Source organism: Mesorhizobium sp. P2_D1 (assembly GCF_056404455.1).
Genome location: NZ_JBFUDZ010000001.1, coordinates 110,364 through 501,056 on the forward strand (window position 1 = coordinate 110,364; position 390,693 = coordinate 501,056).

Sequence of the window (390,693 nt, forward strand, 5' to 3'; positions counted from 1 at the left end):
AACACGCCAAGGATCGCAATCAGGAAAGGCATGAAGAATCCCCCAAAATCCCGGTGACGATAGGAGAACTCTTGCCTTGCTTCAACGCGCAAAGTTGCGAGCGAATCCGAGACGTTCGCTCGACCGAACGCCCTGGCTTCGAAGTAACCGCAACGCATGGCACGGATCTATGATCCCGGTATGTCGTAGATGGCGCGGACCTCGATCGTGCCGAGTTCGGCCAGCGGGATGCCGGCGGCAATGTCCAGCGCCTCGTCGAGATCCTTTGCCTCGACCATGACGAAGCCGAGCAACTGCTCCTTGGTCTCGGTGAAGGGCCCGTCGGTGACCAGCCGCTTGCCCTGGCGTCGCCGCACCGTCTTGGCGGTCTTCACCGATTGCAGCGCCTCGGCGACGATCAGCATGCCTTTGTCCTCAAGCGATCGGTCATAGGCCAGCGAATCGGCGTTGAGCTTGGCCGACCCTGCCGGGGTCAGCGCGTGAAGATCCTTTTCCTCACCATAGACCAGGCAAACATATTTCATTTCGAGCTCCCTTGCTGTGTCGAGGCGACGAGCGTGTCGGCCCGGCCCTTGCCCGCCGCAGCGTGGTCGAGAATGCACACCGCAACCCCGATGATGGCAACCGCCGCCAGAAACCGGCCGAACGCCGGCGCGGGCTGGTGCATCCAGTCGGCCTCCTGTCCACCGCCTCCGCGGCCTGCTTTTTTCTTCCAATGCACACAAAACAGCATATCCATGTGATCCTCCATCCGGCCATCAACTTGGGTGGCCGCCCGCAGGACGGGCGAGGTGGATCAAAGTCGACATTTCTGCACGCGCTTTTTTTCAAAAAGAATCGAAGCGACTGCGGTCGACACCCGTGCAGTGGTCCAAAGAGCGCAGTGGTCTTCGCGTCTGCGCGCGCTATAGTTGACCGGACGCCGGCCCCAACCCCGATCACAAGCCCGGCAACCCGCCACGACAACCCACCACGACAACCAAGGAGGAATTCATGGACCGCACCGCAAACGCCGTCTGGAAAGGCAATCTGAAAGAGGGCAACGGCACGCTCGATGCGCAGAGCGGGGCCCTGAAGGGCACGCCCTATTCGTTCAAGGCGCGCTTCGAGGACGAGAGTGGCAAATCCGGCACCAATCCGGAAGAGCTGATCGCCGCGGCGCATGCCGGCTGCTACGCCATGCAGTTCTCGCACTTCCTGGCTGAAAACGGCACGCCCGCCACCGAGCTCGACGCCAAGGCGGTGGTGACACTGGTTCCCGGTACCGGCATCACCGGTAGCGCGCTTACGGTGGTCGGCAAGGTGCCGGGCATCGATGCGGCCAAGTTCAAGGAACTGGCCGAAAAGGCCAAGGCCGAATGCCCGGTTTCCAAGGCACTCGGCGCCATAAAAGTGTCGCTCGACGCCAGGCTTGGGTGAGAGCTCGGGTTCGATACAGAAACGCCGGCTCAAGGGCCGGCGTTTTGCATTTTGTAGAAGCATCTTTCGCAACGCCGGCGCCGGGTCACCCCCCCTCTGCCCTACCGGGCATCTCCCCCCATGGGGGGAGATTGGCAGCTTTGCCGTCCTGCCTCATTCAGCGTCGGAGATTGGCGAAAGTCGAGGTGACGTCCAAATCTCCCCCCAAGAGGGGGAGATGTCCGGCAGGACAGAGGGGGGCGCTGTCCCGCCAGCGTCTCGAATGATTGTTAGCGGCCTTCGCCGGTCAGCGCCTCGATGAGGGTGCGCAGCCTCGCAACTTCTTCCTCGAGGGTACTGACGCGCTCTTCGAGGCCGGAGACCGATGAGGCGACCGACGGCGCCTGGTGCATGGCGACGGGCGCGATCTGCACCGCGCCGCTCAGCAGGTGCATAAAACGCTCCTCGCGCTGGCCGGGGCCACGCTCGATCAGAACCACCAGCGGCGGCCGGCGGCCGATCAGCAGGTCGAGGTCGGTGCGGAGCGCCTCGATCGACGAAAACCGCGCCATGCGCTCGGTTCGCGCCAGCAATTCGTGCGCCGTCTGCGCGCCGCGCAACAGCATCAGGCCGATCAGCGCGATCTGCGCCGAGGTGAGCGAAAAGCGCTGCGCCACCTGATGCTCGTAGCGCTCGACGCGCGAGGCGAAGACCTGCCGGACCAGGCCCTTCTGCTCCAACTGGCTCAGCGCCCGCCTGACCTCGACAAGTTCGACCGCCATCACCGGCTCGCGCGCCGTCTTCTGGTTGGCCGCGGCATGCGCGCCGTTGAGCGTCAGCGGATAGACATCCGGCGTCAGCTCCTTCTTCTCGATCAGGCAGCCGAGCACGCGCGCCTCGACAGGGGAGAGAATGGGAAGGTCGGTATCTGTCATGGCGTCGCTATCCTTCTGAGGTCGGCGGGACAGCACCCCCCTCTGTCCTGCCGGACATCTCCCCCGCAAGGGGGAGATCGGCAGCTTTAGCGCGGTCAGACCATTCTCGCAAAGTTGGAAATTAGCGAAAGCCGGGATGACGGCCAATCTCCCCCCTTGCGGGGGAGATGTCCGGGAGGACAGAGGGGGGTGGGAAGGATCGCAACGGCTGAGGAGATTTCCCCACTAAAACTACACCCTTCTCTCCACCATCATCTTTTTGATTTCGGCGATCGCCTTGGCCGGGTTGAGGCCCTTGGGGCAGGTCTGCGCGCAGTTCATGATGGTGTGGCAGCGATAGAGCCGGAACGGGTCTTCGAGATTGTCGAGCCGCTCGCCCTTGGCCTCGTCGCGGGAATCGATCAGCCAGCGATAGGCCTGCAGCAGCGTTGCCGGCCCGAGATAGCGGTCGCCGTTCCACCAGTAGCTCGGGCAGGAGGTCGAGCAGCAGGCGCACAGAATGCACTCATAGAGGCCATCCAGCTTCTCACGCTCCTCGTGGCTCTGCAGCCATTCCTTGGCCGGCTCCGGCGATACCGTCTTCAGCCACGGCTGGATCGAGGCGTGCTGGGCATAGAAATTGGTGAGGTCGGGCACCAGGTCCTTGACCACTTGCATATGCGGCAGTGGGTAGACCTTGACGGCGCCGGAAATGTCGTCGCAGCCCTTCGTGCAGGCGAGCGTGTTGGAGCCGTCGATGTTCATGGCGCAGGAGCCGCAGATGCCCTCGCGGCAGGAGCGGCGCAAGGTCAGCGTCGGGTCGATCTTGTTCTTGATCCATAGCAGCGCGTCGAGCACCATCGGCCCGCAATCGTCCATGTCGACGAAATAGCTGTCGATGCGCGGGTTCTGGTCATCGTCCGGCGACCAGCGGTAGATGCGGTATTCCCTGAGATTGGTCGCGCCTTCCGGCTTCGGCCAGGTCTTGCCCTGCTGGACCTTCGAGTTCTTGGGGAGCGTAAGTTCGACCATTGGCGTGCCTCTGAACGTGACCTTTTAATCGGCTTCTGGGTGCCAAATCAAGGCGCTATCTGGCATCGAACACTTGCCGCCGGTGTGCACCCTGGCATTAATGCGGCTCAGCCTCGGACGCCGCGGCCGTCCGTGCCGGTTTCAGCTGCCAGAATGATCTGACGAGCACGTCCTCGGCATGGATCGCGTCATCGAACTGGCCCTGTCCAAGTGCCTGGACCAGCGTCGGTCGATCCCCAAGCAGCGAAACGCCAAGGGCAGCCTGGTCATTTGGGAGCGGCACGCCTAGCGCCTCCAGAATGGAGGGAAATACGTCAATCGTGCCCGAAAGCCCGGTATACGCCTTGGAGGGAATGCCATCGCCCGACAGGGAGAAAAAATTGCGCCGTTCAAACGTGTTCAGGCGATCCGTCACCGTGCTTGGCGCGCTGAGGTGGTCACTTTGCAACGCCAGAACGGTGTTCCTCATCAGACCTTCGGCCTCGGCTTTGTGGATGAAGTCTGCGACCAGCATGTTGGTGCATTTCACGGCATGGAGAATATTGGGGGCTTGTGGGGAAAGTCCTGTCTTGCCGATACATTTGTCAGTCAGGTAGCCATCCGGCGCATGCCCACCACTGACGGCGATCGTCAGCGAGACCGGTTTGCCGTCTCGGTTCGCGCGCCGCAAAACGTCGAAGCTCATGTCCAGAACCTGGGCGTCATCGGCGCCAAAAGAGCTGCCACGCCCACCGACGGCGGCCACCACTTCGGATCCCCCAAACAGCGATGAATAGCCATGGGTGGAATAGAATTCTCCCTGACCGGTGAAGCCGAGCGGCCAACCGGAAATGAAGTTCTGCTGATAGCCTCGCGCCTTCAGAACATCGCCCAGGCAGGTCAGGCCTGGCAGGAATTGCGAATTCTCCTCCATGTACTGGCGCGTTGTGAAATACGCTATTAGCAGCGGCGTTCCACAGTTGGCGGCGACCATCCCGGAGATGGAGTTGTTGGTGTAGGCAACTTGCACCATGTTGGTCGCCGAAACGCCACGCCTGTCGAATTCGCGCAGCGGGCCCATGACGTCGCCGAACTCCGCCTCGTTCATGTAGGTGCGCTCGGCACTCTCGATGAAAATATGAATGAGGTTCCTTGGCGCGACGGTCTCCGACGCTGTTCCGGCCGGTTTTGTCAAAGAGGTGATATCGACGAACCGCTTGGACAGGAAATCATGCAGCGGGTTGAGATGGATCGCAGCCGCGATCGGGCGCGTCAGCATCGGGTTTGCCGCCAGGAAGAACGCCATCAAAGCAACGTCCAATCTTCGTGTCAGCGTGCCGCGCGCCTTCAGTGCGCCAAGGCCGAAAAGAACGACCAAAATGACCAGTATCGTGCTTCCCGTATTCACCAGACATTCGAGAACGACACCGGGCGTGAGAACTCCGGCGTCGACATGCATGAACATCGCGCCCCAATCGAAATAGCCGAAAACACTTTCGACGTAGACATAGAAAAGGAAGAGAAAACAAGGAATAAGCGACAAGTAGGCGCTGAACCACCTGCTTGTTGGCTGATCCGTCCTGACCCCTTGGAGGCGATCCAGCAAGAGAAGCGAGCACAGAGCGCCCAGGCCAAGGACCGCCAGCAGCCTTTTCTCCTGAAGATAAACCAGCGACACGAGCCAGGTGAGCGACCCCACTGTCGCGACGCTGACCAATGATCCAATTGGCCAGCAACGAATAGCATGAAATCCGCGCATACTTCGCACTCGATCGACGATTTCCGAAGTGGATATCGAGAATCATTTAACGCTATACTAAGGCAATGCTGATAAGCGCAAATATCAAACGGCCAATTACTTTCGAGATTGCTAATATACGTCGCTCAAAAGTGACCTCGGTTTTGGGCGAACGGCGTGCATGAGCGGTTCGACGTTTCCGTGAAACGGTGAACCGCTCTAAGCGCATTGTTGTGTGATAGATGGACGGCCTCGTATTTCAGGCGAGCGCCGAAATTCTCGATCAGACGGGCCAGCCGGTCGATCTGTGCAAAGTCGACAGCGCCAGCCATATCGCAGAGGTCATCGAAAAGCGCGATAGAGACCGTGCGCCATCCGGCTTCGGTCAGGTTTTGCCTTGCTGGATCTTCGAATTCTTGGGGAGCGTCAGTTCAACCGTTACCTGCGGTCTTTTCGGATGACGAGCTTCAGCCCGGACCAGATTTCATTGACGGCGGCGACTTTCACATCGACCAGGTCGCGCTTCAGCGCCTCGGCGCGAACGACGCTCTCGGTGACGTCGGTCGGCACCTTCGATGCCTTTTTCGGCTAGGACACCCAGACCATGCCGTCGCGCTTGATCGCCGCTTCGACATCGCCGAGGCGATCCTCGATCTCGGCGCGCTGCCGGGTGAAGGCATGGACGGCATCGTATTTCTGGGTCGTTCCCGAAATCTCCGACCAATCGGCCAGCCGGTCGACCGAAGAGAAACGCGCGGCATCCGTGAGATCGTCCAGGTCGTGGGGCAGCGCGATAAAGGCTGCGGTCATGCCGTCCTTCAGGCCGAGCTTGGCCGGAAGGGGCGTACCGGAATATCCTGCTGCCGCCGGCGCCATCGTCAATACACCCTGGCCTTGGGCGCGATCTTGGCGAGGCTGATGCCGCCGTCCTTTTCCGCCAGCAGCGGCTCGGTATGCACCGGCCGGTAGGACAGCGTCACCTTGCCGTCTTCGCTGAGCCGGGCCAGCGTATGCTTGCGCCAGACCGTGTCGTCGCGTGCCGAAAAGTCTTCCCGCGCATGCGCCCCGCGGCTCTCCTTGCGCGCCTCGGCGCTGTAGACCGTTGTGATGGCGTTGGCCATCAGGTTTTCCAGTTCCAGCGTCTCGACCAGGTCGGAGTTCCAGATCATCGAACGGTCGAACACCTTTATGTCCTTGAGCTCGGTCCAGATTTCCGAAATGCGCTTGCAGCCATTCTCCAGCGATTCCTGCGTGCGGAACACCGCCGCGTCTTCCTGCATCGCCCGCTGCATCTTTTCACGCAAGCTTGCCGTCGGCGTCGAGCCGTTGGCGTGGCGGAGCCGATCGAAGCGGTCCATGATCTTTTCGACCGAGGCTTCGTTGGGCGCGGGGATCGCCGACTTGCGATCGATGACCTGGCCGGCCCGGATCGCCGCCGCGCGGCCGAACACCACCAGGTCGATCAGCGAGTTCGAACCCAGCCGGTTGGCGCCGTGCACCGAGGCGCAGCCGGCCTCGCCGACCGCCATCAGCCCGGGCGACACCTTGTCCGGGCTCCTTGGCGTCGGGTTGAGCACCTCGCCCCAGTAATTGGTCGGCACGCCGCCCATATTGTAGTGCACCGTCGGCAGCACCGGGATCGGCTCCTTGGTCAGGTCGACGCCGGCAAAGATCTTTGCCGATTCCGAAATGCCCGGCAGCCGCTCGTGCAGCACGGCCGGATCGAGATGGTCGAGGTGCAGGAAGATGTGGTCCTTCTTCGGGCCGACGCCGCGTCCTTCGCGGATCTCCAGCGTCATGCAGCGCGAGACGACGTCGCGCGAGGCAAGGTCCTTGGCCGACGGCGCGTAACGCTCCATGAAGCGCTCGCCCTCGGAGTTGACGAGATAGCCACCCTCGCCGCGCGCGCCTTCGGTGATCAGGCAGCCGGCGCCGTAGATGCCGGTCGGGTGGAACTGCACGAACTCCATGTCCTGCAGGGGGAAGCCGGCGCGTGCGGCCATGCCGCCGCCGTCGCCGGTGCAGGTATGCGCCGAAGTCGCCGAGAAATAGGAGCGGCCATAGCCGCCGGTCGCCAGCACCACCATCTTGGCCGAGAAGCGGTGGATGGTGCCGTCGTCGAGGTTCCATGCGACGACGCCGGTGCAGGTACCGTCCGGCTCCATGATCAGGTCGAGCGCGAAATACTCGATGAAGAACTGGGCGTTGTTCTTCAGCGACTGGCCGTAGAGCGTGTGCAGGATGGCGTGGCCGGTGCGGTCGGCGGCCGCGCAGGTGCGCTGCACCGGCGGGCCCTCGCCGTAATTCATCATGTGGCCGCCGAACGGCCGCTGGTAGATCTTGCCCTCTTCGGTGCGAGAGAACGGCACGCCGTAATGTTCGAGCTCGTACACCGCCGCCGGCGCCTCGCGCACCAGATATTCCATGGCGTCGACATCGCCCAGCCAGTCCGAGCCCTTGACGGTGTCGTACATATGCCACTGCCAGGAATCGGGCCCCATGTTGGACAGCGAAGCGGCGATGCCGCCTTGCGCCGCCACAGTGTGCGAGCGGGTCGGGAAAACCTTGGTGATGCAGGCGGTGCGAAGGCCCTGTTCGGCCATGCCGAGCGTGGCGCGCAGGCCGGCGCCACCGGCGCCGACGACCACCACGTCGAATTTGTGATCGACATAGGTGTAGGCGGAACCGGTGTTGGCTCCTTTTGCGTCCTTGGCCAACTCAGCCTCCGAATGCCAGCTTGAGCAGGGCGAAGATCGAGGCGACGCCGACCGCTATGGTGAAAAACGTATTGAGCGCGATAAGCGCCAGCTTCATGCCCTCGCCATGCACGTAGTCCTCGATGATCACCTGCATGCCGAGCCGCATATGGATGAGCCCGGAGATGAGCACCAGGGCCAGCACCAGCGCCACGAACGGATTGGCAAGCGCCGCCCGCACGTCCGCATAGTCGGCGCCGTTGAGCGCGATCAGGAAACCGACGAAGAACAGCGTCAGCGGGATGTTGGCGATGGCGGTGAGGCGCTGGCGCCAGAAATGTCCGGTGCCCTCGCGGGCCGAACCCAGGCCGCGGACTTTCGCCAGCGGCGTGCGCATGTCGGTCTTGCCAGTGCTCATGATCAGGCTCCCCGCGCCATATAGCCGGCGATCCAGATCAGCAGCGTGAGCAGGATCGAGCCGGCCAGCGTCGCCCAGGCGATCTTCGAGGCCGTGTGCTTCTCGAGGCCGGCGCCGGTATCCCAGACCAAGTGGCGCACGCCACCCAGCATGTGGTGCATCAGCGCCCAGGTGTAGCCGAACAGGATCAGCCGGCCGAGCCAGGTGCCGAAGGCCCAATTGACCCAGTCGAATGTCGGCTGCGAGCTTGCCGCCGCCATCAGCCATATGGCGACCAGCAGCGTGCCGAAATAGAGCGCGCCGCCGGTGATGCGATGGATGATCGACATCGTCATGGTGATCGGCGGCCGGTACACGGTCAGGTGCGGCGAAAGCGGTCTTGCGCGGGTGGCTGGTGATTTGCTCATGGCTCCCCCAGATCGGCGTCCCTGGAGCCTCAGGTGGAAATGCGGCGTTGCCGCTTCCGGATGCGACTTCGGACAGCCGGTTTCTAATGCTCTTTTTGCACCGCGTCAAAGCCAGAAAACCGTTTCGAAAACGTAATTTAGTCTGACTAAAAGGCAGGCGCAGGCTTCAATCGATTAGCGGTGATTGGGCCGAAGCCGGCTCGCTATCGCTGCAGTGCAACATACCGGTCCGACATGGCCCCCAAGTCAGCGCTTACAGGTCACCGGCGTCGACCCAGCCTTCATCACCAACGCTTCGCGGCCATCGATCACAATCGCGTCATGCGCCTGCTGGTAACGGCTGTTCTGGTTGGCCGGCGAGGCCTGCAGATCTTCGCTGGTACCGTCGGACCCGAGAACATGCACCGAGGTGCCGAGATTCTCGATGGTCATCCTGCCGCCATCGGCGCAACTGTAGGTCGCGGTGCGCGGCTGCGGCGAGGTCATGTCGGTGCCGGCACCGCCCGCCGAGGCGGCAGGCGCCAGCGAGAACGACGTTGCGGCTCTGTTGCCGGCTCTCGGAGGATCATTCTGCGGCACGCAGGCCATGGCGACCAGAAGCGGCAACAGGAAAAGCATCACCCGAAACGTCCGGCCTGGCGCCATATGCTGTCCCTCCCGCGCGGCAAACTGGCCACGATACGTTGCCAAGATCAAGGTCGTCAGACGCCGAGCTTGACGCCGGCCGCGATGGTGCGGCCAAGCATGGCCGAAAGATGGCCACCGGGTTTTCCACCCAGTCGGATATTAACCATGTTCACCGAGACATCGCCACGAATCGCGCCGGCCTCTTAACAAAGGTTAAGAAAAGGTTAATTTCTGATTCGAGGAGGCTTTCCTCTAAGCAAGGAGGACGCCATGCGTTCGAACTCGGAAAGAATGCGCCTTGTGGCGCTCATCGTGGCGGCTTCCGTCGTTGGCCTGGCGGCGCCAGCGCTCGCCGGCGCACGCCACCACGACCGCGTCTACGCCGATTCGCTCGGCAATCTCGTCATCGACAGCGCCGCCGGCTACAAGCGCATCCTGGTTGGCGAAGGCAAATTGGCCCAGCAGCTGTCCGACTACACCAGCGCCGGCCAGCCCAAGGTGATCTACGAGAATGAATCGGACGAAATCACCGGCTCCGGCGATTGTTACCGGCCGCCGGTGTTCGTGAAGGGCCGCAGCTATATGTACGGGCTTGCTGATGGCGAGATGCCCGAGCTCAGCCCCTGCCAGTGATCCGGATCTAACCAGCGCCGGCTGTAATCTCTCTTCCGCCGGCCGGCCCGGCGGAGACACGCACACAATCGCGCCCGGCATTCTTCGCCTGGTAAAGTGCCTGGTCGGCGCGCCGCATCAGACCGGCAAAATCCTCGCTCGGATGAAGCTCGGCGACGCCGAAGCTTGCCGTGCAGCGATTGTCCACCGGCAGTCCATCGATGGGCAGCGCGCTGAAAGCGCTGCGCGCGCCCTCGGCGAACAGCCGGGCGGCGGCAAGGTTGGTTCCCGGCAGGATGATGGCGAACTCCTCGCCACCGATTCGGCCGGCGACATGGTGACCAGCGGCGGCCTCGCGCAGGAAACCGGAAAAAGTCTCGATCACCCGGTCGCCGGACGCATGGCCGAAGCTGTCGTTGACGCTCTTGAAATGATCGAGGTCGGCGATGACCAGCGCGACCGGCACGCCTTGCCGCACCGCGCCCAGCACCGCCAGCTCCGCGTGGCGGGCGAAGCCGCCGCGGTTGAGCAGGCGCGAAAGCGTGTCCGTCTCCGACCTCGACGTCACCTCGGCGAGCACGTCGCGAACCAGGATGGCCAGAATCAGCAGCGCCAGCGCCAGGCCAAAGACGGTGCCGAGCGACTGCGACACCAACGCGTAGTTGCTTTGCAGATAGGCCTGCGGGTTGGCGCCCCAGCCGCCGAGCGCATGCGCGATGAACGGCTTTGAGGCAAACTGCAGCCCGCTGGCCGCCAGCACCGCCATCAGGATGCGGTCGAGACGGGCGTGCCTTTGCCTCGACGACCAGACGATCACGAGACCGATGAACTGCATGACCGCATAGGGAAGCTGGTAGGCCATCATGCGGGCCAGCGACTGGCGCGGCAGGTCCTGCACGAAGTACACCGCGACAGAGGTGGCGACGAGGAAGAACAGCATCTGCTTCCACGGTGGCGATACGCCGTATTTGTGCGCCAGCCCGCCATTGAAGGCGATGGTGGCGCCAAGGAACACCGCGAAGGCGGCGACGACCACCGGCCGCGCGTTGTCGAAGGCGGGGATGCTGAATTCGATGGCGAAATACACCATGCCCAGCAGATAGCCGAACGCCAGCCAGCGCGGCGCGGCGCGACCGGCCTCATGCAACGCGACCGCGATGAAGGACGCCGCCAACAGGCCGGCGACCGACACATTGATCAACAGGATGAAATTGGCGCCGCTCATAGTCTTCCCGAACCCGCGCCGACAGCTAAGCATCGAGCGGCGAAGAAGACGTTAACGCTGGCCTGGCGGGGCGCGATCAGCCCACCTTGAGCGGCTCCGGCACGAACACCGTTTCCGGGCGCTCGTAGGACAGGCGCACGCTGTCGCGGCCATTCTTCTTGGCCTTGTAGAGCGCATCGTCGGCACGGCGCATCAGCGGCTCGAGCGCCTCGTCGCCGCTGCGGGCCGCCACGCCGAAACTCGCTGTCACCTTGGTGCCGGCAGGAAGCCCGTCGACCTGGCCGGCCGAATATACCGTGCGCACGGCTTCGGCGAACAGCCGCGCGGCAGCGAGATCGCTCAACGGCAGCAGCACGGCAAACTCTTCGCCGCCGATACGCCCGGCAACGCCGCGCGTCCCGGCGGCCAACCGAAGCTTGGCAGCGAAGTCGGCGATCACGCGATCGCCCGCCGCATGCCCATGTACGTCGTTGAGCGCCTTGAAATGATCGAGGTCGGCCAGCACCAGCGCGACCGGGAAGCGGGCCGTGGCGCAGTGGCGCAACAGCTGCATGCCTCGTTCCTCGAAGCCGCGGCGATTGAGAAGACCCGAAAGTGGGTCGGTGTAGGTCTCGGTCTTCAGCGCCTTCATCACGTCAAGTGCCGCAGCGGAGAACAGGCAGAGCGCAATCAGCAGCGACAGCAGTGCATGCGACAGCAGCGCGGTCGTCCAGTAGGACGAGGCATAGAAGCCGTCATAGCTGGTGAAGGGTCCGTGCGCGATGACGACGACAAGGGTGCGCACGAAGAAGTTCAGGCCCGACAGGAGCGACAGCACGAACAGGATGTTTTCGGTCGGGCCATTGCGGCGCACCGGGCGCAGTTCGGCGGCGACCAGAAGACTGATCCCGCCGAAAGCGAAATTCATCGCCAGGATGCGCCAGGTGAGATCCGGCGCGACGAACAGGAGCCAGCAAAACGACGCCAGGCCACCGCCGGCCAGTACGCCGATCCCGACATAGGGCACCTTGCGGCCATAGCGGTGGATGATGGCGCTGGACAGGCAGCAACCGGCAACGGTGAAGCAGATATTCGACGTCAGCTTGGTCAGCTGCATGCCGAAGGGCAAGGTGAAATACTGCAGCAGGAAGCCGGCCGCCGAGAGACCGTAGCTGATCGCCAAAACGGCGAGATATGGGCGGTGGCGTTGATAGGACCATAGCACGAGGAAGGCCGCGCCGAGTGCCAGCGCGATCGTCGGATTGAGCAGCGCTATCAACAGACCGGTGTCCAAAGGACTGTGACTTCCCCTCGCTTACGTCAGGGAAGACCTTAGGGTGCAAGCCCAAACAAGCAGTTAAGCGAAAGCTGAATATGTAACGGAGCGGATGAAAAAGACCCCGGAGCCGCAAGGCGGTCCGGGGTCTGGCATGCATTAGAAGCCGAAGGCTCCAGCGTTATTTCCACTCGCGGATATCGACGAAGTGGCCGGCGATCGCCGCCGCCGCCGCCATCGCCGGTGACACCAGGTGCGTGCGGCCCTTGAAGCCTTGCCGGCCTTCGAAATTGCGGTTCGAGGTCGAGGCGCAGCGTTCATGCGGCTTCAGCCGGTCGTCGTTCATGGCAAGGCACATCGAGCAGCCCGGCTCGCGCCAGTCGAAGCCGGCGGCGACGAAGATCTTGTCGAGGCCTTCGGCTTCCGCTTGTTCCTTGACCAGGCCGGAGCCGGGCACGATCATCGCATCGACATGCGGGCTGACCGTCTTGCCTTCGACCACCTTGGCGACGGCGCGCAGGTCCTCGATGCGGCCATTGGTGCAGGAACCGATGAAGACGCGATCGAGCGTGATGTCGGTGATCCTGGTGCCCGGCGTCAGCCCCATATAGTCGAGCGCGCGCTGCTTGGAGGTGCGCTTGTTTTCATCCGAAATATCGTCCGGATTCGGCACGATGCCTTGCACCGACACGACATCCTCGGGCGAGGAGCCCCAGGAAACGATCGGCGGCAGCTTGGCCGCGTCGAGCACGATCACCTTGTCGAAATGTGCGCCTTCGTCGGACTGCAGCGTCTTCCAGTATTCCATTGCCGCATCCCAGGCCGCGCCCTTCGGCGCGCGCGGCTTGTCCTTGACATAGGCGAAGGTCGTCTCGTCCGCCGCGATCAGGCCGGCGCGCGCGCCGCCCTCGATCGACATGTTGCAGATCGTCATGCGGCCTTCCATCGACAGCGCACGGATCGCCTCGCCGGCATATTCGATGACATAGCCGGTGCCGCCGGCGGTGCCGATCTCGCCGATGATGGCCAGGATGATGTCCTTGGCGGTGACGCCTTCAGGCAACTGGCCGTCGACACGCACCAGCATGTTCTTGGCCTTGCGCTGGATCAGCGTCTGCGTCGCCAGCACGTGCTCGACCTCGGACGTACCGATGCCGTGCGCCAGCGCGCCGAAGGCGCCGTGGGTCGAGGTGTGGCTGTCACCGCAGACGATGGTCATACCGGGCAGCGTAAAGCCCTGCTCCGGACCGATTATGTGGACGATGCCCTGGCGGATATCGTTTTCCGAATAATACTCGACGCCGAAATCCTTGGCATTCTTGGCCAGCGCCTCGACCTGGATGCGGCTTTCCTCGTTCTTGATGCCGAACTTGCGCTCGGGCGAGGTCGAGACATTGTGATCGACCACGGCCAGCGTCTTTTCCGGATGCCGGACCTTGCGGCCGCTCAGGCGCAAGCCTTCGAAGGCCTGCGGGCTGGTCACTTCATGGACGAGGTGGCGGTCGATGTAGAGCAGGCAGGTGCCGTCGTCCTGGCGGTCGACGACGTGGTCGTCGAAAATCTTGTCGTAGAGGGTGCGCGGTGCGCTCATGTGCGTAAATCCGTCGATATGAGAATGGGAAGGAGCAGATGCCGGATCACCGGTCCGGCGAAACGACCTGGACAGGTCGGCCTAGGGTAGTCGGCTGGTCAGCGCGCCGGAGACGCGCGCGGAGAAACGCGACGGCAGGCGTTTTCTGTCCTGCAGCACGAACCCCTTATAGGCCGGATCGCCAAAAAGCTCTTCCATGGCGTGGCTCATACCAATGTTTTGGCTTTTCGGCAATTGGAAGCTGCCGTCGCAGGACGTCGGTCCCTCTCCCCTCACATCACCTCAAAAACAAAGGTCTTCACCAGCGCATCGGGCTCGGCGATCGCATAGCAGCGGAACCATGGACTTTGCTCGACCGGCCGCCATGTCTTCGCCTGCTCCAGCTCGTCGAAAACGGCCTGGAAGCCGCCGCTTACAAAAACCTGGTCGCGCACGGTGAAGATGGCGTGGCCGCCCTTCCGGGTGATGCGCACCAGCTCATGCAGGCTCGAGGCCGGCGCATGGCTGATGGTGAAAACGCCGGTTGAGAAGAAAGCGCGGAAATGGCCATCCGGCCATGGCAGCGGCCCGCCCAGCATCGCTTGTTTCAGCTCGCTGTAGGCATTGCGGCTGCCGGCGATTTTCAGCATGTCGTCGGAGAGGTCGAGCCCGGCGATGTCGCGGTAGCCGAGCGCCTGCAGCGACGGTCCCGACAGGCCGGTGCCGCAGCCGGCATCGAGCAGCGGTCCGTCGCCCGCCGGCACGTGGCGGGCCACCCAGGCGGTGATCAGGAAAGGCAGGAGATAACCGAGCGAAGCCGTCTCGCTGTCATAGGTCGCAGCCCATGCGGCATAGGCCTCGGCCAGCGCTTCCGGCGTGTCGGCCGTGTAGACGGAATCCAGCGCCGCATTGGCTTTGTCGACGATCATGTGACGTCCTCATTCGAGATATGGAGACAAGGATCGTAGCGCCGTCTTCGCTCAAAAACTATTCTTCGTGCTGGCGGCGCAACCGGCGTTCCAGCGCCCGCAAGGCCAGCGACAGGCCGACGGTCAGGATGAGATAGATGTAGGCGACGATCGAATAGGTCTCGAAGAAGCGGAACGAGCCGGCGGCATAGACCTTGCCCATCTGCGTGATGTCGGCGACGCCGAGCACCGAGACCAGCGAGGAATCCTTGACCAGGGCGACGAAATCATTGCCGAGCGGCGGCAGGATGGTGCGGATCGCCTGCGGAAACACGATCAGCCGGAAGCGTTGAGCGCGTGTCAGGCCGAGCGCCTTCGCCGCCTCGATCTGGCCCTTCTCCACGGACTGGATGCCGGCGCGAAAGACCTCCGAGATGAACGCCGAATAGCCGATGGTCAGCGCCATGATGGCGCGCCACAAGAGCGACACGTCGCGCACCAGCAATTCGCCCACAAGGCCAGCATTCTGCAGCGGTGCGGTCAGGGCATTCCAACCCGCAACGAAGGCCGGCGCGCCGACGAAGGCGATCCAGAACAACAGCACCAGGATCGGCACGCCGCGGATGATCTCGACATAGAAGCGGGCGATCTGGCGTAGCCAGCGCGAGCCCGACAGCCCCATCAGCGCGATGCCGAGGCCAATGCCAGACGCCAAAACGAAGGCAATCACGGTGACGAAAACGGTAATGCCTATGCCCTTGGCTACGGTGGCGAAGACCTGGGCGTAGAGGTTGCTGGTGGCAACGAAGACGGCCACCGCAATCGCGATGGCCACGGCCACGACCAGCCACCAGGGGAAGTCGGATTTTGAGGTAGAAGCGGCCTGCATCAGAAGGATTGCACCAAGGCACCCCCCTCTGGCCTGCCGGCCATCTCCCCCGCAAGGGGGGAGATTGGCAGCTCCGGAGGCAGTGCTTCAACATTGGCGATTGGCGAAAGCGGGGGCGACATCTGATCTCCCCCCTTGCGGGGGAGATGTCCGGCAGGACAGAGGGGGGCGGGAAGAAACGATGTTCGTGCAAGTTTCAGCGCGCTAGAACCACCCCACACCCGCGCCAAGACGAACTACTGCCCCATCTTGTAATCAAGAAACCATTTCTTGTTGAGCGTGTCGAACGTGCCGTCGGCCTTGAGCGCCGCGATAGCCGCGTTGACTGGCTTCACCAGATCGGAGCCCTTCGGAAAGATAAACCCGAAATCCTCGGTGCCCAGCGGCCCGCCGATCAGCTTCAGCTTACCGTCGGAGGCATCGACATAGCCCTTGCCCGCGGTACCGTCGGTCAGGACGACATCAACGTCGCCGGACTTCAACGCCTGCACCGTCGCACCAAAAGTCTCGAACAGTTTGATGCGCGGATTCTGCTCATTGCCGTCGAGCACGCTGTAGACGGCGGTGTAGAAGGGCGTCGTGCCGGCCTGGGCGCCGATCAGCCCGTCCTTGAAAGCGCCGAAGGTCTTGGCGTCGGTGAAGCGGCTTTCGTCGCCGCGCACCAGCATGAACTGTTCCGAGCGCATATAGGGGTCGGAGAAGTCGACCTTCTGCTTGCGGTCGTCCTTGATGGTGATGCCGGTCATGCCGATATTGTACTGGTTGTCGGAAACCGCCTGGATCATCGCGTCCCAGGAGGTGTTCTGGTACTCGACGGTGAAGTTCAGCCGCTTGGCGATCTCGTTCATCGCATCATATTCCCAGCCGATCTGTTTTCCCGTCTTGGCATCGATGAACTGCAGCGGCGGATAGGCGTTTTCGGTCACCACCACCACCTTCTTGCCGCCGAGATCGGGCAGCGCCTGCGCCAAGGCGGCAACGGGCGTAAGCATGAGGGCAAGCAGGCCGGCCAGCAGCAGTTTCGATTTGGTCATGACACACTCCCCGGAAGTGAAAGCGCCCGGACATCGGCCGGGCTTACAGGAAAATCCGGCGCCGACTTTAGCTTTCCGCAAGCGTCATGCAAGACGGTCCACTGCGTCGGCGCACGTGAAAACGGATTCCATTGCCTTCTATCCGGGGATTCCTGGACGATCGCCGTGGTGTCCCGTCAATCGGCGCTCGCTTCACGCAAACCGTCAATCAGCCGGGTCAGGGAGCGATGCAGGGATTTCAGCTCGTCGCTATCAAGCGGCGAATGGCACCACATCGCGGCCGACACCGCCTTGGCGCCCTCGCGCAGTGCTTTGCCCTGAGGCGTCGGTTCGACCAGCACCCGGCGTTCGTCGGCGGCATCGCGCCGGCGCGTGACCAGGCCGTTCGCTTCCAATCGCTTGAGCAGTGGCGTCAGCGTTGCCGAATCGAGCCCCAGCGCGTCGCCGAGTTCGCCGACCGTGCGCGGTGCATGTTCCCACAGCGCCAGCATGGTCAGATATTGCGGGTAGGTCAGGCCGAGCGGCTCGAGCAGCGGCCGGTAGAGCCGTGTCATCAGCCCGCTCGCCGAATAGAGCGCGAAGCACAGATGCTGATCGAGCTTCGGTATCCCGGCGAAATCCGCCGGGATGTCCAGGTGCGAAGAGGTCGTTCTGGTGGTCATGCTGCCTTTGCCGGAAGCGCCGTTGCCGAAAGCGCCACCTCGATGTTGCCCTTGATGGCGTTGGAATAGGGGCAAACCTCATGCGCTGCCGATACAAGCGCTTCCGCCGCCGCCTGATCAAGACCTTTCGTCTCAGCCGCCAGCGAAACGCCGAGCAGGAAACCGCCCTGGCCATTCGGATGCAGGCTGACATTGGCCGTCGCCGAGGCATCCTGCAGCGGCAGCTTCTGCTTGCCGGCGATGAAGCGCATGGCGCTTTCGAAGCAGGCGGCATAGCCGGCGGCGAAAAGCTGCTCGGGATTGGTGGCGCCGCCCTTGCCACCAAGTTCCTTTGGCATGGCAAGGTTGAGGCTGAGCAGGCCATCGTTGCTCTGAACGTGGCCGGCGCGGCCGCCGACGGCGCGGGCCTAGGTGGAATACAAAGCTGTCATCTCGTGTCTCCATTTATATTGTGCACGATTGTTTAGTACACGATATAATGGGAGTCAATCGCGGATATCCAGCCAGTGCATCATTCCTGAAAACGAAAAAGGCGGCCGAAGCCGCCTTTTTACAAACATGATTGGCGAAAAACTTATTCGGCGGTCGCGGCTTCCGCGGCCTTGGCTGCCTCAGCCTCGGCGGCTGCCTTCTTCTCGGCTGCTTCCTTGGCGGCCGTCTCGGCGGCCAGAGCCTCGGCGGCTGCCACCTTCTCGGCCTCGATACGGGCCTTCTCGGCGTTCAGCGCATCGCGCTCGTCATCGTTCAGCTTGCGGGCGCGCACGCCGGTGTTTTCCGAAATACGGGCCGACTTGCCGCGACGATCGCGCAGATAGTAGAGCTTGGCGCGACGCACCTTGCCGCGGCGAACGATCTCAACGCCTTCGACCATCGGCGAATAGACCGGGAACACGCGCTCGACGCCTTCGCCGTAGGAGATCTTGCGGACGGTGAAATTTTCCTGGAAGCCGGAACCGGCGCGGGCGATGACGACGCCCTCATAGGCCTGGACGCGGGTGCGGGTGCCTTCGGTCACGCGGACCTGAACGCGCACGGTGTCGCCGGGCTGGAATTCGGGAAGCTTGCGCTTGGCTTCGATCTTGGCGGCCTGCTCGGCCTCGAGTTGACGGAGAAGATCCATCTCAAAAATCCACTTCTTGTTCTTCCGACAGCCAGAGCGTCCGACACTCGCCTTGCAGTTCCAATGACCGCTCGGCTATGCCCGTTATCGAAGACATCGGTGTCCAAGACATCGGGCAGGGGCGACTACACCGTCATTGTTGACGGGTCCGGCAGAGTTTTTCTTGCCGGTACGGGCGGGCACATACAGCTATTTCAGCGCTTTGTCACGCCTGACCCCGAGTCTTTTTTGCCTGCATGGCACCATCATAACCTTCCGGTGCCGGGTTGCGTCCGTATGCCAGGCTTCCTAAGCCGGGCGCAGCACAGTTTTTCGCGGCGGCCTTACATGTCTATCTTCGACGCCATCCTGCTTTTCCTGGCGGGCTTTCTGTCAGGCGCCGCCAATGCGGTCGCCGGTGGCGGCACTTTCATCACCTTCGGCGCCATGACATTGGTCGGCCTGCCGCCGATCGTCGCCAACGCCACCTCCTCGGTGACGCAGTTTCCCGGCTACATCACCTCGACGCTCGCCTACTGGGATGACATCCGCCACTTCTGGCGTGGCGCATTGCTTCTCTGCCTGATCTCGGCGGTCGGCGCGCTGGCTGGCGCGCTGATCTTGCTGGCGCTCGACAATCCGTCGTTCCGCGTCCTGGTGCCATGGCTGCTGCTGGGCGCAACGGCCCTGTTTGCCGCCGGGCCGTGGCTGAAACCGGCGCCGAAGCCGGGGCACGAAGCTGCGGTGGGCACGCTGACCGGTTCATTGGCGCAGTTCATCACCGCCATCTATGGCGGCTTCTTCGGCGCCGGCATGGGCGTCATGATGCTGGCGACGCTCGGCCTCACGCAAGCCGGCGACTATCACCGGCTGAACGCGCTGAAGAACATGCTGGCCATTGTCATCGCCGCGGTGGCGATCGTCGTCTTCGTCTCGGGCGGCGTTGTCGCCTGGCTGCAGGCGATCATCATGATCCCGGGCGGCGCGCTGGGCGGCTATGCCGGCGTCTGGATCGCCAAGCGCGTGCCGCAGAACGCGGTGCGCGGCTTCGTCGTCGCCGTCGGCCTGTTCCTGGCGTTTTACTATTTCGCTAAGGGGTGAGCCGGATCAATCTGGTTTCGAAAATCGGAATGACCTCTGGGTCGGCGGTAGATGTCGAGGTCGAGCTTTATGCCTCGCTCACCCAGTAACTTCAGCGTCGATGGGGTCAATCCCAAGCCCTGATTTACCTGATCGAGCCAGACGCCGCAGAACATGTCGACCTTGAACCGCCGCACGAGATCGGCCCAAACCGCGACGTCTGACGTGAGCGTCTTCAAGATACTTGCGATCTGGTGATCGAGTTGGTCGCCTTTGTCGCATCCCGACGAGAGCCTCCAGAGTCCGTTCAGCGCTATGCGGGGTGGTTGGTTTGGGGGATGCGTATGAATATCCCCTTTCCGAACTGCATAGGTCGGTTGTCCAGCTAAAAGTCTTGTGAGTTCGGCGGGGTCGAGATCATCGCCGAAGAATCTTAGCGACGCTGAACTCTGGGCAATCTCAGCCATTGTCGGCCTGGTCGTTTTCCAACAAATCCGGCCGCCGCTCTTTCGTCAGCGCCTCGGACTCCGCCCGCCGCCAGGCGGCGATCTTCTTGTGATTGCCTGATATCAGCACCTCGGGAATCTCGCGCCCCTCGAATTCCTGCGGCCGCGTGTAATGAGGGTGTTCGAGCAGGCCATTCTCGAAACTCTCCTCTTCGCCCGACACGGCATTGCCCATGACGCCGGGCAACAGCCGCACCACAGCGTCGAGCAGCACAAGGGCCGCCGGCTCACCGCCAGAGAGGATGAAATCGCCGATCGAAACCTCTTCCAATCCGCGCGCCTCGATCAGCCGCTGGTCGACGCCCTCGAAGCGTCCGCACAGGATCACAGCGCCCGGCCCGGCGGCGAGTTCGCGCACGCGCGCCTGCGTCAGCGGCCTGCCGCGCGGGCTCATCAGCAGCCGCGGCCGCGCGTCGCCCTCGGGCGAAGCATGGTCGATGGCCCTGGCCAAAACATCGGCGCGCATCACCATGCCGGCACCGCCGCCGGCCGGCGTGTCGTCGACGGTGCGGTGGCGGTCGGTGGCGAAGTCGCGGATCTGGATCGCTTCCAGCGACCATGTGCCACCTTCCAGCGCCCGGCCGGCCAGCGATAGCCCGAGCGCGCCCGGAAACATCTCGGGATAAAGCGTCAGCACCGAGGCTTTGAACGTCACCGGTTGCCCCCGGCGTCCCGCGGTCCGCGCGGCCTGCCCTTCGGGTCGAAGTCTTCCTCGCGCGGCGCATCGCCATCCTCGTCCTCGAGCAGCCCTGCCGCCGCCGGGTCGACGCGGACAAAGCCCTCGGCGATCGACACATCAGGCACCGCGGCCTGCGTGAACGGGATCAGCACGCCCTTGCGCCCGCCCAATGTCACATCGAGAATGTCGCCACCGCCGAAATTGTGCACGGCGACGACCTTGCCGATCACAGCACCGGCATCGTCCCGGACCTCCAGACCGACCAGGTCGGCATGGTAGAATTCGTCCTCCTCGCCATCGTCGGGCAGCATCGAGCGGTCGACGAACAGTTCGGTGCCGGCGAGCGCCTCGGCGGCGTTGCGGTCGGCAACACCCTTGAAGCGGACAACGACGACGGTGTTGGCGGGCCTGATGTCGATGATCTGGAAGGCGCGGCCGTCCCTGGCATAGAGCGGCCCATAATCGGCCAGCGCCAACGGCTCACCGGTGAAGGTCTTCACCCGCAATTCGCCCTTGATGCCGTGGGCGGCGCCGATCACGGCCATCTGGACGGGGTTCTGGGGCTTGCTCATGGCGCGATATCCTTTGGCTTTGCTCTAACGCTCCCGGATTGTCATTTCAATGACATGACTCTTCACCGCTTCCTAACCCGGCTGCCGGAAAATGGCGGCTGATGCATGTCGCCCAAAAGTGGGAACCGGTTTTGGGATGACGACATGCATGAAGACAAATGCATGTCGCCCAAAGGTGGCTCCAGTTTGGGGACAACGGCACGCATGAAGCAAGATTGGAAGCACACCATGCAGGAATTCCTCATCCCGGCAAAACCCGACCTCCAGGCGGCGCGTGAAAGCTGGCTGAAGATGCTGGCGCGCGAGCGCCGGCTGTCGGCGGAGACCGTCGAGGCCTATGAGCGCGACACGCGGCAGTTCCTGCATTTCCTCACCGGCCATTGTGGCGGCTCGCCCGGCATTTCGGACATCGCCAATCTGCGCCCAGCCGATCTGCGCGGCTTCCTCGCCGCGCGCCGCAACGCCGGCGTCGGCGCCCGCACGCTTGGGCGCGGACTGGCGGGCATCCGCTCGCTGTTGCGGTTCCTCGAACGGCGCGGCCTCGTCAACGCGGCCGGTGCGGCAGCCTTGCGCGCGCCGCGCCAGCCCAAATCGCTGCCCAAGCCACTGACGGCAAGCGATGCCAAGCATGTCGTTTCCGTCGAAGGCCAACTGGCGGAAGAGCCGTGGATCGCCGCCCGCAACGCAGCCGTGCTGACGCTGCTCTATGGCTCAGGCCTGCGCATTTCCGAGGCGCTCGGCCTCGCCGCCGCCGATCTGGCATTGGCGACCGACACCGTGCTGCGCGTCACCGGCAAGGGCGGCAAGACGCGGCTGGTGCCGGTGCTGCCGGTGGCGCTGCGAGCGATCGCCGAATACCGCCGGCTCTGCCCCTATCATCTCGACCCGAAGGGCCTTTTGTTTCGCGGCGCGCGCGGCGGCCCGCTCAACCCGGCCATAGTCCAGCGCGACATGGCCAAGATGCGCTCGGCGCTCAACCTGCCCGATACCGCGACGCCGCACGCTCTGCGCCATTCCTTCGCCACGCATCTGCTCGGCCGCGGTGGCGATTTGCGCACCATCCAGGAGCTCCTAGGCCACGCCAGCCTGTCGACGACGCAGATCTACACCGGCGTCGACACTGCCAGGCTGCTCGAAATTTATGAGTCTGCTCACCCAAGGGCATGATCATTTCGTCATCCCTGGGCGAAGCAGCCGCGCAGCGGCGTCGCGAAGACCCTGGGATCCATGCCGCGATCTCAGCCGAAGAATGCCGCGGACCAGAATTCAAAACGCCTGCGCCGAGTAGCTAGGACCGGTCAAAGACAATTTTGCAGTGCCGATTAACCGTTTTGCCGCTTTTTGCGCCTAGACCTGACCATGATCCCGAAAAGTGGGACCCGGTTTTCGGAAAAGGTCATGGTCAAACATGAAGACAGCGTCATGAAACGCGTCATCGCCATCGCCGACCGTGCAGCTTCGGTGTCGCTGAAGCTGCTTGTCGCGCTCAATGTCCTGTTTTTCCTGTCGTTCCTTGCCGTCTTGCTGCTTGCGGCCGGCAGGGCGCATGCCGAGATCCCCACCTGCACCGGCGCCGACATGCTGTCTGCCTTGCAGAAGAGCGATCCGTCGGCCTATCAGAAGATCGAGACTGAAGCCGCCGCCACTCCGAACGGCAAGGGCCTGCTGTGGAAGCTGGAGAAGCCGGGCGAAAAGCCGTCCTTCCTGTTCGGCACCATGCACATGACCGACCCGCGCGTCACCGCGCTGCCGCCGGCCGCGCAGAAGGCCTATGACGCCGCCGCCACCATCGTCATCGAAACCACCGACGTGCTCGATAAGCAGCAGATGATGGCGGCGATGCTCAAGGAGCCGGACCTGATGATGTTCACCGACTCCACGACGCTGTCGTCATTGCTGTCGCCCGACGATGCGGCGGCCATGAATGCCGCACTCGACGCGCGCGGCATCCCGCCGGCGACCGTCGCCAAGATGAAGCCGTGGATGCTCTCGGCCATGATGGCGCTTCCGGCTTGCGAACTCGCCCGCCAGTCCGGCGGCGCCCCGGTGCTCGACGTCAAGCTGGCGGAAGGTGCCAAGGCCGCCGGCAAGCCGGTCGAGGGACTGGAAACAGCTGCCAGCCAGTTGCGCGCCATGGCCTCTTTGCCACTGGCCTTTCACATGAAGGGGCTGGTCGACACGCTGAAGCTGGGCGACAAGGTCAACGACATCAACGAAACCATGATCGTTCTCTACCAGCGCGGCGACACCGGCATGTTCTGGCCGCTGTTCCGTGCGGCCATGCCTGACGAGCAGGACGACCCCGCCGGCTATGCCGCGTTCGAGGAAACCATGATCACCAGCCGCAACAAGGTGATGGTAGATCATGCCCAGCCGATCCTTGCCAGGGGCAATGCCTTCATGGCAGTCGGCGCCCTCCACCTTCCGGGTCCCGAAGGCCTGGTCGAGGATTTCCGCAAAGCCGGCTATACTGTCACCGCTGTCAACTGAGTCGCCGCATGGTGGTGGAGGATCCGGGCGTCGCGTTCTCGGCGTTTTCCTCGACTAGTGTGAAACCCATTCGACGGTAACGCGTTGATGGCTGTTGTTTGATGTTTTTCATCCACGGAGGACACTTTTATGGCGAACACACCGAATCCAAACGACCCGTTCAATTCGTCCACCAACGCTCCTCGCCCAAGCGGCGGTGGCAGCACCTGGCTGATTGTTCTGGTCGTCGTTATTCTGGCGGTTGTCGCGTATTATGTTTTCGGAAGAAGCGGCGGTGAGCATCCGGCACCTGCCGAGGCGCCGGCGGCCAGCACACCGGCACCTGCGCCGGCTCCTGCAGAACCTATGAAGCCAGCCGAACCGGCTCCGGCCGCGCCCGCTCCCGCGGCGCCTGCCCCAGCGCCCGCACCGGCTCCAGCGCCTGCGCCGGCTCCTGCCGCACCGGCCAACTGATCAGGCTCGATATCAAATACGAACGGCCCGCCAAAAGGCGGGCCGTTTTGCTTTGTGTGGGGCCGCCTTAAAGGCCTTTCCAGAAACTCGCTCCGGTGAGTCAGCTGGTGTGGTTTTCGAGAACCGGAGCGCAGCGGACGTTTGGGTCCGTGAGCACCGGAAGCGGAGAAAAGCTCACCAGATGGCCGCCGGAGTAGAGTTTATGAAAGGCCTTTATATGTGGATCGGCTTGAAGAAGGTCGCCAGCGCCGCCTCCTTGACCGCTTCCGACATCGTCGGGTGTGCATGGCAGGTGCGGGCAAGATCCTCGGACGAGCCGCCGAATTCCATCAGCACCGCCGCCTCGTGGATCATCTCGCCGGCGCCGAAGCCGACAATATGAACACCAAGCACGCGGTCGCTTGCCTTGTCGGCGAGGATCTTGACGAAACCGTCGGTGTGCAGCATCGCGCGCGCCCGGCCATTGGCGGTGAACGGGAATTTCCCCGCCTTGTACTCGATGCCGGCCTTCTTCAATTCCTCCTCGGTCTTGCCGACCGAGGCGATTTCCGGACTGGTGTAGACGACACTCGGAATGACGTCATAGTTCACGTGGCCGGCCTGGCCGGCGATGGTTTCCGCCACCGCCACGCCCTCGTCCTCCGCCTTGTGTGCCAGCATCGGCCCGGCGATGACATCGCCAATGGCGTAGATGCCGGGCACGTTGGTTCTGAGATGGCCATCGGTCGTGACCCGGCCACGCTCGTCGACCTCGACGCCGGCTTCCTTGAGCCCGAGAGTGTCGGAATAGGCGCGGCGCCCGGTGGCGATCAGCACCGCGTCGGCCTCGATGGTCTCGGCAGCGCCACCCTTGACCGGCTCGAAGGTGACGGTCGCGCCCTTCTTGGCCTTGGCGACACCGGTGACCTTGGCGCCGAGCTTGAACTCGAAACCCTGCTTCGACAGCATTCGCTGGAACTGCTTGGAGACCTCGCCGTCCATACCGCCCAGTATGGTGTCGAGGAATTCGACGACGGTGACCTTGGCGCCAAGCCGCGCCCATACAGAGCCGAGCTCGAGGCCGATGACACCGCCGCCGACCACCACCAGATGACCGGGCACTTTCTCCAGCGACAGCGCGCCGGTCGACGACACGATCACCTTCTCGTCGATGTCGACCTTGACGCCGGGAATGCCGGCGACATCCGAACCGGTGGCGATGACGATGTTCTTGGTCTCGATCTCCTCGACCTTGCCGTCCTCGCCGGTCACCGAGACTTTGCCCGCGGCGATCACCTTGCCGGTGCCGCGGAAGCTGTCGATCTTGTTCTTCTTGAACAGGAAGGCGACGCCGTTGACGTTCGACGCCACTGTCGCGTCCTTGTGCGCCATCATCTTCTTCAGGTTCAATTTCGGCGCGGCGATCTCAACACCGAGCGTGTCGAAGGAATGGCCCGCCTCGGCGAACATCTCGGAGGCATAAAGCAGCGCCTTGGACGGAATGCAGCCGATGTTGAGGCAGGTGCCGCCGAAGGTCGCGTTCTTCTCGACCACCGCCGTCTTCAGCCCGAGCTGCGCCGCCTTGATGGCGCAGACATAGCCGCCCGGTCCCGATCCGATGATAACGACGTCATAAGCCATGATACTGTCCTTCTTGATTGGGGCTCAGCGGCCGCCGCTTACATTCAGGATCGCGCCCGTCGTATAGGACGCGGCGTCGGATAAAAGATAGAGAACCGCACCAGCGACTTCATCAGCCGTTCCGGCTCTTTTCATCGGAAGCGTATCCTGGATGAGTGTCACCCGGTCCGGCTGTCCGCCGGAGGCATGGATGTCCGTATCGATGATGCCCGGGCGCACCGCATTGACGCGGATGCCTTCCAGTGCCACCTCGCGGGCGAGCCCGATGGTGAACGTGTCAATGGCGCCCTTGGAGGCGGCATAGTCGACATAGTTGTCCGCGGCGCCAAGCACCGCTGCAGCCGACGAGATGTTGACGATGGCGCCGCCCTTGCCGCCGTGGCGAGTCGACATGCGCTTCACCGCCTCGCGGGCGCAGAGGAACGAACCAACGACATTGATGCGCATCATGCGCTCCAGCCGCGAAAAATCCATCTCGTCGACGCGAGCCTTGGCGTCGACGATGCCGGCATTGTTGACGAAGGCATCGAGCCGGCCATAGGCGCGGTCGATGGCACCGAACATGGCAACGATATCGGCCTCGACGCCGACGTCGCCCTTGACGGCAAGAGCGTCGCCGCCGGCGGCCTGGATCTCTGCGACCAGCGCATCTGCGGCGTCCTTATTCGCAGCGTAGTTGACCGCGACGCGGTAGCCGGCCTTCGAGCCGAGCCGGCAGATCGCGGCGCCGATGCCGCGGCTGCCGCCGGTGACCAACAGCACCTTTTGCGTATCGGTCATTCCTGGCACCCCTTCAAGGCAAACACATCCCACGGCACTTTCGAAAATCCATTGCCGCCATAGGCCGAGGACTGACGCAACGACTGCCCAAGATCCGGCAGGATCAGCGTCTTCGGCGCCTCGACGCCTTCGGCCGGCAGCAGGCCGATGCTGCCCTTGTCGTCCGACGTGTAGATGACGCCGTGCCAGGCCGTACAGGCGGCGAGCTCCTCGCCGGTGACGTCGCCCTCGGGGCATTTGTACATCAGCACGCCGTTCGGCCGCGACACGCCCTCGTTCCACATGACGATGCCGTTCAGCGCCACATTGTTGTCGAGGATCATCCGGAAGCTGTTGGTGACGGTCGCTGAGGTGCCGGTCGGGCTAAAATCGATCTCACTGCCGCTTTGCGCCTCGCCATAGACGGCGAGTTCGATCGGGCAGGCTGCGATTGTGGCGGAGCCGGTGAACAAAACAGCCAGAGATCCCGCTAGGCATGCGATGGCGGACGACAGGGGGCTTTGCATCGCGGCGACCTACTGGCTCTCGCGGCCATCGGCGTTTTCAAGCACTTCAAAGTCGGTCATCAGCAGCAGCGGCTCGCCAGCCGCGCTGAGGCCCCAGAACGATGGATAGATTCCGTCACCCCAGCCGCTCCAGAACATCGCAATGTTGAGGGGATTGCCGACAACGGGGTGATGCATCGCGAACCGATCCTGGTTGGGCGCAAACTCGGCCGCCAGGACGTCGTCATAGTAATTCTGCTTGGCTTCAAGCTTGTCCTGCTGCTCGGACATCAACGCCATTGCCATCTTGTCCATGAACGAACCAAGACCGGCATCGACGGGATATCCAAATACCTCGTCGCCCTTCAGGGTCGATGCATCCTGATCGGGCAAGGTTGCCAGCTCCCAGCGAGACGGCCTGCCGGGCCGGAAGCGCAGGACTCCTGCAGCAACACGGCCTTGTGCCTCAAGCAACGATACCGGGTAGCGCCCTGGTCTGACCTTGCGGCTTAACGCTGGCCAGTCAGTTCCGGTAGTCAGGGGATCGCAGGCGATAATTTCGCCTGTTGGCAAATCCAGCTCGCCGATCACCGTGACGGTTATCTCGCGCTCCGCCATTTGCGTATCGCTCAGGTCGAAGAGGCCGAGATTGCTGCTCGCCTGCGCCGGATCCCATTCGGCCGACACCACCGCCCGCGTGGACATAGAGGTCCAAGGCTCACGCCGTAAAATCCGTAGCCCACGGCCCAGCTTGAACCCCAACTGCTCCAGCCAGCCGCTCATTGCGGATCAACTCCGCTCACAGATCCAGAACCAGCCGTTCCGGATCCTCCAGGCTTTCCTTGACGCGGACCAGGAAGGTCACCGCTTCCTTGCCGTCGACGATGCGGTGATCGTAGCTGAGCGCCAGATACATCATCGGCCGGATCACGATCTGGCCACCGACCACCACCGGCCGGTCCTGGATCTTGTGCATGCCCAAAATGCCCGACTGCGGCGCGTTGAGGATCGGCGTCGACATCAGCGACCCGTAGACGCCACCGTTGGAAATCGTAAACGTGCCGCCCTGCATGTCGGCGACCGACAGCTTGCCATCGCGCGCGGCGATGCCCAGGCGGCCGATCTCCTTCTCGATCTCGGCGATCGACATCTGATCGGCATCGCGCACGACCGGCACAACCAGGCCCTTTTCGGTGCCGACGGCGACGCCGATATGGGCATAGTTCTTGAAGATGATGTCGGTGCTGTCGATCTCGGCATTGACCGAGGGGATTTCCTTCAAGGCGTGGGTGACGGCCTTAGTGAAGAAGCCCATGAAGCCAAGCTTCACGCCGTGCTTCTTCTCGAACACGTCCTTGTACTTGGTCCTGAGCGCCATCACCGCGTTCATGTCGACCTCGTTGAAGGTGGTCAGCATGGCGGCGGTCGACTGCGCTTCCTTGAGCCGGCGCGCGATGGTCTGGCGCAATTTGGTCATGCGCACGCGCTCCTCGCGCGACGCGTCGTCGCCCGAGGATGGCGCTCGCACCGCAACCGGCGCCGGCGCTGCCCTGGGGGTCTCGGCCGGCTGCGACGGCGCACCCTTGGAGATCGCGTCGAGCACGTCGCCCTTCAGCACCTGGCCGCGCTTGCCGGAACCCGAGAGCTGGTCGACGGCGAGATTGTTCTCGGCGATCAGTTTGGCCGCGGCCGGCGCCGGCGGCATGGTGCGCGGCTCGACCGCGCCGGCGTCGCCGGCGATCTTGGCGGTCTCGGCTGCTGCCTGCTTGCCGGTCGATGCCGCATCCGGCGACGAGGCCTGCGACACCGCCTGTGGCTTGGTCGCCGGGGCGGCGGCATCGCCACCCGCCGAAATCGAACCCAGCAGCGCGCCGACGCCGACCGTCTCACCTTCCTTGACGGTGATTTCGCCCAGCGTACCGGCGGCGGCGGCAGGCACCTCCACCGTCACCTTGTCGGTCTCGAGCTCGACCAGCGGTTCATCGGCGGCGATCGTGTCGCCGACCTTCTTGAACCATTTGCCGACGGTCGCTTCGGTGACGGATTCGCCGAGCGTGGGAACGCGGATTTCGGTAGCCATTGTGCCTGTCCGTTTCTTCCTGAGTTATTCGCCCAGATCTGTTCTATTCACCCGAGGCTCTTCTATTCACCGAGCGCGTCTTCGAGCAAGGCGGCGAGCTGGGCAAGGTGCTTCGACATCAGTCCGGTCGCCGGCGAGGCGGCCGCCGGGCGGCCGGTGTAGCGCACCCGCTGATGCTTGGCATCGATATGCGCCAGCACCCATTCCAGATACGGGTCGATGAACGACCAGGCGCCCATGTTCTTGGGCTCTTCCTGGCACCACACCATCTCTGCATTGCGGAAACGCGACAGTTCCGTAATCAGCGCCTTGGCCGGGAACGGATAGAGCTGTTCGACGCGCAGCAGGTAGATGTCGTTGATGCCGCGCTTCTCGCGCTCCTCGTAGAGGTCGTAATAGACCTTGCCCGAGCACAGCACGACGCGGCGGATCTTCGAATCCTTGGTGAGCTTGATCGCCTGGTTGGGAAGCAGCTGGGCATCGTCCCACAACAGCCGGTGGAACGAGCTTTCTCCCGAGATTTCCGGCAGCGTCGACACCGCCCGCTTGTGGCGCAGCAGCGACTTCGGCGTCATCAGGATCAGCGGCTTGCGGAAGTCGCGCTTCAACTGCCGGCGCAGGATGTGGAAATAGTTAGCCGGCGTCGTGCAGTTCGCCACTTGCATGTTGTCTTCGGCGCAAAGCTGCAGGAAGCGCTCGAGCCGGGCCGAGGAATGCTCCGGGCCCTGGCCTTCGTAGCCATGCGGTAACAGGCAGACGAGGCCCGACATTCTGAGCCACTTGCGCTCGCCCGACGAGATGAACTGGTCGAACACCACCTGGGCGCCGTTGGCGAAATCGCCGAACTGCGCCTCCCACAAGGTCAGCGCCTTCGGCTCGGCCAGGCTGTAGCCATATTCGAAGCCCAGCACCGCTTCTTCCGACAACATCGAGTTGATGACTTCGTAGCCGGCCTGCGCCGCCGAGAGATTGTTGAGCGGGATGTAGCGGGTCTCGTCGCGCTGGTCGTAGAGCACGGAATGCCGCTGCGAGAAGGTGCCGCGTTCGGAATCCTGGCCCGACAGGCGGATCGGATTGCCGTCGAGCAGGATGGCGCCGAAGGCCAGCGCCTCGGCCGTCGACCAGTCGATGCCTTCGCCGGACTCTATCGCCTGGCGGCGGTTCTCGAGGAAGCGGATGATCGTCTTGTGCGCCTCGAAATCCTTCGGCACCTCGGTCAGCTTCTTGCCGACTTCCTTCAGCGTCTTGACAGGCACGGCGGTCTTGCCGCGCCGCTGTTCGTCCTGGTTGTCGGCCGTGCGCAGGCCCGACCAGGCGCCGTCCAGCCAGTCGGCCTTGTTGGGCTTGTAGCTCTGGCCGACTTCCCACTCGGATTCCAGATGCGCCCGCCAGTCGGCCTTCAGCTGGTCGAGTTCGGCCTGGGTGATGTGGCCCTCGGCGATCAGCCGGTCGCCATAGATCTGCACCGTCGTCTTGTGGGTGCGGATGTTGCGGTACATGATCGGCTGGGTGAAGGCCGGTTCGTCGCCCTCATTGTGGCCGAAGCGGCGGTAGCAGAACATGTCGACCACGACCGGCTTGTGGAACTTCATGCGAAATTCGATCGCCACCTTGGTGGCATGCACCACGGCTTCCGGATCGTCGCCATTGACGTGGAAGATTGGCGCTTCGATCATCTTGGCCACATCAGACGGATAGGGCGACGAGCGCGAGAACCGCGGATTGGTGGTGAAGCCGATCTGGTTGTTGATGATGAAATGCAGCGTGCCGGCAACGCGGTGGCCGCGCAGGCCCGACAGGCCGAGGATTTCGGCGATCACGCCCTGGCCGGCGAAGGCGGCATCGCCGTGCAGCAGCAGCGGCAGCACCTTTGCGCGCTCTTCCAGCGGCACGATTTCCTCGCGGCTGCGGCCGAACAGATAGTCCTGCTTGGCGCGCGCCTTGCCCATCACCACCGGATCGACGATTTCCAGGTGCGAGGGATTGGCGGTCAAGGACAGATGCACCTTGTTGCCGTCGAACTCGCGGTCCGACGAGGCGCCGAGATGGTACTTGACGTCGCCCGAACCTTCGACCTCGTCGGGAGCAGCCGAACCGCCCTTGAACTCGTGGAAGATGGCGCGGTGCGGCTTGGCCATCACCTGGGAGAGCACGTTCAGCCGGCCGCGATGCGCCATGCCAAGCACGATCTCTTTCATGCCGAGCTGGCCGCCGCGCTTGACGATCTGCTCCAGCGCCGGGATCAGCGATTCACTGCCATCAAGGCCGAAGCGCTTGGTGCCCTTGTACTTGACGTCGATGAACTGCTCGAAGCCTTCGGCCTCGACCAGCTTCTGCAGGATCGCCTTCTTGCCGGTGGCGGTGAAAGAGATTTCCTTGTCGGCGCCCTCGATGCGCGCCTGGATCCAGGCCTTTTCCTCGGGATCGGAAATATGCATGAACTCGACGCCCAGCGTCGAGCAATAGGTGCGCGTCAGGATCTCCAGCATCTGCCGGATGGTGCCGAATTCGAGCCCGAGCACATTGTCGAGGAAGATCGGCCGGTCGTAGTCGGCGGCGGTAAAGCCGTAATTCTCCGGCGACAATTCGTTGTAGTCCTCGAGCGGCTTGGCGATGCCGAGCGGGTCGAGATTGGCGTGCAGATGGCCGCGCATGCGGTAGGCGCGGATCATCATGATGGCGCGCACCGAATCGCGCGTCGCCTGGTGCACGTCGGCGTCGGACAGGATGATGCCGTTGGTGACCGCCTTATCCTTGACCTTCTTTTCCAGATGCTTCTCGACGATGCCCCAGTTGCCGTCGAGCGCCGACACCAGTTCGCCATTGGCCTGCAGCGGCCACGAGGGCTTCGCCCAGGAGGCGCCCTTGGCGTTCTTGCGCACATCGCCGGCGTCGTCCTTCAGCCCGGCGAAGAACTCCTGCCATTCGGGATTGACCGAGGCTGGATCGTCCTCATAGGCGGCGTAGAGCGCGTCGATATAGTCGGCGTTGCCGCCATAGAGGAAAGAGGTGAGCGAAAATTGGTCGTTGGCCTGATCTTGTCTTGCCATGTCTCTATCGAAGCCTTGGCTTCGTCTCCTTGTCAGAGCGAATAGTGAGTAGCGAATAGCGAGTAGGGATTTTCCCCAGGTCGCGCCGTTACTCCGTTTCCTATCCGCTATTCACTACTCGCTACTCACTTAACCCTTGATCGCCTCGACCAGCGTCGTGCCCAGCCGGGCCGGCGAGGGCGAAACTTTTATCCCGGCCGATTCCATCGCCGCGATCTTGTCCTCGGCGCCGCCCTTGCCGCCGGAGATGACCGCGCCTGCATGACCCATGGTGCGGCCGGCCGGCGCCGTACGCCCGGCGATGAAGCCGGCCATCGGCTTTTTGCGGCCACGCTTGGCTTCGTCCTTGAGGAACTGCGCAGCGTCTTCCTCGGCCGAACCGCCGATCTCGCCGATCATGATGATCGACTTGGTCTCGTCATCGGCGAGGAACATCTCGAGCACGTCGATGAATTCGGTGCCCTTGACAGGGTCGCCGCCAATGCCGACGGCGGTGGTCTGGCCGAGGCCGACATTGGTGGTCTGGAACACAGCCTCATAGGTAAGTGTTCCCGAGCGCGAAACAACGCCGACCGAGCCCTTGCGGAAGATGTTTCCCGGCATGATGCCGATCTTGCATTCGTTGGGGGTGAGCACGCCCGGGCAGTTCGGGCCGATCAGCCGCGAGGTCGAGCGGTCGAGCCGCGCCTTGACCTTGATCATGTCCATCACCGGAATGCCTTCGGTGATGCAGATGATCAGCGGGATCTCGGCCTCGATCGCTTCCAGGATCGCTTCGGCGGCGCCCGCCGGCGGCACATAGACGACCGAAGCGTTGGCGCCGGTCTTTTCCTTGCCCTCGGCGACGGTGGCGAAGATCGGTAGGCTCTCGCCCTTCGAGCCGGTCCAGGTCTCGCCACCCTTCTTGGGATGGATACCGCCGACCATCTTGGTGCCGTGATAGGCCAGCGCCTGTTCTGTGTGGAACGTACCGGTCTTGCCGGTCAGGCCTTGCACAAGCACCCTGGTGTTCTTGTCGACGAGAATGGACATGGTGGCCCTTTTTCTTAGAAATCGTTGATCGAGGAAGGTGAGACACGGCTGTAGACGCCGCTCACCATGTCTTGCCAGACATCGCTGCCGGCCGGTTGGAACTGCAGTCGCATGCGGTAACTGTCATTGCTGTCGAAATCGTAGGTCACCCGGGCCGACCCGCGCGGCGACGAGCGCAGCAGCGTCAGCGTATTGCCATCCCAGGTGCCTGTAGCCGGTACGGTCGGCACAAAGCCCATCGAGTCGAATTGATGCATGGTTACGACGCTGCTTTGCTGGTCGAAGCCGAACACGCTGTGCGCGCCGAACGACACCGTGCCGTCGCGGCGCTGGCGATAGCGCTGCACCACGAACAGGCCGCCAAATTCAGCCACGGCAGCTGCTTCGGCCGTCGCTGTGCCGGCATCTGTCCATTGCGTGGCCGCCACATCTTCCTCGCCACGCCAAGTGCCGACCAGCGCTTGCAGGCGCTGGTGGTCGGACGAGAGCGAAGAGAAGGAGGCCGCGTTCATGGTCAGAGCCGCTTCAAATCGGCGACGGTGAGGTCGCTCTTGGCGTTGCCCGTGTTGAGCGTCGTCGCGGGCTCGAACATCAGCACCACCGGTTCCTTGCTGAGCGAACGCGGCCGGTGCTCCACGCCGCGCGGCACGACCATGAAGTCGCCCTCGCCGAGCTCGACCGGGCCGTCGCGGAAATCGATGGCGATGCGGCCGCGCAGCACGAGGAAGGCTTCGTCCTCATTGTCATGCGCATGCCAGTCGAAGACCTCGCCGAACTTGGCGACTTTCGCCTGGCTGTCGTTGACGTCGCCGGCAATATGCGGATCGAAGACCTTGTTGATCTTCGCGTCCGCCGCCTCGACCAGGTTTATCTTGCGCGGAGGCACAGCTTCATTCCTTTTCCGTCAACGGGCATCTGCAGCATGCTGTTCATTGATCTCGTCACTCAAGAAAAGGTCGGGGGTATGTCCAAGAACATTCTCTTTGCCATACATCCAACCCCTCATTTTCATCGCAGGTTCGAGTGGGCTCTTTCCTGCTCCGACGACAACATACCACTCACGTTCAGTCTCATCTGACACCTGATAGAGCCAGAAACGCCGGTCATTCTCGGTCCGCTCCGCGACAACGCCCTGCACTTTGTAGTGCATCGGTTTTTCGTCCAGCATCCAATGATAGTGGCACCACCAAAGGTACTGTTCGATTTCTTCGACCGAATAGGGGCAGCGGTCAGGCAACTGATCAAGACTCTGAACCTCTTCTTCCCAGTGGAGGGGGAAGCTAGACAACCTCCTGGTTCCTCAGCCCTTCACCGCCGCCACGATTTTCTTGGCCGCGTCGTCGAGGTCATCGGCCGACACCACGTTGAGGCCGCTGTCGTTGATGATCTTCTTGCCAAGCTCGGCGTTGGTGCCTTCCAGGCGCACCACCAGCGGCACTTCCAGGCCGACTTCCTTGACCGCGGCAATCACGCCCTCGGCAATGATGTCGCACTTCATGATGCCGCCGAAGATGTTGATCAGGATGCCCTTGACCGCCGGATCCTTGGTGATGATCTTGAACGCCGCCGTCACCTTCTCCTTGGACGCGCCGCCGCCGACATCGAGGAAGTTGGCCGGTTCGGCGCCATAGAGCTTGATGATGTCCATCGTCGCCATGGCGAGGCCGGCGCCGTTGACCATGCAGCCGATATTGCCGTCGAGCGCGACATAGGCGAGGTCGTATTTCGACGCCTCGATCTCCTTCTCGTCCTCTTCGGTGGTGTCGCGCAGTTCGAGCACATCGGGGTGGCGGAACAGCGCGTTGTTGTCGAACGACACTTTTGCGTCGAGCACGCGCAGCCGGCCGTTCTTCATGACGATCAGCGGGTTGACCTCGAGCAGGCTCATGTCCTTCTCGACAAAGGCCTTGTAGAGGATCGGGAACAGCGTATCGCCATCCCGGCCGGCGTCGCCGTCGAGCTTCAGCGCGCCGTTGAGCGCCTTTAGATCGGCCGCTGTGACGCCCTTTTCCGGGTCGATGGCGACGGTGATGATCTTTTCCGGCGTGTCGTGCGCGACCGCCTCGATGTCCATGCCGCCTTCGGTCGAGACGACGAAGGCAACGCGGCCGACCGAGCGGTCGACCAGGATCGACAGATAGAGTTCGCGCTCGATGTCGGCGCCGTCTTCGATGTAGAGGCGGTTGACCTGCTTGCCGGCCGGGCCGGTCTGCTTGGTCACCAGCGTATGGCCAAGCATTTCGTTGGCGTTGGCGACCACGTCGGCCACCGACTTCGCCAGCCTGACGCCACCCTTGGCATCAGGGCCGAGTTCCTTGAACTTGCCCTTGCCACGGCCGCCGGCATGGATCTGGCTCTTCACCACATAGAGCGGGCCCGGCAGCGCCTTGGCGGCGGCTCCCGCCTCGCTCGCCTTGAACACCGGCACGCCTTCGGCCACCGGCGCGCCAAAGCTCTTCAGCAGCGCCTTGCCCTGATACTCATGGATGTTCATCTTCGATGTCTCCGGGTCGACTGCTGGGGGTTACTTCGAGGCGAGCTGCGGCGCGATCTTGACGCAGGCCTCGGTCAGGCCCTGCACCGTCGCCACCGAAGCGTCGAACATCTTCTGCTCGCTCTTGTTGAGGTCGATCTCGATGATGCGCTCGACGCCGCTGGCGCCGATCACCACCGGAACGCCGACATAGGTGTTCTTGACGCCATACTGGCCGGAAAGATACGCCGCGCACGGCAGCACGCGCTTCTTGTCCTTGAGATAGGCTTCCGCCATCGAGATCGCCGAGGCGGCCGGTGCGTAATAGGCCGAGCCGGTCTTGAGCAGGCCGACGATCTCGGCGCCGCCGTCGCGGGTGCGCTGGACGATCTGGTCGAGCTTTTCCTTCGACGTCCAGCCCATCTTGATCAGGTCGGGCAGCGGGATGCCGGAAACCGTCGAATAGCGGATCATCGGCACCATGGAATCGCCATGGCCGCCGAGCACGAAGGCGGTGACGTCCTCGACCGAGACCTTGAATTCCTCGGCCAGGAAATAGCGGAAGCGCGAACTGTCGAGCACGCCGGCCATGCCGACAACATGGCTCTTGGGCAGGCCCGAGAACTTCTGCAGCGCCCAGACCATGGCGTCGAGCGGGTTGGTGATGCAGATGACGAAGGCCTTCGGCGCATACTTCTTCAGGCCGGCGCCGACCTGTTCCATGACTTTGAGATTGATGCCGAGCAGGTCGTCGCGGCTCATGCCCGGCTTGCGCGGCACGCCGGCGGTGACGATGCAGACGTCGGCACCCTCGATGCCGGCATAATCGTTGACGCCGGTGAGACGGCTGTCGAAGCCATCGACCGGCGACGACTGCGCGATATCCAGCCCCTTGCCTTGCGGGATACCCTCGGCAATATCGAACAGCACGACGTCGCCGAGGTCCTTGAGACCGATCATGTGGGCGAGCGTGCCGCCGATCATGCCAGAGCCGATAAGCGCTATCTTGTTGCGTGCCATGTCAGGATGTTTTCCCTTTGTCAGTGACGGCGCCCAAGTCCTTGGCGACTTGGTTGGCGGCGTCGAGGAAGAGGCCGGAATGCTGCGAGGAACCCGCGGATTTTCGCCGCACCAAATAGCCTTGGTGCAAGATAAATTCAATCGATTATTTCGGAGCTAGCATTTTCAATCGGTTAGATAGATTGGGATTTACGTAAACGTCAAAGCTTGTAAGCCGACTTGAGGGAATTTACACAATGAAGATGGAAATCCGAAGGCTATTTCCGGGCGATGACGCCCTTGTGATGCAGGTCGCCGAGGACGTCTTCGACGAGCCGGTCATGCCGGATCGGCTGGCAGCCTATCTCCACGAACCTGGCCATTTCATGATCGTGGCGCTCGCCGGCGGCGTGGTCGTCGGGCAATGCGCCGCCGTCATCCACCGCCACCCCGACAAGGTCAGCGAGCTCTATATAGACGAGGTCGGCGTTTCGCCGGCCTTCCAGCGCCAGGGCATCGCGCGAGACATGCTCGACGCGATGTTTGCGATTGGCCGCGAGCATGGCTGCGAGGGGGCCTGGGTCGGCACCGAGCCGGGCAATGTGCCTGCCCGCGCGCTCTATGAGTCGCGCAAGGAGCCGCATGGGCCGGCGGAAGATTTCGTGATGTATCTGTATGCGCTTTAGATCTTTGGCGCCGGCGAGACAGAGGAGGGGCAGGGATCGCGACCTTCCGAAGAACTATCTCAGGCCCGTGCCTGCTCTGCCTCTGGCGCTGCCCTCGCCTTGCGCCGTTCCGCCCAATCCTCCAGCCAGTCGCGGCTTTGCATCTCGATCAGGCGTGATGCCGTGCGTTCGAACTCGAAGACCTCGACCCCGCGTTTGGCTTGATAGAGCTGCGGCGGCGGGGCCGCGGCGCTGACCACCAGCCGCGCATGATGATCGTAGAGCGTGTCGATCAACAGGATGAAGCGCTTGGCCTCGTTGCGCTTGCCTTCACCGAGCACCGGGACGTGATCGATGAAGATGGTCGAGAAGCGGCCGGCGATTGCCAGGAAATCGCGGGCGCCAAGCGGCTTTTCGCAGAGATCGGCGAAGGAAAACCGCGCCGCGTCGCCGGCGGCAGCCGGCACGACCACCTGCCGTCCCTTGAGGGTCAGCGAGGTCTCGGCCGTCGGCACGCCGTGCGTCATGGTTTGCCAGGCCTCGTCGAGCATCTCGTCGGCCGTCGCATCGGCCGGCGTGACATAGACCGGCGTGCGGACGAGCTTCTCCAGCCGGTAGTCCTTGTCGGCGTCGAGCGACAGCACCCGCGCATGCCGCTCCAGGATGCCGATGAAAGGCAGGAAAAGCTGGCGGTTCAGGCCGTCACCATAGAGATTCTCCGGCGCCACGTTCGAGGTGGCGACCAGCACCACGCCGCTGGCAAACAGCGCCGAAAACAGCCGCGACAGGATCATCGCATCGGCAATGTCGGTGACCGAGAACTCGTCGAAGCACAGCACCCAGGCCTGCTCGGCAAGCGCCTTGGCCACCGGCGGAATCGGGTCGTCCTCCTTGACCGTGCCATCCCTGCGCGCCTGCCGGTGCTTCTGGATGCGGTCCTGCACATCGGCCATGAAGTCGTTGAAATGGACGCGGCGCTTGCGCCGCACCGACAGCAACTCGAAGAACATGTCCATCAGCATGGTCTTGCCGCGGCCGACCCCGCCATGGATGTAGAGGCCTTTGACGGCCTCATGCGTCTCGCGCTTGCGGGCGAACAGCCAGCCAAGCGCGCTGGACTTGTGCGCCAGCCGCTTGGCCGAAATCTCGTCGGTCAGCCGGTCCAGCGCGGCGGCGATCCGTTCCTGCGCCGGATCGCGTTCGATGGCGCCGGTTTCCACCAGATGGTCGTAGCGCTGCCTGACGGTCGCATGGGTCTGGAGGCCGTCACGCAGATGCATCGGTCACGTCGTTGTCGAGCAATCCCAGGAAAGGTGTGTAGCGGTTTTCCGTCCGGATTGCGTAAGAACCAATAAGGGGCGGTCGCCTACCTTGTAAGCGAAATCGCCTGGCCGTTGGAAGTCTGGCCGTCGAATTTCGAGCCGCCCGACGAATAGAGCCGCGCCAGCGCGCCGCCATTTTCGTCATAGAGCGTCAGCTGCTTGCCGGCGACATTCCACGACTTGATGCCGTCGATCGGTGCCGGGCAGTGCAACGGCCCGGCGCGGAAGCCGGCGCCGAACTTGGTCTGCGGGGTCGCCACCTTGCAGCTCTGGCCCGAAACGCTGGCATTCCAGACACCGGCGACGCTGGCCGCGGTCAGATCCGCGGCGCCGGCGGGCGCCGAGCCGTCCGGCGGCAAGGACGCAACCTGCGTATTCCCAGGCGCGGTCGGGAATTTCGACGGGTCGGTGGCGCCCGGTGCTGCCGGCGGCGGCAGCTGGTTGGCGGTCACCTGGCCGGCCGGTGCCGGCTGCAGCGGTGCCGGCTGCTGGTCGTCCATCGACGAGAACCGTGAGGTCGAACAGCCGCTCGCAACGAGCGCCGCCAGCGATACGGCCACCAGGCCGCTTTTCGAAAAAATCATTCCAACCTCCGTCGGATTCGGCTGGGGGGCGCCGTCCGTACAATCTCACCCCCACCAAGATGGAGAAGGTGGCGAAATTTCAACCCGATATGGTTAAAATACGGTTTGCGGCAAAATTTGTTGCAAATTTATCGCAATCCCGGCGTCACCGGTCGCCTGTCGGTCCAGCCTTCGGGATCTGGCCACACCGTACCCAGCCCAAGCGCCCGGCAAGCCAAATGCTTGCGCCGGCCGGCATTGGTCCTATCTCTTGGAAACCGAAACCTGCTGGAGCTGCAAAATTGGCCGCGAGAAAGAGGGCTGCCAACCGCTACTACAGCGGCCCGCCCAGCGATCATTTCGACGGCACCTTGTTCTTCAATCCCGACGGCCAGCCACCCGGCCGTTTCGCCGACCTGCTGAAATGGCAGTTGAGCGGCAAGCGCTCGAAATGGCCGACGCCCACACCGAACCCCTTTCTGCAGATAAAACCGGCGACACGGATCGAAGGCGCAGCACTGCAAGTGACCATGGTCGGTCATTCCACCTTGCTGATCCAGACCGCGGGCCTGAACATCCTCACCGATCCGGTCTGGTCGCCGCGTGTATCGCCACTCTCCTTTGCCGGACCGAAACGGATCAACCCGCCAGGCATCGCCTTCGCCGACCTGCCGCCGATCGACCTCGTCCTGGTCAGCCACAACCATTACGACCATCTCGACCTCGCCACGCTGAAGCGGCTGAAGGCCAGTCACGACCCGCTGGTGATCACCCCGCTCGGCAACGATGCGCTGATTGCCGATGCAGTTCCCGGTATGCGGCTGTCGGCGCATGACTGGGGCGACAGGGTCGAGATAGGCGACCGCGTCGCCGTCCATGTCGAACCGGTGCACCACTGGTCGGCGCGTGGCGCCCGCGACCGGCGCATGGCGCTGTGGGCCGGCTTCGTCATCGAGACGCCGGATGGCAACGTCTATTTCGCCGGCGACACCGGCTTCCACGATGGCATCAACTACCAGCTGATGGCTGAAAAGCATGGCGGTTTCCGTTTCGCCATCCTGCCGATCGGCGCCTATGAGCCGCGCTGGTTCATGGCGCCGCAGCATCAGAATCCGGAAGAGGCCGTGCACGGCATGCAACTGTGCAACGCCGCTTATGCCGCCGGCTGCCACTGGGGCACCTTCCAGCTCACCGACGAACCGATCGACGAGCCGGCCCGGAAATTGACCGAGGCGCTCGACGATCAAGGCATTCCGCGGCAGCGCTTTCGCGCCTTGCGGCCCGGCGAGGTCTGGGACGTACCAGCCATCTAGCCCGCCAAGGAACCCAAATTGCTAGAACGCGTTGCTTCCCCAACGCAATTTGGCTGGGAGCCTCTCCATGATCAAATGGATCATCATTCTGCTGATCGTCGCCGCGGCGGCGAGCCTGCTCGGCATGCCGGCGCTGGCAGGAGCCGCCGCGACCGGCGCGCGCATCCTCATCGGCATTGTTCTGGTCATCTTCCTGCTGGTGGTGCTCGGCATCTTCGCGGTGACGTAGCCCTGCTGCGCACTGGTAATTCCTGCTCGTTTCCGCCATATAGCGCCAAACGGACACGGAATTCGCGGAGCAATGGCCAGCACTGCCCCTTTCGCCAAGATGAACGGCATCGGCAACGAGATCATCGTTGCCGATATGCGCAGCCGTGCCGATCGGGTGACGGCGGCCGCGGCAATCGCGCTGAACGCCGATGCCGCGACCAGGTTCGACCAGATCATGGCGATCCACGACGCCAGGACGCCAGGCACCGCCTTTTTCATCGACATCTTGAATTCCGACGGCTCCAAGGCGCAGGCCTGCGGTAATGGTATGCGCTGTGTCGTCCAGGCGCTGGCCGCCGAGACCGGCCAGAAGGTCTTCACCTTCGAGACCGTCGCCGGCATCCTCAACGCGCGCGAGCATGCCGATGGGTCGATCTCGGTCGACATGGGCACACCGCATTTCGGCTGGCAGGATATTCCGCTGGCCGAGGAATTCCACGACACCCGCATGATCGAGCTGCAGATCGGCCCGATCGACGCGCCGGTTCTGCATTCGCCCTCGGCCGTCTCGATGGGCAACCCGCACGCCATCTTCTGGGTCGACCGCGACGTCTGGTCCTATGAGCTCGACCGCTTCGGGCCGCTGCTCGAGAACCATCCGATGTTTCCCGAACGCGCCAACATCACCATCGCCGAGGTCACCTCGCACGACACCATGGTCATCCGCACCTGGGAGCGCGGCGCCGGCCTGACCAAGGCCTGCGGCTCGGCCGCATGCGCATCGGTGGTCGCGGCGGCCCGCACCAACCGGACCGGCCGCAGCGTCAGCCTGATGACCCCAGGCGGCGGCTCGCTGCATGTCGAATGGCTTGAAAATGACCACGTCATCCTCACCGGTGCCGCCGAATGGGAGTTTTCCGGCAGCTTCGATCCGTCGACCGGCATTTGGGCCCGCGACACCGAAAGCGCGGCCTGATGGCCTCCCAGGGTATCGATGTCGTCACCTTCGGCTGCCGGCTGAACACCTATGAGTCCGAAGTGATGCGCCGCGAGGCGGAAAGCGCCGGCCTTGGCGCACTGGAAGGCGGCGCCGTGATCTTCAACACCTGCGCCGTAACCGGCGAGGCGGTGCGTCAGGCCAAGCAGGCGATCCGCAAGGCGCGCCGCGACAATCCCGCAGCGCGCATCATCGTCACCGGCTGCGCCGCGCAGACCGAACCGCAGAATTTCACCGCCATGGACGAGGTCGACCTCGTGCTTGGCAATGAGGAGAAGCTGAAGGCGAACTCCTATCGCGCACTGCCGGATTTCGGTGTCAACGACACCGAGAAGGCACGCGTCAACGACATCTTTTCAGTGCGCGAGACTGCCGGCCACATGGTCGACGCCATCGAGGGCAGGGCGCGCGCCTTCGTCCAGGTTCAGAATGGCTGCGACCACCGCTGCACCTTCTGCATCATCCCTTACGGCCGCGGCAATTCCCGTTCGGTGCCAATGGGCGCCGTGGTCGAGCAGGTCAAGCGCCTCGCCGGCAATGGCTATGCCGAGATCGTGCTGACCGGCGTCGACATGACCAGTTTTGGCGCCGACCTTCCGGGCGCCCCGAAGCTCGGCAAGCTTGTGAAGACCATCCTCAAGCAGGTGCCCGATGTGAAGCGCCTAAGGCTGTCGTCGATCGATTCGATCGAGACCGACGACGATTTGCTCGACGCCATCGCCACCGAGCCGCGGCTGATGCCGCATTTGCATCTGTCGCTGCAGTCCGGCGACGACATGATCCTGAAGCGCATGAAGCGCCGGCATCTGCGCGATCAGTCCATCCGCTTCTGCGAGGATGTGCGCAAGCTGCGCCCCGGCATCGTCTTCGGCGCCGACATCATCGCCGGTTTCCCGACCGAAACGGATGACATGTTCGAAAATTCGGAAAAGATCGTCGAGGAATGCGGACTGACGCATCTCCATGTCTTCCCGTTCAGCCCCCGCGAAGGCACGCCCGCCGCGCGCATGCCGCAGGTGCGGCGCGAACTGGTCAAGCAGCGCGCCGCCCGGCTGCGTGCCGCCGGTGACGCTGCGTATCGGCGCCATCTGTCGTCGCTCTCCGGAACCCGCCAGTCGATCCTGATCGAGCGCAACGGTCTTGGCCGCACCGAAGGCTTTACGCTTGCCGCGCTCGGCGCAGGTGTGCCGGGCGAGATCATCGAGGCTGACATCACCGGCCACGATGGCACCAGGCTGATCGCGGCTCGCCTTGCCGCCCGCGCGGCCTGAGAAACGCAAAGCATGGCTGGTTTTTTCAAGAAGATATTTTCGTTCGGCAAGAAGGAAGTGGTCGAGGAGCGCGTCGACGAGACCGCGCCGCTGCCGCCGATCAAATGGGAAGCACTCGATGCGCTCAAGCCGGCCTCCGAACAGGTTGTTCCGGAGTTTCTGAAGCGCGATGAGCCGCTGCCCGAGGTCGAAACTGCGCCGACGCCGACGGTCGAGCCGGACGTAATTCCCGCGCCGGAACCGGCGCCTGTCGAGGAACCGGCGCCCGAGCCGGCACCGATCATTCCGGCCGAGCCGGAAATCCAGCCCGAGCCTGCCCCGGTCGAAGAGCCGCAACCGGTTGAACCGGAGGCGCCCGTCGAGGAGCCGGCGCCGGAGGAAATCCCGGCCGCGCCTGTGGTGCCCGAGCCGATTCCCGAGCCGGAGCCGCCGGAAATTCCGGCGCCGGAGCGGCCGGAAATCGTCCCGCCGCAACCGCAGATACAGCCGGAGCCTGTGCCTGTCGAAGTGCCGGCGCCACCGGTCGAGGCTCCGGCCGAAACGCCGGCACCCGAAATCCCTCCGGCCGAGATTTTGCCGCCCATTCGCCAGCCGGCTCCGATCGAGCAGCAACCGATGCGCGCCGAGATCGCACCGGAGATCCAAGCCGCGCCAGCGCCCCACCCTCCCCTCGATGGGGAGGGTCGCCGCGAAGCGGCGGGGTGGGATGGCAGCGCCGGCGCTGGTCACCCCCACCCCCGAGCTGCGCTCGGGACCTCCCCCATCGAGGGGGAGGTAAAACCAGCTCCCGGCAAGGTGACCGTCACCAAGAAGGTCGAGCAGAAAGCCGAGCCGCAGAAGGCACCGGAACCGGCACCGAGGCGTTCATGGTTCCAGCGCATGAGGGACGGGCTTGCCCGCTCGTCGCGCGAACTCACCGGCAACATCGCCGGCGTATTCACCAAGCGCAAGCTGGACGAAGAGACCTTGCAGGACCTGGAGGACGTGCTGATCCGCGCCGACCTCGGCATGGAGACCGCCCTGCGCGTCACCGACGCGCTAGCTTCCAGCCGCTACGGCAAGGATGTCTCGGACACCGAGGTTCGCGCCATCATGGCGGCCGAGGTGGAAAAGGTGTTGACCCACGTCGCCATGCCGCTCGAGCTCGATCTCTCGCACAAGCCGCATGTCATCCTGGTGGTCGGCGTCAACGGCACCGGCAAGACCACCACCATCGGCAAGCTGGCGGCCAAACTGACCGATGGTGGCCTGTCGGTGATGCTCGCTGCCGGCGACACATTCCGCGCCGCCGCGATCGAGCAATTGAAGATCTGGGGCGAGCGGACGAAATCGCCGGTCATCGCTTCCAAGCTCGGCGCCGATGCCGCGGGGCTGGCCTATGACGCCTTCGAGAAGGCCAAGGAAGCCGGTTCCGACGTGCTGATCATCGACACGGCCGGCCGCCTGCAGAACAAGACCGAACTGATGGCCGAGCTCGAAAAGATCGTCCGCGTGCTGGGCAAGCTAGACCCTGAAGCACCGCACACCGTGTTGCAGACGGTCGACGCCACCACCGGGCAGAACGCGCTCAACCAGGTCGAGATCTTCCGCAATGTCGCCGGCGTCAACGGCCTGGTGATGACCAAGCTGGACGGCACGGCGCGTGGCGGTATTCTGGTGGCGATCGCGGCAAAGCACAAATTGCCGGTCTATTTCATCGGCGTCGGCGAACAGGTCGACGACCTCGAACCTTTTTCGGCAAGCGAATTCGCCAGGGCGATCGCTGGAGTTGCCTGACAAGCATGTCCTAAAAAGTTGCAGGCTTTTTGGATCAGATTGTGCGTAAGAAAGAAAACCTATGAACCCACCCATTCTCGAACGCGATCCGTCCGATCCGCAAAAGCAGAAGAAGGAAGGCGTCAATCCGCTGCTCAAGCTGGTGCTGGAGCTGGGGCCGTTGATGGTGTTCTTCTTCGCCAATGCGCGCGGCGAGTGGCTGGTGGGGAAATTCCCTGTCCTGGCCGAATTCGGCGGGCCGATCTTCGTCGCCACCGGCCTGTTCATGGCCGCCACGGCAATCGCGCTGATCGCCTCATGGCTGCTGATGCGCACCTTGCCGATCATGCCGATGGTGTCCGGCGTCGTCGTCTTCATCTTCGGCGCGCTGACGCTCTATCTGCAGGACGACATCTTCATCAAGATGAAGCCGACTATCGTCAACACGCTGTTCGGCGGCGTGCTGCTCGGCGGCCTCTACTTCGGCAAGTCGCTGCTCGGCTATGTCTTCGATTCGGCCTTCAGCCTCGACGCCGAGGGCTGGAGGAAATTGACCTTCCGCTGGGGTCTGTTCTTCCTGTTCCTGGCCCTTGCCAATGAAGTGGTGTGGCGGAATTTCTCCACCGACGCCTGGGTTACCTTCAAGGTCTGGGGCATCATGCCGATCACGCTTCTGTTTACCTTCAGCCAGATGCCGCTGATCCTGCGCCATTCGCTCGAGGACAAGGCCGGTAAGGAAGAGAAGGCGGGCAAATAGCGCAATTCCAGGAAAAGCGCATAGCGCTTTCCCTCAGGCAATTGCGTCAAACAAAGCTCTGGGGAGAGGGCCATGGAATTCGTCACCACGCGCGATGAACTGAGGACGATCTACAAGACGCCGCGACCGACCGATGGCTCGATCCGCAAGGAATTGAAGGCGCTCGACGGCCATTGCCGCTCCTTCATCGGCAAGAGCCCCTTCGTGCTGATTGGCTCGTCCGATGGCGCCGGCAATGCCGATGTGACGCCGAAGGGCGACAGGCCCGGCTTCGCCGCCGTTCTCGACGACAGGACCATCGCCATCCCCGACCGGCCCGGCAACAACCGGCTGGACACGCTGGAAAACATCCTCCTCAACCCGTCGGTCGGGCTGCTGTTCCTTATTCCCGGCATGAACGAGACGCTGCGCGTCAACGGCGACGCGCGCATCACTGTCGACGCGACCTTGCGCGAACGGCTCGCCGTCGACGGCAAGCAACCGCAAAGCATCGTCGTCGTCTCCGTCAAGGCCGCCTACATGCATTGCGCCAAGGCCTTCATGCGCTCGGATCTGTGGAAGCCGGAAACCTGGTACGATCGCGCGACGCTGCCGACGCTCGGCCAGATTCTGCACGACCAGCTGGCGGTGGCCGATTCGGCCGAGGCGACCGACCGCTGGCTGGACGACGCCTACAAGCAGACCATGTGGTAGGCTTTTGGGACGACGATTCGTCCTGACTGGTCCCAACCCTTGCTGAACTTCCTTGCCATCTCCGGCAGCCTGCGGGCGGCCTCCACCAATTCCGCGCTGGTCGCGGCCCTGGCGCGGAATGCTCCGCCCGGCTGTCGGGTCACTGTCTATGACCGGCTTGGTCGTCTGCCGATCTTCAATCCCGACGATGAGGGCGAGCGGACGCCGCTCGCGGCAGCCGAACTGATCTATGCGGTCACTCAAGCCGACGGCGTCATCGTCTCCTGTCCGGAATATGCCCATGGTGTGCCGGGCGGGCTGAAGAACGCCCTCGACTGGCTGGTGTCGCGCGACGCCGCTATCGAGAAGCCTGCGATGCTGGTGCATGCCTCGCCGCGTTCGCTGTTTGCCCGCGCCGCGCTGACCGAGATCATGCGCACGATGTCGTTTGCGCTTTGCGAAGATGTGCTGGAGATCGCCCTGCTCGGCAAGAAGCCGCCGGAGGTAGAGACCATCCTGGCTAAGCCGGAAAACCGGCTGGCGATGCACAATGCGCTGTCCGCTTTCGCGGATTTCATCGCCAGCCGCTGAGGCTACTTCTTGCTTCTCAGTGTCTCCACATCGGTCTTGCCGACGTACCAGTCGCGGGCGTTGACCTCCTCGAAGACCACCCAGACATCGTCATTGCTGAGGCCAGTGGCGTCCATGATAGCGGCCGTGACTTTCTTGGCTATGTCCGCCTTCTTGCCCGCCGGATCGGCGGCGATCACTTCCTTGACGATGCGGATGTTGACGAATGGCATGATTTCCTCCCCTTCGATTTTGTTGACGGCAGCTCAGTACGTTTTGGCGCCGTTGACCATCAGCCGCACCATGTAGAGTGAGGTGGTGCCGGCTATATAGAGGCAATTCCGCTTGTTGCCGCCGAACACGCAATTGGCCGTCACTTCCGGCACCTTGACCTTGCCGATCAGCGTCCCATCCGGATCGTAGCAGTGGATGCCGTCGGCGGCACTGGTCCAGATGCGGCCGTCCTCATCGAGCCTGAAGCCGTCGAACAGGCCGGCCGTGCAGTCGGCGAAGACCTTTTCGCCCGACACCTTCTTGCCGCCCTTGCCGACATTGAACACCCGTATATGGGCAGGATCCTGCGCGCCATGCGTGCGGCCGGTGTCGGCGACATAGAGCTTGCTCTCGTCGAGCGAGAAGGCAAGCCCGTTGGGCCTGACCATGTCGGTGATGACGGCCTCGACCTCGCCGGTGCCGGGGTCGACCCGGTAGACGTAGCAGGCGCCGATCTCGCTTTCGGCCTTGTCGCCCTCATAGTCGGTGTCGATGCCGTAGCTCGGATCGGTGAACCAGATCGCGCCATCCGACTTGACCACCGCATCATTGGGCGAGTTCAGCCGCTTGCCGCGCCATTTGGTGGCAATGGTGGTGACCGAGCCGTCGAACTCGGTGCGGCTGACGCGGCGGCCCGAATGCTCGCAGGTCACCAGCCGGCCCTGCCGGTCGACGGTGTTGCCGTTGGAATTGCCGGAGGGCTGACGGAAGACGCTGACATTGCCGTCCGTCTCGTCGTAGCGCAGCATGCGGTTGTTGGGGATATCCGACCAGACGACGTAGCGGCCGGCGGCGAACCAGGCTGGCCCTTCCGCCCATTGGCATCCAGTGAACAGCTTTTCCACTTGCGCGTTGGAACTGAACAGCCGCGCGAAACGCGGATCAAGAATTTCGTAATAATCTGCGGCGGCCATGCTTTTTCTCCCGGCATTTAGGTCGGGCGCATGATCCCGAAAAATCGATTCCGATTTCGGAAAGGATCATGCGCAAAATGAAAGTGCTACAGCGTTCTTTGCACATCCGAAAGGACGCGGCGCTGCAGGCGCGATCAAGCCAGCCGGAAATCGATCTGGCAAGATCGATGATGAGGCTTCACCGCATCTTGACCTCTCAAGGCAGATGGGAAGCAACGCCAACTCATCAGAACTGCCAGTAAGGACCGATTAACCGGCTATGCGCTGCGTGCAATGGTGCATTGCAACATCTTCTTTTTGCAATGCATCACTACTATGTCATGCTTCGTATCGATCAAGGGAGGAACAACCGGCCGCCAGAAACGCGGCACAGAAGGAACCTTGCTATGATCTTCAACGATCTCATGACCCGCGCTCGCACCAGCATTGCCAAGCGCAAGCACTACAACCGCCTCGTCGCCGAAATCGACAGCTTTTCCAGCCGCGATCTGGCCGACATGCGCGCCGACCGTTCGGAAATGCTTTACCAGGTCCACAAGCAGATCTACGGCTGATCTCAGGTCTATTGCTCGGCGCCGGTCGGGCGCGTTGAGACTCAGATCAGGCCGAGCCGAGATTGGTGGGTTCCGAGAACCGGAGCGGAGCGTACTTTTGGGCACGTGAGCACCCGAAGCTCAGGAAGCCGCCGTTTGCAGGCCGGCAACACCTGAATATCAATGCGCCGCCAGTGCCCTGTCGATCTGCGGCAACAACACCATCCGCGCCGCCTCGGCCGTCAGCGGCCCGACATACTTGTAGGCGATCCTTCCGTCCTTGCCGATGACGAAGGTTTCCGGCACGCCGTAGACGCCCCAGTCGATCGCCGTGCGCCCGGCTTCGTCGACCCCTATCGCCTGGAACGGATTGCCGAGATCGCCGAGGAACCGGCGGGCATTTTCCGGTTGGTCCTTATAGTTCAGCGCCGCCATCACGAAACGCTTGTCCTGCGCCAGCGCCAGCAGCACCGGGTGCTCTTCGCGGCACGGCGCGCACCACGACGCAAACACGTTGACCAGCGTCACCTTGCCAGCGAAGGATTTCGTATCGAGCCCGGGCAGATTGATGCCCTCCAGCGCCGGCAGGTTCGTCTGCGGCGCCGGCAGGCCGATCAGGGCCGACGGCACTTCCGAAACATCGCGCCCCGACAACAGCTGCGACAGGAACAGTCCGGCCAGGCCGAGGAAGATCAACAGCGGCAAAAGCACGAATAGGCGGCGACTGGGTGGTGGCGTTTCCGTTTCCATGCTCATGGCTTGGCGCCCTTGTCGGAACGCCGCCGCACGCCTGACGCTTCGAGTTCAGCGAGTTCGCGCTTGCGCGCCCGCTGGTCGAGCAGGATCCAGCCGACCAGCCCGGCCAGCACCACGGCGGTGATCGTATAGGCGGCGGTCACGTAGAGGGCGTGCGCGCTCATACGCCAGGCCCCGCCAAGGTGCCGCTTTCCAAACCGGTCATGTCGCCCAATTCGAACATGCCTTCCCTTATCCCCGCACCATCGGCTTCGCAATCGGTCGCCGCGCCGCAGCCTTTGATGTCACCTCAATCCGTTCCATGACGAAGCGCCAGCGCCGCCGAGACCGGGCCCAGCACCGCAAGAAACAAGGTCAGCGCGGCAAGAATGAGGAAGGGCTGCAGAAACGGATCAGGATTGGCCGTCGCGCCGTAGCTCGCCGAAACGCCGAAGATCAGCACCGGGATGGTCAGCGGCAGCACCAGCACCGAGATCAGCAGCCCGCCACGCGGCAACGCCACCGCCACCGCCGCGCCGGCGGCGCCGATAAAGGTGATCGCCGGCGTGCCGACGAGCAGCGTCAGCGCCGTGGCACCGATGCTGATCGGCTCCATGTTCATGAACAGGCCGAGCAAGGGAGCGGCGACGACCAGTGGCAGCACGCTGCCCGCCCAATGCGCCAGGCATTTGGTCAGCACCGTCAAGGCCAGCATGTGGCGGTCCTTGCTCAGCACCAGCAGATCGAGCGAGCCGTCCTCGCGATCGGCCTGGAACAGCCGGTCAAGGCCAAGCAGGCAGGAGAGCAGCGCGCCAATCCACAGGATCGCCGGTCCGATGCGGGCAAGCAGCTTGAGGTCCGGCCCGACGCCGAAAGGGATGGTGGCGATGACGGCGAGGAAGAAGATGACCCCAGTCAAAGCCCCGCCGCCGGCACGGATGTTGAGACGGATGTCGCGCAGGAAGAGGGCTAGCATGATTTGAGGTGCCCTTGCCCAGGAAGGAACGCCGACATTACTGCCCCATCCTCAATTCCTTCGCCCCATCCAATCCCAGCGGCAAATGCGTCGCCGCAACGATGATCCCACCCTTCTCACAATGCTTCCCCATCAGCTGCGCAAATCGCCGCTCCGAAGCCTTGTCCAGCCCCGCCGTCGGCTCGTCGAGCAGCCACAGCGGCCGGTGGCTGACCAGAAGCTTGGCGATCGCCGCGCGCCGCCGTTGCCCGGTCGAGAGATAGCCGAAGGGCAGGTGGCCGATGCCGCCCAGCCCGACCGTTTCCAGCGCCTCTTCGACGCCGGCATGTCCATCGCCGTTGAAGTCGCGCCAGAAGCGCAGATTTTCCGCCACGCTGAGCGCAGGCTTCATGGCGTTCTGGTGACCAAGGTAATGACAGGCCGACGCGATCGACGGAAATGCCTCGCCCCCGTCTTCAATCTTCACAACGTCTTCGATCTTCACAACGCCTTCGATCCGCACGCTGCCTTCGGCCACCGGCAGCAGCCCGGCGATGACCCGCAACAGGGTCGATTTGCCGGCACCATTCGGACCGGTGACGACCAGCGCCTGCCCGTCCTCCAAGGCAAAACCGATACCGGAAAACACCGTGTCGCCGCCGCGTTCGCCGCCCAGATTTTCGGCGATCAGCCGCATCCCTCGCCTGCCCTGAAAACCATGTGTCGCGGCAGCTGCCGCATCGCACAAATTTGCTTTGCAACTGTCTAGAACTATTCCAGAAAATTCTCTATATGCGGTGCATCCGTGCCAGCGGTCGGCGCGGGAACAGAATTAGCGCCGAACCAGCGCACGCGCCGCCTTGAACGGCTCGGGTTGCTTGGGAACGGACAGCGGAAATGGCCGTACCCGCACCTTTGCGCGTGATTGCATGCCATCGGCGTCCGTTCCCTTTCAGGCTGAACAGACAAGGATCGCACGTGTCAAAATCCCTAGACAGTTTCAATTGCCGCCGCACGCTGACCGCAAGCGGTACGGAGTATGTCTATTTCGATCTCATCGAGGCCGAGAAGAACGGCCTCACGGGCATTGCCCAGCTGCCCTATTCGATGAAGGTGCTGCTGGAGAACCTGCTGCGCAACGAGGACGGTCGCTCCGTCACTAAGGAATCGATCCAGGCGGTCGCCGGCTGGCTGACCGACAAGGGCACCGCCGGCGTCGAGATCGCCTATCGCCCAGCTCGTGTGCTGATGCAGGATTTCACCGGCGTTCCGGCCGTGGTCGACCTTGCCGCCATGCGCGACGCCATGGCCTCGCTCGGCGGCGATCCGCAGAAGATCAACCCGCTGGTTCCCGTCGACCTTGTCATCGACCATTCCGTCATCGTCGATGAATTCGGCACGCCGCTGGCCTTTGCCCGCAATGTCGAGCTCGAATACGAGCGTAACGAGGAGCGCTACAAGTTCCTGAAATGGGGCCAGCAAGCGTTCCGCAACTTCCGTGTCGTGCCGCCCGGCACCGGCATCTGCCATCAGGTCAACCTCGAATATCTCGGCCAGGTGGTGTGGACCAACACCGAGGACGGCGAAACCACCGCCTATCCCGATACCTGCGTCGGCACCGATTCGCACACGACGATGATCAACGGCCTTGGCGTGCTCGGCTGGGGCGTCGGCGGCATCGAGGCCGAGGCGGCCATGCTCGGCCAGCCTGTCTCCATGCTGTTGCCTGAGGTTATCGGCTTCCGCCTCACCGGCAAGCTGAAAGAAGGCGTCACCGCCACCGACCTCGTGCTCACCGTCACCCAGATGCTGCGCAAGAAGGGCGTCGTCGGCAAGTTCGTCGAGTTCTTCGGCCCGGGCCTCTCCAACATGACGCTGGCCGACCGCGCCACCATCGGCAACATGGCGCCCGAATACGGCGCCACCTGCGGCTTCTTTCCGGTCGACAGCGAAACGATCCGCTACCTCACAATGTCCGGCCGCAGCGAGGATCGCATCGCATTGGTCGAGGCCTATTCGAAGGCGCAAGGCCTGTGGCGCGACACCGGCTCGGCCGACCCGGTGTTCACCGACCTGCTCGAGTTGGAACTTGGTTCCGTCGTGCCGTCGATGGCCGGCCCCAAGCGGCCCGAAGGCCGCGTCGCGCTGGAAGGCATTCCGGAAGGCTTCACCAAGGCGATGGAGACCGAATACAAGAAGGCCGCCGAGATCCACAAGCGCTACGCAGTCGACGGCACCGACCACGATCTCGGCCATGGCGACGTCGTCATTGCCGCCATCACCTCCTGCACCAACACCTCGAACCCGAGCGTGCTGATCGGCGCCGGCTTGCTGGCCCGCAACGCCAACCGCCTCGGTTTGAAGCAGAAGCCGTGGGTCAAGACCTCGCTGGCGCCGGGCAGCCAGGTGGTCGCAGAATATCTGGAAAAGTCAGGACTGCAGAAGGAGCTCGACCAGATCGGCTTCAACCTGGTCGGCTTCGGCTGCACCACCTGCATCGGCAATTCCGGCCCGCTGCCGGCGCCGATCTCGAAAACCATCAATGAAAAAGGCTTGATCGCCGCTGCAGTCCTGTCCGGCAACCGCAACTTCGAAGGCCGCGTCTCGCCCGACGTGCAGGCGAACTATCTCGCCTCGCCGCCGCTGGTCGTCGCGCACGCGCTGGCTGGAACCGTCACCAAGGACCTCACCACCGAGCCGCTCGGCGACGACAAGAACGGCAATCCGGTCTACCTCAAGGATATCTGGCCGAGCTCGGCCGAGATCCAGGAGTTCATCGAGAAGAACGTCACCCGCGAGCTGTTCGCCCGCAAATATGCCGACGTCTTCAAGGGCGACGAATACTGGCAGAACGTCGAGGCGCCGGAAGGCCAGACCTACACCTGGGACGACAACTCGACCTATGTGCAGAACCCGCCCTATTTCGCCGGCATGACCGCTGGTTTCGGCAAGATCGGCGACATCAAGGGCGCCCGCGTGCTCGGCCTGTTCGGCGACAAGATCACCACCGACCACATCTCCCCGGCCGGTTCGATCAAGGCGGCCTCGCCGGCGGGCAAATATCTCACCGACCATGGCGTCGGCGTCGCCGACTTCAACCAGTACGGCACGCGTCGTGGCAACCATGAGGTGATGATGCGCGGCACCTTCGCCAACATCCGCATCCGCAATCACATGCTGGGCGAGAATGGCAGGGAAGGCGGCTACACCATCCACTACCCGTCGAAGGAAGAGGAATCGATCTACGACGCGGCCATGGGATACAAGAAGGAAGGCGTGCCGCTGGTGATCTTCGCCGGTGTCGAATACGGCAACGGCTCGTCGCGCGACTGGGCGGCCAAGGGCACCAATCTGCTCGGCGTGCGCGCCGTCATCGCCCAGTCCTTCGAGCGCATCCATCGCTCCAACCTGGTCGGCATGGGTGTCATCCCCTTCGTCTTCGAGGACGGCACGTCCTGGGCGTCGCTCAACCTGAAGGGTGACGAGCTGGTCGAGATCGACGGGCTGAGCACCATCAAGCCGCGCCAGACGATGACGGCCAAGGTCACCTATGGCGACGGCACGGTGAAGAACGTGCCGATCATCTGCCGCATCGATACGCTGGACGAGCTCGACTACTTCAAGAACGGCGGCATCCTGCAATACGTGCTGCGCGATCTGGCAGCATAGTAATAAGGGAATAGGGCAGTAAGGGAGTAGGGCAAGCAAGAACAGGCTAACCTATTTCCCCTACTGCCTTACTCCCATATTTTTCGGCGCTCCGAAGCGCGCCGCTGCGGCCAGCAGCACGCCGAGCATCAGTCCGTTGAGGATGTGCCAGAGGAAATGCGTGCCGAGCGGGAAGCCGGCGCAGACCAGCGGGTCGACCATCCGGCAGATGATGGACACGACGAAGATTGCCGATCCCGCCAGATTGTACCAGCCGGCGCGATTGCCGCTGGCCGCCACCAGTATGCCGAAGAAGGCGAGCGCCAGGAACGGCGGCAGGTAGCCCGTCGTGCCATTCGAGGCCTGGCGCAGCCAGTCCGGCACCGCCAGCGTCAGCAGCCCGGCAACCAAGTAGAAGGCGATGAAGATGGCGATCGCCTTGCCCCATTGTATGCCGAGGAAGCGGCGCAGGTTGAACAGCGTATAGGCCAGCGTAAAGCCGGCGATCGGCAGTACATCGGCCCAGACCGTGCCCCTGGTGGGGAAGGTGTGGAAGATCGTCGAGCCGATGCCGATTGCCACCACCCACCAGGCCAGCACCTCGGCGAAGGTGCCGGTGCGCAGCCTTCGCACCTCGCGCACGCCCCACAGGCCGGCGGCGATGAAGGCAAGGTTTGTCAGGGCATTGACTGGCTCGGACCAGAGTTCCGGCCCGGTTCGCTCGCAATAGAGATCGATCGGCGCCGAAAGAGTTTGCCACATCGTGATTGCCGCCCGAATCGGTTTCTACCCTGAACTGCGAGCCCTTCTCCTATTGCGCCGCTGCGGTCGGTTGCAACGGCAAAAATTTCACCGCAACGTGACTTCCCGTTGACTTCCGCTTCTGCCACATATTCCAGCAACGACAATAAAGCCGGCGCCACCGGCGGGAATCGGAATGACCATGGCCTCGCGAAAAACATTATGGCTGGCGGCCCTTGCGCTGGCCTTCTCAGCGGCTGCCGGCATCGGCCAAACCGCCGAGCCCGCCAAGACGCAGGCCGACAAACCTCAGATCGACAGGCCCCTGGGCGTGGTCGAGCTGTTCACCAGCCAGGGCTGCAATTCCTGTCCGCCGGCCGATGCGTTGTTCGCCGAACTGGCCGCCAAGGAAGACATCGTCGCGCTCGCCTATCATGTCGACTACTGGGATTATCTCGGCTGGCAGGACACGCTGAGCCGCAAGGAGAACACCGAGCGGCAAAATGACTATATGCGCGCCTTCGGCAGCCGCTCCGTCTACACGCCGCAGGCCGTCATCAACGGCCGCGTCCATGTCAACGGCGCCAGCCGCATCGATGTCGATGGCGCGCTGGCGCGGATGGCCAAGAGCGGCCAGGGCATGCGGGTCGCCGTCAAGGTCAGCCGGACCAGCGACCGTGTGATGATCGACGCCGGCGATGCCGGGAACGGTCCTAGCGATGCCCATGTCGTCATCGTCTATTTCGACCCGCCGCAGACGGTCAAGATCGGCCAGGGTGAGAACACCGGCCGCAAGTTGACCTACTGGAACGCGGTCTCGGGCATCCAGACCGCCGGCATGTGGCACGGCAAGGCGCAGCGCTACGAATTGCCGATGAGCGAGATCTCCAAGAAGGGCGGCTGCGCCGTGCTGCTGCAGTCGGTCGGCAGGGATGGGCTGCCCGGCCCCATTCTCGGCGCCGCCTTCATTCATAAGCCTTAGAATCTCGAGGTTGCGGCTCGCTCATGGCGAGGCGAGATTGCACAGACGATCGTGCTGTGCCTCGTCGCATTGCCCCGCGCTCCACCCCAAAAACAAAAAACCGACGTCAGCTTGCTTCTGACGCCGGTCATTTAGGTTTTGGGATCGTCGCACCCGATCCTTCCGAAGAAAGACCGAGGTTGGTTCGATCCGACGCAGACCCGTGGGCGGGGGGCTTGGGGTTTACGAGCCGGTGCCGGACCGAACCGTCTCAGGCAACGCGGGTAAACTCGTCGGACATTGGGGCAGGAGCGCGGATAAAAAATGGCGAGAATATGGCGAAGCATCACCAATTCCAACAAGGCGTTTCATAAAAGTGACTGGACGTTGCAGAAACAGCGCGCCTCCGCCCTGCTTCGCCGGGTCTTGCAATTCAGCTGCGAACGCGCCAACTTTGGTTGGCAAAGATTCATTTTGAAGGATCGAGGCATGACTGACGACAGCGGCGGGACGCGGGATGTTGACGCATCCGCAATATTGATCCCGCTGCACGAGGCGCGACCTGAGCGCCTCGATCAGCCGGTGCGGTTCGACCGGCGTGAACTGGACCAGATCCTGAGGCTCTACGGCCGCATGGTCGCCGCCAACGAATGGCGCGACTACGCCATCGATCATCTCACCGACAGGGCTGTGTTTTCTGTGTTCCGCCGCACCAGTGAAGTGCCGCTGTTCCAGATCGTCAAGGACCCGAAACTGGCACGCAAGCAGGGCGCCTTTGCCGTTATTGCCGCCGGCGGCCGTATCCTCAAGCGCGGCCAGGAGCTCGGCCGCGTGCTTGGCATCTTCGACAGCAAGCTGAAGCTCGTCGAGGCCTAACCGCTTATTTTTGCTGGCGGAATTTTTGCTCCGGCAGCGAATCGGGATCGGGTGGAGCGAGCGCCCCGCCGTTCAGCGGGAGCTGCATGAACACCGTGTCCAGCCAGCGCCCGTGCTTGTAGCCGGAGCCTTCGAGGCGTCCCGAATGACGAAAGCCGAGCTTTTCGTGGAGCCGCACCGAGGCGCTGTCCGGCCGCCCGTCGCCGATCACCGCGATGACCTGACGGAAGCCCGCCGCCCGGCAGGACTCGATCAGGCTTTGCATGAGCAACAGCCCGACCCCCTGGCCCTTGGCCTCGGGCGCCACATAGACCGAATCCTCGACGATGAAGCGGTAGGCCGGGCGTGGCCGGAAAGCGCCGGCATAGGCATAGCCGAGCACGGCGCGGTCCTTTTCCGCCACCAGATAGGGAAAGCCGCCAGCCATCAAAACGTCGAATCGCCCGCCCATCTCGGCGCGGCTGGGCGGCTCCAGCTCATAACTCGCCGTGCCCTGGGTGACCGCGTCGGCATAGATTTCCGTGATCCGGTCGAGGTCAGCCGCCGTTGCGGGCCGCATGATGATACTGCTCATTATTTATGCACGCCGTTATTCTGCCGCAATAACAGCAAAACCCGACACAAAAGAAAAGGGCGGCCATTAGGCCGCCCTTTGGAACTCAATGGTCCAAGCGTCGCTGCTACTAGCGGCGGTCGCCCATGAACTGCAGCAGGAACATGAACAGGTTGATGAAGTCGAGGTAGAGCGTCAGCGCGCCCATGATGGCCTTGCGGCCGGCGACATCCGAAGCGTCGCCCTCGAAATACATCTCCTTGATCTTCTGCGTGTCATAGGCGGTCAGGCCCGAGAAGATCAGCACGCCAAGCGCCGAGACGGCGAAGGAAAGCGCCGACGAGTGCAGGAAGATGTTGATCACCGACGCGATGATGATGCCGAACACGCCCATGATCAGGAACGAGCCGAAGGCGGTCAGGTCGCGCTTGGTGGTGTAGCCATAGAGCGACAGCGCACCGAAGGCCGCGGCGGTAGCGAAGAAGGTCTGCGAAATGCTGGCCGTGGTGTAGACCAGGAAGATCGACGACAGCGACAGGCCGACGAGGCCGGCATAGACCCAGAACGTCGTCTGCGCCGCCGAAACGCTCATCGACTGGACGCGGAACGACAGGAACAGCACGGCGGCCAGCGGCGCCAGCATCACCACCCAACGCAGCGGCGAGCCAAAGATCGCGTAGCCGAACGAGGTCAGCATCTCGCCGCTTGGCAGCGTTGCGACAGCCGAGGCCGGATCGGTGGTGGTGGCCAGCATGATCGTGCCGACGGCGGCAAGACCGGTGATGAGGAGGCCAAGCCCCATCAGATTGTAGACCTTGATCATATAGGCGCGCAGGCCCTGATCGATGCCTGCATCAACGCCGGCGCCGGGCACGGCGCGCGTCTGATAGTTGCGAATGGGTTCAGCCATGGGAGTCCTCTATTGCTTCTGCCCCGTCGGGTGTCAGGTCCACCGGACCCAGGCGCCGCTGGCGGGGCTCCAGCATGCCTGTGGCGAAATATGATGGTAATTCGCGTCAAGAACAAGACCGTAACCGGGTGTAATGCTTCGTGAGGCATACACGATGCGGTTTTCCGCCCTTTGGCGGCGCAACATTACTCCGATTTAACCAAATCTCGGTCCCCGCGGGCGGAATTCAGAGCAATTCCAAAGCGCGCAGCGGTTTTGGGTCGGACTTGCGGTCGGTGAATAGTCAGAGGTTACGCAGCACCGGCGCGGCCTTGTGGCCGAGCACCCGCCAGGTGCCGGCGAGACCGATGCCGACCGTGATGACAAGCGAAAACAGAATGGTCGCCACCGCCACCTCAGGCATGAAATGCGAAGGCAAGGTCATGATGCGGGCGACGACGAACCAGGCGGCCGCACCACCTGCCGCCAGGGCGAAGATCGCGGTGGCGAGCCCGATCAGCATGTATTCAAGCGAGAAGGCGGCAATCAGGGTTGTGCGTGTCGCGCCCAGTGTCTTCAGCACCACCGCGTCATGGATGCGCGCCCGGTTGCCGGCGGCAAGCGCACCGGCAAGCACCAGCACTGAAGCGATCAGCGCCACGCCGGCGGCAGCCCGGATAGCCGTGCCGAGCTGCCCGACCAGCCGGTTGACGACGTCGAGCGCATCCTTGACCCGGACTGTCGTCACCGCCGGGAAGGCGCGGGTGACGGCATTGAGGATCCGCGCGTCGTCGGCCGTCGAGGCGGTCTTTTCGGTCAGCGTCGCCATCCAGCCATGCGGCGCCCCTGCGAATGTGTTGGGCGAGAACACCATGACGAAATTGATGCCCATCGTCTCCCATTCGACCTGGCGGAAATTGGCGATCTTCGCCGTCACATTGCGGCCGAGCACATTGACGGTGATGGTATCGCCGAGCTTCAGCCCGATCTCCTTGCCTTCTACGGCAGAGAACGAGACCAGCGGCTCGCCGGCATAATTGTCCGGCCACCAGCTGCCCTCGGTCAGCGTCGCGTTGTCCGGCTGCCTGGCATCATAGGTCAGGCCGCGATCGCCTTTCAGCACCCAGGCGCCTTCCGCCGGCACCGTGACCTTGTCGACATCGACGCCGTTGAGCGCCATCACCCGGCCGCGCAGCATCGGCACCTTGGCCAGCGTCCCCTGTGGCGCCTGCTTGCCGATCAGCGTGGAAAACGCATCGACATCGCTGCTCTGAATGTCGACGAAGAAGAAGTTCGGCGCCCGCTCCGGCAGGCTGCCCGATATTTGTTGCCTGAGATTGCCGTCGATCAGCGCCAGCGTCACCAGCAGCGTCAGGCCGAGCCCCAGCGACAGCACCACCGATGGCGTCAAGGCGCCGGGCCGGTGGATGTTGCCGACGGCGAGCCGCAGCGCCACGAAGCGCACACGTGGGCTCTTCCTGGCCGCCCACTGAACCAGTGCGCCGACCAGGCGCAGCACCAGAAAAGCGAAGATGGTGGCGCCGACGAAGATCGAGGCGATGCGGCGGTCGCCTGAAAATAGGATGGCCAGCGCCGCCAGCAGCAGCGCGATACCGACGGCCGCCGCAACATAGGCAGGGCGCGGAAAGCCGCGGCCTTCGAGCCCCATCTCGCGAAACAGCGCAGTCGCCGGCACATCGCGGGCGCGGCCGAGCGGCAGCAGCGCGAAGGCCAGCGTCACCAAAAGGCCGAACAGCGCCGCCATGCCGAGCGCGCCGGGATAAAAGCCGCCTTCCGCCGGCACCGGAATGACCTGATGGAGGGCGGCACCGGCCGCGAACGGCATCAGCGCCCCGAGCACCAGGCCAAGCACGATGCCCAGGGCGGCGATGATCAGGATCTGCACCAGATAGACGGCAAAGACGAAGCCGCCCGAAGCGCCCAGGCTCTTGAAGGTGGCGATGACACCGCGCTTGCCGTCGAGATAGGCGCGCACCGCATTGGCGACGCCGACACCGCCGACCACCAGCGCCGTCAGCCCGACCAATGTCAGGAATTGCGAGAAGCGTTCGATGTTGGACGACAGCGCCGGCGCCGCATTGCTGCGCGTGCGGATCGACCAGCCGGCCTGCGGAAAATCCTTGGCCGCCTGATCCTGGATGGCTTTCAGCCGCGCCTCATCGGCATCGGCGGGCAGCCGGATCTTGTAGGCGTTTTCGACCAGGCTGCCCGGCTGGATCAGCCCGGTGGCCGCCAGCCCTTCGGTCGAGATCATCAGCCGCGGCGCAAAGCCGAAACCGTCGGACACCGCATCCGGTTCGGTAACCAGCCTGGCGCGCAGTTCGAAGGTCGCGATGCCGAGCTTCAGCCGGTCGCCGATCTGCAGATGCAGCCGCTCGAACAACAGATCAGGTGCGGCGGCGCCGAAAACGCCGAACTCCTCGCCGAACAGTTCCTGCTTCGACAGCGCCGGCTCGGTCTCCAGCGCGCCATAGAGCGGATAGGCGTGGTCGACCGCCTTGCCCTCGACCAGCGCCTGGTCGGTTCCGTCGGCAAGACGCGCCATCGAACGCATGCTTGCAGTGCGCGAAACGATCCCCAGCCCGTCAAGGAAGCCACGCTCGGCCTGGCTGGCGTCGCGCTGGTTGATCTGGAAGCGGAGATCGCCGCCAAGCAGCGTCTGGCCCTGATTGGCGACACCGGCGGTGATCGAACGCGCCACCGAGTTGACGCCGCCGATGGCCGCGACGCCGAGCGCGATGCAGGCAAGGAAGATCAGGAAGCCGGACAAACCGCCGCGCATTTCGCGCAGCGAGAAGCGGACCGCAAGCTTCAGCGTCCGCGACAACGGCATCAGGCCGTCACCTTGACGGGCGCCGGCGCCTCGATCCGGCCCGATCGCATCGAAACCTGGCGCGAGCAGCGTGCCGCCAATGCCGGATCGTGGGTGACCAGCACCAGCGTCATGCCGCGCTCGGCCGCCTTGGCAAACAAGAGGTCGGCGACCTGCCGCCCCGTCGCCTGGTCGAGATTGCCGGTCGGCTCGTCGGCAATGAGAATGCGCGGCGACGGCGCCAGCGCCCGGGCGATCGCCACGCGTTGCTGCTCGCCGCCCGACAATTCGCCGGGATAGTGGGTGACGCGATCGCTCAGGCCCACGGCCGCAAGTTCGCGCGCCGCGACAGAAAACGGATCGGCATGGCCGGCCAACTCCAGCGGCACCGCGACATTTTCGAGCGCCGTCATGTTGGGAATGAGATGAAAGGACTGGAACACGATGCCAATGTTTCGGCCACGAAACGAAGCTATCTGATCCTCGGTTTTGCCATTGAGCAGTTCGCCGGCGATTCGGACCGTACCCGAATCGACCCTTTCCAGGCCTGCCAGAACCATCAGCAATGTCGACTTGCCAGAGCCCGAAGGGCCGACGATGCCGGTCGCCTCGCCAGCCGCCACATCGAGGCTGACAGCCTTCAGCACATGCACGGAGGACGCCCCTTCGCCAAGTGTCAGCGATACGTCTTTCAGCGCGATGACGGCTTCTGTCAAAATGAAAGCGTCCTATATCAAGGGATGAAGGCTCTGCTTGCCGGATGCCGTCGGAAGAATTCCTTGGTCATATGGGGCCTGCCGCATGTCTTTCAAACGCCTGATTGCCGCAGGCTTCATCGTTTTCCTCGCCATTTGCGGCACCTTTTCGTCGGCGCTCGCCGAGCCGTTCAAGATCGTCGGCTTCGGTGACAGCCTGATGGCGGGCTTCGGCCTTGGGCCGGACCAGGGCTTTACCGAAAAACTGCAGACCGCCCTTCGCGCCGCGGGTCGCGACGTGACGGTCGCCAATGCCGGCGTCTCCGGCGACACGACGAGCGGCGGCCTGGCTCGGCTCGACTGGTCGGTGCCCGACGGCACGCAGCTGGTCATTCTCGAACTCGGCGCCAACGACATGCTGCGCGGCGTCTCGCCCGACATCGCCAGAAGGAACCTGGATGAGATGATGGGCAAGCTCAAGGACCGCAGGATTGCCGTGCTGCTGGCCGGCATGCGCGCCGCGCCCAATCTCGGCGCCGACTACCAGAACGCCTTCGACGCCATCTTTCCCGACCTTGCCAGGAAATACGACGTTGCGCTCTACCCGTTCTTTCTCGACGGCGTCGCCGGTCAGCCCGGCATGCAACTCGAGGACGGCCTGCATCCGAGCCCTCAGGGCGTCGACCAGATGGTCGAACGCATCTTGCCGACGGTCGAAAAGGCGATCGCGGCGGCGCCGGGAGGTTCGTGAGATCGGACTAATTGCTTCCGTTGGGGAAACTTTTAACAAAGCCTGTGACCAACAAACCTCTTGCTCCGTTTGATTTTCGATGATTCGCTAGGGCTAATATTCGATTCGAGGAAGGGAGGCTCTTCATGCCGCGTCTTTTCACCGCCCTCGAAATACCGCGTGACGCCGCCCTTTCGCTGTCCCTGCTGCGGGGCGGCCTGCCCGGGGCCCGTTGGATCGACGTCGAAAACTATCATCTGACGCTACGCTTCATCGGCGATGTACCGGGTCATGTCGCCGACGAGATCGCCAACGCACTCGACCGCGTCCACCGCCCCTCCTTCCCGCTGACCCTGTCCGGCGTCGGCGCTTTCGGCCAGAAAAAGCCGCACGCGGTGTGGGCGGGCGCCTCCGCCTCGCCCGATCTTGCCGCCCTTCAAGGAGAGATCGACCGCATCTGCCAGCGGCTCGGCATTCCCGCTGATCCGCGCAAGTTCATGCCGCATGTGACGCTGGCTCGCTTGCGCAATTCGACCCCGCTGGACGTCGCCCAGTATCTCTCGGCACGCGGCAATTTCTCGACACTGCCGTTTCGCATCGGCCGTTTCGTGCTGATGTCGTCGCGCGATTCGGTCGGCGGCGGCCCCTACATCGTCGAGGAAGCCTGGCCGCTGTCGGGCAAGGACGCCCGTGCTTCCAGCCTTATCGCCAGCGCCTCCGACGCTTCGCGGATCATGCGGTAGACCGAGGCGAAGGCTTCCGCTCCGTCATAATAGGGGTCCGGCACGTCGCGCGCTTTGCCCTTGGCGAACTCCAAAAACAGGTGCACCCGGTCATGCATGGCCGCCGGCGCCAGCGCCTTCAGGTCACTAACATTCGACCGGTCCATGCCAAGGATCAGGTCGAAGCGGTGAAAATCCTCCGGCGTGACCTTGCGCGCCCTCTGCCGGGAAATGTCGATGCCGTGACGCACCGCAACCGCGATCGAGCGTGGATCGGGAGGCGAGCCGACCTCCCAGCCGCTGGTTGCGGCTGAATCGAGCAGCATATCCCCGCCCCATTCGCGCTCTGACAGCGCGGCGCGAACAACCCCCTCAGCCAGTGGCGACCGGCAGATGTTGCCGAGGCAGACGAAAAGAATGGAATTTATGGGCTTCGCGCTCATCGATCCAACGCTATGGTGACGACTTCAGTCGAAATAGCATGGGAAGCTGACATGACGAGAGAGAAACTGGGCAAGGAAGCAGTCGCCGCAGCGTTGACCGGGCTCGACGGCTGGGCGCTGGCTGCCGATGGCGCCTCGATCAAGCGCACGTTCACCTTCGCGAATTTCTCCGAAGCCTTCGCCTTCATGACCCGCGTGGCACTGGCCGCCGAGAAGATGGACCATCATCCCGACTGGTCGAATGTCTACAAGACCGTCGACGTGACGCTGAACACCCACGATGCCGGTGGCGTGACGGCGCTCGATATCGATTTGGCGAAGAAGATGAACCGCTTTTTTGGTGGCTGAACCCCAGCGGTTTGCCAAATCGGCGCCGGCATCTTGCAGCCCGGGTCGGGTTTCACCACATTTCCGCTCGCGGGGCATGCGCTGGAATGCGCATGGACGCTCGCAAGGAGAAACTGATGGCGCAACAATCCGGTTTTGACTTCTTCGGCTTCGGCGGCAAGCTCGGCGGCGAGAACGAAGTGCGCGAGAAATTCTGGCGCACGGCGAAGAAGGCCGCGCGGCAGATCCCCTTCATGGAAGAGGTCGTGGCCGCCTATTACTGCGCCATGGACAAGAACACGCCGCTGCGCGCCAAGGGCATTCTGCTCGCCGCGCTCGGCTATTTCGTGCTGCCGGTAGACGTCATCCCCGACTTCGTCCTCGGGCTTGGCTTCACCGACGACATCGCCGTGCTCACCGCCGCGATCACCGCTGTCAGCGCCCACATCACGCCGGCGCACCGGCAGGCTGCCAAGGACGCCATCGCCGACAAGGGCTGAGCAGGCCGGCGCCCGCGCAAATGCCTTTGGAGCCTGCGTTTGGCGGCAAGGCAAAAAGTCAAACTCTTGCCGCTTTCGTGGCCTCCAAGTCGCGAAAGGGACGTCGCGCCACCCGCTCGCAAGGCGGCGGCGCGGGAATGGCGGCGGTTTCCTGGGGTGCGGGTCCTTTTCTCAAAGGAAATTCACCGTTTGGTAACCCAGATTAAATCAAAATGAAGCGACGGGCAGGACGCCAAGCCGGCCTGCCGCCGCACCTTTGGAATACGGGAAAAACGATGCGCGGATTGATTGCTACAGTTTCGAGCCTGGTCCTGGTGGCCGTGGCAGCGCCGGCACTGGCGCAATCGGCGACCAAGATCGGTCAGCACAATGCCTGGGGCACCTACAGCTACCAGGCATCGGGCGGCAAGGTCTGCTATGTCCTGACCGTGCCGACCGACAAGCAGCCGCCGACGCTCGACCATGGCGACATGTTCTTCTTCGTCAGCCAGCGGCCCGGCCAGCAAGTGTCCTACGAGCCGCAATTCATCGCCGGCTACACCTTCCAGGAAGGCTCCAAGGCCACCGTCACCATCGACAAGAAGTCGTTCTCGATGTTCACGCGGGGCAAGTCGGCCTGGGTCGAGAACGCCGCCGAGGAACCGGTGCTGATCGCCGCCATGAAGACCGGCACCGACATGAAGGTTACGGCGAAGTCCGGCCGCGGCAATCCAACCTCCTATGTCTTCTCGCTGAAGGGTATTTCGGCGGCGCTGTCCTCGATCGCCAAATGCAAATAGGCAAATAGGCGAAGCTTCGATTTGCCAAAGCGTCGTTTTGCATGACAGGCCGGGCCGAAGAGCCCGGCCTTTTGCATTTTCGGGCCGGCCTGTGTGCCGACGGTTCAGTCTTACATGGCCATTTTTTCACATTCGGCTTGAGCCTTCTTGGTCGACGTATCGATCATGAAGGCTTTGCCCTTGGCGTCGGTCATCATCATCATGCAGTGCTTGATTGGCTTTGCCATCTTCATCATCTCGGCGCCCATCTTTGCATCCGGCATCATGGTGCCCATATGCCCGTCCGGCATGATCGCCATCACTTCTCCACCCTTCATCATGGTCATCGTGCCCATCGCGTCTTCGGCAAATGCCTGCGAGGCGGATAGGCCGACGAGGCCGGCAATAACGGCAAGCTTGATAGAGTTCATTCTGCATACTCCCATTTTGTAGGGGCATGGTTGCCCCCTTCTGATTTCGAAGGCGCGATGGGAAACGTTACGCAAACACGACCATGTGATCGGTTCCTTTGAGGCGGGAAGGTAGGGCAAGGCCGCCGGATGATCGCAACAGACCGTCAGCCAGCGTGCATCGGGTTGCATTCTCCCCGCATGACTCCGCCCCCAACCTGTGCTATGCGCCGCGCTTCATGTCCGGCCCGATAAGTGAAATCGGCCGCAAACCGCTTATATCAGTGCAACCATGACCCTTTCATTCGATCTCACCGCCGATGGCGCCCGTGATGCATTGCGCGCCCGCGCCGCACAGCCGGAAAAGCAGTCGCTGATCGGCCTGACGCGGGCCGAGCTCGGCGAGGCCCTGGTGGCATCCGGCACCGTGCCGGAGCGCCAGGCGAAGATGCGCGCCCAGCAGCTCTGGCACTGGATGTATGTGCGCGGCGTTTCCGACTTCGCCGGCATGTTCAACATCTCCAAGGATTTGCGCGCCGAACTCGAGAAGCATTTCACCGTTGCCAGGCCGGAGATCGTCGAGGAGCAGATTTCCTCCGACGGCACCCGCAAATGGCTGTTCCGCTTTCCGCCGCGCGGCGCCGGCAGGCCGGTCGAGATCGAGACCGTCTATATCCCCGAGGAAGGGCGCGGCACGCTCTGCATCTCCTCGCAGGTCGGTTGCACGCTGACCTGCTCGTTCTGCCATACCGGCACGCAGAAGCTGGTGCGCAATCTGACGGCGGAGGAAATCCTCGCCCAGTTGCTCACCGCCCGCGACCGGCTCGGCGACTTTCCCGATCGTGATACACCGGACGGCGCCATCGTGCCGGCCGAGGGACGCAAAGTGTCCAACATCGTCATGATGGGCATGGGCGAGCCGCTCTATAATTTCGAGGCAGTGAAGAAGGCACTACTGATCGCCTCCGATGGCGACGGCCTGTCCTTGTCGAAGCGCCGCATCACGCTCTCGACCTCCGGCGTCGTGCCGGAAATCCTGCGCACTGGCGAGGAGATCGGCGTCATGCTGGCGATCTCGCTGCACGCGACCAACGACGACCTGCGCGACCTGTTGGTGCCGATCAACAAGAAGTACCCTTTGAAGGAGTTGATCGCCGCCTGCCGTGCCTATCCCGGCCTGTCCAACGCCAAGCGCATCACCTTCGAATACGTGATGCTGAAGGACGTCAACGATTCCATCGAGGACGCCAAAGGCCTGATCAAGCTGCTCAAGGGCATTCCGGCCAAGATCAATTTGATCCCGTTCAACCCGTGGCCGGGCACCAACTACCAGTGCTCGGACTGGGAGACGATCGAGAAATTCGCCGACTACATCAACAATGCCGGCTATGCCTCGCCGATCCGCACGCCGCGCGGCCGCGACATTCTGGCCGCCTGCGGCCAGCTGAAGTCCGACTCCGAGCGCATGCGCAAGGTCGACCGGCTGGCCCTGGAAGCAATGATGATTGCGGGGCACGGCGAGGCGTGAGCCGCCGCTTAGCCTGGCTGAAACGCTTCGCCACGATAGCAGTCGGCTATTTTGCCGGTGTGCTGACCTCGATCCTGGTGCCGGTGCTGCTGATCGCTCTTCTGGAAGGGATAGAAGACGGCAACTGGTCGATCATCTTCGCATTCGACTGGCTGGGCTCGTTCCCGCTCGCCGTGTTGACCGTGATGGTCGGCGCGCTGCTGATTGTCGGCCCCGCGATCTTTGTCGCCGAACGGCTGTCGCTTCGAGGATGGTTCTATTTTGCAGCCACGGGTGCGGTGACCTCCACCGCCTTTGGTGTGTCCATCCCGCGCTCGGCCGGAAGCTTTGTTTTCAATCCGGGCTATCTCGGTTTCCTGGCCACGGCCGGCATTGCCGCCGGTTCGGTCTACTGGCTTCTGGCCGGGCGTAAGTCCGGTCACCTCACACGCCGGGATCCGGGATGAGTCGCCTCATTGCTTACCTCGTCCGTTTCGCCGTCATCCTGTTCGGGTATGCGGTGGCGTCGCTGGCGGCGAGCGCCTTCCTCAACATCCTGTTCCTGGCTTCGCTCGGCTACATGCCGGAGCACGCGCACCCGACGGCAACCGCCTCGCTGTATTTCTCAATTCCGTTCGTCGCCCTGTTCGTCGCCTATTTCGCCTTCATGCCGGCGGCGATCGTCATCCTGCTTGCCGAGATCCTTGGTCGGCGCGACTGGTTGTTCTATGCGCTGGCGGGCGCGGTGGTCGCGGCCGTTTTCCTCGGCCTGGTCGACAATGCCCGTGACTCGGCTTTCGCGGTCAGGGAGACCAGCGCCATCATGGCGGTGGTCGGCGGCGGCATGGTCGGCGGGATCTTCTACTGGCTCAGCGCCGGGCGCTGGGCCGGAAGCTGGTGGTTGAAGGATGAGAAGGCGCCTACTTCGCCTGGGCCGTCAGGATCTTGAGAGCGAAGGCGGAAAACACGCCGGCAAAGAGATAGTCGACCACCCGCGTCACGCGCGGGCTGGCCTTCATCGCCGCCGAGAATTTTTCCGCAGCCAGCACCATCGGCGCGGTCACCGGGATCGACAGCACGATGAACATCGCGCCGAGGAAAAACAGCTTTCCCGGCGCATTCGGATCATGCGCGGAGACGAACTGCGGCAGGAAGGTCATGAAGAACAGGATGATCTTCGGGTTGAGCAGATTGACGCCGAGCCCCGCCGCCCAGCTGCGCAACAGCGAAATCTGAGGCCCCGTCTTCTTTTCCGGCGAAAACGCCGAGCCCCTGGTGATCGCCTGCCAGGCGAGGAAGACCAGATAGCCGGCGCCAAAGATCTTCAGCACGAAGAAGGCCATCGGCGAGGCGACGATCAGCGCCGAGACACCGACCACCACCAGCGTGGTGTGGATCAGCGTGCCGCACAGCGCGCCCGCCATCGAGGCAAAGCCGGTGGCGCGGCCCTGGCTCAGCGTGCGCGAGACGAACAAGGTCATGTCCGGTCCGGGCGTGATCGCCAGGATCACGGTGGCGATGGCGAACTGGATCAGCGTGGCGGTGTCTGGAATGAACGACATGGACAGCCCTTTGGCTCGGGAACACGCAAGCCTATAATGGATACGAACCATCGCTGCCAGCAACTGGACGGCTGAAAGGCTGATCCAGCGCCCCCGGATCGTATCCCGTTGACCCAACGGTCCGCGGCGTTCGTCTCTTGCGCAGCCCGGAAACGGCGTGATACCTCGCCCGCCGAGAACTCGTGATCGCGGAACCGCCAAATGTCAAAAGCAAAAGACGTCAAGAAAGTCGTGCTCGCCTATTCCGGCGGCCTCGACACATCGATCATCCTGAAATGGCTGCAGACCGAACTCGGCGCCGAAGTCGTCACCTTCACCGCCGATCTCGGCCAGGGCGGCGAACTCGAGCCGGCTCGCCGCAAGGCCGAGATGATGGGCATCAAGGACATCCGCGTCGTCGACGTGCGCGAGGAATTCGTGTCCGATTTCGTCTTCCCGATGTTCCGCGCCAACGCCGTCTATGAAGGCACCTACCTGCTCGGCACCTCGATCGCCCGGCCGCTTATCTCCAAGCATCTGGTCGAGATCGCCAGGGAGACCGGCGCCGACGCGATTGCGCATGGCGCCACCGGCAAGGGCAACGACCAGGTTCGCTTCGAGCTCTCGGCTTACGCGCTGAACCCCGACATCAAGGTCATCGCGCCATGGCGCGACTGGTCGTTCAAGTCGCGCACCGACCTGATCAATTTCGCCGAGCAGCACCAGATACCGGTGCCGAAGGACAAGAAGGGCGACGCGCCGTTCTCGGTCGACGCCAACCTTCTGCATTCGTCCTCCGAGGGCAAGGTGCTGGAAGACCCGTGGAGCGAGCCGCCGGAATTCGTCCACCAGCGCACAGTTTCGCCAATGGATGCGCCGGACAAGGTCACCGAGATCGAGATCGAATTCCTCAAGGGCGACCCGATCGCGCTCAACGGCAAGAAACTGTCGCCGGCCACCATGCTGGCAGCGCTCAACGATCTCGGCCGCGGCAACGGCATCGGCCGGCTCGACCTGGTCGAGAACCGCTTCGTCGGCATGAAATCGCGCGGCGTCTACGAGACGCCGGGCGGCACCATCCTGATATCAGCCCACCGCGCCATCGAATCGATCACGCTCGACCGTGGTGCCGCGCACCTGAAGGACGAGTTCATGCCGCGCTACGCCGAGCTGATCTACAACGGCTTCTGGTTCGCGCCCGAACGGCTGATGCTGCAGGCGATGATCGACAAGAGCCAGGAAGACGTCGAGGGCACGGTGCGCCTCAAGCTCTACAAGGGCAACGTCATGGTCACCGGCCGCAAGTCGAAGAAGACGCTATATTCCGATGCACTGGTCACCTTCGAGGACGACCGCGGCGCCTACGACCAGAAGGACGCCGCCGGCTTCATCCGCCTCAATGCGCTGAGGCTGCGCACCCTGGCGGCACGCAGCCGCAAGAGTTGACCATCATATGGCATGTCCAAACCCGGCTTTGGCCGGTTTTGGACTGCTAGCTCGACGCGAGTCATAATCTGCCGGCTAAATATCTAAGTCTGACACATGCGGATAGATGTGGACCACATAGCGACTGAGAGCATGTCGTTCGGAAAGTCCCATGATATGGTGGACGACCTTGTACGCGGCCTCCCACTCCGCTTTTGTTTCGGGTCCTCCGATATCCCGGTCTCCGACGAAATTCGCTAGCACGAGCCAAGCTTTGCACCCCTCGCGACGAAGGAAGTGCAAATGGGTAAGCCGGTTTGCCAATTGATAAAATACATCGACCCATGGCGCGCGCGGTCTTGCTCCGAGATATTCGATAGTCTGAGCCAGCGCTTTCTCGATGACCATGCGCGATCTCGGACCGGCCGATGAGGCTGGCGAACACAACTCGGCAATATGCGCCTTCGCCTCGACCAGCAGAATATCTCCTGCACTCGTCCTGCCAAGCGCGTCCCACTGCGGTCCGCGTTGGGGCCAATACTCCGAGAGACGACCGGACAACTCACCAACACCGACCAGATCAAGAAAATCGCGATCACGATATTCTGCGTAGTCATCATTCGCTATCGGTGACAGCCAAACCGTCGACGCTGCAGTAGCAACAAATTCACCAAGGGGCTCGCTGAGCACGCGTGGAGCTCTATTCACCGCGCGCTGGATCCATTTCAAGCTGCCGCGCTGGCCGACCTTCTGAACGACCCTAGACATCTTGCGCCCCCGATTCTTCCCATTCCCTGGCTTTGATGCGAAAGCCTTCTCATTCAGTCACAGCTCGGTCTCGCCCAGACTGTAACCGGCACCGGGGTTCCAGCCATGGCCGCGCAGGAAGTTGCGGTCGACGCTAGCACGTCAGCATCAATAGAAAAGCCCGGCGCATGGCCGGGCTTTCTGCAATGCGGAGATCTTTTACAGAGACGTCTCTTCAATCGCCATCGATCGCCGTGGCGATGCGGGCGATGGCCTGTTGATAGACGCTGGCGGAATTCCAGCCGGCAATGGCGCCGATATTGGACTGCGCGCTCGCACCGGCCCGCCAGCCATGACCCTTGAGGAAGTTGGCGGTGGAAGCCAGCGCAGTCGCCTTGTCGCGCAGGTTTCCGCTGCCGACGCCATACTTCAAGACATTTCCGGGCAGGAACTGCGTGTGGCCGATCTCGCCATGTGCAGCGCCGACCGACGAGGAGGTCAACGCACCGCGATCAACCAGCTTCAGGGCCGCAATGGCATGTGGGTAAAAGAATTCCGGGCGGCGGCAATCGTAGGCAAGCGTCAAAATGGCAGAGACCGTATTCTGGTTGCCCATCGCCGAACCGAAGCCAGTCTCCATTCCCCAGATGGCGAGCAGCACGCCTGGCGACACGCCATAGTTGCTTTCGATTTTGTCGAACAGCGCCGCGTTCGACTTCTTCAGCGCACGGCCTTTGGAAATGATCGCAGCGCCGCCACGGCGCTTCATGAAATCTTCCACTGAGCCGCTGAAAGCCTTGTGAATGCCGCGGTCGACGGAGATGGTCCTTGTTGCGTAGGTCGCGCCGGCCAGAGCTGCAAGACCCTTGGGGCCCACACCTTCGGCCCTGGCCTCCGCGGCGAACTCCGGCTTCCAGGCTTCGAAGCCGGCGCCAGTCTTGCCGCAGCTGGCCGCCGCCTGTGCGCCCGTCGCCAGCGCAAGCACCGCCACCACCGCGGTCACAAAAATCCTACCCTTGGCAAGTAACGCCATGCTTTTCTCTCCTGATTGCCTGAATCACGTCCCGTTTGCGAATTTGCCAGCGAAACCCGCACTTGTCACTGTCTCTGCTGCAGTGCTGGCGAATGCCGGGGAATTTGCCTACGATCAAGTGAATATTGTGGCGGGGGCGAAATAGCCATGGAAGACGTTGATGTCGTGATCATCGGCGCCGGCTCGGCGGGTCTGGCCGCGGCCAGGACCTTGCAGGCAGCCGGCCTCTCCTTCAAGCTGCTCGAAGCGATGGGCCGCATCGGCGGCCGCGCATGGACCAGCGACCAGCATTTCGGCATCCCCTTCGACATCGGCTGCGCCTGGCTGCACGCCGCTGACCGCAACCCCTATTTTCCAGAAGCCCAGGCGGCCGGCTGGACGCTGCATCACCACGACATGAATGTCGACCATCTCTATTATCGCAAGCGCAAGGCAAGCGAGGCCGAGGAAGCCGAGATGAAGGCGGCCGACGCGCGGCTGTTCGAATTGCTGGCCAAGCATGAGGTGAAGCAGGGCGACGACGATAGGCTTTCGGCGCTGCTCGCCAAGGGCCACGCGCCGCGCGCCGCGGCAACCTTCGCCGGACCGATGGATTTCGGCGCCGACGAGGACGAGATTTCGATCCTCGACTTCCAAGCCGCCGCCGATCTCGACCCCAACTATTTCAGCAAGGAAGGTTTTGGTGCGCTGGTCGCCCGTTTCGGCGCTGACCTGCCGGTCGAATTGTCGACGCCGGTGCGCAGGATTCTCTGGGACGGACCTGATGTCGCCTGCGTCACCGATCGCGGCACCATCCGCGCCAAAGCGGTCATCGTCACGGCCTCGCCGGCGGTGCTCGCCTTTGAGGAGATCGAATTCTCGCCCGCCCTTCCCGACACGCATTTTGGCGCCTTTTTCGACCTGCCGATGGGCATGCTGACCAAATTGCCGGTCGAGATCCGGGGCACCAGGCTCGGCCTGCAGCCTTTCGACGATCTTCTGATCGAGCGCATGGCCCGGCACGACATCTATTTCCTGTGTTTCCCTTTCGACCTCGACCTGATGGTCGGCTTCGTCGGCGGCGACTTCGCCTGGGAGATATCGGCAGCGGGCGAGGCGGCGGGCATCGACTTCGTCGTCGACCGGCTGTGCGGCATTTTCGGCAGCGACACCCGCAAGCACGTGGCGCGCGCCATGATGACCAATTGGGGCGGCGAGCGCTTCGTGCGCGGCGCTTACGCTGCAGCCCGACCCGGCCGCTCGCTGGCCCGTGCGACGCTGATGCAGCCGGTAGCGGAAAAGATCTTCTTCGCCGGCGAGCACCTCGCCGGTCCGCTCATCCAGACCTGCGGTGGGGCAAGGCTGTCGGGCGAAGCGGTGGCGAGACACGTCGCCGCCCAGCTTGCGGCGAAATAGCCTCGATCGGGACACCGGCCGGCGGTTCGCGTTGGGCACGGGCCGCCGTGCACCTATATGCTGGCTCTGAAGGTTTGAGACCAACATGAAACTCTTCGACTGCCCGCATTGCGGCCACCGCCTCTATTTCGAGAACGCCCAGTGCCTGAACTGCTCGACCTTCGTGCTCTACGATCCCGAGCATGCGCGTTTTGCGCTGTCGGGTGTCGACGGCATCTTCCAGTGCACCAATGCGGATGAATGCGCCTGCAACTGGATGGCCGAGCCGGGGCAGGCTTTTTGCCGCGCTTGCGTGCTGAACCAGCTGATCCCGGATCTGTCGGTCGACGGCAATCGCCGCCGCTGGATCCGCGTCGAGGCGGCGAAGAAGCGTGCCATCTATTCGCTGCTCGCCGTCGGACTGCCGGTCGCGCCCAAGCAGAACCCTGCGGACGAGGTCGGCCTTGCCTTCGACTTGCTGGCCGATCCGATCGGCGGCGGTCCCGGCGGCGAGCGCATCCTGACCGGCCACGACAATGGCCTGATCACGCTCAACGTCGCCGAAGCCGACTCGGCCGAGCGCGAAAGGCGGCGCATCGAGATGGGCGAGATCTATCGCACCTTGCTTGGCCATTTCCGCCACGAACTCGGCCATTACTACTGGGATCGCCTGATCCGCGACGATCCCCAGAGGCTGGAGTCCTTTCGTGCGCTGTTCGGCGACGAACGCGCCGATTACGAACAGGCGCTGAAGACCTATTATGCGAGCGGCGCGCCACCCGACTGGCAGCAAAGCCACATCTCGGCCTATGCCACTTCGCATCCGTGGGAGGACTGGGCGGAAACCTGGGCCCACCACCTGCACATCACCGACACGCTGGAAATGGTCCATGCGCTGAACTTCCCGCTCGGCCGGCTTGAGACCGTGGAGGCCAACGACTTGCCGCAAGGCGACACCGGCGGTGGATTGCAGGCGGCGCCCTCGGAGCCTGCCGCAGCACCCGAGCCTTTTGAAAAGATCCTCGCCCGCTGGCTGGTGCTGTCGGAAGCCTCCAATTCGATCAACCGCTGCATGGGCCTGCCCGACCTCTACCCCTTCGTCATTTCAGATGTCACGGCGCGGAAATTGGCCTTCGTTCACGAACTTCTGACTGATTTGCCAAGGGAAGCCGGAACAAATCGTGAGTTGGCGCAGGCGTTTTAGCGGGAACGCATGCGCCACTGCCCCGTTTTCGCTGGCGAGGGACCATGAAAACGGAGAGAAAACCATGAGATCCGTATTGTTTCCCGCAGTCGCTGGAATGCTGACGATCATGTCGGGCGCCGCGTTTGCCGACACCGCTGTATCCGCCGTCACCGATCTTAACGTGCGCGCCGGCCCCGGTCCGCAATATCCGGTGATTGGCGTGCTCGCCGCCGGCCAGTCGGCGACGCTCAATGGCTGCATCGAAAACAGCAAGTGGTGCGCAATCGCCGAAGCCGGCGGCCAGGGCTGGGTCTATTCCGACTATGTGACGGCTGATTTCGGCGGCAGCCGGGTGGTGCTGACGCAACGGCCGCACGGTTCCAGAGTCGCGATCGTCTCGCCGCCGGAGGGCTACTCGACCGACTACACCGGAGCGATCATCGCCAGCGATCCGCTCAACGATGCCTTTCCCCCGCCTCCGACCGAGGTCAGAACCTATGTCGGCGCGCATCGCCTCGACCCCGTCTATCTAGATGGCGAGGTGGTGACCGGCGCGACCTTGCCCGACACGGTCGAGCTGCGCGAAATTCCGGACTACAGCTATCGCTATGTGTATGTGAACGGCCAGCCGGCACTGGTCGATCCGTCGACACGGCGCATCATGTACGTGGTGCGTTGACGTTAACGGGGTGACCGCTGCGAAGTGCAGCGGCGGTCGCCCTTCCAGCATGTCGCCACGTCGGATCGGTTCGAGAGTCGTCGAAGTCGGCGCCGGCGCTCGCCGAACGGACATGATTGCGCGCGAGACGGCGATCTCCTAGATCATGCGACCTGAAGCACTTGCCCAAGGAATTCGCGTGATCGACCCTGCCGACTTCGAACGCTACCGGCATTCGCCGAATGCCAGGACGACCTTGCCGCGCCTGTTCGTGGGAACGGCGATCGTCGTCCTGTTCTGGGCCGCAACGACCGTGGCCGTGCTGTTCGGCGGCGCCTATCTCTTCTTCACCTGGCAGGCATCTGCGGCTCCGTCAGCCGATGGAGCGATGCAGGACTTCCTCGCCTCGCCGATCGGCATCCTCACCGCGCTCACCTCTTTTGCCGGCATCTGGATCGGCCTGTGGATCGCCATGCGCTGGGTTCATGGCGAGAAGCTGTCGGCACTCTTCAGCGTCAGCCGTCGTGTTTCGCGCTCGGGCTTCCTCAAGGGGCTGATCGCGGTGCTGATCACCTCGTTTCTGTCCGAAATCCTGCTTTATCTGCTGCAGCCCGAGATTGCGCGCGGCCCGATCAGCCTGTCGTCCTGGCTGTTGTTCCTGATCCCGATCGTCGCGCTCACCTTGCTGCAGACATCTTCGGAAGAGGTGCTGTTTCGCGGCTATCTGCTGCGCGGTCTCGCCAACCGGTTCAAGAGCCCGTTCATCTGGGCGTTGCTGCCGGCCCTGCTGTTCACCTCGCTACATTGGAGCAATAACTCGTCGGCGGCCATCAACGCCTGCGTGCTGGCCTCGGTCGCCGCTTTCGCGCTGCTTTTGACGCTTGTGGTCTATGCCACCGGTAATCTCGGGGCTACGTTCGGCGCCCATCTCGGCAACAATCTGAGCGGCTTCCTACTGATCTCACACCAGCAGAGTTACAATTCCTTCGCCTTGTTCAGCGCCAAGCCGCTCGAAGGGCCGGGCTGGATGGTGTCGGATGCAATTCTCATTGCCTTTATCGGCATCGCCTGCAGCCTGTTGACGGTTGCGTTGCTGTTGCATCCACGCTCGGTCCTCAAGGTCACGGCCGACCGTTCGGAAGCGAGCGGCGCGAATTGATTCCGCTCGGGCGACGCGATCGGCATGGGCGTCAACCGGGCCTTGTCTTGACTCTGCCGCCGATTTCCTGTCTACACGCCCCGAATTCCGCGACGAGTATCCCTCCGAGCAAGCCGACCAGGACGCCGAAGCCTCTTTGAGGTGAAGTGCTGTAAATCGATCCTGGAGGCCAACACCCGGCAGCGCTGAGCGCCCCCGGGTGCTTTTTGGTTTTGGCTTTTGCTTGGCGACCTGGCGCGAACGCATTACCTCTCGGGTCGAATGAACCGGGATCAAAGGACGCAAGATGTTTGAATCGCTTCAGGAGCGCCTTGGCTCCATCCTGAACGGCCTGACCGGCCGCGGCGCGCTGTCGGAGGCTGATGTCTCGGCCGCGCTGCGTGAAGTGCGCCGTGCGTTGCTCGAAGCCGACGTGGCGCTGGAAGTGGTGCGCTCCTTCACCGACAAGGTGCGCGAGAAGGCCGTCGGCGCCGCCGTGGTCAAGTCGATCAAGCCCGGCCAGATGGTCGTCAAGATCGTCCATGACGAGCTGGTCGAGATGCTCGGCGCCGAGGGCGTCGCCATCGACCTCAACGCGCCGGCCCCGGTCGTCATCATGATGGTCGGCCTGCAGGGCTCCGGCAAGACGACCACTTCGGCCAAGATCGCCAAGCGCCTTTCCGAGCGTCAGAACAAGAAGGTTCTGATGGCCTCGCTCGACACGCGCCGCCCGGCCGCGCAGGAGCAGCTGCGCCAGCTCGGCGAGCAGGTGAAGGTGGCGACGCTTCCGATCATCGATGGCCAGTCGCCGGTCGACATCGCGCGGCGTGCCGTCCAGGCGGCCAAGCTCGGCGGCCACGACATCGTCATTCTCGACACCGCCGGCCGCACCCATATTGACGAGCCGCTGATGGTCGAGATGGCCGACATCAAGAAGGTGTCGAGCCCGCACGAAATCCTGCTGGTCGCCGACTCGCTGACCGGCCAGGACGCCGTCAATCTGGCCAAGAGCTTCGACGAACGCGTCGGCATCACCGGCCTGGTGCTGACCCGCATGGACGGCGACGGCCGTGGCGGTGCTGCCCTTTCCATGCGCGCCGTCACCGGCAAGCCGATCAAGCTGATCGGCACCGGCGAAAAGATGGACGGGCTGGAGGAATTCCACCCCAAGCGCATCGCCGACCGCATTCTCGGCATGGGCGACATTGTTTCGCTTGTCGAAAAAGCAGCCGAGAACATCGACGCTGAGCAGGCGGCGGCGATGGCCAAGAAGATGCAGTCGGGCAAGTTCGACCTGAACGACCTCGCCGGCCAGCTTCAGCAGATGTCGAAGATGGGCGGCATGGGTGGCATCATGGGCATGATGCCCGGCATGGGCAAGATGAAGGACCAGATGGCCGCTGCCGGTCTCGACGACAAGATGTTCGGCCGCCAGCTCGCCATCATCTCGTCGATGACCAAGGCCGAGCGCGCCAACCCCGATATCCTCAAGCACTCGCGCAAGAAGCGCATCGCCGCCGGTTCCGGCACCGACGCCGCCGAGATCAACAAGCTCCTAAAAATGCATCGCGGCATGGCCGACATGATGAAGGCTATGGGCGGCAAGGGCAAAGGCGGCGGCCTGATGCGCGGCATGATGGGCGGCCTTGCCTCCAAGATGGGCCTCGGCGGCATGATGCCGGGCATGGGCGGCGGCATGCCCGACCTGTCGAAGATGGATCCCAAGCAGCTCGAAGCCTTGCAGAAGCAGGCACAGGCGGCCGGCCTCGGCGGCATGAAGGGCCTGCCCGGCGGTCTTCCCGGCGGCGGTGGCCTGCCTGGTCTGCCCGGCGGCATGAAGCTTCCGGGGCTTCCCGGCATGGGCGGTGGCGGCCTGCCCGGCCTTGGCAAGAAGAAGTGAGGACGCGATGAACGAAGAAAAGGACATGGCTGACGCACGCATCATCCTGGCCGACTATCGCGCCTCGATCGACAACATCGATGCCGCCCTCATCCACATGCTGGCCGAGCGCTTCCGCTGCACCAAGGCGGTAGGCGTGCTGAAGGCGACGCATGGCTTGCCGCCGGCCGACCCGGCGCGCGAGCAGCAGCAGATCGCCCGCCTTCGCCAGCTGGCTAAGGATGCGCATCTCGACCCGGATTTCGCGGAGAAATTCCTCAACTTCGTCGTCCGCGAAGTGATCCGCCACCACGAACAGATCGCCGCTTCCAACGGTGTGACGAAAGCCGGCTGAGAAACCAGTGCATATCGCCCAAAACTGCGCAGCGGCTTTGGGATAACGAAAACCACAAACCAACTAACGAAATCAGAGTTTTTAGGAGAAAAGAAATGCCCTTGAAGATCCGACTGGCCCGTGCGGGCTCGAAGAAGCGTCCTTACTACCACGTTGTCGTTGCCGACGCCCGTTCCCCACGCGATGGCCGTTTCATCGAGTCGCTCGGCTCGTGGAACCCGCTGCTGCCTAAGGACGGCGAGCGCGTCAAGGTCGACGCCGACCGCGTCAAGCATTGGCTGTCGCATGGCGCCCAGCCGACCGACCGCGTGCTGCGCTTCCTCGACGAGGCCGGCCTTGCCAAGCGCGACGCCCGCTCCAACCCGAAGAAGGCCGAGCCGGGCAAGAAGGCGCAGGAACGGGCTGCTCTGCTGAAGAAGGCGCAGGAAGACGCTGCCGCCGCTGTCGCGGCCGCTGCAGCTGCGCCGGCCGAGGCGGAAGCCGCCACCGCCGAATAAGTATTGCCGTATCGCATTCACGAAAACGGCGGGCCTGTGCCCGCCGTTTTTGTTTGAACGCCGCCCGCCCAAGTCTATTTTTCGCCGAGGCGAGGCCGGCCTCGAAATCCTTGCCTATCAAAGTGTCGAAGTTCATGAACAGGCCCATCAGCTTTGCGATGAAGGGCCGACTGCCGCGCATCGCCCAGGTGACGGCGGTGTTGTCGCCCGAAGGCTTCAGAGTGAAGTCGACACTGTTGTTGGCCCTGAACGGCTTCTCGAAGTCGAGCTTGAGCGACACCAGCGAGGACGGCACCGAATTCGTGATCTCCATACGTCCCTTGCCGGCCTTGGCATTGCCTTCCCAGGCATAGGCCGCGCCCTTGCCGCTTGTCGGGCCGGAGAGCGTGCGCTTCATCTGAGGGTCGAGCTTTTCGTAAGGCGACCATGTCGGCCAGCGGCTGAAATCATTGATCAGCGGAAAGATCGCTTCCGGCGGGGCCTTGATGCTGGCCGTGCGGGTGGTGACGAAATCGTTTGGCCGTGTTGCCGCATAGATAAGCACGGCGGCGATGATGACGACCAGGATGATGAGGATGGTGCCGAACATTTCTCTCTCCTTCGTATCTATCGGCTGAACGGGATCAGTGCGCGCACCCGGGGGTCGCGCAGGTACAGGCCGCCCCACAGGATGACGCCGAGATAGACGCCGAACAGCGTGTGCGAGAACAGCGGGTTGTCGACACGCACATTGGTGGCGATGGCGCCGCCCATATAGGCGGTGAGCAGGATGGCGCCGAGCAGCGAGGTGCGCGGCAGGGCGTAGAGCGCGGTCGAGATCAAACCGACGATGCCGAGCATGCGCGCGACATTGACGTCGGCCGGCCAGCCGAGCGGCACCATCGTCTGCGTGACGATGTCGAGCGGCGGCAGTTTGATGACGCCGTCGAAGACCATGAACAGCACGATGACGCCGCTGAGTGCGCGGCCGGTCCACAGGGCGCCCGCCGAGACGGGCGCGGTTTCGGAAATGCTCATAGTGTTTCCTCCAAGTTTCGAGCCCTATACACTGGGGTCAAGCCAAGGACGCGGTATGCGTCGGCGATCCGACACGGGTAGGATTCTTTTTGGCGCCGGTGGCAGCAAAGCCGTTCTGCTGCGATCCTTCGCCAGCGTTCGCGCTTCCACATCGCGGCGGCCGACAGAACCCTGTGTCGAGCACCTAAGAAAAATAGAACTTCTCGGCCGGCAGCATCTTCGGCGGCGTCTCGCTCAGCGCTTCGAATACCGAGATTTCGCAGACGCGGCAGAGACCGTCGAGGGCGAGGTCGTTGGCCTCGGTGCCGAACGGATCCTCGAGTTCTTCCGAAAGCGCGTCGAGGCCGAAGAAGGTGTAGGCGATCAGCGCCGTGAACAGTGGCGTCGCCCAGTCGGCGGTCGAGATCAGGCCGATGGGCAGAAGCAGGCAGACGATGTAAGCCGTGCGATGCACCAAAAGCGTATAGGCGAAGGGCAAGGGCGTGCCGGCGATGCGCTCGCAGCCCGCCTGGATGGCGGTGATCGATGCCAGCCTTTCATCGAGGATGCGGAACCCGATCGGATCGAGCTGACCGGCCCGGCGCTGCAGGTTGGCGCGCCGGCCCATGCGCCTGACCATCTCGTCCGCCGGGTTGGCAAAGTTCGCGGCCGTATCCGCCTCGGCGGCGATGAACGCACGGGCGTCTTTCATGCTGTCGATCTTGCGCAACTGGCCGCGCAGGAAATGACAGAAGGCGAGCGCCTCCATCAGCAGCGCGCGCTGTTCGGCCGGATCGGCGATGAGACTGGTGGTGGCACGCGCCAGATTGCGGATTTCGAAGACCAGCGTGCCCCACAATTTGCGCGCCTCCCACCAGCGGTCGTAGGCGGCGTTGTTGCGAAACGACAGATAGATCGACAACGTGACGCCAACCAACCCAAAAGGCGTGATGTTGAAGACGCTGAAATCGAGATGGAACTGGCGCGCCGCGGCAAGGATGACCGCGGAATAAAGCGCGAAACCCAGGATCTGCGGCAGGATGCGTGGCACCACCGAACCGCGCATGACGAAGAACAGCTGCAGGAAGGTGGGGCGCGGGCGAACGATCATCGAAAGACCTTTTCACGGACCGGCATCGGCCCTCAGCTTCGCTATTGTGCGAGGCAACAGGCGGGCAAGCTCAGCCGTCAGCGACATCGCCATGTCGTGCCTGCAGCCGTGCCACTATCGGCATCCTTCGGCGGAAGATATTGAAGGGCCTGCGTCCTGTATCAGGCGAGAGAGGAAAAAATGCCCGGCGAGACCGATCTGAAGACACTGCTGGCATCGATGACGCCGGAACTGCTGGCCGGCACCTATGTCTTCGCCACGCTGGCGCCCGGCATTGCCCAGCCGGAAGGCCTCGCACCGATGATGATCTTTCGCGAGCGCGAGGGCGTGACGCTGATCGTGACCGAGGATGCGGCCAGCGCTGCGGGGCTGACCGCTTCTTTCCGCTGCCGGATGGTGACGCTGAACATCCATTCGTCGCTGGAAGCCGTCGGCTTCCTCGCCGCCATTACCACACGGCTGGCCGCCGCTGGCATGGGCGTCAACCCGGTCTCGGCTTTCTATCACGATCATCTGTTCGTCCCCGCCGACCGGGCGGAGGAGGCACTGGATTTGCTGCGCCAGTTGGCCAAGGACAGCGCCGGCTGAATCAACGCCTGCGGACAAAGAGGATGTCAGGCAGGCATTCCTCGTTGTTGGTGCCGTCGCCAAAACCCTCGGCAACGAAGCCATGGCGCTCATAGAAGCGCTGGGCGCCGGTATTGGCTTGGAAGCAGTGCAGCCTGACCACCGGCAAGGCGGCTGTCGTGTTGATCAGCAACCGGCTGCCAATGCCTTGTCCCGTCCAGGTCGGATCGAGATAGAGCTGCTCCACCCATTCACCGCCGATGGCAATGAAGCCGACAACGGCCTTGCCGGCCCCAACGACCGTCACCTGCTGCCGTGGCAGCACGACATCGCGGATGAAGCCAAGGTCCTCGTCCGGCGTATGGATGACTGGCATCCAGTCGAACGACCCAAGCGCCGCCCGCATGAGCTTTGCGATGGCGGTTGCGTCCGAACCGATGGCCGGACGCAGGATGATATCTAAGGGCTGAGTGTTAGTCATGAAGGGAACGCCAACGTCTCATTCCGCTGGAACACCCCTCATCCGTCTCGGCGCTACGCGCCGATCCACCTTCTCCCACAAGGGGAGAAGGAAGAAACGCCCGGCCGAAGGCCGAGCCTGCGACCGCGGGCCGCCGGCTTTCCGGCGCCCCCGCGGAGGGCCAGCCGCGGCAGCGGCGATACGGCCCGTGAGCGAAACCTAAGCCGCCTTCTTCTTCGGCTGGATCAGGCCGCGCTCGACCAGCAGCTCGGCGATCTGCACCGCGTTGAGCGCCGCGCCCTTGCGCAGATTGTCCGCGACGATCCACATCGACAGGCCGTTGTCGATCGTCGAATCCTCGCGGATGCGCGAGATGAAGGTGGCGTCCTCGCCGGCCGATTCCAGCGGCGTGATGTAGCCGCCGTCCTCGCGCTTGTCCAAGACCTGGCAGCCCGGCGCCTCGCGCAGGATATCGCGCGCCTCGTCGGCGGTGATCGGCTTTTCGAACTCGATGTTGACCGCTTCCGAATGGCCGATGAACACCGGCACGCGCACGCAGGTCGCCGTCAGCTTGATCTTGGGGTCGAGCATCTTCTTGGTCTCGGCGACCATCTTCCACTCTTCCTTGGTGAAGCCGTCGTCGAGGAAGACGTCGATATGCGGAATGACGTTGAAGGCGATGCGCTTGGTGAACTTCTTGACATCGACCTGGTCGGCGACGAACACGGCGCGGGTCTGCGTGAACAGCTCGTCCATGCCTTCCTTGCCCGCGCCCGACACCGACTGGTAGGTGGCGACGACGACGCGCTTGATGGTGGCGAAATCATGCAGCGGCTTCAGCGCCACCACCAGCTGCGCCGTCGAGCAGTTCGGGTTGGCGATGATGTTCTTGCGCGTGAACAGCGAGATCGCGTCCGGGTTCACTTCCGGCACGATCAGCGGCACATCCTGGTCGTAGCGGAAGGCTGACGAGTTATCGATGACGACGCAGCCCTGCTTGCCGATCTTCGGCGACCATTCCTTGGAGACGTTGCCGCCGGCCGACATGATGCAGATGTCGGTGTCGGAAAAATCATACTGGTCGAGCGCCCTGACCTTCAGCGTGCGGTCGCCGAACGACACTTCCGTGCCCTGGCTGCGCCGCGAGGCCAGCGCCACAACTTCGCTCACTGGAAAGCCGCGCTCTTCCAGTATGTTGAGCATTTCCCGGCCCACATTGCCCGTGGCACCGACGATCGCAACCTTGAAACTCATAAGATCTCCTGTCCCTCTCCGCTCGGTTTTTGGAGAAAACCCGCCGGCCGAAGCGGGTTCCGTCCCCCGGGCCGGACCCGGGAGAGGGTGGTTAGGCCAAGGGAATCACACCGTTTTGGTGGTGGTTTTGCCAGTTTTGGCCAAGAACACGGTTTTGCTGGAACGAGAAGACGCGACAACGCGCCCGGCCCAATGATTTGCATTGTGGCCAGGGAAATCGAATGCAAGAGGAGCCATCAAAAGGCCGCGCATCGAAAACGTCCTGTTCGGTGCCGGCTTTTACGCGGTTTGCGTCAAGAGTCAATTGCCTGCCGTCCGGCCACTTGCCCTGTACAATGGTGGCGGCAAGAAGTACGAACAGCCAAGATTGTTTGGCTGGCGCTGCGTCAGCCCCGGCACGTGCTCGATGACGAGCGCAGACCCCGAATTCCGAAAGAGTGAGATGTCCAACTTCGAAGCTATTGTCCCAGCGCTAGCCAGGGCGCTGGAAAAGCGCGGCTATTCCGAACTGACGCCGGTGCAAAAGGCGGTCCTGGCGCCCGAACTGGGGCAGGCCGATGCGCTGGTGTCGGCGCAGACCGGCTCCGGCAAGACCGTGGCCTTCGGCCTCGCCCTGGCGCCGACCCTGCTGGGCGACGCGGAGCGCTTTTCCCAGGCCGCGGCGCCGCTGGCGCTGGCGGTGGCGCCGACACGCGAGCTGGCGCTGCAGGTGACGCGCGAGCTGGAATGGCTCTACGAGCTCACAGGCGCCACGGTGGCGTCCTGCGTCGGCGGCATGGACATGCGCACCGAGCGGCGCGCGCTGGAACGCGGCGCCCACATCGTCGTCGGGACGCCCGGCCGCCTGCGCGACCACATCACGCGGCACTCGCTCGACATGTCGGCGCTCAAGGCCGTGGTGCTGGACGAAGCCGACGAGATGCTCGATCTCGGCTTTCGCGAGGACCTCGAATTCATCCTCGACGCCGCACCGGCCGAACGCCGCACGCTGATGTTCTCGGCCACCGTGCCGCGCTCCATCGCCACGCTCGCCCAGGGTTACCAGCGCGATGCCGTGCGCATCTCGGCCGCCGGCGAGGAAAAGCAGCATCTCGACATCGAATATCGGGCGCTGAGCGTTGCCCAGGCCGACCGCGAGAACGCCATCATCAACGTGCTGCGGTTTTATGAGGCCAAGAACGCGCTGGTGTTCTGCAACACGCGCGCCGCCGTCAACCATCTCACCGCACGCTTCAACAACCGCAACTTTTCCGTCGTCGCGCTGTCGGGCGAACTCAGCCAGAACGAGCGCAGCCATGCGCTGCAGGCAATGCGCGACGGCCGCGCCAAGGTCTGCATCGCCACCGACGTCGCGGCGCGCGGCATCGACCTGCCCAATCTCGAGCTGGTGATCCACGCCGACCTGCCGACCAACCCGGAGACGCTGCTGCACCGCAGCGGCCGCACCGGACGCGCCGGCCGCAAGGGCGTCAGCGCGCTGATCGTCCCCAACAGCGCCCGCAAGCGCACCGAACGGCTGTTGCAGAACGCCGGCCTCAAGGCGACATGGGCCAGCCCGCCCTCGGCCGACGACGTGCTGCGCCGTGACGATGAGCGCATCCTTGCCGACCCCGCCTTCAGCGAGCCTGTGAAGGATGAGGAACGCGGCTTCATCGGTGAGCTTCTCGAAAAGCATGGCGCCGAACAGGTGGCGGCGGCCTTCGTGCGCCTATGCCGTTCGAGCCGCTCGGCGCCGGAAGATCTCCTGGAAATCGCGCCGTTCACGCCGTCTCGTGAAAGACCGGCGGGCGAAAACTTCGCACGCCGCGATGAAGCGCCCAGCCGCCGCGACGATTTCGGCGCCAGCGTCTGGTTCTCGCTGTCGGTCGGCCGCCGGCAGAATGCCGAGCCGCGCTGGCTGATCCCGATGCTGTGCCGCGCCGGCAGCATCAGCAAGCGCGAGATCGGCGCCATCAAGATGCAGCCGGAAGAGACCTTCGTGCAGATCGCGGCCGACTGGGCCGACCGCTTCCTGGCGGCGATCGGTCCCGACCGCAAATTGCAGAACAACATCGTGGTGAAGCGGCTGGACGGCACGCCCGACCTGTCGCGGGCCGGCTATCAGCCGCCAAGCCCCGACAAGAAACCGCATCGCGGCAAGGCGCCTTTCGACCCGAACGTGCCGAAGCGCAAATTCGAGAAGCGTGCACCGGCACCGGCATCAGCTGATCAGCGCCCTGCCGCATTCGAGGCAAAGCCGTGGGCCAAAAAGCCGGGCAAGCCGAAGTTCGAAAACATCGGCGCGCCGAAACACAAGAAAGCGAAGAAGCGGCCCTCGTAAGACCTGGGGCGGCTTCACCTGACCGCAAGACGCGGGCCGCATCCCAACGCGGCCTTGCCCATAGGCGCGGCCCTGTGTCACATCTTGGCCGGGACGTGGCAAGCGGGGGGCAGGATATGCGCGGCGAAGTGCTTCATTATGACGAGGAGCAGGGCTTCGGCTTCATCACTGGAGCGGACGGCAACCGCTACACCTTCACCCGCGAGAACCTGCGCCGGCAAACCGCCATGCCCAAGGGCACGGCCGTCGAGTTCCAGCCGGGTGGTGGGCAGGCGCGCGACGTCTTTTCGATCGCAGCCCAGACACCGGCCCCGGCCGCCGACGCCGGCACGAGCGCCGCGCAGCCTCAGGCCGGCAATAAAGCTGCGGCCGGTGCGCCCCAGGCCCAGCATTTCGGCCGCTCCTCCGGGCCTGCCGAACCCACCGATTTGTGGGGCTATTTCTGGCGCGGCGTGACGCGGAACTACTTCAATTTCGCCGGCCGCGCCCGCCGTAAGGAATATTGGGGCTACTGCCTGTTCTGGACGGTTTGCCTGCTGATCATCGGCGGCATCGGTCTGTTCACCGATACGGATATGGGCCATTTCGACAGCGACGTATCGGCGGCGGTGACCGTTGGCCTGTGCGGCACCTTCCTGCTTGCGACATTTCTGCCCAGCCTCGGCATGATCGTCCGCCGGCTGCACGACATCGGCCTGTCGGGCTGGCTCAGTCTGGTGATCCTCATCCCCACCATCGGCAGCCTGATCATCCTGGTCTTCGCGCTGATTCCGACACAAGCCCGGGAAAACCAGTGGGGACCGGTGCCGGCAGGGATCAGGATTTAGCTGCCTTAAGTGCCTCGCCCGAAAGCCTGAGAAAGACCTTTTGGCCGTGGCGCTCGGCGCCGAGCCTGTCGTAGAACCGCAGCGCGCCCTCGTTCCAGTCCTCGGTAGTCAAGTCGATACGGCCGATGCCATGGCGCCGGCAATGGCCGGCGAGGAAGCCGATCAGCGCCCGGCCGACGCCGGCGTTGCGGGCCTTGTCGCGCACGAACAGGTCCTTGAGGAACAGCAACCGCTCGAGATCGATGCCGGGATGCGCGATCGCCACCGACGCCAGGCCGCTGACCTCGCCCTCGACGAAAGCCAGCGCGAAATGCGGATAGGCCGGGCTTTCCTCGCCGAGCCATTTCCCCACCGCTAACAAGGCCCGCTCATGGTCGAGCGGTGGCTGCCGGTAGTGCACGGCCATCTCGCACAGCATGGTGGCGAGCGCGGTCGCGTCCTCGATCGTCGCCCAGCGGACGTCGACCGTCACGCGATCAGCCGAGGAATTTGGCGATGATCGCGTCGCCCATCTCTACGGTGCCGACCTCGGTCATGCCCGCCGACAGGATGTCCTTTGTGCGCAAGCCCTGGTCGAGCACGGCGGCGATCGCGGCTTCGACACGGTCGGCTTCGTCGACCATGCCGAAGGAATAGCGCAGGCACATGGCGAAGGAGGCGATCATGGCTATCGGGTTGGCGATGCCCTTGCCGGCAATGTCCGGCGCCGAACCGTGCACCGGCTCGTACAGCGCCTTGCGCTTCTTGGTCTTCACGTCCGGCGCGCCGAGCGAGGCCGACGGCAGCATGCCGATCGAGCCGGTCAGCATGGCGGCGATGTCGGACAGCATGTCGCCGAACAGATTGTCGGTGACGATGACGTCGAATTGCTTGGGCCAGCGCACCAGCTGCATGCCGCCGGCATCGGCAAGCATGTGGTCGAGCTTGACGTCGGAGTAACGCGCCTTGTGGGTCTGGGTGACGACCTCGTTCCACAGCACGCCCGACTTCATGACGTTGCGCTTTTCCATCGAGGTGACGTGGTTCTTGCGCGTGCGCGCCAGCTCGAACGCGACGCCCGAAATGCGCTCGATCTCGAACGTATCGTAGACCTGCGTGTCGATGCCGCGCTTCTGGCCGTTGCCGAGATCGATGATCTGCTTGGGTTCGCCGAAATAGACGCCGCCGGTCAGCTCTCGCACGATCAATATGTCGAGGCCTTCGACCACCTCCTGCTTGAGCGACGAGGACGCGGCGAGTGCCGGATAGCAGATGGCGGGGCGTAGATTGGCGAACAGCTCCATGTCCTTGCGCAACCGCAGCAGGCCGGCTTCGGGGCGCACGTCGTAAGGCACCGCATCCCATTTCGGCCCGCCGACAGCGCCAAACAGCACTGCGTCGGCCGCCATTGCCTTTGCCATGTCGGCATCGGAAATCGCTGCGCCATGCGCATCGTAGGCGCAGCCGCCGACCAGACCATCCTCGGTGGCAAAGCCGCTGCCGAGCTTGTCGTTCATGACAGCGATCAACTTCTTGACCTCGGCCATCGCCTCCGGACCGATGCCGTCGCCGGCGAGCAGGAAAAGATGCTTCGTTGCCATGGAGAACCGTCCTGGAAAGATTTGAACCGCGGCCTTGCTAAACGCCAAGCGCCCGGCGCGCAAGCCTGCGCGTTACAACGGCGATCACCGATGCGAGAGAATGTTGACCAGTCGGCCGAACGGATCGCGCACATAAAAGCGCCGCACGCCCCAGGGCTCGTCGGCTGGGCCGTATTCGATGGCAAAGCCGGCCGCCTTCATGGCGTCGAGCGCCGCGTCGACATCGTCGACCTCGATCGAGAGATCCGGCACCGGGGAACCGGAGCCGCCCTCGGCGGCGAAGCTGATCTGGACGTTCATTTTGTCTTGCGAGCCCAAGGTCCTGATCCAGCCATGGTCCATGACCACGTCGAGGCCGAGCACGTCCTGGTAGAAGCGCTTCGCCGCCGCGATGTCGGATGTCTCGATGTTGGCAACGATACGCAGGACTTTCATCGCCTGCCCGCCCTTCATTTCGTGCTCCGCAGCGCCGTCACTTCGATCTCGATCTTCATTTCCGGCTTGTTGAGTTGGCAAACGATCATCGTCGCTGCCGGCCTGACGTCGCCGAACGTCTCGCCCAGAATCGGGAAGACGATGTCCACGAAGGCGGCATCGGTGATGTAGTAATGCGCCCGCACCACGTCGGCCATCTCGAAGCCGCCGTCCTGCAAAGCCTTGCCGATGGTCGCCAGGCAATTGCGCGTCTGCGCCTCGACCGTGTCCGGCATCGTCATCGTCGCATAGTCATAGCCGGTCGTTCCGGACACGAAACACCAGTCGCCCTGCACCACCGCTCGCGAATAGCCGGCGGTCTTTTCGAACGGCGAGCCGGTGGAGATGAGTTTTCGCATGGGTCCTCGCAGTTGCCTTCCGTCATTCTGAAAGGAAAGACGGCGCTCGGCCATAGGCCAGGTGAAACTGATGGTTGTTCCGACAAACCAACGCACACTTTGAAGACTGGGCCGAAGCCTTCGGGTCTTCATCCTGGGGCGAAGGAAGGAGCGAAGCGACGCAGCGCAGACCCCAGGATCCATGCCATGACATAGGTGCGCTGCCGCGGTGCAGAATTCTGTTCCGCCGCATTGCTTGTTTCAAGGTCGCGGTTTGGATCCTCGGGTCAAGCCCGAGGATGACGGAGGTGTGGTGATTGTCGACCAGACTCCCTAGTTCGCCGACCCCAGCGCCTTGTCTAACGCCTCCTTCACATCGGCCGGCCATGTCGTTACCGCCGGCCAGGCGTTTGGCTGGCCATTGTCGCCGCGGCGGGCGAAATAGAGCTTGTGCTGGGCCGGGTCGACCGCCATGAAGCCGTCATTGCCGCCGCAGTCATGCGGCACGCAGCCGCTGGCGTAGAAGGCGCCCGAAGCGGTCTTTTCCGTGCCGCCGCCGACCAGCAGGCTGGTCGCCATGTCGGGCATGTCCTTGCCGAGCAGCTTTTGCGCTTCCTTGTAGACAGCCTCGTTGTGGAAGGCGTCGATGATGTTCTGGTACTTTTCCGGATTGATGTCTTTCCAGTCGGTGCCGGGTTCCGGCATGTAGGTCAGGTTGCCTGAAGTCGTCAGTCCGTCGGTCGGCGACCATTGCAAAGCCGGCTTCTCATCGCCCGGCAACAGATAGGGCACGAAATAGATGGCGTTGTCGGACACCGCCGATGGCGGCGCGCCGCACTCGTCCTGCTCGACCGTCGTGCTCTGGATGGTGCCGCCTTCCGGCTTCCAGACGATCACCGTGGCAGGGCCACATTGATTACCGCCATCGCCGACATCGAACAGCGCCACCTTGACACCGCCGACCTCGACGATTTTGTCGAAGAAGACGTCATAATTGCTCGCCAGCTGTTGGCCGTCATAGGCAAGCACTTTCTCGCCGTCCTGTTCCGGCTGGGTGATGGTCAGCTGGCCGCCTTCGAATGGCACAGGCGCCTGCTTGTCGTCGTCGGAAGCATCGGCGGCGCCTGTACCCTGGTCGGTGGCCGGTTTCTCGGCCGAGGGCGCCAGCTGCGCCGCGGGCGTCTGCGTCTGGGCATGAGCGCTCGTCACAGGCAGCAGGAAAAGGGCCAGCCCGCAAGCGCCGGCAAGAAGCGAACGAGTCATGGTGATCCTCCGTTTCGTCAGATCATAGCCAGCCGGAAATGAAACGCCAGTCCGCGCCTTGCGCGGAAAGCCTGCGCGGCGAAGCTAATGCGGCGTGCCAAACGCCTCGTCCAGCGCCGCCTTGACCTCGGCCGGCCAGCTCTGCACCGGAGGCCATGCATCCATCACGGGCTTGCCACTGCTGCGGGCGAAATAGAGCTTTTGGTTGGCCGCGTCGACCGCCATGAAACCGTGATTGCCGCCGCAATTGTGCGGCGCGCAGCCGTCGAAATAGACGATGCCGGACGCGGTTGTTTTCGTCCCGCCTGCGGCCAGGAAACTGGCGGCCAGAACGGTCATGTCGTTGCCAAGCAAGGCCGCGGCGTCCCTATAGACCGCCTCGTTGTGGAAAGCGTCGATCATGTCCTCGTATTTCGACACGTCGACATCTTTCCAGACCGTGCCGGGATCCGGCATGTAAGTGAGATTGCCGGAAATCGTCAGCCCGTCGGTGGGCGACCATTGCATTGCCCGCTTCGAGGCGCCCGGCAGCAGATAGGGCACGAAATAGATGACATTGTCGGTCACCGACGCCGGCGCGCCGCAGCCATCCTGCTCGACCGTGATGCCCTGGATCGTGCCGCCTTTCGGCTTCCACGCGATCATCACGGGAGGACCGCAGAGATGGTCGATATTGCCGTCGCCGACATCGACCAGCGCCACTTCAGCGCCGGCGATGTTGACGATCCTGTCGAAGAAGACGTCATAATTGCTCGCCAGCTTCTGGCCGTCGTAGGCGAGCACCTTTTCGCCGTCCGGCTCCTGCTGGGTGATGGTAAATTGACCGCCCTCGAACGGGATCGGCGCCTGCTGGTCGATGACAGGCGCCTGGGCGAACAGGCTGGTTGCCGGCAGCAGGATCGACATCATCAGCCCGCAGGCGCCGGCAACAAGCGAACGTGTCATGACAAGTCCTCGTTTTTATCCGAAGACTCGCCGTAGGCGCGGCCTTGCGGTCAGGCCGCGTATTTCAGGCCCAGGGGCGCTGTTCGGCGTTTTTCTTCTCGAACGAAGCGATGGCGCCGGCCTTTTCCATGGTCAGGCCGATATCGTCGAGCCCGTTGAGCAAGCAGTGCCGCTTGAAATCGTCGAGGTCGAACGCGACCACACCGCCATCGGGACCGCGGATTTCCTTGGCCTCGAGGTCGATCGACAAGGTGGCGTTGGAGCCGCGCGAGGCGTCATCCATCAGCTTTTCGAGATCCTCGGGGCTGACGGTGATCGGCAGCACGCCGTTCTTGAAACAGTTGTTGTAAAAGATGTCGGCGAACGAGGTCGAGATGACGCAGCGAATGCCGAAATCGAGCAGCGCCCAAGGCGCGTGCTCGCGGCTCGAACCGCAGCCGAAATTGTCGCCGGCGACAAGGATCTGCGCCTTGCGGTAGGCCGGCTTGTTGAGCACGAAATCCGGATTTTCCGAACCGTCGTCATTGTAGCGCATTTCGGCGAACAGGCCGGTGCCAAGCCCGGTGCGCTTGATCGTCTTGAGATAATCCTTGGGGATGATCATGTCGGTGTCGACATTGACGATCGGCATCGGAGCGGCGACGCCGGTGAGCTTGGTGAATTTTTCCATGGCTTTTGCCCGTGTTCTTGTTTCGGGGGGATTGCTGAGGCACGGTTTACACAAAGCCGCGGGCAAATAAAAGGCAACTGTTTGTGCAGGATGGCCGGCTGCGCAAAACGGCTTCGAATTCACCGCCCGATGGTGCAGTCTGGCTGTCATGGCAGAAAACTCCCGAATCCTCTATGCCCGCGAGCCCGCGCTCGACATCGCCGAATTCCGCCGTGTGCTGGTGGAATCCGGCCTCGGCGAGACACGGCCTGTCGATGACGACGCCCGCCTGCAGGCGATGCTGTCGGGCGCCAACCTGGTGCTGACGGCGCGTCTCGATGTCGAGGGCAAGCCGCTGATCGGCGTTGCCCGCGCCATCACCGACTTCTCCTGGGTCTGCTACATCTCCGAGCTCGCCGTTTCCCAATCGGCGCAAGGGCTCGGCATCGGCAAAGGCCTGATGGACGAGGCACGGCGGCAACTCGGACCGTCCGTTGCCATCAGCCTGATCTCCATGCCCGACGCCGTCGGCTTCTACGAACGCATCGGCATGACGCGCATGCCCGACGCCTTCTGGTTCTCCCGCAAGCGCTGACATTTTTTCCCCGTGACCGCGTCCAGCTGCCAACAGCGTAAGAACTTGCGGCTTGACATGCAACCAAATGGTTGCATATTAAAGACATGAGCATGGATGCCGTCTTTCGCGCCTTGGCCGACCCGACACGCCGGCAATTGCTGGACAACCTCCATGCCCGGAACGGGCAGACGCTGAACGCGCTGTGCGCGGAGATGGACATGACACGCCAGGCGGTGACCAAGCACCTGGCGATCCTGGAGGAAGCCAACCTCGTCACCACGCTCCGCAAGGGACGCGAGAAGCAGCACTACCTCAACCCGGTTCCGATCAACGAGATCGCCGAACGCTGGATCGGCAAGTTCGAGCGCCATCGGCTGGATGCATTGAGTGACCTGAAGAAACGCCTCGAAAGGGAAGACTGATGAGCAACAGCTTCGTTTACGTGACCTACATCCGCACCACGCCCGAAAGACTCTGGGAGGCGCTGACCGATCCGGAGTTCAACCGGCAGTTCTTCCTCTGCTCCCATCAGGAGAGCGAGTGGAAGGTCGGCTCCAGCTGGAAACTGATCTTCCCCGACGGCCGCGTCGCCGACAGCGGCGAGATCCTCGAAATCGACCCGCCGCGACGCCTGGTGATCAAATGGCGCAATGAATGGATGCCGGAGGTCAAGGAAGACGGCTACACGCGCTGCACCTTCGCAATCGAACAGGACGGCGAGTTGATGAAGCTTGCCGTCACCCACGAGGCCGACGGCCCGCACCGGCTGATCCCGAATGTCTCCAAGGGCTGGCCGCTGGTGCTGGCAAGCCTCAAGAGCCTGCTCGAGACCGGCAAGGGTTTCGAGCGCCCGCCATCGAAGGGTTGAAGCTTGGTTTCAGCAGCGAAACAAACTTTTGGAGGCACCTATGCTGCATGTCCCTGTCGTCCACAGCATGACCAATGGCGAGACCGTCATGGCAAGCGCCGACATCGGCGCACCCGCCGAGCGGATTTTCCAGGCCCTGGTCACGGACGAGGTCGAGCGCTGGTGGGGGTCCGCCGACACCTACCGGATGGTCGATTGGTCGGCCGATCTTCGCATCGGCGGCCGTTGGAAGGTCACCGTTCGAACGGCAGACGGCAGGGACCTGCCAGAGAGCGGCGACTTACTCGACATCGAGGCGCCGCGCCGGATCGTGCAGACGCGGGCCTATGAGTGGGACCATCCCACGCTTGGCCGGCGGCAAACGACGGTCGCCTGGCTGCTGCAGCCGATCGCCGATGGCACGCGCGTCACCATCTGTCATGGCGGCTTTACCGGCTTGAGCGACGCGGCGGCTGAACACGCCGAGGGCTGGGGCAGGGTGCTGAACTGGCTGCAGGTGTATTTTGACGCTGGGAGATTGGCCGCGGCTTAGCCGACTCGTGGCGGTGCATTTGATGTCGGCGGGACAGCATCCCCTCGGGCCTGCCGGCCATCTCCCCCGCAAAGAGGGGGATTACACGCTCAATCGCTGTCACCAATCTCGAAATGTGACAGGGGTGACGCGGCGTCGAAGCTGTCATCTCCCCACTTGCGGGGGAGATGGCCGGCAGGCCAGAGGGGGGGTGGGCGGGAACTCGGCGGGAACGGCATGTTCCCAACGCCTAACACCTCAAATCACATTCAATTCTCTAAACGCCCGCCCTTCCGCAACCCGGCCATAGCCAAACGCCGAGCAATCCACCGTGCGGTAGCCGCCATGCACGATCAGCTCGGCCAGCGCCTTGCCGACGGCCGGCGCCTGCTGCAGGCCGTGGCCGGAAAAGCCGTTGGCGAACAGGAAATTCGTCACCTGCGGATGCGGGCCGATCACCGCGTTCTGGTCGAGCGTGTTGTAGTCGTAGTGGCCAACCCAAGCGCGGGTCGGCTTGATCGCCTCGAAGGCCGGGATGCGGGTGGCCAGCACCGGCCAGATCACCTCTTCGAACAGTGGCCAGTCGACATCGAAATCCTGGGGATCGGCGGGCCCGTCGCCCTCTTCCGGCTCGGCACCAGCGGTGATGTAGACCGAGCCTTCCGGCCTGAGCCAGATGCCGCTCGGGTCGACCAGTAGCGGCATGTCGGCATATTTCTCGCGCGCCTCGAAGACGAAGACGTTGCGCTTGCGCGGCTCCACCGGCAGCGCCAGCCCGGCCATACCAGCCACCTTGCCGGCATTCGGCCCGGCGGCGTTGACGACGATGCCCGCTTCCAGCGTCTCGCCATTGTCGAGGCTGACGCCGGTGACGCGGTCGCCTTGCCGCTCGATGCCGGTGACGTCGGCGGTGATGAAATCGATCTTCTTCTCGCGTAGCGCCTTGCGGAACAGCATCAGCATCGCATGCGCGTCGAACCAGCCCTCGCCGGTCCGCCCATAGGCGCCGGCGGTGATGCCTTCGACCGACAGCCAGGGGAAGCGACGCACCAAGGCGTCGGCATCCTCAAGCAGGATGTCGGCGCCCTCGGCGATCTGCGCCTGGTGATTGGCTTTCAGGATCGGCAGCCCGTTCTCGCCGGCAAGGATGAGATAGCCGCCTTCGTGGAAGCCTATATCGGCATCCGCGCCGAACTCGTCCTTCAGCCGCCGGAACAGTTTCAGCGTGAACTGCGACAGCCGGATGTTTTCCGGGATCGAGAATTGCTGGCGGATCGAGGCGCAGGACAGCGTCGTCGCCGCATGGGCAAATTGCGGATCGCGCTCGATCAGCGCGATGGAGCCCGAAAACCCCTCCTCGCGCAGATAGTAGGCGATCGAGGATCCAACGATGGCCCCGCCGATGATGACAATGTCGTAGCGCACGCTTTTTATGCCCTTTCCGGTTCGAGCCGCTGATTGGGGAGTCACGCGGTTGGCAAGGTAATCTCGAAGCGCGTGCCGCGTTCGGAGTCAACCAGCTGGATCATACCATCATGCGCTTTCAGGAGGGCCAGCACGATGCCGAGCCCCATGCCGGTGCCGCCGGAATCGCGCCGCGTGGTGAAGAATGGTTCGAAGATGCGCGCCCGGTTGCTCGGCGAAATGCCGGCGCCGTCGTCGCTGACCAGGATGGACGCCTTGCCGCCGGTGCTCGCCACGGTGACCGACACCTGCGTCGCGCCGTGCCTGGCTGAATTGTCGATGAGATTGGCAAGCACGATTGCCGCGTTCTCAGCCGATATGCGCAAATCGATCTCGCCGCCGGCCTCGACACGAACCGCCAGCCTGTTGTCTACAGGAAGCAGTGCCAGCGCTGCGCCGATCGAGGTACTTTCACCGCTCGGCGCCAGATTCTCGGCCCGCGCCAGGTCGAGCAGCCGGCGCACCAGCAGATTGAGCCGCCCCGCATCGGTGACGATGTTGTTGGAGAAGCGCTGCCGCTCGGCCTCGTCCATCGCCGAACCGGAATCGCGGAGCAGCTCGGCCGCACCCTGGATCGCCGTCAGCGGCGATTTGAGCTCATGCGACACATGGGTGGCAAAGGTCTGGATCGAGTCCGATCGCGCCTGCAGCTTTTCCGCCATGTCGAGGAAGGCGGCGGAGAGCTCCGCCATTTCATAGGTGCCGTGGTGGTCGAGCGGCTTGATGGCCTGGCGGTCGCCGGCGGCGATGCGCTGGGTGCGGTCGATCAGCGCATAGATCGGCCGACTGACGGTGCGCAGGAAGACCAGGCCGATGAGCAGCGTGCCGCCGAGGATGGCGATCGCAGCCAGGGTCACCTTGCCGCGCTCGCCATAGAGATGCTTGACGATATTGTTGGGCGTCCGCGACACATAGACCACGCCGGCGACCTTACCGTCTATGGCCACCGGCAGGGCGACAAAGACACGCACCTTGGTGCCTCGGCTGACCGAATAGAGCGGTGGCGCCGGCTGGTTGGGAATGCGCAGCCGCAGCGCACTGGCATAGCGGCCGGCAAGGGCCTCGCGCACCTCTTCAACCCCGTCAAGCGATTGCCCGACCTCGCCACGTCCGGCAATGACGACGCCGGTGGGGTCGAGCAGCCGGAAGCCGGCCAGCGTGGTTTTCTGCGTGGCATCGAGAACACCGGACAGGCGCGCGCCGATGGCGGCGAAGGCGGGATCGATAGTGGCAGGCATCGCCGCCGGCCGCGTCGGCAGCACGGTGTCGGAAGCGAGATCGAGCTGCGGCTCGATCGGCCTGTATAGCGGGTCAGGGACGCTTCGGCTCGCATCCCCGTTTGCCCGCGCCATCGGCGCGCCGAGTTTTTCCGGCGGGATGCCGGCGTCGCGCACGTCCTGCGCATAGATGGCGGCGATGGCGGCACCTTGCGCGATCAACTCCGCTTCGGTCTGGCGGATCAACTGGTTCTCGTAGAGCCGGAAGAAGAACAGGCCGACCAGCGGCAGTGCCATCACCAGGATCAGGATGGCAACGACGACCGTGGCAAGGCGCGGCCGCCATTTGCGGCCGATCCATTTGCGGGAGGCCGTCAGCCGCATCGGCCGAGCCGGAAGCCGACGCCGTGCACGGTCTCGATAGCATCCAGGCAACCCGCCGCCGCCAGCTTGGCGCGGATGTTGCGGATATGGCTGTCGACGGTGCGGCCGGCGACATGGATGTTGGCGGCATAGGCGTTTGCCATCACCGCGTCGCGGTCGAGCACATGCGTCGGTCGCGCCAAAAATCCTTTCAGGATCGAGAACTCGATCCCGGTCAGGGCAAGCGGTTTGCCATCGAAGCTGGCGGCGTGGCTGGCCGGCGCCAGAGCAAGCTTGCCATGCGCGAACTGCCTGTCGTCGGCCGGTTCGGGCGGCACCGGGCGGGCGCGCCGCAGGATGACGTTGACGCGGGCGACCAGCTCTCGCGGGCTGAACGGTTTTGTCACATAGTCGTCGCCGCCCATTTCGAGCCCGAGGATGCGGTCGATCTCCTCGTCGCGCGCGGACAGGAACAGCACCGGCACGTCGGATGTGCGCCGCAGCCGCCGGCAGACCTCCAGCCCGTCCATCTCCGGCATGCCGATGTCGAGCACGACGAGATCCGGCGCGCGGCGTCCGATCTCCTGCAAGGCGGCGGCGCCGTCGGCCACCCCAAGCGTTTTCATGCCGGCCTTTTCCAGCGCGAAGCAGATCACCTCGCGGATATGCGGGTCATCGTCGGCGACGAGGATGTGATGCGGCATCGGTCAGCGGCCCGGCAAGGAAGGTTGCGAAGGCTGAGGAAGCACGAGCGACCCCTTGCTGTCGAGATAGCGAAGCAGGCGCCAGTCGCGAAAGCTCCAGGCCCGCCAGTTTTCCTGAATGGTGCGGTACCAGTCTTCGTCGCTGCCGCGCCGCCCTGCCAGTTCGCGGAAGACCGAATTGTTGGCGGCTCGACTCTGATGATCGAGGAAGCGATCCATCGCCGGAAACGCACCCGGGCCGAGCGAGCGCAGATACCAGGCGTCGAGGGAAATGCCCTGGCCGGTCATTTCGAGGGAGTGGTCGACATTGTAATTGGCGATCAGCGCGGCGAAATTGATGAAACAGCCGGCATAAAGCGTCAGAGATAACGTCAGAAGATTGGCGGACAACAGCCATTCATTGGATTTTCCGAGCGCGATGCGGGCTATGATCAGGGCAAGACCTGATGCCACCAGCCCCATCCAGACGAAAGCCGCGATGCGCCAGTAGGTCAGCGCGTAGATGCCGACATAGAGATCGAGCCGCAGGATCGACGAGATGACCAGCATGATGTTCTGCGCCACCCAGGCATAGACCAGCCGGCGGATGAGCGGATCCCCCGATGTTTCGCTTCCCGGCCTGAGCGCCGCCAGCACGAAGCCGGCGGCAAGCAGCGCGGTGACGATCAAGGGATAGGCGCCGCGATGCGCGTAAGCCGCATAGCTCAGCCCATCGGGCAGCGCCACCCCGCCCCACAGATAGGTGGCGTCGAGCCCGGTCTGCAGCGCAAACAGGATGTTGAAGACAACAAGCGCGCGCAGGATGGCGGGTTTGCCGAACAGGATATCCCCGATGGTGGTGATTTTCTCAGCTTGAGTGCTGACCACCGCCAGCGTCGCGCGAGGGATGCGACGAACCAGACGCGGCAGGCGTGGCCGCAGAAAGGCCCAGACACAGACCAGCACGAACAGCCAGAAGGCAATCCTCGTGAGCTGGATGAGATCGAGCAGCTTAAGAAGGTCGATCAGCGACAGCCAGTAGTCGATGACCGGATTGGCGGCGCCGAACAGCGCCAGGAAGACGGCGCCCAGCGTCAGCGGCATGGCCCAGACGGCGATCGCTGCCAGCCGGACGCGGCGCCGGCCGAAGCGACGCGCCGTCCTGCGCCAGCGGATGAAGTCGTTGGCGAACCGGAACGGCGCCGCCAGTCCGAACAGCGCGATCTGGCCGGCAATGCGAGCGATGCGATGGCGCAGCCGCCCGCTCAGCGAGAGCGCGAAGACGACCAGGGCCGCAAGCGCGATCGATACCGACAGAGCGCTGACATTTTCGGCGAGCGGCAGCAGCGCGACAAGCAGCGCGGTGGGCTTGATCCACAGCCTGCCGTCGCTGAAGGCGGCGGGATGCAGAGCCACCACGGAGGCGGCAATCAGGATGGCGAACAGGAAAACCGTGATGCCGGCTGGCTGGCTGTAAAAGAGAAAATCCGCCAGCGCGACCAGCAGCACTGCAACACCGAAGCGGGCGCAATAGCTCGGTACCGCGGAGAAGAATGCTGTCATGACCTGGCCCTCCTGACGGCTTCCAGCCAGACGGTCGGCGGGCACTTGCGGGCAAAAGGGATGAGGATCGCCACGGGATTCGCGCGTGGCGGATCGACCAGCCACCAGCCCTCGCTACGCAGCCGGTAAGGAAGGGACCAACGGGGTTTTGCTCGGTTTTGCATGCTGCCTGTCTCGCAGGCTGGCAGGGAGACGGCGGGGCGGATCGGAGGAGGTTTTCCGCAGGCGTGTGCAGTTTTCGTGCAGGGCTGGAGACGACTTGCCTCGACCATCCACAGACGGCATAGATCAGCCATGGAAACCTATCGTCCGCGCCGCTCGGTGCTCTACATCCCGGCCTCCAACGACAGGGCACTGGCCAAGATCGCGCAGCTTGCCTGCGATGCCGTCATCATCGACCTCGAAGATGGCGTCGCTCCGGCCGACAAGATCGCCGTGCGTGAAAAACTGGCCGGCATCTTCGCCAACCGCCCAGCTGCCAACCACCTTGGCCGCCGCTGCGAGATGGTGGTGCGCATCAATGCACTGGCCAGCGAATGGAGCGCCGACGACCTTCTGGCTGTCGCAAGCTGCGAGCCCGACGGCATCCTGTTGCCCAAGGTCGACACGCCGCGCGACCTGCTTGAGGCCGGCGATGTGCTCGACGACAATTTTGCTCCCGACAGCGTGAAACTGTGGGCGATGATCGAGACGCCCAAGGCGCTGCTCAACATCGGCGCCATTGCCGAACTTGGCCGCGATCCGGCTTCGCGCTTGGCTTGTTTCGTTGCCGGAACGAACGACCTGCTCAACGGCACCGGCGTGTCGGCGACTCCTGACCGGCGCTACCTCGTGCCGTGGCTGATGCAGATGGTGCTGGCCGCGCGCGCCGGCCGCCTCGACATTCTCGACGGCGTCTCCAACGATTTTCGCGACCTCGACGCCTTCGCCCATGAATGCACGGAAGCGGCGGCCATGGGGTTCGACGGCAAGAGCCTCATCCATCCGGCCCAGATCGAAGCGGCGAACCTGGCCTTCGCGCCGTCCGCTGAAGCCGTGGCCGAGGCACGCCTGGTGAAGGATGCCTTTGCGCTTCCGGAAAATGCCGGCAAGGGCGTGATTGCGCTGAATGGAAAAATGGTCGAGAGGCTGCACTTGGCGCAAGCTGAAAAACTGCTAGCGAAGGCGGCGGCCATCGGCGCATGATATCGCCTGATGCTCGCGGGCTAAGGGCACTCACGACAGGAATTGACGGATGAAACTCTACCGCTTTCTCACTGGCCCTGACGATGCCAGCTTCTGCCACAAGGTGACTGCGGCGCTGAACAAGGGCTGGCACCTGTTCGGCTCGCCGACCTATGCCTTCGACAAGGAGGCCAAGACGATGTGCTGCGGCCAGGCCGTGGTCAAGGATATCGACGGTCAGGAATATGGGCCGGATACCAAGCTGAGTGATTGGTAGGCTTAGCGATTGGTATAGTCCCACGCTGGCGGGACAGCGCCCCCCTTTGTCCTGCCGGACATCTCCCCCTCAAGGGGGGAGATCGGATGGCGTGGACGGCTTTCGCTAATTTTCAGCGTGGAAGAAAAGGAGCGGAGGTTGAAACTGCCAATCTCCCCACTTGAGGGGGAGATGGCCGGCAGGCCAGAGGGGGGCGCGAAGGAATGAGACGCCAGTTCTTGTGCGCAAGCCTCTGACGTTCTACTCAGCCGCCTCTTCGATCTTCTCCATATCATCGTCCGAGAGGCCGAAATGGTGGCCGATCTCGTGGATCAGCACGTGGGTGACGATGTCGCCCAGCGTTTCCTCGTTTTCGGCCCAGTAGTCGAGGATGGCGCGGCGGTAGAGCGTGATACGATTCGGGCCTTCGCCGGTCTGCGGATTCCAGCGCTCGGCGATGCCGCGTCCCTCGAACAGACCGAGCAGGTCGAAGGGCGTTTCCAGCGACAAATCGTCCATGATCTCGTCGGTCGGGAACTCGGCGATCTGGATGACGATCTCGCCGGTCAGCTTGCGAAAATCCTCCGGCAGATGGGCGTAAGCCTCCAGCGCCAGGAACTCCATTTCCTCCATCGACGGCGAAAGCTCGTCGTGCCAGCTGCGGGTCTTGTAGATGCGGGCCATGCTGTGTCCTTTGATCCCGGCATATAGGCTTTCGCGCCGCAATCGGCAAATGGCGGGGGCGGCCCACGCCTCCGACAAGCCCCGGGGCAGGAATAAATTCCCCATGACTCCGCTTGACTCTTCCAGCACCCTCTGGAATCTATAGGAACATAACAGGAACAATTGTGAGTGAAAGCTGACCGTCATGGCGATGACCGCCGTGGCGCGGGAGACTGTTTTTGCCCTGCGCCGCCAGATCGCGAAGATCAAGGGAACGCTGCCCGAGCGCCTGCAGGCGCCGGCCGCCGCGGCTCCCGATGTTCGCGTCGACGCCGGCCCCAGCATCGATGTGACGATTGTCCGCCGAGGCGTTGCCACGGCGCTGCCGGATGCGTTCCTGTCCACCGGCGTCGAGCGGCTCGATGCCGCCCTGAGCGGCGGCCTGCCGAAAGCCGCCTTGAGCGAGATCCATGGCATTGAAACCCGCGATGCCGGAGCCGTCGCCGGCTTCGCTCTGTCGCTCGCAAGCCTGATCCTCAAGCAGACGCAAGGGTTGCCGGTGCTCTGGATCGGCACATCGGAGATTTTTCGCGAGGCCGGCTTTCCCTATGCCAGGGGGCTTCATGCCTCGTTCGGCATCGAACCCGAGCAATTGCTGTTTTCCGAGGCGCCAAAACTTGTCGATGCGCTGTGGGTCGCCGAGGAGGCCGCCCGGATGACGGCGCTCGCCGCCGTCATCCTCGAGATCCGCGGCAATCCGCAGCGGCTCGACCTGACCGCGACGCGCCGGCTGCATGCCCGGGCACAGAGTGCCGGCCGGCCGGTGTTCCTGCTGCGGCAGGCTGCCGAGCCCGAACCGACGGCCGCACCCGTTCGTCTCATCGTCGCGTCGGCACCGGCGGTGCCGCGCGACACCATCGTCGGGCCGCTCGCCGGCTCGATCGGCCGCCCGGCCTTCACCCTCACCATCGGCAAGAGCCGCACGGCCCTGCCTGGACAATTCACACTGGAGTGGAACCCCGATGAACGCGCATTCGATGAAAGATGGGGCGACGAAAGAAGGGGCGAGGAAAGAGCAAAGAATCCTGTCGCTGTGGTTTCCCTATCTCGCGGTCGAAAGGATCCTGCGGCAGCGTCTGGGGCGGTCCTGGCGTTCCCGGCCGTCGGATCACCTGCCGCTGGTGATCAGCCACCGCAAGGGCAACGCGCAGCGTATCTCGGCCCTCGACGAGCGGGCTGAGGCGCTGCACCTGAAGCGCGACATGGGCATCGCCGATGCGCGCGCCATGCATCCGTCGATCGACATCGTCGAGGCCGATCCGCAAGCCGATCGCCGCCTGCTCGAAGGCCTTGCCGACTGGTGCGACCGCTACACCCCGCTGGTGGCGCTGGACGCAACGGACGGCCTGTTTCTCGACGTCACCGGCTGCACCCATCTTTTCGGCGGCGAACGCGCCATGCTGGACGACATCCTGTCGCGCTTCTTCCATCAGGGTTTCGATGTCCGCGCCGGGCTTGCCGCGACACCGGGCGCGGCCTGGGCGGCGGCACGCTTTGCCAGTGACCGCATCGTCGCAGGCGGCGAGGAGGAGGCGCTGCTCGCACCCTTGCCGCTGGCAGCCCTGCGCATCGAGCCCGCGACCCGCACCAGCCTGGAAAGCGTCGGCCTGCGCACGGCGGGCGCCGTCATGGCGGCACCGCGCGCGCCGCTTGCCCGCCGCTTCGGCGCCTCGCTGCTTTTGCGCCTCGACCAGGCGCTTGGCCGTCTCGACGAAGCGGTGTCGCCGCGCCTTCCCGTCGCGCCGCTTTCGGTCGAACGTCACCTCAGCGAGCCCGTCACCCTGACCGAGGACATCGAGCGGCTGGTGGGCATGCTGGCGGCGGCATTGAAGACCGACCTCGAGCGCCGTGGCGAGGGCGCCAGGATGCTGGCGCTGCTTTTGTTTCGCGTCGACGGCGCCGTCAGCCGCATCGCCATCGGCACCTCGCGGCCGATGCGCGAACCCCCGCTGATCCAGAAATTGTTCCATGAAAGGCTGGCCGCGCTCGAGCAGGATATCGATGCCGGCTATGGCTTCGATCTCGTCCGGCTCTCGGTGCTGTCGGCCGCCGCCTTCGACATGCAGCAGGCCGACCTTGCCGGCGAAGTGACCGATGACGGCGCCGACATCGCGCTGTTCGCCGACCGTATCCGCGCCCGGCTCGGCGAGGGCGCGGTCCTGCAACCGGTCACTGTGGAAAGCCATCTGCCGGAGCGCGCCGTCGCCACGATCCCCTTCACCGAGGCCCCGCGCCGGACCACGCCGCCGAAGAAGCCGGACCGGATGCAGGCGCCGATGACCATCTTCCCGCCGGAACGGCCGATCCGGCTGTTCCGCTCGCCCGAGCCCATCGAGGTGCCGGCCACCGAAATGCCGGAGGGCCCGCCGCTGAACTTCCGCTGGCGGCGTGCGCTCTACAGGGTGACGCGTGCCGAGGGACCGGAACGCATCGCGGCGGAATGGTGGCGCGAGCCCGCGAGCGACGAGGCGGCATCGACACGCGACTATTTTCGCATCGAGGATGCCGACGGCCGCCGCTACTGGCTCTACCGGCAAGGCCTCTATGGCGGCTCCCAGGTGCCGCCACGCTGGTTCCTGCATGGGGTCTTCGCATGAATGCGCTGACCGTCATTCCCTATGCAGAATTCGGCATCCAGTCGAATTTCTCCTTCCTGCGCGGCGCCTCCAAGCCGGAGGAACTGGTGGTCGCCGCCAAGCTTTTCGGCTTTTCCGCGATCGGACTTGCCGACCGCAACACGGTGGCCGGCGTGGTGCGCGCCTGGCAACAGGCCAAGGTCGAGACGCTCTCCTACCATCCCGGCTGCCGGCTGGTTTTCGGTGACGGCACCCCTGACATTCTCGCCTATCCGCAGGACCGCAAGGGCTGGGGGCATCTCTGCCGCATGCTGACGCAAGCCAATCTGCGCGACGAGAACGAGAAGGGCGCCACTCTTCTCCAGCGCAGCGACTTGCTCGAATGGGGGGACCTGATGTCGCTGGCGGTCATGCCCGATCTGACGGCGGGGGCGGAAGACAGTCTCGCCTTGCTTCGCCAGCTCAAGGATCGTTTCGGAAGAAATCTCCGTCTGGCCGTTTCGCCGGACTATGCGGGCAATGACCGTTTCCGGATCGAGCAGGCAGCGGCGTTTGCCGAAAATGCCGGCATCCCGCTGATGGCGACCAACGACGTTCTCTATCACACGACTGAGCGGCGCCCGCTGCAGGACGTGCTGACCGCGATCCGCCTCAACACGCCCGTCGCCGAGGTGGGGCTGCAGCTGGCCGCCAATGCCGAGCGCCATCTGAAGCCGCCGATGGAGATGGCGCGCCTGTTCCGCAGGCATCCGCAGGCGCTGGCCGAGACCTTGCGCTTTGCGCAGGAGCTGACCTTCTCGCTCAGCGACCTCCAGTACAACTACCCCGACGAGCCGACGGAGTCCGGTCTCGGGCCGCAGGCCGAGTTGGAACGGCTGGCGCGGGAGGGGGCAGCCAATCGTTATCCGGCGGGGGTGCCTGCGTCCGTGATCAAGCGCATAGAGGAAGAGCTCGCTCTGATAGAGCGCCTCAACTACGCCCGCTATTTCCTGACGGTCTACGACATCGTCAAGTTCGCGCGCGGCCAGGACATCCTCTGCCAGGGGCGCGGTTCGGCCGCCAATTCGGTCGTCTGTTTCTGTATCGGCATCACCGAGGTCGGGCCGGACAGGATCGACACGCTGTTCGAGCGCTTCATTTCCGAGGAGAGGAACGAGCCGCCCGACATCGACGTCGACTTCGAGCATGAGAAACGCGAGACCGTCATCCAGTACATCTATACGAAATACAGCGCCAAGCGCACCGCACTCGCCGCCGCCGTCATCAGCTATCGCGGCCGCTCGGCCTTGCGCGAAGTGGCGAAGGCCATGGGCCTCTCGGAGGATGTCAGAAGCGCATTGTCGAGCACGATCTGGGGCTGGTCGACCTCCGAACTTGGCGAGAAGGAGGCGCACGCTGGCGGCATCAACCGCGCCGACCCGCTGGCAAGACTGGTGATTGAGCGCTCCAACGAGATCATGGGCTTTCCCCGCCATTTGTCGCAGCATGTCGGCGGCTTCGTCATCACCAGGGACCGACTCGACGAGATCGTGCCCATCGTCAAGACGGCGATGGACGAGCGCAAGATGGTCGAATGGGACAAGGACGATCTCGACGCGGTGAAGATCCTGAAAGTGGATGTGCTGGCGCTCGGCATGCTGACCTGCCTGCAGCGTGCCTTCGCCCTGCTTAGGGATCACTATCCAAACGCGCGAGATAAATATGGCCAACCCTATGTGCTGGCCACCCTGCCGCCGGAGGATAAGCAGGTCTACGACATGATCTGCCGCGCCGACACGCTCGGCGTTTTCCAGATCGAATCCCGCGCCCAGATGTCGATGCTGCCGCGTCTCCAGCCACGGGATTTCTATGACCTTGTCATCGAGGTGGCGATCGTGCGGCCGGGTCCGATCCAGGGCGACATGGTTCACCCTTACCTGCGCCGACGGCAAGGCAAGGAAAAGGCCGAGTATCAAAAGCCGGAGCTGGAGGCGATCCTCAGCAAGACACTTGGTGTGCCCCTGTTTCAGGAGCAGGCCATGAAGATCGCCATCGTCGCGGGCGGTTTCAAGCCGGGGGAGGCCGACGAACTGCGCCGCGCCATGGCCACCTTCAAGCGCACCGGCACCATCGGCAATTACCGCAAGCGGATGATCGACGGCATGATTGGTAAGGGCTACACGAAGGACTTCGCCGAGCGCTGTTTCAAGCAGATCGAGGGTTTTGGCGAATACGGCTTTCCCGAAAGCCACGCCGCGTCCTTCGCCCTGCTCGTCTATGCCTCCTGCTGGTTCAAGACCTTCTACCCCGACGTGTTCTGCGCCGCGATCCTGAATTCGCAGCCGATGGGGTTTTACCAGCCGGCCCAGCTCGTCCGCGACGCGCGCGACCATGGCGTCGACATCCGCGACGTCGACGTCAATTTCTCCGTCTGGGACTCCACGCTGGAGAAAGCATCCTTCGATCCGGACCGCATCCTCCCACGCCATGCCGAAATGCGTGGTGTCATCAAGACAAATCATGCGCTGCGGCTCGGCTTCCGCCAGATCAAGGGCCTGTCGGAGGAGCGCATGGACGCTTTCGTCAAGCGACGCGGTTCAGGCTACGAGTCGGTCTGGGATGTCTGGCTGCGCTCCGGCCTCGATGTCGACGAGATCGAAAAGCTGGCGCAGGCCGACGCCTTCCGTTCGCTTGGCCTTGATCGTCGTGAAGCCTTGTGGGCGGTGCGCGCGCTCGACGGCAAGAGTGCTGCCGAAAAGCTACCGCTGTTCGACCAGCCGGCGATCCGCCTGCGCGAGCTGGAGCCGGAGACGAAGCTGCCCAAAATGCCGCTCGGCGAGCATGTCATCCATGACTACCGTTCGCTCGGCCTGTCACTGAAGGCGCATCCGGTCGCCTTCCTGCGCGAGCGGCTCGACCGGGCCGGCGTTACGCCCAATGCCGGATTGCCATCCGTGCGCGATGGCAGGCGTGTCTCGGTCGCCGGCCTCGTGCTGGTGCGGCAGCGCCCCGGCAAGGGCAACGCGATCTTCCTGACGCTGGAGGACGACAAGGCCGTCGCCAACATCATCATCTGGCAGAGAACCTTCGACCGCTACCGGCCCGTCATCATGGGCGCCAGGTTCGTCCGCGTCACCGGCAAATTGCAGTCGGAATCGGATGTCATCCATATCGTCGCTGAGAAGATCGAGGATTTGACCCCCTGGCTGACCGTGCTCCTGGAAAAGGTCAGCCAGGCCAACCTGACAGTCGCCGGCCCTGCGGAACACCCCGTCAGCGGCACGGATCGCGACCCTGCGCCACGCAACGCGGCGATCCGACCGGACCTCGCAACGCTGTCGGAAGAGGCGGAAAGTGTCATGCCCAAGGGACGCAATTTTCAGTAGCAGAGGGGGGCACTATCCCGCCAGCCGCGCCACTCTCGCCACCCCTCAAGACGGCCCACTCAAACGTGGCGGCGACAACACATCCTCCACGGACAGCGTCCGCGCTTCCGAAGGCAGCATGATCGGTATGCCGTCGCGCACCGGATAGGCGAGCTTGGCGACCCGGGAGACCAGTTCGCCGCGCTCCGGATCCCAGGTCAGCGGCCCCTTGGTCAGCGGGCAGGCCAGCAGCTCCAGCAGCTTGGGGTCGACATTGACCTTCTTCCCGTCACGCCCATCCGCCGCCATCGTGTCCTCTTCTCAGTGTCCGACCCAAGATGTGTCGAGAGCAAGGTCAGGCCGCCAACGCAGGAAATTTGTCGTTTGCAGGCCAGCTAGGTATCGACACATCTCATTGCAGGCTCGAACCAAAATCCTCATTCTCGCGCGCCAGCGCCATTTCGGTGATGGCGATAAGCGTTTCGGCCCGTGTCTTCAGATCCGCCGCCTCGAGCAGCGCCTGTTTCTCGGCCGGCCCATAGGGCGCCATCATCGACAGCGCGTTGACCAGCATGGCGTTTTCGGCCCGGCTGACGCTCTCCCAGTCGGCTTCAAGGTCATTGGCCTGCAGATAGGCGCGAAACGCCTTGAGCAGCGATGGCCGGTCGATCTCGTTCGCCGCCTGGTCCTCGTCGAGATCGGCCAGGAAGGGCGCCAGCTTGCACTGGCGAAACGGCGTCTTGACCGTCAGCTCGTGGGCGATGCGGAACCGGCAAACGCCCTGCAGCGAAATCAGATAGCGGCCGTCGCCGGTTTCGGAAAAGGCGATGATCCGCCCGGCGCAGCCGACATTGCAGAGCTCCGGCTCGCCGTCGTCGCGCAAGGCGCCGTCGAGGCTGGGCTGGATGATGCCGATGAGCCGCGAGCCGGCGATCGCCTCGTCCACCATCTGCAGGTAGCGCGGCTCGAAGACGTTGAGCGGCATGCGGCCTCCCGGCAGCAAAAGCGCACCCTCGAGCGGAAAGATCGGGATCGTCGACGGCAAATTCTTGGCGAGCCGGTAATGCGCGTTTCCCGCTTGCACCTCAATCCTCCGATCGCTTCCATAGGGAAGCGGGTGTTGCTTCTATGCATATCCCTTTCGCAGAGCCGGGGCCACTTTTGCGCGACATGCATTGGTCACTGATAATCTGGCGCGATGGCCGCCGGCCGCAAGCCTGCGCGACCAAAACAATCAGTAACCGGCTCAGGAAAACAGCAGCGACGACAATTTGCGGCGCGCCGCAAGCGTCGCCTCGTCGGTCATGCCCCAGGCCTCGAACAACTGCAGCAGTTGCGTCTTGGCGCCGTCCTCGTTCCAGGCGCGGTCGGCCTTGATGATGGCCAGCAGATTGTCGGCCGCCGCCGTGCGATCGCCATTGGCGTTCTGGATCATGGCCAGATCGAAACGCGCCTGATGATCGCCGGGGTTCTCGGCCAGGCGCCGCTCGAACTCGGCCGGGTTGCCAAGCGCTGCCGCTTGCGCCGCCAGCGCCATCTTGGCGCGCAGGGCGGCCAGCGGCGGCGCATCCTTCTTGGCCTCGGGCGCCGTTGCCAGCAACGCTTCGGCGCCCTCGATGTCACCGGCCTCGAACAACAGGTCGCCCAGCCCGCCAATCGCCTCGACCGTCTCCGGCGCCTGCGCCAGGATGGCGTCGTAGATATCGGCCGCCGTCTGCATGTCGCCGGCCTCGCGCGCCTCGGCTGCCGCGGCCAGGGCCTCGGCCACGGGCGGCGCACCATTGCCCTTGCCGCCCACCTTGGTGATGAATTCGGCGATCTGGCTCTCCGGGATCGCGCCCATGAAGCCGTCGACCGGCTGGCCGTCCTTGAAGGCGATGACCGCCGGGATCGACTGGATGCCGAGCTGGCCGGCGATCGAGGGATGGTCGTCGATATTCATCTTGACCAGCTTGACCCTGCCGCCCGCGGCCTTGACCGCCTTCTCCAGCAGCGGCGTCAGCTGCTTGCACGGCCCGCACCAAGGGGCCCAGAAATCGACAAGCACCGGCTGGCGGCGCGATTCCTGGATGACGTCGGCGGCAAAGGCGGCGGTCGTCGTGTCCTTGATCACATCGGCGGCCCCTGGGGCGGCGGCCGGCGGCGCCTCGCCAAGCGCGGCTTTCGCGCGCGGAGCCTCGGTTCCACCATATTGCACGGTGGTGGAATATTGGCCGCCATGGCTTCCAAACGGATTGTTGTCGCTCATCTCTTTACCCTTCCGTGGCGCGGCCGCCGGCGGCCAGGCGCTTTCAGACAATCTGACTTAGGCCATCCATGTGGCGATCACGCGGAGACTTTCAAGATAGCAGCATCGTGGCCGGTTGCCTCGACGAATCTGATCAGGTCCGCCGCTGCGACCGACGTCGTTGCCTCATTGGTCAGCGGATGAGCGTTGATCACCGCATGGTCCATCAACGCCTTGTCGAGAACCACCTTGACCCGGCCCGCAATGTCGTTGATCAGGCCGAAGACCGTGACCGCCCCCGGCGTCACGCCGAGCAACTCCATCAGCATCTCCGGCTTGCCGAAGGAAACGCGGCCGGCGGCGCCGATGATCTGGTGGATCTGCTTCAGGTCGACGACCGCGTCCTCGCCGACGGTGACCAGGAAGAAATTGTCCTTCTTGTCCTTCAGGAACAGGTTTTTCGTGTGGCCACCGGCTATTTCGCCGCGCAACGCCTGCGAATCGGCAACCGTGAACAGCGGCGGATGGCGCCGCGTCGAGGCAGCGATCCCGAGTTCGGCAAGAAACTCCATCAGCTCGGCTTCGGTCTTCGGCATCGGTTTTGTCTTCGTCCCGTTTCCTGCCAAGCCGTTTACGGCCAATGGGGCAGCCGACACAAGACCGTCATGCGACATCCTGGCGAGTGCGCCCGCCGCATAGCAAAATGCCTGACATTTCCCTGTTGCAATCGCCGCGCTCTTCAGCCATATAGGCCCGGCTTGCGGCCAAGACGCCGTGCGAGCGGGTGTAGCTCAGGGGTAGAGCACAACCTTGCCAAGGTTGGGGTCGAGCGTTCGAATCGCTTCACCCGCTCCAGTTTCCTTTCGGAAATCAAGCGACTAAAAGGCGCCCTTCGGGGCGCCTTTTGCTTACATGGCCTTGCCAACCGGCAATGCAGCGGCGCAGGTCTATTGGGCGACTTGGGACACGGCTGACATCAGCTCCTGCGGGCTTGGCGCCCCAAACATGTATCGTCCACCCTCTGGAACCTCCGTGAAGCTCCAGCGGACGATCCCCTGCCGGTCCAAAAGGAACTGACCGACCAGTTGTCCGTGCCCGGTTGCCAACATCTGCTCGTCGGCTTCGGTCAGTTCGTAGTGGTCCCTCTTGTCGAGGATTTCGCCGGCCGCCAAAGGATCCAAAGGACCAGGCAACTCGCCTGGCATCTCAATCCGCATATCCTTTACCGCTGCCATCGAGACCTTGTACGGCCAGTTCGTCTCGTTTTGGGTGAATTCGAGATTGGGCAGTCCAAAAGCACGATGTGAAGCGCGTTCAGGGTCGGAGGCCGCAAGCAGATTCGGCATCGGGTGGTAGCGGAAATAGAGGCGCGCCCGTTCGATCGGCGTGTTGACCACCGTCAGGCTCTCCACGCCCTTTTCGCGCAGCTCCGGATCAAGCCGCGCCTGGGCGGCGATATGGCGCCGGCAAAACGCACAATGCAGACCTCGAAACAAGCCGACCAGCACCGGTTTTTGTCCGCGGAAGTCGTCTAGCGCGATCTTGCCTTCCTGGGTAATGGCGTCGAGTACCACGTTCGGCGCGCGGTCACCCGGTTGAAGCGGTACCAAGTCACGAGGCGCGGACATTTCAACCTCCCACCCGGCTAGTCGAGAAAAGGCAGCACCACAAGCGCTTCCGGGTCGAGCCCGTGCTGGGCGCATATACCCTGCGCCAAGGAAAAGTAGCGTTCGGCCTCGGCCAGATTGTCGATGTCGAGATTAAGCGTTGCGAGACCATCATAGCACGGAAACAGCAGTTGGGGTTCGCCCGTTTCGCGGGCTACGTCCAGGGCTTCGTGGAACAAGCCGACCGCAAGTTCCGGACGGCCGTTGCACTGGTGGATCTGCCCAAGCACGATCAACGGCACCGGCAGGTGCTCGCGCTGGTCGAGCGCCCGGTCGATCTCGATGGCCTTCTCGGCAGCAGGGACGCCCTCCGTTGGACAGCGATCCGTGAAGGTACAACAAGCGACCGCCAGATTGGCGAGGAGGCGCGCCTGGAAACCCAGATCGCCAATATGGCGCGCCACTTCGAGACCGCGCCGACAGACCGCCATCGCCTGTGTCGGATCGATGGTCGTGTAAAGCACGCCGAGATTGGTGTAGCCGCGGCAGGCCGCCCCCAGCAGACCGGCGGCTTCGGCCAATTCGATGCTACGCTCGACCTGACCCACGGCTTCCCGGTTTCGCCCAAGGCGAGCCAGCGCGACTGCCTTGGTATTGAGGGCCTCGGCGGTCACAAGAGTGGCATCACGCCCGGCCTCGGAGACATGCTCCGTTGTCAGGGTGCGCACGCAATCCAGCGCCGCATCCGCCCATTTTGCCGCGAGCGCGTGATCCCCGCTGCGGAACGCCTGTCGGCCACGCTCTTGCCACAGATGCGCCTGCTCGATCGGGGCATCCGCTCCATCGAGGAACGCTGCCGCTTCGGCATAGCGGGATTCTGCGTTGTCGCGCTTGCCGACGTCCCAGAGCAGCCGACCGATCTTGCGCAAAACGCGCGCCGAAGCGACACGATCGGTTGACTCGCGGTAGGCCTGCAACACCGTCTCGTAATGGTGGTGGGCGATCTCGCGGCGGCCTGCCGGGCCGCTCAAATCGGCAATGCGCTCTGCAATCACCAGTTTGAGCGGTGTTTGCCCGGTCGCGCCCAACGCAGTCAGTGCCCGCTCGTAGAAACGAAGGGCGTCGTCGTTGGCGTAGATCATGCGAGCGCGATCGCCCGCCGCCTGCAGGTAGTGCGCGCCCTTCTCCCGCTCGGCGCTCTGTGCGAAATGATGACCGAGCACGGTCAAATCCTCGAGCCGTTCCGGTCTGTCGCCGCACAGTTGCTCCAAGGCAGCACCGACCCGCCCGTGGATGTCGGTCCGGCGCTGCAGAAGCAGATTCTGGTAGATCACGTCCTGCAGCAAAGTTTGCGTAAAACGGTAGCTTTGCGACGAGACCGAGCCTGATCCGGCAACTTCCTCGATGATTTCCGCATCGCAAAGCAGTTCGCAGCCGGATTCCAGCCGGCCGGGGTCGGCTGTCACGGCTTTCAGAAGTGTGGCGTCGAAGCGCGGGCCGATCACCGCGGCTTCCTGGGCCAAACGGCGCACCTCCTGGGGCAGCCGGTCGACGCGGGCAAGCAACATTGCCTGGATGGTGGCGGGAATGCCGGTTGCGGCTTCGCCTGCCACAGTCCGCCATCGCTGGCCCTCGCGCACCAGGACACCGCGATCGATAAGGCCGCGAACGATCTCCTCGATAAAAAGGGGGTTGCCGCCCGCGCGCTCGAGGATCTGGTCAAGAAGCGTTCCTGCGGAGTTTACCCAGCTCTCGCCGAAAAGCGCCGCCAGCAGGCTGCGTCCGTCATCGCGGCTGAGCGGCGAAAGCCTGAGCGCTGTGTGACTGACCCGACTTGAGTCGAGCTGGCCGTGGTCCGGCTCCGGACGATGCGTGACCAGCAACATCAACCGTGTGCGTTCCAACCTGTCCATCACGAAACGCAGTGCCTCGAGCGACACGGCGTCGGCCCAGTGCAGGTCTTCGACGACGATCAACAGCGGCGACAACGCAAGCCGCCGTTCGATGATCGTGCGGACTGCGTAGAGAATTTGCCGCCGCAACTGCTCGGGCTCGACATGCTGCAAGGTGGCATCGGGGTCGCCAAGGCCAAGCACATGGTAGAGCAAGGGCATCAGCCGCTTCGCCTCCTCGCCCTGCAGGCCGAGATCGGTAAGCAAGCCTGCGAGCTTCCCCCGCATTTCGTCCCCGGTGTCGTTCTGCATCATCCCGGCAGCGCTGCGCACCACCGCGCCCAAGGCGCCAAATGATCGTTCGCCCAAAGGTGAGCACGTGGCCTGCCGCACGGCGAGGTTGCGAAAACGATCCTCGTCGCCGACGCGGGCGACGAACTCCTTCACCAGTCGCGATTTCCCGATACCGGCTTCTCCAACGAGGCGGACGAGTTGGGCCGAGCCGCCGCACGCCTGGTCAAGGCTCGCCAGCATTCTATGCAGCTCCGCATCACGGCCTATCATCGGTGCGCTGAGGCCGAGCGCCTCAAGCCCACGTGCCGCACGCGGCGCCGCGAGCGGTGCATCCAGACGATGGACGAGCACACTGCCAGCCTTGCCGCGAAGCACGACATCACCCAGCGGCTCGTATGAGAAGGCATGCCGGGTCAGCCTGTGAGTGAGCTCGCCCACCAGCACCTCACCCGGTGCGGCCAGTGATTGCAGGCGTTGCGCCGTATTCACGGTGTCGCCGGTCACCGAATAGGATTTGGCGGTGCCGATGCCCAATCCGCCAGTGACGACCGGGCCGGTGTTTATGCCGATGTGGAGCAACAGGGGCGAGCCGGAGTGGGGGGCGCTTTCGCCCAGCCGCGCCGTCCGGGCGATCATGTCGAGAGCGGCGCGAAGCGCACGTTCCGGATCGTCCTCATGCGCGACCGGCGCACCGAACAGAGCGAGCAGTGCATCGCCGATGAATTTGTCGACGAAACCACCGAAGTTTCGCACGGCCGCCGTCAATTCCTTGAACAGTTCGTTCTGCAGTGCTTGCATCACCTCGGGGTCGAGCTGCTCGCTGAGTGTCGTGAAGCCGCAAAGGTCGGCGAAGAGGACCGTCACCGTCCGGCGATCGGCGTCGGAGACGGGATGCAGCCCATCGTCGCTCTCTATGTTCGCAAGCAGCGACGGCGTTCGAGAAGGCGGCACGATGGTCCGGCTCCGTGTCGGAGCAGGCCGTTCGACAGCTTTTGCGGCCGCACCGACGCTTGCCCCGCATTTCGGACAGAACTCGAAATCAGGTGCGCAGGGGTAGCCGCAACTGGCGCATGGCACGGGCAGGCGCTTGCCACACCTCGGACAGAAAGCGAATCCGCTCTCAACCTCGAAACCGCAGCCCGAGCAGTCCATCGACAAGACCTCACCAATGCATGTCGCCCAAAAGTGGACCCGGTTTTGGGACAACGACATGCATAAAAACAAAGACCTAAAGCGGCCGCGGCGGCGTGATTCCCCACGCACGTCACGGCCAGGGTTCTCACAAGGATGAACCGTTAGGCGTCGACCAGCAAGCGGCAGCGCAAATCGGCATCGAGCGATCCGTGTGGATCCCGGGCGGAGCGCTGGCGATTCGGGCGGCTGCATAGCCGTCGTTTGCGAAAGTTCCCTCGTACCCTCCGTCTTCCTGCTATTGTGGGGACGAGGAGACGGACCGATGAGCGAGAATCGCAAGCTGGCCGCAATCCTGGCCGCAGATGTCGTCGGATACAGCCGGCTCGCAAGCGCGGACGAAGATCGTACTTTGGCGAGGTTGCGGGCCCTGCGCAGCGACCTGATCGACCCGATCATCGCCGTGCACAACGGGCGGGTGATCAAGCGCACCGGAGATGGAGCGCTGGTCGAGTTCCGCAGCGTGGTCGATGCCGTGCGCTGCGCCGTTGAGGTTCAGAATGGCATGGTCGAGCGCAATGCCGGCGTGCCGCAGGACCGCCGCATCGAGTTCAGGATCGGCATCCATCTGGGGGATGTGGTCGAGGAAAGCGACGGCGACCTGATGGGCGACGGCGTCAACATCGCCTCGCGTTTGGAGGGCGTCGCGGCGCCCGGCGCCATCTGCCTGTCCGAGGATGCCTACCGCCAGGTCAAAGCCAGGCTCGACCTCTCGGTCAGCGATCTGGGCAGCACTCAGCTCAAGAACATCGCCGAGCCGATCCGGGTCTATTCGCTGCAAGTCGGCAGCGCCGGGACCAGGGCGGCCGCGACCTCGGAAATCGCAAGCCGACCCGCGACGGCAGCGCCGCCGAAGCTGTCGATCGCCGTCCTGCCGTTCGCCAACATGAGCGGCGACGCCGAACAGGACTATTTCGCCGACGGCATCTCCGAGGACATCATCACGGCGCTGTCCAAACTGTCGCAGCTCTTCGTCATCGCGCGCAATTCGTCGTTCACCTTCAAGGGCCAGAACGTCCAGGTGCAGGAGGTGGGCACGAAGCTCGGCGTGCGGCATGTACTTGAGGGCAGCGTACGCAAGTCGGGGAACAGGGTGCGCATCACCGCGCAGCTCATCGATGCAACCTCGGGCGGCCATCTTTGGGCGGAGCGGTTCGATCGCGAGCTGACCGACATATTCGCCGTGCAGGACGACGTGACACAGCAGATCGTCGGTGCGCTGGCGCTCAATCTGACTGAGGGTGACCGTCAGCGGCTGGCGCCTGAGCACCCACGCAACGCGGAGGCGTATGACTGTTTCCTGCGGGGCCGGGAGCTGTGGCACCAGCTGACGAAGGAGACCAACGTCGCAGCCCGCGACGTCTTGCAACGTGCCATCGACCTGGACCCGAAGTTTGCCTCTGCCCACGCTTTCCTCGCCCTTACGCACGGACTCGATTACCTGAACAGGTGGAGTGCCTCGCCGCCGGAATCGATGGCGCAAGCGGAAGAGGTCGCAACGCGAGCGGTAACGCTGGATGGCAGCGATCCCTGGGCGCACTGGGCGTTGGCTATAGCCAAGCTGTACACACGACGGCACGATGGGGCCATCGACGAAGCCGAGCACGCGATCGCCCTCAATCCGAACTTCGCCGAAGGGCACGTCATCCTCGGCGAGGCGCTGTACTATTCGGGCAGACCCGAGGAGGCCCTTGAGAGTTTCGCCCGGGGGAAGACCTTGAATCCGTACTTTCCCGATGTACTTCTGCACTTCCAGGCTTTGGCCGCGTTTCATCTGGGAAGGTACGAAGAGGCCGTCGACCTCTTGCAGCAACGGCTGGCTCGCAACGCTACCACCGACGTCTCGCGTGCGCTTCTGGCCGCCTGCTACGGCCATCTCAGCCGTTTCGCCGAGGCCCGCGCGGCATGGCAGGAGGTGCTTCGCCTCAATCCCGACTATTCGCTGGAATACCGTCGCAAGGTCTTGCCCTACAAGAATCCTGCCGATTTCGAACTCGTGGTGGATGGGCTCCGCAAGGCCGGGGTCGTGCAATGACAGCTGCGGCGATGTCAGGTCGCCCTGATGCCTGCCTGGCCGATCTTGCGCCATCGGGCGTTTTCGCGAACCAGTTTCAGGTCGTCGGTCGTCTCGGCAAATGTCCGCAATCGGTATTGCCGGAGCAAATCCGGGAAAAGCGCCCCTTCCGGCAGGCCGGCAAGCTGCTCGCGGACCGAGATCTTTTCATCGATGACCCGCATGCCCCAGGCATTTTCCCGAACCTGCAGCTCCGCAGCTAGATCGCGCTCTTCCGGCGCGTTTTCGTCTAGCGCTGCCAGCAGGATCGAGTGGAAAAGCGCTACATAGCCGATCTGCCTCAGGCCGCCCACGACCCGCACGCGCGGCAAGATGGCAAGGACGAGGAACATCAGGAACAGGTTCGGCAGCAGCACGCCGTCCAGTAGCGCCTGCCTGAGATGCGGCCGCTCGAACGGAATGGAGAGACCATGCGGCCTGTCAGGCTCGATCAACTGCCCGTTCTCGAGCACGAGCTTGCGCACGCGTTCCTCGCGGATGCCCCAGAAATAGGCCGTGCTATTGGGCAGGAATCTGCCAAATGGGCCCGATGCCGCCTCTTGCAAGGCACGTTCGAGACGCTGGCGCCTTGCCGGCTCGATGAGCAGCCTAGAAAGAAAGCTGCCGTCGTGTTCCAGATGCCGCGCCATGGCGGCCGCGGCGAGCCGATCATCGATGAAGACCGGCCGGGCCATACCGGAACGATCCCAATCGGCGACCAGATCCTCGTTGAGGGCGGTCAGCGCATCGGCGGCGGTCCCAAATGCCTTGTCCTGGCTGGCAAGCAGCGTGCCCAGCCAACGGCTGGCATCCGTTTCATCGCCCACCGCCTCGAGCGCGCGCGTGTTGAGAGAGACGGGACCGGCCACGCAGGCGCTCTTGCGGCACAGTTTGTGGCGCCCCATGCCAAACAAATTGACCTTGTCGTCGCCGACATCGAGCCACCCCGGCCCCTCCCGGCCGTTTGTCTCCATGGTCATCGTCGTTCCCATGAAGCCGACGAAGGCCGACAGACCGTTTTCCACCGCGCCGAGCCAGGCAAGCAGGAAGGCATCGAAGGTAATCCGGTCCATCAGCAGCAGGCAGTGCAGGCCGGACTGGATCACCGGTCTGCGCTCGAACTCTTCGAGGGCCTTGCCGATCTCTTCAGGCTGCATGATCGCACCAAGGCGCTGATGCAGGACGTCGCGCAGGATCGAGCGGGCAGCGATCGCCGGGCCCGACACAGGCCTCGCCACCGGCCGCCACAGATGGCGGGCGTATTCGGAAACCGGTGCATTCCAGTTCTGCTCGATGTCACGCACGACTTCCGGGCAGAGCAGCGACAGCACAGCCAGAATTTCCGCCGGAGGCGTAGGCGTGGGGTCAAAGACGGCGGTCATTGGTCCCGTCTAGCCGCTCGCGATGCAAACGCCAAGGGAGACCAGACTTGCTGGACCCGGCCGGCCCACACATAGATCGTCAACTCGATCAAAACAGGTAAGTCTCCAAACAGCGGATCTCAAAACCGCAGTCGGGCCATGCTCAGCAGGTCGTGGTACTGCCCGTCGGTAAAACCCGCCTTCACATGCCGACCTTCGACCTCGAAGCCATGGCTTGTGTAGAGACGGACGGCCGGTTCGTTGTCGGCATAGACGGTCAATTCGACCCGCTTCAGGGCGCGCCAGTTGTCGGCCACGTCAAGCAGGGCGCCAAGGATGGCAGAGCCGATGCCCTTGCCGACAAAGCCATCGTCGAGGCCGATATTGATCTCGCCGATATGCGACCGGCGTGGCGACCCCTGCACGATCAGGCTGCCATGGCCGACGACCTTGCCGTCCAGCTCCGCGACGATCCAGGTGGTTTCCTGGCCGGCCTTGGCGATGCGCCGCTCGACCTGCTCCACCATCTCGAAGGGCATCCTGAGCGTGCCCCAGCGGAAGCCCGGCATGTTGAAGATAGCGCAAAGCGCTTCCGCATCGCTTGGCCTGATGGCGCGGAGCTGCGGCTGGATTTTCTCGGAGGATGGCGAGGTCGTGCTGGTCATGGCGTTCCCGGCGAAGGCAATAGGCCCGGCACGATGCACCGGACGTCACCTGAAAATCCAGCTATCTCTGCAAGCTATGCTGCCGATTGCGCGCTGAAATAGCGGGAGGCGGCGGAGAGTTTGAAGACGCCGCTGATGCCGATCCAGCCGAAAAGGGCAAGCCAGCACAATGTCTTGGGCGCCGTCCAGTCGATCCGATGCACCGCAGCGTCGGTGATGACGAGACCAAGGATGGAAAGCAGGCCAACCAGAAACTGCGCCAGGCCAAGCACCAGCAGTTCCTCGCGCGGCGCGCTTTTCCAGACCAGATATGCGCCGCTAGCGCCAGCGAGGAAGATGGCGCTGTAGACTTGGGCGTGGAAAGGATCGACCGGCCATGGCCAAGTGCTGCTGACCATCACGGGAAACAGCAACATGCCGACGCCATAGAGCCCAAGGATCGCCGTTTCCGCCAACATGTAGCCGCGCCATGCGGGGTTTAGGGTCACGCCTCTTGCTGAAGGACGGGCCCTGGCCCGCCACAGGAACAGCCCGGATACCGCGGCCGAGGCAAGATAGACCAGGAACCAGAGCCAGGCCGCTTTGCGCTCGAAATTGAAATAGCCGAGATTGATCAACGAAACCGCCGACACGATGACGGTGAAGATGAAGGCCATGACGAGCACCAGCCTGCCGGGCGACCAGCGATTCCAGAACAAGAGTGCCGCCATCACCGCCATTTCGGCGGTGTAGAAGCCGCCGAGGAAGCGGGCACTGAATGGCGTGACGGGCCAGGGCCAGCGCGGCTTGACCAGTGCCGGTGCGAAAAACAGGCCGGCGCCTACGATCAGGACGATGATAACCCCTGCGGAGAAAAGGCGCAGAGCCGCGGGAAATGGCGGATTGTCGGATGTCGGCACGGGAGAAGCCCCAAAAATGAATGCCCAATGTACCATCATAGTGCCACTTGAGGCCGGTGAAAATCTGCTGAATGGAAATTGGACTGTCACCAGTCTTGTCTATTCGAATGGCCGTACGGTCAGTTTCGCAGTAAAATGGCGACTCGGACCAGAGAGCGGTCCCGATCAACACGCCTCGGGGGCGCATTTTCCGGAGCCTGCACGATGAACGAAGCTCAGGATCTGTTCTCGCTTCTGCGGCAATCGACCGATGTCGATCCGCAGGCAATCGACGCGATCAAGCAAACTATAGCGGAGGGCCAGGACCGCGAACTTTGCCGCATCAATGCGCCAGCCTTCGCCGGCAAGCTTGGCCTCGACGAGGAACGCACCATAGGCGCCTTTCTCCACGCGGCACGGGTGGGCATCTTCGACATTTCCTGGAATGTTCTGTGCCCCGGCTGTGGCGGCGTGCTCGACACCAATGCCACGCTGAAAACCCTGCAGAAGGACGAATACACATGCGCGCTGTGCGCCGAGGGCTATCCGCCGACCCTCGACGAGATGGTCGAGGTGACATTCACCGTCAGTCCCCGCGTGCGCAGGATTGCTGCCCACAATCCACACGAACTGCCGTTGCTGGAATATTTCCGCCAAATCTACTGGGCGTCTGGCGTCGATCTGCCGGAAGAAGATTTCGCCAAAAAGATGGAAGCGTTCTTGCTGGAAGGTATCGAGCTTGCGCCCGGTGAAAAGGCGGTTCTGCCCATACGGCTTCCGCCCGAGTTCATTATCGTCTTCGAGCCAGTCACCCATTCAGCGCAGTTCATCGACGCGAAGGGCGAACCAACAAAGGAGCGCCGAAGCCTCTCCTTGGTCTTCGACCGCGACCATGTCCAGAGCCAGACGCTGGAGATGCAACCCGGCCCGATGCGCATTTCGCTGGAAAACAGGACCGACACCCGCGTGCTGCCGACGGTCTTCATTGCCGGACCGGCATTGCATGATTTGCTGAGCAAACGCCGGCCCTTCCTGACGGCCAAGCGCCTGCTCACCAACCAGACGTTCCGCAATCTCTATCGCGCGGACACGCTCGACATCGACCAGCGCCTGAAGATCACCAGCCTGACCTTCCTGTTCACCGACCTGCGCGGATCGACCGCGCTGTACGAGCGGGTGGGCGACCTTTCAGCCTTCGATCTCGTGCGCGAGCATTTCCAGGTTCTGCACGAGATCGTCGCGGCGGAGACAGGCGCGGTGGTGAAGACGATCGGTGATGCGGTGATGGCGACCTTCGCGACGCCTGATCGTGCGATTGCCGCCGCCCTCAGGATGCGCGATGCCATGCGTGCGCTCAACGACAAGAGCGGGCGCGAGGATCTGCTGCTCAAGATCGGTGTCCATGCGGGCCCCTGCATCGCCGTCTCCATGAACGAGCGACAGGACTATTTCGGCCAGACGGTCAACATTGCTTCGCGGGTCCAGAACCTTGCCACCGCACAGGCGATCTTCGCCACTCGTGCGGTGGTCGATGACAATCTCACCGCCGATCTGTTGCACAGGAAAGCGCTGACGCCCGTGCCCCACGAGGTCTCGCTGCGCGGCATTGAGCGGGAGATAGCAGTCTATACGATCCCCTGAATACTTGGAGCAATTCCAGGAAAAGTGTGAGACGGTTTTCCCGGGAAAAGCGCGTGGCGCGTTCCCATGGGGAATTGCGTTAAAACAAAGAGACAGAGCGGGTTCGGCGTTTCCGTAAAACGGTGAACCGCTGCACCGCATCTCGCCCAAAAGTGGCCCCGGTTTTGGGGCAACGAGATGCATAAAGACAAAAACTCAAAGCGCGTCGCCTGAATCCGTTTCAACGGGACGCGGGTCGTCTCGGCCCCTCACACACGCCTATAGACAAATAGACGATCGGTGGGCACCGAAGGCGGCGGAGGGAGGCGTTGCAACTGCGGGTGATGGAGCGGTATGCCGCTGACCGCGAAGCCACCGACGCGAAGCAGGCGCGCGATCAGATCGGGAAGCCAGCTAAGGGTCACCACATCGCGATCTTCATGGCCGGTTCCGAGGTCGGCATTGACAAGAGCGGCGTCGATGCCAATGAACCTGGGCGCCGTCTCGCTTATCTCGCCGAGCACGAGGTTTTCAGCGTCGGGAATTGAGCTGTCGTGTGCGGCAAGTGCCCGGTCGAACGCCACGATCCGACGTCCGGGCAGGCGCTCGCGCAGGTGGTGGAACGTCCGGCCATTGCCGAGGCCGAGTTCGAGCACGGGGCCCTCGATCTTCGCCACCTCGACACAGACTTGATCGAGAATGTCGCGCTGTGCGGTCATCCTGCGGATGAAACTCTCGAGGCGACTCATATGAAATTGTACGTCCTGAACCAGCCCAAGAAATCGGCGACGCCCGCGACCAGGGCGGTTCGCGGCTGAAACCCGAGGGCACCTGCCAAACCCCGATCGAATTTCGCCGCGTATAGAGGCGAACGGTAAACATTGCAACAACCGGACAGGCCACCTGCAAGGGTCATACCGGGGTGGCGCAGGCGGCACGAAGCGCGGTGGGATAGCGATCTCACTTGTAGGGGTCCGCGGCGTCCCGCAAGCCATCGCCGAGGAAGTTGAACGCCATGATGACGAGAACGACGGGGAGCATCGGCAAAAGCAGCCATGGATAGAACGCGATCACGTTGACGCTGCGCGCCTCGGTGAGCAGGATGCCCCAGCTGGTTATCGGCGCCCTCAGGCCAAGCCCAAGGAAGCTCAGTGCCGTCTCGCCCAGGATCATGCTGGGTATGGAGAGCGTCGCCGTTGCGATCAGATGCGACATGAAGCCGGGAATGAGGTGCCGCCCGATGATGCGGCTGCTGTTGGCCCCCATCAATTGCGCGGCTAGAACGTAATCCTCCTCGCGCAACGCCAGAAGTTTTGAACGCACTGCCCGCGCCAGTCCGGTCCAGTCGAGCAGCCCGAGGATGACGGTGATGCCGAAATAGATCACCGCCGGACTCCAGGTGATCGGCATGATCGCCGCCAGAGCCAGCCATAGCGGAATGCTGGGGATCGATTGCAGAACTTCGATGATGCGTTGAACGATCAGATCGAAGATACCGCCGTGATAGCCGGCCAGTCCGCCGATGACGATGCCGAGCAGGAAGCTGAAACTGATGCCGACGAGGCCGATCGTCAGCGAAATGCGTGCGCCATAAATGATGCGCGAGAGCACATCGCGCCCCAGCCTGTCGGTGCCGGCCAGGAAGAGCTGGCCGTTTTCGGCAGGGCAGACCAAATGCCTGTCACCTTCGATCAGGCCCCAGAATAGGTAACTGTCGCCCCTGCAGAAGAAACGGAGCCGCTGAACATCGTCGTGGTTCTCAATGTAGTTCCGCTTTAGCGTGTCCATATCCAGCGTCATCTCGCGGCCATAGACGAACGGCCCGACGAACTCGCCGTTGTGGAACAGGCGCACCCGCTGCGGCGGCGCATAGATGAAGTCCATGTTGCGCGTGTGCAGATTGTAGGGCGCCAGGAACTCGCAGATCAGTATCCCGGAATAAAGCACTGCCAGGAATATGCCGGATACAAGGGCAAGCCGGTGTTTTCGGAATTTCCACCACATCAACCGCAACTGCGACGCCTGGAAGACCTTCGACTGCTCCGGCGTCATCGCCTCGACCGACTGCAGGTCAAGGGGCGCGGTGGAAACGTAGTGTTGCAGTGGAGCACCCGGAGCGGGCAGCGGCGAATGCGTGTTCATTTGGTGCTACCGCCCTGCAAACGAATTCGTGGATCAAGCAGCGCCAGCGCCAGGTCGGAAATCAGGACGCCGATGACCGTCAGGAAAGCCAGGAACATCAGGAACGACCCTGCCAGATACATGTCCTGGCTTTGCAGCGCCTTGATCAGCATCGGCCCGGTCGTTTCCAAAGACAGCACGATCGCCGTGATTTCGGCGCCGGAGATGATGGCCGGCAGGATAGAGCCGATGTCGGAAATGAAGAAATTGAGCGCCATGCGCAGCGGATATTTGACCAGCGCCTTGAAGGGATGAAGGCCTTTGGCGCGCGCGGTGACGACATATTGCTTGTGTAGCTCATCGAGCAGATTGGCGCGCAGCCGCCGGATCATGCTTGCCGTGCCCCCGGTGCCGATGATCAGGACCGGGATCCAGAGATGGGCGAGGATCGACTTCGCCTTGGCCCAGCTCATCGGCTCGCCGAGATATTGCTGGTCCATGAGATGGCCAATGGATGTGCCGAACCAGATGTTGGCGAAATACATCAGGATCAGCGCCAGCATGAAATTCGGAATGGCAAGGCCGAGAAGGCCGAAGAAAGTCAGGCCGTAGTCGCCCCAGCTGTATTGATGCGTGGCGGAGTACATGCCGATCGGAAAGGCGATGAGCCAGGTGAAGATGATCGTGACGAAGGAAACCAGCACGGTCAGCCACATTCGGTCCCCGACGACGTCGCGAACCGGCAGCTCATATTCGAAGGAATAGCCGAAATCGCCCTGCAGCATCCCGCCGACCCAGTAGAAGTAGCGAACGACCACCGGTTTGTCGAAACCATATTCCTTGCGCATCATCTCGATGCGGTCGGAATCTACCGCTTCGCCCTGAGCCCGAAGCTCGGCAACATAGCTGTCGAAATAGTCGCCTGGGGGAAGTTCGATGATCGTGAACACCAGCGCCGATATGATCAGCAGCGTTGGAACCATCACAGCGATACGCCAGACAAGATATCGAAACACGCTCAGGACTCTCCAAGCCAGAATGTATCCGGCATATAGACACCGAAATAGGAAGTCGGGTCGTAGCCGTAGAGCGCCTTGTCAGGCAGATTGCGCAGCCGCGAGGATGCCAGAACCGGCTGATGCGTTCCGTTCACCGTGCCGATCGAAAACACCTGATCGGTATAGATCGACAGCATTGAAGTCCAGATTTCGGCGCGCTCCATGCTTTCGGTCGATGCGTTCCAGCGCGCGAGTAAAGCCATCAACTCGACCACAGGCGGAAGATCGGGCGCCTCACCCATCTTGCCATGAGACAAATAGTGAGCACCCCAGAGCGGCCATTGCAGCTGGTCATCCATGGTGGGGGCCAGCTGGTACGGGTTCATATCGGGGGTCGGCACGCCGTTGTCGATGCCCGACCACATCGACATCATGATCTGGCCGCCAACCGCGCGGCTACGGAAGATGTCGCGCTGCGAAGTCCGGATGAACAGGGCGATGCCGATCTTGCGCCAGTGATCGGTGATGAGTTCGAGCGCGTCGGTTTCCAGCGTGCTTTCGCCGGCCGTTTCCACGATGATTTGCGCCGGGCGTCCATCGGGAAGTATCCGCACCCCGTCATCGCCACGCTGCTGAAGCCCGGCCTCGTCGAGCAGGGCATTGGCCTGGTCGGGATCATGGGCGACCCAGGCTTTCGCGAATTCCGGCCGGAAGAGCGGGCTCTCCGGCAGCACCGTATCGGCACTTTCCTGCGCCAACCCGTAGAACACGGCCAAATTGATCTCGCGCCTGTCCACAGCCAGCGAAAGTGCGCGGCGCACGCGCACGTCACGGAAAAGGCCACGCCACACCAGGTCGGCACAATTCAGATTGGGCAGCAGCGCCAGCCGCGAACCCTGTGTGCGTTTCCACAGATGCATCTTCACCGGGTAGCGCTTCTCCGCATCCTTCAGGAAGGAGTAATCGGTGAAGTCAATTCCCAGGCTTTGCAGGTCGCTCTCGCCCGCACCGGTCTTGGCGGAAATGATCGTCGACGAGCTGACATTCATGACAATCCGGTCGACATAGGGCAGTTGCCGGCCATTCTCGTCTATTCGATGAAAGAACGGGTTGCGCTCGAAGACGAACTGCTCAGCCGGCGGCTTGGTCCGGTTCTGCCAGGGATCGAGCGTCGGCAGGTCCGGGTTCTCCGGGCGATACTGCCGCGACATGCGGATATGCAGGAGCGTCCATTTCCGGGCCCGGTTCTCCTTCATTAGGCCGGCGAGCCGGAACGGATCCTGGTATTTCTTGTGGAACTGCTTGAGGTAGGCGGCCGGCAGGACAAGCGATAGCGGCGCAGCAGCGGCGAGCTTGGGCAGGAAGTCGGGATTGGGCGCATCCCAACTATAGCGGACCGTCAACGGATCGACGATCTCGAAGCGTGGCGGCTTGCCGTCCGCCAGCAGGGCCGGGGCGAGCCCGCCTTGCGAAAGCTCATCGTTCAGCCAGACATCTTCCCAGCAATAACGAAAATCCTCCGGCGTCAGCAGGCTACCGTCAGACCATTTGTGCCCTTCCCGTATCTTGAAAGTGAAGACACGATCATCCGCCACGTCGAAACTCTCGAGAATGTCGGCTTGCATGTTGAGCTTTTCGTCATAGCCGACCAGGCGGGCATACCCGTAGATCGTCATCATCCGGATATCTTTCTGGCTGCCGATGATCGTACGCAGCGTGCCGCCATACTGGCCTGGCTGCCGGCCCATCGCAGCGAGATTCACCGCGCGTGGGCTCTTGGGCAGGCGTTCGGCGAGTGCCGGCAGCGCCCTGGCCTTCAGCTCCGGCTGAAGAAATTCCGGCTCCAGATCGCCGGCGCGCGACGTGCCCGGCAGAAATGCCGAAGCCATGAGGCCAAGGATGGTGCGCCGGCTGATCAATGGCGTAGCTCGCTGACATCGGCCGAACGTCGGGCCAGCACCAGGTGGCCGCCGCCAAGATCGAGCGGCGACAGCACATCCTCCTCGCCCTCGTCACGGAACTGCGGTCCCCATGCGCTGGTGTCGGAAGCACCGCTGAGCTTCAGCGTCTTGAAATCCATCGGCCTGTCGAGATCGGGGAAAGGCACTGCGGCGACCAGTGAACGCGTGTAGGGGTGGACCGGTTTCCGAAGCAGAATTTCGCGAGGCGCAAGCTCAACGATACGCCCGCCGCACATCACCGCGATGCGGTCCGCCATGTAGTCCACCACTGCCAGATTGTGGGATATGAACAGGTAGGTCAGGCCCAGTTCCTTCTGCAGGTCCTTCAGAAGGTTCAGGATCTGTGCCTGGACAGAGACATCGAGCGCCGAAACCGGCTCGTCGCAGATAAGGAGTTCAGGCCCCAGCGCCAACGCCCGCGCGATGCCGATACGCTGGCGCTGCCCGCCGGAGAAACTGTGCGGATAACGCTTGATGAAGCGCGGATCGAGCCCGATTGCCTGCATCAGGCTCTTGACCGTGGCGAGTCGGGACGCGGCATTGCCACGTTGATGGATTTCGAGCGGCTCGCTCAAGATGTTCTCCACCGTCATGCGCGGTGAAAGCGACGAAACCGGATCCTGGAAGACCATTTGGATTTTCGCGCGCAGCATGCGCAGGGCGTTTCCCTCGGCTTCCAGGACCTCGATCGGTCCATCGCGGCCGTTGAAGATCACGGAGCCGCCACTGGGGGTGACAGCCCGCATGAGGATCTTGCTGACGGTGGTTTTGCCGGAGCCGCTTTCGCCGACCAGACCCAGGCACTCACCCCGCCTGATATCGAAGCTCACGCCGTCCACGGCGCGAACGGAGGTTTGATGACCCCCGCTGAACCATCCGGACTTGCGGGTGGTGAAAGTCTTCGTGAGATCCCTGACGGACAGCAGGATGTCGTCCGGCCCCTTCGATGCCGGCGCCGTCTGCTTGCCAAGTAGGTTCTCGACATTCACAGGCACCTCGCGGAGCGCCTTTAGCCTTTCGCCAGGCTTCAGGTCGAAATGCGGAACGGCTGCCATCAGGCCCTTCAGGTAAGGGTGACCTGGCCGGCGGAATATCGCCTCGACAGGTCCCGCTTCCATGATCTCGCCATGGTAGATGACCACCACCTCGTCGGCGACATTGGCGACCACGCCGAGGTCGTGCGTGATCAGCAGCATCGCCATGTTCAGCTTGGTCTGAAGCTCGCGCAGCAACTGCAGGATTTGCGCTTGGATGGTGACGTCCAACGCCGTCGTCGGCTCGTCGGCGATCAGCAAGGCCGGCCGGCAGATAAGCGCCATGGCGATCATGGCGCGCTGACGCAATCCTCCCGAAAGTTCAAACGGATACATGTCATAGGCGCGCTTGGGATTGGGAAACCCGACAAGGCTGAGCATTTCCTCGGTCCGCGCCTTGCGCTCCGCCCGAGCCATGGGCGTATGAATCTGCAGGGATTCGCTGACCTGGTTGCCGATCGTGTGCAGCGGCGACAGCGACGTCATCGGCTCCTGGAAGATCTTGCCGATGCGGCTGCCTCTCAATGCCCGAATTTCGGGCCCGTCACGCGGCATCTGCAGGATATCCTGCGTTGTGCCGGGCTTTTCAGGATCGGAAAACAGGATACGGCCGCGAACATGGGCAGTCTTCGGCAAGATGCCCATCACGGCCTGGCTGAGAACCGATTTTCCCGAACCGGACTCGCCCACAAGCGCGGTAACCTTGCCTGGTAGGACGCGAAGATTCGCACGCCTGACGGCATGCAACGGTCCCCCGACAATGGCAAAAGAGATGCCAACATCTTCGATCCGCAGCAGGTCAAAACCCGAATTCATACCCGAATTCATTCTCACACCAGCCCCACTCTGGCGGCCTGCCTGGCGACAGGCCCAGAAAAGCGAGACTAGCGCATTGCCAGCCTAGAGCAACTTGGATTCTAAATAGTCGCCAGTTCCCTGACGGAACCGGCGACCGGACTGCAGACCAAAAGCGTTCGGATCAGATCGTGGCGGTTACTGGAGCTTCCGCCGGTCGCCCGCCGACAGCCGGGCGGCATCGCGATGAAGCAGCATGACCTGCTCAGCGTCCGATATCCGATCGTGAATCGGCTCCATCGCACCGTCTTCATCAAGCGCGAGAGCGCCCGACAGATCGGGTGAAAGCACCGTCAGCTTCTTGATGCCCGCCAGTTCCTCGTTACCGAGCGTCAGCCAGCTGTTGGTGCCGCAATAGCTGGCGAAATCTTTGCTGGCGAGAACGCTGTGCGGATATTTCTTGGTCAGCGTCTGGAGACGCTGGACCTCGTTTACAGCAGAGCCGAAGACAGAGAATGTCAGCCGGTCGGTAAGGCCGACATTGCCGAACATCACATTGCCGACATGCAGGCCGATACCAAAGCCTATGTCGCTCAACCCCTGCTGCTTCCTGCGCAGATTGAGATCCATCATGCGCGCGCTGGCCTTGTGCGCTGCCGCAAGAGCTGCCTGGCAGGCGATCTCGGACTGCGAGCGGTGCCTTTCGCAAGGGTAGACGGCAATGAAGCCATCTCCAATGAAACTCATGATCTGCCCGCCTTTGCGATTGAAAGGTGCGGCAACGGCGTCGAAAAACTGATTCAGGGTATCGATATAGATTTCGCGGCCGGAGGTTTCGGCAAGCCTTGACGACCCGCGCATATCGGCCATGACCAGGGCGGCCCGGATTGTATCACCCTCGCCGCGCTTGATCTGGCCGTCCAGCACGCGCCTGCCGGCGTCGCCGCCGAGATAAGTGGTCATCATGTTGTCGGCGAGCTTGGTGAGGACCGCCATCTTGGTTGCGATAGCGAGATGGTTCTGGATGCGCAGCAGCGCCGAAATCATGCTGTCGCTGAAGCCTGCGGCACTGTCGGTCGACCAAGACCCCATCATGCCCTGCGTGGTGTTGCCGCTGAAGGGATGGACGAAAGCCATGTAATCGGTGACGCCCATAAGCCTGAGTTCATCAAAAACAGGAAACTCCGACGGCACCGACGGGTCGAACCGGCGCCGCAGATGGTCGAGCTTGTTGCTGAGCAGATGGTAATATGGGCTGGTCACGAACCTGTCGGACGGCACGCCGCCCTCGTTGCGGAAGCCTTCTACTTCGAGGCCCTGGCCGCGAAACCAGGTGAAGCCAAGCGCGTCATAAAGCGGATGAAGCATCGAAAAGCTCAAATGCACCCGCTTCAGTGGCAGGCCGGCGGCAGCTAGCCGCTCACAAAAGCCTTTTACCAACGTTTCCAGGTCGTTGCCCTCGAGCGCCGATTGGGTCAGCCAATCGGCAACCTTATCCACGAGGATGGTGGAAATCTCTGTGCTCATGCTGTCTCCAAACCCGTCCAAGATGGGCCACTCCTTTGATCCGCCACAACACAGTCCGCCAACGATCCAAGGACAAGGCCCTCGAAGTCAAGGAAGCCGGCTTCGGCGGAAAAAGCCGGCGAAGAATTTCTCGAATGACTGTCGTTGCAGGCAAGGAGCGGGCGTAACTGCGTTTATCTGTTGCGCCATCATGTGGCGAGGCTGCCGGCGGAGTGCAACCACGATCCTGACATCGGTCGGAAAAATTCGCCGGCAAGACGCCGTCAGGCCTTCACCACCGTTTCCCGAGCTAGCCCGAGGCGGCCAAAAACATTGCGCGTGTCGACGATCAGCAGAGCGTGATCGGCGATCGCCTGATAGTCGATCGCATCGTGGTCGGTTGCAACGACCACAGCATCGAAATCCTTCAAGGCCGCCTCGGTCAATTCGACCGAGCGACGCCCCTTGATCGCCATATGCTCCCGTGTGCTGGGAATCTCAGCAACATGCGGATCGTGGAATTCCGCCTTGCCGCCCCATTCCTCGATGAGTTCAATGAGCCGCAATGACGGACTTTCGCGGATGTCGGGCACATTCTTCTTATAAGCGAGCCCGATGATGAGAATGCGCGAGCGGCTGAGCGCCTTGCCGCAGCGCCGGTCCAGCGCCTTCGCCAGTTCATCGACAACATGACGCGGCATGGCCGTGTTGATCTCCGCCGCCAGTTCGATGAAGCGGGTCGGCAGTTCGTATTCGCGCGCCTTCCACGTCAGGTAGAAGGGATCGATCGGAACGCAATGCCCGCCAAGTCCGGGGCCAGGATAGAAAGGCATGTAACCGAAGGGCTTGCTCTTTGCCGCCTCGATCACCTCCCATATGTCGATGCCCATCGCACCGAACACGACCTTCAACTCGTTGACGAGGGCTATGTTGACCGAACGGAAGATGTTTTCCGTCAGCTTGACCGCCTCGGCGGTCGCCGTGGTGGAAACCGGAACGACGGTCTTGACCACGCCCTGGTAGAAAGCCTGCACGAGCGTCGCCGCTTCAATGCCGTCGCCTGCCACGACCTTGGGGATCGTCGCGACCTCAAAGCTGCGGTTGCCGGGATCCTCTCGTTCGGGCGAGAAGCCGAGGAAGAAGTCTGTCTTCGACAGCAACCCGGTTTCTTCCAATACGGGCTTGATCACGTCGTCGGTCGTGCCGGGATAGGTGGTCGATTCCAGCACGATCATCTGGCCGAGACGCAGGTGCTTGGCGATGGTGGCTGCCGTGTCCCTGACGAAGGAGAGGTCCGGCTCGCGGTGTTTCGTCAGCGGTGTCGGGACGCAGATAATGATGACATCGCAGACCGCCAGTTCGGCAAAATCCGCAGTGGCCCGGAACCGTCCGCTTGCCACCTGGCCGGCGAGGGCTGTCGACGTCACCGCCTCGATGTAGGATTGGCCGGCGTTCAGGCTCTCGACCTTCCGGGCTTCGATGTCGAAGCCGGAAACCGGGAAGCCGGCGCGTGCGATCGCAACCGCCAGCGGCAAACCGACATAGCCCAGTCCGATCACGCCGACTTGCGCGGTGCGCGTCGAGATGCGGCTCAGAATACGGTCATATGTCGATTGTGAGGCGTCCAAGAATCTGCTTTCCCGTCAATTCGGACAGGCTGTCCGCTCCCATGGCCGAGGCATATTGCGGAAAAACGATTTCCGCAAGCCGTCGTCAGACCGGCGCCTTCGCCTTCAGGCTTGCGGCAGCCATCGCATAGCCGCCGGCGGCGCCATCGATGAAATGAAGGTGATCGCGCTGCAGCGGCGAGGCGACGAGGCATGTCATCAAGGCCGATTTCTGGCGGTGCAGGCCATAGTTGCAGATGCCTGCCTCTTCCGCCTGTTTCAGCCGGTTCTCGATCCGTTGCAACACATCCGCGTCAACGTCGATGGTCATCTTCAAGCCGTCGTCGAACTTCCGGAAATCCGAATTGCTGGCCACTTCGCGTTTGTAGACCTTCGGATCGAAACGGCCGATCGTCCAGCCAAATCGATCGGTGACCGCCGTAAGCGTCATCAGGAACACTATCCACAGCTTCGACGCCCACCGCCATCCTGCCGGCGCGGTGGCCCGCGCCTCGATATCGAGGCCGGCGGGCAGCAAACTGTAGCCCGGTCCGTTCACCGGCACCGGGTGGCCATCGCGTTCCTCCCTGCCGGCAAGGGCGATGATGTCGGAAGCCAGGAACTGAAAACCGCGCAAGTCGCGCGACGCCCCCGGTATGGCTATGATCGAGACGATTTCGCCATGGCGGGCTTCGATTGGGTTCCAGCGGCAGGAGAGGCCGGTCAGATCCGGCCGCGCGCCGGCCGGCGCAGGATCGATGCGGTAGCGCCCCGCTTTCATCTCGGCTTCCGCCCAACTGCCGCCACCGCCGGCGAACATGGCATAAAAGACTGCTTCGGAGGCCTGGAACCGCGCCACGCGAACGTCGAAGCCGTGCGCTCTTACATCCTTTATCGGCACGATCGCGGCACGCAAGGTCAGGTCCAGTTCGTCCGCCACCCATCTCTGGACAGCCGCCAGCGCGTTGCGGGTGATCTCCAGCGCCGAGCCGGGAAACGCCACGAGCGCGCCGTCGCCGCCGAAGACAAAGGGAAGATCTTGCCGGCCCAGCGCATTGAGCAGTGCCGAGATGACGCTGGCGCCGGCCATATTGACGGTCTTATAGCGCCCAGCCTCGATCGCCTTGGTCGAGCCGACGATGTCGGCGGTGGCCAGCGCCCAGCCATCGGGCAAAGGCCGATAATTGTCGATATCGGCAACGCTTTCGAACTTTGCGAAGACCGGCAAGGACGCGACAAACGGGTCGGGCGCGGCAGCTGTTTCCATAACCATCAGATAGCACATTCCACTGCTTAGAGGTGAAGTCGATCATGCTACGAAATTGACTTGCGCAGGCTTTCCAATGATAGGGTCGCGCGATGCGAATTGCCTTCTACGCGCCGTTGAAGTCGCCCAATCATCCGGTTGCCTCCGGCGACCGCCAGATGGCACGGATGCTGGTCAAGGCGCTGGAGCATGGAGGGCATAGCGTCGAACTGGCATCCGAACTGCGCTTCTATCTACGCGAGCCGGAGCCGAAAAGTTTCGATGCGCTCCAGATCGAAGCCCGAGAGGAAGCCGCGCGGCTGACAAAGCTTTGGGATCGTCACGGCAAGCCCGATCTCTGGTTCTCCTATCATCCCTATTACAAGGCACCCGACCTGATCGGGCCCGAGCTGGCGTCGGCCTTTGGCGTCCCCTATGTGACAGCCGAAGCCTCCTATTCGGGGCGGCGCAACGCCGGCTTGTGGGCCGACACGCAAGCGTTGGTGGCGCGAGCCGTCGAACAGGCAGCACTGAACATCTGCTTCACGCAAAGGGATCGCCAGGGACTGGCAGACGCGATTCCCGACGCCGCTCTCGGTATGCTTTCGCCCTTCATCGACACATCGGCATTCCGGGAAATACCGGCACGGGGTTGTCCGACGCGCCTGGTTACCGTCGCCATGATGCGCCCGGGCGACAAGGTCGAAAGCTATCGCATGCTGGCGCAAGCGCTCGGTCCGATCCGCCACCTGCCCTGGACCATGTCGGTCGTCGGGGACGGGCCTGCCCGTGACGAGGTCAAAGCGCAATTCGCCGGCTTGCCGGCCAACCGTATCGATTGGCTTGGCGCGATCGAGCCGGCCGCCGTGCCTGATGTGCTCTACAGAGGGGGAATTTACGTCTGGCCGGGCTACGGCGAGGCCTATGGCGTTGCCTATCTTGAAGCACAGGCCGCCGGCCTTCCGGTGGTGGCTCAGGACATCGCCGGCGTGCCGGAGGTCGTGCGGGATGGCCAGACCGGGTTTCTCACCCCGCCGGGCGATGTGGCGGCGTTCGCTTCCGCCATCGAAAGGCTTCTGGCCCGTAACGACGAAAGAACCATCATGGCCGAAAAAGCCAGACGTTTCATCCTCGAAGAACGCTCCCTCGGTGCTGCTGCCGCGCGTCTGGCCGAACTTCTTTCGAGGATCCCCGTTTCATGACACCCGATCGGATCTGGCAACCCTTGGTGGAAGAACTGGCGCGCTGGCAACGGGCGGGCCGCAAGGGGGAGTTCTGGCTGCGCGACGATGACACCGTGGAGCCGACGCCTGAGCTTGATCGGCTGCTCGCCCTCACAGGTGAATTCGCGGTTCCGGTCACTCTGGCCGTCATTCCGGCCCTGACGGATGAGAAGCTTGTCATCCGGCTCGACGAGGCGCCGCACGCCACCGTCGCCATCCATGGCTGGGCGCATCGAAATCATGCGCCCGGGGACCAGAAAAAGCAGGAGCTCGGCGCGCATCGGCCACGCGCGGCGATGCTGGATGATCTGGCTCGCGGGCTGTCGCACCTGACCGGCTTGCACGGCGCACGTGCCGTTCCGATGCTGGTGCCACCCTGGAACAGGATCGACGCCGGCCTGGTATCCGACCTTGGATCGATAGGATTTGCGGCATTGTCGGTCTATGGGCCGCCAAAGCCGGCTTCACTGGCGGTCATCAACAGCAATGTCGACATCATGGATTGGCATGGCACGCGCGGCTGCCACGATCATGGCCTGTTGGTTCAGGCGATCGTCGCGCAATTGCAGCATGCATTCGACGGCGGCGAACCGGTCGGCCTGCTCACCCACCATCTCGTCCATGATGAATCGGCCTGGCTTTTCCTCGAAAGGCTGTTCACGCTCACCGCACGGACTGAAGCCTGCGCATGGCTTCCGATCAGGACATTGATCGGGCGCAGCGCCGGTAGAGGAAAATAGCTCAGCGCTTCTTGTGCAATGAGACTGGGAGTTTGAGCGTCTGGCCATCGCGCGCGGCAAAAGCGCCGGCAAACCTGTCCTTTGCCAGTTTCTCGATCTCGTCCAGTTGCTCGTCGGTGCGTGTCGGATCGTGGTGAAACAGGGCGAGCCCCCGCGCACCGGCCGCCTCACAGAGCTTGACGCCCTGTTGCCATGTCGAGTGCCCGTGACCGCGGCGGTGTTCCATTTCCTCCTCGGTGTAGGTGCAATCGTAAACGACGAGGTCGGCATCTGCGATCAGGCCGAGCACCGCCTGATCGAGTTTATCCGGCTCATGCTCGGTGTCGGTGATCACCGCCACGACGCGACCGCCCCATTCGACCCGGTAGCCTATGCAGCCGCCCGGATGGACAAGGCTGCCGGTTCGGACCACCACCCCTTTGCGCGGCCGAAGCACGTCTCCGGATACGAAATCGTGGTAGTCGAGGCTTGCCTTGCAGATATCCAGTCTCACCGGAAACCACGGCGGCCGAATGAACTCATCGACCATCTGCCTGGTCGTCATGCGTCCTGCAAGATGCCCGGACCAAAGCGCAATCTTGATACTCCGGTCATAGATCGGCGCAAACACCGGCAGCCCGATGATATGATCGTAATGGCAATGGGTGAAAAACAGGTCGAAATCGGTCACGCCCGACGCCCGAAGCGCCGCGCCGGCGGGTCGTAGGCCAGAGCCCGCGTCGAACAGAAGCGTATGCTTGCCGCATCGCATCTCGATGCAGATAGTGTTGCCGCCATAGCGAGAGAATTCTGGGCCCGATACCGAAATGCTGCCGCGCACCCCCCAAAACCTGACCAGGAAAACATCGTCGTCCATGCTAGCCCTTCGTACTCCCCGTCACCCATCGTAGCCAAACAACGGCTGCTAGGCGAGACAGGTTTTCTCCAGGTGGCCCTCTCAGAGGCCGTGCCATCGCGACGGCGAGGATTGAATGCGCGCCATTCGTTATTTAGCGCTTCGTGCGTCGATCAGATCCGCGGTCGTATGGCTTAGGCGGTCGGCAAGAACCCGCAATATCTCGATGGTCATTTCCGGGTACTCCCGCATAAGCCTCAGGAAATGATCCTTGCGGATTCTCAAGGCTTCCACCGGACTGGCCGCTCTGACGGTGGCTGTGCGCGAGCTGTTGCACAGTATGGCGATCTCGCCAACGATCGAATTTGGCACCATTTCGGCAATTTTAATCGGTCCGCTGTCGGAATCGACCAGAATATCCGCGCTGCCTGAAAGGATGACATAGGCGGCGTCTCCCTCGTCGCCCTGCCGGAAAAGGATCTGGCCGGCGCTGTAGCTTACCCGGTCGGATGTGAACGCAAGCAGCTTGAGCTTTGTCGACTCGATGCCGGAAAACAGGGGAATGCGTTGCAGCATTCCAACTTCATCCTTGAGCAGCATTGTCGCAAACCTCCAAAATTCGCGTTTGCCAGACTAGAGCAACGAACGCCCGGATGGAATCAATTCTGTTTCCGGGATGGCGAAGCCAACCACGCGATGGCGAGCCTGATGTCGTGCGATCGGGCGATGCCGCCTGACAAATTCCCACCGGCAGAATGATCCCATCTGAATGTCCATCCCTCTATGACAGCAGTTCCTTGAAGATACCGTTGCCTGCCAAAAGTGTCTCGTGTGTTCCGTCTTCCACCAATTGACCCGAGTCGAAGACGACAACGCGATCGAACATCGCCGCCATTGTCGGACTCGTCACGACCCACACTATTGCCGGCGAATGGCCGTCGCACCTGGCTGCCTCGAGCACGTTTCGCAACACCTTCTCCTGCATGCGATGGTCGAGCGCCGATAGCGGCCGGTTGAGAATGAGAAAATCGGGACGCTTGAGCAAGGCCCGGGCAACATCGAGCTTCTGTCGCTGTCCACCGGTCAGCCGCCTGCCGCCGGAGCCGACGTTGAAGTCCAGGCCGACATCCAGAAGTTCGGCATAGAGCCCAAGTTCGTCAAGAATGTCATAGACGATGGAGCGTATGCGGTCCGGCGCGTCGGGATGGCTGTTGCCCACGCGCCCGAACAGGACATTGTCCATGACGGTGGCTGCGGCAATATATTTGGCGGGATCATACCGTTCGATCGCATCTTGCAGCTCGGGCGGCAGGTTTTCATAGAAATGGTTGCGCGCGGCGACGATCTTGCTCATCAGCTCGTCGCTCAGCAGGCCGAAGCGGTGCCGGGGCTCGATATACGCAAAGCTCAAGGTGACGATCATGGCGCGGTCGTTCTCGGAAACCGCCTCGTGGGGCCGGTTCTTGAGCCGTTGCAGCAAGGTTTCGTAGGCGGGTATCTCCTCGGCGCTCATGAAGGCGAGCTGCTGGAAGAACTGGTGATCGGCCGGCAGGTCGGCAAACAGCTCGATCGCCTGTCCGGCGATCTCCATGCCCATTTCGTAGAGCGTGCGGTCGAGGCCGGCTTCTTTCAGCACGGAAGCAAAATAGGGATTGGCAGCCAGAGCCCTGTCGGCCAGCTTGGGGCCGGCGGCAGCGCCGAAGAGCAGGTTTTCGCCGATCGTCGCTTCCTTGTTGTAGGCGCCGGGTTCGAAAGGAACCACCAGTCCGCTCAGCCCTTCCTGCTCCAGCCGGGTTCGCAGCGCCGCACGCAGTTCGACGATCCGCCTGGCAAGCTCCGTGTGACGCGTGAGGTCGGCCGAAGAGCGTAAGCCAAGATCCAGAATATCGCGCGACAGGACAACCGCGTCGAGCACCCTGCGCACAGCTTCAAAGAGGTCGTGCGGGCCGGTAGCGCCGGCGGAAGCATAGTTGATCCAGTCGCTCTGGATATCGAGATCCGGATTACCCGACCGGCGCGCTTCGTGCATGTTCCAGCGGTGCTGGTCTGCCGCAGCGCCGTCATAAGTCACCGGTGTCAGCGGCGCATGCTTCAACCCGTAGAGCAAGTTATCGCGAAGGCTGGCCTGGAACAGGAAAACATCCGACGAGGCATAGGACATGCGCCGGCCGGTCACTGCTTCGGGGAGTTCAAGCAGGTCATCGGCGCCCGACATGACCCTTCCGCTGTCCGGCCAATTCAGCCGGGCGAAAGCTTCTGCAAGCGCCTCAGCTCCACCTGTTGCGGTACTGACCAGCGCCACCGTCTCACCCGGCTTGACCTGGAGGGAGATGCGGTCGAGGAGCATGGCACCGCCATCGTCCGCTATGGACAGACCGATCGCCGACAGGGGGTTGGTCATCGGACCGGGATCGTCGATCGTCAATGCCCCGATTTTCGGCTCGATGAGACCGTCGACGGTGAACTGTTCAACGACCTGCTGATATTTGACCTGGACATCCTGCCGCGCCTGATCCCAGTCGATCAGTTCCTTCATCGGTCCGGGCAGGTCCTTGTAGGCGCTGATCACGGCCACGAGCTGGCCGACGTCCAGCCGCCCCTGGATGACCAGATACCCGCCGATCATGTAGAACAGAAAGGGAGTGAGCTGCGCGAGAAAATTGTTAAGGAACTTTACCATGAATTTCCATTGGTAAAGGTCGAAGCGTATCTTGAAGATGAGCCCGAGCCGGGCAGCTATGTCGGCGCGCTCGTAGTTTGACGTATCGTGGACGTGAACCGCGCCGATGCCGTCGACGATTTCGCCAACCCGGCCCGAAAGCGCCCGCGCCGTCAACTGCCGCTCGCGCCCGAGCACGATCAGCCGCCGCCGCATTCGCGGGATGAGCACGATCTGGATCACCACGATCACGACCGCTATCATTCCGAGCCAGACGTTCTGGACCATGATGAACAGCATGGCCGTCAATGCCTGGCCGCCGAGCAGTACCGGCTGCAGGAAGGCATCGCCGATGAAGCCGCCCAGCGGCTCCACCTCGTCCTTCACCATGGTCGCCACTTCGGCGGATTTCACTCGCTTGAAGTAAACCGGAGGAAACCGCAGCACACGATCGACCAGATCAAAGCGGATACGCCGCAGCATGCGTTCGCCGAGGCGGCCCTTGTAGGTGTTGATGTAGAGTTTGAACAGGCCGTTGATGACGACCAGCAAGAGGAACACAAGGCTCAGGGCAAACAGCGTCTCCTTGCGGTCGAGCTGAAAACCGGAGAAGAACTGGACCTCTCCAATGAACGGCACGTTATAGTGTAGCTTCATGAATGGCCGGGTCGCGCCGGGTTGCTCGAAGCCGCTACCTTGGATCGGGCCGTTGACGATCAGCTTCGGCAGGTCGAAGGACATGAAATACGGGATCATCGAAAGCAAGACGATGATCAATATCCAGACCTGCTGCTTCTTGGTGTGCGTCCAGATATAGCGGGCTAGGCTGGGTTCCATATGCGACTGTGGACCTTCAGTTGGAAGGATGCAGGATGTAAGGGCACCTGCTGGCGAATGGCGGATCGGCGATTTCTTCGTCGCCAGCGACAAGCTCAAAGCTGCAGTGGACGGCGATTGTCCTGCGCTCGACTCTGTAAGGAACCTGTGAGGCGTCGCGTTCCAGCACGAGGCCGCAGTTGCGCGGCTGGCGCTGGCGGATCGACGCCGATGGTCCGGACAGACGCAACAGGCACTCTCCGGCACCGGGCAATGGCGAAGCGGCTTGCAGCATAATCACGTCCGCGAATCAAACGGCCTTGCGGGAGGCAAGATTGCGTTGTGTCGCCCGAAATCCCAACATACAAGACGAATATGATGGATGTTACGCAACCGCGCAATGCCGGCATGGACTGGCACGAGCAAGCCCTGGACCTCACGCGGGGAATTGCTGCCTATGTCAACAGCCCTCTCGTGGCAGGGCTGGCGCGCGTCGTCGCCAAGCATCCGGAGGCCGATATCGCCAATGCCTTCAACCACAAGCAGGTCGCCTGCAAGATGTGGGCGCGCGACAGGCTGTTCGAAAGCTTCGGCGGCCGGTTCGGCCGCATATGGGTTCTGGGTGGATGGTACGGCGTCTTGCCGGCGATGCTTCTCAACGACGCCCGCTTCGACATCGCGGCGGTCGATTGCATCGACATCGATCCCGAAGTCGCGCCGGTCGCCCGGACCCTCAACCGGGACGCCGGCGACCGGTTCCGGGCGGTCACGGCGGATATGTACGCACTCGACTATGCGGCCGGACGGCCCGATCTGACGGTCAATACGAGCTGCGAGCACATAGCCGATCTGGGCGCCTGGCTTGCCCTGCTTCCGCGGGGCACGAATGTACTGCTGCAATCGAACGATTATTTCAGCGAGCCGACGCACATCAACTGCGTAGCTTCACTTGCAGCCTTCGAAGCAATGGCGGCGCTGCGGGAGGTGCGGTTCTCGGGCGAACTGCCGACAAAAAATTATACGCGCTTCATGCTGATTGGAACTGTTTGATGGCATAGCGCGTAGCGCTTTCCCTCAGGGAATTTGCGTCAAAACAAAGAGATAGGGCGGTTCTGCGGGTCCGTGAAACGATGAACCGCTCTAGGATCCATCGTCTGTTTGATCATGAACTTTTCCGAAACCGGGCCCCACTTTCAGAGACCATGTTCGATACCGCTCGCGCAGGATTTGCGCCGCGTGACGCGCGCCTTCCAGATCGAGACGATGCGCGGATGGCACCGGTCCCACAAGCGCCTGTTCGATCGCTTGCGCCAGACCTTCAGGCGTCAGGTCCTTTTCCGTCAGCACCGTTGCAAGACCGAGTTCTTCGAGCATCAGAGCGCGAACCGTCTGTTCGGTTTCGCCGCCGGCTGCAAATGGAACGAGCAGGGAGCGACAACCCGCGCGCAGGACATCGCAGACCGTGTTGTAACCCGCCTGCGAGACTGACAGGCGGGCGCCGGTCAGCAGGCTGGCGAAATCCTCGCGGAACCGGAAGATGGACAGGCCCGGCGTGGCATCGCGTGCGATCGCGTCAAACTCGTCTTTCGGCAGGTTTGGGCCGGTGATCAAACACCATTTCCAGCCTTTGTAGGCATTGCGCGCCGCTGCTATGGTGGACCTGACAAGGCTCTTTCCGGCAGCCCCGCCGCCAACCGACACCAGAACGTCGAAGCGCTCGGAGGCCGCGGCCGATGGCGGCGCGGCAACGAGCCCTGTGTAGGTGACCTCGGCGCTGATCGCTTCAGCCAGTGGAAATGTCTTGTCGATGGTTGCGAAAGCCGGATCGCCGTGGACCATGACAAGGTCGAAATGCCTGTTGATGAGATCGACCGTTTCTTCGTTTCGGCCCGCCTTGACACGCTCCTGAAGGATATCACGCACGGACGTCGCCAGCAGCGGTCTGGGCGACGTCGCGTCGATGGCCTCGACTAGCGGCAAGAGTTCGAAACGCATCTGCCGGCGTCCAAATGGAAACGCCTCGACAATCACGATATCAGGCCTGCACTCCCGGAATGCCTGCAGCAGCATCTCCGAACGCCGTTTCTTGAAATCATCGTCGATGGGTTTGCCCTGCAGGTCGACAAGTCCGGAAAATCCTTCATCGCCGGAGGTGACAGGTGGCAGGGTGACAGATTTTACACCCGGTCCCGGAAACCCGGCAATCGGCGCTCCGCCCGTTACGACGGTGACGTCAAACACGTCATCGGCCAGAGCCGCCGCAATGCGGCTGGCGCGCGCGAGATGGCCAATGCCGAGCAGGTGTTGGACGTAGAAGAAAGCGCGCAGCCGCTTCATTCGGCGGCCCGCCACTCCCGCTCGAACAGTTCCTTGAGCTGTCCAATGCTTGCCGTATGATCGAAATCGCCGCGCACGCGCCGCTCCGCGGCATCGCCGAGGCGGGCGCGCAGCACGGGATCACGGATCAGGCGCTCCAGCGCCTGTGCCAGGGCGATTGGGTTTTCCGTCGGAACCAGCAGCCCGGTATCTTCAGGCGATAGCAGCTCCGGCACGCCGGAAATATCGGTCGACACGCAGGCAAGCCGCTGGCTGGCCGCCTCCACCAAGACATTCGGCAGACCGTCCCGGTCGCCATTTGCGGTGATCCTGCAGGCCAGGGCGAAGATGTCGGCGCAGCGGTAGTGCTCAAGCACCTCCTCCTGCGCAAGCGCGCCTTTCCAGGAGACGCGACCATCCAGTCCGAGCTTTTGCGCCAGCGCCTTGAGCCGTCCCAGTTCCTCGCCGCCGCCGATATGCTCGAAACGCCACGCCAGATCACCAGGCAAGAGGGCAAGGGCCTCCAGCAAGGTATCGTAACCTTTCTTTTCGACGGCGCGCCCGACACTCAAGACGACAACCGGTTCGTCCGGCACCGAGCCGTCATGCTGTTTTCGCGCCTCGCCGAAACTGCCGAAGCGATCAAGGTCGAGCCCATGATAGCTCAGATGCACGGACGAATTGCCGTTGGCGAGTTTTGTCAGACGGTCAAAGCCGGTTTTCGTGCAAGTGACCGTCCAGCGCGCCGAGGAAAGCTTGCCGGCCAGATCCCAGTCCGCCGAAGTCCAGATGTCCTTGGCATGGGCCGAGCAACTCCAGGGCAGGCCGCGAAGCAGGCTGGCATAGCGCGTCACCGATGCCGGCGTGTGCGCGAAATGTGCGTGCAGCCAGCCCGCGTCTTCCGGCCATTCAGCCGCCAGCACGAGCGCTTGCCCGAAACGGCGCGCGCGATTGCGCGTAAAGTCGCGGGGGATATCGGTCGCCAGCGATCCGAGCGCGCGCCAGAAGCCCGGCCGCAGCAGATGAGCAAACAGCGAGCGAACCACGCGCAGCGGCTCTTCATGCAGATATTCCGGCAGATAGTGGACCGGCGCTTTGATCTCGTCATGCACGGGGTGGCGTTTTGCATCGGTCGGCCGCCTGAGCGCGAACAGTATCAGGTCGAACCCCGCACGCTCCAGACCGAGCAGTTCCTGCGCGATGAAGGTTTCCGACAGCCGCGGATAGCCTTTCAGAACCACGACGATCTTGCGATGTTGCAACTCAGTTCATGCCTTCAATGACCGAAAGGTGATGGCCGGCACGCCGCTCGAGCAGTTCCGCGACGATTTCGGAAATATGAGGCAGCCCTTCCAGCGTCAGATGCGGATTGCTCTGCGATGGGCGGGGCCGGTCCGGCAGCACCTTCAGTGCATCGGCAAACCGCTGGGAATCCTTGGCTTCTTCCGGCAAGAGCATCTCGATGAGGCCGAGTTCAGCTGCGCGCCGTGCGCGGATCAGCTGTTCCTCGCGGGGCTTGACGCGCGGCACGATCAGCGCCGGCTTGTCGAAAGACAGGATCTCGCAATAGGTGTTGTAGCCGCCCATCGCCACGACCGCCTTGGCGCCGGCAATCAGGTCTTCCATGCGGTTGTCGAACTCGATGATCTTGATATAGGGGATCTTGGACCCCTTCCTGACCAGCTTGTTGCGCTTGCGCGCCGGCATGTAAGGCCCAAGCACGATCAGCGCCCTATGCTGCAATTGCGGATCCTGCTGATAGGCATCGAAGACGTCGTGGATAAGTTCGGCGCCGTCACCGCCGCCACCGGTGGTAACGAGAATATAGTCGCCCTCGGGCCGGTGGCCGGGCATCTCGTTCCGCTGCAGGCTCCGTTGCAGGAAACCGACGAACTTCATCTTTGCTCCGACAGCCGACGGCACATCCAGGCCCGTCAACGGATCGTAGAAATCCGGCGGACCATAGACCCAGACCTTGTCGTAGAACAGGCCTATCTTGCGCATTACATCCCTGCGTGCCCACTCTGCTTCGAGCAGATTCGGCGCGTCCATCACCTCTCGCAAGCCAAGCACGAGCGTGGTGCCCCGCGTCTTGAGGTAGGACAGCGTGTCCTCGATCTCACCGCGCAGGCCGAGCGGTTCCTTGTCGACGATGAAGATATCCGGCCGGTAGGTCTCGGCTGTGTGGCGGATGATCGACTGGCGCATCCTTAGCGTCTCATGCAGATCGATATGCTTTTCCAGCGAGGTGTATTCGCCGTTGCGCAACTTGATGACGCTGGGGATCTTCACGAAGTCGACACGGGCGCGGTAGTCGAAGGCGCCAGCGATGGTCGCGCCCGAAATGATAAGCACCTGAAGTCCGCGGAAATCCTCGACCAGCGAATGCGCGATCGTCCGGCAGCGCTGCAAGTGGCCGAGCCCGAACGTGTCGTGGCTGTACATGAGAATTCGAGCGTTTTGTACGTGCTGGGTCATTGCTGAACGTCTTTTAGGATTCTCGCCCTGAGGACCGTGGCGACCCCGCAGGCTTCGAAACTCTCGGGTCTACCGACCTGTTTTGAAACATGACAGCGCAATTTTCAATTCGTATTACCCGAGAGGGTCCATATGCTGAAGCCAGGAAGCCGCGTCTGCTCAGCTGCCCGCTTGCCACATGTCCAGGCGCAATGGAAGCAGAGGCGACAGCAAACGGGGTGCCAATCGCGTATCAGGGCGAAGCCAGGATTGGTCGATAGATAGCAAATTCAACGGTTTATCGCATCCGTGGCGGAGATTCCGATGGGGCAGCGTTGGCACAGATTCATATCGCCAGGTTGGGGTCGAGCGTTCGAATCGCTTCAACCGCCTCCAAATTTTCGTTATGTCTGAAAACAACAAAGGGGCGGGTAACCGGACCTCTTTTGCTGCCTGGCACTGGGGACGAGCGGGATAGTTCCCCAATCTCGACTTGCAATTGCGACCCGCAGGCCGTGATCCGATCCCGCCATTGCGATAGCCGGCGAGGATGGCAAAGCGCTCAGACGCTCCCTGACCAAACACCGGTCAGTAGGCTTCGACTGTCAGAAGTGCGTTCTCGAACCGCTTGGCCGCAAGGTCCTCGGGCGTGATCCAATATTGAAGCGGTCCCATCTCGCCAACGGTCCAATCGACCGCCATATCCGGCCCGATCTGCAGCAACAGCAGGTAGCGGTCCTTCATCTCGTCGGCTGCGACCTGGATGACTTCACCCTTGCCAAGCATCTGATGGCCACGGGGTGAGTGGCGGTGAGACAGGGCGGCTACGACTTCCCGGCCTATCAAAGCCGCACCGTCCGGATCTGTCAGTCCACCCTCGGCGCCCCGGATCGCCGCGATTGAAAGCCAATGGTTCATCACCTGCGGAAGTTGGCGATGATGCGGCCGCCACGCCGGAGAAGATGACGGCATGCCGTTGGCGCGCAAGTCTTCCAGGAAGGCAACGATCTGCTGCTTCACCTCGGCTGGAGGTGCGTCATATTCCTTCAGTCCGGCATTGACCGTCGGAAAGAAAGCGTTGAACATCTTCGAACCGAATGCCGACAGTTCGCGCTGCACCAGCCGTAGTCGCTTGGCCTCCGGATCGTCTTCGACAGCATCACCAAGCGCCTTCAGCTGTGCCGTGACGTCGGCCGTCTCTTCGCGGTGATATGCTTCCACAAGCTTCCGAACGATCCGCGCAGTATGCCAATTGGCCGGAAAACCCGGATATGGCGTCCAAAGCGTGTCCTTCGGCGCCTGATGAGCGGAAAGCAGCGGATCGGGGGTAACAGGCGAACCGTAGAAGGCCTCAACCCTTTCGGCGCGAATCTTGTCCGCGACCTCGAAGGCATGACCTTCGTCCGCACGCGCCGCGACTTCGGCGTCGGTCGGCTCCTCGATCCAGGCAAATTCGACCTCGACCCGATCATAGTGGGTTCGCTTGCCCCGCAGGATTTCGTCCGTCGGATCCGATCCCAGAATCTTGGCGGTGAAGGGCATGTCGAGCGGCTGCCACTTCTGCGTCACCCGGCGCGGTTCATACCGGGTCACGAAGTGCAGCGCGTCCGGCCCAAACGTGTCGGACATCGGCGCGAAGAAATAGAGGTAGCCCTTGTCGGGCAGCAGATCGCGGCCAGGTCCCGGTGGCAGGTCCGAACAGTCGATTTGCGCCATGAAATTGAGGCGCTCGAGCAATCCCTGCCGATTGTGAACCGTCGGCCAGTCGAATTCATCGGGGACGATCGGCAGTCCACCAAAATAGCTCATGCTGCGTTGGGGAAGACGCGGCGGAAAGACGTGCCTGATCGCGATGCGCGCCGCTTGCCCCCGTTCGATCGCTTCGCGGCCATCGACGGAAATCGGCGGGATCTTGCGCTCGACATGCGCTTTGGACTTCGCCTTGCGCTGGTCGTCGCTGTCCTTGGCTTGCTGCTGCAAGTCGGCGATCAGCTTTTCGGCCGCAGGGTCAGGCCGAGGCGATGCGGCGTGGGCCGCTTCAGACGATGCCAGCGTGCGTTGACGAGCCTTGCCGACCGACAAGGCGGGACTGTCCTGTGGTTTGCCTTTTGAAGCCGAACCGGAAAACAGCCCGGCAATGCCGCGATAGATCAGGCTGCCAACGATCAGGAGCATCGCCCCGGCCACAAGCAACGGCATCAGATTCGCCATGACGCTTACCCCCATCGCCGGCTGCGTCGCCTTCCTCCCGAAGCCGAATTATTGCCGTTATATGAGGCCTTGCGCAAGCAAGGGTTCGATCAGGCAGCGCAGCAGCTGAAATCAGCCAGGCCGCCCGCCCACCTTCCGCAGCGACGCCTGGTGGACCAGCGACGTCCAGCTGTTGGTCGACGCGAGATGGCAGTAGAGCAGGCCAAACGCCTCGGAAGCCCTGAAGCGTCCTATTCCATCGCTCCTGCCAAGCCTTCGGCCGAAAGGCCCAGCCGGCTGTAGCCTTCGACGAATTCGGGATCGTCATAGATGTCCTGGGTCACTTCCGTTCGTTCCTACTCCCGCGAACGACGTCGACGTTGGCGCCGAGGAGGTAAATCAGATAGAACTAAATCAGGCAGAACGATTGTCTGCGATTTCAGGAGACGACATGTCCGAGGAGCATGTTGAACGTCGGCTGGCGGCGATCCTGGCCGCAGATGTGGTCGGCTATAGCCGTCTTATGGAGGTTGACGAAGAGCACACTCTCAATCTCCTTCGGCAGCATCGACGGGAGTTCTTCGATCCGACCGTCACCAAGCATGGTGGGCGCATCTTTAAGGTGATGGGTGACGGCTTCCTGGTGGAGTTCGGCAGCGTGATCAATGCGGCGCGCTGCGCGGTCGAGATCCAACGCGGCATGTCCGAGCGGAATGCCGGCATCCCCGAGGACCGGCATTTCAAGTTTCGCATGGGCATCAACCTTGGCGATATCATCGTCGACGGTGATGATTTCCACGGCGACGGCGTCAATCTTGCGGTGCGGCTGCAGGGCCTCGCGATACCCGGCGGCATCGCCTGCTCGGAAGCGGTGCGCCATGCGGTCGGCAACAAGCTGGGCGTCGACTTCGCCGATCAGGGCGCCAGGACCGTCAAGAACATTGCTCAGCCGCTGCACGTCTATTTCGCCAACTGGGACCAGGGCGCCGCGCATGTCGAGACGCATGTTGCGGCCGGGAGCGTCCAGACGCTGGTGCGGTCCGACAAGCCGTCGGTGGCGATCCTACCCTTCGCCAATCTGAGCAATGATCCCGACCAGCAGTATTTCAGTGACGGCATCACTGAAGATATCATAACCGACCTCTCGAACGTCTCCGGCCTGTTCGTGCTCAGCCGCAATACGGTCTTCGCCTTCAAGGGCAGGACCGACAAGATGGAACGCATCGCCAGGGAGCTTGGCGTCGGCTACATTGTCGAGGGCAGCGTCCGCAAGGCGGGAAACCGGGTCAGGATCAATGCCGAGCTGATCGAGGGCGCCACAGACGGACACGTCTGGGCTGCCCGCTACGACCGCGACCTCACCGACATCTTCGCCGTGCAGGACGAAATCGCCAAGGCGGTCGTGGCGCAACTCAGGGTCAGGCTCCTGCCCGAGGAGAAGAAGGCTATTGAGAAGGCGCCGACGGACAATGTGGACGCCTATACGCATTATCTTCGAGGCCGCGATTACAGCCACATCGCGACCAGGGCGAACCACCTGATGGCCAGACAAAGTTATATCAGGGCCATCGAGCTTGATCCGGGATATGCCCGCGCATATGCAGGCTTGGCGGTCAGCGACGTACGCCTTCAGTCGATGTACGGCTCACCGATCCAAGTGGACGACATTTTCGCGACCGCCGATAAAGCCCTGGCTCTGGACCCGAATTTGGCCGAGGCGCATTCAGCCAGAGGCTTTGCCCTGTCCCTCGCCGGCCGCCGTGCCGAGGCCGCCGCGGCGTTCGAACAGGCTCTCGCGCTCGACCCCAATTGCCACGAGGCCAACCGCTACTATGCCGAGTTCTGCGTAACCGGCGGCCAGTTCGAACTCGCCGCGACGTACTTCATGCGTGCGATGGAGATCAAACCGACCGACTACGGCGCACCGGTCATGCTGGTGAACGTCTTCCGCACTCTCGGCCAGCAGAACGACGCGGAGCTTTATGCGCGGATTGCAATGGAGAGAGCTGAAGAGGAACTCCGTCTGCATCCGGAGAACGCCAATTGTGCCTGCCTGGGCGCGATCGTGCTGGCCTTCCTTGGTGAAGGCGATAGGGCAGCGAAGTGGCTTGAGCGGGCTCTGGCGATCGACCCTAGCGATATGAACACCCAATACAACGCCGCTTGTACCTATGCGTTGCTGGGGGAGTTCGAACGCTCGATCGACCTTTTGGAGGCGTGGCTGCCGCAGGCTGGCGCCGAGATGAGACTCTGGTTCAAGAACGATTCCGATTTCGCCTCTGTTCGCAGTCATCCTCGCTACCAGAAGTTGCTCCAGCTCCTGCAGTAGCGATACGCATTGTTCTTGAGGCAATTTTATTGCCGACAATTAAGAACCGGCCTTCAGGAAGATTTACCTGACAAACCAACGCCCTCGCCATTCCACGGATATTATGTTATGTTACTAATATAACCGAGAGGTGGGGGAATGGGTACCCGGTTCAGGCTGTTCGTTCAGCCTCCGTTTGAAGACCCAACGTCAAGCCCTGAGATCATTACGGTTTCTTCGCCGCGAGGCAGCGTCGGACCTGGCCCGTCCGATGATCTTATGTATGTCGTCGAGCCGGTCGACAAGACGCGGCCCTATGGCGTCAACCACGGCCCGCTGGGCACGCCCGTCATCTCCCTGCCGCCCTGGACGCGAGCGATCCTCGATCCCGCCGTTCCCGACGAGGAAGGCAATTTCGATCACTATCAACCCTCGACGCCCGGCTTCGAAGCAGCGCACGCGTTCGGTTGCGTCCGCTTCACGCTCGACGTTTGGGAGCGTTACATCGGCCAGCCGCTCACCTGGCATTTCCGCGATCACTACGACCGTCTGGAAATCTCCATCCTGCCGGGTTGGGATAACGCCCAATACGGCTATGGCTTCCTCGAGCTCGGCAGCCAATTCACGAAAGACGGGCGCACGCTCCCCTTCAGCCTCGACTTCGATATTATCGCGCACGAGGTTGGCCATGCATTCGTCTACAGCATCCTCGGCATACCTGACCCGGGAGCTGAGTTCCCCGAATATCTGGGCTTTCAGGAGGCCTTCTCCGACTGCGTTTCGTTGATTGCGGCCATGCATTTTCCCTCCGTGATCGAAAATGTTCTGACGGAGACACGCGGGAATCTCTACATCGCCAACCAACTCTCTCGCTTCTCGGAATTCTCGCCGCACCGCCAGATACGCGAGGCCAACAACAAACTGACGATGGCCGATTTCGCGGACGGCTGGACCGACGAGCATGCACTGTCGCAACCTCTCACGGGCGCCGTCTTCGACATTCTGGTCGATGTCTTTCACGAGAGCTTGGTGGCTCGAGGACTGATCTCGCCGGAGGCCGAAAATCTTGCCGACCTCGCCGAGATCGATCCAGCTGCCGAGCTGCCGATGCAGGAAGTCTTTGACCGCGATTTCGCTCGCAATCCGGAAGGTTTCGTCGAAGCGCTGCTAGACGCGCGGGATGTCGTGGGTACCTACCTCGCCGAGACGCTGTGGGCTCTCGCGCCGGATTTCCTGGACTACCGCGACGTGGCGAGAACGATGCTTGCGGTCGACGACAGTGTGACCGGAGGAGAACTATCGAGGATCATCTTCCGAGATTTCGACCGGAGAGGGATTTTTCGCTACCGTGCCGGGCCTCGCCTGAAGAAGCCAAACCGAAAGAGCCATTTTCACGAGGGCCGAATCGCTCTTCCACTGGACCAGGCGCGTCTGCCGGACATGAGCTATTTCGAGAAATATTGGATGTCCAGAAGTGGCGCCGAGCTTTGATCGGCATGCAGATGATGAGGGTGATCCATGGTAACTGAAACCATCCTAAGTACATCGGCCATACATTTGTTCGGTCGAGTTCTTGAAGATTTGAAGCTTACGAAGAGGACCGATGGGGGACGGCCTCCAAGGCTTGGTGACAACAGATTCCTGCAGAACCAGATTGACGCCTCCGGTAGCCTGCTCGCAAGGATTTATGCGTTCACCTTCGAAGCACAGTTCTATGAGCTGGCCCGACCGACCATACTTCTTGTCCACGGGCCTGGCTCTATCGTTGATTATCCAGCCCCCACAGAAACCGATCTCAAGGTCATGAGCCGCGGTCCAAGCGACCCTGCCTATACCGGACTGGCATCGCAGATAGGCTCGTTCGCGCGCGGAATGCAGGTCTGGGTCTACGACAAGAGTGACCTGACAATGCGGCTGGAACTCGACACCGGAACGCTCGAGGATGTCCTGTTAAGTGCAGAGCTGGACCCGCGTTCGTTTGGGCGATCGGGTGGAGCAATGGGCAGATCCGGCGGTGCGATGGGGCGATCAGGCGGCGCGATGGGCAGGTCAGGTGGTGCGATGGGACGCTCCGGTGGTGCCATGAACCGCAACGGGCGCGGCGATTTCGACTAATGCATGTCGCTCAAAAGTGGCCTCGGTTTTTGAGACAACGACATGCATAGAAACAAAGGCTTAAAGCGCGTCGCATGAATCCGTTTCGACGCGACGTTAATTGAGGATGCCGAAGGGAGATGGGCCATGGCAAGAGTAGATATAGTACGTGTCGATACACCTGAAGGGGCTGCTGTAAGAGGCGGAGATCCGGTTACGGTCAGCGTGACAGTACACCCAGATCGTGATTGGTTTAAAGACACAGAATACTTAGTAATTGAATTTATTTATGCGGAATATTTAGACATTGCGACTGATATATCGGTATACCTAAACGATATAACAATCGAAGATTCGACAGCGATCAATTTCAAGGTTAACGCAGAAGTTGGCGCTTCAATCGGAGACTACTACGTCCAAATCAAGAATACATACTTGAAGGAAATCGTCATAAGTGGCCCTGAGGATGGAACTATCGCTGTGTCCTAAAGCTAGTCACTTCCAAAAAAGTACGTTGTGACTACCTGCAATGTCACATCGGCATCAGCGGCTCTGCCGTCACGCCGGCAAAATCTTGCCGGGGTTCATGATGCGGACGACAACCTCGGGCTTGGTGTCGGATCTCCGTATGCGCGACATGAGCGCGCTCCGTCCTTCCTGCGAGCACATATGCTTGCGCTTTGTCATGGCCAGCCTCATGAGGGCCAGCGAGAAATCAGCCCGCCGGCAGCCCCGCCTTCCGCAGCGACGCCTGGTGGACCAGCGACGTCCAGCTGTTGGTCGAGGCGAGATGGCAGTAGAGCAGGCCGAGCGCGCCTGATTTGCGCAGGTCGAGAAACGCCTCGTCGCTCAGCTTGTTGAAAGCCGGCTCATCGATCACCTGGAAGTCGGTGAGGTTGAGCACCTCGCCGCCCTCGAGCGTCACCTTGCTCTGGCGCGGCGCGAACAGGCCGTGCGCGTCGATCCTTTCGATCATCACGCGGGTGGCGTTGAAATCGAGCTGGAACTGGTTGCAGAAGGCGAGCGCCTGCCTGGTCGCTTCGGTCGGCTCGGTGCCCTTGAAGAACGGCAGGATCTTTTCGTCGCGGAAAGGCGCCAGCAACTGGTCGACGACGCGGTCGCTTGCCCGGTCGATGCACAGCGTCAGCCGGCCGGGCGACTTCGGATCCTCGGCCAGGATGAAGGGATAGCGGCGGACATAGGCCGGGATGTAGTGCGGCCCGGTCCACTTGCCGTCGGCATCGACGAACAGATTCTCGTCCTTGCGCACGCCGGTGATGATCACCGGCGCCTTGGCCGGACCGATGAAGACGATCGGGTAGGAGCGCATCGCTGCCGGCATCTCCGAGGCCACCACCGGAATGGCGTGCGCCGAGCGGGCGAAGCCGAAGTCGCTGCGCGCCGCCAGGCCGAGCGAGCCATGCCGCACCGGGTTGAGCGCCTCCGGCGTCGAGTAGAACAACGGCATCGTATCGCTTGCCACTTCCGTCTTCGCATCTGCCATCGTCGGTCCCTTCTCCCGCAGGCCGATCAGGCCGCGACCATCAGACTCCGAAAGCCGGGATCTGTTCTTGTTGCGCTGACCTTGGTTTGGAAACAATCCCGCGCAGGAACAAAGTACTACAGCGTCTCCTGCGCGCATAAAAGGACAGGCGGTGCTGTATTTTGGGATTCGTGCCGACGAAATGACTTGGCGTGAGGCCGGTGCCGGCCGGGACCCTCTGGACAGCTTGCGGCGAAGCGGCGACAGTGCCGCCGGCAGCAGGCAGAGTGAGGCGAATTGCATGGCGTCGGCATCGGATTTCGAACACGCGGTCGGGTCGGTTTTCACTGCCGAGATTGGCGGCAGGACGGTTTCTCTCGAACTGACCGCGGTCCGCCAGATTGCTTCCAGCCCGCGCCCCGGCGGCGGCTTCACGCTTTTGTTCAAGGGGCCGCGCGACATAGGGCTGCCGCAGGCCATCTACCACCTCACCAGCGATGCCATCACCGACGACATCTTCATCGTCCCGGTTTCGGGCGACGCGACCGGCTATGTCTATGAGGCTGTCTTCAACTGATTTTTTGATTTTCGGAGATCCGGCCGGTCGGGGCGACGATCAGGGCACTCCGAAAGGGGACAGCTGGACAGATGATCGACCATATCGAGATCGCGGGCTTGCTTGACGAAACGGCATGCAGCGAGCTGTGCGCGGAAATCCGGGCGGCCAGCGGTCGTCCGGCCGGCCTGTTGGGGCGTGAAGACGAGAAGCCGGCATGGCCAGAGATCCGCCGAACCACGCGCGCCGAGGTCTCAGCGGCCACCGAAGCGCTGGTGAACGACCTGTTGGCGCGGCAGAAGCCGACTCTGGAACGTCATTTCGGTCTCGCGCTCGGCAATGCTGAAAAGCCCCAGTTTCTTCACTATCGGGAAGGCGATTTCTTCGTGCCGCACCAGGACGGCAACACGCCGCTCATCCACGACGAGTCTCGGTTCAGAAGGATCTCGGCGGTGATCTTTCTCAACCGCCAGTCGGACGATCCTTCGCCGGCAAACTATGCCGGCGGCTCGCTGGTCCTGCATGGTCCCTACAGCGGTCCGCACCTGCGCGTCGCCATGCCGGCATTGCCAGGCTCCCTCGTCGCGTTTCGTTCGGAAACAACGCACGAAGTCACCCCGGTCACGCGCAACGAGCGTTTCACCATCGTGTCGTGGTACCGCGGGGCGTGACGGTCGGCGTAGGCGTCACGGCCGCTCGAATGCACGTCGCGTTGAACCGAACTCAGGACACGCTTCAGGCGTAGGCGCTGCCCCTCACCTGCCTGCCGACATCCTCTCCCCGTATAGTGACGGGGAGAGGGGCGCTCTCATCCATGATTTCGCCAATTGTCAGCGTTGCAAGAAAGGCGCCGCGTTGCGGCCAGCCTCTTTCTCCCCGTCCCTATACGGGGAGAAATGTCCGGCAGGACAATGAGGGGCGGCGCGGACCAACGATCCCTAGTTCAACGCGTTTGCACGAGGTTTCACGCGACGCGCTTTGGCTAGCGCGGCGAACACTCCATCAGGTCGTAGACGCCCATGTCCTCGGTGACGACGAATCCCAGCCGCGTATAGAGCCGCCTGGCCGGATTGTTCTTCTCGACATGGATCGACACCGCCTTGCCGGCGGCACTTGCTTCGTCGATGAGGTCGCTGAGCAGCGCCGCGCCGAACCCCTTGCGGCGAAACGCCGGCAACAAGGAGATGTCGATGATGCAATACTGGTTCCGCCAACGCTCGACATAGAGGCGGCCTATGTCTGCCGCGCCAGACATCACCACCAGCCAGTCGGCTTGCGAATAATGCTTGATGTAATGTGTGTGCTGCGCCCGAAACTGCATGTCGAGGAAGGCGGTCTTCTGCGCCTCGGTCCAGGATGTTACGGCCAGTTCCTCGGCACGGGTCGAGGCATAGACCCGTGACAGGAACGGCAGATCGGCATCAGTCACTGGACGAAACGTCAGCCCGGCCCCAGCCGCCCGTACCCAACCGGCCGAAACCGCCACGTGAAAGTCGTTCATCGCAAAATCAGGGGCGCGACGGGTACACGCCCTGCAGCGCGATGCAGAAATAGCAGGTCAGATAGGGCTGCATGTTGTTGTGTGGCTGTCCGCCACCGGCAGGCGCGAGCGCTTCCGGCGCCAGTTGGACATTAACGGCTGGGTTTGAGCCCAGGTACATCTGGTTGCCCGCCGCCACGAAGTTGCCTTGGGGCGTCTTGAAGGAGCCATCGTCTTCAGCGCCCAGCATGGTGTGCGCATGAGACGGCATCTCGCTCTCAAGCAGCGTCACGGTCTCGGAACCGCCAGTTTCACCAAGGTCATGCAACGACAGGCCGGGGCCTTGCCCCGGATGCATCGGCGCGTTGCCCTGGAGGTCCGGCAAGGCAAAATTGCTCTTGCCGTTGCCGCCATAGGTGGTGCCGAGCAGTGAGAACAAAGCGGTGTTCTGCGACAGCGGCAGCAATTGCCCGTCGCACCACGCCCAGCCATTGGGCGCGAAATTGAACGGAAAGATGCGGATTTCGGCGACGAACGGGTTGGCCATGGACGGACCTCTTTAAGTCTGCGAGGGGAAGATCCCGAACAGCGAGATGATGAAATTGACACAAAGGTAGGGTTGGAAATTGTCATGCGGCTGGCTGCCGCCCGTGCTCGAGATGGCATTGGCCGCCATGGGTGACGCGTTGTCAGCCAGATTGTAGTAGGTCTGAGCCTGCGTGTTGGCCAACACCGAACTGGTCGGCAGCTGCGACGTTGCCGTCGCCGTGGACCCCAACGGCGGATGCGAATGCGCCGGAATCTGGGCGACTGTCAGCGTGACCGTTTCGACGCCGCCGGTCTCGGCCAGGATGAAGCCGTTGCCCTGATGGATCGGAAGGCGGCCTTGCAGATCCGGCAGTGCGAACGTGCTCTGACCGTCGCCGCCATAGCTCGTGCCGATCAGTTGGAACAGCGTCTCGTACTCCGAGATCGGCAGAAGTTGTCCGCCGCAGAACATCCAGCCGGCCGGCGCGAAATTACCGGCAAATATACGAACTTCGCCTACATAGGGTTGTCCCATGGTTGCGCTCCCTCAATTCGGCGACGGAAAGATGCCCTGCAGGGCAATGCAGAAACTCAGCGTCAGAAACGGTTGCATGTTGATATGCGCCTGGCTGCCACCGGTATTCGAGACCGAAGCCGGCGCCATGGCCACCAGCTGAGTGGCTGTGCCGTAGGTGTTGGCAGGAGCTTTGGTGAGGATCGCGCCATTCGGATTGGCGACCCCTCCGGGATTGCTATTGGCATTGATCATGTGCGTGTGCGTGGGCAATTCCGAGATCGATAGCGTATGGGCCGGCTCGCCGCCGCGCTCGCCGAGCGTGTGACCGCTGCCGACGTGGATCGGCGTACGTCCCTGATAGTTGGGCAGCGCGAAATTCACGCGGCCGTCACCGCCGAACGTCGTTCCCAGCAGCGAAAACAGCGCCTGGTTCTGGTTGATGGGCAGCAACTGCCCATTGCAAAGCGCCCAGCCCTTGGGCGCGAACACAAAAGACATGATTCTGATTTCGGAAAGAAATGGTTCCGACATCGCCGCTCCCTCACATTTGATCCATACTAAACAGATACTGCTAATTTACGCAACGTCATGCAAGAGGCAACTAAAAGAATTTGTTTAACTTGCCTTTTATTAAATTTCGCCGGCAAACAACCATGGGCGCCGCGCAGCACAAAACAACAGCGCTGCCAGTGACCTAATGGCCAACGCTCCTGTCATGACAGGGCGCTGGCCGTCCCGATTCGGTTCCTCGGGACAGCCTACGCATGGAGGCGAACTACCCTCAGAAACCACCGGTCGGCAAACTCGGCAGCGTGACGGAACCGACGGTTCCGAACGAACCGGTCTGCGAGACCGTATCGCCATTGTTGTTGCCGCTGACGGCGCCGACGCCACCCTGGATGTTGAACGTGCCGTTCAGCTGCCGCAGCCGGATTTCGCCGAGTGTCGATGCACCCAAGGTCGTGTTGTTGCCGGAAATGTTAAGGTTGAGCGTTTCGCCGTCGCCGGCGCTGCTGTTCAGGACATCCAGAACGTGGCCGCCGGTTGTGCTGTTGTTGGTAAACACATTGTTGAGGATCGTGGCGTTCAGGACCGCCGTCGTCCCCGACGCCACCGTGCCGCCTATGTTGGTGATATCCAGTGTTGCGCCGGTGGCGTTGTTGGCGTTGTTGACGGCGATGTTGCCCTGGATCAGCAGATTGTTGACCATGTCGGCACCGCTCGTAAACGTATCGAAATTCGTTTCGAACTCGATGGCCGAACCGCTGTCGACGTTGCCCTCGGTGCCGACCGGCGAGGTGTCGCCGATGTGGTTGTTCTGGATGGTCCAGTTGGCATCGTTCACGCTGCCGCCGCCGACCGAGACAACCGAGATGTGAACGCCTTGCTTGGAGACGTTGTTGATCGTGTTGTCGGAAATCGCGACGGCAAGCTTTCCGAGATCGTGTGAGTCCGCTTCGACCTGGACGTCGATGGCGCGGCGGCCGTTCACGAAGCCGGCGTCGTTGCTGATGGTGTTGTTGCGGATGGAGCCGTTGATCTGCCCGCCATCGGGTGTCGCGGCGCTGCCACCGGCCGCGTCCACCTGAACCACGCCGGCCAGGGTCGTCAACCTTGCCAGGTTGTGGAAGGTGTTGCCATCGGCCGCGGTCGGTCCGCCGATGGTGAAGTTGAGAATGCCGTTGGCGGAATTGGACAGATAAAGCGTGTTGTTGCCGTCGCCGCTTGTATTGTCCGCGTCGTGGAAATTGTTCTTCTGCACGATGGCGTTGACGGTGCCCGAACCCTGGTTGCTGATCTGCACGCCGTCCTGATCGATCAGGGTGAATTCGCTGCTGGTCACGTTCACCGTGCCGGAAGTCGTCCCGAACAGGTTGGCGAGGAAGCCGTCCGCACCGGTCGCAGAAGTCGTGAACAGCGCATGGTCGACCGTGAACGAGGTGAAGTTCGTGTTGGTGTTGAAGAGAAGGACGCCGTTCGACTGCGACGACTGCCAGCCGGAAACCTTCGAGTTGTTGTCGAAGGCGTTGACGCCGGTGATGTTCTGGGCGAACCAGCCATTGCCGCCGCCAAAGCCTGCCGGATTGCCGCTCGATCCATCGGACGCCGGGTTGGACGCGCCGGGATTGGTGATGTTGACGGCCGACAGTTTGATGTTGCCGCCGCCGATGCTCTGCACACCGTCCAGGCCGGCATTGGTGATGTTCATCTGGCGCAGATTGACGTTTGACGCGTTGGTCAGCACCACGCTGTCTCCGGTGGTGTTCTGGATCGTGCCGCCGGTGCCATTGAGCACGAGGAAGCCGCCTGATGTGGCACCATCGCCGGTAACGGTCAGCCCGTTGGCGCCGGTGTTGTTGAGCACGATGCCGTTGACCGCGCCGTTGGCCGAGATACTCCGGAATGTGAGGCCGCTCGCGCCGATCGTGGTGTTGGCAACGTTAAGCGCCGTGCCCGTGGTCGAGGTTATCGTGTTGACGCTGCCCTGCACCGTCACCGTGCCGCCGCCGGTGGCGTTGAAACCGATGCCGCTGGTACTATTGATGGCCAGGCCGCCGCCGGTGAAGTCGACCGTCGCGCCGGTGTTGTTGGTCAGGCTGACGCCGGCAGCCGTCCCCGAGCTGATCGACTTCGACGCGCCGGAGAAGGTGATGGTGCCGGCAGCGTTGCCGTCGAGGAAGATGCCGGTTTGGCCCGCCACGCTGTGGCTGATGTTGCCCGTCAGGATGATGTTTTGCGCGGTCAGCGCCCGGTCCTGGATGTCGATGCCCCGCCCGGTGCCGCTGGTGATGGTCCCGGTATAGGTGAGACCTGCGGTGCCGCCGGTGTTGGCGCCGCCGGCGCCGTCGCCGATACGGATCACGGCAGCATTGCCACCGACCAGCGAGCCGCCGCCGAGACTGACCGTTCCGGTGCCGGTGACCGTATCCATGATGACGGCGCTGCCGCCGCCGGCGCCCTTGGTGGTCGTGGCGAAATTCACGCCCGCGGCGGCGACGATGACCGTGTCGAGATTGACGGCGATGCCGCTCGTCGTCGTGATGGAATTGCCGGCGCCGGTCACCGAGACCGTGCCACCGCCCGTGGCATTGAACCCTGTGCCGGAGGTGGTGTTGATCGCCAGCCCGCCATTGCTGAAGTTGATCGTCGCGCCAGCGTTCGTCGCCAGGTCGACCGCCGTATTGACGCCGGTGGCCAGCGTCTTGGTGCCGCCGCTGAAATTGAAGGTGCCGCCGGTGTTGCCATGGACAAAGATGCCGTTGTCGAAGCCGCCCGTGGCGGTGAGATTGCCGGCCAGCGTGATGGTGCCGGCGGTGACGCCGGAGATATCGACGATCTTGCCTGCCGCGGCGGTTTTGCTGATCGTACCATTGTAGGTGACGTTTGACGTGCCGCCGGCGACAAGGAAACCGACACCGCTCGGATTGGTGATCGAAGTACCACTGGAGAAGCTGAACGTGCCGCCCGAGCCGTTGACGATGTCGACGCCGGCATCGCCGCCATTCAGCGTCGTGGTGCCGTTGAAATTGTAGGTGCCGTCGGCATTGTCGAACTGCAGGCCGGTGCCGTTGGTCGCCGACAGCGTGCCGGTCTGGAAGGTAATCGCGCCGGTGGCGTGGCCGCCTGAAACGCTGACCATGGCGGCGTTGCTCGCCTGGGTGATGTTGCCGCCGTAGGTGACGGCGGCGGTGCCGCCGACGACGTTGAACGCGGTTCCGGTCGGGCTGGTGATCGAGGTGCCGCTGCCAAAGCCGAAACTGCCGCCCGATCCGGTCAGGATGTCCACGCCGGCGTCGCCGCCATTCAGCGTCGTCGTGCCGTTGAACAGATAGGTGCCGTCGGCATTGTTGAACTGCAGGCCGGTGCCGTTGGTCGCCGACAGCGTGCCGGTCTGGAAGGTGATCGTTCCGGTGGTGTGGCCCGTGACCGCGACCAGCGCGGCGTTGTTGGCCTGGGTGATGTTACCGTTGTAGGTGACGCTCGCCGAGCTTGTGTCGACATTGAACGCCGTGCCGGTCGGGCTGGTGATCGAAGTGCCGGTGCCGAAGGTGAAGGTGCCGCTCGACCCGGTCGTGATATCGATGCCGGCATCGCCGCCATTGAGCGTGGTGGTGCCGTTGAAATTGTAGGTGCCGTCGGCATTGTTGAACTGCAGGCCGGTGCCATTGGTCGCCGAAAGCGTGCCGGTGTTGAAGGTCAGCGTGCCGGTGTGTCCGGCCGAAACGCTGACCAGGGCGGCGTTGTTCGCCTGGGTGATGTTGCCGCCATAAGTGACAGCGGCTGTGCCGCCGACGACATTGAACGAAGCGCCCGAAGCGCCGCTCAGCGCCCCGGAGCCGAGGCCGATGGTGCCGCCGACACTGGTCAGGCTGACATTGTTGACGCCGCCGGCCGACGAGGTCGAATCAAGCGCGATGGCGGCGACGACACCGGAGAGGTTGATCGCTTGGCCACCGGTGGCGTTCACGGTCTCGGCGGCTGCGGAAGCGGTGATGCCCATCGTGCCGCCCGTGCCGGCGATACCGGTACCGGTGGTGGTGTCGATGGTCAGGCCGCCGGTGAAGCTGGTCGTGCCGCCGCCCTGCGAGAGACCGATGCCGCTGGTCGTGTCGATATTGGCGAGACCGGTGACATTGAGCGTGCCGGATGCAACGTGGATGCCGCCACCGGTTGTCGAGGCGTTGTTCACCGTCACCGTGTTGAAATTGAAGGTGCCGGTATTGGTGTTGATGGCATCGATGCCGAAGCCCGTCGTGTTGGAAATGGTCGTCGCGCCGGTGACGGTGAAGGTGCCGGCAACGCCGTCGAAGATGATGCCGCTGGTGCCGTTATTGGCACTGACGCTGGAGAACGTCATGTTGACGGTCAGCGGATCGAGATCGAAGGCTGCGCCGCTGTTGGTGGTGACCACGCCGGCGCTGCTGTTCAGCGAGAAGGTGGTGGTCTTGGTTTTGGCGATGACACCGGTGCCACCAGTGTTGGCGAGGCTGAGCGTGCCTAGATCAAAGGTGCCGCTGGTGTTGGTGAAGCTGAGGCCGTTGCCCTGGATCCGAGCGCCGGGATTGCCCATGCCCAGCGTGCCGGCACTGACGGTGCCGCCGGCGCCGTTGGAATCGAAGCGGACATTGTTGAAAACGATGCCGCCGCTGCCGGCGCCGCCGGTCACTTTGTTGCCGGCAAACGACCTGATCGCGATCGAATTGTCCGTCGCATTGATGTTCTGGCCGACGAAGGACGCCGCCAGTCCGGACGCGGTCGACCTCAGCGTGTTGCCATCGATCGACAGGAGAAGCTTGTCGGCTGTCGCCGCGCCGCTCGTCGAGAAGTCGAGTGCGTTGCCGCCGGCGGTGATGATGTTGTTCTTGAGCACGAAATTGGAGGCAAGCGTGGCATTGACGAAAATGCCGGCGCCGCTGCCGCTGTTGATGGCCGTGACGTTCTGGACACCAGCGGTGATGACGCCTGTGCCGCTGGATGGCAGGTTGATCGTCGCGGCCGCGCCGCTGCTGGCCAGGATCGGGTGTGAATTGTCGAGGCCGCCGGGGTTCGTGACGACCGTCGAAGCCTGGATGGTGGTGAAGTGGAAGGAGGACGGCGCGCCAAGGCCGCCGCCAACGCCGAGCGGCCCCACGTCGATGTCCGCATCGCCGGCCATGAACGAGATCACCGCTTGCCCGTCCTTGAGGTCGAGCGAACTGTTGCCGATGTTGATGGTCGCCTGGTTCGTGTCGACGGTCTTGTCGATCAGCACGAAGACATTGGCGCTGGAAGCCTCCGCCTGGGCGACGCTGCCCGGATTGAGGAAGCTGCCGTCACCTGTACCCGAAATCTCGCCGGCGGCGTCGATGTAGTAGACGCTGATCGCCGACAGGTTCGAGATGTCGCCGACGAACGTGACGTCGTCGAAATCGTAATTGCCGCTGAGCGGCAAGGTGTCGGTGGCGTGGATGACCTGGCCGCCGGTGGTCGAGATCAGTGATTCGGCCGGTCCTGCGCCGTCACCGAACACCAGCGTTGCATTGGTCGTGCTTGAGAACTGGATGCCCTGCGCGACATTGGTGATGGTCGACGTCTGGGTGCCGCCGGGGTTGACGGTGTCGCCGAGCTGGATGGTGGCCGCGCCGGTGGTCCCGGCCATGTCGATGCCGAGCGTGCCGGCAAAGCCGCCGCCGGCGACATCGAAATCGCCGGCGTTGATGCCGGTGCTGATGACCGCGCCGTTGAGATCGAGGCCGATGGCGTTCGCGCCACCGAGCCCGATGTTGAGGCTGGTGATGCTCAGCGCCGAGCCGAGCGTGCCTGCGACATCGAAGCCACGCGAGGTGATGCCTTGCAGGTTGACCGTGCCGAGGATGATGCCGCCGCCGCCGACATTGTTGAGCGAGACGCCGGTGGCGGCACCATTGGCGGAGATGGAGCTGAAGTTGAGGCTGCCTGCGCCGACCGTCGCGTTGTCGAGCTTGAGCGCGGTGCCGGTCGTCGTGGTGATGGTGTTGTTGCTGCCGTTGACGGTGACCGTGCCGGCGCCGAAGGTGCTGGCGGTGAAGCCTGTGCCGCTGGTGGTGGTGATGCCGAGGCCGCCGCCGGTGAAGGCGAGCGTTGCCGTGCCCTGTCCCGGGCCGATGCTGGGCTGCTTGACGACAGCGTCGTTAGCGCCGGTGTTGAAGGTCTTCGTCGCCCCGGAGAAGGTGATCGTGCCTTCCGACGAACCATCGACCAAGACGCCGGTGCCGCCTGTGTGATTGATGGTGCTCGAAATGTTGTACACGCCGTCGGCGTTGCCGCTGAAGACGAAGGCCGTCGACGCTGTCGTCGAAAGCACCGAACCGCTGAGGTTGAGGGTGGCGAGGTCGCCACCGCCTGCGCTCACCACGCTGCCCGCATTGACCTTGACCGAGCCGTTGTAGTTCAGCGTGCCACCGGTATTGCCGCCGACAGCGATGGCAAAGTCGCTGGTGCTTGTCGTCGCGCCGATGCTGGCGGTGCCGCCATTGCCGCCGATGTTGACGGTGCCGCCCATCACGCCGTTGAAATCAATGCCGCGCGTGCCGCCGTCGATGGTCAGGCTGGACCCGGCGACATTGGCGATGTTCACCGTTGCAACCTGGCCACTGAACTGGAAGCCGGAAGTGGCGACGTCGATGTTGGTCGTTCCGGTGAAGTTGACGGACTTCCCGGAGCCGGTCGTCACGCCGGACACGGTGACGCCGATGACGCCCGTATTGGTCAGGCCGCCGATGTTCACATTGCCGGCGAGGTCGACGGTGTTCAGCAACACGCCGCCACCGGCAGCGGTGGCGACCGACGAAATGCTGTCGAAGGTGATGCCGCCACTGCCGACATTGGCAAAGCCCACCACCAGCCCGTCACCGCCGGAAGCGATGGTGTTGTTGGTGCCAGTTACGCTGACGCTGCTGCCGAACGCGACGAAGCCCGCCCCGCCTGTCGTCGTTATGTCGAGACCGCCATTGGTGAAATTGATCGTGCCGTTCGTGTTGGGGGCCGGAGTACCCGCCGGGAACGCGCCGAGGATGCCGAGGCTGACGGCGTCGGTGGTGCCCGAACTGATCTGCTTGCTGGCGCCGGAGAAGGTGACGGTTGCCGCCGTGCCGTTGTCGATGTTGCCAACGACGATGTTGCCACCGGCCGCGGCGTTGCCGTCGGTCAGGTTGCCCGACAGCGTCACCGAGCCGCCGGTGAGTTCCCGGATCGAAACCGCCGCACCGGCGCCGTTGCTAGCGATGGTGCCGCCATAGGAGATGACCGCATTGCCGCCGCTTGCGTTGGTGGCCGAGCCGACGTTGAAGGCCGCGCCCGCACCGGTGTTGGTCAGCGTGCCGGTGCCGAGATTGAGCGAGCCGGTCAGGTTCTGCAGGTTGATGCCGTTGCCGGCGGCGAAGCTAGCGCTGACCGAGGTGAAGCCGCCGCTGACACCGGCGTTGCTGATGCTGACGCCGGTGCCGTTGGTGGTGGAAACCGTGTTTGTGCCGGACAGCGCCACCGCGCCATGGTCGGCAGAGAAGCCGACGCCGCCGCTGTTCTGGATGGCGAGGCCGCCCGAGAAGGTCAGCGTGTCGGTGCTGCCGGCCAGACGCTGCCACTCGACGCCGCCGCCGGTGGCGTTCGTGATGGAGACCGCACCGGCGAAGGTCACCGACGCCGCGGCGAGGGTGGTATTCTGGATCTGGATGGCGTTGGACGTCGTGCCGTCGATCGTCACCGGGCCGTTGAACAGAAGCGTCGGCGACGCCGCGAGGTCGGACAGCAGGATACCGTTCTGGCCGCCACCGCTCGAATTGATGGCACCGAACTGCGCCGAGCCGCCAGAGCCGTTTTCGACCCTTGTGCCGTTGCTGAATGAGATCGCCGGCTGGCCGGTGGTCGTCACCGTGTTGCCGGCCGCGCCGAAGAACAGCGTGCCGCCGAGATCGGACACCAGGCCGGCCGCCTCGACGGTGTTGACAGTGACCACGCCCGAGAAGCCAACACGGTTGCCCGGGATGATGCTCGCCCACAAGGCACTGTTGAGCCCGGCGCTGGCGCCGGTACCGTCGATATTGAAAGTGGCCGTGCCGAGGTCGATGTTGTTACCGCCTCCCACCGCACCGCTCGCGACGACACCGATGGCGCTCGGACCGGGGAACGTTGTGCTGGTCGCCGTCTTGACCGCGACATTGGTCGTGTCGAATTTGATGTCGCCAGCCACACTGAGCAGCAACAGGCCATAGCCGCCGACGCGGTTCGCCGTGGTGCCGGCGACAAAGGCGCCGCCATCGACCTGGTCGATGCCGGGGGTGGCCGCATTGGCGTCGAAAATGGCGGTCGTCAACAGGAAGCCGCCGGCTTCGCCCTTGTTGCCGAGAAGCGTGATGTCGGAGAAGGCGCTGACCTTCATGGTGCCGGCGCCAGCCGTGCCGTCGACCGAAGCGATGTTGCCGCCCGTGGCCGAGAGGGTGAGGTTCGACAGCGCGACCTCGCTGTTGGCCGCGCCGTCGACGATCGACAGTGCGCCACCGTCGCCACCGGCGATCGTCGCCCGGTTGAGCACAAACTCGGTGATGGCGGTGCCATGCACGCCAATGCCGGTGCCGGTGTTGCTGATGATGACGTTGTCGATGCTGGCGCGGCCGCTGAAATCGACCGTGTTGCCGCTCGCCGTCGTCAGCGTCGGCAGCACGGTGTCGACGCCGTCAGGCGCATCGATGATGCTCGACGAATTGATGTTGCTGAATTTGAAGTTGCCGCCGAGCGTGCCGCCGACACCGCCATAGGGCGCGGTGTCGATGGAGTCGCCGGCCTTGAGGCCGATCAGGATCTGGCCGTCGGCGAGGTTCAGTGTGTTGTTGCCGCCACCATTCTGCTGCGCCAGCATCATGTTGATCAAATTGCTGGTGCCGTTCTGCGACCTGTCGATCAGCGCGATGATCTTGGCTCCCGACGCTTCGGCGCCGGCGATCGAGCCTGGATTGTCGGCCGTGCCGTCGCCGGTGCCGTTCGGGTCGACATAATAGACGGTCGAGCCCTGCGCTTCGGAAATGTCGCCGATGAAGCCGCCGGTGGCGCCGTTGACATCCTTGAAATTGTAGGTGCCGCCGGCCGGGAAGCCGCCGGTCGAATTCAGGATGTCGACCGCCTTCACCGTCGACAGCTTGTCGGCGGCACCCTCGCCGTCGCCATAGATGAAGTTGATGGCGGTCGTGTTGCTGAACTGGAAGCCGATGCCGGGGCCATTGCCAGGCCCGCCGATGGTGGAAGCGGTGGTGTTGGCGGGCGCACCGGGATCGCCGAGCTGGATTGTGCCGGTGCCGGTGGTGTTGGTGAGGTTGACCGCCGTCGTGCCGGTCGAACTCGCGCTGGTCAGGTCGAAATCGCGCGCGGTGATGGTGCCATTGACCACCGCATTGGCGAAGCTGATGCCGGTCGCGCCATTGCCGGTCATGGCGATGCCGAGGCTGGCGAAGGAAAGCGTGCCTGAATTGGTGCCTGAGACGCTGACGCCGGTCTGGTTCAGCCCGACATTGGTGACGTTGGTGGCGCCGAAGGTGAGGGTGCCCGAATTGCCCGAGAGGCCGATGCCAGTCACGCTGCCGTTGACCGTGACCGCGCCGAAGGCAGCGGAGGCCGTGCTGGCGGTATTCGAAACGACAAGCCCCGTCCCGGTCGAATTGGTGACGGAAAGCGGACCCGTGGCGTTGAAGCTCGCGCTGGCGCCAAGCCCGCCAATCACCGCACTGCCGCCGCCGGTCGCCGTCAGCGCCGGGCCAGTGAAGCTGACCGCTGTGTTGGTCGGTGCCGTCGTGGTGCCGATGGCAAACAGATTGCCGGTGCCGGTCGAGGTGACGCTGCCGCTGAAGGTTGCCGAGCCACCGGTGGTGCCGTCGATCCTGACCGCCGTGCCCAGTGCGGTTGCCGAGCTGGAGATATTGGCCGAGACCGTGATTGCCGCGCTGCCACCGGAGACGACGACGCCGTCGCCAGTGCCGGAATTGGTGATGGTGCCGCCGATGGCGATCGTGCCGGTGTTGTTGGTCAGGCTGACATCGGCACCCGAAACAAGCGTCGTCACCAGGTTGCCGACATTGACGGTCGCGGCGCTGCCGTCCACCACGAAGCCCGGCCCGCCGCCGACAACAGTGTCGATCTTCGTCGTGCCGTTGAAGGTGTAGACACCGCTGGCGACATTGGTAAGGCGGATGGCGTCGCCATTGACGCGGTTGATATCGACGGCGCCAAAGGTGACATTGCCGCCGCTGGTGTTCTGGATGACGATGCCGCTGGAAACGATGCCGCCCGAGCCATCCACGGTGACGCTTGCGAAGGTCACGCCGGCAGCGCCGATGGTCATTCCGGTGCCGCCGATGAGAATGCCCTTCTCATCGATCCCCGCGCCCGTCGCCACGGTGTTGCCGGAGCCGGTCACCGTCAGCGTGCCGCCATTGATAGCGCTGAGCCCGTAGCCGCCATCGGTGGTCAGGTCGAGGCCACCGCTGAAGTTGATCGTGCTGCCGGTGTTGCCGGTCAGGTCGATCGCGTTGGCGGCGTCGGTGCTGGCGGTGATCTTGCCGGTGAAGCTGGCGGTGCCGCCGGTCATCGCGTTGATCTTCACCGCGCTTGCCGCGCCGGTCTGGTTGATCGTGCCGTTGTAGGTCAGGTTCGGCGCGGACGCATCGATGTTGACGGCGGTGCCTGAAGTGGTGCTGATCGAGCTCGCCGCGCCGAAGGTAAAGGTTCCGCTCGAACCATTGAGGACCGCGACACCCGAGCCGCTGCCGCCGGTGATGTCGAGATCGTTGAAGCTTGCTGTGCCGTCGAAATTGTTGGCCAGCACGGCGTTGACGCTGCTGCCGGTAATTGCCGTTTTGCCGGTGAAGTTGACGCTTGCGGCCGAATTGGCGAGCACGATGCCGGTCTGGCCTGGGGCCTGGATGTGCAGATTGTTGATTGTAACGGTGCCCGACGCGCCGTCGAGGACGAGACCGGTGGCGGCACCCGCGATCGTCACGCCACCGACGTTCAGGCCGTTGACCCCAGTTCCATCGATGGCAACGCCTATGCCGTTGCTGACGCTGAGGTTCTTGACGAGGTTGCCGTTGGCGAGGTCGATGGTGCTGTTGGCGGCGTTGTTGAGCGTCGCCCCGCCGAAGCCGAACGGATCGGCCTGCGTCGCGCCGGTAACGACATGGGTGCCGGTGACATTGGCGGGTGGCCCGCCCAGGGTGACGGTACCGCCATTGGCGAAGGAAACGATCGACTGGCCGTTGGCCAGCGTGAAGCCATCGGCGTCGGTGTCGGTGGTCTGGACAGCCGCCGTCTTGACCAGCACGAAGATCGTGCTGGCGCTGGTGGTCAGATCATCGGCGGCGGCGGCATTGATCAAATTGCTGGCGCTGGAGCCATCGCCGAGGGGGCCGGTGCTGGTGGCGCCGACATAGATGACATTGGCGGCGTCGAACAGCTGCGGCCCGTTCAGGGCCGTGTCGTGGAAGGCATAGGTGCCGCTGCCCGGGTTCAGGCCGCGCATGTCGAGCGAAGCCGTCGTGCCGGTGATCGATCCGCCGCCGAACGAGAAGGTCGTGTCGGCGGTGGCTCCAGCCGCGCCATGCGTGCCCATTTGCACGCCGGTGCCGGCTGAAATGGTGCCGGTGCCGATCGTCACCGAGCCGCCGGTGGTGCCGGAAAGATCGATGCCGGTCGAACTGCCGGCGCCGGTGATCTCGAGCGAGGTGGCGGTGAAGGTCGACTGGCTGCCCGACAGGTCGAGCCCGGTCCGGCCGGTGGGCAGGCCGGTGATGTCGATGTTGCCGAAGCCGATCGTGCCGTTGGTGCCCGAAACGTCGATGCCGTTCTGGGTCGGCTGGCTGATGCTCACATCGCCGAACGTTACAGCGCCGGAATTGCCGCTGAGCAGGATGCCGTTCACACCAGCCTGGTTGATCGTCACCTGGCCGAACGTGACGGCGCCGGTATCATTTTTGAGCGAGATGCCGTCGCGGGATGGATTGGTGATGGTGACCGCGCCACCGAAACCAACCGTGGTGGAGCTGTCCCAGATGGTAATGCCGTCGAAAAGGGAGTTGGAGACCGTCGTCGCGCCGGTAACGGAGAAATTGCCGGAGGTGTGGAACAGGCCGACTCCACCCTGTCCGCCGGACTGGCTCAGCGCGTCCAGTGTGACATCGAGCTGGGTGCTGTTGGCAAGCCCGAGACTTTGGACTGTGAAGCCTGCCAGGCCGTTGCCCGAAATCGTGCCGCCAGTGATCGTCAGCTTTGCGGCGCCGATCGAATTGACGAAGACGCCATCGCCGCCATTGTCCTTCGCGTCGAGCGTCTCGAAACCATAGGTTCCTCCGCCGACGACGAACAGGCCGTGGCCGGTGTTGTTCGAGAGTGTCGTCGTGCCGGTGAAATTGTAGGCTCCGGCGCCGTCGATCGGCGGGCCGCTGCCGTCGATCTGCAGGCCGTCGCTCGTATTGCCGGTCGAGCTCAAATTGTTGGCGGTGACGCTGTTGACGCCATCGAACAGCAGACCATCGAGAGCGGCGCCCGAAACATTCAAGCCCGAAATCGTGACATTGCTGACGTTGCTGCCGTGGACACCGTTGGCGCTGCCGCCGGCGATGTTGAAATCGCGCAGCGAGCTGTTGTTGGCCAGGGTGACGACATCGCCGCTGCCGGAATCGGTCAGCGTCGCAGCACCCCCTGCATCCGAGACGACGCCGCTGTGTGTGATGTTGTCGCCGGTAATGTTGACCGGGATACCGCCGAGCGAGAAGGTCCGCCCGTTGCCGAACGAAGCCAGCGTCTGCCCGGCGCTGAGCGAGAAGCCGTCGGCATCGTCGATGGCCGTGCCGCGATTGACCAGCACGAAGATCGCATCTGCGTCGGTGTTGGCATCGGCCGTCGCGATCGTGGCAAGGTCCAGCAGCGAGGAGCCGTTGCCCGAGCCGGTCGCGGAAGAGCCGACAAAGATCAGATTCTGGACGTCGAACAGTTGCGGGCCGCTGAACGTCGTCGAGCCGAACGCGTAATGGCCGAGCGTCTGGTTGAGGCCGCGCGCGTCGAGCGAAGCGGTGATGCCGGCAATGGAGCCGCCGCCGAAGCTGAACTCGGCATTGGCCGAATTGGCCGGCGAGCCGGCAATGCCGAAGCGCACGCCGGTGTCGACCCCGGCGATCGTACCGCCATCGGTGATGGCGATCGTTGCGCCGCCCGAGGTCGGCGACGAGAGATCGATGCCGATCGACCCGGCAGCGCCGGTGCCGGTGACGTTGAGCGACTGTGCGGTGAAATTCGTGCGGCTGCCGGAGAAGTCGAGGCCGGTGCCGACGCCAAGGCCGGAAATGACGATATTGCCGGCGACCACCGCCGCATTGACGCCGGCAAACGAAATGCCGTCGCCGCCGGGGGCCGTGATCGCTACATCGCCGAAGCGGATCGCCGCCGGCGAATTCGAAATGGCGATCGCCGGTCCGGTTGTGTTCGAGATCGCCGTCGCGCCGTTGACGGTGAAGCTGCCCGAGACCTGATCGAGCACCACGCCCGACGTGCCGCCGGACTGGGTGATCGAATCCAGCACCACATGCGCGGTGATCGGGTCGATGAAGACGGCGGTGCCGCCATTGCCCGATACGGTGCCGTCGCTGGTGGTGAAGCTGCCTGATGTCGCGGTGCCCTGCACGGTAATGCCACGGTCGCCATTGTCCTTCGCATTGAGCGTCGCGAACGTATAGGTGCCCTTGCCGGTGGCATCGAGCCCGTCGTCGCCATTCCCTTGCAGCAGCGTCGTGCCGGTGAAATTGTAGGTGCCGTCGCCCTCGATATGCAGGCCGTCGAGGCCGTTGTTCTTCGCCGTGAAGTCCGAGCCCTTGATGCCGGTCGAGGTGCCCATGAAGTCGGCGCCATTGCCACCGGCCCCAGTCACAGTGACATTGGTCAGCGTGGCGCCGGAGATGTTGTTGCCGAAGATGCCGTTGGCGCCGCCGGTGATGGTGATGCCGTTCAGCGTGTTGCCATTGCCCAGCGTAATGACGTTGTTGGCCGGATTGGTGCCCTGGATCGTGCCGTTGCTGCCGCCCAGGTTGAAGCTGCTGGTGCCGCCGCCGAAAAGCAGGGCGGTGACGCTGCTGCCACCGCCGATGACGGTCTGGCCATTGGTCAGCGTCACGCCGCCGGTGGTGATATTGCCGCTGCCGCCAAGCGCCACGACGAAGCCGTTGCCGGCCTTGGTCACGGCATCGTCCAGCGTCGTCGGATCGCCAATGGTGCCGAGGCCGAGCGAGTTACCGCCGTCGGCGAAGAAGAACTTGCCGAAAGCAGCACCCGTGGCGGCATTGATGGCGAGGCGCGTCGTCGTGCCGCCGTTCACGTCCTGCGACTGGATCCTGACGCCGATATCGCCGCGCACGCGCTCGTTGACGCGTTTGCGCAGGCCTTCGCTGACCGGATAGACCGGCTCCGGCCCGCTGTCGGCCCCATTGTCGGCATTGTCAGAGCCGTGGCCGGGGTTGAACGGGATGTTCAGCCGGACGCTGCCGGCGAACTGGGTGTCGTCGCGATTGTCGTTGCGGACCTCGCCGGCGAACACCAGCGAGGTGTTGCTGCCGAAGACATCGCCGATCGTATACTCGAACCCGGCCTTGGCGCCGGTGACGCTGTGGTCGTCGCCGTGCGGATCCTCGAAGTGGTAGCCGCCGATATCCAGCCGCAGCGAATGCTTGTCGGGCAGGTTGATCGGCACCTGTGCGCCGACCTCGCCCTCGATGCCCCAGGCCGCGTATTGGCGATGATCGATCACCGATATCTGCTCGAGCAGCTGGTTTCCGACCATCGACAGCGTCGAGTCGGTGGAGCGGTCTTTGTAGTCGCCCTTGATCGGCAGATAGACATTCACATGCGCGTCGAAATGCGGCGTGATCGCCTCGGCGCCGAGCGTCGCGGCGGTGAACTGGTTGCTGTTGAAGTTCTCGACGTTGAGATAGGCGTAGCCGCCGATCATCAGGTCCGGATTGACGATGCGGCGGACGCCGAGGCCGACATCCTGGCCGAAACCGTCCTTGAAATCGTGCTTGGCCCGGACATCCAGGAACAGCACCGATTCGGCCGTCTGCTTCAGCGGAATGAAGCCTTCGAGCGCGGCGTTGCCGCCATTGTTGTCGGCGCCGACGATGGCGCGCACCTGCGGCTGCCACAACCCGTTCGGGTCGGCATAGGCCGACATGCCTGAAAGGCCAAGCGCCAGCGTCGTAAGCGCCGTCGTCTTCCACAGATGCCTGGCAATTTGCGAACGGCGATAGCCGGCGCGCACGCGGAAGTCCTCCCCACGCGCCGCCTTCTCACCAACTTGCCGAGATTTCTCGGTAGTTCCCATCCCAGGCGAGTCCTTCTGGGACTGCACGTCCCGCGTGTTTAAGTCTTACGCAGATTGTATTGTATAGCGAGTCTCGGTTCCTACGATTTCTAGGGGTTTCCTCCAATTTTCTTTCGTGTGTCCGAAAGGTCACAGTACTTTTGTCGGCTTTCTTGGCGCCGGCCTAGCTTCCGAAACAGTCCCGAGTGTTGTATCAAACCCCACCGATGAAAATACCTGACGGGGAAAGAAAGAATGCGGGGCCCAAAGAAAATGTCATCAAGTTTAGCTCTTGCTAATCTAATGATCGCAAGTTCAGCCGCCCTGTGGCTGGTCCTGTCGGCGGCAGGACCGGCCCTTGCCGAAGACGCCAAGCCGGCCCAGCCCAAACCGACTGATTCCAATGCAAAACCTGCCGATGCCAATCCGTGGGCGGTAAACTGCTCGAGTGGCTCGGCAACCGCCGAGCTTCAGTGCCAGGTGTCGCAGAACCTGACCGAAGCCAAGTCCGGACAGCGCGTGCTGACCGTGACCGTGCGCCGCGACAACGGCAATGGCGGCCTGGCCATGCTGCTCGCGCTGCCACATGGGCTGTTCCTGCCGTCCGGCGCCTCGTTCCAGATCGACCAGGGCCAGAAGACAGTGCTCGCCATCCAGACCAGCGACCAGAACGGCGCCTATGCCGCCACGCCGCTGTCAGCGGATATCATCAAGACCATGAAGTCGGGAACCAACCTGAACATCGGCATGGAATCGGTCACCCGCAAGCCGGTCACCATCCCGGTATCGCTCGCTGGCTTCACGGCTGCCGTCGCCAAGCTGGAATCCATCAAGTAGCGGGGGTGCTGACGCCGGCTTGACGCGAAGCTCAACGCCCGCCGACCAATGCTGTGGGCAAAACTGAAAGTTGTTCTGACGCGATCCTTCCCACCCCCCTCTGCCCTGCCGGCCATCTGTCCCGCAAGGGGGGAGATTTCGCCAATCATCATCGTCCCAGGAGTAAGCGGGGCGCCCAAGCTGCCGATCTCCCTCCTTGCGGGGGAGATGGCCGGCAGGCCAGAAGGGGGTGCTGTCCCGCCAACATCGCGCATGTTCCGCGCACCTCCGCCTATGAAACCGGCTTGATTGTCCGTACCCGGAATGCTCCGTTGCCGCTTCGGACATCCGGAGAAGAATACATGACGGGGTTTGTCGACCGCCTGCGCGCGACGCAACTGATGGAACGCGCTGGCCTGCAGGCGCTGGTGCTCTGTGCGCCCGAGGCATTCCACTATGCGACCGGTGCCTGGGTCGGCCCGGCCGGACTGTTCCGGCGGGCCGGCGCCGGCTTCGTCGTCATCCCGGCCCGGCAAGACCTGCCGATCGGCGTCGTGGTGGCGGATTTCAACGCGGCTCAGCTGCAGGCGGTATTGCCGGACGCCGTGGTCCGCAGCCACCCGATCTGGATCGAAACCGCCACGCTCGACGTCTCGACCACTGGCCATACGCTGGCGCAACGCGTCGAGGCCGGCCTAGCATCCTCTGGCCGGTCGCCCGACTTTTCCCGGCCAGCAACATTCGACCTGGCCAGTTCCGCCCGCGAGCTGAAACAGATCCTGACAGGCTTCGGGCTTGACCGCGCGACCATCGGCGTTGATCTCGATTTCATTGCCGTCGCAGATTTCTCGGTCCTGCAGGCGATACTGCCGGGCTGTTCGATGGTCGACGGTTCGGAGGTTCTCGATCGGTTGCGGGCAGTGAAGTCGCAACGCGAGATCGAGCTTCTCCAGCAAGGCATCATCCTGTCGGAAGCCGGGCTGGACCGGCTGCAGGTGGATGCAATGGCCGGCATGCGCCAGGCCGATCTCGTCGCGCTCTACCGGGACGGCGTTGCCTCGGCCGCGGCCGGCCTGTCGCTTCCGGTTGCTACCGCCGAATACATGACGCTGGGCGCCCGGGCCAAAGGCGCCGATGCCAGGGCAATGCCTGGCGACCCGCTGAAGTGCGACATGGTCTGCACCGTCGGCGGCTACGCCTCCGACATGTCGCGCAACTTCATTTTCGGGTCGCCATCCGCCGAACAGGCCGAACTGCATGCCATCGCCGAGCAGGCCTTCGAGGATGGGGTGGCAGCCCTTGTTCCGGGAACCTCGCTGGGTCATGTGCACCGCGTCGCCAGCGACAGCCTGGCGCGGCAAGGGCTGCGCTGCTACCACCGCGGTCATTTCGGCCATGGCGTCGGCCAGTCTGTCTTTTCCGAACAATGGCCGTTCATTGCGGCCGACAGCGATGTCGTGATCGAAGCCGGCATGGTGTTGGCCTTCGAGATTCCGCTCTACATCGACGGCCTCGCCAGCTTCAATCTCGAAGACCAGTTCGTGATCACGCCGGACGGGCCGGTTGCCATGAACCGCTTGCCAAGACGGCTGGAGACGATTGGTTAGCGAGGGCGGATCTGGTCCTGGTCGTTGTTCACTGCGGGAGTAGCGCTCCACAGCGCGATGCGCCAAGGTCGATAATTGGGTTTTCGCGCCGTGTTCGGCGCCTTTGCGGCAAGAGGGAAGAAATGCTCGACATGGCACCATCGAAACAGGCGGCCGCATGGCTCGGCTCCTTTGCCAAGGCGCTCGAAGCGGGCGATATGGCGGCGGCAAGCAGCCTGTTCGTCGACGACTGCTACTGGCGCGATCTCCTGACCTTCACCTGGAACATCACGACCATGGAAGGACGCGGGGCGATCGCCGATATGCTCGCGTCGACGCTGGCGGCGACGAAGCCGACGGCTTGGCAGCTGACCGGCGAGGCGACCTCGGACGAGGGCACTGTCGAGGCCTGGTTCAGCTTCGAGACCGCATCGGCGCGTGGCCAGGGCGTCATGCGCCTGCGCGATGGCCGCTGCCGCACGCTGTTCACCGCAATGACCGACCTGAAAGGGTTCGAGGAGCGCAAGGGACCCGCGCGGCCGCTGGGCGTGCGCCACAAGGCCGACCCCGGCCGCGAGACCTGGACGGAGGCGCGGGCGCGCGAGACGCGCGACCTCGGCGCCGGCGAACAACCCTATTGCCTTGTCATCGGCGGCGGCCAAGGCGGCATCATGCTGGGCGCGCGGCTCAGGCAACTCGGCGTGCCCACCATCGTCATCGAGAAGAACGCGCGCCCCGGCGATTCCTGGCGCAACCGCTACCGGACACTCGTGCTGCATGATCCGGTCTGGTACGATCATCTGCCCTACATTCCGTTCCCGGAAAACTGGCCGGTGTTCACGCCCAAGGACAAGATGGGCGACTGGCTGGAAATGTACACGCGCGTCATGGAGCTCAACTACTGGGTCGCCACGAAGTGCCTCAGCGCGTCCTATGACGAGGCCGAAAAGGTCTGGACCGTCGTCGTCGACCGCGTCGGCCGCCACATCACGCTGAAGCCGAAGCACATCGTGTTTGCCACCGGCGCGTATGGCCCCCCGCGGCAGATCGATCTGCCGGGCGCCGATCAATTCAAGGGCGAGTTGCTGCACTCCAGCCAGTACTCCAGCGGCGAGAAATTCCGCGGCAGGAAGGTCGCCGTCATCGGCGCGGCAAGCTCGGGGCATGATGTCAGCGTCGACCTCTGGGAGAGCGGTGCGGAGGTCACCATGATCCAGCGCTCGCCGACCACAGTGGTCAAGTCGGACACGCTGATGGAAGTTGGCTTCGAGATCTTTTCGGAGAACGCGCTGGCGCGCGGCATCACCACCGAGAAGGCCGACATGATCGTCGCCTCGACGCCCTTCGCGCTGGTGCCGAAGGGCCAGCAGGCGCTCTACGAGGTGATCAAGGCGCGCGACGCGACCTTCTACGACCGCCTGCGCGCCGCCGGCTTCGCCATCGATTTCGGCGATGACGAGACCGGTCTGCTGATGAAGGCCTACCGCACCGGCTCCGGCTATTACATCGATGTCGGCGCTTCCGACCTGATCATCGACGGCGAGATCGGCGTGCGCAGCGGCGTCGCCATCAAATCGCTGACGCCGACCGGCATCCTTTTCGAGGACGGCAGCGAGCTTGCCGCCGACGCGATCGTCGCCTGCACCGGTTTTCAGTCGATGAACGAGACGGTGGCCGCGATCGTCTCGCGCCAGGTCGCCGACAAGGTCGGCCCGTGCTGGGGGCTTGGCTCCGGCGTGAAGGGCGATCCCGGACCCTGGCAAGGCGAGTTGCGCAACATGTGGAAGCCGACTGCTCAGCAAGCGCTGTGGTTCCACGGCGGCAATCTGGCACTGTCTCGCTTCTATTCGAAATATGTGGCGCTGCAGATCAAGGCGCGCATGGAGGGGATTGAGACGACCGTCTATGGGGCTTTCAGCAACGCCGGACGGTGACGCCCGATCTCCCCCACGTGGGGGAGATTGGCTCTCATCACTCGTGCCGATGCCCAAAGTGCCGCGCCGCCACCTCGACATGCGTATGCGTGGGATGCGCCTCGAAACGCTCGGTCTCGCTGGCATTGTTGACCGCCTCGTTCGGCCACCAGGTGCCGCCGATGGCGATGCCTTCGCAGACCAGCCGTTGGTCGGCGACCAGCGAGGCGCCGACCGCGTCGACAAAGGTAAAGCGACCCGGCCGCTGCCGCAGCACGGCGACGTCGCCGACTGTGCCGACCGCCAGCGTGCCGAGGTCAGGCCTGGCAATCGCCTGCGCCGGGGCTTGTGTCGCCGCGCGTAGAACCTCGACCAGCGGCATACCGAGCGCCAAAAGCTTCGACATGCAGACCAGGATGTCGAAGGCTGGCCCGTCGACGCAGTAGAGATGGACGTCGCTGCTGATCACGTCGGGCGCCAGCCCTTCCTCGAGCATGGCCCGCGCGACCGCGAAATCGAACGAGCCCATGCCATGGCCGAGGTCGAAGATGACGCCGCGCTCGCGCGCCAGCCGCATGTCAGGCCGCACCGCGCCGGAGGCGAACACCGGCGCGTTGGGGAACGGCCGGAAGCAGTGGGTGAGGATGTCGCCCTTGCGCAGGCGCGGCAGCACTTCCGAGCGGCCGGGCGGCGGCTCGTCGATATGCGCCATCAGCGGCAGGCCGGCCTGGTCGGCGGCCTCCAGCGCCAGATCGACCGGGGCGATGCCGCTGGTGCCGCCGGCGTGGCGGCCGGAGCGAACTTTGACACCGACCACGACGTCGCGGTGTTCGCGCGCCGCGGCCACGACCTCGCGCGGTTCGCACAGCCTGAGATCGCTGCACTCGCCGACCGACACCGTCTGCGAGAAGCCGAAGATGCCGGCAAAGGAAATGTTGACATAGGCCAGGATGCGAACCTTCGAGCGCTCCATGACATGGCGGCGGAAGCCGAGGAAATTGCCCGCGCCCGCACTGCCCGCATCGATGAAGGTGGTGGTGCCGCTTTTGGCGGCCAGTCGGTCGGCATCGACGCCGAGCGACGTGCCGCCCCAATAGACGTGGCTGTGCAGGTCGACGAGGCCGGGAGTGACGATGCAGCCGGCGGCATCGACGATCTGCGCGGCGCGGTCGGCCGGGATATCGACATCGACCGCGGCAATGCGGCCATTGGCGATGGCGACATCGCGCGGCGCATCGAGCCTGGATGCCGGGTCGATCAGCCGTCCGCCCTTCAGCAGGAGGTCGAATTGCATTGAGGTAACCTCCGTTTCGTTGTTTTGCCGCCTCAAGACTTAGACCGGCCGGTAGGCCACCGCCTCGACTTCGATCTTGATGTCGATCATCAGCCGCGACTCGACCGTGGTGCGGGCCGGCGGGTTCTTCGGGAAATGCCTGGCATAGACCGCGTTGAAGGCGCCGAAATCGCGCGCGTCCTCAAGCCAGACCGTGGTCTTGACGACATCGTCCAGGGTGCAGCCGGCCAGCGCCAGCGCGGCCTTCACATTGGCGAGCACCTGTTCGGTCTGTTCCGTTATGCCGCCCTTGACCACGATACCATCGCTGCCGACCGGAACCTGGCCCGAGACATAGACGAAATCGCCGGCGCGTACGGCCGGCGACAGCGGCACATGCGACGTTCCAAAACACTGCTTCGGCAAGGGATCACCTCCTCTGATGGCGTGACGGAGCGCCAGGGGGAGCGCTCGCTTTGATCGACATTTATCGCGATCAGGGCGATCCTCATAGGGGCCTTGTTGGAAAGCAACATTTTCACGGAATCCATGTTGCTTTATTACAGAAGCGCTTGCATCGTGCGCGCCGCCACGCTGCTTCGCAGCTGTGGCGATAGAAGCGTTTGCGAGACCGGAGACAGTGAAAAATGACCTACGACAAGAACCCGTTTCCGGCCGGCGATGCCGATCGCCATGCGCTTTGGGAAATGCTGGTGCGGCGCGACATCGACGCCTTCATCGGCCAGGACTGGTCGATGGTCGAGGATGATTTCGTGGCCTCGAGCTTCTTCGGTATGCATGCGCATTTCCTTAGCAATGCCGACGCCTGGAGGCTGCAGTTCCCGCGGCTGGAGGTCTATCGCGACGAGTGGTTGCGCCAGGCCAAGGAGACCGCGGCGACGAAATTCGCCGAGCCGCTGCGCGAGGCGCTGTTTCGCGTCACCAACATGCGCGACATCGATGTCGACGGCGATCGCGCCGTGCTGCACAAGAAATTCGACGGCTCCGTCGCCAAGGCGGACGGCAGCGTCGACAGGCTGAAATGGCAGACGCTGTATTTCTGCACCAAGGTCGGCGGCAGCTGGAAGATTGCGGGCTTCGTCGGCTACATGCCGCATCCGCTTGGCAGCTCGTAGCGCTGGTTGAGCGGCGCTGCGCCGCTGATCAGTAGATCGTGACGAAGGCCGGGAACAGCAGGCCGGTCGCCCGGAAATGCTCGACCAGTTCGATGGCCGGGAAGATGGCGAGGAAATAGAGCCCGTCATAGAACGTGCGCTTCAGCGCCTGAGTCGAGAACTGCATCTGGTCATGGTCGTGATACAGAAGCGGATTTGGCCAGAACCGGGGCGTGTTCTCGACATAGGCAAGGTAGGTCGGGCCGAACTTTCCGAGCAGGAATCCGGCTTCCTTGCGCGCCGTGACGCGGAAGATGAAAAAGCTGGCAAGGCCAAGCGCGACGGCCGCCAGCAACGAGCCGTAGAGCAATCCGACCCCAACCGCGCCGACCGTCGAGAAAAAGTAGAGCGGGTTCTGGGTAATCGAAAATGGTCCGGTCGAGACCAGTTCCTCGTTCTTCTTGCCGCCGACATAGAGGATGCTCCACAGCCGTCCGACGACGCAGACCAGCACCAGGCAGAAGCCGAAGAGTTCGAGCGTCTCGTGCCCGTTCGAGCCCTCGCTGAGCGCCGGTTTGGTGAGAAACAGAAGCAGCACCGCCAGCACCGCCGCCACCCGCACGAAGATCAGCCGCTTGCGCTGGTTGAAGGCCCGTGAAACCGGTTTCAGGGTAGCGTAGGTCATCGTGTTTCCTGGAGCGCTGGCAACCGGGCGCCCGGCAACCTGGGGGCACTGGGCCACCCCATTGATGGCGGATGCAAGGCGCCCGGCATTCTATCAGCGCACCGCGAGGCGTTCGTAAAGGCTTTTCGCGCGGCCCCAGCCCATTCTTACGAATTTGTAAGCCGCCGGACAGGCGAGCGTGAACTCGCTTCCCTACTGTGCTGGTGCCGGATCGGCCACCACCGGGCCGGATTCAATTGCCGCAACCGGCATCAAACAGGGAAACATCTCATGAGACGATTTGCGCTAGCCATCGCACTGGTCACCCTCGCCTTGTCCAGTCCGGTTTCCTCCGTGTTTGCCGCCACCGCGCCTTGCGAGGATACGCTGAAGACCCTTCGTGCGGCGGAGGCGGCGGCCACGCTCAGCGCCGCGGACAAGGCGAAGGTCTCGGAACTGGAGGCCAAGGGCATCGAACGCTGCAACGCCGACGACGACAAGCGCGCCGACGAGTTCTTCGCCCAGGCCATGAAGGTCATGGGCAAATAGTGCCGCGAACCACCAGCCGCAGGACGTCCGCCATGCTTTCTCCCACTACGCCAAATCCCGCAGTTCCCAGCCACAACAGGGTCCCGGAGGTCACGGTCGATTTCTGGCTGATCAAGCTGATGGCGGTGACCATGGGAGAAACGGCGGCCGACTATCTCGCCGTCAACCTCGGCCTCGGCCTGACCGTCACCTCGCTGGTCATGACCGGCATCCTGGTCGTCGCCCTTGTCCTGCAGTTCGCGCAGAAGCGCTACGTACCCTGGGCCTACTGGCTGGCGGTGGTGCTGATCAGCATCGTCGGCACGCTGATTACAGACAATCTCGTCGACAATTTCGGCGTACGCCTGCAGACGACGACCATCGCCTTCTCGGTGGCGCTCGCCGCGACATTCGCCGTGTGGTACGCCAGCGAGCGAACGCTGTCGATCCACACCATCGTCACCACAAGGCGCGAGATCTTTTACTGGCTGGCGATCCTGTTCACCTTCTCGCTCGGAACCGCCGCCGGTGACCTCGTCGCCGAGAGCTTCGACATGGGCTACCTGACATCTGGCCTGCTGTTCGGTGGCGTCATAGCGCTCATCGCGCTTGCCTGGTACCTGCTCCATCTCGACGGCATCCTGGCCTTCTGGCTCGCCTACATCCTGACGCGGCCGCTTGGCGCCTCCTTCGGCGATCTCTTGTCGCAGCCAGTCGAATATGGCGGCCTGGGTTTCGGCACTATTTTCACCAGCCTGATCTTCCTTGGCTGCATCATTGGTCTCGTTCTCTACATGACGCTCAAGAAAACCGCTGACGAGGCCGACGAAATCCTGCTGGAATCGGACTAGGCGAAGTCTTGTCGGGTCGCTTGCATTGACGGTCCACATACCTGGGCGATCAGCCGGAACGCCCATCGCTTCGTCATCCACGGGCGGAGCAAGGAGCGCAGCGCAGACCCGAGGATCCATGCCGCGAGATTGGCCGAAGGATACAGCGGAGCAGAATTCCGTATCGCTGCATCGATTTGGCGGCGCGGTATGGAAGCAGCCTTGCGACATCCTAGGAACGGGCCCATGCCGGTGCTAGCCTCTCACCGAAATCGGCCACAGACCGGAACAGCCATGCGACTTCTGCTTGTCGAGGACGACCACAGGACGGCCGATTACATCGTCCGGGGATTAACCGAGGCCGGCCATGTGTGTGACCTGCTTCGCAACGGCCACGACGCGCTCTTCGCGGCGACCAGCGGCAGCTATGACGTGATCATAGCCGATCGCATGATCCCGGATCTCGACGGCCTGTCGATGATCAAGGCGGTGCGCGCCGCAGGCGTGCGCACGCCGGCGATCTTCCTCACCTCCGTCGGCGGCGTCGACGACCGCGTCGAGGGACTCGAGGCCGGCGGCGACGATTATCTGGTCAAGCCCTTCGCCTTTTCTGAGCTTCTCGCCCGCATCAACGCGCTTGGCCGCCGGCCGGCCGCGCAGGAGCAGAAGACCGTTTTGCGGGTTGCCGACCTCGAAATGGACCTGATCATGCGCCGTGTCACGCGCCAGGGCCAGCCGATCGACCTGCAGCCGCGGGAGTTCAGCCTGCTGGAGGTGCTGATGCGCGGCGAAGGACGCGTGATCACCCGCACCATGCTTCTGGAGCGCGTCTGGGATTTTCATTTCGACCCCAAGACCAGCGTCGTCGAAACCCATATCAGCCGGCTGCGGGCCAAGATCGACAAGCCTTTCGAAACCCAGCTTATCCACACCGTCCGCAACACCGGCTACAGTCTGCACGCAGCGCCATGACCGGAGCATGGCCCCGCCTGCTGCGCAGCACGCCGTTCCGGCTCGCCCTGACGTTCGCCTTCCTGTTCATGCTCGCCTTCGTGCTGTCGGGCGCCATCGTCTACCAGATGATGAGCGCCGATCTTGCCGAGCAACTCGACGACACCATCAAGGAAACCTACGCGGTCATCGCGGCGACCTATGCCGACAAGGATCTCAAGGAGCTTGTCGAGACCATCGAAAGCCACTCCATGCGCAGCCCGAAGAAGGAACAGCTGTTTTCGCTGACCGACGCAGCCGGGATTCGCTTGGCCGGCAATTTCACGGCAGCTGGACTTCCCGACGGCTTCTCGATGTTCAACGCCGAAATGCCCGGCGTGCCGCCCGGCGCTGAATACCGTGCCTATTCCGGCTCGATTGGCGGCAACAATCTGACGGTCGCCTTCAGCCTGTCCGAGACCGAGGAACTGGAAACGATCATGCTGATGAGCTTCGGCTGGGCGACGCTGATCATCACCGGGCTGGCGGTCGCCGGCGGCGCGCTGCTCGCCTCGCGCGTCCAGCGCCGGCTCGACGGCATCGCCGCCACCATGGTGGACGTCTCGCATGGACGGCTGGATACCCGCATCCCGCTGACCGGCAAGGACGACGACATCGACATCGTCTCCCGCCAGGTCAATGCGGCGCTCGACCGGCTGTCGGCTTTGGTCGAAGGCATGAAACAGGTCAGCGCCGACATCGCCCACGACCTGAAGACGCCGCTCAACCGCCTGCAGATGATCCTGGAAGGCGCCGCCGCCGGGGCCGCGCAGGGCCGGGAGGTCTCCGACGATCTGGCCGAGGCGCGCGCCGAGGGTCACCAGATCAACGAGACCTTCGATGCGCTGCTGCGCATCGCCCAGATCGAGGCCGGCGCCCGCAGGGCGCGCTTTACCGATGTCGCACTCGGCGAAATCCTGCAAACCATCGCCGAGATCTACACCGACGTGGCCGAGGACGACGGCAAGGTGCTGTCGTCGACCAAACTGAACGAAACCGCGAACCGGATCCATGGCGATCGCGAATTGCTGACGCAGATGTTCGCCAATCTGGTGGAGAATGCGCTCCGCCATTGCCCGCCCGGCACAACCATCAAGCTGTCGGTGACGCGCCAGGGCGATCGCGTTGTCGCCAGCGTCGCCGACAATGGACCCGGCATTCCTCCGGACGAGCGCGAGAAAGTGTTCCAGCGGCTCTACCGGCTTGACCACAGCCGGTCCACGCCGGGCAGCGGCCTCGGCCTTAGCCTTGTCAGGGCCATCGCAGACCTGCATGGCGCATCGATCGCCCTTGAGGATTGCCGGCCGGGCCTCGCCGTGGTGGTGAGCGTTCCGCTGGCATTTGGTTAGCCGGCGATCCGGCTTGGGTCCTGAAAGGCCCGGCTCCACCGAGTCAGATCAGCGGTCGATGCGGGTCGACAGGATGATCGACGACAAGGTTCGCTCGACCCCGTCCATGGCGCCGATCTGGTCGAGCAGCATATCGAGGTCCCGGATCGATGGCGCGTCGACGGTGACGATCATGTCGAAATTGCCGCTGACCGAATGCAGTGTCCTCACCGGCGCCAGCGCCTGCAGGCCGCGCACCACCTTGTCGGCGAGCTTCGGCGTCACGGTGAGCAGCACATGCGCCCGCACCAGCCCCTGCTCGTAGTCCGGCGCCAGCCGGACGCCGTAGCCGGTGATGATGCCGCGCTGCTCCAGTCGGTCGATCCGGCTCTGCACCGTTGTGCGCGAGACACCGAGGTTGCGCGCAAGCTCGGCGGTCGAGGCACGCGCATTGTCGCGCAGCAGGGAAAGAAGGGCCTGTTCGGCTTCACTGAGCATTTCGACGATTCCCTCCGGCATAATGCACAATCAGAGTTTCGTTTCGAACAATTCCACGCTTCCTTTCGACGGGCAAGCTGCGATTCTGATGCAGATCTCCCAAAAGTGCGCAGCGGTTTTGGGACAAACGACATGCATAAAACAATGTGCTCAGGTTCAGCTTTTGGGTGAGGGACGTTTCATGAAGAAGATTGTTGTTGTCGGCGCCGGCAAGATCGGCTCGACCATTGCCGAAATGCTTGCCGCCACCGGTGACTACCACGTCACCCTAGTCGACCGCTCGGCGGTACAGCTCGCCGCCGCCGAACTGCCGGCCACGGTTGCCACGCTGGAACTCGACATCGAGGCATCGGGCGCGCTCGAGGCGGCCTTGGCCGACAAGTTCGCGGTACTCAGCGCCGCCCCCTTCCACCTGACCACGCGCATTGCCGAGGCAGCGGCAAACGCCGGCGTGCATTATCTCGACCTCACCGAGGACGTCGTCAGCACCAGGCGGGTCAAGCAGCTGGCGCTTTCGGGAAGGAGCGCCTTCATCCCGCAATGCGGATTGGCGCCGGGCTTCATCTCGATCGTCGCCAACGATCTCGCCAGCCGCTTCGACACGCTGGAAAGCGTGCGCATGCGCGTCGGCGCGCTGCCGCAATACCCGTCGAATGCCTTGAACTACAATCTGACCTGGAGCACCGACGGCGTCATCAACGAATATTGCGAGCCTTGCGAGGCGATCGTCGAGGGCGATCTGATCGAAGTGCCGCCGCTGGAGGAGCGCGAGGAGTTCTCGCTCGACGGCGTCACCTACGAGGCGTTCAACACCTCCGGCGGGCTGGGCACGCTGGCCGAGACACTGAAAGGCAAGGTGCGCACGCTGAACTACCGCACCATCCGCTACCCCGGCCATGCCGCGATCATGAAGGCGCTGCTCAACGACCTTGGCCTGCGCCACCGCCGCGACGTGCTGAAGGACATTTTTGAAAGCTCCCTGCCGGCGACGCTGCAGGACGTGGTCATCGTGTTCGTCACCGTCTCGGGCCGCAAGAACGGCCGCCTGCTCCAGGAAACCTACGCCAACAAGATCTATTCCAAGCGCGTCGGCGACGTGGTGCGCAGCGCCATCCAGATCACCACCGCCTCCGGCATCTGCGCCGTGCTCGACATGCTGGCCGACGGGACTTTGCCCGCGACCGGTTTCGTCAAGCAGGAAGACATCGCGCTCGACGCCTTCCTCGCCAACCGTTTTGGCCGCGCGTATGCGCAGCACGAAATGGTGAGCCGGCTCGCAAGCTGAGATTTCGGGCCGTTCTTGCCTTCTCCCCTTGTGGGAGAAGGTGGATCGGCGCGCAGCGCCGAGACGGTTGAGGGGTGTTGGACGGAGAGCTGTCGGTGCCACGCCGGAGCACCCCTCATCCGTCGCCTTCGGCGACACCTTCTCCCACAAGGGGAGAAGGGAAAGCCGCCGCATCAAATATGCAGCGCGTGCCCCAGCGCCTTGAGCGCCGCTTCCTGGAACCCTTCGCCTTGCGTCGGATGGGCATGGATGGTGCCGGCGATATCCTCCAGCCGCGCACCCATTTCCAGCGCCAGCCCAAAGGCTGCCGCCAGTTCCGACGCGCCCTGGCCGACTGCCTGGATGCCGAGCACCAGATGATTGTCGGCGCGGGCGACGACGCGAACGAAACCGTCTTCGCCGAGTTTCGTCATCGCCCGGCCGTTGGCGGCAAACGGGAACATGCCGATCTTGATCTCGCCGCCCGACGCCTTGGCCTCCTCCGGCGACAGGCCGGCCGTCACCAGCTCGGGATCGGTGAAGCAGACGGCGGGAATTGAGCGCTTGTCCCAGCTGCGCTTGTGGCCGGCAACGATCTCGGCGACCATCTCGCCTTGCGCCATCGCCCGGTGCGCCAGCATCGGCTCGCCGGTGACGTCGCCGATGGCGAAGATGCCGCGCATCGAGGTGCGGCACTGGTCGTCGATGCGGATGAACTTTCCCGCCATCTCGAGGTCGATCTGGTCGAGCCCCCAGCCTTCGGTCACCGGCTTGCGGCCGACCGTCACCAGGATCTTGTCGGCGGCGACCTTGGCGCTCTTGCCGTCCGATGTCTCGACCAGCAGCGCACCGCCTTTGGTCCCCTTGGCCTTGGCGCCTGTCATCACCTCGACGCCGAGCGCGGCGAGCCGCTTGACCACCGGCCGCGTCAGCTCGGCATCATACTGCGCCAGCACGCGCGGCAAGGCCTCGACCACGGTCACCTCAGCGCCCATCTTGGCGAAGGCGATGCCAAGCTCGAGCCCGATATAGCCACCACCGACGACGGCGAGCTTCTTCGGGACTTCGCTCAAGGCCAGCGCCTCGGTCGAGGAAATCACCCCGTCGCCGAACGGCAGGAACGGCAGCTCGACCGGCGCTGAACCGGTGGCAATGACGATCGTCTCGGCGCGGATCACCTGCACGCCGGTCTCGGTCTCGACCGCCACGGTCTTGCCGTCACGAAACGTCGCCCAGCCCTGCACGGTCTTGACCCCAGCCTTCTTGAGCAGGCCAGCGACGCCACTGTTGAGCCGGCTGACGATGCCGTCCTTCCAGGCGACGGTCCTGGCAAGGTCGAGCACGGGAGCGGTGACCGAGATGCCGAGCGGGCTGTTGCCGCCCACCATGTGCGACACCTTCTCGAACTCCTCCGCCGCATGGATAAGCGCCTTGGAGGGGATGCAGCCGACATTGAGGCAAGTGCCGCCCGGCTTGCCGGCCTCGACAATCACTGTATCGACGCCGAGCTGGCCGGCACGGATGGCGCAGACATAGCCACCAGGACCGGCGCCGATGACGAGCAGCTTGCAGGAGATTTCTTTCATGTCAGCTGCATCCTTCCAGTAAGAACTGCCGGCCACAGTGTCCATCCGGCGGCGTCGTGCTGCCCCTCATCCGCCTGCCGGCACCTTCTCCCCGTATAGGGACGAGGAGAAGGGAGACCGCCGCGACCTCGGCGCCTTCTTTGCAATGCTGGCGATTGGCGAAACCCCCAATGCCAGCGTCTTTCTCCCCGTCCCTATACGGGGAGAAATGCCCGGTAGGGCAATGAGGGGCAGCGCGACGCTGCAAGGCAGATGGAGCAAAACGCTGAGAAGGCATTGTCACCCCCTCAATCCACAAAAATCAGCGCCGGTGTTTCCAGCAGCGTCTTGATGCGCTGGATGAAGACGGCCGCGTCCCAGCCGTCGATCACCCGATGATCGAAGCTGGAGGACAGGTTCATCATCTTACGCGGCATGAACTGGGTACCGTCCCACACCGGCCGCACCATCATCTTGTTGACGCCGATGATCGCCACTTCCGGATGGTTGATGACCGGCGTCGTCGCCACGCCGCCCATGGCGCCGAGCGAGGTGATGGTGATGGTCGAGCCGGACAGCTCGTCGCGTGTCGCGGTGCCGGACTTGGCCGCCTCGGCAAGCCTGATCACTTCGGCGCCGCACTCCCAGATGTCACGCGCCTCGGCATGCTTGACCACCGGCACGACCAGCCCCGACGGCGTCTGCGCGGCTATGCCGATATGGATGCCGCCGTGCTGGTGGATGACGCCGGCCTCGTCGTCGAACAGCGAATTGAGATTGGGCTGGTCTGCTATCGCCTTGACCATCGCCCGCATCAGGAACGGCAGCAGCGTCAGCTTCGGCCGCTCCCCCTTGCCCACGCGCTTTTCCTTGTTCAGCGCCGCGCGCAATTCTTCCAGCGCGGTGACGTCGATCTCCTCGACATAGGTGATGTGCGGGATGCGCGATTTCGACAGCGTCATTTTCTCGGCGATCTTGCGCCTCAGGCCCACCACCTTGATGTCCTCGACCGCGTCGTTGCGGGTGAGGCCTGATGTTTTCGCAACTTGGGGTCCGCGCGCCAGGAAGGCTTCGATGTCCTCGTGGCCGATGCGGCCGGCCGGGCCGCTTCCGGCAACTTGCCTGAGATCGATGCCGGCCTCCTTTGCCCGCAGGCGGACCGCCGGCGAGGCCAGCGGCTTTTCGCCCTCGGGACGCGGCGCGCCGGAGACGGACGGCTGCCGCTGGCTTTTCGAGACGGCGGGTGCAGGTTTCATGTCGGTCCCGCCTGCCTTTGGCGGCGCCTTCGCGGCTGGCGCGGAAGTCTCGGGCTTCGGGGTCGGCAGCTTCGCCGGTGGCTCAGCAGCCACCACTTCAACCGCACCGCCCTGCGGCTTCACATTGCCCTCGCCCGCCACCTTCAACCGCACGATCGGCGAGCCGATCGCCACCGTGTCGCCGATCTCGGCGCCCAGCCAAAGGATTTCGCCATCGACCGGCGACGGAATCTCGACCGTCGCCTTGTCGGTCATCACCGCGGCAAGCACGGTGTCCTCGCGCACGATATCGCCGATCTTGACGTGCCATTCGACGAGCTCTGCCTCGGCGACGCCTTCGCCGACATCGGGCAACTTGATGATGTGTTCGCCCATCTTAAGCTCCCATGGTTTCCAGCAGCGCCCGGCCGACGCGCGCCGGACCGGGGAAGTAGTCCCACTCCTGCGCATGCGGATAAGGCGTGTCCCAGCCGGCGACCCGCGCCACCGGCGCCTCCAGATGGTAGAAGCAGTTTTCCTGCACCAGCGCCGACAGCTCGGCACCGAAACCGGAAGTCAGTGTCGCCTCATGCACGATGACGCAGCGCCCTGTTTTCTTGACCGAAGCGACGATGGCGTCGAGGTCGAGCGGCAGAAGTGTGCGGAGATCGATGATCTCGGCATCGATGCCGGTCTCCGCGACTGCCGCCTGCGCGACATAGACCATGGTGCCGTAGGCCAGCACCGTGACCGCCGAGCCCGGCCGGCGGATCGCCGCCTTGCCGAGCGGCACGGTGTAGTGGCCGTCGGCGACCTCACCCAGCTCATGCTTCGACCAGGGCGTCACCGGCCGGTCATGATGGCCGTCGAACGGCCCGTTGTAGAGCCGCTTCGGCTCGAGGAAGATCACCGGATCGGGATCCTCGATCGCCGCTATCAGCAGCCCCTTGGCGTCATGCGGGTTGGATGGCACCACTGTCTTCAGCCCCGACACATGGGTGAACAGCGCTTCCGGGCTCTGGCTATGCGTCTGGCCGCCGAAGATGCCGCCGCCGGTCGGCATGCGGACCACGATCGGGCAGGTGAAATCACCGTTCGAGCGGTAACGCAGCCGTGCCGCTTCCTGGGTCAGCTGGTCGTAGGCCGGATACATGTAGTCGGCAAACTGAATTTCCACGCATGGCTTCAGCCCGTAGGCGGCCATGCCGATGGCCGAGCCGACAATGCCCGATTCGTTGATAGGCGCATCGAAGCAGCGGCTCTTGCCGTATTTGGCCTGCAGGCCTTGCGTGCAGCGGAAGACGCCGCCGAAGAAGCCGACATCCTCGCCGAACACGACGACTTTGTCGTCGCGTCCCATCGACACATCCATGGCGTCGCGGATCGCCTCGATCATGGTCCGTCTTGGCATGGTCAGACCCCCGCCTGCTGGCGCTGGCGCCGCAGATGCGGCGGCATCTCGGCATAGAGCCCCTCGAACATGTCGCGCGTCGACGGCTTGCCGCCGGCATGCAGCGTGCCGTGGCTCTCGGCTTCCTTCTGCGCCGCGATCACCGTGTCGAGGATTTCCGCCTCGGCCTGCGCATGTCGCTCGTCCGACCAGACACCGAGCTGGATGAGGTGGTTCTTCAGCCGCACGATCGGGTCGCCGAGCGGCCAGGCGTCGGATTCGGTCTTTGGCCGGTAGGCCGAAGGATCGTCCGAGCTCGAATGCGCGCCGGCGCGGTAGGTGACATATTCGACCAGCGTCGGCCCGAGATTGCTCCGCGCCCGCTCGGCCGCCCATTTGGCCACCGCATGGACGGCAAGATAGTCATTGCCGTCGACGCGCAGCGACGGAATGCCGAAGCCGAGGCCGCGGGCGGCAAAGGTGCCCGAGCCGCCGCGGGCGATGCCCTGGAAGGTCGAGATCGCCCATTGGTTGTTGACAACATTGAGCACCACGGGCGCCTTGTAGGTGGAGGCGAACACCAGCGCCGAATGGAAGTCGGATTCTGCCGTCGAGCCGTCGCCGATCCAGGCGGCGGCGATCTTCGAATCGTTCGAGATCGCCGAGGCCATCGCCCAGCCGACCGCCTGGATATACTGCGTCGCCAGATTTCCGGAGATCGAGAAGAAGCCGTGCTCCTTCGACGAATACATGATCGGCAACTGCCGGCCCTTCAGCGGGTCGGCTTCGTTGGAGTAAATCTGGTTCATCATCGTGACCATCGGATAGCCGTCGGCGATGAGCAGCCCTGCCTGCCGATAGGTCGGAAAATTCATGTCGCCGGGCGCCAGCGCCTTGCGGAAGGCGCAGGCCACCGCCTCCTCGCCCAGATGCTGCATGTAGAACGACGTCTTGCCCTGGCGCTGCGCCATCTGCATGCGCGCATCGAAGGTCCGCAGCGTCATCATGTGACGCAGGCCGGCCAGAAGCTCGTCGCTGGAAAGCAGCCCGGCCCAAGGGCCGACGGCTTCGCCATTGCGGTTCAGCACCCGGATGATCGAGAACGCGTAATCGCGGATGGTGCGCGGATCGACATCGATGTCCGGGCGCGGCACCGAGCCGGCCTTGGGGATGGGCACGTTGGAGAAGTCAGGCGTTCCGCCCGGCCGCACTTCCGGCTCCGGAACGTGAAAACGCAACATCCCAGCATCGGCCATGACCTCTGTCCTCCAATGTTGCCTGGCCCCAAATTCCCTGGCCCAAACTTCCCCGGCCAAGGATATTTGCATATCTGCGCTGCCAGACCAGTGCGAATTCGTCTGGGTAAGCCTTCAGGCCTCGTCCCAGCCGCGCCGGCCTCCCCGGCACAACATGAAGATATGTCCGCGAAATTTCTTGTCGATGTTGGGCAGGGATGCGCAATTAGGGGCAAGGTTCCTGGAGGTTTTTCGCCAGATAAGGTTTGGTTGGCAACAGTTGGGTTCCTCTCCCTCACTTTATGCCCCGGAGGGGAGGAAGGCGCCAAGGTCGGCGAACTCGCGCCTTTCCTCTCCCCCGTCGATCGGGGGAGAGGTGGCGAGCGAAGCTCGACGGAGTGGGGGGTCGATCTTTCATCGAACTAATGCTTCCGCCTGATCTTGCGCCCTGGGTTGCACCTGTTTTGCGGCGACTGCGTGTTTCACTAGCGGCTTCCCCCACTCCGTCGCTGCTTCGCAGCGCCACCTCTCCCCCCTCCGGCGGAGGGAGAGGAAGGACGGCAGGGTTGGCGGACCCAAGCTGGAAGCCGCCACAGCATCATGCTAACCACCCCCCATGGCACAGAAGAAAGCTTTCGAGGTCGATTCCTGGCTGGCCCGTCCGGACCAGCGCATCTCGATCGTCCTGCTTTACGGCCCCGATCGAGGGCTCGTCGCCGAGCGCGCCAAGGCCTTTGCCGAGAAGACCGGCCTGCCGCTCGACGATCCATTCTCGGTGGTCAGGCTGGACGGCTCGGAGGTTGACCGCGACGAGGGCCGGCTGCTCGACGAGGCGCGCACCGTGCCGATGTTTTCCGACCGGCGGCTTTTGTGGGTGCGCAACGCCAGCGGCCAGAAGGCGTTGGCCGATGACGTCAAGGCGCTGACCGCGGAGCCGCCCCGCGACGCCATCATCCTGATTGAGGCCGGCGATCTAAAGAAGGGCGTGGGGCTGCGTGCCGTGGTCGAGGCGGCGGACATTGCCATGGCGCTGCCCTGCTATGCCGACGAGGCCCGCGACATCGATGCCGTCATCGACGACGAATTGCGCAAGGCCGGCATGTCGATGACGCTGGAAGCTAGACAGGCGCTGCGCCGAAATCTCGGCGGCGACCGGCTGGCCTCGCGCGGCGAGATCGAAAAGCTCATCCTCTACGCCCATGGCCAGAAGGAGATTGGCCTCGACGACGTCAGGGCGATGTCGGGCGATGTCTCCGGCGCCTCTTTCGATGACGCCGTCGACGCGCTTCTCGAAGGCAAGGTCGGCGATTTCGACACCGCCTTCACCCGCCACTGCCAATCAGGTGGCCAGCCGTTCCTGGTGCTGTCCTCTGCGATGCGCCAGTTCCAGGCGATCCAGGCCATGCGCGGCCAGATGGAGTCTGCCGGCCGCAACGCCGCCTCGGTCGTTGCCGCCGCCCGCCCGCCGGTTTTTTTCTCGCGGCGCAAGCTGGTGGAGAAGGCGCTGGACCGCTGGAGCAGCGAAGCTCTTGGGCGCGCGTTGACACGATTGCAAACCGCCGTGCTGCAGACGCGGCGAAGGCCGGATCTGTCCGTCGCTCTGGCGCGGCAGGCACTGCTTGGCATTGCGGTGGAAAGCAGCCGGCTGGCGCAGCGGTAGTTTTGGGACTGACGGCTCAGCCGTCGAGGTCAGCGCCGCCCCTCATTGCTTGCCAGGCATTTCTCCCGTGAACGGGGAGAAAGAGGCTGGCCACTATGCTGGCGCTATTCCTGCGACGTTGGCGATTGTCGAAACCGCTGATGACAGCGTCCCTCGCCCGTTCACGGAGAGAGGGTGCCGGCAGGCAGGTGAGGGGCGGCACTGGCGTACCAAGCACTTGGAATGACAAGCGAATTCCATTTGAGTGAGCCCTTGGTAGATCAGCCTTCCATCAGAATATTTGTCGGCTAACTACCGCTCCAGCTTCAGCCGGCGGCATAGCTCGTCGAGCTGCTCCAGCGACCGATACGCGACACGAAGCGTGCCGCCTTTGCTCTTGTGATCGATAGACACGATCATCCCGGTCGTATCGGTCAACAGCTTTTCCAGCGCCAGCGTGTCGGCGTCCTTCTGTTCCGGGCTTGCCGCCGGCTTGGCTTCCTTTGTCGTACTGCCGGCCGGCATCTGCGCCAGCGCCTCCGCCTGGCGCACCGAAAGCCCTTCTTCGACGATGCGCTTGGCAAGCCCGGCCGGATCCTCCGCCGTCACCAGCGTGCGGGCGTGGCCCGCCGACAGCGCGCCGTCGACCAGCATGTCGCGGATCACATCCGGCAGTTTCAAGAGCCTGAGCGTGTTGGCGACATGGCTGCGGCTCTTGCCGATCACCTGGCCGAGATCGGCCTGGGTGTAGCCATGATCGTCGATCAGCTGCTGGTAGCCAAGCGCTTCCTCGACCGCGTTGAGGTCGGTGCGCTGGACGTTCTCGATGATCGCCAGTTCCAGCGCGGTGCGGTCGTTGACCTCGCGGATGATGACCGGGATCTCGTTCAGCCCGGCGCGTTGCGCCGCACGCCAGCGCCGCTCGCCGGCGATGATCTCGTAGCGACCGGCCTGCGTCGGCGACGGCCGCGCCACCACCGGCTGTACGACGCCATGCTCGCGGATCGAATGGGCGAGGTCGGTGAGCTCAGCCTCGCCGAAATGCCGGCGCGGATTTTTTGGATTTGGGGTCAGGAACTCGATCGGCACCTTGCCGTCGGCGCTCATCCCCGGCTTTTCTGGTGCCGCTGGACGATCGATCTCACCGATCAACGCTGCCAGTCCCCGCCCCAGTCTTTTTCTCGAAAGGTCTTCGCTCATAACACTTCCAGTTACATTCCAGATCGTTTCGGTATCGAATCGGCTCTCAATTAAGTGTTCGGCTAATCAAGCGGCGCGCAATTTGCGCTCGCGGCGGATCACTTCCGACGCGAGCTGCAGATAGGCCTGGCTGCCCGAGCATTTCAGATCGTACAGGATCGCCGGCTTGCCGTAGGACGGCGCCTCGGACACCCGCACATTGCGCGGAATGATGGTCTCGTAGACCTTGTCGCCCATATGCGCCCGCACATCCTGCACCACCTGGTTGGCGAGATTGTTGCGGCCATCGTACATGGTCAGCACAATGCCCTGGATGGTGAGATCCGGATTGATCGAACGACGCACCTGCTCGACGGTTTCCAGCAACTGGCTCAAGCCTTCGAGCGCGAAGAATTCGCACTGCAGCGGCACCAGCACAGAATCGGCCGCGGCCATCGAGTTCAGCGTCAAAAGATTGAGCGAAGGCGGGCAGTCGATCAGCACATAGCCGAAACCGGCCGAACGGTCGGCCGAGGCACGCAAGGCGTTGCGCAGCCGCAGCACCCGGTCTGGCGCCGAGGCGATTTCCATCTCGATGCCGAGCAGGTCGAGGGTCGACGGCACGATCGATAGGCCGGGCACCGCCGTCGGGATCGCGGCGGCTTCCAGATCCAGCTCGCCCGTCAGCACGTCATAGGACGAGACCGTCCGATCCTTGCGGTCGATGCCGAGGCCAGTGCTAGCATTGCCTTGCGGATCGAGGTCGACGATCAGCACCTTTTCACCGATCGCCGCCAGGGCAGTAGCCAGATTAATGGCGGTGGTCGTCTTGCCGACGCCGCCCTTCTGGTTGGCTACGGTGATGATTCGGGGGCCATTCTTCATCATGGATCTATGCCAGAAATTCATTTTTGGGTCGCCTGGAGCAAATCAGACAGGTCGAAGATTCGACAGTTCGAGGATGACGCCATGTGGGTCGGTCACGCTTGGATGTTCTACCAGATCGAAGGCCCATCGGTGAACGCTTTCTTGCACTTCGGCGCGGTAATCCCGGCCTTTGTGGAACAGGCCACGCGCGCCTGAACTCAGCCAAGGCGCCGACAGGTCCAGCAAGGTGGAAAGTGAGGCCAAGGCACGCGCCGTGACGATCTGCGGCGCCGGGACCAGCGCATGACTGTCTTCAATGCGGCGTGCCACCACCCGCGCCGGCAGACCGAACCGGCCGATGACGGTCTGCAGGAACGACGCCTTTTTGCGATTGCTTTCAACCAGATCGATGCTCGCCCCATCGCGCTCGTCAAGCAGGAAGGCCATGACAAGACCCGGGAATCCGCCGCCCGAACCAATATCGACCCAGCGATTCGCGGTCGGTTCGATACGCCCGAGCTGCGCGCTGTCCAGGATGTGACGCTGCCAGACGTCGGTTGCCGTCGACTGCGCAACCAGGTTGATGCTGCGGTTCCATTTCTGAAACATCTGTTCGAACGTCACCAGGCGGTCGAATGTTTCACGTGAAACCGGACCGGCCGCGTCCTGCAGGCTCTTCCAGGAGAAAGAGTTCACGCAACGTCCCTCTCGGGCCTCTGCGCACTCTCTTCATGGCGGACATGCGCGACAATGATCGCCATCGCCGCCGGCGTCATACCTTCCATGCGCTGGGCATCGGCTATAGAGCGCGGCCGCCGAGCCTGCATCTTCTGCTTCAGCTCGTTGGACAGCCCCGGCACTCCGGCGAAATCGACCGTCTCCGGGATCAGCCGGCTCTCTTCATGCCTGATCTGCGCCACATCCGTCTTCTGCCGGTCCAGATAGACGGAATATTTCGCTTCCGTTTCGAGGCGCTCGGCCGTTTTGGCATCAACCGCCGCGAACTTCGGCTCGACGCCGGCCAGCCAACCGATGTCGACACCGGGATAGGCAAGCAGTTCATAGCCGGAGCGGCGCACGCCATCCCGGTTGATCTCGAGCCCATGCCGCGCCGCCTCGTTCGGGGTCATGGTCAGCGACAACGCCAGCTGACGCGCTTCGTCGAGCTGCTGCATCATATCGCCGTAGCGCTGCATCCGCTGCGCCGAGGCGATCCCCAGCTTCGCAGCGAGGGGCGTCAGCCGCTCATCGGCATTGTCGGAGCGCAGAGACAGCCGGAACTCGGCCCGCGAGGTGAACATCCGGTACGGCTCGCTGATGCCGCGGCTGGTCAGATCGTCGACCATCACGCCGATATAGGCCTCGGTCCGGCTGAGCACGATCTGCTCGCTGCCCGCAGCACAACGCGCCGCATTGACGCCGGCGAGCAGGCCTTGCCCCGCTGCTTCCTCATATCCGGTGGTGCCGTTGATCTGCCCGGCGAGAAAGAGACCACTGACGCGCCTGGTCTCTAGGCCCGTAGTCAGCTCGCGCGGATCGACATGATCATACTCGATGGCATAGCCAGGCTGCAGCATGACGGCTCGTTCCAGCCCTGGGATGGTTTTCAGGATGTCCAGTTGCACATCCTGCGGCAACGAGGTCGAGATACCATTGGGATAGACAGTGTCGTCGTCGAGCCCTTCCGGCTCGAGAAAAATCTGATGCCCGTCCCGGTCGCCGAACTTGACAATCTTGTCCTCGATCGACGGGCAATAGCGCGGCCCAACACCTTCGATCGACCCGGAATACATCGCCGACCGGCCAAGATTGGCGCGGATCAAATCATGCGTCGCCGCGGTCGTGCGGGTGATGCCGCACTCGATCTGCGGTGTTTCGATGCGATCGGTCATCAGCGAGAACGGCACCGGATCTTCATCCGCCGCCTGGCGATCCAGCAACGCCCAATCGATGGTCTTCCCGTTCAGCCGTGGAGGCGTGCCGGTCTTCAGCCGGCCGAGCTGGAAGCCGACGCGGCTCATGGTCGCCGACAGGCCGATGCTCGCCTGCTCGTTCATGCGGCCGGCGACGATCTTCTTGTCGCCGATGTGGATGAGGCCACGCAGGAAGGTCCCGGTCGTCAAAACGACGGCGCCACAGGCGAGCCGCACGCCGTTGGCCAGCAGAACAGCCGCAATTCGCCCATCGACGATCTCGAAGTCGAGAACCTCACCCTCGATCACGTCGAGATCGTTCTGGAGCCGAATCGCTTCTTGCATGGCAAGGCGATAGAGTTTGCGATCCGCTTGAGTGCGTGGCCCGCGCACCGCTGGCCCCTTGCGACGGTTGAGCAGGCGGAACTGAATGCCGGCGGCATCAGCCACCCGACCCATCAACCCGTCCATGGCATCGATCTCGCGAACCAGATGGCCCTTGCCGAGACCGCCGATGGCCGGGTTACACGACATCACGCCAATCGTGTCGAAGCGCAGTGTCACCAGCGCGGTGCTGGCGCCGGCGCGCGCGGCCGCACTCGCAGCCTCGCAACCCGCATGGCCGCCGCCCACCACAACCACATCATAGTGATCGGTCATTTCCAAAACGTCCTGGACTAGAAAAAGATTGAGCGACACATGTCCCCGCAAGGCGATGCTGTCAAGAAAACTCGGCGGCTCGTTTCACGTGAAACAACCCTGTGGCGAGTCTTCACCATGTTTCACGTGAATCCGCGCTCCAAACAGCAGGGGCAATCAAACCTTGGCACTGCCACTCACCTGCCTGCCGGCATCCTCTCCCCTTATAATGACGGGGAGAGGGCAGCTGTCATCAGCGGCCAGCCTCTTTCTCCCCGTCACTATTGTCCGCGTAGCGGACGAAAAGCCAACTGCTTGGCTTTTCGAACAACGAGCGCCCCGTAGGGCAATGAGGGGGAGAGCTAGCGTCCGCACCTGTGTTTCACGTGAATCAAGGAGGTCGCCACAGCGATGCGCTGCCAATGTTTCACGTGAGTCATTTCCCAATGCAGAACTGCGCGAAAATCACGTCCAGCATGTCCTCAACGTCGATGGCGCCGACGATTCGGCCGAGCCGATCCGCGGCGAGCCGCAACTCCTCGGCCCTCAACTCCTGCCCGATGACCCGGCCGTCAACTGCCCGGTGCAAGTGGCGGTTTGCTTCGCCCAGCAAATCGACATGCCGCAAGCGCGACGGCAGAATATCGCCGGCGCTGCCAGCAGCACGCGCTGCGCGCCGACCGATTTCCGCCAACAACGCGTCAACGCCGGCCCCGTCGACGACCGAGATCACGAAATCGTAGTGCCTGTCCGCACTGGCAGCCGCTTTGCTATCCAAAAGGTCTCGCTTGGTGCCGACCTGCAAGGCCGGAATCGCCGACGGGATCGAAGCCACCGCCTGCGGCTCCGCAACGTCCTGCAACAGAAGCAACAGATCGGCTCGATCGGCCTTGGCCCTTGCCTTCTCGATGCCGATCGCCTCGACCTTTCCTGCCGCCTCGCGCAGCCCGGCGGTGTCGGTCAACCTGACGCGCAGCTCCTCCAGATCCAGCACCACCTCAAGCAGGTCGCGGGTCGTGCCAGGCTCATCCGTTACAATAGCTGCATCGCGCCGCGCCAAGGCGTTGAACAGACTCGACTTGCCGGCATTGGGCGCACCGAGAATCACGACCTCGAACCCATCGCGGATGATTTCGGCGGCGCGAAATCCCGCAACGTGCCGGTCGATCTCGTCGACCATCCCCCGGACATCGGACCAGACCGTATCCGAAACGGAACCTGGCACATCATCCTCTTCGGCAAAGTCGATCTCGGCCTCGATCATGGCGCGGGCGTGGATCAGCCGGCGGCGCCAATTCAAATAGAGCTCGCTCTGCGCGCCCTCCGCGTTCTTGACCGCAAACCGTCGCTGCGCCTCGGTCTCGGCGTTGACGAGATCGGCCAGCGCCTCGGTTTCGACTAGGTCGACCTTGCCATTGAGGAAGGCGCGACGGGTGAATTCGCCGGGATCAGCATGCCTGACACCGTCGAAGCCGGTGATCGTCTCCAGCATCCTGGCCACCACCGCGCGCCCACCATGAACGTGGAACTCCGCCACATCCTCGCCTGTAAAGCTTGCCGGGCCGGGAAAAAAGACAATCAGGCCGCTGTCGAGCACGGCACCATCAGGCGCTCGGAACTTGCGCAAAACCGCCGCCCGGTCCTTAACTATGCTGCCCGCGATCGTTTCGACTACGAACCGAGTCCGCGGGCCGGAAATGCGGATGACGGCGACGCCGGCAGGAAGCCGGCCGCTCGACAGCGCGACAATCGAATCCCTTGAAATCATTTGCCCGCTCTACCGCACTGCCCTAGCTTTGCCCGTTCAATCGCATCGCCGAGTGCCTCATCGTGACATTGCCCCCGCAAAACCTGCTTGCCGAAGAAGCCAGCCCCTATCTGCAGCAGCACAGCGGCAACCCCGTCCATTGGCGGGCCTGGTCGCCGGCTTCGCTTGAAGAGGCGAGGGCGCTGGACAGGCCGATCCTGCTCTCGGTCGGCTATGCCGCATGCCACTGGTGCCACGTCATGGCGCACGAAAGCTTCGAGAATGACGAAGTCGCCGCCGTCATGAACCGTCTGTTCGTCAATATCAAGGTCGACCGCGAGGAACGGCCGGACATCGACCAGATCTACATGGCCGCCCTGTCCTCGATGGGCGAACAGGGCGGCTGGCCTCTGACCATGTTCCTGACGCCGGACGGCAAGCCGTTCTGGGGCGGTACCTATTTTCCGCGCGAGCCGCGTTACGGCCGCCCGGGCTTCATCCAGGTGATGCAATCGGTGGACAAGGCCTGGCGGGAGAAGAGGGCGAGCCTGAACCAGAGCGCCGATGGCCTGACCACGCATGTCGAGGCGCGGCTCGCCGGCTCGCATGCCAAAACAGTGCTTGATCGCGACACGCTGGAAGGCCTTGCCAGGGGCATCGACGGCATGATCGATCGCGATCTCGGCGGCTTGCGCGGCGCGCCGAAATTCCCGAATGCGCCGTTCATGCTCACGCTTTGGCTGTCCTGGCTGCGCGATGGCAATTCCACGCATCGTGATGACGTCCTGCTCAGCCTCGACCGGATGCTGAGCGGCGGCATCTACGACCATGTCGGCGGCGGGCTGAGCCGCTATTCGACCGATGCCGAATGGCTTGTGCCGCATTTCGAAAAGATGCTCTACGACAATGCCCAGCTCGTCCACTTCTGCAACTGGGCCTATGCGGCAAGCGGCAATGATTTGTTCCGGATACGAATCGAAGACACGGTCGGCTGGCTGTTGCGTGAAATGCGCGTCGCCGGCGGCGCCTTCGCAGCCAGCCTCGACGCCGACAGCGACGGCGAGGAGGGACTGTTCTACACCTGGAGCAAGGTAGAGATCGAAGCTGCACTTGCCGACGATTCCGCCTTGTTCTTCAAATACTTCACGCTCTCCAGCCCGCATGGCTGGGAAGGCAAGCCGGTCGTCCATCAAACCAGCTCCCAGCAAGCCCAAAGTGTGGTCGATCGCGATCAACTCGTGCCGCTCAAGGCGAAACTTCTCGCCATAAGGGAAGGGAGGGTCAGGCCGGGCCTCGACGCAAAGACCCTCACCGACTGGAATGGCCTGATGATTGCAGCCCTTGCGGAGGCCGGCCGGTCATTGTCGCGGCCTGACTGGGTCGACGCGGCGGCAAGGGCCTTTGCCCATATCAACGCCGCCAGCCGCGACAAACGTTTGCCGCATTCGATGCTCGGCGCGAGGATACTGTTCCCGGCGCTATCCAGCGACTACGCCGCCATGGCCAATGCGGCGATCGCGCTGTTCGAAGCCACCGGCGAATGGAGTTATGTCGAGCAGGCCAGCCGGTTCATCGAGCAGCTGGATCTCTGGCACGCCGATGCCGACAGGACCGGCTACTTTCTCACCGCTTCCGACAGCACCGACGTGCCGATCCGCATCCGGGGCGACGTCGACGAGGCCATTCCGTCTGCCACCGGACAGATCATCGAAGCGCTGGTTCGGCTCGCCTCGGTCAAAGGCGACCTCGACCTGCAGGAAAAAGCCTGGAAGGTCGCCGAGCATGCCGCCGGCCGCGCTGCGCAGCAGGCCTATGGCCAGGCAGGCGTCGTCAACGCCTGTGCGCTGGCGATCGAGCCGCTTAAGCTGGTCCTAATTGATGATCCGTCCAATCCCGAACTTGTTCCGGTTGCGAATCGAAACCCCGATCCGCGTCGGATCGACATTATCGTTTCTATCGGTTCGGAAGCGAATCGACCCGCGCTGCCCGGTGGATTCCTGCTGCCAACCGATAGGCCGGGTGCCTGGCTCTGCACCGGTCAAGTCTGCCTTCCCGTTGTGACGAATCCCAAAGAGCTCGAACACCTCTTGCGCCCCCAATAGGATCAGGAAACCTCGCCTTCCGCCGAAGGGGGGGAGTCCGCAGCCACCAACGGCCACGCCGTATCGGGAATGCGACCTGATCCCGGACAATGAAAAACCCCATCCCGGTTTTGCCGGAATGGGGTTTGATGCATAGGCCGGAAGGCTTCGATGAGACCGTTACGTGTTCATCGAATCGAAGAAATCCGCGTTGGTCTTGGTCTGCTTGAGCTTGTCGATCAGGAACTCGATAGCGTCCGTGGTCCCCATCGGCGCCAGGATGCGGCGCAGCACGAAGATCTTCTGCAGGTCCTGCTTGGAGACCAGAAGGTCCTCCTTGCGGGTGCCGGACTTCAAGATGTCCATGGCCGGATAGATGCGCTTGTCGGCAACCTTGCGATCGAGCTGGATTTCGCAGTTGCCGGTGCCCTTGAACTCTTCGAAGATGACTTCGTCCATGCGGCTGCCGGTGTCGATCAGCGCAGTCGCGATGATGGTCAGCGAGCCGCCTTCCTCGATATTGCGGGCGGCACCGAAGAAGCGCTTCGGCCGCTGCAAGGCATTGGCGTCGACACCGCCGGTCAGCACCTTGCCGGATGACGGCACAACCGTGTTGTAGGCGCGGCCGAGGCGGGTAATCGAATCGAGCAGGATGACGACGTCGCGGCCATGCTCGACCAGGCGCTTGGCTTTCTCGATCACCATTTCGGCGACCTGGACGTGACGCACCGCCGGCTCGTCGAAGGTCGAGGAGATAACCTCGCCCTTCACCGAGCGCTGCATGTCGGTGACTTCCTCCGGCCGCTCGTCGATCAGCAGGACGATCAGATAGCATTCCGGATGGTTGGCAGTAATCGAGTGGGCGATATTCTGCATCAGAACCGTCTTGCCGGTACGCGGCTGCGCGTTGATCAACGCGCGCTGTCCCTTGCCGATGGGCGCCACCAGGTCGATCACGCGCGGCGAGATGTCCTTGCTGGTCGAATTGTCGATCTCCATCTTCAGCCGCTTGGTCGGATAGAGCGGCGTCAGATTGTCGAAGTGGATCTTGTGACGGATCTTTTCGGGATCGTCGAAATTGATGGTGTTGACCTTGAGCAGGGCGAAATAGCGTTCGCCCTCTTTCGGGCTGCGGATCGGCCCTTCGACCGTATCGCCAGTCTTCAGCGAAAAGCGGCGGATCTGCGAGGGCGAGATGTAGATGTCGTCGGGACCGGGCAGATAGTTGGCATTGGCGGAGCGCAGGAAACCGAAACCGTCCTGCAGCACCTCGACAACACCGTCACCGATGATCTCGATCTCCTGGGCGGCCAGTTTCTTCAGGATAGCGAACATCAGCTCCTGCTTGCGCATGACGCTGGCGTTCTCGACCTCGAGCGATTCGGCATAAGCGATCAGCTCTGGTGGCTTCTTGTTCTTGAACTCTGCGAGTTTCATTTCTTGCATAGACGGACTCTGAATCTGCTTTGGGGAAAATATATCGGCGGGATGCGACAAATGCCGGGCGCGGCCGAAAGCAATAAAGGGCGGCGCATGACGGGAAGGAAGACCCGTCTTTTATCGTCGCTTGGGTGAAAGAGCAAGCTGCGTTTTATGGGCCCTGGTAAGAGCTAAAACGGCTTGACTACAACCAGGATCACGATTGCGATCATCAGTAATGTGGGGATCTCGTTGATCATCCGCCAGTGCCGGACCGGCTTTTCGTTGCGATCCTCGGCAAATTTGCGCACCGCGCCCGCCAGATAGCCATGAACGGCGGACAGCAGAAGCACCGCACCGATCTTGGCGTGCAGCCAGCCACCGTGGAAACCAAAGCCTTTCCAGGCGAGCCACAGACCGAAAACCCAGGTGGCGATCATTGCCGGATTGATGATGCCGCGGAGCAGGCGGCGCTCCATCACCTTGAAGGTCTCCGACTGCACCGAGCCCTTCTCGGCATCCACGTGATAAACCAGCAGCCGGGGCAGATAAAGCATGCCCGCCATCCAGGAGATGACGGCAAGGATGTGGATCGCTTTCGCCCATGGATAGAAGCTGTCGGGCGCGACGAAAAACAGAAGTGCCGTGAGAACGACCAGCACGGCGATGCCGATCATCATTCGCATCATTGCCTGGCCGGTGCTGTTGGTGATGCCAGTGCTGTTTGAATCAGTCATCAGCGGGTCGCGCTCCTCACCAGTTTCACCATTGTCTCGACATGCGCTATCGGCGTCTCCGGCGTGATACCGTGACCGAGGTTGAAAATCAGCGGCCCGTCTCCCAGCGTTTTAAGGATGGCCTCGACACCATCGGATAGGGCTTTGCCGCCAGCAACGAGCCGCAAGGGATCGAGATTGCCTTGGACCGCACCCAAGCGCTGCAAATCCTTCGCCGCCACCAGGGGCACCGTCCAATCGATCCCCAGGGCCGTTACTCCGGTCTTCTGACGATAGGTCCGGTACCGCGCACCAGCCCCCTTGGGAAAACCAATGATTGGAACATCGGGATGAACCGCCCGGACCCGGCCAACGATCTCGGTCACCGGCTGAACGCAGAACAGGTCGAACGATGCATCATCGAGAACGCCCGACCAGGAATCGAAGATCTGCACCACATCCGCACCGGCCTCGATCTGGCGGATAAGATAGGCGGCCGAATGATCGGCAAGCACTTTCAGCAAATGTTGAAAGGCTTCCGGCTCGCGATAGGCAAACAGCCGCGCCGGCCCCTGGTCGGGCGTGCCATGGCCGGCAATCATATAGGTTGCCACCGTCCAAGGCGCGCCGCAGAAGCCGATCAGCGTTGTCTCATCGGGCAGTTTTGCCCGCAGCCGGCGGACCGTCTCGTAGACCGGTTCGAGATTCACGTGAAACGTTTTGCTTTCCAGAGCCGCAATCTCTGGCGCCGTGATCGGCGTCAGCAGCGGGCCGCGCCCCTCTTCGAAGCGTACGTCCCGGCCAAGCGCGTGCGGAACGACGAGGATATCCGAGAACAGGATCGAGGCATCGAAGCCGAAGCGCTCGATCGGCTGCAAGGTCACTTCGACGGCAAGGTCGGGATCGTAGCAAAGGTCGAGGAACGAACCGGCCCGCCGGCGTGTCTCGCGATATTCCGGCAGATAACGCCCGGCCTGACGCATCATCCAGAGGGGAGGCGGAAACACCGTCTTGCCCTTCAGGACGTCCAGCATGATCCGGTTCTGGGGCATCGAGCGCTCGCTTCTCCAAGCCTCTCTATAATCAAAGATTCTTATATCTAAGATTCTTCTGATTCTAAGAGTCTGTTGGTTGTGGTGGTTGTCACCTGTCCCGCTTTGCCCGCAAAAACACCAGCTAGCATATTGTCGCGCGCTCGCCTCTCCAGACTGTAGGGTTCTGGGGAAAGTCCGGAATCCATGACTGGAGTCAAGGCGTTAGGAACCGCAGGGAAAAGCCGTCCCTGTGGACAGGCGAGAGACAAAAGACGCCGTCCCCAAACTTGTCCCCAGCCGTCCGGCGAAGCTGACAGTGCGACGAATTGTGGACAAACTGCCATCTGATACAGTCACCCGTGACCGGCCCGTCTTTCCATCCCGCTTTATCCACAGCCGCCCACAGCCTGGAGTGACCCCTTGTGAACAAACCCCAGAGCTTCTTCCACCTGCATCTAATTTCCGACGCGACCGGCGAAACGCTGCTCGCCGCCGGTCGGGCGGCTTCGGCGCAATACAAGGACGCGCGGGCCATCGAGCATATCTACCCGCTCATCCGCACCGAAAAGCAGGTGGCCAAAGTGTTCGAGGACATCGAGGAGGAACCGGGCATCATCCTCTATACGGTCGTCGACCAGAAGCTGGCGCGCGGCATTGACGAGCGCTGCGCGACCATGGGGCTGCCCTGCGTGTCGGTGCTGGAGCCGGTGCTGACCGTGTTCCAGTCCTATCTCGGCACGCCGGCCGGCCGCCGCGTCGGCGCCCAGCATGTTCTCGACGCTGAATATTTCCGCCGCATCGACGCGCTCAATTTCACCATGGAGCATGATGACGGCCAGCTGCCGGCCAATATGGACGATGCCGACATCGTGCTGATCGGCATCTCGCGCACGTCGAAGACGCCGACGAGCATCTATCTCGCCAACCGCGGCATCAAGACCGCCAATATCCCGATCGTGCTCGGCGTGCCGGTGCCGGAGAGCCTGGTCAACGCCAAGACCCCGCTGATCGTCGGGCTGATCGCCACCGCCGAGCGCATCTCGCATGTCCGGCAAAACCGCATCCTCGGCAACAGCAGCACTTACGAAGCGAGCGACTATGTCGACCGCGCCGCCATCACCGAGGAGCTCGCCTACGCCCGCCAGATCTGCACGCGCCATGGCTGGCCGATGATCGATGTCAGCCGTCGCTCGATCGAAGAAACGGCAGCGGCGATCGTTGCCCTGCGCGGCAAGTCGAGATAAATGAGCGAAAAGTGAGTTTTCCGAGTCTTCTCCAGGCGAAATCTAGCCGAAAGTCGGTGCTGCCCCTCACCTGCCTGCCGGCATCCCCTCCCCGTATAGTGACGAGGAGAGGGGCGCTGCCATCGATAATTTCGCCAATCGCCAGCGGTGCTGGAAGCAGCGCCGGCGCTGAAGGTGCCCCTTTCTCCCCGTCACTATACGGGGAGAAATGTCCGGCAGGACAATGAGGGGCAGCGCCCACTTTACCGACTAGAGCTGCTCATACTCCAACCGCGCCTGTGCCTGCGCCCGAGTGCAAAATGACCGAAAAAATCATCCTCGCCTCTAGCAGTCCGTTCCGCAAGGCGATGCTCGTCAATGCCGGCGTCGATGTCGAGGCGGTTGCGGCCGATGTCGACGAGCGGGCGCTCGAGGCGCCCTTGCAGGACAGCGGTGTCTCGCCCGAGGATGTCGCCCTGGTGCTGGCCGAGGCCAAGGCGACCGAGGTCAGCGGGCGCCGGCGTGGTGCACTGGTGCTCGGCTGCGACCAGACGCTGTCGCTCGGCGACGACGTGTTCCACAAGCCGGCCGACATGGAGGGCGCGCGCCGTCACCTGCTGGCGCTGTCGGGCAAGACCCATCAGCTCAACAGCGCCGCCGTGCTGGTCCGCGATGGTCAGGTGCTGTGGCGGCATGTCGGCATCGCCAGCATGACCATGCGCAAGCTCGACCCTGCCTTCATCGGCCGCCATCTGGCTCGTGTCGGCGCCAAGGCGCTGGCCAGCGTCGGCGCCTACCAGGTCGAGGGCGAAGGCATCGAGCTCTTCGAGAAGATCGAGGGCGACCATTTCACCATTGTCGGCCTGCCGCTGCTCCCGTTGCTGGCCGAACTTCGTGCCCTTGGAGCGATCGATGGCTGAGGCGACCAAAAAAGCTTTCGTCACCGGCCATCCGATCAAGCACTCGCGCTCGCCGAAGATCCACGGCCACTGGCTCGCCCAACATGGCATCGTCGGCAGCTACCAAGCCATCGACGTGGCGCCGGAGGACTTTGCTCAATTCCTGGCGACGCTGCAGGCGAACGGTTATCGCGGCGGCAATGTCACCATTCCGCACAAGGAGGCGGCCTTTGCGCTGGTCGACCGGCGAGACGAGGCGGCCGAAGAGATCGGCGCTGTCAACACGCTGTGGTTCGAGGACGGCATCCTGTGGGGCGGCAACACCGACGGTCACGGCTTTGCCGCCAACCTCGACGATCACGCGCCGGGCTGGGCGAGCAACGGCCCGGCGGTCGTGCTTGGCGCCGGCGGCGCCTCGCGCGCCATCATCCATGCGCTGAAGCAACGCGGTGTCGCCGACATCCGCATCGTCAATCGCACGTTGGCCCGGGCGCAGGAATTGCGCGATCGCTTCGGCGTCGGCGTTACCGCGCACGGCATGGCGGCGACCGGCGAACTGCTTGCGGATGCCGGTCTGCTGGTCAACACCACGGCGCTCGGCATGCACGGCAATGAGACCCTTGCCGCCGATCCCGCCTTGCTGCCGGACCACGCCATCGTCAACGACATCGTCTATGTGCCGCTGGAGACGCCGCTGCTTGCCGCGGCCCGCGCAAGGAAGCTGAAGGCCGTCGACGGTCTCGGTATGCTGCTCAACCAGGCCGTGCCCGGCTTCGAGCGCTGGTTCGGCGTCAGGCCGCAGGTTACGGTTGAATTGCGCGCGCTCATCGTGGCCGACCTGGTGCCGAAACCATGATCGTGCTCGGCCTCACCGGCTCGATAGGCATGGGCAAGTCGACGACGGCCAGGATGTTTGCCGAGGCCGGCGTCCCGGTTCATGATTCCGACGAGGCGGTGCATCGCCTCTATGCCGGCAAGGCCGCGCCCTTGGTCGAAGCGGCCTTTCCCGGCACGACGGACGTTGGGGTGGTCGATCGCGCAAAACTTGGCGGGCGCGTGCTTGGCGACGCCACCGCGCTGAAGCGGCTGGAGGCCATCATCCACCCGCTGGTGCGCGCCGATGCCGATGCCTTCCTGGCGCGCAACCGGGCCGCCGGAGCGCCGCTCGCGGTGCTCGACATTCCGCTGCTGTTCGAAACCGGCGGCCGCAACCGCGTCGACAAGGTCGTCGTCGTCACCGCCGCGGCCGAAGTGCAGCGCCAGCGCGTGCTGGCGCGACCGGGCATGACCGAGGAAAAACTGGCATCGATCCTGGCCAAGCAGGTGCCGGATGCGGATAAGCGTCGTCAGGCCGATTTCATCATCGACACCGGACAAGGGATGGACGCCGCCCACGCGGCGGTCAAAGCCATCATTGCGGATCTGACCGGGGATAAGTCAAGGAATGCCATCTCATGACGCCAGGCCGTCAGCATTGCCCATTGCCATTTTGTTCCGGTCTTATGATTCTGCTCGCCTGGAGCGACTGATTCGATGCGTGAGATCATCTTCGACACGGAAACCACCGGCCTCGATTCGCGCGACGACCGCGTCATCGAGCTGGGCGGCATCGAGCTGGTCAACCGCTTCCCGACCGGCAAGACCTTCCACTACTATATCAATCCTCAAGGGCGGCCGATCCACGCCGAAGCGCAGGCGGTCCACGGCATCTCCATGGCGGACCTCGCGGGCAAGCCGACCTTTGCCGAGATTGCCGAGGAGTGGCTGGCCTTCATCGACGGCGCCAAGCTGGTCGCCCACAACGCCACGTTCGACGTCGGTTTCCTCAATGTTGAATTCGGCCGGCTGGGCCACCCGGTCATCGACAATGGCCGTGTCGTCGACACGCTGGCGCTGGCGCGCCGCAAGCACCCGATGGGCCCCAATTCGCTCGACGCGCTCTGCCGGCGCTACGGCATCGACAACACAAGGCGCACCAAGCACGGCGCCTTGCTCGATTCCGAACTGCTGGCCGAAGTGTATATCGAGCTGATCGGCGGCAAGCAGGCTGCCCTCATCCTCGACAGCGCCACCGCGCCGGCTCGGGGTAACGAGAATGTCCGCCAAATTGAAATCACCATCAGCCAACGCCCGGCCCCCTTGGCGCTGCGCCTGACCGAAGCCGAGCGCGCCGCGCACGCAGGCATGGTCGCCACACTCGGCGAAAAGGCGCTGTGGTTGAAGGTTCTTGGGAACTAGCGGCAAATTGGAGACCGGTTGGGAGCGAGATACCATGATAAACCTTGGAGGTTAGCCCTTCTCGCGTTCGTCATCCTAGGGTCTCCGCAACGTCGCTTCGCTCTTGCTCCGCCCTAGGATGGCGAAGGTATAGAGTCTCAGGCCAATCGCAGATGTTCGAGACTGACGCTTAAAGTCTCCATCTAAGACAAAAAACCCGGCGCGAGGCCGGGTTCTTCACAATCCAAACAAAGGCAGGCCTCAGCTCACCTTGACGTTCGACGCGGCCTGGTCTTCCGCCAGTTTCTGCTGGAACATCTGCGCGAAATCGATCGGGTCGAGCATCAGCGGAGGGAAACCGCCATTGCGCGTCGCTTCGGCGATGATCTGCCGGGCGAAGGGGAACAGCAGGCGCGGGCATTCGATGAACAGGATCGGCAGCATGTGTTCCTGCGGGAAGCCGCTGATCGCGAACACACCGCCATAGATCAGCTCGACATTGAACAGCACTTCCTGGTCGAAGGAGGCCTTGGCGTTCAGCGTCAAATTGACGTCGAACTGCTTGTCGGAGAGCGGGTTGGCGTTGACGTTGACGTTGATGGCGATGCCGGGCGCCTTGTCGCGGCCGCGCAGCGAGTTCGGCGCGCCGGGGCTTTCGAACGACAGATCCTTCACATACTGCGCCAGGACGTTGAGCGACGGCTGTGCCGCATTGCCGTTTCCGTTGGCTGCGCCGGGCGCCGCGTCATCTTTGCTTGCCATAAGCCTTTGTCCTCTTGCCTGGGCAGCATCGCTGACCGAATTGAAATCGGGCGTTCGCTACCATGGTCGGCATGACAAGACAAGGTTTGCCACCTTATGCATGTCGCCCAAAAGTGCGCAGCGGTTTTGGGACGACGACATGCATCAAAGCAAAATTTCAGGTGCGCTTCAAACGCACGTCGCCTTGCTCAGGCCTATTCGTCCTTGAGGCGGCGCCAGGGAGAGTTGTGGTCCGGTCCGCGCGCATAGTCGTCGCTGCGCGAATAATCGCCATCGTCGAGGTCGATGGTCTTGTCGCGCTGCCGGCCGCGGAACCCGCCGGTGCTGAAATTGGTGGCCAGCACGACGCGGCCCTTCAACGCCCGCCAGGCGAGATCCCGCACCGGCGGCAGGAACAGCAGCAGGCCGATGATGTCGGTGATGAAGCCGGGTATGATCAAGAGGATCGCCGCTAGCACGATCATCGCGCCATGCGCGAGCTGGCGGCTCGGATCGCGGCCGGCGTCCATTTCGGCCCGGATCCGCGTCATGACGCTGAAACCCTGGTGCCGGAGCAGCAGCGCACCGGCGATGCTCGATGCCAGCACCAGGCCGACCGTCGCCAGGGCGCCCACCTGGCGTCCGACAACCACGAAGCCGGCGATTTCCAGCAGCGGCAGCGCCAGGACAAAAAGGGGAAAGAACGAAATGCGCAAGTCTTGCCAACCCTTTTCGATCGTTTTGGCCGTTGGCGATCAATCGCCGCTGGCACTGGGCCTGTTAGATAGGTATGCCTGCCTTTGATTTGAATGATTGCGCCTTGCGTTCTATATGCTTTGAATGTTGAACGCTATGAGACCGTACCCCTCGGGGCCGGCGGTCCGGCTACAAGGCAGGGATTGATTGGCGGAAGATATGGGATTCTTCGACTTCGGCACGATTTTCTTCCTGATTGCGGCAGTGGTCATCTTTTTCCAGCTGCGCAATGTGCTGGGCCGACGCACCGGCAGCGAACGGCCGCCGTTCGACCCCTACACGGCCGCCCGCAGCGGCGACAAGGATGCCGCGCAGAAACCTGAAAACGTCGTCTCGTTGCCGCGCAAGCGCTTGCCGGGCGAGCCTGCGGCCGAGACTTATGCGGCGATCGACGCCTTCGCCAAGCCCGACACCGACCTCAACAAGGGATTGCGCACGATCAAGGACAACGATCCGTCCTTCGAGCCGAAGAGCTTCGTCGACGGCGCCAAGATGGCTTACGAGATGATCGTCATGGCCTATGCCGACGGTGACCGCAAAACGCTGAAGAACCTGTTGTCGCGCGAGGTTTATGATGGCTTTGTCGCCGCCATCGGCGAGCGCGAGGCCAAATCGGAAAAGATCCAGTCCTCCTTCGTCGGCATCGACAAAGCCGACATCGTCTCGGCCGAGATGAAGGGTGGCGAGGCGCATGTCACGCTGCGTATCATCAGCGAGCTGATTTCGGCGACCCGCGACAAGGCCGGCGCCGTCATCGACGGCGACCCGGAAACCGTCGCCGAGGTCAAGGACGTCTGGACCTTCGCCCGCGACACGCGCTCACGCGATCCGAACTGGAAGCTCGTCGCCACCGAGGAAGAAGACTGAATCCGGTAGAAGTGGCGAGGCTCCGGTGTCGCTATCGCCTCTTTTTGTCGGGAAATCCTTCGGCGCCTTGCCCGGCTGGGATGAGGACGACCATCTCTCTGCCTTCGCGGCCTTTCGCCGTTCCGCTTTCCATGTCCTGATCAAGCCCTATCGCAGCGGTTCGCTTGGTGTCGACTTCAACGCCTTTGCCGAACCCTACGCCGAGGCCCGCATCGTTTCGCCGGCGAATCGGTCGCAGGCCCGCGACTTTTTCGAGCGTCATTTCATCCCGATGAATATCCGCGCCGAGAATGGCGGCTCCGGTCTCGTCACCGGCTTCTACGAACCGCAAGTCGAGGCATCGCCGGTGCGAACGGAGCGGTTTTGCGTGCCGCTGCTGTCGCGCCCGGCCGATCTCGTCGATATCGACGAGGCCAATCGGCCGCCCAGCATGGACCCCTACCTCGCCTTTGCCCGCCACACGCCGCATGGACCGGTCGAATATCCCGACCGCGGCGCCATCGAGCGTGGCGCGCTTGACGGCAAGAGGCTGGAAATCGCCTGGCTGGCCGACAAGGTCGATGCCTTCTTCATCCATGTGCAGGGCGCGGCCAGACTGAACATGACCGACGGCAGGCTCCGCCGCGTCACCTACGCCGCCAAATCCGGCCAACGCTTCACCGGGCCCGGTAAAATCCTCAGCGAAATTGGCGAGATCCCGCTGGAAAAGGTGACGATGCAGTCGATCCGCGCCTGGTTCAAGGCGCACCCGGACCGCGTCGACGAGATCCTTTGGCAAAACCGCTCCTACATCTTCTTCCGAGAGGCCGATGTCGAGGACGCCGCCCTTGGCCCGATCGCCGCCGCCAAGGTGCCGCTGACGCCGGGCCGCTCCATCGCCGTCGACCGCCTACTGCACACATTCGGCACGCCGTTCCACATCGATGCGCCGTCGCTGACAGCTTTCGACGCAAAACCGTTCCGGCGCCTGATGATCGCGCAGGACACCGGCTCCGCCATCACCGGGCCGGCGCGCGGCGACCTGTTCGCCGGCTCGGGCGATGCGGCAGGCGAGATCGCTGGCGTGGTGCGCAACGCGGCCGATTTTCATGCGCTGATCCCGCGTGCTCTCGTTCCGGGTGCGAATCGATGACCCGGCGGCGAGCCAGACCGAGCGAAGCCGAGCTCAGCGAGGACGACCGGGTGCTGTGGAACCTGGTGGCGCGCACGGCCAAACCGCTCAAGGGCAGGATGGCCATCGACATCCCCGATATCCCGGCCGAGGCCAAGCCGATGCAGACGCAAGCGGCCCAGCCCGTTGCCAACCAGGCAGGCGCGGCAAAGCCGAAGACGCAGCATGTCGCGCACGCACTCGACGAACCGACGCTGGACAAGCTGTCGAAGGGACGGCTGCCGATCGAAGGCCGCGTCGATCTGCACGGCCTGACCCAGGACGAGGCCTATTCGCTGCTGTTCTCGTTCCTGCACCGGGCGCATGCCGGCGGCATTCGCTACGTGCTGGTCATCACAGGCAAGGGTTCGTCCTCCGGCGGCGACGGGGTGCTGCGGCGCGCCGTGCCCGCCTGGCTGTCGACGCCCGCCTTCCGGCCGCTGGTCTCCAGCCACGACCATGCCGCCCGCAATCATGGCGGCTCCGGCGCGCTCTATATCCGGCTGCGGCGGCACCGCGCATGAGGACGCGGGCATGACGCCGTTCGGCGAGAAGCTGCGGACGCTCAGAAGCGAGCGCGGTGTCAGCCAGAAAGATATGGCGGCCGCGATCGGCGTCAGCGCCGCCTATCTGTCGGCGCTGGAGCATGGCAGGCGCGGCGCGCCGACCTGGACGCTGATCCAGAAGATCATCGGCTATTTCAACGTCATCTGGGACGATGCCGAGGAACTGGCGCGGCTGGCCGAGGCCTCGCATCCGCGCGTGAAGCTCGACACGTCGGGCCTTAGTCCCGCCGCCACCGAGCTTGCCAATCTCTTGGCCGAGAACATCGAGAAACTCGACGAAGCGGAACTGCGCCGCATTACCGCCTCGATCCGCGCGGCTCTGGGCCGGCAACCGTAGCGAGGCCGGAGCCGCGAGTTTTACACGCGCGTCCGCTTTTGCCTGAAGAGCTCCCCGCCGGCGGTCCGCTGCGTCGAGATCATTTCTTGCCGGCCGCGCCGCCCTTATCTCCCCGGCCGCCATTGTCATTGTGGCCTCGACCACCGTTTCCACCGCCCAGACAGTTCGAGTCGCCATTGCTGCAACAGCGCCCGCCCCACAGGTCGTTGGTCGATGTCTTGGCGCAGCCTGGAATGGTCTGATCGGCCAAAGCGGATCCGGCCAGGGCCGATACCGCGACGGCGGCGAGAAGGGTATTTCGCAAAAGTGCAGTCATCTGAAGTCTCCATGGTTTGGTTTCTATCCACGGCCATGTGTCGTCGGCCGGGAGGGAATGGTTCATGGAGAATGCGGAACTGTTGGAAGCGTGAAGTGCAGGGCTTGTAACGCCGCGCCGCCCCTCATCCGCCTGCCGGCACCTTCTCCCCGTATAGTGACGGGGAGAAGGGTGATCGCCGCGACGTTGGCGCCATATTGCTACGACGACAATTGGCGTCACTACACGGGGAGAAATGTCCGGCAGGACAATGAGGGGCGGCGCCGAGTTCCGGTATCTGCCGAAGGGAGCTGAAGACGCGTGTTCTACTGAACCGAACCGACCAGGACCTGCTGGCCGCCGCGGATCGAGACCCAGCGGCCGGTGTTGTCGATCGCCTGCCGCTTGAGGAAGCGGTAGCCGGTCTGGTCCCACGACTTGACCTTGTCGTTCAGATTGTCGAGCACAAAGTCGCCCTTGTCGGTGCGCACCGTCAGTACCGCATGGCCCTCGCCGTCGGTCTTGCGCACGACGGTGATCAGAAGGTCGGCAAGCGTGATGCCCATGCGCGAAAGCTGGCGCCGCTTCTCCAGCACATAGTCCTCGCAGTCGCCGACGCCCTTGTCGGGGTAGGCCCAGACCTCGTCCTTGCCGTAGATTTCCATGTCGCTCATCGGCTTGACGGCGGCGTTGACCCTGGCGGTGACGTTGATCAGCTTGCGCATCAGCCCGTCGGTCATCGCGGCCGGCGCCAGATTGCTGGGGCGGATCGAGCATTCGCCCGGATGGAGCTTGCAAAAATCATAGTGGCCGATCGGCTGCGAGGTGAGGCCCCCGGTCGCCATTGCTCCAGCCGCCAAAGCCGGTGCCACCCAGCCTCCCGTTGCTGCCAGCCCGGCCGCTACGTACACGCGCAGCCTTCGCGCCATCGATGAGGATATCATTGTCCCCGTCCACCCTTAGTTATTAACGAAAGGTTAAAGGGGATTTACAGTCCGTGTCAATTACGACGACGGTCGGATTGATAGCATGGTTACCCGAGGGGCAGGACAGCGGCACTTGTGCAACAGAATCGCTGCACAGAATTGGCCGGCTGGCCAGCCAATTTGCCCGGATTTTCGCTGCGGCGACCTATCTTTTGGCGACGCGGACCAGCTTCGGCTTCACCGCAACGCGGTTCTGGCGACCATAGCTGGTGATGAAGTCGACGATGCGCGGCACGATTTCGGAGCGGAAGCGCGAGCCGTTGAACACGCCGTAATGGCCGACCGCCGGCTGCATGTAGTGCGCCTTCTTGTCGGCAGGGATGTTGGGGCACAGATCGTGCGCCGCCTTGGTCTGGCCCAGGCCGGAAATGTCGTCGTTCTCGCCTTCGACCGTGAACAGCGCGACGTTGCGGATATCGAACGGATCGATCCGGGTGCCGCGACGCGTCATCTCGCCCTTGGGCAAGGCATGGCGCACGAAGACGGTGTCGACGGTCTGAAGGTAGAACTCCGCCGTCAGGTCCATCACAGCCAGATACTCGTCGTAGAAATCGCGGTGCTTCTCGGCATTGTCGCCATCATGCTTCACCAGGTGCATGAAGAAGTCCTTGTGGGCGATGATGTGGCGGTCGAGATTCATGCTCATGAAGCCTGACAGCTGCAGGAAGCCCGGATAGACCTCGCGGCCGAAGCCCGGCACCGGCCACGGCGCCCGCATCACGACATTCTCGCGGAACCAGTCGATGCCCTTTTCCTCGGCCAGGAGATTGACCGCGGTCGGGTTGCAACGGGTGTCGATCGGCCCGCCCATCAAGGTCATGGTCGAGGGCACGAAAGGGTCGCCGCGCGTCTCCATCAGCGCCACGGCCGCAAGCACCGGCACGGAAGGCTGGCACACCGCCATCACATGGGTGTCGGGGCCGAGCGCGTGCAGCATGTCGATGATGTAGTCGATGTAGTCGTCGAGATCGAAACTGCCGTCGGCGAGCGGCACCATACGGGCGTCGACCCAGTCGGTGATGTGCACGTCGGCATAGGGCAGCATCGCTTCGACCGTGCCGCGCAGCAGCGTCGCATAGTGGCCCGACATCGGCGCCACGATCAACAGCTTCGGATCCGCCCGGCGCCCGGCGGGCACGGCGCGTTCGAAGCGGAGGAGATTGCAGAACGGCCGCGACCACACGGTCTTCTCGGTGACCTCGACGCTCTTCCAGTCGACCACCGTCTTGTCGAGGCCGAATGTCGGCTTGCCGTAGCGGCGCGTGGTGCGCTCGAACAGTTCGGCGGTCGCGGCGACCGAGCGGCCCCATGATGTATGCGAAAACGGATTGAGCGGATTGGTGTAGAACATTCGCACCGCGTCGGCATAGAGACGCGCGGGCTGCATGGCGGCGTGGTTCATTTCATAGAGCTGGTAGAACATCGAGAACCCCGCTGCTGCCTGCGACTGAAGGGACGACGAGCAGCGTCATGCCTTGAATGTCTCGCGGGGAAGTTAACAACTAATTGCTGCGATGCAATACGTCATGTGGCGTGACTAACGCTTCTTTCGTCCAAAGCCTTGAAAATCCGGCCTGAACGGCGCAGCCGGCTCACTGTGCGGCGCGAAGTGTGTAAGAAATGTGTCTGGCCCTGCGCCGGACACCCGACCATGATTCCCGAAAAGTGGATTGCGGTTTTCTCGGACAAACGGAAAACCGTTTTGTCCAGAGATCATGGTCCGGGCAATGGCAATATCAGACGCGCGCCATGCAGACGGCGGTATGGCCGGAACCGATGAAGCCGAGCTGGCCGGCGGCACCCTTCGACAGGTCGAGCACGCGACCCCTGATGAACGGGCCGCGATCGTTGATGCGCACGATGACGCTGCGGCCGTTGTTCTGGTTGGTCACCCGAACCTTGGTGCCGAAAGGCAAGGTACGATGGGCTGCGGTCATCGCCGACGGGTTCATGCGCTCGCCCGATGCGGTTTTGGAGTGCAGGGCGTACCAGGAGGCACGGCCGCACTGGCCGGCGGCGGCTGCCGAAGATGCGCCGGCCATCAGGCCAGCAACCAGCGTTACCGCGACAAGCGCGGTCTGTTTTGTCGTATTCATATTTGGGGGATGGCTCCGTTTTTGACAGTCCCCAGCCGTTAGGTGTCGAATAAGGCGTGAAATGCGGCAATCATCTGGCGGTTCCATGGCAGTGGCACACGTTTGGAGTCGCCGGGTAACAGTCTGTTAGGGATTTTCGATAGGCAAATGATCAATTGGCGATGATCTTCGTGCCGACTACAGCGACTTGTTTGACAAGATCGACCGACAATATCCAAGTAGAGGCCGAAGCGTTCGGGCCATTTCCTTTGGCTCTTTCATCGCGCCCACCACGCCGCAACCGATCGACTTCGAAAGGGAGATCCGTCAATGAGACTGACCAAAAATCTGCTGGCGTTGATCGTGCTTGCCATCGGAGCGCTGTGGTCGCTGCAGGGCATCGGCGTGGTCGGCGGCAGCTTCATGACCGGCCAGTCGCAATGGCTCTATACCGGCATCGTCACCATGCTGGTCGGCATGGCCGGGCTGGTATGGGCAAATCGTTCTACAGGGTGAGTTGCCCTTCACTGCGACCAGTATTGCCAGGCCCAGTAAAAACTTTCGTCACGCGGCGGCAGGCGGTCGCGCCCGGCGTCCCAGCGCACCGGCGCCGGCGATCGCGGGCCATCCTCTTTTGTCCGTTTGTCATTGGACGCCAGGCCCAGCAGCCAGGCGCCGAAACGGCTGAACAGCACGGCGGTGGAATGGGTCATCGTCATTCTCCCTTTTGCGATCATTCCTTTCCCGCCTTGAGGTCGTCGGCCATGACCGGGCCGAGGAAGGCGGCACCGGCAAGGGCTGCCGACGAAAGCAGGATGATGCGTCGCGAAAAGGTGGACATGAAGGGCTCTTGGAAAGAGAAAACCGGAATGCCCTATGATAGTCCGCTAATTCTATCGCTCTTGTAGAGTTAAATCCTTCCAGCCAGGACGGGCTTGTTAGAATAAATGCATTGGTGGTGCGGTGCGGCAGCGGACAAGCGGGCTGTCCTTCGAGATTGATGAAGCCCACCAGCTTCCATGCCGTGATGCCAGAGCCCCGCTACGATGCAGAAGAGAAGGAGGGGATGGCGACAGAACGGACGTTGATCCTCCTCCGTTGCATTCTTCGACGGATGTCACGGCATGGATCCTCGGGTCTCCGCGACGGAGCTTCGCTCCTGCTCCGCCCGTGGATGACCAAGTCGGGGGCCGCCTCAACAGCTTGGACGCAGGGAACGAACGAGAATTCCCGCCGCGACCATCTCCAGGCAAATCCATACCTCAAACAGCCGTGGATTTAAAAACCCGTTCCGCGTGTTCGAGGGTAAGTATAGTAATCTTATCGACATTGGGAACTGGAGGCGACGATGAGCGGCCACCGTATCGCGATGATCGCTGACAACGCACATGGGCCGTCAAAGCCGTGCGGCTATGTCCCTGCGGGCACAAAAGCCTGCCAAAATGGCTATTGCGCCTGAAAACGAAGCAAAATCAACAGCTGCTGGCTTGTACATCATGTCACTAGAATTTATGTGTCGTGGCAGCTTGGACGCGGCGGGGTCGCACGTCGGGCGTTTGGCAACCGATGGTTTCGCGCCGTCGCATGACAGAGAAATTTTGATTTCATGCTCACGAAAAAGGGCAAGTACGGCCTCAAGGCGCTCGTACACCTCTCGCGACTGCCGGCCGGACAGCTCGCTTTTGTCAACGACATCGCCACCGGCAACAACATCCCGAAGAAATTTCTCGACGCCATCCTGGGCGAGCTGCGCAATGCCGGTTTCGTCCAGAGCCGCAAGGGCAAGGAGGGCGGCTATCGCCTGGCGCGGCCTGCCGACGAGATCAAGGTCGGCCACGTTGTGCGCGTGCTCGACGGGCCGCTGGCGCCAATTCCTTGCGCCAGCCGCACCCAGTACCAGCGCTGTGAAGATTGCAACGAGGCGACATGCCAAGTCCGACATCTGATGCTCGAGGTCCGGCAGGCGATCGCCGAGGTGCTCGACCAGCGCAGCCTCGCCGAAATGCGCGACATGGCTGTCGACGACCTGCCGGTGGTGGTGAAGGTCCAGGCCTGACGCGCGCACTTCGCACGAGGCCGGGCGCATGACCGGGCGCGCCAACTCGATCATCATTGTCGGCGGCGGCGCCAGCGGCGTCGTGATGGCCGCGCATCTCCTGAAATCGCCCAATCCCGATCTGCGCGTCACGCTGATCGAAAAGCGCCCGCATTTCGGCCAGGGCATCGCCTATTCCACGCTGCTGTCGGCGCATGTGCTGAATGTCAGTGCCGCCGGCATGAGCGCCTATGCCGACGATCCCGGCAATTTCTGGCGCTGGCTGTTGGAGCGCGGCCTGGCGACATCGGACCAGGCGCCGGTCTACGCGCCGCGCAGCCTCTATGCCCGTTACCTCAAGGAACTGCTCGACGAGCTGGAAACGCGCGAACGCGAAACCGGCCGGTTGCGCCTGATCCGTGAGGAGAGCCTCTCGATCACGCCGACCACGTCCGGCGTCGAAGTTGCGCTCGCCAACGGCACCAGCGTCGTCGCCCATCTCGTCGTGCTGGCCACCGGCCATGACGAGGAGCCGGCGCAGGGGCATGCGATCAGGATGGGCTCCGAAGCCGACACGGCACTTGCCCCCGACAGCCGAGTCATGGTGCTGGGCACCGGCCTCAGCATGGTCGATGCCTTCCTGTCGCTGGAGCAGCGCGGCCATCGTGGCGACATCGTCGCGGTGTCGCGGCGCGGCCTGCTGCCGTCGCCGCATCGCAAGGGCAATCCGATCAAGCTCGACGTCGCCGACATTCCGCTCGGCACGCAATTGTCCTATTTCGTCGGCTGGTTCCGCGACCTGATCAAGGAGAACCAGAAGGCCGGCATCGACTGGCGCGACGTCGTCGACGGCTTGCGGCCGTTCAACCAGAAGATCTGGCAGAACTGGCCCGCATCCGCCAAGCGCCGCTTTGTCGAGCACACCAAGGCCTGGTGGGACATCCACCGCCATCGCATGGCGCCCGAAGTCTATGCCCGCGTCACCGAAGCCGTGCAATCCGGCCGCATCCGCCTGGTCGCCGGGCGCGTCGTCGACATCGCCCGGAACGGCGACTTCAAGGTTCAGATCCAGTCGCGCCACACGCAGCGCCTCGAAACCTTCGAGGTCACCCGCATCTACGATTGCTCAGGCATCGTCAGGGACATCTCGACCTCGTCGAACAGCGTCGTGCGCTCGCTGGTCGACCGCGGCCTGGCGCGGCCGGACCCGCTGCGCATCGGCCTCGACGTGTCAGCCAATTGCGAGATCATCGCCGGCGACGGCGGCGTGTCCGCCAAGATTCTGGCCGTCGGCCCACTGACGCGCGGCACCTTCTTCGAGATCGACGCCATTCCCGACATCCGTGTTCAATGCGCCAGGCTGAGCAAGCGATTGCTGGGCTAGGAGCCTAGCCGCCCAGCGCCTCGCAAACGGCGCGTGCGGTCTCGGCGCCTGAAAAATTCTGCTGGCCGGTGATCAGATTGCCGTCTCGCACGGCAAAAGGCCGCCACAGTCCGGCCTGGATATAGTTGGCGCCGATTGCCTTCAGCTCATCCTCGATGCGCCACGGCATCAGATGCTTTCCGCGCTCGAGCGCGCCCATCTCCCAGGTTGCCTTGTCGGCAAAATCCTCCTCGGCATTGGCGAAGCCCGTCACCGTCTTGCCGGCCACGAGCAACGATCCGTCCGCGCGCCGGGCATAGCGCAGCAGCGCGGTCCCGTGGCACAAAGCGGCGGCAACCTTGCCGGCTTCATGGAAGGCGACGAACGTCCGTTGCAGGCCTGTCGCGTGCTCATAGGTGAACATCGGCGCCTGGCCGCCGGCGACGACAATCGCGTCGAAGCTTTCGACCTCGATCTCCGCCACAGGCCATGTGTTGTCGACCAGGGCGCTGAGTTTCGGGCTCGATATGAAGCCGAGCGAGATGAGGTCGGTCTGCGAATAGCCCGATGGATCGCGCGGGTCGCTCAGCGCATCGGCCTCGCATTTGCCGCCATTGGGCGAAAAGATCTCCACCGCATAACCGCGTTCGGTGAAAGCGAACCACGGGTGGGTAAGCTCGCTCCACCAGAAGCCGACCGGCCACCCGGTCGTGGTCGAGAGTGCCGGGTTGGCGATGACGATCGCCACGCGCTTCGGGTTCTTCGCATCGACCGGATTGGCGTCCCGCACGCTCATCGCCGCTCTCCCTTTGAAGGCCTGCTGCCGACTGATACGGACGCGGCCCTGCGCTGCCTAGCTGGCCAGATGGCCTGGCAAATTCTGCTTCCGTCGCTGCCGGGCCTTGCCTACCATGCGTGCATGACCCAACGCGGTAGGCTTTACGGCTGCCCGGTCGAGTTCGCGCTCGATGCGCTCGGCGGCAAATGGAAGACGGTGATCCTGCCGCGGATCAAGCAACAGCCGCTGCGCTATTCCGAACTGCGGCGTACGATCCCGTCGCTGTCCGACAAGATGTTGACGCAGCGGCTGGCCGATCTCGTCGACATCGGCTTTGTCGTGCTGGAGGCGTCGCCCGATGGCAAGGGGCGCTACACCTTGACCGACCGCGGCCGCGATCTGGCAGCCACCTTGCAGGCGCTCTATGACTGGGGAGACGTGCACGGACGCGCTGTCGGCGTGCGCTTCCGCACCGAGATCGAGGCCTAACAAGGCGCCTATCTCCCAGCGGCGAGCGCGCCGCAAAAACCCGCGACATCGGTAATGATGGCTTCGCCAAGAAAGCCCAGCGTCGCCATCGAGCGGTCGCGCGCTTCCCGGTTGCCGAAGCCGCAGGCGTCCTCGATCACCACCGCCACGAAACCATTGTCGGTCGCCTGCCGAACCGTCGGCTCGATGCCGATTTCCATCGTCACCCCGGCGAGCGCGACGGCACCCACCCCGCAATCGTGCAAGGCGAAGCTGAGCGCGGTGGAATCGAAGGCCGACATGGTCAGCTTGTCGAACACGGCCTCGTCGGCGCGTGGCGCCAGTTCGGGGATGATTTCCGTGGCCTCGGCATCGCGCGGGAACCACGGCTCGACCGTGTCGGGACTGTCGCGCCGCTGCCAGGCCATGGCGGTGCGCAGCTGGGTTGCGCCCATCCATTTGCGCGGCAGGGACAGATGGCGCGTGAACGCCACCCGCATGCCCGCCGAGCGCGCCGCTTCGAGCGCCATGCCGGTGCGTTCGGCGATCGCTGCCGCCCCAGTGATCTGGCGACAGATGCCGACCTGCATGTCGTAGATCACCAGCGCCATGCGGCGCGGATCGCACCAATCCGCCAGGCTGTTTGGCATCTCGATCCCTTCGCTCGACCGGATCATGCGACCGTCCGGTCCCAGGGTTGGGCGATGTCGACGCTGGGATCAAACAGATATTCGAGCGGCAATGGTGCGGCGTCGAAGGCGAGAAAATGCCATTCCAGCAGTCCGGCCTTCGACAGCGGAAAATCGTCTGTGTAGCGCCTTGCCGCCTCGACGCTGTCGAGCTCGAAGACGATGATCACACCGCCGACATCGGCTCGTGCGTAGTTCTCGCGCACGATCCCCGCCTTCCAAAGACGCCAGACGTTCGAGACCTCGTCGCGCAGATAGGGTTTCAGATCGTCGATGGTGACGCCGGGTTTGAAATTGTCATAGGCAATGATCTTCATCGAAGGTTTCCCTGCGTTTGGCCCCCGACGCCATCAGCGCGACCGCATCAGGGCGCCTCATGCCTCCCGGCTAGCATGCGGAAATTGCGGCTCGCAACGAACGAGTTGGTGCGTCGAAACGATCGGTGGCCGAGCCGAGGACATCAGTCTGTCAGGGCGGCGCCGCCAGATTGTGGAATGACATTCTCCATCTGGCCGGTTGATTGGCACGATCTATCTTCTTTCCGACTGCAAAGGGCTGGAAAAGAGGATACGCTGCCGCTCTGCCCCGAGGCGGTCGCTTGATCATGGAGCATCGATATGAGCGAGCAGAAGATCGCCGCGGCTGGCAGTGCGCCCCCGGAAAGCGCAACATCCCGCCTGCGTCCACCCTATGCGTCGGTTCTCGACCTGATCGGCCAGACGCCGGTGGTCGAGCTGACCAAGTTCGACACCGGCAAGTGCCGGCTGTTCATCAAGCTTGAAAGCCAGAACCCCGGCGGCTCTATCAAGGACCGCATCGCACTGTCGATGATCGCCGCCGCCGAAAGGCAGGGCAAGCTCAGGCCAGGCGGCACCATCGTCGAGGCAACCGCCGGCAATACCGGCCTCGGTCTCGCCCAGGTCGGCATCCCTAAGGGCTACCGCATCGTGCTGGTCGTACCCGACAAGATGTCGCGCGAAAAGATCCAGCACCTGCGCGCGCTCGGCGCTGAAGTGCGCATGACCCGCTCCGATGTCGGCAAGGGCCACCCCGAATACTACCAGGACATGGCGGAGAAGATCGCCGCCGAAGTGCCCGGCGCCTTCTATGCCAACCAGTTCGCCAACCCGGCCAACCCGCTGGCGCATGAGACGACCACCGGCCCGGAAATTTTCTCGCAGCTCGGCGGCGATGTCGATGCGGTGGTCGTCGGCGTCGGCTCGGGCGGCACGCTGACCGGGCTTGGCCGCTACTTCGCCAAAGTGTCGCCGAAGACCGAAATGGTGCTCGCCGATCCGGTCGGCTCGGTGCTGGCGCCGCTGATCAAGACCGGCAAGATGGAAGAGGCCGGCAGCTGGACGGTGGAAGGCATCGGCGAGGATTTCGTGCCGCCCAATGCCGATCTGTCGCTGGTGAAAAAGGCTTACGCCATCCCTGACAAGCAGAGCATGCTGGCCGTCCGCGACCTCTTGTCGAAGGAAGGCATTCTCGCCGGCTCGTCGTCGGGAACGCTGCTTTCGGCCGCCCTGCGCTATTGCCGCGAACAGACGGTCGCCAAGCGCGTCGTCACCTTCGTCTGCGACAGCGGCAACAAATATCTGTCGAAGGTGTTCGACGATTTCTGGCTGGCCGAACAGGGCCTGGCCGAGCACGAGCAGCATGGCGATTTGCGCGACCTGGTCATGCGCACCCACCGTACCGGCGACACCGTCTATGTCGGTCCCGACGAAAGCCTGCTCAATGCCTATGGCCGCATGCGCCGCTCCGATGTCTCGCAGCTGCCGGTGCTCGACAATGGCAAGCTCATTGGCATCGTCGACGAGAGCGACATCCTCGCCCATGTCGACGGCCCCTATGACGGCCGCTGGGAACGCTTCAACGGCCCGGTGCGCACGGCGATGACCTCCAGCCTGCATACGCTACAGGCCAGCCAGACGCTCGACGCGCTGCTGCCGGTGTTCGACCGCAACGAGGTCGCCATCATCTTCGACGGCGACGAGTTCGTCGGCCTGATAACCCGCATCGACCTGATCAACCATTTGAGGCGCGCACGATGACCAGCCACACACCACCACCATCGGGCAAAAATCGCCTGGCCTTCTCGACGCGGACCATCCATGGCGGCCAGAGCCACGACCCGCTGACCGGCGCGGTGATGGTGCCGATCTATGCCACCTCGACCTATGGCCAGCAGTCGCCCGGCGTGCACAAGGGCTTTGAATACGCCCGCAGCCAGAACCCGACGCGCTTCGCCTTCGAGCGTGCCGTGGCCGACCTCGAAAGCGGAACAGCAGCCTTCGCCTTCGCCTCGGGACTGGCGTCGATCGCCACCGTGCTCGAGCTGCTCGATTCCGGCGCCCATATCGTCGCCACCGACGACATCTATGGCGGCTCCTTCCGGCTGATGGAGCGGGTGCGCAAGCGCTCGGCCGATCTCAAGGTCAGCTTCGTCGACTTCACCGACCTTGCCGCCGTCGAGGCGGCGATCCGCCCGGAGACGAAACTGCTCTGGGTCGAAACGCCGACCAACCCGCTGCTGCGCATCGTCGACCTCGAAGGCGTCGCCGCCCTTGCCAAACGCAAGGGGGTTCTCACCGTCGCCGACAACACGTTCTGCAGCCCCTACATCCAGCGGCCGCTGGAGCTCGGCATCGACATCGTCGTCCACTCGACGACCAAATATCTCAACGGCCATTCCGACATGGTCGGCGGCGTCGCCGTCGTTGGCGACAACAAGGACCTCGCCGCCCAGCTGAAATTCCTGCAGAACGCCATCGGCGCCATCTCGGGTCCCTTCGACAGTTTTCTGGCGCTGCGCGGCCTGAAGACATTAGCGCTCAGGATGGAGCGCCATTCCGCCAACGGCCTCAAGATCGCGCAGTGGCTGGAGGCCCGCAAGGACGTGCGCCGGGTCATCTATCCCGGCCTCGCCAGCCATCCGCAGCACGCCATCGCCGTCCAGCAGATGCACGCCTTCGGCGGCATGATCACAGCCGTGCTCGACCGTGATCTTGCCGGCACGAAACGCTTCCTCGAACGTACGCAACTGTTCACGCTGGCCGAAAGCCTCGGCGGGGTGGAGAGCCTGATCGAGCATCCCGCGCTGATGACGCATGGCTCGATCCCGGCCGAGAAGCGGTCGGAGATCGGCATTTCGGATTCGCTGGTGCGGCTGTCGGCCGGCATCGAGGACGGCGATGATCTGATCGCCGATCTGGACCAGGCGCTGGGGGCGTGAGGGCACGCCGCAGCTCGCACGCGTGAATATTCACCAATGTCGGCGCCGCCCCTCATTGCCCTGCCGGGCATTTCTCCCCGTATGGTGACGGGGAGAAAGAAGCTGGCCGCAACGCCGTCGCCATCCTTGCAATGCTGGTGATTGGCGAAACCATTGATGACAGCGTCCCTCTCCCCGTCACTATACGGGGAGAGGATGCCGGCAGGCAGGTGAGGGGCAGCGCCAACCTCTCGCAATATGGGTTCACCACCCCCGTTGACCCCGAACCCCATCTGCCCGAAATGTAGCGCCCCATGGCAGCGCAAGCCCCTCAAAAACCCGCCGAGACGCCCCTCACCTTCGCCGTGCTGGTGTTTCCCGGCTTTCCGATGATGGCGTTCAGCTCGGTCATCGAGCCACTGCGCGCTGCCAATGTGCTGGCCAAGCGGCAGTGCTATCGCTGGATCATCGTCGGGGCGACCCCGGGGCCGGTCGAGGCCTCGAACGGCGTCGTCATCCAGCCGGGCTTTTATGCCGGGGATGCGCCGAAGGTCGACCGGATCGTCGTCTGCTCGGGCGGCGATGCCGACCACCTCGTCGCCGAGGATGCCGCCAGCTGGATCCGCAAAAGCCTGCGCAACGGCGCCCATATCGGCGCGGTGGCGGATGCCGCGTTCTTCCTGGCGCGCGCGGGCCTGCTCGACGGCCATGCCTGCACCTTGCACTGGACCAGCCAGGCCGCCTTCACCGAGGCGTTTCCCAACATCGAGCTGAGGCGCGACCTCTATGTCATCGACCGCAAGCGCTTCACCTCGGCCGGCGGCGTCGGCAGCCTCGACATGATGCTGGAGATCATCACCCGCGACTATGGCGCCGAGCTTGCCGCCGGCGTCGCCGAATGGTTCGTGCACAGCCAGCTGCGCTCCAGCATCGACCGCAAGATGATGCCGCTGCGCCTGCGCACCGGCGTCCAGAACGAGCTGGTGCTGTCGGCCATCGCCATCATGGAGGACGCGGTCGAGGAGCGGCTCGGCATGGCCGAGCTCACCGCCAGGCTCGGCGTGTCGTCCGACAAGCTCGAACGCTCCTTCCGCTCCGAACTCGCCATCTCGCCCAACGGTTACTACCGGCGGCTGCGTCTGAAGCGCGCCGCCGATCTTTTGGCGCATTCGACCCTCGCCGTGCGCGACGTGGCGCTGGCCTGCGGCTTCGCCTCGATGTCGAGTTTTGCCCGGGCTTTTCGCGAGGAGCACGGGCATCCGCCGAAGTTGGCGAGACGGCATTAGGGTGGCGGACTAGGCGCGAGGTCGAGTTCCGACCCACCCGCCAGCGCCCCGCACTAACTGCCAGCGGCATCCCGCATAACCCCTGCGGTTTTCCGCACAATCCTTCCGCCCCTCATGCGCCATGGTCAACCCTTGCAACCCAGCCAAGGCCGCACACCCATGAGCATCGTCGTTTTCGATCCTGACAGCACCGAGGACGTCGACTTCAAGGATCGCATGCGCCACCCGGCGGCGGCCGATCCGGCCGGCGGCATGTGGCTGTCCGATACCGAGCCGTCCTTCATCGATGCGGATGCCTTGCGAAAAGGCCGGCTGGCCAAACTGCGCGGCTGGATGCGCGAGGCCGGCTATGGCGGCGTCGTGCTGTTCGACCCCTACAACCAGCGCTACGCCACCGGCTCGCGCAACATGTTCGGCTATTTCCTGCGTAACTCGACCCGCTATTTCTTCATCCCCACCGTCGGGCCGATCGTGCTGTTCGAATACCCGCAGAGCTACCATGTCTCGATGGTGCTCGACACGATCGACGAGGCGCGTCCTTCCAAACTGGTCTGGTCGTCGGTGTCAGGCCGCGACGACGAGACATCAGGCCCGTTCGCCGACGAGATCGCCGAGCTTTTGAAGCAGCATGGCGGCGGCTCGATGAAGCTCGGCCTCGACCGCTGCAGCCATCTGCAGGCCCTCGCCCTGGAAAAGCGCGGCTGCGAGGTCCGGGACTGCCAGGGCGAGATCCTCGCCGTGCGCGCGGTCAAGACGCCCGAGGAAGTCAAATGCCTGCAGGTGTCGATGGCCGGCGCCGAGGCCGCCGTCTATGCCGTGCGCGAGGCGATCAAGCCCGGCGTGTCGGAAAACGACCTGTTCGCCATCATGTATGGCGAGGTCATCCGCCAGGGCGGTGAGTTCATCGAGACCCGGCTGTTGACCTCCGGGCAGCGCACCAACCCGTGGTTCAACGAGGCCAGCGGCCGCAAGATCCGGCCCGGCGAATTGTTGGCGCTCGATACCGACACCATCGGCTGCTACGGCTATTATTCCGACTTCTCCCGCACCTTCCGCTGCGGGCCGGGCAAGCCGACGCCCTACCAGAAGTCGCTCTACCGCATGGCGCACGACCAGGTTCAGCACAACATCGGGGTCGTCAAGCCCGGCATGGCCTTCCGCGAGATTGCCGAGAAGGCCTGGAAAATCCCCGACCGCTTCGTCGACCAGCGCTACACCTCGGTCATGCACGGCGTCGGCATGCATGGCGAAACGCCGTTCATCGCCCACGCCATGGATTACGAGACCTATGGCCGCGACGGCCATATCGTGCCAGGCATGGTGGTCAGCGTGGAAAGCTATATCGGCGAGAAGGGCGGCCGCGAGGGCGTCAAGCTGGAGGACGAGATCCTGATCACCGAAACCGGCATCGAACTCCTGTCGCGTTTTCCTTATGAGGATGAGTTTCTGGAGAAGCAGGTTTGACATCCCTCGTCATCCTAGGGCGGAGCAAGGAGCGTAGCGACGCGGCGCAGACCCTAGGATCCATGCCGCGACCTAAGCGCGCTGCTACGGTGCGGAATCTGCTCCGCTGCACCCGTCGATCAACGACACGGCATGGATCCTCGGGTCTGCGCGTCCGCTTCGCTCCCGCTTCGCCCGTGGATGACGAAGTCGGGGAGGCTTCCCCCACGGCTTGCAATAGAACGGCGATGACCAGGAACCCAGGCACATCCGCATGAAAACCCCCATCGCCCTCAAGCGCGGCACGGTGGCCGCGGTGTTCATCGACCTGCAGGAAGAGCACAGGCAGGACCCGCGCTATCTGGTAGAGGGCTTTGCCGGCATCCTCGCCAATGTCCAGCGCCTGCAGGCGGCGGCGCGGCAAAACCATGTGCCGCTCTACCACTGGGCCTACATCGTCGATATCGACAAACAGGATCGGCCCTTTCATCCGCTCGGTGCCGACGGCAAGTCGGCCTTTTCCGACAAAAGCGACCCGCTGACCGAAATCTGCCATGAGGTCGCGCCCGCCAAGGACGAGGCCCTGCTGATCAAGGCCGAGGCCAGCGCCTTCCGCACCGGGCCGGCCGCCCGGGATCTCAAGTCGGTCGGCATCGAATGGCTGGTCGTCGCCGGCGTCTGGACCGAGGCCTGCATCGACGCCACCGTGAAGGATGCCGTCGCCAAGGGCTTTCGCGTGCTGCTGGTCAAGGATGCCTGCGGCAGCGGCAGTACCGCCATGCACCAGACCGGCATTCTCAACCTCGCCAACCGGCTCTATGGCGGCGCGGTCACCGACACCGACGGCGCCTGCCGGCTGCTGGCGGGTGAGAGCGTCACCGCCTGGCAGGTCGAAGGTTCGGTGCCGCTGCGCTTCACTTTTGAAAACGCGGCGGAGCTCTACGCCAAGCTATGATGGCGGGATCAAGCATCAGGCGCGGCAAATACGAAACGCGGCTCGACCCGGCTTTGTGGGCCTATATCGATGCGGTCAACGCCTGGTATCCGCCCGAGATCATCGGCCTGCCGATCGACAAGCAGCGCGCCGTATACGACAGGATGTGCCGGGCCTTCCACCAGGGCCGCCCGCCGGGAGTCAGGGCCAGCGACGGCCTGATCGCCGCCGCCGGCCGCGACATCCCGGTCCGCCGCTACCAGCTTGCCGGCAAGGCGGCAGCGGCGATGGTGGTCTATTATCATGGCGGCGGCTTCATCCTCGGTGGGCTCGACAGCCATGACGACATCTGCGCCGAGATCTGCGCCGGCACCGGCTTCGACGTGCTGTCGGTCGACTACCGGCTGGCACCGGAGCATGTCCACCCCGCCGCCTTCGACGATGCCATGACCGCCTTCGAATGGGCGGCAGCGGCCACCGGCCTGCCGCTGGTGCTGTGCGGCGAAAGCGCCGGCGGCAACCTCGCAGCAGGGGTGGCGCGGGCGACAGGCCGTGGCGCCGCGATCGGCCAGGTGCTGATCTATCCCGGCCTCGACGGCGACGAGCGCGCCGGCTCCTATGTCGAGCACGCCGACGCGCCGCTGCTTTCGCTGCACGATGTCGCCTTCTACCGCGACGTCCGCTCGACCAAGGTGCAACCGCCTGACGATCCGACCTTCTCGCCGCTGAGCGGCCGCGATTTCTCCGGCCTGCCGCCAACGGTGATCGTGTCAGCCGAATGCGACCCGCTGTCGTCGGATGGCGAAGCCTACCGCGACCGCATTCTGGCCGCCGGCGGCAAGGCGTTCTGGCACGAGGAGCCCCGCCTCGTGCACAGCTTCCTGCGCGCCCGGAACACGGTACCGGCGGCGGCGCAGGCATTTGCGCGGATTATTGCGGCGGTTGCGGCGATGGGCCGGGGTGAGTGGCCGTATTGAGCGACTGAGGAGAGGCGCCAACGGGGCGGCGCCAATCTCCCCCCTTGAGGGGGAGATGCCCGGCAGGGCAGAGGGGGGCGTGAAGGAACGCCACGCTTCTGTCCTTCTGTACACCTTGAATCCGTCGCGGGCGCAGCTGGAATTGGCTGAGAGGCTGGCGGGACAGCGCCCCCCTCTGTCCTGCCGGACATCTCCCCCTCAAGGGGGGAGATTGGCTGTCGCGTTCGCTTTCGCCAATTTTCAGACGGCCTCCCCCTGCGGAGCACCGCACAATCATTGCGGAAAACCGAACACTCCCCAACGTCACCCCGCTTTATCATTCGCCTCTCAGGCAATGGCGCCCCGGCGGTCGCGTCCGCCCCCCGCGCCTGTCGACCGGCCGGGGCGCCCAACAAGAGGGAACGACGATGAAATTCATGCTGACCGACCGGAAGCTGCACCCCCGGGCAAAACCCGTCGCCGACGATTTCAAAAAGGGCGGCATCAACCGCCGCGAATATCTCGCGCTGATGGCCGGCCTCGGCGTTAGCGCCGCCGGCGCACTGGCGCTGGGCGGCCTTGCCGCCACCCCGGCCCGTGCCGCCGAGCCCAAGCGCGGCGGCACCTTGCGCGTCGCCATGAACGTCAAGGGATTCAAGGACCCGCGCACCTTCGACGGCGTCGAAATGTCCAACGTCGCCCGTCACTGCAACGAATATCTGGTGCGCTGGAACACCGACTTCTCTTTCGAGCCCTGGCTGCTCGAAAGCTGGGAGGCCAGCGACGACGCCAGGACGCTCACCCTGCATGTGCGCAAGGGCATATCTTGGTCGAACGGCGATGCCTTCAACGCCGATGATGTCATCCACAACCTCACCCGCTGGTGCGATGCCTCGGTAGCCGGCAATTCGGTCGCCGCGCGCATGGGCGCGCTGGTCAATGCCGACACCAAGAAGCTGGTCGATGGCGGCATCCAGAAGGTCGACGACTTCACCATAAAGCTCAATCTGCCCAAACCCGACATTTCGCTGATCGCCGGCATGGCCGACTACCCGGCGCTGATCATGCACCGCTCCTATGAGGGCGACGGCGACCCGCTGAAGGCGCTCGCCATCACCACCGGCCCGTGCGAGCTGGTCAGCTGGAATGCTGAGACCGGCGCCGAGGTGAAGCGCAAGGAGAAGCCGTGGTGGAAGGGCGAATTCTGGCTGGACGGCATCAAATGGGTTGACTACGGCTCCGATCCCAACGCCATGCTGTCGGCCTTCGAATCCGGCGAGATCGACACCGACCACGAGACCGCCTCCGATGCCGTCTCGCAGACCGACAAGATGGGGCTGAAGAATTCCGAGATCGCCACCGGCTCCACCATCGTCGCCCGCTTCAATGTCGGCAACGCGCCCTATGACGACGCCAAGGTGCGCCGCGCCGCCCAGCTCGCCGTCGACAATTCGGCCGTGCTGAAGCTCGGCCTCGACGGCCGCGGCAAGCCCGCCGACAACCACCATGTCGGCCCCATGCACCCTGAATATGCCGACATCGGCCCGGCCAAGCGCGACGTGGAGGGGGCGAAGAAACTACTCGCCGAGGCCGGCAAGGCCGACCATGAGTTCGACCTCATCTCCGTCGAGGTCGAATGGCAAAAGAGCACTGGCGACGCCATCGCCGCGCAGATGCGCGAGGCCGGCCTGAAGATCAAGCGCACCGTGCTGCCGGCCGCCACCTTCTGGAACGACTGGAGCAAATACCCCTTCTCCTGCACCGAATGGCTCGGCCGCCCGCTCGGCGTCCAGGTGCTGGCGCTGGCCTATAAATCCGGCGCCGCTTGGAACGAGAGCGCCTACGCCAATCCGGAATTCGATATGCTGCTCGACAAGGCGCTGGCGATGCCCGACGCCAAAGCACGCAAGGAGATCATGGCCAAGATCGAGCAGAATTTGCGCGAGTCCGGCATCATCATCCAACCCTACTGGCGCTCCGTCTACCGTACCTACCGCAAAGGCATCGAAGGCTGCGAACAGCACCAGGCGCTCGAGCAGCACTTTGAGAAGGTGTGGATTGAGGGCTGAGCTTTTCGGGCGAGACAATCCCCAAGCCACCGCTGATCTTCCCTTCTCCCCCTGTGGGACTGAAGGGCGGGCGAGGCCCGTGACTCGCCCAGGGCGGTGGATTGCCGCAAAGCGGCAAGACGGGTGAGGGTGTTCCAGCTTGGCGATACATCAACAGCGCGGCACGCCGCTCACCGCCCAGGCCTCACCAAGGTCCAGATCCACCCGATGAAGGTCAGCACCAGGAACGGATAGCCGGCGGTGGGCAGCGGCGACGAGGTCGGCAGCAAGGGCGTGCCCCACAGGATCATGCCCACCGAGGCGACAAACAGCACGGCAGCCACGATGGCGGTGAGCCGCATCCAGATCGCAAAAGTATTCGGCGCGCTGACCATGACCAGCCCCGCCGCCCAAAGCGAGATGCCGCCGGCATAGGAGGGAACGCTGGCCTGCAGGCCCGCCGCATTGCCGGCAAGCAGCAGGCTCTCGCCCGCAAGGAAGGTCAGGAACCCGGCCGCAACGCAGTCATTGCCCAGCCGCTGATACTTCATCGTCAGCAGCGCTGTCGCCACCACCAGGGCCACGCCGTCGATCGCCCACAGCGATTCGCGCAGCGCGTCGCTCGCGACGAAAGTGCCGGCAATTCCCAAGGCGCCACCGATGGCGAGGCCGATCGCGGCAACAGTGTCCAGATTGGAACGCATTTTTATGTCTCCCCCAAGCCGTGCGGAGGATACGCCCACGCGGTGCATTCTCAAAGGGAGCTGTGCGAAAGCGAAGCAGAGTGTCGAGAGGTTACCGTTTGCCTCTGGCGATCCAGTGGCGGGGCAAAATGGCCGGCGCGAATGCCGGTGAGGGCAGCTGCCTGAGCCCGCGCCGGCCACTGGCGAACTGATTAAGGTCCGCCGCCCGATTTTTCTACCGCTCCGGCGCTGCAGGATCAACCAACTCAGGGTTGGTGCGGACTCGTACCAACCTTCCCTGGCATCATTTGTTATTGCGGGAACTGGGTGTCGTCCGCGCGATGATCGGGAAAGCCGTGTGCGTCCAGCACACCTGAAAGCTGCAGTCAAACGCCCCGCACATCATGAACAGCCCGAAGCCGACACAGCCGAGCGCCACCAATCCGTTCTGGGACAGGGATCATACTTGATCCTGAAATGGCTGCGAGCTTGCGGAGATTTGAAGACAACAAGCTTCACTAGGTCTGTCAGCAGATAGGCGACCGGCTTCTCAATCCCCCATCTTCAAGGCCTGGATAAACGCCTCCTGCGGGATGTCCACCTTGCCGAACTGGCGCATCCGCTTCTTGCCTTCTTTCTGCTTGTCCAGCAGCTTGCGTTTGCGCGAGACGTCGCCGCCGTAGCATTTGGCGGTCACGTCCTTGCGCAGCGCCGAGATGGTTTCGCGGGCGATGACCTTGCCGCCGATGGCGGCCTGGATCGGGATCTTGAACAGATGGTGCGGGATCAGCTCCTTGAGCTTCTCGCACATCTGCCTTCCGCGCTTTTCCGCCGCCGTGCGGTGCACCAGCATCGACAGCGCGTCGACCGGCTCCTCATTGACCAGGATCGACATCTTCACCAGGTCGCCTTCTTTGTAGTCGGTGAGGTGGTAGTCGAACGAGGCATAACCCTTGGAGATCGACTTCAGCCGGTCGTAGAAATCGAAGACGACTTCGTTGAGCGGCAGATCGTAGGTCAGCATGGCGCGCTTGCCGACATAGGACAGGTCGGCCTGGATGCCGCGCCGGTCCTGGCAGAGTTTCAGGATGCCGCCGAGATAGTCGTCGGGCGTCAGGATGGTGGCGCGGATCCACGGCTCCTCGATCGCCGAGATCTTCACCACATCGGGCATGTCGGCCGGGTTGTGCAGCTCCTTCATCGAGCCGTCGGTCAATAGCAGCCGGTAGACGACGCTCGGCGCGGTGGCGATCAGGTCGAGGTTGAACTCGCGCTCCAGCCGCTCCTGGATGATTTCCAGATGCAAGAGGCCAAGGAAGCCGCAGCGATAGCCGAAGCCGAGCGCCGCACTGGTTTCCATTTCATAGGAGAAGGAAGCGTCGTTGAGGCGCAATTTGCCGACCGCGGCGCGCAGATCCTCGAAATCGGCGGCGTCGACCGGGAACAGGCCGCAGAACACCACCGGCTGTGCCGGCTTGAAGCCGGGCAGCGCCTTGGCGGTGGCGCGCTTGTCCTCGGTGATGGTGTCGCCTACGCGGGTGTCGGCCACTTCCTTGATCGAGCCGGTGAAGAAGCCGAACTCGCCGGGGCCGAGCTCGTCGACATTGATGCGGGCCGGCGTGAACACGCCGGTGCGCTCGACCAAATATTTGGCGCCGGTGCCCATCATACGGATGGTCTGGCCCTTTTTCAGCACGCCGTCGATGATGCGCACCAGCACGATGACGCCGAGATAGGCGTCGTACCAGCTGTCGACCAGCATCGCCTTCAAGGGGGCCGTGGCGTCGCCCTCGCGCGGCGGCGGCAATTGGTGGACGATGGCCTCCAACACGTCGGGAATGCCTAAGCCGGTCTTGGCCGAGATCAGCACGGCGTTGGAGGCGTCGATGCCGATCACCTCCTCGACCTGCTCGCGGATGCGCTCGGGCTCGGCGGCCGGCAGGTCGACCTTGTTCAGCACCACGACGATCTCGTGGTTGTTGTCGATCGCCTGGTAGACATTGGCCAGCGTCTGCGCCTCGACGCCCTGCGAGGCGTCGACCACCAGCAGCGAGCCCTCGCAGGCGGCCAGCGAGCGCGACACTTCATAGGCGAAGTCGACATGGCCGGGCGTGTCGATCAGGTTGAGGATATAGTCCTCGCCATTGTTGGCACGGTATTTCAGCCGCACGGTCTGCGCCTTGATGGTGATGCCGCGCTCGCGCTCGATGTCCATCGAGTCCAGCACCTGTTCCTTCATGTCGCGCAGCTCCAGCCCGCCGGTCAGCTGGATCAGCCGGTCGGCAAGCGTGGATTTGCCATGGTCGATATGGGCGACGATGGAGAAATTTCGGATGTGGTCGAGGGGCGTGCTCATGGCGGCGCTTTAGCAGGGGCTTGTTGCTGCGGCAAGCGCTGTACCGCTGCGGGGGCAAGCGCCTCAAACCTCTGACAGGTCCAATCTGTGACGGAAACCACCAATTGTCGAAGTCGCCGCCGCCCCTCATCGCCCTGCCGGGCACTTCTCCCCGTATAGTGACGGGGAGAAGTGGCTGACCGCAACGACGGCGCTCGTCTTGCAACGCTGGTGATTGGCGAAACCGGCGATGACAATGCCCTCTCCCCGTCACTATACGGGGAGAGGATGCCGGCAGGCAGGTGAGGGGCGGCGCCGACGTCCGGAGAACGGTGGTTACCGCTACAAGCGCGGGAACTTGTCGGCTTTATCGGGGGATGTCGCGGAAAGTCGATAAATTTTAACCAAGTGCGTTAGAGCAATATTCGTGACTGCCATGTTAGCCCGTGGAGATATTCGTTTGTAAGGATCACGACATGCGGGGGTTAGCAGGCAGGTTTGTCAGGTCGAGGAGCGGCTCGTTCACGCCGATCCTCATCTTCGCCATGATGCCGATTATTGCCGCCATCGGCTTCTCGGTCGACTACACCTCGGCGGTCCAGACCAGGTCGGACATGCAATCGGCGCTCGATGCCGGCATCCTGTCGATCACCACGATGGCGACGACCTCGACGCTGGCGCAGCGCCAGGTGGTGTTGCAGGATTCCTTCGCCGCCAATGGTGCACCGACGGGGGCCACCGCGACGCTGAACAGTTTCGTGGTCGGCACTGACGGCACCGCCACCGCGCAGGCCACGGCAAATTATTCCATGCCGACCGTTTTCATGCAGATCGCCAGGATCAACACTGTGCCGGTCGCCGTCGCGTCGGCGGTGAGCAAGTCGCCGGCGCTGGTGCAGACCACCTTCAAGGTAACCGGGGTGTCAGGTTACTGGAACAAGACGATGACGCTCTACGGCACGCAATTCGGTGCCACGGTGGCCAAACCGCTGATGACGATCAACTATACCTATGGCAACACCAAGGATCCCAAGGGCTACGGCACCACCACCGTCAACACAATCACCAATTCGGGCGGCCAGGACGTCACCACGATGGTCCAGAAGCAGGTCTGCTCCGTCGGCAACAATCCGCCGAACGGAGTGTCGGTCAAGACCGATGCGAGTGGTACGAAATATTACTGCGTCGATACGATGTATCCTTCCACTGGCTCCGGCGCGGTGATCGATGTCAGCCAGATGAGCGGTCTCTACCTGCAGATGGACGTGCCATCGGGCAACCCGACAAAGCTGATGTCGAACGATCCGAACACCTCCAACCGGCTCTACAATGGGGTGAGCGCGAACGGCCTGACGGAGATCGCGACCGGGCAGAACGTCGACATCTTCAGCATCGTGCCCTGCGGCATTCCGGGCTATCAGGCCTGGGAGGACGGCGGCAATGCGGTGCCGGCACCAGCCTCCAATGCCGACTTCTTCTACACCGTCACCGGCAAGTGCGACTTCAACAAGCGGCCCTCCGAGACGATGCTGACGCAGTAGGCGGGGCGCGAGACTCACCCAGGGCGGTGGATCGGCGCCCGACGCCGAGACGGATGCTGGACGGAACGCAACGGCCGGCTAATCTGGCGCTATGCCGCATCAACCCGTCTCCCCTGCCAAACGCAGCTTTGCCCGTTCGCTCCGACGCGAAATGACAGAGGCGGAAGACAGGCTGTGGCATCAACTGCGTGACCGCAGGCTCGATCGAATAAAATTTCGGCGCCAGGTCCCTGTCGGAAAATACATTGCCGATTTCGTTTGCGTTGAAGCTGGCCTGATCATCGAGGTCGATGGCAGCCAGCACGCGGAATCGGATTCTGATCGGATCCGCAAGTCTGAGCTAAAGGCACGAGGCTTTCGCATCCTGCGCTTTTGGAACGACGATGTTCTGAAGGACTTGAACGCAGTCTGCGATACGATCATCGCCTATGTGCGGGACACAAGTCTGCAGCCCTGGCGGTAAGGGCGCCGCCTTCCCTTCTCCCCTTGTGGGAGAAGGTGTCGCCGCAGGCGACGGATGAGGGGTGGTCCAGAAAGCACCAACGCCTCATTCCGTCCAACACCCCTCATCCGTCTCGGCGCTGCGCGCCGATCCACCTTCTCCCACAGGGGGAGAAGGAAAGGCGCTATCGACAACGATCACAAACCGGTGAGCGCTGTAACAAAGCCTCGGCCGGCGGCGAAGTGGGGACATGAGCGGCGCATCGGGGCGCCGTCACCCACGGAGCCAGCCGATGTCGCGTTCCTGCAAGTCACTCGTCGTGTCCAGCCTCGGCGCGCTCGCGCTCGCCACGTCGCTCGGTGCGGCGCAAGCCCAGCCGCTCACCGTGGTGGAGTTGTTCACCAGCCAGGGCTGCTCGTCCTGCCCGCCGGCCAACGCCAATCTGATCAAGGTCAAGGACCAGCCGGATGTGTTGGCGCTGTCGTTCAACGTCACCTACTGGGACTATCTCGGTTGGAAGGACACATTCGGCCGCCAGGAATTCACCCAGCGCCAGGTCACCTACGAGCCCTCCCTCGGCCATGACGGCCCGTTCACCCCGCAAGTGGTGGTCAATGGCCGCGCCGATGTCGTCGGCGCGGCACCCGGCGAAATCCAGCAGCTGATCTCGAGCACCGACCGCGCCAGCGGCCCGTCGCTGTCGCTCGACGGCGGCAAGGTCAGCATCGGCGCCGGCGCGGCGCCGGGCGGCCGGGCCGATGTCTGGCTGGTGCACTATGCCAAGGGTGTCGTCGAGGTGCCGGTGGCGCGCGGTGAAAACACCGGCCGCACCTTGCCGCACGCCAATGTCGTGCATTCGCTGGAGAAGCTCGGCAGCTGGACCGGTGACGCGACGGCGCTGAATGTGCCGGCCGCTTCAGGCGGGCTCAGCACCGCCGTGCTTGTCCAGTCGCCGGGCGGCGGACCGATCCTGGCCGCCGCGACCAACTGAAATTCCCTGAGCATGAGCCCGGTAAGGATCATGCCCAGACAACGACCCGCGCAACGCCGCAGGAGCGGCGCCGCGACAACCCGGCCCACCGAAAGAGGTGCGCCATCATCCCCAACCGCAAGGAGACCATCATGACGACTTTTTCCCGGATGACGCTGCCGGCACTGGCTCTCGCTTTGTGCTCGACGGCACTGTTTGCCGGCGGCATCGCCCGCGCCGACGACGCGACCAACGCCATGAAGCCCGCCGTCAACGCCATGAAGCCGGCGACCGACGCGATGAAACCGGCCGACGCCATGGCACCCGACGCGATGAGCACGAACGCCATGAAGCCCGCGGACAACGCCATGAAGCCAGCCGCCGATGCCATGAAGCCGGCAGCCGATGCGATGAAGCCGGCAACGGACGCCATGAAGCCGGCAACGGATGCCATGGCCCCGGCCAACTAGGGTTGACGCTGCTTCCGGCTTCGGTCCTGGTACCAGGACCGGATCTGGACGCACGTGAAAGTGAGGCTTCGGCCGCAACTGACCCGTCGCATGATCCCCTCTTATCCAATAGACTCCACATGATGGACGTCACAGGAGCTCAGCCATGACCGACATTCGAAAACCAGTCGCCAGACGACAGTCGAATTTTGCCAGGAGCGCGCTCGCCGCGTTGGCGCTTGCCGCCGTGGGCGCCGCCTTCTGGCTGACGCCGGCGGTTTCCGCCGAGGACGCGGTGGTCATCCCGCCGCCGTCGATCGACGAGAAGGCGACCAGCGGCAGCGAGAAGGCGATCTTCGCCGGCGGCTGCTTTTGGGGCGTGCAAGGCGTCTTCCAGCACGTCAAGGGCGTCAGCAAGGCGGTCTCCGGCTACACCGGCGGCAGCAAGGACACCGCCGTCTACGAGACCGTCGGCTCAGGCAGCACCGGACATGCCGAATCCGTCGAGATCACCTATGATCCGTCTGTTGTCACCTATGGCCAGCTGCTGCAGGTCTATTTCTCGGTCGCCCACAACCCGACCCAGCTGAATTTCCAGGGTCCCGATTCAGGCACGCAGTACCGCTCGACGATCTTTGCCGAAAACGATGCGCAAAAGAAGATTGCGCAGAGCTACATCGCCCAGCTCGACCAGGCCAAGGTCTTCCCCAAGCCGATCGTCACCACGCTGGAAACCGGCAAGACCTTCTATCCGGCCGAGAACTACCACCAGGACTTTTTGACCCTGAACCCGACCTATCCCTACATCGTCTACAACGACCTGCCCAAGGTGGCGAACCTCAAGCAGCTGTTCCCGGCGCTGTACAGCGAGAAGCCGGTGCTGGTGCTGTCGGCGAGCAACTGAGCTGATTTTGAAAGTGGGCGGGCCGGGTGTGATGGACAACGAGCGTCGGCGATCCTTCCCACCCCCCTCTGTCCCGCCAGCATCCAAGGTTGTACGGCCGCGGGCTGAGATGTCACGGTCCGGGTGCGCCTACGCCCTTGCGCGACAGCAGACTCCAGCGCACCCTTTCCCAGCGTCAAATTGGCGTCTGGTCGACTGCGGGCGACCGAGTCGTCAGCGATCCCACCGGTCGTAGTCTCGCCAGTCCCGCCGCGTCTGCCGCTCCGGCAAGCCGATATCGTGCCTCAGATGGTCGCTTTCCGGTGGCAAGCGGCGCTTGCCCAGCAGTTGCGCGGGCAGCTCCACCGCGATCCGCCATAGACGGCCGGGCAAGGAGGGCGCGCGGCCGCTGTTTGCCATGGCCGCGACACTGGCCGGCATGCCGCCATTGCCGCCTCGAGCGATCGGATCTTCATCAGCGGTAAAAGTAAGGTTCAAGAACCCTCACCTCCGTGATCTTGTCGACCGGCAGCGAGTTCATCTGGGCGGTGCTGCGGATCGCCTCCGGCGAGGGCGCGTCGTAGACGCAGAAGGTGTGCTTCTTGTCGGGCGACACGAACGACTGCACCCAGGTCACGCCTTTCTCCGCGTTGCGCATGATGACGCCGCCCAGCGCATCGGCGCCGGCTTCGTTCATCGGCACGTTGAGGCCATCCGGAAATGTGCGTTCAATCAGGTAACGGGGCATGGGAGGCTTCCTTTTCCGTTGCTTCACGCTCGATTTTGAGCGCGGTTGGACAAAGATCACGCTCGCAAAGGACGCGCATCGGAGCCTTTCCCCATGTTAGGCGGGACGATTCCCCATGTTAACGACGTTCAGTGTTGGAGCCACAAAGCAGATACCGCGCCGGGTTATCCTGGCGGGCGAACTGGGCTGCGGCGGCAGTAACCGGGATCCACCATGAGCGAATGACCATGCTTCTGGAACGGCAGACACAGCTGGCGCAACTGGACAGCCTTCTCGCGGAAGCCGCGCGCGGCCGTGGTCACGTCGCGGCTTTGTCGGGCGAGGCGGGTGCCGGCAAGTCGGTGCTTGTCGATGCCTTCGTCGGCGGTGCCGGCCAGGAGGCGCGCATCTTCCGCAGCGCTTGCGAGGACCTGTCGATCCCCGATCCGCTCGGCCCGCTCTACGATCTTGCGCGCGAGGCGCAATGGGCGATGCCACAGGCGGTAGACGCCCGGCAGGGACAGCGGCTGCCGCTGTTTTCCGACGCGCTGGATGTCTTCGAGGCGAGGACGGGCGCAACATTGCTGGTGATCGAGGACCTGCACTGGGCCGATGACGCGACGCTCGACTTCGTCCGCTTTCTCGGCCGTCGCATTGCCAACACCCATATCCTGCTGCTGGTGACGGCACGTACCGATCGCAGCGAGGGGCAGATGCGCGTGCGCCGGGCGCTGGGTGAAATTCCGTCGGGCAGCGTCGCGCGCATCGACGTGCCGCTTTTGAGCGAAGCAGCGGTGCTGTCGCTCGCCGATGCCGCCGGCCGCGACGGCGATGCCATCTACCGGGCCACGGCCGGCAACGCCTTTTTCGTCACCGAACTGTTGAGCGCCGAAAATGAAACAGCGCTGCCGGCCAGCGTGCGCGATGCGGTGCTGGCGCGCGCCGAACGCCTGTCGGTTGGCGCCCGCTCGATGCTCGACGCGGTCTCGGTGTTCCCGAGACGGGCCGACGCCTGGGCCCTACAGGGCCTGTGCGGCGTGGCCAGTGCCGGCCAGCTTGCGGAATGCGTCTCGAATGGCCTGCTGGACGATCTGGGCGACGGCTATGCCTTCCGGCACGAAATCGCCCGCCGCGCCATCGAGACGATGCTGACGACAAGCCACAGAAGAGAGTTCAACCAGCGCGCCCTGACAGCGATGCTCGAAAAGGGCGACATTGCCACCGCGCGCCTGGTGCACCACGCGGTCGAGGCGCACAATCTGGAGGCGGTGCGCGAACTGGCACCGGTCGCCGCCCGGGAGGCTTCCCGCATCGGCGCGCATCGCGATGCCGCCGGCTACTACGAGGTCGCCTTGCGACAGGCTGACGGCCTGCCCATGGAAGAGCGCGCCGGCCTCTACGAGAACTATGCCTTCGAATGCCACCTGATCGGCCGGATCGCCGAGGCCATCGAGGCTCAGCAGCAGGCGGGCGCTCTGCAGCGCGCGCTGGGCAATACGCTGAAGGAAGGCGACAGCCTCAGATGCCTGTCGCGTTTCGCCTATCTGATGGGCGACCGTCAGGCCGCCGATCTGTTCGGCGCCCAGGCGGTCGCGTTGCTGAAGACCGCACCGGCCGGGCCGGAACTGGCCATGGCCTACTCCAATCTCTCGCAGCTGGCGATGCTGGCCGAAAGGCTCGACGAGACATTGTCGTTGGGCGACAAGGCGATCAGGCTCGCCGAACAGGTGGATCGGCCGGACATCGTCTGCCACGCGCTCAACAATGTCGGCGCTGCCGAACAATGGCTGGACCTGCCCAGCGCGCGGCTGCACCTTGCCCGCAGTCTCGAAATCGCGCTCGAGCAGAATTTCCAGGAACACGTGGCGCGTGCCTTCACCAATTGCGCCTGCAGTGAAATGAACCAGTTGGACTACAACCAGGCTCAGTCCTTTCTCGATCGCGGCATCGACTATTGTGTCGAGAACGACCTGGCGACCTGGCGTGACTACATGCGCGGCGTGCGGGCGCAGTTGCTGCTGCGTTACGGACGATGGGACGAGGCGGCTGCCGAAGCGCTGGAAGTCGTCGCCAACGACCATGCAGCCGCGTTGGTGCGCTATCCCGCCTTGGTGGCTCTGGCGAAATTGCGCCTGCGCCGCGGCGATCCTTCAGCCGAGCCGCTTCTGGCGGAAATGAAGCGGTTTCTCGAAAAGGGTGCTGAGCTGCAGAGGCTGCTGCCCTATGCGGCGGTCGTCGCCGAACAGGCATGGCTGGGCGAGGCGGAAGAGGACGAGGCGCTGCGGCTGATAGACCTTGCCGAAAGCCTTTCACCGAAGCCTGCGGTCTTTGCCGAACTGGCCAGCTGGCGGCGTTTGCTGGTGCCGGCGATTGGCCCAGGCGACACGTCGGGCATGGCCGCGCCCTACCGGATGCTTCTGGAAGGCGACTGGCAAGGGGCGGCGGATTTGTGGGCCGCGATGGACGCTCCCTTCGAACGTGGGCTTGCCCTGGTTCAGGGCGATGAGGCGGCGCAGCGCTCGGCGCTCGAGATATTCGAAGACCTCGGCGCCAGGCCGGTCGCCCAGCACGTGCGCGACCTCATGCGGCGAAACGGTGTCAATCACATCGCGCGGGGACCGCGCCGCACCACGCGCGCAAACAGCGCCGGGCTGACCCTGCGCCAGATGGAAGTGCTGCAACTGATCGAGCGCGGCTTCTCCAACAAGCGGATTGCCGACCACCTCGCCATTTCGCCGAAGACGGTCGACCACCACGTCTCGGCGGTTCTGGGAAAACTGGACGCCATCTCCCGTGGCGAAGCCACGGCTGCGGCACGCGACTCGGGGCTGATCTGAAGCACCGCACCTGCTTGATCTGCAGGATGGCCATTTGCGACCGGTAAGGGCCGTCAGTCGTAGGTCAAATCCGTCGCCTTGCCGCCGAACACCCGGTAGGCATAGAACGAATAGAAGATGATGACAGGCAGCACGACCACCGTGCCGGCCAGGATGATGGCCAGGCTTTCCGGCGCAGAGGCCGCCTGCCAGATGGTCAGCCTGTCGGGCACCACGAATGGATAGAACGACCAGGCAAGACCGGCAAAGCCGAGCGCGAAGATCGCGGCCAGCGTCAGGAACGGCGTCAGCGAATGGCGGTCGTCGGGCCTGGGCAGATGAAAGGTCTGCCGCCACAGCCACAGGAACAACAGTGCCGACAGGATCGGCAGCGGCGACAGATAGAGCATCGCGGGAAAGACGAACCATTTGTCGAAGATGCGCGGGCTGGCGAACGGCGTTGCCAGCGACACCGCGGCCATGCCGAGCGCGGTCAGCACAAGGGCGGTGCGCAACCAGCGCACGGCCTTCTTCTGCAGATCGCCCTCGGTCTTGTAGATCACCCAGGCGGCACCCATCGCCGCGTAAGCCGCGGCAAGGCAGAGCGCCACCAGCGCGCCGAACGCCACGCCGCCCGGGCCGACATCGAGGCCGAGCACATAAACGCCCAGCATATAGCCCTGCGCCAGCGAGGCGATGACCGAACCTAGGAAGAAAATACGGTTCCAGCGATGCTTCTTGCCGCTCGGCACCTTGGCGCGAAAATCGAAGGCGACGCCGCGCAGGATCAGCCCGATCAAGAGCACGAACACCGGGATGTAGAGCGCGGTCAGGATGACGCCATGCGCCACCGGGAAGGCGACCAGCAACAGGCCGACGGCCAGCACCAGCCAGGTCTCGTTGGCGTCCCAGAACGGACCGATGGCCGCGACCATCGTGTCCCGCTCGGTGTCTTCGGCGGCGGCGAACAAGATGCCGATGCCGAGATCGAAGCCGTCGAGTATGACGTAGATCAGGATGGCGAGGCCCATCAGGCCGGCGAAGATCAGGGGCAGCAGGGTTGGCCAGTCGAAGGTCATTGTCTTCTCCTCACTCGCCGGCCGCCGGCTGCGACAGGGCAGCGTTCATCACGCCCGGCAGCGGCGATGAATCGCCGTCCTTCGCCGCCTTCAGCGCCAGGTGCACCAGCACGCCGAGATAGGCGATCAGCAAAAGCACATAGAGGATGAGGTAGATGGCCAGCGTCAGCGCGACATGGCTGCCCGCCACCGGCCCGACCGCGTCGGCGGTTTTCAGCACGCCGGTCACCAGCCAGGGCTGGCGGCCGATCTCGGTGGTGTACCAGCCGGCCAGCGTCGCCAGCCAGCCCGACAGCGCCATCGGCACCATCAGCATGGCGAGCGGCCTCGGCAGGCTGTGCCGGCGCTTGAGGAAGAAGGCGGCCGACCAGGAAACCGCAAGCATCAGCAGTCCCGTGCCGACCATGATGCGGAAGCTCCAGAAGATCGGAAAGACCGGAGGATGGTTGCCTGGATAGTCGTTCAGCCCCGGCACCACGCCGCTGGTGCGGTGCCGCAGCACCAGGCTGGCGCCGTCGGGAATGGCGATCTCGAACCTGTTTTCCTTCGCCGCCTCGTCGGGCAGGGCGAAGAGCACCAGCGGCACGTTGGGGCCGGTGTTCCAGTTGGCCTCCATGGCGGCGATCTTCTGCGGCTGGTGCTCCAGCGTGTTCAGCCCGTGCTGGTCGCCGGCGAAGATCTGGATCGGGATCAGGATCGCCGCGGTGAAGACGCCGGTGCGCAGCGCCTTCCACATCGATTCCGAGCGGTCGCCATAGAGATAGCGCAGCGCCGACAGGCCGGAGATCAGGAACGACACCGTCAGGCCGGAGGCGAGCAGCATATGGACCAGCCGGTAGGGCATCGACGGGTTGAAGACGATCGCCCACCAGTCGACGGCGTGCGCGACGCCATCGCGTATCTCGAAGCCGGCCGGCGTCTGCATCCAGGAATTGAGCGCGATGATCCAGAACGCCGAGAGGGTCGTGCCGCCTGCCACCAGCACCGTCGCCAGCGTGTGGATGCGGTTGGAGACGCGGCGGAAGCCGAACAGCATGATGCCGAGGAAGGCCGCTTCGAGGAAGAAGGCGGTGAGGATCTCGTAGGCCAGCAGCGGCCCGGCAATGTTGCCGACCTTTTCCATGTAGCCCGGCCAGTTGGTGCCGAACTGGAAGCTCATGGTGACGCCTGACACCACGCCCATGGCGAAGGACAATGCGAACACCTTCACCCAGGTGAAATAGGCGCGCATCCAGGCGGAATCGTTTGTCGCGTTGTAGCGGAGCTTGAAGAACAGCAGCACCCAGCCAAGCGCAATGGTGATCGTCGGAAACAGGATGTGGAACGAAATATTCGCGCCAAATTGCATGCGCGACAGGATGAGCGGGTCCATGGTGGGCTCCGGCTGCTTCTAATGTGGCAAGAATAAGCCCGTCGCGCCTGTCGGTCAAAGCGGCGTCCCGCCGCGAGGCGGAACGCCGCAGCGCCCGGGCAAGATGACGCATGCGTGCTGCTGTGTCGGATTGCAACCGCCGCCGGCCTGGACCGGCCGGCCTGCGACGACTGTCGAGAACTGTCAGCAGCGGCGTCGACTTGCGGTTGCACGCACCGGCATTCGGCCTATATCAGGGGACCTCTTTCAAGCAGCCGTTTTCAGCCATGCCCTCCATCCTGTCCATTTCCGGGGTCTCCAAGACCTACGCCACCGGCTTCACCGCGCTCAAGGAAGTCAACCTCGATATCGAGCGCGGCGAGATCTTCGCGCTGCTCGGCCCCAACGGCGCCGGCAAGACGACGCTGATCTCGATCGTCTGCGGCATCGTCAATCGGTCGTCGGGCACCGTCACCGTCGACGGTCACGACATCAACAGGGACTACCGCGCCGCGCGCAGCCTGATCGGCCTGGTGCCGCAGGAACTGACCATCGACGCCTTCGAGAGCGTCTGGGCGACTGTCAATTACAGCCGTGGCCTGTTCGGCAAGCCGGCCAACCCGGCCTTCGTCGAGAAGGTGCTGCGCGATCTGTCGCTATGGGAAAAGAGGGACGCCAAGGCGATTACGCTGTCGGGCGGGATGAAGCGCCGGCTAATGATCGCCAAGGCGCTGTCGCATGAGCCGCGCGTCCTGTTCCTCGACGAGCCGACCGCCGGCGTCGATGTCGAATTGCGCCAGGACATGTGGGCGATGGTGCGCCGGCTGCGCGAGGACGGCGTCACCATCATCCTGACCACCCACTATATCGAGGAAGCCGAGGCGATGGCCGACCGCGTCGGCGTCATCAACCGTGGCGAGATCATCCTGGTCGAGAACAAGGCTGAACTGATGCACAAGCTCGGCCGCAAGCGGCTGGTGATGGAGCTGCGCAGCCCGCTGACGGCAATTCCCGAAACCTTCTCGCGCTATGCGCTTGAGCTGTCGCCGGATGGCGGGCAGTTGACCTACACCTATGACAACCAGGCCGAGCGGCCAGGCGTCGCCTCGCTGATCCGCGATCTCGAGGCCGGCGGCATCCAATTCCGCGACATCGACACGCAAAACAGTTCGCTCGAGGAGATCTTCGTCGATCTGGTGAGGAGAGAGCCATGAACCTGCGTGCGGTATGGGCGATCTACCGGATGGAAATGGCGCGGGCCTTCCGCACCGTGCTGCAGAGCATCGTCTCGCCGGTCATCTCTACGTCGCTCTATTTCGTCGTCTTCGGCTCGGCCATCGGCTCGCGCATCACCGAGATCGACGGCATCAGCTACGGCGCCTTCATCGTGCCGGGGCTGATCATGCTGTCGCTGCTGACGCAGTCGATCTCCAACGCCTCCTTTGCCATCTACTTCCCGAAATTCGTCGGCTCGATCTACGAGCTCCTGTCGGCGCCGGTGTCCTATCTGGAGATCGTCATCGCCTATGTCGGCGGTGCCGCGACCAAGTCGATCCTGCTTGGCCTGATCATCCTGGCCACCGCCTCGCTGTTCGTCCCGCTGACCATCCAGCACCCGTTCTGGATGGTTGGCTTCCTGGTGCTGACGGCGGTGACCTTCAGCCTGTTCGGTTTCATCATCGGCATCTGGGCGAAGAGCTTCGAGCAATTGCAGCTGGTGCCACTGCTGATCATCACGCCGCTCACCTTCCTCGGCGGCAGCTTCTATTCGATCGACATGCTGCCCGGCATCTGGCGCACTGTGACGCTGTTCAACCCGGTCGTCTATTTGATCAGCGGGTTCCGCTGGAGCTTTTTCGGCAAGTCCGATGTCTCGGTCGGCGTCAGCCTCGGCATGACGATCGTCTTTCTGCTGGTCTGCATAGCGATCGTCGCCTGGATCTTCAGGACCGGTTACCGGCTAAGGAACTGACCGATTAGATCGCCTTGACCAGCCGCAGCAGCCCCAGCATCTCCACATATGTCCCCTTGCGAAAGGCGATGTAGACTGGCTCCTCAACACCGTGGAAGCGGCGCTTGAACGCCGCCTGGCCTTGCAGGTTGAACCTGCGGCGGTTGACCCATGGCGAAGAGTAGGCGCGCTGGAAGGCATTGCGCCAGAAATCGCTTTCGGCAAACCCGCTCGGGACCACATCGAGCATCGGCGACAGGCCGAGAGTGACCACCGAGATGCCTTGCTCGCGGAAACGGTCGACGGCGAATTTGGTCAGGCCGATCTCGGCGTGCGGCGAGGCGTCGATATGCTTGCGCTTGAACGCCGTGGTGTAGCCGATCACCTTGCCGTCGCGAAACAGCGGGTCGAAGTCGAGCAGTGCGACCAGTCCGCCATCGGGGCCGTGCAGGACGAAACGGCGCATGTCGGTGCCGAGATGGTCGGCGAAGGGGCGGTTGAGAAAGCCCATCTCCCAGCGTTTGACGATGCGGTCGCCGCGCCAGTTTTCGGAAAGCCGGGCGATTTCGTCGAGGTGGACAGTCCGCTTGTCCTCGTCGAACCAAAATCCCTTCTTCAACAGCCAGCGCTCGGAATAGCGTACGGTCTCGTTGCGCTTTCCGGAAAAATCATGGTCGGGCAGGTTGAGGCGGGTGTCGATGCCGAGGCGATTGATCTTGTAGCCGAGCCCGGCCAGCACCCGCGCCGTCTCCTCGCCGATCTGCACGAACCACGGGCTGCCGGCGGTTTCGACGAAGCGTCTGATGTAATCGGGCCGCAGCATTGGAGCCACCACGGGATCGCCGAGCGCGAAATGGCGCCCCATCTTGGTGCCGAAGGCGATGTAGCCGTCGGCGTCGCCGAAATAGGAAAGCTTGCCTTGCACGGCGGTCGAATAGGCAAGCGAGAAGTCACCATGGCGGCGAACAAGCGCCAGGCGCTCGACATGGGTCAGCCTCTGCCGCGCCACCTTTGGCGCGACGTCCTCAAGGATTTTGTCGAAATAGATCCGCAAGGAGGGCATGGTCGAAATTCCGCGAGCCGCCTACAGCGCCGCGCCCAGGACGCGCAAAGGTGCTGTAACACTTTGATTCTGCGCATGACCCCGGAAATCGACTCGATTTCGGGCATGCACGTGGGGGAATAGCAGAGACCCGCCAGCCCCAGGGCCTCGAATCAATCACATTGCCGCGACCTGATTACCGCTGATATCGCGCATATGCCATATAGTGCGCAATCGCGGACGGCGCATGCTCGAAATTCGGGTTCGATTCGCGATATATAAATCAACCGCAGGATCGAGCCGCCGCGGCCTCCCTTGGCGACCACGGGAAGCGTGGCGTCGGAAGGGTCGAATGGAGATCAGAGAAGGAATGGCTGAGACGACCATCAGACCGGTGACGAACGAACCGGTCGAGCCGGCGATCGTCGTCGGCGCCGGTGCCGCCGGGCTGGCCGTCGCACATGCCTTGATGAACGCCGGCGTGCCCACGGCGATCCTGGAAAAGGAAAGCCGCCTGGCCGAGCCCTGGCACCGGCGGCATCGGCAATTGCATCTCAACACCCATCGCGATCTGTCTTCTCTGCCCGGTCTTGCCTATCCCCAGGGCACGCCTGCCTTTCCGCATAAGACTGTCGTCATCCGCCATATGAATGATTTCAGGGAGGAGAACCGGCTCCCGGTGCAGTTTGGCGTTGCTGTCGAAGAAATCGTCTTCAAGGGCGATCACTGGGCGCTGCTGACCAGCGCCGGACTGCGCCTGGCCCGCCATGTCGTCATCGCCACCGGCCGCGACAGGCAGCCCTTCATTCCCGAATGGAAAGGCATGACGGGTTTCGCCGGCCGCATCATCCACGCGGCGGATTTCGGCGACGCACGGGACTATGCCGGCAAGAAAGTGCTGGTCGTCGGCGCCGGCAATTCGGGCTTCGATACGCTCAATCATCTGGCCGGCATAAACACGGCCGCCATCTGGCTGTCGGCCCGCAACGGCCCCGCGCTGCTGCCCAAGCGGTTCGGCAAGATCGCCGTGCACCGGCTTTCGCCGTTTATGGCACGCTTGCCCTTGCGCGTCGCCGATGCGGTGATGGCGGCAACGCAGCGCCTGGTTTTCGGCGACCTGACCAAATTCGGCATGCCGCCCGCGCTTTCGGGTGGCGCCAGCCGCCTGACCTCGGACTACACCGCGATCGCCTCCGATGACGGCGCCGTCAGCGCCATAAAGGCCGGCAAGATCGTTGTGGTGCCGGCGATACGGGAATTCGCCCGCGACGGCGTGATCCTTGCCAATGGCAACCTGATCCATCCCGACATCGTCATTGCCGCGACAGGCTACCGCACCGGCCTGGAGCCCATGGTCGGCAAGCTCGGCGTCCTCGACAAAAAGGGCGTTCCGCTCTTCAACGGCGGGCAAGGCGATTCGAGATGGCCCGGCCTGTGGTTCACCGGCATGCGGCCGAGCATTCGCGGCTGCTTCGCCAATGCCGGCATCATGGCCAAGGCGATCACCAAACGGATTGCCAGCTCCGCTGGCACCTCTCACCAAACCGGCGATTCACGCTGATTTCGGCTCGAGCCTCCGGAAGCCGACTGCCTCCTTCAGCATGTCCTCTTCGACCATGCCGGCATTGTGCAGCGCCAGCAGGGTGAGAGCCAGTTCGCGCGCCTCGGCCGATTCGGGATGCGCTTCGCGGCGCCGGCAGGCTTCGTCGAACACGCGTTGCAAGGTGGCGACTTCGGCAGGTTTGAGCAGGCCACGGTCATAAACGGACTTCGGCATGGCAATCTCCTGGTAATGACCTAGGGCGCCATGTGTAAATTGCCAATCTTTCCCGGGGCTTGAAAGATTTGACGCAAAAAAGGAGGGGCTTCGGCTCGCCTTACCCCCCTGAGATTGCAGTGCCTGTTATCAAACAGCGATCTTGCCGCCGCCCTGTTTGGTGATGGCGACGACCGCCGGCCGCACCGGCATGTCAGGCTTGAAGTCGGGCCAGCGCGTCGATAGGTCCTCATAGTAGGACGGGCGGCCGAACGCTTCCCAGTCCTCGCCGCCGTCACCCGGATGCTGGACGGCGACAAAGGCGGTCTGATCGTCAGGGGCGAACAGCGGGCCACACATTTCGGCGCCGATCGGCACGCGGAAGAACAGTTTCGAGGTTGCCCGCGCCGAGCCTTCGGTGTCGACCGCCCACAGCCCATCGGTGCGGCCGGTGGTCTTTGGGCTCTGGCCGTCGGTGGCGACCCACAGGCGTCCGGCTGAATCGACCGCGCAATTGTCGGGCATGCCGAACCAGCCATTGGCCGTCGTCGCCGTCGAGAAGGTGGCGCCGACATCGGCAACCGCCGGATCGCCACATTTCAAAAGCACTTCCCACTTGCCCTTGGTGGCAGTGAAATCGCCGCCGTCCTCGGCGATCTCGATGATGTGGCCGAAAGCGTTTTCGGCGCGCGGGTTGGCGGCATCGACCTGGTCTGCCTTGCGCTTCGAATTGTTGGTCAGCATGACATAGACCTTGCCGTTGACGGCATTGGGCTGGATGTCCTCTGGGCGGTCCATCTTGGTGGCGCCGAGCAGGTCGGCGGCGCGTCGTGTCTCGATCAGCACGTCGGCCTGGCTGGCAAAGCCGTTTTCGGCAGTCAGCGGACCCTGGCCGAAGACGATCGGCAGCCACTCGACGGAGCCGTCTTCGGCGAACTTGGCGACATGCAGCGTGCCGTCGTCGAGCAGATCCTTGTTGGCCGCGAGGTCATTGGGATTGAACTTACCGCTGGTGACGAACTTGTAGGCATAGTCGAAGCGCTCGTCATCGCCGAGATAGAAGACGACGCGGCCATCCTTGGCGACGATCGATTCGGCGCCCTCGTGCTTGAAGCGGCCCATGGCGGTGCGCTTCCTCGGCGTCGAGGTCGGATCGTTGACATCGACCTCGACGATCCAGCCGAAGCGGTTGGCCTCGTTCGGTTCCTTGGCCAGGTCGAAGCGGTCATAGTGCGCCGCCCATTCATAGGCGCCTTCGGGAATGCCGAGGCGCTTGTAGTTGGCGGCTTCCTTGTGGCCCTCGGGCAATTCTCCGGAGAAATAGCCGTGGATGTTCTCTTCGGCCATCACATAGGTACCCCACGGCGTGACGCCGCCGGCGCAATTGTTGAAGGTGCCCAAAACCTTCGTGCCGGACGGGTCGGCATTGGTCTTGACGCGGTCATGGCCGGCAACCGGGCCGGACAGCGCCATTTCGGTGTTGGAAGTAATGCGGCGGTTGAGCTTGCCGTCGCGCACCACTTGCCATTTGCCGCCGTCCTTGCGGATCTCGACGATGGTGCCGCCATGCGCCGCCATCTCGACATCGACCTGTTCCTTGCTGAGCGGCGCGACGTCGGCCGACTTCTTGCCGTCCTTCTCGACGATCTTGACGATGCCCGGGAACATCAGATGCGGGTTGGTGTATTCGTGGTTGACGACCAGCAGGCCGTGTTCGGCCGAACCGTCGATCGCGATGTAGCCGACATAGTCGTTGTTGTAGCCGAACTGTTTCGCCTGCGCCTGCGCCGATTGCTTGGTCGGGTCGAACTCCGGCGAATCGGCAAACAGCGGATCGCCCCAGCGCAACAGCACATCGGCATCGTAGCCCGGCGCGACATGGTGCTTGTCGTCGATGCCGGCCTCCAGCTCGTCGAACGCGAAGGCGGAGCCTTCGGCGGCCCGGGCCTGGTCGGCGCTGACCAGCGCCAGCGGGCTGACGGTGGCGGCGATCGCCGAGACGGCCAGCGAGCCTTTCAGGAAACCACGGCGCGAGAACCGCGCGGCGATGATCTCGCCCATGGTGCGGTTGTCGGTGGGATTGGTGGCCGGTCCGGCGTTTTCTTCGAGCAGGCTGGTGCGGAATTTGGCGTCGGGGGAGCGATGTTCGGTCATCTGGCTTGCCTCTGGCTTTGCGGGTGGCTGGAGCGTGTTGCCTGTTCAACCCCCTTATAGTCACCTGATCACATTTTCGTGACATCAAAAGCCTTTCAGCCGCGACAGCATTCTGAGACGTCGGCTAAGCACTCTGCGAGCAGCACGTAACACTGGGACAAAGGTCCCTTGTCAGGTCCGGCAAAGGTCCCTTGGCGGCACCGCATCGGTCGTGGGCCGGTTACGCGAGGCCGCCATGTCGGCGATGGTGGGTCCCTTGCGAAAACGCCGGCGGTGAAATCCGCCTGCCTGAAATCCGCCTGCCTGATCGAAGAGGAGACCAGGATGCGCAGATCGATCGCGACCCGCTGTTGCTGGCTGGCGCTGAGGGCGACCTCGGCACTGGCGCTGGCCATCGCCCCCTATCAACTCGCTTTCCACGGCTCTGGTCCGGGCATCGTTGCCGCAAGCGCGCATGCCAAGGATGGCGGACATGGCAGTGGCGGTGGCGGCGGTGGAAACGGCAGCGGCGGGAGCGGCGGCAGTGGCAACAGCAGCGACGGAAACGGTAACTCCGGAAACGCTGGCGGAGACAATGGCGCCGGCGACGATCACGGCGCAGCCGGCAATTCCGGGGTCGGCAAAGGTCACGACGATGATGGAGATCACGTCAATGCGAAAACCGGCGACAGGGTCGAAGTAGACGGCAACACAATCGAGGTCGAGCATCCCGACGGCATCACGGAAGAGATCGAGAACGGCCGTTTCCAGATGAAGGATGCACTCGGCCGCACGATTGTCGAACGTCCGGCGACTGCAAACGACATCAGTCGTCTTCGGGCCTTGTGAAGCAGAAGGCCCTGTGAGGCAGGTCAACCGGGGAACGACCAGTTTGACAAGTCACCTCCGCCGCCCCCGGCGGAGGTGACTTGATGTTCGGCGGCATCAGGTAAGCCAGCTTCCAGTCGGCGATGGCGGTCGCCGCCGTCCATACAACGCATATATTAGCACAAGCTTGGGACTTTAGTCCAATCTTGCGCTTGCAAAGGTCCTGGGTGACAAGCGCAACGGTCGGATACGGCTTTCGGGTATCTTTTCTTTCGGCGATGCTGGTGCAACTCCAACGTCGACGGTGGCACGCCAGCTCAATCGACGGAGATCACCATGCATAGATCGATCACGACCCGTTGTTGCCGGCTGGCGCTCAGATCGGCGGCCGCGCTGGCGCTGACCATCGCTCCCTATCAGATTGACCTCCACGGCTCCGCTCCTGGAATACACGCAGCTAGCGCACAGGCCGGTAAGGGCGGCGGTGGCGGCGGCAATGGTGGTGGCGGAGGCAATGGTGGTGGCGGCGGTGGCGGAAACGGTGGCAACAGCGGCGGCAACGGAAACGGCGGCAACAGCGGCGGCAATGGAAACGGCAACAGCGGCGGTAACGGTAACGGAAACAGCGGCAATAGCAGCGGTAACGGAAACAACGGCACCGGCGACGGAAACGGCAAAGGAAATAGCGGAACCGCCAGCGGCAACTCCAAATCCGACCAGGGGCAGAACGAAAATGGCAACGGTCGTCATGTCAACGCCAAGACCGGTGACGAGGTCGACGTGGAGGGCAAGACGATCACGGTCCAGCATCCCGACGGCATAATGGAAAAGATCGAGAATGGCCGTTTCAGGATGGAGGATTCGCTCGGGCGCACGATCATCGATCGCGGAGCCACGCCGGCGGATTTCAGCCGCCTCAAAGCGTTGTGAAGTTGGCCAACAGGCAACGGCCGGCTTCACACGTCACCTCCGCCGCCCCCGGCGGAGGTGACCTCTCTTTTGTCACCCGGTTTCCGGCTGATGCGTGTCGCCCAGAAGTAGAGGCAACGACAAAGACTTAAAGCGCGCCTGATAGAGCTGTTCGGCGTTTCCGTGAAACGGTGAGCCGCTCTCGAGATGGCCGAAGCCTCTACGAATGGTTCCGGTCCCGGTCGCGCGACTCACGCATCATCAAGGCTGCTTCGGTGCGGTTTCGCACATTGAGCTTCGACAGCACGCCGGTCATGTGATGCTTGACGGTCTTCTCCTGCAGCTCCAGCCGCAAGGCAACTTCCTTGTTGCTTAGGCCCTCCGCCACCAGTCGCAGAATTTCTGCCTGTCGCTCGGTGAGTTGCCGCAGCCGGTCCACTATGCCGTCGGTCGGCTGCAGGGACTGGAGATCCGAAAGCAGGCGGGCTGACAGCGTCGGCGAAAGATAGCTTTCCCCGGCCGCCACGCTGTGCAGGATGTCTGCGAGCGCGCGCGACCCGACACCCTTGAGGACATAGCCACGCACCCCGGCGTTCAGGGCCCTGGTCACGTCGGCATTGGCCTCCGAAACGGTCAACATGACGATCTTCTGGGCGGGATGGCTGGAGAGGATGCTTGCAACCGCGGTCAGACCGCCGCCCGGCATGGAGATATCGAGCAGCAGAATGTCCGGCCGTACGGTCGAGACGATGCGCTCGGCATCCTGCGCCGTGGCGCCCTCGCCAACCATCTCGAAGCCGCCGATTTCCGTCAGGCTGCGCGTCACGCCCTCGCGAAAGAGGGGATGGTCGTCGATAATGGCAATGCGAATGGCGCCGATCATGCTTGCTCCTCGACCGATAGGCGGATCACCAATCGCGTGCCGTGCGGCCCGGTCAGGGTTTCAAACTGGCCGCCAATGCTTTCGACCCGCTCTCTAAGCCCGGCGAGCCCGAGACCCTCGACGCGTGCCGGATCGAAGCCCGGCCCGCCGTCCGAGACTTCAACGAAAAGCCTGCTGCCTTTCATCCCCGCACTCACCGCCTGATCCTTGCCTCGCCCGTGGCGATAGGCATTGTTCAACCCTTCCTGCACGAAACGATAGATGCTGATCTTCTCGGAGGCGCCGGGCTCTGGCAAGTGTCCGGCCAGCGTGAGTGTAACCGACGTTCCCGTCCTCATCTCGTGTTCGTTGACGGCCAGCCGCAGGATGTCCGTTGTGGCTGCCGTCTCGATCTGCGGCAGGACGAGGCCAGTGCAGATACCGCGTATTTCGCGCATCGCATCCTCCAGCGTCTTGCGGATCATCGCAACCTCGGTCGAGCGGCTTTCGCTCGAATGGCCGTCGCCGGAAAATACCGGACTGTCCATGCGCAGCGCCGCCAGCGCGACGAGTTGGGCCGGACCGTCATGCAGGTCGGCGCCGATGCGGCGCAGGTATCTTTCGTTGAGCGCGGTGGCACGGCGGGACGCCCGCTGCACGCGAACCCGCAAGGCGTTGTTTTGCGCCACCAGGCCCTGCAGCTCCGACACCTGGCGACGCAGCGCCCCGCGCTGGTCGTCGATGGTGCGGCTGCCGCGCAGGACGATGCCGGACAGGAGCACAAATGCCGCCAGGGTCGCGCCGGCCACGATCAGCCAGCTAGACAGCAGAGCGGAAGCCAGGGTGGTCTTGAAGTCGTCGGCGACCTCATAGAATTCTGTGACGGCCACCACTTCGCCGGACCACGGTTCGCGCACGGGATTGTAGATCTCGAGCAATGGCAGGCCGATCGCCTCCGCCTGGCTTTCGTTCTCGTCGAACGTATCGAACTGGGCGACGACATTGCCCTCGAAGGCGGAACGCAAACCGGGGCTCAGATCGAAGCGGTGGCCGATCAAACCCGCCTCCTTCGCATAGAGAACCGTGCCGTCACGGCGCCAGAGCCTGAACGATACGATGCGCTTGCCGAGCGCGCCCTGGCCGAGCGTCTCATCGAGCGCTTGTTTGACGCTATCGCTGAGTTCCTGGCTCTTGCGCAGGTCGGGCAGCAGCGGCGCAATCACGCTGTCGACATAGAGCGCCGTCGTGGCAGCCGAATTACGGATGACGCCGTCCCGGATCTGTGTCGTCACCCAGGCGCCCACCACCAGCATGACGGCCAGAAGGCCAAAGCCGCCGGCAACGAGGAATTGCAACGCGAGAGAAAGCTCGCTCCAGCGTCGCAACAAGTTTTGCAGAATGCGAATCATGGCCCCCGACCGCCCTTCAATCGACAGCCTGGGCGATACCGGCACTTTGAGCTTCGATCTTGCCGTTGCCAAGGCCTTCGTTTGATCAACGTCGCTTGACGTCCCGGCGCGCTTCGGAAACAAGTCCGCGATACACGCGGCGCGATCCGCTTCGAGAGGGGACAGGACGTTGAGTTTTTCGGGGTTGCTGCAGCTTGGCTTTTCGACGGTGATCTTTCTGCTGGCGGCGATGGCGGCCAAGCAGTGGGGCATGGCGCCGAGCCTGGGCAAGATCCTGCTGACGCTGGCGCTCTATTCGCTGGGCAATCTGGTCATGCTGCGGCTGATCCGCGAATTCGGCATGTCGGTGTCGTTCAGCCTCTCGGCCGTCATCCAGCTGGTCTCGGTGAATGTCGTCGCCCTGATGTTCTTCGGCGAGCGCGTCAACACGCTGCAGGCGACCGGCATCGTGCTGGCGATCGCCGCCGTGGCGCTGATCACGCTCGGACCCTATCTGCAAGGGCGGTTGTAACGGGCCAGTTGCCGATGAAGAACGCCGCCAATGCGCTGCTGAACCGGGTCGAATTCCCGGTGCTGCTGGCCGGCCTGGTCGTCGCCGGCTGCCTGTGGGGGTTCGAGGAGTTGATGGAGGTGGCGCGGGCCACCACGCCGCACGCCTTCGACACCGAAATCCTGCTCGCCTTCCGCCAGCCGGGCCAGCCGGGTGTGCCGATCGGCCCGCTTTGGCTGGAAGGCGCCATGCGCGATATCACCAGCCTCGGCAGCTCGGCCGTGCTGGTGCTGATCACGGCGGCGACGATCGTCTATCTGTTGTTGATCCGCCGTCCGGCAACGGCGCTGCTCATCTTCGTCGCGGTGGCGGGCGGCCAGGTGCTGTCGAGCCTGCTCAAAGTCGGCGTCGACCGGCCGCGGCCCGAACTCGTTTCGCATCTGGTCAACGAGACTTCGCTGTCCTTTCCGAGCGGTCACGCCATGCTGTCGGCGGTGACCTATCTGACGCTCGGCTCGCTGGCGGCGAGTTTCCTGCCGGGAAGGGTGACGAAGATCTATGTGTTGTCGCTCGCCGTGCTGGTGACGCTGCTGGTCGGCGTCAGCCGCATCTATCTCGGCGTCCACTGGCCGTCGGATGTGCTGGCCGGCTGGTGCGCCGGCTTCGCCTGGGCAATGCTATGCTGGTTGACGGCCCGCGCGTTGCAGCGGGGACGCGGACGGCCCCTGAACGACGAAAGCGAAATTGCAGATTGACGGCCCCGAGCAGAAATCAAATCAGTCGGTTGATCAGCCCATGCCCACAGCCTGCCAGCAAAAGAACCACCGACAGCAAGCATGCCGATGTCATGAAGCTCCTGAAAAGATTCAACCGCGCTACCCCCTGCCCCAGATGGAACACCCTAGCTCGAAGTCCCCGGGAAGTATCTGACAAAATGGACAAACAGGCGATTACGTCTCAGACATTCATGTTGATGCTTGAAACATCACAATGATGGTATTATACGCTATAGCCGCAGACTCAGACGGGGATTTCGGCCGATGATCACTGCCGCGCAGATGCGCGCCGCAAGGGCGCTGGCCGGCATCGATCAGAAGTCGCTCGCCGAACGCGCCGGGGTTTCGCTTCCGACCATCCAGCGGATGGAGGCGAGCGACGGCGTGGTCAGGGGCGTGGTCGATACGCTGATGAAGGTCATCCAGGCTCTCGATGAGGCCGGGGTGGAGCTGATCGGCGAGAACCAGACCAGCGAGCGCGGCGGCAGGGGCGTGCGCCTCAAGCCTGTCGTGCTGCCGGATCCGAAGGCTGAGCCGGCATAAAGTCGCGACGGCGACCGCCGACAGTCCTGCCGACGATCCCGCCGCCTTCTGGAGCGGAAACCAGTCCATGTATCAGGCGCAGCAGGCAGTGCATCAACCCGGCCAGAAGTCGGCCCAAGGGTCGGCAAAGCCGACATTTTCCGAATTGTTCACGCCAAAGCTGGTGACGGTCTGGCGCGAGGGCTACCATCTGCCGCAGTTCAAGGCCGACTTCATGTCCGGCCTGACCGTCGCCATCGTCGCGTTGCCGCTGTCGATGGCGATCGCGATCGCCTCGGGCGTGACGCCGGAGCGCGGCCTCTATACCTCGATCATCGGCGGTTTCATCATTTCGGCGCTCGGCGGCAGCCGCTTCCAGATCGGTGGGCCCGCCGGCGCCTTCATCGTGCTGGTGGCAGCAACGGTGGCCCGGGTCGGCGTCGACGGGCTGTTGCTGGCGACCATGATGGCCGGCGTTTTCCTGCTCGCCATCGGCTATCTCCGCCTCGGCACCTACATCAAGTTCATCCCCTATCCAGTGACGGTCGGCTTCACCGCTGGCATCGCCGTCATCATCTTTTCAGGACAGATCGTCGAACTGTTCGGACTGAAACTTACCGGCAAGGAGCCTGGACCGCTGGTGCCGAAGCTGATGGCGATCGGTGAGGCGGCCGGCACCATCAACCTCGCCGCGACCTTCGTGGCGGTGTTGACCATCGTCACCATCGCCGGCCTGAAGCGCTGGCGGCCGACATGGCCCGCCATGCTCATCGCCATCGGCCTGGCGTCGCTGGTCGTGGCGCTGTTTGCGCTGCCAGCGGAGACGATAGGCACCCGCTTCGGCGGCATCCCACGCAGCCTGCAAATGCCTGCCTTGCCGCCGGTCAGCCTGGGCAGGATGATTGACGTGCTGCCGGATGCCATAGCCTTTGCCTTGCTCGGCGCGATCGAATCGCTGCTGTCGGCGGTCGTCGCCGACGGCATGACCGGGCGGCGGCACCGTTCCAACTGTGAGCTGGTGGCGCAAGGCTTCGCCAACATCGCCTCGGCCCTGTTTGGCGGCATCTGCGCCACCGGCACCATTGCCCGCACGGCGACCAATGTGCGGGCCGGCGCGCATGGACCGATTTCTGGCATGATCCACTCCGCCATCCTGCTTGCGCTGATGCTGGTGGCCGCGCCGCTCGCCAGCTACATCCCGCTTGCCGCCCTTGCCGGCGTTCTGGCGGTGGTGTGCTGGAACATGTTCGAGAAGCAGGCTTTCGCCACGCTGCTGCGCGCGTCGCGCGGCGACGCGCTGGTGCTGATGGTGACCTTCCTGCTCGTCGTCTTCCGCGACTTGACCGAGGGCATCGTCGTCGGCTTCGTGCTGGGGTCGATCCTGTTCATCGACCGTATGGCCAAGTCGATCGCGGTCGAGGCGGACTTGCCCCTGGTGCAGGAGGATGTCGCCGACAGCAGCGGCAGTGCCTATGATGCCAGCGAGGCAAGCGACGTCGACACCGTCGTCTACCGCATCTCGGGCGCCTTCTTCTTCGGCGCCGCATCGACTGTCGGCACCGTTCTCGACCGCATCGCCGACCAGCGCAAGAATTTCATCCTCGACTGCTCGGCCGTGCCGTTCCTCGATTCGACCGCGGCCAATGTCATCGAGGGCGCCGCCCACAAGGCCAGGCGCGCCGGTGTCCGCTTCATCATATCGGGCGCCTCGCCGCAGACACGGCGAATACTGATCAACCACGGCGTCAAGCGGCCGCTGGTGACCTATGCCGCCTCGATCCGCGACGCGCGGGCGCAGCTGAACGGGAAACGAGAGACGCAGTCGTGGTCGTGATTTGCCGGCCGGGAGCCACTTGGTCAGTTGAAACTTGTCCGCCGTCAGCGCCGATCGCCAGGCCCCGTTTTTGACCCGAAGCGGCCACTGGCCCAATCCCCGATTTGGAAGATCCCACTGGACCGCCGCCGGGATCGAACACAGAGTGGAACGACAGGGGAGGAGGGCTGTCGTGGCCGACGAGGTGGTTATTCGTGAACTCAATGGGCTCGATGAGATGCTCTCGATCTATCCGGTGTACAGGCTGAGCCACTCGCACCTGGACGAAGCAGCGTTTCGGAAACGGCTCTCGGCAATGCTCGCGCAGGGCAACACCGCTGTATCGCGGCCTATGTCGGCGATCGGATGGTGGGTGTCTCCGGCTTCTGGACGGGCATTCAGCTCTGGTGCGGGAAGTACATCGAAGCCGACCATGTAGTGGTCGACACGACGCTGCGCCGCCTTGGCACGGGCAGCAGGCTGATGGCGTGGATCGAGGCGGAGGGCGAGCGGATTGGATGCGCTGTCTTTCGTATCGCCATGGTGCTTGGCAAGGAACCCACGCACCAGTTTTACGTTCGAAACGGCTTCTTTGATGACGGTCTTCTCATGGTGAAGGCCCTGAGCCGAGGCGCCGCGGAGTTTCCGGAGTATGTATCGCGACCTGCCGAGTCAGGCCTGGGGGGCTAGCGGTTCGCAACCATTCTCTTCGGGCTGTCCGCTTTTGGCTTTTGACCATTGCCGACTTCCTATGTGCAGTATTGGCTGTTCCCTACGCGCCGCATCTCGGTCGTAGCGCCATCGCGATCCCGGGCCTGGAGGCGGCTCTGCGCCCTACGCGGCAACCGTCGAAGAAATTTGCGGGACGATGTCGATTTCCGTAAACCCCGTTCGTCGTTTCGATGCGAGGCCGATGAGGCCGGCTCAAAACAGGAGACAGGCGATGCGTGTGATGGTGTTCGTGAAGGCGACCGAAGACAGCGAAAAGGGCTTTGTCCCCACGCCCGAGACGACGGCGATGATGGAGGCGATGGGCAGGTACAATGATGAGCTGCGCAATGCCGGCATCCTGCTCACCGCCGATGGCCTCAAACCCTCCTCGGAAGGCAAGCGTATTGCGTTCGATGGTCCCGGCCGCAGGGTCATCGACGGGCCTTTCGCCGAGACCCGCGAGCTGGTCGCCGGCTTCTGGCTTTGGGAAGTCAAGGACATGGACGAGGCGGTGGCCTGGGTGAAGCGCTGCCCCAATCCCATGCCGGGACCGAGCGAGATCGAAATCCGGCCGCTGTACGAGATGGCTGATTGGCAGGAGTAGCTGACGCCGGAGGTCATGGAAATTCATGACCGGACCCACGCGAAGCTCTGCGGCACCAGCGACTGTCGGCCGTAGCCTGCTTGCCTGCCTTGTGACTTTGGCCGACAATGCGGCGGCATGACAGCAGGCGAGACGCACCAGGCGATCGAAGCGATTTTTCGCATTGAAAGGGCCCGGCTCATCGCGGGTCTGGCCCGCGTCGTGCGCAATGTCGACCGTGCTGAGGAACTGGCGCAGGACGCCCTGGTCATTGCCCTGTCGCAATGGCCGGGGACCGGTGTCCCGGCCAATCCCGGTGCCTGGCTGATGACGGTGGCCAAGCGCCGCGCCATCGACGCGATCCGTCGCGACAAGATGCGCGCGCGCAAGCATGAGGAGATCGCGCGCGAGCTGGACGGCGAGGTCGACGACACGCCCGGGATGATCGAAGCGGCCATGAACGACGATCTAGGCGACGAATTGCTTGGCCTCATTTTCACGGCCTGCCATCCCGTGCTTTCGGCCGACGCCCGCGCCGCGCTCACGCTGCGTGTCATCGGCGGTCTGACGACGGACGAGATCGCCCGTGCCTTCCTCTCGACTGAGGCGACGATCGCCCAGCGCATCGTCCGCGCCAAGAGGACGATCGGCAAGGCCGGATTGAGTTTCGAGGTGCCGCGCGGCGCCGAACGCACGGCGCGGCTCTCCTCGGTGCTGGAGGTCGTCTACCTCATCTTCAATGAAGGTTATGCCGCCACGGTGGGCGACGATCTTGTACGGCCGGGCCTGTGCCGGGAAGCGCAACGGCTGGGCCGCATGCTGGCGGGGCTGATGCCCGAGGATGCCGAAGTGTTCGGCCTGCTGGCCCTGATGGAAATCCAGGCATCGCGCCTGCCGGCACGCATTGGCCCGGACGGTGCCCTGGTGCCGCTGACCGAGCAGGATCGCGCACGCTGGGACCAATTGCTGATCCGCCGGGGCCTTGACGCGCTGGCTCGCGCCGAGGCGCTCGGGGGCGATGGCCCCTATGCACTGCAAGCCGCACTCGCGGCCTGCCATGCGCGCGCGCGCAGCCCGGCCGATACCGACTGGCCCCGCATTGCAGCGCTCTACGACCGGCTGCGGGCCGTGATGCCCTCACCGGTGGTCGATCTCAATCGAGCGATCGCCCACAGCATGGCCTTCGGGCCCGAAGCCGGCCTGCGGCTGGTGGACGAGATTGCCGACGCCGCCGCGCTGCGCAACTATGCGCCACTGCCGGCGGCGCGGGGCGACTTCCTGTTTCGGGCCGGCCGGCTGGCCGAGGCCCGCTCCGAATTCGAGACCGCGGCCACGCTTACCCGCAACATGCGGGAAGCCGCCTTTCTCCTCGCCCGCGCGGACGCTTGCGCTGAGAACAGCTAGGCCGAGAGAGACGGATTGGTGTTGGGCGGCAGCGCCTCTTCCGCCTCATGATCGTCCGGAAGAGTATCGCCGTTCACGGCCAGAGGCCGGCCTATCCAAACCGGATCGACCAGATGGTCGCGCCGGGGGTTGGTCGTATTCGGGTGGATGAGTATGCTGAGCCCCCTATGATTCAGCATCAGCCACGGGACGAGTGAGGCGAAAATCTCGCTCGCAAATGAGACCTGGTACATTGCCTGATCATGCGGGCCAACCTTCTGTTCATGCCAATTGCCCAGGCGTACGCGGAAACGTTCCCCGATGCGAAGGCGCAGCCATTCGGCATGCTGTCGCTCGCTTTGCCCGTCGTAGTAGATGTGGGCATGATAGCTGGCAATCTCCGCGAGCGGCCTTGGGCTGGCGGCGTCTTCGTTCACCTCGATGGCCTCCTTCGATTATTGTCGCTTCCGGCAGAATTGTACCCGAAGCACGGGCGCCTTGTCTGCAACCGGTGCGGGTCTGTTCGAGTTCGGTCCAGTCGTCTGTTTCTCGCAGGATAGCACATCGGGCCTAGGATTTTTCCCTTAGGTGTTGACGGCACGCGGGACGAGCATCGGGTTCACTGGGGGTGTGCGATGACAGGCGTATCGATACGCCGCGCGGACTTCATGATGGTCCTGGCCCATGGTGACTGGGCGGCGGCGGGGGTCGGCTTCCTGTTTCGGGCCGGGCGACTGGACCGGAAGCCGCAAGTTCCCGACCCTGGGCTGCCTGTCTGAAAAGCGCCTCGTTTCAGACATTTTGGGATCGACTGCGAAGACTTGGAAGCGGACATAGGTCCGTGCATTAAAACCACCAAACTATTGCCCTTCATGCCGAGCTCGGCAGGACGAGAACTCATGATGCATGACGATCAGGTGGATATCGACATCGATGTCGCCCGCCAGATGATCCGCGATCAGTTTCCCCAGTATCGTCTTGAGGACATCACCCCAGTCCGATCGTCGGGAACCGTCAATGCCATCTTCCGCATTGGCTCGAAGAGCACTGCGCGGTTCCCACTGCGGGCGATGAGTCCGGCCGAATGCGCCGATATGCTTCGGTCGGAGGCCGCTGCCATGGTCGAGATTGGAGAACATTGCCTGTTTCCGACGCCTCAACCGATTGGGCTCGGGGAGCCGGGTCCTCACTATCCAATGCCATGGGCATTGCAAACGTGGATCGAAGGCGAGGTTGCCACGCCGCACGGGCTCAGTGGATCGACGACGTTCGCCCTGGACCTTGCACACCTCGTGGCATCGTTGCGCAAAGCGGACACACGGGGCCGACGCTTCGACGGTCAAGGACGTGGTGGACATCTCTCCGATCATGACAATTGGATGAATGTTTGCTTTGAAAACAGCGAGGGCCTTCTCGACGTGGCTCGCCTGCGCGACTTGTGGGCTCGCTTCCGCGAGTTGCCATCCGCTGGGCCTGTCGTGATGAGTCATAAGGACCTTATCCCACCAAACCTTCTCGTGCAGGGGGAGCGTCTTGTCGGAGTGCTTGATGGTGGCAGTTTCGGACCAGCCGACCCGTCGCTGGATTTGGTCGTCGCGTGGCATCTTCTGGACCGCGAGCGAAGGGCGACCTTTCGGTGGGGCCTTCAAGTTGAGGACCTTTGGTGGCAGCGTGGTGCGGCTTGGGCATTCCAGCAGGCGATGGGTCTCGTCTGGTATTACCATCGCACCAACCCCGCCATGAGTGCGCTGGGGCGCAGTACGATCTCTCGCATTCTCGATGATCCCGACACCTGAACTCTGGTAGTCGGGGCGCGCGCCATTCCAGAACTCGCTCTGGCACAACCGGCTCCGGATTGACCGCCTTTGTCGCTTGGCGGAAGTTTCGTTGCGTGTGTTATGCAGAACGCAAGCGGAGGCCGACAACGTGACCCTGACCAATCGAGACATCGTCGAGCTCACGGCATGGCGGCGCCAGCTGCACCAGCGCCCGGAAATCTCGAATGAGGAGGAGAGGACGGCCAAAGAGGTCGTCGACTTCCTCGCCGATACGGGACCGGACGAGGTGCTGACCGGCTTGGGCGGGCACGGCGTGGCGGCGGTCTACGAAAGCGGCGAGGCGGGACCGACGCTGTTGTTCCGCTCGGAACTCGATGCGCTGCCGATCCACGAACTTTCGGGCGCGCCTCATGCATCGCTGGTGCCTGGCAAGTCGCATATGTGTGGCCATGACGGACACACCGCGATCCTGGCGGCGCTTGGCCGTCAGCTGGGGCGCGAGAGGCCGGCTCGCGGCCGTGTCGTGCTGATGTTCCAGCCGGCGGAAGAAACCGGCAACGGCGCGGCCGGCGTCGTCGCCGATCCGCGCTTCGGCGCGATTGCGCCGAATTTCGCGTTTTCATTGCACAATCTGCCGGGCGTGCCGCTCGGCGAGGTCCGGCTCAAAACCGGCGTGGTGAACTGTGCCTCGCGCGGCATGCGCATCGTGCTGGAAGGGAAGACGGCGCATTCGTCGATGCCGGAGACCGGCATCTCGCCCATGGTGGCAATCAGCCAATTGATGCAGGCCCTGCCTGCGCTGGGCATCGGAACCTTTGCCGACGACGACTTCAGCATGGTCACCGTCACCCATGCCGAGATGGGCGAAGCCGTGTTCGGCATTGCGCCCGGCCAGGCCGAGATCTGGGCGACGCTGCGCACCCGGCGCGACGATCGCATGGCAAATTTGTGCGCCGCTGCGGAAGCCTTGGTCACTCGCATCGCCGCCGAGCATCGTTTGTCGCCCCGGTGGGACTATCATGAGGTGTTCGTGGCCAGCGTCAACGCACCGGAGGCGGTGGAGCATCTGCGGCGAGCGCTCGACGAGGAGGGCGTCCCGCACGGAGAGGAAAACCTGCCGATGCGCGCCTCGGAAGATTTCGGCGTGTTCGGCCACAAGGCGGCATCGGCGATGTTCTTCCTTGGAGCGGGCGAACGGCACCCGGCGCTGCACAATCCCGATTATGATTTTCCGGACGACCTGATCCCGATCGGGTCGAAGGTGTTCATGCGGACGCTGCGCAACCTCCTTGGCTAACGCCGGCCACGGTCGACCCGAATGCAGAAAACCCGGTCCACAGGAACATCGTTTCGTGGGCGGAACATCCGGTGGCATGAGCGCATTCTGTGTTCGCACCGTCGAGGCTGACTGTGAATCGCCGTGGGGTGCGTGGGAAACCGGGCCGCAATGGTTTCAAAAGGGAAAGGGACAAGCAATGGCAATTGCCAAGAACACGATCTGCGTATGGTACGACAAAGACGCCGAGGCTGCAGCCCGCTTCTACGCCGAAACTTTTCCCGACAGCGCGGTGAGTGCCGTCCATCGTGCTCCCAGCGACTATCCGTCCGGCAAGGCGGGCGATGTGTTGACGGTCGAATTCACGGTCGCCGGCATCCCCTGCCTCGGCCTCAATGGCGGGCCGGTGTTCAGGCACAACGAAGCCTTCTCGTTCCAGATCGCCACCGACGATCAGCATGAGACCGACCGCTACTGGAACGCCATCGTCGGCAATGGCGGCCAGGAAAGCGCGTGCGGCTGGTGCAAGGACAAATGGGGTGTCTCCTGGCAGATCACGCCGCGCGCGCTGATCGAGGCGATGGCTGCCGGCGGCGATGAAGCAAAGCGCGCCTTTGATGCGATGATGGACATGAAGAAAATCGACGTCGCCGCGATCGAGGCTGCGCGGCGCGGCTGACGACAGGCACCGTCAGACTGTCGCCTCGATCGGTTCGGCAAGCTTTGGGTTTGCGCGCGCCGCGATCAGGCATCCGGCGACGATCAAGCATGCTCCGGTCAGCGTGGTCCAGGTCGCCGCCTCGTCGAAGAAGAACCAGCCAAGCGCGATGGCCCAGATGAAGGCTGAGTATTCCGTCGGGATCAGATATTGCGCTTCGGCGCGGGCGTAGGACCAACTCATCAGGAATTGCCCGGCAAGCGACAGCACCGTCACCCCGGCCAGGGGAAGCCAAAGATTGGTCGGCAGCGCCACCGCCAACCACGGCGCGGCGAGGCCCAGAATGATGGCCACGCAAAGGTTCTGGAACAACATGATCTCGATTGGCTTGGCCAACTGCGCCTGCTGCCGAGCCAGGATCAGATTGTAGCCGTAGAACACCGTCGATACGAGCACCGCCGCCGTGCCCAGCATGGCATCGTGCGAATAGCTTTCCCGCCCGAACTGGCCGGCCATTATGATCGCGACGCCGGCGATGCCGGCCAGCGATGCCCATATCGTCTGCCGCCGGATTCGCTCGCCCAGCAACAATGCGGCGAGGAAGAGGGCGAACAGGGGCGCGATGAAGCTGAGCCCGATCGCCTCCGCCAGCGGCAGCCTGGCCAGACCCCAAAAGAAGCATATCAGGACGATGCCGACGACCACGGCACGCAGCGCATGCAGCCGCAGCACCGCAAGGGTTGGCTTTGAGCGCGCCCCTGCAGACCAGGCTGCACCGGCGACGACAGTCGCGACCATGCTGCGCCACAGCACGGTGTTGTAGACGCCGACGGCGATAACCAGCGTCTTCATCGCCGCGTCCATCCCCGACAGCAGGAAGATCGCGAACGCGCATACCAGCACCGGGGTCATCGGGGAAACGGTGCCGGCCAGGCTGGATGTCTTGACGGCTTCACTCATGTGCAGCCGGATATCCCGGAGCGAACGGCAGCACCAGATGGCAGCCCCGTCGATATGGCGGTCCAATCCGCAGGGATGGGTGCGTTCGCTAACGCGAACGGGGGTTCGGATCCTGCCGGCCTTCAGGAGGCCGGTGTGGCCCCTTATTCGTTGAGCGATCTCGGCCCGCTGACGAACGGGCTCCCCCTGACGTAAAATCGCAGCAGGCGGCTCGCGTCCCGCGAAATGCCGATCCTGGTGCTCTGCCCGATTTCGTCGGGCTCGTCGTCCTCACCATGTCCGAGCCACAGCGGGCCTTGCCGGCAAAGATCGAGCCCGTCGAGCGAACGATCGATCCGCAACGCCGTGGCAAGCCTTCCCGGTCCTCGCGCCAGGTCGCGCAAGCGCTCGATGCCGCGATTGAGCCGCATGATGGCGATGCCTTCGAGCGGCTCGAGCGCCCGGATCAGGACGCCGGTCCCGATCCCAGGCACGTCGCTAGAGACGTTCAGCATGTATGAGATGCCGTAGGCGACATAGACATAGGCGTGGCCGGGCTCGAGAAACAGCGAGCGGTTGCGCGGGGTCATTCCCCGATAGCCATGCCCGGCGGCATCGCCGACGACATAGGCCTCGGTCTCGACAATGCGGCCGCTGGCGACGCCTTCCGGCAATTCTCGCACCACCATTTTGCCAATGAGATAGCGGGCGAGAGCGGGCGTATCGTTCGGCAGCTCCGGGCGGGCGAGTGGACGAATGACCATCCTTATCGCGGCCTCGTTTCAGGGGATCCGCTCGACCCATTGCGCGCGCGAGGGCCCCGGCTCGAATGGATCGCCGAAATACTGCGTCTCGCGGGCCACCTTGCCATCGAGGAACTCCATGATGCTCACCGTGTAGGACGGCCGCCCGTCATAGGCCAGGACATATTCAGTGACCCAGAGGTCGCCCGCGCCGGCGATCCGACGCACCGTGAAGCGCTTCCGGTTCGGCTGCACGGCGCGGGACGATTGGATGTTCTGCCGCCCGCGGATGCGCTCGCCCGATTGCGGATAGTCGAGCACCGCATCCTCGCGATAAATCTCGTGCTCGGCCTCGAAATCGCTCGCATCGGAGGCGGCCCAATGGCGATCCAGAGCCGCGCGAATCTCCCCGTCTTCCATATCAACCTCCTTCGCCGCCTATGCCGGGCCAGCGTACCATACGCCAGCCTGGAAGTCGGGACGAGCCGGCTAACAATGCCGGAAGAGAGCCCTCAGTCGAGTGTCAGCGCGGCCACTTCGCCCTCGTTCATCAGCGGCACGAAAATGGTCGACTTGCCGTCGGTGCCGATGTCGGCGCTGCCGGGCTTGAAATGCGCCACCACTTCCGGCGCGGCGCCGGCACGGTAGCGGTAGAGCGTGCCGGTCATGTAGGCGGTGGCGTAGATGGTGTCGCCGATGGCGATGACGCCGTCGAGATCGGCGAATTTCTGCGCGCCTGGCAGGGGCGAAACCACCTTGCTGGCGAGATCGACCGAAAGCAGGCCGCCCGGCTCCACCGTGCTGAAATCGGGCTTGATGCCCTTGCCCCAGGAGGCGACGATCAGCCGGTTGCCGTCGGCGAAGACGCCGTTGGGCGAAGCCAGCGCCGCATCCCTGACGAACAGCTCCGGCCGTCCGCCGTCGATGCGGTAGATAGCGTCGGCCAGCATGTCGGTGACATAGACCTTGCCGGATCGGTCCGATGTCATGTCGTTGAGGAAGACCGCATTCGGCACCGTGATGCTCGAAACCAGTTTGCCGCTGGCGAGATCGACGACGCGGACCTTGGTGATGTCGGCGACATAGAGCTTGCCGCCCGATATCGCCATGCCCTTGGGGGCGTCCATGCCGTCGGTCCAGTGCTGGGTGATCGTCTTGCCGTCGCTGGACAGCACCGAGAGATAGCCATTGCCGTCGGCATCGCCGGGATTGCCGACGATGTTGGAGACGATGATGCGGTTGTTGGCGGCGTCGAACAGCGCCGATTCCGGCTGTTCGAGGCCTGTCGCGCGCCAGAGCTCGCCAGCCTGGGCGGCGGGTGCTGCCATGATGCCGATGACTGCGAAAAGGGGGATGAAGCGGTTCATGAGTGCTCTCCTGTGATGACGGGGAAGAGCTACGGTTTTCGATACTTTCAGAAAAGGCCGATTACCGCTAGTATCGTAAATCGATACCAAACTGCCGGCAAGAGGTGCATCCGATGAACGGTCTGATCTTCGAGGCGCTGAAGCGGACGCTGAAGGCCAAAGGCGTCACCTATCGCCAGCTTGCCGAACGCATGGGCGTTTCCGAGCCGACGGTGAAGCGTATCTTCCACGAGCGCAACTGCAAGCTCGACCGGCTGATGGAGATCTGCACGGCAGCCGGGGTCGAACTGGAAAACGTACTCGGCTCGATGAACCGCGGGCCGGGGCAGGTCAACCACATCGCGCCGGACATCGAGCGCAAGCTCGCCGGCCGGCCGGCGCTGCTGTTCATCTTCGTCATGCTGTCGGAAAAATTCACCCCCGAAGGCATCATGCGCTCGCAAGGCCTGAGCGAGGCCTCGATGTTCCTCTATCTGCGCGATCTGGAGGAGCTCGGCCTGATCGCGCTCGGCCGGGGTCTCACGGCAAGATTGCTGGTCGAGACGCCGATCCAGTGGAATTTCGAAGGGCCGCTGAGGCCGCTGTTCGAGATGACCAACAAGAATTTCATCGGCTGGGCCATCACCCATATCGACAACGAAGCGACCTTCGTCAGCTTCTCCAGGCGGATGCGGCCGGAGACGGCGGAGATGGTGCGGCGCGAGGCGGAGGAGCTCGCCGGGCGTGTCAAATTGCTTGCCCACCACGACCAGCACACCACGCCGGAGGATGGATTGGTCGGCTACAAATGGACGTTCGCGTTTGGTGCAACACCGTTTCCGGCGATCATGCCGATTGGGCCGCATCCGCGCGATGCCGGAGCGTTCGATCGGCCCGCCGCCCCTGCAAAGGGACGCCGCCCGTTACCGGCCTGACACGGCCAATCATCCCGAGCAGGATAGGGCGCGTTGGGATAGAACAGATCCGGCACCAACACGGTATAGCCCTCTGCAGCCAAGCGTTCCGCCATGCCGCCCAGCGCCGGCCGAACGCATCCATGCAGAGAATAACGCCGGGCGCTGCGGTTTTTTGGTGACCTGAACAGGGAGCTTCCGCCTGTCCTGCTTCGGTTTTCACCATGAACTTTTTTCCGGATATTTTCGCTCTCTGCAGCCGCGTTTCAGAATGAAATCACATTCATGATAGAGTTCGCGCACTGATTTGTCAGACCGTAGAGGGCGCGTTTGCCGAATGCGTGGCACGTCCCCCCGTGAAATCGAAGTGATCCTATGCCGACCGCGCCAACACTTGAACTTCGCCGCTATTCGCGCCTGAAAAATTTGCGGGCGCGCGCAGAACGCCAGGGTGCTGCATTGCAGTTCTGGGCGCGTACGGCATCGCTCGCTGTGATCGCCTGCTTCTTTTCATTGATCAGCCGCTGGGATGCTTCGCTGCTCTTCGTGCTGACAGGCCTCGTGCTGTTCCAGCTCATCGGCCTGATCCAGTTTCTCTTTGCGCGCCGTCGCACGACGGCGCGATGGTGGATCGGTTACCTCGTCGGTACGCTGGACATCATTCTGTTGACCGTTCTGCTGGTAACGCCCAACCCGTTTTCCCTGGAGGTCGCGCCGGCCGCGATGCAACTGCGCGAGGGCAGCTTCAAATTCCTGCTGATTTTCGTATGCCTTGGCGCGCTGACCCTTTCGACACGATTGGCGCTCTATCTTGGCGCGCTCGCGGCCTTGACATGGGCGATCGGGGTGGAATGGGTGATTTATCATCCGGGAACCGTCATTCCGGCGACGGACCTCTATTCGCTGCCGATGACAGAGCGACTGAACCTTTATCTCAACCCCAATTTCGTCGATACATTTGCGCAGGCGACCAACGTGTTGGTTGTGCTGATTATCGGCGCGATCATGGCACTGGTCGTCTTTCGTTCCCGACATCTGTCGGAAGACTTTGTGAAGGCAGAGCGCGCCCGCGCCAATCTCGCCCGGCATTTTTCGCCCAATGTCGTCGACCAGCTCGCCACCGACGACGAGCCCTTCGGCCCGGTCCGCCGGCAGGATATCGCGGTGCTGTTCGCCGACATCGTCGGCTTCACACACTATTCCGAGGATCATCCGGCCGAAGCAGTGTTCGAACTTCTGCGTCAGTTCCACCGTCGCATGGAACAGGTCGTTTTCGACCACCATGGCACCGTCGATAACTATATCGGCGATTGCATCATGGCGACATTCGGGGTTCCGCAAGCCAGCCATGACGACGCGACTCGGGCCATCCAGTGCGCTGAAGCGATGGTCGCCGCTCTCGAAGACTGGAATGTACAGCGGGTGTCCAGGGGATACCCGCCGCTGGACGTTCGGATCGGTGCACAATATGGCGCAGTTGTCATCGGCGCGGTCGGCAGCGAGCGCAATCTGTCCTTCGCGGTGGTTGGCGACACCGTCAACGTCGCCAGCCGTTTGCAATCACTATGCCGTGAGCTCCAGGCGAATATTTGCTTTGGGTCACAACTGATTGACGCCGCGAAGGCGGAATCGCCCACGACACAGTTGAATGCGCGCGATCATGGACCGGTGAGCATCCGGGGCCGGGACGAACCGGTCCATGTCTGGATCGAACCCAGAACCGAAAACCAGGGTGCGGTTTCGGCGTGATGTAGGCCGCCATGTGAAACGCCTGCACCCCGGCTGGATGGCGGTAGGCCGCGCCATAGGGGCATGTGTATCACGTGTCTGAGGCGATTGCGCCAGCCTTTGCGGCTGAGCTTGCCTTGTCGTCCCACGTCACCGCCCGGTAGTCGAAACCATATTCCAGCGTCGGCTTGACGATGCGGAAATAGGGCGACAGGTCGAAATCGCGCGGCGTGTACAGCGAGTGGTGGCGGATATGCAGGATTTCCCTGCGTGAATAGTTGGACTGCGCCGACGCGCGGCCGGGCGCGCGGGTGATTTCGGGCAGGATCGGATAGCGGATCTGGCCGTAGGCCTCGGCGATCAGCGAGGAACAGATGGCCCGTGTCGGGTCGCCGGAGCCGAATGCCAGCATGCGGCGGCGCCAGCGCACCGGCACCGGCGGCGCCGGCAGGAAATAACGCAGCATGTCGAGGATGTTCTTGAGATCGTATTTCAGGCCGAGCTTACCGATCATGAAGGCGACGACCCTGTCGCGGTCCTCCGGCGCCAGGCCGCTCGCCCGGCAGATGCGGGTGTTGTAGGTGCGATAGCGCGACAGCGGCACGGCGACGCAGCCTTCGCCCATCGAGACTTCGATCAGCCGCGGCCGCTCCGTTCCGTCTTGCGGCTCGGGCAACGCATCACCGACATAAAGGGCCGCGTGCGACCAGGTCGACTGGGTCAGGTACTTGATCACCGCCGAGATCTTCTGGTTGCCCTCGATCAACAGGATGTCGCCGGGCTCCAGCGCACGGCGCAGCGTCTCGGCATCGGACGGGGTATACGGTTCGTAGCCGGAAGACTCTTCCTGCAGCGCGCCGGCGAGCCGGCGGCCAAGTCGATCCAGAAGCGTGTCTCTGAGCTCGGTCATGCCAAATGCCGATTAGCACGGGCAGGCGCTGGGTGCCAGCGGGAGGGTGGTTGCGCCGACGTCAGCTCCCCCTCCACAAGGGGAGAAGGGAGAGGACAGCTCCGTCAGCCGGCGGTTGCGATCAGATCGTCCTGGGCTGCCTCGGCCAGATCGCCGCGCGCCTTGCGGGCCAGTTTGCGTGTCGAGCGTTTGGGACTGTCGCCGAACAGCTCGGCCGCCTCGGCCAGACAGGCCTTCTTCAGCTGCTTTTCCGACCGCTTCAGAAGCTTGCCCAGGAGCCTGGTGTCTTCGGGCGGTCCGAGCGGACGGTCATCGGCCTCGAGCAGGTCGCGCATAACGAACAGGTCATGCAGGTCGCCCAGCCGCTCACCCAGTGCGTCGACCGCCTTGCGCCTGGCCTTGATCGGCGTCGGCCACAGCCGGCCGAGCAGCGACAGATGCATGCCGTGCGTCTTGGCCGCCTTGCGCAGATCGTGGAAATCATTGGCCGCACCGCGCGATCCGGCCCAGTCGAGCGCTTTCCTGGCCCGGCGCAAGGTGGCGCGGGCGCCTTCGGCAAGCACGTCGGCGGCCTGTTCCGGCTGATCCGGCAGAGCGAGGGTTTCGATCCGGTGCAGGCCTTCCTCGCAAGCGGCGGTCGCAGCAGCGATTGCCGCGTCGAGCCCGGCGCCTTCGTGCAATTCATGCTGGCGGGCGATCAGCCTGTCGCGCACCGCTGCCAGCCCGTCGTTGGCGCTCTCCTTGGGAAAGCTTGCCGCCAGACGGTCGATGGTCTCGATCAGCGCCGTCGCCTCCCGCGGCCCGGCAAGCAGGCCAGCCACGTTGCGGTAGCATTGGTTCTCGGTCTCGCAGAATGTTCCGTCACCGGAACGAACAAGCCGCAGCAAGGCGCGCGCGCTCTTCAGCCGCTTGCGGCATTTGTGCAGCCCCTGTTCCGGCCGGCTGCGCGCGGCGTCAAGATGGGCCATTGCCTTGCCGATTTCCTCGGCAAGGATACGCCTGACCTCGCCGGTCAGCGGCAGGCGCGGATCGATGCGAAAACTCATGCGGCGATCTCCGGAATCCCCCCGAGGGCGAGCGACGCGTTGTAAAATTCAGACTCGCCCGTGACCTCGCGGCCGAGCCAGTCAGGCAGCATTTCGTCAGGCACGTCCTCCGGCGTCTCAAGTTCGGCGACCACAAGTCCCGCAAGCGGGCCGCCAAAGACATCGACCTCATAGAGATAGCCGCGATGCCTAACATGGTGGCGTGTCTTCTCGATGACACGTCCAAGCGCGAATGCCAGCATCTCCTTGGCCTCCGCCAGCGGGATCGGATATTCGAATTCGTCGCGCACGCGCGCCCTGCTGCCGAATTTGAGTGTCAGCTTGGCGGAAGTGTCGTCGCTGATGCGGATGCGCAGGGTTCGGCCGGGGGTCGCGGCAAGATAGAACTGGCGAATGCGGATATCCGCCTCGACCAGATCCCGCCATGCTGTGCCGGAGACCAGGAATTTGCGTTCGACTTCCTTGCCCATGGCCGCGCACTAAAGCGTTAACAGCCGGCCGTGGCAAGATGGTCGCGTACGCAAGTTTGACTCATCGATTGACTTTAATCAATCGATTGATTAAATGGCGCTCATGACCAAGTTGCCCGACACCGGAAGCCCCCGCCGCGAGACTTCGCCCGCCGAGATGACGCGCGCGGCTCTCGTCCAGGCGGCCCTGAAACTGTTTGGACGGCAGGGTTTCGACGGCACCTCGACGCGCCAGATCGCGGCCGAGGCAGAGGCCAATATCGGCTCGATCGCCTATCATTTCGGCGGCAAGGAGGGCCTTCGCGCCGCCGCCGCCGACTTCATCGTCGAGACCATCCAGACGGTTGCCGGCCCGGCGCTCGGAAATGTGCCGGCGACAGCGGCAGGACCGGCCAATCCGGAGGCGGCGCAAGCGCTGCTCTTCGCGGCGCTGGAGCGGATGGTCGGCTTTGTCGTTGCCAGCCCGCAGGCCGGCGAGATCGTGCAGTTCGTGCTGCGCGAGCTTTCGCATCCGACGGCAGCGCTCGACCGCATCTATGACGGCGTGTTCGAGCCGACGCACCGCCGGCTGTGCCAGCTCTGGGAGCAGGCGACGGGGGAACCGGCCGAAAGCGAGGCCACGAGGCTCACCGTGTTCACGCTGATTGGCCAAGTCATCTATTTCCGCATCGGCCGCGAGGCGGTGATGCGCCGCATGGGCTGGAACGACATTGGCGCCGCCGAGGCAGCCAAGGTGGTGGCGGTCACATCGGGCAATCTCAAGGCCATATTGGCTGCCCGCAAGGGCCAGGGATGAAGGGGCAAAGACCATGAGCTTTCTGTGTTCGCTGCCACTCGCCGCGCAGCTTTTCAGCGCCTGCGCGCCGGCAGCGCCGCTGGCCGTCGGCTATGTCGAGGGCGACTATGTGCTGCTGGCGCCGATCGAGGTGGCGCAGGTCGAGACCGTCACCGTCAAGCGCGGCGATCGTGTCACACCCGGGACGACCGTGGTGACGCTGGAAAGCGCCGATGCCAAGATCGCGGTCGCGCAGGCCGAGGCCGGCCTGGCCCAGGCCCAGGCGCAATTGGCCGACCTGCAGATCGGCAAGCGCCCGGAAGAGATCGCGGTGCTCAGGGCCGAGGTCGACATGGCCAGCGCGCAGGCCGCCGACGCCAAGCGCAAATACGACCGCGCCGCCGATCTGTTCAAGCGCGGCGCCGGCACGCAGGCCGATTTCGACACCGCTTCGGCGACATTGGAGACAGCCAACGCGCAGGTCGGCCAGGCCAATGCCAATCTCGCTGTCGGCGGCCTGCCGGCGCGCCCCGAGACGATCAAGGCCGCCGACAACCAGGTCAAGCAGGCGCAGGCGACCCTGGAGCAGGCGCGGTGGCGGCTGTCGAAGCGGGTGCTGGCGTCGCCGTCGTCGGGCCGCGTCAACGATGTCATCCGCAATCCGGGCGACACCGCCGGCCCGACCTCACCGGTCATTTCGATCCTGCCCGACGGCGCCGTAAAACTCAGCGTCTACATCCCGGAAGCCTCCTTCTCCTCGGTCAAGGTCGGCACCTTGCTCGGCGTCCATTGCGACGGCTGCGGCCCGGACGTGAGGGCACGGGTCAGCTACGTCTCGCCGGATCCCGAATTCACCCCGCCGGTGATCTATTCCTTGGAGAACCGGCAGAAGCTGGTCTATCTGGTCGAGGCACGGCCGGAGGGCGACGCCGGCCCGCTGCAGCCGGGCCAGATCGTCGATGTCGATCTCGCGGATGGCGGAAAATGAACGCCATCGACGTCCATGGTCTGGTCAAGCGGTTTGGCGACAAGACTGTCGTCGACCATGTGACGATGACCGTCGCCGAAGGCGAGATCGTCGGCTTCCTCGGCCCCAATGGTTCGGGCAAGACCACCACCATCCGCATCATGTGCGGCCTGCTGACGCCCGACGAGGGCGAAGGCACGGTGCTCGGCTTCGACATCCGCACCGACAGCCTGCGCATCAAGCGCGAAGTCGGCTACATGACGCAGAAATTCTCGTTCTACGAGGATCTGACGATTGGCGAGAATCTCGAATTCGTCGCGCGGCTTTACCGGTTGAAGCCGGTCGAGGAGCATGTGGCGCGTACGTTGGAGGAGCTCGGCCTGACGACGCGCCGCAACCAGTTGGCTGGCACCTTGTCGGGCGGCTGGAAGCAGCGGCTGGCGCTGGCCGCCTGCATCATGCACAAGCCGAAGCTGCTGTTGCTCGACGAGCCGACGGCCGGCGTCGATCCAAAGGCGCGACGCGAGTTCTGGGACGAGATCCATCGCCTCGCCAGCGGCGGGCTGACCGTGCTGGTCTCCACCCACTATATGGACGAGGCCGAGCGCTGCCACCGCATCAGCTACATTTCCTACGGGAAGATGCTGGCCACCGGCACCGTCGCCGAGGTGGTGAAAAATGCCGGGCTGACCACTTTCGTCCTGCAGGGCCCGCGGCTCGACCAGGTGGCGGAAGCGCTTCAGGGCCGGCCCGGCGTCGACCAGGTGGCCCCGTTCGGTGCCACGCTGCATGTCGTCGGTTCCGACCGGAAGAAGCTGGAAGCCGCGCTCGCCGATGTCGAGAAAGAGCACAAGGGCGTGAAGGTGGCGCCGGGCGAAACCAGCCTCGAGGACGTCTTTATCCAGTTCATGTCCGGCTCGAAGGACAACATGGCATGAACAGTGTCTTTTCCTTCGCCCGCCTTGGCGCGCTGCTGATCAAGGAGTTCATCCAGATGCGGCGCGACCGCATCACCTTCGCCATGATGCTCGGCGTGCCACTGATGCAGCTCGTGTTGTTCGGCTATGCCATCAACAACGACCCGAAGAGCCTGCCGGCCGCGCTGGTTGCGACGAGCAGCGACCCCTACACGCGCGCCATGGTCTCGGCGCTGCAGACGACAGGCTACTACCGTTTCGACCATGTCTCGCAAAGTGCGGCCGACGCGGAATTCCTGATGTCGCGCGGCGATGTCGCCTTCGTCGTCACCATCCCCGCCGATTTTGCCCGGCGGGTCGAGCGCGGCGACAGCCCGCAGATCCTGATCGAGGCCGACGCCACCGATCCGGCCGTCGCTAGCGGCGCCATCTCGACGCTCGGCACCGTGGCCAGCCAGGCCCTGCTCAGGGCGCGCGGCATGCAGGAGGCGGCCGCCGAGGCAGCACTTGGCCAGCTCGAAGTGGTGGTGCACCGGCGCTACAACCCGGAAGGCATTTCGCAATACAACATCGTGCCCGGTCTGCTCGGCGTCATCCTGCAGATGACGATGGTGATGATGACCTCGATCGCGCTGACCCGCGAGACCGAGCGCGGCACCATGGAAAACCTTCTGGCGATGCCGTCCAGCCCGCTCGAGATCATGATGGGCAAGGTGCTGCCCTATCTGGCGGTCGGCGGCGTGCAGGTGGTGGTGGTGCTGGCGGCGGCCAAGCTCTTGTTCGCCATCCCCTTTACCGGGTCGATGTCGCTGCTCCTCACCGCCGTGCTGATCTTCGTGCTGGCGCTGGTGCTGCTCGGCTACACGATCTCGACCATCGCGCGCACGCAGATGCAGGCGCTGCAGCTCACCTTCTTCTTCTTCCTGCCGTCGATCATGCTGTCCGGCTTCATGTTCCCCTATCGCGGCATGCCCGGCTGGGCGCAGGCGTTCGGCGAGATCCTGCCGCTGACGCACTTTCTGCGCATCATCCGTGCGGTGATGCTGAAGGGTGCAGAACTGCCGGCCGTGGCGACGGAGATCGGCTGGCTGGTGGTGTTCGTGGCGTTGTTTGCCGGCGTCGCGCTGGTCCGGTTCAGGCGGACGCTGGATTAAGGTCAGGCCGCTACTGCCCGGAGACTTTTGAGGTCGGCGGGACAGCGCCCCCCTCTGGCCTGCCGGCCATCTCCCCCGCAAGGGGGGGAGATCGGCAGTTTCAGCGCTGCGCTTGCTCCTGCGATGGCGGCGATTGGCGAAAGCAGAGATAACGGCCAATCTCCCCCCTTGCGGGGGAGATGCCCGGCAGGGCAGAGGGGGGTGGGAAGGATCGCTGCGGCTGTCACCCTGCGTGCTAAGTTTCTTCGTCTACGCCGCCGCCATGATCTCCGCATAAGTCCCGAAATCGACGTTGCCGCCGGACAGCACCACGGCGACGCATTTGCCGGAGAGCTCGATCTCGCCCGATGACAGTGCCGCCAGCGCGACGCAGCCGCCGGGTTCGACCACCAGCTTGAGATAGGCCATGGCATCGCGCATCGCCTGCGCCGTCGCCTTGTCGGAGACGGCGATGGCCCCGGCAAGGTTTCTGCGGTTGATCTCGAAGGTGATCACGCCGGGCTCGGCTGTCAGGATCGCATCGCAGATCGAATTGTGGCCCGGCTCGTTCGAAACCCTGGCGCCGGCGGCCAGCGAAAGGCGGGTGTCGTCGAAATGCTCGGGCTCCACCGCCCAGACCGAAGTGCTGGGAGAGGCGTCCTTGACGGCGATGGAAATGCCGCTCGACAGGCCACCGCCGCCGCAAGGGATGACCACGGCGTCGAGGCTGACGCCAAGCGCTTTCGCCTGGCGCATCAATTCGAGGCCGATCGTGCCCTGGCCGGCGATGATGGCCGGGTCGTCGAAGGGCGGCACCAGCACCATGCCTTTCTCGATGTAAGGGCGCACCACGGTCATGCGGTCGTCGCGAAAGCGGTCGAACGGCACCACCTCGGCCCCCATCTTGCGGACATTGCCGACCTTCATTACCGGCGCGTCGGCCGGCATGGCGATGACCGCCTTGACGCCGAACATCGCCGACGCCGCAGCGACGCCCTGTGCGTGGTTGCCCGACGAGAAGGCGACGACGCCACGGCTGCGCTCCTCTTCGCTGAGTGAGGAGAGCTTGTTGTAGGCGCCGCGGAACTTGAACGAGCCGGTGCGCTGCAGCGTCTCCGGCTTGAACAGGATGCGGGCACCGAAGTGCTTGTTCAACTCCTGCGATTCGATCAACGGCGTCTCGACGATCAGGCCGGAAAGCCGGGCTGCGGCGCGATGGATGTCTTCTATGCCGGGAGGGGTGGTCATGGCGGATCCTGCGAAAAAATGGCCAGGCCATGGTGCACGGAAACGGCCGCGCGACACCAACGAAAAAATGTGACGGTTACAAGGTTTGGGAGTCTTGCCGGCGTTTGTGCCGTGCGGCCAACCGCCACTTATCCCAACAACGCCCGTTGCCGCCTGGTGCCACCCAGCTTGCGCCAGCTGTTGAAGCGGTGGGTGGCGGCGGCGAAGGAGATTTTCATCTGCTGGGCGACCGAATAGCGCGACTTGCCTTCGTCGAACATGCGGTAGCAGCACTCGACGCCCTCTTCGGTCAACTTGCCGTCCGGGGCCTTGTTGTGGGGGTTGGCGGGGTCGAATTTCTCGACCTGCTGCTCGACCATGTCTTTCAGGCGCCGCAGATCGGCCTCGATGCTGGCGATGAGATCGAGAACGGGCTTGGGGTCATAGTGTTGCGGGGGCTGGTTTGCCGTCATCTGCGGAATCCTTTTCCTTGGCTTAGCCAAATATAGGTGAACATTCGCTGATAATGAAGGGGTGCGGCGCGCGCGGGCTTCAACAATTGTTGACCGCGACCCAGGCGCGCATTGACCTGGGGCATATCAAACCCTAGTTTAGAACTATTCTAAACTAGGGTGAATTCCTCATGCTTTCCCGTGTTTTCGGTTTCGGCCGCCGTCCCTTCGAATCGCTCTCCGAACAGGAGATCCTGGCACTGGCCATTTCGTCCGAGGAAGATGACGGGCGCATCTACCGGGCCTACGCCGACGGACTGGCGGAAAGCTTTCAGCAATCGGCAAAGGTGTTCGAGGAGATGGCCGAGGAAGAGGATGGTCATCGCGACTCGCTGATCGAGCTTTTCCGCAAGCGTTTCGGCGATCGCATTCCGCTGATCCGGCGCGAACATGTGAAAGGCTACTTCGAGCGCAAGCCTGACTGGCTGGTGAGACCGCTCGGCATCGAGCATGTGCGCAGCCAGGCCGAGGCGATGGAGCGGCGCGCCTATCTGTTCTACGTCGAGGCGGCCAAGCGCACCACCGATGCTTCCACCCGGAAACTGCTCGACGATTTGGCGGTGGCCGAGCAGGGCCACGAAACGCTGGCGCAGCGTCTGGAACAGAAGCACGTGCCGGGCGAAGTCAAGGACGAAGAGGCCGTTGCCGAACAGCGCCAGTTCATCCTCACCTATGTGCAGCCGGGGCTGGCCGGGCTGATGGACGGGTCGGTGTCGACGCTGGCGCCGATCTTCGCCGCGGCTTTCGCCACGCATGATACCTGGCAGACGCTCCTTGTCGGCCTCGCCGCCTCGATCGGCGCCGGCATTTCGATGGGCTTCACCGAGGTCGCATCTGACGATGGCAAGCTGTCGGGCCGCGGCTCGCCGATCAAGCGCGGCCTCACTGTGGGCATCATGACGACGCTCGGCGGGCTCGGCCACGCGCTGCCCTATCTCATCCCGCAATTTTGGACGGCGACGGCGGTCGCCGCAGTGGTGGTGTTCTTCGAATTGTGGGCGATCGCCTTCGTCCAGAACCGTTACATGCAGACGCCGTTCCTGCGCGCCGCCTTCCAGGTGGTGCTAGGCGGCGCGCTGGTGTTCGCGGCCGGCGTGCTGATCGGGAATGCTTAGTTTGACGACAGAGGTCGGCGCCGCCCCTCACCCTTACCCTCTCCCCGTGAAGAACGGGGAGAGGGGGTCGCCAGCGTTGGAGCGCTTCCCTTCTCCCGTCCCTTACGGGGAGAAGGTGCCGGCAGGCGGATGAGGGGCAACGCCGACACCTACCCGTAACCTTCATCCATTCACTGCGCGGCTATCCGCCGGCGCCTCGGCCCTCTCCGTCAGGCCGTAGTCACGCACGACATGGACGATACGCAGACGGTAGCCGGCAAAGATACCGCCACGGCCGGCCTTCTGCGCCTGCCGGTGCTCCTCGGTGTTGCGCCAGGCCTTGACCGCCTCCTCGTCGCGCCAGAACGATAAGGACAGGATGCGGTTCGGGTCGGAGAGACTCTGGAAGCGCTCGATCGAGACAAACCCGTCGATGCCGTCGAGCAGAGGGCGCAGGTCAGCAGCGATGCGGAGATAGGCATCGCGCCTGCCCGCCGCCGGTTCGACCTCGAAGATGACGGCGATCACGGCAGCACCAGTTTCGCGTGTGGGCCGGAAGCCAGTTTCAGGAACATGCGATCCTCCCTACGGATGAACTTTTCACGGCGGGCGAACTCGTAGTTTGCCTTGCCGGCAGGGTCGGCGGCAAGCCGGGCGCGGTAGGCCTCGTAGGCCGCCAGGTTGTCGATGTTGTAGGCCGCGTAGGCCGTCGTCGCCGAGCCCTCATGTGGCGCGAAATAGCCGATCAGGTCGGCGCCGCAGCGCGGAATGACCTGGCCCCAGTTGCGGGCATATTCCTCGAAGGCCGCCTTGCCGAACGGGTCGATTTCATAGCGGATGAAGCAGGTGATGGTCATGGTGGTCTCCTTGGCGGGTTGATGTCTTCTTGCGGCGACGTTTCGAGCGGGGTCGAAGCATCCCCAGGGTCGATGTGCTAAGCAATTCCCTTGCGGGTCATGCCTGCCAGAAGGATTTCGCGCATTCACGGCGCACGTCTTCCGGCGTCAGGCCGAGGTCGCGCAGCAAATGATCGTCGATCTCGGCGAGGTCGAGGCGCTGCACATGGCGGTCATGCCACCGGGCCAGCAGCCGCAAACGGAACCAGGTGACGAACGAGAACGATCGGCGGCTGGGGAGCGGTGCGGAGGTGGAAGCGGTTGTCATCGTCATCTCCTTGATCTGGTCGGAGAATAATGCTTATCTGACAAGGATGCTTCGATGAGGAACGAACTATGCGTGAAGGACCCGACATCGCCCGCATCGCCAGCCTGGTTGGCGATCCGGCGCGGGCAAACATGCTCAACGCCCTGATGGGCGGCACGGCTTTGACCGCGAGCGAACTGGCGCTCGAGGCCGGCGTGTCGCTGCCGACGGCGAGCTCGCATTTGTCCAAGTTGATGGAGGGCGGGCTGCTGACATTGGCGAGCCAGGGAAGGCACCGCTATTACGGCCTCGCTGGACCCCAGGTGGCGGGCATGATCGAGGCCATCACCGGTGTCGCCGAAGCCGTTGGCCCAAAGCGCGTGCGGCCGGGCCCGCGTGACGGCGCCATGCGCGTGGCGCGCGTCTGTTACGATCACCTCGCCGGCGAGCAGGCGGTGGCGATGCTCGATCGTCTCGTCGAGAAGGAAATCCTGCTGCGCGACGACAAGGAGATCAGGCTCGGGCCTTCGGCGGCACCGCATTTCGCCGCCATCGGCATCGATGTCGATGCCAAGCCGCGCCGGCCGGTCTGCCGCGCCTGCCTCGATTGGAGCGTGCGCCGTTCGCACCTCGCCGGCACGCTGGGTGCCGCTATCCTCGACAAGATCCTCGCCGAAAAATGGGCTCGCCGCGAGAAGGACAGCCGCGCGGTCATCTTCTCACCGCCGGGCAAGCAGGCTTTCGAGAGGGTTTTTCTGGGCTGAGACGTTGGCGGGACAGCCCGCGCGTATGCGGCTAACTACCCCCGCCCCAGCACTTTCCCTTGCCTGAAGAAATCCACCCACGGATCGGTTTCGGCCAACTGCTTCAGCGTCGTCTTGTCGCCGATCGGGAAAGCGTTCGGCGCCAGTCCCGCCTCGATCTCGGCCCAGGTCACCGGCATCGACACGGTGGCGCCCTTCTTGGCGCGTGACGAATAGGGCGCGACCGTGGTCGAGCCTCGGCCATTGCGCAGATAGTCGACGAAGATCTTTCCCGTGCGCGCCTTTTTCGACAGCGTCGCCGTGTAGCGGTCGGGCGAGGCCTGTTCCAGCGCCTTGGCAAAATCATGCGCAAAGGTTTTCACTGCGTCCCAATCCGCCGATGGTTTCAGCGGCATCACGACGTGGTAGCCCTTGCCGCCTGAGGTCTTGACGAAATTCGGCAGCGACAGCTCTTCAAGCTTGCCTCTGATATCGAGTGCGGCCTCGCGCACGGCTTTCACGTCGACGCCCTCATCGGGGTCAAGGTCGAAGATGATCTGGTCCGGCTGTTCCAGCGCATCGACGGTGCAGCCCCAGATGTGGATCTCGACCACGCCGTACTGGACGAGCGCTGCGACGCCGTCGAAATCGCGGATGAACAGGATCTCCTCGCCGTCGGTCGGGTCCTTCATCCGGGCGATCTTGTCGCTCATGCCGGCCGAGGCATGTTTCTGGAAGAAGCGCGGGCCGCCGACGCCGTCCGGCGCCCTGACCAGGCTGAGCGGTCGGTTGACGATGAACTGTTCCATGCGCGGCCACACCAACGCGTAGTGGTCGAGCAGGCCCTGCTTGGAAATCTTTTCCTCGGGCCACAGCAGCTTGTCGGGGTGGGAAAGCTTCACGCTGGTCGTCGTCACTCCGGCAGGTTTGCCAGCGCTGCCTGATACCGGCTTCGCCTTGGCCGGGCTCTTGCCTGCCTTCCCTGTCGAAGCCTCCCCTGACGAAGACTTCCCTGCCGCAAACTTGGGCTTTTCCTGCACGACTTCCTCCGCCGGCTTGTCCTCGCGCAATCCCTGGAACGAGGCATGGCGTATTATACGGTCGGATGTCCAGCTGCGGAACTCCACTTCGCCGACCAGTTCGGGCTTCACCCAGACCAGGCCCTTGCCTTTCGGCACGGCCTTGTCGAAGGGCGAATGCTCCGCCTTCAGCGCATCGAGTTTTGTCTTCAGGTCGGTGGCCGTCTTGGCCGAGAAGCCGGTGCCGACGCGGCCGGCATAGTGCAGTCCGCCACCCTCGTGATAGCCGACCAGCAGCGAGCGCAGCCCGCGTCCGGTCTTGTCCGACGGCAAATAGCCGCCGATGACGAATTCCTGCCGCGCCGTGCATTTCGACTTCACCCAGGAAGGACCGCGCCCGCTGCGATAGGGCGCATCGGCGCGCTTGGAGACGACGCCTTCCAGCCCCATGCGGCAGGCATGCTCCAGCATGATCTTGCCGGGCTCGGCGAAATGGTCGCTGAAACGGACGGCCGAGTTCTCCGGCTCCTTGCCAAGCAGGTCCTGCAGGGCCTGCTTGCGCTCGACCAGCGGCTCGCCGCGCAAATCCTTGCCATCGAGCCGCATCAGGTCGAACACATAGTAGATGAAGCGATCTGTCCGTTTCGCGGAGAGGTCGGCCTGCAGCAGCGCGAAGGACGACACGCCGCTGTCGGCCAGCGCGACGATCTCGCCATCGATGATGGCGTCGCTGCATTTCAAGCCGGCGAGTTCCGCGGCAATTTCGTCGCCGAACTTTTCCGTCCAGTCGAGGCCGGTGCGGGTGAGAAGCCGCACCTCCGTGCCGGCAATCTGCGCCTGCATGCGATAGCCGTCGAACTTGACCTCGTGCAGCCAGTCCTTGCCCGGCGGTGCGTCCCGCTCCAGCGTCGCAAGCTGCGGTTCGACGAAGGCCAGGCGCCTGCCGGTCTTTGCCTTGCCGGCGGCCGGCTTGCTGGAATGCCAGACATCGGGCTTCTCGCCTTTGGCCGTCTTGCCTTCGCCGACCTCCTCGATCGTCAAACCCGACTTCACCGATTCCGGCGCCTCCTTCAGAATGTCCTCGCCAGGGCGCGCCGCGGCATCGTCCGATTTGATCAGCAGCCAGTTCTCGCGCTTTTCGCCCGCGCGCGGCCTCAGCCGCACCAGATGCCAGAGACCATGCAGCTTGTGGCCTTTCAGCTCGAAACTGATATGGCCCTTCTTCATCGCCTTGGCCGGGTCGATTTCGGGAACCCAGGTACCCTCGTCCCAGACGATCACCGAGCCGCCGCCATATTCGCCCTTGGGAATGGTGCCCTCGAACGGCGCATAGTCGATCGGATGGTCTTCGACATGCACGGCCAGCCGTTTCTCATGCGGGTCGAGGCTCGGGCCGCGCGTCACCGCCCAGCTCCACAGCACGCCGTCCTGCTCCAGGCGAAGGTCGTAGTGCAACCGTGTCGCAGCATGCTTGTGGATGACGAAGATGCCGCCCGCCTTGGCGTTCTCGCCGCGCCCGACTTTGCCGGCCGGTTCGGACGTCTTCTTGAAATCACGCTTGGAATGATACTGTTCGAGGCTGGCCATCTGTCTCTGATCCTCAGACCGATTTGCGCTTGGACGCGCCGGCTTTCGGCTTGGTGCGTCTGGCCGCGGGTTTTGCTTTTGCCGGCGTGGAAGCCTCCGATGCGCCGGCATCCGAAGACAGGCTCTTCTTCAGCGCGTCGAACAGATTGACGACGTTTGACGGCTTGGGCTCTGCCTTGGCCTTTGGCGCCTTCCTGCCGGCCTTCCTGGCGCGGATCAGCTCCAGCAGCGCGTTCTCATATTTGTCCTCGAACTGAGAGGGATCGAACTTCGCCTTCTTCTTGTCGATGATCCGTTCGGCCAGATCGGTCATCTCTGGGTCGGTCTTCACATCCTTGATGTCGCCGAAGACGGAGTACGGTTCGCGCACCGTGTCGTCGTAGCGCAGCGTCGTCAGCACCATGCCCATGCCGCGCGGTTCGATCACCACCGGGCGTTCGCGGTTGTAGAGCACGATGCGCGCCAGCCCGGCCATCTTCTTGTCCGCCATCGCATCGCGGATGACGGCAAAAGCCTCTTCCGACACCTTGTCGGCCGGCGTCACATAGTAGGGGGTGTCGAGATAGATCTGCTGGATCGAGGATTTGTCGACGAAACCGTCGAGCGCCATCGTGTGCGAGGACTCGATCTGCACCGCCTCGATCTCGTCTTCCTCGATGCGGACGAAGTCGCCGTCATCGACTTCATAGCCCTTGATCTCATCCCCCTCGCGCAACGGCTTGCCATTTTCTGCGTCGACATAGATGCGCTTCACGGTGTTGCCGGTCTTGCGGTTCAGCACCCGGAACGAGACCTTCTCGGCTTGGGTGACGACGTTGGTCAATTCGACGGCACAGGTGACCAACGACAGCTTCAGATAACCCTTCCAGGCCGGACGCGGCGCCATGACAATTCCCTTCGCAACAGGTCTCGAAATCCAGAACGACTGGAGCCTGTTCCAGTTCCGTCACCGATCCCTGTCGGGATGCGAGGCTGGGATTTCCGGGGCTGCGTCGGCCAGCAAGGAAATTTCGCCAGCGCGGCAAGAATTGAAACAGAACCGCGCGCAGGCGACATTCAAACGAAACATATGTGATGCAAAAGTCACATTGGCCGAAATGTCGACGGACCACACGGAAAGACCCCGAATCAGCCGCATTCCGGCCACGAACCAAGGCCTTTTCGACCAGATATTAACATCGTGTTCACCGACTATTCACGCCTCGACGCTATGATGTCCGCAATTCGGAAGGGACATCCGAAAATCGGGACAGGGACAGGTAAAATGAACTTCCTCACGCACCTCCTCGGCTATGCCGCCGCCATCCGCGAATTCGTTGCGCCGACCTATCGGCCGGAGCGCTACTACATGCGCGGCCCCGGCCCGGCCAGCGCCCGTCGCGGCAATTCGTTGAGCGCGCGCTGACCATGACCTTCGAGAGCCGCCACGACAGCCGGATCTGCCGGCCGGCCGCCGAATCCCGCGCCACCACCTATCGCGCCGAGCGTCCCGCTCTGACCGACAGGCGGCGTGCGATATCGCCTCGGCTTTGATACCGCCTCCGGCTGGCTTAATGTTCTAGGGCATAAGCAGCCGAGGCCCGCGTGACTGACCTTCCCAACCCAAGTCGTCCCCATTCAAGTCGACCCAAGTCCGTCCGTCCCTCCGACCCCCTCGATCGCAGCCATCCGCTGATCGTCTTCGACGGCGTCTGCGTGCTGTGCTCCGGCTTCGTGCGCATGGTGGTCAGGCTCGACCGTCAAAGCCGCTTCCGCTTCGCCACCGTGCAGTCGCCGTTCGGCGAAGCACAGTTCAGGCAACACGGGCTGCGCACGGATTCCTACGAGACCAATCTCGTTCTGATCGACGGCATCGCTTTCACGCATCTCGACAGCCTCGTTGCCGTCATGGCGGAGCTCAGCTGGCCGTGGCGGGCGGCGAAGGCCCTGTTGCTGCTGCCGCGCACGCTGCGCAACTGGCTTTACGACCGCATCGCCGAAAATCGCTACGCCCTGTTCGGCAGGAAAGACAGTTGCGGCATTCCTCCTGCCGAACTGCGCGAGCGGTTCCTGGGCTGAAAGCGCGGCTCTGGGAGCAGCGAATGAGGCGTCTCATTGTCGGCTACGGCACCTCCATGGGTGCGGGCGATCACAAAACAGTTGGCGGCTTGCGCAAAAAGCCGCCGCAGCCGAGAGTTTTTTCCGCAGCCTGTCGAAATCGGGCACTGCCGCGCGACATACGTCCGGCTCGCAATGACGCGGCCCTCGAAATAACGGGAGAAGACCATGCAGTATCTGCTTCTTATCTATTCCAACGAAGCCGGAATGGCGGCCGCGCCCAAGGAGGCGCTCACCCAGATGAGCGCCGCCTATGGCGCCTACACCGAAGCGATGAAGAAGGCCGGTGTGTTCGTGGCCGGCGAGCGATTGAAACCGACGAAGATAGCAACCACCGTACGGGTGGCCAGCGGCAAGACCAATGTGATTGACGGCCCCTATGCCGATACCAAGGAGCAACTCGGCGGCTACTATTTGATCGAGGTGCCCGACATGGACGCGGCTATCTCGTGGGCGGCACGCTGTCCCGGTGCCAGCGCCGGCACAATGGAAGTGCGGCCGATCTGGCCGATGGCCGAATACATGCCAACATACGCTGCATGAAGGCTGTCGGGTCAGACGCCGCCCGGGCGGTCGCCGAGGCCGCCGCCCGGCAGAGCTACGGCAAGCTGGTTGCCTGGCTCGCGGCGCGCACGCGCGACGTGGCTGCGGCCGAGGATGCGCTGGCCGATGCCTTTGCCGCAGCGCTCGAACACTGGCCGCGAACCGGCGTGCCTGAAAAGCCGGAAGCCTGGCTGCTGGCCGTGGCAAGGCGCCGGCGCGTCGATGCAGTGCGGCGCCGGCTGACCAGCGAGGCCGGCCGTGATCATCTCAAGCTGATTGCCGAGGAGGCGGAAGCGCGCATGACCGACGAAGAGCTGCCCGACGAACGGCTGCGGCTGATGTTTGCTTGCGCGCATCCGGCGATCGAATCGGGTGTGCGGGCGCCGCTGATCCTGCAGACGGTCCTGGGGTTGGACGCCGCCACCATCGCCTCTGCCTTCCTGGTCTCGCCCGCAACCATGGGCCAGCGGCTGGTGCGCGCCAAAACCCGCATCCGGGAAACTGGCATTCCGTTCCGAGTGCCTGAACGGGCCGAACTCGGCGAGCGGCTGGACGCGGTCCTGGAAGCCATCTACGCCGCTTTCGCCGAAGGCTGGTCCGATCCGGCCGGCACCGAGACGCAGCGCCGCAACCTGGCGACCGAAGGCATCTGGCTCGGCCGGCTGGTGGCTTCGCTGATGCCGGATGAGCCGGAGGCGCTCGGCCTGCTTTCGCTGATGCTGTTTGCCGAGGCACGCCGCCCGGCGCGGCGCGATGCGGCCGGAGAGTATGTGCCGCTCGCCGAGCAGAAGTGCGCGGAATGGGACGCTGCCTTGATCGAGGAAGCGGAATCCCTGCTGCGCCGCGCCGCCACCATGGGCGTCATAGGCCGTTACCAGCTCGAAGCGGCCGTACAATCCGTCCATGCGGCGCGACGGCTGACCGGCCTGACCGACTGGGCCGCGATCCGCAATTTCTACGATGCGCTGTCAGTCATTGCAGGATCGCCGGTGGTGGCGATCAACCGCGCGGTGGCGATCGCGGAAGCTGAGGGCGCTGTGGCGGGGCTGGCGGCTCTTTATGTGCTGGGCGACGACAAACGGCTCAACGACTATCAGCCTTATTGGGCGGCGCGTGCCGGTCTCCTGTCCAGGCTCGGTCAGGTGCCGCAGGCGATCGAGGCCTATGACCGGGCGATCGGCCTTGAGCGCGACCCGGCGGTGCGCCGGTTCCTGCAGGGAAAACGGGCAGCCCTCAGACATTAAGCCTCGCCGTCGGCAGTCGTTCAGGCCGGCCACATCTCATGGGACGTGTTGAGCGTCTTCATCACCGGATGTTCGCGCAGTCCGGCCCACAGGCGTTCGACATTCGGCCACGCCGCGCGAGCCCTGTCGGGGTCGGGATGCCAGGCCACTAGCATGACGAGGTAGATGTCGGCCACGGACATGCGGTCGCCCACCAGCCAGTCGCGGCCCTTGAGCGCCGCATCGAGGACGGCGAAGCCGCGATCCATTTCGGCGATGGCCGCTTGCTTGACGGCCTTCGTGCCTTCGGCATCGGTCGTATAGCGATGGGCGTAGTAGAGCCGCAGGATTGCCGGATAGAGCACGGACGACATGAAGGCCATCCAGCGCAGGAAGTCAGCGCGGGCCGGCGCGTTGACCGCCGGCGCCAGGCCGGCATCGGGGTGACGCTCGGCAAGGAGGATGCAGATCGCCGCCGACTCGGTCATCGAGCTGCCGTCCGGCAAGGTCAGCGCCGGAACCTGGTTCAGGGGACTGATTTCGACAAATGCCGGATCGGGCCTGTCCGTCTTCGGCACGTCGATCTGCTCGAACGGCGCGTTCGCCAGCGCCAGTGCCGCCTCAACGACGAAGCCGCCGCTGCCCGGACGGGTATAAAGCTTGTACATGAAATTTCTCCCCGGCCTGCGCGCTAAGCAGGCCGGTGACGATTTGCACGGGAAGCAGGTTCTGCTCAAGCCGGTGCCGGCCGCCACCAGAGGTTTTTCCAGCGGTCCAGGCCGAACGGTGCAGAACCCTTTGATGTCGGCGCGAAGGATCGCGCCGGTTCTATCTCGAGATAGCGAGACCCTACGCCCCCAACCCCTCGAACAGGATCGTCGACAGATAGCGTTCAGCGAAGGACGGGATGACCACGACGAGGTTCTTGCCCTTGTTCTCCGGCCGCGAGCCGACGACGATTGCCGCCTGCAGGGCGGCGCCCGACGAGATGCCGACCGGCACGCCTTCGAGGCGGGCGACGAGGCGGGCATTGGCGACCGAATCCTCGTTCGAGACCTTGACGATCTCGTCATAGATCGTGGTGTCGAGGATTTTTGGCGCAAATCCGGCGCCGATGCCCTGGATCTTGTGCGGGCCGGGCTGGCCACCCGACAGCACCGGTGAGGATTCCGGCTCGACGGCAACGACATGCACCGAGGGCTTGCGCTTCTTCAGCACTTGGCCGACACCGGTGATGGTGCCGCCGGTGCCGATGCCTGCGACGAAGATATCGACCTCGCCATGCGTGTCGTTCCAGATTTCCTCGGCCGTCGTCGTGCGATGGATTTCCGGGTTGGCCGGGTTTTCGAACTGCTGCGGGATGATCGCATTGGGGATCGTCGCCGCAAGTTCGTCGGCCTTGGCAATGGCGCCCTTCATGCCTTTCGGACCTTCGGTCAGCACCAGCTCGGCGCCGAGCAGCGCCAGCATTTTCCTGCGCTCGATAGACATCGTTTCCGGCATCGTCAGGATCAGCTTGTAACCCTTGGCGGCCGCGGCGAAGGCAAGCGCGATGCCGGTGTTGCCGGAGGTCGGCTCGATCAGCGTGGTCTTGCCGGGAGAAATCTTGCCGGCGGCCTCCAGCGACTCGATCATCGCCACGCCGATGCGGTCCTTGACCGAGGCGATCGGATTGAAGAATTCGAGCTTGGCGATGAGATTGGCGACGATGCCCTTTTCCTTGGCGAATTTGTTGAGCCGCACCAGCGGCGTGTCGCCGATCGTGTCGGTGATGGAATCGTAGACGCGGCCGCGACCGGGCACGCGGGCAGGGGTGACGGGCTTGTTCATTGGTTTCGCTCCCAGAACTTCAGGCAAGTGGAGGACTTCAGGCAAGTGGCACTGCAACCGCCAAGATAGGACCTTCGGTCGCGCAAGATAGACTGTCGGCCGAAAATATCGAGTGGGACCCATGTCTAAAACATAGGGCTCCCGGAAAAGCGTTTCCCGGAGAAGCCTGTCCCTGGAATGATTTGGCCGAAAGGAGCCTACTGACGGGCGGCAATCGCCGCCGCGGCGCCGACCATGAAGCCGGCGGCGGTGCGGTTGAGCGCCTTGAGCGCGCGCGGCGATTTCAGGAACCAGCGCGCCTTGGCCGCCAGCGTCAGGTAGGGCACCAGCACCACCAAAAGCACGACGATCGTCAGCGCGACGAGAATGCCGTAGTCGGCCAGCGTGATGGTCCTCAAGTCGACGATGGTCGGCGTGATGGCGAGGTAGAAGATCATCGTCTTCGGGTTGCCGAGCGTGACGGTGAGGCCGGCGAGGAAGCTCGAAACCAGCCCGCCCTTGCCCTTCTTCGCCTCGACCGTTTCGGGCGTGATGCCGCTGATCCAGAAGCGCCAGCCCAGGAAGGCGAGGTAAGCGACACCAAGCCATTTGATGGCGAGAAACACCATGCCGAAGGTCTGCGCGACGAAGGCGAGGCCCAGCACCACGGCGGTCAGATAGGTGAGGTCGCCAAGCATCAGGCCAAAGGACATGGCCAGCGACGAACGGAAGCCTGAGCCGAGCGCCCGCGCGACGAGCGCGGTGACGCCGGGGCCGGGAATGGCGGCGGCGATGCCGAGGGCGGCACTGTAGGCGAGGAAGCCGGTAAGGGTCATGGTTGCGGCCTTGCGCGACGCTGTTGCAACGACGCCTTATGGCACAAGGTCAGCCATGCGGGAATTCCCTGAAGCCGGATTCGATTGCACCACGCCGGCGTGCGACCATGCTGTCAGGAACGGCCGCCACTATAGGTGACGCGCCAGATGGTTCCGTTGCCGTCCTCGGTCACGATCAGCGCGCCGTCCCGGGCCACCGCGACGCCGACCGGTCGTCCCCACACCTCGCCGTTGGAGACGACGAAGCCGGTGATGAAGTCCTCGTACTCGCCGGTCGGCTTGCCGTCCTTGAACAGCAACCTCACCACCTTGTACCCGGTTCGGTTGCCGCGATTCCATGAACCGTGCAAGGCGACAAAGGCATCGCCTTTGTATTCGGCCGGAAAGCCGGAACCGAGGGCCAAGTCCTTTCTGTCGTAGAAGGCGATGTTGAGCGGCGCCGAGTGCGCCTGCATCAGCACATCGGGAATGGTCGCCTTGCCGGCAAGATCGGGGCGCTCGCCCTTGTGGCGTGGATCCTCGTTGTTGCCGATGTAATACCAGGGCCAGCCATAGAAAGCGCCGTCCTTGACCACAGTCGCATATTCGGACGGCACATTGTCGCCGAGTGCATCGCGCTCGTTGACGACGCACCACAGCGCCCCGGTCGCCGGCTGGACCGTCATGCCCGAACAGTTGCGCAAGCCGGTGGCGACGATGCGGCCATTCTTGCCGTCGGGGTCGAAGGCCAGCACGTCGGCACGGCCGTCCTCGGACCCCCAAGCAGCACCCAGCGGCTGCGACTTCGTCCAGGCGTCGAGGCCGCCATCCGGCTCCTTTGCCATGTTCTCGGCGACGTTCGATCCCGAGCCGACCGACAGATAGAGCGTTTTGCCGTCCGGCGAGAAGACGATGTCGCGGGTCCAGTGATGATTGGCAGGGATGTTTTCGACGATGGTTTCCGGATCACTGGCCGCCTTCAGGTCACCATCGCGATAGGCAAAGCGCACGATGCTGTCACTATTGGCGACATAAACCCATTGCGGGTCCTTGCCCGGCGGGTAGAAGGCGATGCCGTAGGGCTGGTTGAGATCGCCGGCAAATATGCCGTCCTTCGCCGGCTTCGCGCTGCCCTCGGCAAGGCGATAGACGCGGATCTGGTTGGCTTCGCTGTCGGTGACGAACAGGTCGCCATTTGGCGCGGTGCGCACGACGCGCGGATTGTCGATGCCCGACGCGATCAGCTCGGCCGAAAAGCCCGGTGGCAAGATCGGCTCGGCGTCCGCCGGCCTGTCGGCGAGGCCGGCGCCGTTTGAGGCGGATTTAGTGACGTAAGGCCTGGGCAGATCTTGCGGCTTGATCAGGCGGCGCACCCCCGGCCTGTCGGCACGCCAGTCGCCGAAGGCGGCCGCGCCTTTCAGCACTGGCTGCTCTGCCTGCTGGGCCAATGCCGCGGTCGTGAGAAACAGTGCGGCGGGAAACGCCAGCCCGGCCAATCGGATCATTTCGTCCTCCACCTTGTCGCGAAGGAATCAACGGCCTGTTTGTTCCTCGGTTCCGCCTCACATGATGAGTTGAGGTGAAACGGTCTCCAGCCTCAGGTGCCGGCGGCGCAGAAATCGTCGTCGAGGCGCTTTTCCAGCGCGACGAGATCGGCCGGCAGCGGCAGGCCCATGGCGCGCATTTCCTGCAGTTTCTCGCGCAACTGCTCCTGGATTTCGTGCTGGTCCTCCGGCTGGTTGACCATTTCTTCGAGCAACAGACTGATCCGGGCCTTGAATTCTTCGAGCGCCATCGTCGTCTCCTCGGTTACCCAGTTCAACGCAGCATGCGGGAAATCAGCTGCGCCGTATAGTCGACCATTGGCACGATGCGGGCATAGTTGAGCCGGGTCGGGCCGATGACGCCCAGTGCGCCGACGACGCGGGCGTCCTTGTCGCGATAGGGCGCGACGACCAGCGACGAGCCCGACAGCGAAAACAGCTTGTTTTCCGAACCGATGAAGATGCGCACGCCCGATCCCTGTTCGGCCAGGTCAAGCAGCTGGATCAGCCCATCCTGCGTCTCCATGTCCTCGAACAGGTGACGCAACAGTTCGATGTCGGCCTGGGCGGTGACGTTTTCGAGCAGGTTGGCGCGGCCACGCACGATGAGCCGCGCCGGCAGGCCGCTCTCGGCGCCGGCCCACACCGCCAGCCCCTTCTCGACCAAGTCTTGCGACAGCGTGTCGAGCGCGGCCCTGGTCTCCTCCTTGATGCGGGCAATCTCGATCCGCGCCTCGGCCAGCGTGCGGCCGCGAATATGGGCGTTGAGGAAATTCGAGGCTTCATGCAACTGCGAGACGGTGATGCCGGCCGGCAACTCGACGACGCGGTTTTCGACGTCGCCGTTTTGCGACACCAGCACCGCCAGCGCCTTGGTCGGCTCGAGCTGGATGAATTCGATGTGCTTCAGTGCCACCTCGTTCTTGGCGGCCAGCACCAGGCCGGCGCCTCGCGACATGCCCGACAGCATCTGGCTGGCCTCGGTCAGCATGTGTTCCAGCGTCGCACCCGAGCCGGACGCGCGCACCTGCGCCTCGATGGTGCGGCGCTCCTCGTCGGAGAGGTCGCCGAGTTCCATGAAGGCATCGACGAAGAAGCGCAGGCCGGCCTGCGTCGGCAACCGGCCGGCGGAAATGTGGGGGGCATAGATCAGGCCGAGATGCTCGAGGTCGCTCATCACGTTGCGGATGGTGGCGGGCGACAGTGAGGACGGCAGGATGCGCGACAGGCTGCGTGATCCCACGGGTTCGCCGTCCTTCAGGTAGGAATCGACGATGCGCCGGAAGATGTCGCGCGAACGCATGTCGAGCGACTGCAGCGCAGGCGACAGCAGACTGGGTTCGGCAACTGCCTTGGTCATTGCGCCAAAAACCTCCGGCCCAAGGATATAGACTTCACCATGGTCCGCGCAACCCAGGTGTCTGAAGTCAGATCACCGGCCATTTTCCTTTGCGCCACGCGCCCCATGTGGTTACAAGCCGGCCAAGAATCCGAAAAATGACGGGAAAGAAGCCTGAATGCGCCCCTCCAAACGCCAATTCGACGAAATGCGCGCCATCTCCTTTGAGCGCGGCGTCTCCAAGCATGCCGAAGGCTCATGCCTGGTGAAGTTCGGCGACACCCATGTCCTGTGCACCGCCAGCCTCGAGGAGAAGGTGCCGGGCTGGATGCGCAATTCCGGCAAGGGCTGGGTCACGGCGGAATACGGCATGCTGCCGCGCTCGACGGGCGAGCGCATGCGCCGCGAGGCTTCCGCCGGCAAGCAGGGCGGCCGCACGCTGGAAATACAGCGGCTGATCGGCCGCTCCTTGCGCGCCGTGGTCGACCTGCAGGCGCTGGGCGAGCAGCAGATCACCGTCGACTGCGACGTCATCCAGGCCGATGGGGGCACCCGCACGGCCTCGATCACCGGCGGCTGGGTGGCGCTGTATGATTGCCTGCGCTGGATGGAAGCCCGCCAGATGGCCAGCGTCGCCAAGGTGCTGAAGGACCATGTCGCGGCGATTTCCTGCGGCATCCATGACGGCCAGCCGGTCATCGACCTCGATTATCTCGAAGATTCCTCGGCCGGCACCGACGCCAATTTCGTCATGACCGGCAAGGGCGGCATCGTCGAGATCCAGGGCACCGCCGAGGGCGAGCCCTTTTCCGAGGACCAGTTCGCCGACCTGATGGGCCTGGCCAAGAAAGGCATCCAGCGCCTGATCAGCCTGCAGCAGATGGCGGTGGTTTAGGCCTGGTTTGTATTGATGAGGTTGGCGATCCTTCCCACCCCCCTCCGGCCTGCCGGCCATCTCCCCCGCAAGGGGGGAGATCGGCTGTGGTCCTGGGTTTCGCCAACCACCAACGTTGCAAGCTGCGAGCCGGCGTTGACGCTTCCAATCTCCCCCCTTGCAGGGGAGATGCCCGGTAGGGCAGAGGGGGGTGCCTCGTGATTCCTTCCGCCATCCTTGAATCAGCCCTCTACGTCACCGACCTTGACGCTGCTGAGAAGTTCTACACCGATATCCTCGGCCTCGACCTGCTCGGCAAGGTCGACGGCAGGCACCTCTTCTTCCGCTGCGGCTCCGGCGTGTTGCTCATCTTCAACGCCGAGGCGACAAAAGTGCCGCCCGCGCCCGATGCGAGACTGAAAGTGCCGCCGCACGGTGCGGTCGGCGAGGGTCATCTCTGTTTTGCGGCCAGCGCCGACGAGATCGAGCGCTGGAAAGCGCATCTCGAGGCGAAGAAGATCGCCATCGAAAGCGAATTTGAATGGCCGCAAGGCGGGCGTTCGATCTATATACGCGACCCCTCGGGCAATTCGATCGAATTCGCCGAGCCACGGATCTGGGGCATATGATGCATTCGCCAACCATTCACTCGCTCGATGGAAAAAAGATCGTCGTCGCCAGCCACAATGCCGGCAAGCTGCGCGAGTTCGCCGACCTGATGGGGCCGTTCGGCTTCGAAGCGAAATCGGCCAAGGACTATGGCCTGCCGGAGCCGGACGAGACCGGCACCACCTTCGAGGAGAACGCGTACATCAAGGCATTTGCCGCCGCCCAGGCCACCGGCCTGCCGGCGCTGTCGGATGATTCCGGCCTGTGCGTCGACGCGCTCGACGGCGCGCCCGGCGTCTACACCGCCAACTGGGCCGAAACCCCTGATGGTTCGCGCGATTTCGCCATGGCCATGCAGCGCACCGAAGTGGCGCTGCAGGAAGTCGGCGCCGCCTTGCCGGAACAGCGCAAGGGGCGCTTTGTCGCCGTCATCTGCCTGGCCTTTCCCGACGGTGACGCCGAATATTATCGCGGCGAGGCCGAAGGCACGCTGGTCTGGCCGCCGCGCGGCGACCTCGGCTTCGGCTACGACCCGGTGTTCCTGCCCAACGGCTTTGAAAAGACCTTCGGCGAGATGAGCGCCGAGGAAAAACATGGCTGGAAGCCCGGCGAGCCGACGGCGCTGTCGCACCGCGCCCGCGCTTTCCAGAAATTCGCCAAAGCGAGATTGGGCTCGGCATGAGCATGCTGCTCGACCGGGCGCCCGGTTTTGGCGTCTACATCCATTGGCCGTTCTGCGCGGCCAAATGCCCTTATTGCGACTTCAACAGCCATGTCCGCCACCAGCCGGTCGACCAGGAACGCTTTGCCAGCGCTTTCGAGGCGGAGCTCGAGACCATGCGCCGGCGCACCGGGCCGCGCGAGGTGACCAGCATTTTTCTCGGCGGCGGCACGCCGTCTCTGATGAAGCCGGAAACCGTGGCCAGGGTTCTGGACGCCGTCGCGAAGAACTGGACGGTGCCCGATGGCATCGAGGTGACGCTGGAGGCCAATCCATCCTCGGTCGAGGCGGAACGGTTTCGCGGCTATCGGGCAGCAGGCGTCAACCGCGTCTCGCTCGGCGTGCAGGCGTTGAACGACAAGGATTTGCGCTTCCTCGGCCGGCTGCACAATGTCGAGGAAGCGCTGCACGCCATCGGCCTGGCGCGCGAGATATTTCCGCGGCTGTCCTTCGACCTGATCTATGCCCGGCCCGGCCAGACACCGGAAGCCTGGCAGGCCGAGCTCGAACAGGCGATCGGCCATGCCGCGGATCATCTGTCGCTCTACCAGCTGACCATCGAGGAAGGCACGCCTTTCCATGCGCTGCATGCGGCAAAGAAATTCATCATCCCCGACAATGACCAGGCCGCCGACCTCTATGCGCTGACGCAGGAGATCACCACGGCGCACGGTCTGCCGGCCTACGAGATTTCGAACCACGCCAGGCCTGGCGCCGAAAGCCGGCACAATCTGACTTATTGGCGCTATGGCGAATATGTCGGTGTCGGACCCGGCGCGCATGGCCGCTTTGTTGAAAACGGCCGCCGCACGGTGACGATCGCCGAGCGGATGCCGGAAACCTGGGCCAATCTGGTCGAAGCCAAGGGCCATGGCGTCACCGGCGGCGAGATCCTGACGCGCTCCGAGGAGGCCGACGAGTTCCTGCTGATGGGCCTGCGGCTGGCCGAAGGCATCGATCTCTCCCGCTACGAGGCGTTCTCCGGGCGCGGCCTGTCGAGCGCACGGTTGGCGGTGCTGCAGGGCGAGGGGCTGGTGGCGCCGATCGGCAACGCCCGGCTCCGCGCTACACCGGCCGGCATGATCGTGCTCGATGCCGTGGTGGCGGATCTGGCGCGATAGCCAAGGCCAAATGGCTGGACTGTGGTGGACGATTTATCCACTCGAACTAGGATGTTAGACGTTCGGCTTGCTTAGCCGGAGGCGTCGCGCCGCATCCAATATGGGGTCTGCCATGAAGTTCCTGATCCACGAGACGCTGCGGACATTGAACACGGATGATGTGTTCGAGTTTGGATTAACCGAGATATCGAGATCTCCGGAACACGACGATCTCTTTGAGGCTGAGGCGATCTTCATCAGAAACATGAAGGTCACATCCAAATTAAAATTGACCCACTTGAGCGAATTTAACGTTATTCTTAGTTTCATAACGCATATCGGAAGTAAGCTTCGAGGGATTGCCAAGGATAATTTGGTAGAGTTTGATTTGAACGGGCTTACGTTTGATCAGTACATCCCTATGAGCAAAAATCTGCGTGAGATCTGGGATGAGTAATCCTTGAAAAACGTCCTCTTCGTCTGCAGCCAGAACCGCTTGCGCAGCCCGACTGCCGAGCAGGTGTTTTCCAAACGGCGGGACATCGAGGTTGCGTCGGCCGGGACAAACCACGATGCCGACACGCCGCTGACGCATGAACTCGTCGCCTGGGCCGACATCATCTTCGTCATGGAAAAGGCGCACCGCGCCAAATTGCAGAAGAAATTCAAGGCCAGCCTGAAGAAGGCCAGGGTTATATGCCTCGACATTCCCGACGACGATCAATTCATGGATCCTGTGTTGGTCCAGCTTCTCGAGGCGAAGGTCCCGCGATACCTCGGCTGATGAGGTGGCCGGAACCACGCTTCGTCATCCTCGGGCTTGACCCGAGGATCCATGCCGCAACACCTGCCGAGGCATGCGACGGCAGAATTCTGAACCGTCACAACCAGTTGCGCTAGGCGTCGTGCTTGTGGCGGTGTTTGGCGCGGTCCTTCTCGGCGTGCGACTCTCCGGAGCGAACCGGCTTGGCGTCGTCCTTGTCGCGGCGGGCGCGATGCTGGTCGCCTACTTGGGATAGCGGCACGCCGTTACGGGCGTTTTTCGTTTCAAGACGGGTGATGAAGATATCGAAGCGATTGGGCATCGTTCGGTCAGTGCTCCGTCGTGCTGTCTGGTTTGTTGTCGGAAAGCCTGACATTCGTCGGCAAGGCGCTCGTGGTCCGCTTGGTCAGGCTGGTGTCGGTCTTGGCAGGCAGGCGCTTGTCCCTGGCTGCGGCAACGCGCTTGCGGCCGGCATAATAGGGTTCGAAAGCGTCCTGTATTTTTAGGCTGTCCATCCTGTCCTCCTCCTCCGGAATCAGGGGATAAATCTGCTGAACCCGGTTTCGTTCCCTACTGTGGCAAAGGAATGGCAGGCGGACCCAGCGTGAGCTTTTGCAACCCGGCGTCAGCCGTGCCAAACAGGGTTCGAATGGAGATGCATCGGTGACCGGCGAAACGGGCAAGCGCAGCTATGTGGTCGGGCAGACCGAGATCGCGGCCCGGCCGCTCGAGGCGGCGCTCTATCTGGTGGCGACGCCGATCGGCAATCTCGCCGACATCACGCTGCGCGCGCTGGAAACGCTGGCCGCCGCCGACATCGTCGCCTGCGAAGACACGCGGGTGTCGCGCGTGCTGCTCGACCGCTACGGCATCCGCCGCCGCACCACGGCCTATCATGAGCACAATGCCGGCGAGGCCGGACCCAAGCTGATCGCGGCACTTCAGGCCGGACAGAGCGTGGCGCTGATTTCCGATGCCGGCACGCCACTGGTGTCCGATCCCGGCTACCGGCTGGTCGGCGAGGCGCTCGACCATGGCATCCGCGTCGTGCCGATCCCCGGCCCGTCGGCGCCGCTTGCCGCGCTGACCGCATCCGGCCTGCCGTCGGACGCCTTCCTGTTCGCCGGCTTTTTGCCGGTCAAGACTGGGCAGCGGCTGACGCGGCTCGAAGCCCTGAAAGCCGTGCCGGCGACGCTGATCTTCTTCGAATCGCCGCGCCGGCTGGCCGAATCCCTCGGCGCCATGGTCGAGGCCCTCGGCGGCGAGCGAAAGGCGGCGATTGGCCGCGAGCTGACCAAGACCTTCGAGGAGGTCCGCACCGGCACGCTGCAAGTGCTGGCCGACCATTATGCGGCGGCCGATACGCCGAAGGGCGAGATCGTCGTCTGCGTCGGTCCCGCCGAGGCCAAAGCCGACGAGCCTGAAGACATCGATCGCCTGCTGTTGTCGCTCGCCGCCGAAATGCCGGCCTCCAAGGCGGCCGCTGAAGCCGCGAAAATGACCGGCGGCCAGAAACAGGCGCTCTATCGGCGGCTGCTCGAACTTAGGGATGCTGCCGGAGAGAGTGGTGGCTGAGCGCCCGAGCGCAGGCCGCCAAAAAGCCTATCGGCGCGGCCATCGCGGCGAATGGCTGGCGGCGGCAGCGCTGATGTTCAAGGGCTACCGGATTCTGGCGCGCCGCCACCGTACCCGCTTCGGCGAGATCGACCTGATCGCGCGGCGCGGCGATCTGGTCCTGTTCGTCGAGGTCAAGGCACGCCGCACGCTGATCGAAGCCATGGAGGCGATCGGCCATGAATCGGAGCGCCGCATCGAGGCGGCGGCCGACATCTGGCTGTCGCGCCAGTCCGACTATGGCAGGCTGTCGATGCGTTTCGACATGGTCGCGGTGCTGCCCTGGCGCTGGCCGGTGCATGTGGAGAATGCGTTTTATGGAAGGAACTGAGAGGAGCGGTGCTCGCCCTTCGCAGGCTCACGGCGTTCGTCGTTCGGAAGGCCAAGCAATTGGCTTTCCGTCCGCTTCTCGGACCACGCCTCACCCCCAGATCATCAACGCCACCAACCCGACAATGCCAACCACCAGCCGCCACCAGCCGAACAGCGAGTAGCCGTTGCGCGAGACGTAATCGAGCAGGAAGCGCACGACGATGAGCGCCGTGACGAAGGCGGCGACGAAGCCGATGGCGATGATCGGCAGGTCGGCACTGCTCAGCACGTTGCGGTTCTTGAACAGGTCGAAGGCGAAGGCGCCGACCATCGTCGGAATGGCGAGGAAGAACGAAAATTCCGCCGCCGCCCGCTTGTCGACGCCCAAGAGCAGCGCGCCGACGATCGTCGATCCCGAACGCGATGTGCCGGGGATCAGCGACAGGCACTGGAAAAGGCCGATCTGCAGGTAAAGCCGGGTCGGGAAGCGCTCGACGTCGCGGTAGACCGGCTTGAGGTTCATGCGGTCCACCACCAACAGCACGACGCCGCCGATGATCAGCATGATGCAGATCAGCCTTGGCGATTCGAACAGCACCGTCTTGATGAAATCATGCGCCAGCGCGCCGATGATCGCCGCCGGCAGGAAGGCGATCAGGATGCCGATCACGAAATGCCGTGTCAGCCGGTCATGCGGCAGGTCGAGCAGCATTTGCCACAGGCGGCGGAAATAGACGCTCAGGATCGCCAGGATGGCGCCGAGCTGGATCAGGATCTCGAAGGCCTTGCCGGTCGAATGGAAGCCGAGGAAATGGCCGGCGAGCAGGATATGGCCGGTCGACGAGACCGGTATGAACTCGGTCAGCCCCTCCAGCAGGCCGAGTAGCAGGGCTTCGACGATGGTCTGGCTTTCCATGGCTACCTCGGCATTGGCGTGACGGCTAACAGAACGGCTTGCTTGTCATGGCCTGCAAGTCCCCCTATAGGTCGCAACACCCTGACGGCCCGCTAGGCGGGCGGCCAAGACTTACCGGTGCGACCGGCGATTCGCCAGTGCGCTTTATCATCGCGGAACCATGCTGACGCTTTTCCACCACCCCATGTTCGCCACCTGCCGGTTCGTCCGCCTCGCTTTCGGCGAGTATGGCGAGGAGCTGGCCCTGATCGAGGAAAAGCCGTGGACCCGGCGCAAGGAGTTCCTGGCGCTGAACCCGGCCGGCACGCTGCCGATCCTTTTGGCCGAAGGCGACGTGCCGATCGTCGGCGCAACCGTCATATCGGAATATCTCGATGAGACGCGCGGCGTCTTGAAGCGCGACAAGAGGCTGTTCGCCGAGGACCCGATGCAGCGCGCCGAAATCCGCCGACTGATCGACTGGTATCTCAACAAGGCCGAAAGCGAGGTCACCCGCCATCTGGTGCGCGAACGCGTGCTGAAGCCGGTGATGCCGGAAACGGCGGGTGGCGGCTCGCCCGATTCTGGCGCAATCCGCGCCGCCCGCGCCAACATCCGCCAGCACATGAAATACACCAACTGGCTCGCCGGCACCCGCCATTGGCTGGCCGGCAGCAGGGTTACCTATGCCGATCTCGCGGCCGCCGCGACGCTGTCGGTGCTCGACTATCTCGGCGAGATCGACTGGCGCGAGCACGCCGCGGCGCGCGAATGGTACACGCGGGTGAAGTCGCGGCCCTCCTTCCGGCCGCTTTTGACCGACCGGGTGCGCGGCCTGTCGCCGGTGTCGCATTATGCGGACCTCGACTTCTGACGCCGCAAAACTGCGCGCTCTGATCGACGCAGAGGCGCATCGCGCCGGCTTCGATGCCGTCGCCGTCACCACTCCCGATGCGATCCCGCTGGCGCCGGCCCGCCTGGCCGAATTCGTTGCTGACGGCTTTCACGGTTCGATGGGCTGGATCGCCGAGACGCTAGAGCGCCGCAGCGAACCGACGGCACTGTGGCCGCAAGTGCGCTCGATCATCGTGCTGGCGATGAATTACGGCCCCGATCATGATCCGCGCGGCGTGCTGGCCAAGCACGATCGTGGCGCGATCTCGGTCTATGCGCAGAACCGCGACTATCACGAGGTGATGAAGGGCCGGCTGAAGGAAATCGCCGGCAAGCTCGTGGCGCGTTCCGGCGGCGACGTGAAGGTGTTCGTCGACACGGCACCGGTGATGGAAAAGCCGCTGGCCGAGGCCGCCGGGGTCGGCTGGCAAGGCAAGCACACCAACCTGGTCAGCCGCGAGCACGGCTCCTGGCTGTTTCTTGGCACCATCTTCACGACTGCCGAACTCGTGCCCGACCGGGCGGAGATCGACCATTGCGGTTCCTGCCGCGCCTGCCTCGACGCCTGCCCGACCGATGCTTTCCCGGCACCCTACCGCCTCGATGCGCGGCGCTGCATCTCCTATCTCACCATCGAGAACAAGGGGCCGATCCCGCATGAATTCCGCGAGAAGATCGGCAACCGCATCTATGGCTGCGACGACTGCCTCGCCGCTTGCCCGTGGAACAAGTTCGCCCGGGCGGCTTCAGAGGCAAAGCTTGCCGCGCGCGACGATTTGCGCGAGCCGCCGCTTGGCCAGCTGTTGCAACTCGACGACACAGCCTTCCGCGCCTTCTTCTCCGGTTCGCCGATAAAACGCATCGGCCGCGATCGTTTTGTTCGCAACGTGCTGATCGCCGCCGGCAATTCCGGCGATGCAGCACTTGCCGGCGCCGTGCGCGCCTTGCTGGACGACGCTTCGCCGCTGGTGCGGGGCGCGGCAATATGGGCGCTGGCGCGGCTGGTGCCCGATGCCGAATATTCCGAACGGGCAGCTATCGGCCTGAAAACCGAGGACGACAAGGCCGTGTGCGACGAATGGCGTCTGGCGCGGCCAACCAGGGTGCATGCATGAGCGAAAAGCAGATCTTCATCTTCGGCGCCGGCTATTCTGGCCAGGCCTTTGCCCGCGCCAACAAGGGTGCCGCCAGGATCTTCGGGACGACGCGTTCGCCGGATAACCTCGAGACGCTGCGGCAGGCCGGCATCGCACCGCTGCTGTTCGACGGCGCGCTGACCGGCGAAATCGGCGATGCGCTGGAAAAGACAACGCATCTGGTGGTTTCGGTCGGCCCGGAAGAGGCGGGTGATCCCGTGCTGAATGCCGCCCGCGCGGCGATCGCGGCCGGGATGCCGGCGCTCGCATGGATCGGCTATCTCTCGACCGTCGGTGTCTACGGCAATTATGACGGCGCCTGGGTCGATGAAACGGCCGAATGCCGCCCGGTGTCGAAGCGTTCGGTGATGCGCGTGGCTGCCGAGCAGGACTGGCTGGAATTGGGCCGCGACATCGGCCGGCCGGTTGCGATCCTGCGCCTGTCGGGCATTTACGGCCCCGGCCGCAACGCCCTGGTCAATCTGGAAAACGGCACCGCAAGGCGGCTGGTCAAGCCGGACCAGGTGTTCAACCGCATCCATTGCGATGACATTGCCGGCGCGCTCTGGCATTTGGCGGAACGCGATCTCGGCGGCATCTTCAATGTCACCGACGACCTGCCGGCGCCGCCACAGGATGTCGTCGCCTATGCCGCGGCGCTGATGGGCATCACACCGCCGCCCGAAACTCCCTTCGACGCCGCCCAACTTTCGCCCATGGCGCGCTCCTTCTATGGCGAGAACAAGCGTGTCGCCAACGCGGCGATCAAGGCGGCGGGCTATTCCCTGCGCTTTCCGGATTACCGCGCCGCCTTCGACCATATGTGGGCCAGCGGCGATTGGCGCGATGGTGAGCCGCGCAGCCCGATGAAGCGCTAATCATCGAAGCGGCGCGCGTAGCGTGCTATGATTCGGCCTTGGATTGCGGTGGGGATCCGGTTTCATGAAAACAGCGACGCGGCGATCTCTCGGCAGGAAATCACTGCTGGCCACAGCGCTCGGCCTGTTCGCGCTGGCGGGGCTCGCCGCGCAGCCGGCAGCGGCCGAGGAACGGGCGAAGGATCTGTTCGGCGCCAAGAAGCTGCCGGCGGCGACCGCAGCGCAATCCATTGGCTTCTATTCCAAGGGCTGTTTTGCCGGCGGCGTCGCCATTCCCATGGATGGCCCGACCTGGGAGGTGATGCGGCCGTCGCGCAACCGTCGCTGGGGCCATCCGGCGATGATCGCGGTGATCGAGAAACTGTCGCGCGACGCCGCGGCCGATGGTTGGCCGGGCCTGCTGATCGGCGACATTTCGCAGCCGCGCGGCGGCCCGATGATGACTGGCCACGCCTCGCACCAGATCGGCCTCGATGCCGACATCTGGCTGACGCCGATGCCCAGCTCTCCGCTGTCGATGGCGCAACGCGAGAGCATCAGCGCCACTTTGATGGTCGACGAGAAGACCCATCTGGTGAAGGACGCCTTGTGGACGCCGGCACATACGAGGCTTTTGAAGCGTGCTGCGAGCTATCCCGAGGTCGAACGCATCCTGGTCAATCCCGGCATCAAGAAAAAGCTCTGCGACACCGTCAAGGGCGACCGCGACTGGCTTCGCAAGATCAGGCCGTTCTGGGGCCACGACTACCATTTCCACATGCGCATCGGCTGCCAGCCGGGCTCACCCAACTGCAAGGCGCAGGAAGCGACGCCTGCCGATGATGGCTGTGGTAAGCCGCTCGCCTGGTGGTTTACAAAGGAGCCTTGGCGGCCCAACAAGAACCCGGATGCGCCGAAGGCCCGCGACCTGATGACGATGGCGAACTTGCCGAAGGAATGCCGCGCCGTGCTCGACGCGCCGGGGCCGGCGTCCGCCGAGGTGGCAACCTATTATGGCGGCGCTGTGCCTGTCGCGGCCGCGGCGCCTGAACCAGAAGCGCCTTCGCCTCCCGCCACCACGGCCAATGGTGCAGCCGGCTTGCCGGCCTCGGTGAATGCTATCACCGAGACCCCCGAGATCGGCATCCCGCTGCCGCGGCCACGGCCGGGAAACTGACCGCTGCAGCTTTTATCCAGGGTTGAACCGGTTTAGCCGGGCCGTTTTTGCGAAATAGTGGCCGTTTGGCCGCAGAACCTGTCTCACCGTGACAGCGGCCTCGAAAACCGTTTCCCTTTTCAAACTCATGCGCTAGTCAACGGGAGAACGGCGCTACGCCGTCGTGGGCGCCGGGGACGGACGAGAGCATGCCAAGCACGGGCGATGACGATACTTTGTTGCGGTTTCCGATCCTGATCGGCGACATTGGCGGCACCAATGCGCGCTTCTCGATCGTGCTCGACGCCAACTCCGAGGCCGGCGAGCCGACCATCGTCCAGACCGCCAATTACAACACCATCGACGAGGCGATCCAGGCGGCCGTGCTCGACCGCTCGTCGGTCCGCCCCAATTCGGCGGTGCTGGCGGTGGCCGGCCCGGTCGACGGCGACGAGATCGAGCTCACCAACTGCCCGTGGATCGTCAAGCCCAGGCAGATGTTCGCCAGCCTCGGCTTGAGCGACATCGTCGTGCTCAATGATTTCGAGGCGCAGGCGCTGGCCGTCGTCGCGCTCGGCGAGGAGCACATGGAAAAGATCGGCGGCGGCACGCCGGAGCCAAATGCCGGGCGCGTCGTGCTCGGCCCCGGAACCGGGCTCGGCGTTGCCGGGCTGGTCTATGCGCTTCGCCACTGGATACCGGTGCCTGGCGAAGGCGGCCATATGGACATCGGCCCGCGCACGCCGCGCGATTTCGAGGTTTTCCCGCATATCGAGAAGCTCGAGGGCCGCATTTCGGGCGAGCAGATCCTGTGCGGACGCGGCCTCGTCAACGTCTACCGGGCGGTGGCCAAGGCGGACGGCAAGCCTGCCCCCTTCACCACGCCGGCGGAAGTCACCGCCGCGGCACTGGCCAAGACCGATCCGGTTGCCGAAGAGGCGGTGGAGACCTTCGTCACCTGCCTCGGGCGCACCGCCGGCGATCTTGCGCTGGTGTTCATGAGCCGCGGCGGCGTGTTCCTCACCGGCGGCATCGCGCAGAAGATCGTGCCGGCACTGAAGGCCGGCAATTTCCGTGCCGCCTTCGAGGACAAGGCGCCGCACAGCGCGCTGATGCGCACCATGCCGGTCTATGTGATCACCCACCCGCTGGCAGCGCTTTTGGGCCTTGCCGCCTATGCCAGAAACCCGTCGCTGTTCGGGGTCCAGACCGCGGACCGCCGCTGGCGCGACGAAGTTAGTCACCCCAAGGCATAGGCAAGCCGGCCCCTTGGCGCTAAGAGAAGTGCCGAATCGCAACCCGGCCACGGGAAGCAGGAACCTGTGAAGCGCTCCGATTTGACATTTCAGATACCCAACAAGCCGAAAGTCACGCCCCGTGCGGTCACGGCGGTGCTCCGCCGCATTATCGCTGAAAACGGCCGTGATTACCGTTGGTCCTATGCTTTTGCCGCTGCCTGCCTGATCGCGGTGTCCGCGACAACCGCCTTCACCGCTTGGGTCATGAGCCCCGTCGTCAACTCGATATTCTATGAACGACGCGGCGACCTGATCGTGTGGATTTGTGCCGCCATCATGGCGGCCTTCCTCGTGCGCGGTTTCGCCGGTTACGGCCAGGCGGTGACGCTGGCCAAGGTCGGCAACAATCTGGTGGCGCGCTACCAGAAACGCCTCTTCGACCATCTGATGAAGCTCGGCGTCGGCTTTTTCAGCGACACGCGTTCGGGCCGGCTGGCTGCCCAGATGAACGAGAACGTCAACGGCATCCGCGACCTCCTGTCGATGACGCTCACGTCGATCGCGCGCGATGGCGTGACGTTGCTCGGCCTTCTTGGGGTCATGATCTACCAGGATCCCGTTCTCTCCCTGAGCTCCCTGCTGATCGGACCGCCGCTGATCTGGACTGTCACCTATCTGATGCGCCGGGTGCGCCGCATCACCCGCGAATCGGTGCAGATCAATTCGCGGCTGATCGGCGCCGTGCAGGAGGCCACGCAAGGCATTGCCATCGTCAAGGCCTTCACCATGGAAGAGGAGCTGTCGCGCCGCATCGGCGCGCTCGCCGACAGCGCCGAGCAGCGGGGAAACAAGATCGCCCGCGTCTCGGAACGGCTGGCGCCGATCTCCGACATGCTGGCCGGTCTTGCCGTCACCGGTGTCATCGCCTATTCCGGCTACCGGGCGATCGTTCTTGGACAGCCGCCGGGTGCGGTCTTTTCCTTCATCACCGCGCTGTTGCTCGCCTATGATCCGGCACGGCGGCTGGCGCGCATGCAAGTCGGCATGGAACGCGCGCTGGTCAATGCGCGCATGATCTACGAACTTCTCGATCTCGAGCCGCAGCAAGGCGACAGGCCGGGAGCCGCCGAGGCCAGGTTCACCACCGGCGAAGTGCGCTTCAACAACGTGTCCTTCCGCTACGTCGAGGAGGCGCCGGTGCTGCAGGACCTCAGCTTCGTCGCCGCAGCCGGCAAGATGACCGCCATCGTCGGCGCCTCCGGCGCCGGCAAGACGACGCTGGTGGCGCTGCTGCAGCGCTTCTACGACGTCGAGGCGGGAACGATCGAGATCGACGGCCAGGACATTTCCAAGGTCACAAAGCACTCGCTGCGTAGCTCCATCGCCTATGTCTCGCAGCAGCCCTATCTGTTCGAAGGCACCATCCGCGACAACATCCGCTATGGCCGGTTGAATGCCACCAACGCCGAAATCGAACAGGCCGCGCTGCAGGCCGAGGCCGACGGCTTCATCCGCCAGCAGCCGCAGGGCTACGACACGCCCGTCGGCGAAAACGGCGTGACCTTGTCGGGCGGCCAGCGCCAGCGCGTGTCGATCGCCCGCGCCATCGTGCGGCAGGCGCCGATCCTTCTGCTCGACGAGGCGACTTCGGCGCTCGACAACGAGGCCGAGGCGCGGGTCCAGGAAGCGCTGATCCAGGTCATGGAAGGGCGCACCACCATCGTCATCGCACACCGGCTGTCGACGGTGGTCAATGCCGACCACATCATCGTGCTTGAACAGGGCCATCTTGTCGAACAGGGAACGCATGCCTCGCTGATGGCCGATCCGCACAGCGTCTATGCCCGCTTCCACCGGGTACAGGGCAAAAAGGGGCTGGGGCTTGTCGACGACGCCAAGCCAATCCAAACTCCGTCGCCGCGCAGCCGCGCGAAAAAGGCGGTCGGGAGACCTTCATGAGCGATATGGGCCTGGTCGTGGTGGGTGCTGCCGGCCGCATGGGGCAGACGCTGATCCGCGCCATCCACACCATTCCCGGCGTCCGCGTGATCGGCGCCGTCGAGCGTGCCGGCTCACCCTATCTGGGCAAGGATGCCGGCGAACTTGCCGGCGTCGGCCGCATCGACGTGCCGATCGGCGACGATCCGCTGCCGGTCTTCGCCAAGGCCGACGGTGTGCTCGATTTCACCACGCCGGCCTCGAGCGTCGAATTCGCCGGCTACGCGGCGCAGGCGCGCATCGCCCATGTCATCGGCACCACGGGCTGCTCGGCCGCCGATGACGCCAAGATCGCGGCGGCGGCGCGCCACGCGACGATCGTCAAGTCGGGCAATATGAGCCTCGGCGTCAATCTTCTGGCGGTGCTGGTCGAACAGGCGGCACGAGCGCTCGACGCCGACGATTTCGACATCGAGATCCTCGAAATGCACCACAAGCACAAGGTCGACGCACCGTCGGGCACGGCGCTGCTTCTCGGCGAGGCCGCCGCCGCCGGGCGCGGCATCGCGCTCGCCGGCAACGATGTGCGCGTCCGCGACGGGCACACCGGCGTACGCAAGACCGGCTCGATCGGCTTTGCCTCGCTGCGCGGCGGCTCGGTGGTCGGCGACCACAGCGTGATTTTGGCCGGCACCGGCGAGCGCATCACCCTGTCCCACCACGCCGAGGACCGCGCCATCTTCGCCCGCGGCGCCGTCAAGGCGGCGCTATGGGCGCGCAGCCGCAAGCCGGGACTGTATTCGATGCGGGACGTGCTCGGCCTCAGCTGAGCGGCCAGTCTGCCAACCTGCCTATCTGGCAATTTGAAGGAGCAAACATGTCGAGAACCCTCGTGCTCGTGCGCCACGGCCAGAGCGAATGGAACCTGAAGAACCTGTTCACCGGCTGGCGCGATGTCGACCTGACCGAGCTGGGCCACGCCGAGGCCAAGGCCGCCGGCCAAAAACTCAAGGCGCGCGGCCTGAAATTCGACATCGCCTTCACCTCGGCGCTGGTCCGGGCGCAAAAAACCTGCCAGCACATTCTCGACGCCGTCGGCCAGAGCGATCTGACGACCATCCGCGACCAGGCCCTCAACGAGCGCGACTATGGCGACCTCTCCGGCCTCAACAAGGACGATGCCCGCAAGAAATGGGGCGAGGGGCAGGTGCATGTCTGGCGCCGCTCCTACGACGTGCCGCCGCCCGCCGGCGAAAGCCTGAAGGACACCGGCGCGCGCGTCTGGCCCTACTACCTGCACGATTTGCAGCCGCACGTGCTGCGCGGCGGCACCGTGCTGGTCGCCGCGCATGGCAACTCGCTGCGCGCGCTGATCATGGCGCTGGACGGCAAGTCCGGTGAGGAGATCGTCAAGCTGGAACTCGGCACCGGCGTGCCGGTCATCTACACGCTCAACGCCGATTCCACGGTGGCTTCCAAGGAAGTGCTGGAGAGCTGAGCCGGCAAGCAGCGAGCCTTTCTTGATTGGGCATGATCTCTTCCGAAAATTTTCGGGATCATGCTTTGAAAAAAGCGCGTTGACACACATCGCTTGCCCGCTTACATGAGCCCGCACCAGCCCAGATGGCGGAATTGGTAGACGCGCACGGTTCAGGTCCGTGTTCCGCAAGGAGTGGAGGTTCGAGTCCTCTTCTGGGCACCAAATTCCCGTTTCGAACCATTCGACGGTTCAGAAACCCAAAGAAAAAGCCCGGTTCGTCCGGGCTTTTTCTTTGCCGCCAGCCTCTCCTCCCGGCTAGGCGCTGAACAAACCGCTTCAAACTGTGCCGCCGGTTCGGTACGGTCGAAACCATGTCTCAATCGACCACCAACCCGATCTTCGGCGCCCGTCGCGATCAGGCGTTTCCCACCTTGGCTGAAGCCGACATCGATCGCATGCGCCGGTTCGGCGAGGCCAGCGCCTACGCCACCGGCGAGTACATCGTCACGGCCGGCGATGTGGCGCCCGGCCTGATCGTCGTCCTGTCGGGTAGGGTCGACATTATCCAGGACGGCGGGCTCGGCCGGCGCGAAACGATCGTGACGCATGGTCCGGGCAGCTTTGTCGGCGAACTGGCCCAGCTTTCGGCCCGCCCCTCGCTGGTGGATGCGCGGGCCGCCGAGCCGGTGAAGGCGTTCGTCATAGCCTCGCAGAGGCTGCGCGACCTGATGGTGCAGGAGGCCAATCTCGGCGAGCGCATCATGCGGGCGCTGATCCTGCGCCGTGTCGGGCTGCTGGAAAGCGCAACCAGCGGGCCGATCATCATCGGACCCGTCAACAATGCCGACGTCTTGCGGCTGCAGGGATTCCTGGCCCGCAGCGGCCAGCCGCACCGCGTGCTCGATTCCGACAGCGACCCCTGCGCCAAAACCCTGGTCGAGCGCTTCGATGTCGACCTCCACCATCTGCCGATCGTGCTGTGTCCCAGCGGCCGGCTGCTGCTCAATCCCGGCGAGAAGGACCTCGCCCGCTGCATCGGCCTGCTGCGGCCGATCGATGCCGACAAATTATACGACGTCGCCATAGTCGGCGCCGGACCGGCGGGGCTGGCGGCGGCCGTTTATGCGGCGTCCGAAGGTCTGTCGACCATCGTCCTCGATTGCCGGGCCTTCGGTGGGCAGGCCGGCGCCTCCTCGCGCATCGAGAACTATCTCGGTTTTCCGACCGGCATTTCGGGCATGGCGCTGATGGCGCGCGCCTACAACCAGGCGCAGAAATTCGGCGTTGAAATGGTGATACCCGACGAGGCGAAGCTGCTGAGCGCTGGGACCGACGGTGCCCGTTACACGCTTGATGTCGGCGATGCCGAGACCGTGCGGACGCGCACCGTGGTGATCGCCAGCGGTGCGCGCTACCGCCGCCTCGATGTCGCCAATCTGGCGCGGTTCGAGGGGACGTGTGTGCACTATTGGGCCTCGCCGATCGAGGCGCGGCTTTGCCAGGGCCAGGAGGTGGCGCTGGTCGGTGCCGGCAATTCGGCCGGACAGGCGGCTGTCTACCTGGCCAGCCACGTGCACAAGGTGGCGCTGCTGGCGCGCGGCGGCAGCCTCGATGCCAGCATGTCGCGCTATCTGGTCGAGCGCATCAAGGCGCAGCCGAACATCGAGGTGCTGACCGGGACCGAGGTCCAAGCGCTGGAAGGCGACGAAGGCAATCTTGCCACCGTGCGGTGGCGCAACCGCGCCAGCGGCGTGGAAACGACGCGCCCGATCCGCCATCTCTTCCTGTTCATCGGCGCCGACCCGAATACGGACTGGCTGGCGCACTGCAACGTGGCGCTGGATGCCAACGGTTTCGTGCGCACCGGATCCGACCTGGGATCGGCGCATGGGGTGATGGAGACGAGCCGCAGCGGGGTGTTTGCCATCGGCGACGTCCGCGCCGGCTCGGTCAAGCGCGTCGCGGCGGCCGTCGGCGAGGGTGCCCAGGTGGTGGCGGCGTTGCACGCCTATCTAGCGCAAGACGGCAGCCACGCCGTCGCGCCTCAATTGATCGGGAGAGTGTGATGGCGGATGAATGCAGACATGCGGCTGAGATCAAGGACGTGACGCCGAGCGCGCTCGGCTGCGAGGAATGCCTGAAGAGCGGTTCGCAATGGGTGCACCTGCGGCTATGCCGCACCTGCGGCCATGTCGGCTGCTGCGACGACTCGCCCAACCGTCACGCCACCAAGCATTTTCACGCCACCCGTCATCCGATCATCGAGGGCTATGATCCGCCGGAAGGCTGGGGCTGGTGTTACATCGACGAGGCCTTTCTCGACCTCGGCGACCGCACCACGCCGCAGAACGGTCCGATCCCGCGATTCTATTGAGCCAGCGCCGGGCGCATAGGGGCTGGAGCCCCAAAGGAAAAAAGCCCGGTTTTCCCGGGCTCTTGCCTGATCGTCAGAGGACCGGATTTCGCGCTCAACCTCGCTTTGGCGATGCAGAGGCGGGCTCCTGGTTGTCCACGCTGTTCTCGTTCACCTGGAAGGCTATTCCTTCAACCTTCTTTTTCTTCGGGGCGTCGCCGGTCTTTGGTTGCGGTGGCCTGTCCGAATTTGGCGCGGTGTTGTCGTTGACGTCGAGGGCTCTGGTCATCATGTCCTCCGGTTGCTGTCCTGGAACACAATGTTCGGCGGTGCACGGGGTTCCCGGCAAAACAGGCGCCCGTCGCGATCGGGCCTCTACAACGGGGCCAGGCCGGCAGTCCGGCTGTCACGCCGGCCGGTGCTGTCGCACGACTTTCCACTCGTGCCAGATCAACACCATGACGACCGCATCGAAGACGGTGAGGACGAGCAGGCCGACCGAATGAGTGTATGAGTAGCGGTAGATCTGATAGACCATGAATGCGCCCAATGCGACGAGCGAAGCCGGATACGACCAAAGCTTGCCCCGCAAGAGCCCGACAACCAGCAGCAGCTTTATCAGGCCGTGGCTGAGCAGGTAGAAAGCGTAGAATTCCTTGCTGGCGATTGAAAAATGGCTTGCCGCCTGCGACAGATGGCCGGCTATGAAATCATTCGGATCTTCGATCAGTTCATCTTGGGTGAAGGCATTGACCCAGGAGACGATGGCATCGGTGGTGACGAGATAAAGCAGAATGCCGCCGAGGCATTCGATCAGGGCATGGGCCCCCTTTAGCCAGACGCCGACTTCGAAAATCTGATGGATGCGGCGTTCATCGACGGCCTTCAAAAATTCACCTCACGATCAATCATGGAAACCGACGCCAAATGGATGCTGCTTTAACGCGCTGGATAAGCGCCGCGGCCGGTATCAGCCCTGTTCTTGATAAAGCACTGATCGGCGTCTCACAAATCGGCGTTCCCCTCATGGTGCTGGCCGTGGTCCTGCAATGGTGGGCTAAGGTTGACCGCCATCATGTTCGTCACGCGGCGGTGTCGGCCGGCCTGGCGTTCCTGCTGGGTCTTGCAATCAACCAGTTCATTCTTCTGTTCGTGCATCGGCTACGGCCCTACGACGCAGGCGTGACGCATCTGTTGGTTGCGCCCAGCGCCGACTGGTCATTCCCGTCCGATCACGCGACGGCTGCCGTTGCGATTGTTGCGGCCTTCGCGATGCAAGGCCTTCCGCGCCGGACGATTGCGCTTCTTGTGATGGCATTGCTGATCTGCTGGTCAAGGATCTATATCGGGACGCACTACCTGACCGACGTTGTCGGTGGGGCCATCACTGGCGTCCTGGGTGCGGTCGTGGTCAGGCTGGTTTACCGCGAGAACTCCCGCCTGGACAAACTGGTGACCAAAATTCTTTAGGGGCAGCTCTGTTTGATAGACCGGTGAACAGTTCCAACCAAGGCTCGACCTCAAAATCTGCCAGCGAAATATCGATACCCCAGCCATCCCGCCAGCGCGACCGAAGCAACCCAGATACAGGCGATGATTACCGCGGCGCTGCGGCTCACGGGCCTGTCAACGGCAAGGGCGGCGGCCTCCCTGTGTTCCGCCATCACCTCAGGCGGGATTATCTTGACCACAGCAAGGATGCCCAAGGGGACTAGGATCGCATCGTCGAGGTAGCCAATCACCGGGATGAAATCGGGTATCAGGTCGATTGGGGATAAGGCGTAGCCCGCGACACACACGGCAAGCGCCTTGGCATACCATGGCGTTCGGGGATCGCGCGCGGCGAGGTAGAGCGCATGCACGTCGCGCTTGATTGTCCGTGCCCATTCCTTCAGTGCCATGGGGCGACTTTAGCGCCAAATGGCAACGCGCCGATAGCGCGCGCCACGCGCCTGGCCCTTCCTCGTTGTCGGCCGGCCCGAAGAGCTGACGACCGCCGCCTTATCGCACGGAGCCTGTTACGGTCGGGTCGATCGTGCTGGGAACGGATTTGCGTTCGTTGCCGGCAAGCGCGGCTATGATCAGCAGGCTGACCACAACCGGCACGAACAGGATGGCAACGCGGGCTTGCACGTAGAAGATGGCGCGCCATTCGTTGCGCTTGTCGGGGCTGTTGCTCATCATACTCACTTTGTCAGACCCCCCGGGCGTGACATAGCCGGGAACGGTTAAGCAACTCCTTCCGACTTCGTTAACCCGGCGGAATTGAGGCGAAGTTCCGGGCCATGATCCCCGGCTTCAGCCCAGCCCGAGGCGTCTAGCGCCTTGCCGGAACAGTGCCGCGGCATCCGGATCGAAGCGGAAGGTGCCGATGAAATCGTCGCTTGAATAGTTCGGCAAGGTCTTGCGGATGGCGGCGGCAAAGCCCTGCGCCTCGTCAAGCCGGCCCGCCAGCGCCAGGCAGTGTGCGGCGATCGCCAGGATGATGGCGTGAGCGTTGGGTCGTGCCGCTGCCTTCAGCGCCCATTCGGCCGCCTCCTCGAACTGGCCGAGCCGGACATGCGCCATCGCCCGCGCCCCCAGCATGCCGAACAGCAGCGGGTCGAACGGGCTGAGATGGCGCGAATGGTCGGACGAGCCGATCGCCGCCTGCGGGTCGCCCGACTGCGAGTGGACGAAGGACAGCGCGTAATGGCCAAGCGCGAAGTTGGGGCTGAGGTCCACCGCCCGTTCCAGTTCGAGCAGCGAACCGTCCTGTTCGCCGCGCAGCCACAGCGCCCGGCCCATCGCCCAGTGCGCGGCCGGATTGTGGTCGTCGACCAGCAGGCTGTGGCCGGCGCTCTCGAAGGCCAGCGCGCTTTCCCGGTCGCGGTCGCCCCAGCGCTGGAAGGCGTTCTGCCAATGAGTGAAGGACAGCCCGGCATAGGCGCGGGCAAAGGTCGGATCGAGCCGCAGGGCCATGTCGAAGAAATGCCTCGCCTGCTCGTTTTCGACCTGGGTGAAGCGGTACATGTGCCAGAGGCCGCGGTGATAGGCCTCCCAGGCGTTGAGCGAATTGGGCGCCTTGAGCATGGCGCGGTTGCGCTCGACCGTTTCGATCTCGGCCGATATCGACGAGACGATGCTGTTGCCGATATCGTCGAGCAAGCCGAAGATGTCGTCGGACCGGCGCTCGAACGTCTCGGCCCAGACGATCCTGGCCGTGCGCACCTCGATGAGTTCGACGCTGACAATGAGGCGGCCGGGCGGGCTGCGCACCGTGCCGGTGGCGACATAGTCGACATTCAGCCGGCGGCCGGCATCCTCGGGTGCGATGTTCTTCTCGGCCAGCGCAAACACCGATCCGCGCGCGATTACGAAGAAATCCCTGAGCTTCGCCAGGCGGGTGATGATGTCGTGGGTAAAACCGTCGGCAAGCCCGCCGCGTGCGCCGCCGGTTTCCTCGACAAACGGCATGACGGCGAGCGAAGCATGGCTCGGCTCGACCGGGCCCGTATGGCCGGGTGAGGCGACCAATTGCGATACCGCGGACAGGCCGGCCGGCAGCTGCAAGACGGCTGGCCGTTGCTCACGCATCGCCCGCCAGGCGGCATTGACCGGTCCGAAATCGATCGCCTCCGACTGAAATAACTGTTCTGCCGCCGCCAGATGCTGCTCGGCCGCGCCGATCTCACCGCGTTCCGCCAGATTGGCCAGCAACGCCAGATGCGCGCGCGTGTCGAACGGCGCCAGCTCGACCCATTTGTCGAGATGCGCGGACACATCCGGAGTGTCAGCCTGATGGTTTGCAACAAGATGCTCCAGTACGGCGACTTGGCATGAGTGAAAACGGCGGCGTTGGGCGACCAGCCAACTGTTGAAATGCGGGCTGCGTTCGAGCTCCAGCCCGTCGAGGAAATCGCCGGCAAACAGTTTGGCCAGCGCCCCTAGCCGCTCCGCGTCGAGGGTGCCGATCCCTTGCTCCGCAGCGCGGCTGACCTCCAGCGCATCGACCAGGCAATCATTGAGGTCAAGCGCGACCGTGTCGCCTTGCGTGGAGACGCGGCGCCGATCCGGCTCGTCGAGCGCGCCGCGCAGTTTGCTGAGGCACCAGCGCAGCTCGCCGCGGGGGTCGTTGGGCACGTCCCACAACAGCTCGCACAGGCGACTGCGGCCGACGGCGTGCGGCGCCAGCGCCAGATAGGCAAACAGCGCGCGCAGCTTGCGTGAGGCCGGCAGCGCCACCGCAACGCCGTTGCGGGAGATCGTCAGCGTTCCAAGCAGGCGCACAGACAGGCCGGTCGCTTGGCCGTCCAGTCTCGTTCGAGTGGATTCCACGTGCGTTTCCACGCCTGCTCCCACGCTGGCCTGTCGGCCCTTGCTGTATCACCGAAACCGACAAAGCGCATCCGGCGGCGTATTTCCGTGCCGGATGCCGCCATTGCCGCAATGCCGGCATGTCTGTCCTAGCGCGGCCAGGTCTCGAAACCTCGCCGCCCAACCCGCCGGTTTGTAACCGGCTTGTGATGGCAAACGATCGAGGAGATCAAAAGATGTTGCAGAAGCAGAAAATCAGGACCACCGCCGGGCGCGGACGCCTGTTCGACAGCATTCTCGACACTGTCGGCGACACGCCGGTGGTGCGTATCAACAATCTCTCGCCGGCCCATGCAACGATCTATGTGAAGGCTGAGTTCTTCAATCCGGGCGCCTCGGTGAAGGACCGCCTGGCGCTCAACATCATCGAGGCGGGCGAGCGCAGCGGCGCGCTGAAGCCAGGCCAGACGGTGGTCGAGGCGACCAGCGGCAACACCGGCATCGGGCTGGCCATGGTCTGTGCGCAGAAGGGCTATCCGCTGGTCGTCACCATGGCCGACAGTTTTTCCGTCGAGCGCCGCAAACTGATGCGCATGCTGGGCGCCAAGGTGGTGCTGACGCCGCGCGCCGAGAAGGGTTTTGGCATGTACAAGAAGGCGGTGGAACTGGCCGAGGCCAATGGCTGGTTCCTCGCCCGCCAGTTCGAGACGGCGGCAAATGCCGCCATCCACGAGGCGACCACGGCGCGCGAGATCATCAATGATTTTGCCGGTTCGCGGCTCGACGGCTTCGTCACCGGCTATGGCACCGGCGGTACTGTCGTCGGCGTGGCGCGCGTGCTGCGGCGGGAACGGCCGGAGACACGCATCGTGCTCTCCGAGCCGGCCAACGCGCAGCTCATCGGCAGCGGCAAGGCGCAGCAGCGCGCTGCCGACGGCGCTCCCGCCGCCACCCACCCGGCCTTCGAGCCGCACCCGATCCAGGGCTGGACGCCGGACTTCATCCCCAACGTGCTGCAGGAAGCGATCGACGCCAGCCTCTATGACGAGGTGATGCCGGTTGCCGGGCCCGAGGGCATCAAATGGGCCAAGGCGCTGGCACGTCAGGAAGGCATCTTCACCGGCATTTCCGGCGGCGCAACCTTCGCGGTGGCGCGGCAGGTCGCCGAACGGGCACCGGCCGGCGCGGTCATCCTGTGCATGCTGCCCGACACCGGCGAACGCTACATGTCGACGCCGCTGTTCGACGGCATCGAGGCCGAGATGGATGCCGACGAGATCGCCCTGTCGCGCTCGACGCCCGGCTGCCAGTTCCCGGCGGCTTGACGGAGACCCATCATGGACATGGCGCAAGAAACCCTTGGCGTGACCGAGGAAACGCTTGACCCCCGGGACTGGGCCGATGTGCAGGCCCTGTCGCACCAGGTCATCGACGATGCGGTCGATTACCTGCGCGACGTGCGCGACCGCCCGGTATGGCGGGAGATGCCGGCGGATGTGAGAGATGTCTTCGCGGCACCCCTGCCGCGATCGCCGTCGCCCCTTGCCGCTGTCTATGACGAGGTCTCCCGGACCGTGATGTCCTATCCGATGGGCAACATCCATCCGCGCTTCTGGTCCTGGTACATGGGGTCGAGCAATTTTGCTGGCGCGCTCGGCGATTTTTTGGCGGCAATCCAGGGTTCCAATCTCGGCGGCGGCAACCACGCCGCCGGGCTGATGGACAGCCAGGTGGTCAACTGGTGCAAGCAGATGCTGGGTTTTCCGGCTTCCGCCGGCGGCACGCTGGTCAGCGGCGGCTCGATGGCCAACATCATCGGGCTGACCGTGGCGCGCAACGTCAAGGCCGGCATCGACGTGCGCGAGCATGGCGTTGCCGCCATCGAGAAGCCGTTGCGCTTCTACGGCTCGGACCAGATCCACTCCTGCCACCGCAAGGCGATGGAAGCGCTCGGCCTCGGCAACCGGGCGCTGCGCCGCATCCCGACCGATGCCGGCCTGCGCATGGATATCGCTGCCTTGCGCGCAGCGATCGCCGAGGACCGCGCGGCCGGATTCAAGCCGGCCTGCGTCATCGGCACGGCCGGCACGGTCAACACCGGGGCGATCGATGATCTGCGGGCGCTAGCCAAACTGGCGCATGAGGAAGACCTCTGGTTCCATGTCGACGGCTGCATCGGCGCGCTGATCGCCATTGCACCCGAAAATGCCCATCGCGTCGCCGGCATCGAATGGGCCGATTCGGTCGCGCTCGATCCGCACAAATGGCTGCACGCGCCATTCGAGGTCGGCTGCGCCCTGGTCAGGGACGCCGTCGCACATCGCAAGACCTTCGCGGTGACGCCGGAATACCTGGAATCGACCCCGCGCGGTCTCGCCTCCGGCGAATGGCTGCACGACTACGGCCTGCAGACGTCGCGCGGTTTTCGCGCGCTCAAGGTGTGGATGGCGCTGAAGGAGCATGGAGCCGACAAGTTCGGACGCCTGATCGACCAGAACATAGCGCAGGCGGGTTACCTCGCCGGGCTGATCGAGGCCGAGCCGGAGCTGGAGTTGGCAGCATTGCCGACCATCAACATCGTCTGCTTCCGCTATCAGCCGGGGCTCGCCGGTGAGGCGCCGAAGGCGCTCAACACCGAAATCATGCTGCGGCTGCAGGAAGAGGGCATTGCAGCACTCTCCGACACCACCGTACATGGCCAGCACTGGCTGCGGGTGGCGATCACCAACCACCGCACCCGGCGCGAGGATCTCGACCTTCTGGTGCGTCAAGTGACGAGGCTGGGGCGGCAGATCGCGGCGGAGCACCCTGCGTCTTTCTAGTTCCCGGCAGGCATGCGATTCTGGCGCCATGATTCGGGAGATCGAGACCGTGACGCTGTTTCGCATGGCTGCATTTGCTGCTTTGGTCTTCACCACCTCGGCCGAGGCTGCCGAGATGGCCTTTTTCGTCAAGAACCTGCGCAAGGAAGCGGTTGCGGTCGAGCTGTTTAGCCGCGACCGCGAAACGGTCTGGCCGGGCAGCGATCAGGTATTCCTGATCGACCCCGCCTCGCAAAAATCGGTGCCGCTCTCCTGCAATCAGGGCGAACACATCTGCTACGGCGCCTGGGTTAACGGCAACGACAGCATCTCCGCCGGCGTCGGTCCGGACAACGACCAGCCCTGCGACACCTGCTGCTTCATCTGCGTGGAACACACGACCGAGACGATCGATCTGGTACCTTAGTTCCGATATCCCCAAAATCAGTCCGGAATTGTTGCAATCGTCCCTTTAGCGGCCGCGCACGGCGTGCCATGGTCGCCCCGCGGCCGGGTAGGCCGTGTCTTTCCAGGGGGTTACCATGTTTCATGCCTATGCGCGCCGCACGCTGGCCGCGCTGTCTCTCGTCATGCTGGTCGTGCCGTCGGCACATGCCGGTGACGTTACCTTTGCCATCAAGAACAGCCATCCCAATGCCATGCGCCTCGAGCTTTACAGCCAGGACCGCGACTATGTCTGGCCGGGCAACAACCAGGATTTCTACCTCAATGACGGTGAGACCAAGTCCTTGCCCATATCCTGCAACGAAGGGGAATCGATCTGTTACGGCGCCTGGGTCGACGGCGACGAAGAGACCTATTGGGGCGTCGGCCCCGGCAACAAGGAAAAATGCGAGGACTGCTGCTATACCTGCAGCGGCGGCGAGACCGAGGAAATCGATCTGGTCCCCTGACCGGTTTGCCAGCTTGACGGTTTTCCTGCTGGAGCCGTAGAGCAATTCCAGGAAAAGTGTGAAGCGGTTCCGACGGGAATTGCGTTAAAACATTGCCTGCACAAATACCCAAAGCGCGCCGCGTCTGTCCGTCTGGATGCGACGCGCTTCAGGCAACAGGAGCGTAGCCATGGCTGGTATGGTCGAAAGCGACAAGATCGACGTAGGGTTCTCCGGCAAGCGCTGCATTCATTCGCGCAACTGCGTGCTCGGCGATCCGCATGTTTTCGTGCCCAACGCGCCGGGGCAGTGGATCCATCCCGAGGCGGCCAGCGTCGAGAAGATCGTCGCTATCGCCGAAAGCTGCCCCTCTGGCGCCATCACCTACATCAGGAAGGACGGCGGCCCGCAGGAACAGCCGCCGGTGGTCAACACTGTGCGCTTGCGGGAAAACGGTCCGCTGGCCGTGCATGCCGAGATCGTGCTCGACGGCGAGACGTTCTATCGCGCCACGCTCTGCCGCTGCGGCGCTTCGGAAAACAAGCCGTTCTGCGACGGCAGCCACAACAAATCAGGTTTCACCGCCACCGGCGAGTCGCCGCTGAAGGACACGCCGGCGCTGGAAAAGCGCGACGGTCCGCTCAAGGTCACTCCGACGAAAAACGGCCCGCTCAAGCTCGAGGGCAATATGGAGATCGTCACCGGCACCGGCCACACCGTCGACCGCACGACAGTCGCGTTCCTGTGCCGCTGCGGCCACTCGGCCAACAAGCCGTTTTGCGATGGTACACACAAGAAGGTTGGGTTTGTGGGCTAAGGTGTCGATATTCAGGTGAGGCCGGCCTGCAAACGACGGTTTCCTGCGGTGCTCACGTACGAAAAGTACGCTCCGCTCCGGTTCTCGGAAGCTAGCATTTTCGGCTCGGCCTGACCTGAATCTCGAAACCTTGGCGGAACTGCCAATCCCCCTTGTCGGGGGAGATCGAACTCCACCGTGGCCCAGCGCTCGCGTCTTTATCGGCCGCTCCGTATCGGCTAAGGGCAGGGAAACAAAATTTACCCAGCCGGACCACCATAAGAAATGACCGCCAAGACCAAGCCAAAGCCGCTGTTCCTCGGGATCGACACCGGCGGCACCTACACCGACGCCGTGCTGTGGTCTGAAACGGAAGGTAAGCAAGAGGGGCCGAACAAGGGCAAGGTGCTGGCCAAGGCCAAGGCGCTGACCACGCGGCATGACCTGGCAGTCGGCATTTCCGGCGCGGTCGATGCGGTGCTGCAGAAGGCCGGCACCGATCCGACCGCGATCAAGCTGGTCTCGATGTCGACGACCCTTGCCACCAACGCGCTGGTCGAGGGCCAGGGCGGCCGCGTGGCGTTGGTGATGATCGGCTTTTCGGAGGCCGACCTCGCCCGTGACGGGCTGAAGGCTGCACTCGGCACGGACCCGGTGGTGTTCTGCCCCGGCGGCCACGACGTGCATGGCAATGCGGCCAAGCTCGACCTGTCGGGGCTCGAGGCAGCGCTGCCGGAACTCGGCGTGTCGGTCTCCGGCTTTGCCGTTTGCGCTTATTTCGCCACCCGCAATCCGGCGCACGAGATCGCCACCCGCGAGCTGATCCGCGAAAAGACCGGCCTGCCGGTCACATCAAGCCACGAGCTGTCGGCCAAGCTCGGCGGCCCGCGCCGGGCGCTGACGACGCTGCTAAACGCCCGGCTGATCTCGATGATCGACCGGCTGGTGGCGGCAACCGAAGGCTTTCTGGAACAACGCAACATCGCCGCACCCCTGATGGTGGTGCGCGGCGACGGTGCGCTGGTGTCGGCGGCGTTTGCCCGCCAGCGGCCGATCGAGACCATCCTGTCCGGCCCCGCCGCCAGCCTGGTCGGCGCCCGCCACATGACCGGGCTCGACAATGCCATGGTCTCCGACATCGGCGGCACCACCACCGATGTCGCCGTGCTCGACAAGGGCCGGCCGCGGCTCGACCCGGAAGGCGCCACCGTCGGCGGCTTCCGCACCATGGTCGAGGCCGTCGCCATGCGCACCTTCGGCCTCGGCGGCGATTCCGAAGTGGCGCTGGAGGATGGCGCGCTCAACCCGAAAATCCTGCTCGGGCCCCGCCGCCTGGTGCCCTTGGCGCTGGCGGGGATGGCCCATGGCGCCGCCGTCACCGCGGAACTCGAACGGCAATTGCGGGCGCCCAATCCCGGCCGCATGGACGGCCGCTTTGCGGTGCGCACCGGTGTGCCGGACCGGCTTGCCGCCGGACTGACCGGCGCCGAAGCGCGGCTCTACGAGGCGATTGGGGCCGTCCCGCTTGCCGTCGACAGGCTTTTGACGTCCAACGCGCAGAATGCGACCTTGAACCGGCTGGTGTCGCGCGGGCTGGTGCATGTCGCCGGCTTCACGCCGTCGGACGCCGCCCATGTGCTGGGCAAGCAGGCGAACTGGGATCCGGCCGCCGCTCGCCTTGGCGCAGAACTGTTCGCGCGCAAGCGCGACGGCCGTGGCCAGCCCATCGCCGCATCGCCGGAGGTGATCTCGGAGCGCGTGCTGGTAACGCTGACGCGCTGGTCGGCGGAATACATCCTCGAAACCGCCTTTGCCGAGGACGGTCTCGATGGCGCGTCGACGGTGGCGCATGCGCTGGTGCAGCGCGCCGTCGATTCTCACCCCGGCATTGCCCGGCTGAGCGTCGCGCTCGACCGCCCGGTCATCGGCCTCGGCGCTTCAGCGCCGCTGCACTATGCCGGCCTGCCGCCGCTGATCGGCAATGAGTGCGTGGTGCCGGAGGACACCGACGTCGCCAACGCACTCGGCGCCGTCGTCGGCCAGGTCAGGGTTTCGGCCGAAGCGCGGGTGAGCCAGCCGAAGGAAGGGCTGTTTCGACTTGCCTCGGGTGAAACCGTGCGCGATTTCCTCGATGAAGCGGCGGCGATCGCGGCAGCCGAAGCCGATGTCCGCACCATCGTCGCCCAGCGCGCCAGGGATGCCGGCACCGACACTGCCGAGATCGAGGTCGCGACCGAATTCCGCGTCTCGACCGTCGAAGCCCAGCGCATGTTCATCGAGGCGCATGTCGTGGCGGTGGCCTCGGGAAGGCCAAGGATTGCGGTGTAGATTCAGGTCAGGCCGGCCTGCAAATGGCGGCTTCCCGCACTTCCGGTGCTCACGTACCCAAAAGTACGCTCCGCTCCGGTTCTCGGAAACCACCGTTTTCGACTCGGCCTGACCTGAATCGCGCACGCTGTATGAAGCGATGTAAATGCCCGACCTTCACCCTAAGCTGAATTGACCCGGCAAACCTGACATGCCAAAGGCCCGCAAAGCCTTTCATCTGGAGAAGCCTGATGACCGATCGCATCGAGATCGCCGGATTGCGGATTGCCCGCGAGCTGCATGATTTTGTGGCTTGCGAGGTGCTGCCCGGCACCGGCATCGAAGCGGCCGACTTCTGGAACGGCTTCTCGGTCATTGTCCATGACCTGGCGCCGAAAAACCGGGCGCTGCTGGCAAAACGCGACGCCATGCAGGAGAAGCTCGACAGCTGGTATCGCGACCATGGCGCGCCCATCGACATGGAGGCCTACAAGACCTTCCTGAAGGAGATCGGCTATCTCGTCCCCGAGGGGCCGGCCTTCAGCGTGTCGACCGAAAATGTCGATCCGGAAATCGCAGTCGTTGCCGGCCCGCAGCTGGTCGTGCCGGTGATGAATGCCCGCTACGCGCTCAACGCCGCCAATGCGCGCTGGGGTTCGCTCTACGATGCGCTCTACGGCACCGACGCCATTCCCGAGATCGGCGGTGCAGAGAAGGGCAAGGGCTTCAATCCGACGCGCGGCGCCAAGGTCGTTGCCTGGGCTAAGGACTTCCTCGACCAGTCGGTGCCGCTCACCTCGGGCAAATGGGCGGGCGTCAACGGCCTTTCGTTTATCAACGGCATGCTGCGGCTGGGCGAGGGTGCCGGTGTCACGACACTCGCCAATACCAAGCAATTCGCCGGCTATCGCGGCGACGCCGCCAACCCTGAAGCCGTGCTCCTGGTCAAGAACGGCCTGCACATCGAGATCGTGATCGACCGCAACAACCAGATCGGCAGGACAGATCCGGCGGGGATCGCCGATGTCATCCTGGAATCGGCATTGACCACCATCCAGGACTGCGAGGATTCGGTCGCGGCGGTGGATGCTGAGGACAAGGTCGTCGTCTATCGCAACTGGCTCGGCCTGATGAAGGGCGATCTGGCCGAAGAAATCACCAAGGGCGGCAAGAGTTTTGTCCGCAAGCTCAACCCCGACCGCGCCTACACCGCGCCCGCCGGCGGCACGCTGACCGTGCCCGGCCGCTCGCTGATGCTGGTCAGGAATGTCGGCCACCTGATGACCAATCCGGCGATCCTGGATCGCGACGGCAACGAGGTGCCGGAAGGCATCATGGATGCGGCAATGACGGCGCTGATCGCGCTGCACGATGTCGCGCCAAACGGTCGCCGCGCCAACTCCCGCGCCGGCTCGATGTATGTCGTGAAGCCCAAGATGCACGGGCCGGAGGAAGTCGCCTTCGCCGTCGAGATATTCGACCGCGTCGAAGCCCTGCTCGGCATGGCGAAGAACACCATCAAGATGGGCATCATGGACGAGGAGCGGCGCACCACCGTCAACCTCAAGGAGGCGATCCGCGCCGCCAGGGAACGTGTGGTGTTCATCAACACCGGCTTCCTCGACCGCACCGGCGACGAGATCCACACCTCGATGGAAGCCGGCCCGATGATCCGCAAGGGCGACATGAAGCAGGCCGCCTGGATTTCCGCCTACGAGGCCTGGAATGTCGACACCGGGCTCGAATGCGGGCTGGCCCGCCACGCACAGATCGGCAAGGGCATGTGGGCGATGCCGGATTTGATGGCGGCGATGCTGGAACAGAAGATCGCCCACCCCAAGGCCGGCGCCAACACCGCCTGGGTGCCGTCGCCGACGGCGGCGACACTGCATGCAACACACTACCACAAGGTCGATGTCCACGCCGTGCAGGCGGCGCTGAAGAATCGGCCCAAGGCCAAGCTCGACGATATCCTGTCCGTGCCGGTGGCGGTGCGCCCGAACTGGACCCCCGACGAGATCCAGCGTGAGCTCGACAACAACGCGCAGGGCATCCTGGGCTATGTCGTGCGCTGGATCGACCAGGGCGTCGGCTGTTCGAAAGTCCCCGACATCAACGATGTCGGCCTGATGGAGGACCGCGCCACGCTGCGCATTTCCTCGCAGCACATCGCCAACTGGCTGCACCACGACGTCTGCTCGCGCATCCAGGTGATGGATTCCCTGCGGCGCATGGCGGCCATCGTCGACCTGCAGAATGTCGGCGACCCGCTCTATCAGCCTATGGCGGCCGACTTCGACAACTCCATCGCCTTCCAGGCCGCCTGCGACCTGGTCTTCAAGGGCCGCATCCAGCCCAACGGCTACACCGAGCCGGTGCTGCACGCGCGGCGGCTGGAGCTGAGGGCACGCGCCTCGGCCTGAGCCGAAGTTTCATCAGAGCCAAGGGCAAGGTGCCGCCGCTTGCGTTTCCAGCCCTTGGAGGGGGCGTCACGCCGCCTGCGCCACGCGCTCCGAACTCATGCGGTAGGAAATCGCCTCGGCCAGATGGATGCGGCCGACCGTTTCGCTGGCGTCGAGATCGGCCAGTGTGCGCGCCACTTTCAGCACGCGATGATAGGCCCGCGCCGAAAAGGCGAGCTTTTCGCTCGCGTCCTTGAGCAGCGACAGGCCGGCGGCATCCGGCATGGCGACCTCCTCGATGACCGCCGGCGCGCAATGCGCGTTGGTGGTGGCGCTGACGCCGAGCCGTTCGAAACGTTCGCGCTGGATGGTGCGAGCCCGTGCCACGCGCAGCGCCACGGAAGCACTCTTCTCCGCCCGGTCGGGCCGGATCAGGTCGCTGGCCGAGACCGCCGGTACCTCGATCCTGAGATCGATGCGGTCGAGCAGCGGGCCCGAGATGCGCGCCTGGTAATCGGTGCGGCAGCGCTCGCCGCGCAGGCAGCGATAGCCCGGCTCGCCCGCCATGCCGCAGCGGCACGGGTTCATCGCCGCGACCAGCTGGATGCGCGCCGGATAGGTGACGCGATGGTTGGCGCGCGCGATCATGCAGTCGCCGGTCTCCAGCGGCTGGCGCAGCGCGTCGAGCGTCTGCGGCGTGAATTCGGGAAACTCGTCGAGGAACAGCACGCCGTGATGGGCGAGCGACACTTCGCCCGGCCGGGCGCGGATGCCGCCCCCGACCATCGCCGCCATCGAGGCCGAATGGTGCGGCGCGCGGAACGGCCGCCGGTCGGTCAGCTTGCCTTCGCCGAGTTCTCCCGCCACCGAGGCGATCATCGAGACTTCCAGCAATTCCTTCGGCGCCAGCGGCGGCAGGATCGACGGCAGCCGCTGCGCCAGCATCGACTTGCCCGATCCCGGCGGCCCGATCATCAAAAGGTTGTGCCCACCGGCCGCCGCCACTTCCAGCGCCCGCTTGGCGGTCTCCTGGCCCTTGATGTCGGCAAGGTCTGGCAGGTCGCGCGCCGAGGCGTGGATGCCGGCTTCGGGGCGCGACAGCACCTGCGTGCCGCGGAAATGATTGGCGATCGCAATCAGGCTGCGTGGTGCCAGAATGTCGAAATCCTTGCCGGCCCAGGCCGCTTCCGGCCCGCAGGCGAACGGGCAGATCAGGCCCTTGCCTTCCGCGTTGGCGCCAATTGCCGCCGGCAAGGCGCCGGCGACGGCGGCAATCGTACCGTCGAGCGACAATTCGCCAAGCACGACATAGCCGGCCAGCATGTCGCCCGGAATGGCGCCCAGTGCCGCCATCAGGCCAAGCGCGATCGGCAGATCGTAATGGCTGCCCTCCTTGGGCCGCCGGATGGCATGTGCCTATGATGGCGGATGTTTTCTTGAACAGGCCAAAGTCATGTGATGCAATGCATCTGGTGTTTCGCAAGCTTTCCAAATAGGGCGGCGGTTTGCTCTTGTTTCCACGCTCGCGGTGAGCATATGGTGAGCCGACCCTTTCAAGGATGGCTCTCCAATGCCAAAACTCACCAAGGCTGTCGTCGACGGTGCCGAACTCCGGGATAAGCAATACACCATCTGGTGTTCGGAACTTAAGGGCTTCGGTGCCTACATCCATCCAACTGGCAGCCGGACCTACTTCGTCGACTACCGATCCGGCGACGGTGTGCGGCGGCGAATGACGATCGGTCGACATGGAGCCATCACCGCGGAACAGGCGCGCAAGCTGGCGATCGAGACGATGGGGGGCGTAGTGCTTCAGAAGGGCGATCCGCTGCTCGAGCGCAAGACCCGTCGGAAATCTCTAACCGTTGCCCAGCTCTGCGACCAGTACCTGAAGGCGGCGGACAAGGGCGCGATCCTCGGCCGGAGCCGACGCCCCAAGAAGGCATCGACGATTGAAATCGATAGGGGCAGAATCGAGCGCCACATCAAGCCACTGCTCGGCACGAAACTTGTGATCGACGTCACCCGCGCCGACATCGTGAAGTTCGTTCGGGACGTCACGATTGGCAAAACAGCCCGGCGCGATCGGTCCGGCAAGAATGGGAACCGCGTCCTAGTCACTGGTGGTGCCGGCACCGCCGCGCGCACGACAGGCTTTCTCGGCGGTATCCTTACCTATGCCGTCGGCGAAGGCATCATCGCAACGAATCCAGTCCAGGGGGTTCCCCTGCCCGCTGACAACGTTCGCGACCGGCGCCTGACTGCCGATGAATACCGCGCCATCGGCGATGCTCTCACCGGCGAGGCGGCAGATCTCGACACGCCTCAGGCAAAGGCTGGCGCCTGGCTGCTCGCGCTCACAGGCTGCCGGCTGGGTGAAATATCGACGCTCAGATGGGATGAGGTAGACGAGGCCGCCGGTTGCTTCCGGCTGAAGGACAGCAAGAGCGGGCCTTCCGTGCGCCCCGTTGGCCGCGAAGCATTCGACGTGCTGCGCAGGGCCATCCGCGTTTCCGGCAATCCCTACGTCCTCCCTGCCTTGCGCAAGACAGGCCACTACAACGGCCTGGCGGGTGCGTGGGTTAGGTTTATGGAGAGGGCCGAGCTGGTCGGTGTCACGCCGCACACCATGCGCCACTCCTATGCATCCGTCGGCGGGGATCTTGGATTTGCCGATAGCACCATCGCGGCCATGCTCGGGCACGCCGGCGGGACCGTGACCAGCAAGTACGTGCACAGGCTCGATACTGTTCTGATGGCGGCGGCCAATAAAATTTGCGGCGACGTCTACCGGCAGATGACTGGGAAGACCGCGGACCTGATCGAGATGCCGCGACGGGCTTAGTCCTTTTTCGGCAGATCGTTTGAAATCGAATCGTCGTCAGGGGTGGGCCCTTCAATCGGCCCTCGATAGCTTGGCTCCGGCCAGTTGCTATCGTCAAAGCGGTTCTCATGCAGATCGGACTGGTTTTCGGCTTCCTCTTCTTGCCACCGTTCCCACCGTTCTGACACCGCCCTTCTGAAATCTGTCGGCGCTGGGATTTTCTTATCCTCAATCTCGGCGATGGCGTCGTGAATCTCGTCAACAAGACGATCGATGCCTGCGGCCTTGTCGTCGTCACCCTTTAGAATCGCCACCATCTGGACAAGGTCGTCGATCTTTTGCTCCAGCGTTATGGGAGCGGGGAAGTATTGCTCCAGGCACCAGACCACTGCTTCGTTCATCGACATTCCGGCGCGATCGGCCTTGGCCTTGATTCGGTCGCGCATGCCTTCTGGAAGGCGGACGAGGAATTGATCTTGGTCCCTCACCAACGTTTTTTTGGCCACTTCGTCTATCCCCACACCATGCTATCACGCGTGCGATACAATTCGCTTGACTTAACCACCCCTGTCTCCAATATACCACTAATCGCACGCGTGATAGTATGATTTTGGAGATGGCCTCAATGACTGCTAGTGATCGCCCGCGCCTCCGCCGATCAGAGGTTCCGGCCTACATGCTAGAGAAGCACGGCATCCCCGTCGCGCTCGCAACACTGAACAAGCTCGCCACGATCGGCGGCGGTCCGAAAATGCAGTACGCGGGGCGCATTCCGCTCTACACGCCGCAGGCGCTGGACGCCTGGGCCGCGTCTCGGCTTTCTAAGCCGGTCGGGTCCACGTCGGAAAGGCCGGCAGAAAAGGCGGTGGCCTGATGGGCACTTACACCGCATCTCAATCCGATCTCGTCGCCGTCGTACCGAAGAATGGGAAACTGGAGATTCGCATCTCGCTCGACACGTTCAGTGACTACCATCTGTGCAACGACCGCGAATTTTACAAAGCCGGCGACGGCACCATGCGCCCCGGCAAGGGCATCGCCTTCGAGGTCGATAAGCTCGAGGCTTTTGGGCGTCGCCATGGCGCTATTGATGGCCGAAAAGAGTGGGCTCGGGAAAAATGAGCGACGCGGCGTCGACCCGCGACCTCCTAGCGCGCCGGTTCGTTTATGAAATAGTCGGCGCGGCGATCAAAGACGGCGCGACCTATGCCCAGATGAGTGGTGATCGTCGAAAGCTCACAGATGGCCGTCCTGGAGGTGTTGAAACTCCATTACGAGCTGACGCCACAGGTCGCCACTGGTCTCCTTGGAAGGCAGCCTAAATCGCGCGATCGAGCGCTTTGCAGGCGGTCGGGCAGCTAAGCCATGAGCGTCCCGCAGTCCTGTAACCGCCTTGGCAGAGTTTTTTCAGGGGCGCTGCGCCAGAATTGCGGCGAGGAACCACACACATGAGCATTGATACTGACCCAGGCGCGCGCAGCATGAACGACGACAAGGCAGCAAACGCGTCCAAGGCGAGCTTCAAGCTAAGTCTGATCGAGACGGTCGCGGCCGATCCGAAGATGCAGCCGAGCGACCTGTCGTTGATGGTTGCCTATCTCGCCTTCCTGACGTGGCCGACGCGAACGACATACCTGACCATCTCAGCCGCGAGGGCACGGACTGGCCTTTCCGAACGCCAGATATCAACCTGTCGCGGCAGGCTACTAGGACGAGGTTATCTGATCGACACGGAGACGAAGACGCGTTCCTCGCAAGTTTTTCGCGTAGAGAATCCGAGGGCCGACGAGATCCTCGATCATGTCTCTTATACGGTCGAACACCTCAAGGAGCAGATGGCTCTTCGACAGGCTGACAGGCGCAGCCTGGCTCGTTCTGTCCCCGCAGAAATTGCAGAGACAGATGGACCGATGTCACACGCACCTAGCGAGTGTGACGTCCCCGCAGCCATTGCTGGCAATATCCCCCCATATACCCCTCAGGATATGTCTATGAAGGAGGAAGAACCTGAAGAACCTCTCATGGTTAGCACTGTCCCTCCCAATGGATATGCATCAGCCAAAGGCGATGACCTGCACATTCCCTTCCCGGCGCCGTCCAGCGAGCAGGAACTGGCGGCGGCCTTCTTGACACTGTTCGCGGACTGCCAGCTTGGACCGCTCGCGATGACGCGAATGCGCAAGTTGCTCGAGACCGGAAGGCTGACCCCCGCAATCGTGCAAGGCCAACGGAGCGCGGCATGAAAAAGCGCAAGAACGATACGACGCAACTCGACCTGCTCGCATGGGCAGCAGCCCGGCCGACCGCGAAGGTGATATCGGCGATCCCCGGCATCGCCAAGCGGATGTGGCGCGAGCGCCATATGGCGCAGCCGAACAATCCGCCGCATGTCGTGCCGCTTCGGAGGCGGGCATGACCTGGCATAGAAACAACCGGCAGGGCGGGCCGCGGGATGACCGAAGCGAGCGAGGGATTATCCGGCTATTTCGCGGCCATTGGGCCGCTGGATGCACAAATATGTATGTACGTGCACAAAGCTGTACCGACTGAATGGTGCATCCAGAGCAGAGGGAGGGCGCGATACCCCGTGGCCCGGTGCTGTTCCAGTAGCGGATCGCGCGACCGGATGCATTGGGACCAAAAGGATGTCAAAGCCTATCACCTTCCTAGAAAGGCTCGAACGCATTCCTGCCGAGTCCGCTTCCGGCCCGCAATAGCTTGGATTCAAATTGAAATGAGGTCTGCAATCCCTTCTGCAATCCTTCTGCTGGAATGAAGGGCTCTTCGATCGCTACCTCGGTCGGCTGGCTACCTGAAGAAGGCACTGCAGACCAGATAGCCTGAGCGCAGACGCGGGATTCGTTCTGGAACGAGCTGCGCCATCGATATCCTAGGGGTCTCGTTGTCAGAGTTCCTTATGCCCCTGCGTTGTAAGAGTTGCTCAGATACGCACACTATTTCGGGAAAATCGGAGGTATCAATGGGCGGCGCAGGATCAGGGAATCGGTGGCGAAACGGAGCTCGCAAGAAGTGCGAGGACCTGCTGTATCTTCGCATCTCGGACTTGCGCAAGAGCAGGTTGCTGGCGCCCGGGCGCCGAGGGGAGTTGACCTGGAATGTCGGCGGCCGTCCTTCCGGTTCGATCGGGATTTTCGTGGAGGAAGGCAGCCTGGAGTTGACCTATCATCGTCGAGGACCGGCCCAGGAGTGGCGGCACGTGCACGAGGTCATCGCGCTTGATTCCACGGAACAACATTTCGGCGGTGAGCGGCGCTGGTTCATTTGCCCGTCCTGCAATCGTAGATGCGCAGTTCTTTACGACGGTAACGGCTTTCGCTGCCGTGTGTGTTTGGATCTCAGTTATCGCTCCCAGAGCGAAGATCCTCGCTTTCGATGTCTCTCTAAGGCACGGAAATTGCGGCAACGCCTTGGAGGAACCGCAAGCGTCCCGCTACGACTTGCGGACAAGCCTCGAGGAATGCATTGGCGGACATATAACAGGCTCTACGAAAAGGCAGTAGCACAGGAGCAGGCGACACTGCGCGCTTTTGCTGGGGCGGCGGACAGGCTGCTCGCCGTCAGTCGTTAGAGGCCGCAGGACAAGCGCCCGCCGGCAATTTATTCGTCGTAGGTGCTGTGGCTGCTTTGCGCCCTATGTCGGTCGTTGAGGTCAGCTTTGCCACCGCCTGAAAAGCAGACATTGCCGGCGACCCCGCTGGAGGTCGCGGTTGCGCCATTGACGAAAGTTCGACGATTAGAGCGAGATGGTCTGCTTCGCGCGCTGATAGTTGGCGTACATCGTTGCTGCCTGGTTGTCGCATCTCGACGAAGCCGGTTTCTGCTCTGCAGCGTCACCACCACGATCCGCGCCGTGATGAACCCTCGTTGTCCGCTCGGCAAGCGGTCGCTGCCGATGCAAGCGGTCTTGTGGTCCGGTCCCCGCAACGAAACCATTTCGGCTTCGTTGGTACTCGAATTTTGCACGATTCTATTGCCTGAGCCGTTTGGTGCTACACTGACAAGCCAGTTAACGCGACGGACCTGTGTTCGGTGATATGACCAAAGTAACCGCTTTACCCGACAGAGTGGATTTCGACGTGGCCGCGGATGAGACCTTGCTCGAGGCGGCTCTCAGATCGGGCGTGCCGTTCGCCCATGCATGCGGCGGCAGGGCGAAATGCTCGACATGCCGCGTTTGGGTTCTCGACGGCATTGAGGCTTGCCCGGACCGGAATCCGGACGAAACCCTGATGGCGAACCGGTTGAGATTGGCCGATGAGGTTCGGCTGGCCTGTCAGCTCAGGCCGGAAGGCGAGCTTCGCGTCCGACGCCTGGTGCTAGACGAAACCGACATGATGATCACTAGCCAGCTGGGCACTTCTGCCGCGACGCGTTGCGGCGAAGCAAGGCATGTTGCGGTCTTCTTCAGTGATATTGTCGATTTCACCGCGCTGTCGGAGCGGCTTTCCCCCTACGACGTGATGTATCTGCTCAATCGTTACTTCGCCCAAGTCGGCGACGTCATCGAGCAGAATGGCGGTTTCATTGACAAACTGATCGGCGATGGGCTCATGGCAATATTCGGTATCGACGACCAGCCAGACGCCCCGCTCCGCGCCGTGAACGCCGCACTTCAGACCCTCGCCACGGTCGATCGTCTGAAGCCTTTCTTTGCCTCGATGTATGGCATCGATTTCGATATTCGTATCGGCCTCAACTATGGCGAAGCCGTCATCGGCACATTGGGTTTCGCCGGACACGAACGTCTGACGGCCATCGGCGACGTTGTAAATCTGGCCAGCCGGGTCGAGGCCGCCAATAAAGATGCCGGTACGCGATTGCTAATATCCGAGGCCCTCCGCGATCAGATCGCCGACAAGGTGGAAATCGGCGACTTCGTCAGGGTACGCCTTCGCGGTACCGCCGAGCGCACAAGCCTGTTTGAAATAGTCAGGCTGAAGCCCGAAATTGACGCCGAACTGAATTCCAAGGGGCTTCGCGAAACCATCCGTCACGGCGGCAGGAGGTGGGTTCGCGCTTTTGCCGAAGACGAGCTTCGGCCCTACGAACGTCGGATTCTCGATTTTGAAGATTACGATATCGTCGTCGTTCGCGGATCCGACAACTATTGCGCCTTCAACAATGCTTGCCCGCATCTTCATCTGCCGCTCTACGAACGCCGAAGTTCCACTGAGGCCGAAAAGCTGAAGCTCCCACACACGGAGAGCACGATCACCGCAGATCTTGGCCTGGTCTGCCGCTGGCATCAGAGTTGTTTCGACCTGTCCACCGGCGAAATCAGGGGGTGGGCGCAGCTGCAGCAGGATGGTACTGCGCCGGGCTATGAATTCGCCGGTGACATTTCGAAAAACCGCGCAAAACTGATCGTATACCCCTGCCGAAAGCAGGACGGCTTTGTGTGGATCGGGCTCGAGTGAAGCGACGTTCCGATATTTCAGTTTTCCGTCGCGATCCCATGTCGCCTTTTCTCACATTCTAGGACTTCCTGATCGTGAGACTGAACGGCAGCATCGGGTCAGGTCACGACAATGGTCACGGCGACCGTAATGTCCGGCCCTGAAGATTTGCCGCCTGAAGCAGCCGGTCCGCAAACGGCCCCAAAGAAGTCATGGCTGCACAGCCTCAAATGCCGTCGTTCAGTGCAATCCTACGATGATCCTGAGCCGGCCGCTCGTTTTATGGGTACGGCGGCGTAGGCGGGACGCCCTGCGCAATCCTACGATCCATTGACATGCTGTCCACATGGGCAGGGTCTACCGGACGACCTCCAACAAGCCCTAGCGGCGTCCAATAAGGTTCTTATTGACTTTTGGACGTATCTGACTCAAAAGCTCAGAGGCTATTGGACATTGGAGAGTAGGATGCAGGTCGGCTACGCACGAACTTCAACAGAAGAGCAGGTAGCGGGACTGGAGGCCCAGATACGTGACCTCAAAGCCGCCGGTTGCGAAGAAGTCTTTTCGGAGCAAGTCTCAGCCCTGGGGGATCGACAGGAGCTCGATCGTACGCTCAAATTTCTGCGCAAGGGCGATACGCTGGTGGTGACCAAGATCGATCGCTTGGCGCGGAATACGCGGACCCTTGGTGATATTGTCGATGGCCTGCATGGACGTGGTGTAGGTCTGAAGGTCTTACAGTTCGGCAAGGAGACGCTGGACACGACCGGAGCATACGGTCGGCTGATGCTGAACATGTTCGCCGCTTTCGCAGAGTTCGAGCGGGGCCTGATGAGAGAGCGACAGAAGGAAGGCATCGCGAAGGCGAAGGCAGATAAGAAATACAAAGGGCGGAAGCCTACGGCGCGAGCAAAGGCCGGTGAAGCAGTCGTCTTGTACCAGCAACAGAAATCCGTATCAGAGATCGCCGCGTCCCTCGGCATCGGTCGGGGGTCAGTGTACCGAGCGCTTACGGCTGCTGGCCTCAGGTAGCCCACGGTGTGCAAAGTAGCCGACCGGCAGCAGGTCGGCCTCGCGCTCGGCAAGCCATGTCCGCGCCGTGGCACCCTGGCACCTCGGACAGTGCCGGTTGCGGCAGGAGTTGTAGGCGATGCGCCACTGGCCGCAGTCCTCGCAGGCCTCCACGTGACCGCCAAGGGCCGCAGTGCGACAGTGCTTGATCGCCGACATGAGCTTGAGCTGCTGCAGCGTCAGATGCGCTGTATGGGCGGCCCGGTAGGCGGAACTCTATGACCAGAGCACCCGTCACGTGCAGGTCGTCAAAGACCCCTGCTTAATCAGCTTTGGCCACTCTGGGCCGAGCGTTGTCCTCGCATCAACAGCATTGGCGCCAAGAGGGTCGCTCGCCTTGAACATCTTGATGGCAAAGGCTTGGGAGTGGTGACCTGAGTAGATTGTTGGCCCCGGCTGATAGGTGGTCGTCGCGTTTAGCATTCCGCCGTTGATAGTGCCCATTGTCGTGGCCGTCCCCGGCATCTGCGTAGTCGTGACAGTGTTCTGAGCCGCAGCATCGTAGATGATGTATTTGTCGAACCCTGCCTTGATCGTCTCAATGGCGGCTTCTCTGACGGCGACCCTCTCGGCGCCCACGCCACCACAGACAGGCGCAGCTCTGGCCGTTACGATGGCGGTATTACCTGAAGTCTGAACAACGCTGGTCCCTGCACACCCGGAAATGATGAGCGCAATACAAAGTGCACACGCGGCTTTCACTAACTTTGCCCCCTTACCCAACACCCCCGTTACGCTTGTTGTGCCAGAAAATGAAGATGGCGCGATGTACAGGTTGCCCTTTTGATCCTTTTTGAGTGTTCGCCCTTGGAGCGCTTCTGAAAATATCGCAAAGATCGGGCCCGCTGAAAACAGCGGCGTAACAGCGATAGGTCCGGTTGTTAAGGGCAGAAAACGGGGCCCTAGCGCCCTCATGTGTCGCTGAAACGATCCGCCGGCTTGCGCAGTTCCATTAGGTGCTTGCCTTCTGAACGGCCTCACTGCGAAAAGGGGTTGTTAGAAAACATCCCTTCTCTACTGGCCGGGCACCAGCTGTGTTGCTACGCGGGAATTTCGCATACCCATCAATATCTTACGAAATCTCACCTCCACGCCAGCCCACATCACATATGACAAGACATAGACCAGCGGCACGATCAGGAGGACAGACCATGGTTTCCCGATCCTCTGGACCAGGCCGTGCGTGACGGCTATTCGCAAAATCAGATCATGCAGCATGTAGGTTGAAAAGCTGATCTCGCCGAGACGAACCAGCGGAGGCCATGAAAGAGCTTTGCTAATTTTGCCGGCCTCCCGCGCAAAAACGAAAATGGCTGCGGCGAAGAAAAACATCCCTCCCGACTGGCTGAGCCATGGGATAAGACACTGGCTGAAAACGGCGAAGATCAGAACACTTACGAGGCTTCCCACTTCGAAAACTGTGCCCTTCACATTCGCGGCGCGGCCAGTGACATAGAGTCTGCCAGCAAACACGCCAGTTGCGAATTCCAATACTCTTGACAATGGAAACTGGAATGCGAACGAAATTGGGTTGAAGGTCCACGGGCTCGTTGGCCCAGGAAGTCGCAATGCGGCCAGAGCGCCGACTATCAAGACGGTGACTGCCGCAAGCGCGAAGTACCAGGAACCAAACCGCCGAGTGAGCAACAGTGCGGGAAACAGCGCATAAAACGCCATCTCGGCAGATATGCTCCACGATGCGGCGTTGAACGAGAAAACGACGCCTTGGTATGGCACCCATGCTTGAAGCAGCGAGATATTGATAGCGCCTATAATTCCGCTCCATACGCTGAAAAAAGAGGGCGTCAGGAAAACTGCGGCCGCCACAAAGGTCACGGCATGAACCGGCCAAATCCGCGCGAACCTGGCGAAGTAGAAGTCGCCGATTTCATCCCACCGCAGGTCACGGTAGGCGTACGTCAGCACGAACCCGGACAGAACGAAGAAAAACGAAACGCCGAGCGCAAGTTGAGGATGGTTTATCCCAAAGATATGTACCTGCGCATGGTATACAAAAATCGAAGCCGCAGCAAAAAATCGCAATGATGTCAGTGCGGCGATCTGCGAGAATTTCATGATTCCGCCCCAGAAGAAGAACTCCCTGTAGCCGAGAAATCTCGGTTCTTCAAATCCCAACATCAAAAGGAAAACAGTTATGGACCGCAATTTTGCGCGGGCGCTTGCGCTCGTCTTGAAATCAGAAGGTGGCTGGAGCGACAACACGGCCCGCCGGCGGCGCCACCATGAAGGGTGTCACGCTTGCCAACTTCCGCCGCTACGTGAAGGCGGGCGACGACGGCATCCCAATAAAATCGGCGATAAACGGTCGCGATCTGATCATCCCGGATCTTCCGCAGATCGGCCTTGCTGGCGGCATTCAGCACAGACTTTCACACGGTCTTCCGTCCTTGTCGCGGTCGAGCTTGCCGCCCCAGGGGCAATTGACCAGATACCAGTTTGCCTCATCGCACGAACTAATTTGCGAGCAGGTTCGCCGCGGCTGGCATGAGTAGCTTTGCGCTACCTGCCGGCGGCTGATGATGCCGAGCGGTTGTTTCGCTATCTGCCTCGCACCGTCAGCGTGCTCAGCCCGCCAATCCCAAGGCGCCTGAAACGTTCCGGCCCATAGACCGACCTTTGCCGCTGCGGCTTTCGCCTGCTGCCCTGCATAGGCGCCACGGCTGTAGCGGGGCCAGTCGAGCGCCTGGCCGTGATCGACCATCCAGGCGGCTACGCTGGCGCCGTCAGCGCGCCTGCAGTCGCCGACAAAGCGGCCGTAGCGATCCCAACTGATGAACGTGCATTGGATCGGCCTCGAGGCGGCCAAGAACGTGTCACCGCATGCAGATTGCTAAGGTTAGGAACTTGGCCACGTGCTACCATTGGTGGCCTGATTGTGGCGTCCGAAGCAGGCTCAACGGTGCTTGATCGCATATCTCCAGTCCACGGTTGAGATTGGCTTCGTTTCCGGGATTCGAACCGCCATGGCTCCACGCACCCAGTACGCGAAGTGCGGCAATCTATCGATCGCCTATCAGGTCCTTGGTGACGGGCCAATCGATCTTGTCTATGCGCAAGGTTGGGTCTCCCATTTGGAGTATGCATGGGAAAGTCCCGACTATGCGCGGTTCTTCAGGCGTCTCGCCAATTTCTCGCGCTTGATCAGGTTCGATCGTCGGGGCATGGGTCTATCCGATCGAGATGTCGGGCCCGCGACGCTCGAAGAGCGAGTGGATGATATCCGGGCGGTCATGGATGCTGCCGGGTCGGAACGGGCAGCCCTCCTTGGCGTGTCCGAGGGGGGCTACATGGCGGCAATGTTCGCCGCAACTCATCCCGAACGTACAGCCGCGCTTATTCTCTGCGGGAGCTATGCTCGGCAAAGCTGGGCGCCTGACTATCCGTGGGGCATAACGCTAGAGGATCGTGACGCGTGGAACACGCTCATGGAAGAGAATTGGGGTGAGCCTTTTGAGCTCGACCAGGCTGCGCCGAGCATGGCAAAGGATGAGGCGGCGCGCTCATGGTTCGGCGCCTATCTTCGCTATTCCGCAAGTCCGGGTGCAGTTCGAGCGCTCAACGATCTGAGTTTTGAAGTCGATATACGCGGTGTTTTGCCGAGTGTTCAGGTGCCTACTCTAGTGCTGCATCGCAGCGGAGACCGCTGGCATTCTGTCCCCGAAGCCCAATATCTTGCCGATCATATTCCAGGCGCCAAGTTGGTCGTGCTTCCCGGCGACGATCACTTACCGTGGTGGGGTGACCAGGAACGACTGGTAGGTGAAGTGCAGGAGTTCCTGACTGGAACCCGAAATAGTCCGCCCTCCGAGCGGGTCCTCCTGACCGTGCTCGTGACCGATATTGTTGGATCAACCGAAAAGCTCGCGGCAATCGGAGACCTCAAATGGAAGGAGACTCTGCAAGCGCATGACGGTGTCGTGCGACGAGAGCTGAAGAACTTCGGTGGCCAGGAAGTCAACCGCACGGGCGATGGCTTCGTTTTGGCTTTCACCGGGCCTACCCGGGCTATCCAGTGCGCGCGGGCAATCATACAGGAACTGTCGCGTCTCGGCCTCACCATGCGCGCTGGACTGCATACCGGTGAATGCGAGCGGCGCGAGACCGATCTGAGTGGGCTCGCGGTGCATGTTGCGTCACGCATCTGCAGCAATGCGTCGCCGGGCAGTATCCTGGTGTCCAATACGGTCAAAGACCTGGTTGTCGGCTCGGGGATCGGGTTCATTGACCAAGGCATGTACTCGTTAAAGGGGGTGCCTGGCGAATGGTCGCTTTTCGCCGTCGTTGAATAAGCCGCAGACTTCCGAGACGCGGTTGGTGGCTACGGTTAGTCACTATGCACCATCCAATCTCGATCTCTGCTCGTACCTAGAAGGTCTGGCCAAGGCGTCATTTCGTGACTTGGTGATCGGGCTGGGGGCGACGATCCAAAAAAAGGGACGGCCGCCAGTATAACTGGCGGCCGTTTGATTCCCCACGTTAACCGAATGGCCCCTCCCGGGCTTACCCGCGTGGGTGCACAGGAACCTCCCACGCCCTCCGCTCAGCGCAACGCCGAGGGCGCTGCGCTCGGGCGCGGGTCCCTCCTATGCACTACCCGGATAAGCCCAAACCTGGGCACCCAGAGGGGTCGCGATTGGACGCGAAATGGAGTGCGCCCCTCGGAGCGGACAGGATCAAGCGGCAGTTTTGACCATCTTCCGGGCGTGTTGGTCTTCGAACTGTTGCGGGCTGAGATAGCCGAGCGCTGAGTGCAATTGGCGGGTGTTGTAAACCTCATCAATGAAGCGGGGAAGGTCCTCTGCTGAAGGACTCGCACGCATGTTCGATCAAGCTGCTGAGTAACGCTGGTCGGAGGACCTACGAGAGGAGCTCGGGCATCACCATATGATCCGCTTAGCCGACGTTCTTGAGGGCTGGGCAAATTGAAGTTGACTGGGTGGGCATAGTCTCTGAGGCGGTTGGCAGATGAAGTCGGCCCGGATTGGGATCCGCCAGCGGGTACACTCTCCCTTGTCGGATTTTTTGGTCGTACCTGATGGACGAGTAGAATATCCGGTTCAAAATGTTGGACCTTCGGCCTACGCGTCGTGGTGGCAGAGGTACCGTGGCTGCTTTGCGCCTCATCTCAGTCATTAAAGCTAGCTGTGCCACTGCCTAAAAGCGGACGTTAGTGACGACCTCACTGGAGGTCGCGGGTGCGCCAAAAACGGACTATCAGCCATTCTCCAGCCGAAGCAGCTATCGCCTATGCCAAGGGATCGCCGACTTGGATTGAGATCGAGTAGGTGCTTTGCCGCAGGCATCCCCCACGGTGCGGTCCGTTGAGATCTCGGTGCGTTGCAACTCGCGATCGATACGCCAGCCTGGCAGAGCTATTCCGGCAGCCCAGCCTTTCGTAGACCTTCTGAAAACAGAGCCATATCGGCCGCACGCCTGATTGAAACGACGTCGGCGAGATTGGAAATTCGTTCGCCAGGATCGAGGGCGAGAATTCGGCTCACCACCTTTTGCGCATCCTCGGTCCGGCCAGCGAGAGCATAGCTTGCAGCGGCGAAGCGCAACGACGCCAAAAAATCCGGCTTTTCCCGTAGCGACCTTTCCGCCCAAGATGATGCCTCCTCAAATCGACCAGCCAAGAGATGAGCCATTGCAACCGCATTCAGCATATCGAACATGAACGGGTCGACTGGACTCATGCGTATCGCGGTAGCCAAGCGCTGGAGGGCGGCTTCCGTATCACCGAGGTCCGCTCTGACCCAGCCGCTGAATAGCCACGCGGTAGCCAGGTTCGGATTGAGCGCAAGCGCGCGATCAATAAACGCTGCCCCGCTATTGTAGTCGCCAACGACAAACGCGAGCGCTTCCCCGCCGAGTGAGAGCGCAACCGCGTCATCCCTGCCCAAATCCACTGCCTTCGGAGCCAGGCGTTCTGTTTCGACGGTTTCCTGCTCACGATCGGCCATCCAGCCGTTCGCCTTGCGTATGACGGCACAGAACGCGGCCATGCCGTATGCCGAGGCGAATTCAGGGTCGAGTTCGATGGCTTCGTAAAACAACTGAAGGGCGTTTGCGGTGGATTCCCTGGTCAACTGGTGGAGGCTTGCTATCCCGCGCAGATAGTAGTCGTAGGCGTCAAGGTGCTCGGTCGGCTTGCGCTTGGCTCGCTCGATCTCTGCCTGTTCCAGCTTCGGAGCGATCGCTCCGACGACGCTCCTGGCCACTTCCTCCTGCAGGTCAAAAACCTCCTCCAGCCCGCCGTCGAAACGGTCGGCCCATAGATGTGCTCCCGTTGTCGCGTCGATAAGCTGCCCGGTGATGCGAACCCTGCTCGCCGCTTTGCGCACGCTCCCTTCAAGTACATAGCGCACACCAAGCTCGCGTCCGACCTGCTTAATGTCCACTGCCCGGCCCTTGTAGGTAAAGCTCGAGTTGCGCGCGATGACGAACAGCCAGCGCGTCCGGGACAGCGCGGTGATGATCTCCTCGACCATGCCGTCAGCGAAGTAGCCCTGCTCGGGGTCGCCACTCATGTTGTCGAATGGCAAGACCGCGATGGACGGTTTTTCGGGAAGCCTCAGCGCAACCCTTGTGGAGGATGCCGCAGCGGGTTTCGCTCGACTGACCCGATAGGCGCGCACCGCCTCCACGATGTTGTGGACCTGATGGCTACCGAGGTCGGCGTAGGCATAGTCCAGTTTGCCTTTGACCTGCTCGTAGACGTTGGTCGCGACGCAGACGCCGCCAGGTTCTGCAAGCTTCTCGAGCCGCGCGGCGATGTTCACGCCATCACCGTAGATCGTATCGTCCTGTGCAATAACGTCGCCCAAATTCACGCCCATGCGGAAAGTCATGCGCTTGTCCTCGGGCAAACTTGCATTGTGAGCGGCTAATTCCTCCTGGGCTTCAACCGCACACCGCACCGCATGGACTGCGCTGGCGAATTCGACAAGAAGGCTGTCGCCAGCGGAACCGACGATGCGTCCGTGCGACTCTGTGATCTTGGGCTCGATCACTTCGGCGCGAAGCCTCTTCAGGTGCCCAAGCGTGCCAACCTCGTCGGCTCCCATGAGGCGGCTGTAGCCGACGACGTCGGCAGCAAGGATTGCGGTGAGGCGTCGCTCCATGCTTGTGTCCTGCCTGTTCCGTAGGTCGAAGCTCCGGGCGGTGAGCGTATTCCAGTCCTACCTCCAATGCGAGCGTGCAGTGCCGGCGCCGACAGCGATCAACTCATCACGTCCCTTGGACCATTCCTCACACGGCGTCGTTTATGGCCCGAGGCGGGCTGCCGAAGGGCTCCTTTGGGTCAGGTCAGGACGATGCTGGCGCTGGGCTGAACGTCCGCTATCGTTCTTCGGACGCCAGAAGCCGCCATTCCGCTGTCGGCCCCATTTCGGTCGTTCAGTGATCACGTAGCGACGATCGCTCCCGGCATATTGCCGGCAGCAATTTCAGAACCTTTGTCCGCCGGAGGCAGTGGAGATCACTGTGAGCAAGCCTGCGAGCTGGGATTTTTGTCGGGCAATCAGAATATCGAGACGGAACGCGGCTATTTAAGCCCCGTCGAGTTCGAGGAGAAATCTATGCTAGCTTAACTGCGTGTCCGAAAAACCGGCAGGGCAGTACCGTTCGTCTACGACTCCATAAGCTCTGCCTCTTGGCGTGGTAAGGATGGGCCGAGTGACTTTGCCACCGACCACGCCTAGAGCGCCCACATGGCCAGGGCCTTCTCCGCTCCAATCCGGTCCTCCCTGATTCTGAGGACCGCCTGCCGCGTCAAGCCCGTGACCTTGGCTATGGCTGATGCACCAGCCCCTGTGCCCAGCATTGTAACCACCGTGTCGAATGCCTCACGGTCGTAGCTCGGCTTCCTGCCACGGTACGACCTGGGGTCGGACTTGGCGTCCTCTATACCTGCCTTCTGGGCTTCCTTGGTGGCGACCGCCTGTGCTTCCGCCGTTGCTGCCATGAAGGCTATCAGCGCGTCCCTAACGGCCTGTTGGATGGGGTCCTTGGTCGCTCCGTCGAACACCATGGCATTGATGACCGTCTTGATCACCACACCGTCACGCATGAAAAGCCGGATGCTATCCGACACGTCCCGATAGTCGCGGCCCAGCCGGTCGACCCAGCGCACCACCAGGGTGTCACTAGGGCGGAGGATGTCGAAAAGCCGCTTTCCTTGAGGTCGCTCCGCCAGCTTGGTCGAGATGCCGGACACACCGTGGTCGGCAATCTCTTGATCAATCTTGAAACCTGCTAGCTCGGCCTGCCTGCGTTGATGCTCAAGCGTCTGGTCGGCAGTTGAGACGCGCGCATAAAAGACGGTCTTGGCCACAGGCCGACTCCTATCCGAAAGGGTTGCGTCCGTTGACTAACTTGTCCGTTGATCCAAGTCAGCCCTAACGGACGCTCTTTAGGAACCCATTTCACTTGACACACTATGCGGGTTCTTCGTCCCGATTGTCGGGATGAGGCGACGGCAAGCCGCCCTTCCGCGACGGTCGGTACCCGCCCCCCTTGTCGGCAGGCGGCCGGGCAGGGGTGGTTTGTGGGGCCTCTGCACATAGGTCGCCTCGCCGGGATCGTTTCGGCCGCGAATGTCCTCCGTATGGTAGGTCCACGCGACTTTCAGATCGCCGATGTTTTGCGGAGTGAGCTGGGTAGTACGGTCACCGGCCGCAGTGCGGCCGTAAGCCTGCCATTCGCCATCCGGAACGGTGCTTTTAAGGTCTCGCGTCGCGTGCGATCGTCGGCAAAGGTGCCGGCTACATCGTGCGGCGACTGGAACATGGTGTAGACGCCGGCAAGCACCGCGATTACGAGGGAGGCGGCCAAAAGCCGGCTGGTGCCGTTGTATCGGGCTGAGCCGGTGTCAATTCTGTGAAGTGACCGCACCATCGGCGGTAACAGCAGCAGCACGCCGAGCATAATGAGCAGGCTACCGCGCGCCGAAAGCGCCCACCAGTCGAAGCCAACTCCCCTTTATCGACCAGCACAGCGTCACCAGCAGTGCTACGCCATATAGCGCCAAGCCAGCGGGGGGGCGCGTGAAGGTTAGCGCTGCCGAAACCACCAGCGCCGCGCCCCTTGGTAGAACCACGATCCGCCGAGATGAGCGAGCCAGATGCCGCCCGCTAGCAGCGCCGTCCAACAACAAAGGTCACGAGTGAGAGAATTATCGGATACATGGGTTCACCGCACCTGCCTGTCGCATGCTCCTCCGCGTACCATTAAGGAGCGTCGCCAAAACAACGTGGTTAATGTCCAAGGACCCCGGGCGTCTTTTGCTGTAACCTCATCGAAACTGACACCGGCCTGGTAAAGGTCGTCAGGCTACGTCCGCGGGCTCAGCTTTGCGTTTTCGCCCCGTGATCATGGCCCGTACCAGGTTTTCGCGATGGCGAAAGCTTGCCAGCGCGACGCCGCCTATATGGGAAAGCACCATCACAAGTAAGCCGTGCGCGCTCAGACTGTGCGCGGTCTCGACCCAGGACACGCCGAAATAGGCGTCCGTTGTCATCAGCCATCCGGTCAGCGCGGTCGATCCCATCGCCCCGATCAGCACGATCACCATCGCGCCGCCGGCGGGATTATGGCCGATATAGCGGGCCTCGCGACCGCTCAGCAACGCCGAGAGGTAGCGTAGCACTGTTGCTGGATCACGCACGAATTGCGAGAAGCGCGCATAGTGAGTGCCAAGAACCCCCCACAAGAGCCGCATCGCGACCAGCCCGGCAGTGGCGTAGCCAGCCCAATGGTGAATGTCCTCCGAGGAATGGGAGGTGAGCCAGGCAGTGACGAAGCTGAGCACCAGCGCCCAGTGGAAACTCCGCACGACCCGGTCCCAGACGCGCACCATCTCTGGAGATGCTCGCGCCTCCGTGGCTATCGAAACGTTCGGATCAATTTTCGCCGGCTTCGGCATTGTCGAGCTTTTCAAGGGTCTCGGCATTGTAGGCCAGGTTCACCTTCTTGCCGGCCTTGTCGACCGCGTAGACTTCGTAGCAGCCCTTCTCGACTTTGATCTGGCGGACGTTGAGGCCCTCGCCGGTTAACTGCGCCTCCAGCGTTGCCTTGGGCTTGAACTGCGATTTCGGGGCGGTGCTGCAGCTGCCGCCGGCGGCGAGCGCCGGTCCTGCAATCGTGGCGGCAAGAGCGGCGAGAACGAATGTGCGATACATGATGGCTCCATTCGGGAGGTTGGGCGCGAATGTTGCGCCTGCGGTTGGGATTTCGATCGGTCGTGTCAGACGGCCATTTCACCGTCATTGGTGCGACATAGCCAATTCAACCTGACAACTGGCTGACAGCTGCAAGAGCGACGTTCATGAACGGGATGAGGACCGGATGTACAGCACTTCTGCCGCCGTCCGGAAGGACATCGCCATGATAACCACATCGAGGATAGGTGCGCTCGGGCTTGCTGCCGGCAGTAGAGGCGGGAGAGGTGACGCCGGCTGTGACGATCGACAGCTGCATTTCTCTAACCGTGCGAGGACACCGGATAAACGATGAGGAAACCCTTCCAGAACGGGCAGGCGGCTAATCGGCTAATCGTCACCAACTCGCCATCGACACGGTGACCTCGCCCTGAGCTCGATCTCCTGGCCGTTCCATCTTGAACGTATCGCGGCTCGAAGGTGGGAAGTTAAAGCCAATCTATGGCGACTGGCCTCAAACCCATCTCCCTCGCCGACCTAGAGCAAATCAGCTAAAAGGACCGTGGTACATGGGGGAGAGGCAATGTCTGCAACGGCTTACAGTTTGGTCGGGTTCATTTCATGGACACTGATCTTGCTGATCGTGATGGAAGTGATCCGCACATATCTCGTGGTTTCCCGACGGGTGCCTGCTAATGGGTTTGCGCCTGACAATAGCGGACTCTGCCCCTTCATGGAGAGGTTGGCACGCGCTCATGCCAACTGCATTGAAGGCCTTCCAATCTTTGGCGGCTTGCTCGGCGTTGCAATAATGACATCGAGAACGGCGCTTACCGACCCTCTAGCCTTCGTGCTTTTGGGAGCACGCCTCGTCCAGTCGGTTATCCATCTCGTTTCCACCAGTCAGATTGCAGTGAGTCTGCGGTTCACGGCATTTGCCGTCCAGATGGCAATTGGCGCGTATTGGGCGTGCGCCCTTTTATCGTAGAGGGCGTGAGGATCTTGGGATAGCGAAGGTAGCGACCAACCTTTGCGACCATAGCGGAACCACGGCCAACCATGTCTGCGGGTCGCTGTTCATTGTCTTCCCTCAACTGTCAGCCTAGGTAGTTTTCAGTAGGGACAAAACCGAATTTCGCCACCCCCGGATTCGCGCGATTTTTGTGTCACGGATCAATCGGGAAAACAGCCATCCACGCTCAGCCGCAGTCGTTGGGGCAGCGACTTAACGCGGTGTCTCCCTTGCGGATGAGTAAGACGCTGTTCCTGATCGCCCTTCAAGCAGCTTCCCACCCGCGTGGACCGTGCCGAAAGGAATAACTGGCTGAGATCTCGAACCCGGGCCGCAAAGGCTGCCAGGCTCGACACTCGACGGAGATGCTCGGGTGCTCGATGCGAATGATGTTAAACGAATTTGCAGCGTGGCGACGCCGCGATGAAACCGCCGTTCCCGCTTGAATGAGCAGCGCCGCATAGCCGTCGATGAGGTAACGCCTTGCGCTCGAACCGGTGCGGTGAAGATGCTGGTGGCCAGACAATATGATGTCTACGCCGCTGCGCGAGAAGGCATCCATTGCCAGAGCCGCGCGGCCAACGATGCCTTCGTCGCTTTCCAGATCCAGCCCTTCAAAAGGATGATGAGTGACCACGACCCGGGTAATGTCATCGGACATACGTGAGAATTTCTCTGTCGCAGCCGCGAGCTGGCGGACATTGATCCTGCCATCCTTGATTGTCAGGGATCGTGCCGTGTTGATCCCGACGACAGCGACTTCGCTGTCGGCATAGAACGGTTCGGTGTCCGCCTCGATGTAGCGCCTGTAACGCGACAGAGGCGTCGATGCGCGCGCGAAGACATTCCAGAGCGGCACATCGTGATTGCCGGGCACTACGATGCGGGGACCAGGAATAGAATCAAGGAAGGCTCGCGCCTGCAGGAATTCGGCTTTCCGGGCGCGCTGCGTTAGATCCCCCGATACGACGAGCAAATCAGAGTCGACGGCGCGAACCTCGACCGCGATCGCTTCCACAAGCTGGCTCTCCGTTCTTCCGAAGTGCAAATCCGAGAGGTGGACGAGGGTTCTCACTGAAAGCTCTCCGCTGTCACCTATGGCCCCGGCTTCTGGTCATTTTGGCAGGCGCAAGGACCTGCAAGGCAGCTGGTCGAATCTGAAAGTTCAAGGGCATGTCCATACTGACGGCTTCGCCGTCCAGAGAAACCAGCATGGCGTGGCGATGCGATGTGATTTGGAGTGAGCTTGCCCGATAGGTTTCAAGATCTCGGGTGGCGTCGATCATGCCGAACGCGATTTTGAACGGAAGCAATGCCAGTCCAAGCCAGGACTGCTGCTTGACGACGTAAACGCACAGCTCTTTTGACGACAGGCTGCGGCGACGGCCAAGATCGGCGATGTCGTAAAGATTGTTACCAACAAACACACAGGGCGTCCGCAGTCTTTCGCGGGTGCCCTGAGCAGCGACGTGGACAGCCTGCCACGAGGCGGATCTCAACGTTCTCATGAGGGCGGGTCCGATGGCGGCAAGCTTGCCGAACCCACGGCGCCGCTGCTCGGCTGAACGCTTTGCAACAAAGAAGGGATAGATCCCAATCGATGAGTTGTTGAGAAAGACGCGGCCGTTGACCTCGGCGACATCGACTGCCACAGGCTTGCCTGTCGTGATTGTATCGATCGCCGCTGCGAGGTCGAGAGGCACACCCAAATCCTTGGCAAAGTGGTTCAATGTGCCGAGCGGAAGGACACCGAGCACCAGATCGGTCCCCGCCAGCGCGGAGGCTGCGCTGCTGAGGGTGCCGTCGCCACCGCCCACCACCAATATTGATCCATGGCCGGACTTCGACTTGTTTTCGTCGACGAAGCGCTGAGCCAGCTCTCCAACCTCTCGCCCAACCACCAATCGGACATCCGCCTCGACGCCACGTTCGGCGAACCCATCCCGTACGGCTCTCTCTATGTCACCCTTGTGCGCCGCAGCGCCGGCATTTTTGTTGATGAGGGCCAGGACCTTCAAGTTTCCACCCGCTTCGGCCTTTCCTGAAACCATAACGCGGCTATCCAACACAGGATCGCCCAGCCAGAACCAATGCACCATCCCGCCAGGACATCCGTGGGATAGTGGACCGCGAGATAGACCCGGCTTATTCCAACGGCCACCGTCAGAAACACGGCGATGGACATGAAATACACTTTGAGACGCAGTTCCTGATTTGCGTGTGAAAGGAGAGCGCCCACGGTCAGGAACGCGATCGCCGAAAGCATTGCATGTCCGCTCGGGAAGCTTGCCGTGAATACTCGCGTGACATGAGGGATCTCTGGCCTGGGCCGGTTGAAGCTCAGCTTGAGGATCGTGCCAAGCAGTTCACCGCCAACCACCGCCACCGCCATCCAGATGGCGAGAGCCCGCTTGTGGATCAGAAGAAGAAAGACAACCCCTGCCAGCAACACGAAGCCAAGAAACACCACGCTGCCCACTGAGGTCACATCCCGGGCCGCTTCCTGAAGCCATGGCGGACCGATCGGGTAGGCCGGATCGGCTGCGCGAAGAGCCGACATGATGGCCAGGTCGAACTTGGTCGTGTCACCTTCCAGGACTTCCTCTGCCAGCACCCCGAAGCCGAAAACGAGGCATGCTACAAGCATCGCCGCAACAAGCCTGTTTTTGCCTTGCGCGGACGCACCGCTGATTTGACATGGCGGGCGAGGCTGGTAACTCCCTAGGCGCCGGCGCTCGGTATCTGGGACTGGTTCGCTCAAGCGCAGCACCTCGATCTATAGTCCACAACGGCTTCGTATGAACCAGGTTCCCCAATCATAAATGCGGTCCAGACCCCGGTCCACGCGGTTGGCCGACCGGCTGCATGACGCACCCGGCTAGCTAACCCCTTGCTTGGGGGCGCATGTGTGACGGGAATACCTGCGCAAAGAATTTGAGCAGGTTGACTGTTCCAGCAGTAAAACTGTCTTCCTAGCTCGCCGGGGAGCAATTTCGCTGCCGCTATTGTCTGAATCTCACATATAATCCTCGCCTTCGGTGTCTCTCCAAAGCCCGGAAAATTGCGCCAGCCGACGTATTCGAGGGATGGGCAATTGACAAGCGCACGGCGCCCGAATGGAGTTCTGGATGAGGGACATCGCCTTTCCATGTTGGGACAGTGCCCATCCAGAAGGCATCCACTGCGGGTGAAAACTTCGCCGCATAGAGCGGTTCGGCAGGCGGCGCGGCAAATTTAACTTCTAGCTCCGCCTCACGAACTGGCGCTGGCGGCGAGAACGGCCGCGAACACGATCAGGATGATGGCCGTGCGGATTAAGGTCGCGAAATCGGAATTGATGTTCTCGATGCAAACCTTGGCGAAAATTGCCGTCAGCGCGGCGAAAGTCGGTGATAGCAGCGCCCAGAATTGCCAGAGGAAGCGGCCAGGTTCATTTCGATGACCTCGTGGATGGCGTCCCAAACCTAGATACCTCGAAACGCGAACCACCTGACGCCAAGATCACTGGACCCTGCCCGTGGCGTTAGCGCCCACAAAGGCTCAACCCTTTGGGAGCATTCTCGTCAAAATTGCATCGCGGCGGATGAAATGATGGTACAGCGCAGCCAAGGCATGCAGGCCGACGGCTATCAGAATGCCATTCGCGCACAATGAGTGAAGTTCTCGGATCGTGCGAGCCGTAGTTCGATCAGGTGTAAAGGGAGCCGGGATCGTAAACAGGCCGAAGAAACTCAACTCGTTACCCCTGAACCAGGTCAAAACGATGCCTAGAACAGGGATCGCAATCAACAATGCATACAGGACAAGGTGACCAAACTTGGCCGCCGCCCGCTCTGGCGCCGACATCTCTTCGGGAAGACCGGGGGCTCCTCTCAGGCCGCGCAGGACGACCCGCCAAAGCACCAGGCCAGCCAACAGAAGGCCAAACGAAATATGCAGCCGCCAGAAGGAAGCGACCATAGGATCGCCACGAGGCAACAGGTCCTCGCCGAAGGTCAGTGCGTAGAGCAAAAGGACAAGCACGAAGAGAGACCAGTGAAGAAACTTCTGGGTGGAAGTGTACGCGGGAGATGTCATCCGACGAGGGGCTCCTGTTAAAAAGGATATCCTTCTTCCGTTGGCTTCCCGTCAGACTTGTGGCCGCCAAATTACGGTTTTGTAACGATCTCGCCCCCGGTCCTGCCTTCAACGGTGTCCAGCCGCGCGGGGCTTCAACGGTGCCTCCAATAGGCGCTCGCACTCCCGGCGGGTTCCGGTTCGCTAACTTAGGTGCCCCCGACTTGCCGTCTGCCTGTCCTAAGCCAACAACGGTCAAAGCGGCCAGCACTCCAGCTGGCTGAGTCATAGCGGTGTATGATCGCAATAGCCGGTTGGATTTGGACGACAACCCTGAAAGCCGAACTAGGGCTTGCCGACCACAACTGGCGATCTGCCGTGCGCGCACTCGTTCTATCAGTCACGATGTATGCTTCCGGATGATGATGATGGGGCACCGCGGGGAACACTTGACGACCGACTGGTAGGTCAAGGTGCGAAGAAGCGGGCACTCAGCCTACGACCCCCATCTCGGACGTATTCCCTATCTGCAACAGCTCCCAAAGCCGACGCTCAGGTGCATCACCAAAGCGGCCGAGCTGCGTCACAAACGGACGTTGCAGGTCACCAAACTTGACGCTGGGCTGGCCAAAGCCGACACTCAGCAGAGAAAAAAGGAGCGCCTCAATGGGAGGGCCCGACTCCGACTCTGAGATGACGATCAGCTCGCTTCGATCCGAGTTGACAGCGGCGCGCGAAGAAAATCAGGTACGCACCGCGGAGGTCGCCAATCTCCTTGAACAGCAGAATGCGACGAGTGCGATCCTCAGGGCGATCGCCGCATCGCCGACCGACATCCAACCCGTCCTGCAGGTCGTGGCGGAGAGTGCTGCGCGCTTTTGCGACACCTACGACGCCGGCATTTTCCTAGCGCGAGACGGAACACTATTCCCCAAAGCGCACTACGGACCCATCGCCTTCGACTTCGAACCGATGCCGGTCGCACGCGATTGGGTCTGCGGTCGCGCCTTCGCCGACTGCAAGACTGTGCATGTCAACGACATAGCAGTTGCAGGTGCGGAGTTTCCTGTCAGCCAAACACTTGCCGAAAGGCTTGGCCACCGCACGATGCTCGCAACACCTCTCATGCGTGACACCGAGGCGATCGGCGCGCTCGTCATCAGGCGCATCGAGGTCAAGCCTTTCAGCGAGAAGCAGATCAAGCTGCTCAAGATTTTCGCCGACCAGGCGGTCATCGCCATCGAGAACGTGCGCCTGTTCGACGAGGTGCAGGCGCGCACGCGCGATCTCGGCGAGGCGCTGGAGCAGCAGACCGCGACCGCCGAGGTGCTCAAGGCAATCAGCCGGTCGGCCTTCGATCTCCAACCTGTACTGCAGACGCTGGTCGACTCGGCAATACGCCTGGCCGGGGCGGACATGGGCGCAATCACGTTGCGCGTTGGCGATACGTTGCGGTTCATGGCAGGCGGCGGGCAGGCTGCTGAGCTGCATGCATACGAACGAGCCAACCCACATGTCGTGGGACGAGGGACGTTCCAGGGCCGCGCCGCGCTGGAGGGATTGACGATCCACGTGGCGGACGCGCTTGAAGACCCGGAATACGAAAGGCCGGAAGCGGCAATCATGGGCAGTTTCCGCGGAGTACTTTCTGTTCCGATGAAGCGGGGTCAGGAGACCATCGGCGTATTCGGCTTGGCGCGGCGGACGATCGGGCTATTTTCACCGCGTCAAGTCGAACTGGTCGAGAGCTTCGCCGACCAGGCCGTGATCGCGATCGAGAATGCCCGGCTGATCGAGAAAGTCGAGGGGCACAATCGTGAACTGGCCGAGTCGCTGGATCAGCAGACGGCGACGGCCGAAGTGTTGAAGACGATCAGCAGTTCGGTGTTCGATCTCGATTCCGTGCTGCATACGCTTGTGAAGTCCGCGTCCGACCTCTGTCATTCCGGGATGGGCTACATCTATCTTCGCCAGGGCGACGTGTTGCAGCCGACGGTACAGATCGGATGGAGCCAAGAATTCCAGGACCACATGAATAACCTCCCGGTCACGCCGGGCCGGGGCAGCATCGCCGCCCGTGTTGCCCAGAGCGGGTCCGTAGAGCAGATTACCGACGTTCTCGACGATCCGGAGTATACCAACATCGAAGGCCAGCGGCTCGGCGGCTTCCGCACCCTGCTGGGCGTTCCGCTGATGCGTGACGGCGCCGTGACCGGCGTCTTCGTCCTCGCCCGTTCGTCGGTCTCGCCGTTCAGTACGCGCGAAATCGAACTGGTGCAGACATTTTCGGATCAGGCGGTCATCGCGATCGAGAACGTGCGGCTGTTCGAAGAGGTGGAGTCCCGCAACCGCGACCTAGCCGAGTCGCTGGAACAGCAGATGGCCACCGGCGCAATATTGCAAGTGATCGCCGGGTCTCCTACGGATATTCAGCCTGTGCTGGACGCCGTCGCTGAAAGTGCCGCTCGGCTCTGCGACGCCTATGACGCAACGATCTATCTGCTGCGCTCCGACAGGCTGGCTGTGGGAGCGCATCACGGACCGATTCCGATTGACAGTGCTGGCTTGCCGGTCGCGCGCGACATCGTTACCGGCCGCGCCGTATTGGATCGGGTTCCGGTCCACGTTCACGACTTGACGATCGCTGGAGAGGAGTTTGCAACTGGCCGAATGATGGCTCAACGCCTTGGTTTTCGCGCGATTCTCGCCACTCCGCTGTTGCAGGAAGGAAAAGCAATCGGAGCGCTTATGATCCGGCGCATCGAGGCGCGGCCCTTTAGCGACAGCCAAATTGGCCTTCTCAAAACTTTCGCCAACCAGGCTGTCATCGCAATCGGCAATGTGAGGCTCTTCGAGGAGGTGCAGGCTCGCACCGCCGAGCTTGGCGAAGCATTACAGCAGCAGACCGCGACCGCGGATGTGCTCAAGGTCATAAGCCGCTCCGCATTCGACCTGCAGAGCGTCCTGCAGACACTTATCGATTCTGCTGTGAGGCTCTGCGGTGCGAAAACGTCTGGCATCTTTATGCGGGACGGCGATGTCTTCCGACTTGCGGCAGGCTACGACCAAACCCCGGAGTATCGCGCGTATGAAGAGGCGAATCCGAGTCCGATGAGCCGACAATCCTGGGTCGGCCGAACAGCACTCGACAAGGCAGTCGTCCATATTCCGGATGTTACCAAGGACACCGAACATGGCCTTCCCGAAGCTCCGCGACTCGGAGGTTATTCGGCTGTGCTCTGTGTACCGCTCATGCGCGAAGGATCGGTAATTGGCGTCTTCGCAATGACGCGGCCCGAACCCGGGCCCTTCACCGAGAGCCAGATCGAACTTGTCCAGACCTTTGCCGATCAGGCGGTGATCGCCATCGAGAATGTGCGCCTGTTTGAAGAGGTACAGGCACGCACGGCGGAACTGAGCGAGTCACTGCAGCAGCAAACGGCGACTGCGGATGTGCTGAAGGCGATCAGCCGCTCGACGTTCGACCTACGGGCAGTGCTCGACGCTCTAGCCGAATCGGTGACCCGGCTGTGCGAGGCGGACAACGCCTCGATCGTGCGTGAGACGGACGGCAAATTCGTCGAGGCTGCAAGTTACGGCTATCCGGCCGAGCTCGAGGAATATTTCAGCGGCTTTGTGCACGTCCCGGGGCGAGGCACCGGGGTCGGCCGAGTCCTGCTCGAAGGCAATGCCGTCCAGATTCCGGACGTGCTGGCTGACGCCGACTACACGCTGTGGGAAGGACAGCGGCTCGGCGGATACCGCACAGTGCTGGCCGTGCCGCTGCTGCGCGAGGGGGTTCCAATCGGCGTTTTCTCACTCACCCGCTCGACGGTGCGGCCCTTCACCGAAAGGCAGATCGAACTCGTAGAAACCTTTGCCGACCAGGCAGTGATCGCCATCGAAAATGTCCGTCTGTTCGACGAGGTACAGGCCCGCACGGCGGAATTGAGCGAATCGCTGCAGCTGCAGACGGCAACGGCGGATGTTCTGAAGGCGATCAGCCGTTCCACATTCGACCTGCAGCCGGTTCTCGACACGCTGGCAGAATCAGCGGCCAAGCTGTGCGACGCGGACACGAGCGTCATCTTCAAGCGTGAAGGCGATCTTTACCGGTGGTCGGCCGAGTACGGCAATTTGCCTGAAGCCGCGACTTTCGCCAAAGCCAATCCCTTCGCCGCCAGTCGCGACAGCGTCACCGGACGGGTGGCCCTCGAAGCCCGCGCCGTCCACGTTTCGGACGTCCTCGCCGACCCGGACTACGGGGCAACGCAGCTTCAGAAGCTCGGCGGCTACCGTACCATTCTATGCGTTCCGATCTTGCGCGAAGGCGCGCCGGTCGGCGTGTTCGCGCTGACGCGGTCACAGGTGCGGGACTTCACGCCGAGGCAGATCGAGCTCGTCGAGACGTTTGCCGACCAGTCCGGCATAGCGATCGAGAACGTCCGGCTGTTCGACGAGGTGCAGGCGCGTACCCGCGAATTGTCACGCTCGCTCGAAGATCTGAGGACCGCGCAGGACCGCCTCGTGCAAACGGAGAAGCTCGCCTCACTCGGCCAGTTGACCGCCGGTATCGCCCACGAGATCAAGAACCCGCTCAACTTCGTCAACAACTTCTCAACGCTCTCCGGCGAACTCATCGATGATTTGAACAGTGTGCTGGCCGGAGCGCCTTTGGAGGCATCCGTGCGCGAAGAGGTAGGCGAGCTGACAGCCATTCTCAAGAGCAATCTCGACAAGGTGGTCCAGCACGGCAAGCGGGCCGATTCCATTGTCAGGAACATGCTGCTGCATTCGCGCGCAGGTTCAGGAGAGCATCGTGCGATTGACATCAATGCCATCGTGGAGGAGAGCCTGAACCTTGCCTATCACGGGGCGCGCGCCGAAAAGCCGGGATTCAACGTCACGCTGACGCGGAATTTCGACCCGCAGGCGGGGGATGTCGATCTCTACCCGCAGGAGATCACGCGGGTGCTTCTCAACCTCATCTCCAACGGCTTTTATGCAACAGCCAAGCGCAGCGCCGCGGCGAATGGCGCGGGCTATGAGCCGACGCTCTCCGCCACCACCATGAGTCTCGGCGACCGTGTCGAAATCAGGATCCGCGACAACGGCACCGGCATTCCGCCGGAGGTGAAGGAGAAGATGTTCAATCCATTCTTCACGACCAAGCCAGCCGGCGAGGGTACCGGGCTCGGCCTGTCGCTCAGCCACGACATCATCGTCAAACAGCATGCTGGCACGATCGACGTCATCAGCCAGCCAGGCGAGTTCACCGAGTTTCGGATTGTGCTGCCGCGCGCTGCGGCCTCGCTCGCAAAATCGGGAGGTGAAGAATGAACCTCCTCATCCTGGTCGTCGACGACGAGCCCGACGTCGAGCCGCTGTTTCGCCAGCAGTTCCGCCGCGACATCCGAGCCAGCCGCTTCACCATGGAGTTCGCGCAATCGGCGGTGGATGCGTTGGAGCAGATAGACCACGCCGAAGGGGTGACACTGATCCTGGTGCTGTCCGACATCAACATGCCCGGCATGAGCGGGCTCGAGCTGCTGCCGAAGATCAAGGTGCAGCGGCCGGACGTCCCGGTCATCATGATCACCGCCTATGGCGACGCCGAAACCAAGCGCAAGGTCTTGGAGAACGGCGCCGAAGCGCTGCTGACCAAGCCGATCGACTTTGCGGCGCTCAGGCAACAGATCGAAACACGGCTGGGAATGGTGGCGTGACGGCGCGCATCCTTGTGGTCGACGACGAGCCGGACCTTGAGGTCTTGATCGTCCAGAAGTTCCGGCGTCAGATCCGCGACGGCGCGGTCATTTTCCTGTTTGCCAGCGATGGTGTGGACGCCCTGTCCGTCATCGACGGCAACAGCGACATCGACATGGTGCTGTGCGACATCAACATGCCCCGTATGGACGGCCTGTCGCTGCTGGAGAAGCTGCAGCAGGCCGAGGGGCAGCAGCTTTCGACGGTCATCGTCTCCGCTTACGGTGACATGGCCAACATCCGCACTGCGATGAACCGCGGCGCCTTCGACTTCATCACCAAGCCGATCGACTTTGCCGACTTGGAGACCACGATTGCCAAGACCTTGAAGCATCGCGAGGTGCTGCACGAGGCGCATCGGCGGCAAGCGGTCGCGGAGCGCGCGCATGCATCGCTGTCGCGCTACTTCTCGCCCAATCTTGCCGAGCGGCTGGCCGGCGACGCCGACGGGTTGGCGCTAGCCGGGCAGTGGCGCGAGGTCGCCTCGCTGTTCACCGACATTACCAGCTTCACCACGCTGGTGGAAACGATCGACCCCGCCACGCTAGGCGCGCTCCTCAACGACTATTTGGCCGGCATGACCGACGTCGTGTTCGCGCATGAAGGTACCGTCGCCAAGATCGTCGGCGATGCACTACATGTGCTCTTCGGCGCTCCTGGCGAGCAGCAGGACCATGCGGCGCGCGCGGTTGCCTGCGCGCTCGAGCTCGACGCGCTGTCGCAATCGTTCCGCGATAGCTGGCGCGACAAGGGCGTCGCGGTCGGTACGACCCGCATCGGCGTCCATGCAGGTCCGGCGCTGGTCGGAAATTTCGGCGGAGGCCGCTTCTTCGACTACACGGCCTATGGCGACACTATCAATATCGCGGCGCGGCTGGAAAGCGCCAACAAGCAGCTGGGCACGCGTATCTGCGTCAGCGGGAGCGCGGCTGCAAGGGTCGACGGCTTCCGCGGACGGCCGGTCGGCGATCTGATACTGCGCGGCAGGGCCGAGGCGCTGCGCGCGTTCGAGCCTTTGTCGTCAAAACAGTATGATGATCCTTCGACGGCGAGCTATCTCGAAGCCTTCGGCAGATTGGAGGCGGGCGATGCAAACGCGGTTACGGCTTTCGCCGCGCAGATCGGCAAATGTCCGGACGACCAGCTCGCCAGCTTCCATCTCAAGCGGCTGCTCAACGGCGCCAAGGGAACGCGGATCAGCCTCGACTGATGTGGTCAGCTACCAAGCTCTGGGTCTCGACGAGAGCTGAGCCCTTTCGGCGTTCAAGGCGCGCATCGCCAGGAACTGGTGGACGCTAAGATCGTCGAACATCAGGGCAGGATCGCACCAGAACGGCGATGTAGAGCAGGCAGAGGGGGCGATAACGCGTTGTCTTCTTGCTGAACGGGCCGGCTCCCCTTTTCGGCCAGTCGCTTACGCCTCTGTTCGCGGAAGGCTGTCATGCCATAGCGGGTGATGCCATAGAACAACAGGCCAAAAATCAGCCCGAGTGGCACCGCACCGCACAGCATGGGCTTTAAGACCGGTGCCCACAGTTGCGAAATTGAAAGGGTCTGCAACATCTCACTCAGATGGGCTGGCCGTTCTTGACTTTGCATGTGGCCGTGCAACATGATCTTGCCGGTCTCCCAAGTCGCTCCCACAACAAGTGGGAAGGTCAGCGGATTGCCAAAGACAAATGTTCCTAACCCTCCCGCCACCATGTTTCCTGAGATCAGCCAGCACACAATGGCGGCAATGGCGAAATGGGATCCTACCGGAAAGAATGACGCGAAAACGCCCGCCGCGACCCCAGCCGCGACGGCGTGCGGAGTGGCGTTCAGCCGGAGGATGCGCTTTGAAAAATATTGAAGCGAGCGCGAGAACGAGCGGCGCGGCCACATATAAATGCGTAAGCGCTCGAAGCGACCATCAGGATTTCGGCGTCTAAAGAGCACTCTCTTGCCCCCTTACAACGCAGTCTGGAGTTGAACGGATTGATGTCGTCTCTCTCAAAAAAAACGCAGCCTGTGCTGCTTTGTTCCGAATTTCTTATTAGCCGCGAGACCAATAGAAAACGGTAAACGCGGATAGCAATGACTAATCCCTCGTCGCCCCGCGCGGCTCTGGCAAACCCAAGAGCCTAGCAAGCGCTCTGGCCGCCCGCCACCTTGCGCAAATGTTCGTGTCAACATAGCTGGGTCACGCGCGCTGCTGTGGATCAGTTTGAAAATGGCTGCTCTTGGATGAGCACGCGTGGCAACGACTTTTGTACAAATGGATATTGCGCAAACGTTACAGAAGCGGCGGGCGCAGACATCATTTCAGTTGCCGAGCTCACGCAAAAGCTGTTCGCCGACGCCAAGTCGATAGGCATCTCAAGCACAGAGATCGAGGAAGACAGCGGCAGCGTCTATAAGACAATCGTTGACGCCATCGTGCATCACGAAGCTGGCGTGGCGGATTGACGAGCGGATGACCGACAAGCCCGTAACAACCTACGTCGTGAGCGTTTTCGAAAAGCCGCATTGGCGTACGCCGAAGGCGAAGCACTAAGAGATTCTGCAGAAACAACGGCCTTCCTTATGGATCGACGGTGAATTCGGCCCACATGCCGGCTCCATAGTGACCAGGCACGTTGCAGATAAGCAGGTATTTTCCAGCCTTCAGATCGACGGTCAATGTGCCTGATTTGCCGGGATCGAGTTCCGAAACTTCGCCCTTGTCGCCAGCCTTGTCTTCGTCGACCCGGTTCTCGTTCTCAAGATAGGGAAGCGGCTTGCCAGGTTCGGCAAGGTACATCACGATCATTTCGTGGACCGTGTCCTTGGAGTCATTGATCACTTTGAATGTGACCTCCCCGGCCTTCACAGCACCCGGCGAAGCCTTGATGCCCATGGTCGCTTTGGCGATATCGAGTCCTTGTGTTGCATAGGCGAGCCCCATTGCCATCTCAGTGCTCGCGCCCTTGTCCCACAGCGATATCTGGACAAGCGAAGCAGCCTGGACGGCGCCGGCATGGCCGGCCATCAGTATTGTGGCAGCAGCGAGCCCGAGCGCTGCCCTTCTCAATATACTTTTCATGACGATCTCTCCATCGGGACGGCAGCGGAGGCGCTCTACGTCCCCGTCACTATTCGTTCATGAAGGTCACCCACGGTCCTTGCGCCAGATCAAACCGCGCGCCACCATGCGCCTTGCGACGGCTCGGATGCTCGGGCTCGAGATGCCGCTATTTCGTCGCGACCGTGCCCTTCATCGAGCTGTGGATCGCACAATGGAATGCGTGTGCGCCGGCAGCTGATATCTTGACCTTGGCACTCTTGCCAGTGGCGAGATGGCCAGTGTCGAAGGAGCCGTCGAGCGCGGTGGCGGTATGCGTCATCGAGTCGGCATTGGTGAAGGTGATGGTATCGCCAACGGCGATCGAGATTTTCGACGGATTGAATTTCATGCCCTTGATCTGGACCGCATGATTCGCGGCGTAGGCTGGCATGGCAAAGGCAAGAAGAGCAAGAACGAGCATGGTGCGCATGATGGATTTCCTCCTGAGCGCGAACCCTCATCCTACGCTAACGCTGGCGTAAGGCCTGTTATGCCCACGAAGCCGAAACTTTTTTGCGCACGCGTCGTGCGGGCGTTGAGGTTCCTCCGCGAGCCCTGCATCTCGTTGCCGTCGATGATGCCGCTTCGCCTTCGCGCAGCTAACCATCCTGCGGTCGCGCCTTCCGCAGCCTCACCCCGGCGCCGCCGCCATTCTCGGGGATGAACTCTACGCCAGCCGTTTCGAGGGCGCGTTCAATAGCGGCTAAGATCGCAGCGCTCCGATCTGCTTCAGCCCATATCTCTACCGCGCACGCAACCGCGTAGAGCGGTTCTTCAACAAGATCAAGCAATGTCGTTGGGTGGCAACGCGCTACGATAGGCTTGCCGCCAACTACCTTGCCTTCGTTCAACTCTAATCAGGCTATGGCTGCGCCTTAAATGAGTCCGCGTCCTAGCTGCTAATGGAACGGAAACGGCTATTCTCCAGACGCCGCGTCTAATCAACTAGCACGATGAACGGTTTGTGCTTCGGCCGTTCCTGCCAAATGACTTGACGCAGATCGGGCATGTCGACCGTCTGGCCGCAGCTAATGATCAATGCGCATGACGTGAATGGCGCGGGTCCTGTGGCATTACTTGTCACCAGCCTTGGCTGAACACGACCGTTCCGTCGTCTTTGCGGACTTCTACTGAGACCACGCCATCGTTCCGGCGTCTCGCCGGGAGGTCGCATGGCCCTTGGCGGTCTTATAGTCGTTGAACGGCGTCTGTCCCAAGATGCCTGTCTTCGTGTACCAAATCACTGTGTAAGCCACCATCACCCTCCAATGTACTGCCGAGCCTAAAGCGGACAAGCCGGCCCAATAAAGACCGGCTTGTCCGCAGCCGAAAAAGCTCGCGCAAACTGAGTACGTTATGCACTGTGATGGACGTGGTGGACGTGGTGGACGTGGTGGATGTGGTGGATGTGGTGGTAATGATGGTGGTAATGATGGATATGGTGGTAATGATGGTGATGATGGTAGTTTGCCGGCTGCTTGTCGTGAAGGCGATGCGGGTTGGCGGCGTTTGCCACGCCCACGGCCAGTGGCAATGAGAGGGAGAGTGCCGCTGCGAGGGCGTACATCAGGGGCTTTTTCATAACGTGTTCCTTTACGTGTCTGTTACTGGTTTGAATTATGCGCGCTAAGATCAGGTCTTGGGGGCGTCTTTCTTCACAGCCTTCTTAGGTGCCTTCTTGACCGGGCACTTGTGCGTCTTGGTCGGCTTGCAGGACGCGGTCTTCTTAGAGGCCTTTTTCGGAGCTGCCTTCATCGGAGCTGCGGTGGCCGGAGCAGTAGCTGCCGGCGCGGTGGTGGTCGAAGCAGCCGGAGCAGCGGTCGTGGTGGCGGCGGCGTTGCCGAGAGCCGGCATCGAGAAGGCGAGCGCGACGGCGAGACCGGTTGCGGAGAGGAGAGACTTTTTCATGGCTTCGTTTCCTTTGTATGCGGGTCGAGTTTGAGTGTTACTGAACCGGGTCGTTCGGTGTGACACTAAGCAGCTTCAGAGCGTTGGCGAGCATCCGGATACCCTGTGCCTGTTTCTTGGCGGCGCAGTACCGATTGCCCTTTCTCTGAAGTGCCTTTGCCGCGGTGACCTTCGTTGCCGTGGCATGAGTTTCGAGGGCTTCATCAAGCTGGTGGCTGAGATTGGTGCAACGCTCGCTCCGGGTAAGGGCGGGCTTTGCATCCGACTGTTCGACCGCCGCTGCCACGAGCGACATGGCGAACACCGCACTCATCAAGCTGGTCGAAATTTTTGTCATCAGGTCCGAAGAGCCCTCAACGACTTTCGGCGGCCCGTGGTGTGGCCGCGAGCCATGATGCGCTCCGTATTTGTCTGCGATGTTTCTGAATTGTTTCTGGATTGTAGAGAATTGTTTCCGCCTGATGTTTCACCCCAAGGGGCCTTTTGTGCGTTTCAACGGGGCCGTGCCGGGCGCACGGCGTGGTGTGACGCGCGTGATCTGGATGACTTGACGGAACATTAGCGACTTCTAAATATTCTCGCTTACGGAAGGCGGTGCCCTCCATCGCTTGCCGAAGATCGGGTGTCCTCCTGATCGGCCCGCGCTAGCCCGCAAGCGGCGCGGGCTTCAGTGAGGAACAGGATGATCTACAAACCTGCCACAACCTACATCGTCAACATATGCGAATGCGGGTCAGGCGGAAGAAGGATGGTCCCTCTCGTGCCGAGGGCAAGAGAGGAAAGCTTGGCTGCCGCCAGACCAAGTCGCTTCCGGCAAACAAAGCTCGCCATGTAATAGTGACTGGAAGCCGACTTTCCACCGAGAACGGTGCGACCCGGCGCCCCTCTTTTGACACTGAACAAACCAAAAGGGCGCCGAGTCTTTACCGGCGGCGCTTTGAGGGAAGCGGCGCCGAGAAGTGAGCATAGCGCTCTCGCTAGAGTTGTCGGAATACAACCTTTAGGATGATGGCCGCTGCTGCCTACATCCTGATCGAGACATACGACAACAGGTAAATGATCGCGATGGTCGCCGTAGCGAGTACGACCCATACGCCCAAGCTGCTCATGCTTCCTCGCTCTGGCAAGCAAGGCGTTGGGATGGAGGACGCCGGCCCAGGCGGAAAAGGTACTACAAGCACAAGCTGAAATAATCGAGATGCAGACGGCTACGGTGTGATCGCGGAACCAACCTCCAGCCGCGCCGTTTGTGTCGGGCGCTGCCCGAAACTTGCACCCAGGCCCTTCCGGCCTTGCATTTGCCCGATGCTTCTCCCCGAGGCAGCGGGCTAATAGGCACTCAATGCGCAGTGCTCTACCTTCGTTGGCCAATTTTGGTAGCGGGGAGGCCCGACCGGCCTTCATGGTGACGCAGGATTGCGGGGCCGGGCCTGCGCCGGACATTGTTGGGATGCCGGGCAGGTGGCCTGCGCGGTCCCCGGAATACCAGGCCCCCCTAAGCACCGGCCTTTACCTTACCACGCCTGCCAGTCCCGCCATGTGTCGTGTGCCGACCGCATGCACCGAATGGTCCCCTAACGGCGACCGATGTCGTCAAGTCGATCATACATCCATTCGCGAGCGCTAATAAGGGAAAAAGGCGTGAAACGGTTTGGCTAACACAACCGTTCATCACGGCGCTCTAAAGCACGGAACATTTTAGCATGAGCCGCATTCCATCGGTCAGTTAGCCAAGGGAGGCTTTCTTGACCCAACGACGCGTCGACAAGGAACGGATTGACCGCGCTGATCGCGAATCGAAACTGACGATCGAGGCTGAGCGTCTAGCGAGAGATGCCAAGACGGCGCGACTGCGCGAGCAGCGCCTTTCTGTGGAAGCATCTATCGAAAAGACGGCTCCGGTCAAACGTCGTCAACCGGCAGCCAAGAAGCCAGGTCGGAAGATTATCGAGGTCGACTAGCACGCGTGGGAACCGAACGCTAAGCACGCACGCATTGCTCCAGGATTTTCGAGAGGAAGATTGAAGGCTATATCAGCCGGATGGCAAAGGGCTGGACGTTTCAATCACTGATCGACGCGAAGATGACGGTGACGGCGTTTTGCCATTACGCGCCTTGCAACCATAGCCAGTCGCTCGACCTAGTGAAGCTCCGCGATCGGTTCGGACCGGATGCGCCGGCAATGGCAGATGACCTCGTTCGAAAACTGAAATGCGGCAGGTGTGGCGGCAGGAAAGTCGGCCTGATCTATACGCCGGACAGCAGTCCCGGCGCCTAAAAGGGGAAATCCAAGGGCAATTAGTGAAGCGCGAGCACAACGCGCTTCGGCCTGAAAAAGAAAGGGCCGCCCAATCATGGCGGCCATTCACTTGGGCAGACCACCGCGAGGCTCAGTTCGCGGCGGTGGCAACTCTCTTGCCGGCGTTCTGGGTAGCGTTGACGGTGTTGGCAGCATCCTTGCCGGCGCCACGGATTGTGTTTGCGCAGGCCGATACCAAAAGCGCACTGGCGAGCAGCGCGATGACTGCATATGTGGATGTTTTCATGGACGGTTTATCCCTCTCTCGGTAGACTCGCCCTACAGCAACGAAAGCCGGCTCAGTCTGGTTCCATGGCCAAGCCACAAAGAGGAAAACAGACCAAGCGCGCGAGGTGTTGGCCGTCAAGGAACAGCCGGTTACTGTCCACAGGCTTGGCGCGATATATGAGTTGGCGGCTTCTGATCGGGCCGCTCTTTGCCGAGGCGCGGGAAGAGATAGCCGACAACCGTGTTCGAGAAAAGGGCCTTTGCCATGGCGAAGGAGATCGGCGACAAGGTGAGGATCGAGGAGATCACGCCAAAGCCGAAGAGGCGATAAGGTCGTTACTTCTTCGGCGTCTGAGGTGGCACTAGTGTGACATAAGGTGTCCTCGGCTCCCTTGCCGGGCTCCCGGTAATACGGTGCCGACTCGCCGGGTGGTCCGAGCGATTTGAATTTGAAGCCGGGCCTTGGGAGGATCGATTGGGAACCCCGAAAGGGGAGGATCGAACCCCTTCGGCGTTACTAATCTTCATCGCCATTGTGACGCCTGCATGAAGCCAACCAAGGTGCTAAATATATGCAGATTGACTAAAAATAAGCAGTTCCGTTGATGTCGCCATTGCCAGTGCTTCGCGTCCGAGCTTGATCGTGCTGCAAACATTACCGGGCACACCTCGTTGGCCCGTGCTCTGCCTCCCCCGTCAGGGCGCTGCGGCATTGTCAGGTTCGCAGGGGGGCTGGCCTTTGAAGGCACGAGCAAGGCATCCATACTTGTCGAACGTCTGACCGGTTTCCCTCGCAGCTTTGGCCATACCACAGCCCGAAATGGCCAGGCAGGAGAGCAGAGCAATCGCGGTTCTCTTAGCGAGCATCGATTTCTTCCTCAGTGGCGGGCTTCCGTTTTTGCCGCGTCCAGCTCCTTGAAGGCGCCAGAACCGGTAGTCGGCTTCCCGTCCAGCAAAGCGCGCCTCCAAGGCGCAGCAGGCCGCTGCGGTCGGCGCTTCAGGTCCACATTCAACGCCGGAATTCCTTTACTTGCCTCACTGCGGAACGTGCAGCAGGTCACGCAGGTGGATCGGCAAGCTGGGCGAAGCGCCCAATTCGGCGCAACTCGCCTCCCATCGCCCGAGATACTCGCCGATCGGCACACCCGTGCGGCCGGGCCAGCGGTTGAGTGCGCCGAGCGCCTCGACGCACTGCGGCGCGCGGTCGTATGCGGCAAGGATGGTCACAGACATCGCCCGGGCGAACGGATTGAGGGCGGGCATCTCAATCTCGCCGCGATGGTCGGCGAACCACGCCGCGGCGTCGCGCGTCAGCCCCTGGCTGCCGGCGAGCGCGGAATAGCCTCGGATGATGTTCTCGCGGTACGCGGCAATGGCATCGCCGAAAGCGTTGTCGCCGGTGAACGGCGGGTTCTCCTTCCAGTCCTCCGCCAGACGCCCGAGGCCGCGCAGCGAGAATGCTTCAACCATCGCTTCCTCGAGCCACTGGCAGGGCGTTGCCGGCTTGGCATCCGGCTGCCAGCTATTAGCAAACACGTGGCCGAGCTCGTGTCCGAACTGGTAGGTTAGCTTCGACCAATCGCGCTCCCCGATGTCGACAATGATCCAGGCCATGCTGCTGCCGTCGGGATGCAGCCAGACCGCCGGCGTGCCGGAAGTGTGCTCGTCGACACGCAGGCGCGTCGGCTGGCGGTCGGAGAGCAGGCGGACGCCGTCAAGGCATGCATGCCGCATGCGCTCGACGACCTGATCTGCTGCGCCATCCAGCATGCGGCCCCAGTCGCCGGCAAGCTCTATAGGAGCGGTGAGGAGGATTTTTGAAGTTTCCGTCGTCGTCATCGGTTCCTCATCGCACGTTTGTTGATGCGCAACGCCCCGCCGGCGCTCTAAAATGCCGACCGGCGCGCATCATTGCCCGCGCAATCGCAAGCTGCTTTTCCGATGTCGCTGCGTTCACGCTGTATCAGGCCAAGCTGCCGGCCGACCTGCCATCGCTGACTGCATGATCGCCTGGCTGGCCTTCAACCGCCTGCCCCTTCGACTAGAATGCGCGCTTCCCGCATGAGCGATGGCCAATTGTGGGGCCCAACGAAGGCGATAAGCTCGCGTGCTTGTGCTTCGGTGATGCCTGTCTCTTTGACCAAGCGCTGAACTGCAACGGTTACAGCGCTTAGCGGTACTTCGGTCATGCTAAGGCGCAACGTAGCAAGGGGCTTCTAGTTCCGTAGATAAATGACTCGCTAGCCCACTGTCGGAAGCGTACACTCCCGAAGTCGCCCGCACCTTGCTCGGCAAACGGGCGCTTGGAAGTCAACTCAGGTGCTCCCGCCCAACTAACGCGGGAGGCTCTTGTGGCCCAAGCTTGTCAGCGAGAATCTGAAGCCGTTTCTGCCTTTGATTGCGACGTCATTCGCGAGGCGTTCAAAAAGTTCGTTCTCGAAGAGAACATCCCAGCCGATCAATGGCGCAATCATGCCACGGCTTTGATCCGCGCCTTTACCGGCTTGGAGGAAATCGACTCCGAGATGCTCGAATGGATTGTGCGGAAGTAGCCAGCACTGTGGTTCCTGACTAACAAATTACGAGTGCGTTCCGCGAAGGCGCAATGGAACATTAGAGCATTCTAATAGTTGTTTGGTTGGCAGGGGCAACCAACATCCCCGGCAAGTCCCCATGATCCCTAAGGGACGGCCCGCCGCTGCCGTGAATGGAGCGGCGGGTTCTTAAAGGTTACGGACTTATGATGGCGAGATGAGCACACGCGGCGTCAACTTCCTGCACAAATGACGGGGAAGGAAGTCGAGTTCATCCCGTGGAACACCACCGGACCGGTGCGGCCTCCTACGGCTGGGTAGCGGCGATCAAAGGCGCGATGACCAATCGGGCGCGTCCGCTTGTAAAAACAGATATATGCCGACCACGATTAGTACCGCCAGCACGATCCAGATCGTGAGCTTCATCTTGTCCATGCCGGGCAGGTAATCAGTATGGGTCCGCGCCGCAATTCAAATGGCCGTGTGCGAATTAAATTGAAAACCTGCCACCGTGAGGCTCGCTGTACCTCATTCGGATGTACCTCATAGGGCCATCTTGCATTCCGTGTGCGCCATTTGCACTCCATCAGCAATGTTCCGCTTCTGGGAAACCCTCACGCGCGACGCCGAGCGGTTGGCTTTCGACGAGAAGAAGAAGGCCGGAGACCTAAGGCGCAGACTGGAACTGCACGATGAAGCCAAGGCAAAACTGGAATCCGATCTGGACGACAAGGTCGCCGCGGGTGCCCGCTTAGATACGTATCAGCCCCTTATAGACGATACGCCTCAATGTCCGCGCTGCTGGGTATGGCGAGGAAGGCAGGAGCCCATGGTTGACCACGGCAGACGAGACCAGAATTTGTACAAGTGCCATGAGTGTGGGTACCTCGCGTTCTCGTGTCTTGAAGAGGCCCGCCACCGCTAGGCAGTGGGCTTCATTCCATGAAACCTGCGGTTTGATCACGTTCGGCCCACTAGGTTGACGGGACATTAGTGACTTCTAAATATTCTCGCTTGCGGCAGGCGGTGCCCTCCATCGCTTGCCGAAGATCGGGTGTCCTTCCTGATCGGCCCGCGCCCCCGCAAGCGGCGCGGGCTTTCAGCGGGGGAAAGAGATGCCTGAAAAGCCGGTAACGACCTTCGTCGTGAGCGTGTTCGAGAAGCCGCATTGGCGCACCCTGCTGACCACCAAGGACAAGGCCAAGGCGCTGGCCTGGGCAAGGGAGATCGGCGACAAGGTGCGGGTCGAGGAGATCACGCCGAAGGGTGAAGAGGCACTGACAGCTTTAGCCTGCCAATGCATGCCCTATGGCGATGCCCAGGCCGATAGCAAGGCCGCCAGCCGCGATTCTGTGAATCCCCACCTTGGCGTTATCGCACCAGTAGATCGTAGCTCGGTTCCTCACAGTGATAGACGCGGCATTGGCCGTCGCGGGTTGGAACGGCGGCGGACATCGGCACGTCGGGCCAGTCGCACTCATTGCCGAACTGGCGCACATAGCGGTCATATGTGTTGGGGCCGGTGGTCAGCACCACGGCGTGCCGGCTCTGGATCAACTGCTGAAGCTGCTCGCAGCTCATCGTGCGCGTGTCGGGCCGAGCCTCGGCGACACTCGTGGCACAACAAACTGCTATCCCGGCAAGAAAGGCGATCGACGGACTTTTCGTGGCCAACATAACGGAACTCCCGATCATGGTCCGCAGCATCACGCCAAAGCTTCGCTCCCGCAAGGGCGCGCTTGCAACAACGGGGCATGGCTTAAGCCACAGGCAAGCGCCAGGACGCGCGGGGCGCGTCGGCGGTGTAGGAGAGCGGGCGACGAGAAACGCGCGCTGGCGGGCTCTGTAGCACTGAATCAGACCCTCCCGCGCCTAAGGATATCGGCAAGGTGCCCCATAACGGGTCAACAGGTCTGGCACCGCAATTGCATTGACAGACATGGGGTTGGGGTACCCGTCGCTTCGCAAATGAGGCGGCGGGCCTTGCTAAATGAGATTTCCATGAGGGAGCCGTTGGGGAACGGCCAGTGGGGTAGGCCAGTGTTTTTTCCGCAGTTCCTGGTGGGGATGTTCACCACGTCGGCCGTAGTGGCGATCTGGACTTACCTGGCAACGGGTTCGTTCTGGAGGGCGATGGCCTGGACCTTCCTCGCCTTGATCATATTGCAGGTTGGATATCTGCTGTTGGCATATGGCCTTTTCTATCTACGCCCGACGAAGGGCATAGAAGAAAAACCGGAGCCTCCTCAGCCCATTCGTCGCGATGGTGGTGTTTCATCACCAGGCAGCCGACCATGACCGACAAGCCCTCCACAACCTACGTGGTGAATGCTGCAAGGTAAGGCGCCCATGCCGGCCTGGAAACCGACGTTCGATCGACAATGACAAGATAGCGCGCGCCATGTGGGGCATGTGGGACTTAAGTCTGATCGAAAAACGCAATGGTCTTACCGATGACGTTGCGTGGAACAGCCTACGTTTACGGATGTTGTTTCTCGGAAAAGTTCGGAGAATTCAGATGGATAGAAGCGTTCGACAGCGCGTTGGAATGACAGAACGGCGGATAGCAATCAAGGAAGGCTATGCAAACAACGAAAGCCCGAAAGTTATAGCCACACGGCTTAACTGTAGCGTGGCTTCTGTTAAGGCTACTGCCAGCCAGTTGGGCATCACCCGCACCCAGAAAGCCGCGGCAGACTTTCGGCGTGGCTTCGCAGTCCCCGCAGATATGCTGGTGTACTACAAGAAACTGTTGGCCAAGCAATTCAGCGCCAAGGAAAGTGGAAAGCTGCTGGGGTTGGTCTCGGAACAGGGTGAAATGAGCGAACGCACAGTGCAAGAGAGTGAATTATTTGATTACCGCCAAGACGCCAATTGCTGTCTGCTAGCTGTTTCGTGGATGCGATGAACGTGCCCGCGCAAGTTGCGCAGATCACAGGCGCGCTCGGGAGATCGCTGGATTTGAAATCGCGGCGAAACCCCGCCGGCCACGAGCAGTCCGCCGCGTGCCCCCACGCGACGGACCTCTGATGGAGCGGCTACACCCCAAAGGAATCAACCGCTTGTAGTTTGTATTGTGAACAGCGGGATCGCGTTAGCCTATGGTTTGATCGCGGAAGCCCAAAGGTGCGGATTGAGGAGATCACGCCGAGGCCGAAGAGGCGCTAGCCCTTCTGCGGGTTCATGAACCATAGGATTGCTGCGGCGGAGATCAGGATAGAAGCAATAATCGGCCGTCCCCGACGCTTACATCAGAGGGAGCAAAAAAGATCCCGTTAAAGCCCGGTGAAGCCCAGGTGCAAAGTCCAACGATCATAAACATCGCCGCGATCGACTTATTCACAATCTACCCCCTCCCAAAAACTGCATCCTCTCCAAAGGATGCAGCGCAAAGCTTCGCCCCCCCCGTAAGGGCGGTCGGCGACAGTCAGCTATTTTATGATTGTCGGGTGAGGCTTGCCACTGTCGCGAAGAGCCTTCGCCAGCTTGTCGAACAGGTGCGGGTTGCCTCTGGCGCTGGCGGCATCTGCGTTCACCGTCGAAAGACCCTGGCCCTCGATGCTCAGATGGATCTCCTTTTCACCGTCGAACCACACGCCGATCTTCGGATATGCAGTCTTCCCGCTACGCTCCGCCATGACTCGTTCCCCTTTTCAACCTCACCCCGGCGCCGCTCGGCGGACAACCCTAGCGCAACAGCAAGTAGGCGCCCATGCCGGCCATCAGGAGGCAAGCGGCCATCCCGATCATATCGCGCTGCCTTTAGCGCCAGATCATTGGACCGTCGGCTTCGGTATGAACTTGGGCGATTGTAGATCGCGGCCCAATTTAGTTGCCTGAGCGGGTCTGAGGATGACCGGGACAACATCGCCTTCGGTCGGGAACAGTAGTAGAACGACGCCTCCGACTGCTTCACTCATGGCCACCTCCCACTTGTCGATGGCAATTGCTTGCTTCTCGCTGTTGATCTCTGCTGCCATTGGATTGCCCCATCTCTTTATTTCCCCAAGGGCAGCATCGCGCAACCTGTGCGCGAAGGCAAGCTTAGGAAGAAGAAGGCCGGCGCCAGAGGGGGAGGTTGCCTGAAAGGCGCCGGCCAAGCGGAAAAGGTCCGCCGCAGCGTTAGATTAGCTGAGTCTTGACGCTGCGTCATGCCGGCAAGTGTCGAGGCGCAATCGCTGCGATGCTCCTTACTCTGCCGACCCATTGTCGGCAAAGGGTGAGGCGCTCGGGACGCACTGCAGCGACCAACCGGCCGGCGCTGGCTGTTTCTGATATTCGGTGATGGCGGTAGAGCATTGTTCACGCGTGTCGAAGGTGCTTGGCAGCACGACCAATCCTCCCTGCGGACCGGCGATTACCAGATACCAGATCAACGCTGTGGTCGAAGCCATGGTAGATTCCTTCTTCCACCCGCTCGGGAGCCGCGATGGGTCGGACGACGCCAATTAGACTTCGGCCGGGTGGCGAAAGCATGGCCGGCGCGCAAGTTGGGTGTAATCGCGGAAGCCTTTGCTCAAGCGCTCCCGTCTGTCTCGCTTTCTTCATCGATCATCCGGACCGGCAGATAAGCGTTCGTTTCCAGCCACTCCCGCAGCACGATCTGAATGAGATCCGACTTACCGATACCCATTTCGGCGGCTATGGAATTGAGCGCATCTTCTGTCGCCGGTTCCAGTGGCACGCCTGCGACGTTCCGGAGCATCAACGCAGCGCGGCGAAGGATGATCTGCAGATCCGCACGCGGTATATCCGCAATGCGGTCGGCGGCACTCTCAAGCTCTTCGGCGATGGATGCTCGGGTCATGATCGAAGCGCCTCCGTATCGCGCGTTACAGAAACCGATGTGCTATCCAGACCAGCACTAGGCCAATGACCGCTGCAAAGATCCCGGTGCTCTCAGCCTTTTTTCGGGGCCTCCCAGGCTTCCGCTTTTCTCCCGACGTCTGCACATCCACCCAGCCATCTAACAGCTTCGTGGTTATTGTCGTCTTTCCAGTCTTGTTGCTGTGTGTGGTCGTCTGACGTTTGCCCTGCTTTGTCGTGGTGGACGATAAGCTCCCGTTCTTGTCGTAATTATAGGTGATGCCGCCCAGCCTCTTTCGCCTGCCGCGACGCCTCATCGTCATTATCTGCCCCTCTCGCTGTCCCATTCCGCAAGCATCGCGCCTCAGCCAGCCGGCAATAGCCAAAGCTGCGAAGAGATATCGCTTGCGCATAGAATTTGTTCCCGCAGCGTGCAGTGAACTGCAAAAGGTTCGCCATCGCAAGGCGGCCAAGAGCTGATTGCGCAAGTAGCTTATTGGACCGTCATCTGCTTGCGCCATTCCCACGGCCTTTCGAACGATCCGTCCCACATACCGCGCTTGGCTGCCTGGGCCTCGTTCTGAGCCTTTGTGTAAAATCCTGCGCTGTATCGCGGCCAATCAAGCGCGTACCCTCGTCTACCCTGCAAAGACGCTGGCCGATCTCGCGGCGAAGGAGCGAGTGCATCGCACGTGGGAATTTGACGGCCAGGACTTCAATTGCATCATGGATGACATTGCTCGGTTGGCTAGCAAGACGATCTGAACAAATGCCCTTCGGACACTTGAGGCCCGCCGCCCACGGCAGCGGGCCTGTGTTTGCCCGACCGGGCCGTCACTCTCAATGGTTATGGGACTGCTGGAATCCGGCCACGTCGTATTGAGATACACTCTTCGGATTGTTTGAGTTCTGCGGTTGCTCGCCCGCGTAGTGTGTCCCCGCATTACAGTCGGGGTTGAAGGCTGAGCCCGGAGCGACAGCGGCGTGGCCAGGGGTAGCACTTCCTGTTGCAGTGGTTCCAATCGCTTGGCTGGGCTGGCCTGGCGACCCGGTTACGGTGTGGACATTGCCAGCTAAAGCCGTGCCGGCGGAGGCTACGAGCAAGCCCAGCATTGTCGGAATGAAGGGATGTTTCATGGCTGTTCTCCCAAAGCGTTTCGGTAGGGCGCTCGGATCTTGGGAGCACCCGGCGAACTAGCTTTTGGGACCACCACTCATCCGGAGGATCGCGAACTCGTGATGTCGCTGCCTCACGGTGTCGGGCTTTTTAAGGGCGCTTTGGGAACAAAGAGAGCGGCGATCCGGTTTCAGGGATGGGAGGAAGTGGATATGCAAAACAAAATCAAAGATCGGCCACCGAAGCAGCCCGACCCGAAGCAGACACCTGTCCGTCGTCTAGACAAGGAAGCGTCACCAGAGCCTAAGCATATCGATCCGCCACCGCGCGATGTGCGAGAGGCTCCGGCACCAAATCCAAACGGCGATAAGCATTAACCGCTGGCACCAATCTTGTGGCAAAAAAGTCACGCAGCTTGAATATGCAGGGCTTCAACCGGCGCGAGCTTATTATCCAGCTAGGCGAGGCGTACCGTTGTTTCGCGGGCATAGGGGACACCCGGCACTCCTCCCGAACTAGCGCCCGCTGCCTCTTCCCTGGTGGCGGGCTTTTTCATGGTGAGCATCTGGTGAGTGGGAATCCGCGCGGCTTCAAAAAGCCCGCAAATCAGCGGCCTGTGCCAAAGTAATGGCTGCCCTCCTTGGGCAGGTCCGCCGGGGCCAGATTGACGGTGACCTTCTTCGACGGCATCGACAGGCCCGAGGCATGCAGGGCCGCCTGCACCCGCTCGCGGCTTTCGGCCACCGCCTTGTCGGCCAGGCCGACGATATGCATGTTGACCTTGCCAGGCGCGATCATCACCTGCACGTCGACCGGCACGGCCTCGATGCCCTGGAAAGCGACCGTGCGAACCCGCGCCACCATTCGTGCAAACCCCGATATGGGCTAGCCCCAGCCCGTACGAGGCCACGAACGGCCCCGTGAGGAGACAATCACAGTTTCCCGGTCAAATCAAGAACATTACAAGAACACTCGGCCCCGCCGGTCGCGGCCGGGTTGTGCCCGGTTGAAAAAGCGGAACATGGTTAAGACAAAATGAAAACGGCTTACTTCCGCTTGTCCTCGACCGCGTCCCAGAACAGGCTGGCGATGTCGGCGCCGCCAAAGCGCCTGACTTCGCGCACGCCGGTTGGCGACGTTACGTTGATCTCGGTCATGTAGTCGCCGATGACGTCGATGCCGACGAGGATGAAGCCGCGCGATTTCAGCGCCGGCCCGATGCGGGCGCAGATTTCGCGCTCGCGCGTCGTCAGCTCGGTCTTTTCGGCACGGCCGCCGACATGCATGTTGGAGCGGGAATCGTGCTCGGCCGGTACCCGGTTGATGGCGCCGACCGGCTCGCCGTCGATCAGGATGATGCGCTTGTCGCCCTTGCGCACATCCTTCAAATAGCGCTGCACGATATAGGGCTCGCGGAACATCTGGCCGAACATTTCGAGCAGCGAGGCAAGGTTGCGGTCGGCCTCCAGCATGTGGAAGATGCCGGCGCCGCCATTGCCGTAGAGCGGCTTGATGATGATGTCGCCGAACTCCTTGCGGAAGGCGGCGACTTCGAGCGGATCCTTGGTGATCAGCGTGTCCGGCATCAGGTCGGGAAACTCGGTGACGAAGATCTTTTCCGGGCTGTTACGCACCCACGCCGGGTCGTTGACCACCAGCGTCTTTGGGTGGATGCGTTCGAGGATATGCGTGGTGGTGATGTAGTTCATGTCGAAAGGCGGATCCTGGCGCAGCAGGACGACATCCATTTCCTCCAGATCGGTGCGCACCTTCTCGCCCAGCGAATAATGGTTGCCCTTCTCGTCGCGCACCTGCATCTCCTCGATGCGGGCAAACACCTTGCCCTCGCGCAGCGATAGCCGGTCGGGCGTGTAGTGGAACAGCTGATGGCCGCGCCGCTGCGCCTCCAGCGATAGCGCGAAGGACGTGTCGCCGGCGATCGACACGGTGGAGATGTGGTCCATCTGGACGGCGATTTTCAGCTTCATGGCAAGTCTCCGGCGGCTCGGATGGGCGACTGTCTTGCCTGTACAGGCTCACTGACCGTCTGCCAATCGCGACATTTTGAAGATTGGCATCAGACAACCGCAAGCCGTCGTGCCTTCCGATTGGAGACAAGGCGAGGCTGCGCGTCATCGCTTTCTTAAGCCTTGCCGTGCAACGGTAAGCCCGAATGCGCCCGGCCGAATTGACGCAGCGCCGGGCACTCGATGGAACAACGACCAATGAACGCCGTCACCGCCATCCGCGCCACCGCAACCAAACAGCTCGAACTCACCATTCTCATGCCGTGCCTCAACGAGGCCGAGACGCTCGCCGTCTGCATCGGCAAGGCGAAGGCATTTCTCGAAAAAGCGGACATCTCCGGCGAGGTGCTTATCGCGGACAATGGCAGCACTGACGGATCGCAGGCGATTGCCGCGCAGGGAGGCGCCCGTGTCGTCCCGGTGGCCCAGAAAGGCTACGGCGCGGCCCTTCTGGGCGGCATTGCCGCCGCCAAGGGCCGCTTCGTCATCATGGGCGATGCCGACGACAGTTATGATTTCGGCGCGCTGGAGGCCTTCGTCGCGCGGCTGCGCGACGGCGCCGACCTGGTCATGGGCAATCGCTTCCAGGGCGGCATCGAGGCCGGCGCCATGCCGCCGCTGCACCGCTACCTCGGCAACCCGGTGCTCAGCTTTGTCGGCCGCCTGTTCTTCCACATCAAGACCGGCGATTTCCACTGCGGCCTGCGCGGCTTCAGCGCCGACAGCATCAGGAAGCTCGACCTGCAGACCACCGGCATGGAATTCGCCAGCGAGATGGTGGTTCGCGGCGCCCTTGCCGGCCTGCGCATCGAGGAAGTGCCGACCACGCTCAAGCCCGACGGCCGCAGCCGGCCGCCGCATCTCAGGACCTGGCGCGATGGCTGGCGACACCTGAAGTTCCTGCTGGTCTACAACCCGCGCTGGATGTTCTTCATCCCGGGCACGGTGCTCGGCGGCCTTGGCCTGTTGTTCGCGGCGCTGCTGGTGTTCGGGCCGCTGCGCGTGATCGACAATCTGTCACTCGACCTCAACACATTCGTCGCCGCCTGCTTCATGGTCGTCACCGGCGTGCAGCTCATCACCTTCGGCGCCATTTCGCGATACTATGCCGAGATAACCGGCATCCTGCCGCCAAGCCGCCGTTCCGACTGGCTGACCAGGACCATCAGCACCGATCGGCTCGCCGCCAATGCCGGCATCTGCTTTGCCGGCGGCGTCTTGTTCTTCGGCTATGCCGTGGCGCGCTGGGCGCATCGCGGCTTCGGCCCGCTGGACGATTCCGAGATCCCGCGCATCGTCGTGCTGGGCCTGAGCCTGATCGTCATTTCATTGCAGGTCTTCTTCTCGGCCTTCCTGCTCGGAGTCTTGGAAATACCGGTCAAGCGGCTGAAGTCCGGCCGGGCCGGTCAATCGAGTGAACTGCCGGCCAATGAGTTGCCGGCCAGTGAATCGCCGGCTAACCAACAGCCGGCGCGCGACGCATGAGCGAGGCATTGCCGGTCTTTGTGCGGACGCGCCTGTTCCGGTTCCTGACGGTCGGCGTCGGCGCCGCATTGCTGCTGTTCGTCCTGTCGTGGCTCCTGGTATCGCTGGGCTTTTCGCCCTTCATTGGCAGCGTCGTCGCGTATGCGATCACCTTCGTTGTCGCCTATAGCGCACAGCGTGGCTGGACATTCGGCGGCCAGCACGATCATGCCAGCGCCATGCCGCGCTATCTCGCGCTGCAGGTCGGATGCGCCTTGTTTTCGGGCCTGGTGTCGCATCTGGCGGTCACCCGTTTCGGCATGTCGGCGCTTGCCATGTCGGCGCTGATGACGATTGCCGCAAGCACGGTGAGCTACATTCTGTCGTCGCTGTGGGTATTTCCGGCGCGCGATTGATGCATGGCGCCCAAAAGTGGCGCAAAATCGTCTCGCTTTACGCTTTGTGAAGCGGCCGGCGCTAGCGTGCGCCGATAGACACAGGCTGAAAGCCCCCTCCATGACCACCGCTCATACCGCGATGCTTTCCAAAGACGGGGCACGCGCCTCCTGGCGAGCGGACCTCGTGCTGGCGCTGCTTGCCACGCTCGGCTTCCTTGTCGTCAACGCCTGGGCCGGCTTCCCGGCGCTGACCAATGCCGGCGGCGACAATGACGATCTCCTGCGGCTGGTCGAAGTGCGCGACCTCTTGGCCGGCCAGGGCTGGTTCGACCTGCATCAATACCGGATGGGCCTGGAAGGCGGTTTCGTCATGCATTGGTCGCGGCTGGTCGATGCGCCGATCGCCGCCATCGTGCTCGCCGTATCGAGCCTGACCGGCAACACCTTGCTTGCCGAGAACGTTGCGCAGGTGGCGTGGCCGGCGCTGCTTTTCGGCCTGACCATGGTCTTCATCATTCGCGCCGCGCGCAGCTTTGCCGGCGATGGCGCGGTGCTGCCCGCAGTCATCGTCGGCGCGGCGGCGCTGTATTTCATCGGCATCTTCGAGCCGGCCGCGCTCGATCATCACAATGTCCAGCTGATGCTGACCGTCGCCAGCCTGAGTTTCCTGCTCGAAGCGCCCATGCGCCGTCCTGCGGCGTTGCTTGCCGGCCTGTGCGCCGCGCTGACCCTGGCCGTCGGCATGGAAACCGCTCCCTATGTCGCCGCCATAGGCGTCTGCGTGGCGACGCTGTTTGCCTTTGACGCATCGGGCGAAAGACTGATCGCCAGGGATTTCGGCCTTGGCTTTGCCGGCGTCGCGGCGCTTGTCTTCGTCGCAACCGTCCCGCTGTCGGCCTGGGGCCAGGCGCAATGCGATGCTTTCTCGACGATGCAGTTCGTCGTCGCGGCCCTTGCCGGAACCGGCCTTGCGGCGATCGCCTCGCTCGAAGCGGCCGGGCGCGGGCAGCGTCGGCTTTCGCTTGGCGTGCTCGGCGTCGTGCTCGGCGCTGTCCTCCTTTTGCTGTTCCCGCAATGTCTGGCCTCGCCCTATGCCGGGCTCGATCCGCGCCTGAAGACGTTGTGGCTCGATCATGTCGACGAGGCGCAGTCGCTGTTCCAGCTCGCCGCCCACGATCCCGCCGAGCTGGCGGCGCGCTATGCCACGCCGTTGGTGGCGCTGGTGCTGATGGCGTTGCGCCTGCGTCGTGGCGGCTGGCGGCGCCAGGACAGCCTTGTTGGCATGCTGCTGGTCGTGGCGTTCCTGGTCAGTGTCTGGCAAGTGCGCGGCTCGACATTCTCCATTGTCTTCGCGGTGATCCCGCTGTCGGCCTGGATTGCCAAGTGGCGGCAACGGGCCGAAACCAGCCCGTCGCGCGGCTCGGTGCTGCGGATGGCCGCGGCTTGGCTCATCTCGGTGAACTCGCTCTGGTCGGGCGCCGCCCAGGCGGCGTCGGCGGCGTTCGCCACCGGTGCAAAAATCACCAGCGACGCCAGTGTCGGCTCGAGCGTCGACCCGTCCTGCCAGGCCAAGGCCACCTTCGCCACACTCGGCAGGCTGCCCGATACCACCGTGCTTGCCGTCTCCAATATCGGATCGCCGATCCTGGTGTACTCCGGGCATCGCGTGTTCGCCGGGCCCTACCACCGCAACGTCGCGGGAGACTTGCTTGCGCTCGACGCTTTTCTCGGTTCCGATGCGCAAGCCAGGTCGATCGTCGGGGAGCATCACGTCGGCCTTGTCGCACTGTGCCGCGGCAACTCGGAAAGCCAGCTTCTGGCCTCCACCGCGCCGGACGGTTTTCTTGCCGGGCTGATGCGCGGCAACGTGCCGGATTGGCTGGAGCCGCTCGCGGACACCAAGGGCGCCTCGCTCGAACTCTACCGTGTCCGGCCCAAGGGCTGAAGATTGGCCTGAAACAAGGGCTGGACGCACCGCGCGTCGATCCCTCCGAACGCGACGCGCTTTACCCGCGAATAATCGATTTGGGGATACGTTTCCTAAAGGGTTTGCTGCCAGTCTGAGGCTAAATTCCGAAGTCACAAAACAGGGACACCGATGCAAACTTCGTTTGGCACCGGTCAGGCAAACAGGGAGAGCACGGATCTGGCGTTCACCGATCCGTTGACCGGGCTTGGCAACCATCGCCGCTTCTTCGACAAGGTCGATCGCCTGATCAGCGACCGTGCCGACGACCCGGCGCCGTTTACCGTCGGCATTCTCGACCTCGACGGCTTCAAGCCGATCAACGACCTGTTCGGGCACAAGGCCGGTGACGATATCCTGATCCAGGTCGCGATGCGGCTGCGCGCCTCGATGGACGGCCATTCCACCGTCTGCCGCATCGGCGCCGACGAATTCGCCTATCTCTACCCGATGGTGTTCAGCGAGGAGGCGGCGGCCGAGAAATCCCGCATGCTGATCGAAATACTTTCGGCGCCCTATGATGTCGGCGAACGCACCGCCAGGCTTTCCGCCTCGGTCGGCTGCTCGCTGTTCTATTCGGGCGACGAGACCACCGAGATCCTCATCAACAAGGCAGAGACGGCGCTCTATCACGCCAAGCGTTCCGGCCGTGGCCGCGTCGTCGTCTACACCCGCGAGATGGAAGAGGCGGCCAAGCGCGTCACCCGCATCGAACAGGCGCTGCGCCGTGCTGTCTCGGCCGGCGAGGTGGAGCCGCATTTCCAGCCTATCGTCGACCTCAACACGCGCCGCACCATCGGTTTCGAGACGTTGGCGCGCTGGACCGATCGCGATCTCGGCTCGGTGCCGCCAACGGTCTTCATTCCCATCGCCGAGGAGCGCGGCATCATCGGCCCGCTGTCGCAGCTGGTGCTGCGCAAAGCGACCGAAGCGGCCAGGAGCTGGCCGAAGGAGCTGTTCCTGTCCTTCAACCTGTCGCCCTCGCAGCTCGTCGACCAGAACACCGGCCTGCACATTCTGGCGATACTTGAGCGCACCGGCTTCGATCCGCGCCGGCTGGAGATCGAGATCACCGAGACCGGCCTGATGAACGATCCTGCCTCGGCCGAGAAGATCGTCGAGGATCTCCGCCGCGTCGGCATCCGCGTTTCGCTCGACGATTTCGGCACCGGCCAGTCCTCGCTCGGCCGCTTGCGCGAATTCCATTTCGACAAACTCAAGATCGACCGCGCCTTCGTCTCCTCCATTCTCGACGACCGCCCGTCCGAACACATCATCCGCGCCATTCTCGCCATGTGCGAGGGGCTCGGCATGGACGTGGTCGCCGAAGGCATCGAGCAGGAGGCGCAGGCCGACCGCCTGGTCCAGTTCGGCTGTGCCGGCGGGCAAGGCTATCTGTTCGGCAAGCCGGTCGATGCCGATGCCACGCTTGGCTACCTCCGCGATTCCTTCCGCGGCGCCTTGCGCGCCAACGCAATCTGACCGGCTAGCTCGAAGCGGTCCCGCAATCCCGATGGGGCAGCTGTGCGTCCGCTGCGGCGCATTGTCGTTTTGTCTGACATAAGCCCGCAATCCGTCGTTTCGCCCTTGCCCGCACGACATGTCTGGCTAGGATGCGCGCCGGCCTGACCACAGCGCCGCGCGTCCTTCAGGACGCGCAAAGGACGCTGTCGGGGTCATGCGCAGGGAGAAAAAATATGATGCCATCGGCGCATTTTGCCGACCTCGAGGGAGCCTCGGTGCTGATCACCGGCGGCGGCTCCGGAATTGGCGCGGCACTGACCGAGGGTTTTGTGCGCCAGGGCGCCAATGTCGCCTTCATCGACATCGCCGACGGCCCCAGCACTGCCCTTGCCGACCGCATCGAGAAAGCATTTGGTCGCCGGCCGCTGTATCTCAAGACCGACCTGCGCGACGTCGAGGCCTTGCGGACCTCGGCAGCCAGGGCGGCCGACGCGCACGGCGAAGTCACCGTGCTGGTCAACAATGCGGCGCTTGACGAGCGCCACGCCGTCGAAGACGTGACGGTGGAATTCTGGGACAACAACCAGGCGATCAATCTCAGACCGCATTTCTTCACCGCGCAAGCGGTGGCACCGGGCATGAAGCGGGCCGGCGGCGGCTCGATCATCAACTTCACTTCGACGTCCTACCTGATCAATCACCCCGACATGCCGGCCTACACCGCCGCCAAGGCCGGCATCCTCGGTCTGACCAAGGGGCTGGCCGGCAAGCTCGGCGTGGACGGCATCCGCGTCAACGCCATTGCGCCCGGCTGGGTGATCACCGAGCGGCAAAAGGAGCTCTGGGTGACCGAACAGGCGCTTGCCGCCCATGTCGCCAAGCAGTGCATCAAGCAGGTGATGCAGCCCGACGACATCGTCGGCACGGTGCTGTTCCTCGCCTCGGATGCCTCGCGCATGCTGACCGCGCAGATGCTGATCGTCGATGGAGGTTTCCTGTGAGCCCAGGGTTTGCCGGCAACGCGCCGGCGGTAGCCGTCGTCGACTGGGGCACGACCCGCATGCGGGTCTGGCTGATCGACAAGGGCGGCAAGGTCCTTGCCGAACGCCGTGGCGATGATGGTCTGATCACCGCCCAGCAAAAGGGTTTTTCGACCATTCTCGAAGGGCACCTCGCAGCCATGGCTGCGCCGGACGCGCTGCCCGTCATCATCTGCGGCATGGCCGGCTCTCGCCAGGGCTGGCTCGAGGCGCCCTATGTCACCGTTCCGGCGCCGCTCAGCGCCATCCTGGCGGGTGCGGCGAGGGTACCGGGCCAGCACCGCGATGTCCGCATCGTGCCGGGCCTCGCCCAGCGCCAGATCGATGCGCCCGACGTGATGCGCGGCGAGGAAACGCAGCTTGCTGGCGCCGGCCTGCCGGCCAAGGGGCGCCACCTGGTCTGCATGCCCGGCACCCATTCGAAATGGGTGCTGGTCGAGGACGGCGCGGTTGCCGGTTTCGGGACTTGGCCGACCGGCGAGCTGTTTTCGGTGCTTGCCGCGCACTCGATCCTGCGCCATTCGCTCGGCGAACATCCCAAGCCGGTCACCCCTAGCAATCCATTCTTCCGCAGTTGGTGCGAAACCGCACTGGCCGAGGCCGGCGATGTCACCTCGAGGCTGTTTTCCATCCGTGCCGCGGGCCTGCTGCAGGATCTAAGAGCCGACGATGCCGCCGCTTGCCTGTCCGGCCTGCTGATCGGTGGCGAGATCGCCTCGGCCAGCCGCCGCCATGGCGCTGGCGCCGAACCTGTCGTGCTGGTGGCGTCCGGTGCGCTTTCAGCGCTTTACCAGGCCGCACTCGGCCTTGCCGGACTTGAGGTCCGCACCGTCGATGCCGACGAGGCTGTGCGTGCCGGGCTCATCGAAGCGGCACGCGAGAACGGCATGATCGCCAGAACCGGAGCAGCCCGATGAACCAGACCGCACCCTTCCCGAAGCTCAAGCGCGGCCTGGTCGCCATCCTGCGCGGCCTCAAGCCGGTCGAAGCGATCGCCATCGGCCAGGCGCTGTTCGACGCCGGCATCGAGGCGATCGAAGTGCCGCTGAACTCCCCGGAGCCGTTTTCGTCGATAGCCCGGATCGTCGAAGTGCTGCCGAAAACGGCACTGGTCGGCGCCGGCACGGTGCTGACGCCGACCGATGTCGATGGCTTGCACAAGGCTGGCGGGCGGCTACTGGTCAGCCCCAACATCGATGCCGAAGTGATGGCGCGTGCGATGCACTACGGCATGGTCACCATGCCCGGCGTGTTCACGCCCTCCGAAGCCTTCCAGGCGATCCGGCTCGGCGCTTCGGCGTTGAAATTCTTTCCGGCGAGCGTGCTCGGCGCCAGCGGCATTTCAGCGATCCGTGCGGTGCTGCCGGCGCAGACATTGGTCGGCGCCGTTGGCGGCGTTTCGGAGAAGGACTTTGCCGGCTACAAGGCGGTTGGGGTGACGGTGTTTGGTCTCGGCTCCAGCCTGTTCAAGCCTGGCATGAGCGTCGACGAGGTGGCTGCGCGCGCGCATGCCGCCGTCGAGGCCTGGGATGCGGTGTTCGGAGAAGCATGATGAGCGAAGCGATCGTTTCGGTTTTTTCCGACCACATCTGCCAGCTCGGCGAAGGGCCAAGCTACGATCCAGTCACCGATGCGCTGTTCTGGTTCGACATCGTCAATGGCCAGCTTCTGGAAAAGCCGGTGGCCGGCGGCGCGCTGAAAATCCACGAGCTTGGCCAGATGGCAAGCGCCATCGCCATCATCGACGACCAGCGCCAGCTGATCGCCACCGAGACCGGGCTTCATGTCCGCGATGTCGCGACCGGCACCATGACGCTGCACACACCGATCGAGGCCGACAATCCCGCCACCCGCTCCAACGATTCCCGCGTCCATCCCTGTGGTGCCCTGTGGACCGGCACGATGGGCAAGGCGGAGGAAAAGGGAGCCGGCTCCATGTACTGGTTTTTCAAGGGCGAGCTTCGCCGGCTGTTTTCGGACATCACGGTCTCCAACTCGATTTGCTTTTCGCAAGACGGCGCGCTCGCCTACTACACCGACACCTCGACCGGACTGCTGATGCGCGTCGACTGCGACCCGGCGACCGGCCTGCCCACCGGCGAGCCGAAAGTTTTCGTCGATCACCGCTCGTCCAAGGGTTATGTCGACGGCTCGGTGGTCGATCGTGACGGCGTGCTGTGGAACGCCGTCTGGGGCGGCAAAGTGGTCAAGGCTTATGCTCCTGACGGCACGCTGCTGCGGTCCGTCGCCATGCCGGTGACACAGCCATCCTGTCCGGCCTTTGTCGGCAAGAACGCCGACCGGTTGGCGGTGACATCCGCCTGGAAGGGCAAGGACGAGAAGCAGCGCAAGCTCGATCCGCAGGCGGGCATGACCTTCCTGCTCGACATCCCTGTCAACGGCCGTTTCGAGCCGCGCGTGCTGATCGCCTGATTGAACACGGTCGGCGGTTGCGTTGTCACGTAACCGCCCGACCCGGTCGGTTTCGCGGCAGCCGATTGCGCTTCCCATGCGATGGTAGGCAACGCCATCGCTGGAAAACCATGCAAATCCATGACGAGCCAAACGCCAAGACTGATCCTCGTCCTTGAGCCGGAAAAAGCCTGCTTCGACCGTCTCGTCGCCGACGGCCACGCACCGGAGCGTGCTGCCGAAATCGCCTCCTATCTGGCGCAGTCGACCGATCTCGCCCATGAATTCGATGCGCTTGCCGCTGCTTGCCAGGCGCGCGGCCTGTCGTTCACGCCGGCGGCGCTCGACGATGCCGCAGGCGTGCTCACCGGCGAGCATCCCGGCACGACACTGGTCTGGACGCTGACCGACGGCATCGCCTATTTCCGAGGCGGCGCCGCACCCGCCTTGGCCAGGCTCGGCGGGTTCAAGACGATCGGCGCCGACGATGCGCTGTTCGCGCTCTGCCAGGACAAGTTCCGTTCCGGCGCGGTGCTCGGCGCGCTCGGTCTGCCGGTGCCGCAGGCCGGTCTTGCGCGTGACGGCAAATGGCTGGTGGAGCCGCCTGCGTCGGCCGCCGGCTGGTTCGTCAAGCCCAACCGGCTTGGCGCCAAGATCGGCATATGGGCGGATTCGCGCATCAGCGATCTCGACCACGCACTGGAGCTTAGCCGGCGTGTGTTTGCGGCCTATCGCGACGATGTCGTCGTCCAGCCCTACGTTGCCGGCCGCAACGTGCGCGCCAGTTTCCTCGGTCTGGTCCCGGGCGCCGGGGTCGAAGCGCTTGGCGTGGCCTTTGTCGATTCAGGCGCAGATTTCCAGACCATGACGGACAGCCTGGCCCTTTACGGCGACACTGGTGAGGCGGCGAGGGCGGCCGGACATTATGCCGAACCGGAACTCGTTGCGGTCGCCGACAGCCAGCCGATCGCCGACGCCAGGGTTCGCGCGATCGCCGAGCGGCTGATGAGCGGGCTCGGTTTGCGCGACGTGTTTTCCATTGACCTCCGCGTCGAGGCCGACGACACGGTCCATCTTATTGAGTTCGAGGTCTGCCCCGGCCTGCCTTGCTTCGATTTCCGCGCCTACTGCCGCCAGCAATGGGATCTCGAGCTTGCCGACGCCATGGCCGAAACCGCTGCCAGCCGGCTACTCGGCCAAAACCATCATTTTTGAACGCGCGGCGGCGCATCCGGAAATGCTCGGGGCGCCGCCAACAGGCGCAAGCGCCCGCGACGAGCACCCGACATGACATGACAGCCCGAGGCGAACCCGCTATCCCGGCATTCGCTCGAATTTCTGCAACGCGGGATCGATCGTGTCCCATGCATGGCCGCGGATGGCGTATGTGACCACCTGCGGGTCGAATTGGCCGGGGTCGTCAAGGCTGGTCGCGTTGACCGCAATCAGGTCCGGCATGGCGACGAATGTCAGGTAGACCGGCGTTCCACAGGTCGGGCAGAAGGCGTGGACCTTTTCGTTGCCGCTGTCGCCTCTCACACGCCAGGTGGTCGCCTCGCCTGCAATTTTCATGTCGGCGCGCCGGCCGAAGGTCAGATAGGATCCGTGGCCGGTGCCTGCACGCTTCTGGCAGTCGAGACACTGGCAGTGGTTCTGGAAGATGGGCTCGCCGCTGGTTTCATAGCGGATCGCGCCGCATGCGCAGCCGCCGATATAGCGCTTGGTCATTGTCGTTCTCCACTGGCCTGGTTCTGCATGATATCGCAGGGCATCAGGCCGATTTCGGCTTGGCGAAAAGGTCGATGCCGCTGCCGGTTTCGAGGAAGGATTTCATGCTGGACAGCACCGCCGGCCACCCCTGGCTGACGCCTTTCGCCATGCCGCTGCTGGCTTCGAGTTCGTCATGGGTGACGGTCAGCCGCACCATGGTGTCGTATTCCTCGATGCCGAACGTCACCCGGCTGTATTGCGTGGGATCGTTGGCCTGCGAAGCGTTCGCCCAGGTGATGACGAGCCGGGTCGGCGGCGAGATCTCGACGACCTTGCCGACGAGTTCGACAGTCCGCTCGTCATTGGCGCGGATATGCTCCCATCTCGATCCCGGCTTCCAGTCGGAGACGTTCTCGTGGCCCCAGTAGCGTTTCGCAATGTCAGGCCTGGTTATGGCCTCGAAAACTTTTTGCGGCGTCGATTTGATGTAGGTAACGTAGACAAAGCTGGTTGTCTCTCGGGTCATTGGTCCTCTCCTTCGAGTTCTTGCTTCAGATCGTGCAGCAGGCTGAGCCGCTGCCGTTCGAATTTCCGCACCCACCGCTCGTAGACTTCGTGCAGCGGCACGGGGTTGATAAAATGCAGTTTTTCCCGGCCGCGCTTGACCGTGCTCACCAGGTTCGCCGCTTCCAGCAGGTCGATGTGCTGGGTGGCGGATTGCCTTGCCATGTCCAGGTTTTCGCAAAGCTGACTGAGCGTCTGCCCGTTCCTCTCGCAAAGAAGGTCAAGCAGCCTTCTGCGTGTCGGGTCGCCCAGCGCCTTGAAAACCTTGTCAGCGTCCATCCGCCTCACTCGTTGCTTTCGAGGTGTAATATGCAGGTAAATACCTGCATGTCAACTAGCAACCAGCCCGGTCGCTTCACCTCGGGCGAAAGCGACTCTGGCTCGGCGGTCAATTGTTGGATGGGCCGTGCGCCGGCCATGTGGCGGTCGTTGTCGAACGGCTCCGCCCGGTTGTCAGCCAGGGCATAGTGAAACTGCCCTGGCCTTCAAGCACCAGCTGATCGGAGTGCTCGGCTTAGCGGGACGGAGCTAAGGGAAGGGGACCGTCAGGACTTCGCTGACGCGCCGCCAGACTCTGATCGATCGCTTCAGATACCTTCGACGAGCACAATCTCGCCGTCGGCGACCTTCTGGCGGATGGCGACCGCGCGCTGGTATTCCGGCGAGTGGTAGCAATCGTGCGCCATGGCGAGCGATTCGAACTCGATGATGACGTTGCGTGCGCGTCCGACACCCTCGGCCAGCTCATGCGCACCGCCGCGCGCCAGAAATTTCGCGCCGAAGCGGTCGAAGGCCAGTTTCGAGGCGGCGACATACTCCTTGTAGCCTTCGGCATCGCGCACATCGACGCGGGCGATCCAGTATCCCTTGGGCATTCTTCTTCTCCCTGTTGCTTACGCTGAGCGCATTTCGGCGATGATCGCTTCGGCCGCTTCTCGTCTGTTGGCCGACGCAACAATCGGCCGGCCAACGACGAGATGGCTGGCGCCGTTGCGGATCGCCTGTGCCGGCGTCACCACGCGCTTCTGGTCGCCATGGTCGCTACCCGCCGGCCGGATGCCGGGCGTCACCACCGCCATGTCGGGCCCGACGATGCGGCGCACCGCTTCCGCTTCCGCGGCCGAGCAGACGATACCGCCCATGCCGGCATGCAGCGCCTGTTCCGAACGCCGCAGCACCAGCGTGTGCGGGTCGTATTCATAGCCGACGTCGATCATGTCCTGCTCGTCCATCGAGGTCAGCACGCTGACCGCCAGCAGGCAAAGGCCGCTACCCCTGGCCGCCTCCACCGCCGCCGTCATCGCCTTTGGATAGGCGTGGATGGTCAGCATGGTCACGCCCATCTTGACGATGTTCTCGACGCCCTTGGCCACCGTGTGGTCGATGTCGAGCAGCTTCATGTCGAGGAAGATCTTTGTTCCGCCGCTGGCCAGTTCCCTGGCAAAGTCGAGCCCGCCGGCAAAGGCCAGTTGATAGCCGATCTTGTAGAAGGAGACGACGCCATCGAGTTCGCGCACTGCCTTCTCGGCCTCCTGCACGGTCGGTACGTCGAGGCCAACGATCAGTCTTTCCTGCATGGATTTGGCCTTTATCGATTGAGCCTGGATGGATTTTGTCCGCATGGTGTCGACGATCACGCCTCGATCCGGGTCGACAGCATGCGCGAGGTTTCGATCAGCGTGCGGCATAGGTGCTCCATCGATTTGTACAGTCTTTCGTCGCGGAAATTGCCGCCCTCGTCGAAGGCGCTGCCGCCTTCCGGCACCGAGCATTCCGGCGTCACCACCTCCATCTGGCAACGCACCAGCACGGCGCGCAGATGGTTGATGCAGCGGATCCCGGCAAAGTGCCCGTTGGAGGACGAGCAGAGGCCAGCCACCTTGCCGGCCAGCGGCCTGACCGTCCTGCTGCCATCCCTGCGCACCCGGCTCACCCAGTCGATCGTGTTCTTGAGCAGCGGCGGGATCGAGCCGTTATATTCGGGCGTGGCGATCAGCAGCCCGTCATGGGCGATGACCAGACGGCCAAGTTTCAGGGCATTTACGGGAACGCCCTTTTCCTTTTCCAGATCCTCGTCGAGGATTGGAAGGGGATAGTCGGCGAGCGAGATGCGGGTCACCTCGGCGCCTTGCATGGCGAGCTCCTTTTGCGCCACGTCGGCGGTCTTGCCGCTGTAGGCGCCACTGCGCACCGAGCCGGCGAAGACGAGGATTTTCGGGATCACTGCCATTGGCCAACCTTGTTCCCGGACAGGTACAGCCAGAGGCCGCTCAAATCAACGCACCGGTCCAAAAATCAAAGTCGAAATTCAGGTCGCCCTAATGCGCCTCGCGCCGGTAGATCCACAGCTGCGTCGGCGGGATGTTGCGGAAGATGAAATCGAAATGCTTGACCGTGTAGTCGCCACGGCCGGCCGGGATCGGCGACATCGGTCCGTAGGTCAGCTGCACGATCGGCCGTCCTGCCGGGATGCGGTCGAGCAGGCTCTCGATATAGGCGATGCGCTGGGCGACCGGAAAATTGAGCAGCGGCACGCCGGAAACCACGGAATCGAAGATCATCCCGCTCTTTTCGCCAAGCGTGGCGTTGAGGTTGAAGGCATCGCCCTCGATGACGTTGACGCCGGGATAGAGTTGCCGCAGGTGGCGGACGAAGTCGGTGGAATATTCGACAGCGTAGAGATTTTCGGGCCGCACCCCGAGGGCCAGGATGGCGCGGGTGATGACGCCGGTGCCGGGACCGACCTCGAGCACCGGCAGGCCGGATTTCGGATTGACGATCGAGGCCATCTTGCGGGCGGTGATCGAACTGGTCGGCACGATCGAGCCGACCGTCTTCGGCTTGTCGATCCAGCCCTTGAAGAATTTGAGCTCGTCGTCGAACTTTTCGGCAAGCGCCTTGCGCAGTCCGGGACGTGTCATGCAAGCTCTCCTCAGCACTCCCCCCAAATTACTTAACATCTGAGCGGCGCAAGGCAAGGCACGGTCAGACGCATGTCGTGGATAAGATAAGTTTCGTCGCGTCTCAAGATGCGACGCATTTCACGAAATCACGCGGCTTGCCTAGAATTCCCATCAGCGCTCGCCGAAGGATTCGAAGAAATCCTTCATGCGGGTGAAAAAGCCACTCGATTGGGGCGAATTGTCCTGCGAGGAGAGCTGTTCGAACTCCTCCAGCAGCTCGCGCTGGCGGCGAGTGAGGTTCTGCGGCGTCTCGACCGCGGTCTGGATGTAGAGATCGCCGACATTGGGCTGGCGCAGCACCGGCATGCCCTTGCCCTTGAGGCGGAACTGGCGGCCGTTCTGGGTGCCTTCCGGCACCTTCACCTTGGTCTGCGTGCCGTCCAGCGTCGTCACCTCGAAGGAGCCGCCAAGGGCGGCCGTCGTCATCGAGATCGGCACCTTGCAGTAGAGATCGGCGCCGTCGCGCTGGAAGAATTCGTGCGGCTTGACCGCCAGGAAAATATAGAGGTCGCCAGACGGCCCACCGCGCAGGCCGGCCTCGCCCTCGTTGGCAAGGCGGATGCGGGTGCCGTCCTCGATGCCGGCAGGGATGTTGACCGACAGCGAACGCTCTTCGGTGACGCGGCCCTGACCAGCGCATTTCGGGCACGGATCCTTGATGGTCTGGCCGCGGCCCTGGCATTGCGGGCAGGTGCGCTCGATGGAGAAAAAGCCTTGCGTGGCGCGCACCTTGCCGTGGCCGTTGCACATCGAGCAGGTGACAGGCTGGGTGCCCGGCTTGGCGCCGCTGCCCGAGCATTCCGAGCAGGAGATCGATGCTGGCACGCGAATCTGCGCGGTCTTTCCCGCGTAGGCTTCCTCCAGCGAGATTTCCATATTGTAGCGCAGGTCGGCGCCGCGCTCGCGGCCGCCCGACGAGCGGCGCTGGCGCCCGCCCATCATGTCGCCGAAAATATCCTCGAAAATGTCGGCGAAGCCGCCGGCACCAAAGCCTTGCGCGCCGCCATTCATCCCACCCTGCTCGAAGGCCGCGTGGCCGAAACGGTCATAGGCCGCGCGCTTCTGCGGGTCCTTCAGCGTCTCGTAGGCTTCGTTGATTTCCTTGAACTTGTGCTCGCAGGAATGATCGCCGGGATTGCGGTCGGGATGGAACTGCATGGCGAGCTTGCGGAAAGCGCTCTTGAGCTCCTTCTCGTCGGCGCCTTTTTGGACACCCAGCGTTTCGTAGAAATCAGCTTTCATTTTTTCCCGCAGTCCGGATGTTCAACGTCTTGATGCATATGTTGCGTCGTTTGCCGGCACGTTGTCTCGATTTAGGAGCGGTGCTGCCCGGATGCTAGGGCCGGCGCGGTTCTGTCCGTCTTTTTCAGCGATTTTTTCCGCCAGGGTTGCAAAAAAGCCCGGCCTGCGCCGGGCTTTTCGCTTTATCTTGCCGTCAAACGGTTCAGGCCGACTTCTTCTTGTCGTCGTCCTCGTCGATTTCCTCGAAATCGGCATCGACCACGTCACTGTCCTTGGCGGCATCCGCCTTGGCGTCGGCTTCCGCCGCTTCCTTCTGCGAAGCCTCGTACATGGCCTGGCCAAGCTTCATAGAAGCCTCGGCAAGCGCCTGCGACTTGGCCTCGATGTCGGCCGCGTCATCGCCTTCGGCCGCGGCCTTCAGCGCCGTGATCGCATCTGCGATCGCCGTGCGTTCGGCTTCCGAGACCTTGTCGCCATATTCCTTCAGCGACTTCTCGGACGAATGCACCAGCGCCTCGGCCTGGTTGCGGGCCTCGACCACGGCACGCCGCTTCTTGTCGCTCTCGGCATTGGCCTCGGCGTCCTTGACCATCTTCTCGATGTCGGCGTCCGAAAGGCCACCCGATGCCTGGATGCGGATCTGGTGCTCCTTGCCGGTGCCCTTGTCCTTCGCCGAAACGTTGACGATGCCGTTGGCGTCGATGTCGAAGGTGACCTCGATCTGCGGCACGCCGCGCGGCGCCGGCGGGATGCCGACCAGGTCGAACTGGCCAAGCGCCTTGTTGTCGGCGGCCATTTCACGCTCGCCTTGGAAGACGCGGATGGTCACGGCGGACTGGCTGTCCTCGGCCGTCGAGAACACCTGGCTCTTCTTGGTCGGGATAGTCGTGTTGCGCTCGATCAGCCGCGTGAACACGCCACCCAGCGTCTCGATGCCGAGCGACAGCGGCGTCACGTCGAGCAGCAGCACGTCCTTGACGTCGCCCTGCAGCACGCCGGCCTGGATGGCGGCGCCGAGTGCGACGACCTCATCCGGGTTGACGCCCTTGTGCGGCTCCTTGCCGAAGAACTGCTTCACGATCTCCTGGATCTTGGGCATGCGGGTCATGCCGCCGACCAGGACGACTTCGTCGATTTCGCCAGCCTTCAGGCCGGCATCCTTGAGCGCCGCCTTGCAAGGGTCGATGGTACGCTGGACGAGGTCGTCGACCAGCTGCTCGAACTTGGCGCGCGTCAGCTTCAGCGTCAGGTGCTTCGGCCCGGTCGCATCGGCGGTGATGAAAGGCAGGTTGATCTCGGTCTGCGTCGTCGACGACAGCTCGATCTTGGCCTTTTCAGCCGCCTCCTTGAGGCGCTGCAGGGCCAGCTTGTCGTTCTTCAGGTCGATGCCCTGTTCCTTCTTGAACTCGGCCGCCAGATACTCGACCAGGCGCATGTCGAAGTCCTCGCCGCCGAGGAAGGTGTCGCCATTGGTCGACTTCACCTCGAACACGCCGTCGCCGATCTCGAGCACCGAAATGTCGAACGTGCCGCCGCCAAGGTCATAGACGGCAATGGTCTTGCCATCCTTCTTGTCGAGGCCGTAGGCGAGCGCTGCCGCGGTCGGCTCGTTGATGATGCGCAGCACTTCCAGCCCGGCGATCTTGCCGGCGTCCTTGGTTGCCTGGCGCTGGGCGTCGTTGAAATAGGCCGGAACGGTGATGACCGCCTTCTCGACCTTCTCGCCGAGATAGGCTTCCGCCGTTTCCTTCATCTTCTGCAGGATCATGGCCGAGATCTGGCTGGGCGACTGCTTCTTGTCGCCGGCCTCGACCCAGGCATCGCCATTGTCGCCCTTGACGATCTTGTAGGGGACAAGCTTCTTGTCCTTCTCCGTCACCGGATCGTCATAGCGGCGGCCGATCAGGCGCTTGACCGCGAAGATGGTGTTTTCAGGATTGGTGACCGCCTGGCGCTTGGCCGGCTGGCCGACGAGACGTTCGCCGTCGCCGCTAAAGGCGACGATGGAAGGCGTCGTGCGCGCGCCTTCCGCATTCTCGATCACCTTCGGCTCTTTGCCATCCATGATGGCGATACAGGAGTTGGTGGTGCCGAGATCGATACCGATTACTTTTGCCATTTTTCTAGTCTCTCCGCTAAGCAGGCTCTCAGGACCCGTACAGGCGTTCCGACGAAAGCCCCTGTTCACAAGAAATTCCGTTCCGGCAACCGGCATTCCGGCGCCGAACGGCTTGGCGCGTATATAAGAACAGGCAGCATCGCGCGCAAGCATTCTGCGCAAGGCTTCCATGAACCTTTCCACCTCAGCCCGCGACTGATGTCCAGGTGCCGCATTGTGCGGCCCGGAAAGGAAGCCCCCATGACCATTAACCCAGAGGCTCTGAGGTCTCCGGGAACAACAGAAACTCGGCGCGACCACCGCCTTCGGGACGAGGTCGACGCGCTGGGCTTCCGGTTGATTCCGTTGACCCTGCGTAAGAGCAGGCGTATCGTCAAGATGAGGAAAGCAGACAATTCGATCAGGGAAGAACGTGCCGGACCACCGCGCCTTGCCCTGGTTTGCGCGGTAACGCCGGATGTTTCTCCCGTGGCTAACGGGGGTAGCTTCATGTCTCGCGTCCGCGGCACGTTCGTGTCTTCTCTCAACAGCGGCCTGCGCCACGCCATGCATCCGGGCGGATTGCTGGCGCTGGCACTCACTGCCGGCCTTTGGCTGGGTGACGCAGCACGGGCGCAGGACACCCAGATCATATATCCCGGCTCGATGGCGGTAACCGGTTTTTCCGGCACCATCATTCCCAATTTCGACGAGGGCCTGCCGCCCGGTGTCGATCCGGTCGACGAAACCTTCATCGACACCACGCGCGCCACCTTGCGCGTGTTCGACGTCTCGCATCTCGGCGGGCCGGCCGCCGGCCAGCTCGTCTCCACGCCGCCGCCCTTCGAGGTGACGTCCGAACAGATCGGCCAGGTGTTCGGCCTCACCTATGATGACGGCGTGCGCGACGGTGTTCCGTCGGGCGTTCCCAACCTCTACGCCGGCGCCACCTCGCTGCACGGCATCCGCATCGTTACCCCGGATGCCGATAGCGATGGAAGGCCGGAGCGGCAGCGCCGCGGCGCGGCCGGCGCCACCTTCATGGATGGCCAGTTCGGCACTGAAAACGGCGGCGGGCCGGGTACCATCTGGAAGATCGACGGCATCACCGGCCAGGTCTCCAAATTTGCCGACATCGACACCAACAGCGGTCCCGGCATCGGCAACCTCACCTTCGATCCCATCCACCGCCAGTTCTTCGCCTCCGACCTCGACACCGGCCTGATTCATCGCATCGACGCCGAAGGCAGGCTGATCGACAGCTTCGACCATGGCGTTGCCGGGCGGCCGGCGCACGGGCTGGCCCCGGTCGCCGACGATGGTTCGGTGATGGACATACAGGGCGCGGCCTTCGACAGCGAAGACCCCGACAGCTGGGGCTACACGCAGGACGAACGCCGCGTCTGGGGCGTCTCCTATCATGGCGGCCGGCTCTATTATTCGGTTGGCGAAAAGTCGGAAATCTGGTCGGTCGGCATTGCCCGCGACGGCACCTTCGCCGGCGATCCGCGCTGGGAACTGACGGTCAAGGCCGACAAGGACTACGCCGTCACCGACATCGCCTTCGACAACAGCGGCTTCATGTATCTGGCGCAGCGCGGCCCGGTCGAAAACCGCTATGATTACAGTCAGTTCGCCGATCCCGGCAAGGGCGAGGTCATCCGCTACTGGCGCGAGAATCCGGACGATCCGGCGACGGACTCGGTCTGGGTCGAAGTGCCGCAGGAATATGCGGTCGGCTTCCCGCAAGGCAACCGGCAGTCGGCCGGCGGTCTCGATCTGCAATATGGCTATGATGCCGACGGCAATCTCGACACCTCGGTCTGCACGCAGACGCTGGTCAACACCGGCGACAAGCTGCGCGACAATCCGGCGCTCGCCGAGCAGCTTTCCGCCGGCGGGCCGCTGGCCGTGCACGGCGTGCAGATCACGCCCAGGGAGCTGGTCAAACCGGCCAACGTGCCGCCCTTCGGCTCCTGGTTCGTCGATTTCGACGGCTATTTCGAAGATCCCGAAGTGGAAGGCCATGTCGGCGACGTCGCGGTCTGGCATCCCTGTGAAGGTCGCGCCGGCTATTATGAAGAAATCCCGGGCGGCTATCTGCCCCCCTTCTACCCGCCGGACTTCCCACCGCCCGGCAATCTGCCTCCCTGTCTCGATGTCGAGGACGTCCAGTACTACTG

The 390,693-nt window shown here is 63.1% G+C and carries 379 protein-coding genes, 2 tRNA genes and 9 pseudogenes (1 of these 390 cut by a window edge); 182 read left to right on the plus strand and 208 right to left on the minus strand.

Annotated features, from left to right (window positions below; all coding sequences use genetic code 11):
- The 3 genes from AC1D0I_RS00570 to AC1D0I_RS00580 form a co-directional block, all read right to left on the minus strand.
- A protein-coding gene (locus AC1D0I_RS00570; RefSeq protein ID WP_095084049.1) for a hypothetical protein crosses the window boundary here: on the minus strand, positions 1-32 show its beginning. The gene continues 496 nt to the left of window position 1, outside the view; only the first 32 of its 528 coding nucleotides appear in the window; the start codon lies at positions 30-32; its stop codon lies beyond the left edge, outside the window.
- Between the two features lie 135 nt (positions 33-167).
- On the minus strand, positions 168-524 hold the full coding sequence (locus tag AC1D0I_RS00575) for a YciI family protein (protein ID WP_477392368.1): 357 nt from the start codon (positions 522-524) through the stop codon (positions 168-170).
- Entirely contained in the window at positions 521-739 is a 219-nt protein-coding gene (locus tag AC1D0I_RS00580; RefSeq protein ID WP_477392370.1) for a hypothetical protein, read from the minus strand. The genes AC1D0I_RS00575 and AC1D0I_RS00580 overlap by 4 nt, the downstream gene beginning before the upstream one ends.
- Positions 740-993: 254 nt before the next feature.
- Here AC1D0I_RS00580 and AC1D0I_RS00585 point away from each other — a divergent pair, with 254 nt between their 5' ends.
- Positions 994-1,419 carry an OsmC family protein gene (locus tag AC1D0I_RS00585; RefSeq protein ID WP_477392371.1) on the plus strand — a complete coding sequence of 142 codons (426 nt, stop codon included), beginning with the start codon at positions 994-996 and terminating at the stop codon, positions 1,417-1,419.
- Between the two features lie 269 nt (positions 1,420-1,688).
- Here AC1D0I_RS00585 and AC1D0I_RS00590 read toward each other — a convergent pair whose 3' ends face one another.
- The 3 genes from AC1D0I_RS00590 to AC1D0I_RS00600 form a co-directional block, all read right to left on the minus strand.
- A complete protein-coding gene (locus tag AC1D0I_RS00590; protein ID WP_477392373.1) occupies positions 1,689-2,333 on the minus strand; it encodes a YceH family protein in 645 nt (214 codons plus the stop codon).
- 231 nt (positions 2,334-2,564) lie between these two features.
- The gene (locus tag AC1D0I_RS00595) at positions 2,565-3,344 is read right to left on the minus strand and encodes a succinate dehydrogenase iron-sulfur subunit (protein WP_477392374.1); all 780 of its coding nucleotides are present in this window, start codon (positions 3,342-3,344) and stop codon (positions 2,565-2,567) included.
- Positions 3,345-3,441: 97 nt separating this feature from the next.
- The gene (locus AC1D0I_RS00600; RefSeq protein WP_477392376.1) at positions 3,442-5,040 is read right to left on the minus strand and encodes a sulfatase-like hydrolase/transferase; all 1,599 of its coding nucleotides are present in this window, start codon (positions 5,038-5,040) and stop codon (positions 3,442-3,444) included.
- A 263-nt stretch (positions 5,041-5,303) separates the two neighbouring features.
- Between AC1D0I_RS00600 and AC1D0I_RS00605 the strand changes: the two genes are divergently transcribed.
- On the plus strand, positions 5,304-5,522 hold the full coding sequence (locus tag AC1D0I_RS00605; protein ID WP_184872579.1) for a hypothetical protein: 219 nt from the start codon (positions 5,304-5,306) through the stop codon (positions 5,520-5,522).
- Here the strand turns inward: AC1D0I_RS00605 and AC1D0I_RS00610 are convergent.
- From AC1D0I_RS00610 to AC1D0I_RS00630, 5 genes and pseudogenes are all read right to left on the minus strand, one after another.
- Positions 5,500-5,937 (minus strand): annotated as a pseudogene (locus AC1D0I_RS00610) (DUF3052 family protein). The gene AC1D0I_RS00605 and the pseudogene AC1D0I_RS00610 sit on opposite strands and share 23 nt — an antisense overlap.
- A 2-nt stretch (positions 5,938-5,939) precedes the next feature.
- Entirely contained in the window at positions 5,940-7,778 is a 1,839-nt protein-coding gene (sdhA, locus tag AC1D0I_RS00615; RefSeq protein ID WP_477392378.1) for a succinate dehydrogenase flavoprotein subunit, read from the minus strand.
- A gap of 1 nt (position 7,779) precedes the next feature.
- On the minus strand, positions 7,780-8,175 hold the full coding sequence (sdhD, locus tag AC1D0I_RS00620; RefSeq protein WP_477224699.1) for a succinate dehydrogenase, hydrophobic membrane anchor protein: 396 nt from the start codon (positions 8,173-8,175) through the stop codon (positions 7,780-7,782).
- 2 nt (positions 8,176-8,177) lie between these two features.
- The gene (gene sdhC, locus AC1D0I_RS00625) at positions 8,178-8,582 is read right to left on the minus strand and encodes a succinate dehydrogenase, cytochrome b556 subunit (protein ID WP_477392380.1); all 405 of its coding nucleotides are present in this window, start codon (positions 8,580-8,582) and stop codon (positions 8,178-8,180) included.
- Between the two features lie 246 nt (positions 8,583-8,828).
- Positions 8,829-9,227: a hypothetical protein gene (locus AC1D0I_RS00630; RefSeq protein ID WP_477392382.1), complete on the minus strand. Its 399-nt coding sequence runs from the start codon at positions 9,225-9,227 to the stop codon at positions 8,829-8,831.
- 252 nt (positions 9,228-9,479) lie between these two features.
- Here AC1D0I_RS00630 and AC1D0I_RS00635 point away from each other — a divergent pair, with 252 nt between their 5' ends.
- Positions 9,480-9,842: a hypothetical protein gene (locus AC1D0I_RS00635; RefSeq protein ID WP_477392384.1), complete on the plus strand. Its 363-nt coding sequence runs from the start codon at positions 9,480-9,482 to the stop codon at positions 9,840-9,842.
- A gap of 7 nt (positions 9,843-9,849) precedes the next feature.
- Here the strand turns inward: AC1D0I_RS00635 and AC1D0I_RS00640 are convergent, their stop codons facing one another.
- The 9 genes and pseudogenes from AC1D0I_RS00640 to rplS all read right to left on the minus strand — a co-directional run bounded on the left by AC1D0I_RS00640 (position 9,850) and on the right by rplS (position 18,484).
- The gene (locus AC1D0I_RS00640; protein WP_477392385.1) at positions 9,850-11,046 is read right to left on the minus strand and encodes a GGDEF domain-containing protein; all 1,197 of its coding nucleotides are present in this window, start codon (positions 11,044-11,046) and stop codon (positions 9,850-9,852) included.
- Positions 11,047-11,122: 76 nt separating this feature from the next.
- Entirely contained in the window at positions 11,123-12,319 is a 1,197-nt protein-coding gene (locus AC1D0I_RS00645) for a GGDEF domain-containing protein (protein WP_477392387.1), read from the minus strand.
- Between the two features lie 163 nt (positions 12,320-12,482).
- A complete protein-coding gene (gene leuC / locus AC1D0I_RS00650) occupies positions 12,483-13,892 on the minus strand; it encodes a 3-isopropylmalate dehydratase large subunit (protein ID WP_477392389.1) in 1,410 nt (469 codons plus the stop codon).
- Between the two features lie 272 nt (positions 13,893-14,164).
- Entirely contained in the window at positions 14,165-14,800 is a 636-nt protein-coding gene (locus AC1D0I_RS00655; protein WP_477392391.1) for a class I SAM-dependent DNA methyltransferase, read from the minus strand.
- 58 nt (positions 14,801-14,858) lie between these two features.
- On the minus strand, positions 14,859-15,668 hold the full coding sequence (locus AC1D0I_RS00660; protein WP_477392393.1) for an amino acid ABC transporter permease: 810 nt from the start codon (positions 15,666-15,668) through the stop codon (positions 14,859-14,861).
- Between the two features lie 236 nt (positions 15,669-15,904).
- Positions 15,905-16,702 carry a transporter substrate-binding domain-containing protein gene (locus AC1D0I_RS00665; RefSeq protein ID WP_095084031.1) on the minus strand — a complete coding sequence of 266 codons (798 nt, stop codon included), beginning with the start codon at positions 16,700-16,702 and terminating at the stop codon, positions 15,905-15,907.
- A 176-nt stretch (positions 16,703-16,878) separates the two neighbouring features.
- Positions 16,879-17,364: a MarR family winged helix-turn-helix transcriptional regulator gene (locus tag AC1D0I_RS00670; RefSeq protein ID WP_477392394.1), complete on the minus strand. Its 486-nt coding sequence runs from the start codon at positions 17,362-17,364 to the stop codon at positions 16,879-16,881.
- Positions 17,361-17,795: pseudogene (locus AC1D0I_RS00675) on the minus strand (organic hydroperoxide resistance protein). The gene AC1D0I_RS00670 and the pseudogene AC1D0I_RS00675 overlap by 4 nt, the downstream one beginning before the upstream one ends.
- A gap of 143 nt (positions 17,796-17,938) precedes the next feature.
- Positions 17,939-18,484 carry a 50S ribosomal protein L19 gene (rplS, locus tag AC1D0I_RS00680; RefSeq protein WP_095084028.1) on the minus strand — a complete coding sequence of 182 codons (546 nt, stop codon included), beginning with the start codon at positions 18,482-18,484 and terminating at the stop codon, positions 17,939-17,941.
- 327 nt (positions 18,485-18,811) lie between these two features.
- Between rplS and AC1D0I_RS00685 the strand changes: the two genes are divergently transcribed.
- Positions 18,812-19,564, plus strand: coding sequence for a sulfite exporter TauE/SafE family protein (locus tag AC1D0I_RS00685; RefSeq protein WP_477392396.1), 753 nt, complete (start codon positions 18,812-18,814; stop codon positions 19,562-19,564).
- On the opposite strand, the gene AC1D0I_RS00690 is transcribed toward AC1D0I_RS00685, so the two are convergent.
- Genes AC1D0I_RS00690 through rimM form a run of 3 tightly spaced genes read right to left on the minus strand, consistent with a single transcriptional unit; the run spans position 19,546 to position 21,300 of the window.
- Positions 19,546-20,010 (minus strand): DUF4279 domain-containing protein, encoded by a 465-nt coding sequence (locus AC1D0I_RS00690; RefSeq protein ID WP_095084026.1) that lies wholly within the window; start codon positions 20,008-20,010, stop codon positions 19,546-19,548. The two genes, AC1D0I_RS00685 and AC1D0I_RS00690, sit on opposite strands and share 19 nt — an antisense overlap.
- Positions 20,003-20,704 carry a tRNA (guanosine(37)-N1)-methyltransferase TrmD gene (gene trmD, locus AC1D0I_RS00695; protein WP_477392398.1) on the minus strand — a complete coding sequence of 234 codons (702 nt, stop codon included), beginning with the start codon at positions 20,702-20,704 and terminating at the stop codon, positions 20,003-20,005. The genes AC1D0I_RS00690 and trmD overlap by 8 nt, the downstream gene beginning before the upstream one ends.
- Positions 20,701-21,300 (minus strand): ribosome maturation factor RimM, encoded by a 600-nt coding sequence (gene rimM / locus AC1D0I_RS00700; protein WP_095084024.1) that lies wholly within the window; start codon positions 21,298-21,300, stop codon positions 20,701-20,703. Before rimM ends, trmD begins: the two co-directional genes overlap by 4 nt.
- Positions 21,301-21,528: 228 nt before the next feature.
- Here rimM and AC1D0I_RS00705 point away from each other — a divergent pair, with 228 nt between their 5' ends.
- A complete protein-coding gene (locus tag AC1D0I_RS00705; RefSeq protein ID WP_477392823.1) occupies positions 21,529-22,467 on the plus strand; it encodes a tyrosine recombinase XerC in 939 nt (312 codons plus the stop codon).
- A 255-nt stretch (positions 22,468-22,722) separates the two neighbouring features.
- Positions 22,723-23,790, plus strand: a complete 1,068-nt coding sequence (locus AC1D0I_RS00710; RefSeq protein WP_457150756.1) for a TraB/GumN family protein — start codon at positions 22,723-22,725, stop codon at positions 23,788-23,790.
- Between the two features lie 666 nt (positions 23,791-24,456).
- Here the strand turns inward: AC1D0I_RS00710 and lpdA (AC1D0I_RS00715) are convergent.
- From lpdA (AC1D0I_RS00715) to mdh, 12 genes are all read right to left on the minus strand, one after another.
- A complete protein-coding gene (gene lpdA, locus AC1D0I_RS00715; protein WP_477392400.1) occupies positions 24,457-25,863 on the minus strand; it encodes a dihydrolipoyl dehydrogenase in 1,407 nt (468 codons plus the stop codon).
- Between the two features lie 24 nt (positions 25,864-25,887).
- Positions 25,888-26,643, minus strand: a complete 756-nt coding sequence (locus AC1D0I_RS00720; RefSeq protein ID WP_477392402.1) for an SDR family oxidoreductase — start codon at positions 26,641-26,643, stop codon at positions 25,888-25,890.
- Positions 26,640-27,149 carry a hypothetical protein gene (locus AC1D0I_RS00725; RefSeq protein ID WP_477392404.1) on the minus strand — a complete coding sequence of 170 codons (510 nt, stop codon included), beginning with the start codon at positions 27,147-27,149 and terminating at the stop codon, positions 26,640-26,642. The genes AC1D0I_RS00720 and AC1D0I_RS00725 overlap by 4 nt, the downstream gene beginning before the upstream one ends.
- 9 nt (positions 27,150-27,158) lie before the next feature.
- Positions 27,159-27,911 (minus strand): DUF4241 domain-containing protein, encoded by a 753-nt coding sequence (locus AC1D0I_RS00730; protein ID WP_477392406.1) that lies wholly within the window; start codon positions 27,909-27,911, stop codon positions 27,159-27,161.
- A 16-nt stretch (positions 27,912-27,927) separates the two neighbouring features.
- The gene (gene odhB, locus AC1D0I_RS00735) at positions 27,928-29,208 is read right to left on the minus strand and encodes a 2-oxoglutarate dehydrogenase complex dihydrolipoyllysine-residue succinyltransferase (protein ID WP_477392408.1); all 1,281 of its coding nucleotides are present in this window, start codon (positions 29,206-29,208) and stop codon (positions 27,928-27,930) included.
- Between the two features lie 62 nt (positions 29,209-29,270).
- Positions 29,271-32,258, minus strand: coding sequence for a 2-oxoglutarate dehydrogenase E1 component (locus AC1D0I_RS00740; RefSeq protein WP_477392410.1), 2,988 nt, complete (start codon positions 32,256-32,258; stop codon positions 29,271-29,273).
- A gap of 129 nt (positions 32,259-32,387) precedes the next feature.
- Positions 32,388-33,290 (minus strand): succinate--CoA ligase subunit alpha, encoded by a 903-nt coding sequence (gene sucD, locus AC1D0I_RS00745; RefSeq protein WP_477392412.1) that lies wholly within the window; start codon positions 33,288-33,290, stop codon positions 32,388-32,390.
- Positions 33,291-33,304: 14 nt separating this feature from the next.
- Entirely contained in the window at positions 33,305-33,802 is a 498-nt protein-coding gene (locus AC1D0I_RS00750; protein ID WP_477392414.1) for a DUF1579 family protein, read from the minus strand.
- Between the two features lie 2 nt (positions 33,803-33,804).
- Positions 33,805-34,176, minus strand: a complete 372-nt coding sequence (locus AC1D0I_RS00755) for a cupin domain-containing protein (RefSeq protein WP_477305341.1) — start codon at positions 34,174-34,176, stop codon at positions 33,805-33,807.
- Between the two features lie 18 nt (positions 34,177-34,194).
- A complete protein-coding gene (locus AC1D0I_RS00760) occupies positions 34,195-34,578 on the minus strand; it encodes a hypothetical protein (RefSeq protein WP_477392416.1) in 384 nt (127 codons plus the stop codon).
- Positions 34,579-34,590: 12 nt separating this feature from the next.
- Positions 34,591-35,784 (minus strand): ADP-forming succinate--CoA ligase subunit beta, encoded by a 1,194-nt coding sequence (gene sucC / locus AC1D0I_RS00765; protein ID WP_477392418.1) that lies wholly within the window; start codon positions 35,782-35,784, stop codon positions 34,591-34,593.
- A 30-nt stretch (positions 35,785-35,814) separates the two neighbouring features.
- On the minus strand, positions 35,815-36,783 hold the full coding sequence (mdh, locus tag AC1D0I_RS00770) for a malate dehydrogenase (RefSeq protein WP_477392420.1): 969 nt from the start codon (positions 36,781-36,783) through the stop codon (positions 35,815-35,817).
- A gap of 236 nt (positions 36,784-37,019) precedes the next feature.
- Between mdh and AC1D0I_RS00775 the strand changes: the two genes are divergently transcribed.
- Positions 37,020-37,448 (plus strand): N-acetyltransferase family protein, encoded by a 429-nt coding sequence (locus AC1D0I_RS00775; protein ID WP_477392422.1) that lies wholly within the window; start codon positions 37,020-37,022, stop codon positions 37,446-37,448.
- A gap of 59 nt (positions 37,449-37,507) precedes the next feature.
- Here the strand turns inward: AC1D0I_RS00775 and zapE are convergent, their stop codons facing one another.
- Together zapE and AC1D0I_RS00785 are read right to left on the minus strand one after the other, a co-directional pair.
- Positions 37,508-38,707, minus strand: coding sequence for a cell division protein ZapE (zapE, locus tag AC1D0I_RS00780; protein WP_477392424.1), 1,200 nt, complete (start codon positions 38,705-38,707; stop codon positions 37,508-37,510).
- 86 nt (positions 38,708-38,793) lie between these two features.
- Positions 38,794-39,333, minus strand: coding sequence for a protease inhibitor Inh/omp19 family protein (locus AC1D0I_RS00785; protein WP_184872609.1), 540 nt, complete (start codon positions 39,331-39,333; stop codon positions 38,794-38,796).
- 281 nt (positions 39,334-39,614) lie between these two features.
- Between AC1D0I_RS00785 and AC1D0I_RS00790 the strand changes: the two genes are divergently transcribed.
- From AC1D0I_RS00790 to AC1D0I_RS00825, 8 genes are all read left to right on the plus strand, one after another.
- Positions 39,615-40,625 (plus strand): MBL fold metallo-hydrolase, encoded by a 1,011-nt coding sequence (locus AC1D0I_RS00790; RefSeq protein WP_477392426.1) that lies wholly within the window; start codon positions 39,615-39,617, stop codon positions 40,623-40,625.
- A gap of 67 nt (positions 40,626-40,692) precedes the next feature.
- Positions 40,693-40,854, plus strand: a complete 162-nt coding sequence (locus AC1D0I_RS00795; RefSeq protein ID WP_010912345.1) for a DUF1328 family protein — start codon at positions 40,693-40,695, stop codon at positions 40,852-40,854.
- A gap of 72 nt (positions 40,855-40,926) precedes the next feature.
- Positions 40,927-41,811 carry a diaminopimelate epimerase gene (dapF, locus tag AC1D0I_RS00800; RefSeq protein ID WP_477392428.1) on the plus strand — a complete coding sequence of 295 codons (885 nt, stop codon included), beginning with the start codon at positions 40,927-40,929 and terminating at the stop codon, positions 41,809-41,811.
- On the plus strand, positions 41,811-43,103 hold the full coding sequence (gene mtaB / locus AC1D0I_RS00805; RefSeq protein ID WP_477392429.1) for a tRNA (N(6)-L-threonylcarbamoyladenosine(37)-C(2))-methylthiotransferase MtaB: 1,293 nt from the start codon (positions 41,811-41,813) through the stop codon (positions 43,101-43,103). The genes dapF and mtaB overlap by 1 nt, the downstream gene beginning before the upstream one ends.
- Before the next feature lie 12 nt (positions 43,104-43,115).
- Positions 43,116-44,879 (plus strand): signal recognition particle-docking protein FtsY, encoded by a 1,764-nt coding sequence (ftsY, locus tag AC1D0I_RS00810; RefSeq protein WP_477392431.1) that lies wholly within the window; start codon positions 43,116-43,118, stop codon positions 44,877-44,879.
- A gap of 61 nt (positions 44,880-44,940) precedes the next feature.
- Positions 44,941-45,615, plus strand: coding sequence for a septation protein A (locus tag AC1D0I_RS00815; RefSeq protein ID WP_184872615.1), 675 nt, complete (start codon positions 44,941-44,943; stop codon positions 45,613-45,615).
- A 72-nt stretch (positions 45,616-45,687) separates the two neighbouring features.
- Positions 45,688-46,308 carry a pyridoxamine 5'-phosphate oxidase family protein gene (locus AC1D0I_RS00820; protein ID WP_477392433.1) on the plus strand — a complete coding sequence of 207 codons (621 nt, stop codon included), beginning with the start codon at positions 45,688-45,690 and terminating at the stop codon, positions 46,306-46,308.
- 39 nt (positions 46,309-46,347) lie between these two features.
- Positions 46,348-46,878 carry an NADPH-dependent FMN reductase gene (locus AC1D0I_RS00825; protein ID WP_477392435.1) on the plus strand — a complete coding sequence of 177 codons (531 nt, stop codon included), beginning with the start codon at positions 46,348-46,350 and terminating at the stop codon, positions 46,876-46,878.
- 2 nt (positions 46,879-46,880) lie between these two features.
- Here the strand turns inward: AC1D0I_RS00825 and AC1D0I_RS00830 are convergent, their stop codons facing one another.
- Together AC1D0I_RS00830 and AC1D0I_RS00835 are read right to left on the minus strand one after the other, a co-directional pair.
- Positions 46,881-47,090, minus strand: a complete 210-nt coding sequence (locus tag AC1D0I_RS00830; protein WP_095083999.1) for a tautomerase family protein — start codon at positions 47,088-47,090, stop codon at positions 46,881-46,883.
- Between the two features lie 33 nt (positions 47,091-47,123).
- Positions 47,124-48,044, minus strand: a complete 921-nt coding sequence (locus AC1D0I_RS00835) for an SMP-30/gluconolactonase/LRE family protein (protein WP_477392437.1) — start codon at positions 48,042-48,044, stop codon at positions 47,124-47,126.
- Positions 48,045-48,430: 386 nt separating this feature from the next.
- Between AC1D0I_RS00835 and AC1D0I_RS00840 the strand changes: the two genes are divergently transcribed.
- Complete coding sequence (locus AC1D0I_RS00840) at positions 48,431-48,598, plus strand: hypothetical protein (RefSeq protein WP_095083997.1); 168 nt, start codon at positions 48,431-48,433, stop codon at positions 48,596-48,598.
- A 159-nt stretch (positions 48,599-48,757) separates the two neighbouring features.
- Here AC1D0I_RS00840 and AC1D0I_RS00845 read toward each other — a convergent pair whose 3' ends face one another.
- The 4 genes from AC1D0I_RS00845 to ccmA form a co-directional block, all read right to left on the minus strand.
- Positions 48,758-49,333: a DsbE family thiol:disulfide interchange protein gene (locus AC1D0I_RS00845; protein ID WP_095083996.1), complete on the minus strand. Its 576-nt coding sequence runs from the start codon at positions 49,331-49,333 to the stop codon at positions 48,758-48,760.
- Positions 49,330-49,497, minus strand: coding sequence for a heme exporter protein CcmD (ccmD, locus tag AC1D0I_RS00850; protein ID WP_095083995.1), 168 nt, complete (start codon positions 49,495-49,497; stop codon positions 49,330-49,332). Before ccmD ends, AC1D0I_RS00845 begins: the two co-directional genes overlap by 4 nt.
- Before the next feature lie 125 nt (positions 49,498-49,622).
- Positions 49,623-50,288: a heme exporter protein CcmB gene (ccmB, locus tag AC1D0I_RS00855; RefSeq protein ID WP_477392439.1), complete on the minus strand. Its 666-nt coding sequence runs from the start codon at positions 50,286-50,288 to the stop codon at positions 49,623-49,625.
- Positions 50,289-50,325: 37 nt separating this feature from the next.
- Entirely contained in the window at positions 50,326-50,964 is a 639-nt protein-coding gene (gene ccmA / locus AC1D0I_RS00860; protein ID WP_477392440.1) for a heme ABC exporter ATP-binding protein CcmA, read from the minus strand.
- A 281-nt stretch (positions 50,965-51,245) separates the two neighbouring features.
- Between ccmA and acnA the strand changes: the two genes are divergently transcribed.
- Positions 51,246-53,936 (plus strand): aconitate hydratase AcnA, encoded by a 2,691-nt coding sequence (gene acnA / locus AC1D0I_RS00865; protein WP_477392442.1) that lies wholly within the window; start codon positions 51,246-51,248, stop codon positions 53,934-53,936.
- Positions 53,937-53,996: 60 nt separating this feature from the next.
- On the opposite strand, the gene AC1D0I_RS00870 is transcribed toward acnA, so the two are convergent.
- Positions 53,997-54,677 carry a ceramidase domain-containing protein gene (locus AC1D0I_RS00870; protein WP_477392444.1) on the minus strand — a complete coding sequence of 227 codons (681 nt, stop codon included), beginning with the start codon at positions 54,675-54,677 and terminating at the stop codon, positions 53,997-53,999.
- A 175-nt stretch (positions 54,678-54,852) separates the two neighbouring features.
- Between AC1D0I_RS00870 and AC1D0I_RS00875 the strand changes: the two genes are divergently transcribed.
- Both AC1D0I_RS00875 and AC1D0I_RS00880 read left to right on the plus strand, forming a co-directional pair.
- Complete coding sequence (locus AC1D0I_RS00875) at positions 54,853-55,638, plus strand: DUF1223 domain-containing protein (RefSeq protein WP_095083990.1); 786 nt, start codon at positions 54,853-54,855, stop codon at positions 55,636-55,638.
- Positions 55,639-56,106: 468 nt separating this feature from the next.
- Positions 56,107-56,493 (plus strand): DUF2794 domain-containing protein, encoded by a 387-nt coding sequence (locus AC1D0I_RS00880; protein WP_477392446.1) that lies wholly within the window; start codon positions 56,107-56,109, stop codon positions 56,491-56,493.
- Positions 56,494-56,497: 4 nt separating this feature from the next.
- On the opposite strand, the gene AC1D0I_RS00885 is transcribed toward AC1D0I_RS00880, so the two are convergent.
- From AC1D0I_RS00885 to AC1D0I_RS00900, 4 genes are all read right to left on the minus strand, one after another.
- On the minus strand, positions 56,498-57,067 hold the full coding sequence (locus AC1D0I_RS00885; RefSeq protein WP_477392448.1) for an N-acetyltransferase family protein: 570 nt from the start codon (positions 57,065-57,067) through the stop codon (positions 56,498-56,500).
- Between the two features lie 109 nt (positions 57,068-57,176).
- Entirely contained in the window at positions 57,177-57,956 is a 780-nt protein-coding gene (locus AC1D0I_RS00890; RefSeq protein ID WP_095083988.1) for a Bax inhibitor-1/YccA family protein, read from the minus strand.
- 283 nt (positions 57,957-58,239) lie between these two features.
- On the minus strand, positions 58,240-60,789 hold the full coding sequence (locus tag AC1D0I_RS00895) for an ABC transporter permease (protein ID WP_477392450.1): 2,550 nt from the start codon (positions 60,787-60,789) through the stop codon (positions 58,240-58,242).
- The gene (locus AC1D0I_RS00900; protein WP_477392452.1) at positions 60,789-61,484 is read right to left on the minus strand and encodes an ABC transporter ATP-binding protein; all 696 of its coding nucleotides are present in this window, start codon (positions 61,482-61,484) and stop codon (positions 60,789-60,791) included. Before AC1D0I_RS00900 ends, AC1D0I_RS00895 begins: the two co-directional genes overlap by 1 nt.
- A gap of 85 nt (positions 61,485-61,569) precedes the next feature.
- On the opposite strand from AC1D0I_RS00900, the gene AC1D0I_RS00905 reads away from it, so the two are divergent.
- The gene (locus AC1D0I_RS00905; protein ID WP_477392454.1) at positions 61,570-62,214 is read left to right on the plus strand and encodes an arylesterase; all 645 of its coding nucleotides are present in this window, start codon (positions 61,570-61,572) and stop codon (positions 62,212-62,214) included.
- 125 nt (positions 62,215-62,339) lie between these two features.
- Entirely contained in the window at positions 62,340-62,936 is a 597-nt protein-coding gene (gene thpR / locus AC1D0I_RS00910) for an RNA 2',3'-cyclic phosphodiesterase (RefSeq protein ID WP_477392456.1), read from the plus strand.
- Here thpR and AC1D0I_RS00915 read toward each other — a convergent pair.
- Positions 62,840-63,358, minus strand: a complete 519-nt coding sequence (locus tag AC1D0I_RS00915; RefSeq protein WP_477392458.1) for a low molecular weight protein-tyrosine-phosphatase — start codon at positions 63,356-63,358, stop codon at positions 62,840-62,842. The genes thpR and AC1D0I_RS00915 overlap by 97 nt on opposite strands.
- Before the next feature lie 51 nt (positions 63,359-63,409).
- Between AC1D0I_RS00915 and AC1D0I_RS00920 the strand changes: the two genes are divergently transcribed.
- The 3 genes from AC1D0I_RS00920 to AC1D0I_RS00930 all read left to right on the plus strand — a co-directional run bounded on the left by AC1D0I_RS00920 (position 63,410) and on the right by AC1D0I_RS00930 (position 64,964).
- The gene (locus AC1D0I_RS00920) at positions 63,410-63,706 is read left to right on the plus strand and encodes a 4a-hydroxytetrahydrobiopterin dehydratase (protein ID WP_095084392.1); all 297 of its coding nucleotides are present in this window, start codon (positions 63,410-63,412) and stop codon (positions 63,704-63,706) included.
- Positions 63,707-63,822: 116 nt separating this feature from the next.
- Positions 63,823-64,185 (plus strand): YkvA family protein, encoded by a 363-nt coding sequence (locus AC1D0I_RS00925; protein ID WP_477392825.1) that lies wholly within the window; start codon positions 63,823-63,825, stop codon positions 64,183-64,185.
- 275 nt (positions 64,186-64,460) lie between these two features.
- Positions 64,461-64,964 carry an invasion associated locus B family protein gene (locus AC1D0I_RS00930; RefSeq protein ID WP_457152049.1) on the plus strand — a complete coding sequence of 168 codons (504 nt, stop codon included), beginning with the start codon at positions 64,461-64,463 and terminating at the stop codon, positions 64,962-64,964.
- A gap of 110 nt (positions 64,965-65,074) precedes the next feature.
- Here the strand turns inward: AC1D0I_RS00930 and AC1D0I_RS00935 are convergent, their stop codons facing one another.
- Positions 65,075-65,545: a hypothetical protein gene (locus AC1D0I_RS00935; protein WP_477392460.1), complete on the minus strand. Its 471-nt coding sequence runs from the start codon at positions 65,543-65,545 to the stop codon at positions 65,075-65,077.
- Between the two features lie 100 nt (positions 65,546-65,645).
- Here AC1D0I_RS00935 and rlmN point away from each other — a divergent pair, with 100 nt between their 5' ends.
- The 3 genes from rlmN to AC1D0I_RS00950 are packed head-to-tail and all read left to right on the plus strand — an operon-like array spanning position 65,646 to position 67,809.
- Positions 65,646-66,881 (plus strand): dual-specificity RNA methyltransferase RlmN, encoded by a 1,236-nt coding sequence (gene rlmN / locus AC1D0I_RS00940; protein WP_477392462.1) that lies wholly within the window; start codon positions 65,646-65,648, stop codon positions 66,879-66,881.
- Positions 66,878-67,327 carry a hypothetical protein gene (locus tag AC1D0I_RS00945; protein WP_477392464.1) on the plus strand — a complete coding sequence of 150 codons (450 nt, stop codon included), beginning with the start codon at positions 66,878-66,880 and terminating at the stop codon, positions 67,325-67,327. The genes rlmN and AC1D0I_RS00945 overlap by 4 nt, the downstream gene beginning before the upstream one ends.
- Positions 67,324-67,809, plus strand: coding sequence for a hypothetical protein (locus AC1D0I_RS00950; protein WP_457152053.1), 486 nt, complete (start codon positions 67,324-67,326; stop codon positions 67,807-67,809). The genes AC1D0I_RS00945 and AC1D0I_RS00950 overlap by 4 nt, the downstream gene beginning before the upstream one ends.
- On the opposite strand, the gene AC1D0I_RS00955 is transcribed toward AC1D0I_RS00950, so the two are convergent.
- Positions 67,781-68,422: a LysE family translocator gene (locus AC1D0I_RS00955; protein ID WP_457152054.1), complete on the minus strand. Its 642-nt coding sequence runs from the start codon at positions 68,420-68,422 to the stop codon at positions 67,781-67,783. The two genes, AC1D0I_RS00950 and AC1D0I_RS00955, sit on opposite strands and share 29 nt — an antisense overlap.
- Positions 68,423-68,623: 201 nt before the next feature.
- Here AC1D0I_RS00955 and AC1D0I_RS00960 point away from each other — a divergent pair, with 201 nt between their 5' ends.
- Positions 68,624-69,847: an argininosuccinate synthase gene (locus AC1D0I_RS00960; protein WP_477392466.1), complete on the plus strand. Its 1,224-nt coding sequence runs from the start codon at positions 68,624-68,626 to the stop codon at positions 69,845-69,847.
- 75 nt (positions 69,848-69,922) lie between these two features.
- On the opposite strand, the gene AC1D0I_RS00965 is transcribed toward AC1D0I_RS00960, so the two are convergent.
- The gene (locus tag AC1D0I_RS00965) at positions 69,923-70,594 is read right to left on the minus strand and encodes a hypothetical protein (RefSeq protein WP_477392468.1); all 672 of its coding nucleotides are present in this window, start codon (positions 70,592-70,594) and stop codon (positions 69,923-69,925) included.
- A gap of 214 nt (positions 70,595-70,808) precedes the next feature.
- Positions 70,809-71,606, minus strand: a complete 798-nt coding sequence (locus tag AC1D0I_RS00970; protein ID WP_477284365.1) for a lytic murein transglycosylase — start codon at positions 71,604-71,606, stop codon at positions 70,809-70,811.
- 147 nt (positions 71,607-71,753) lie between these two features.
- Between AC1D0I_RS00970 and AC1D0I_RS00975 the strand changes: the two genes are divergently transcribed.
- The 7 genes from AC1D0I_RS00975 (at position 71,754) to rpsP (ending at position 78,693) form a co-directional block, all read left to right on the plus strand.
- On the plus strand, positions 71,754-73,001 hold the full coding sequence (locus AC1D0I_RS00975) for a flavin monoamine oxidase family protein (protein WP_477392469.1): 1,248 nt from the start codon (positions 71,754-71,756) through the stop codon (positions 72,999-73,001).
- Positions 73,002-73,086: 85 nt separating this feature from the next.
- Entirely contained in the window at positions 73,087-74,184 is a 1,098-nt protein-coding gene (locus tag AC1D0I_RS00980) for a zinc-binding metallopeptidase family protein (RefSeq protein ID WP_477392471.1), read from the plus strand.
- A 64-nt stretch (positions 74,185-74,248) separates the two neighbouring features.
- Positions 74,249-74,845, plus strand: coding sequence for a DUF1236 domain-containing protein (locus AC1D0I_RS00985; protein WP_477392473.1), 597 nt, complete (start codon positions 74,249-74,251; stop codon positions 74,843-74,845).
- A 145-nt stretch (positions 74,846-74,990) separates the two neighbouring features.
- On the plus strand, positions 74,991-75,983 hold the full coding sequence (locus AC1D0I_RS00990) for a lysostaphin resistance A-like protein (protein WP_477392475.1): 993 nt from the start codon (positions 74,991-74,993) through the stop codon (positions 75,981-75,983).
- Between the two features lie 286 nt (positions 75,984-76,269).
- The gene (ffh, locus tag AC1D0I_RS00995; RefSeq protein WP_477392477.1) at positions 76,270-77,862 is read left to right on the plus strand and encodes a signal recognition particle protein; all 1,593 of its coding nucleotides are present in this window, start codon (positions 76,270-76,272) and stop codon (positions 77,860-77,862) included.
- Between the two features lie 7 nt (positions 77,863-77,869).
- The gene (locus tag AC1D0I_RS01000; protein WP_477224730.1) at positions 77,870-78,196 is read left to right on the plus strand and encodes a chorismate mutase; all 327 of its coding nucleotides are present in this window, start codon (positions 77,870-77,872) and stop codon (positions 78,194-78,196) included.
- A 95-nt stretch (positions 78,197-78,291) separates the two neighbouring features.
- A complete protein-coding gene (rpsP, locus tag AC1D0I_RS01005) occupies positions 78,292-78,693 on the plus strand; it encodes a 30S ribosomal protein S16 (protein ID WP_107651942.1) in 402 nt (133 codons plus the stop codon).
- 79 nt (positions 78,694-78,772) lie between these two features.
- Here the strand turns inward: rpsP and AC1D0I_RS01010 are convergent.
- The 3 genes and pseudogenes from AC1D0I_RS01010 to AC1D0I_RS01020 all read right to left on the minus strand — a co-directional run.
- A pseudogene (locus AC1D0I_RS01010) lies at positions 78,773-79,282 on the minus strand (SRPBCC family protein); the annotation flags it as partial.
- Positions 79,283-79,299: 17 nt separating this feature from the next.
- The gene (locus tag AC1D0I_RS01015; RefSeq protein ID WP_477392479.1) at positions 79,300-79,710 is read right to left on the minus strand and encodes a DoxX family protein; all 411 of its coding nucleotides are present in this window, start codon (positions 79,708-79,710) and stop codon (positions 79,300-79,302) included.
- Between the two features lie 184 nt (positions 79,711-79,894).
- Positions 79,895-80,800 (minus strand): bestrophin family protein, encoded by a 906-nt coding sequence (locus AC1D0I_RS01020; RefSeq protein WP_477392481.1) that lies wholly within the window; start codon positions 80,798-80,800, stop codon positions 79,895-79,897.
- Positions 80,801-80,980: 180 nt separating this feature from the next.
- Here AC1D0I_RS01020 and AC1D0I_RS01025 point away from each other — a divergent pair, with 180 nt between their 5' ends.
- Complete coding sequence (locus AC1D0I_RS01025; protein ID WP_477392483.1) at positions 80,981-81,388, plus strand: ACT domain-containing protein; 408 nt, start codon at positions 80,981-80,983, stop codon at positions 81,386-81,388.
- Position 81,389: 1 nt separating this feature from the next.
- Here AC1D0I_RS01025 and AC1D0I_RS01030 read toward each other — a convergent pair whose 3' ends face one another.
- The gene (locus AC1D0I_RS01030) at positions 81,390-81,848 is read right to left on the minus strand and encodes an N-acetyltransferase family protein (RefSeq protein ID WP_477392485.1); all 459 of its coding nucleotides are present in this window, start codon (positions 81,846-81,848) and stop codon (positions 81,390-81,392) included.
- Positions 81,849-82,046: 198 nt separating this feature from the next.
- Positions 82,047-83,081 (minus strand): aspartate-semialdehyde dehydrogenase, encoded by a 1,035-nt coding sequence (locus AC1D0I_RS01035; RefSeq protein WP_095083968.1) that lies wholly within the window; start codon positions 83,079-83,081, stop codon positions 82,047-82,049.
- A gap of 442 nt (positions 83,082-83,523) precedes the next feature.
- On the opposite strand from AC1D0I_RS01035, the gene AC1D0I_RS01040 reads away from it, so the two are divergent.
- Both AC1D0I_RS01040 and AC1D0I_RS01045 read left to right on the plus strand, forming a co-directional pair.
- Positions 83,524-85,401, plus strand: coding sequence for a DEAD/DEAH box helicase (locus AC1D0I_RS01040; RefSeq protein WP_477392487.1), 1,878 nt, complete (start codon positions 83,524-83,526; stop codon positions 85,399-85,401).
- A 116-nt stretch (positions 85,402-85,517) separates the two neighbouring features.
- On the plus strand, positions 85,518-86,228 hold the full coding sequence (locus AC1D0I_RS01045; protein ID WP_477392489.1) for a DUF805 domain-containing protein: 711 nt from the start codon (positions 85,518-85,520) through the stop codon (positions 86,226-86,228).
- On the opposite strand, the gene AC1D0I_RS01050 is transcribed toward AC1D0I_RS01045, so the two are convergent.
- The 7 genes from AC1D0I_RS01050 to leuD all read right to left on the minus strand — a co-directional run bounded on the left by AC1D0I_RS01050 (position 86,218) and on the right by leuD (position 91,498).
- Positions 86,218-86,700: an N-acetyltransferase family protein gene (locus AC1D0I_RS01050; RefSeq protein WP_477392491.1), complete on the minus strand. Its 483-nt coding sequence runs from the start codon at positions 86,698-86,700 to the stop codon at positions 86,218-86,220. The two genes, AC1D0I_RS01045 and AC1D0I_RS01050, sit on opposite strands and share 11 nt — an antisense overlap.
- Positions 86,701-86,704: 4 nt before the next feature.
- Positions 86,705-87,808 carry a 3-isopropylmalate dehydrogenase gene (leuB, locus tag AC1D0I_RS01055; protein ID WP_477392493.1) on the minus strand — a complete coding sequence of 368 codons (1,104 nt, stop codon included), beginning with the start codon at positions 87,806-87,808 and terminating at the stop codon, positions 86,705-86,707.
- An 84-nt stretch (positions 87,809-87,892) separates the two neighbouring features.
- Entirely contained in the window at positions 87,893-88,243 is a 351-nt protein-coding gene (locus AC1D0I_RS01060; RefSeq protein WP_477392827.1) for a VOC family protein, read from the minus strand.
- 14 nt (positions 88,244-88,257) lie between these two features.
- The gene (locus AC1D0I_RS01065; protein WP_477392495.1) at positions 88,258-88,641 is read right to left on the minus strand and encodes a RidA family protein; all 384 of its coding nucleotides are present in this window, start codon (positions 88,639-88,641) and stop codon (positions 88,258-88,260) included.
- A gap of 312 nt (positions 88,642-88,953) precedes the next feature.
- On the minus strand, positions 88,954-89,883 hold the full coding sequence (locus AC1D0I_RS01070) for a hypothetical protein (protein ID WP_477392497.1): 930 nt from the start codon (positions 89,881-89,883) through the stop codon (positions 88,954-88,956).
- Positions 89,884-89,967: 84 nt separating this feature from the next.
- Entirely contained in the window at positions 89,968-90,828 is an 861-nt protein-coding gene (locus AC1D0I_RS01075; RefSeq protein ID WP_477392498.1) for a hypothetical protein, read from the minus strand.
- 64 nt (positions 90,829-90,892) lie between these two features.
- Entirely contained in the window at positions 90,893-91,498 is a 606-nt protein-coding gene (leuD, locus tag AC1D0I_RS01080) for a 3-isopropylmalate dehydratase small subunit (protein ID WP_095083961.1), read from the minus strand.
- Between the two features lie 148 nt (positions 91,499-91,646).
- On the opposite strand from leuD, the gene AC1D0I_RS01085 reads away from it, so the two are divergent.
- The 4 genes from AC1D0I_RS01085 to AC1D0I_RS01100 all read left to right on the plus strand — a co-directional run bounded on the left by AC1D0I_RS01085 (position 91,647) and on the right by AC1D0I_RS01100 (position 93,454).
- On the plus strand, positions 91,647-92,072 hold the full coding sequence (locus AC1D0I_RS01085) for a GNAT family N-acetyltransferase (protein ID WP_477392500.1): 426 nt from the start codon (positions 91,647-91,649) through the stop codon (positions 92,070-92,072).
- A gap of 92 nt (positions 92,073-92,164) precedes the next feature.
- Entirely contained in the window at positions 92,165-92,476 is a 312-nt protein-coding gene (locus AC1D0I_RS01090; RefSeq protein ID WP_064987727.1) for an ArsR/SmtB family transcription factor, read from the plus strand.
- Positions 92,476-92,922 carry an SRPBCC family protein gene (locus AC1D0I_RS01095; RefSeq protein ID WP_477392502.1) on the plus strand — a complete coding sequence of 149 codons (447 nt, stop codon included), beginning with the start codon at positions 92,476-92,478 and terminating at the stop codon, positions 92,920-92,922. The genes AC1D0I_RS01090 and AC1D0I_RS01095 overlap by 1 nt, the downstream gene beginning before the upstream one ends.
- A 40-nt stretch (positions 92,923-92,962) precedes the next feature.
- Complete coding sequence (locus AC1D0I_RS01100) at positions 92,963-93,454, plus strand: SRPBCC family protein (RefSeq protein ID WP_457152362.1); 492 nt, start codon at positions 92,963-92,965, stop codon at positions 93,452-93,454.
- 237 nt (positions 93,455-93,691) lie between these two features.
- On the opposite strand, the gene AC1D0I_RS01105 is transcribed toward AC1D0I_RS01100, so the two are convergent.
- From AC1D0I_RS01105 to AC1D0I_RS01120, 4 genes are read right to left on the minus strand one after another with little or no spacing between them, the layout of a single operon-like run.
- On the minus strand, positions 93,692-94,858 hold the full coding sequence (locus tag AC1D0I_RS01105; RefSeq protein WP_477392504.1) for an NAD(P)/FAD-dependent oxidoreductase: 1,167 nt from the start codon (positions 94,856-94,858) through the stop codon (positions 93,692-93,694).
- Between the two features lie 41 nt (positions 94,859-94,899).
- Complete coding sequence (locus tag AC1D0I_RS01110; RefSeq protein WP_477392506.1) at positions 94,900-96,498, minus strand: ATP-binding protein; 1,599 nt, start codon at positions 96,496-96,498, stop codon at positions 94,900-94,902.
- Entirely contained in the window at positions 96,489-97,181 is a 693-nt protein-coding gene (locus AC1D0I_RS01115; protein ID WP_477392507.1) for a response regulator, read from the minus strand. The genes AC1D0I_RS01110 and AC1D0I_RS01115 overlap by 10 nt, the downstream gene beginning before the upstream one ends.
- A 3-nt stretch (positions 97,182-97,184) precedes the next feature.
- Entirely contained in the window at positions 97,185-98,723 is a 1,539-nt protein-coding gene (locus tag AC1D0I_RS01120) for a DUF4153 domain-containing protein (protein WP_477392509.1), read from the minus strand.
- A gap of 294 nt (positions 98,724-99,017) precedes the next feature.
- Between AC1D0I_RS01120 and AC1D0I_RS01125 the strand changes: the two genes are divergently transcribed.
- A complete protein-coding gene (locus tag AC1D0I_RS01125) occupies positions 99,018-99,908 on the plus strand; it encodes an HpcH/HpaI aldolase/citrate lyase family protein (protein ID WP_477392511.1) in 891 nt (296 codons plus the stop codon).
- Positions 99,909-99,957: 49 nt separating this feature from the next.
- Complete coding sequence (locus AC1D0I_RS01130; protein ID WP_477392513.1) at positions 99,958-100,164, plus strand: DUF1737 domain-containing protein; 207 nt, start codon at positions 99,958-99,960, stop codon at positions 100,162-100,164.
- 240 nt (positions 100,165-100,404) lie between these two features.
- Here AC1D0I_RS01130 and AC1D0I_RS01135 read toward each other — a convergent pair whose 3' ends face one another.
- Positions 100,405-100,827, minus strand: a complete 423-nt coding sequence (locus AC1D0I_RS01135; protein ID WP_095084388.1) for a metallopeptidase family protein — start codon at positions 100,825-100,827, stop codon at positions 100,405-100,407.
- A 184-nt stretch (positions 100,828-101,011) separates the two neighbouring features.
- On the opposite strand from AC1D0I_RS01135, the gene AC1D0I_RS01140 reads away from it, so the two are divergent.
- From AC1D0I_RS01140 to AC1D0I_RS01150, 3 genes are read left to right on the plus strand one after another with little or no spacing between them, the layout of a single operon-like run.
- Positions 101,012-102,046 carry an ImuA family protein gene (locus AC1D0I_RS01140; RefSeq protein ID WP_477392515.1) on the plus strand — a complete coding sequence of 345 codons (1,035 nt, stop codon included), beginning with the start codon at positions 101,012-101,014 and terminating at the stop codon, positions 102,044-102,046.
- Positions 101,988-103,463, plus strand: a complete 1,476-nt coding sequence (locus tag AC1D0I_RS01145) for a DUF6504 family protein (RefSeq protein WP_477392517.1) — start codon at positions 101,988-101,990, stop codon at positions 103,461-103,463. The genes AC1D0I_RS01140 and AC1D0I_RS01145 overlap by 59 nt, the downstream gene beginning before the upstream one ends.
- Complete coding sequence (locus AC1D0I_RS01150) at positions 103,460-106,807, plus strand: error-prone DNA polymerase (RefSeq protein WP_477392519.1); 3,348 nt, start codon at positions 103,460-103,462, stop codon at positions 106,805-106,807. The genes AC1D0I_RS01145 and AC1D0I_RS01150 overlap by 4 nt, the downstream gene beginning before the upstream one ends.
- A 45-nt stretch (positions 106,808-106,852) precedes the next feature.
- Here the strand turns inward: AC1D0I_RS01150 and AC1D0I_RS01155 are convergent, their stop codons facing one another.
- The 4 genes from AC1D0I_RS01155 to AC1D0I_RS01170 form a co-directional block, all read right to left on the minus strand.
- Positions 106,853-107,095: a Trm112 family protein gene (locus AC1D0I_RS01155; RefSeq protein ID WP_095083950.1), complete on the minus strand. Its 243-nt coding sequence runs from the start codon at positions 107,093-107,095 to the stop codon at positions 106,853-106,855.
- 103 nt (positions 107,096-107,198) lie between these two features.
- Positions 107,199-107,870 (minus strand): LON peptidase substrate-binding domain-containing protein, encoded by a 672-nt coding sequence (locus tag AC1D0I_RS01160; RefSeq protein WP_095083949.1) that lies wholly within the window; start codon positions 107,868-107,870, stop codon positions 107,199-107,201.
- 162 nt (positions 107,871-108,032) lie between these two features.
- A complete protein-coding gene (trxA, locus tag AC1D0I_RS01165; protein ID WP_477392520.1) occupies positions 108,033-109,034 on the minus strand; it encodes a thioredoxin in 1,002 nt (333 codons plus the stop codon).
- A 77-nt stretch (positions 109,035-109,111) separates the two neighbouring features.
- Positions 109,112-109,609, minus strand: coding sequence for a prolyl-tRNA synthetase associated domain-containing protein (locus AC1D0I_RS01170; protein ID WP_477392522.1), 498 nt, complete (start codon positions 109,607-109,609; stop codon positions 109,112-109,114).
- 184 nt (positions 109,610-109,793) lie between these two features.
- Between AC1D0I_RS01170 and AC1D0I_RS01175 the strand changes: the two genes are divergently transcribed.
- Positions 109,794-109,868, plus strand: a tRNA-Gly gene (locus AC1D0I_RS01175).
- 92 nt (positions 109,869-109,960) lie between these two features.
- On the opposite strand, the gene AC1D0I_RS01180 is transcribed toward AC1D0I_RS01175, so the two are convergent.
- The gene (locus AC1D0I_RS01180) at positions 109,961-110,641 is read right to left on the minus strand and encodes a redoxin domain-containing protein (RefSeq protein ID WP_477224751.1); all 681 of its coding nucleotides are present in this window, start codon (positions 110,639-110,641) and stop codon (positions 109,961-109,963) included.
- A 17-nt stretch (positions 110,642-110,658) separates the two neighbouring features.
- Positions 110,659-113,958: an ATP-binding protein gene (locus AC1D0I_RS01185; RefSeq protein ID WP_477392829.1), complete on the minus strand. Its 3,300-nt coding sequence runs from the start codon at positions 113,956-113,958 to the stop codon at positions 110,659-110,661.
- A gap of 304 nt (positions 113,959-114,262) precedes the next feature.
- On the opposite strand from AC1D0I_RS01185, the gene AC1D0I_RS01190 reads away from it, so the two are divergent.
- Positions 114,263-116,032: an adenylate/guanylate cyclase domain-containing protein gene (locus tag AC1D0I_RS01190; protein ID WP_477392524.1), complete on the plus strand. Its 1,770-nt coding sequence runs from the start codon at positions 114,263-114,265 to the stop codon at positions 116,030-116,032.
- A 14-nt stretch (positions 116,033-116,046) separates the two neighbouring features.
- On the opposite strand, the gene AC1D0I_RS01195 is transcribed toward AC1D0I_RS01190, so the two are convergent.
- From AC1D0I_RS01195 to AC1D0I_RS01205, 3 genes are all read right to left on the minus strand, one after another.
- The gene (locus tag AC1D0I_RS01195) at positions 116,047-117,432 is read right to left on the minus strand and encodes a hypothetical protein (RefSeq protein WP_477392526.1); all 1,386 of its coding nucleotides are present in this window, start codon (positions 117,430-117,432) and stop codon (positions 116,047-116,049) included.
- Positions 117,433-117,551: 119 nt separating this feature from the next.
- Positions 117,552-118,076: a GNAT family N-acetyltransferase gene (locus AC1D0I_RS01200; RefSeq protein ID WP_095084386.1), complete on the minus strand. Its 525-nt coding sequence runs from the start codon at positions 118,074-118,076 to the stop codon at positions 117,552-117,554.
- 74 nt (positions 118,077-118,150) lie between these two features.
- The gene (locus tag AC1D0I_RS01205) at positions 118,151-118,975 is read right to left on the minus strand and encodes a hypothetical protein (RefSeq protein ID WP_477392528.1); all 825 of its coding nucleotides are present in this window, start codon (positions 118,973-118,975) and stop codon (positions 118,151-118,153) included.
- Positions 118,976-119,179: 204 nt separating this feature from the next.
- On the opposite strand from AC1D0I_RS01205, the gene AC1D0I_RS01210 reads away from it, so the two are divergent.
- Entirely contained in the window at positions 119,180-120,595 is a 1,416-nt protein-coding gene (locus AC1D0I_RS01210; RefSeq protein ID WP_477224756.1) for a DUF5939 domain-containing protein, read from the plus strand.
- Between the two features lie 248 nt (positions 120,596-120,843).
- Here the strand turns inward: AC1D0I_RS01210 and AC1D0I_RS01215 are convergent, their stop codons facing one another.
- The 8 genes from AC1D0I_RS01215 to AC1D0I_RS01250 all read right to left on the minus strand — a co-directional run bounded on the left by AC1D0I_RS01215 (position 120,844) and on the right by AC1D0I_RS01250 (position 131,881).
- Positions 120,844-121,323: a class I SAM-dependent methyltransferase gene (locus AC1D0I_RS01215; protein ID WP_184872685.1), complete on the minus strand. Its 480-nt coding sequence runs from the start codon at positions 121,321-121,323 to the stop codon at positions 120,844-120,846.
- Positions 121,324-121,534: 211 nt separating this feature from the next.
- Positions 121,535-122,716: an ABC transporter permease gene (locus AC1D0I_RS01220; RefSeq protein WP_477224757.1), complete on the minus strand. Its 1,182-nt coding sequence runs from the start codon at positions 122,714-122,716 to the stop codon at positions 121,535-121,537.
- Positions 122,713-123,711 carry an ABC transporter permease gene (locus AC1D0I_RS01225; RefSeq protein ID WP_457155012.1) on the minus strand — a complete coding sequence of 333 codons (999 nt, stop codon included), beginning with the start codon at positions 123,709-123,711 and terminating at the stop codon, positions 122,713-122,715. Before AC1D0I_RS01225 ends, AC1D0I_RS01220 begins: the two co-directional genes overlap by 4 nt.
- A 2-nt stretch (positions 123,712-123,713) precedes the next feature.
- Entirely contained in the window at positions 123,714-125,612 is a 1,899-nt protein-coding gene (locus AC1D0I_RS01230) for an ABC transporter substrate-binding protein (protein WP_477392530.1), read from the minus strand.
- On the minus strand, positions 125,609-127,504 hold the full coding sequence (locus AC1D0I_RS01235; protein WP_477392532.1) for an ABC transporter ATP-binding protein: 1,896 nt from the start codon (positions 127,502-127,504) through the stop codon (positions 125,609-125,611). The genes AC1D0I_RS01230 and AC1D0I_RS01235 overlap by 4 nt, the downstream gene beginning before the upstream one ends.
- Before the next feature lie 177 nt (positions 127,505-127,681).
- Complete coding sequence (locus AC1D0I_RS01240) at positions 127,682-129,010, minus strand: adenylate/guanylate cyclase domain-containing protein (protein ID WP_477305448.1); 1,329 nt, start codon at positions 129,008-129,010, stop codon at positions 127,682-127,684.
- A 263-nt stretch (positions 129,011-129,273) separates the two neighbouring features.
- The gene (locus AC1D0I_RS01245) at positions 129,274-130,617 is read right to left on the minus strand and encodes a nucleotide sugar dehydrogenase (RefSeq protein WP_477392534.1); all 1,344 of its coding nucleotides are present in this window, start codon (positions 130,615-130,617) and stop codon (positions 129,274-129,276) included.
- An 85-nt stretch (positions 130,618-130,702) separates the two neighbouring features.
- Entirely contained in the window at positions 130,703-131,881 is a 1,179-nt protein-coding gene (locus AC1D0I_RS01250; protein ID WP_477392536.1) for a DUF3095 domain-containing protein, read from the minus strand.
- 74 nt (positions 131,882-131,955) lie between these two features.
- Here AC1D0I_RS01250 and AC1D0I_RS01255 point away from each other — a divergent pair, with 74 nt between their 5' ends.
- Together AC1D0I_RS01255 and AC1D0I_RS01260 are read left to right on the plus strand one after the other, a co-directional pair.
- A complete protein-coding gene (locus AC1D0I_RS01255) occupies positions 131,956-133,044 on the plus strand; it encodes a glycosyltransferase family 4 protein (RefSeq protein ID WP_477392537.1) in 1,089 nt (362 codons plus the stop codon).
- Positions 133,041-133,805 (plus strand): polysaccharide deacetylase family protein, encoded by a 765-nt coding sequence (locus tag AC1D0I_RS01260; RefSeq protein ID WP_477392539.1) that lies wholly within the window; start codon positions 133,041-133,043, stop codon positions 133,803-133,805. The genes AC1D0I_RS01255 and AC1D0I_RS01260 overlap by 4 nt, the downstream gene beginning before the upstream one ends.
- A gap of 1 nt (position 133,806) precedes the next feature.
- On the opposite strand, the gene AC1D0I_RS01265 is transcribed toward AC1D0I_RS01260, so the two are convergent.
- From AC1D0I_RS01265 to AC1D0I_RS01280, 4 genes are all read right to left on the minus strand, one after another.
- Entirely contained in the window at positions 133,807-134,661 is an 855-nt protein-coding gene (locus AC1D0I_RS01265; protein ID WP_477392541.1) for an MBL fold metallo-hydrolase, read from the minus strand.
- A 129-nt stretch (positions 134,662-134,790) separates the two neighbouring features.
- A complete protein-coding gene (locus AC1D0I_RS01270) occupies positions 134,791-135,240 on the minus strand; it encodes a cyclic nucleotide-binding domain-containing protein (RefSeq protein WP_095083929.1) in 450 nt (149 codons plus the stop codon).
- A 181-nt stretch (positions 135,241-135,421) separates the two neighbouring features.
- Entirely contained in the window at positions 135,422-138,136 is a 2,715-nt protein-coding gene (locus AC1D0I_RS01275) for an ABC transporter transmembrane domain-containing protein (RefSeq protein ID WP_477392543.1), read from the minus strand.
- Between the two features lie 16 nt (positions 138,137-138,152).
- Positions 138,153-138,410 carry a hypothetical protein gene (locus AC1D0I_RS01280; protein WP_477392544.1) on the minus strand — a complete coding sequence of 86 codons (258 nt, stop codon included), beginning with the start codon at positions 138,408-138,410 and terminating at the stop codon, positions 138,153-138,155.
- 80 nt (positions 138,411-138,490) lie between these two features.
- Between AC1D0I_RS01280 and AC1D0I_RS01285 the strand changes: the two genes are divergently transcribed.
- A complete protein-coding gene (locus AC1D0I_RS01285; protein WP_477392546.1) occupies positions 138,491-139,165 on the plus strand; it encodes a class I SAM-dependent methyltransferase in 675 nt (224 codons plus the stop codon).
- Between the two features lie 90 nt (positions 139,166-139,255).
- Here the strand turns inward: AC1D0I_RS01285 and AC1D0I_RS01290 are convergent, their stop codons facing one another.
- From AC1D0I_RS01290 to AC1D0I_RS01305, 4 genes are all read right to left on the minus strand, one after another.
- Positions 139,256-140,452, minus strand: coding sequence for a glycosyltransferase family protein (locus AC1D0I_RS01290; RefSeq protein WP_477392548.1), 1,197 nt, complete (start codon positions 140,450-140,452; stop codon positions 139,256-139,258).
- Positions 140,449-141,693, minus strand: coding sequence for a glycosyltransferase family 4 protein (locus tag AC1D0I_RS01295; RefSeq protein WP_457154935.1), 1,245 nt, complete (start codon positions 141,691-141,693; stop codon positions 140,449-140,451). Before AC1D0I_RS01295 ends, AC1D0I_RS01290 begins: the two co-directional genes overlap by 4 nt.
- A 1-nt stretch (position 141,694) precedes the next feature.
- Positions 141,695-142,909, minus strand: a complete 1,215-nt coding sequence (locus tag AC1D0I_RS01300; protein WP_477305464.1) for a glycosyltransferase family protein — start codon at positions 142,907-142,909, stop codon at positions 141,695-141,697.
- 567 nt (positions 142,910-143,476) lie between these two features.
- Positions 143,477-145,099 (minus strand): PqqD family protein, encoded by a 1,623-nt coding sequence (locus tag AC1D0I_RS01305; protein WP_477392549.1) that lies wholly within the window; start codon positions 145,097-145,099, stop codon positions 143,477-143,479.
- Positions 145,100-145,529: 430 nt separating this feature from the next.
- Between AC1D0I_RS01305 and AC1D0I_RS01310 the strand changes: the two genes are divergently transcribed.
- From AC1D0I_RS01310 to AC1D0I_RS01325, 4 genes are all read left to right on the plus strand, one after another.
- Positions 145,530-147,407: a TPR end-of-group domain-containing protein gene (locus AC1D0I_RS01310; RefSeq protein ID WP_477392551.1), complete on the plus strand. Its 1,878-nt coding sequence runs from the start codon at positions 145,530-145,532 to the stop codon at positions 147,405-147,407.
- A gap of 138 nt (positions 147,408-147,545) precedes the next feature.
- On the plus strand, positions 147,546-148,877 hold the full coding sequence (locus AC1D0I_RS01315) for a gluzincin family metallopeptidase (RefSeq protein WP_477392553.1): 1,332 nt from the start codon (positions 147,546-147,548) through the stop codon (positions 148,875-148,877).
- Between the two features lie 27 nt (positions 148,878-148,904).
- Positions 148,905-149,501 carry a hypothetical protein gene (locus tag AC1D0I_RS01320; RefSeq protein ID WP_477392555.1) on the plus strand — a complete coding sequence of 199 codons (597 nt, stop codon included), beginning with the start codon at positions 148,905-148,907 and terminating at the stop codon, positions 149,499-149,501.
- A gap of 126 nt (positions 149,502-149,627) precedes the next feature.
- On the plus strand, positions 149,628-149,969 hold the full coding sequence (locus AC1D0I_RS01325; RefSeq protein ID WP_457155367.1) for a hypothetical protein: 342 nt from the start codon (positions 149,628-149,630) through the stop codon (positions 149,967-149,969).
- A gap of 69 nt (positions 149,970-150,038) precedes the next feature.
- Here the strand turns inward: AC1D0I_RS01325 and AC1D0I_RS01330 are convergent, their stop codons facing one another.
- Positions 150,039-150,167: a hypothetical protein gene (locus AC1D0I_RS01330; RefSeq protein ID WP_477392557.1), complete on the minus strand. Its 129-nt coding sequence runs from the start codon at positions 150,165-150,167 to the stop codon at positions 150,039-150,041.
- Positions 150,168-150,195: 28 nt separating this feature from the next.
- Positions 150,196-150,984, minus strand: a complete 789-nt coding sequence (locus AC1D0I_RS01335) for a SapC family protein (RefSeq protein WP_477392559.1) — start codon at positions 150,982-150,984, stop codon at positions 150,196-150,198.
- A gap of 280 nt (positions 150,985-151,264) precedes the next feature.
- Here AC1D0I_RS01335 and AC1D0I_RS01340 point away from each other — a divergent pair, with 280 nt between their 5' ends.
- Both AC1D0I_RS01340 and AC1D0I_RS01345 read left to right on the plus strand, forming a co-directional pair.
- Entirely contained in the window at positions 151,265-151,540 is a 276-nt protein-coding gene (locus AC1D0I_RS01340) for a DUF6916 family protein (protein WP_477305470.1), read from the plus strand.
- A gap of 71 nt (positions 151,541-151,611) precedes the next feature.
- The gene (locus AC1D0I_RS01345; RefSeq protein WP_477305472.1) at positions 151,612-152,190 is read left to right on the plus strand and encodes a 2OG-Fe(II) oxygenase; all 579 of its coding nucleotides are present in this window, start codon (positions 151,612-151,614) and stop codon (positions 152,188-152,190) included.
- Between the two features lie 311 nt (positions 152,191-152,501).
- Here the strand turns inward: AC1D0I_RS01345 and AC1D0I_RS01350 are convergent, their stop codons facing one another.
- The 5 genes from AC1D0I_RS01350 to AC1D0I_RS01370 form a co-directional block, all read right to left on the minus strand.
- A complete protein-coding gene (locus AC1D0I_RS01350) occupies positions 152,502-153,020 on the minus strand; it encodes an N-acetyltransferase family protein (RefSeq protein WP_477305473.1) in 519 nt (172 codons plus the stop codon).
- A gap of 7 nt (positions 153,021-153,027) precedes the next feature.
- A complete protein-coding gene (locus AC1D0I_RS01355) occupies positions 153,028-153,546 on the minus strand; it encodes a phage tail protein (RefSeq protein ID WP_477224777.1) in 519 nt (172 codons plus the stop codon).
- Between the two features lie 12 nt (positions 153,547-153,558).
- Entirely contained in the window at positions 153,559-154,062 is a 504-nt protein-coding gene (locus AC1D0I_RS01360; RefSeq protein WP_477392561.1) for a phage tail protein, read from the minus strand.
- 12 nt (positions 154,063-154,074) lie between these two features.
- Positions 154,075-154,575 (minus strand): phage tail protein, encoded by a 501-nt coding sequence (locus tag AC1D0I_RS01365; RefSeq protein ID WP_457150723.1) that lies wholly within the window; start codon positions 154,573-154,575, stop codon positions 154,075-154,077.
- A 250-nt stretch (positions 154,576-154,825) separates the two neighbouring features.
- Positions 154,826-169,849: a hypothetical protein gene (locus AC1D0I_RS01370; RefSeq protein ID WP_477392563.1), complete on the minus strand. Its 15,024-nt coding sequence runs from the start codon at positions 169,847-169,849 to the stop codon at positions 154,826-154,828.
- Positions 169,850-170,194: 345 nt separating this feature from the next.
- Between AC1D0I_RS01370 and AC1D0I_RS01375 the strand changes: the two genes are divergently transcribed.
- The 3 genes from AC1D0I_RS01375 (at position 170,195) to AC1D0I_RS01385 (ending at position 174,227) form a co-directional block, all read left to right on the plus strand.
- Positions 170,195-170,728: an invasion associated locus B family protein gene (locus AC1D0I_RS01375; protein ID WP_477392565.1), complete on the plus strand. Its 534-nt coding sequence runs from the start codon at positions 170,195-170,197 to the stop codon at positions 170,726-170,728.
- 341 nt (positions 170,729-171,069) lie between these two features.
- Positions 171,070-172,314: a M24 family metallopeptidase gene (locus AC1D0I_RS01380; protein WP_477392567.1), complete on the plus strand. Its 1,245-nt coding sequence runs from the start codon at positions 171,070-171,072 to the stop codon at positions 172,312-172,314.
- Between the two features lie 122 nt (positions 172,315-172,436).
- Positions 172,437-174,227, plus strand: coding sequence for an NAD(P)-binding domain-containing protein (locus tag AC1D0I_RS01385; protein ID WP_477305481.1), 1,791 nt, complete (start codon positions 172,437-172,439; stop codon positions 174,225-174,227).
- Positions 174,228-174,264: 37 nt separating this feature from the next.
- Here AC1D0I_RS01385 and AC1D0I_RS01390 read toward each other — a convergent pair whose 3' ends face one another.
- Both AC1D0I_RS01390 and AC1D0I_RS01395 read right to left on the minus strand, forming a co-directional pair.
- A complete protein-coding gene (locus AC1D0I_RS01390) occupies positions 174,265-175,500 on the minus strand; it encodes an amidohydrolase/deacetylase family metallohydrolase (RefSeq protein ID WP_477392569.1) in 1,236 nt (411 codons plus the stop codon).
- Positions 175,501-175,539: 39 nt separating this feature from the next.
- Complete coding sequence (locus AC1D0I_RS01395) at positions 175,540-175,905, minus strand: RidA family protein (RefSeq protein ID WP_477392571.1); 366 nt, start codon at positions 175,903-175,905, stop codon at positions 175,540-175,542.
- A 221-nt stretch (positions 175,906-176,126) separates the two neighbouring features.
- Between AC1D0I_RS01395 and AC1D0I_RS01400 the strand changes: the two genes are divergently transcribed.
- Entirely contained in the window at positions 176,127-176,615 is a 489-nt protein-coding gene (locus AC1D0I_RS01400) for a hypothetical protein (protein WP_477392573.1), read from the plus strand.
- Positions 176,616-176,643: 28 nt separating this feature from the next.
- Here AC1D0I_RS01400 and AC1D0I_RS01405 read toward each other — a convergent pair whose 3' ends face one another.
- Positions 176,644-177,279 (minus strand): methyltransferase family protein, encoded by a 636-nt coding sequence (locus AC1D0I_RS01405; protein ID WP_477392574.1) that lies wholly within the window; start codon positions 177,277-177,279, stop codon positions 176,644-176,646.
- 270 nt (positions 177,280-177,549) lie between these two features.
- On the opposite strand from AC1D0I_RS01405, the gene AC1D0I_RS01410 reads away from it, so the two are divergent.
- From AC1D0I_RS01410 to AC1D0I_RS01425, 4 genes are all read left to right on the plus strand, one after another.
- Positions 177,550-177,807 carry a hypothetical protein gene (locus AC1D0I_RS01410; protein WP_477305491.1) on the plus strand — a complete coding sequence of 86 codons (258 nt, stop codon included), beginning with the start codon at positions 177,550-177,552 and terminating at the stop codon, positions 177,805-177,807.
- Positions 177,808-177,839: 32 nt separating this feature from the next.
- Positions 177,840-178,637: a COG4705 family protein gene (locus AC1D0I_RS01415; RefSeq protein ID WP_477392576.1), complete on the plus strand. Its 798-nt coding sequence runs from the start codon at positions 177,840-177,842 to the stop codon at positions 178,635-178,637.
- 273 nt (positions 178,638-178,910) lie between these two features.
- On the plus strand, positions 178,911-179,588 hold the full coding sequence (locus tag AC1D0I_RS01420; protein WP_477280631.1) for a winged helix-turn-helix domain-containing protein: 678 nt from the start codon (positions 178,911-178,913) through the stop codon (positions 179,586-179,588).
- Positions 179,585-180,955: a sensor histidine kinase gene (locus AC1D0I_RS01425; RefSeq protein ID WP_477305494.1), complete on the plus strand. Its 1,371-nt coding sequence runs from the start codon at positions 179,585-179,587 to the stop codon at positions 180,953-180,955. The genes AC1D0I_RS01420 and AC1D0I_RS01425 overlap by 4 nt, the downstream gene beginning before the upstream one ends.
- Positions 180,956-181,003: 48 nt before the next feature.
- Here the strand turns inward: AC1D0I_RS01425 and AC1D0I_RS01430 are convergent, their stop codons facing one another.
- Positions 181,004-181,432, minus strand: a complete 429-nt coding sequence (locus AC1D0I_RS01430) for an Lrp/AsnC family transcriptional regulator (protein WP_477392578.1) — start codon at positions 181,430-181,432, stop codon at positions 181,004-181,006.
- A gap of 181 nt (positions 181,433-181,613) precedes the next feature.
- Here AC1D0I_RS01430 and AC1D0I_RS01435 point away from each other — a divergent pair, with 181 nt between their 5' ends.
- A complete protein-coding gene (locus AC1D0I_RS01435; protein ID WP_477392580.1) occupies positions 181,614-182,717 on the plus strand; it encodes a saccharopine dehydrogenase family protein in 1,104 nt (367 codons plus the stop codon).
- Between the two features lie 173 nt (positions 182,718-182,890).
- Here AC1D0I_RS01435 and lpdA (AC1D0I_RS01440) read toward each other — a convergent pair whose 3' ends face one another.
- The 4 genes from lpdA (AC1D0I_RS01440) to AC1D0I_RS01455 form a co-directional block, all read right to left on the minus strand.
- The gene (gene lpdA / locus AC1D0I_RS01440; RefSeq protein ID WP_477392581.1) at positions 182,891-184,282 is read right to left on the minus strand and encodes a dihydrolipoyl dehydrogenase; all 1,392 of its coding nucleotides are present in this window, start codon (positions 184,280-184,282) and stop codon (positions 182,891-182,893) included.
- Positions 184,283-184,569: 287 nt separating this feature from the next.
- Positions 184,570-185,892, minus strand: a complete 1,323-nt coding sequence (locus AC1D0I_RS01445; RefSeq protein ID WP_477392583.1) for a dihydrolipoamide acetyltransferase family protein — start codon at positions 185,890-185,892, stop codon at positions 184,570-184,572.
- A 1-nt stretch (position 185,893) separates the two neighbouring features.
- Entirely contained in the window at positions 185,894-186,907 is a 1,014-nt protein-coding gene (locus AC1D0I_RS01450) for an alpha-ketoacid dehydrogenase subunit beta (protein WP_095083894.1), read from the minus strand.
- A 2-nt stretch (positions 186,908-186,909) separates the two neighbouring features.
- Positions 186,910-188,142 carry a thiamine pyrophosphate-dependent enzyme gene (locus tag AC1D0I_RS01455; protein WP_477224795.1) on the minus strand — a complete coding sequence of 411 codons (1,233 nt, stop codon included), beginning with the start codon at positions 188,140-188,142 and terminating at the stop codon, positions 186,910-186,912.
- A 595-nt stretch (positions 188,143-188,737) separates the two neighbouring features.
- Between AC1D0I_RS01455 and holA the strand changes: the two genes are divergently transcribed.
- Positions 188,738-189,781: a DNA polymerase III subunit delta gene (gene holA / locus AC1D0I_RS01460; protein WP_477392585.1), complete on the plus strand. Its 1,044-nt coding sequence runs from the start codon at positions 188,738-188,740 to the stop codon at positions 189,779-189,781.
- A 291-nt stretch (positions 189,782-190,072) separates the two neighbouring features.
- Here holA and AC1D0I_RS01465 read toward each other — a convergent pair whose 3' ends face one another.
- The 5 genes from AC1D0I_RS01465 to mnmE form a co-directional block, all read right to left on the minus strand.
- Positions 190,073-190,960 (minus strand): ParB/RepB/Spo0J family partition protein, encoded by an 888-nt coding sequence (locus AC1D0I_RS01465; RefSeq protein WP_477392587.1) that lies wholly within the window; start codon positions 190,958-190,960, stop codon positions 190,073-190,075.
- Positions 190,961-191,026: 66 nt separating this feature from the next.
- Positions 191,027-191,827, minus strand: a complete 801-nt coding sequence (locus AC1D0I_RS01470; RefSeq protein ID WP_095084379.1) for a ParA family protein — start codon at positions 191,825-191,827, stop codon at positions 191,027-191,029.
- A gap of 42 nt (positions 191,828-191,869) precedes the next feature.
- Positions 191,870-192,502, minus strand: coding sequence for a 16S rRNA (guanine(527)-N(7))-methyltransferase RsmG (gene rsmG / locus AC1D0I_RS01475; protein ID WP_477392589.1), 633 nt, complete (start codon positions 192,500-192,502; stop codon positions 191,870-191,872).
- Positions 192,499-194,379, minus strand: coding sequence for a tRNA uridine-5-carboxymethylaminomethyl(34) synthesis enzyme MnmG (gene mnmG / locus AC1D0I_RS01480; RefSeq protein WP_477392591.1), 1,881 nt, complete (start codon positions 194,377-194,379; stop codon positions 192,499-192,501). The genes rsmG and mnmG overlap by 4 nt, the downstream gene beginning before the upstream one ends.
- A 415-nt stretch (positions 194,380-194,794) precedes the next feature.
- Positions 194,795-196,126: a tRNA uridine-5-carboxymethylaminomethyl(34) synthesis GTPase MnmE gene (gene mnmE, locus AC1D0I_RS01485; RefSeq protein WP_477392593.1), complete on the minus strand. Its 1,332-nt coding sequence runs from the start codon at positions 196,124-196,126 to the stop codon at positions 194,795-194,797.
- Between the two features lie 62 nt (positions 196,127-196,188).
- On the opposite strand from mnmE, the gene AC1D0I_RS01490 reads away from it, so the two are divergent.
- The gene (locus AC1D0I_RS01490; RefSeq protein ID WP_477392594.1) at positions 196,189-198,207 is read left to right on the plus strand and encodes a thioredoxin domain-containing protein; all 2,019 of its coding nucleotides are present in this window, start codon (positions 196,189-196,191) and stop codon (positions 198,205-198,207) included.
- Between the two features lie 159 nt (positions 198,208-198,366).
- On the opposite strand, the gene rho is transcribed toward AC1D0I_RS01490, so the two are convergent.
- The 3 genes from rho to hemE all read right to left on the minus strand — a co-directional run bounded on the left by rho (position 198,367) and on the right by hemE (position 201,373).
- Positions 198,367-199,632 carry a transcription termination factor Rho gene (gene rho / locus AC1D0I_RS01495; RefSeq protein ID WP_095083886.1) on the minus strand — a complete coding sequence of 422 codons (1,266 nt, stop codon included), beginning with the start codon at positions 199,630-199,632 and terminating at the stop codon, positions 198,367-198,369.
- Between the two features lie 164 nt (positions 199,633-199,796).
- Positions 199,797-200,285 carry a protoporphyrinogen oxidase HemJ gene (gene hemJ, locus AC1D0I_RS01500; RefSeq protein ID WP_477392596.1) on the minus strand — a complete coding sequence of 163 codons (489 nt, stop codon included), beginning with the start codon at positions 200,283-200,285 and terminating at the stop codon, positions 199,797-199,799.
- A gap of 56 nt (positions 200,286-200,341) precedes the next feature.
- Positions 200,342-201,373: a uroporphyrinogen decarboxylase gene (gene hemE, locus AC1D0I_RS01505; RefSeq protein ID WP_477224801.1), complete on the minus strand. Its 1,032-nt coding sequence runs from the start codon at positions 201,371-201,373 to the stop codon at positions 200,342-200,344.
- Positions 201,374-201,777: 404 nt separating this feature from the next.
- On the opposite strand from hemE, the gene AC1D0I_RS01510 reads away from it, so the two are divergent.
- The 5 genes from AC1D0I_RS01510 to dnaQ all read left to right on the plus strand — a co-directional run bounded on the left by AC1D0I_RS01510 (position 201,778) and on the right by dnaQ (position 205,715).
- Positions 201,778-202,599: a pyruvate, water dikinase regulatory protein gene (locus AC1D0I_RS01510; protein ID WP_095083883.1), complete on the plus strand. Its 822-nt coding sequence runs from the start codon at positions 201,778-201,780 to the stop codon at positions 202,597-202,599.
- A 299-nt stretch (positions 202,600-202,898) separates the two neighbouring features.
- A complete protein-coding gene (locus tag AC1D0I_RS01515) occupies positions 202,899-203,498 on the plus strand; it encodes a Maf-like protein (protein WP_457152998.1) in 600 nt (199 codons plus the stop codon).
- Positions 203,491-204,333: a shikimate dehydrogenase gene (locus AC1D0I_RS01520; RefSeq protein ID WP_477305521.1), complete on the plus strand. Its 843-nt coding sequence runs from the start codon at positions 203,491-203,493 to the stop codon at positions 204,331-204,333. Before AC1D0I_RS01515 ends, AC1D0I_RS01520 begins: the two co-directional genes overlap by 8 nt.
- Entirely contained in the window at positions 204,330-204,935 is a 606-nt protein-coding gene (gene coaE, locus AC1D0I_RS01525) for a dephospho-CoA kinase (RefSeq protein WP_477392598.1), read from the plus strand. Before AC1D0I_RS01520 ends, coaE begins: the two co-directional genes overlap by 4 nt.
- A gap of 75 nt (positions 204,936-205,010) precedes the next feature.
- On the plus strand, positions 205,011-205,715 hold the full coding sequence (dnaQ, locus tag AC1D0I_RS01530) for a DNA polymerase III subunit epsilon (RefSeq protein WP_477392600.1): 705 nt from the start codon (positions 205,011-205,013) through the stop codon (positions 205,713-205,715).
- Positions 205,716-205,955: 240 nt separating this feature from the next.
- On the opposite strand, the gene secB is transcribed toward dnaQ, so the two are convergent.
- Both secB and AC1D0I_RS01540 read right to left on the minus strand, forming a co-directional pair.
- On the minus strand, positions 205,956-206,456 hold the full coding sequence (gene secB / locus AC1D0I_RS01535) for a protein-export chaperone SecB (protein ID WP_095083878.1): 501 nt from the start codon (positions 206,454-206,456) through the stop codon (positions 205,956-205,958).
- A 194-nt stretch (positions 206,457-206,650) separates the two neighbouring features.
- Positions 206,651-207,151, minus strand: coding sequence for an FxsA family protein (locus AC1D0I_RS01540; protein WP_477392601.1), 501 nt, complete (start codon positions 207,149-207,151; stop codon positions 206,651-206,653).
- Positions 207,152-207,350: 199 nt separating this feature from the next.
- Between AC1D0I_RS01540 and AC1D0I_RS01545 the strand changes: the two genes are divergently transcribed.
- The 4 genes from AC1D0I_RS01545 to AC1D0I_RS01560 are packed head-to-tail and all read left to right on the plus strand — an operon-like array spanning position 207,351 to position 210,111.
- Entirely contained in the window at positions 207,351-208,058 is a 708-nt protein-coding gene (locus AC1D0I_RS01545; protein ID WP_184872745.1) for a Tim44/TimA family putative adaptor protein, read from the plus strand.
- 25 nt (positions 208,059-208,083) lie between these two features.
- Positions 208,084-209,190: a murein transglycosylase A gene (mltA, locus tag AC1D0I_RS01550; RefSeq protein WP_477392603.1), complete on the plus strand. Its 1,107-nt coding sequence runs from the start codon at positions 208,084-208,086 to the stop codon at positions 209,188-209,190.
- Complete coding sequence (locus AC1D0I_RS01555; protein ID WP_457152991.1) at positions 209,187-209,732, plus strand: Smr/MutS family protein; 546 nt, start codon at positions 209,187-209,189, stop codon at positions 209,730-209,732. The genes mltA and AC1D0I_RS01555 overlap by 4 nt, the downstream gene beginning before the upstream one ends.
- A gap of 10 nt (positions 209,733-209,742) precedes the next feature.
- On the plus strand, positions 209,743-210,111 hold the full coding sequence (locus AC1D0I_RS01560) for a helix-turn-helix domain-containing protein (RefSeq protein WP_477392605.1): 369 nt from the start codon (positions 209,743-209,745) through the stop codon (positions 210,109-210,111).
- Between the two features lie 79 nt (positions 210,112-210,190).
- Here AC1D0I_RS01560 and AC1D0I_RS01565 read toward each other — a convergent pair whose 3' ends face one another.
- The 4 genes from AC1D0I_RS01565 to AC1D0I_RS01580 all read right to left on the minus strand — a co-directional run bounded on the left by AC1D0I_RS01565 (position 210,191) and on the right by AC1D0I_RS01580 (position 213,488).
- Positions 210,191-210,427, minus strand: a complete 237-nt coding sequence (locus AC1D0I_RS01565) for a hypothetical protein (RefSeq protein ID WP_184872749.1) — start codon at positions 210,425-210,427, stop codon at positions 210,191-210,193.
- Positions 210,428-210,732: 305 nt separating this feature from the next.
- On the minus strand, positions 210,733-211,350 hold the full coding sequence (locus tag AC1D0I_RS01570) for a transglutaminase-like cysteine peptidase (RefSeq protein ID WP_477392607.1): 618 nt from the start codon (positions 211,348-211,350) through the stop codon (positions 210,733-210,735).
- A 187-nt stretch (positions 211,351-211,537) separates the two neighbouring features.
- On the minus strand, positions 211,538-212,815 hold the full coding sequence (locus AC1D0I_RS01575) for a polyhydroxyalkanoate depolymerase (RefSeq protein ID WP_477392608.1): 1,278 nt from the start codon (positions 212,813-212,815) through the stop codon (positions 211,538-211,540).
- A 313-nt stretch (positions 212,816-213,128) separates the two neighbouring features.
- Entirely contained in the window at positions 213,129-213,488 is a 360-nt protein-coding gene (locus AC1D0I_RS01580) for a septal ring lytic transglycosylase RlpA family protein (RefSeq protein WP_457151069.1), read from the minus strand.
- Positions 213,489-213,797: 309 nt separating this feature from the next.
- Here AC1D0I_RS01580 and AC1D0I_RS01585 point away from each other — a divergent pair, with 309 nt between their 5' ends.
- Positions 213,798-213,983 carry a hypothetical protein gene (locus AC1D0I_RS01585; protein ID WP_095083869.1) on the plus strand — a complete coding sequence of 62 codons (186 nt, stop codon included), beginning with the start codon at positions 213,798-213,800 and terminating at the stop codon, positions 213,981-213,983.
- Positions 213,984-213,991: 8 nt separating this feature from the next.
- Here the strand turns inward: AC1D0I_RS01585 and AC1D0I_RS01590 are convergent, their stop codons facing one another.
- Positions 213,992-214,180, minus strand: a complete 189-nt coding sequence (locus AC1D0I_RS01590; protein WP_477392610.1) for a hypothetical protein — start codon at positions 214,178-214,180, stop codon at positions 213,992-213,994.
- An 893-nt stretch (positions 214,181-215,073) separates the two neighbouring features.
- On the opposite strand from AC1D0I_RS01590, the gene AC1D0I_RS01595 reads away from it, so the two are divergent.
- A complete protein-coding gene (locus tag AC1D0I_RS01595) occupies positions 215,074-215,523 on the plus strand; it encodes an RrF2 family transcriptional regulator (protein ID WP_477392611.1) in 450 nt (149 codons plus the stop codon).
- A gap of 28 nt (positions 215,524-215,551) precedes the next feature.
- The gene (locus AC1D0I_RS01600; RefSeq protein WP_477392613.1) at positions 215,552-216,886 is read left to right on the plus strand and encodes an FAD/NAD(P)-binding protein; all 1,335 of its coding nucleotides are present in this window, start codon (positions 215,552-215,554) and stop codon (positions 216,884-216,886) included.
- 4 nt (positions 216,887-216,890) lie between these two features.
- Here the strand turns inward: AC1D0I_RS01600 and AC1D0I_RS01605 are convergent, their stop codons facing one another.
- Positions 216,891-217,661, minus strand: coding sequence for a type 1 glutamine amidotransferase domain-containing protein (locus AC1D0I_RS01605; protein WP_477224809.1), 771 nt, complete (start codon positions 217,659-217,661; stop codon positions 216,891-216,893).
- A gap of 123 nt (positions 217,662-217,784) precedes the next feature.
- On the opposite strand from AC1D0I_RS01605, the gene AC1D0I_RS01610 reads away from it, so the two are divergent.
- Positions 217,785-218,132 carry a winged helix-turn-helix transcriptional regulator gene (locus AC1D0I_RS01610; protein ID WP_477392615.1) on the plus strand — a complete coding sequence of 116 codons (348 nt, stop codon included), beginning with the start codon at positions 217,785-217,787 and terminating at the stop codon, positions 218,130-218,132.
- Positions 218,133-218,140: 8 nt separating this feature from the next.
- Here the strand turns inward: AC1D0I_RS01610 and AC1D0I_RS01615 are convergent, their stop codons facing one another.
- Both AC1D0I_RS01615 and AC1D0I_RS01620 read right to left on the minus strand, forming a co-directional pair.
- Positions 218,141-218,788: a cysteine hydrolase family protein gene (locus tag AC1D0I_RS01615; RefSeq protein ID WP_477392617.1), complete on the minus strand. Its 648-nt coding sequence runs from the start codon at positions 218,786-218,788 to the stop codon at positions 218,141-218,143.
- Entirely contained in the window at positions 218,785-219,117 is a 333-nt protein-coding gene (locus tag AC1D0I_RS01620) for a hypothetical protein (RefSeq protein ID WP_477305543.1), read from the minus strand. Before AC1D0I_RS01620 ends, AC1D0I_RS01615 begins: the two co-directional genes overlap by 4 nt.
- 300 nt (positions 219,118-219,417) lie before the next feature.
- Here AC1D0I_RS01620 and AC1D0I_RS01625 point away from each other — a divergent pair, with 300 nt between their 5' ends.
- From AC1D0I_RS01625 to AC1D0I_RS01655, 7 genes are all read left to right on the plus strand, one after another.
- Positions 219,418-220,857 (plus strand): pyridoxal-phosphate dependent enzyme, encoded by a 1,440-nt coding sequence (locus AC1D0I_RS01625; protein ID WP_477392619.1) that lies wholly within the window; start codon positions 219,418-219,420, stop codon positions 220,855-220,857.
- Positions 220,854-222,038, plus strand: coding sequence for a trans-sulfuration enzyme family protein (locus AC1D0I_RS01630; protein WP_477392621.1), 1,185 nt, complete (start codon positions 220,854-220,856; stop codon positions 222,036-222,038). The genes AC1D0I_RS01625 and AC1D0I_RS01630 overlap by 4 nt, the downstream gene beginning before the upstream one ends.
- 293 nt (positions 222,039-222,331) lie before the next feature.
- On the plus strand, positions 222,332-223,303 hold the full coding sequence (locus AC1D0I_RS01635; protein WP_477392622.1) for a GlxA family transcriptional regulator: 972 nt from the start codon (positions 222,332-222,334) through the stop codon (positions 223,301-223,303).
- A gap of 159 nt (positions 223,304-223,462) precedes the next feature.
- Positions 223,463-224,767, plus strand: a complete 1,305-nt coding sequence (locus AC1D0I_RS01640; RefSeq protein WP_477392624.1) for a M24 family metallopeptidase — start codon at positions 223,463-223,465, stop codon at positions 224,765-224,767.
- 253 nt (positions 224,768-225,020) lie between these two features.
- On the plus strand, positions 225,021-225,701 hold the full coding sequence (locus AC1D0I_RS01645) for an isochorismatase family protein (RefSeq protein WP_477392626.1): 681 nt from the start codon (positions 225,021-225,023) through the stop codon (positions 225,699-225,701).
- A complete protein-coding gene (locus AC1D0I_RS01650) occupies positions 225,701-226,657 on the plus strand; it encodes an alpha/beta hydrolase (protein ID WP_477392628.1) in 957 nt (318 codons plus the stop codon). Before AC1D0I_RS01645 ends, AC1D0I_RS01650 begins: the two co-directional genes overlap by 1 nt.
- Before the next feature lie 407 nt (positions 226,658-227,064).
- Positions 227,065-228,705 (plus strand): ABC transporter substrate-binding protein, encoded by a 1,641-nt coding sequence (locus AC1D0I_RS01655; protein ID WP_477392629.1) that lies wholly within the window; start codon positions 227,065-227,067, stop codon positions 228,703-228,705.
- Between the two features lie 170 nt (positions 228,706-228,875).
- Here the strand turns inward: AC1D0I_RS01655 and AC1D0I_RS01660 are convergent, their stop codons facing one another.
- Both AC1D0I_RS01660 and lepA read right to left on the minus strand, forming a co-directional pair.
- Positions 228,876-229,388, minus strand: coding sequence for a hypothetical protein (locus AC1D0I_RS01660; RefSeq protein WP_477392631.1), 513 nt, complete (start codon positions 229,386-229,388; stop codon positions 228,876-228,878).
- A 529-nt stretch (positions 229,389-229,917) separates the two neighbouring features.
- On the minus strand, positions 229,918-231,723 hold the full coding sequence (lepA, locus tag AC1D0I_RS01665) for a translation elongation factor 4 (RefSeq protein ID WP_477224817.1): 1,806 nt from the start codon (positions 231,721-231,723) through the stop codon (positions 229,918-229,920).
- A 455-nt stretch (positions 231,724-232,178) separates the two neighbouring features.
- Here lepA and AC1D0I_RS01670 point away from each other — a divergent pair, with 455 nt between their 5' ends.
- The 5 genes from AC1D0I_RS01670 (at position 232,179) to msrA (ending at position 236,008) form a co-directional block, all read left to right on the plus strand.
- Entirely contained in the window at positions 232,179-233,243 is a 1,065-nt protein-coding gene (locus AC1D0I_RS01670; RefSeq protein WP_477392632.1) for a TadE/TadG family type IV pilus assembly protein, read from the plus strand.
- A gap of 91 nt (positions 233,244-233,334) precedes the next feature.
- Complete coding sequence (locus AC1D0I_RS01675) at positions 233,335-233,706, plus strand: endonuclease domain-containing protein (protein WP_477392634.1); 372 nt, start codon at positions 233,335-233,337, stop codon at positions 233,704-233,706.
- Between the two features lie 271 nt (positions 233,707-233,977).
- Positions 233,978-234,676, plus strand: a complete 699-nt coding sequence (locus AC1D0I_RS01680) for a DUF1223 domain-containing protein (protein WP_477392636.1) — start codon at positions 233,978-233,980, stop codon at positions 234,674-234,676.
- Positions 234,677-234,807: 131 nt separating this feature from the next.
- Positions 234,808-235,125 carry a hypothetical protein gene (locus tag AC1D0I_RS01685; protein WP_095084372.1) on the plus strand — a complete coding sequence of 106 codons (318 nt, stop codon included), beginning with the start codon at positions 234,808-234,810 and terminating at the stop codon, positions 235,123-235,125.
- A 145-nt stretch (positions 235,126-235,270) separates the two neighbouring features.
- Positions 235,271-236,008, plus strand: coding sequence for a peptide-methionine (S)-S-oxide reductase MsrA (msrA, locus tag AC1D0I_RS01690; RefSeq protein ID WP_477392638.1), 738 nt, complete (start codon positions 235,271-235,273; stop codon positions 236,006-236,008).
- 213 nt (positions 236,009-236,221) lie between these two features.
- Here msrA and AC1D0I_RS01695 read toward each other — a convergent pair whose 3' ends face one another.
- Together AC1D0I_RS01695 and AC1D0I_RS01700 are read right to left on the minus strand one after the other, a co-directional pair.
- Complete coding sequence (locus AC1D0I_RS01695) at positions 236,222-236,485, minus strand: hypothetical protein (protein ID WP_477392640.1); 264 nt, start codon at positions 236,483-236,485, stop codon at positions 236,222-236,224.
- Complete coding sequence (locus tag AC1D0I_RS01700) at positions 236,463-236,735, minus strand: DUF4242 domain-containing protein (RefSeq protein WP_095083851.1); 273 nt, start codon at positions 236,733-236,735, stop codon at positions 236,463-236,465. The genes AC1D0I_RS01695 and AC1D0I_RS01700 overlap by 23 nt, the downstream gene beginning before the upstream one ends.
- A gap of 221 nt (positions 236,736-236,956) precedes the next feature.
- Here AC1D0I_RS01700 and AC1D0I_RS01705 point away from each other — a divergent pair, with 221 nt between their 5' ends.
- Entirely contained in the window at positions 236,957-239,551 is a 2,595-nt protein-coding gene (locus AC1D0I_RS01705; RefSeq protein ID WP_477392641.1) for an ATP-binding protein, read from the plus strand.
- A 53-nt stretch (positions 239,552-239,604) separates the two neighbouring features.
- On the opposite strand, the gene AC1D0I_RS01710 is transcribed toward AC1D0I_RS01705, so the two are convergent.
- Complete coding sequence (locus AC1D0I_RS01710) at positions 239,605-240,609, minus strand: cytochrome d ubiquinol oxidase subunit II (RefSeq protein ID WP_477392643.1); 1,005 nt, start codon at positions 240,607-240,609, stop codon at positions 239,605-239,607.
- Between the two features lie 10 nt (positions 240,610-240,619).
- Positions 240,620-241,981, minus strand: coding sequence for a cytochrome ubiquinol oxidase subunit I (locus tag AC1D0I_RS01715; RefSeq protein ID WP_477392645.1), 1,362 nt, complete (start codon positions 241,979-241,981; stop codon positions 240,620-240,622).
- A gap of 266 nt (positions 241,982-242,247) precedes the next feature.
- Between AC1D0I_RS01715 and AC1D0I_RS01720 the strand changes: the two genes are divergently transcribed.
- Both AC1D0I_RS01720 and AC1D0I_RS01725 read left to right on the plus strand, forming a co-directional pair.
- Positions 242,248-243,174 (plus strand): ABC transporter ATP-binding protein, encoded by a 927-nt coding sequence (locus tag AC1D0I_RS01720; protein WP_477392647.1) that lies wholly within the window; start codon positions 242,248-242,250, stop codon positions 243,172-243,174.
- Complete coding sequence (locus tag AC1D0I_RS01725; RefSeq protein WP_095083847.1) at positions 243,171-243,932, plus strand: ABC transporter permease; 762 nt, start codon at positions 243,171-243,173, stop codon at positions 243,930-243,932. The genes AC1D0I_RS01720 and AC1D0I_RS01725 overlap by 4 nt, the downstream gene beginning before the upstream one ends.
- A 4-nt stretch (positions 243,933-243,936) precedes the next feature.
- On the opposite strand, the gene AC1D0I_RS01730 is transcribed toward AC1D0I_RS01725, so the two are convergent.
- Entirely contained in the window at positions 243,937-244,974 is a 1,038-nt protein-coding gene (locus AC1D0I_RS01730; RefSeq protein WP_457151287.1) for a phosphatidylglycerol lysyltransferase domain-containing protein, read from the minus strand.
- A gap of 349 nt (positions 244,975-245,323) precedes the next feature.
- Between AC1D0I_RS01730 and AC1D0I_RS01735 the strand changes: the two genes are divergently transcribed.
- Positions 245,324-246,514: a flavin-containing monooxygenase gene (locus AC1D0I_RS01735; RefSeq protein ID WP_477392649.1), complete on the plus strand. Its 1,191-nt coding sequence runs from the start codon at positions 245,324-245,326 to the stop codon at positions 246,512-246,514.
- Here the strand turns inward: AC1D0I_RS01735 and AC1D0I_RS01740 are convergent.
- Together AC1D0I_RS01740 and AC1D0I_RS01745 are read right to left on the minus strand one after the other, a co-directional pair.
- Positions 246,506-246,730, minus strand: coding sequence for a hypothetical protein (locus tag AC1D0I_RS01740; protein WP_477392650.1), 225 nt, complete (start codon positions 246,728-246,730; stop codon positions 246,506-246,508). The genes AC1D0I_RS01735 and AC1D0I_RS01740 overlap by 9 nt on opposite strands.
- Before the next feature lie 129 nt (positions 246,731-246,859).
- A complete protein-coding gene (locus tag AC1D0I_RS01745; protein ID WP_477392652.1) occupies positions 246,860-248,863 on the minus strand; it encodes a PhoX family protein in 2,004 nt (667 codons plus the stop codon).
- 324 nt (positions 248,864-249,187) lie between these two features.
- Between AC1D0I_RS01745 and AC1D0I_RS01750 the strand changes: the two genes are divergently transcribed.
- Both AC1D0I_RS01750 and AC1D0I_RS01755 read left to right on the plus strand, forming a co-directional pair.
- A complete protein-coding gene (locus tag AC1D0I_RS01750; RefSeq protein WP_477392654.1) occupies positions 249,188-249,691 on the plus strand; it encodes a hypothetical protein in 504 nt (167 codons plus the stop codon).
- A 315-nt stretch (positions 249,692-250,006) separates the two neighbouring features.
- A complete protein-coding gene (locus tag AC1D0I_RS01755; RefSeq protein ID WP_477392656.1) occupies positions 250,007-250,600 on the plus strand; it encodes a hypothetical protein in 594 nt (197 codons plus the stop codon).
- 199 nt (positions 250,601-250,799) lie between these two features.
- Here the strand turns inward: AC1D0I_RS01755 and AC1D0I_RS01760 are convergent, their stop codons facing one another.
- Both AC1D0I_RS01760 and AC1D0I_RS01765 read right to left on the minus strand, forming a co-directional pair.
- Complete coding sequence (locus tag AC1D0I_RS01760; protein ID WP_477392658.1) at positions 250,800-251,462, minus strand: response regulator; 663 nt, start codon at positions 251,460-251,462, stop codon at positions 250,800-250,802.
- Complete coding sequence (locus AC1D0I_RS01765; RefSeq protein ID WP_477392660.1) at positions 251,459-252,850, minus strand: sensor histidine kinase; 1,392 nt, start codon at positions 252,848-252,850, stop codon at positions 251,459-251,461. Before AC1D0I_RS01765 ends, AC1D0I_RS01760 begins: the two co-directional genes overlap by 4 nt.
- Before the next feature lie 169 nt (positions 252,851-253,019).
- Between AC1D0I_RS01765 and AC1D0I_RS01770 the strand changes: the two genes are divergently transcribed.
- The 7 genes from AC1D0I_RS01770 to AC1D0I_RS01800 all read left to right on the plus strand — a co-directional run bounded on the left by AC1D0I_RS01770 (position 253,020) and on the right by AC1D0I_RS01800 (position 259,149).
- The gene (locus tag AC1D0I_RS01770; protein ID WP_095083841.1) at positions 253,020-253,361 is read left to right on the plus strand and encodes a hypothetical protein; all 342 of its coding nucleotides are present in this window, start codon (positions 253,020-253,022) and stop codon (positions 253,359-253,361) included.
- A 14-nt stretch (positions 253,362-253,375) separates the two neighbouring features.
- Entirely contained in the window at positions 253,376-254,095 is a 720-nt protein-coding gene (locus tag AC1D0I_RS01775; RefSeq protein ID WP_477392661.1) for a phosphatase PAP2 family protein, read from the plus strand.
- A 285-nt stretch (positions 254,096-254,380) separates the two neighbouring features.
- Entirely contained in the window at positions 254,381-254,659 is a 279-nt protein-coding gene (locus AC1D0I_RS01780; RefSeq protein WP_477392663.1) for a helix-turn-helix domain-containing protein, read from the plus strand.
- 67 nt (positions 254,660-254,726) lie between these two features.
- Positions 254,727-256,472: a SulP family inorganic anion transporter gene (locus AC1D0I_RS01785; protein WP_477392665.1), complete on the plus strand. Its 1,746-nt coding sequence runs from the start codon at positions 254,727-254,729 to the stop codon at positions 256,470-256,472.
- 345 nt (positions 256,473-256,817) lie between these two features.
- A complete protein-coding gene (locus AC1D0I_RS01790) occupies positions 256,818-257,141 on the plus strand; it encodes a GNAT family N-acetyltransferase (RefSeq protein WP_477392667.1) in 324 nt (107 codons plus the stop codon).
- Positions 257,142-257,394: 253 nt separating this feature from the next.
- A complete protein-coding gene (locus tag AC1D0I_RS01795) occupies positions 257,395-257,766 on the plus strand; it encodes a YciI family protein (RefSeq protein WP_477224830.1) in 372 nt (123 codons plus the stop codon).
- Between the two features lie 117 nt (positions 257,767-257,883).
- Positions 257,884-259,149, plus strand: coding sequence for an RNA polymerase sigma factor (locus AC1D0I_RS01800; RefSeq protein WP_477392669.1), 1,266 nt, complete (start codon positions 257,884-257,886; stop codon positions 259,147-259,149).
- Here the strand turns inward: AC1D0I_RS01800 and AC1D0I_RS01805 are convergent.
- A complete protein-coding gene (locus AC1D0I_RS01805; RefSeq protein WP_477392671.1) occupies positions 259,146-259,565 on the minus strand; it encodes a DOPA 4,5-dioxygenase family protein in 420 nt (139 codons plus the stop codon). The two genes, AC1D0I_RS01800 and AC1D0I_RS01805, sit on opposite strands and share 4 nt — an antisense overlap.
- Positions 259,566-260,027: 462 nt before the next feature.
- Between AC1D0I_RS01805 and AC1D0I_RS01810 the strand changes: the two genes are divergently transcribed.
- From AC1D0I_RS01810 to AC1D0I_RS01820, 3 genes are all read left to right on the plus strand, one after another.
- On the plus strand, positions 260,028-260,924 hold the full coding sequence (locus AC1D0I_RS01810; RefSeq protein WP_477392673.1) for an aminoglycoside phosphotransferase family protein: 897 nt from the start codon (positions 260,028-260,030) through the stop codon (positions 260,922-260,924).
- Between the two features lie 130 nt (positions 260,925-261,054).
- Positions 261,055-262,203 carry an amidohydrolase gene (locus AC1D0I_RS01815; protein ID WP_477392675.1) on the plus strand — a complete coding sequence of 383 codons (1,149 nt, stop codon included), beginning with the start codon at positions 261,055-261,057 and terminating at the stop codon, positions 262,201-262,203.
- 178 nt (positions 262,204-262,381) lie between these two features.
- On the plus strand, positions 262,382-262,861 hold the full coding sequence (locus tag AC1D0I_RS01820) for a VOC family protein (protein WP_477392831.1): 480 nt from the start codon (positions 262,382-262,384) through the stop codon (positions 262,859-262,861).
- A 12-nt stretch (positions 262,862-262,873) separates the two neighbouring features.
- Here AC1D0I_RS01820 and AC1D0I_RS01825 read toward each other — a convergent pair whose 3' ends face one another.
- From AC1D0I_RS01825 to AC1D0I_RS01840, 4 genes are all read right to left on the minus strand, one after another.
- Complete coding sequence (locus AC1D0I_RS01825; RefSeq protein WP_477392677.1) at positions 262,874-263,800, minus strand: DMT family transporter; 927 nt, start codon at positions 263,798-263,800, stop codon at positions 262,874-262,876.
- A 143-nt stretch (positions 263,801-263,943) separates the two neighbouring features.
- A complete protein-coding gene (locus AC1D0I_RS01830; protein WP_477392678.1) occupies positions 263,944-264,543 on the minus strand; it encodes a DNA-3-methyladenine glycosylase in 600 nt (199 codons plus the stop codon).
- Positions 264,544-264,561: 18 nt separating this feature from the next.
- A complete protein-coding gene (locus AC1D0I_RS01835) occupies positions 264,562-264,942 on the minus strand; it encodes a nuclear transport factor 2 family protein (RefSeq protein WP_477392680.1) in 381 nt (126 codons plus the stop codon).
- 92 nt (positions 264,943-265,034) lie between these two features.
- Positions 265,035-265,889 (minus strand): SMP-30/gluconolactonase/LRE family protein, encoded by an 855-nt coding sequence (locus tag AC1D0I_RS01840; protein WP_477392682.1) that lies wholly within the window; start codon positions 265,887-265,889, stop codon positions 265,035-265,037.
- Positions 265,890-266,002: 113 nt separating this feature from the next.
- Here AC1D0I_RS01840 and AC1D0I_RS01845 point away from each other — a divergent pair, with 113 nt between their 5' ends.
- Entirely contained in the window at positions 266,003-266,803 is an 801-nt protein-coding gene (locus AC1D0I_RS01845; protein ID WP_477392684.1) for a helix-turn-helix domain-containing protein, read from the plus strand.
- Positions 266,804-267,157: 354 nt separating this feature from the next.
- Positions 267,158-268,531 carry an adenylate/guanylate cyclase domain-containing protein gene (locus AC1D0I_RS01850; RefSeq protein WP_477392685.1) on the plus strand — a complete coding sequence of 458 codons (1,374 nt, stop codon included), beginning with the start codon at positions 267,158-267,160 and terminating at the stop codon, positions 268,529-268,531.
- A 70-nt stretch (positions 268,532-268,601) separates the two neighbouring features.
- Here AC1D0I_RS01850 and AC1D0I_RS01855 read toward each other — a convergent pair whose 3' ends face one another.
- From AC1D0I_RS01855 to AC1D0I_RS01865, 3 genes are all read right to left on the minus strand, one after another.
- Positions 268,602-269,420 (minus strand): C40 family peptidase, encoded by an 819-nt coding sequence (locus tag AC1D0I_RS01855; RefSeq protein ID WP_477392687.1) that lies wholly within the window; start codon positions 269,418-269,420, stop codon positions 268,602-268,604.
- Positions 269,421-269,524: 104 nt separating this feature from the next.
- The gene (locus tag AC1D0I_RS01860; protein WP_477392689.1) at positions 269,525-270,466 is read right to left on the minus strand and encodes a CHAD domain-containing protein; all 942 of its coding nucleotides are present in this window, start codon (positions 270,464-270,466) and stop codon (positions 269,525-269,527) included.
- Positions 270,463-270,936 carry a CYTH domain-containing protein gene (locus AC1D0I_RS01865; protein WP_477392691.1) on the minus strand — a complete coding sequence of 158 codons (474 nt, stop codon included), beginning with the start codon at positions 270,934-270,936 and terminating at the stop codon, positions 270,463-270,465. The genes AC1D0I_RS01860 and AC1D0I_RS01865 overlap by 4 nt, the downstream gene beginning before the upstream one ends.
- 103 nt (positions 270,937-271,039) lie before the next feature.
- On the opposite strand from AC1D0I_RS01865, the gene AC1D0I_RS01870 reads away from it, so the two are divergent.
- Genes AC1D0I_RS01870 through AC1D0I_RS01885 form a run of 4 tightly spaced genes read left to right on the plus strand, consistent with a single transcriptional unit; the run spans position 271,040 to position 274,749 of the window.
- The gene (locus AC1D0I_RS01870) at positions 271,040-271,732 is read left to right on the plus strand and encodes a CerR family C-terminal domain-containing protein (protein ID WP_477392833.1); all 693 of its coding nucleotides are present in this window, start codon (positions 271,040-271,042) and stop codon (positions 271,730-271,732) included.
- 13 nt (positions 271,733-271,745) lie between these two features.
- The gene (locus AC1D0I_RS01875; RefSeq protein ID WP_477392693.1) at positions 271,746-272,699 is read left to right on the plus strand and encodes an HlyD family secretion protein; all 954 of its coding nucleotides are present in this window, start codon (positions 271,746-271,748) and stop codon (positions 272,697-272,699) included.
- The gene (locus AC1D0I_RS01880) at positions 272,696-273,616 is read left to right on the plus strand and encodes an ABC transporter ATP-binding protein (RefSeq protein WP_477392695.1); all 921 of its coding nucleotides are present in this window, start codon (positions 272,696-272,698) and stop codon (positions 273,614-273,616) included. The genes AC1D0I_RS01875 and AC1D0I_RS01880 overlap by 4 nt, the downstream gene beginning before the upstream one ends.
- Positions 273,613-274,749, plus strand: a complete 1,137-nt coding sequence (locus AC1D0I_RS01885) for an ABC transporter permease (protein WP_184872811.1) — start codon at positions 273,613-273,615, stop codon at positions 274,747-274,749. The genes AC1D0I_RS01880 and AC1D0I_RS01885 overlap by 4 nt, the downstream gene beginning before the upstream one ends.
- A 249-nt stretch (positions 274,750-274,998) precedes the next feature.
- Here the strand turns inward: AC1D0I_RS01885 and AC1D0I_RS01890 are convergent, their stop codons facing one another.
- A complete protein-coding gene (locus AC1D0I_RS01890) occupies positions 274,999-275,976 on the minus strand; it encodes a threonine/serine dehydratase (RefSeq protein WP_457151751.1) in 978 nt (325 codons plus the stop codon).
- Positions 275,977-276,104: 128 nt separating this feature from the next.
- A complete protein-coding gene (locus tag AC1D0I_RS01895) occupies positions 276,105-276,428 on the minus strand; it encodes a hypothetical protein (protein ID WP_477392697.1) in 324 nt (107 codons plus the stop codon).
- A 170-nt stretch (positions 276,429-276,598) separates the two neighbouring features.
- Here AC1D0I_RS01895 and mbfA point away from each other — a divergent pair, with 170 nt between their 5' ends.
- Complete coding sequence (mbfA, locus tag AC1D0I_RS01900) at positions 276,599-277,582, plus strand: iron exporter MbfA (RefSeq protein ID WP_477392699.1); 984 nt, start codon at positions 276,599-276,601, stop codon at positions 277,580-277,582.
- Between the two features lie 162 nt (positions 277,583-277,744).
- Here the strand turns inward: mbfA and AC1D0I_RS01905 are convergent, their stop codons facing one another.
- The 3 genes from AC1D0I_RS01905 to AC1D0I_RS01915 form a co-directional block, all read right to left on the minus strand.
- Positions 277,745-278,089 carry an antibiotic biosynthesis monooxygenase family protein gene (locus AC1D0I_RS01905; RefSeq protein WP_477392700.1) on the minus strand — a complete coding sequence of 115 codons (345 nt, stop codon included), beginning with the start codon at positions 278,087-278,089 and terminating at the stop codon, positions 277,745-277,747.
- Positions 278,086-278,418 carry an NIPSNAP family protein gene (locus AC1D0I_RS01910; protein WP_477392702.1) on the minus strand — a complete coding sequence of 111 codons (333 nt, stop codon included), beginning with the start codon at positions 278,416-278,418 and terminating at the stop codon, positions 278,086-278,088. The genes AC1D0I_RS01905 and AC1D0I_RS01910 overlap by 4 nt, the downstream gene beginning before the upstream one ends.
- A gap of 97 nt (positions 278,419-278,515) precedes the next feature.
- A complete protein-coding gene (locus tag AC1D0I_RS01915) occupies positions 278,516-278,725 on the minus strand; it encodes a DUF1127 domain-containing protein (RefSeq protein ID WP_477305610.1) in 210 nt (69 codons plus the stop codon).
- Between the two features lie 68 nt (positions 278,726-278,793).
- Between AC1D0I_RS01915 and AC1D0I_RS01920 the strand changes: the two genes are divergently transcribed.
- Complete coding sequence (locus AC1D0I_RS01920) at positions 278,794-279,468, plus strand: ArsR/SmtB family transcription factor (protein ID WP_477392704.1); 675 nt, start codon at positions 278,794-278,796, stop codon at positions 279,466-279,468.
- A 35-nt stretch (positions 279,469-279,503) separates the two neighbouring features.
- Here the strand turns inward: AC1D0I_RS01920 and ligD are convergent, their stop codons facing one another.
- Together ligD and ku are read right to left on the minus strand one after the other, a co-directional pair.
- Complete coding sequence (gene ligD / locus AC1D0I_RS01925) at positions 279,504-282,053, minus strand: DNA ligase D (RefSeq protein ID WP_477392706.1); 2,550 nt, start codon at positions 282,051-282,053, stop codon at positions 279,504-279,506.
- Between the two features lie 13 nt (positions 282,054-282,066).
- Positions 282,067-282,939 (minus strand): non-homologous end joining protein Ku, encoded by an 873-nt coding sequence (gene ku / locus AC1D0I_RS01930; RefSeq protein ID WP_477392708.1) that lies wholly within the window; start codon positions 282,937-282,939, stop codon positions 282,067-282,069.
- Here ku and AC1D0I_RS01935 point away from each other — a divergent pair.
- The 5 genes from AC1D0I_RS01935 to AC1D0I_RS01955 all read left to right on the plus strand — a co-directional run bounded on the left by AC1D0I_RS01935 (position 282,938) and on the right by AC1D0I_RS01955 (position 285,937).
- Positions 282,938-283,267, plus strand: coding sequence for a hypothetical protein (locus AC1D0I_RS01935; protein WP_477392710.1), 330 nt, complete (start codon positions 282,938-282,940; stop codon positions 283,265-283,267). The genes ku and AC1D0I_RS01935 overlap by 2 nt on opposite strands.
- A gap of 50 nt (positions 283,268-283,317) precedes the next feature.
- Positions 283,318-283,458, plus strand: coding sequence for a hypothetical protein (locus AC1D0I_RS01940; RefSeq protein ID WP_477392711.1), 141 nt, complete (start codon positions 283,318-283,320; stop codon positions 283,456-283,458).
- A gap of 179 nt (positions 283,459-283,637) precedes the next feature.
- Positions 283,638-284,111: a thiol-disulfide oxidoreductase DCC family protein gene (locus AC1D0I_RS01945; protein WP_477392713.1), complete on the plus strand. Its 474-nt coding sequence runs from the start codon at positions 283,638-283,640 to the stop codon at positions 284,109-284,111.
- Between the two features lie 207 nt (positions 284,112-284,318).
- A complete protein-coding gene (locus tag AC1D0I_RS01950; RefSeq protein ID WP_477392715.1) occupies positions 284,319-284,693 on the plus strand; it encodes a YciI family protein in 375 nt (124 codons plus the stop codon).
- Entirely contained in the window at positions 284,690-285,937 is a 1,248-nt protein-coding gene (locus AC1D0I_RS01955; protein ID WP_477392717.1) for an RNA polymerase sigma factor, read from the plus strand. Before AC1D0I_RS01950 ends, AC1D0I_RS01955 begins: the two co-directional genes overlap by 4 nt.
- A gap of 20 nt (positions 285,938-285,957) precedes the next feature.
- Here AC1D0I_RS01955 and AC1D0I_RS01960 read toward each other — a convergent pair whose 3' ends face one another.
- The 6 genes from AC1D0I_RS01960 to hrcA form a co-directional block, all read right to left on the minus strand.
- Positions 285,958-286,584, minus strand: a complete 627-nt coding sequence (locus AC1D0I_RS01960) for a glutathione S-transferase family protein (RefSeq protein WP_477392719.1) — start codon at positions 286,582-286,584, stop codon at positions 285,958-285,960.
- Between the two features lie 181 nt (positions 286,585-286,765).
- Positions 286,766-287,746, minus strand: coding sequence for a cysteine synthase A (cysK, locus tag AC1D0I_RS01965; protein WP_477392721.1), 981 nt, complete (start codon positions 287,744-287,746; stop codon positions 286,766-286,768).
- Positions 287,747-287,943: 197 nt separating this feature from the next.
- The gene (locus AC1D0I_RS01970; RefSeq protein WP_477392723.1) at positions 287,944-288,561 is read right to left on the minus strand and encodes a LysE family translocator; all 618 of its coding nucleotides are present in this window, start codon (positions 288,559-288,561) and stop codon (positions 287,944-287,946) included.
- Positions 288,562-288,674: 113 nt separating this feature from the next.
- Entirely contained in the window at positions 288,675-290,045 is a 1,371-nt protein-coding gene (locus AC1D0I_RS01975; protein WP_477392725.1) for a PQQ-dependent sugar dehydrogenase, read from the minus strand.
- Positions 290,046-290,137: 92 nt separating this feature from the next.
- The gene (locus tag AC1D0I_RS01980) at positions 290,138-290,335 is read right to left on the minus strand and encodes a hypothetical protein (protein WP_477392727.1); all 198 of its coding nucleotides are present in this window, start codon (positions 290,333-290,335) and stop codon (positions 290,138-290,140) included.
- A gap of 23 nt (positions 290,336-290,358) precedes the next feature.
- Complete coding sequence (gene hrcA / locus AC1D0I_RS01985) at positions 290,359-291,444, minus strand: heat-inducible transcriptional repressor HrcA (RefSeq protein WP_095083770.1); 1,086 nt, start codon at positions 291,442-291,444, stop codon at positions 290,359-290,361.
- Between the two features lie 157 nt (positions 291,445-291,601).
- Here hrcA and rph point away from each other — a divergent pair, with 157 nt between their 5' ends.
- The 7 genes and pseudogenes from rph to AC1D0I_RS02020 form a co-directional block, all read left to right on the plus strand.
- Positions 291,602-292,318, plus strand: a complete 717-nt coding sequence (gene rph, locus AC1D0I_RS01990; RefSeq protein WP_477392729.1) for a ribonuclease PH — start codon at positions 291,602-291,604, stop codon at positions 292,316-292,318.
- 197 nt (positions 292,319-292,515) lie between these two features.
- On the plus strand, positions 292,516-292,926 hold the full coding sequence (locus AC1D0I_RS01995; protein WP_477392731.1) for a VOC family protein: 411 nt from the start codon (positions 292,516-292,518) through the stop codon (positions 292,924-292,926).
- A gap of 14 nt (positions 292,927-292,940) precedes the next feature.
- On the plus strand, positions 292,941-293,588 hold the full coding sequence (gene rdgB / locus AC1D0I_RS02000) for an RdgB/HAM1 family non-canonical purine NTP pyrophosphatase (RefSeq protein WP_477392835.1): 648 nt from the start codon (positions 292,941-292,943) through the stop codon (positions 293,586-293,588).
- Positions 293,585-294,748: a radical SAM family heme chaperone HemW gene (hemW, locus tag AC1D0I_RS02005; RefSeq protein ID WP_477392733.1), complete on the plus strand. Its 1,164-nt coding sequence runs from the start codon at positions 293,585-293,587 to the stop codon at positions 294,746-294,748. The genes rdgB and hemW overlap by 4 nt, the downstream gene beginning before the upstream one ends.
- Positions 294,749-294,860: 112 nt before the next feature.
- A complete protein-coding gene (locus AC1D0I_RS02010; protein WP_477392735.1) occupies positions 294,861-295,184 on the plus strand; it encodes a hypothetical protein in 324 nt (107 codons plus the stop codon).
- A 3-nt stretch (positions 295,185-295,187) separates the two neighbouring features.
- On the plus strand, positions 295,188-295,511 hold the full coding sequence (locus AC1D0I_RS02015) for a low molecular weight protein tyrosine phosphatase family protein (RefSeq protein ID WP_477392737.1): 324 nt from the start codon (positions 295,188-295,190) through the stop codon (positions 295,509-295,511).
- Between the two features lie 109 nt (positions 295,512-295,620).
- A pseudogene (locus AC1D0I_RS02020) lies at positions 295,621-295,746 on the plus strand (EamA family transporter); the annotation flags it as partial.
- Positions 295,747-295,819: 73 nt separating this feature from the next.
- On the opposite strand, the gene AC1D0I_RS02025 reads toward AC1D0I_RS02020, so the two are convergent.
- Positions 295,820-296,005, minus strand: coding sequence for a hypothetical protein (locus AC1D0I_RS02025; RefSeq protein WP_095083758.1), 186 nt, complete (start codon positions 296,003-296,005; stop codon positions 295,820-295,822).
- Between the two features lie 148 nt (positions 296,006-296,153).
- Here AC1D0I_RS02025 and rsmI point away from each other — a divergent pair, with 148 nt between their 5' ends.
- Both rsmI and AC1D0I_RS02035 read left to right on the plus strand, forming a co-directional pair.
- Positions 296,154-297,065, plus strand: coding sequence for a 16S rRNA (cytidine(1402)-2'-O)-methyltransferase (gene rsmI, locus AC1D0I_RS02030; protein WP_477392739.1), 912 nt, complete (start codon positions 296,154-296,156; stop codon positions 297,063-297,065).
- On the plus strand, positions 297,058-297,435 hold the full coding sequence (locus AC1D0I_RS02035; RefSeq protein WP_477392740.1) for a YraN family protein: 378 nt from the start codon (positions 297,058-297,060) through the stop codon (positions 297,433-297,435). Before rsmI ends, AC1D0I_RS02035 begins: the two co-directional genes overlap by 8 nt.
- Positions 297,436-297,525: 90 nt before the next feature.
- Here the strand turns inward: AC1D0I_RS02035 and AC1D0I_RS02040 are convergent, their stop codons facing one another.
- On the minus strand, positions 297,526-298,332 hold the full coding sequence (locus AC1D0I_RS02040) for an undecaprenyl-diphosphate phosphatase (RefSeq protein WP_477305639.1): 807 nt from the start codon (positions 298,330-298,332) through the stop codon (positions 297,526-297,528).
- Positions 298,333-298,492: 160 nt separating this feature from the next.
- Between AC1D0I_RS02040 and AC1D0I_RS02045 the strand changes: the two genes are divergently transcribed.
- The 11 genes from AC1D0I_RS02045 (at position 298,493) to AC1D0I_RS02095 (ending at position 309,384) form a co-directional block, all read left to right on the plus strand.
- On the plus strand, positions 298,493-299,185 hold the full coding sequence (locus tag AC1D0I_RS02045) for a glutathione S-transferase family protein (protein ID WP_109667600.1): 693 nt from the start codon (positions 298,493-298,495) through the stop codon (positions 299,183-299,185).
- A complete protein-coding gene (gene queG, locus AC1D0I_RS02050; protein ID WP_477392742.1) occupies positions 299,166-300,320 on the plus strand; it encodes a tRNA epoxyqueuosine(34) reductase QueG in 1,155 nt (384 codons plus the stop codon). Before AC1D0I_RS02045 ends, queG begins: the two co-directional genes overlap by 20 nt.
- A complete protein-coding gene (locus AC1D0I_RS02055) occupies positions 300,317-301,219 on the plus strand; it encodes an SDR family oxidoreductase (RefSeq protein WP_477392744.1) in 903 nt (300 codons plus the stop codon). The genes queG and AC1D0I_RS02055 overlap by 4 nt, the downstream gene beginning before the upstream one ends.
- Before the next feature lie 64 nt (positions 301,220-301,283).
- On the plus strand, positions 301,284-302,375 hold the full coding sequence (mepA, locus tag AC1D0I_RS02060; RefSeq protein ID WP_477392746.1) for a penicillin-insensitive murein endopeptidase: 1,092 nt from the start codon (positions 301,284-301,286) through the stop codon (positions 302,373-302,375).
- 188 nt (positions 302,376-302,563) lie between these two features.
- Positions 302,564-303,610 carry a glucokinase gene (locus AC1D0I_RS02065; protein ID WP_477224867.1) on the plus strand — a complete coding sequence of 349 codons (1,047 nt, stop codon included), beginning with the start codon at positions 302,564-302,566 and terminating at the stop codon, positions 303,608-303,610.
- A gap of 81 nt (positions 303,611-303,691) precedes the next feature.
- A complete protein-coding gene (locus AC1D0I_RS02070; protein WP_477392748.1) occupies positions 303,692-305,551 on the plus strand; it encodes an ABC transporter ATP-binding protein in 1,860 nt (619 codons plus the stop codon).
- A complete protein-coding gene (dapB, locus tag AC1D0I_RS02075) occupies positions 305,548-306,360 on the plus strand; it encodes a 4-hydroxy-tetrahydrodipicolinate reductase (protein WP_477392750.1) in 813 nt (270 codons plus the stop codon). The genes AC1D0I_RS02070 and dapB overlap by 4 nt, the downstream gene beginning before the upstream one ends.
- Positions 306,361-306,407: 47 nt before the next feature.
- Positions 306,408-307,028: a 2,3-bisphosphoglycerate-dependent phosphoglycerate mutase gene (locus tag AC1D0I_RS02080; RefSeq protein WP_477392752.1), complete on the plus strand. Its 621-nt coding sequence runs from the start codon at positions 306,408-306,410 to the stop codon at positions 307,026-307,028.
- Between the two features lie 119 nt (positions 307,029-307,147).
- Positions 307,148-307,232: transfer RNA gene (locus tag AC1D0I_RS02085), tRNA-Leu, on the plus strand.
- Positions 307,233-307,381: 149 nt separating this feature from the next.
- Positions 307,382-309,076 (plus strand): FAD-dependent oxidoreductase, encoded by a 1,695-nt coding sequence (locus AC1D0I_RS02090; protein WP_477392754.1) that lies wholly within the window; start codon positions 307,382-307,384, stop codon positions 309,074-309,076.
- Positions 309,076-309,384, plus strand: coding sequence for a UBP-type zinc finger domain-containing protein (locus AC1D0I_RS02095; protein ID WP_095083735.1), 309 nt, complete (start codon positions 309,076-309,078; stop codon positions 309,382-309,384). The genes AC1D0I_RS02090 and AC1D0I_RS02095 overlap by 1 nt, the downstream gene beginning before the upstream one ends.
- Before the next feature lie 94 nt (positions 309,385-309,478).
- Here AC1D0I_RS02095 and AC1D0I_RS02100 read toward each other — a convergent pair whose 3' ends face one another.
- Together AC1D0I_RS02100 and AC1D0I_RS02105 are read right to left on the minus strand one after the other, a co-directional pair.
- Positions 309,479-309,652: a hypothetical protein gene (locus tag AC1D0I_RS02100; RefSeq protein WP_477392756.1), complete on the minus strand. Its 174-nt coding sequence runs from the start codon at positions 309,650-309,652 to the stop codon at positions 309,479-309,481.
- A 117-nt stretch (positions 309,653-309,769) separates the two neighbouring features.
- Positions 309,770-310,252, minus strand: coding sequence for a DUF2127 domain-containing protein (locus tag AC1D0I_RS02105; protein ID WP_477392758.1), 483 nt, complete (start codon positions 310,250-310,252; stop codon positions 309,770-309,772).
- Between the two features lie 38 nt (positions 310,253-310,290).
- Here AC1D0I_RS02105 and AC1D0I_RS02110 point away from each other — a divergent pair, with 38 nt between their 5' ends.
- The gene (locus AC1D0I_RS02110) at positions 310,291-310,833 is read left to right on the plus strand and encodes a phosphatase PAP2 family protein (RefSeq protein ID WP_477392760.1); all 543 of its coding nucleotides are present in this window, start codon (positions 310,291-310,293) and stop codon (positions 310,831-310,833) included.
- Positions 310,834-310,883: 50 nt separating this feature from the next.
- Here the strand turns inward: AC1D0I_RS02110 and AC1D0I_RS02115 are convergent, their stop codons facing one another.
- From AC1D0I_RS02115 to AC1D0I_RS02125, 3 genes are all read right to left on the minus strand, one after another.
- The gene (locus AC1D0I_RS02115; protein ID WP_477392762.1) at positions 310,884-311,264 is read right to left on the minus strand and encodes a YkvA family protein; all 381 of its coding nucleotides are present in this window, start codon (positions 311,262-311,264) and stop codon (positions 310,884-310,886) included.
- A gap of 100 nt (positions 311,265-311,364) precedes the next feature.
- Positions 311,365-311,544 carry a hypothetical protein gene (locus tag AC1D0I_RS02120; protein WP_477392764.1) on the minus strand — a complete coding sequence of 60 codons (180 nt, stop codon included), beginning with the start codon at positions 311,542-311,544 and terminating at the stop codon, positions 311,365-311,367.
- 117 nt (positions 311,545-311,661) lie between these two features.
- Positions 311,662-313,680 (minus strand): transcriptional regulator, encoded by a 2,019-nt coding sequence (locus AC1D0I_RS02125; RefSeq protein ID WP_477392766.1) that lies wholly within the window; start codon positions 313,678-313,680, stop codon positions 311,662-311,664.
- A gap of 215 nt (positions 313,681-313,895) precedes the next feature.
- Here AC1D0I_RS02125 and AC1D0I_RS02130 point away from each other — a divergent pair, with 215 nt between their 5' ends.
- From AC1D0I_RS02130 to AC1D0I_RS02160, 7 genes are all read left to right on the plus strand, one after another.
- The gene (locus AC1D0I_RS02130; protein WP_477392768.1) at positions 313,896-314,984 is read left to right on the plus strand and encodes a PLP-dependent cysteine synthase family protein; all 1,089 of its coding nucleotides are present in this window, start codon (positions 313,896-313,898) and stop codon (positions 314,982-314,984) included.
- A 12-nt stretch (positions 314,985-314,996) separates the two neighbouring features.
- Positions 314,997-316,481: a pyridoxal phosphate-dependent decarboxylase family protein gene (locus tag AC1D0I_RS02135; RefSeq protein ID WP_477224875.1), complete on the plus strand. Its 1,485-nt coding sequence runs from the start codon at positions 314,997-314,999 to the stop codon at positions 316,479-316,481.
- Positions 316,482-316,530: 49 nt separating this feature from the next.
- The gene (locus AC1D0I_RS02140) at positions 316,531-316,887 is read left to right on the plus strand and encodes a hypothetical protein (RefSeq protein WP_477224876.1); all 357 of its coding nucleotides are present in this window, start codon (positions 316,531-316,533) and stop codon (positions 316,885-316,887) included.
- Between the two features lie 115 nt (positions 316,888-317,002).
- Positions 317,003-317,374: a hypothetical protein gene (locus AC1D0I_RS02145; protein WP_095083724.1), complete on the plus strand. Its 372-nt coding sequence runs from the start codon at positions 317,003-317,005 to the stop codon at positions 317,372-317,374.
- A 169-nt stretch (positions 317,375-317,543) separates the two neighbouring features.
- A complete protein-coding gene (locus tag AC1D0I_RS02150; RefSeq protein ID WP_477392770.1) occupies positions 317,544-318,170 on the plus strand; it encodes a CDGSH iron-sulfur domain-containing protein in 627 nt (208 codons plus the stop codon).
- Positions 318,171-318,434: 264 nt separating this feature from the next.
- Positions 318,435-320,477, plus strand: coding sequence for a hydantoinase/oxoprolinase N-terminal domain-containing protein (locus tag AC1D0I_RS02155; RefSeq protein WP_477392772.1), 2,043 nt, complete (start codon positions 318,435-318,437; stop codon positions 320,475-320,477).
- Positions 320,478-320,707: 230 nt separating this feature from the next.
- Complete coding sequence (locus AC1D0I_RS02160; RefSeq protein WP_477392773.1) at positions 320,708-322,879, plus strand: malate synthase G; 2,172 nt, start codon at positions 320,708-320,710, stop codon at positions 322,877-322,879.
- Positions 322,880-322,945: 66 nt separating this feature from the next.
- On the opposite strand, the pseudogene AC1D0I_RS02165 reads toward AC1D0I_RS02160, so the two are convergent.
- Positions 322,946-324,256: pseudogene (locus tag AC1D0I_RS02165) on the minus strand (YifB family Mg chelatase-like AAA ATPase); the annotation flags it as partial.
- Positions 324,257-324,428: 172 nt separating this feature from the next.
- On the opposite strand from AC1D0I_RS02165, the gene AC1D0I_RS02170 reads away from it, so the two are divergent.
- A complete protein-coding gene (locus tag AC1D0I_RS02170; protein ID WP_477392775.1) occupies positions 324,429-325,703 on the plus strand; it encodes a tyrosine-type recombinase/integrase in 1,275 nt (424 codons plus the stop codon).
- On the opposite strand, the gene AC1D0I_RS02175 is transcribed toward AC1D0I_RS02170, so the two are convergent.
- The gene (locus tag AC1D0I_RS02175; protein WP_477224881.1) at positions 325,700-326,188 is read right to left on the minus strand and encodes an Arc family DNA-binding protein; all 489 of its coding nucleotides are present in this window, start codon (positions 326,186-326,188) and stop codon (positions 325,700-325,702) included. The two genes, AC1D0I_RS02170 and AC1D0I_RS02175, sit on opposite strands and share 4 nt — an antisense overlap.
- Positions 326,189-326,358: 170 nt before the next feature.
- Between AC1D0I_RS02175 and AC1D0I_RS02180 the strand changes: the two genes are divergently transcribed.
- The 6 genes from AC1D0I_RS02180 to AC1D0I_RS02205 all read left to right on the plus strand — a co-directional run bounded on the left by AC1D0I_RS02180 (position 326,359) and on the right by AC1D0I_RS02205 (position 332,131).
- Positions 326,359-326,556 (plus strand): hypothetical protein, encoded by a 198-nt coding sequence (locus AC1D0I_RS02180; RefSeq protein ID WP_477224882.1) that lies wholly within the window; start codon positions 326,359-326,361, stop codon positions 326,554-326,556.
- Complete coding sequence (locus AC1D0I_RS02185; protein ID WP_477224883.1) at positions 326,556-326,804, plus strand: PC4/YdbC family ssDNA-binding protein; 249 nt, start codon at positions 326,556-326,558, stop codon at positions 326,802-326,804. The genes AC1D0I_RS02180 and AC1D0I_RS02185 overlap by 1 nt, the downstream gene beginning before the upstream one ends.
- A 326-nt stretch (positions 326,805-327,130) precedes the next feature.
- A complete protein-coding gene (locus tag AC1D0I_RS02190) occupies positions 327,131-327,925 on the plus strand; it encodes a hypothetical protein (protein WP_477392777.1) in 795 nt (264 codons plus the stop codon).
- A complete protein-coding gene (locus AC1D0I_RS02195; protein WP_477224885.1) occupies positions 327,922-328,098 on the plus strand; it encodes a hypothetical protein in 177 nt (58 codons plus the stop codon). Before AC1D0I_RS02190 ends, AC1D0I_RS02195 begins: the two co-directional genes overlap by 4 nt.
- Positions 328,099-329,737: 1,639 nt before the next feature.
- Positions 329,738-331,120, plus strand: a complete 1,383-nt coding sequence (locus AC1D0I_RS02200; RefSeq protein WP_184874267.1) for an adenylate/guanylate cyclase domain-containing protein — start codon at positions 329,738-329,740, stop codon at positions 331,118-331,120.
- Positions 331,121-331,564: 444 nt separating this feature from the next.
- Positions 331,565-332,131 (plus strand): recombinase family protein, encoded by a 567-nt coding sequence (locus AC1D0I_RS02205; RefSeq protein ID WP_477224886.1) that lies wholly within the window; start codon positions 331,565-331,567, stop codon positions 332,129-332,131.
- Between the two features lie 12 nt (positions 332,132-332,143).
- Here the strand turns inward: AC1D0I_RS02205 and AC1D0I_RS02210 are convergent.
- The 4 genes and pseudogenes from AC1D0I_RS02210 to AC1D0I_RS02225 all read right to left on the minus strand — a co-directional run.
- A pseudogene (locus tag AC1D0I_RS02210) lies at positions 332,144-332,368 on the minus strand (transposase zinc-binding domain-containing protein); the annotation flags it as partial.
- Between the two features lie 36 nt (positions 332,369-332,404).
- Positions 332,405-333,085 carry a hypothetical protein gene (locus AC1D0I_RS02215; RefSeq protein ID WP_477224887.1) on the minus strand — a complete coding sequence of 227 codons (681 nt, stop codon included), beginning with the start codon at positions 333,083-333,085 and terminating at the stop codon, positions 332,405-332,407.
- A gap of 99 nt (positions 333,086-333,184) precedes the next feature.
- Positions 333,185-334,390: an acyltransferase family protein gene (locus tag AC1D0I_RS02220; protein ID WP_477305679.1), complete on the minus strand. Its 1,206-nt coding sequence runs from the start codon at positions 334,388-334,390 to the stop codon at positions 333,185-333,187.
- 157 nt (positions 334,391-334,547) lie between these two features.
- Positions 334,548-334,892 carry an excalibur calcium-binding domain-containing protein gene (locus AC1D0I_RS02225; protein ID WP_477305710.1) on the minus strand — a complete coding sequence of 115 codons (345 nt, stop codon included), beginning with the start codon at positions 334,890-334,892 and terminating at the stop codon, positions 334,548-334,550.
- Positions 334,893-335,094: 202 nt separating this feature from the next.
- Here AC1D0I_RS02225 and AC1D0I_RS02230 point away from each other — a divergent pair, with 202 nt between their 5' ends.
- Positions 335,095-336,480, plus strand: a complete 1,386-nt coding sequence (locus AC1D0I_RS02230; RefSeq protein ID WP_245446118.1) for an adenylate/guanylate cyclase domain-containing protein — start codon at positions 335,095-335,097, stop codon at positions 336,478-336,480.
- Between the two features lie 1,083 nt (positions 336,481-337,563).
- Here AC1D0I_RS02230 and AC1D0I_RS02235 read toward each other — a convergent pair.
- The 7 genes from AC1D0I_RS02235 to AC1D0I_RS02265 all read right to left on the minus strand — a co-directional run bounded on the left by AC1D0I_RS02235 (position 337,564) and on the right by AC1D0I_RS02265 (position 342,670).
- Entirely contained in the window at positions 337,564-339,315 is a 1,752-nt protein-coding gene (locus AC1D0I_RS02235) for an adenylate/guanylate cyclase domain-containing protein (RefSeq protein WP_477392779.1), read from the minus strand.
- 575 nt (positions 339,316-339,890) lie between these two features.
- The gene (locus AC1D0I_RS02240) at positions 339,891-340,526 is read right to left on the minus strand and encodes a recombinase family protein (RefSeq protein WP_184873614.1); all 636 of its coding nucleotides are present in this window, start codon (positions 340,524-340,526) and stop codon (positions 339,891-339,893) included.
- 78 nt (positions 340,527-340,604) lie between these two features.
- Positions 340,605-340,832 (minus strand): hypothetical protein, encoded by a 228-nt coding sequence (locus AC1D0I_RS02245; RefSeq protein WP_477225552.1) that lies wholly within the window; start codon positions 340,830-340,832, stop codon positions 340,605-340,607.
- A complete protein-coding gene (locus AC1D0I_RS02250; RefSeq protein ID WP_184873615.1) occupies positions 340,820-341,119 on the minus strand; it encodes a hypothetical protein in 300 nt (99 codons plus the stop codon). Before AC1D0I_RS02250 ends, AC1D0I_RS02245 begins: the two co-directional genes overlap by 13 nt.
- A gap of 400 nt (positions 341,120-341,519) precedes the next feature.
- On the minus strand, positions 341,520-342,050 hold the full coding sequence (locus AC1D0I_RS02255) for a cytochrome b/b6 domain-containing protein (RefSeq protein ID WP_477392837.1): 531 nt from the start codon (positions 342,048-342,050) through the stop codon (positions 341,520-341,522).
- Between the two features lie 43 nt (positions 342,051-342,093).
- Positions 342,094-342,372: a PepSY domain-containing protein gene (locus AC1D0I_RS02260; protein WP_477392781.1), complete on the minus strand. Its 279-nt coding sequence runs from the start codon at positions 342,370-342,372 to the stop codon at positions 342,094-342,096.
- Positions 342,373-342,478: 106 nt separating this feature from the next.
- Positions 342,479-342,670, minus strand: a complete 192-nt coding sequence (locus tag AC1D0I_RS02265) for a hypothetical protein (protein WP_477224893.1) — start codon at positions 342,668-342,670, stop codon at positions 342,479-342,481.
- A gap of 264 nt (positions 342,671-342,934) precedes the next feature.
- On the opposite strand from AC1D0I_RS02265, the gene AC1D0I_RS02270 reads away from it, so the two are divergent.
- A complete protein-coding gene (locus AC1D0I_RS02270) occupies positions 342,935-343,339 on the plus strand; it encodes an MAPEG family protein (RefSeq protein WP_477224894.1) in 405 nt (134 codons plus the stop codon).
- Between the two features lie 289 nt (positions 343,340-343,628).
- On the opposite strand, the gene AC1D0I_RS02275 is transcribed toward AC1D0I_RS02270, so the two are convergent.
- The 5 genes and pseudogenes from AC1D0I_RS02275 to AC1D0I_RS02295 all read right to left on the minus strand — a co-directional run bounded on the left by AC1D0I_RS02275 (position 343,629) and on the right by AC1D0I_RS02295 (position 347,440).
- Positions 343,629-344,438, minus strand: a complete 810-nt coding sequence (locus AC1D0I_RS02275) for a metallophosphoesterase (RefSeq protein ID WP_184873619.1) — start codon at positions 344,436-344,438, stop codon at positions 343,629-343,631.
- 16 nt (positions 344,439-344,454) lie between these two features.
- Positions 344,455-345,414, minus strand: coding sequence for a diacylglycerol/lipid kinase family protein (locus AC1D0I_RS02280; RefSeq protein WP_477224895.1), 960 nt, complete (start codon positions 345,412-345,414; stop codon positions 344,455-344,457).
- Positions 345,378-346,133 carry a phosphatase PAP2 family protein gene (locus tag AC1D0I_RS02285; protein ID WP_477392783.1) on the minus strand — a complete coding sequence of 252 codons (756 nt, stop codon included), beginning with the start codon at positions 346,131-346,133 and terminating at the stop codon, positions 345,378-345,380. Before AC1D0I_RS02285 ends, AC1D0I_RS02280 begins: the two co-directional genes overlap by 37 nt.
- Before the next feature lie 494 nt (positions 346,134-346,627).
- A pseudogene (locus tag AC1D0I_RS02290) lies at positions 346,628-346,825 on the minus strand (hypothetical protein); the annotation flags it as partial.
- A gap of 78 nt (positions 346,826-346,903) precedes the next feature.
- The gene (locus AC1D0I_RS02295) at positions 346,904-347,440 is read right to left on the minus strand and encodes a cytochrome b (protein ID WP_477224897.1); all 537 of its coding nucleotides are present in this window, start codon (positions 347,438-347,440) and stop codon (positions 346,904-346,906) included.
- Positions 347,441-348,112: 672 nt separating this feature from the next.
- Between AC1D0I_RS02295 and AC1D0I_RS02300 the strand changes: the two genes are divergently transcribed.
- From AC1D0I_RS02300 to AC1D0I_RS02310, 3 genes are read left to right on the plus strand one after another with little or no spacing between them, the layout of a single operon-like run.
- On the plus strand, positions 348,113-352,759 hold the full coding sequence (locus AC1D0I_RS02300) for a GAF domain-containing protein (RefSeq protein ID WP_477392785.1): 4,647 nt from the start codon (positions 348,113-348,115) through the stop codon (positions 352,757-352,759).
- Entirely contained in the window at positions 352,756-353,145 is a 390-nt protein-coding gene (locus AC1D0I_RS02305) for a response regulator (protein ID WP_184873622.1), read from the plus strand. Before AC1D0I_RS02300 ends, AC1D0I_RS02305 begins: the two co-directional genes overlap by 4 nt.
- Positions 353,142-354,395, plus strand: a complete 1,254-nt coding sequence (locus AC1D0I_RS02310; RefSeq protein ID WP_184873623.1) for a response regulator — start codon at positions 353,142-353,144, stop codon at positions 354,393-354,395. The genes AC1D0I_RS02305 and AC1D0I_RS02310 overlap by 4 nt, the downstream gene beginning before the upstream one ends.
- 101 nt (positions 354,396-354,496) lie before the next feature.
- Here AC1D0I_RS02310 and AC1D0I_RS02315 read toward each other — a convergent pair whose 3' ends face one another.
- Positions 354,497-355,123: a DUF2062 domain-containing protein gene (locus tag AC1D0I_RS02315; RefSeq protein WP_477305687.1), complete on the minus strand. Its 627-nt coding sequence runs from the start codon at positions 355,121-355,123 to the stop codon at positions 354,497-354,499.
- 288 nt (positions 355,124-355,411) lie between these two features.
- On the opposite strand from AC1D0I_RS02315, the gene AC1D0I_RS02320 reads away from it, so the two are divergent.
- On the plus strand, positions 355,412-355,633 hold the full coding sequence (locus AC1D0I_RS02320; RefSeq protein ID WP_184873625.1) for a DUF768 domain-containing protein: 222 nt from the start codon (positions 355,412-355,414) through the stop codon (positions 355,631-355,633).
- Positions 355,634-355,748: 115 nt separating this feature from the next.
- On the opposite strand, the gene AC1D0I_RS02325 is transcribed toward AC1D0I_RS02320, so the two are convergent.
- Both AC1D0I_RS02325 and AC1D0I_RS02330 read right to left on the minus strand, forming a co-directional pair.
- Positions 355,749-356,249 (minus strand): cupredoxin domain-containing protein, encoded by a 501-nt coding sequence (locus AC1D0I_RS02325; RefSeq protein WP_184873626.1) that lies wholly within the window; start codon positions 356,247-356,249, stop codon positions 355,749-355,751.
- A gap of 148 nt (positions 356,250-356,397) precedes the next feature.
- Positions 356,398-356,700 carry a cupredoxin domain-containing protein gene (locus AC1D0I_RS02330; RefSeq protein ID WP_184873627.1) on the minus strand — a complete coding sequence of 101 codons (303 nt, stop codon included), beginning with the start codon at positions 356,698-356,700 and terminating at the stop codon, positions 356,398-356,400.
- Between the two features lie 310 nt (positions 356,701-357,010).
- Between AC1D0I_RS02330 and AC1D0I_RS02335 the strand changes: the two are divergent.
- Positions 357,011-357,127: pseudogene (locus AC1D0I_RS02335) on the plus strand (transposase); the annotation flags it as partial.
- 509 nt (positions 357,128-357,636) lie between these two features.
- Entirely contained in the window at positions 357,637-357,807 is a 171-nt protein-coding gene (locus AC1D0I_RS02340) for a hypothetical protein (protein ID WP_477305690.1), read from the plus strand.
- Positions 357,808-357,902: 95 nt separating this feature from the next.
- Here AC1D0I_RS02340 and AC1D0I_RS02345 read toward each other — a convergent pair whose 3' ends face one another.
- Positions 357,903-358,178, minus strand: coding sequence for a hypothetical protein (locus AC1D0I_RS02345; protein ID WP_184873629.1), 276 nt, complete (start codon positions 358,176-358,178; stop codon positions 357,903-357,905).
- A 37-nt stretch (positions 358,179-358,215) separates the two neighbouring features.
- Entirely contained in the window at positions 358,216-358,515 is a 300-nt protein-coding gene (locus AC1D0I_RS02350; RefSeq protein WP_477305692.1) for a hypothetical protein, read from the minus strand.
- A gap of 1,408 nt (positions 358,516-359,923) precedes the next feature.
- Here AC1D0I_RS02350 and AC1D0I_RS02355 point away from each other — a divergent pair.
- Positions 359,924-360,139, plus strand: a complete 216-nt coding sequence (locus AC1D0I_RS02355) for a hypothetical protein (RefSeq protein WP_477224900.1) — start codon at positions 359,924-359,926, stop codon at positions 360,137-360,139.
- 80 nt (positions 360,140-360,219) lie between these two features.
- Positions 360,220-360,456 (plus strand): hypothetical protein, encoded by a 237-nt coding sequence (locus AC1D0I_RS02360; RefSeq protein ID WP_457151013.1) that lies wholly within the window; start codon positions 360,220-360,222, stop codon positions 360,454-360,456.
- A gap of 112 nt (positions 360,457-360,568) precedes the next feature.
- On the opposite strand, the gene AC1D0I_RS02365 is transcribed toward AC1D0I_RS02360, so the two are convergent.
- Together AC1D0I_RS02365 and AC1D0I_RS02370 are read right to left on the minus strand one after the other, a co-directional pair.
- Positions 360,569-360,724 carry an entericidin domain-containing protein gene (locus tag AC1D0I_RS02365; protein ID WP_457154839.1) on the minus strand — a complete coding sequence of 52 codons (156 nt, stop codon included), beginning with the start codon at positions 360,722-360,724 and terminating at the stop codon, positions 360,569-360,571.
- 1,016 nt (positions 360,725-361,740) lie between these two features.
- On the minus strand, positions 361,741-362,544 hold the full coding sequence (locus tag AC1D0I_RS02370; RefSeq protein WP_477302903.1) for a hypothetical protein: 804 nt from the start codon (positions 362,542-362,544) through the stop codon (positions 361,741-361,743).
- A 512-nt stretch (positions 362,545-363,056) separates the two neighbouring features.
- Here AC1D0I_RS02370 and AC1D0I_RS02375 point away from each other — a divergent pair.
- The gene (locus AC1D0I_RS02375; RefSeq protein WP_477224902.1) at positions 363,057-363,257 is read left to right on the plus strand and encodes a hypothetical protein; all 201 of its coding nucleotides are present in this window, start codon (positions 363,057-363,059) and stop codon (positions 363,255-363,257) included.
- Positions 363,258-364,610: 1,353 nt separating this feature from the next.
- Here AC1D0I_RS02375 and AC1D0I_RS02380 read toward each other — a convergent pair.
- Positions 364,611-364,916, minus strand: coding sequence for a hypothetical protein (locus tag AC1D0I_RS02380; protein WP_477392786.1), 306 nt, complete (start codon positions 364,914-364,916; stop codon positions 364,611-364,613).
- A gap of 363 nt (positions 364,917-365,279) precedes the next feature.
- On the opposite strand from AC1D0I_RS02380, the gene AC1D0I_RS02385 reads away from it, so the two are divergent.
- Both AC1D0I_RS02385 and AC1D0I_RS02390 read left to right on the plus strand, forming a co-directional pair.
- Entirely contained in the window at positions 365,280-365,537 is a 258-nt protein-coding gene (locus AC1D0I_RS02385; RefSeq protein WP_477224904.1) for a hypothetical protein, read from the plus strand.
- A gap of 103 nt (positions 365,538-365,640) precedes the next feature.
- Positions 365,641-366,147, plus strand: coding sequence for a hypothetical protein (locus tag AC1D0I_RS02390; protein WP_477224905.1), 507 nt, complete (start codon positions 365,641-365,643; stop codon positions 366,145-366,147).
- Positions 366,148-366,670: 523 nt separating this feature from the next.
- Here AC1D0I_RS02390 and AC1D0I_RS02395 read toward each other — a convergent pair.
- The 6 genes and pseudogenes from AC1D0I_RS02395 to gshB all read right to left on the minus strand — a co-directional run bounded on the left by AC1D0I_RS02395 (position 366,671) and on the right by gshB (position 371,150).
- Complete coding sequence (locus AC1D0I_RS02395; RefSeq protein ID WP_477302895.1) at positions 366,671-366,877, minus strand: hypothetical protein; 207 nt, start codon at positions 366,875-366,877, stop codon at positions 366,671-366,673.
- A 135-nt stretch (positions 366,878-367,012) separates the two neighbouring features.
- Complete coding sequence (locus AC1D0I_RS02400) at positions 367,013-367,219, minus strand: hypothetical protein (RefSeq protein WP_477224907.1); 207 nt, start codon at positions 367,217-367,219, stop codon at positions 367,013-367,015.
- Positions 367,220-367,429: 210 nt separating this feature from the next.
- Positions 367,430-367,633, minus strand: a complete 204-nt coding sequence (locus AC1D0I_RS02405; RefSeq protein ID WP_477224908.1) for a hypothetical protein — start codon at positions 367,631-367,633, stop codon at positions 367,430-367,432.
- Positions 367,634-367,755: 122 nt separating this feature from the next.
- Positions 367,756-368,046 carry a hypothetical protein gene (locus tag AC1D0I_RS02410; protein ID WP_477224909.1) on the minus strand — a complete coding sequence of 97 codons (291 nt, stop codon included), beginning with the start codon at positions 368,044-368,046 and terminating at the stop codon, positions 367,756-367,758.
- Positions 368,047-369,786: 1,740 nt separating this feature from the next.
- Positions 369,787-370,026: pseudogene (locus AC1D0I_RS02415) on the minus strand (magnesium chelatase domain-containing protein); the annotation flags it as partial.
- A 182-nt stretch (positions 370,027-370,208) separates the two neighbouring features.
- Positions 370,209-371,150, minus strand: a complete 942-nt coding sequence (gene gshB / locus AC1D0I_RS02420) for a glutathione synthase (protein WP_457150892.1) — start codon at positions 371,148-371,150, stop codon at positions 370,209-370,211.
- A gap of 237 nt (positions 371,151-371,387) precedes the next feature.
- On the opposite strand from gshB, the gene AC1D0I_RS02425 reads away from it, so the two are divergent.
- The 9 genes from AC1D0I_RS02425 (at position 371,388) to AC1D0I_RS02465 (ending at position 381,148) form a co-directional block, all read left to right on the plus strand.
- Positions 371,388-372,674: a glycosyltransferase family 2 protein gene (locus tag AC1D0I_RS02425; RefSeq protein ID WP_477392788.1), complete on the plus strand. Its 1,287-nt coding sequence runs from the start codon at positions 371,388-371,390 to the stop codon at positions 372,672-372,674.
- Positions 372,671-373,069 (plus strand): GtrA family protein, encoded by a 399-nt coding sequence (locus AC1D0I_RS02430; protein ID WP_095083708.1) that lies wholly within the window; start codon positions 372,671-372,673, stop codon positions 373,067-373,069. The genes AC1D0I_RS02425 and AC1D0I_RS02430 overlap by 4 nt, the downstream gene beginning before the upstream one ends.
- 100 nt (positions 373,070-373,169) lie before the next feature.
- Complete coding sequence (locus AC1D0I_RS02435; protein ID WP_477392790.1) at positions 373,170-374,996, plus strand: GtrA family protein; 1,827 nt, start codon at positions 373,170-373,172, stop codon at positions 374,994-374,996.
- A 153-nt stretch (positions 374,997-375,149) separates the two neighbouring features.
- Positions 375,150-376,499 carry a putative bifunctional diguanylate cyclase/phosphodiesterase gene (locus tag AC1D0I_RS02440; protein ID WP_477392792.1) on the plus strand — a complete coding sequence of 450 codons (1,350 nt, stop codon included), beginning with the start codon at positions 375,150-375,152 and terminating at the stop codon, positions 376,497-376,499.
- A gap of 215 nt (positions 376,500-376,714) precedes the next feature.
- On the plus strand, positions 376,715-377,482 hold the full coding sequence (locus tag AC1D0I_RS02445; RefSeq protein WP_457150887.1) for an SDR family NAD(P)-dependent oxidoreductase: 768 nt from the start codon (positions 376,715-376,717) through the stop codon (positions 377,480-377,482).
- Entirely contained in the window at positions 377,479-378,438 is a 960-nt protein-coding gene (locus AC1D0I_RS02450; protein ID WP_477392794.1) for a 2-dehydro-3-deoxygalactonokinase, read from the plus strand. The genes AC1D0I_RS02445 and AC1D0I_RS02450 overlap by 4 nt, the downstream gene beginning before the upstream one ends.
- Positions 378,435-379,073, plus strand: a complete 639-nt coding sequence (locus AC1D0I_RS02455) for a 2-dehydro-3-deoxy-6-phosphogalactonate aldolase (protein ID WP_477392796.1) — start codon at positions 378,435-378,437, stop codon at positions 379,071-379,073. The genes AC1D0I_RS02450 and AC1D0I_RS02455 overlap by 4 nt, the downstream gene beginning before the upstream one ends.
- Positions 379,073-379,954 carry an SMP-30/gluconolactonase/LRE family protein gene (locus AC1D0I_RS02460; protein ID WP_477392798.1) on the plus strand — a complete coding sequence of 294 codons (882 nt, stop codon included), beginning with the start codon at positions 379,073-379,075 and terminating at the stop codon, positions 379,952-379,954. Before AC1D0I_RS02455 ends, AC1D0I_RS02460 begins: the two co-directional genes overlap by 1 nt.
- A gap of 120 nt (positions 379,955-380,074) precedes the next feature.
- Positions 380,075-381,148 (plus strand): D-alanine--D-alanine ligase family protein, encoded by a 1,074-nt coding sequence (locus AC1D0I_RS02465; RefSeq protein ID WP_477392800.1) that lies wholly within the window; start codon positions 380,075-380,077, stop codon positions 381,146-381,148.
- 99 nt (positions 381,149-381,247) lie between these two features.
- Here AC1D0I_RS02465 and AC1D0I_RS02470 read toward each other — a convergent pair whose 3' ends face one another.
- From AC1D0I_RS02470 to dnaK, 9 genes are all read right to left on the minus strand, one after another.
- Positions 381,248-381,661 (minus strand): GFA family protein, encoded by a 414-nt coding sequence (locus tag AC1D0I_RS02470; protein WP_477392802.1) that lies wholly within the window; start codon positions 381,659-381,661, stop codon positions 381,248-381,250.
- 43 nt (positions 381,662-381,704) lie between these two features.
- On the minus strand, positions 381,705-382,169 hold the full coding sequence (locus AC1D0I_RS02475; RefSeq protein WP_477392803.1) for an SRPBCC family protein: 465 nt from the start codon (positions 382,167-382,169) through the stop codon (positions 381,705-381,707).
- Positions 382,166-382,486 carry an ArsR/SmtB family transcription factor gene (locus AC1D0I_RS02480; protein ID WP_477392805.1) on the minus strand — a complete coding sequence of 107 codons (321 nt, stop codon included), beginning with the start codon at positions 382,484-382,486 and terminating at the stop codon, positions 382,166-382,168. The genes AC1D0I_RS02475 and AC1D0I_RS02480 overlap by 4 nt, the downstream gene beginning before the upstream one ends.
- A 308-nt stretch (positions 382,487-382,794) precedes the next feature.
- Positions 382,795-383,082 (minus strand): DUF1330 domain-containing protein, encoded by a 288-nt coding sequence (locus AC1D0I_RS02485; RefSeq protein ID WP_457150881.1) that lies wholly within the window; start codon positions 383,080-383,082, stop codon positions 382,795-382,797.
- 18 nt (positions 383,083-383,100) lie between these two features.
- Positions 383,101-383,814, minus strand: a complete 714-nt coding sequence (gene pyrF, locus AC1D0I_RS02490; protein WP_477392839.1) for an orotidine-5'-phosphate decarboxylase — start codon at positions 383,812-383,814, stop codon at positions 383,101-383,103.
- Between the two features lie 26 nt (positions 383,815-383,840).
- Complete coding sequence (locus tag AC1D0I_RS02495) at positions 383,841-384,437, minus strand: NADPH-dependent FMN reductase (protein WP_457150880.1); 597 nt, start codon at positions 384,435-384,437, stop codon at positions 383,841-383,843.
- A gap of 88 nt (positions 384,438-384,525) precedes the next feature.
- Positions 384,526-385,128 (minus strand): phospholipid N-methyltransferase PmtA, encoded by a 603-nt coding sequence (gene pmtA / locus AC1D0I_RS02500; RefSeq protein WP_477392807.1) that lies wholly within the window; start codon positions 385,126-385,128, stop codon positions 384,526-384,528.
- Between the two features lie 153 nt (positions 385,129-385,281).
- Positions 385,282-386,412: a molecular chaperone DnaJ gene (dnaJ, locus tag AC1D0I_RS02505; RefSeq protein WP_184872869.1), complete on the minus strand. Its 1,131-nt coding sequence runs from the start codon at positions 386,410-386,412 to the stop codon at positions 385,282-385,284.
- Between the two features lie 202 nt (positions 386,413-386,614).
- Positions 386,615-388,531 (minus strand): molecular chaperone DnaK, encoded by a 1,917-nt coding sequence (gene dnaK / locus AC1D0I_RS02510; protein WP_095083681.1) that lies wholly within the window; start codon positions 388,529-388,531, stop codon positions 386,615-386,617.
- Positions 388,532-389,020: 489 nt separating this feature from the next.
- On the opposite strand from dnaK, the gene AC1D0I_RS02515 reads away from it, so the two are divergent.
- Positions 389,021-390,693: hypothetical protein (locus tag AC1D0I_RS02515; protein ID WP_477392809.1), on the plus strand; the 1,673-nt coding region annotated here is incomplete at its 3' end.

What these genes read in the sequence shown, in the direction of transcription:
- AC1D0I_RS00655 (WP_477392391.1), bottom strand. Translation starts at nt 14,800, where the DNA reads ATGATCGTCGACAAAGCCAATGCGGCGCTGGATTCCGTCTACACGGCC.
- AC1D0I_RS01850 (WP_477392685.1), top strand. Translation starts at nt 267,158, where the DNA reads ATGCCGACCGCGCCAACACTTGAACTTCGCCGCTATTCGCGCCTGAAA.
- AC1D0I_RS01155 (WP_095083950.1), bottom strand. Translation starts at nt 107,095, where the DNA reads ATGGCGGCGGATGGGCGTGACGGGAAGAAGGTCAATGTCGACCCCAAG.
- AC1D0I_RS00720 (WP_477392402.1), bottom strand. Translation starts at nt 26,643, where the DNA reads ATGACCGATACGCAAAAGGTGCTGTTGGTCACCGGCGGCAGCCGCGGC.
- AC1D0I_RS01390 (WP_477392569.1), bottom strand. Translation starts at nt 175,500, where the DNA reads ATGCAATTCGACCTCCTGCTGAAGGGCGGACGGCTGATCGACCCGGCA.
- AC1D0I_RS01300 (WP_477305464.1), bottom strand. Translation starts at nt 142,909, where the DNA reads ATGACCCAGCACGTACAAAACGCTCGAATTCTCATGTACAGCCACGAC.
- cysK (WP_477392721.1), bottom strand. Translation starts at nt 287,746, where the DNA reads ATGAACAAGCCCGTCACCCCTGCCCGCGTGCCCGGTCGCGGCCGCGTC.
- AC1D0I_RS02155 (WP_477392772.1), top strand. Translation starts at nt 318,435, where the DNA reads ATGACCGCCAAGACCAAGCCAAAGCCGCTGTTCCTCGGGATCGACACC.
- AC1D0I_RS01630 (WP_477392621.1), top strand. Translation starts at nt 220,854, where the DNA reads ATGACCAGCCACACACCACCACCATCGGGCAAAAATCGCCTGGCCTTC.
- AC1D0I_RS02160 (WP_477392773.1), top strand. Translation starts at nt 320,708, where the DNA reads ATGACCGATCGCATCGAGATCGCCGGATTGCGGATTGCCCGCGAGCTG.
- AC1D0I_RS01960 (WP_477392719.1), bottom strand. Translation starts at nt 286,584, where the DNA reads ATGTACAAGCTTTATACCCGTCCGGGCAGCGGCGGCTTCGTCGTTGAG.
- AC1D0I_RS01880 (WP_477392695.1), top strand. Translation starts at nt 272,696, where the DNA reads ATGAACGCCATCGACGTCCATGGTCTGGTCAAGCGGTTTGGCGACAAG.
- AC1D0I_RS02435 (WP_477392790.1), top strand. Translation starts at nt 373,170, where the DNA reads ATGACCACCGCTCATACCGCGATGCTTTCCAAAGACGGGGCACGCGCC.
- ligD (WP_477392706.1), bottom strand. Translation starts at nt 282,053, where the DNA reads ATGGCCAGCCTCGAACAGTATCATTCCAAGCGTGATTTCAAGAAGACG.
- AC1D0I_RS01150 (WP_477392519.1), top strand. Translation starts at nt 103,460, where the DNA reads ATGAATGCGCTGACCGTCATTCCCTATGCAGAATTCGGCATCCAGTCG.
- AC1D0I_RS00965 (WP_477392468.1), bottom strand. Translation starts at nt 70,594, where the DNA reads ATGTCTAGGGTCGTTCAGAAGGTCGGCCAGCGCGGCAGCTTGAAATGG.
- AC1D0I_RS01255 (WP_477392537.1), top strand. Translation starts at nt 131,956, where the DNA reads ATGCGAATTGCCTTCTACGCGCCGTTGAAGTCGCCCAATCATCCGGTT.
- AC1D0I_RS01830 (WP_477392678.1), bottom strand. Translation starts at nt 264,543, where the DNA reads ATGGTCATTCGTCCACTCGCCCGCCCGGAGCTGCCGAACGATACGCCC.
- AC1D0I_RS01355 (WP_477224777.1), bottom strand. Translation starts at nt 153,546, where the DNA reads ATGGCCAACCCGTTCGTCGCCGAAATCCGCATCTTTCCGTTCAATTTC.
- zapE (WP_477392424.1), bottom strand. Translation starts at nt 38,707, where the DNA reads ATGCATCTGCGTGACGGCCTCCAGACCCATGCGACCGTCAGGCAGCGC.
- AC1D0I_RS00840 (WP_095083997.1), top strand. Translation starts at nt 48,431, where the DNA reads ATGATCTTCAACGATCTCATGACCCGCGCTCGCACCAGCATTGCCAAG.
- msrA (WP_477392638.1), top strand. Translation starts at nt 235,271, where the DNA reads ATGACCGACATTCGAAAACCAGTCGCCAGACGACAGTCGAATTTTGCC.
- AC1D0I_RS01015 (WP_477392479.1), bottom strand. Translation starts at nt 79,710, where the DNA reads ATGAGCATTTCCGAAACCGCGCCCGTCTCGGCGGGCGCCCTGTGGACC.
- AC1D0I_RS01570 (WP_477392607.1), bottom strand. Translation starts at nt 211,350, where the DNA reads ATGATATCCTCATCGATGGCGCGAAGGCTGCGCGTGTACGTAGCGGCC.
- mepA (WP_477392746.1), top strand. Translation starts at nt 301,284, where the DNA reads ATGAAAACAGCGACGCGGCGATCTCTCGGCAGGAAATCACTGCTGGCC.
- lpdA (WP_477392400.1), bottom strand. Translation starts at nt 25,863, where the DNA reads ATGGCTTATGACGTCGTTATCATCGGATCGGGACCGGGCGGCTATGTC.
- AC1D0I_RS01515 (WP_457152998.1), top strand. Translation starts at nt 202,899, where the DNA reads ATGACCGAAAAAATCATCCTCGCCTCTAGCAGTCCGTTCCGCAAGGCG.
- thpR (WP_477392456.1), top strand. Translation starts at nt 62,340, where the DNA reads ATGCCGCGTCTTTTCACCGCCCTCGAAATACCGCGTGACGCCGCCCTT.
- AC1D0I_RS01315 (WP_477392553.1), top strand. Translation starts at nt 147,546, where the DNA reads ATGGGTACCCGGTTCAGGCTGTTCGTTCAGCCTCCGTTTGAAGACCCA.
- AC1D0I_RS00575 (WP_477392368.1), bottom strand. Translation starts at nt 524, where the DNA reads ATGAAATATGTTTGCCTGGTCTATGGTGAGGAAAAGGATCTTCACGCG.
- AC1D0I_RS02180 (WP_477224882.1), top strand. Translation starts at nt 326,359, where the DNA reads ATGCTAGAGAAGCACGGCATCCCCGTCGCGCTCGCAACACTGAACAAG.
- dnaQ (WP_477392600.1), top strand. Translation starts at nt 205,011, where the DNA reads ATGCGTGAGATCATCTTCGACACGGAAACCACCGGCCTCGATTCGCGC.
- AC1D0I_RS01360 (WP_477392561.1), bottom strand. Translation starts at nt 154,062, where the DNA reads ATGGGACAACCCTATGTAGGCGAAGTTCGTATATTTGCCGGTAATTTC.
- AC1D0I_RS01885 (WP_184872811.1), top strand. Translation starts at nt 273,613, where the DNA reads ATGAACAGTGTCTTTTCCTTCGCCCGCCTTGGCGCGCTGCTGATCAAG.
- AC1D0I_RS00980 (WP_477392471.1), top strand. Translation starts at nt 73,087, where the DNA reads ATGAAACTCTTCGACTGCCCGCATTGCGGCCACCGCCTCTATTTCGAG.
- AC1D0I_RS02205 (WP_477224886.1), top strand. Translation starts at nt 331,565, where the DNA reads ATGCAGGTCGGCTACGCACGAACTTCAACAGAAGAGCAGGTAGCGGGA.
- AC1D0I_RS02465 (WP_477392800.1), top strand. Translation starts at nt 380,075, where the DNA reads ATGACGAGCCAAACGCCAAGACTGATCCTCGTCCTTGAGCCGGAAAAA.
- AC1D0I_RS02325 (WP_184873626.1), bottom strand. Translation starts at nt 356,249, where the DNA reads ATGAAAAGTATATTGAGAAGGGCAGCGCTCGGGCTCGCTGCTGCCACA.
- AC1D0I_RS01970 (WP_477392723.1), bottom strand. Translation starts at nt 288,561, where the DNA reads ATGACCCTTACCGGCTTCCTCGCCTACAGTGCCGCCCTCGGCATCGCC.
- AC1D0I_RS01765 (WP_477392660.1), bottom strand. Translation starts at nt 252,850, where the DNA reads ATGATTCGCATTCTGCAAAACTTGTTGCGACGCTGGAGCGAGCTTTCT.
- leuD (WP_095083961.1), bottom strand. Translation starts at nt 91,498, where the DNA reads ATGGAAAAATTCACCAAGCTCACCGGCGTCGCCGCTCCGATGCCGATC.
- AC1D0I_RS02440 (WP_477392792.1), top strand. Translation starts at nt 375,150, where the DNA reads ATGCAAACTTCGTTTGGCACCGGTCAGGCAAACAGGGAGAGCACGGAT.
- AC1D0I_RS00970 (WP_477284365.1), bottom strand. Translation starts at nt 71,606, where the DNA reads ATGGCGTTACTTGCCAAGGGTAGGATTTTTGTGACCGCGGTGGTGGCG.
- AC1D0I_RS01705 (WP_477392641.1), top strand. Translation starts at nt 236,957, where the DNA reads ATGACCATGCTTCTGGAACGGCAGACACAGCTGGCGCAACTGGACAGC.
- AC1D0I_RS01465 (WP_477392587.1), bottom strand. Translation starts at nt 190,960, where the DNA reads ATGAGCGAAGACCTTTCGAGAAAAAGACTGGGGCGGGGACTGGCAGCG.
- AC1D0I_RS02025 (WP_095083758.1), bottom strand. Translation starts at nt 296,005, where the DNA reads ATGGACAGCCTAAAAATACAGGACGCTTTCGAACCCTATTATGCCGGC.
- AC1D0I_RS01025 (WP_477392483.1), top strand. Translation starts at nt 80,981, where the DNA reads ATGCCCGGCGAGACCGATCTGAAGACACTGCTGGCATCGATGACGCCG.
- AC1D0I_RS02475 (WP_477392803.1), bottom strand. Translation starts at nt 382,169, where the DNA reads ATGACCCGAGAGACAACCAGCTTTGTCTACGTTACCTACATCAAATCG.
- AC1D0I_RS01060 (WP_477392827.1), bottom strand. Translation starts at nt 88,243, where the DNA reads ATGAAAGTCCTGCGTATCGTTGCCAACATCGAGACATCCGACATCGCG.
- AC1D0I_RS01095 (WP_477392502.1), top strand. Translation starts at nt 92,476, where the DNA reads ATGAGCAACAGCTTCGTTTACGTGACCTACATCCGCACCACGCCCGAA.
- AC1D0I_RS01305 (WP_477392549.1), bottom strand. Translation starts at nt 145,099, where the DNA reads ATGGCGAATCTGATGCCGTTGCTTGTGGCCGGGGCGATGCTCCTGATC.
- lpdA (WP_477392581.1), bottom strand. Translation starts at nt 184,282, where the DNA reads ATGAAAGAAATCTCCTGCAAGCTGCTCGTCATCGGCGCCGGTCCTGGT.
- AC1D0I_RS02480 (WP_477392805.1), bottom strand. Translation starts at nt 382,486, where the DNA reads ATGGACGCTGACAAGGTTTTCAAGGCGCTGGGCGACCCGACACGCAGA.
- AC1D0I_RS00990 (WP_477392475.1), top strand. Translation starts at nt 74,991, where the DNA reads ATGCGACCTGAAGCACTTGCCCAAGGAATTCGCGTGATCGACCCTGCC.
- AC1D0I_RS01810 (WP_477392673.1), top strand. Translation starts at nt 260,028, where the DNA reads ATGATGCATGACGATCAGGTGGATATCGACATCGATGTCGCCCGCCAG.
- AC1D0I_RS02045 (WP_109667600.1), top strand. Translation starts at nt 298,493, where the DNA reads ATGCTGACGCTTTTCCACCACCCCATGTTCGCCACCTGCCGGTTCGTC.
- secB (WP_095083878.1), bottom strand. Translation starts at nt 206,456, where the DNA reads ATGGCAAGCAAAGATGACGCGGCGCCCGGCGCAGCCAACGGAAACGGC.
- AC1D0I_RS01790 (WP_477392667.1), top strand. Translation starts at nt 256,818, where the DNA reads ATGGTGGGTGTCTCCGGCTTCTGGACGGGCATTCAGCTCTGGTGCGGG.
- AC1D0I_RS00740 (WP_477392410.1), bottom strand. Translation starts at nt 32,258, where the DNA reads ATGGCAAGACAAGATCAGGCCAACGACCAATTTTCGCTCACCTCTTTC.
- AC1D0I_RS01580 (WP_457151069.1), bottom strand. Translation starts at nt 213,488, where the DNA reads ATGAATACGACAAAACAGACCGCGCTTGTCGCGGTAACGCTGGTTGCT.
- AC1D0I_RS00885 (WP_477392448.1), bottom strand. Translation starts at nt 57,067, where the DNA reads ATGAGCAGTATCATCATGCGGCCCGCAACGGCGGCTGACCTCGACCGG.
- dapF (WP_477392428.1), top strand. Translation starts at nt 40,927, where the DNA reads ATGGCCAGCACTGCCCCTTTCGCCAAGATGAACGGCATCGGCAACGAG.
- AC1D0I_RS01955 (WP_477392717.1), top strand. Translation starts at nt 284,690, where the DNA reads ATGAAGGCTGTCGGGTCAGACGCCGCCCGGGCGGTCGCCGAGGCCGCC.
- AC1D0I_RS01170 (WP_477392522.1), bottom strand. Translation starts at nt 109,609, where the DNA reads ATGCCGAAGACCGAAGCCGAGCTGATGGAGTTTCTTGCCGAACTCGGG.
- AC1D0I_RS00710 (WP_457150756.1), top strand. Translation starts at nt 22,723, where the DNA reads ATGAAACGCGTCATCGCCATCGCCGACCGTGCAGCTTCGGTGTCGCTG.
- AC1D0I_RS01425 (WP_477305494.1), top strand. Translation starts at nt 179,585, where the DNA reads ATGACCGGAGCATGGCCCCGCCTGCTGCGCAGCACGCCGTTCCGGCTC.
- AC1D0I_RS02295 (WP_477224897.1), bottom strand. Translation starts at nt 347,440, where the DNA reads ATGACATCTCCCGCGTACACTTCCACCCAGAAGTTTCTTCACTGGTCT.
- AC1D0I_RS01685 (WP_095084372.1), top strand. Translation starts at nt 234,808, where the DNA reads ATGACGACTTTTTCCCGGATGACGCTGCCGGCACTGGCTCTCGCTTTG.
- AC1D0I_RS01895 (WP_477392697.1), bottom strand. Translation starts at nt 276,428, where the DNA reads ATGACGGCAAACCAGCCCCCGCAACACTATGACCCCAAGCCCGTTCTC.
- AC1D0I_RS01860 (WP_477392689.1), bottom strand. Translation starts at nt 270,466, where the DNA reads ATGAGTTTTCGCATCGATCCGCGCCTGCCGCTGACCGGCGAGGTCAGG.
- hemJ (WP_477392596.1), bottom strand. Translation starts at nt 200,285, where the DNA reads ATGATGATCGGCATCGCCGTGCTGGTCGTTCTCACGGCACTTCTGTTT.
- AC1D0I_RS01855 (WP_477392687.1), bottom strand. Translation starts at nt 269,420, where the DNA reads ATGACCGAGCTCAGAGACACGCTTCTGGATCGACTTGGCCGCCGGCTC.
- AC1D0I_RS02350 (WP_477305692.1), bottom strand. Translation starts at nt 358,515, where the DNA reads ATGACAAAAATTTCGACCAGCTTGATGAGTGCGGTGTTCGCCATGTCG.
- ccmA (WP_477392440.1), bottom strand. Translation starts at nt 50,964, where the DNA reads ATGCGGCTGATCGCCGAAAATCTGGGCGGCGAACGCGGCGGCGACACG.
- AC1D0I_RS01635 (WP_477392622.1), top strand. Translation starts at nt 222,332, where the DNA reads ATGGCAGCGCAAGCCCCTCAAAAACCCGCCGAGACGCCCCTCACCTTC.
- AC1D0I_RS01645 (WP_477392626.1), top strand. Translation starts at nt 225,021, where the DNA reads ATGAAAACCCCCATCGCCCTCAAGCGCGGCACGGTGGCCGCGGTGTTC.
- AC1D0I_RS00660 (WP_477392393.1), bottom strand. Translation starts at nt 15,668, where the DNA reads ATGCAGGCCGCTTCTACCTCAAAATCCGACTTCCCCTGGTGGCTGGTC.
- AC1D0I_RS01975 (WP_477392725.1), bottom strand. Translation starts at nt 290,045, where the DNA reads ATGATCCGATTGGCCGGGCTGGCGTTTCCCGCCGCACTGTTTCTCACG.
- AC1D0I_RS01840 (WP_477392682.1), bottom strand. Translation starts at nt 265,889, where the DNA reads ATGAACCGCTTCATCCCCCTTTTCGCAGTCATCGGCATCATGGCAGCA.
- AC1D0I_RS01575 (WP_477392608.1), bottom strand. Translation starts at nt 212,815, where the DNA reads ATGTTCTACCAGCTCTATGAAATGAACCACGCCGCCATGCAGCCCGCG.
- AC1D0I_RS01330 (WP_477392557.1), bottom strand. Translation starts at nt 150,167, where the DNA reads ATGACAAAGCGCAAGCATATGTGCTCGCAGGAAGGACGGAGCGCGCTC.
- AC1D0I_RS00985 (WP_477392473.1), top strand. Translation starts at nt 74,249, where the DNA reads ATGAGATCCGTATTGTTTCCCGCAGTCGCTGGAATGCTGACGATCATG.
- AC1D0I_RS02010 (WP_477392735.1), top strand. Translation starts at nt 294,861, where the DNA reads ATGAAGTTCCTGATCCACGAGACGCTGCGGACATTGAACACGGATGAT.
- sucC (WP_477392418.1), bottom strand. Translation starts at nt 35,784, where the DNA reads ATGAACATCCATGAGTATCAGGGCAAGGCGCTGCTGAAGAGCTTTGGC.
- AC1D0I_RS00705 (WP_477392823.1), top strand. Translation starts at nt 21,529, where the DNA reads ATGCAGGAATTCCTCATCCCGGCAAAACCCGACCTCCAGGCGGCGCGT.
- AC1D0I_RS00630 (WP_477392382.1), bottom strand. Translation starts at nt 9,227, where the DNA reads ATGGCGCCAGGCCGGACGTTTCGGGTGATGCTTTTCCTGTTGCCGCTT.
- rimM (WP_095084024.1), bottom strand. Translation starts at nt 21,300, where the DNA reads ATGAGCAAGCCCCAGAACCCCGTCCAGATGGCCGTGATCGGCGCCGCC.
- AC1D0I_RS01740 (WP_477392650.1), bottom strand. Translation starts at nt 246,730, where the DNA reads ATGCCGAAGTCCGTTTATGACCGTGGCCTGCTCAAACCTGCCGAAGTC.
- AC1D0I_RS01680 (WP_477392636.1), top strand. Translation starts at nt 233,978, where the DNA reads ATGTCGCGTTCCTGCAAGTCACTCGTCGTGTCCAGCCTCGGCGCGCTC.
- AC1D0I_RS01450 (WP_095083894.1), bottom strand. Translation starts at nt 186,907, where the DNA reads ATGCCAAGACGGACCATGATCGAGGCGATCCGCGACGCCATGGATGTG.
- AC1D0I_RS01270 (WP_095083929.1), bottom strand. Translation starts at nt 135,240, where the DNA reads ATGCTGCTCAAGGATGAAGTTGGAATGCTGCAACGCATTCCCCTGTTT.
- AC1D0I_RS00590 (WP_477392373.1), bottom strand. Translation starts at nt 2,333, where the DNA reads ATGACAGATACCGACCTTCCCATTCTCTCCCCTGTCGAGGCGCGCGTG.
- AC1D0I_RS02395 (WP_477302895.1), bottom strand. Translation starts at nt 366,877, where the DNA reads ATGGCGGAGCGTAGCGGGAAGACTGCATATCCGAAGATCGGCGTGTGG.
- coaE (WP_477392598.1), top strand. Translation starts at nt 204,330, where the DNA reads ATGATCGTGCTCGGCCTCACCGGCTCGATAGGCATGGGCAAGTCGACG.
- rho (WP_095083886.1), bottom strand. Translation starts at nt 199,632, where the DNA reads ATGCAAGAAATGAAACTCGCAGAGTTCAAGAACAAGAAGCCACCAGAG.
- AC1D0I_RS00580 (WP_477392370.1), bottom strand. Translation starts at nt 739, where the DNA reads ATGGATATGCTGTTTTGTGTGCATTGGAAGAAAAAAGCAGGCCGCGGA.
- AC1D0I_RS01075 (WP_477392498.1), bottom strand. Translation starts at nt 90,828, where the DNA reads ATGACACGTTCGCTTGTTGCCGGCGCCTGCGGGCTGATGATGTCGATC.
- AC1D0I_RS02080 (WP_477392752.1), top strand. Translation starts at nt 306,408, where the DNA reads ATGTCGAGAACCCTCGTGCTCGTGCGCCACGGCCAGAGCGAATGGAAC.
- AC1D0I_RS00960 (WP_477392466.1), top strand. Translation starts at nt 68,624, where the DNA reads ATGTCAAAAGCAAAAGACGTCAAGAAAGTCGTGCTCGCCTATTCCGGC.
- AC1D0I_RS01090 (WP_064987727.1), top strand. Translation starts at nt 92,165, where the DNA reads ATGGATGCCGTCTTTCGCGCCTTGGCCGACCCGACACGCCGGCAATTG.
- AC1D0I_RS01195 (WP_477392526.1), bottom strand. Translation starts at nt 117,432, where the DNA reads ATGACCGCCGTCTTTGACCCCACGCCTACGCCTCCGGCGGAAATTCTG.
- AC1D0I_RS01215 (WP_184872685.1), bottom strand. Translation starts at nt 121,323, where the DNA reads ATGAGTCGCCTCGAGAGTTTCATCCGCAGGATGACCGCACAGCGCGAC.
- AC1D0I_RS00880 (WP_477392446.1), top strand. Translation starts at nt 56,107, where the DNA reads ATGACTGACGACAGCGGCGGGACGCGGGATGTTGACGCATCCGCAATA.
- AC1D0I_RS02455 (WP_477392796.1), top strand. Translation starts at nt 378,435, where the DNA reads ATGAACCAGACCGCACCCTTCCCGAAGCTCAAGCGCGGCCTGGTCGCC.
- AC1D0I_RS01750 (WP_477392654.1), top strand. Translation starts at nt 249,188, where the DNA reads ATGCGCAGATCGATCGCGACCCGCTGTTGCTGGCTGGCGCTGAGGGCG.
- trxA (WP_477392520.1), bottom strand. Translation starts at nt 109,034, where the DNA reads ATGAGCGACAACAATCCGTTTGGAAGCCATGGCGGCCAATATTCCACC.
- AC1D0I_RS01415 (WP_477392576.1), top strand. Translation starts at nt 177,840, where the DNA reads ATGCTTTCTCCCACTACGCCAAATCCCGCAGTTCCCAGCCACAACAGG.
- AC1D0I_RS01565 (WP_184872749.1), bottom strand. Translation starts at nt 210,427, where the DNA reads ATGACTGCACTTTTGCGAAATACCCTTCTCGCCGCCGTCGCGGTATCG.
- AC1D0I_RS02150 (WP_477392770.1), top strand. Translation starts at nt 317,544, where the DNA reads ATGGCTGGTATGGTCGAAAGCGACAAGATCGACGTAGGGTTCTCCGGC.
- AC1D0I_RS01135 (WP_095084388.1), bottom strand. Translation starts at nt 100,827, where the DNA reads ATGGCCCGCATCTACAAGACCCGCAGCTGGCACGACGAGCTTTCGCCG.
- AC1D0I_RS01405 (WP_477392574.1), bottom strand. Translation starts at nt 177,279, where the DNA reads ATGACCTACGCTACCCTGAAACCGGTTTCACGGGCCTTCAACCAGCGC.
- sdhD (WP_477224699.1), bottom strand. Translation starts at nt 8,175, where the DNA reads ATGAGCACTGGCAAGACCGACATGCGCACGCCGCTGGCGAAAGTCCGC.
- AC1D0I_RS02390 (WP_477224905.1), top strand. Translation starts at nt 365,641, where the DNA reads ATGTGGGGCATGTGGGACTTAAGTCTGATCGAAAAACGCAATGGTCTT.
- AC1D0I_RS01290 (WP_477392548.1), bottom strand. Translation starts at nt 140,452, where the DNA reads ATGAAGCGGCTGCGCGCTTTCTTCTACGTCCAACACCTGCTCGGCATT.
- AC1D0I_RS00905 (WP_477392454.1), top strand. Translation starts at nt 61,570, where the DNA reads ATGTCTTTCAAACGCCTGATTGCCGCAGGCTTCATCGTTTTCCTCGCC.
- AC1D0I_RS02410 (WP_477224909.1), bottom strand. Translation starts at nt 368,046, where the DNA reads ATGACCCGAGCATCCATCGCCGAAGAGCTTGAGAGTGCCGCCGACCGC.
- mdh (WP_477392420.1), bottom strand. Translation starts at nt 36,783, where the DNA reads ATGGCACGCAACAAGATAGCGCTTATCGGCTCTGGCATGATCGGCGGC.
- AC1D0I_RS02365 (WP_457154839.1), bottom strand. Translation starts at nt 360,724, where the DNA reads ATGAAAACATCCACATATGCAGTCATCGCGCTGCTCGCCAGTGCGCTT.
- AC1D0I_RS00585 (WP_477392371.1), top strand. Translation starts at nt 994, where the DNA reads ATGGACCGCACCGCAAACGCCGTCTGGAAAGGCAATCTGAAAGAGGGC.
- AC1D0I_RS02190 (WP_477392777.1), top strand. Translation starts at nt 327,131, where the DNA reads ATGAGCATTGATACTGACCCAGGCGCGCGCAGCATGAACGACGACAAG.
- AC1D0I_RS01220 (WP_477224757.1), bottom strand. Translation starts at nt 122,716, where the DNA reads ATGAACACGCATTCGCCGCTGCCCGCTCCGGGTGCTCCACTGCAACAC.
- AC1D0I_RS01670 (WP_477392632.1), top strand. Translation starts at nt 232,179, where the DNA reads ATGCGGGGGTTAGCAGGCAGGTTTGTCAGGTCGAGGAGCGGCTCGTTC.
- AC1D0I_RS01180 (WP_477224751.1), bottom strand. Translation starts at nt 110,641, where the DNA reads ATGTCCGCGCCTCGTGACTTGGTACCGCTTCAACCGGGTGACCGCGCG.
- AC1D0I_RS01610 (WP_477392615.1), top strand. Translation starts at nt 217,785, where the DNA reads ATGACCCAACGCGGTAGGCTTTACGGCTGCCCGGTCGAGTTCGCGCTC.
- AC1D0I_RS02130 (WP_477392768.1), top strand. Translation starts at nt 313,896, where the DNA reads ATGTTGCAGAAGCAGAAAATCAGGACCACCGCCGGGCGCGGACGCCTG.
- AC1D0I_RS02095 (WP_095083735.1), top strand. Translation starts at nt 309,076, where the DNA reads ATGGCGGATGAATGCAGACATGCGGCTGAGATCAAGGACGTGACGCCG.
- AC1D0I_RS00845 (WP_095083996.1), bottom strand. Translation starts at nt 49,333, where the DNA reads ATGAGCATGGAAACGGAAACGCCACCACCCAGTCGCCGCCTATTCGTG.
- AC1D0I_RS01260 (WP_477392539.1), top strand. Translation starts at nt 133,041, where the DNA reads ATGACACCCGATCGGATCTGGCAACCCTTGGTGGAAGAACTGGCGCGC.
- AC1D0I_RS01760 (WP_477392658.1), bottom strand. Translation starts at nt 251,462, where the DNA reads ATGATCGGCGCCATTCGCATTGCCATTATCGACGACCATCCCCTCTTT.
- leuB (WP_477392493.1), bottom strand. Translation starts at nt 87,808, where the DNA reads ATGGCAACGAAGCATCTTTTCCTGCTCGCCGGCGACGGCATCGGTCCG.
- AC1D0I_RS01365 (WP_457150723.1), bottom strand. Translation starts at nt 154,575, where the DNA reads ATGTCGGAACCATTTCTTTCCGAAATCAGAATCATGTCTTTTGTGTTC.
- AC1D0I_RS02280 (WP_477224895.1), bottom strand. Translation starts at nt 345,414, where the DNA reads ATGGTTTCAGGAAAGGCCGAAGCGGGTGGAAACTTGAAGGTCCTGGCC.
- AC1D0I_RS02470 (WP_477392802.1), bottom strand. Translation starts at nt 381,661, where the DNA reads ATGACCAAGCGCTATATCGGCGGCTGCGCATGCGGCGCGATCCGCTAT.
- AC1D0I_RS01825 (WP_477392677.1), bottom strand. Translation starts at nt 263,800, where the DNA reads ATGAGTGAAGCCGTCAAGACATCCAGCCTGGCCGGCACCGTTTCCCCG.
- AC1D0I_RS00595 (WP_477392374.1), bottom strand. Translation starts at nt 3,344, where the DNA reads ATGGTCGAACTTACGCTCCCCAAGAACTCGAAGGTCCAGCAGGGCAAG.
- ftsY (WP_477392431.1), top strand. Translation starts at nt 43,116, where the DNA reads ATGGCTGGTTTTTTCAAGAAGATATTTTCGTTCGGCAAGAAGGAAGTG.
- AC1D0I_RS01555 (WP_457152991.1), top strand. Translation starts at nt 209,187, where the DNA reads ATGACCCGGCGGCGAGCCAGACCGAGCGAAGCCGAGCTCAGCGAGGAC.
- AC1D0I_RS02485 (WP_457150881.1), bottom strand. Translation starts at nt 383,082, where the DNA reads ATGCCCAAGGGATACTGGATCGCCCGCGTCGATGTGCGCGATGCCGAA.
- AC1D0I_RS02250 (WP_184873615.1), bottom strand. Translation starts at nt 341,119, where the DNA reads ATGCTCGGCGTGCTGCTGCTGTTACCGCCGATGGTGCGGTCACTTCAC.
- AC1D0I_RS00875 (WP_095083990.1), top strand. Translation starts at nt 54,853, where the DNA reads ATGACCATGGCCTCGCGAAAAACATTATGGCTGGCGGCCCTTGCGCTG.
- AC1D0I_RS01845 (WP_477392684.1), top strand. Translation starts at nt 266,003, where the DNA reads ATGAACGGTCTGATCTTCGAGGCGCTGAAGCGGACGCTGAAGGCCAAA.
- AC1D0I_RS01320 (WP_477392555.1), top strand. Translation starts at nt 148,905, where the DNA reads ATGGTAACTGAAACCATCCTAAGTACATCGGCCATACATTTGTTCGGT.
- AC1D0I_RS00870 (WP_477392444.1), bottom strand. Translation starts at nt 54,677, where the DNA reads ATGTGGCAAACTCTTTCGGCGCCGATCGATCTCTATTGCGAGCGAACC.
- AC1D0I_RS02040 (WP_477305639.1), bottom strand. Translation starts at nt 298,332, where the DNA reads ATGGAAAGCCAGACCATCGTCGAAGCCCTGCTACTCGGCCTGCTGGAG.
- AC1D0I_RS01185 (WP_477392829.1), bottom strand. Translation starts at nt 113,958, where the DNA reads ATGGACTGCTCGGGCTGCGGTTTCGAGGTTGAGAGCGGATTCGCTTTC.
- AC1D0I_RS01265 (WP_477392541.1), bottom strand. Translation starts at nt 134,661, where the DNA reads ATGGACGACGATGTTTTCCTGGTCAGGTTTTGGGGGGTGCGCGGCAGC.
- mnmE (WP_477392593.1), bottom strand. Translation starts at nt 196,126, where the DNA reads ATGATTTCAAGGGATTCGATTGTCGCGCTGTCGAGCGGCCGGCTTCCT.
- AC1D0I_RS02110 (WP_477392760.1), top strand. Translation starts at nt 310,291, where the DNA reads ATGGATGCTGCTTTAACGCGCTGGATAAGCGCCGCGGCCGGTATCAGC.
- mnmG (WP_477392591.1), bottom strand. Translation starts at nt 194,379, where the DNA reads ATGACCGATCACTATGATGTGGTTGTGGTGGGCGGCGGCCATGCGGGT.
- AC1D0I_RS01560 (WP_477392605.1), top strand. Translation starts at nt 209,743, where the DNA reads ATGACGCCGTTCGGCGAGAAGCTGCGGACGCTCAGAAGCGAGCGCGGT.
- AC1D0I_RS01430 (WP_477392578.1), bottom strand. Translation starts at nt 181,432, where the DNA reads ATGCTCAGTGAAGCCGAACAGGCCCTTCTTTCCCTGCTGCGCGACAAT.
- AC1D0I_RS02270 (WP_477224894.1), top strand. Translation starts at nt 342,935, where the DNA reads ATGTCTGCAACGGCTTACAGTTTGGTCGGGTTCATTTCATGGACACTG.
- gshB (WP_457150892.1), bottom strand. Translation starts at nt 371,150, where the DNA reads ATGAAGCTGAAAATCGCCGTCCAGATGGACCACATCTCCACCGTGTCG.
- AC1D0I_RS01780 (WP_477392663.1), top strand. Translation starts at nt 254,381, where the DNA reads ATGATCACTGCCGCGCAGATGCGCGCCGCAAGGGCGCTGGCCGGCATC.
- AC1D0I_RS01455 (WP_477224795.1), bottom strand. Translation starts at nt 188,142, where the DNA reads ATGGCCGATGCTGGGATGTTGCGTTTTCACGTTCCGGAGCCGGAAGTG.
- AC1D0I_RS01640 (WP_477392624.1), top strand. Translation starts at nt 223,463, where the DNA reads ATGAGCATCGTCGTTTTCGATCCTGACAGCACCGAGGACGTCGACTTC.
- AC1D0I_RS00955 (WP_457152054.1), bottom strand. Translation starts at nt 68,422, where the DNA reads ATGTCGTTCATTCCAGACACCGCCACGCTGATCCAGTTCGCCATCGCC.
- AC1D0I_RS01820 (WP_477392831.1), top strand. Translation starts at nt 262,382, where the DNA reads ATGGCAATTGCCAAGAACACGATCTGCGTATGGTACGACAAAGACGCC.
- AC1D0I_RS02100 (WP_477392756.1), bottom strand. Translation starts at nt 309,652, where the DNA reads ATGACCAGAGCCCTCGACGTCAACGACAACACCGCGCCAAATTCGGAC.
- AC1D0I_RS01920 (WP_477392704.1), top strand. Translation starts at nt 278,794, where the DNA reads ATGCGTGAAGGACCCGACATCGCCCGCATCGCCAGCCTGGTTGGCGAT.
- AC1D0I_RS02300 (WP_477392785.1), top strand. Translation starts at nt 348,113, where the DNA reads ATGACGATCAGCTCGCTTCGATCCGAGTTGACAGCGGCGCGCGAAGAA.
- sdhC (WP_477392380.1), bottom strand. Translation starts at nt 8,582, where the DNA reads ATGAGCAAATCACCAGCCACCCGCGCAAGACCGCTTTCGCCGCACCTG.
- AC1D0I_RS00895 (WP_477392450.1), bottom strand. Translation starts at nt 60,789, where the DNA reads ATGCCGTTGTCGCGGACGCTGAAGCTTGCGGTCCGCTTCTCGCTGCGC.
- ccmB (WP_477392439.1), bottom strand. Translation starts at nt 50,288, where the DNA reads ATGCTAGCCCTCTTCCTGCGCGACATCCGTCTCAACATCCGTGCCGGC.
- AC1D0I_RS01110 (WP_477392506.1), bottom strand. Translation starts at nt 96,498, where the DNA reads ATGCGGCTGACGGCCTCCCGCAAATGGATCGGCCGCAAATGGCGGCCG.
- AC1D0I_RS01400 (WP_477392573.1), top strand. Translation starts at nt 176,127, where the DNA reads ATGACCTACGACAAGAACCCGTTTCCGGCCGGCGATGCCGATCGCCAT.
- AC1D0I_RS01325 (WP_457155367.1), top strand. Translation starts at nt 149,628, where the DNA reads ATGGCAAGAGTAGATATAGTACGTGTCGATACACCTGAAGGGGCTGCT.
- AC1D0I_RS01250 (WP_477392536.1), bottom strand. Translation starts at nt 131,881, where the DNA reads ATGTGCTATCTGATGGTTATGGAAACAGCTGCCGCGCCCGACCCGTTT.
- AC1D0I_RS01040 (WP_477392487.1), top strand. Translation starts at nt 83,524, where the DNA reads ATGTCCAACTTCGAAGCTATTGTCCCAGCGCTAGCCAGGGCGCTGGAA.
- AC1D0I_RS01935 (WP_477392710.1), top strand. Translation starts at nt 282,938, where the DNA reads ATGACAATTCCCTTCGCAACAGGTCTCGAAATCCAGAACGACTGGAGC.
- holA (WP_477392585.1), top strand. Translation starts at nt 188,738, where the DNA reads ATGGCACAGAAGAAAGCTTTCGAGGTCGATTCCTGGCTGGCCCGTCCG.
- rplS (WP_095084028.1), bottom strand. Translation starts at nt 18,484, where the DNA reads ATGGATCTTCTCCGTCAACTCGAGGCCGAGCAGGCCGCCAAGATCGAA.
- rlmN (WP_477392462.1), top strand. Translation starts at nt 65,646, where the DNA reads ATGACCCTTTCATTCGATCTCACCGCCGATGGCGCCCGTGATGCATTG.
- AC1D0I_RS01605 (WP_477224809.1), bottom strand. Translation starts at nt 217,661, where the DNA reads ATGAGCGTGCGGGACGCCAATCCGGTCGATGCGAAGAACCCGAAGCGC.
- AC1D0I_RS01890 (WP_457151751.1), bottom strand. Translation starts at nt 275,976, where the DNA reads ATGACCACCCCTCCCGGCATAGAAGACATCCATCGCGCCGCAGCCCGG.
- ffh (WP_477392477.1), top strand. Translation starts at nt 76,270, where the DNA reads ATGTTTGAATCGCTTCAGGAGCGCCTTGGCTCCATCCTGAACGGCCTG.
- AC1D0I_RS01910 (WP_477392702.1), bottom strand. Translation starts at nt 278,418, where the DNA reads ATGACCATCACCTGCTTCATCCGCTATGAAATCGACCCGTTCGGCAAG.
- AC1D0I_RS01940 (WP_477392711.1), top strand. Translation starts at nt 283,318, where the DNA reads ATGAACTTCCTCACGCACCTCCTCGGCTATGCCGCCGCCATCCGCGAA.
- AC1D0I_RS01730 (WP_457151287.1), bottom strand. Translation starts at nt 244,974, where the DNA reads ATGCCCTCCTTGCGGATCTATTTCGACAAAATCCTTGAGGACGTCGCG.
- mbfA (WP_477392699.1), top strand. Translation starts at nt 276,599, where the DNA reads ATGCTTTCCCGTGTTTTCGGTTTCGGCCGCCGTCCCTTCGAATCGCTC.
- AC1D0I_RS00685 (WP_477392396.1), top strand. Translation starts at nt 18,812, where the DNA reads ATGTCTATCTTCGACGCCATCCTGCTTTTCCTGGCGGGCTTTCTGTCA.
- AC1D0I_RS01380 (WP_477392567.1), top strand. Translation starts at nt 171,070, where the DNA reads ATGACGGGGTTTGTCGACCGCCTGCGCGCGACGCAACTGATGGAACGC.
- AC1D0I_RS00635 (WP_477392384.1), top strand. Translation starts at nt 9,480, where the DNA reads ATGCGTTCGAACTCGGAAAGAATGCGCCTTGTGGCGCTCATCGTGGCG.
- AC1D0I_RS02425 (WP_477392788.1), top strand. Translation starts at nt 371,388, where the DNA reads ATGAACGCCGTCACCGCCATCCGCGCCACCGCAACCAAACAGCTCGAA.
- AC1D0I_RS01755 (WP_477392656.1), top strand. Translation starts at nt 250,007, where the DNA reads ATGCATAGATCGATCACGACCCGTTGTTGCCGGCTGGCGCTCAGATCG.
- AC1D0I_RS02495 (WP_457150880.1), bottom strand. Translation starts at nt 384,437, where the DNA reads ATGGCAGTGATCCCGAAAATCCTCGTCTTCGCCGGCTCGGTGCGCAGT.
- AC1D0I_RS01275 (WP_477392543.1), bottom strand. Translation starts at nt 138,136, where the DNA reads ATGGAACCCAGCCTAGCCCGCTATATCTGGACGCACACCAAGAAGCAG.
- rph (WP_477392729.1), top strand. Translation starts at nt 291,602, where the DNA reads ATGCGCCCCTCCAAACGCCAATTCGACGAAATGCGCGCCATCTCCTTT.
- AC1D0I_RS01240 (WP_477305448.1), bottom strand. Translation starts at nt 129,010, where the DNA reads ATGAGCACAGAGATTTCCACCATCCTCGTGGATAAGGTTGCCGATTGG.
- AC1D0I_RS01620 (WP_477305543.1), bottom strand. Translation starts at nt 219,117, where the DNA reads ATGAAGATCATTGCCTATGACAATTTCAAACCCGGCGTCACCATCGAC.
- AC1D0I_RS01870 (WP_477392833.1), top strand. Translation starts at nt 271,040, where the DNA reads ATGACCAAGTTGCCCGACACCGGAAGCCCCCGCCGCGAGACTTCGCCC.
- AC1D0I_RS01340 (WP_477305470.1), top strand. Translation starts at nt 151,265, where the DNA reads ATGGCGTCGGCATCGGATTTCGAACACGCGGTCGGGTCGGTTTTCACT.
- dnaJ (WP_184872869.1), bottom strand. Translation starts at nt 386,412, where the DNA reads ATGAAAGCTGATTTCTACGAAACGCTGGGTGTCCAAAAAGGCGCCGAC.
- AC1D0I_RS01675 (WP_477392634.1), top strand. Translation starts at nt 233,335, where the DNA reads ATGCCGCATCAACCCGTCTCCCCTGCCAAACGCAGCTTTGCCCGTTCG.
- AC1D0I_RS00915 (WP_477392458.1), bottom strand. Translation starts at nt 63,358, where the DNA reads ATGAGCGCGAAGCCCATAAATTCCATTCTTTTCGTCTGCCTCGGCAAC.
- AC1D0I_RS00920 (WP_095084392.1), top strand. Translation starts at nt 63,410, where the DNA reads ATGACGAGAGAGAAACTGGGCAAGGAAGCAGTCGCCGCAGCGTTGACC.
- AC1D0I_RS02065 (WP_477224867.1), top strand. Translation starts at nt 302,564, where the DNA reads ATGCCAAGCACGGGCGATGACGATACTTTGTTGCGGTTTCCGATCCTG.
- AC1D0I_RS00935 (WP_477392460.1), bottom strand. Translation starts at nt 65,545, where the DNA reads ATGCAACCCGATGCACGCTGGCTGACGGTCTGTTGCGATCATCCGGCG.
- AC1D0I_RS02460 (WP_477392798.1), top strand. Translation starts at nt 379,073, where the DNA reads ATGAGCGAAGCGATCGTTTCGGTTTTTTCCGACCACATCTGCCAGCTC.
- AC1D0I_RS00820 (WP_477392433.1), top strand. Translation starts at nt 45,688, where the DNA reads ATGGAATTCGTCACCACGCGCGATGAACTGAGGACGATCTACAAGACG.
- AC1D0I_RS00785 (WP_184872609.1), bottom strand. Translation starts at nt 39,333, where the DNA reads ATGATTTTTTCGAAAAGCGGCCTGGTGGCCGTATCGCTGGCGGCGCTC.
- AC1D0I_RS00775 (WP_477392422.1), top strand. Translation starts at nt 37,020, where the DNA reads ATGAAGATGGAAATCCGAAGGCTATTTCCGGGCGATGACGCCCTTGTG.
- AC1D0I_RS02260 (WP_477392781.1), bottom strand. Translation starts at nt 342,372, where the DNA reads ATGTATCGCACATTCGTTCTCGCCGCTCTTGCCGCCACGATTGCAGGA.
- AC1D0I_RS02400 (WP_477224907.1), bottom strand. Translation starts at nt 367,219, where the DNA reads ATGGCAGCAGAGATCAACAGCGAGAAGCAAGCAATTGCCATCGACAAG.
- AC1D0I_RS01200 (WP_095084386.1), bottom strand. Translation starts at nt 118,076, where the DNA reads ATGACCAGCACGACCTCGCCATCCTCCGAGAAAATCCAGCCGCAGCTC.
- AC1D0I_RS00830 (WP_095083999.1), bottom strand. Translation starts at nt 47,090, where the DNA reads ATGCCATTCGTCAACATCCGCATCGTCAAGGAAGTGATCGCCGCCGAT.
- AC1D0I_RS02225 (WP_477305710.1), bottom strand. Translation starts at nt 334,892, where the DNA reads ATGGTCGATCACGGCCAGGCGCTCGACTGGCCCCGCTACAGCCGTGGC.
- dapB (WP_477392750.1), top strand. Translation starts at nt 305,548, where the DNA reads ATGAGCGATATGGGCCTGGTCGTGGTGGGTGCTGCCGGCCGCATGGGG.
- AC1D0I_RS01600 (WP_477392613.1), top strand. Translation starts at nt 215,552, where the DNA reads ATGACCGGGCGCGCCAACTCGATCATCATTGTCGGCGGCGGCGCCAGC.
- AC1D0I_RS02195 (WP_477224885.1), top strand. Translation starts at nt 327,922, where the DNA reads ATGAAAAAGCGCAAGAACGATACGACGCAACTCGACCTGCTCGCATGG.
- AC1D0I_RS01615 (WP_477392617.1), bottom strand. Translation starts at nt 218,788, where the DNA reads ATGATCCGGTCGAGCGAAGGGATCGAGATGCCAAACAGCCTGGCGGAT.
- AC1D0I_RS00925 (WP_477392825.1), top strand. Translation starts at nt 63,823, where the DNA reads ATGGCGCAACAATCCGGTTTTGACTTCTTCGGCTTCGGCGGCAAGCTC.
- AC1D0I_RS01285 (WP_477392546.1), top strand. Translation starts at nt 138,491, where the DNA reads ATGATGGATGTTACGCAACCGCGCAATGCCGGCATGGACTGGCACGAG.
- AC1D0I_RS01980 (WP_477392727.1), bottom strand. Translation starts at nt 290,335, where the DNA reads ATGGCGCTCGAAGAATTCAAGGCCCGGATCAGTCTGTTGCTCGAAGAA.
- AC1D0I_RS01875 (WP_477392693.1), top strand. Translation starts at nt 271,746, where the DNA reads ATGAGCTTTCTGTGTTCGCTGCCACTCGCCGCGCAGCTTTTCAGCGCC.
- AC1D0I_RS01115 (WP_477392507.1), bottom strand. Translation starts at nt 97,181, where the DNA reads ATGCCGCATCACATCCTCGTCGCCGACGATGACCCGCATATCCGCGAG.
- AC1D0I_RS01030 (WP_477392485.1), bottom strand. Translation starts at nt 81,848, where the DNA reads ATGACTAACACTCAGCCCTTAGATATCATCCTGCGTCCGGCCATCGGT.
- AC1D0I_RS02320 (WP_184873625.1), top strand. Translation starts at nt 355,412, where the DNA reads ATGAGCACGCGTGGCAACGACTTTTGTACAAATGGATATTGCGCAAAC.
- AC1D0I_RS02200 (WP_184874267.1), top strand. Translation starts at nt 329,738, where the DNA reads ATGACCAAAGTAACCGCTTTACCCGACAGAGTGGATTTCGACGTGGCC.
- hemE (WP_477224801.1), bottom strand. Translation starts at nt 201,373, where the DNA reads ATGCCCCAGAACCGGATCATGCTGGACGTCCTGAAGGGCAAGACGGTG.
- AC1D0I_RS01590 (WP_477392610.1), bottom strand. Translation starts at nt 214,180, where the DNA reads ATGACCCATTCCACCGCCGTGCTGTTCAGCCGTTTCGGCGCCTGGCTG.
- AC1D0I_RS02145 (WP_095083724.1), top strand. Translation starts at nt 317,003, where the DNA reads ATGTTTCATGCCTATGCGCGCCGCACGCTGGCCGCGCTGTCTCTCGTC.
- AC1D0I_RS01470 (WP_095084379.1), bottom strand. Translation starts at nt 191,827, where the DNA reads ATGATGAAGAATGGCCCCCGAATCATCACCGTAGCCAACCAGAAGGGC.
- dnaK (WP_095083681.1), bottom strand. Translation starts at nt 388,531, where the DNA reads ATGGCAAAAGTAATCGGTATCGATCTCGGCACCACCAACTCCTGTATC.
- AC1D0I_RS01120 (WP_477392509.1), bottom strand. Translation starts at nt 98,723, where the DNA reads ATGACAGCATTCTTCTCCGCGGTACCGAGCTATTGCGCCCGCTTCGGT.
- AC1D0I_RS02305 (WP_184873622.1), top strand. Translation starts at nt 352,756, where the DNA reads ATGAACCTCCTCATCCTGGTCGTCGACGACGAGCCCGACGTCGAGCCG.
- AC1D0I_RS01735 (WP_477392649.1), top strand. Translation starts at nt 245,324, where the DNA reads ATGGCTGAGACGACCATCAGACCGGTGACGAACGAACCGGTCGAGCCG.
- AC1D0I_RS01350 (WP_477305473.1), bottom strand. Translation starts at nt 153,020, where the DNA reads ATGAACGACTTTCACGTGGCGGTTTCGGCCGGTTGGGTACGGGCGGCT.
- AC1D0I_RS01385 (WP_477305481.1), top strand. Translation starts at nt 172,437, where the DNA reads ATGCTCGACATGGCACCATCGAAACAGGCGGCCGCATGGCTCGGCTCC.
- AC1D0I_RS01585 (WP_095083869.1), top strand. Translation starts at nt 213,798, where the DNA reads ATGAGACTGACCAAAAATCTGCTGGCGTTGATCGTGCTTGCCATCGGA.
- AC1D0I_RS01700 (WP_095083851.1), bottom strand. Translation starts at nt 236,735, where the DNA reads ATGCCCCGTTACCTGATTGAACGCACATTTCCGGATGGCCTCAACGTG.
- AC1D0I_RS00640 (WP_477392385.1), bottom strand. Translation starts at nt 11,046, where the DNA reads ATGAGCGGCGCCAATTTCATCCTGTTGATCAATGTGTCGGTCGCCGGC.
- AC1D0I_RS02405 (WP_477224908.1), bottom strand. Translation starts at nt 367,633, where the DNA reads ATGGCTTCGACCACAGCGTTGATCTGGTATCTGGTAATCGCCGGTCCG.
- AC1D0I_RS00930 (WP_457152049.1), top strand. Translation starts at nt 64,461, where the DNA reads ATGCGCGGATTGATTGCTACAGTTTCGAGCCTGGTCCTGGTGGCCGTG.
- AC1D0I_RS02135 (WP_477224875.1), top strand. Translation starts at nt 314,997, where the DNA reads ATGGACATGGCGCAAGAAACCCTTGGCGTGACCGAGGAAACGCTTGAC.
- AC1D0I_RS02445 (WP_457150887.1), top strand. Translation starts at nt 376,715, where the DNA reads ATGATGCCATCGGCGCATTTTGCCGACCTCGAGGGAGCCTCGGTGCTG.
- sucD (WP_477392412.1), bottom strand. Translation starts at nt 33,290, where the DNA reads ATGTCCATTCTCGTCGACAAGAACACCAGGGTGCTTGTGCAAGGCCTG.
- AC1D0I_RS01545 (WP_184872745.1), top strand. Translation starts at nt 207,351, where the DNA reads ATGGGATTCTTCGACTTCGGCACGATTTTCTTCCTGATTGCGGCAGTG.
- AC1D0I_RS02370 (WP_477302903.1), bottom strand. Translation starts at nt 362,544, where the DNA reads ATGACGACGACGGAAACTTCAAAAATCCTCCTCACCGCTCCTATAGAG.
- AC1D0I_RS01000 (WP_477224730.1), top strand. Translation starts at nt 77,870, where the DNA reads ATGAACGAAGAAAAGGACATGGCTGACGCACGCATCATCCTGGCCGAC.
- AC1D0I_RS01655 (WP_477392629.1), top strand. Translation starts at nt 227,065, where the DNA reads ATGAAATTCATGCTGACCGACCGGAAGCTGCACCCCCGGGCAAAACCC.
- AC1D0I_RS01420 (WP_477280631.1), top strand. Translation starts at nt 178,911, where the DNA reads ATGCGACTTCTGCTTGTCGAGGACGACCACAGGACGGCCGATTACATC.
- AC1D0I_RS01345 (WP_477305472.1), top strand. Translation starts at nt 151,612, where the DNA reads ATGATCGACCATATCGAGATCGCGGGCTTGCTTGACGAAACGGCATGC.
- AC1D0I_RS01125 (WP_477392511.1), top strand. Translation starts at nt 99,018, where the DNA reads ATGGAAACCTATCGTCCGCGCCGCTCGGTGCTCTACATCCCGGCCTCC.
- AC1D0I_RS01140 (WP_477392515.1), top strand. Translation starts at nt 101,012, where the DNA reads ATGGCGATGACCGCCGTGGCGCGGGAGACTGTTTTTGCCCTGCGCCGC.
- AC1D0I_RS01950 (WP_477392715.1), top strand. Translation starts at nt 284,319, where the DNA reads ATGCAGTATCTGCTTCTTATCTATTCCAACGAAGCCGGAATGGCGGCC.
- AC1D0I_RS00605 (WP_184872579.1), top strand. Translation starts at nt 5,304, where the DNA reads ATGGACGGCCTCGTATTTCAGGCGAGCGCCGAAATTCTCGATCAGACG.
- AC1D0I_RS01375 (WP_477392565.1), top strand. Translation starts at nt 170,195, where the DNA reads ATGATCGCAAGTTCAGCCGCCCTGTGGCTGGTCCTGTCGGCGGCAGGA.
- AC1D0I_RS01070 (WP_477392497.1), bottom strand. Translation starts at nt 89,883, where the DNA reads ATGACTCGTTCGCTTCTTGCCGGCGCTTGCGGGCTGGCCCTTTTCCTG.
- AC1D0I_RS02090 (WP_477392754.1), top strand. Translation starts at nt 307,382, where the DNA reads ATGTCTCAATCGACCACCAACCCGATCTTCGGCGCCCGTCGCGATCAG.
- AC1D0I_RS00690 (WP_095084026.1), bottom strand. Translation starts at nt 20,010, where the DNA reads ATGGCTGAGATTGCCCAGAGTTCAGCGTCGCTAAGATTCTTCGGCGAT.
- hrcA (WP_095083770.1), bottom strand. Translation starts at nt 291,444, where the DNA reads ATGACCAAGGCAGTTGCCGAACCCAGTCTGCTGTCGCCTGCGCTGCAG.
- AC1D0I_RS00665 (WP_095084031.1), bottom strand. Translation starts at nt 16,702, where the DNA reads ATGACCAAATCGAAACTGCTGCTGGCCGGCCTGCTTGCCCTCATGCTT.
- AC1D0I_RS01100 (WP_457152362.1), top strand. Translation starts at nt 92,963, where the DNA reads ATGCTGCATGTCCCTGTCGTCCACAGCATGACCAATGGCGAGACCGTC.
- AC1D0I_RS01235 (WP_477392532.1), bottom strand. Translation starts at nt 127,504, where the DNA reads ATGAATTCGGGTTTTGACCTGCTGCGGATCGAAGATGTTGGCATCTCT.
- AC1D0I_RS02185 (WP_477224883.1), top strand. Translation starts at nt 326,556, where the DNA reads ATGGGCACTTACACCGCATCTCAATCCGATCTCGTCGCCGTCGTACCG.
- AC1D0I_RS01335 (WP_477392559.1), bottom strand. Translation starts at nt 150,984, where the DNA reads ATGGCAGATGCGAAGACGGAAGTGGCAAGCGATACGATGCCGTTGTTC.
- AC1D0I_RS00750 (WP_477392414.1), bottom strand. Translation starts at nt 33,802, where the DNA reads ATGAACGCGGCCTCCTTCTCTTCGCTCTCGTCCGACCACCAGCGCCTG.
- AC1D0I_RS00975 (WP_477392469.1), top strand. Translation starts at nt 71,754, where the DNA reads ATGGAAGACGTTGATGTCGTGATCATCGGCGCCGGCTCGGCGGGTCTG.
- AC1D0I_RS01650 (WP_477392628.1), top strand. Translation starts at nt 225,701, where the DNA reads ATGGCGGGATCAAGCATCAGGCGCGGCAAATACGAAACGCGGCTCGAC.
- AC1D0I_RS00950 (WP_457152053.1), top strand. Translation starts at nt 67,324, where the DNA reads ATGAGTCGCCTCATTGCTTACCTCGTCCGTTTCGCCGTCATCCTGTTC.
- ccmD (WP_095083995.1), bottom strand. Translation starts at nt 49,497, where the DNA reads ATGAGCGCGCACGCCCTCTACGTGACCGCCGCCTATACGATCACCGCC.
- AC1D0I_RS01725 (WP_095083847.1), top strand. Translation starts at nt 243,171, where the DNA reads ATGAACCTGCGTGCGGTATGGGCGATCTACCGGATGGAAATGGCGCGG.
- mtaB (WP_477392429.1), top strand. Translation starts at nt 41,811, where the DNA reads ATGGCCTCCCAGGGTATCGATGTCGTCACCTTCGGCTGCCGGCTGAAC.
- AC1D0I_RS01130 (WP_477392513.1), top strand. Translation starts at nt 99,958, where the DNA reads ATGAAACTCTACCGCTTTCTCACTGGCCCTGACGATGCCAGCTTCTGC.
- AC1D0I_RS02380 (WP_477392786.1), bottom strand. Translation starts at nt 364,916, where the DNA reads ATGTTGGCCACGAAAAGTCCGTCGATCGCCTTTCTTGCCGGGATAGCA.
- AC1D0I_RS01625 (WP_477392619.1), top strand. Translation starts at nt 219,418, where the DNA reads ATGAGCGAGCAGAAGATCGCCGCGGCTGGCAGTGCGCCCCCGGAAAGC.
- AC1D0I_RS02170 (WP_477392775.1), top strand. Translation starts at nt 324,429, where the DNA reads ATGCCAAAACTCACCAAGGCTGTCGTCGACGGTGCCGAACTCCGGGAT.
- AC1D0I_RS00795 (WP_010912345.1), top strand. Translation starts at nt 40,693, where the DNA reads ATGATCAAATGGATCATCATTCTGCTGATCGTCGCCGCGGCGGCGAGC.
- AC1D0I_RS02345 (WP_184873629.1), bottom strand. Translation starts at nt 358,178, where the DNA reads ATGAAAAAGTCTCTCCTCTCCGCAACCGGTCTCGCCGTCGCGCTCGCC.
- hemW (WP_477392733.1), top strand. Translation starts at nt 293,585, where the DNA reads ATGAGCATGCTGCTCGACCGGGCGCCCGGTTTTGGCGTCTACATCCAT.
- AC1D0I_RS01520 (WP_477305521.1), top strand. Translation starts at nt 203,491, where the DNA reads ATGGCTGAGGCGACCAAAAAAGCTTTCGTCACCGGCCATCCGATCAAG.
- AC1D0I_RS01210 (WP_477224756.1), top strand. Translation starts at nt 119,180, where the DNA reads ATGAACGAAGCTCAGGATCTGTTCTCGCTTCTGCGGCAATCGACCGAT.
- AC1D0I_RS02255 (WP_477392837.1), bottom strand. Translation starts at nt 342,050, where the DNA reads ATGGTGCGCGTCTGGGACCGGGTCGTGCGGAGTTTCCACTGGGCGCTG.
- AC1D0I_RS02330 (WP_184873627.1), bottom strand. Translation starts at nt 356,700, where the DNA reads ATGCGCACCATGCTCGTTCTTGCTCTTCTTGCCTTTGCCATGCCAGCC.
- AC1D0I_RS01035 (WP_095083968.1), bottom strand. Translation starts at nt 83,081, where the DNA reads ATGAGTTTCAAGGTTGCGATCGTCGGTGCCACGGGCAATGTGGGCCGG.
- AC1D0I_RS02265 (WP_477224893.1), bottom strand. Translation starts at nt 342,670, where the DNA reads ATGCAGCTGTCGATCGTCACAGCCGGCGTCACCTCTCCCGCCTCTACT.
- AC1D0I_RS01715 (WP_477392645.1), bottom strand. Translation starts at nt 241,981, where the DNA reads ATGGACCCGCTCATCCTGTCGCGCATGCAATTTGGCGCGAATATTTCG.
- AC1D0I_RS01045 (WP_477392489.1), top strand. Translation starts at nt 85,518, where the DNA reads ATGCGCGGCGAAGTGCTTCATTATGACGAGGAGCAGGGCTTCGGCTTC.
- AC1D0I_RS02115 (WP_477392762.1), bottom strand. Translation starts at nt 311,264, where the DNA reads ATGGCACTGAAGGAATGGGCACGGACAATCAAGCGCGACGTGCATGCG.
- leuC (WP_477392389.1), bottom strand. Translation starts at nt 13,892, where the DNA reads ATGAGCGCACCGCGCACCCTCTACGACAAGATTTTCGACGACCACGTC.
- AC1D0I_RS00890 (WP_095083988.1), bottom strand. Translation starts at nt 57,956, where the DNA reads ATGGCTGAACCCATTCGCAACTATCAGACGCGCGCCGTGCCCGGCGCC.
- AC1D0I_RS00730 (WP_477392406.1), bottom strand. Translation starts at nt 27,911, where the DNA reads ATGAGCGGCTGGCTGGAGCAGTTGGGGTTCAAGCTGGGCCGTGGGCTA.
- AC1D0I_RS01800 (WP_477392669.1), top strand. Translation starts at nt 257,884, where the DNA reads ATGACAGCAGGCGAGACGCACCAGGCGATCGAAGCGATTTTTCGCATT.
- AC1D0I_RS01775 (WP_477392661.1), top strand. Translation starts at nt 253,376, where the DNA reads ATGAAGAACGCCGCCAATGCGCTGCTGAACCGGGTCGAATTCCCGGTG.
- AC1D0I_RS01865 (WP_477392691.1), bottom strand. Translation starts at nt 270,936, where the DNA reads ATGGGCAAGGAAGTCGAACGCAAATTCCTGGTCTCCGGCACAGCATGG.
- AC1D0I_RS01835 (WP_477392680.1), bottom strand. Translation starts at nt 264,942, where the DNA reads ATGGAAGACGGGGAGATTCGCGCGGCTCTGGATCGCCATTGGGCCGCC.
- AC1D0I_RS01065 (WP_477392495.1), bottom strand. Translation starts at nt 88,641, where the DNA reads ATGCGAAAACTCATCTCCACCGGCTCGCCGTTCGAAAAGACCGCCGGC.
- ku (WP_477392708.1), bottom strand. Translation starts at nt 282,939, where the DNA reads ATGGCGCCGCGTCCGGCCTGGAAGGGTTATCTGAAGCTGTCGTTGGTC.
- AC1D0I_RS00670 (WP_477392394.1), bottom strand. Translation starts at nt 17,364, where the DNA reads ATGACCACCAGAACGACCTCTTCGCACCTGGACATCCCGGCGGATTTC.
- AC1D0I_RS01720 (WP_477392647.1), top strand. Translation starts at nt 242,248, where the DNA reads ATGCCCTCCATCCTGTCCATTTCCGGGGTCTCCAAGACCTACGCCACC.
- AC1D0I_RS01020 (WP_477392481.1), bottom strand. Translation starts at nt 80,800, where the DNA reads ATGATCGTTCGCCCGCGCCCCACCTTCCTGCAGCTGTTCTTCGTCATG.
- AC1D0I_RS02215 (WP_477224887.1), bottom strand. Translation starts at nt 333,085, where the DNA reads ATGAGGGCGCTAGGGCCCCGTTTTCTGCCCTTAACAACCGGACCTATC.
- AC1D0I_RS02120 (WP_477392764.1), bottom strand. Translation starts at nt 311,544, where the DNA reads ATGAGCAACAGCCCCGACAAGCGCAACGAATGGCGCGCCATCTTCTAC.
- AC1D0I_RS01280 (WP_477392544.1), bottom strand. Translation starts at nt 138,410, where the DNA reads ATGCTGCAAGCCGCTTCGCCATTGCCCGGTGCCGGAGAGTGCCTGTTG.
- AC1D0I_RS02430 (WP_095083708.1), top strand. Translation starts at nt 372,671, where the DNA reads ATGAGCGAGGCATTGCCGGTCTTTGTGCGGACGCGCCTGTTCCGGTTC.
- AC1D0I_RS01310 (WP_477392551.1), top strand. Translation starts at nt 145,530, where the DNA reads ATGTCCGAGGAGCATGTTGAACGTCGGCTGGCGGCGATCCTGGCCGCA.
- AC1D0I_RS02055 (WP_477392744.1), top strand. Translation starts at nt 300,317, where the DNA reads ATGAGCGAAAAGCAGATCTTCATCTTCGGCGCCGGCTATTCTGGCCAG.
- AC1D0I_RS00815 (WP_184872615.1), top strand. Translation starts at nt 44,941, where the DNA reads ATGAACCCACCCATTCTCGAACGCGATCCGTCCGATCCGCAAAAGCAG.
- AC1D0I_RS01190 (WP_477392524.1), top strand. Translation starts at nt 114,263, where the DNA reads ATGAGCGAGAATCGCAAGCTGGCCGCAATCCTGGCCGCAGATGTCGTC.
- AC1D0I_RS01445 (WP_477392583.1), bottom strand. Translation starts at nt 185,892, where the DNA reads ATGGGCGAACACATCATCAAGTTGCCCGATGTCGGCGAAGGCGTCGCC.
- AC1D0I_RS02360 (WP_457151013.1), top strand. Translation starts at nt 360,220, where the DNA reads ATGGCAAAGGGCTGGACGTTTCAATCACTGATCGACGCGAAGATGACG.
- AC1D0I_RS00725 (WP_477392404.1), bottom strand. Translation starts at nt 27,149, where the DNA reads ATGCAAAGCCCCCTGTCGTCCGCCATCGCATGCCTAGCGGGATCTCTG.
- AC1D0I_RS02340 (WP_477305690.1), top strand. Translation starts at nt 357,637, where the DNA reads ATGGACGTGGTGGACGTGGTGGACGTGGTGGATGTGGTGGATGTGGTG.
- odhB (WP_477392408.1), bottom strand. Translation starts at nt 29,208, where the DNA reads ATGGCTACCGAAATCCGCGTTCCCACGCTCGGCGAATCCGTCACCGAA.
- AC1D0I_RS01785 (WP_477392665.1), top strand. Translation starts at nt 254,727, where the DNA reads ATGTATCAGGCGCAGCAGGCAGTGCATCAACCCGGCCAGAAGTCGGCC.
- queG (WP_477392742.1), top strand. Translation starts at nt 299,166, where the DNA reads ATGCGGACCTCGACTTCTGACGCCGCAAAACTGCGCGCTCTGATCGAC.
- AC1D0I_RS00835 (WP_477392437.1), bottom strand. Translation starts at nt 48,044, where the DNA reads ATGGCCGCCGCAGATTATTACGAAATTCTTGATCCGCGTTTCGCGCGG.
- rpsP (WP_107651942.1), top strand. Translation starts at nt 78,292, where the DNA reads ATGCCCTTGAAGATCCGACTGGCCCGTGCGGGCTCGAAGAAGCGTCCT.
- pmtA (WP_477392807.1), bottom strand. Translation starts at nt 385,128, where the DNA reads ATGACACGTCCCGGACTGCGCAAGGCGCTTGCCGAAAAGTTCGACGAC.
- lepA (WP_477224817.1), bottom strand. Translation starts at nt 231,723, where the DNA reads ATGAGCACGCCCCTCGACCACATCCGAAATTTCTCCATCGTCGCCCAT.
- AC1D0I_RS01915 (WP_477305610.1), bottom strand. Translation starts at nt 278,725, where the DNA reads ATGACAACCGCTTCCACCTCCGCACCGCTCCCCAGCCGCCGATCGTTC.
- AC1D0I_RS01795 (WP_477224830.1), top strand. Translation starts at nt 257,395, where the DNA reads ATGCGTGTGATGGTGTTCGTGAAGGCGACCGAAGACAGCGAAAAGGGC.
- AC1D0I_RS01745 (WP_477392652.1), bottom strand. Translation starts at nt 248,863, where the DNA reads ATGACCGAACATCGCTCCCCCGACGCCAAATTCCGCACCAGCCTGCTC.
- AC1D0I_RS01595 (WP_477392611.1), top strand. Translation starts at nt 215,074, where the DNA reads ATGCTCACGAAAAAGGGCAAGTACGGCCTCAAGGCGCTCGTACACCTC.
- AC1D0I_RS01085 (WP_477392500.1), top strand. Translation starts at nt 91,647, where the DNA reads ATGGCAGAAAACTCCCGAATCCTCTATGCCCGCGAGCCCGCGCTCGAC.
- AC1D0I_RS01410 (WP_477305491.1), top strand. Translation starts at nt 177,550, where the DNA reads ATGAGACGATTTGCGCTAGCCATCGCACTGGTCACCCTCGCCTTGTCC.
- AC1D0I_RS02235 (WP_477392779.1), bottom strand. Translation starts at nt 339,315, where the DNA reads ATGGAGCGACGCCTCACCGCAATCCTTGCTGCCGACGTCGTCGGCTAC.
- AC1D0I_RS01435 (WP_477392580.1), top strand. Translation starts at nt 181,614, where the DNA reads ATGAAGAAGATTGTTGTTGTCGGCGCCGGCAAGATCGGCTCGACCATT.
- AC1D0I_RS01710 (WP_477392643.1), bottom strand. Translation starts at nt 240,609, where the DNA reads ATGACCTTCGACTGGCCAACCCTGCTGCCCCTGATCTTCGCCGGCCTG.
- AC1D0I_RS01660 (WP_477392631.1), bottom strand. Translation starts at nt 229,388, where the DNA reads ATGCGTTCCAATCTGGACACTGTTGCCGCGATCGGCCTCGCCATCGGT.